Origin of the sequence: Vibrio ulleungensis (genome assembly GCF_016900875.1) — a bacterium.
In the GTDB taxonomy this organism is placed as follows: Bacteria; Pseudomonadota; Gammaproteobacteria; order Enterobacterales; family Vibrionaceae; genus Vibrio; species Vibrio ulleungensis.
Window position 1 is genome coordinate 1 of record NZ_JAFEUM010000003.1, and the last position, 461,373, is coordinate 461,373.

At 45.6% G+C, this 461,373-nt stretch carries 416 protein-coding genes, 8 tRNA genes, 1 other RNA gene, 4 pseudogenes, 3 riboswitches and 1 other annotated feature (1 of these 433 only partly in view); of the genes and pseudogenes, 249 read left to right on the forward strand and 180 right to left on the reverse strand.

Translation table 11 applies throughout. The features are described from left to right. Positions 1–155 precede the first annotated feature (155 nt). Positions 156–1,397 carry a uracil-xanthine permease family protein gene (locus JQC93_RS08580; protein ID WP_205158048.1) on the reverse strand — a complete coding sequence of 414 codons (1,242 nt, stop codon included), beginning with the start codon at positions 1,395–1,397 and terminating at the stop codon, positions 156–158. A 181-nt stretch (positions 1,398–1,578) separates the two neighbouring features. Here JQC93_RS08580 and JQC93_RS08585 point away from each other — a divergent pair, with 181 nt between their 5' ends. Next, positions 1,579–2,859, forward strand: a complete 1,281-nt coding sequence (locus JQC93_RS08585; RefSeq protein ID WP_205158049.1) for a DUF2066 domain-containing protein — start codon at positions 1,579–1,581, stop codon at positions 2,857–2,859. A gap of 165 nt (positions 2,860–3,024) precedes the next feature. Here JQC93_RS08585 and JQC93_RS08590 read toward each other — a convergent pair whose 3' ends face one another. Genes JQC93_RS08590 through bepA form a run of 3 tightly spaced genes read right to left on the reverse strand, consistent with a single transcriptional unit; the run spans position 3,025 to position 5,272 of the window. Next, positions 3,025–3,447, reverse strand: a complete 423-nt coding sequence (locus JQC93_RS08590; RefSeq protein ID WP_205158050.1) for a DUF2069 domain-containing protein — start codon at positions 3,445–3,447, stop codon at positions 3,025–3,027. Beyond that, positions 3,447–3,797, reverse strand: coding sequence for an arsenate reductase (glutaredoxin) (gene arsC, locus JQC93_RS08595; RefSeq protein ID WP_205158051.1), 351 nt, complete (start codon positions 3,795–3,797; stop codon positions 3,447–3,449). Before arsC ends, JQC93_RS08590 begins: the two co-directional genes overlap by 1 nt. A gap of 20 nt (positions 3,798–3,817) precedes the next feature. Next, positions 3,818–5,272: a beta-barrel assembly-enhancing protease gene (bepA, locus tag JQC93_RS08600; RefSeq protein ID WP_205158052.1), complete on the reverse strand. Its 1,455-nt coding sequence runs from the start codon at positions 5,270–5,272 to the stop codon at positions 3,818–3,820. A 198-nt stretch (positions 5,273–5,470) separates the two neighbouring features. On the opposite strand from bepA, the gene JQC93_RS08605 reads away from it, so the two are divergent. Both JQC93_RS08605 and JQC93_RS08610 read left to right on the forward strand, forming a co-directional pair. Beyond that, on the forward strand, positions 5,471–5,668 hold the full coding sequence (locus JQC93_RS08605) for a sulfurtransferase TusA family protein (protein ID WP_205158053.1): 198 nt from the start codon (positions 5,471–5,473) through the stop codon (positions 5,666–5,668). Further along, positions 5,652–6,728 (forward strand): AI-2E family transporter, encoded by a 1,077-nt coding sequence (locus JQC93_RS08610; RefSeq protein WP_205158054.1) that lies wholly within the window; start codon positions 5,652–5,654, stop codon positions 6,726–6,728. The genes JQC93_RS08605 and JQC93_RS08610 overlap by 17 nt, the downstream gene beginning before the upstream one ends. Positions 6,729–6,901: 173 nt before the next feature. Here the strand turns inward: JQC93_RS08610 and JQC93_RS08615 are convergent, their stop codons facing one another. The 3 genes from JQC93_RS08615 to JQC93_RS08625 all read right to left on the reverse strand — a co-directional run bounded on the left by JQC93_RS08615 (position 6,902) and on the right by JQC93_RS08625 (position 10,596). Next, positions 6,902–8,962, reverse strand: a complete 2,061-nt coding sequence (locus JQC93_RS08615) for a DUF3466 family protein (protein ID WP_205158055.1) — start codon at positions 8,960–8,962, stop codon at positions 6,902–6,904. Between the two features lie 379 nt (positions 8,963–9,341). After that, entirely contained in the window at positions 9,342–9,806 is a 465-nt protein-coding gene (gene bcp, locus JQC93_RS08620) for a thioredoxin-dependent thiol peroxidase (protein ID WP_205158056.1), read from the reverse strand. A gap of 205 nt (positions 9,807–10,011) precedes the next feature. Next, entirely contained in the window at positions 10,012–10,596 is a 585-nt protein-coding gene (locus JQC93_RS08625) for a glycine cleavage system protein R (protein WP_205158057.1), read from the reverse strand. A gap of 139 nt (positions 10,597–10,735) precedes the next feature. On the opposite strand from JQC93_RS08625, the gene dapA reads away from it, so the two are divergent. Both dapA and bamC read left to right on the forward strand, forming a co-directional pair. After that, positions 10,736–11,626, forward strand: a complete 891-nt coding sequence (gene dapA, locus JQC93_RS08630; RefSeq protein WP_205158058.1) for a 4-hydroxy-tetrahydrodipicolinate synthase — start codon at positions 10,736–10,738, stop codon at positions 11,624–11,626. Between the two features lie 12 nt (positions 11,627–11,638). Then, on the forward strand, positions 11,639–12,661 hold the full coding sequence (gene bamC / locus JQC93_RS08635; protein WP_205158059.1) for an outer membrane protein assembly factor BamC: 1,023 nt from the start codon (positions 11,639–11,641) through the stop codon (positions 12,659–12,661). 102 nt (positions 12,662–12,763) lie between these two features. Here bamC and JQC93_RS08640 read toward each other — a convergent pair whose 3' ends face one another. From JQC93_RS08640 to JQC93_RS08650, 3 genes are read right to left on the reverse strand one after another with little or no spacing between them, the layout of a single operon-like run. Continuing rightward, positions 12,764–12,994: a DUF2897 family protein gene (locus JQC93_RS08640; RefSeq protein WP_205158060.1), complete on the reverse strand. Its 231-nt coding sequence runs from the start codon at positions 12,992–12,994 to the stop codon at positions 12,764–12,766. A 9-nt stretch (positions 12,995–13,003) separates the two neighbouring features. Next, entirely contained in the window at positions 13,004–14,140 is a 1,137-nt protein-coding gene (dapE, locus tag JQC93_RS08645; RefSeq protein ID WP_205158061.1) for a succinyl-diaminopimelate desuccinylase, read from the reverse strand. Between the two features lie 26 nt (positions 14,141–14,166). Continuing rightward, on the reverse strand, positions 14,167–14,517 hold the full coding sequence (locus JQC93_RS08650) for an ArsC family reductase (RefSeq protein ID WP_205158062.1): 351 nt from the start codon (positions 14,515–14,517) through the stop codon (positions 14,167–14,169). A 179-nt stretch (positions 14,518–14,696) separates the two neighbouring features. On the opposite strand from JQC93_RS08650, the gene JQC93_RS08655 reads away from it, so the two are divergent. Next, positions 14,697–14,981 carry a winged helix-turn-helix domain-containing protein gene (locus JQC93_RS08655; RefSeq protein ID WP_084886296.1) on the forward strand — a complete coding sequence of 95 codons (285 nt, stop codon included), beginning with the start codon at positions 14,697–14,699 and terminating at the stop codon, positions 14,979–14,981. 62 nt (positions 14,982–15,043) lie between these two features. Here JQC93_RS08655 and JQC93_RS08660 read toward each other — a convergent pair whose 3' ends face one another. After that, positions 15,044–15,388 (reverse strand): DUF2956 domain-containing protein, encoded by a 345-nt coding sequence (locus JQC93_RS08660; protein ID WP_205158063.1) that lies wholly within the window; start codon positions 15,386–15,388, stop codon positions 15,044–15,046. Between the two features lie 109 nt (positions 15,389–15,497). On the opposite strand from JQC93_RS08660, the gene JQC93_RS08665 reads away from it, so the two are divergent. The 4 genes from JQC93_RS08665 to JQC93_RS08680 all read left to right on the forward strand — a co-directional run bounded on the left by JQC93_RS08665 (position 15,498) and on the right by JQC93_RS08680 (position 19,758). Then, the gene (locus JQC93_RS08665) at positions 15,498–15,953 is read left to right on the forward strand and encodes a DUF2919 domain-containing protein (protein WP_205158064.1); all 456 of its coding nucleotides are present in this window, start codon (positions 15,498–15,500) and stop codon (positions 15,951–15,953) included. 21 nt (positions 15,954–15,974) lie between these two features. Beyond that, positions 15,975–16,874: a Dyp-type peroxidase gene (locus tag JQC93_RS08670; protein ID WP_205158065.1), complete on the forward strand. Its 900-nt coding sequence runs from the start codon at positions 15,975–15,977 to the stop codon at positions 16,872–16,874. Between the two features lie 93 nt (positions 16,875–16,967). Further along, entirely contained in the window at positions 16,968–18,101 is a 1,134-nt protein-coding gene (locus tag JQC93_RS08675; protein ID WP_205158066.1) for a flagellin, read from the forward strand. 517 nt (positions 18,102–18,618) lie between these two features. Next, complete coding sequence (locus tag JQC93_RS08680) at positions 18,619–19,758, forward strand: flagellin (protein WP_205158067.1); 1,140 nt, start codon at positions 18,619–18,621, stop codon at positions 19,756–19,758. Positions 19,759–19,875: 117 nt separating this feature from the next. Here the strand turns inward: JQC93_RS08680 and JQC93_RS08685 are convergent, their stop codons facing one another. From JQC93_RS08685 to cysZ, 6 genes are all read right to left on the reverse strand, one after another. After that, positions 19,876–20,376, reverse strand: coding sequence for a hypothetical protein (locus JQC93_RS08685; RefSeq protein ID WP_205158068.1), 501 nt, complete (start codon positions 20,374–20,376; stop codon positions 19,876–19,878). A gap of 233 nt (positions 20,377–20,609) precedes the next feature. Continuing rightward, positions 20,610–21,119 carry a PTS glucose transporter subunit IIA gene (gene crr, locus JQC93_RS08690; protein ID WP_205158069.1) on the reverse strand — a complete coding sequence of 170 codons (510 nt, stop codon included), beginning with the start codon at positions 21,117–21,119 and terminating at the stop codon, positions 20,610–20,612. 105 nt (positions 21,120–21,224) lie between these two features. After that, complete coding sequence (ptsI, locus tag JQC93_RS08695; RefSeq protein WP_205158070.1) at positions 21,225–22,946, reverse strand: phosphoenolpyruvate-protein phosphotransferase PtsI; 1,722 nt, start codon at positions 22,944–22,946, stop codon at positions 21,225–21,227. Between the two features lie 178 nt (positions 22,947–23,124). Beyond that, a complete protein-coding gene (locus JQC93_RS08700; protein ID WP_205158071.1) occupies positions 23,125–23,382 on the reverse strand; it encodes an HPr family phosphocarrier protein in 258 nt (85 codons plus the stop codon). A gap of 300 nt (positions 23,383–23,682) precedes the next feature. Continuing rightward, the gene (gene cysK / locus JQC93_RS08705) at positions 23,683–24,651 is read right to left on the reverse strand and encodes a cysteine synthase A (protein ID WP_205158072.1); all 969 of its coding nucleotides are present in this window, start codon (positions 24,649–24,651) and stop codon (positions 23,683–23,685) included. A 132-nt stretch (positions 24,652–24,783) separates the two neighbouring features. Further along, positions 24,784–25,521 carry a sulfate transporter CysZ gene (gene cysZ, locus JQC93_RS08710; protein WP_205158073.1) on the reverse strand — a complete coding sequence of 246 codons (738 nt, stop codon included), beginning with the start codon at positions 25,519–25,521 and terminating at the stop codon, positions 24,784–24,786. Between the two features lie 185 nt (positions 25,522–25,706). On the opposite strand from cysZ, the gene zipA reads away from it, so the two are divergent. Beyond that, positions 25,707–26,642, forward strand: coding sequence for a cell division protein ZipA (zipA, locus tag JQC93_RS08715; RefSeq protein ID WP_205158074.1), 936 nt, complete (start codon positions 25,707–25,709; stop codon positions 26,640–26,642). A gap of 66 nt (positions 26,643–26,708) precedes the next feature. After that, positions 26,709–28,733 (forward strand): NAD-dependent DNA ligase LigA, encoded by a 2,025-nt coding sequence (gene ligA / locus JQC93_RS08720; protein WP_205158075.1) that lies wholly within the window; start codon positions 26,709–26,711, stop codon positions 28,731–28,733. Between the two features lie 118 nt (positions 28,734–28,851). On the opposite strand, the gene JQC93_RS08725 is transcribed toward ligA, so the two are convergent. Continuing rightward, positions 28,852–29,964 (reverse strand): NAD(P)/FAD-dependent oxidoreductase, encoded by a 1,113-nt coding sequence (locus JQC93_RS08725; protein WP_205158076.1) that lies wholly within the window; start codon positions 29,962–29,964, stop codon positions 28,852–28,854. 142 nt (positions 29,965–30,106) lie between these two features. Here JQC93_RS08725 and JQC93_RS08730 point away from each other — a divergent pair, with 142 nt between their 5' ends. Next, entirely contained in the window at positions 30,107–30,997 is an 891-nt protein-coding gene (locus tag JQC93_RS08730; protein ID WP_205158077.1) for a LysR family transcriptional regulator, read from the forward strand. Positions 30,998–31,249: 252 nt separating this feature from the next. Here the strand turns inward: JQC93_RS08730 and JQC93_RS08735 are convergent, their stop codons facing one another. The 4 genes from JQC93_RS08735 to JQC93_RS08750 form a co-directional block, all read right to left on the reverse strand. Continuing rightward, positions 31,250–31,702, reverse strand: coding sequence for an NfeD family protein (locus tag JQC93_RS08735; protein WP_205158078.1), 453 nt, complete (start codon positions 31,700–31,702; stop codon positions 31,250–31,252). A gap of 24 nt (positions 31,703–31,726) precedes the next feature. Next, positions 31,727–32,647, reverse strand: coding sequence for an SPFH domain-containing protein (locus JQC93_RS08740; protein WP_205158079.1), 921 nt, complete (start codon positions 32,645–32,647; stop codon positions 31,727–31,729). A 124-nt stretch (positions 32,648–32,771) separates the two neighbouring features. Next, the gene (locus JQC93_RS08745; RefSeq protein ID WP_205158080.1) at positions 32,772–33,626 is read right to left on the reverse strand and encodes a co-chaperone YbbN; all 855 of its coding nucleotides are present in this window, start codon (positions 33,624–33,626) and stop codon (positions 32,772–32,774) included. A 358-nt stretch (positions 33,627–33,984) separates the two neighbouring features. Next, a complete protein-coding gene (locus JQC93_RS08750) occupies positions 33,985–34,902 on the reverse strand; it encodes a TIGR01777 family oxidoreductase (protein WP_205158081.1) in 918 nt (305 codons plus the stop codon). 241 nt (positions 34,903–35,143) lie between these two features. Between JQC93_RS08750 and JQC93_RS08755 the strand changes: the two genes are divergently transcribed. The 7 genes from JQC93_RS08755 to yfcE all read left to right on the forward strand — a co-directional run bounded on the left by JQC93_RS08755 (position 35,144) and on the right by yfcE (position 38,792). Next, positions 35,144–35,881 carry a DUF1538 domain-containing protein gene (locus JQC93_RS08755; RefSeq protein WP_205158082.1) on the forward strand — a complete coding sequence of 246 codons (738 nt, stop codon included), beginning with the start codon at positions 35,144–35,146 and terminating at the stop codon, positions 35,879–35,881. Beyond that, the gene (locus JQC93_RS08760; protein WP_205158083.1) at positions 35,878–36,663 is read left to right on the forward strand and encodes a DUF1538 domain-containing protein; all 786 of its coding nucleotides are present in this window, start codon (positions 35,878–35,880) and stop codon (positions 36,661–36,663) included. Before JQC93_RS08755 ends, JQC93_RS08760 begins: the two co-directional genes overlap by 4 nt. Continuing rightward, positions 36,660–37,010: a P-II family nitrogen regulator gene (locus JQC93_RS08765; RefSeq protein ID WP_205158084.1), complete on the forward strand. Its 351-nt coding sequence runs from the start codon at positions 36,660–36,662 to the stop codon at positions 37,008–37,010. The genes JQC93_RS08760 and JQC93_RS08765 overlap by 4 nt, the downstream gene beginning before the upstream one ends. After that, positions 37,007–37,411 carry a CBS domain-containing protein gene (locus JQC93_RS08770; RefSeq protein ID WP_205158085.1) on the forward strand — a complete coding sequence of 135 codons (405 nt, stop codon included), beginning with the start codon at positions 37,007–37,009 and terminating at the stop codon, positions 37,409–37,411. Before JQC93_RS08765 ends, JQC93_RS08770 begins: the two co-directional genes overlap by 4 nt. Before the next feature lie 158 nt (positions 37,412–37,569). Next, entirely contained in the window at positions 37,570–37,851 is a 282-nt protein-coding gene (locus JQC93_RS08775) for a hypothetical protein (protein WP_205158086.1), read from the forward strand. After that, a complete protein-coding gene (locus JQC93_RS08780; protein ID WP_205158087.1) occupies positions 37,848–38,129 on the forward strand; it encodes a hypothetical protein in 282 nt (93 codons plus the stop codon). Before JQC93_RS08775 ends, JQC93_RS08780 begins: the two co-directional genes overlap by 4 nt. 114 nt (positions 38,130–38,243) lie before the next feature. Continuing rightward, positions 38,244–38,792, forward strand: a complete 549-nt coding sequence (yfcE, locus tag JQC93_RS08785) for a phosphodiesterase (RefSeq protein ID WP_205158088.1) — start codon at positions 38,244–38,246, stop codon at positions 38,790–38,792. A 71-nt stretch (positions 38,793–38,863) separates the two neighbouring features. Here the strand turns inward: yfcE and JQC93_RS08790 are convergent, their stop codons facing one another. Together JQC93_RS08790 and JQC93_RS08795 are read right to left on the reverse strand one after the other, a co-directional pair. Then, positions 38,864–39,379, reverse strand: coding sequence for a regulatory protein ToxS (locus JQC93_RS08790; protein ID WP_205158089.1), 516 nt, complete (start codon positions 39,377–39,379; stop codon positions 38,864–38,866). Positions 39,380–39,390: 11 nt separating this feature from the next. Then, positions 39,391–40,212, reverse strand: a complete 822-nt coding sequence (locus JQC93_RS08795) for a winged helix-turn-helix domain-containing protein (protein WP_205158090.1) — start codon at positions 40,210–40,212, stop codon at positions 39,391–39,393. Between the two features lie 256 nt (positions 40,213–40,468). Between JQC93_RS08795 and htpG the strand changes: the two genes are divergently transcribed. From htpG to rfaH, 4 genes are all read left to right on the forward strand, one after another. Continuing rightward, complete coding sequence (gene htpG / locus JQC93_RS08800) at positions 40,469–42,370, forward strand: molecular chaperone HtpG (RefSeq protein WP_205158091.1); 1,902 nt, start codon at positions 40,469–40,471, stop codon at positions 42,368–42,370. Positions 42,371–42,538: 168 nt separating this feature from the next. Next, positions 42,539–43,183 (forward strand): adenylate kinase, encoded by a 645-nt coding sequence (gene adk / locus JQC93_RS08805; protein ID WP_084886248.1) that lies wholly within the window; start codon positions 42,539–42,541, stop codon positions 43,181–43,183. Between the two features lie 125 nt (positions 43,184–43,308). After that, complete coding sequence (gene hemH / locus JQC93_RS08810; RefSeq protein WP_205158092.1) at positions 43,309–44,280, forward strand: ferrochelatase; 972 nt, start codon at positions 43,309–43,311, stop codon at positions 44,278–44,280. Next, complete coding sequence (gene rfaH, locus JQC93_RS08815) at positions 44,277–44,771, forward strand: transcription/translation regulatory transformer protein RfaH (RefSeq protein ID WP_205158093.1); 495 nt, start codon at positions 44,277–44,279, stop codon at positions 44,769–44,771. Before hemH ends, rfaH begins: the two co-directional genes overlap by 4 nt. 246 nt (positions 44,772–45,017) lie before the next feature. Here rfaH and asnB read toward each other — a convergent pair whose 3' ends face one another. The 4 genes from asnB to nagA form a co-directional block, all read right to left on the reverse strand. After that, entirely contained in the window at positions 45,018–46,682 is a 1,665-nt protein-coding gene (gene asnB / locus JQC93_RS08820; RefSeq protein ID WP_205158094.1) for an asparagine synthase B, read from the reverse strand. Positions 46,683–46,935: 253 nt separating this feature from the next. Further along, positions 46,936–48,531: a cation:proton antiporter family protein gene (locus JQC93_RS08825; RefSeq protein WP_205158095.1), complete on the reverse strand. Its 1,596-nt coding sequence runs from the start codon at positions 48,529–48,531 to the stop codon at positions 46,936–46,938. Between the two features lie 88 nt (positions 48,532–48,619). Continuing rightward, positions 48,620–49,834, reverse strand: a complete 1,215-nt coding sequence (gene nagC, locus JQC93_RS08830) for a DNA-binding transcriptional regulator NagC (RefSeq protein ID WP_205158096.1) — start codon at positions 49,832–49,834, stop codon at positions 48,620–48,622. A 2-nt stretch (positions 49,835–49,836) separates the two neighbouring features. Beyond that, on the reverse strand, positions 49,837–50,973 hold the full coding sequence (nagA, locus tag JQC93_RS08835; protein ID WP_205158097.1) for an N-acetylglucosamine-6-phosphate deacetylase: 1,137 nt from the start codon (positions 50,971–50,973) through the stop codon (positions 49,837–49,839). 446 nt (positions 50,974–51,419) lie between these two features. Here nagA and nagE point away from each other — a divergent pair, with 446 nt between their 5' ends. Then, complete coding sequence (gene nagE, locus JQC93_RS08840) at positions 51,420–52,916, forward strand: N-acetylglucosamine-specific PTS transporter subunit IIBC (protein WP_205158098.1); 1,497 nt, start codon at positions 51,420–51,422, stop codon at positions 52,914–52,916. Between the two features lie 266 nt (positions 52,917–53,182). Here nagE and manA read toward each other — a convergent pair whose 3' ends face one another. Continuing rightward, the gene (gene manA, locus JQC93_RS08845) at positions 53,183–54,367 is read right to left on the reverse strand and encodes a mannose-6-phosphate isomerase, class I (protein WP_205158099.1); all 1,185 of its coding nucleotides are present in this window, start codon (positions 54,365–54,367) and stop codon (positions 53,183–53,185) included. Between the two features lie 610 nt (positions 54,368–54,977). After that, positions 54,978–55,115, reverse strand: coding sequence for a hypothetical protein (locus JQC93_RS08850; protein WP_205158100.1), 138 nt, complete (start codon positions 55,113–55,115; stop codon positions 54,978–54,980). A 386-nt stretch (positions 55,116–55,501) separates the two neighbouring features. On the opposite strand from JQC93_RS08850, the gene JQC93_RS08855 reads away from it, so the two are divergent. Both JQC93_RS08855 and glnS read left to right on the forward strand, forming a co-directional pair. Further along, positions 55,502–56,221 carry a GntR family transcriptional regulator gene (locus JQC93_RS08855; RefSeq protein WP_205158101.1) on the forward strand — a complete coding sequence of 240 codons (720 nt, stop codon included), beginning with the start codon at positions 55,502–55,504 and terminating at the stop codon, positions 56,219–56,221. Between the two features lie 130 nt (positions 56,222–56,351). Then, on the forward strand, positions 56,352–58,013 hold the full coding sequence (gene glnS, locus JQC93_RS08860; RefSeq protein WP_205158102.1) for a glutamine--tRNA ligase: 1,662 nt from the start codon (positions 56,352–56,354) through the stop codon (positions 58,011–58,013). Between the two features lie 100 nt (positions 58,014–58,113). On the opposite strand, the gene JQC93_RS20455 is transcribed toward glnS, so the two are convergent. Continuing rightward, complete coding sequence (locus JQC93_RS20455; RefSeq protein WP_205158103.1) at positions 58,114–58,713, reverse strand: prepilin-type N-terminal cleavage/methylation domain-containing protein; 600 nt, start codon at positions 58,711–58,713, stop codon at positions 58,114–58,116. A 73-nt stretch (positions 58,714–58,786) separates the two neighbouring features. Continuing rightward, a complete protein-coding gene (gene fur, locus JQC93_RS08870; protein ID WP_084886228.1) occupies positions 58,787–59,233 on the reverse strand; it encodes a ferric iron uptake transcriptional regulator in 447 nt (148 codons plus the stop codon). A gap of 171 nt (positions 59,234–59,404) precedes the next feature. Here fur and JQC93_RS08875 point away from each other — a divergent pair, with 171 nt between their 5' ends. After that, positions 59,405–59,911, forward strand: a complete 507-nt coding sequence (locus tag JQC93_RS08875; RefSeq protein ID WP_205158104.1) for a DUF4442 domain-containing protein — start codon at positions 59,405–59,407, stop codon at positions 59,909–59,911. Positions 59,912–59,993: 82 nt separating this feature from the next. Here the strand turns inward: JQC93_RS08875 and fldA are convergent, their stop codons facing one another. The 3 genes from fldA to JQC93_RS08890 form a co-directional block, all read right to left on the reverse strand. Continuing rightward, on the reverse strand, positions 59,994–60,521 hold the full coding sequence (fldA, locus tag JQC93_RS08880; RefSeq protein ID WP_205158105.1) for a flavodoxin FldA: 528 nt from the start codon (positions 60,519–60,521) through the stop codon (positions 59,994–59,996). 41 nt (positions 60,522–60,562) lie between these two features. Next, entirely contained in the window at positions 60,563–60,784 is a 222-nt protein-coding gene (locus JQC93_RS08885) for a DUF2788 domain-containing protein (protein ID WP_084886226.1), read from the reverse strand. 74 nt (positions 60,785–60,858) lie between these two features. Further along, positions 60,859–61,617 carry an alpha/beta fold hydrolase gene (locus tag JQC93_RS08890; RefSeq protein ID WP_205158106.1) on the reverse strand — a complete coding sequence of 253 codons (759 nt, stop codon included), beginning with the start codon at positions 61,615–61,617 and terminating at the stop codon, positions 60,859–60,861. A gap of 108 nt (positions 61,618–61,725) precedes the next feature. Here JQC93_RS08890 and seqA point away from each other — a divergent pair, with 108 nt between their 5' ends. Continuing rightward, positions 61,726–62,277, forward strand: a complete 552-nt coding sequence (seqA, locus tag JQC93_RS08895; protein WP_205158107.1) for a replication initiation negative regulator SeqA — start codon at positions 61,726–61,728, stop codon at positions 62,275–62,277. Between the two features lie 74 nt (positions 62,278–62,351). Continuing rightward, a complete protein-coding gene (pgm, locus tag JQC93_RS08900; protein ID WP_205158108.1) occupies positions 62,352–63,998 on the forward strand; it encodes a phosphoglucomutase (alpha-D-glucose-1,6-bisphosphate-dependent) in 1,647 nt (548 codons plus the stop codon). A 100-nt stretch (positions 63,999–64,098) separates the two neighbouring features. On the opposite strand, the gene JQC93_RS08905 is transcribed toward pgm, so the two are convergent. Next, entirely contained in the window at positions 64,099–64,854 is a 756-nt protein-coding gene (locus tag JQC93_RS08905) for a DUF1853 family protein (RefSeq protein ID WP_205158109.1), read from the reverse strand. A 102-nt stretch (positions 64,855–64,956) separates the two neighbouring features. On the opposite strand from JQC93_RS08905, the gene JQC93_RS08910 reads away from it, so the two are divergent. After that, on the forward strand, positions 64,957–65,715 hold the full coding sequence (locus JQC93_RS08910) for a Nif3-like dinuclear metal center hexameric protein (protein ID WP_205158110.1): 759 nt from the start codon (positions 64,957–64,959) through the stop codon (positions 65,713–65,715). 144 nt (positions 65,716–65,859) lie between these two features. Here JQC93_RS08910 and JQC93_RS08915 read toward each other — a convergent pair whose 3' ends face one another. Beyond that, the gene (locus tag JQC93_RS08915) at positions 65,860–67,149 is read right to left on the reverse strand and encodes a citrate synthase (RefSeq protein ID WP_205158111.1); all 1,290 of its coding nucleotides are present in this window, start codon (positions 67,147–67,149) and stop codon (positions 65,860–65,862) included. A 395-nt stretch (positions 67,150–67,544) separates the two neighbouring features. Here JQC93_RS08915 and sdhC point away from each other — a divergent pair, with 395 nt between their 5' ends. The 8 genes from sdhC to sucD all read left to right on the forward strand — a co-directional run bounded on the left by sdhC (position 67,545) and on the right by sucD (position 77,213). Continuing rightward, positions 67,545–67,937: a succinate dehydrogenase cytochrome b556 subunit gene (gene sdhC / locus JQC93_RS08920; protein WP_084886214.1), complete on the forward strand. Its 393-nt coding sequence runs from the start codon at positions 67,545–67,547 to the stop codon at positions 67,935–67,937. After that, positions 67,931–68,275 carry a succinate dehydrogenase, hydrophobic membrane anchor protein gene (gene sdhD / locus JQC93_RS08925; protein ID WP_084886212.1) on the forward strand — a complete coding sequence of 115 codons (345 nt, stop codon included), beginning with the start codon at positions 67,931–67,933 and terminating at the stop codon, positions 68,273–68,275. The genes sdhC and sdhD overlap by 7 nt, the downstream gene beginning before the upstream one ends. Further along, positions 68,276–70,042: a succinate dehydrogenase flavoprotein subunit gene (gene sdhA, locus JQC93_RS08930; RefSeq protein WP_205158112.1), complete on the forward strand. Its 1,767-nt coding sequence runs from the start codon at positions 68,276–68,278 to the stop codon at positions 70,040–70,042. 14 nt (positions 70,043–70,056) lie between these two features. Next, positions 70,057–70,767: a succinate dehydrogenase iron-sulfur subunit gene (locus JQC93_RS08935; protein ID WP_205158113.1), complete on the forward strand. Its 711-nt coding sequence runs from the start codon at positions 70,057–70,059 to the stop codon at positions 70,765–70,767. A 146-nt stretch (positions 70,768–70,913) separates the two neighbouring features. Next, positions 70,914–73,736, forward strand: coding sequence for a 2-oxoglutarate dehydrogenase E1 component (gene sucA, locus JQC93_RS08940; RefSeq protein ID WP_205158114.1), 2,823 nt, complete (start codon positions 70,914–70,916; stop codon positions 73,734–73,736). Between the two features lie 29 nt (positions 73,737–73,765). Then, entirely contained in the window at positions 73,766–74,974 is a 1,209-nt protein-coding gene (gene odhB, locus JQC93_RS08945; protein WP_205158115.1) for a 2-oxoglutarate dehydrogenase complex dihydrolipoyllysine-residue succinyltransferase, read from the forward strand. Positions 74,975–75,174: 200 nt separating this feature from the next. After that, the gene (gene sucC, locus JQC93_RS08950) at positions 75,175–76,341 is read left to right on the forward strand and encodes an ADP-forming succinate--CoA ligase subunit beta (RefSeq protein ID WP_205158116.1); all 1,167 of its coding nucleotides are present in this window, start codon (positions 75,175–75,177) and stop codon (positions 76,339–76,341) included. Further along, complete coding sequence (sucD, locus tag JQC93_RS08955; protein WP_205158117.1) at positions 76,341–77,213, forward strand: succinate--CoA ligase subunit alpha; 873 nt, start codon at positions 76,341–76,343, stop codon at positions 77,211–77,213. Before sucC ends, sucD begins: the two co-directional genes overlap by 1 nt. A gap of 77 nt (positions 77,214–77,290) precedes the next feature. Here the strand turns inward: sucD and JQC93_RS08960 are convergent, their stop codons facing one another. From JQC93_RS08960 to znuC, 3 genes are all read right to left on the reverse strand, one after another. After that, a complete protein-coding gene (locus JQC93_RS08960) occupies positions 77,291–79,579 on the reverse strand; it encodes a glycoside hydrolase family 9 protein (protein ID WP_205158118.1) in 2,289 nt (762 codons plus the stop codon). A 277-nt stretch (positions 79,580–79,856) separates the two neighbouring features. Beyond that, a complete protein-coding gene (gene znuB, locus JQC93_RS08965) occupies positions 79,857–80,645 on the reverse strand; it encodes a zinc ABC transporter permease subunit ZnuB (protein WP_205158119.1) in 789 nt (262 codons plus the stop codon). Continuing rightward, on the reverse strand, positions 80,638–81,420 hold the full coding sequence (gene znuC, locus JQC93_RS08970) for a zinc ABC transporter ATP-binding protein ZnuC (RefSeq protein ID WP_205158120.1): 783 nt from the start codon (positions 81,418–81,420) through the stop codon (positions 80,638–80,640). The genes znuB and znuC overlap by 8 nt, the downstream gene beginning before the upstream one ends. 74 nt (positions 81,421–81,494) lie before the next feature. Here znuC and znuA point away from each other — a divergent pair, with 74 nt between their 5' ends. The 4 genes from znuA to JQC93_RS08990 all read left to right on the forward strand — a co-directional run bounded on the left by znuA (position 81,495) and on the right by JQC93_RS08990 (position 85,420). Further along, positions 81,495–82,367, forward strand: coding sequence for a zinc ABC transporter substrate-binding protein ZnuA (gene znuA, locus JQC93_RS08975; RefSeq protein ID WP_205158121.1), 873 nt, complete (start codon positions 81,495–81,497; stop codon positions 82,365–82,367). Positions 82,368–82,686: 319 nt separating this feature from the next. Continuing rightward, positions 82,687–82,914, forward strand: coding sequence for a FeoA family protein (locus JQC93_RS08980; protein ID WP_205158122.1), 228 nt, complete (start codon positions 82,687–82,689; stop codon positions 82,912–82,914). After that, positions 82,914–85,193: a Fe(2+) transporter permease subunit FeoB gene (gene feoB / locus JQC93_RS08985; RefSeq protein WP_205158123.1), complete on the forward strand. Its 2,280-nt coding sequence runs from the start codon at positions 82,914–82,916 to the stop codon at positions 85,191–85,193. The genes JQC93_RS08980 and feoB overlap by 1 nt, the downstream gene beginning before the upstream one ends. Next, a complete protein-coding gene (locus tag JQC93_RS08990; protein ID WP_205158124.1) occupies positions 85,190–85,420 on the forward strand; it encodes a FeoC-like transcriptional regulator in 231 nt (76 codons plus the stop codon). The genes feoB and JQC93_RS08990 overlap by 4 nt, the downstream gene beginning before the upstream one ends. A 125-nt stretch (positions 85,421–85,545) precedes the next feature. On the opposite strand, the gene JQC93_RS08995 is transcribed toward JQC93_RS08990, so the two are convergent. The 3 genes from JQC93_RS08995 to argS form a co-directional block, all read right to left on the reverse strand. After that, positions 85,546–85,974 carry an HIT domain-containing protein gene (locus JQC93_RS08995; RefSeq protein WP_205158125.1) on the reverse strand — a complete coding sequence of 143 codons (429 nt, stop codon included), beginning with the start codon at positions 85,972–85,974 and terminating at the stop codon, positions 85,546–85,548. A 96-nt stretch (positions 85,975–86,070) separates the two neighbouring features. Then, positions 86,071–87,003, reverse strand: coding sequence for a DMT family transporter (locus JQC93_RS09000; protein ID WP_205158126.1), 933 nt, complete (start codon positions 87,001–87,003; stop codon positions 86,071–86,073). A 157-nt stretch (positions 87,004–87,160) separates the two neighbouring features. Then, positions 87,161–87,321, reverse strand: a riboswitch (FMN riboswitch). A 120-nt stretch (positions 87,322–87,441) separates the two neighbouring features. Beyond that, positions 87,442–89,175, reverse strand: coding sequence for an arginine--tRNA ligase (gene argS, locus JQC93_RS09005; protein ID WP_205158127.1), 1,734 nt, complete (start codon positions 89,173–89,175; stop codon positions 87,442–87,444). 226 nt (positions 89,176–89,401) lie between these two features. Between argS and JQC93_RS09010 the strand changes: the two genes are divergently transcribed. Further along, positions 89,402–90,007, forward strand: a complete 606-nt coding sequence (locus JQC93_RS09010) for a VOC family protein (protein WP_205158128.1) — start codon at positions 89,402–89,404, stop codon at positions 90,005–90,007. Between the two features lie 65 nt (positions 90,008–90,072). Here JQC93_RS09010 and purU read toward each other — a convergent pair whose 3' ends face one another. Next, positions 90,073–90,906 carry a formyltetrahydrofolate deformylase gene (purU, locus tag JQC93_RS09015; RefSeq protein ID WP_205158129.1) on the reverse strand — a complete coding sequence of 278 codons (834 nt, stop codon included), beginning with the start codon at positions 90,904–90,906 and terminating at the stop codon, positions 90,073–90,075. 170 nt (positions 90,907–91,076) lie between these two features. Between purU and JQC93_RS09020 the strand changes: the two genes are divergently transcribed. The 8 genes from JQC93_RS09020 (at position 91,077) to JQC93_RS09055 (ending at position 99,114) form a co-directional block, all read left to right on the forward strand. After that, entirely contained in the window at positions 91,077–92,999 is a 1,923-nt protein-coding gene (locus JQC93_RS09020) for an ATP-dependent DNA helicase (protein WP_205158130.1), read from the forward strand. Between the two features lie 9 nt (positions 93,000–93,008). Continuing rightward, positions 93,009–93,710, forward strand: coding sequence for a tRNA (adenosine(37)-N6)-threonylcarbamoyltransferase complex dimerization subunit type 1 TsaB (gene tsaB / locus JQC93_RS09025; RefSeq protein WP_205158131.1), 702 nt, complete (start codon positions 93,009–93,011; stop codon positions 93,708–93,710). A 35-nt stretch (positions 93,711–93,745) separates the two neighbouring features. Then, positions 93,746–94,033: a chromosome partitioning protein ParA gene (locus JQC93_RS09030; RefSeq protein ID WP_205158132.1), complete on the forward strand. Its 288-nt coding sequence runs from the start codon at positions 93,746–93,748 to the stop codon at positions 94,031–94,033. Between the two features lie 45 nt (positions 94,034–94,078). After that, positions 94,079–94,627: a Slp family lipoprotein gene (locus JQC93_RS09035; protein WP_205158133.1), complete on the forward strand. Its 549-nt coding sequence runs from the start codon at positions 94,079–94,081 to the stop codon at positions 94,625–94,627. 102 nt (positions 94,628–94,729) lie between these two features. Continuing rightward, the gene (gene fadD, locus JQC93_RS09040; RefSeq protein ID WP_205158134.1) at positions 94,730–96,418 is read left to right on the forward strand and encodes a long-chain-fatty-acid--CoA ligase FadD; all 1,689 of its coding nucleotides are present in this window, start codon (positions 94,730–94,732) and stop codon (positions 96,416–96,418) included. 98 nt (positions 96,419–96,516) lie between these two features. Further along, entirely contained in the window at positions 96,517–97,641 is a 1,125-nt protein-coding gene (rnd, locus tag JQC93_RS09045; protein WP_205158135.1) for a ribonuclease D, read from the forward strand. A gap of 180 nt (positions 97,642–97,821) precedes the next feature. Further along, complete coding sequence (locus JQC93_RS09050; protein WP_084886173.1) at positions 97,822–98,100, forward strand: YcgL domain-containing protein; 279 nt, start codon at positions 97,822–97,824, stop codon at positions 98,098–98,100. Positions 98,101–98,115: 15 nt separating this feature from the next. Continuing rightward, on the forward strand, positions 98,116–99,114 hold the full coding sequence (locus tag JQC93_RS09055) for a lytic murein transglycosylase (RefSeq protein WP_205158136.1): 999 nt from the start codon (positions 98,116–98,118) through the stop codon (positions 99,112–99,114). A gap of 68 nt (positions 99,115–99,182) precedes the next feature. Here the strand turns inward: JQC93_RS09055 and folD are convergent, their stop codons facing one another. Continuing rightward, positions 99,183–100,037, reverse strand: a complete 855-nt coding sequence (gene folD, locus JQC93_RS09060; protein ID WP_205158137.1) for a bifunctional methylenetetrahydrofolate dehydrogenase/methenyltetrahydrofolate cyclohydrolase FolD — start codon at positions 100,035–100,037, stop codon at positions 99,183–99,185. Between the two features lie 199 nt (positions 100,038–100,236). On the opposite strand from folD, the gene JQC93_RS09065 reads away from it, so the two are divergent. Then, positions 100,237–100,313: transfer RNA gene (locus JQC93_RS09065), tRNA-Arg, on the forward strand. A gap of 340 nt (positions 100,314–100,653) precedes the next feature. Here the strand turns inward: JQC93_RS09065 and JQC93_RS09070 are convergent. After that, positions 100,654–101,253: a Fic/DOC family protein gene (locus tag JQC93_RS09070; RefSeq protein ID WP_205158138.1), complete on the reverse strand. Its 600-nt coding sequence runs from the start codon at positions 101,251–101,253 to the stop codon at positions 100,654–100,656. Positions 101,254–101,565: 312 nt separating this feature from the next. Here JQC93_RS09070 and JQC93_RS20460 point away from each other — a divergent pair, with 312 nt between their 5' ends. Genes JQC93_RS20460 through JQC93_RS09085 form a run of 3 tightly spaced genes read left to right on the forward strand, consistent with a single transcriptional unit; the run spans position 101,566 to position 103,902 of the window. Beyond that, complete coding sequence (locus JQC93_RS20460; RefSeq protein ID WP_205158139.1) at positions 101,566–103,056, forward strand: RHS repeat domain-containing protein; 1,491 nt, start codon at positions 101,566–101,568, stop codon at positions 103,054–103,056. Positions 103,057–103,089: 33 nt separating this feature from the next. Next, the gene (locus JQC93_RS09080; RefSeq protein ID WP_205158140.1) at positions 103,090–103,614 is read left to right on the forward strand and encodes a hypothetical protein; all 525 of its coding nucleotides are present in this window, start codon (positions 103,090–103,092) and stop codon (positions 103,612–103,614) included. 9 nt (positions 103,615–103,623) lie between these two features. Continuing rightward, entirely contained in the window at positions 103,624–103,902 is a 279-nt protein-coding gene (locus JQC93_RS09085) for a hypothetical protein (RefSeq protein WP_205158141.1), read from the forward strand. A 156-nt stretch (positions 103,903–104,058) separates the two neighbouring features. Here JQC93_RS09085 and JQC93_RS20390 read toward each other — a convergent pair whose 3' ends face one another. Next, positions 104,059–104,181 carry a hypothetical protein gene (locus tag JQC93_RS20390; RefSeq protein ID WP_268980161.1) on the reverse strand — a complete coding sequence of 41 codons (123 nt, stop codon included), beginning with the start codon at positions 104,179–104,181 and terminating at the stop codon, positions 104,059–104,061. A gap of 15 nt (positions 104,182–104,196) precedes the next feature. On the opposite strand from JQC93_RS20390, the gene JQC93_RS20275 reads away from it, so the two are divergent. The 8 genes from JQC93_RS20275 (at position 104,197) to JQC93_RS09120 (ending at position 110,591) form a co-directional block, all read left to right on the forward strand. Further along, on the forward strand, positions 104,197–104,403 hold the full coding sequence (locus JQC93_RS20275; RefSeq protein ID WP_408068594.1) for a hypothetical protein: 207 nt from the start codon (positions 104,197–104,199) through the stop codon (positions 104,401–104,403). A 15-nt stretch (positions 104,404–104,418) separates the two neighbouring features. Beyond that, on the forward strand, positions 104,419–105,390 hold the full coding sequence (locus tag JQC93_RS09090; RefSeq protein ID WP_328833541.1) for an RHS repeat-associated core domain-containing protein: 972 nt from the start codon (positions 104,419–104,421) through the stop codon (positions 105,388–105,390). A 737-nt stretch (positions 105,391–106,127) separates the two neighbouring features. After that, positions 106,128–106,832, forward strand: coding sequence for an RHS repeat-associated core domain-containing protein (locus JQC93_RS09095; protein ID WP_236009448.1), 705 nt, complete (start codon positions 106,128–106,130; stop codon positions 106,830–106,832). Positions 106,833–107,291: 459 nt separating this feature from the next. After that, positions 107,292–107,984: a hypothetical protein gene (locus tag JQC93_RS09100; RefSeq protein ID WP_205158142.1), complete on the forward strand. Its 693-nt coding sequence runs from the start codon at positions 107,292–107,294 to the stop codon at positions 107,982–107,984. A gap of 328 nt (positions 107,985–108,312) precedes the next feature. Further along, the gene (locus JQC93_RS09105; protein WP_236009449.1) at positions 108,313–108,936 is read left to right on the forward strand and encodes an RHS repeat-associated core domain-containing protein; all 624 of its coding nucleotides are present in this window, start codon (positions 108,313–108,315) and stop codon (positions 108,934–108,936) included. Then, positions 108,933–109,316 carry a hypothetical protein gene (locus JQC93_RS09110; protein ID WP_205158143.1) on the forward strand — a complete coding sequence of 128 codons (384 nt, stop codon included), beginning with the start codon at positions 108,933–108,935 and terminating at the stop codon, positions 109,314–109,316. Before JQC93_RS09105 ends, JQC93_RS09110 begins: the two co-directional genes overlap by 4 nt. After that, positions 109,264–109,920, forward strand: a complete 657-nt coding sequence (locus JQC93_RS09115) for a hypothetical protein (RefSeq protein WP_205158144.1) — start codon at positions 109,264–109,266, stop codon at positions 109,918–109,920. The genes JQC93_RS09110 and JQC93_RS09115 overlap by 53 nt, the downstream gene beginning before the upstream one ends. A gap of 272 nt (positions 109,921–110,192) precedes the next feature. Next, the gene (locus JQC93_RS09120) at positions 110,193–110,591 is read left to right on the forward strand and encodes a hypothetical protein (protein ID WP_205158145.1); all 399 of its coding nucleotides are present in this window, start codon (positions 110,193–110,195) and stop codon (positions 110,589–110,591) included. A 373-nt stretch (positions 110,592–110,964) separates the two neighbouring features. Here the strand turns inward: JQC93_RS09120 and JQC93_RS20285 are convergent, their stop codons facing one another. Both JQC93_RS20285 and JQC93_RS09130 read right to left on the reverse strand, forming a co-directional pair. After that, entirely contained in the window at positions 110,965–112,305 is a 1,341-nt protein-coding gene (locus JQC93_RS20285) for a pentapeptide repeat-containing protein (RefSeq protein WP_205158146.1), read from the reverse strand. Between the two features lie 119 nt (positions 112,306–112,424). Further along, positions 112,425–113,264 (reverse strand): EAL domain-containing protein, encoded by an 840-nt coding sequence (locus JQC93_RS09130; RefSeq protein ID WP_205158446.1) that lies wholly within the window; start codon positions 113,262–113,264, stop codon positions 112,425–112,427. A gap of 167 nt (positions 113,265–113,431) precedes the next feature. Between JQC93_RS09130 and JQC93_RS09135 the strand changes: the two genes are divergently transcribed. Beyond that, complete coding sequence (locus JQC93_RS09135) at positions 113,432–113,728, forward strand: hypothetical protein (protein ID WP_205158147.1); 297 nt, start codon at positions 113,432–113,434, stop codon at positions 113,726–113,728. Positions 113,729–113,761: 33 nt separating this feature from the next. On the opposite strand, the gene JQC93_RS09140 is transcribed toward JQC93_RS09135, so the two are convergent. Next, positions 113,762–114,799 carry an OmpA family protein gene (locus tag JQC93_RS09140; RefSeq protein ID WP_205158148.1) on the reverse strand — a complete coding sequence of 346 codons (1,038 nt, stop codon included), beginning with the start codon at positions 114,797–114,799 and terminating at the stop codon, positions 113,762–113,764. Positions 114,800–115,081: 282 nt separating this feature from the next. Here JQC93_RS09140 and JQC93_RS09145 point away from each other — a divergent pair, with 282 nt between their 5' ends. Both JQC93_RS09145 and JQC93_RS09150 read left to right on the forward strand, forming a co-directional pair. Then, positions 115,082–116,167 carry a phosphotransferase enzyme family protein gene (locus JQC93_RS09145; RefSeq protein WP_205158149.1) on the forward strand — a complete coding sequence of 362 codons (1,086 nt, stop codon included), beginning with the start codon at positions 115,082–115,084 and terminating at the stop codon, positions 116,165–116,167. 1 nt (position 116,168) lies between these two features. After that, a complete protein-coding gene (locus tag JQC93_RS09150) occupies positions 116,169–117,539 on the forward strand; it encodes an MATE family efflux transporter (RefSeq protein WP_328833542.1) in 1,371 nt (456 codons plus the stop codon). A gap of 141 nt (positions 117,540–117,680) precedes the next feature. On the opposite strand, the gene JQC93_RS09155 is transcribed toward JQC93_RS09150, so the two are convergent. After that, positions 117,681–118,733: a potassium channel family protein gene (locus JQC93_RS09155; protein WP_205158150.1), complete on the reverse strand. Its 1,053-nt coding sequence runs from the start codon at positions 118,731–118,733 to the stop codon at positions 117,681–117,683. 211 nt (positions 118,734–118,944) lie between these two features. Between JQC93_RS09155 and JQC93_RS09160 the strand changes: the two genes are divergently transcribed. Then, a complete protein-coding gene (locus JQC93_RS09160; protein ID WP_205158151.1) occupies positions 118,945–119,391 on the forward strand; it encodes a methyltransferase family protein in 447 nt (148 codons plus the stop codon). Positions 119,392–119,438: 47 nt separating this feature from the next. On the opposite strand, the gene JQC93_RS09165 is transcribed toward JQC93_RS09160, so the two are convergent. The 3 genes from JQC93_RS09165 to rne form a co-directional block, all read right to left on the reverse strand. Then, on the reverse strand, positions 119,439–119,627 hold the full coding sequence (locus JQC93_RS09165; protein WP_205158152.1) for a hypothetical protein: 189 nt from the start codon (positions 119,625–119,627) through the stop codon (positions 119,439–119,441). 212 nt (positions 119,628–119,839) lie between these two features. Further along, positions 119,840–121,399, reverse strand: coding sequence for a SulP family inorganic anion transporter (locus tag JQC93_RS09170; RefSeq protein ID WP_205158153.1), 1,560 nt, complete (start codon positions 121,397–121,399; stop codon positions 119,840–119,842). A gap of 159 nt (positions 121,400–121,558) precedes the next feature. Next, the gene (gene rne / locus JQC93_RS09175; RefSeq protein WP_205158154.1) at positions 121,559–124,591 is read right to left on the reverse strand and encodes a ribonuclease E; all 3,033 of its coding nucleotides are present in this window, start codon (positions 124,589–124,591) and stop codon (positions 121,559–121,561) included. Between the two features lie 620 nt (positions 124,592–125,211). Here rne and rluC point away from each other — a divergent pair. Next, positions 125,212–126,159: a 23S rRNA pseudouridine(955/2504/2580) synthase RluC gene (gene rluC, locus JQC93_RS09180; protein ID WP_205158448.1), complete on the forward strand. Its 948-nt coding sequence runs from the start codon at positions 125,212–125,214 to the stop codon at positions 126,157–126,159. A 79-nt stretch (positions 126,160–126,238) separates the two neighbouring features. Here the strand turns inward: rluC and JQC93_RS09185 are convergent, their stop codons facing one another. Continuing rightward, positions 126,239–126,835 carry a Maf family protein gene (locus tag JQC93_RS09185; RefSeq protein ID WP_205158155.1) on the reverse strand — a complete coding sequence of 199 codons (597 nt, stop codon included), beginning with the start codon at positions 126,833–126,835 and terminating at the stop codon, positions 126,239–126,241. A 106-nt stretch (positions 126,836–126,941) separates the two neighbouring features. On the opposite strand from JQC93_RS09185, the gene yceD reads away from it, so the two are divergent. From yceD to JQC93_RS09260, 15 genes are all read left to right on the forward strand, one after another. Continuing rightward, positions 126,942–127,481, forward strand: a complete 540-nt coding sequence (yceD, locus tag JQC93_RS09190) for a 23S rRNA accumulation protein YceD (RefSeq protein ID WP_205158156.1) — start codon at positions 126,942–126,944, stop codon at positions 127,479–127,481. A gap of 5 nt (positions 127,482–127,486) precedes the next feature. Further along, a complete protein-coding gene (gene rpmF, locus JQC93_RS09195) occupies positions 127,487–127,657 on the forward strand; it encodes a 50S ribosomal protein L32 (protein WP_017027730.1) in 171 nt (56 codons plus the stop codon). A gap of 38 nt (positions 127,658–127,695) precedes the next feature. Then, positions 127,696–128,715 (forward strand): phosphate acyltransferase PlsX, encoded by a 1,020-nt coding sequence (gene plsX, locus JQC93_RS09200; protein ID WP_205158449.1) that lies wholly within the window; start codon positions 127,696–127,698, stop codon positions 128,713–128,715. Positions 128,716–128,721: 6 nt separating this feature from the next. Then, positions 128,722–129,672, forward strand: coding sequence for a beta-ketoacyl-ACP synthase III (locus tag JQC93_RS09205; RefSeq protein WP_205158157.1), 951 nt, complete (start codon positions 128,722–128,724; stop codon positions 129,670–129,672). A gap of 30 nt (positions 129,673–129,702) precedes the next feature. Next, positions 129,703–130,626, forward strand: coding sequence for an ACP S-malonyltransferase (gene fabD, locus JQC93_RS09210; RefSeq protein ID WP_205158158.1), 924 nt, complete (start codon positions 129,703–129,705; stop codon positions 130,624–130,626). A gap of 11 nt (positions 130,627–130,637) precedes the next feature. Continuing rightward, positions 130,638–131,372 (forward strand): 3-oxoacyl-ACP reductase FabG, encoded by a 735-nt coding sequence (gene fabG, locus JQC93_RS09215; protein WP_205158159.1) that lies wholly within the window; start codon positions 130,638–130,640, stop codon positions 131,370–131,372. Between the two features lie 224 nt (positions 131,373–131,596). Continuing rightward, positions 131,597–131,830: an acyl carrier protein gene (gene acpP / locus JQC93_RS09220; RefSeq protein ID WP_084886122.1), complete on the forward strand. Its 234-nt coding sequence runs from the start codon at positions 131,597–131,599 to the stop codon at positions 131,828–131,830. A gap of 97 nt (positions 131,831–131,927) precedes the next feature. Next, positions 131,928–133,178: a beta-ketoacyl-ACP synthase II gene (fabF, locus tag JQC93_RS09225; RefSeq protein ID WP_205158160.1), complete on the forward strand. Its 1,251-nt coding sequence runs from the start codon at positions 131,928–131,930 to the stop codon at positions 133,176–133,178. A 192-nt stretch (positions 133,179–133,370) separates the two neighbouring features. Then, positions 133,371–134,165: an aminodeoxychorismate lyase gene (pabC, locus tag JQC93_RS09230; protein ID WP_205158161.1), complete on the forward strand. Its 795-nt coding sequence runs from the start codon at positions 133,371–133,373 to the stop codon at positions 134,163–134,165. A 1-nt stretch (position 134,166) separates the two neighbouring features. Further along, entirely contained in the window at positions 134,167–135,183 is a 1,017-nt protein-coding gene (mltG, locus tag JQC93_RS09235) for an endolytic transglycosylase MltG (RefSeq protein ID WP_205158162.1), read from the forward strand. Then, positions 135,180–135,821 carry a dTMP kinase gene (tmk, locus tag JQC93_RS09240; protein WP_205158163.1) on the forward strand — a complete coding sequence of 214 codons (642 nt, stop codon included), beginning with the start codon at positions 135,180–135,182 and terminating at the stop codon, positions 135,819–135,821. The genes mltG and tmk overlap by 4 nt, the downstream gene beginning before the upstream one ends. Further along, complete coding sequence (gene holB, locus JQC93_RS09245) at positions 135,814–136,752, forward strand: DNA polymerase III subunit delta' (RefSeq protein WP_205158164.1); 939 nt, start codon at positions 135,814–135,816, stop codon at positions 136,750–136,752. Before tmk ends, holB begins: the two co-directional genes overlap by 8 nt. Before the next feature lie 2 nt (positions 136,753–136,754). After that, complete coding sequence (locus JQC93_RS09250; protein WP_205158165.1) at positions 136,755–137,525, forward strand: TatD family hydrolase; 771 nt, start codon at positions 136,755–136,757, stop codon at positions 137,523–137,525. A gap of 439 nt (positions 137,526–137,964) precedes the next feature. Then, positions 137,965–139,398 carry a PTS glucose transporter subunit IIBC gene (gene ptsG / locus JQC93_RS09255; protein WP_205158166.1) on the forward strand — a complete coding sequence of 478 codons (1,434 nt, stop codon included), beginning with the start codon at positions 137,965–137,967 and terminating at the stop codon, positions 139,396–139,398. A gap of 196 nt (positions 139,399–139,594) precedes the next feature. Beyond that, positions 139,595–140,014 (forward strand): hypothetical protein, encoded by a 420-nt coding sequence (locus JQC93_RS09260; RefSeq protein ID WP_084886105.1) that lies wholly within the window; start codon positions 139,595–139,597, stop codon positions 140,012–140,014. Positions 140,015–140,087: 73 nt separating this feature from the next. Here JQC93_RS09260 and JQC93_RS09265 read toward each other — a convergent pair whose 3' ends face one another. Beyond that, positions 140,088–140,678: an outer membrane protein gene (locus JQC93_RS09265; protein ID WP_205158167.1), complete on the reverse strand. Its 591-nt coding sequence runs from the start codon at positions 140,676–140,678 to the stop codon at positions 140,088–140,090. Positions 140,679–140,987: 309 nt separating this feature from the next. Here JQC93_RS09265 and JQC93_RS09270 point away from each other — a divergent pair, with 309 nt between their 5' ends. The 3 genes from JQC93_RS09270 to JQC93_RS09280 all read left to right on the forward strand — a co-directional run bounded on the left by JQC93_RS09270 (position 140,988) and on the right by JQC93_RS09280 (position 144,616). Beyond that, a complete protein-coding gene (locus tag JQC93_RS09270; RefSeq protein ID WP_205158168.1) occupies positions 140,988–142,202 on the forward strand; it encodes a patatin-like phospholipase family protein in 1,215 nt (404 codons plus the stop codon). A gap of 154 nt (positions 142,203–142,356) precedes the next feature. Next, on the forward strand, positions 142,357–143,571 hold the full coding sequence (gene mlc / locus JQC93_RS09275; RefSeq protein ID WP_205158169.1) for a sugar metabolism global transcriptional regulator Mlc: 1,215 nt from the start codon (positions 142,357–142,359) through the stop codon (positions 143,569–143,571). Between the two features lie 100 nt (positions 143,572–143,671). Next, positions 143,672–144,616, forward strand: coding sequence for a chemotaxis protein CheV (locus JQC93_RS09280; protein ID WP_205158170.1), 945 nt, complete (start codon positions 143,672–143,674; stop codon positions 144,614–144,616). Between the two features lie 94 nt (positions 144,617–144,710). Here JQC93_RS09280 and metG read toward each other — a convergent pair whose 3' ends face one another. After that, positions 144,711–146,762 carry a methionine--tRNA ligase gene (gene metG, locus JQC93_RS09285; RefSeq protein WP_205158171.1) on the reverse strand — a complete coding sequence of 684 codons (2,052 nt, stop codon included), beginning with the start codon at positions 146,760–146,762 and terminating at the stop codon, positions 144,711–144,713. A gap of 283 nt (positions 146,763–147,045) precedes the next feature. On the opposite strand from metG, the gene udk reads away from it, so the two are divergent. Further along, the gene (gene udk / locus JQC93_RS09290) at positions 147,046–147,687 is read left to right on the forward strand and encodes a uridine kinase (protein ID WP_205158172.1); all 642 of its coding nucleotides are present in this window, start codon (positions 147,046–147,048) and stop codon (positions 147,685–147,687) included. 262 nt (positions 147,688–147,949) lie between these two features. After that, positions 147,950–150,304 (forward strand): AsmA family protein, encoded by a 2,355-nt coding sequence (locus JQC93_RS09295; RefSeq protein ID WP_205158173.1) that lies wholly within the window; start codon positions 147,950–147,952, stop codon positions 150,302–150,304. Between the two features lie 65 nt (positions 150,305–150,369). On the opposite strand, the gene cobO is transcribed toward JQC93_RS09295, so the two are convergent. Further along, positions 150,370–150,993: a cob(I)yrinic acid a,c-diamide adenosyltransferase gene (gene cobO / locus JQC93_RS09300; protein ID WP_205158174.1), complete on the reverse strand. Its 624-nt coding sequence runs from the start codon at positions 150,991–150,993 to the stop codon at positions 150,370–150,372. A gap of 161 nt (positions 150,994–151,154) precedes the next feature. Here cobO and JQC93_RS09305 point away from each other — a divergent pair, with 161 nt between their 5' ends. Together JQC93_RS09305 and JQC93_RS09310 are read left to right on the forward strand one after the other, a co-directional pair. Then, positions 151,155–152,159 carry a TAXI family TRAP transporter solute-binding subunit gene (locus tag JQC93_RS09305; RefSeq protein ID WP_205158175.1) on the forward strand — a complete coding sequence of 335 codons (1,005 nt, stop codon included), beginning with the start codon at positions 151,155–151,157 and terminating at the stop codon, positions 152,157–152,159. 125 nt (positions 152,160–152,284) lie between these two features. Continuing rightward, the gene (locus tag JQC93_RS09310) at positions 152,285–154,399 is read left to right on the forward strand and encodes a TRAP transporter permease (protein WP_205158176.1); all 2,115 of its coding nucleotides are present in this window, start codon (positions 152,285–152,287) and stop codon (positions 154,397–154,399) included. Between the two features lie 71 nt (positions 154,400–154,470). Here the strand turns inward: JQC93_RS09310 and JQC93_RS09315 are convergent, their stop codons facing one another. The 5 genes from JQC93_RS09315 to JQC93_RS09335 form a co-directional block, all read right to left on the reverse strand. After that, positions 154,471–154,917 (reverse strand): DUF3291 domain-containing protein, encoded by a 447-nt coding sequence (locus JQC93_RS09315; protein ID WP_205158450.1) that lies wholly within the window; start codon positions 154,915–154,917, stop codon positions 154,471–154,473. Positions 154,918–155,094: 177 nt separating this feature from the next. Then, a complete protein-coding gene (locus tag JQC93_RS09320) occupies positions 155,095–156,336 on the reverse strand; it encodes an extracellular solute-binding protein (RefSeq protein ID WP_205158177.1) in 1,242 nt (413 codons plus the stop codon). 27 nt (positions 156,337–156,363) lie between these two features. After that, positions 156,364–157,191, reverse strand: coding sequence for a carbohydrate ABC transporter permease (locus JQC93_RS09325; RefSeq protein WP_205158178.1), 828 nt, complete (start codon positions 157,189–157,191; stop codon positions 156,364–156,366). Further along, a complete protein-coding gene (locus JQC93_RS09330; RefSeq protein WP_205158179.1) occupies positions 157,188–158,171 on the reverse strand; it encodes a carbohydrate ABC transporter permease in 984 nt (327 codons plus the stop codon). Before JQC93_RS09330 ends, JQC93_RS09325 begins: the two co-directional genes overlap by 4 nt. 21 nt (positions 158,172–158,192) lie before the next feature. Then, positions 158,193–159,518, reverse strand: coding sequence for a glycoside hydrolase family 30 protein (locus JQC93_RS09335; RefSeq protein ID WP_205158180.1), 1,326 nt, complete (start codon positions 159,516–159,518; stop codon positions 158,193–158,195). A 245-nt stretch (positions 159,519–159,763) separates the two neighbouring features. Between JQC93_RS09335 and JQC93_RS09340 the strand changes: the two genes are divergently transcribed. The 7 genes from JQC93_RS09340 to JQC93_RS20395 all read left to right on the forward strand — a co-directional run bounded on the left by JQC93_RS09340 (position 159,764) and on the right by JQC93_RS20395 (position 168,271). After that, entirely contained in the window at positions 159,764–160,672 is a 909-nt protein-coding gene (locus JQC93_RS09340; protein ID WP_205158181.1) for a helix-turn-helix domain-containing protein, read from the forward strand. 264 nt (positions 160,673–160,936) lie between these two features. After that, positions 160,937–161,584 (forward strand): PAQR family membrane homeostasis protein TrhA, encoded by a 648-nt coding sequence (gene trhA / locus JQC93_RS09345; RefSeq protein WP_205158182.1) that lies wholly within the window; start codon positions 160,937–160,939, stop codon positions 161,582–161,584. Positions 161,585–161,600: 16 nt separating this feature from the next. After that, positions 161,601–162,011, forward strand: coding sequence for a ribosome recycling factor family protein (locus JQC93_RS09350; protein ID WP_205158183.1), 411 nt, complete (start codon positions 161,601–161,603; stop codon positions 162,009–162,011). Between the two features lie 499 nt (positions 162,012–162,510). Continuing rightward, positions 162,511–164,286: a sodium:solute symporter family protein gene (locus JQC93_RS09355; RefSeq protein ID WP_205158184.1), complete on the forward strand. Its 1,776-nt coding sequence runs from the start codon at positions 162,511–162,513 to the stop codon at positions 164,284–164,286. Positions 164,287–164,358: 72 nt separating this feature from the next. After that, positions 164,359–165,984, forward strand: a complete 1,626-nt coding sequence (locus JQC93_RS09360; RefSeq protein ID WP_205158185.1) for a polysaccharide lyase 6 family protein — start codon at positions 164,359–164,361, stop codon at positions 165,982–165,984. 143 nt (positions 165,985–166,127) lie between these two features. After that, the gene (locus JQC93_RS09365) at positions 166,128–166,832 is read left to right on the forward strand and encodes a response regulator transcription factor (RefSeq protein WP_205158186.1); all 705 of its coding nucleotides are present in this window, start codon (positions 166,128–166,130) and stop codon (positions 166,830–166,832) included. Then, positions 166,829–168,271 carry a sensor histidine kinase gene (locus JQC93_RS20395; RefSeq protein ID WP_205158187.1) on the forward strand — a complete coding sequence of 481 codons (1,443 nt, stop codon included), beginning with the start codon at positions 166,829–166,831 and terminating at the stop codon, positions 168,269–168,271. Before JQC93_RS09365 ends, JQC93_RS20395 begins: the two co-directional genes overlap by 4 nt. Before the next feature lie 73 nt (positions 168,272–168,344). Here the strand turns inward: JQC93_RS20395 and katG are convergent, their stop codons facing one another. Then, positions 168,345–170,543 (reverse strand): catalase/peroxidase HPI, encoded by a 2,199-nt coding sequence (katG, locus tag JQC93_RS09375; RefSeq protein WP_205158188.1) that lies wholly within the window; start codon positions 170,541–170,543, stop codon positions 168,345–168,347. Positions 170,544–170,879: 336 nt separating this feature from the next. On the opposite strand from katG, the gene JQC93_RS09380 reads away from it, so the two are divergent. Continuing rightward, the gene (locus JQC93_RS09380) at positions 170,880–171,362 is read left to right on the forward strand and encodes a low molecular weight protein-tyrosine-phosphatase (protein ID WP_408068595.1); all 483 of its coding nucleotides are present in this window, start codon (positions 170,880–170,882) and stop codon (positions 171,360–171,362) included. A 75-nt stretch (positions 171,363–171,437) separates the two neighbouring features. Here the strand turns inward: JQC93_RS09380 and JQC93_RS09385 are convergent, their stop codons facing one another. From JQC93_RS09385 to JQC93_RS09405, 5 genes are all read right to left on the reverse strand, one after another. Further along, positions 171,438–171,755: a DUF2750 domain-containing protein gene (locus tag JQC93_RS09385; protein WP_236009498.1), complete on the reverse strand. Its 318-nt coding sequence runs from the start codon at positions 171,753–171,755 to the stop codon at positions 171,438–171,440. Between the two features lie 173 nt (positions 171,756–171,928). Next, complete coding sequence (locus JQC93_RS09390) at positions 171,929–173,011, reverse strand: transporter substrate-binding domain-containing protein (protein WP_205158191.1); 1,083 nt, start codon at positions 173,009–173,011, stop codon at positions 171,929–171,931. A 153-nt stretch (positions 173,012–173,164) separates the two neighbouring features. Continuing rightward, the gene (locus JQC93_RS09395; protein ID WP_205158192.1) at positions 173,165–174,781 is read right to left on the reverse strand and encodes a methyl-accepting chemotaxis protein; all 1,617 of its coding nucleotides are present in this window, start codon (positions 174,779–174,781) and stop codon (positions 173,165–173,167) included. 260 nt (positions 174,782–175,041) lie between these two features. Beyond that, a tRNA-Arg gene (locus tag JQC93_RS09400) sits at positions 175,042–175,117 on the reverse strand. A 215-nt stretch (positions 175,118–175,332) separates the two neighbouring features. Further along, the gene (locus tag JQC93_RS09405; protein WP_205158193.1) at positions 175,333–176,940 is read right to left on the reverse strand and encodes a methyl-accepting chemotaxis protein; all 1,608 of its coding nucleotides are present in this window, start codon (positions 176,938–176,940) and stop codon (positions 175,333–175,335) included. Between the two features lie 387 nt (positions 176,941–177,327). On the opposite strand from JQC93_RS09405, the gene JQC93_RS09410 reads away from it, so the two are divergent. Next, positions 177,328–178,350, forward strand: a complete 1,023-nt coding sequence (locus JQC93_RS09410; RefSeq protein ID WP_205158194.1) for an HD-GYP domain-containing protein — start codon at positions 177,328–177,330, stop codon at positions 178,348–178,350. Positions 178,351–178,532: 182 nt separating this feature from the next. Here JQC93_RS09410 and JQC93_RS09415 read toward each other — a convergent pair whose 3' ends face one another. Further along, positions 178,533–179,666, reverse strand: coding sequence for a flagellar assembly protein FlgT (locus JQC93_RS09415; protein WP_205158195.1), 1,134 nt, complete (start codon positions 179,664–179,666; stop codon positions 178,533–178,535). A gap of 176 nt (positions 179,667–179,842) precedes the next feature. Here JQC93_RS09415 and JQC93_RS09420 point away from each other — a divergent pair, with 176 nt between their 5' ends. The 5 genes from JQC93_RS09420 (at position 179,843) to JQC93_RS09440 (ending at position 184,787) form a co-directional block, all read left to right on the forward strand. After that, a complete protein-coding gene (locus JQC93_RS09420; protein ID WP_205158451.1) occupies positions 179,843–180,484 on the forward strand; it encodes a FlgO family outer membrane protein in 642 nt (213 codons plus the stop codon). Positions 180,485–180,522: 38 nt separating this feature from the next. Next, positions 180,523–180,954 (forward strand): LPP20 family lipoprotein, encoded by a 432-nt coding sequence (locus JQC93_RS09425; RefSeq protein WP_084886044.1) that lies wholly within the window; start codon positions 180,523–180,525, stop codon positions 180,952–180,954. Between the two features lie 292 nt (positions 180,955–181,246). Further along, complete coding sequence (locus tag JQC93_RS09430) at positions 181,247–182,857, forward strand: CHASE2 domain-containing protein (protein WP_328834513.1); 1,611 nt, start codon at positions 181,247–181,249, stop codon at positions 182,855–182,857. Continuing rightward, complete coding sequence (locus JQC93_RS09435; protein WP_205158197.1) at positions 182,854–183,225, forward strand: hypothetical protein; 372 nt, start codon at positions 182,854–182,856, stop codon at positions 183,223–183,225. Before JQC93_RS09430 ends, JQC93_RS09435 begins: the two co-directional genes overlap by 4 nt. Further along, on the forward strand, positions 183,219–184,787 hold the full coding sequence (locus JQC93_RS09440) for a M48 family metalloprotease (RefSeq protein WP_205158198.1): 1,569 nt from the start codon (positions 183,219–183,221) through the stop codon (positions 184,785–184,787). The genes JQC93_RS09435 and JQC93_RS09440 overlap by 7 nt, the downstream gene beginning before the upstream one ends. Positions 184,788–184,816: 29 nt before the next feature. On the opposite strand, the gene JQC93_RS09445 is transcribed toward JQC93_RS09440, so the two are convergent. Continuing rightward, the gene (locus JQC93_RS09445; protein WP_205158199.1) at positions 184,817–185,359 is read right to left on the reverse strand and encodes a helix-turn-helix domain-containing protein; all 543 of its coding nucleotides are present in this window, start codon (positions 185,357–185,359) and stop codon (positions 184,817–184,819) included. Positions 185,360–185,447: 88 nt separating this feature from the next. On the opposite strand from JQC93_RS09445, the pseudogene JQC93_RS09450 reads away from it, so the two are divergent. Continuing rightward, positions 185,448–186,632, forward strand: a pseudogene (locus JQC93_RS09450) (benzoate/H(+) symporter BenE family transporter); the annotation flags it as partial. 5 nt (positions 186,633–186,637) lie between these two features. On the opposite strand, the gene JQC93_RS09455 reads toward JQC93_RS09450, so the two are convergent. From JQC93_RS09455 to flgA, 3 genes are all read right to left on the reverse strand, one after another. Further along, the gene (locus tag JQC93_RS09455; RefSeq protein ID WP_205158201.1) at positions 186,638–187,063 is read right to left on the reverse strand and encodes a flagella synthesis protein FlgN; all 426 of its coding nucleotides are present in this window, start codon (positions 187,061–187,063) and stop codon (positions 186,638–186,640) included. 30 nt (positions 187,064–187,093) lie between these two features. Continuing rightward, positions 187,094–187,402 carry a flagellar biosynthesis anti-sigma factor FlgM gene (flgM, locus tag JQC93_RS09460; protein WP_205158202.1) on the reverse strand — a complete coding sequence of 103 codons (309 nt, stop codon included), beginning with the start codon at positions 187,400–187,402 and terminating at the stop codon, positions 187,094–187,096. Between the two features lie 89 nt (positions 187,403–187,491). Further along, entirely contained in the window at positions 187,492–188,214 is a 723-nt protein-coding gene (flgA, locus tag JQC93_RS09465) for a flagellar basal body P-ring formation chaperone FlgA (RefSeq protein ID WP_205158203.1), read from the reverse strand. A gap of 125 nt (positions 188,215–188,339) precedes the next feature. On the opposite strand from flgA, the gene JQC93_RS09470 reads away from it, so the two are divergent. Then, on the forward strand, positions 188,340–189,269 hold the full coding sequence (locus tag JQC93_RS09470; protein WP_205158204.1) for a chemotaxis protein CheV: 930 nt from the start codon (positions 188,340–188,342) through the stop codon (positions 189,267–189,269). A gap of 12 nt (positions 189,270–189,281) precedes the next feature. Next, positions 189,282–190,109, forward strand: a complete 828-nt coding sequence (locus tag JQC93_RS09475; RefSeq protein WP_205158205.1) for a CheR family methyltransferase — start codon at positions 189,282–189,284, stop codon at positions 190,107–190,109. A gap of 54 nt (positions 190,110–190,163) precedes the next feature. On the opposite strand, the gene rrtA is transcribed toward JQC93_RS09475, so the two are convergent. Beyond that, positions 190,164–190,724: a rhombosortase gene (gene rrtA, locus JQC93_RS09480; protein WP_236009451.1), complete on the reverse strand. Its 561-nt coding sequence runs from the start codon at positions 190,722–190,724 to the stop codon at positions 190,164–190,166. Between rrtA and JQC93_RS09485 the strand changes: the two genes are divergently transcribed. Then, entirely contained in the window at positions 190,704–191,312 is a 609-nt protein-coding gene (locus tag JQC93_RS09485; protein ID WP_205158206.1) for a tRNA-uridine aminocarboxypropyltransferase, read from the forward strand. The two genes, rrtA and JQC93_RS09485, sit on opposite strands and share 21 nt — an antisense overlap. On the opposite strand, the gene JQC93_RS09490 is transcribed toward JQC93_RS09485, so the two are convergent. From JQC93_RS09490 to JQC93_RS09500, 3 genes are read right to left on the reverse strand one after another with little or no spacing between them, the layout of a single operon-like run. Beyond that, positions 191,309–192,655 carry an anti-phage deoxyguanosine triphosphatase gene (locus tag JQC93_RS09490; protein WP_236009453.1) on the reverse strand — a complete coding sequence of 449 codons (1,347 nt, stop codon included), beginning with the start codon at positions 192,653–192,655 and terminating at the stop codon, positions 191,309–191,311. The genes JQC93_RS09485 and JQC93_RS09490 overlap by 4 nt on opposite strands. Before the next feature lie 24 nt (positions 192,656–192,679). Beyond that, positions 192,680–193,279, reverse strand: coding sequence for a 5'-deoxynucleotidase (gene yfbR / locus JQC93_RS09495; protein WP_205158207.1), 600 nt, complete (start codon positions 193,277–193,279; stop codon positions 192,680–192,682). A 53-nt stretch (positions 193,280–193,332) separates the two neighbouring features. Beyond that, the gene (locus JQC93_RS09500; protein ID WP_205158208.1) at positions 193,333–194,547 is read right to left on the reverse strand and encodes a pyridoxal phosphate-dependent aminotransferase; all 1,215 of its coding nucleotides are present in this window, start codon (positions 194,545–194,547) and stop codon (positions 193,333–193,335) included. 228 nt (positions 194,548–194,775) lie between these two features. Here JQC93_RS09500 and JQC93_RS09505 point away from each other — a divergent pair, with 228 nt between their 5' ends. The 7 genes from JQC93_RS09505 (at position 194,776) to JQC93_RS09535 (ending at position 202,344) form a co-directional block, all read left to right on the forward strand. Further along, positions 194,776–196,080, forward strand: a complete 1,305-nt coding sequence (locus JQC93_RS09505; protein ID WP_205158209.1) for an isochorismate synthase — start codon at positions 194,776–194,778, stop codon at positions 196,078–196,080. Next, positions 196,080–197,777, forward strand: coding sequence for a 2-succinyl-5-enolpyruvyl-6-hydroxy-3-cyclohexene-1-carboxylic-acid synthase (gene menD, locus JQC93_RS09510; RefSeq protein ID WP_205158210.1), 1,698 nt, complete (start codon positions 196,080–196,082; stop codon positions 197,775–197,777). The genes JQC93_RS09505 and menD overlap by 1 nt, the downstream gene beginning before the upstream one ends. Beyond that, a complete protein-coding gene (locus JQC93_RS09515) occupies positions 197,764–198,570 on the forward strand; it encodes an alpha/beta fold hydrolase (protein WP_205158211.1) in 807 nt (268 codons plus the stop codon). Before menD ends, JQC93_RS09515 begins: the two co-directional genes overlap by 14 nt. Before the next feature lie 15 nt (positions 198,571–198,585). After that, a complete protein-coding gene (menC, locus tag JQC93_RS09520; RefSeq protein WP_205158212.1) occupies positions 198,586–199,572 on the forward strand; it encodes an o-succinylbenzoate synthase in 987 nt (328 codons plus the stop codon). A 10-nt stretch (positions 199,573–199,582) separates the two neighbouring features. Further along, positions 199,583–200,962, forward strand: a complete 1,380-nt coding sequence (locus JQC93_RS09525) for an AMP-binding protein (RefSeq protein ID WP_205158213.1) — start codon at positions 199,583–199,585, stop codon at positions 200,960–200,962. A 93-nt stretch (positions 200,963–201,055) separates the two neighbouring features. Beyond that, entirely contained in the window at positions 201,056–201,208 is a 153-nt protein-coding gene (locus JQC93_RS09530; protein WP_205158214.1) for a hypothetical protein, read from the forward strand. 251 nt (positions 201,209–201,459) lie between these two features. Next, positions 201,460–202,344, forward strand: a complete 885-nt coding sequence (locus JQC93_RS09535; protein ID WP_205158215.1) for a Tim44 domain-containing protein — start codon at positions 201,460–201,462, stop codon at positions 202,342–202,344. Positions 202,345–202,438: 94 nt separating this feature from the next. Here JQC93_RS09535 and JQC93_RS09540 read toward each other — a convergent pair whose 3' ends face one another. From JQC93_RS09540 to JQC93_RS09565, 6 genes are all read right to left on the reverse strand, one after another. Continuing rightward, a complete protein-coding gene (locus JQC93_RS09540) occupies positions 202,439–205,618 on the reverse strand; it encodes an HD domain-containing phosphohydrolase (protein WP_408068596.1) in 3,180 nt (1,059 codons plus the stop codon). A gap of 120 nt (positions 205,619–205,738) precedes the next feature. Further along, on the reverse strand, positions 205,739–206,461 hold the full coding sequence (gene nfsA, locus JQC93_RS09545) for an oxygen-insensitive NADPH nitroreductase (RefSeq protein ID WP_205158216.1): 723 nt from the start codon (positions 206,459–206,461) through the stop codon (positions 205,739–205,741). Between the two features lie 175 nt (positions 206,462–206,636). Next, entirely contained in the window at positions 206,637–207,482 is an 846-nt protein-coding gene (locus tag JQC93_RS09550) for a hypothetical protein (protein WP_205158217.1), read from the reverse strand. 5 nt (positions 207,483–207,487) lie between these two features. Beyond that, complete coding sequence (locus JQC93_RS09555) at positions 207,488–208,660, reverse strand: alcohol dehydrogenase family protein (RefSeq protein ID WP_236009455.1); 1,173 nt, start codon at positions 208,658–208,660, stop codon at positions 207,488–207,490. A gap of 247 nt (positions 208,661–208,907) precedes the next feature. After that, a complete protein-coding gene (gene pta, locus JQC93_RS09560; RefSeq protein ID WP_205158218.1) occupies positions 208,908–211,052 on the reverse strand; it encodes a phosphate acetyltransferase in 2,145 nt (714 codons plus the stop codon). Positions 211,053–211,157: 105 nt separating this feature from the next. Then, positions 211,158–212,354: an acetate kinase gene (locus tag JQC93_RS09565; RefSeq protein ID WP_084886008.1), complete on the reverse strand. Its 1,197-nt coding sequence runs from the start codon at positions 212,352–212,354 to the stop codon at positions 211,158–211,160. A 322-nt stretch (positions 212,355–212,676) separates the two neighbouring features. Here JQC93_RS09565 and yfbV point away from each other — a divergent pair, with 322 nt between their 5' ends. The 5 genes from yfbV (at position 212,677) to malZ (ending at position 218,207) form a co-directional block, all read left to right on the forward strand. Beyond that, entirely contained in the window at positions 212,677–213,129 is a 453-nt protein-coding gene (yfbV, locus tag JQC93_RS09570; protein ID WP_205158219.1) for a terminus macrodomain insulation protein YfbV, read from the forward strand. A gap of 343 nt (positions 213,130–213,472) precedes the next feature. After that, positions 213,473–214,438, forward strand: coding sequence for an ABC transporter substrate-binding protein (locus tag JQC93_RS09575; protein WP_205158220.1), 966 nt, complete (start codon positions 213,473–213,475; stop codon positions 214,436–214,438). Between the two features lie 67 nt (positions 214,439–214,505). Beyond that, positions 214,506–215,423: an ABC transporter permease gene (locus JQC93_RS09580; RefSeq protein ID WP_205158221.1), complete on the forward strand. Its 918-nt coding sequence runs from the start codon at positions 214,506–214,508 to the stop codon at positions 215,421–215,423. Further along, positions 215,420–216,214, forward strand: coding sequence for an ABC transporter ATP-binding protein (locus JQC93_RS09585; RefSeq protein WP_205158222.1), 795 nt, complete (start codon positions 215,420–215,422; stop codon positions 216,212–216,214). The genes JQC93_RS09580 and JQC93_RS09585 overlap by 4 nt, the downstream gene beginning before the upstream one ends. Before the next feature lie 151 nt (positions 216,215–216,365). Then, positions 216,366–218,207 (forward strand): maltodextrin glucosidase, encoded by a 1,842-nt coding sequence (gene malZ / locus JQC93_RS09590; RefSeq protein WP_205158223.1) that lies wholly within the window; start codon positions 216,366–216,368, stop codon positions 218,205–218,207. Positions 218,208–218,334: 127 nt separating this feature from the next. Here malZ and dusC read toward each other — a convergent pair whose 3' ends face one another. Continuing rightward, positions 218,335–219,291 carry a tRNA dihydrouridine(16) synthase DusC gene (gene dusC, locus JQC93_RS09595; RefSeq protein ID WP_205158224.1) on the reverse strand — a complete coding sequence of 319 codons (957 nt, stop codon included), beginning with the start codon at positions 219,289–219,291 and terminating at the stop codon, positions 218,335–218,337. A 105-nt stretch (positions 219,292–219,396) separates the two neighbouring features. On the opposite strand from dusC, the gene JQC93_RS09600 reads away from it, so the two are divergent. Next, on the forward strand, positions 219,397–219,999 hold the full coding sequence (locus JQC93_RS09600; protein ID WP_205158456.1) for a YecA family protein: 603 nt from the start codon (positions 219,397–219,399) through the stop codon (positions 219,997–219,999). A 52-nt stretch (positions 220,000–220,051) separates the two neighbouring features. Here JQC93_RS09600 and dsbB read toward each other — a convergent pair whose 3' ends face one another. Together dsbB and nhaB are read right to left on the reverse strand one after the other, a co-directional pair. Further along, positions 220,052–220,573 (reverse strand): disulfide bond formation protein DsbB, encoded by a 522-nt coding sequence (gene dsbB / locus JQC93_RS09605; RefSeq protein WP_205158225.1) that lies wholly within the window; start codon positions 220,571–220,573, stop codon positions 220,052–220,054. Positions 220,574–220,703: 130 nt separating this feature from the next. Next, positions 220,704–222,296, reverse strand: coding sequence for a Na(+)/H(+) antiporter NhaB (gene nhaB, locus JQC93_RS09610; RefSeq protein ID WP_205158226.1), 1,593 nt, complete (start codon positions 222,294–222,296; stop codon positions 220,704–220,706). 597 nt (positions 222,297–222,893) lie between these two features. Here nhaB and fadR point away from each other — a divergent pair. Further along, positions 222,894–223,733 (forward strand): fatty acid metabolism transcriptional regulator FadR, encoded by an 840-nt coding sequence (gene fadR, locus JQC93_RS09615; protein ID WP_205158227.1) that lies wholly within the window; start codon positions 222,894–222,896, stop codon positions 223,731–223,733. A gap of 384 nt (positions 223,734–224,117) precedes the next feature. Then, positions 224,118–224,702, forward strand: a complete 585-nt coding sequence (locus JQC93_RS09620) for a porin family protein (protein ID WP_205158228.1) — start codon at positions 224,118–224,120, stop codon at positions 224,700–224,702. A 98-nt stretch (positions 224,703–224,800) separates the two neighbouring features. Here JQC93_RS09620 and JQC93_RS09625 read toward each other — a convergent pair whose 3' ends face one another. Genes JQC93_RS09625 through imuA form a run of 3 tightly spaced genes read right to left on the reverse strand, consistent with a single transcriptional unit; the run spans position 224,801 to position 230,081 of the window. Next, on the reverse strand, positions 224,801–227,938 hold the full coding sequence (locus JQC93_RS09625) for an error-prone DNA polymerase (protein WP_205158229.1): 3,138 nt from the start codon (positions 227,936–227,938) through the stop codon (positions 224,801–224,803). 7 nt (positions 227,939–227,945) lie between these two features. Continuing rightward, positions 227,946–229,367, reverse strand: a complete 1,422-nt coding sequence (locus tag JQC93_RS09630; RefSeq protein WP_205158230.1) for a Y-family DNA polymerase — start codon at positions 229,365–229,367, stop codon at positions 227,946–227,948. Positions 229,368–229,382: 15 nt separating this feature from the next. Continuing rightward, a complete protein-coding gene (imuA, locus tag JQC93_RS09635) occupies positions 229,383–230,081 on the reverse strand; it encodes a translesion DNA synthesis-associated protein ImuA (RefSeq protein ID WP_205158231.1) in 699 nt (232 codons plus the stop codon). Between the two features lie 183 nt (positions 230,082–230,264). Here imuA and JQC93_RS09640 point away from each other — a divergent pair, with 183 nt between their 5' ends. Together JQC93_RS09640 and JQC93_RS09645 are read left to right on the forward strand one after the other, a co-directional pair. Beyond that, positions 230,265–232,139: a putative nucleotidyltransferase substrate binding domain-containing protein gene (locus JQC93_RS09640; RefSeq protein WP_205158232.1), complete on the forward strand. Its 1,875-nt coding sequence runs from the start codon at positions 230,265–230,267 to the stop codon at positions 232,137–232,139. An 8-nt stretch (positions 232,140–232,147) separates the two neighbouring features. Further along, positions 232,148–232,864 (forward strand): 3'-5' exonuclease, encoded by a 717-nt coding sequence (locus JQC93_RS09645; protein WP_205158233.1) that lies wholly within the window; start codon positions 232,148–232,150, stop codon positions 232,862–232,864. A gap of 16 nt (positions 232,865–232,880) precedes the next feature. Here the strand turns inward: JQC93_RS09645 and JQC93_RS09650 are convergent, their stop codons facing one another. Both JQC93_RS09650 and JQC93_RS09655 read right to left on the reverse strand, forming a co-directional pair. Beyond that, on the reverse strand, positions 232,881–234,461 hold the full coding sequence (locus tag JQC93_RS09650; protein ID WP_205158234.1) for a BCCT family transporter: 1,581 nt from the start codon (positions 234,459–234,461) through the stop codon (positions 232,881–232,883). 208 nt (positions 234,462–234,669) lie between these two features. Continuing rightward, entirely contained in the window at positions 234,670–236,127 is a 1,458-nt protein-coding gene (locus JQC93_RS09655; RefSeq protein ID WP_205158235.1) for an MATE family efflux transporter, read from the reverse strand. A 93-nt stretch (positions 236,128–236,220) separates the two neighbouring features. Between JQC93_RS09655 and JQC93_RS09660 the strand changes: the two genes are divergently transcribed. The 4 genes from JQC93_RS09660 (at position 236,221) to JQC93_RS09675 (ending at position 241,724) form a co-directional block, all read left to right on the forward strand. Further along, positions 236,221–237,147 (forward strand): histone deacetylase family protein, encoded by a 927-nt coding sequence (locus JQC93_RS09660; protein ID WP_205158236.1) that lies wholly within the window; start codon positions 236,221–236,223, stop codon positions 237,145–237,147. Positions 237,148–237,506: 359 nt separating this feature from the next. Beyond that, complete coding sequence (locus JQC93_RS09665) at positions 237,507–239,060, forward strand: glutamate synthase-related protein (RefSeq protein ID WP_205158237.1); 1,554 nt, start codon at positions 237,507–237,509, stop codon at positions 239,058–239,060. 112 nt (positions 239,061–239,172) lie between these two features. Next, positions 239,173–239,670: a GNAT family N-acetyltransferase gene (locus tag JQC93_RS09670; protein ID WP_205158238.1), complete on the forward strand. Its 498-nt coding sequence runs from the start codon at positions 239,173–239,175 to the stop codon at positions 239,668–239,670. A gap of 317 nt (positions 239,671–239,987) precedes the next feature. Next, positions 239,988–241,724 (forward strand): methyl-accepting chemotaxis protein, encoded by a 1,737-nt coding sequence (locus tag JQC93_RS09675; RefSeq protein WP_205158239.1) that lies wholly within the window; start codon positions 239,988–239,990, stop codon positions 241,722–241,724. 62 nt (positions 241,725–241,786) lie between these two features. Here JQC93_RS09675 and JQC93_RS09680 read toward each other — a convergent pair whose 3' ends face one another. The 3 genes from JQC93_RS09680 to JQC93_RS09690 all read right to left on the reverse strand — a co-directional run bounded on the left by JQC93_RS09680 (position 241,787) and on the right by JQC93_RS09690 (position 245,484). Beyond that, complete coding sequence (locus tag JQC93_RS09680; RefSeq protein WP_205158240.1) at positions 241,787–242,449, reverse strand: DUF3047 domain-containing protein; 663 nt, start codon at positions 242,447–242,449, stop codon at positions 241,787–241,789. 111 nt (positions 242,450–242,560) lie between these two features. Next, positions 242,561–243,931, reverse strand: coding sequence for an L-serine ammonia-lyase (locus tag JQC93_RS09685; RefSeq protein WP_205158241.1), 1,371 nt, complete (start codon positions 243,929–243,931; stop codon positions 242,561–242,563). 11 nt (positions 243,932–243,942) lie between these two features. Then, positions 243,943–245,484 (reverse strand): sodium:solute symporter family transporter, encoded by a 1,542-nt coding sequence (locus JQC93_RS09690; RefSeq protein ID WP_205158242.1) that lies wholly within the window; start codon positions 245,482–245,484, stop codon positions 243,943–243,945. Positions 245,485–245,818: 334 nt separating this feature from the next. Between JQC93_RS09690 and JQC93_RS09695 the strand changes: the two genes are divergently transcribed. From JQC93_RS09695 to JQC93_RS09710, 4 genes are all read left to right on the forward strand, one after another. Next, the gene (locus JQC93_RS09695; protein WP_205158243.1) at positions 245,819–247,114 is read left to right on the forward strand and encodes an MFS transporter; all 1,296 of its coding nucleotides are present in this window, start codon (positions 245,819–245,821) and stop codon (positions 247,112–247,114) included. 89 nt (positions 247,115–247,203) lie between these two features. Further along, entirely contained in the window at positions 247,204–248,220 is a 1,017-nt protein-coding gene (locus JQC93_RS09700) for an ester cyclase (RefSeq protein WP_205158244.1), read from the forward strand. 151 nt (positions 248,221–248,371) lie between these two features. Continuing rightward, on the forward strand, positions 248,372–249,493 hold the full coding sequence (locus JQC93_RS09705) for a porin (RefSeq protein WP_205158245.1): 1,122 nt from the start codon (positions 248,372–248,374) through the stop codon (positions 249,491–249,493). Positions 249,494–249,661: 168 nt separating this feature from the next. Then, positions 249,662–250,675, forward strand: a complete 1,014-nt coding sequence (locus JQC93_RS09710) for a LacI family DNA-binding transcriptional regulator (RefSeq protein ID WP_205158246.1) — start codon at positions 249,662–249,664, stop codon at positions 250,673–250,675. Between the two features lie 86 nt (positions 250,676–250,761). On the opposite strand, the gene JQC93_RS09715 is transcribed toward JQC93_RS09710, so the two are convergent. After that, positions 250,762–252,351: a tetratricopeptide repeat protein gene (locus JQC93_RS09715; protein ID WP_205158247.1), complete on the reverse strand. Its 1,590-nt coding sequence runs from the start codon at positions 252,349–252,351 to the stop codon at positions 250,762–250,764. Positions 252,352–252,601: 250 nt separating this feature from the next. Between JQC93_RS09715 and JQC93_RS09720 the strand changes: the two genes are divergently transcribed. The 4 genes from JQC93_RS09720 to betA all read left to right on the forward strand — a co-directional run bounded on the left by JQC93_RS09720 (position 252,602) and on the right by betA (position 256,800). Beyond that, complete coding sequence (locus JQC93_RS09720) at positions 252,602–253,039, forward strand: DUF3859 domain-containing protein (protein ID WP_205158248.1); 438 nt, start codon at positions 252,602–252,604, stop codon at positions 253,037–253,039. Between the two features lie 92 nt (positions 253,040–253,131). Continuing rightward, complete coding sequence (gene betI / locus JQC93_RS09725; RefSeq protein WP_205158249.1) at positions 253,132–253,743, forward strand: transcriptional regulator BetI; 612 nt, start codon at positions 253,132–253,134, stop codon at positions 253,741–253,743. Continuing rightward, complete coding sequence (betB, locus tag JQC93_RS09730) at positions 253,727–255,187, forward strand: betaine-aldehyde dehydrogenase (RefSeq protein WP_205158250.1); 1,461 nt, start codon at positions 253,727–253,729, stop codon at positions 255,185–255,187. Before betI ends, betB begins: the two co-directional genes overlap by 17 nt. After that, entirely contained in the window at positions 255,187–256,800 is a 1,614-nt protein-coding gene (gene betA / locus JQC93_RS09735; RefSeq protein WP_205158251.1) for a choline dehydrogenase, read from the forward strand. The genes betB and betA overlap by 1 nt, the downstream gene beginning before the upstream one ends. A 154-nt stretch (positions 256,801–256,954) precedes the next feature. On the opposite strand, the gene JQC93_RS09740 is transcribed toward betA, so the two are convergent. From JQC93_RS09740 to JQC93_RS09765, 6 genes are all read right to left on the reverse strand, one after another. Beyond that, positions 256,955–257,045 (reverse strand) — tRNA-Ser (locus tag JQC93_RS09740). A gap of 86 nt (positions 257,046–257,131) precedes the next feature. Then, a complete protein-coding gene (locus JQC93_RS20400) occupies positions 257,132–257,686 on the reverse strand; it encodes a pilus assembly FimT family protein (protein WP_205158252.1) in 555 nt (184 codons plus the stop codon). A gap of 139 nt (positions 257,687–257,825) precedes the next feature. Beyond that, positions 257,826–257,902: transfer RNA gene (locus JQC93_RS09750), tRNA-Pro, on the reverse strand. Positions 257,903–258,043: 141 nt separating this feature from the next. After that, the gene (locus JQC93_RS09755; protein ID WP_205158253.1) at positions 258,044–258,646 is read right to left on the reverse strand and encodes a DVUA0089 family protein; all 603 of its coding nucleotides are present in this window, start codon (positions 258,644–258,646) and stop codon (positions 258,044–258,046) included. A gap of 390 nt (positions 258,647–259,036) precedes the next feature. Continuing rightward, positions 259,037–260,824 carry a DUF3413 domain-containing protein gene (locus JQC93_RS09760; RefSeq protein ID WP_205158254.1) on the reverse strand — a complete coding sequence of 596 codons (1,788 nt, stop codon included), beginning with the start codon at positions 260,822–260,824 and terminating at the stop codon, positions 259,037–259,039. Between the two features lie 23 nt (positions 260,825–260,847). After that, on the reverse strand, positions 260,848–261,063 hold the full coding sequence (locus JQC93_RS09765; protein WP_205158255.1) for a DUF1414 domain-containing protein: 216 nt from the start codon (positions 261,061–261,063) through the stop codon (positions 260,848–260,850). Between the two features lie 82 nt (positions 261,064–261,145). Between JQC93_RS09765 and yejK the strand changes: the two genes are divergently transcribed. The 3 genes from yejK (at position 261,146) to JQC93_RS09780 (ending at position 264,268) form a co-directional block, all read left to right on the forward strand. Then, entirely contained in the window at positions 261,146–262,147 is a 1,002-nt protein-coding gene (yejK, locus tag JQC93_RS09770; protein ID WP_205158256.1) for a nucleoid-associated protein YejK, read from the forward strand. A 309-nt stretch (positions 262,148–262,456) separates the two neighbouring features. After that, on the forward strand, positions 262,457–263,572 hold the full coding sequence (gene asd, locus JQC93_RS09775) for an aspartate-semialdehyde dehydrogenase (protein ID WP_205158257.1): 1,116 nt from the start codon (positions 262,457–262,459) through the stop codon (positions 263,570–263,572). 171 nt (positions 263,573–263,743) lie between these two features. Next, a complete protein-coding gene (locus JQC93_RS09780) occupies positions 263,744–264,268 on the forward strand; it encodes a type II secretion system protein (protein WP_205158258.1) in 525 nt (174 codons plus the stop codon). On the opposite strand, the gene JQC93_RS09785 is transcribed toward JQC93_RS09780, so the two are convergent. Then, a complete protein-coding gene (locus tag JQC93_RS09785; protein WP_205158259.1) occupies positions 264,265–265,110 on the reverse strand; it encodes an ion transporter in 846 nt (281 codons plus the stop codon). The two genes, JQC93_RS09780 and JQC93_RS09785, sit on opposite strands and share 4 nt — an antisense overlap. A gap of 54 nt (positions 265,111–265,164) precedes the next feature. Beyond that, complete coding sequence (locus JQC93_RS09790) at positions 265,165–265,812, reverse strand: YchE family NAAT transporter (RefSeq protein ID WP_205158260.1); 648 nt, start codon at positions 265,810–265,812, stop codon at positions 265,165–265,167. Positions 265,813–266,380: 568 nt separating this feature from the next. Between JQC93_RS09790 and adhE the strand changes: the two genes are divergently transcribed. Then, entirely contained in the window at positions 266,381–269,050 is a 2,670-nt protein-coding gene (adhE, locus tag JQC93_RS09795) for a bifunctional acetaldehyde-CoA/alcohol dehydrogenase (RefSeq protein ID WP_205158261.1), read from the forward strand. 210 nt (positions 269,051–269,260) lie between these two features. Here the strand turns inward: adhE and JQC93_RS09800 are convergent, their stop codons facing one another. From JQC93_RS09800 to sodB, 3 genes are all read right to left on the reverse strand, one after another. Beyond that, positions 269,261–269,935 carry an SDR family oxidoreductase gene (locus JQC93_RS09800; RefSeq protein WP_205158262.1) on the reverse strand — a complete coding sequence of 225 codons (675 nt, stop codon included), beginning with the start codon at positions 269,933–269,935 and terminating at the stop codon, positions 269,261–269,263. A gap of 192 nt (positions 269,936–270,127) precedes the next feature. Then, complete coding sequence (locus tag JQC93_RS09805; RefSeq protein ID WP_205158263.1) at positions 270,128–270,613, reverse strand: VC2046/SO_2500 family protein; 486 nt, start codon at positions 270,611–270,613, stop codon at positions 270,128–270,130. Positions 270,614–270,724: 111 nt separating this feature from the next. Then, positions 270,725–271,309, reverse strand: a complete 585-nt coding sequence (gene sodB / locus JQC93_RS09810; RefSeq protein ID WP_205158264.1) for a superoxide dismutase [Fe] — start codon at positions 271,307–271,309, stop codon at positions 270,725–270,727. A 261-nt stretch (positions 271,310–271,570) separates the two neighbouring features. Here sodB and JQC93_RS09815 point away from each other — a divergent pair, with 261 nt between their 5' ends. Further along, positions 271,571–271,897, forward strand: a complete 327-nt coding sequence (locus JQC93_RS09815; protein WP_205158265.1) for a Grx4 family monothiol glutaredoxin — start codon at positions 271,571–271,573, stop codon at positions 271,895–271,897. Between the two features lie 98 nt (positions 271,898–271,995). Then, the gene (locus JQC93_RS09820) at positions 271,996–272,610 is read left to right on the forward strand and encodes a DsbA family protein (protein WP_205158266.1); all 615 of its coding nucleotides are present in this window, start codon (positions 271,996–271,998) and stop codon (positions 272,608–272,610) included. Positions 272,611–272,689: 79 nt separating this feature from the next. On the opposite strand, the gene JQC93_RS09825 is transcribed toward JQC93_RS09820, so the two are convergent. After that, a complete protein-coding gene (locus tag JQC93_RS09825) occupies positions 272,690–274,015 on the reverse strand; it encodes a Na+/H+ antiporter family protein (RefSeq protein ID WP_205158267.1) in 1,326 nt (441 codons plus the stop codon). Positions 274,016–274,084: 69 nt separating this feature from the next. Then, on the reverse strand, positions 274,085–274,738 hold the full coding sequence (gene rnt / locus JQC93_RS09830) for a ribonuclease T (protein ID WP_205158268.1): 654 nt from the start codon (positions 274,736–274,738) through the stop codon (positions 274,085–274,087). A 250-nt stretch (positions 274,739–274,988) separates the two neighbouring features. Here rnt and motY point away from each other — a divergent pair, with 250 nt between their 5' ends. Continuing rightward, a complete protein-coding gene (gene motY / locus JQC93_RS09835; protein ID WP_205158269.1) occupies positions 274,989–275,867 on the forward strand; it encodes a flagellar protein MotY in 879 nt (292 codons plus the stop codon). 86 nt (positions 275,868–275,953) lie between these two features. On the opposite strand, the gene gloA is transcribed toward motY, so the two are convergent. The 10 genes from gloA to hmpA all read right to left on the reverse strand — a co-directional run bounded on the left by gloA (position 275,954) and on the right by hmpA (position 285,423). Continuing rightward, on the reverse strand, positions 275,954–276,370 hold the full coding sequence (gene gloA, locus JQC93_RS09840) for a lactoylglutathione lyase (RefSeq protein ID WP_205158270.1): 417 nt from the start codon (positions 276,368–276,370) through the stop codon (positions 275,954–275,956). Between the two features lie 16 nt (positions 276,371–276,386). Further along, the gene (gene nth, locus JQC93_RS09845; RefSeq protein WP_205158271.1) at positions 276,387–277,022 is read right to left on the reverse strand and encodes an endonuclease III; all 636 of its coding nucleotides are present in this window, start codon (positions 277,020–277,022) and stop codon (positions 276,387–276,389) included. A gap of 34 nt (positions 277,023–277,056) precedes the next feature. Next, positions 277,057–277,749: an electron transport complex subunit E gene (locus JQC93_RS09850; protein WP_205158272.1), complete on the reverse strand. Its 693-nt coding sequence runs from the start codon at positions 277,747–277,749 to the stop codon at positions 277,057–277,059. Between the two features lie 2 nt (positions 277,750–277,751). After that, positions 277,752–278,375 carry an electron transport complex subunit RsxG gene (gene rsxG / locus JQC93_RS09855; RefSeq protein ID WP_205158273.1) on the reverse strand — a complete coding sequence of 208 codons (624 nt, stop codon included), beginning with the start codon at positions 278,373–278,375 and terminating at the stop codon, positions 277,752–277,754. Positions 278,376–278,380: 5 nt separating this feature from the next. After that, positions 278,381–279,427 (reverse strand): electron transport complex subunit RsxD, encoded by a 1,047-nt coding sequence (gene rsxD / locus JQC93_RS09860; RefSeq protein ID WP_205158274.1) that lies wholly within the window; start codon positions 279,425–279,427, stop codon positions 278,381–278,383. Next, the gene (gene rsxC / locus JQC93_RS09865) at positions 279,427–282,123 is read right to left on the reverse strand and encodes an electron transport complex subunit RsxC (RefSeq protein WP_205158275.1); all 2,697 of its coding nucleotides are present in this window, start codon (positions 282,121–282,123) and stop codon (positions 279,427–279,429) included. The genes rsxD and rsxC overlap by 1 nt, the downstream gene beginning before the upstream one ends. A gap of 6 nt (positions 282,124–282,129) precedes the next feature. Next, positions 282,130–282,747 (reverse strand): electron transport complex subunit RsxB, encoded by a 618-nt coding sequence (gene rsxB, locus JQC93_RS09870; RefSeq protein WP_205158276.1) that lies wholly within the window; start codon positions 282,745–282,747, stop codon positions 282,130–282,132. Then, positions 282,747–283,328, reverse strand: coding sequence for an electron transport complex subunit RsxA (rsxA, locus tag JQC93_RS09875; protein ID WP_084885843.1), 582 nt, complete (start codon positions 283,326–283,328; stop codon positions 282,747–282,749). The genes rsxB and rsxA overlap by 1 nt, the downstream gene beginning before the upstream one ends. Positions 283,329–283,566: 238 nt before the next feature. Further along, positions 283,567–284,196, reverse strand: coding sequence for an alternative oxidase (locus JQC93_RS09880; protein ID WP_205158277.1), 630 nt, complete (start codon positions 284,194–284,196; stop codon positions 283,567–283,569). Between the two features lie 42 nt (positions 284,197–284,238). Further along, positions 284,239–285,423: an NO-inducible flavohemoprotein gene (hmpA, locus tag JQC93_RS09885; RefSeq protein WP_205158278.1), complete on the reverse strand. Its 1,185-nt coding sequence runs from the start codon at positions 285,421–285,423 to the stop codon at positions 284,239–284,241. Positions 285,424–285,532: 109 nt separating this feature from the next. Here hmpA and nsrR point away from each other — a divergent pair, with 109 nt between their 5' ends. Next, complete coding sequence (gene nsrR / locus JQC93_RS09890; RefSeq protein WP_205158279.1) at positions 285,533–285,958, forward strand: nitric oxide-sensing transcriptional repressor NsrR; 426 nt, start codon at positions 285,533–285,535, stop codon at positions 285,956–285,958. Positions 285,959–286,186: 228 nt separating this feature from the next. Here nsrR and JQC93_RS09895 read toward each other — a convergent pair. Beyond that, positions 286,187–286,262: transfer RNA gene (locus JQC93_RS09895), tRNA-Asn, on the reverse strand. Positions 286,263–286,794: 532 nt separating this feature from the next. Here JQC93_RS09895 and uvrB point away from each other — a divergent pair. The 3 genes from uvrB (at position 286,795) to JQC93_RS09910 (ending at position 290,634) form a co-directional block, all read left to right on the forward strand. Beyond that, positions 286,795–288,849, forward strand: a complete 2,055-nt coding sequence (uvrB, locus tag JQC93_RS09900) for an excinuclease ABC subunit UvrB (protein WP_205158280.1) — start codon at positions 286,795–286,797, stop codon at positions 288,847–288,849. An 83-nt stretch (positions 288,850–288,932) separates the two neighbouring features. Next, positions 288,933–290,297 carry a quorum-sensing sigma-54 dependent transcriptional regulator LuxO gene (luxO, locus tag JQC93_RS09905; RefSeq protein WP_205158281.1) on the forward strand — a complete coding sequence of 455 codons (1,365 nt, stop codon included), beginning with the start codon at positions 288,933–288,935 and terminating at the stop codon, positions 290,295–290,297. After that, positions 290,290–290,634 (forward strand): Hpt domain-containing protein, encoded by a 345-nt coding sequence (locus JQC93_RS09910; protein WP_205158282.1) that lies wholly within the window; start codon positions 290,290–290,292, stop codon positions 290,632–290,634. The genes luxO and JQC93_RS09910 overlap by 8 nt, the downstream gene beginning before the upstream one ends. Positions 290,635–290,659: 25 nt before the next feature. On the opposite strand, the gene yvcK is transcribed toward JQC93_RS09910, so the two are convergent. Next, complete coding sequence (gene yvcK / locus JQC93_RS09915) at positions 290,660–291,556, reverse strand: uridine diphosphate-N-acetylglucosamine-binding protein YvcK (RefSeq protein WP_205158283.1); 897 nt, start codon at positions 291,554–291,556, stop codon at positions 290,660–290,662. Between the two features lie 187 nt (positions 291,557–291,743). Then, positions 291,744–291,905, forward strand: a riboswitch (molybdenum cofactor riboswitch). Here yvcK and moaA point away from each other — a divergent pair. The 12 genes from moaA (at position 291,879) to JQC93_RS09975 (ending at position 302,698) form a co-directional block, all read left to right on the forward strand. Then, positions 291,879–292,901, forward strand: a complete 1,023-nt coding sequence (gene moaA, locus JQC93_RS09920; protein ID WP_408068597.1) for a GTP 3',8-cyclase MoaA — start codon at positions 291,879–291,881, stop codon at positions 292,899–292,901. It overlaps the preceding riboswitch by 27 nt. A gap of 23 nt (positions 292,902–292,924) precedes the next feature. Beyond that, the gene (moaB, locus tag JQC93_RS09925; protein ID WP_205158284.1) at positions 292,925–293,437 is read left to right on the forward strand and encodes a molybdenum cofactor biosynthesis protein B; all 513 of its coding nucleotides are present in this window, start codon (positions 292,925–292,927) and stop codon (positions 293,435–293,437) included. A 1-nt stretch (position 293,438) separates the two neighbouring features. Beyond that, complete coding sequence (gene moaC / locus JQC93_RS09930; RefSeq protein WP_205158285.1) at positions 293,439–293,918, forward strand: cyclic pyranopterin monophosphate synthase MoaC; 480 nt, start codon at positions 293,439–293,441, stop codon at positions 293,916–293,918. Then, on the forward strand, positions 293,915–294,169 hold the full coding sequence (gene moaD, locus JQC93_RS09935) for a molybdopterin converting factor subunit 1 (RefSeq protein ID WP_205158286.1): 255 nt from the start codon (positions 293,915–293,917) through the stop codon (positions 294,167–294,169). Before moaC ends, moaD begins: the two co-directional genes overlap by 4 nt. A 1-nt stretch (position 294,170) precedes the next feature. Then, positions 294,171–294,620 carry a molybdopterin synthase catalytic subunit MoaE gene (moaE, locus tag JQC93_RS09940; RefSeq protein WP_236009458.1) on the forward strand — a complete coding sequence of 150 codons (450 nt, stop codon included), beginning with the start codon at positions 294,171–294,173 and terminating at the stop codon, positions 294,618–294,620. A gap of 356 nt (positions 294,621–294,976) precedes the next feature. Continuing rightward, complete coding sequence (locus JQC93_RS09945; RefSeq protein ID WP_205158287.1) at positions 294,977–296,584, forward strand: ABC transporter substrate-binding protein; 1,608 nt, start codon at positions 294,977–294,979, stop codon at positions 296,582–296,584. 103 nt (positions 296,585–296,687) lie between these two features. After that, positions 296,688–297,608, forward strand: coding sequence for an oligopeptide ABC transporter permease OppB (oppB, locus tag JQC93_RS09950; RefSeq protein ID WP_205158288.1), 921 nt, complete (start codon positions 296,688–296,690; stop codon positions 297,606–297,608). A 14-nt stretch (positions 297,609–297,622) separates the two neighbouring features. After that, positions 297,623–298,525, forward strand: coding sequence for an oligopeptide ABC transporter permease OppC (gene oppC, locus JQC93_RS09955; RefSeq protein ID WP_205158289.1), 903 nt, complete (start codon positions 297,623–297,625; stop codon positions 298,523–298,525). 24 nt (positions 298,526–298,549) lie between these two features. Continuing rightward, positions 298,550–299,518, forward strand: a complete 969-nt coding sequence (oppD, locus tag JQC93_RS09960) for an ABC transporter ATP-binding protein (protein WP_205158290.1) — start codon at positions 298,550–298,552, stop codon at positions 299,516–299,518. A gap of 15 nt (positions 299,519–299,533) precedes the next feature. After that, entirely contained in the window at positions 299,534–300,529 is a 996-nt protein-coding gene (gene oppF, locus JQC93_RS09965; protein ID WP_328834514.1) for a murein tripeptide/oligopeptide ABC transporter ATP binding protein OppF, read from the forward strand. Between the two features lie 174 nt (positions 300,530–300,703). Beyond that, the gene (locus JQC93_RS09970) at positions 300,704–301,651 is read left to right on the forward strand and encodes a GGDEF domain-containing protein (protein WP_205158292.1); all 948 of its coding nucleotides are present in this window, start codon (positions 300,704–300,706) and stop codon (positions 301,649–301,651) included. Positions 301,652–301,753: 102 nt separating this feature from the next. Further along, the gene (locus JQC93_RS09975) at positions 301,754–302,698 is read left to right on the forward strand and encodes a glutathione S-transferase family protein (protein WP_205158293.1); all 945 of its coding nucleotides are present in this window, start codon (positions 301,754–301,756) and stop codon (positions 302,696–302,698) included. Between the two features lie 82 nt (positions 302,699–302,780). Here JQC93_RS09975 and JQC93_RS09980 read toward each other — a convergent pair. The 3 genes from JQC93_RS09980 to JQC93_RS09990 all read right to left on the reverse strand — a co-directional run bounded on the left by JQC93_RS09980 (position 302,781) and on the right by JQC93_RS09990 (position 303,194). Further along, positions 302,781–302,865: transfer RNA gene (locus JQC93_RS09980), tRNA-Tyr, on the reverse strand. A 70-nt stretch (positions 302,866–302,935) separates the two neighbouring features. Beyond that, a tRNA-Tyr gene (locus JQC93_RS09985) sits at positions 302,936–303,020 on the reverse strand. Positions 303,021–303,109: 89 nt separating this feature from the next. Further along, a tRNA-Tyr gene (locus JQC93_RS09990) sits at positions 303,110–303,194 on the reverse strand. A 275-nt stretch (positions 303,195–303,469) separates the two neighbouring features. Here JQC93_RS09990 and JQC93_RS09995 point away from each other — a divergent pair. After that, the gene (locus JQC93_RS09995; protein ID WP_205158294.1) at positions 303,470–303,790 is read left to right on the forward strand and encodes a DUF1244 domain-containing protein; all 321 of its coding nucleotides are present in this window, start codon (positions 303,470–303,472) and stop codon (positions 303,788–303,790) included. Between the two features lie 151 nt (positions 303,791–303,941). Here JQC93_RS09995 and JQC93_RS10000 read toward each other — a convergent pair whose 3' ends face one another. Then, positions 303,942–305,000, reverse strand: coding sequence for a PLP-dependent cysteine synthase family protein (locus tag JQC93_RS10000; RefSeq protein WP_205158295.1), 1,059 nt, complete (start codon positions 304,998–305,000; stop codon positions 303,942–303,944). Positions 305,001–305,116: 116 nt separating this feature from the next. On the opposite strand from JQC93_RS10000, the gene JQC93_RS10005 reads away from it, so the two are divergent. After that, the gene (locus tag JQC93_RS10005) at positions 305,117–305,584 is read left to right on the forward strand and encodes an Lrp/AsnC family transcriptional regulator (RefSeq protein WP_205158296.1); all 468 of its coding nucleotides are present in this window, start codon (positions 305,117–305,119) and stop codon (positions 305,582–305,584) included. Positions 305,585–305,640: 56 nt separating this feature from the next. Here the strand turns inward: JQC93_RS10005 and putP are convergent, their stop codons facing one another. Further along, entirely contained in the window at positions 305,641–307,077 is a 1,437-nt protein-coding gene (gene putP, locus JQC93_RS10010) for a sodium/proline symporter PutP (protein ID WP_205158297.1), read from the reverse strand. A 170-nt stretch (positions 307,078–307,247) separates the two neighbouring features. Beyond that, complete coding sequence (tesB, locus tag JQC93_RS10015; RefSeq protein ID WP_205158298.1) at positions 307,248–308,114, reverse strand: acyl-CoA thioesterase II; 867 nt, start codon at positions 308,112–308,114, stop codon at positions 307,248–307,250. 144 nt (positions 308,115–308,258) lie between these two features. Here tesB and JQC93_RS10020 point away from each other — a divergent pair, with 144 nt between their 5' ends. Continuing rightward, on the forward strand, positions 308,259–308,660 hold the full coding sequence (locus JQC93_RS10020) for a YbaY family lipoprotein (RefSeq protein ID WP_205158459.1): 402 nt from the start codon (positions 308,259–308,261) through the stop codon (positions 308,658–308,660). Positions 308,661–308,685: 25 nt separating this feature from the next. Here JQC93_RS10020 and JQC93_RS10025 read toward each other — a convergent pair whose 3' ends face one another. Then, complete coding sequence (locus JQC93_RS10025; protein ID WP_205158299.1) at positions 308,686–308,988, reverse strand: MGMT family protein; 303 nt, start codon at positions 308,986–308,988, stop codon at positions 308,686–308,688. A gap of 71 nt (positions 308,989–309,059) precedes the next feature. Here JQC93_RS10025 and JQC93_RS10030 point away from each other — a divergent pair, with 71 nt between their 5' ends. The 11 genes from JQC93_RS10030 to JQC93_RS10080 all read left to right on the forward strand — a co-directional run bounded on the left by JQC93_RS10030 (position 309,060) and on the right by JQC93_RS10080 (position 319,355). Then, on the forward strand, positions 309,060–309,818 hold the full coding sequence (locus JQC93_RS10030; protein WP_205158300.1) for a VP0952 family biofilm-associated protein: 759 nt from the start codon (positions 309,060–309,062) through the stop codon (positions 309,816–309,818). Between the two features lie 128 nt (positions 309,819–309,946). Next, an RNA gene (ffs, locus tag JQC93_RS10035) (signal recognition particle sRNA small type) lies at positions 309,947–310,043 on the forward strand. Between the two features lie 119 nt (positions 310,044–310,162). After that, positions 310,163–310,549, forward strand: a complete 387-nt coding sequence (locus JQC93_RS20300; RefSeq protein ID WP_236009459.1) for a Tn7 transposase TnsA N-terminal domain-containing protein — start codon at positions 310,163–310,165, stop codon at positions 310,547–310,549. A 1,175-nt stretch (positions 310,550–311,724) separates the two neighbouring features. Continuing rightward, entirely contained in the window at positions 311,725–311,988 is a 264-nt protein-coding gene (locus JQC93_RS20305; protein ID WP_236009461.1) for a hypothetical protein, read from the forward strand. A gap of 679 nt (positions 311,989–312,667) precedes the next feature. Beyond that, on the forward strand, positions 312,668–312,856 hold the full coding sequence (locus tag JQC93_RS10050; RefSeq protein ID WP_205158470.1) for a hypothetical protein: 189 nt from the start codon (positions 312,668–312,670) through the stop codon (positions 312,854–312,856). A gap of 551 nt (positions 312,857–313,407) precedes the next feature. Beyond that, entirely contained in the window at positions 313,408–314,658 is a 1,251-nt protein-coding gene (locus JQC93_RS10055; protein ID WP_205158301.1) for an arginase family protein, read from the forward strand. A gap of 65 nt (positions 314,659–314,723) precedes the next feature. Then, positions 314,724–315,527, forward strand: a complete 804-nt coding sequence (locus tag JQC93_RS10060) for a peptidyl-prolyl cis-trans isomerase (RefSeq protein ID WP_205158302.1) — start codon at positions 314,724–314,726, stop codon at positions 315,525–315,527. Positions 315,528–315,530: 3 nt separating this feature from the next. After that, entirely contained in the window at positions 315,531–316,541 is a 1,011-nt protein-coding gene (locus JQC93_RS10065) for a HupE/UreJ family protein (RefSeq protein WP_205158303.1), read from the forward strand. Positions 316,542–316,657: 116 nt separating this feature from the next. After that, positions 316,658–317,245: a HupE/UreJ family protein gene (locus JQC93_RS10070; protein WP_205158304.1), complete on the forward strand. Its 588-nt coding sequence runs from the start codon at positions 316,658–316,660 to the stop codon at positions 317,243–317,245. A gap of 5 nt (positions 317,246–317,250) precedes the next feature. Beyond that, on the forward strand, positions 317,251–317,847 hold the full coding sequence (locus tag JQC93_RS10075) for a HupE/UreJ family protein (RefSeq protein WP_205158305.1): 597 nt from the start codon (positions 317,251–317,253) through the stop codon (positions 317,845–317,847). A gap of 227 nt (positions 317,848–318,074) precedes the next feature. Continuing rightward, positions 318,075–319,355 carry a phosphatase PAP2 family protein gene (locus JQC93_RS10080; protein ID WP_205158306.1) on the forward strand — a complete coding sequence of 427 codons (1,281 nt, stop codon included), beginning with the start codon at positions 318,075–318,077 and terminating at the stop codon, positions 319,353–319,355. 837 nt (positions 319,356–320,192) lie between these two features. Here the strand turns inward: JQC93_RS10080 and JQC93_RS10085 are convergent. After that, positions 320,193–321,301 (reverse strand): annotated as a pseudogene (locus JQC93_RS10085) (IS3 family transposase). A gap of 664 nt (positions 321,302–321,965) precedes the next feature. Here JQC93_RS10085 and JQC93_RS10090 point away from each other — a divergent pair. From JQC93_RS10090 to JQC93_RS10105, 4 genes are all read left to right on the forward strand, one after another. Next, complete coding sequence (locus tag JQC93_RS10090) at positions 321,966–322,556, forward strand: cold shock and DUF1294 domain-containing protein (RefSeq protein WP_205158307.1); 591 nt, start codon at positions 321,966–321,968, stop codon at positions 322,554–322,556. 139 nt (positions 322,557–322,695) lie between these two features. After that, the gene (locus JQC93_RS10095) at positions 322,696–323,202 is read left to right on the forward strand and encodes a GNAT family N-acetyltransferase (RefSeq protein WP_205158308.1); all 507 of its coding nucleotides are present in this window, start codon (positions 322,696–322,698) and stop codon (positions 323,200–323,202) included. Between the two features lie 223 nt (positions 323,203–323,425). Next, a complete protein-coding gene (locus JQC93_RS10100; protein ID WP_205158309.1) occupies positions 323,426–324,121 on the forward strand; it encodes an SDR family NAD(P)-dependent oxidoreductase in 696 nt (231 codons plus the stop codon). Between the two features lie 346 nt (positions 324,122–324,467). After that, positions 324,468–324,788 (forward strand): DUF4144 family protein, encoded by a 321-nt coding sequence (locus tag JQC93_RS10105; RefSeq protein ID WP_205158310.1) that lies wholly within the window; start codon positions 324,468–324,470, stop codon positions 324,786–324,788. Between the two features lie 238 nt (positions 324,789–325,026). Here the strand turns inward: JQC93_RS10105 and JQC93_RS10110 are convergent, their stop codons facing one another. Continuing rightward, the gene (locus tag JQC93_RS10110; protein WP_205158311.1) at positions 325,027–325,659 is read right to left on the reverse strand and encodes an SDR family NAD(P)-dependent oxidoreductase; all 633 of its coding nucleotides are present in this window, start codon (positions 325,657–325,659) and stop codon (positions 325,027–325,029) included. A 191-nt stretch (positions 325,660–325,850) separates the two neighbouring features. Here JQC93_RS10110 and JQC93_RS10115 point away from each other — a divergent pair, with 191 nt between their 5' ends. The 3 genes from JQC93_RS10115 (at position 325,851) to JQC93_RS10125 (ending at position 327,735) form a co-directional block, all read left to right on the forward strand. After that, a complete protein-coding gene (locus JQC93_RS10115) occupies positions 325,851–326,336 on the forward strand; it encodes a GNAT family N-acetyltransferase (RefSeq protein ID WP_205158460.1) in 486 nt (161 codons plus the stop codon). Between the two features lie 111 nt (positions 326,337–326,447). Further along, positions 326,448–326,996, forward strand: coding sequence for an NADPH-dependent FMN reductase (locus JQC93_RS10120; RefSeq protein WP_205158312.1), 549 nt, complete (start codon positions 326,448–326,450; stop codon positions 326,994–326,996). 43 nt (positions 326,997–327,039) lie between these two features. Continuing rightward, positions 327,040–327,735, forward strand: a complete 696-nt coding sequence (locus tag JQC93_RS10125; protein WP_205158313.1) for a hypothetical protein — start codon at positions 327,040–327,042, stop codon at positions 327,733–327,735. A gap of 148 nt (positions 327,736–327,883) precedes the next feature. Here the strand turns inward: JQC93_RS10125 and JQC93_RS20465 are convergent. Beyond that, a pseudogene (locus JQC93_RS20465) lies at positions 327,884–328,091 on the reverse strand (short chain dehydrogenase); the annotation flags it as partial. 180 nt (positions 328,092–328,271) lie between these two features. On the opposite strand from JQC93_RS20465, the gene JQC93_RS10130 reads away from it, so the two are divergent. Beyond that, positions 328,272–329,009, forward strand: a complete 738-nt coding sequence (locus JQC93_RS10130) for an alpha/beta fold hydrolase (protein WP_205158314.1) — start codon at positions 328,272–328,274, stop codon at positions 329,007–329,009. A gap of 285 nt (positions 329,010–329,294) precedes the next feature. Then, on the forward strand, positions 329,295–329,969 hold the full coding sequence (locus tag JQC93_RS10135) for a fibrobacter succinogenes major paralogous domain-containing protein (RefSeq protein WP_205158315.1): 675 nt from the start codon (positions 329,295–329,297) through the stop codon (positions 329,967–329,969). 148 nt (positions 329,970–330,117) lie between these two features. Here the strand turns inward: JQC93_RS10135 and JQC93_RS10140 are convergent, their stop codons facing one another. Beyond that, positions 330,118–330,705: a TetR/AcrR family transcriptional regulator gene (locus JQC93_RS10140; protein WP_205158316.1), complete on the reverse strand. Its 588-nt coding sequence runs from the start codon at positions 330,703–330,705 to the stop codon at positions 330,118–330,120. A gap of 321 nt (positions 330,706–331,026) precedes the next feature. Here JQC93_RS10140 and JQC93_RS10145 point away from each other — a divergent pair, with 321 nt between their 5' ends. The 3 genes from JQC93_RS10145 (at position 331,027) to ubiG (ending at position 333,978) form a co-directional block, all read left to right on the forward strand. Further along, complete coding sequence (locus JQC93_RS10145; protein WP_205158317.1) at positions 331,027–331,581, forward strand: carboxymuconolactone decarboxylase family protein; 555 nt, start codon at positions 331,027–331,029, stop codon at positions 331,579–331,581. 298 nt (positions 331,582–331,879) lie between these two features. Continuing rightward, on the forward strand, positions 331,880–333,055 hold the full coding sequence (locus tag JQC93_RS10150) for a MalY/PatB family protein (protein WP_205158318.1): 1,176 nt from the start codon (positions 331,880–331,882) through the stop codon (positions 333,053–333,055). 176 nt (positions 333,056–333,231) lie between these two features. Next, entirely contained in the window at positions 333,232–333,978 is a 747-nt protein-coding gene (ubiG, locus tag JQC93_RS10155; RefSeq protein WP_205158319.1) for a bifunctional 2-polyprenyl-6-hydroxyphenol methylase/3-demethylubiquinol 3-O-methyltransferase UbiG, read from the forward strand. Here ubiG and JQC93_RS10160 read toward each other — a convergent pair. After that, entirely contained in the window at positions 333,975–334,598 is a 624-nt protein-coding gene (locus JQC93_RS10160) for a sugar O-acetyltransferase (protein WP_205158320.1), read from the reverse strand. The genes ubiG and JQC93_RS10160 overlap by 4 nt on opposite strands. 293 nt (positions 334,599–334,891) lie before the next feature. Here JQC93_RS10160 and JQC93_RS10165 point away from each other — a divergent pair, with 293 nt between their 5' ends. Further along, positions 334,892–335,689 (forward strand): hypothetical protein, encoded by a 798-nt coding sequence (locus JQC93_RS10165; protein ID WP_205158321.1) that lies wholly within the window; start codon positions 334,892–334,894, stop codon positions 335,687–335,689. Positions 335,690–335,696: 7 nt separating this feature from the next. Here the strand turns inward: JQC93_RS10165 and JQC93_RS10170 are convergent, their stop codons facing one another. After that, positions 335,697–336,443, reverse strand: a complete 747-nt coding sequence (locus tag JQC93_RS10170) for an NlpC/P60 family protein (protein ID WP_205158322.1) — start codon at positions 336,441–336,443, stop codon at positions 335,697–335,699. Positions 336,444–336,642: 199 nt separating this feature from the next. Between JQC93_RS10170 and JQC93_RS10175 the strand changes: the two genes are divergently transcribed. After that, positions 336,643–338,925 (forward strand): multiheme c-type cytochrome, encoded by a 2,283-nt coding sequence (locus JQC93_RS10175; protein WP_236009462.1) that lies wholly within the window; start codon positions 336,643–336,645, stop codon positions 338,923–338,925. Positions 338,926–338,952: 27 nt separating this feature from the next. Next, positions 338,953–339,432: a GNAT family N-acetyltransferase gene (locus JQC93_RS20310; RefSeq protein ID WP_205158323.1), complete on the forward strand. Its 480-nt coding sequence runs from the start codon at positions 338,953–338,955 to the stop codon at positions 339,430–339,432. A 29-nt stretch (positions 339,433–339,461) separates the two neighbouring features. Here the strand turns inward: JQC93_RS20310 and JQC93_RS10185 are convergent, their stop codons facing one another. From JQC93_RS10185 to JQC93_RS10200, 4 genes are all read right to left on the reverse strand, one after another. Continuing rightward, positions 339,462–339,812 carry an XRE family transcriptional regulator gene (locus JQC93_RS10185; protein WP_205158324.1) on the reverse strand — a complete coding sequence of 117 codons (351 nt, stop codon included), beginning with the start codon at positions 339,810–339,812 and terminating at the stop codon, positions 339,462–339,464. 320 nt (positions 339,813–340,132) lie between these two features. Continuing rightward, entirely contained in the window at positions 340,133–341,083 is a 951-nt protein-coding gene (locus JQC93_RS10190) for a LysR family transcriptional regulator (protein WP_205158325.1), read from the reverse strand. Positions 341,084–341,389: 306 nt separating this feature from the next. Next, positions 341,390–342,421 carry an HlyD family secretion protein gene (locus JQC93_RS10195; RefSeq protein WP_205158326.1) on the reverse strand — a complete coding sequence of 344 codons (1,032 nt, stop codon included), beginning with the start codon at positions 342,419–342,421 and terminating at the stop codon, positions 341,390–341,392. Continuing rightward, positions 342,421–342,894 (reverse strand): magnesium transporter, encoded by a 474-nt coding sequence (locus tag JQC93_RS10200; RefSeq protein ID WP_205158327.1) that lies wholly within the window; start codon positions 342,892–342,894, stop codon positions 342,421–342,423. The genes JQC93_RS10195 and JQC93_RS10200 overlap by 1 nt, the downstream gene beginning before the upstream one ends. A 374-nt stretch (positions 342,895–343,268) precedes the next feature. Between JQC93_RS10200 and ribB the strand changes: the two genes are divergently transcribed. Continuing rightward, positions 343,269–344,378, forward strand: a complete 1,110-nt coding sequence (gene ribB, locus JQC93_RS10205) for a 3,4-dihydroxy-2-butanone-4-phosphate synthase (protein WP_205158328.1) — start codon at positions 343,269–343,271, stop codon at positions 344,376–344,378. A gap of 355 nt (positions 344,379–344,733) precedes the next feature. Here the strand turns inward: ribB and JQC93_RS10210 are convergent, their stop codons facing one another. After that, complete coding sequence (locus JQC93_RS10210; RefSeq protein WP_205158329.1) at positions 344,734–345,615, reverse strand: LysR family transcriptional regulator; 882 nt, start codon at positions 345,613–345,615, stop codon at positions 344,734–344,736. Between the two features lie 162 nt (positions 345,616–345,777). Here JQC93_RS10210 and JQC93_RS10215 point away from each other — a divergent pair, with 162 nt between their 5' ends. Both JQC93_RS10215 and JQC93_RS10220 read left to right on the forward strand, forming a co-directional pair. Beyond that, positions 345,778–347,520, forward strand: a complete 1,743-nt coding sequence (locus tag JQC93_RS10215; protein WP_205158330.1) for an amidohydrolase — start codon at positions 345,778–345,780, stop codon at positions 347,518–347,520. 105 nt (positions 347,521–347,625) lie between these two features. Beyond that, complete coding sequence (locus JQC93_RS10220) at positions 347,626–348,150, forward strand: DUF3299 domain-containing protein (protein WP_205158331.1); 525 nt, start codon at positions 347,626–347,628, stop codon at positions 348,148–348,150. Positions 348,151–349,574: 1,424 nt separating this feature from the next. Here the strand turns inward: JQC93_RS10220 and JQC93_RS10225 are convergent. The 3 genes from JQC93_RS10225 to JQC93_RS10235 all read right to left on the reverse strand — a co-directional run bounded on the left by JQC93_RS10225 (position 349,575) and on the right by JQC93_RS10235 (position 352,924). Then, the gene (locus JQC93_RS10225; RefSeq protein WP_205158332.1) at positions 349,575–351,341 is read right to left on the reverse strand and encodes an amidohydrolase; all 1,767 of its coding nucleotides are present in this window, start codon (positions 351,339–351,341) and stop codon (positions 349,575–349,577) included. Positions 351,342–351,903: 562 nt separating this feature from the next. After that, on the reverse strand, positions 351,904–352,677 hold the full coding sequence (map, locus tag JQC93_RS10230) for a type I methionyl aminopeptidase (protein WP_205158333.1): 774 nt from the start codon (positions 352,675–352,677) through the stop codon (positions 351,904–351,906). Further along, positions 352,670–352,924 carry a ParD-like family protein gene (locus tag JQC93_RS10235; RefSeq protein ID WP_456243397.1) on the reverse strand — a complete coding sequence of 85 codons (255 nt, stop codon included), beginning with the start codon at positions 352,922–352,924 and terminating at the stop codon, positions 352,670–352,672. Before JQC93_RS10235 ends, map begins: the two co-directional genes overlap by 8 nt. A gap of 641 nt (positions 352,925–353,565) precedes the next feature. Between JQC93_RS10235 and JQC93_RS10240 the strand changes: the two genes are divergently transcribed. Further along, positions 353,566–354,027 (forward strand): PH domain-containing protein, encoded by a 462-nt coding sequence (locus tag JQC93_RS10240; protein ID WP_205158334.1) that lies wholly within the window; start codon positions 353,566–353,568, stop codon positions 354,025–354,027. Positions 354,028–354,551: 524 nt separating this feature from the next. Continuing rightward, positions 354,552–355,067 carry a hypothetical protein gene (locus JQC93_RS10245; protein WP_205158335.1) on the forward strand — a complete coding sequence of 172 codons (516 nt, stop codon included), beginning with the start codon at positions 354,552–354,554 and terminating at the stop codon, positions 355,065–355,067. A gap of 72 nt (positions 355,068–355,139) precedes the next feature. Here the strand turns inward: JQC93_RS10245 and JQC93_RS10250 are convergent, their stop codons facing one another. Next, positions 355,140–356,063: a LysR family transcriptional regulator gene (locus JQC93_RS10250; RefSeq protein ID WP_205158336.1), complete on the reverse strand. Its 924-nt coding sequence runs from the start codon at positions 356,061–356,063 to the stop codon at positions 355,140–355,142. 145 nt (positions 356,064–356,208) lie between these two features. Between JQC93_RS10250 and JQC93_RS10255 the strand changes: the two genes are divergently transcribed. From JQC93_RS10255 to JQC93_RS10265, 3 genes and pseudogenes are all read left to right on the forward strand, one after another. Beyond that, entirely contained in the window at positions 356,209–356,451 is a 243-nt protein-coding gene (locus JQC93_RS10255; RefSeq protein ID WP_075713829.1) for a DUF2798 domain-containing protein, read from the forward strand. 38 nt (positions 356,452–356,489) lie between these two features. Continuing rightward, positions 356,490–357,041 carry a carboxymuconolactone decarboxylase family protein gene (locus JQC93_RS10260; RefSeq protein ID WP_205158337.1) on the forward strand — a complete coding sequence of 184 codons (552 nt, stop codon included), beginning with the start codon at positions 356,490–356,492 and terminating at the stop codon, positions 357,039–357,041. Between the two features lie 100 nt (positions 357,042–357,141). Continuing rightward, a pseudogene (locus JQC93_RS10265) lies at positions 357,142–357,726 on the forward strand (tyrosine-type recombinase/integrase). Positions 357,727–358,067: 341 nt separating this feature from the next. Here the strand turns inward: JQC93_RS10265 and JQC93_RS10270 are convergent. Then, positions 358,068–359,108 carry a DUF2955 domain-containing protein gene (locus JQC93_RS10270; protein ID WP_205158338.1) on the reverse strand — a complete coding sequence of 347 codons (1,041 nt, stop codon included), beginning with the start codon at positions 359,106–359,108 and terminating at the stop codon, positions 358,068–358,070. Between the two features lie 9 nt (positions 359,109–359,117). Continuing rightward, positions 359,118–360,254, reverse strand: coding sequence for an HlyD family secretion protein (locus JQC93_RS10275; RefSeq protein WP_205158339.1), 1,137 nt, complete (start codon positions 360,252–360,254; stop codon positions 359,118–359,120). Positions 360,255–360,721: 467 nt separating this feature from the next. Between JQC93_RS10275 and JQC93_RS10280 the strand changes: the two genes are divergently transcribed. The 7 genes from JQC93_RS10280 to JQC93_RS10310 all read left to right on the forward strand — a co-directional run bounded on the left by JQC93_RS10280 (position 360,722) and on the right by JQC93_RS10310 (position 367,765). Beyond that, the gene (locus tag JQC93_RS10280) at positions 360,722–361,720 is read left to right on the forward strand and encodes a glycosyl transferase family protein (protein WP_205158463.1); all 999 of its coding nucleotides are present in this window, start codon (positions 360,722–360,724) and stop codon (positions 361,718–361,720) included. A 98-nt stretch (positions 361,721–361,818) separates the two neighbouring features. Then, on the forward strand, positions 361,819–362,235 hold the full coding sequence (locus JQC93_RS10285; RefSeq protein ID WP_205158340.1) for a CBS domain-containing protein: 417 nt from the start codon (positions 361,819–361,821) through the stop codon (positions 362,233–362,235). A gap of 221 nt (positions 362,236–362,456) precedes the next feature. Next, the gene (locus tag JQC93_RS10290; protein ID WP_205158341.1) at positions 362,457–363,872 is read left to right on the forward strand and encodes an SLC13 family permease; all 1,416 of its coding nucleotides are present in this window, start codon (positions 362,457–362,459) and stop codon (positions 363,870–363,872) included. Between the two features lie 52 nt (positions 363,873–363,924). Beyond that, positions 363,925–365,247, forward strand: coding sequence for an ATP-binding protein (locus JQC93_RS10295; protein ID WP_205158342.1), 1,323 nt, complete (start codon positions 363,925–363,927; stop codon positions 365,245–365,247). Position 365,248: 1 nt separating this feature from the next. Beyond that, positions 365,249–365,722 (forward strand): response regulator, encoded by a 474-nt coding sequence (locus tag JQC93_RS10300; protein ID WP_205158343.1) that lies wholly within the window; start codon positions 365,249–365,251, stop codon positions 365,720–365,722. Positions 365,723–365,906: 184 nt separating this feature from the next. Further along, positions 365,907–366,668, forward strand: coding sequence for a uridine phosphorylase (gene udp / locus JQC93_RS10305; protein WP_205158344.1), 762 nt, complete (start codon positions 365,907–365,909; stop codon positions 366,666–366,668). Positions 366,669–366,832: 164 nt separating this feature from the next. Beyond that, positions 366,833–367,765, forward strand: coding sequence for an alpha/beta fold hydrolase (locus tag JQC93_RS10310; protein ID WP_205158345.1), 933 nt, complete (start codon positions 366,833–366,835; stop codon positions 367,763–367,765). A gap of 35 nt (positions 367,766–367,800) precedes the next feature. Here the strand turns inward: JQC93_RS10310 and JQC93_RS10315 are convergent, their stop codons facing one another. Together JQC93_RS10315 and JQC93_RS10320 are read right to left on the reverse strand one after the other, a co-directional pair. Beyond that, positions 367,801–368,958: a Card1-like endonuclease domain-containing protein gene (locus JQC93_RS10315; RefSeq protein ID WP_205158346.1), complete on the reverse strand. Its 1,158-nt coding sequence runs from the start codon at positions 368,956–368,958 to the stop codon at positions 367,801–367,803. A gap of 107 nt (positions 368,959–369,065) precedes the next feature. Then, positions 369,066–371,057 carry a methyl-accepting chemotaxis protein gene (locus JQC93_RS10320; protein WP_205158347.1) on the reverse strand — a complete coding sequence of 664 codons (1,992 nt, stop codon included), beginning with the start codon at positions 371,055–371,057 and terminating at the stop codon, positions 369,066–369,068. 205 nt (positions 371,058–371,262) lie between these two features. On the opposite strand from JQC93_RS10320, the gene hinT reads away from it, so the two are divergent. The 7 genes from hinT (at position 371,263) to JQC93_RS10355 (ending at position 377,333) form a co-directional block, all read left to right on the forward strand. Then, positions 371,263–371,613 carry a purine nucleoside phosphoramidase gene (hinT, locus tag JQC93_RS10325; protein WP_205158348.1) on the forward strand — a complete coding sequence of 117 codons (351 nt, stop codon included), beginning with the start codon at positions 371,263–371,265 and terminating at the stop codon, positions 371,611–371,613. Between the two features lie 26 nt (positions 371,614–371,639). Beyond that, on the forward strand, positions 371,640–373,064 hold the full coding sequence (locus tag JQC93_RS10330; protein WP_205158349.1) for a COG3014 family protein: 1,425 nt from the start codon (positions 371,640–371,642) through the stop codon (positions 373,062–373,064). After that, on the forward strand, positions 373,061–373,462 hold the full coding sequence (locus tag JQC93_RS10335; RefSeq protein WP_236009464.1) for a YcfL family protein: 402 nt from the start codon (positions 373,061–373,063) through the stop codon (positions 373,460–373,462). The genes JQC93_RS10330 and JQC93_RS10335 overlap by 4 nt, the downstream gene beginning before the upstream one ends. A gap of 17 nt (positions 373,463–373,479) precedes the next feature. Then, positions 373,480–374,070, forward strand: a complete 591-nt coding sequence (gene lpoB / locus JQC93_RS10340; protein WP_205158350.1) for a penicillin-binding protein activator LpoB — start codon at positions 373,480–373,482, stop codon at positions 374,068–374,070. Between the two features lie 40 nt (positions 374,071–374,110). Then, entirely contained in the window at positions 374,111–374,962 is an 852-nt protein-coding gene (locus JQC93_RS10345) for a phosphotransferase (protein ID WP_205158351.1), read from the forward strand. Between the two features lie 85 nt (positions 374,963–375,047). Next, complete coding sequence (gene ycfP / locus JQC93_RS10350; RefSeq protein WP_205158352.1) at positions 375,048–375,590, forward strand: alpha/beta hydrolase YcfP; 543 nt, start codon at positions 375,048–375,050, stop codon at positions 375,588–375,590. 453 nt (positions 375,591–376,043) lie between these two features. After that, entirely contained in the window at positions 376,044–377,333 is a 1,290-nt protein-coding gene (locus JQC93_RS10355; RefSeq protein ID WP_205158353.1) for an NAD(P)/FAD-dependent oxidoreductase, read from the forward strand. Positions 377,334–377,514: 181 nt separating this feature from the next. On the opposite strand, the gene JQC93_RS10360 is transcribed toward JQC93_RS10355, so the two are convergent. The 3 genes from JQC93_RS10360 to JQC93_RS10370 form a co-directional block, all read right to left on the reverse strand. Then, a complete protein-coding gene (locus JQC93_RS10360) occupies positions 377,515–378,345 on the reverse strand; it encodes a peptidoglycan binding protein CsiV (RefSeq protein WP_205158354.1) in 831 nt (276 codons plus the stop codon). 86 nt (positions 378,346–378,431) lie between these two features. Continuing rightward, a complete protein-coding gene (gene mfd / locus JQC93_RS10365; RefSeq protein ID WP_205158355.1) occupies positions 378,432–381,872 on the reverse strand; it encodes a transcription-repair coupling factor in 3,441 nt (1,146 codons plus the stop codon). A gap of 5 nt (positions 381,873–381,877) precedes the next feature. After that, a complete protein-coding gene (locus tag JQC93_RS10370; protein WP_205158356.1) occupies positions 381,878–382,447 on the reverse strand; it encodes a PilZ domain-containing protein in 570 nt (189 codons plus the stop codon). 186 nt (positions 382,448–382,633) lie between these two features. Between JQC93_RS10370 and lolC the strand changes: the two genes are divergently transcribed. The 3 genes from lolC to lolE are packed head-to-tail and all read left to right on the forward strand — an operon-like array spanning position 382,634 to position 385,789. After that, positions 382,634–383,842 (forward strand): lipoprotein-releasing ABC transporter permease subunit LolC, encoded by a 1,209-nt coding sequence (gene lolC / locus JQC93_RS10375; RefSeq protein WP_205158357.1) that lies wholly within the window; start codon positions 382,634–382,636, stop codon positions 383,840–383,842. Beyond that, positions 383,835–384,545, forward strand: a complete 711-nt coding sequence (gene lolD, locus JQC93_RS10380) for a lipoprotein-releasing ABC transporter ATP-binding protein LolD (RefSeq protein WP_205158358.1) — start codon at positions 383,835–383,837, stop codon at positions 384,543–384,545. The genes lolC and lolD overlap by 8 nt, the downstream gene beginning before the upstream one ends. Further along, positions 384,542–385,789 carry a lipoprotein-releasing ABC transporter permease subunit LolE gene (gene lolE, locus JQC93_RS10385; RefSeq protein ID WP_205158359.1) on the forward strand — a complete coding sequence of 416 codons (1,248 nt, stop codon included), beginning with the start codon at positions 384,542–384,544 and terminating at the stop codon, positions 385,787–385,789. Before lolD ends, lolE begins: the two co-directional genes overlap by 4 nt. A 60-nt stretch (positions 385,790–385,849) precedes the next feature. Here the strand turns inward: lolE and JQC93_RS10390 are convergent, their stop codons facing one another. After that, the gene (locus tag JQC93_RS10390) at positions 385,850–386,389 is read right to left on the reverse strand and encodes a DUF2062 domain-containing protein (RefSeq protein ID WP_205158360.1); all 540 of its coding nucleotides are present in this window, start codon (positions 386,387–386,389) and stop codon (positions 385,850–385,852) included. A gap of 8 nt (positions 386,390–386,397) precedes the next feature. Between JQC93_RS10390 and JQC93_RS10395 the strand changes: the two genes are divergently transcribed. From JQC93_RS10395 to JQC93_RS10425, 7 genes are all read left to right on the forward strand, one after another. Further along, positions 386,398–388,716, forward strand: a complete 2,319-nt coding sequence (locus JQC93_RS10395; RefSeq protein ID WP_328833591.1) for a DNA internalization-related competence protein ComEC/Rec2 — start codon at positions 386,398–386,400, stop codon at positions 388,714–388,716. A gap of 43 nt (positions 388,717–388,759) precedes the next feature. Beyond that, positions 388,760–390,511: a lipid A ABC transporter ATP-binding protein/permease MsbA gene (gene msbA, locus JQC93_RS10400; protein ID WP_205158362.1), complete on the forward strand. Its 1,752-nt coding sequence runs from the start codon at positions 388,760–388,762 to the stop codon at positions 390,509–390,511. Positions 390,512–390,513: 2 nt separating this feature from the next. Continuing rightward, the gene (gene lpxK, locus JQC93_RS10405) at positions 390,514–391,512 is read left to right on the forward strand and encodes a tetraacyldisaccharide 4'-kinase (protein ID WP_205158465.1); all 999 of its coding nucleotides are present in this window, start codon (positions 390,514–390,516) and stop codon (positions 391,510–391,512) included. Next, positions 391,502–391,681, forward strand: coding sequence for a Trm112 family protein (locus tag JQC93_RS10410; RefSeq protein ID WP_084885722.1), 180 nt, complete (start codon positions 391,502–391,504; stop codon positions 391,679–391,681). Before lpxK ends, JQC93_RS10410 begins: the two co-directional genes overlap by 11 nt. Then, on the forward strand, positions 391,681–392,433 hold the full coding sequence (gene kdsB / locus JQC93_RS10415; protein ID WP_205158363.1) for a 3-deoxy-manno-octulosonate cytidylyltransferase: 753 nt from the start codon (positions 391,681–391,683) through the stop codon (positions 392,431–392,433). Before JQC93_RS10410 ends, kdsB begins: the two co-directional genes overlap by 1 nt. A gap of 355 nt (positions 392,434–392,788) precedes the next feature. Then, a complete protein-coding gene (locus JQC93_RS10420) occupies positions 392,789–394,108 on the forward strand; it encodes an HlyD family efflux transporter periplasmic adaptor subunit (protein WP_205158364.1) in 1,320 nt (439 codons plus the stop codon). A gap of 6 nt (positions 394,109–394,114) precedes the next feature. Further along, positions 394,115–397,174 (forward strand): efflux RND transporter permease subunit, encoded by a 3,060-nt coding sequence (locus JQC93_RS10425; protein ID WP_205158365.1) that lies wholly within the window; start codon positions 394,115–394,117, stop codon positions 397,172–397,174. A gap of 69 nt (positions 397,175–397,243) precedes the next feature. Here the strand turns inward: JQC93_RS10425 and JQC93_RS10430 are convergent, their stop codons facing one another. Continuing rightward, positions 397,244–399,541 (reverse strand): bifunctional diguanylate cyclase/phosphodiesterase, encoded by a 2,298-nt coding sequence (locus tag JQC93_RS10430; protein ID WP_205158366.1) that lies wholly within the window; start codon positions 399,539–399,541, stop codon positions 397,244–397,246. Between the two features lie 437 nt (positions 399,542–399,978). Between JQC93_RS10430 and JQC93_RS10435 the strand changes: the two genes are divergently transcribed. Both JQC93_RS10435 and JQC93_RS10440 read left to right on the forward strand, forming a co-directional pair. Next, a complete protein-coding gene (locus JQC93_RS10435; RefSeq protein WP_205158367.1) occupies positions 399,979–400,515 on the forward strand; it encodes a TetR/AcrR family transcriptional regulator in 537 nt (178 codons plus the stop codon). 2 nt (positions 400,516–400,517) lie between these two features. Next, the gene (locus tag JQC93_RS10440) at positions 400,518–401,564 is read left to right on the forward strand and encodes an alcohol dehydrogenase family protein (RefSeq protein ID WP_205158368.1); all 1,047 of its coding nucleotides are present in this window, start codon (positions 400,518–400,520) and stop codon (positions 401,562–401,564) included. A gap of 40 nt (positions 401,565–401,604) precedes the next feature. On the opposite strand, the gene JQC93_RS10445 is transcribed toward JQC93_RS10440, so the two are convergent. The 9 genes from JQC93_RS10445 to JQC93_RS10485 all read right to left on the reverse strand — a co-directional run bounded on the left by JQC93_RS10445 (position 401,605) and on the right by JQC93_RS10485 (position 414,120). After that, positions 401,605–403,125: a SpoVR family protein gene (locus tag JQC93_RS10445; protein WP_205158369.1), complete on the reverse strand. Its 1,521-nt coding sequence runs from the start codon at positions 403,123–403,125 to the stop codon at positions 401,605–401,607. 8 nt (positions 403,126–403,133) lie between these two features. Then, positions 403,134–404,405: a YeaH/YhbH family protein gene (locus JQC93_RS10450; RefSeq protein ID WP_205158370.1), complete on the reverse strand. Its 1,272-nt coding sequence runs from the start codon at positions 404,403–404,405 to the stop codon at positions 403,134–403,136. A gap of 93 nt (positions 404,406–404,498) precedes the next feature. After that, on the reverse strand, positions 404,499–406,433 hold the full coding sequence (locus JQC93_RS10455) for a PrkA family serine protein kinase (RefSeq protein ID WP_205158371.1): 1,935 nt from the start codon (positions 406,431–406,433) through the stop codon (positions 404,499–404,501). A gap of 196 nt (positions 406,434–406,629) precedes the next feature. Beyond that, positions 406,630–407,130 carry a YfbU family protein gene (locus JQC93_RS10460; RefSeq protein ID WP_205158372.1) on the reverse strand — a complete coding sequence of 167 codons (501 nt, stop codon included), beginning with the start codon at positions 407,128–407,130 and terminating at the stop codon, positions 406,630–406,632. Between the two features lie 126 nt (positions 407,131–407,256). Continuing rightward, positions 407,257–407,907 (reverse strand): energy-coupling factor ABC transporter permease, encoded by a 651-nt coding sequence (locus tag JQC93_RS10465; RefSeq protein ID WP_236009467.1) that lies wholly within the window; start codon positions 407,905–407,907, stop codon positions 407,257–407,259. Between the two features lie 10 nt (positions 407,908–407,917). Then, positions 407,918–408,658: a pyruvate formate lyase 1-activating protein gene (gene pflA / locus JQC93_RS10470; RefSeq protein ID WP_205158374.1), complete on the reverse strand. Its 741-nt coding sequence runs from the start codon at positions 408,656–408,658 to the stop codon at positions 407,918–407,920. 129 nt (positions 408,659–408,787) lie between these two features. Further along, entirely contained in the window at positions 408,788–409,774 is a 987-nt protein-coding gene (locus tag JQC93_RS10475; protein WP_205158375.1) for a lipid A deacylase LpxR family protein, read from the reverse strand. Between the two features lie 238 nt (positions 409,775–410,012). Then, entirely contained in the window at positions 410,013–412,289 is a 2,277-nt protein-coding gene (pflB, locus tag JQC93_RS10480; RefSeq protein WP_205158376.1) for a formate C-acetyltransferase, read from the reverse strand. Between the two features lie 292 nt (positions 412,290–412,581). After that, on the reverse strand, positions 412,582–414,120 hold the full coding sequence (locus JQC93_RS10485) for a DUF3360 family protein (protein ID WP_205158377.1): 1,539 nt from the start codon (positions 414,118–414,120) through the stop codon (positions 412,582–412,584). A 441-nt stretch (positions 414,121–414,561) separates the two neighbouring features. On the opposite strand from JQC93_RS10485, the gene JQC93_RS10490 reads away from it, so the two are divergent. From JQC93_RS10490 to JQC93_RS10510, 5 genes are all read left to right on the forward strand, one after another. After that, a complete protein-coding gene (locus JQC93_RS10490) occupies positions 414,562–416,052 on the forward strand; it encodes a hypothetical protein (protein ID WP_205158378.1) in 1,491 nt (496 codons plus the stop codon). A 315-nt stretch (positions 416,053–416,367) separates the two neighbouring features. Then, positions 416,368–417,138 carry an ABC transporter ATP-binding protein gene (locus JQC93_RS10495; RefSeq protein ID WP_205158379.1) on the forward strand — a complete coding sequence of 257 codons (771 nt, stop codon included), beginning with the start codon at positions 416,368–416,370 and terminating at the stop codon, positions 417,136–417,138. 70 nt (positions 417,139–417,208) lie between these two features. Further along, positions 417,209–417,985: an ABC transporter substrate-binding protein gene (locus JQC93_RS10500; RefSeq protein ID WP_236009468.1), complete on the forward strand. Its 777-nt coding sequence runs from the start codon at positions 417,209–417,211 to the stop codon at positions 417,983–417,985. Between the two features lie 69 nt (positions 417,986–418,054). Continuing rightward, a complete protein-coding gene (locus tag JQC93_RS10505) occupies positions 418,055–418,795 on the forward strand; it encodes an ABC transporter permease (protein ID WP_205158381.1) in 741 nt (246 codons plus the stop codon). Positions 418,796–418,797: 2 nt separating this feature from the next. Continuing rightward, entirely contained in the window at positions 418,798–419,475 is a 678-nt protein-coding gene (locus JQC93_RS10510; RefSeq protein ID WP_205158382.1) for an ABC transporter permease, read from the forward strand. A 116-nt stretch (positions 419,476–419,591) separates the two neighbouring features. On the opposite strand, the gene xthA is transcribed toward JQC93_RS10510, so the two are convergent. Then, the gene (xthA, locus tag JQC93_RS10515; protein WP_205158383.1) at positions 419,592–420,398 is read right to left on the reverse strand and encodes an exodeoxyribonuclease III; all 807 of its coding nucleotides are present in this window, start codon (positions 420,396–420,398) and stop codon (positions 419,592–419,594) included. 259 nt (positions 420,399–420,657) lie between these two features. Here xthA and JQC93_RS10520 point away from each other — a divergent pair, with 259 nt between their 5' ends. Further along, complete coding sequence (locus JQC93_RS10520) at positions 420,658–422,760, forward strand: methyl-accepting chemotaxis protein (RefSeq protein WP_205158384.1); 2,103 nt, start codon at positions 420,658–420,660, stop codon at positions 422,758–422,760. A 65-nt stretch (positions 422,761–422,825) separates the two neighbouring features. Here the strand turns inward: JQC93_RS10520 and purB are convergent, their stop codons facing one another. From purB to JQC93_RS10540, 4 genes are all read right to left on the reverse strand, one after another. Beyond that, on the reverse strand, positions 422,826–424,196 hold the full coding sequence (purB, locus tag JQC93_RS10525) for an adenylosuccinate lyase (protein ID WP_205158385.1): 1,371 nt from the start codon (positions 424,194–424,196) through the stop codon (positions 422,826–422,828). 70 nt (positions 424,197–424,266) lie between these two features. Beyond that, the gene (hflD, locus tag JQC93_RS10530) at positions 424,267–424,884 is read right to left on the reverse strand and encodes a high frequency lysogenization protein HflD (RefSeq protein ID WP_205158386.1); all 618 of its coding nucleotides are present in this window, start codon (positions 424,882–424,884) and stop codon (positions 424,267–424,269) included. Between the two features lie 29 nt (positions 424,885–424,913). Continuing rightward, positions 424,914–426,023: a tRNA 2-thiouridine(34) synthase MnmA gene (gene mnmA, locus JQC93_RS10535; RefSeq protein WP_205158387.1), complete on the reverse strand. Its 1,110-nt coding sequence runs from the start codon at positions 426,021–426,023 to the stop codon at positions 424,914–424,916. Positions 426,024–426,133: 110 nt separating this feature from the next. Further along, on the reverse strand, positions 426,134–426,826 hold the full coding sequence (locus JQC93_RS10540) for a pseudouridine synthase (RefSeq protein ID WP_205158388.1): 693 nt from the start codon (positions 426,824–426,826) through the stop codon (positions 426,134–426,136). A 304-nt stretch (positions 426,827–427,130) separates the two neighbouring features. Between JQC93_RS10540 and JQC93_RS10545 the strand changes: the two genes are divergently transcribed. Then, positions 427,131–429,359 (forward strand): NADP-dependent isocitrate dehydrogenase, encoded by a 2,229-nt coding sequence (locus tag JQC93_RS10545; RefSeq protein ID WP_205158389.1) that lies wholly within the window; start codon positions 427,131–427,133, stop codon positions 429,357–429,359. A 90-nt stretch (positions 429,360–429,449) separates the two neighbouring features. On the opposite strand, the gene cspD is transcribed toward JQC93_RS10545, so the two are convergent. Further along, positions 429,450–429,677: a cold shock domain-containing protein CspD gene (cspD, locus tag JQC93_RS10550; protein ID WP_205158390.1), complete on the reverse strand. Its 228-nt coding sequence runs from the start codon at positions 429,675–429,677 to the stop codon at positions 429,450–429,452. Positions 429,678–430,301: 624 nt separating this feature from the next. Between cspD and clpS the strand changes: the two genes are divergently transcribed. Both clpS and clpA read left to right on the forward strand, forming a co-directional pair. Then, the gene (gene clpS, locus JQC93_RS10555; protein ID WP_205158391.1) at positions 430,302–430,622 is read left to right on the forward strand and encodes an ATP-dependent Clp protease adapter ClpS; all 321 of its coding nucleotides are present in this window, start codon (positions 430,302–430,304) and stop codon (positions 430,620–430,622) included. Positions 430,623–430,687: 65 nt separating this feature from the next. Then, the gene (gene clpA / locus JQC93_RS10560; RefSeq protein ID WP_205158392.1) at positions 430,688–432,964 is read left to right on the forward strand and encodes an ATP-dependent Clp protease ATP-binding subunit ClpA; all 2,277 of its coding nucleotides are present in this window, start codon (positions 430,688–430,690) and stop codon (positions 432,962–432,964) included. 87 nt (positions 432,965–433,051) lie between these two features. Here clpA and infA read toward each other — a convergent pair whose 3' ends face one another. The 3 genes from infA to aat all read right to left on the reverse strand — a co-directional run bounded on the left by infA (position 433,052) and on the right by aat (position 434,750). Next, positions 433,052–433,270, reverse strand: a complete 219-nt coding sequence (infA, locus tag JQC93_RS10565; RefSeq protein WP_001040192.1) for a translation initiation factor IF-1 — start codon at positions 433,268–433,270, stop codon at positions 433,052–433,054. 68 nt (positions 433,271–433,338) lie between these two features. Next, the gene (locus JQC93_RS10570; protein WP_205158393.1) at positions 433,339–434,037 is read right to left on the reverse strand and encodes an arginyltransferase; all 699 of its coding nucleotides are present in this window, start codon (positions 434,035–434,037) and stop codon (positions 433,339–433,341) included. Next, positions 434,034–434,750 carry a leucyl/phenylalanyl-tRNA--protein transferase gene (gene aat, locus JQC93_RS10575; protein WP_205158394.1) on the reverse strand — a complete coding sequence of 239 codons (717 nt, stop codon included), beginning with the start codon at positions 434,748–434,750 and terminating at the stop codon, positions 434,034–434,036. The genes JQC93_RS10570 and aat overlap by 4 nt, the downstream gene beginning before the upstream one ends. Before the next feature lie 167 nt (positions 434,751–434,917). Here aat and aroA point away from each other — a divergent pair, with 167 nt between their 5' ends. Continuing rightward, positions 434,918–436,198 (forward strand): 3-phosphoshikimate 1-carboxyvinyltransferase, encoded by a 1,281-nt coding sequence (gene aroA, locus JQC93_RS10580; protein WP_205158395.1) that lies wholly within the window; start codon positions 434,918–434,920, stop codon positions 436,196–436,198. A gap of 47 nt (positions 436,199–436,245) precedes the next feature. Here the strand turns inward: aroA and JQC93_RS10585 are convergent, their stop codons facing one another. After that, complete coding sequence (locus JQC93_RS10585; protein ID WP_205158396.1) at positions 436,246–436,488, reverse strand: YciN family protein; 243 nt, start codon at positions 436,486–436,488, stop codon at positions 436,246–436,248. Positions 436,489–436,838: 350 nt separating this feature from the next. On the opposite strand from JQC93_RS10585, the gene topA reads away from it, so the two are divergent. Continuing rightward, complete coding sequence (topA, locus tag JQC93_RS10590) at positions 436,839–439,475, forward strand: type I DNA topoisomerase (RefSeq protein ID WP_205158397.1); 2,637 nt, start codon at positions 436,839–436,841, stop codon at positions 439,473–439,475. A gap of 151 nt (positions 439,476–439,626) precedes the next feature. Then, complete coding sequence (locus JQC93_RS10595; RefSeq protein ID WP_205158398.1) at positions 439,627–440,931, forward strand: inosine/guanosine kinase; 1,305 nt, start codon at positions 439,627–439,629, stop codon at positions 440,929–440,931. 59 nt (positions 440,932–440,990) lie between these two features. Here the strand turns inward: JQC93_RS10595 and JQC93_RS10600 are convergent, their stop codons facing one another. Next, positions 440,991–441,398, reverse strand: a complete 408-nt coding sequence (locus tag JQC93_RS10600; RefSeq protein WP_205158399.1) for an H-NS family histone-like protein — start codon at positions 441,396–441,398, stop codon at positions 440,991–440,993. A 280-nt stretch (positions 441,399–441,678) separates the two neighbouring features. Then, positions 441,679–441,890: riboswitch (Lysine riboswitch) on the forward strand. A 75-nt stretch (positions 441,891–441,965) separates the two neighbouring features. Between JQC93_RS10600 and JQC93_RS10605 the strand changes: the two genes are divergently transcribed. The 11 genes from JQC93_RS10605 to JQC93_RS10655 all read left to right on the forward strand — a co-directional run bounded on the left by JQC93_RS10605 (position 441,966) and on the right by JQC93_RS10655 (position 452,210). Further along, entirely contained in the window at positions 441,966–443,552 is a 1,587-nt protein-coding gene (locus tag JQC93_RS10605) for a Na+/H+ antiporter NhaC family protein (RefSeq protein WP_205158400.1), read from the forward strand. Between the two features lie 159 nt (positions 443,553–443,711). After that, positions 443,712–443,840, forward strand: a sequence feature (His leader region). Positions 443,841–443,886: 46 nt separating this feature from the next. Further along, on the forward strand, positions 443,887–444,783 hold the full coding sequence (gene hisG, locus JQC93_RS10610; protein ID WP_205158401.1) for an ATP phosphoribosyltransferase: 897 nt from the start codon (positions 443,887–443,889) through the stop codon (positions 444,781–444,783). Positions 444,784–444,788: 5 nt separating this feature from the next. Then, positions 444,789–446,093: a histidinol dehydrogenase gene (hisD, locus tag JQC93_RS10615; RefSeq protein WP_205158402.1), complete on the forward strand. Its 1,305-nt coding sequence runs from the start codon at positions 444,789–444,791 to the stop codon at positions 446,091–446,093. Further along, complete coding sequence (gene hisC / locus JQC93_RS10620; RefSeq protein ID WP_205158403.1) at positions 446,093–447,130, forward strand: histidinol-phosphate transaminase; 1,038 nt, start codon at positions 446,093–446,095, stop codon at positions 447,128–447,130. Before hisD ends, hisC begins: the two co-directional genes overlap by 1 nt. A 43-nt stretch (positions 447,131–447,173) precedes the next feature. Continuing rightward, positions 447,174–448,247 carry a bifunctional histidinol-phosphatase/imidazoleglycerol-phosphate dehydratase HisB gene (gene hisB / locus JQC93_RS10625; protein ID WP_205158404.1) on the forward strand — a complete coding sequence of 358 codons (1,074 nt, stop codon included), beginning with the start codon at positions 447,174–447,176 and terminating at the stop codon, positions 448,245–448,247. Between the two features lie 9 nt (positions 448,248–448,256). Further along, entirely contained in the window at positions 448,257–448,871 is a 615-nt protein-coding gene (gene hisH / locus JQC93_RS10630; RefSeq protein ID WP_205158405.1) for an imidazole glycerol phosphate synthase subunit HisH, read from the forward strand. A 9-nt stretch (positions 448,872–448,880) separates the two neighbouring features. Then, positions 448,881–449,618, forward strand: coding sequence for a 1-(5-phosphoribosyl)-5-[(5-phosphoribosylamino)methylideneamino]imidazole-4-carboxamide isomerase (hisA, locus tag JQC93_RS10635; protein WP_084885658.1), 738 nt, complete (start codon positions 448,881–448,883; stop codon positions 449,616–449,618). After that, positions 449,600–450,373: an imidazole glycerol phosphate synthase subunit HisF gene (hisF, locus tag JQC93_RS10640; protein WP_205158406.1), complete on the forward strand. Its 774-nt coding sequence runs from the start codon at positions 449,600–449,602 to the stop codon at positions 450,371–450,373. Before hisA ends, hisF begins: the two co-directional genes overlap by 19 nt. After that, positions 450,370–450,993: a bifunctional phosphoribosyl-AMP cyclohydrolase/phosphoribosyl-ATP diphosphatase HisIE gene (gene hisIE, locus JQC93_RS10645; RefSeq protein ID WP_205158407.1), complete on the forward strand. Its 624-nt coding sequence runs from the start codon at positions 450,370–450,372 to the stop codon at positions 450,991–450,993. Before hisF ends, hisIE begins: the two co-directional genes overlap by 4 nt. A 170-nt stretch (positions 450,994–451,163) precedes the next feature. Further along, on the forward strand, positions 451,164–451,514 hold the full coding sequence (locus JQC93_RS10650; protein ID WP_205158408.1) for a hypothetical protein: 351 nt from the start codon (positions 451,164–451,166) through the stop codon (positions 451,512–451,514). A gap of 108 nt (positions 451,515–451,622) precedes the next feature. Beyond that, positions 451,623–452,210, forward strand: a complete 588-nt coding sequence (locus tag JQC93_RS10655) for a TMEM165/GDT1 family protein (RefSeq protein WP_205158409.1) — start codon at positions 451,623–451,625, stop codon at positions 452,208–452,210. An 8-nt stretch (positions 452,211–452,218) separates the two neighbouring features. Here the strand turns inward: JQC93_RS10655 and JQC93_RS10660 are convergent, their stop codons facing one another. The 4 genes from JQC93_RS10660 to JQC93_RS10675 form a co-directional block, all read right to left on the reverse strand. Further along, positions 452,219–452,701: a YchJ family metal-binding protein gene (locus JQC93_RS10660; protein WP_205158410.1), complete on the reverse strand. Its 483-nt coding sequence runs from the start codon at positions 452,699–452,701 to the stop codon at positions 452,219–452,221. 41 nt (positions 452,702–452,742) lie between these two features. Then, complete coding sequence (locus JQC93_RS10665; RefSeq protein WP_205158411.1) at positions 452,743–453,966, reverse strand: EAL and HDOD domain-containing protein; 1,224 nt, start codon at positions 453,964–453,966, stop codon at positions 452,743–452,745. 85 nt (positions 453,967–454,051) lie between these two features. After that, positions 454,052–454,789, reverse strand: coding sequence for a UDP-2,3-diacylglucosamine diphosphatase (gene lpxH, locus JQC93_RS10670; RefSeq protein ID WP_205158412.1), 738 nt, complete (start codon positions 454,787–454,789; stop codon positions 454,052–454,054). A 72-nt stretch (positions 454,790–454,861) separates the two neighbouring features. Next, on the reverse strand, positions 454,862–455,359 hold the full coding sequence (locus JQC93_RS10675; protein WP_084885646.1) for a peptidylprolyl isomerase: 498 nt from the start codon (positions 455,357–455,359) through the stop codon (positions 454,862–454,864). Positions 455,360–455,588: 229 nt separating this feature from the next. Here JQC93_RS10675 and cysS point away from each other — a divergent pair, with 229 nt between their 5' ends. Both cysS and JQC93_RS10685 read left to right on the forward strand, forming a co-directional pair. Further along, complete coding sequence (gene cysS / locus JQC93_RS10680) at positions 455,589–456,968, forward strand: cysteine--tRNA ligase (protein WP_205158413.1); 1,380 nt, start codon at positions 455,589–455,591, stop codon at positions 456,966–456,968. A 64-nt stretch (positions 456,969–457,032) separates the two neighbouring features. Continuing rightward, positions 457,033–457,611: a thymidine kinase gene (locus tag JQC93_RS10685; RefSeq protein ID WP_205158414.1), complete on the forward strand. Its 579-nt coding sequence runs from the start codon at positions 457,033–457,035 to the stop codon at positions 457,609–457,611. Positions 457,612–457,683: 72 nt separating this feature from the next. Here JQC93_RS10685 and JQC93_RS10690 read toward each other — a convergent pair whose 3' ends face one another. The 4 genes from JQC93_RS10690 to cmoB all read right to left on the reverse strand — a co-directional run. After that, on the reverse strand, positions 457,684–458,649 hold the full coding sequence (locus JQC93_RS10690; protein ID WP_205158415.1) for an alpha-L-glutamate ligase-like protein: 966 nt from the start codon (positions 458,647–458,649) through the stop codon (positions 457,684–457,686). 3 nt (positions 458,650–458,652) lie between these two features. Next, positions 458,653–460,161 (reverse strand): inactive transglutaminase family protein, encoded by a 1,509-nt coding sequence (locus JQC93_RS10695; protein ID WP_205158416.1) that lies wholly within the window; start codon positions 460,159–460,161, stop codon positions 458,653–458,655. Between the two features lie 36 nt (positions 460,162–460,197). Further along, complete coding sequence (locus JQC93_RS10700) at positions 460,198–460,848, reverse strand: ATP-dependent zinc protease family protein (RefSeq protein ID WP_205158417.1); 651 nt, start codon at positions 460,846–460,848, stop codon at positions 460,198–460,200. A gap of 252 nt (positions 460,849–461,100) precedes the next feature. Further along, on the reverse strand, positions 461,101–461,373 hold the 3' end of the coding sequence (gene cmoB / locus JQC93_RS10705; RefSeq protein WP_205158418.1) for a tRNA 5-methoxyuridine(34)/uridine 5-oxyacetic acid(34) synthase CmoB. The gene runs 702 nt beyond the window's last position; the window shows 273 of its 975 coding nt (coding positions 703–975); its start codon lies off the right edge, out of view; it ends in the stop codon at positions 461,101–461,103.

The following is a 461,373-nucleotide window of genomic DNA, read 5'->3' on the forward strand; positions in this document are numbered from 1 at the left end:
AGCTCTTCAGATGAACCTTCGCCTTGTAGATATTGTTTAGCTATAGAGCATTTTAATGCTCTGCTGTATTTGGACATAAAAAGACCCCCAATAATTGGTGTCCAACTATTGGGGGTCAGTTCATAGTGTCGACTGGTTTTTTTATGTGTTGAGAATTAATCTTCCATTTGGGCAGTATCGACTACGTGGCTGTCACCAAGATCTTTTGGCAGTACTAGGTTAAGAATAATCGCTACTATTCCGCAAAGGCTGATGCCTTGTAGGCTAAATTCGCCAACACCAAATGCCATACCACCGATACCAAACACTAGCGTTACACCGACAATCACCAGATTTCTTGCTTTGTGTAGATCAACTTGATTTTTGATGAGGGTGTTTAATCCAACCGCAGCGATAGAGCCAAACAGTAGGATCATTATTCCGCCCATAACCGGTACGGGAATGGTTTGCAGCAGTGCGCCTAGTTTTCCGACTAAAGACAGTACGATGGCCGTTACAGCAGCCCATGTCATGATCACTGGGTTAAAGGCTTTTGTCAGCATGACCGCACCGGTTACTTCGCTGTAGGTAGTATTCGGTGGCGCGCCGACCATACTTGCCGCGATAGTCGCAACACCGTCACCGGCCATTGTGCGGTGCAAGCCAGGTTTCTTGATGTAGTTTTTGCCTGTCACATTAGAAATTGCCAGCATATCACCAACGTGTTCGACGGCTGGAGCTATGGCAACAGGTATCATGAATAACACAGCGTTAATGTTAAATTCTGGGAAAGTGAAATTAGGCAGTCCTAACCACGCCGCTTGGGCAACTGGCGTGAAATCGACGATGCCAACAATCAGACTTAGCGCATAGCCAACGGCAATGCCGCACACTATTGGGATCAAGCTGAACAGGCCTTTGGCAAAAACGCTCACCAAAATCGTGGTCAATAATGATGCCAGCCCAATCCAAATAGCTATGTCGCCGTCCACCAGTTGCACAGCGCCATCCCCCGTTTTGCCCAGAGCCATGTTAACCGCGACAGGTGCTAGACCTAAACCGATCACCATGATCACCGGCCCCACAACAACGGGTGGGAGGATTTTATGAATAAACTCAGAGCCTTTCACTTTGATAAGAGCACCTAGAACAACGTACACCACACCTGCTGCCATCAAGCCACCCATGGTGGCCGGAATACCCCAAGTTTGTACGCCGTACATAATTGGCGCTATAAACGCGAATGACGACGCCAAGAAAATTGGGACACTTCGTTTGGTGACGACTTGAAACAATAAGGTTCCGACACCAGCACCAAACAGTGCCACATTGGGGTCTAAACCGGTAAGCAGCGGTACTAATACCAAAGCGCCAAAGGCAACAAATAGCATTTGTGCCCCTTGAAGAATTGTAAGCATAATTCATATCCCTATAAAAAACTGCTGAGATTCTATCAGTAAATGACAAAAAGCAATCGTTTGCAGATCAAATTATTCAGTGATTATCAGGGTTTAACTCATAGAGAAAAAAAGGAGTTCTTGCTCCAGATAACGGGTTTGCTTATTATTCTTGCTAATAAGTACATCTAGGATTGAATCTATGCGAATTTGGGCATGTTTAAGTTTGGTATTTTTGGCGCTGCCGACTATGGCGATGACGAAGGTAAATCTATTTGAAGTAGAGCAAGTCATTGAAGAGCAGGCCGAGGACAGCAATATTGATGCTGAAGAACTTGCCAGACGCACAGCCATGCAACAGGTCATATTTAGAGCGACAGGTGACAATGACGCAATCAATAACGATGTGATTAAAAAAGGTGTGCAGCGCAGTAGTCGGTTTGTCTCTCAGATGAGTGTTAGCACTATTGATGACCAAGAAACACTGCGTGTGGTCTTTAACTCAACACAAATCCAAGCGCTATTGGCACAAGCCAATATTCCGTTTTGGCCCGAAGAACGTGAATCGGTGCTGATTTGGGTGGTAGAAGAAGAAGGATATCGCCGCAACATCGCCTGGGATCAAATGGCCAAACCGACCATGGAGACCATTAAGACACTGGCAGAAGAGCGTGGCTTACCGTTAATTGTGCCTGTGGGTGATATTCAAGATATCAATGGTATTGAGTCTACCTCACTATGGGGTGACTTTAGAGAAGACATTGCCAGTGCAAGTTTACGCTACTCTGCGGATGCGGTGCTAGTAGTGAAAATCCAGGGAAACAACAATAAACGTGTTCGTTGGACGCTCTACGATGACAATCCTCAATACATAACTGATAAACGCCTTAATGCCGTGACTGGTGAAAGTGGTGGTCGAATCAACGGCGCGCTTGAAGATATGGTCGAAGAGTTAGCTCGATTCTATGCCAACAAGCGAGCACAGCGTCATACTGGTGAATCGACGGGCAGCGTAAATGTTCAATTTGAACAACTGGCCGGTGCGAACACGTTCTTTGCTGTTGAAAAAGCATTGCTGACGTTGCCGTCTGTTACTTCGGTAAATGTTCAGCGTATCAATGCGGATCAGGTGTCATTTACCCTTAATTTGATTGGCGATCCCCTTGATTTTGAGAGAGAAATTAGTCGTATTTCGCAAATCCAAGCGTTGGAACATACTTATGTCGAAGAGGAAGCTGAAGCGTTAATCACTGACAGTGGTGACCTGACAGGTGCTGTTGATGATCCTCAGCCAGTCCAACTTCCAGAAGTTAGTGAGGATGTTGAGCAAGCTCCGACAATCAATCTTCAAGAGCCTAGTGTTTCGGCAACGGATACCAGTGAAACCATAAGCCAAGAGCCGGCAGACTTAGAGCAAGACGGTACTGTCATTGTTGAAGAGCAGCCGGTGGTTGAGCTGTATCGATTTGTCTGGATTGACTAGTTTGGTGGGCTCGCCGGTTAAATGGTGACAATGAGTTTTCCGGCGCATCATAGTTAATTCGGACAGAGTAATCCTTAAAAGAAGAAATGGGGCTGTATGTATACAGCCCCATTTTTTATGTCCAACAATTCAATTTAGGTGACAACCTCAAGACTCTAGCGGGTGCTATTTCGATTGGCGTTGATTGGCAAAATAGGCGTCTTCTTCTTGCTTTAGTTCGGACAGTTTCTTGATTTTCAATCCCAACTCTTTACCGCGAAGCCTAGAATAGAGCGTGCAAAACGTGAACGCTAGGGTGGTCAAAGCAAGCTCAACCACAGCTAACCACCTCTCTCCTTCATCGACATACACCATGGTGAGCGAATGAAGAAAGTAGAGCAATAGGATGAAATTGGCCCAGGCAAAGGTGTAGGCTTTTTGCTTAAGAATGCCGGGTATGGGCAACAATAGCGGAACCGTCCAAAATAGCGCTACCCCGAAAGCTCCAACCTCTACATGAGGAGACAGGTAGCTGTGCCATAATACGACCCACATAAGTAGAGCGAAATAACTGGCCTGCGCTAAACGCAAAAAAGGTTTAGAGGTCATTACAGCAGCTCAAGAACTTGTTCTGGTGGACGGCCCATTTTGGCGTTGTTATCTACCACGACGATTGGGCGCTCTAACAATTTTGGCGTCGCAACAATGGCTTCAAACAGCGCTTGGTCCGTCAGCGATTCATCCGATAACTTCTGGTCAATATACTCAGCTTCTTTGGTGCGCATCATTTGACGCACATTGTCGTAATTAAGCGCTTTATACAGATCAGCAATGGTTTGTACAGTGAGTTCTGCGTCTAGGTATTTGACAATTTGAATGTCGACATCGCGCTCTTCGAGCAGCGCCAACGTTTGACGGCTTTTTGAACAGCGTGGATTATGATAAATGGTAATAGACATTGGATATACTTCTCCGTGTATTATTGTAGTGCCATAAACCGGTCTCTTTGAACCAGTAATTGATCGATTCGCGCATCATAACGCGCTTGTTCTAGACTGCCTAACTCGGCGATTTGCGACGCTTGTGTGTAGACCTGAATCGCTTTGTTCCAGTTTGCGCGTAAAGCATAAATTTCCCCACGCGCCGCCAGCTCGCCGCTTGTGTTCCCCATAGCGGCTTCCGTTTTACTTAATAAACTCCAACCGTTGCTGTCGTTTGACCACTCATGCGTAAATCGTTGCAGCATTCGTTGTGCAACGTCGTATTGCTGTGCTTCGACGTGCACGTTAGCCAGGTTGATCAGTAGCACAGGGTTGTTCGGTTTGAGCACTAACGAATCTTCGAGTAGCTTCTCAGCTTGGGCGAATTGTTCTTTCGCAATGTGCAAATCAGACAGCGCATCGAGGATAAAATTGTTGTTTGGGTAGATGTCAAAAAGCTTCATTAGGATCGTGTCTGCTTCATCAATCTGCTTATTATCTAAATAGACCAAGGCTTTGGCGTAATCTAGGCTTGCCAATACTTCTTTGTTGGTGGTCTTTTTAGTGGTGCGTCCTACCCAGTCCAGTGCTGCATTTTGGTCTAGCCCCACGTATCTCGCAATTATGCGCGCCTTAGCAAAGTGGAAGTTGGTCGATGCGGGCAGTTTAACTGGTGACAGTTTTTCTGCTCGAGCTCGACTGTCGCTGATACGATCTTCAGGAAGTGGGTGAGTCAACAAAAATGCTGGGGGCGTACTGGCGTAACGATATTGATCGGCTAAGCGACTAAAAAAGCGCGGCATGGCGGCGGGATCAAACCCAGCTTTTACTAATGTAGACATGCCAAATCGGTCAGCTTCTTTTTCGTTACTTCGGGTGTAATTGATTTGCGCTTGCATTGATCCGGCTTGAGTGGCAGTTAGCGCGGCAATCCCAGCTTCTGGCGCAGCAATAGCGAGTAGCAATGAACCCGCTAGTGCAGCAATGGTCAATGGGGTGCGTCTTGCTTGATCTTCCATACTTCGCGCAAGATGGCGCTGGGTAACGTGCGCGATTTCGTGCGCCACTACCGATGCCAACTCACTTTCAGACTGAGAATGCAAAAATAGTCCAGAGTGGAGCGCCACATACCCACCAAAAAATGCAAATGCATTGATGTTGCGATCGCGAATTAGAAAGAAATGGAAAGGCGTTTTAACATCGTCAGCGTTTGCGACCAGTTTAAATCCTAAGCTTTCTACGTACTCGTTCAAAACGGGGTCGCCAATCACCGGCTGACTGGCGCGGATAATACGCATATAAGCATCGCCATACACGTTTTCCTGATTAATACTCAGCGTACCGCCAGCGGCCGTACCAATGTCAGGCAGTTCATTAGACGCAAATGACGTGGATGGGGCGGCTATCAAACAGCTTAAGGCGAGGCAGAGAGCAGATTGCGTGCGCTTGAACATCAATGTTTATCATTCTCCCAATACGAGTGTCTAACGATTAGACTGTAATAGTGGCATTTGGTTCGCACTGTGCTTCATTCTCATAGGAATAAGGGTGCTAACGCAGTGTAATGCCACTACAATGAGTCGTTCTATAATAGGTACTTAGCGTCATCAATGAAACCCATAATTCTAGATTTACGCGCAGAACGATGCCCAATGGCATTATTACTTGCCAAACGTGCTCGTGCGAACACGCCAGATGAGAAAGTGTTAAAAATCTTTTCACAAGAGGGGGCATCTGTGGCGGATATGGTTCGTTATTTCGAACGAGTAGGGTACACTGTTGAGGTGCTCCAACACACGTACTACGAAATCACCGTCTATAGAGAGAGTCTGAATGCTAGAAATGGTTAACCGCTGGTATAAGCGGCGCTTTTCTGACCCCCATGCAGTGAGCTTAGTGGCTATTCTGCTGATTGGATTTGTCACAATTTATTTCTTTGGACATCTGATTGCGCCGTTGTTGGTGGCCATCGTATTGTCTTACTTGTTGGAGTGGCCAGTCGCCCGGTTGACCAAGTTTGGCGTGCCCAGAGTATTGTCGGTCGTTATTGTACTGCTGCTATTTTGTGGTTTTACCTTAATTGCCTTTTTTGGTTTGATCCCAACCATTTGGCAGCAAGTCGTTAACCTCATCAACGATATCCCAACCATGTATCTCGAGCTGCAAGATTACATTCGCACCATACCTGAACGTTACCCAGAGTTTGCGACCATCGCTTCGGTGGAAAGCTTACTTGTGGATGCGAAAAACAATATGATGAAATTGGGTGAGTCGGTTGTAAAAGGTTCCCTAGCATCATTAGTGAGTTTAGCCACTGTTGGCGTGTACGCGATATTAGTCCCATTATTGATCTTCTTTTTACTCAAAGATAAAACCGAGCTGATACAAAGTTTTAGTCAATTTCTTCCACAAAACCGCCGATTGGCGAACAAAGTGTGGACAGAGATGAATCAGCAAATCTCTAACTACATTCGTGGTAAAGCACTGGAGATTTTGATTGTTGGGACAGTAAGTTACGTTACCTTTGCTCTATTAGGGCTGCGTTATTCTGCTTTGCTCGCGCTAGCGGTTGGCTTTTCGGTACTTATTCCTTACATCGGTGCTGCTGTCGTCACTATACCGATTGCGATAGTTGGGCTGTTCCAGTGGGGGCTTTCATCAGAGTTTTACTGGCTGTTAGCTGCATACGGCGTGATCCAAGCTTTAGACGGCAACGTGCTGGTGCCGATCTTGTTTTCTGAAGCGGTAAATCTTCACCCTGTGGCCATTATAGTCTCGGTGCTGGTGTTTGGCGGCTTATGGGGCTTTTGGGGGGTATTCTTTGCCATTCCATTAGCCACGCTGGTCAAAGCGGTGGTTAATGCGCTTCCCGAAACGGTACAGCAAGACGATACCAAAAAAGCGGCGTAATACGACAAAGCCTAGCTTACCGAGCTAGGCTTTTGCTTTTAGGCTAGCATTTTGACTATAGGCCTAACTTCTTAACGAACGGGTTAGCTGTGAAGCCCATGCTGTTAACGCTTAGCAGGTGGAAGCCAACATTTGCTCAATGCGCATTTCTCGCCTTCGTAAGGAAAGTGCATTCACTTTTTCTTTCTTTTTCGCACTTGTCTAATGCTTCCTAATCCGAATAATACTAGGAAAGTATAGAGGCCAAGGCTCGCGCCATTTCGAGTGATTACAGAAGTATCTTCGGTGCGCTGAGAAATATCAGCAGCTTCTGCACCTTGAATGGGGATCAATTTAACCGCAACCACTCGTTCATCACCGACGCCTTCATTGCAGTAAGAAAAGTGCTCGGTGGAATCATACTCCATTGACGACGTAGCACTTTCATCTTCAAAGCATTGAATTGCGGTCGCCGAAATAACGCCAGCATCGTTAATATCGGAGGCGTCAATAATGCGAAAGTGATTGTTTTGCGAGCTATACTCGCCTCCATTAGTTAAGTCATCTAACCACCACGGTTGCGACTTAAATCGCGCGAGACGAGATTCATCGGTTCCAAGTTCATCATAAGGATAGATAAATCCTCGATGGTCACGTTGCTTACTGTCCACTTCGCGAAAGCTTTCTGCATCGACAAACCCGACAATTTCGTTAAAGTTATTTATCGCATTGGCGTTGCCGGCGGCGCTATCAAAGAAAACATCTTGTCCATGGTTATCGAAAAAAGATGCACTTGGGGTCGTGTCAGCAGCATTTGCAACGAACATTCGATCATCGGATACACCGTTGTAAGGGTTATCACCATCGCGTTTTGCGTGGCCGATGACGACAAGATTGTCATTAATCCCAGTCGCCATGGAGCTGCTATAGATGTAGTCCTCTTCTTCTACCTCTACATTATCGATAAATACGGTTTGCCACGCATTTTCAGTGACCTCAAATGCGCTTAGGTTGCTTGGGCGAAATACCGCCGCTTGCATATAAAAATTATTGTAGTCATCAACAGCGGTATTGTATCCGACGAGTATTGGCAATGAGTCATAACTGCCTGTTTGAGCAATAGCGGCGGCCCGTACACTGGCTTGAGCGGAATAGGCGTCGTCATTATATTCATATTCATCGCTAGTGTCGGTTTGCCAGTCGGTAACTGCAAAGCGATTGCTGTCGGTATTTGGCCCATCGTTGTCTGTCAGGTTCCAAATAAAGGCTTTATGCGCAAAACCAAAATTTTGGCATTCAGGTTGAAGTGCGGGCTCATAACTATCTTCTGAGTAATCGTCTACGCAGTTAGTGACGTCTTCATTGTCGCTGTCAGAGGTGTTTTCAGAGTCGTAATCTTTGTCACTGTCGTCGTAGACAAATGGCGCAACGGCGGCACTTCCCACCACATACTTTTCGCCGCTGTAAGTAAAGGTGTCAAACGCCGAGGTGGAACCCATTTGGTTTACTATATATTGTTCACCCTCTTCATCAGTCAAAGTCATGCCTTCTTCAGCTTCAGGCTCGAGAATAATGGTCTCATCACTACTCAAATAGTACCCTCGACTTCTATATAGCCGAACGTAATGATCGTTGTAGTTATAGTAACCACTGCTGGTGTTGCCTATCACAGCGTCATCGTCATCGACGGTATTTACGACTTTCTCTTCTGTACCTTCAACGAACCAATAGCTGTATTCAGTGAGTGGTGGCGCGTAACTGCCTTCATCTGGGATGAATTCGCTGGTTTCACTGCGGAAAAATGCCGTCGCATTTTGTTGGTAATTGGATTGATAATAAGCTTCGCGCTCATTTTTAAGACCACCGATGTCATTGCTTTCGTCACCATACCAGTGATAGTACGCCCAGAACTCACAGGTAGAGTAGCCGTACTCATAGTCGCAATACGTTTCAAGGTCGTCGTAGTCGAGATAGTAAAATCCGTTGTCATAGCCATAAAGAACTTCGTCTTTTAACGAAAAGCCTTCCGTAGCATTTAGAGTGTCTCCGGCCATGAGGTAGCTGTATTCGGCGCAATAATCGGTAAAGCAGTCTGTCGAGCCAAGTTCATTTTCGAGCGCGATACCGTAGGACTCAACCGACTCTGTTGGCGAGCCGACTTCTACAGCTTGATAGAGCGCGGCTTGACCGCTAAAGGTGGTAAACAGTGTGAGCGTTAAGAGTGAGGGGTGAAACGGGGGCTTTTGGAATTCCATGTCGACCTGCAAGTAAAAGGCGGTCGATAGCGACAGCCTGTGTGCATTTAAGGCTTAAAGGCTACGTATAGAGTTAGTAGATATTATGGAGAAATTATGAAGAACTACTGTGTTTACGGGGTATTAAGCAGAAACACTGCGGTATGGTCGATGAACAATATCTTTGGGAGTTTATATTGCAATAGATAGCTAATGGGATGGGAAGGGCTCTGGAAGCATTTTTAAGGGGAAAAGCGGTAACACTTCGATGGAGAATCGTTGCAATTTAAACAATGATGTAGCTGACAGATAATGGGGATTCCAACGACTGATAACGCTAACGAACTCAGCGGTTGAAATCCATTTTTTAGCCGTCAATCACCGGCTCGAGGTTGTTGGTTTACTTACTGTTTAGGTAATCCAATACGACTTCGTGGTGATCTTTGGTTTTAAATTTATTGAATACGTGCTCTAAGTTGCCGGACTCGTCGATGAGGAAGCTGGTTCTTACTACACCCATGTTTTCGCGTCCCATGAACTTTTTGAGTTGCCAAACACCGTATTTCTCACACACCGCATGATCTTCGTCCGCTAGGAGCGTGAAGTTTAATTCTTGTTTGTTGATAAAGTTGGTCAGCTTTTTAGGCGTGTCTGGGCTTAGTCCAAGTACCACTACGTTGTGTGCATCCAGTTCAGCTTTAGTATCGCGTAGTCCCTGAGCCTGAACAGTACAACCAGGCGTTGACGCACGAGGGTAGAAGTAGAGCAGTACTTTTTTTCCTTTTAACTCAGAAAGGGTTACTGGGTTGTTATCTTGGTCATTTAGAGTGAAATCTGGAGCACTCTGTCCGGCTTCGATTGCCATAGTCTTTTCCTTACCTTTAAGCAGTTGGTACTGTGTCCATAAGTCGCGGAGTCGGCCACAATCAGTGAATAAACAGTCATCGTTTAGAGTGTGCATTCTTGTCGATAAGTTGCTGCTCTGTCTAGTAGTTTCACCGGTACCGAGCAAAGGTTACCGCAAGTATCACAGATGTATTAGTGGAGACAGCACTCTTACAAGTTGCAAATTAAGAGACGGTATTGATGAAATCTAAAGTACCTTGAATGTTGTGCTCTGAGCACATTTGGTCAAAATCTTCTTGAAGTTGCATGAGGTTAACTGTGTCGTCGACATGAGCGACACCGCTGATCTGAAAACGTTTTTCACTCTGGTTATCAGTCGCAGCTATGTTGATGGTTTTTGCTGTCATAGAATCGATGTCGATATTTTTTGAGGCATAAAACTCGGTAAAGGTTTCAACAATACCTCTACGATCACTGCATTCGATGTTAGCTTCTAACCGGTAAGTCGGTTTAGTCTTAGTTGGGAGCTCAGTACGTTTCATGGTTGAAAGCAGCTGATTTTCGGCACAAAAACGAGACAACTGCGTCTCAGCTTGTGTCACTTGAACCGTACTTCCGGAAATGAACATCATTAAGGTAAACTCCTCGCCAAACAACGAGATTTTGCTGTCTATGATATTGCAGCCTATATGGGAAATAAGCTTAAACAATTGATGGCTGATTCCAGGTCTGTCTCTACCAATAGCATTGATGACTAAATAGTTCACTTTTTCACCGTTCGAGCGTGTCGTATTTTGCAATTCTAACACAAGCTCACAGTTTACCGCACCTAAGCGTGGGCATAATGTATATCAGGCGGTTTGACCTCGACAAAGGTCGATTTGATCCTTGTATTGGCTAGGCGCATTACAGTAGTATGCAAGAAGAATAAAGATTATGGAGAGCACCATGTTTTCAGGAAGTATCGTTGCGTTGATCACTCCCTTCAAGTCCGATGGCGAGGTCGATTTTGACAACTTAAAGCGTCTGGTTGAACACCACATAGAGCAAGGCACCGATGCCATTGCTGCAGTTGGTACAACCGGTGAATCAGCTACCTTAACCGTAGAAGAACACGTCAAGGTTGTGACTAAGGTTGTCGAATATGCCGAAGGGCGAATTCCTGTGGTAGCTGGAACTGGCGCAAATGCGACTCATGAAGCGGTGACTTTCAGCAAATTGTTAAACCATTCTGGTATCGCTGGCTGCTTAAGCGTGACTCCGTACTACAACAAACCTACTCAAGAAGGTCTGTATCAGCACTTTAAGGCGATCGCAGAAGTGAGCGAAGTGCCGATTATTTTGTACAACGTTCCAGGACGTACTGGTGTCGATCTTCAACCTGAGACCGTCGCTCGATTGGCAAAAATCGACAACATTGTGGCGTTAAAAGATGCAACAGGCGATCTTGACCGTGTTGCTAAGCACCGCGAGTTATGCGGTGAAGAATTTATTTTGCTCAGTGGCGACGATATGACAGGCCTCGATTTTGTGAAGCTTGGTGGCAATGGCGTAATCTCTGTGACCAACAATGTGGCTGCGGGCGATATGGCCACCATGTTCAAGTTGGCAGCAAAAGGTGAATTCGAAGAAGCTGAAATCATCAACCAACGCCTAATGGGACTGCACAAAGATCTCTTTGTTGAGTCCAGCCCAATCCCTGTTAAGTGGGTTGCACAGCAGATTGGCTTGATTGATAACAATGTACTGCGTTTGCCATTAACTCCAATGAGTGAACTTTGTGAGCCTGTTGTCGTCAAAGCTATGCAACAAGCTGGTTTACAGAAAGTCCAAAGTTAATTGGGAGCATCAATGAGATTTCGTCATCAGCTAGTGCCATGTGCATTAGCTGTTATTATTTTAGCGGGTTGTTCAAGTAACCCGGCTGAACGTCGCCAAGCTAAAGATGATTTTAGTTATTTAGACACTGATCCTCTGTCACCTCTCGTTCTTCCAGAAGGTGTAGAATACGAACAGTACCCAAACTACATTATTCCTGAAGGGGACTATGCTGGTGACGTGGGCCGCGAAGTGGACATACGTCCACCACAGCAAATATTAGAGTTGATTCCAGGCGCTCGCTATGAACAAACCTATGGTGACACAACAGTATGGCTGTTGAATGCCGATGAGCGCGATCGCGTTTGGGATACATTGCTTCAGCTTATCGATGAAGAGAAGTTACCAATAGAATCTGAAACCGACCAATTGATAGAAACTGGTTGGGTTGAGTGGCTTGCCCCCGATGAAGAGCAAGCGCTATATTCGCGTCACGAGTTTAGTAAGCTCGAAGCGAATGGTCGATTCGGATTTTCGGTCAAATTGACGGAGTGGAAAGAAGGCAATACGGTTAAGCTTGCGACTACAACCAACCGCGAGCGTTACAACACCTTTATGACCAACCGTGTAACGTCAAAATACGATCAAAACATACGCGATGCCGCTGCCTTAGAAGCGGAACAATTGGTTAAGAATATTCCAATTAGTATGGGTACCGATAAGGGCGGCTTACCGGTCATTATTGCGCGTACTCCTTACAACTTATTCTGGCAACGTGTCCCAACTCTGCTGCCATCTATGGGCTTTACCATCGAAGATCGTAATCAGTCCCAGGGGCAAGTGAAGGCAAAATATGTCTCACCAGACGATGAGTTTTGGCAAGAAGTCGGTGTTACACCACTGTCTCTTGATGATGCTACGTATACGTTTTTGCTCGGTGATTTAGGTAACCGTACGTCAATCAACGTAACTGACGCAGACGGCAAACCTGTTACTGAAAGCTGGCTCGAAGAGATGGTACCGGTCATTGTGCATATGATAAATCAGGAACCTTGATCATCTCTTAATGAATCGAGAAATATGAAAAGGGAGCCTATCAGGCTCCCTTTTTTAATGCTTACATTGATTGTTGCTAGTAGCGACTAGGATAACGTACAGCTACTCACCCGAAGAGGCATCCCCACCAGAGTTGTCTGGATCTGTGGGCTCCTTACGATGGATCTTCTGACGATTCTGCTTCTCTATCTCCGTTAAGCGATCGATATCGGAGGTGGTTTTACTCTGTTTGGGCGCTTTAACGTTGGCGGTGTTTTTAAGTACCATTAAGTTACCTACAACAACGGCCAGTAAAACAATACTAATTACCCAAGGGTTTAGCAGCCACTCCATGACTCTCTCCTACGATTGAGCAAACAAATGAATGAGTGTTTGCTTGTACATCTCGGTCAGTTTTTCTAAGTCTGTAATGCTTACACACTCATTGACCTTATGAATTGTAGCATTCACCGGTCCTAGCTCGATGACTTGGGTACCCATTTTTGCAATAAATCGTCCATCGGAAGTTCCACCGGTGGTGAGCAGCTGAGGTGCTTTATGATTTACTTTTGTTACTGCAGCTACTACGGCATCGAGTAGCGCCCCTTTATCCGTTAAAAACGGGTCGCCATTGAATGTCCAATCTAGTTGATAGTCTAGACCGTGTGCATCGAGTATCGAGTGGACTCTTTGTTGGATTCGCTGGTTATCTAGCTCGGTACTAAAACGCATATTAAATTGCACATTAAACTCACCAGGGATCACATTTGATGCGCCCGTTCCAGCTTGCAGGTTAGGGATCTGAAAACTGGTCGGTGGGAAAAACTCATTACCTTCATCCCATTGAGTAGAGGCAAGCTCACCTAATGCGGGCAATGCTCCGTGCACTGGATTTTTGGCAATGTGCGGGTATGCGACGTGTCCTTGGATCCCTTTAAAGGTAATATCACCAGTAATAGAGCCGCGGCGTCCATTTTTGACTACGTCGCCAACTTCGGTGGTGCTAGAGGGTTCGCCAACGATACACATATCGATGAGCTCGCCACGTTCCATCAATGTATCGACTACGCGGGTAGTACCATTGATAAATGGACCTTCTTCGTCTGAGGTGATTAAAAAGGCAATTGAGCCTTTGTGAACTGGGTGCTGTGCAATAAATTCTTCAACTGCAACAATCATTGATGCCAATGAACCTTTCATGTCGGCTGCGCCGCGACCATGAAGGTGATCATCAATAATGGTGGCTTCAAAAGGAGGGGTATGCCACTGGTCAATAGGGCCAGAGGGTACAACATCAGTATGGCCTGCAAAGGCAAACAAAGGTGCTTCGGTGCCACGGCGAGCCCAAAAGTTGGTGGTATCTTCAAATACCATCACTTCAATAGAAAACCCAAGGGCTTTGAGTCGTTCAATCATCATTTCTTGACACCCCGCATCCACAGGGGTCACAGACTCGCGATTAATAAGATCGCAAGCTAAAGAAAGGGTAGGTGTGGTCATAGGAGTCTCAAATAGTAGTAGTCAAATTAGCGTTGAAAAAGCTGGGCGTATAGGTCTGGTTTAAAACCGAGAGTAAGCTCGCCATCTACCGAAAGAATGGGACGCTTTATCATCGAAGGGTTGCTGATGAGTAATTCGGCTGCATTGTCCGACGCTAAGTTTTGCTTAGTCGCATCATCAAGCTGTCTGTAGGTTGTACCGCGCTTATTAACCACTTGAGTCCAGTCAAGCTGTTCAAAAAAGCCATCGACCAATTCGGCTGTCACAGGTTGTTTTTTGTAATCATAAAATGTGTAGTCGATGTTTTGCTCATCGAGCCAACGCTTGGCTTTTTTAATGGTATCGCAGTTTGGAATACCATACATAATGACGGCCATTGTCTCTCCTTTTCGCCTGATCCTAAGTAAAGTGCAGTAAATCCTAACAAAGACTGTTCGGTGATACACCTTGAAAAGCGAACAATAATTGATTATTTGACCTTTTTTTATTGATCAAACGCAACATGCCGTGCGCAAAAACCCCGAATAATGAATGGACATTATATTTAGGAGGTGACATGGAGTTAAGTCCGGTATTCGCAAGGCGGCTGTATTTGGCCATGTTGGTAGAAACAATAGAAAAACCCAACGTGCCAAAATTGATTGAGTTAACCGGCTGGCCAAGGCGAACGATTCAGGATGTTTTGAAAGCGCTACCTGGAATCGGCATTAAAGTGGCATTTGTTCAAGATGGTCGACGCCACAATGACGGTTATTATCAGCTTTCTGATTGGGGCCCTGTAGAAAAGGACTGGGTCTACTCTCATGAGAATGACATTCGCACGACTCTCAAAGTGCATTAGTATCAGATAGTTAATAACAACGGGTAAGACTAGCGCGATTCAGTCTTACCCGTTTCTCATTATTATCCCCAAAACTGTAGCCCGATAAACCCAGCCCAACTGATCACCAGTAAGATCCAAGGTAAACGTGATGGTTCGGCCGACGTGTCGGTCGTTGTGGCAGTTTCACTATTCGCACTGGTGCTCACCGACGTTTGTTGTTTCATTTTGGCTTGTTTCTTTTTCTCTTTGCTGGCTTGGCGCGCTTTTTCTTTTTGCTGCTTTTTATACAGCGCTATGCCTTTCTCGATACCTTGGGCAATAAGCTTAGTCTGCGCTTTGGTTTGACCTGGCGTTTGCGTAGCATTGGCGATCTTCATTGCCTCTGTTTGAGTTTCAACAGACGCTTTTACGGTGTTTTTTTTCATGTAAGCACTGGATAATGGGAAGTAAGAACCGCATTATATACTTTTGTTATTCGCCCAGCATCTGCGTAACTTGCAGAATGCTAGTTGGCACAAGGCTAAGAGTAGTTCAGTGATATACGCGTTTGACGAGTACAATAATGAAGGGTTTTTAAAACCGACCACCTATCAGTGGCTGATATGGTTTTTTCTATGCCGTGGGTGGATCATTTTTGTTTTGTCTGCGGCGAGTCGTTCGCAAGGTGACGACGTATTACCTATTTTGCTGCCTAATATGAATGAACTGTATGGCCTGATGCTCAGTTCGCTTCCCATCGCTGCGATGATGTGGTTGATCGGCTTGCGCAATCGAGAGCGCTTGCGATTGAATCGTTGGCTTCAATATGGACAAACTCTCACTTTGGTTTGTCTTGTTGTACAAACGGTGATTACGGCGAAGGTCATTGTACAACATGCAGGGCATTTTTCTTGGAGTTATGGGATTACCCTACTCATATTATTCTGGAGTTTGCTTTACATTAAAACCAGTAAGCGAGCTCGAGCAAGTTTTAATAACGTAATGATTTAAGTTTTTGGTGGAGAAAAAATTATGAGTACACCTCAGTCGGCGATTGTGCCACAAGCGGGTCCATTTGCCCTTTACGTACAGTTAGATATCGTCAATAACGCGCAAGACGTTTTGGCGCGCATTAATACCATTCCCGCGCTGGTTGACGAGCTGAACAAGCAGGATCCAAATGCGCAATTGACAGTAGCCTTTGCTTTTTCAGCGCCTTTTTTTGAGCGTATTGGCGCTGCGTACCCAAGCGATTTGGTACCATTTGCCACATTAGGTGAAGGGGAGTTGTCGGCGCAAGCGACTCAAGCCGATATGTTGGTTCACCTTCACTCGACACGCCATGATTTGCATTTCTACATGCTGAGCAAGTTACTGGAAGGGATGGCAGAAAACCTAAACGTGGTCGATGAAACCTACGGGTTCCGTTATTTAGACGCTCGTGACATGACCGGCTTTGTCGATGGGACTGAAAACCCAGTCACAGAGGCTGATAGAGAAGAAGTCGCTATAATTGATGGTGGTGAGTTCGCCGGTGGCAGTTTTGTGTTAGCACAACGCTTTGAACACAAAATGCCAGCGTGGAATGCGCTGTCTGTTGCTCAGCAAGAAGCCAAGATTGGTCGTACTAAGCCAGATTCTATCGAGTTGGATGATGTACCCGCAGACTCTCATGTAGGCCGTGTAGACATTAAGGAAGAAGGTGTAGGACTAAAAATTGTTCGTCACAGCTTACCGTATGGCTCTGTGTCGGGTGAGCATGGTCTATTGTTCTTGAGCTACTGTAATCGCATGCACAATATTCAAACCATGTTAGACAGCATGTATGGTGTGACAGATGGTACCTATGATCAGCTTTTACGTTTTACAAAAGCGGTTAACAGCGCTTACTACTTCGCTCCGTCACAACAGCAATTGGCTGCTCTAGCGTAATCATTGGCATAAAAATTAAGCGTAATCGCTAAAGTTCCTATTACCATGGCCGCTATCATTGAGAACCCTAAATTTAGGTAAAATGACGCGGCTATGTCGATCACTATCGCGACCAACGTGCCAGCTCTTAAGGCGCAGCGGTCATTAAATCAGTCAACACAACTGCTCAATCAATCGCTTGAGCGGCTAGCGTCTGGGCACCGTATTAATAGTGCTAAAGACGATGCGGCGGGTTTACAGATATCCAATCGACTCACCTCCCAAATTAGAGGCATTGACGTTGCGATGCGCAATGGCAACGACTCCCTTTCTATTATGCAAACCGCCGAAGGCGCGATGCAGGAGTCGACTAACATCTTGCAGCGTATGCGAGATTTGTCGTTGCAATCCTCAAATGGTTCAAACAGCTCTGCAGAAAGAGAGGCGCTTCAGCAAGAAGTTGCGGCATTAGACGATGAACTTAACCGCATTGCCGAAACCACAAGCTTTGGTGGTCAGCGCCTGCTAAATGGTAGCTTTGGTACATCAAGTTTCCAAATCGGTGCCAGCGCTGGCGAGGCAGTTGCTGTAACCCTGATGGACATGCGCAGTGACGCGTTTGGTATGAGTAGTGCTGTTCATACTGCAAACCTTCCTGTCGGCTCTGACTGGCGTGTAGACGCTAGCAATCAAGACTTAACTCTGAACTGGCAAGACAACCTGGGACAGAATCAATCGTTATCGCTTGCACTCAAACAGGGTGACGATTTAGAACAGGTCGCAACCTATATCAATGGGCAAACCGACGAAGTCAGTGCCTCGGTGGATGAACAAGGTCAACTGCAACTGGTTCGTGCCACAGCAAAAGGGGCCGGTGCACTTACTATTAGCGGCTCGTTTGCGACGCAAATTGGTGGTTTATCAACACAAGTGTCCTCTATCAAGCAAGTGGATATTAGCAGTGTTGGTGGCGCTCAGTCAGCGGTATCGATGATCGACAGTGCGCTCGAGTATGTCGATTCTCAAAGGGCCTATTTGGGTGCCAACCAAAATCGTATTGAGCATGCCTTGAACAATCTGTCGAATACTCAAGAAAACTTGTCGGCATCGAATAGTCGAATCTTAGATACCGACTACGCAAAAGAAACCACGGCAATGCTCAAGCAGCAAATCTTACAACAAGTTTCTACCACCATATTAGCGCAGGCAAAACAAACGCCTAATTTAGCCCTCACGCTACTGTCATAACCTTAATTGTCCAGTAGATGCACACTTTAGTGTGAGCATTAATCAACGGGATAAAGCGTCCTCTGACATATTGGCCACATCTCATTTCTCGCTTAACCATGAATAATCAAGCGCGGCACACAGGGTTAATACGTTGCGTCAATAGGGTATGCAATAGAGACGAAAAGTGCGGCTGTGAGTGCATAAACTTGTGCGGTTTAAAATGTAAGCATTATAGCGAAGGGGATGATTAGCCTTGGTGGGTGTTCTGACTTGCTTATGAGTTAACGCTTTAAATATAAAGGAATTTCTGACAAGCAAAAGAATGGTTTTTCTACCTTGTATCGACGTGTATCAGCCAAACTTTAGTCATTCGAAAGACTTTTTTTTATTTTCGTTATTTAGGCCAAAAAACCTCTTTTTTCGTTAAAGCTTTTCCAATCCGTGTCGTTAATAAAAGTAACTTTGAGAGAACAACTTGGTTTTTCGAGACGTCGAAAACCGCACTAACCGGAAAATCAATTGGAGACTTACTATTATGGCAATTTCAGTAAACACTAACGTAGCAGCAATGACCGCTCAACGTCACCTAAACAACGCATCATCAGCACAACAAGGTTCTATGGAGCGTCTATCATCAGGGTTTCGCATTAACAGTGCAAAAGACGACGCAGCTGGTCTACAAATTTCTAACCGCTTAAACGCACAAAGCCGCGGTCTAGAAGTTGCAGTACGCAACGCTAACGATGGTATTTCTATTGCGCAAACTGCAGAAGGTGCAATGAATGAAAGCACTAACATCCTTCAACGTATGCGTGATTTGTCTTTGCAATCTGCGAACGGCTCAAACTCAAAAGCAGAGCGTGTAGCGATTCAAGAAGAAATCGGTGCACTGGATAACGAACTAAACCGTATTGCTGAGACTACAGCATTTGGTGGTAACCGCCTTCTTAACGGTACACACGGTACTAAATCATTCCAAATTGGCTCGAACAGCGGTGAAGCGGTTCAGCTAACACTAAACAACATGCGCTCTGATACAGCAGACATGGGTGGTAAATCATTTGTTTCAGGCAGTGCAAAAACACCTGACTGGACTGTACAAGCGGGTACTGAGCAACTAGACATCTCTTACACCGACAAAGATGGCGCAGCTCAAACTCTAAACATCACAGCTAAAGTTGGCGACGACATCGAGCAACTTGCTACTTACATCAACGGTCAGACTGACGACCTACAAGCGTCGGTTGGCGAAGATGGTACGCTACAAGTGTTCTCTGGCAACAACAACGTTGATAACGCCACAGCAGTGACTTTTGCGGGAACATTGGGCTCTGATCTAGCAATGGGTGCTGGTGTTGATAAGACGGTACACGACATTGATGTAACCTCTGTAGCGGGCGCTCAAGAAGCGGTTTCTATCATCGATACAGCGCTTAAGTCTGTTGACAGTCATCGTGCAGAACTGGGGGCATTCCAGAACCGTTTTGACCACGCAATCAACAACTTAGATAACATTAACGAAAATGTTAATGCATCTCAAAGCCGTATCAAAGATACCGACTTTGCTAAAGAGACAACCTCTATGACTAAATCTCAAATTTTAGGTCAGGCGTCTACGTCAATCCTAGCACAAGCTAAGCAAGCGCCTAACTCGGCACTGAGCCTACTTGGCTAATCGTTAAGTCTAAAAAGCACCAAAAAGAATCCAGCTTCGGCTGGATTTTTTTATTGCCTTACGAATGACGACGTTGAATATACTTCAGCGACACGGTTTGCAACAGCACGGTAATGTCTATTCGAACTCTAAACGCATTTCTGCAATTTGGGATTTCATATTATTGATGCACTCAAAGGTGTCATCCACAATATCGACATCATATTCGCCACCAAATATGTTTTCTTTACCAAAGTCGTAGGTGATTTCGTAATTGTCGTAGGCTGAATCGGCATTTACTCCGTCGCAACTTTCGTGCAGTGCGTACCAACGGTCTTCTACGTCTTCTAATTTTTCGCGCGTAATATCAAAATAGTCGACCAGTGCAAAGGCTTCATCAATTCTAGATTGGAGAAAATTAATCCTATCGCGATAGTTACTCGCATTATATTTGAAGTCATAGGTGCAAATGTCTTCGTAACGCTCTACGCCTTCATTATAGTGTCGCATCATCGACCGATCTTTGCTCATGGTTCGATCCCAATTGCTGTCGGTACACGACAACGCAGATACGGGAGAAGAGACCAGTACCCCAAGGGTTATAGTGACAGATGAAAGTAAGATAGCTCTGGAATGCATGTCATGTTCCTTATGTCAGGCTTCGAGATTTTTGATGAAGTGATAACTAATCAGATACTTTATAACGAGTTTTTGGAATAGACTAGTGCAAACCGATGGGAGTGCGTCACATTTCAAATCAACAAGTTAGCTAACCAGAAATTATTGTATGACCTAATTGTTATCGCCACTTACGTTGTCTTTAGATACAAAAAAACCACCCGAAGGTGGTTTTTTTCATAAACGGTTAACGCTTACTTTGTAACGCGTAGTACAGGTGTTTCACCAACAACAACTTCACCAGCAAGCTTGTTCAGCTCTTTGATTTCGTCCATGTTAGAGATAACAACAGGCGTTAGAGTTGATTTTGCTTTTTCTTCTAGGAAAGCCAAATCAAATTCGATAACAGTGTCGCCTGCTTTAACTTCTTGACCTTCTTCAGCGATACGTGTGAAACCTTCGCCTTTAAGTTCTACAGTGTCGATACCAAAGTGAACGAATAGCTCAATGCCGTCGTTTGATTCGATAGAGAATGCGTGGTTAGTTTCGAAGATCTTACCAATGGTGCCGTTTACAGGTGCAACCATTTTGTTGCCTGCGGGCTTGATAGCAATACCGTCACCAACGATCTTTTCAGCGAATACTACATCTGGCACATCTTCAATGTTTACGATTTCGCCAGACAGTGGAGAAATAATGTCAATAGCGCCAGCATCAACGTTGTCGTCAGATACCAGTTTTTTTAGCTTGTCAAACAGACCCATCGTGTCGTGCTCCTAAGTATTTATTAATTCTGTCCGAATTATAGTACAACAACTCACGAAAATAGACGACATTTTTTGCCGTCTATTACGTTGAATTGCCTAATTTTATGAATGCTTCGCGATGAATTGGTCTACGTGAGCTTCTATTTCTGCCGCAGTAGCCATCTGAAGGGCTTCGTCGGCCATAACCTTCACTTCCGCAAAGTTTGCGTTGCGAATGATCTTCTTCACTTTAGGGATAGAGATACCGCTCATTGAGAACTCATCAAGACCCATACCAAGTAGGAGCAATGTTGCGCGTTCGTCGCCCGCCAATTCGCCACACATACCCGTCCATTTACCTTCTTTGTGAGAAGCGTCGATAACTTGCTTAATCACAGTAAGAACAGCTGGAGAGAGTGGGTTGTACAGGTGAGAAATCAACTCGTTACCACGGTCAACAGCCAATGTGTATTGGGTTAAATCGTTAGTGCCGATTGAGAAGAATGCGACTTCTTTCGCAAGGTGGTGAGCGATCGCAGCAGCGGCTGGAGTTTCAACCATTACGCCAATTTCGATATTTTCATCGAAGGCGATACCTTCTTCACGTAGCTCTGCTTTGTATTCTTCTATAGCGCTCTTAAGCTCACGGATCTCTTCAACTGAAATGATCATCGGGAACATAATACGAAGCTTGCCGTGTGCGGAAGCACGCAGAATACCACGCAATTGATCTTTAAGGATTTCACGACGGTCTAGGCTGATGCGAACCGCACGCCAACCCAAGAATGGGTTCATTTCTTGTGGAAGATCCATGTATGGAAGATCTTTGTCACCACCGATGTCCATAGTACGAATAATAATAGACTTATCACCCATGGCTTCGGCAACGTCTTTGTAAGCTTGATATTGCTCGTCTTCAGTTGGCAGTGCGTCGCGGTCCATAAATAGGAACTCTGTGCGGTACAAACCAACACATTCGCCACCGTTGCGGTTGATGCCTTCGCAATCTTTAACCGTACCAATGTTACCGCCAATCTCTACATGATGACCGTCTAGGGTAATCGCTGGAAGATCTTTTAGCTTAGCCAGTTCTTCTTTTTCGGCGATAAAGTCGTCACGAACTTTTTTCGCTTCAGCTAGTTCAGCGTCTGATGGATTGATAATGATCTTGTTGTTCATTGCATCCAAGATCAGCGTATCGCCATTGTTCACTTTTTTGGTGATGTCGTTAGTGCCAACGATCGCTGGTAGTTCAAGTGAACGTGCCATGATAGAGGTGTGCGATGTGCGTCCACCGATATCACAGGCAAAACCAAGAACGTAGTCTAGGTTGATTTGAGCAGTCTCAGAAGGGGTAAGATCGTAAGCCACTAGGATCACTTCTTCATCGATATCAGCGAGAGACACGATGTTGATGCCCAGAGTATTCTTAACAAAACGCGTACCGATATCACGGATATCTGTGGCGCGTTCTTTTAGGTATTCGTCGTCTAACGACTCGAGAGCCGTCGCTTGCTCTTCAATGACAGAGTGAATTGCATTATCTGCATGCATGTGTTCGTCTTTGATGAGAGTGAGGATTTCCTCTTCTAACTCTTCATCTTCCAGCAACATGATGTGGCCTTCAAAAATGGCCTCTTTCTCTTCACCGAAAGTTTCAAGTGCTTTTTGTTTTACAATTTCTAGTTGTGCTGCAGATTTATCACGCGCATCGAAAAAACGTTGGACTTCGGAGTCGACTTGGTCAGCAGTAATTTTCTGTGTGTTTAGAACAATTTCGTCTTCTTGAAGAAGCAGTGCTTTACCAAACGCGATGCCTGGAGATGCTAGAATGCCTGAGATCATAATCTTACCTTTATCGGAGACTTACCTATTTTAGCGGTAAGTTACGGAAGTTGTGCAGAATGAAACAGTGTTGCTCACCCAATTAATTACTAAGGTTTAGTTTAATCAGGGCCCTATTTCAACAAAGCCACTCGGTTTTTACCCCAGTGGCTTTAAGATGTTTAACTATGGTAACGGATTAGTGTAGCTCATCCATTAGAGCAACTAGGTGGTCAACAGCTTCTTGAGCTTGAGCACCTTCAGCAGAGATAGTCACCAAAGTGCCTTTAACCAGACCTAGAGTCTGTAGCTTGAACAAGCTTTTTGCACTTGCGCTCTTGCCGTTAGAAGTCACAGTGATGTCTGCATCGAAAGATTTTGCTTCTTTTACAAATTGTGCAGCTGGGCGAGTGTGTAGGCCGTTTTCTGCTGTGATTTCAACTTGCTTCTCGTACATGTGATTTACCCCATTTATATTGTTTTGTTGTATTCGATGACAGTTAGCTTAATAAGGGATCTGGTTCGTTGCCAGTTTTTCGCCTTAATTGAACAATTGAATGTTCATGCAAACCTGTATCGTGGTTTTTTCGCAGGAGCTTATGTGTCTCCTTTTGCGAGGTTGCTTGCTTCGTTTTTTATTTTGAAGCAAAAAATAAAACATCCTGATATTAACAAACAGTAATATTGGGTCAATAAAAAAAGCCCCAAAAGGGGCTTTTTCGACCAAAAAATTGATTTAAATCGTACTTCAGAGTGCTTACTGTTGGTTCTCTTTGTCGCTAAAAATGCCCGCAAATAGTGCAGTACTTAGGTAACGCTCACCCGAGCTAGGCAGTACGGTTACAATAGTTTTTCCAGCAAATTCAGGTAGTTCAGCAATTCGGTTTGCCGCAACAACCGCCGCGCCCGAAGAGATACCTGCAAGAATACCTTCCTCTTCCATGAGACGACGCGCCATTTCGATCGCTTCATCAGAAGTTACAGACTCAACACGGTCAAGAAGCTCAAGATCCAAGTTTTCTGGAATAAAGCCAGCACCAATACCTTGAATTTTGTGTGGAGCAGGTTTTACTTCTTCGCCTGCAAGCACTTGGGCAATCACTGGAGACTCTGCAGGTTCAACAGCCACAGATGTGATTGCTTTGCCTTGAGTGCCTTTGATGTAACGACTTGTCCCAGTGATAGTACCACCTGTACCAACACCGGCGACGATAACATCCACTTCACCGTCGGTCGCATCCCAAATTTCAGGACCAGTGGTTTTTTCGTGAATGTCTGGGTTAGCAGGGTTGCTGAATTGTTGGAGAAGCAAGTATTTGCTTGGGTCTGAGGCAACAATTTCTTCTGCTTTGGCGATAGCGCCTTTCATACCTTTCGCCGCTTCAGTTAGCTCAAGGTTTGCACCCAGTGCTTTTAGAAGCTTACGACGTTCAAGACTCATTGACTCTGGCATAGTTAGAGTAAGTTTGTATCCACGTGCTGCAGCAACAAACGCAAGAGCAATACCGGTGTTACCACTGGTTGGCTCAACAATTTCAATGCCTTCTTTAAGTGTGCCTGCTTTTTCTGCTTCCCAGATCATGTTGGCACCGATACGGTCTTTAACGCTGAAGCTCGGGTTACGCGCTTCTACTTTGGCCAGTACATTGCCTTTTGAAACACGGTTTAGGCGAACGAGAGGTGAGTTACCAATAGTTAGGGTGTTGTCTTCGAAAATCTTGCTCATCGTATAGTCCTTTATCTGGAAATCGCTTTATGAGGTGAAGGAATAGGCTCCAATCACTATGGAGCCAGAATATCGTTCAATAGCGAAAAGGCAAAGTAATAAAAGGTTATATGATATGAGGTTAGCGCATGATTATCGTGGCAATGCCGAGGTGTGTTGATACTTATCAACCCACATTGCCGTCGCACCGCATACCGCTATTGGCATGACCACAAGGTTCAGTAGTGGGACAGTCGTAAACAAACTCACTAAAACCCCAAAACTATAAGCGCTGCCCTGATTTTGCTTTAGCTCTTGTCTCATGGTCGCAAAAGGTACTTTATGGTTGTCGAACGGATAGTCACAGTATTGCACCGCAAGCATCCAAGCAGTGAACAAAAACCATAGAACGGGAGCCACTGTTTGGCCAAGCGCTGGGATCATCAAGAGCAAAAACAAACCGATGGCTTTAGGGATGGTGTACCATAATTTTTGCCATTCGCGTTTAAACACCCGTGGCAGATCTTTAATGACATCAAGCACGGTAGAGTTGTCTTGCCGTCCAGTAAGGTGATTTTCTACCTTTTCGGCGAGTAAGCCATTGAGTGGGGCAGCGATGAAGTTAGCCAGTGTGCTAAAGAAATAGGAAAACAGCCCAATTATGGTGATCACTAATAATGGCCATAGAATATATTCAAGCCACATGAGCCACTGAGGCAAGTACGCTAGCCAGTTATCTATCCAAGTTCCTAAATTAGAAAACAGCAGATAGAGTGCTATACCTACTATCACGATATTGGCCAATAGGGGCAGCAATACAAAGTGCCTAATACCCGGTTTGGTCGTGAGCTCCATGCCATATAAAAAATAGCCAAAACCCGAACGTGACATAGTAAATCCTTGTTTCTGAGTAAAAATGTTATTGTAAACGGTTTAGCATTAAAGAAAAGCGTGCAGAAAATCACACCACTTAAGGGTGTTACCGAAGATTATGATTCAAAACAGGTTACAATGTTTGCTAAAGTAGTTTTGGATAAGGTAACCGTGTTTACCGCTAAACCAGTTGAGAGTTCAGAATGCAGGAATTGCGATTTGTATTAATCATTGTCGGTGTACTTGCTATAAGTGCATTGCTATTACATGGAATTTGGACCAGTAAAAAGGAAGGCAAGGCCAAGTTTTCTGATAAGCCACTTGGCAAAATCAAAACGCCTAAAAAGCCCGAAGTGCCTTTGCCTGATGACGAAGATGTTAAATTGGTCACTAAGCCAAGTAAGAAAGAACCATCATTTGGTTTAGACCAACATAAAATTTCCGATCCTTTACTCAATGATGAGCACGATTCTGCGGTTATTGTCGATGATTCGATGGAGCAAACATTTGACGAAGTCATTCATCATGACAATGACGAACCACTGCCATCGATCACCATAGATAAAGATGCCTTTGACGATGATTTCGAAATCAGTGCACCTCGTACTGTTTCGTCAGCGTCACCAAGCTTTACCCAAGATGACAGCCCAAGCGATGAGTTGAATAACGCATCAGAGCCTGTGGTGGCTGAAGAGCCAGAAAAAGAGCCAGAAATGCAGGTTATTGTGTTGCATGTTCATGCACTTGGTGATGAGCAATTTGTGGGCACTGAGCTATTCACTAGCATGGAAAATAATGGATTGCGCTATGGCGAAATGGATATTTTCCACCGTCATGTTGATATGTCTGGTACTGGACCTGTGCTGTTTAGTGTAGCGAACATGATGCAGCCAGGAACATTAGCGCACGATGATCCTGCAACCTTTACGACTAAAGGTATTTCCTTCTTTATGACGCTACCTTGTTATGGTGAAGCGGAACAAACTTTCAAGATAATGCTGACGACAGCCCAAAAAATTGCCAATGATTTGGGTGGTAACGTGTTGGATGAGCAGCGAAATATGACCACACCGGATAGGCTCAAGCGCTATCGAAAACAAGTGCAAGAATTTGATGCACAGCAAAGCACAGCCAGCTAATCAAACCCCCTTTTAAAGTGGTCCCAGTTGGGGCCATTTTTTTAACTGCGAATAAAAGTGAACACCATGAGCGAATCAATACAAAACGCCCACCAAACGCTGTCAGAGCAGCTTCATTATCACGCGCAAAAGTATTATGTGGATGACATGCCAGAGATCCCTGATGCCGAATATGACCGCTTAATGCAGCAATTGCTTGCGCTAGAGGCCGAAAATCCTCAATTGGTGACCATTGACTCGCCGAGTCAACGAGTGGGTGGAGCGGCGCTCGACAAATTTACTCAAGTCCAACATGAGCAGCCAATGCTGTCATTGGATAATGCCTTTAGCGATGACGACTTACTCAGTTTTGAAAAGCGTATTATCGATAGAGCCTCCGTGGCTAACGTCGGTGCATTTTGCTGCGAGCCAAAACTCGATGGTCTTGCGGTAAGTTTGTTGTATGAAAATGGCGTTCTAGTTCAAGCGGCAACCCGCGGAGACGGCGCGACAGGCGAAAATATTACCCAAAATGTTCGAACCATCGCTGCAGTCCCCCTGAAGTTACAAGGAGATGACTTTCCGGAGCGTATAGAAATTCGTGGCGAGGTGTTTATGCCTAAAGCGGGATTCGATGCGATGAATCAGCGGGCGCTTGCGAGAGGGGAGAAAGCCTTTGCTAACCCGCGCAACGCTGCGGCAGGCAGCCTGAGACAGTTGGACTCCAAGATCACCGCTTCTAGACCGCTTAGCTTCTATGCGTACGCGGTAGGCATTGTGCAGGGGATGACTCTGCCAGACAGCCATTACGAGCGCTTTATGCAGATCAAAAAATGGGGCATGCCAGTCTGCCCATTGACTCAACGCGTCGACTCGATGAAGGCAGTATTAGACTATCATCGCCAGATTCTTGATCAGCGCGATAACCTCGATTACGAAATCGATGGCGTGGTGATTAAAGTCGACGACATCGACTTGCAGCAGCAACTTGGGTTTGTGGCACGCGCGCCTCGCTGGGCCATTGCCTTTAAGTTTCCTGCACAAGAAGAAATTACGGTACTGAATGATGTCGAGTTTCAGGTTGGCCGCACGGGTGCCATCACGCCAGTCGCCAAACTCGAGCCAGTATTTGTCGGTGGGGTTACGGTAAGTAATGCCACACTGCATAACGCCGATGAAATTGAACGTCTCGGTGTGATGATTGGTGATACGGTTATTATCCGCCGAGCCGGTGATGTTATTCCGCAAATCACTAATGTGGTGGTCGATAGACGTCCAGACGGTGCCAAAGCAATAGAGTACCCTACGCACTGCCCTGTATGTGGCTCTGCGGCAGAGCGACTCGAAGGTGAGGCTGTAACGCGTTGTACTGGTGGCTTGGTATGCCAAGCGCAGCGTAAGCAAGCGATAAAACACTTCGTATCGCGAAAAGCGCTGGATGTGGATGGACTCGGTGACAAGGTTGTTGAACAGTTGGTGGATAGAGAGCTCATCGAAAACCCGGCGCAGCTATTTGGCTTATCGGCAGGGCTACTAACGATGTTGGATCGCATGGGACCTAAATCGGCACAAAATGTCGTGGACGCACTTAATGCGTCTAAGCAAACCACCTTAGCGCGATTTCTGTATTCGTTAGGGATCCGAGAAGTGGGCGAAGCCACCGCAGCCAATTTGGCTCAGCACTTTTACACTTTGGACGCGATTCAAAGCGCCTCTGCTGAGCAACTTATCGAAGTGCAGGATGTGGGCGATATTGTGGCAAAACACATTGTTCACTTCTTTGCTCAGCCGTTAAATCAGCAAGTGGTTGAAGAGTTGATTGCAGCCGGTATTCATTGGCCAGCAATTGAAGAGCGCGGCGCAACCGGAGAGCTGCCACTTGACGGAAAAGTAGTGGTATTAACCGGAAGCCTCACTCAGCTTACTCGCAGTGAAGCGAAAGAAGCGTTACAAGCGCTTGGGGCGAAGGTGACGGGATCTGTATCTAAGAAAACCGACATCCTATTTGCGGGTGCTAACGCTGGCTCAAAACTCGCCAAGGCTCAGGACTTAGATGTGGAAGTTAGAGACGAGCAAGCACTTGTGGATTTGATGGCTCAATTTAACGTGTAGTTCAGCATAGGGCTGAATTTAGGCTGAATAGAAATAATAAAAGGGCTGCGAGTATATTCTGCAGCCCTTTTTGCATGCACCATACGAGGCGCCTTTCTTTTTAGAACATAGCAGGTAACTAAGTCGGCAACGCTTCGCTCAACTCATTGTTATCTATTGCGTCTGGTTTAGTTTCTAGCCCATTGTAGGTTTTTGCAATAAATAGGTCTTTCTGTTTCATATTGACCAGCCATTTTGCTTTTGTGACTGCAAAGGGTAATTGCACTACGCCAGTTTTAGGACCCGTAGGAACGAGAGCCATTAGTTTTGTCATTGGCTTATAGGCCTTTAACGAACGGTTTTTACGTTGGGCTACGATATTTTTAGCTAAGAACTCAGCTTGCATGCCTGCGATATAGCCAAGTTTGAAGCTACCGGTGTCAGCCACATCTCCCAAGGCATAAATGTGCTCAAAACCTTCTACTTGCAAATGCGCGTTCACTTTTACATAGCCTCTGTCATCGAGTGCGGTAGATAGGTTAGTGCGCATAAATTCACTGTTGGGGAGTGTTCCAACGGCCGACAGCACTAAGTCAGGTTTTGTAATGTCACCACTCGCTGTGTCTCTATAATGTTGATCTTCTGCGATATAGCTACGGTTGGTTTCAATGGTTACGCCTAAGGCCGTCAATTGTTGATGTGCCAGTTGTTGCGCTTTTGGCTTCATGGTATCGAGTAGGGCACTTTTATTGTGGGCCAGAGTAACGTTGGCTGACGGGTGCGCATGGGCGACTTCTCCTGCTAGTTCGACACCCACTATGCCACCACCAAGAATGAGAATATCTTTGGCTGCCGCTAACTCACTATGAATGCTTTGCAACTCGTGTTCGCGCTCTTGCTTGGACCGTGCCTGATTGCTCTTTGCCATTGGTAGGCTTGGGTAGCGACTTCCTGTTGCGATGATCGCATGCTCAAATGCTATGGTCTCACCAGTATCTAAAACCGCATGGTTTGGTGCCAGTGAGTCTATAGAAGCCTGTTTAAACGCGCTGTCTAAAAAATCACTATATCGTTTTCGAGGGGAAGCGGGCATAGAGTCAGGCGCTGCGGCGTTGCGTAGTGTGGCATAAGTGACTTCAAAATAGTCTTTTTGATCCACAAGTAGAGTATCTATGCCTTGCTTAGCTAAACGCTGCGCAAGTGCTGCGCCGGCAAACCCACCACCAATGATTAAGTAGTCCGTTTTGTTCATGGTAATCCCCGCTGATTTGATTTATGTTGATTGTATATATTGCCTATTCGCAAATATATAGCCGAAAATGCAAAAATATTTTGCAATATTGCAAGTGTCTGGCATGCGAGTTAGAAGCCGAGCGAATTATGGGAGGTAGCGGGTGAATTGGAGTGATGTTCGAATTGTGTTGGCGGTCGCTGAGCACGGAACACTGCAGCAGGCTGCAGAGGCGTTAAGTGTGAACCATACGACGGTTTGGCGGCGTTTGCAGGCGCTTGAAAAAAACATGGGTGCTCAGTTGTTTGTCAGTGACCGGCACGGGCATCAATTAACCGATGTCGGCAAACAGATCATCCATCATGCACAGACCGTTGCAGATAACATGGAGTCTATCGAGCGGATAGTTTCTGGGGACAAAACAGAGTTGTCGGGTGTTATTAGATTGACAGCCCCCGTGCATGCAACAAACACATTATTTCCCCGCTTATTAAAAGAGTTTCAACTACTTTACCCTCAAATTCGATTTGAGTTGTTGCTTGATAATGCTGAATTAGACATCGAGAAAAGAGAAGCAGATATTGCCATTCGAGGGACTCACAAAGTCCCTGATAACCTTATTGGGCGATGCATTGGGAAAACGAATTGGTCGCTATACGTTAGTGATGAGTTGTACCAAGGCCGGTTAATGAGTATCGAAGAAATAAAGCGGTTGCCGTTGATTGGTTATTCTCACTTTAATAACCCTGCAGGGAAATGGCATGCAGATACCTTTAAAGAGGTAACCAAAACCGTTGTTTGTGGAGGGTTGGAGAATGGGCGAGGGTTTGCAGAAGTTGGGATGGGGGTGGGGTTACTCCCGTCAAATATGGAGACATCACTGCGTGAAATTTATAAACTCCCTGAAGAGCTCGGGGCTGAATTGTGGCTGCTCACCCACCAAGAGATGAGAACCTCTGCAAAGATTAAGGCGTTGTGGGATTTTTTGTTAGAAAAATTGCTCAATCACGATCAGCTACTGCCAACAAATGATAATGCCAATCAAAGCAATTAACCCTACATTCTTGCTTGCTAAAATCGTTAATAGCTGCGTTAAGGATTTAGCAGTACAACAACTATCTAAGCCAATCTTTGCCTTGCTCTTAGTGATTTTCCGGCGCAATTTTCTGACCAGTAAATTACGTCGATTGGCAAAAGATGTTGCCAAGGATAGATTGAACTCAAAAATAAAGAGCCTCGGGTTGGGTTAACATCCGAGGCTCTTACAATTACTTGTTAGTTATCAAACATACTTATTTGGAACGAATTACTCTGCTTTGGTCACAAACAGAGTAATTCCGTCGACATCAGTGACTTTGACCAAGGTGCCTTGCTCCAAATCTTGGTCACAACTTGCACGCCACGTCGAATCGCCCAGCTTTAGTCGAAAATGACCGCGTTGAACGTTCTCGGTAAGACGGGTAGTTTTGCCAATCAGCTGTTTCTCTTTCTGGTTAAGGCTACGCTTTGCGTCGGACTGGGTGTCTTTTTTGTGCTGGTAACGCCACCATTGCCACGTCGTGACCAGTGAAAATACCGCAAAGCAGACCCACTGCATTTCCCAACCTATGGGCAGAACCAAAAGAATAGCCGCCACTAATAGTGCGGACAATCCCAACCAAAGAAAGTAGCCTGCAGTGCCTAGTAACTCTCCCGCAAGCAGCAGCAAGCCAAAGGCTAACCAGTGCCAATGGTTCATCTGTTCGAGTAACGTGATCATAGGCGCTCCTTACAACTCTTTGGGTTACTTATCGGTTTTGCTTTGCTGAAACATCTCAGAGATGCCCGCAACCGAGCCCATTAGGCCAGTTGCTTCCAACGGTAACATGATGATCTTGCCGTTCTCCGCCTGTCCAATGCTCTTAAGTGCATCGGTATAGCCTTGCGCGATGAAGTAATTAACCGCTTGCATATCACCTGCCGCAATAGCTTCAGAAACCATCTTAGTCGCATTCGCTTCGGCTTCCGCTTCTCTTTCACGGGCTTCAGCTTGTAAAATAGCGGCCTGCTTCTCACCTTCAGCACGAAGAATTTCAGATTGCTTATGGCCTTCTGCTTTCAATATTTCGGCCTGACGAATACCTTCAGCTTCTAGTACTTCGGCACGCTTGTTACGCTCAGCTTTCATCTGCGCGTTCATCGCAGCGGTCAGATCAGCGGGTGGCTGAACATCTTTGATCTCAATACGGGTTACTTTAACGCCCCACGGGTTGGTCGCTTCGTCTACAATAGAGAGCAAACGCGTATTGATTGAATCGCGCTGGCTAAGCATTTCATCCAGTTCCATTGAACCTAACACGGTACGGAAGTTAGTGAGCGTTAAGTTGCGGATTGCGTGCTCAAGTTCAGTGACTTCGTACGCGGCTTTAGGTGCATCGATGACCTGTACAAAACAGACCGCATCAATAGTGACGTTGGCGTTGTCTTTAGAGATGACCTCTTGTGCAGGAATGTCTAAGACACGTTCCATCATGTTGATCTTATTACCAACCTTGTCGATAAAAGGAACGATCAAGTTTAGGCCAGGGTATAGAGTTTGTGTATAACGTCCAAAACGCTCCACTGTCCAGTTGTACCCTTGTGGTACCGTTTTAATGCCGGCCGCTAAAAATGCTACGACCACAAATATAAATACGCCAATGGCAATGAGTGCATCCAATCCCATGGTTTTTCCTCGCTAAGTTAAATTGAGCTTACTATACCAAACGTCCGCTAACATTCTGATCTTAAAAACGAAAATAGGCTGAAAATCAGCCTATAGTTGTGAGATTTGCGAGCAAGGTTACGCTTTAGTATAGGATGGAATACAGCTTTCTTCGATACGCTTTCGCCACGCTACTCTCTTGCCCAAGCGCGGACATAATGTCCATGAACGATTTTTTAATTTCGCCGTCGTGAGCACCTAAATCTTTCACTAAAACTTGCCAAAGTAGCTCAAGTGCGTCTTCACTTCGATTCACTTGATGATATTGCGCGGCAAGCTCAATACACAGAGCGAGATCATCAGGCGTTGCTTGTTGCTGCTGCTCCAGAGCTTGCAGCTCGGGGCTATTTGCAGCTTGTTCGAACAATTCGAGCTTAGCTTGTAGACCTTTATAGTGATTGTCGTGGAACTGCATTGGGACAGTGTCTAGCAGCGCTTTTGCATGTTCGATTTGTTGAGTCTCAATCAAGCATTCTGTCATTGCTAATTTTACTTCGCCTTTTTGTTGTAGCTCGGCATCCAAAGACTGCATCACGGTCAACGCTTTAGCGTGCTCGCCCGAGGTCATGAGTGTGAGAGCTTCTTTAAGCGCAAGCTCATCCTGACTTGGAAGGTGTTTGGCTAACATCTGTTTAATGGCTTCGATAGGCTGAGGTCCACCCATTCCATCGACGGGCTGGCCATTCACAAACAGCGCAAGTGTAGGCAGTGCTTGTACACCAAATTGCCCAGCGATCGCTTGTTCTTTTTCACAGTCTAGGGTGGCGAGGTGGAATGCCCCTTGATACTCGTTTACCAACTGATTGAGTGGTGTCAGCAGCTCTACGCTCTCTTGACTCATCGAAGCCCAAAAGTGGATCAGTACCGGAGTTTGCATTGACATCTCAATGACTTGTTGAATATTGGTGGTGTCAATGGCAGTAATATAAGGCGATTGCATGTTGGATCCTAAACAGCGTATGAGATGCTACTAATATCTTGTCAGATAGCAGATTTTCAAGTCTTGAACTTAAAAAAAGCGACATGTGAAGGATTTAGCCTAGAAGGCTTCAAGACTTGCTAAAGTAGTGTAGCGGTAGGGAGCTGAGTACACAGACGGTGCTCAAGCTTTATAACAAGATTAACACCATCAGCGTTACACAGACACCCAACCAATTTAGTTGGTTTAAACTCATGTGATAACTCTAAATAACCGTATAGTCTGGGAATTATGCCAACCCTATGTGACGCCAATATTACATTTAGCAATAAAGTGCACTTTTTTGACGCAAGGTACTTAGAGGCTAATGAGTGAGGCGTTAAAGCGAATAGATCTGTTTTAATGCTGGCTCTAAGCGAGAATAGGTAAAGTTAAAACCAAGTTCGGTTAATTTCTTTGGGCGAGAGCAGCAGCTGTCTAAAACAAGTGCGGCCGATTCTCCCATAATGATTTTCATTGCCCAAGCAGGAACAAAAAACAGATTAGGACGGCGTAAGCGACGGGCTAAAGTTTGACTGAAATCCGCATTAGTTACAGGATGGGGAGCATTAAAATTAAACGCCCCATGAGCGCTTGGCGTCTCGAGTAAAAACACGATCCCTTGAACCATATCGTGAAGATGGATCCACGGCAGATACTGCTGCCCATTGCCTATTTTACCTCCTACTCCCAATTGAAAAGGCAAGCTCATTTTGGGTAGTGCACCACCATCTTTGCCTAAAACCACCCCGGTGCGGATAACACACACGCGAGTGTGTTCGGTGCGGGCTTGGAGTGCGATCTCTTCCCATCGTTGACATACTTGGTGGGAAAATTGATTTTTTAGCGTGTCGGTTTGGTTAAAGGATTCGTCTAGGGAGTGGTGCTGTTGGTCACCATAAAAGCCAACCGCAGAGCCACTAATGAGTGTGTGTGGTGGCGTATCACTCGCCTCAATTAGATCAACGAGGTGTTGAGTGACGTTCCAACGGCTATTGCATATCAGTTCTTTCTGAGCGCGGGTCCATCGCTTATTGGCAATGGGTTCACCGGCTAAATTGATCACAGCATCGACATGATTTAGATCGGTCAGGGTATCCAAACTGGTGATGTAGTCGATTTGGCCATGGTCGATATGCTTTAAGGTTTCTTTTGCCTGCTCTGGATCGCGCGTGAGCAAAATAATACTGTTGGCTCGCATCGATTTAAGTAGTTCGCGGCCGATAAAGCCGGTTCCACCAGTGACTAACAGTACCATGTCGCTTCTCCTCAATGTGTTACCGTTTATTTTAAGTATAGTAATTGCACTGCAAGCACACAGTATAGCGACTAAATTTGATAGAGCTGAATGTTAAGAGTGTGAAATGTAATACTTTTCAGCTCACACTTTTTACTCTATTCGACTAAAGGTGAGTCCCATTGTGCTCGTGTTTAAGGCACACTAAAAATAAGGTTATGGGTGAGCGTCGCTTGCCTTTGATAAAAGTTTAGGAGTCTGGATGGAACCACTTCGAGCACTTTTTCACTCCTTGCTCGCGAGCTTGCGCGACCTGCTGCCTATTATCTTAGTGATTGCCGTATTTCAATTCCTAGTGCTTGACCAACCGCTTCCCAATTTTCAATCCATTCTTGCCGGACTCGTTTTAGTCGTCTTTGGCCTAACGCTGTTTGTGTTTGGCCTCGAAATGGGCCTATTCCCCATTGGTGAATCCATGGCGCAAGCTTTTGCCCGAAAAGGTAGCGTCTTTTGGTTGGTCCTATTTGCCTTTTGCTTGGGGTTTGGCACCACCATTGCCGAGCCTGCACTCACAGCTGTAGCCGATGAGGCGGCGGAAGTCGCAGCTGAAGGGGGTATGATCATTAATGGCCTCGACAGTATGGAAGAGTACGCTCTTGGTCTGAGGCTTTCGGTCGCGTTATCGGTAGGGGTCGCCATTGTGTTAGGGGTAGTCCGAATCCTTAAGGGATGGCCAATACACGTCATCATTATCGGCGGATATGCGATCATCGTTGTGCTGACGATTTTCGCGCCACAGTCCATCATTGGCGTAGCCTATGACTCAGGTGGCGTCACAACATCAACCATTACCGTGCCATTGGTGACCGCTTTAGGGGTCGGACTGGCCTCGTCAATCAAAGGGCGAAACCCGATGATTGATGGATTTGGGTTGATCGCGTTTGCTTCTCTGCTGCCGATTATGTTTGTGATGCTGTATGGAATGTGGGTGGCCGGATGATTCAGACCTTTTTGACCACGCTTTATTCCACCATTTTAGATGTGTTCCCCATTGTTGCTATCCTTTTTGGCTTTCAATTGGCGGTGTTAAGGCAACCCGTGGTCCACTTATCCAAGGTGATTTTAGGCTTTGTCTATGTGATTGTGGGTTTGGCGCTGTTCTTAATGGGATTAGAAATGGCGTTGTTCCCATTGGGCGAAACCATGGCTTTACAACTGACAGAGCCCGCTTTTTTGCAACAGTTCAAGCTCGGTGATGATGTTCATTTAGACTGGGAAGACTACTACTGGGTCTATCTATTTGCGTTTTGCATTGGACTCAGTACGACCATTGCAGAGCCGTCGCTCATTGCGGTGGCCATCAAAGCAAACCAAGTGTCAGCGGGAAGTATTAGCGTCAATGGATTGCGCTTTGCCGTGGCCTTAGGGGTCGCAGTTGGCATCACCTTAGGCTGTTATCGAATCGTGGTGGGTGACCCGATTCACTATTATATTATTGGTGGCTATGTCCTCGTGGTCATCCAAACCTACTTTGCCCCCAAAATTATCATACCGCTTGCTTACGATTCAGGCGGTGTTACCACCTCAACAGTAACCGTTCCCTTGGTTACAGCTCTGGGTCTGGGGTTGTCTACAACCGTTCCTGGAAGAAACCCTATGATAGATGGCTTTGGACTGATTGCGTTTGCTAGTCTGTTCCCGATTATTTCGGTGATGGCTTATGCGCAAATTACCCAATGGCTCAATGCCCGTAATCAACAGCACAAGGATGCTAAATCATGAGATTTAAATTGATTGTCGCTTTTGTCGAAGACGCAAAATCAGATGCAGTTCTCACCGCTGCCAGAGAAGCTGGCGCAACAGGCGCGACTGTCATCAATAACGCTCGCGGTGAAGGCGTTACCCAGAAAACCACTTTTTTTGGACTGACGCTGGAAGTCCAGAAAGATGTGATTCTCTTTATGGTCGAAGAGCACCTCGCCAGGCACATATTGGAGACGATCTGTGAAGCGGGTGAGTTTGATCACCAGTCGGGGCAAGGCATCGCTATTCAAATCGATATTGAAGATGCGGTGGGTGTTGCGCACCAAGTAGAAACGTTAACCAAAGTAGTGGAGGATGAACTATGACCGGACATAAATTGGTACGAGTCAGAGATGTGATGGCCAATACCTATGTGGTTGTAGATGGGTTGGTCACGGTTGATGAGGGTATTCGTTTGGCTAGGGAGCATGTGGTTAAAGCTCTGGTGGTAGATAAACGCCATGCCGATGATGAATATGGTTTAGTTCTGATGAATGATATTGCCAAAAAGGTGCTGGCCCAGAATCGTTCAGCGCATCGTACTAATATCTACGAGATCATGACCAAACCTGCTTTGAGTGTAGACCCCGAAATGAACGTAAAATACTGTGCCAGACTGTTTGAACGTTTTGGGATCAGCCGCGCCCCGGTGGTTGAAAATGGCCAAATAATCGGAATGGTGAGTTATAACAACATCGTGATCAACGGAATGGTTGATATTCGGTAGCGCGTCCACTGGTCAGTCGAACCTGTTGGCTTATACAGACTACTATTAAAAATTAAGACAAACCTATCGGCAAAGTCGATAGGTCATCATTTATGTTGATAGACGATGCGAGATATTCTAATCACTCATTTTGAAAATGGGCTACGAGGAATATCGCCATGCATAACACCTTTCATTATTGCGGTGAGCTATCAATCGAGCAATTGCTAGCCACAAGCATTGTTAAACCAAGCAATAATTACCAATCAAAAGCAGAACAGTTAGAAACTCAAATTGCGACTGTTCGCAGCGCAATTAACTCGGTGCACCTTGGGTTAACGATTAAAAACCACCAAGTAATTAGCCTTCAACTAGAGGCCTTAGAGTCTGTGGCCGCGATTTATCGAAATCGGGCTCAACTCGAAAGCATTGCCCAAGAATCTGTTAAGAGCTGCGCATGAAACAGCTCATTATTTTTGCTTCACTGTGTAGTGTGTTGATGGGATGCGTAGCCACGAAACCTAACTTAGATAACGACTGCAGCAACCAAGGCGTTGAAGAGAGTCAAGTCGAGTCCAATGTACTCGGAATGGTCGCACTAACCAGTGCTTTAGCCAGAGGGCAGCATTGGTCTGGACCGTCTGCTCATGCAGAAAACGCAGAGCAGCAAGCCGAGATCATCGAAATGCAGGTTCAGCATTGTGAGCAGCAAAAAAAGGAAACTAATCACCCACACTAGCCTATGCCCTTTGCTAGTATCATTAGGCTAAAAATTGTGTGTCGGATTGTAGCAGAGTGGGTTACGTTAAGGATTTACATGGTAGAATTAACCCAAAGTAACAAGGGATTTTCCATGAATCTATTTATTGCCTCCGACATTCACGGCTGCGAGCGAGCCACCCAACTAACCTTAGAGCGATTTGAACAAAGTGGTGCCAATCACCTGATATTATTGGGTGATTTAATTAACCATGGCCCACGCAACCCTGTTCCTACTTTTTACAACCCGACAAAGGTTGCCGAGCTGCTAAACCAATATAAAGATTCCATCATCGCAGTTCGTGGTAACTGTGACAGCGAAGTGGATCAAATGCTGCTTGATTTTCCAATCATGAATGATTTCAACTGGATGCCACTGCCTTCTGGGCAGCGAGTGTTCCTCACTCACGGGCACTTATACAACAAAGACAAAGCGTCTGTATTAAAACAGGGCGATATTATGGTGCACGGCCACACGCATTTACCTCAAGCCCAATGGGAAGGGGATATTATTGTTGTCAATCCAGGTTCTGTGACCATCCCTAAAGGTGGGCATGAAGCAAGTTTCGCTACATGGAAAGACGGTGTCATTGAAGTGAAAGCCCTCGAATCGCAACAAATCATCGCCACCCTCTCAATTTAAAAATGCCCACTGCAACCGAATGGTCGTAGTGGGCAAAGTGATTTGATGTTGATTGGCCGGACAGTAAAGGTCTAGTTTGATACCAGGACTTGAGAGCCGTGACCTAGGCTGGTCAACAAAATTGCATTGTCGCTGATGATATCTATACGTCGGCTTTGCTGAGCGTCGGTAACAAAGATCTGTTTAATCAGTGATAATTGTTTATCGGTAAACTGGCGATTATCAACACTGGACGAATCTTTAAAGTCCTGTGGGTTGACCAATAAATAGTTGTCAGACAGTTGCCATAATCCCGACTCTGAAATTTCGATGATGGTCGGTTGTTCAGATTCCTCGTTCATTAACTCCATTCTCGATACACGCAAGTACTGCCCAGTCGGTAAGTATTTGACGTTGGAGTTGATGCTAACTTTACTCAATTGACCAAGCTCGGTCTCTGTGAGGTCCGCATGAATATGGGTAATTAGGTTGGTCTGCCATTCACGAGATGTAAGTACTTGTTCTACCTTTACGTCACTTCCCCAGTAGATCCAGCTACTAATGATCGTCGACACAAATAGAATGATGAGTGCTACGCGTTTATTCATGAGTATGCCCTTTAATTACAAATATTCTTCAAATCAGACTGTTCAGCAATCAGACGAACCGTGCTGTTTTCTGATGTGAATTCTGGTGGATGAATGTAACTAAGGTATAGCTGTCCATTTTGACCTGCGGTTGCATACACTTCTACAGCATCTTGGTCATTGTTGGTGTAGCTCTCAAGGTAAGCGCTAACACAGAGTTCGATGCTCGGGATCCAGGTATCCAAACTTGGATGGCCCATGGTTGTCTTAACTGGAACTGAATCAACTACCACTACTTCTCTAAACTGTGAAGGTGTTGAGTTGGGAGTAAACAATCCGCCAAACGGTAGCAGGAGTGCAACCAGCAAAATGACTTTGGTAGCAGTATCCATTTTTGACCAAAAAGAGGGTGCTTTTGCAGTGCTCTGATTAGTTTGAGTTTCTGTTGTTGGAGCGTTTTGCGTCGCTGCAGCAGATTCAGCCGTAACCGGCTCAGCGATATCTTCAGTACTTTTAGCCTCAACACTTGAGATCAATTGATAACCGCGCTTTGGCACAGTTTTCACAAATTGAGGGGATTTGGTTGAGTCGTTTAATTGTTTTCTTAACGTAGAAATAGCTTGGGTCAAGCTAGAGTCATCGACTTGAAAACCTTGATCGCGCCAGACAAACTCATGCAACTCGTCACGAGTGATCACTTCATTAGGGCGCTCAGAAAGCATTAGAAGAATGCGGCTTTCATTACTACCAAGTCGAATGATTTCGTTTTCATTATCGAGTGGAGTCAGAGAATTGCTGTTTGGATCGAAGGTGTAGGTTTGTGCAAGTATAAACTTAGTGCCAATATTGCTCATTATCTCTTCTTCGTTATTAGCGTCAATCTCTCCTTGGAATCACATTTTAATCCTTCTAAAAACGTGAGCTATCTTTTTTTAGATTAGATAAGCTGCGTAAATATAATAAATTTTTGTCAAAAATACATCTTTTTTGTCGCCTCTTACCTTGAATTTGTTTTGGGAACCCATATTTCATCGTCAACAGAATGAGTTTAATTGCCGTTAGAAGGGCGATTCTTTCTTACGACATATGAGTAACACTAATGGAGTCAATATGAGCGACACTGTATCTCAAGCTAAGGAAACACGTGGTTTCCAGTCAGAAGTAAAACAGCTTCTTCATCTTATGATCCACTCTTTGTATTCGAACAAAGAGATCTTTTTACGTGAGTTAATTTCGAATGCTTCGGATGCATCGGATAAGTTACGTTTTAAAGCGCTGTCTAACCCTGAACTGTATGCAGGTGATGCTGATCTTGGCGTTAAGCTTACTTTTGACGAAGCGAATAACACGCTAACCATTTCTGATAATGGTATTGGTATGAGCCGCGAGGATGTCATTGAGCACCTTGGGACAATCGCTAAGTCGGGCACCGCAGATTTCTTCCAAAAGTTATCAAGCGAAGAGAGCAAAGACTCACAACTGATTGGCCAGTTTGGCGTAGGTTTTTATTCGGCATTTATCGTTGCTGACGCGGTAACCGTTCGTACTCGTGCCGCCGGCCTTGATGCGGACCAAGCGGTTCAATGGCACTCGAGCGGTGAAGGCGAGTACACAATAGAAAACATTTCAAAAGAAACTCGTGGTACTGACATCGTGCTGCACATGCGTGAAGACGGCAAAGAGTTTTTGGCAGAGTGGCGTTTGCGTGAAGTGATCAGCAAATACTCTGACCACATCGGCATTCCAGTGTCTATCCTAACCAAGAAGCGTGATGAGGAAGGGAACGAAACCGACGAAACTGAATGGCAACAGATCAACAAAGCTCAAGCCCTTTGGACTCGCAATAAATCGGACATCAGTGAAGAAGAGTATCAAGAGTTCTATAAGCATGTTTCTCACGACTTTGCTGATCCGCTGGTGTGGAGCCACAACCGTGTAGAAGGTAAAAATGACTACACCAGTCTGCTTTACATTCCTTCGAAAGCGCCTTGGGACATGATGAATCGTGATCACAAGAGTGGTTTGAAGTTGTACGTTCAACGCGTGTTTATTATGGACGACGCTGAGCAGTTTATGCCTTCATACCTGCGTTTTGTTAAAGGTTTAATTGACTCTAACGATTTGCCGCTAAACGTCTCACGTGAAATTCTGCAAGACAATAAGGTGACTCAGTCTCTTCGCAGTGCCTGCACAAAACGTGTGTTGACCATGCTTGAGCGTATGGCCAAAAATGACGAAGAAAAGTACATCTCATTCTGGAAAGAATTTGGTTTGGTCATGAAAGAAGGACCTGCAGAAGACATGGCAAACAAAGAGAAAGTTGCTGGTCTAATGCGTTTTGCTTCAACTGAGGTTGATTCTGCGGATCAAACTGTGTCGCTGGCGAAGTACGTTGAGCGTATGAAAGAAGGCCAAGACAAAATTTACTACTTAACCGCAGACAGCTACGCAGCGGCTAAGAACAGCCCACACCTAGAGCAATTTAGAGCGAAAGGTATTGAAGTGGTATTGATGTATGACCGCATTGACGAGTGGTTGATGAACTACCTGACAGAGTTTGACGGTAAGCAGTTCCAGTCGATCACCAAATCGGGTCTCGATCTGAGCCAATTCGAAGATGAAGCTGAGAAAGAAAAGCAAAAAGAGACCGAAGAAGAGTTTAAATCTGTAGTCGAGCGCACTAAAACCTATCTTGGCGATCGCGTCAAAGAAGTACGTACGACCTTTAAGCTCGCGACAACTCCAGCGGTTGTAGTTACCGATGATTTCGAGATGGGCACACAGATGGCTAAGCTTCTAGAAGCGGCTGGTCAAGAAGCGCCTTCGGTTAACTATATTCTTGAAATTAACCCAGAGCATGACATGGTTCAACGCATGGCCGATGAAGCCGACGAAGAAGCATTTGGTCGTTGGGTTGAAGTTTTGTTAGGTCAAGCTATGTTGGCTGAGCGCGGTTCAATGGAAGATCCAACCTCATTTGTGACAGCGATCAATTCACTGCTGGTGAAATAGTAGGCATTGGACCTATCTTTAGTCTAATAGCCCCGCAAAGCCCAGAATTTATGATAGACTTCTGGGCTTTGTAGTTTCCCACAACATTGTAAACTTATACCGAATCTCTCCATGCCATTCGGGCGTTGAAGAGAGCTTCGGTATAACTAAAAATCAAGAGGAATAATCATGCGCATCATTCTTTTAGGTGCTCCTGGTGCTGGTAAAGGTACCCAAGCTCAATTCATTATGGAAAAGTATGGCATCCCACAAATCTCTACTGGTGACATGCTTCGTGCTGCAATCAAAGCCGGCACCGAGATGGGTAAGCAAGCCAAAGCTGTCATTGATGCAGGCCAATTGGTTTCTGACGAAATCATTCTAGGTCTGATCAAAGAGCGCATCGCTCAAGATGATTGCGAAAAAGGGTTTTTGCTAGACGGATTCCCGCGCACTATTCCTCAAGCCGACGGCCTTAAAGAGCTCGGTGTAGAAGTAGATTACGTGATCGAATTTGACGTTGCAGACGATGTGATTGTAGAGCGTATGGCGGGTCGTCGTGCGCACATTGCGTCTGGCCGTACTTACCACTTGGTGTACAACCCACCAAAAGTGGAAGGTAAAGACGATGTAACGGGTGAAGACCTAGTGATCCGTGAAGACGACAAAGAAGAGACAGTACGTGCTCGTCTTGGCGTATATCACAATCAAACTGCACCTCTCATCTCTTACTACGGTAAAGAAGCAGAAGCAGGCAACACTAAGTACCTAAAATTTGACGGTACTAAGCAAGTGTCTGACGTAAGTGCGGATATCGAAAAAGCACTAGGCTAATCGAGCCGACAGCGAAAATTTGATATAGTAAGGGCAGCGAAATTCGCTGCCCTTTTTTTAATCTATTTTCAAGTACTTGGCGTACAAACTCAAACAGTCATTCAGTCTCTGCAGGAATCAAATACATGGACAAGAGCTCGACGCAACTCGGCGTGTTACTCGTTAATCTAGGCACACCGGAAGCGCCAACACCAAAGGCCGTTAGGAAATACCTCAGTCAGTTTCTTCACGATAAACGAGTCGTCGATATGACGCGCTGGTTGTGGTGCCCCATTTTACACGGCGTGATTTTGCCTGTACGCAGCCCCAAAGTGGCGAAGTTGTACGAATCGGTGTGGATGGAGCAGGGCTCACCGCTTCTGGTGCACACACAACGTCAAGCAAAAGCGCTCTCATCACTGCTCTCTTTGCCGGTTGAGGTAGGAATGACTTACGGCACACCAAGTATAGAAAGCGGCCTCCAGTCCCTTAAGCAGCAAGGCTGTGAACACGTTATCGTTCTACCGTTATATCCTCAGTTTTCACACACCACCACTTCGGCAGTGACAGATGCCATCGCAAGATTAGATTCAAGCTCACTGCCAACTTTGACGGTTGTTCAAGACTACCATGACCATGCAGCCTATATTGAGGCACTCGCGGACTCGGTAACGCAGCACTGGCAGCAACATGGTCAATCGGACTATTTATTGTGTTCCTATCATGGTATCCCACAGCGGTTTGCCGATAACGGAGACCCTTATCCTACGCACTGTGAATCTACGACCAATGCTCTGTTACAGCACCTTGGTCTCGATGACAGCCAAATGGGGATGAGTTACCAGTCTCGATTTGGACGAGAGCCTTGGTTAATGCCCTATACCGATGAAACATTAAAAGGATTACCTCAAAAAGGGAAAAATCGCATCGATATAATGGCGCCAGCCTTTGCAAGTGATTGCTTAGAAACCCTTGAAGAATTATCCGAGGAGTGTAAAGATATTTTCGTTGAAGCTGGCGGTATCGAATTTAGATACATTCCGTGCCTTAACGATAATACATTACATATAAAAATGATGGCCCAGCTGGTGCAGGAGGCTGTCGAGGAAGTTCAATGAAACGTTGGTATCTTCTCTACTGCAAACGTGGAGAAATTAAGCGCGCGGTGGCGCACTTAGAACGGCAAGGTGTAGGGTGTTATCAACCCATGATGCAAGTGGAAAAAATTGTCCGGGGCAAAATGCAGCGGCTCGACGAGCCGATGTTCCCAGGGTATCTGTTTGTTCATTTTGATTTTGAGCAAGGGCCTAGCTTTACAACAGTACAGTCCACTCGTGGCGTGTCGAAATTTGTTTCCTTTGGCAATACGCCCAAGGAAGTCGCTTGGGATATCATAGATGATATGCGCGACTATGAGCAGAATCATGCCGATGAAGTAGAAAGCGATTTGCCTCAAAAAGGGGATAAAGTGCGTTTAGCGACAGGACAATTTGCTGGATTAGAGGCGATTTATCACGAAGCGGATGGCGAGAAACGCTCCTATTTGATGCTGGATTTGATCAGTAAACCGGTGAAGCTGTCTGTTCCAAATAGCGACATAGAGCGTTGACTCTGTCGCAAGGCTAATACCAATCAAAGCAATTACCTGATCATTCTTGCTTGTTAAAATCACTGATAACGGCGTTAAAGGTTTTGTAGGTAGAACAACTGCCTACGGCAATCTTTGCCTTGTTCTCAGCGATTTTCCCGTCGCAATTTTCTGACCAGTTAATTACTTCGATTGGTATAACATGGGCATCAAAACGACAAGCATTAAAAAGGGCCAAATTAATTGGCCCTTTTCATTTTTATACGCTTAGTAAGAGTCGTTGTGTACTGATTGTACGGCTCGACCTGAAGGGTCAACCATGTTTTTGAACGTCTCATCCCACTCAACGGCTTTAGCCGACGAACAGGCTACAGAAGGGCCGCCAGGGACACATTCTGCGGCAGACGCCAATGGGAATAGTTCTTCAAAGATTTCACGGTATACGTAACCTTCTTTGGTGGCTGGTGTGTTATATGGGAATCTAAATTGAGCTGTTTCCATTTGTTGGTCAGTTACTTTTTGTTCCGCAACTTCTTTAAGCGTATCAATCCAGCTATAGCCTACACCGTCCGAGAACTGCTCTTTTTGGCGCCACGCAATAGCTTCTGGTAGGTAGTGTTCGAAACACTCACGTAAAATGTGTTTCTCCATCTTACCGTTACCACACATCTTATCTTCAGGGTTTAGACGCATTGCAACGTCGATAAACTCTTTGTCTAAGAATGGTACGCGACCTTCTACGCCCCATGCTGCTAAAGACTTGTTAGCACGTGCACAGTCAAACATGTTTAGAGCCAATAGTTTGCGTACTGTTTCTTCGTGGAACTCTTGTGCGTTAGGCGCTTTATGGAAGTATAGGTAGCCGCCAAAAATTTCATCGGCACCTTCTCCAGACAATACCATTTTGATGCCCATTGCTTTGATCTTACGACCCAATAGAAACATGGGTGTAGACGCGCGAATGGTGGTTACATCGTAGGTTTCAATGTGGTAAATCACATCACGAATGGCGTCTAGACCTTCTTGAATGGTGTAGGTCATTTCGTGGTGCACGGTGCCAATCTGTTCGGCAACTTCACGGGCCGCTTTTAGATCTGGTGCACCTTCTAGGCCGATGGCAAAGGAGTGAAGCTGTGGCCACCATGCCGCTGACTTTTCATCGTCTTCGATACGCATTGCGGCAAACTTTTTAGCCACTGCTGATGTGATAGACGAATCAAGTCCACCAGATAGCAAAACCCCGTAAGGAACATCGGTCATTAACTGACGTTTAACGGCATCTTCTAGTGCTTGAGTCAGTTCTTCTTTGCTGGTGGTGTTGCCTTGAACAGCAGCATACTCGTTCCAGTCGCGAGTGTAATAGCGAACTGGCTCTGCGTCGTCTGAACCATAATGACTACCTGGAGGGAATTCGCTGACAGTTTTAACTACCGGAACCAGCGCTTTCATCTCTGACGCGACGTAGTAGTTACCGTGTTCGTCGTAACCTTGATACAGCGGAATAATTCCGATGTGGTCACGACCAACCAAGTATTTGTCTTTTTCTTCATCGTAAAGAATAAACGCAAAAATACCGTTGAGCTCTTCAAGCAGCGCTTCACCCATGTCTTGATACAGGGCTAGAATGACTTCACAGTCAGAATCGGTCTGAAAATCGTACTTGTCTTCGTAACGTGCACGGATTTCTTTGTGGTTGTAGATTTCACCGTTCACCGCAAGAATAAGCTTCTTATCAGGGCTATATAGAGGTTGAGCACCACTGTTCAAGCCTACGATGGCTAAACGCTCGTGCGCTAAAATGGCACGCTCTGATGAATAGATCCCTGACCAGTCAGGACCACGATGTCGAAGAGTCTTCGACATTTCTAGTGCCACGGGACGCAATACAGCTGCGTCACTCTTAATATCCAAAATCCCAAATACTGAACACATAGGGCAACTTCATCCTTGTTTAAAAAATTAATTATTATCTTGTCTGTTAGGGGTAATTTGCCATTTTGATTAAAAAAAACAACCCCAATCAATAAAAAACATCAATCAATCGGGACATGATTAGAAAATATCTAATCAAAAGCCGAAATACTGATGATCCGTTAAAAGATGGCGAAAAAAGCATCATATAATAAAAAGGCACCAATAACAGTAATGCTATGGTGCCTAATTTTTTGTTAGTTCTGCATCGTGACTATGGCTGTTGTGGCGGCTCAAAATGGGGGGTGAGCTGCTCGCAGACGTGTTTGGCAAAACCACTACCAGCTTCGCGATAAATATCAAATGCCGCGTCAACACCTTGCTCTATAAATCCATCTACCTGATCTTGATATTCGGCTATTGCCGCGATTTTACCTTGATAGTTGCGGCTGCGAAGTTGATCGAGCGCTATTTGGTTACCTTTGTTATGCGGCATCGCGAGTAACACCATTTGTACTTTACCGGTGTCGAGGATACGCTCCCAAAAATCGGAGTCGGTCGCATCGCCAGTGATCACGTTTCTGTTGTGGCGCTGGTGATGGTCTGCGGTCTCTTCGCGCATTTCTACGCCCATGCAGATCGGACCATGACGGCTAGTCAGTTCATCATAGGCCCCAGTACCGACTCGGCCCATACCTAAAATAAGTACTTGAGCGCTACCAGGTCGAATGGGACGGTCTTGATGATGCAGTTTGTCTTCTGCATGCTCTCTAAGCCATTTGGAACTGCGGCGATAGAGCGCGTGGCCAAATCGGTTGAGCGGTGCTGAGACGACAAACGATAGCGCAACTGCTATTGCTAAGCCCACTAAAATTTCACCAGACATCCAACCCATTTTGTAGGCCAAACCGCCGACAATCAGACCAAACTCAGAGTAGTTAAATAGCGTCAGCGAGGCTAAAAAAGAGGTTCGAGCACGGAACTTAAATCCGTTGATAATGAGGAAGTATAAAATGCCTTTAAGTGGCAACAGCAACATGAATACAATGGCCAGCATAAACCCTGTCGAGGTTGGCTGTTCCGACAAACCAATGTTGAGGAAAAAGCAGACAAGGAACAACTCTTTAAGGTTAAACAGTGTTTTAGATAGCTCCGATGCCTTACTGTGTCCCGCCAGCAGCATACCCATTACCAATGCACCTAAATCGCCTTTCATGCCCACCAGTTCAAACAGCGCAGCACCGAAAACCAATGCTGCTACCATACCAAACAATACCAACATTTCTCCGTGACCTACTGAGTCGAGCAAGCGATACAGTATTGGGCGGACAAAAGGCAGCGCAAATAGGAATATGGCGTACCACTCAGGGAACTTTCCGGTCGATGCCGTGAGAAATACCACCGCAAAAATATCTTGCATGATCAAGATACCAATCGCCATGGTGCCGTAGGTCGCGTTCATTTCACCGTTATCTTGTAACGCTTTAATCGCAAATACGGTACTGGAAAAGGAGAGTGCAAAACCAAGCAGAATTAGCTGATTAAGATCTAGCGTTGCGAGAGAGGAGATACCCAAGAGCTTGAAGACACCGAGGGCTAAAACAAACACTAACGTGGAGGCAAGGTTATGGAGGGTTGAACCTAGCCAGATTTCTTTTCTTGTTAAGGTGCGAACATTGAGCTTTAGACCAATGGTAAACAGCAGCAGGGTCACCCCTAGGTCTGCGAGCGTCACCAACAATTCGTTACTTTCAAAGCCATTGATACTAAGAATAAATCCCGCGGCTAGAAAGCCCACCAAGGGTGGAAGTTTTAATTTCTGAGCAACCAGTCCAGAGATAAACGCGAAGGTGACAAACAGTAATTCCATTTTAGGCCGTATTTCTTATGTGAGAGGCAAGAGACTTGGTATCTGTAGCCCTAGTAATCCGTGAGGGCTACAGTAAGTGAGAAATAGGCTAGTCTTCAAGGATTTTTTGTAACAAGCTTCCGTTGAGCATCGCTCGTTTAATAATAGCGAACGCAGCGTAGGTGTGCTTATCACTCAATGCCGAGGCTTCGATGGGTAACCCTTGATTAAAGCTGCTCAGAGATTGGCTTTGAACATTGCGGGCAATCGCTGGAAACAGCAGTTCTTTGGCTTCGGTTATTTCACCGGCCAATACGACTTTCTGTGGGTTAAATAAGTTGATCATGATAGCGACCGCTTTGCCCAACTGATCGCCCACTTGCACTAAGCTTTGACGCGCCAACTCATCACCTTGTAGGGCGTGTTGGCAGACATCCTCTATTGTCATTGGTGATAATGTCGATAGGCTGGAGGCATAGCCTTGTGAAATTCGAGCTTGGATGCGCTTAAGTATTGCGGGATTGGACGCGATAGTTTCTAAGCAGCCAAAGTTGCCGCACTGACACTGTTCGCCCAGGGGATCGACTTGGATATGGCCAATTTCACCGACATTTCGATTGCTGCCTAAAAAAACTTGTCCACCTACAATGATGCCTGAGCCTGTTCCGTTATGTACGCGAATAAAAATGGAGTCTAAACAGTCTTTGGTCGACCCAAAGTAGTGCTCAGCGAGTGCCATGCCACGAACTTCGTTACCGATATAACAGGGAAGATTAAACTCATCGGAGATTAAGCTGCCAATAGGGTAGTTAGCAATATCGGTATTCGGCATGTAGTGAATCACGCCTTGTTCTGGATCAACGAGCCCGGGCACCGTAATTCCGATGGCCACTAATTGCTCTATTTTAGATTGTTGCTGACCGATAAACAGCCGAATATGGCTAATCAGTTGCGATTTAAGCTGCTCTTGATCTCGGTAACTAAAGCTTTGGTCTTTCTGCACCAACACTTCACCACCTAGGTCAATCAGACTGGTGTGGATAGAGTCTCGACCGACACTGATGCAAATACTGTGGAATGGGTTGACTTCGGTAGTAAGAGAAATAGCACGTCGGCCTCCTGTGGATGCTTGCTGTGCTACTTCTTTAATCAACCCTTTTTCGAGCAGTTGGCGGGTAATTTTTGTCACGCTTGCAGGAGCGAGTTGACTGACTTCGGCGACTTGAATACGCGAAATGGGACCTTGTTGGTCAATGAGCCGATAAACTGCGGCACCATTTATCTGTTTAACTAAGTCTACGTTGCCTATTTGACCGCCAATCATAATTATCCTTTGTGGTATTCTCCATTGACGACAGTTGCGGTAACGTTGAACTGTGCATCAAAGATGGCTAAGTTTGCCACATGGCCAGAGCGAATACGTCCTAGCGAGTGATCCATGCCAATTGCTTGTGCTGGGTAGAGAGAAGCCATTCGTAGCGCTTCATCAAGGGCGATACCCGCATGTTCGACGCTGTTTTGTACAGCTTCAATCATGGTAAGTGCCGAACCACCTAATGTACCATCTTCACCCACACATTTTCCATCACGGTAATATACTTTCTTCCCTACAAAAATAAAGTGATCCATCTCTGCGCCTGCTGGAGCTGTGGCGTCGGTCACTAATACCAGCTTATTTCCTTTCAGTTTATGGGCTAGGCGAACATTGGCGTAGTCAACATGGAACCCATCAACGATGATCCCAGCATAAACCTCAGGAGAATCGAATATCGCACCTACAATCCCAGGCTCACGCCCTGTCATTGGGGTCATTGCATTGAAAAGGTGAGTGGCAAATGTAATGCCATTGTCAAAGCTCTCGACAGCCTGCTGATACGTGGCGTTACTGTGCCCTATAGAAACGACAATGCCTGCTTGCTTCAGTTTTTGGATATGCACGGGATCGTTGTGCTCAGGAGCCAATGTCACTTTAGCAATGACATCGCTGTTTTGGCAGATTAAGTCGATCATGTCGTTGTCGGAAGGTCGAATATGGTCTTCTTGGTGAATGCCTTTTTTGGCAGCATTCAAGTACGGTCCTTCGAGGTGCAATCCTAGAGACTGGTTACGATACTCAGAATGGAACTGCTTAGCCGCTTCAATGGCTGATTGCATATCGCTATCCGACGAAGTGATCAATGTAGGAAGAAAGCTAGTACAGCCCGACTTTAAGTTGGTGTCATGCATGACTTTCATCGTGTGGGCGCTAATTTCGTCATTCAGCATGACTCCGCCACAACCGTTAAGCTGCAAATCGATAAACCCAGCAGTGAGATTAGCACCACCAAGATCAATCTGTTTGATGGTTGATGGCAGTTCATCCATTGAGACGATAGCGTCAATACGTTCGTTGTTGATTAGCACAGCGTGTTGCCTTAGAACGTCTCGGCCAGTATAGATAATGCAGTTAGTCAGTGCGTACATGAGCCACTCCAAAAATTTTAATCAATCTAACACTCTAAAAGGAGTGCGTGTCATCGTAATTAGGTTGTCACTGCCTGGAATTATTGATTCTAGCCTATAAATTGCTTACTTCATTTAGTGAGTAAAGAAAGCAAGTGATTGTGAGCCCTAACAGGCTACAGGCATGCGTGACGAATCGATTCTGAACGTCTATGCTTGGGGCATTAAACGTTACTTTATAGCGCTCATCATAATGCAAACGGATCGTTAATTCGCATTATAAAATAAGTTTTATGATCTGGCTAACATTTCTACGTCCATGGAGCGCTTTTGAGCGATAATTGTCACAATTTTGGGGGATTTAATTTGCGATGCGAATTTATAGTCTTACACTGAATAGGACTAAATTGTAGAGGCGAATTAAGTCTCGACGAAAGAATTATAAATTCCTATAGGGGGAACACACGGTGAACATTCTAGGATACTTTCAAAAGGTAGGTAAGGCGCTAATGGTGCCTGTAGCGACACTACCAGCAGCGGCGATACTCATGGGTATCGGTTATTGGATTGACCCAACCGGTTGGGGTGGCAACAGTGCATTGGCAGCCTTCCTTATCAAGGCGGGCGCAGCCATTATAGACAACATGTCAATTCTGTTCGCCATTGGTGTGGCTTACGGTATGTCTAAAGATAAAGACGGTGCAGCAGCGCTTGCCGGTTTTGTCTGCTTTACCGTTATCACTACGCTTCTTAGCCCTGGTGCGGTTGAACAAATCGGTCTTGTTATGGTGGATGACCCAGAAACCAAGCTGGCATTCGCAAAAGTTAACAACCAGTTCATCGGTATTCTTTCGGGTATTGTTGCGGCAGAACTTTATAACCGTTACTACCAAGTAGAGTTGCCAACGGCACTTGCGTTCTTCTCGGGTAAGCGACTTGTTCCTATCCTAACTTCTTTTGCAGGTATCGTGCTGTCATTTGTTCTAATGTACCTATGGCCAATGATCTTCTCTGGCCTGATTCACTTTGGCGAAAGCATTGTGGGTTTAGGTGAAGTTGGCTCTGGTCTATACGGCTTCTTTAACCGTCTACTGATCCCTGTGGGTCTTCACCACGCACTAAACTCTGTGTTCTGGTTCGACATGGCAGGCATTAATGACCTTGGCAACTGGTGGACACCAAATGCAATTGAAACAGGCGTTGGCGTAGTAGGCGAAACAGGCCGTTACATGGCAGGCTTCTTCCCAGTAATGATGTTTGGTCTTCCAGGTGCAGCACTTGCGATGTACCACACTGCAAAACCTGAGAACAAAGCGAAAGTAGCATCTATCATGATTGCGGCTGGCTTTGCATCATTCTTTACTGGTGTGACTGAGCCTCTAGAGTTCTCATTCATGTTCCTAGCACCAATGCTATTCGTATTGCACGCAGCACTAACAGGTTTCTCACTGTTCTTTGCCGACATGATGAACTGGACAGCAGGTTTTGGCTTCTCTGCAGGCCTTGTGGATATGGTTCTTTCAGCGCAAAACCCACTAGCAAACAAGTGGTACATGCTGATTGTTCAAGGCTTTGTATTCTTCGGTCTTTACTACGTCATCTTCCGCACTGCTATCGTTAAGTTTGGTCTTAAAACACCAGGTCGTGAAGATGAAGAAGCGTCTACTAATGAAGTCGCTGGCTCAAGCAACTCAGCTGAACTTGCTAAGCAGTACCTTAAAGCGATTGGTGGTCACAACAACGTAACGAACATCGACGCTTGTATCACTCGTCTACGCCTAACGCTGAAAGATTCAAGCGTGATTAGCGAAAAAGTTCTAAAAGACTTGGGTGCTATGGGTGTGGTTAAGCTAGGCACTAACAACGTTCAAATCATTCTTGGTCCACTTGCAGAAATCATTGCAGGCGAGATGAAGAAGATTCCTCAGGACGCTGACCTAACAGGTGTTGAGCTACCAGCATAACACTCCTTTTTAAATAAAGTGTTCAAAGCCTCCCTTGTGGAGGCTTTGTTGTTTTTGGATGAAACTATCCTATAGCGACCTCAATACCGTCCCATTCGCGCCCCGCGGATGTAACGGTAGTGAAGCTCACGCAGAGTGGCTTTCCCCACAAGCTCTACCATGAGATTTAAGCTGGCGCTCAAATCGCACGGTATAGCCAAAAAAAACCGATCTGTAGAGATCGGCTTTTGCGTGTACAGCGTCAATGGCTGTGATAATTCAAAGCGCTAGTTATACGCACGCGCCATTTTGCCAGCACCTGAGTATTGATAATCTTGACTATCAAAGCTAGCAAATAGAGATTCACCTTTGGTTAGTGTGATGCTTTGATCGTCACTTTGAATGCAAACCTCACCGTCTAAGCAGAATAGGATTTCTGCACTTTGTACAACATGCGATTGAGCCTGAGTTACTTCAACCACATCAAAGCCAAAGTCTTCAACAGGAATAGGGTAGCAGCTCACTCCATTGTTAGTACTTGGAAGCATTTTGATGCTTTGCGGGTCTATGGGTTGAAACAAGGTGTTATCGACAAGCTCTGCGACATCAATATGTTTTGGGGTTAACCCTGCACGAAGAACGTTGTCCGAGTTGGCCATAATCTCTAAACCTGTACCTCGCAAGTAAGCGTGCGGTGTTTCGGCGTAGAGAAACATCGCTTCTCCTGGTTGCAGTACTACAAGGTTAAGCATTAGCGGCGCAAATAGGCCAACATCGTCGTTGTAGTGCTGCTTGAACTCTTTACTGTAGGCAATGGCTTGTGCTGCCAACGGGCTCAAATTTGTCGCTGTGTAGTAACCATAAAGATCGTTCAAAGCAGACTGTTTTTCATCGCCGTCTAACGAAAGCAGGGCGTTAAATAGGCGCTTGAGCGAATCGCCATTAGGGTTGGCTGAAAATTCTCGAGCAACCTCGGCCAACGCGGTGATTTCAATCTCTTCAAACAACTTCACAATGTGTTGCAGAGGACGAAAGCCATTCATTGCGTGATACTCGGTCAGCGCGTACACCAACTCAGGTTTATGATTGGGATCTTTGTAGTTGCGATGTCCTGCCGACAGTTCAATACCTTGCTGATTTTCTCTTGCAAAGCCCTCTTCAGAACGTGCTTTGTTGGGATGAACCTGAATGGAGAGGGGGGTCGCGGCTGCAAGAACCTTAAATAGGTATGGCAATTCGCCAAATTTCTTGGCCGTTTTTTCACCAAGTTGCTGCTCAGGTTGTTGGTTTATTAGGTCTGACAGTAGTGTGTCGGTGCCAGCAAGTCTAGAGCAACCATTTGGATGCGCTCCCATCCATAACTCGGCTTGAGGTTGATTGTCGTCGTTGCTGTAACCAAACAGATCGTGCATTGAGCTTTTACTGCCCCATGCGTAATTTTGGATTACGTTGTTAAGCTTATATAGTGTCATTGTCTTCACTTTACGTTGTATTGCTCTGGTGTCCGAGAGGCGATCACTGCGAGAGCAATGGGTGTCCTATACACAACGTGGCGGCGATGTTTCTAGCGCGACGTGTCAAATTTTTTCTGCTTGTTCAAGTACCTGAGCCATAGGCCGTGGAGAACGTACTGTGCCAAAGAACGCTCCCATATTGCCATAGAGTAGATCAATATCTTGGGCAAAAGAGTGGGTGATCCCAATATTGGGAATGTTACGCCTGCCCCGTGATTGCTGATTGGAACGCGGCAAACAACATAGAAAAATCAATCCAGTAAAGCGCTGGGTTATCGGTGGTACTTAGCCAATTAGACTAGGAAAACCTTAGCTTGGCAAGAAACAAGGGTTGCCAAAGTTTCATGAATCATCTTCTAGTAGTAGAGCTTTTTAATCGAACTTGGTAGGGCGACAAGGACTAAGTCTTACGTGCTTTAGTTGCACCAACGCTAAACAGCTCAAGAGAGGCAATGTGGTTAATCAATTCAGAATAAGTTTCACCGCTCGATAGATAAAATTGGTGCAGCGCTCCTTAGAAGTCACATATTCGTGTGTTTATATCTTGTGGTTGAGTTCAAATTGATTGTCAGAGTGACGAGCCAGAGCGAATGCTCATGTTCATGTGGCTTGGCTCTAGATGTGAGCAGTAGGTGTCGATGTTGCCATTGCTACGTAGAAGGTAGCCCATTGATACGCCGGTTTCCCCAAATACTTGCCACACCATTAGTACAGATCTAAATCTGAAGAATGGAAGATGTAGAAGACAATTTATTGATATTTGTATTGTGTCTTCCTTGATGGTTGGCAGTGATGGTCGTTGGATGACATTTACTGAGGTTTTTGCTAAACAAATAAGCGCATCATTATGGTTGTATCTATTTGTTTATATTAGTTAGTGTTTGCTATGTGAATAGCGAGTATTAGCAATAATATATGTATTGATATTGTATTTCTTATAGCGTGACGGTCGCTGCAGATTTAGCAAGAACGACCAGGCTTTTGGTCACGTTTACCGTTGATCTTCATAATTTCAGCCAAATATTTGCCATACGTTGATGAAAGAATTATCTTGGGTAAAGTTAATTTGTATTATTTATTGTTGAGATGCTTATGGCCCGTTTACCGATGTATCGGAAAATTGCAGAAGCAATACGAGAAAAGATCCGTAGTGGAGACTATAAAGTTGGCACAGCCCTGCCTACTGAAGAGCGGTTGCGAGAAGAGTTTAACTGCAGTCGAGTCACTGTGAGACAAGCGCTTAAACTGCTTACTGAGAGTGAAGAGCTAGAGAGCATTCAGGGCAGTGGCACGTATGTTAAAGCGGCTAAAGTTAACTATGGTATCGACAAGCAAAGCAGCTTTTCTGAAAAGTGGGCTCACCTTAAAGGTGTGACTCACAGTGACGTGTTGGCGTTTGAGATACAAGCGGCTTCGCTTACTCAAGCTGAACATCTCGATATTGAAGAAGGGGAGCGGATTTATTACATCAAACGGATCCGCTTTGTTAATGACAACCCTATTACTGTTGAGGAGACTTGGATGCCGACCGCAATGTTCCCTGATCTCAATTATCAAGTGATGCAAAACTCGAAGTACGACTATATCGAGAAACAGAAAAAGCTAACCATTGATCGTAGCGAACAAGAGATCGTCCCTATTTTACCGACAGACGATATTGCCAGCTTATTGGGTATTGAAACGCAGCGTCCGATTTTCGAAAAGCGCACTCGCGGTTATCTAGATGATGACACGGTGTTTGAGTACAGTTGCAATTATTTTAAGCCAGACGACTACAAATTCACCTTAGTGGCAAAGCGCCATCGAAACTAGCGTTTAATTCCATCAAATACGGAAAAATACAGCGGAAAATGACAGTTTCTAGTTGTCTATTGCCTAATAAATGTGGATCATTGAACGTTACACCATTAAACCCATTTTTGAGATTCAGAGGTAATCCTTGATGAGTGAAGCTGAGGCTCGCCCAAGCAACTTTATACGCCAAATCATTGATAAAGATCTGGCCAGTGGCACCCACACCACAGTCCATACTCGATTCCCACCGGAGCCAAACGGCTACCTGCACATCGGTCATGCAAAGTCGATCTGCCTAAACTTTGGGATTGCTCAGGATTACCAAGGGCAGTGTAACCTGCGCTTTGATGACACCAATCCAGAGAAAGAAGATGTCGAATACGTTGAGTCTATTAAGAGCGACGTAGAGTGGCTAGGCTTTGAGTGGGCTGGTGACATTTGCTACTCGTCAAACTACTTCGACAAACTTCACGACTACGCCGTTGAACTGATTGAAAAAGGTTTGGCGTACGTAGAGGAGCTGACTCCAGAACAAATTCGTGAACACCGTGGCACCTTAACTGCACCGGGTAAAGAAAGCCCGTATCGCGACCGCAGTGTTGAAGAAAATCTAACGCTGTTTAAAAAGATGCGTGAAGGTGGCTTTAAAGAAGGTGAAGCGTGCCTACGAGCTAAGATCGACATGTCATCATCGTTTATGGTGATGCGCGATCCAGTGCTTTACCGCGTGCGTTTTGCTCACCATCATCAAACGGGTGATAAGTGGTGCATCTACCCGATGTATGACTTCACACACTGTATTTCAGATGCGCTGGAAGGGATCACTCACTCATTGTGTACCCTTGAGTTCCAAGATAACCGTCGTTTGTACGATTGGGTGTTGGACAACATCACCATTGAGACTCAGCCACGTCAGTACGAGTTTAGCCGCCTAAACCTAGAATACACGGTGATGTCAAAACGTAAACTGATCCAGTTGGTAAGCGAAAACCTAGTCAGCGGTTGGGACGATCCTCGTATGCCGACTATCTCAGGTTTGCGTCGTCGTGGATTTACCCCGGCCTCTATACGTGAATTTTGTAAGCGTATTGGTGTGACCAAACAAGAGAACATGATCGAGTTTGGCTCATTAGAGTCGTGTATTCGTGATGATCTTAACGAAAACGCACCACGTGCGATGGCGGTACTCGATCCAATTAAACTGGTAATCGAAAACTTCGGTGAAGAAGAGACGCTAACCGTTGCTAACCACCCGAATAAGCCAGAAATGGGTACTCGAGAAGTGCCGTTTACTCGTGAAGTGTTTATTGAACGCGATGACTTCCGTGAAGACGCCAATAAGAAATACAAGCGTCTGGTACTGGGCAAAGAAGTGCGATTGCGCGGCGCCTATGTGATTAAAGCTGAACGTATTGAAAAAGACGATGAAGGCAACATCACCACTATTTTCTGTAGCTATGACGCGGACACGTTAGGTAAAAACCCTGCTGATGGTCGTAAGGTCAAAGGTGTGATCCATTGGGTATCAGCCAGCAAGGGTGTTGAAGCAGAAATTCGTTTGTACGATCGTCTGTTTACTGTTCCAAATCCTGCAGCAGAGTCTGATTTTACTCAGGTGATTAACCCAACGTCATTAGAAGTGTTAAATGGCGTGGTTGAGCCGAGTCTCTCTTCAGCGCTCGCTGAGCAGGGCTTCCAGTTTGAACGAACAGGATACTTCTGTGTCGACAGTAAAGACTCTACGTCAGACAAGCTGGTGTTCAACCGTACGGTTGGTTTGCGTGATACTTGGGCAAAAATCGCAGGTTAAAATAGCCACGATTACCCTTTGACGTCAGTAAAAAACAATTGAAAACCGAGCGAGTTATCGCTCGGTTTTTTTGTTTCTAGAAATGCTTATAGACTGCCGCTTAACGGTGCACTGTTGTCACAGCGCCGGTTCTAGAGTCATACCACATAACGTGCTTAGCAATATCTGGATCGGTATCGAACCCTGACTGCGTGTATATGTAGTAGCACTGTGTCCATTTTTGCCCTTCACCAGGAATAAAAGTTTGCGAACGACGGGTATAAAAGTCGACATTATCGATCTCGGCTTGTAGCTCGCTTACCGTGTAGTCCGAGATCATAATCGCATCCCAAATAGCAGTACAACCGGCGTGGCCGCGCCCTATATTGTAGGGTTGCGCTAATCGATCGGCCTTGTCGGTGCCTATGGGGTAGCCGACATCATTCATGTCGAGGTTTTTGTCTTCGTCACCGTCTTCACTTTCGGCATAACCTGGAAGGTTAGTGAAAGCAACGGCGCCGTGTCCATTTACGTACCAGCGGGAATGAGCAAAGGAAATGCCTTGTTCAAATTGACTTGCGGTTCCGTTAATTGAAGCAATGGTAGCGTCTTCGGAAAGATTGATAAAACGAGGTGCAGCCACGACAGCGAGTACGGCAATCACTATTAAAGTGACGACTAATTCAATGAGGGTAAACCCTCGCTGTTTAAACGGATGCATCAAGAGATTCCTTCCTCTTATCCTCGTTCATTTAGCAGTTTTTAGTCATGCTTGCAGCGAGCAAGCATGAGTCTTACTTAGCGTTATGCGCTTTAGGATCGGTTTTGCAGTCACCGGATGCGCATTTACCATATAGGTAAAGACTGTGGTTAGTCAGTTGGATGTTGTACTTAGTCGCTATTTCACGCTGACGCTGCTCAATCACCTCATCGGTAAACTCAATCACGGCACCACAATCTAGGCACACTAGGTGATCGTGATGGTGTTGCGTGGAGAGTTCAAACACTGACTTACCGCTTTCAAAGTGGTGACGGCTTACAATTCCAGCATCATCAAACTGGTTCAGTACGCGGTAAACAGTGGCAAGGCCAATTTCTTCACCAAGGTCGAGCAGTTTTTTATAGAGGTCTTCGGCACTGATGTGCTGGTTACCAGGATGTTGCAACACCTCTAGAATTTTTAGACGTGGAAGAGTGACTTTGAGTCCCGCATCCTTAAGAGCTTGGTTATTGTCCGACATAATATTCCTTGTGTTAGCCGACCGTTTTTGCGTGTAGTTACTTAGGATTATAGGGAAGTCGATGCCAACATGAAACAATAACTTGTTGATGGTGAGAAAAAGAGATTGTAAATATGATGAAGATCGATCATATTGTGGTCTGACCAGTAACAATTTATTAACAGGTGTGTCGTGAGCCCAACCCTAGCAAAAATTTACACGCCCAACACTGTTCGGCGCGTCCTTAATTTGTGGCCTCCTTTTTGGGGGGCTGGTATCAAAATCACAGAGTTGAGCGATGATTTTCGCTATTGCCGTGTGCGCCTAAAGCGACGTTGGTGGAATCAAAATGCCAATCGCTCGCAGTATGGTGGGAGTATATTTTCATTAACGGACCCAATCTATTCAATGATGTTAATGGGCGTATTAGGTGAGCAATATTACGTGTGGGATAAGCAAGCTAGCATTGATTTTATTAAACCGGGCACATCCGAACTGCACGCCGAGTTTGTGATTTCCAATGACGTGCTTGACGAAATACAACGCTCAACGCTCACGGGTGATAAACATTTTCCTGAGTTCGTGACTCACGTAAAAAATCGTCATGGTGACGTTGTCTCCACCATTGAGCGCACACTTTATATTCGCAAGAAAGCTCAATTTCGAGAGCAGAGCTCAGTAAAAGAGTCCCTACAATAGCAACATTGAACTTAGCTATTTTTCAACAGGTACAAAAAAGCCAAAGCATTTAGCTTTGGCTTTTTAAATAGTCGATAGATGCTTAGTCTTCTAGCTCAGACAGACACATCTCTTCATAAATTTGTTTTACCCAAGCGTCAACACGCGCTTCAGTAAGCTCTGGTTGACGATCTTCGTCAATGCAAAGACCCACAAAATCGTCGTCTTCAGTCAGCGCTTTAGAGGCTTCAAATTCGTAACCATCGGTAGAGGTTTGGCCAATAATAGTACCACCCTTAGCTTCTACAATATCGCGAACTGTGCCCATAGCATCGCAGAAATATTCTGCGTAATCTTCTTGGTCACCACAGCCGAAAATTGCCACAAGTTTGGTCGAAAAATCGATCGCTTCTAGCTCTGGGAAAAAGTCGTCCCAATCACACTGCGCTTCACCGTAGTACCAAGTTGGGATACCTAACAGCAACAAGTCAAAATTATCAATGTCTTCTTTACTGCTTTTCGCAATATCTTGTACATGCACCAGCTGTTTACCCAGCTGTTTTTGAATCATCTTTGCGATTGCTTCGGTGTTGCCTGTATCGCTACCAAAGAAGATACCTACACTTGCCATAGTTTCTAAAACCTTATTTACAAATTTGAGGGTGTAAAGCGTCAGCCTATGCCTGCGCCTTCCCAGCTAACCTGAATGATGCCTTTGACAATAAATCCAGCGCAGCCCAAAAAGAGCACCAACCACACTATGCGTTGCCCAAAAGGGGGCACTTTCGCTTGCTTCAACACATCGCGTATTGCCATACCAATCAGAAAAAAGATGGCCGCGAATAGGAAGTTAAGACCTAAGGTCTCGAGCGTCTCCATGTGGTCGTACAGCATGAGGGGTCTCTATCCATAAAAGTGCAAGCACTATATCATTGTTGCGGTTTAATGTTAACGCTGCGTTCAAAACTTTAGCGAGATAAAAACCGTTCAATTGCTCGAGCAACTTGCTGAGGTTTTTCTGCATGTAGCCAATGGCCTGCGTTACTTATCACGTGTGCTTTTACGGCTGGAAACTGCGCCACAATTTGAGCTTGATGTTGTTGTTGGACGTAATCTGAATCACCACCAATAACCATTAATGTGGGGAGCGTATTAGGTGCTTGTTGCTCCCAGCCTAGAATAGACCAGTACTCTTTTTCTAACGTTGCAACATTAAAGCGCCAGCCAAATCCAGCATCTTGTTTATGTAAGGATTTACCCAAAAACTGAATCACCCCTTGATCGTCTAGATGCTGAGCCATTACTTTTAACGCGTCACTTCTAGAGCTAGGCACTGCATCCACCACGGCATTGAGCGCTTTGAGCACTTGAGTGTGCCGAGCCACGGTATAAGCCACAGGGGCCATATCCAGCACCGCTAATTTTTGAATTGAGTCTGGGAACAAATGCGCCATACGCATTGCGACTTTTCCGCCCATTGAATGCCCAACCACAGAGTAGCGATCAATGCCTAACTCGGTCATGCATTGATGAACTCTATTGGCCATGTCGGTGTAACTCACACTGTCGATGTGCTCTGAGCGACCATGATTGGGTAGGTCGATGCTGATGACCTGATAGTTTTGAGCGAGTTGCCTCGCGATAACGCCGAGGTTGTCCAAACTGCCAAAAAGACCGTGCAGCAACACTATCGGCTCTCCTTGACCATCAATCTTATAATGTAACATTAAGGTTTCTCACACAATTGGGCTCGCAAATTCCATGTATACCGTAGAGACTCGCTCGCGATTGGCTTATAATGCGCAGAGTTTATTATAAAGAGATTGTGAAAACGAATGAAAACCATTGAAGTAGATGAAGAACTTTACCGTTTCATTGCAAGCCAAACCCAGCACATTGGTGAAAGCGCCTCTGATATCTTGCGTCGTTTGTTGAAAGTAGAGCAAGCACGTATCGCAAAAGAAGCGGCACCCACTTTCGCGGCTGAGCCTGTGAACAAAGGCATCGTCGTTGGAAAAGAAGCCGGTTTGGATACCAAGCTTGATCGTGTAAAGACGGTTCGTGAACTACTGATCTCTGATGAATTTGCTTCACTGACCAAGGTTATCGATAAATTTATGCTGTTGTTAAAAACACTGTACAGCATCGATGCCGAAGCGTTTGCTGAAGCGACAGCAGTAAAAGGACGCAAACGTGTCTATTTTGCTGACAATAAAGAGTTATTGCTTGCCAGTGGCAACACGACTAAGCCTCGCGCGATTGACGGTTCTCCATTTTGGGTTATCACCAATACCAACACTAATCGTAAGCGCCAGATGATAGAGCAACTAATGGAGCGTATGACGTTCCCAGCAGAACTGGTAGAAAAAGTTGCCAAGGCAATCTAAAACACAGAATCCCGCTCGAGCAAGTTCAACTGGCTCGAGCTTTTTTTTATGTAAAGTTATAAAGGAATCTCAACATGGCTATGCATCCTCGTGCAGGGCAAAAAGCGCTTCAGGAAGATCTACATAATATTCCTGCGCTGGTCGCTAATTATTATCTTATGCAACCGGAAGCGGGCAATGCGGCACAACAAGTCGCCTTTGGTACGTCTGGGCATCGCGGCTCCGCCGATAAAGTGACTTTTAATGAAAATCATATCCTTGCTATTGCTCAAGCGGTTGCAGAAGTAAGAGCCGACAATGGCGTTACCGGTCCAATTTTTGTCGGTAAAGATACGCATGCACTTTCTGAACCTGCTTATGCCTCTGTGGTAGAAGTACTGATTGCAAATAACATTGAAGTGATCGGCCAAATCGATAATGGCTATACCCCAACTCCGGGTGTCTCTCACGCGATTTTGACGCACAATTTAGCTAACGATACTCAAGCAGATGGCATAGTGATCACGCCTTCTCATAATCCACCACAAGATGGCGGTATTAAGTACAATCCGACCCACGGTGGTCCAGCGGAAGGTGCACTTACTACCGCCATCGAAAATCGTGCTAATGAGATCATTGCTCAAGGGCTAACCGCGGTGAAGCGCACGCCTATCGCGCAAGCTAAAGCGTCCCCTTTGTATCGCGAAATCGATTTGGTTGCACCTTACGTTGCAGACCTGCCAAACGTGATCAACATGGAAGCAATCCAAAAGTCGGGCCTAAAACTGGGTGTTGACCCGCTAGGTGGCAGTGGCATTGAGTATTGGCGCCAAATTGGCCAAGCCTACAATCTAGATCTGACCTTGGTGAGCGAAGCTATTGACCCAAGTTTCCAATTTATGTCATTAGATAAAGATGGTGTGGTACGTATGGACTGTTCTTCGCCTTATGCGATGGCCAGTCTATTAGCACTGAAAGACGATTATGATCTGGCGTTTGGTAACGACCCAGACTACGACCGTCACGGTATCGTCACGCCAGCAGGTTTGATGAACCCTAACCACTTCTTAGCCGTGTGTATCGATTACCTATACCGTCATCGTGAAGGTTGGGGCGCAGACGTTGCCGTGGGTAAAACCTTGGTTTCAAGTGCCATCATCGATAAAGTCGTTGCCGATTTAGGCCGCGAGCTGTGTGAAGTGCCTGTTGGCTTTAAATGGTTTGTTGATGGGCTATTTGAAGGTAAGTTTGGCTTCGGTGGTGAAGAGTCTGCGGGTGCGTCGTTCTTACGTAAAGATGGCACCCCTTGGTCAACCGATAAAGACGGCATCATTCTTTGCCTGCTAGCGGCAGAAATCACCGCAGTAACGGGTAAAAACCCACAGCAGTACTACGATGAACTAGCAGCAAAACACGGCGCTTCTTCGTACAATCGCATTCAAGCTGTCGCTAATCACGCTCAAAAAGCGGTTCTATCGAAGCTGTCACCTGAGATGGTTTCGGCAACAGAACTTGCAGGCGACCCTATTACCGCTCGATTGACTCACGCTCCAGGTAATGGCGCCGCTATCGGTGGCCTTAAAGTGACCACGGAGTTCGGTTGGTTTGCTGCGCGCCCATCGGGCACCGAAGAAATTTACAAGATTTACTGTGAAAGTTTCAAAGGCGAAGATCACTTGCGCCTTATGGAAAAAGAAGCACAAGAGATTGTAAACCAAGTATTCGCAGACGCAGGTTTGTAACTCGGAACTTGAGTTAACACCTTATCGAGGCCAAACATCAGTTTGGCCTTTTTTAGTCCCTTAGCTTTTCCTCGCCTCTCGCTTCCTCGATCCTCGCCCCTCAACCCCCTGGCCAACCATCCGGCACAATAAACCAAAACCTACCACTCTCATCAACGCAGTGAACGTCTCGTTCAAAGGGATGTTGGGCCAAGTCGAGACAGTGCTCGCTGTGTTCACCCGTCGCCCAGTAAGGTTTCTCTACTACATACAACTTCGAGTTAATGTTGCTCGCTTGGTGATGATAGCACCAATGCCCATTGATGCATTTTGGTTCTAGCTCAAGGTCAGCGCAATGGGTAGGAATCGGCTGATCGATAAAGGGGTTGGTGTAGAGCCTTCCTTGCACTAGCAATCGCGAATCTAACCCTGAAAATTGCGGAAACTGCGCCGAAAATCCTTCATGGTGGGTTAACAATAATTGCTTTTTCACCATCTTATTGAGCTTTAAATCTAATCGGTCACGCGCATTGGGCCCATGCCAATAGCCATCTAATAGTAGGAAGAACTTAATCGCCACTTCCCAATGCTCGAGTGGTTGCTCCTCTAAATCCAATCGTTGAACAACGAAATCAAGGGCACCAACAGTCTGTCCATTGTGGTTAAATTGAACCTCGTCAGCGACTATTTGATACGAATGGCTGTGATCTAGCATCGATTTAACGCAATCTTGGTAGTAAAACCCTAGTCTTGGATTAGGACTAATCGCTGGAAGTAACTTAGGATTGGAGGACAATGTCATAGGGTCGACTAACAATGGTGCATTTTTTATTAGGTTTGGGCTGTGGCAGATCCAATGGTAAAAATTGACGTCCATGGCAATCTCTTTTTCGAGTAGGTGGTGGCACAGAGGGGAGAAATCGACCCAAAATGCTTTATACTGTGTCTATTGTCGAGAGTATTGGAACGCAATGCAACAATGAATCATTTGCAACTAGAAAAGCTGTTAAATCAATTTCTTAAACCTGAGCTTATTAAAGATTATGCCCCCAATGGGATGCAGGTCGAAGGTACGCAAGATGTCAAAAAGATCGTGACTGGCGTGACGGCTTCACAAGCCCTCATAGACGCGGCCATTGAGCGCCAAGCTGATGCGATTTTGGTCCATCATGGGTACTTCTGGAAGGGCGAGCCAGAGCCTATTCGAGGCATGAAAGGGCGACGCATTCGGTCTCTCATTAAGCACGATATTAACCTCTATGGCTACCATCTCCCCTTAGATATCCATTCACAAATAGGTAACAACGTGCGTCTTGCTCAGTTGTTAAATATTACCGTTGAAGGGGGGCTAGAAGGGCACGAACAGTCAGTTTCTCTATTTGGTAAGTTAGAAAAACCGCTAACAGGCGAACAGTTTTCGGCTCGAATTGAACAGGTACTCCAACGCGCGCCGTTGCATATATCACCAGATTATATGAATAAAACCATAGAAACTGTAGGGTGGTGTACGGGCGGTGGGCAAGATTTTATCGAACTTGCAGCTTCAAAAGGCTTGGATGCGTTTATTTCCGGTGAAATTTCAGAGCGCACCACGTATACAGCCCGAGAGATGGGCATTCACTACTTTGCTGCAGGCCATCACGCCACAGAACGCTATGGTGTGAAAGCATTAGGTGAGTGGCTTGCCGCAGAACACGGGTTCGATGTTGAGTTTATTGATATCGATAATCCAGTATAAATACACTCTGTGCTTAACGCTTTTAACCTCGATGACGCAGTCTAACGGTTGGTTGTAGCGAAAGAGCTCCCGTGAATAGAAATTAGAATCAAAAAAAAGAGCTTGGCATTGCCAAGCTCTTTTCAATTTTAAGGCATGAATGACTTATTCGCGCTCATGTAGAGGTTTAAAGTCACGCAACTCTTCACCCGTGTAAAGCTGACGAGGACGACCGATACGTGCAGCAGGATCGCTGTGCATCTCGTTCCAGTGAGCAATCCAACCGATAGTACGAGACATCGCAAAGATTACGGTAAACATCGATACAGGGATGCCTATCGCTTTCAAAATGATGCCCGAGTAGAAGTCCACATTCGGGTAGAGTTTCTTCTCAACGAAGTACTCATCCGACAGTGCAATTCTTTCAAGCTCCATCGCAACATCCAACAGTGGATCTTTGATGTTAAGCTCAGAAAGCACTTCGTGGCACGCTTCACGCATTACTGTGGCGCGTGGGTCGTAGTTTTTGTACACGCGGTGTCCAAAGCCCATCAAACGGAAAGGATCATCTTTGTCTTTCGCACGTTTAACGTACTCTGGGATTTTATCAACCGAACCAATTTCTTCTAGCATGCGTAGACACGCTTCGTTGGCACCACCGTGAGCAGGCCCCCAAAGTGACGCAATACCCGCTGCGATACACGCAAATGGGTTGGCACCAGATGAACCGGCCAAACGTACAGTAGACGTTGAAGCGTTTTGTTCATGGTCAGCATGCAGCGTAAAGATCTTGTCCATTGCGCGAGCAACAACAGGGTTAACTTCGTAATCTTCACAAGGGTTTGCAAACATCATATGTAGGAAGTTTTCAGCATAGGTCAGGTCGTTACGAGGGTAGATGAAAGGTTGACCTATGGAATACTTGTAACACATGGCTGCAAGAGTGGGCATTTTCGATAGCAAACGGTACGCCGCAATTTCGCGGTGACTATCGTTATTAATATCAAGTGAATCATGATAGAAGGCTGCTAAAGCACCTACCACGCCAACCATGATCGCCATTGGGTGGGCGTCGCGGCGGAAACCGTGGAAGAAGCTAGCAATTTGTTCATGTACCATGGTGTGACGAGTGACGACTTTTTTGAAGTCTTCGTACTCTTCACGTGTTGGGGCTTCACCATAAAGTAAAATGTAACAAACTTCTAAATAATCAGCGTTGTTGGCCAGTTGATCAATTGGGAAACCGCGATGTAGCAGTACCCCTTTGTTGCCGTCGATAAACGTGATTTGTGATTCACAAGATGCAGTGGCAAGAAAACCAGGGTCAAAGGTAAAGTAACCATTTGCTCCAAGTTTACGAACATCAATTACTTCTGGGCCTAGGGCACCGTCCATAATTGGCAGTTCGATGGGCGCAAGACCTTCAATATGAAGGGTCGCTTTCTTATCTGCCATAACATTCTCCTTTGTAATTATTAATCCGTCCCGGATATTTTTGTGCCCCAATTTTTTACTGGGGATTGGCCTTAAAGTCAATTTTTATGCATTTTTGTGTGCACTTGTTTTGATTTTTTTTGTATCAAAAGTTAAAAACCTGTTCTATGTATCAATTTTTGTTACCTTGATTGTATTAGAATGTTACAGGCCGTATAGTGGCCGTGAAAATGTCCCTCAAACGCCCAAGTTATATAGGACTGGTGTAGAAAAATAACAACGTATCAGTTAATTGGGTTAACAATTCATTTACATTTAAGTCGTCCAATTCGGCCGTAAAGTGTAAAGTAAATGTTAAGTTTTAGGGCTTTTTGGTGGATATTTGTCCAAACTTTAAAACGCTCAAATGGAGCTGAGTGAGCAAGCCCGTGAATGATAGAAAAAAAAGACCCGTAAATCTCGATCTACAGACCATTAAGTTTCCAATCACAGCGATTGCTTCGATTCTTCACCGGATTTCTGGAGTAATTACGTTTGTCGCGGTTGGTATTTTGTTGTGGCTGTTGAATCTTTCCCTCTCGTCCCCCATCGGTTTTAACGATGCGGCCAACATTGTTGATGGCTTCTTCGTAAAACTTATCCTTTGGGGAATTCTTACCGCTCTTGCTTATCACATAGTCGGTGGCATCCGTCACTTAATTATGGATTTGGGTTATTTCGAAGAGCTCGATACTGCCACGCTTAGCAGTAAAGTTGCTTTTGGTATAACGGCATTCTTATCGCTATTAGCAGGGGTGATGGTATGGTAAATCACGTTTCTTCATTTGGTCGTAACGGCGTGCATGACTACTTGTTACTGCGCGCAACCGCGATCATCATGACACTGTATACAGTCTACCTCGTCAGTTTTATTGCGTTTACTGATGTGAGTTATCTCTCTTGGTCAAGCTTCTTTGATGGCACTTTTACTAAAGTGTTCACCATGCTAGCGCTTGCTTCTGTCATGATCCATGCGTGGATCGGGATGTGGCAGGTATTGACCGATTATATTAAGCCAACCTTATTACGCGGCGTCCTTCAATTGGGCGTGATTGTCGTTCTTATCGGTTATTTCTTGTCCGGCTTTTTTATTTTGTGGGGTGCTTAAGTGACTATTCCAGTTCGCGAATTTGACGCCGTTGTTATCGGCGCCGGTGGTGCAGGCATGCGTGCCGCACTGCAAATTTCTGAGCAAGGCTTGAGCTGTGCCTTGCTGTCTAAAGTTTTTCCAACCCGTTCTCATACTGTATCTGCCCAAGGTGGTATTACCGTTGCGTTAGGTAACTCTCACCAAGATAACTGGCAGTGGCACATGTATGACACAGTAAAAGGCTCTGATTACATTGGTGATCAGAACGCGATCGAATACATGTGTAAAAACGGTCCGGCTTCTGTCATCGAGCTCGAAAAAATGGGTTTACCGTTTTCTCGTTTCAATGATGGCTCTATCTATCAACGTCCTTTTGGTGGCCAGTCAAAAGAGTTTGGTGGAGAGCAAGCAGCGCGTACAGCCGCTGCCGCAGACCGTACAGGGCACGCACTATTGCATACCCTTTATCAGCAAAACGTTAAGCACAAGACCACGATCTTTTCTGAGTGGTATGCACTGGATATGGTTAAAAACCAAGACGGTGCAATTTGTGGTGTGACCGCGATTTGCATGGAAACTGGCGAGATTTGTTACTTCAAATCGAAGGCGACTATCCTAGCAACCGGTGGTGCAGGCCGTATTTACGCCTCTACCACAAATGCACACATCAACACCGGTGACGGTGTCGGTATGGCGCTGCGTGCTGGTGTTCCAATGCAAGATATGGAAATGTGGCAGTTCCACCCAACCGGTATTGCCGGCGCGGGCGTATTGGTCACAGAAGGCTGTCGTGGTGAAGGTGGTTACCTTCTCAACAAAGACGGCGAACGCTTTATGGAGCGCTACGCACCAAACGCGAAAGATTTAGCGGGTCGTGATGTTGTTGCTCGTTCAATGATGATCGAAATCCGTGAAGGTCGCGGCTGCGATGGCCCATGGGGTCCACACATTAAGCTTAAGCTTGATCACTTGGGTAAAGACGTCCTTGAGTCGCGCTTGCCGGGTATTTGTGAACTTTCTAGAACCTTCGCACACGTTGATCCTGTTAAAGAACCTATTCCTGTTATTCCAACCTGTCACTATATGATGGGTGGCGTACCAACGCAGGTATCGGGTCAAGCGATTAAGCAAACGGCTGACGGCAGTGATGTAGAAGTTCAAGGCCTCTTTGCGTGTGGCGAAATTGCCTCTGTATCGGTTCATGGTGCTAACCGCCTTGGTGGTAACTCATTACTTGATTTGGTGGTCTTTGGCCGTGCAACAGGTCTACACCTTGGTGAGACTCTTGCTGCACAAGCGGAAGCGCGCCCAGCCTCGGAATCTGACATCGAAGAGTCACTGGCGCGTACCATGCGCTGGGAAAACTCAACCTCAGGTGAAGATCCGGTTCAAATTCGTAAAGATCTTCAACGCTGCATGCAAAACAGCTTCTCGGTATTCCGTGAAGGTGACGCAATGGCGACGGGTCTGGAAGAGCTTAAGACGATTCGCGAGCGACTGCAAAACGCGCACTTGGCGGATAAATCGTCTGAATTCAACACTCAACGTATTGAGTGTCTAGAGCTGGATAACCTAATGGAAACAGCGGTTTCTACTGCTGTAGCGGCGAACTACCGTACTGAGTCTCGTGGTGCCCATGCACGCTTTGACTTCCCAGAACGTGATGATGAGCAGTGGTTGTGTCACTCTATTTACAACCCGGAAACTGAGCAGATGAGCAAACGTGATGTCAACATGACGCCCGTTCATCGTGAAGCATTCCCGCCGAAAGCACGTACATACTAAGGGAGGACACTATTATGAAACTTAACTTCTCTTTGTATCGCTACAACCCTGACATTGATACCAAGCCATACATGAAAGATTATGTGCTTGACGTCGAAGAAGGCTCGGACATGATGGTGCTCGATGCTTTGATTTTGCTGAAAGAGCAAGATCCAAGCATCTCATTTCGTCGTTCCTGCCGTGAAGGGGTATGTGGATCGGACGGTCTAAACATGAACGGCAAAAATGGTTTGGCCTGTATTACACCCTTGTCGGCTCTAACTGGTGACAAACTGGTGATACGTCCACTGCCTGGTCTGCCTGTCGTGCGTGACTTAATTGTCGACATGACTCAGTTTTACGATAACTACGCCAAAGTGAAACCATTCTTAATTGATGACGACAGCTTGCCACCATCGCGTGAAAATCTGCAGTCACCAGAAGAGCGTGCTCACTTAGACGGTTTGTACGAATGTATCATGTGTGCATGTTGTACTACATCGTGCCCATCGTTCTGGTGGAACCCAGACAAGTTTGTGGGTCCAGCAGGCCTGTTAGCCGCGTATCGTTGGCTGATCGACAGCCGAGATACCGCGACTGACGAGCGTCTAGCAGATTTGGATGACGCTTTTAGCGTTTTCCGTTGCCATGGCATCATGAATTGTGTAAGTGTATGTCCTAAAGGGTTGAATCCAACCAAGGCAATCGGTCATATTAAGACCATGTTGATAGAACGTTCAGTTTAAAAATAATAAAAATTGCCAACCCTAGTGCAGTTTAGGGTTGGCTATAACAAGGAATCGAGCAATTAAAGCCCAACTTTAAATTTGACTCGAATTAGTGAAGTGAGCTCCTACAGAGCGACAGTAAAACCTACAGGTTAAGGGAAACTATGCACAATGGCGTGATGAAGGCATGGCTCGAGTCTTCTCACTTGGCTGGCGCCAATGCGACTTATGTAGAAGAACTCTACGAATTGTATCTAAGCGATCCCGATCTGGTTGGTGAGGAATGGAAACGTGTGTTTGACGATTTGCCTGTGCAAGCGTCAGTCGAGGCAGAACAGCCGCACTCACGTGTCCGTGACTACTTCCGCAGACTCGCCCAAGAAACTAAGCAATACAACGCTCCAGTCAGTGATCCTGATGTCGATGCAAAGCAGGTAAGGGTTCTCCAACTTATCAATGCTTACCGCTTCCGTGGCCACCAAGCCGCGAATCTAGACCCACTCGGTCTATGGGAACGTCCAGTTCAGCCCGAACTCGATCCCGCTTTCCACAATTTAACTCCAGAAGATTTTGAAGAGACCTTTAACGTAGGTTCTTTTGCTATTGGGCAAGAGACCATGAAGCTGAAAGATCTCTACAACGCCCTTCAAAAAACCTATTGCGGCTCTATCGGTGCAGAATATATGCACATGACCAATACAGAACAAAAACGTTGGGTTCAACAGCGTCTTGAGTCTGTGGTTGGCGCGGGCTCGTTTAATCAAGAAGAGAAACACACCTTCCTAGATGAATTGACCGCAGCCGAAGGTTTAGAGCGTTACTTGGGAGCAAAATTCCCGGGTGCGAAACGCTTCTCTCTTGAAGGGGGCGACGCCTTAATCCCAATGACTAAAGAGCTTATCCGTCACGCCGGTGGCAGTGGTATGCGTGAAGTCGTCATTGGCATGGCGCACCGTGGTCGTCTTAACATGTTGGTTAACGTGTTGGGTAAAAAGCCACAAGATTTGTTTGATGAGTTTGCAGGTAAACACGACGACACATGGGGTACCGGTGACGTTAAGTATCACCAAGGTTTCTCTGCCGACTTTGCCACTCCAGGCGGCGACGTTCATTTAGTGCTCGCGTTTAACCCATCGCACCTCGAAATTGTAAACCCAGTGGTTATTGGCTCAGTTCGTGCTCGTCAAGATCGTTTAGACGATAAAGACGGCGACATTGTTCTGCCGATTACGATTCATGGTGACTCTGCGATTGCTGGTCAAGGTGTTGTACAAGAGACGTTTAACATGTCTCAAACTCGCGGCTTCCGCGTCGGTGGTACGGTTCGAATCGTTGTGAACAACCAAGTGGGCTTCACCACATCAAACCCGCGTGACACTCGCTCAACCATGTACTGTACCGATATTGCCAAAATGGTACAGGCACCGATTTTCCACGTTAACGCTGACGACCCAGAAGCGGTTGCTTTTGTCGCTCGTACGGCCCTTGACTACCGCAACACCTTTAAACGTGATGTGGTCATTGAGTTAGTTTGTTATCGCCGACACGGCCATAACGAAGCGGACGAGCCGAATGCCACCCAGCCGTTGATGTACCAAAAAATCAAAAAGCATCCAACACCACGTAAACTGTATGCCGATGTATTGATGGAGCGCGATGAAGCGACCATCGAAACAGCGACGCAAATGGTCAATGAGTATCGTGACGCGCTGGATAAAGGCGAAGTCGTGGTAAAAGAGTTCCGTCCAATGGCACTCCACTCGGTAGACTGGTCACCCTACATTGGTCATGACTGGGATATGCAGTGGGATAACGAATTCCCATTAGAGCGACTAAAAGAGCTTGGCGACAAACTGTGTACAGCACCAGAAAGCCACACTTTGCAAAGCCGGGTTAAGAAGATTTACGGCGACCGTCAAATGATGATGTCTGGTGAGAAACCGCTGGATTGGGGTATGGCGGAAACACTCGCCTATGCCACCATCGTGGACGATGGTAAGCGAATCCGTATTTCTGGTCAGGACTCTGGCCGTGGTACGTTCTTCCACCGTCATTCGGTATTGCACAACCAACTTGATGCGAGCACCTACACACCACTTGCGAATGTGCACGATAAACAGGGTCCATTCCAAGTATTTGACTCAGTATTGTCTGAAGAGGCGGTACTGGCGTTTGAATATGGTTACGCAACCGCTGAACCAGGTGGTTTGACGATTTGGGAAGCGCAGTTTGGTGATTTTGCTAATGGCGCCCAAGTGGTTATCGATCAGTTCATTTCCTCTGGTGAGCAAAAGTGGGGCCGTTTGTGCGGTATCACAATGTTGTTGCCACACGGCTATGAAGGTCAAGGCCCAGAGCACTCGTCGGCTCGACTAGAACGTTACTTGCAGTTATGTGCTGAACAAAACATTCAGGTTGTTGTTCCGTCGACGCCTGCACAGGTGTATCACATGATACGTCGTCAGGTTGTACGACCAATGCGTCGCCCACTTATTGTAATGTCGCCCAAGTCATTACTTCGTCATCCTCTGTGTACGTCTAGCTTGGAAGAGCTGGCAGAGGGTACGTTCCAAAGCGTCATCAATGAGATTGACGAGTTGGATAAGAGTGAAGTGAAGCGTATTGTATTTTGTTCGGGTAAAGTTTACTTCGATCTTCTTGATGAGCGACGTAAGCGTGACCTCAAAGATGTCGCAATCATTCGTATTGAGCAGTTGTACCCGTTCCCATTGGATGATTTACGCCAAGTACTACGTAATGAATATCCTCAAGTGATGGACTTTATTTGGTGTCAGGAAGAGCCTCAGAACCAAGGTGCATGGTATTCGAGCCAGCACAACTTCCGCGCCGCTACGCCAGAAGGCAGTACGTTAGAGTATGCGGGTCGCCCTGCTTCTGCGTCGCCAGCGGTGGGCTATATGTCCGTTCACATTAAACAACAGCAAGCGTTGATAGATGACGCGTTAACCATAAGCCCTACAGCTTAGAACTAGAAGATAGTAAGGAAACCCACATTATGACAATTGAAATTCTGGTTCCTGATTTACCTGAATCTGTTGCGGACGCCACCGTAGCGACCTGGCACAAACAGCCAGGCGACGCTGTAGAGCGTGACGAAGTTATCGTCGATATAGAAACAGATAAAGTGGTACTTGAAGTACCAGCGCCAGAAGCTGGTGTGTTAGAAGCCATTATTGAAGAAGAAGGTGCCACGGTACTTTCTAAGCAACTCATCGCTAAGTTAAAAGCAGGCGCAGTCGCTGGTGAACCTACCAACGATTCGACTCAAGCAACCGAAGCATCGCCAGATAAGCGCCATAAAGCGTCTCTTACTGAAGAGTCGAACGATGCGCTTAGCCCAGCGGTTCGCCGTTTGCTTGCTGAAAACGACTTAAACGCTGCCGATGTTAAAGGCAGTGGTGTTGGCGGCCGTATTACTCGCGAAGATGTTGAAAAACACATTGCAGATGCCAAAGCAGCGCCAGCCCCGCAGGCTGATGCAAAAGCCGAAGCGCCTGCTGCAGCTCGCAGTCAAAAACGCGTGCCGATGACTCGTCTTCGTAAAACCGTCGCTAACCGACTGCTTGAAGCGAAGAACAGCACGGCTATGTTGACCACGTTCAACGAAGTGAACATGAAGCCAATCATGGATCTGCGTAAGCAATACAAAGATCAATTTGAAGAGCGTCATGGTACACGCCTTGGCTTTATGTCTTTCTACGTGAAAGCAGTGACTGAAGCATTGAAACGTTATCCAGAAGTGAACGCTTCTATTGATGGTACCGACATCGTTTATCACAACTACTTCGACATCAGCATGGCGGTTTCCACGCCACGTGGTCTGGTTACCCCAGTTCTAAAAGACTGCGATACCTTGGGCTTTGCTGACATCGAAAAAGGCATCAAAGAGCTTGCGATCAAAGGTCGTGATGGCAAATTGACGGTCGACGAGTTGATGGGCGGTAACTTCACTATCACTAACGGTGGTGTGTTCGGATCGCTGATGTCGACGCCAATCATTAACCCACCGCAAGCGGCTATTTTGGGTATGCACAAAATCCAAGATCGCCCAATGGCAGTGGATGGAAAAGTTGAGATTCTACCAATGATGTACCTAGCTCTGTCTTATGACCACCGATTGATCGATGGTCGAGAGTCAGTGGGCTTCTTGGTCACCATTAAAGAACTTCTAGAAGATCCAGCTCGTCTGCTTCTCGATGTTTAGAGTCTCAAACTAAAGGTTTAAATTTAAGTTGGGTAGGGGTGCTCACCCTCACTCAACTTAATTCTTAAGGTTACAGGCAGCGAAATTATGTTGCCTTTTGGCCTGCGGAATAAGCGGTACCGCTTAGCTCAAGAGTACTCCTACGTAAGGGCCCATAATGCAACGGTGCCCATGGACAATAATAACTACGGAATGAACACATGAATTTGCATGAATACCAAGCCAAACAGCTGTTTGCAGAATTCGGATTGCCAGTGCCAGAAGGCTACGCATGTGACACAGCGCAAGAAGCGTTTGAAGCAGCGGGTCGTATTAGTACGGCTAAGAAAGTAGTGAAATGTCAGGTTCACGCTGGTGGCCGCGGTAAAGCGGGCGGTGTGGAGCTACACGACACTAAAGAAGGTGCTAAAGAGTTTGCACAAAAGTGGCTAGGTAAAAACCTAGTGACTTACCAAACAGATGCGGCAGGTCAACCGGTCACTAAAATCTTGGTTGAAGAAGCATCGAACATCGCCAATGAGCTGTACCTGGGTGCAGTTGTTGACCGTGCAACGCGCAAAGTCGTGTTCATGGCATCAACAGAAGGTGGTGTTGAGATTGAAAAAGTCGCTGAGGAAACGCCTGAGCTTATCCACAAAGCTGCGATTGATCCATTGGTTGGCCCACAGGCTTACCAGGGACGTGAGCTAGCGTTCAAACTTGGCCTTGCGGGCGACCAGATTAAACAGTTTGTGAAAATCTTTATGGGTCTGGCGAACATGTTTGAGCAATACGACCTCGCATTGCTAGAAATTAACCCATTGGTTATCACTGCTGAAGGCGATCTACTGTGTCTTGATGGCAAGATCAACATCGATTCGAACGCCATGTACCGTCAGCCTAAGCTGCGTGAAATGCACGATCCATCGCAAGAAGATGAGCGTGAAGCACATGCAGCACAATGGGAACTTAACTACGTAGCTCTTGATGGCACAGTAGGTTGTATGGTGAACGGTGCGGGCCTAGCAATGGGTACCATGGACATCGTTAACTTGCACGGTGGCAAGCCAGCGAACTTCTTAGACGTTGGTGGCGGCGCAACCAAAGAGCGCGTTGCAGAAGCGTTTAAGATCATCTTGTCCGACGACAATGTGAAAGCCGTTTTGGTGAACATTTTTGGCGGTATCGTACGTTGTGACATGATTGCCGAAGGCATCATTGGCGCAGTAAAAGAAGTCGGTGTGAACGTGCCAGTTGTGGTACGTCTAGAAGGCACCAACGCAGATCTTGGTCGCCAAGTTCTTGCTAATTCTGACGTTGATATCATTGCTGCAGAGTCTTTGACTGATGCGGCTCAAAAAGTAGTTGCTGCTGCGGAGGCCAAATAATGTCTGTACTCATTAATAAAGACACCAAAGTAATTTGTCAGGGCTTTACCGGTGGTCAAGGTACGTTCCACTCTGAGCAAGCTATCGCATACGGCACGCAAATGGTCGGCGGTGTTTCTCCAGGTAAAGGCGGTCAAACACACCTAGGTCTGCCAGTATTCAACACCGTACGTGAAGCGGTTGAGACGACGGGCGCGACAGCAACTGTTATCTATGTACCAGCAGCATTTTGTAAAGACGCAATTCTAGAAGCAATTGACGCGGGCATTAAACTCATCGTGACCATCACGGAAGGCATCCCAACCATCGACATGATCGATGTGAAAGTGAAGCTTGAAGAGACTGGCGTTGTGATGATTGGTCCTAACTGTCCGGGTGTGATCACGCCAGACGAGTGTAAGATCGGTATCATGCCAGGCCACATTCACAAGAAAGGTCGCGTGGGCATTGTATCTCGTTCAGGTACTTTGACTTACGAAGCAGTTAAGCAAACCACAGACGAAGGCTTTGGTCAGTCGTCGTGTGTTGGTATTGGTGGTGACCCAATTCCTGGCTCTAACTTCATCGACATTCTTAAGTTGTTCCAAGAAGACCCTGAAACTGAAGCGATCGTCATGATCGGTGAAATCGGTGGTACGGCTGAAGAAGAAGCCGCAGCGTTTATTAAAGAGAACGTCACTAAACCAGTGGTTTCATACATTGCCGGCGTTACTGCGCCTCCAGGCAAGCGTATGGGTCACGCAGGTGCGATCATCTCTGGTGGTAAAGGTACTGCGGAAGACAAATTCCAAGCACTTGAAGCCGCGGGTGTTAAGACGGTGAAAAGCCTTGCCGACATCGGTAGTGCTCTTCGTGAAGTAACTGGTTGGTAATACCCCAACAGTGAAAATAGAAACGGGGCTGAGAAATCAGCCCCGTTTTTTTGTTTCTAGTGAAACGTTAATAACGTTTAGTTGAGTTTCCCTTCATCTAATGCCGCACTTAGCCACACCAAAGGTGCATTCCAATTAATGGTGATCTCGTTAAGTGTCCAAGCATTGATTTTGTCTTTATAACAAGTCTGTCCTATACAGTGGCCTTTCATAGGTGCAGCAACAGGGTCACTAAAGCTGACTGAGTTTGGCCCACCTATAAGCGCACCTGGTGCCGGTGCAGGTGAGTTCTCATCGACTGCGTTTGCCCAAAATCGGTGGTGAGGTTCACTGGCGGCGCGCGTTCCGTACCCGGTTATATAAGAGATATTCATGGGGTTACTGCCGAGTAAATAGTCCATGGCATTGGCTGCAGTTTTTAAGAACTCGATGTTGTTGGTAAAGTCGTGTGCATAGATCAAAAAGATCCCTCGGTTGGCAAGGTTCGAATTGGACCCCCATGGGTACTCTGCAACTGAATAAGGGATGTTGTAGCCTTCATTCATTTGCTGAGCACGATATTGGATAGAGGTTTTTACAATAGCTTCACGAGCGTGCTGTTTAGCCGAAAAATCACTGTCGACAACCGCCAGGCTAATCGTGCCTAGCGGCGCCGTGTATTGCCAAAAGATGTCGCCATCAGCCTCTTCATTGCCTGTGGGTGACGCTAAATACTCAGGAGACTGTTTAATGAAGGCTAAATAGCCATCATCTGCGGTAGTGAGATAAAGCTCGGCCGCCGCCCAATAGAACTCGTCCTCTAAGGCACTGTCGTTGTATGGGCCTGAGCCTGTAAAGTTGTCGTAGGCAAAGACGTTAGAATGCCTGTTGGCCGCCTCCCATGCGCTCTGGGCGGCATTTAAACAGCGTGACGAGAACCCTGGGTCAATGTTTCGCCAAATTCGTGCGCACTGAGCGGCAACAGCAGATAAGTTTAATGTTGCTGCGGTGCTAGGTTGTCCTACGTAGCGCTTTTCAGTATCTAGATGAGGAGGCAAGGGCATGCCTGTCCAGGTTTCATCCGCTATTTTATGAAACGCGAGATGCGAAGCATCAATTTGGGTAAGCTGTAGAGGCGCGCCCTCTTGCTGTTTTCCAAGAGGCACAGAGACTTTAACCCCTTCTGGAATTTGCATCGCAAGCATAAACTCAATGTTCCATTTTGCTTCTGCCAGTAATGCGTTGCCGCCTTGCTGCGCTTCAGGGTTTAGGTCTTTTGCAGTATCAAAGTGAGACTGTGCTCCTTCTATATACAGCCCACGCTCGTATAGGTTAAGCAATGTCCAGGTTGATATGCCGCTGTTGACAGTGTATTTGCCGTGATCCCCAGCATCGTACCATCCTCCTGTCGCATCAACGGTGTAATCACACCCTGGCCACTTGGTACCCCAAGTGTCAATCTTGTCAAAGCAGGTTGCGGTATCTTTCGGGTGGCCTGCAGGTCTTGCGAGTTCGCTGCGCTGTACAAAGGGAGCCTCGATCGCGATTCCACTACGATTTTGATAAAAGTAGGACAGAGCGTCTTTTTTAAGTGAAGTGTAAAGGTTAGGAGAAATTGAGAATGGAAAACTTGTGTCGTCGTTTACTTTGATAACTAGGTTATCAAGCTCTGTTTGGTATGGTGTTAAGTCGATGCGATGAAGGTTTTCGCCAGAGGACTTATTGAGCCCTGTAGGAAGAGTCCTTCCCATATCGATATTGATGCCTTGTGCATTTTCTAAGGTCCAACGCAGTGGATCGGTTGACTCAGATTGCACAAAAACATACTTGTCTGCTTTAGGTAAAAAGCCAAGCTGATTGGTGCGAATGGACGACGTTTTCGATACTTCAAAATAGGGCTTTCCATCAATAGAGACGTTGGTAAAGCAGATGTTTCCTGATTGCTGTGCCCCCATTTGAAATTGGAACTCGCCGCCTGCATCGCTGTCGAGTTGGTGAGTAAATGTGTACTGATAAGACTGCTTCTGCGCCCCGATAGACGTATCTTCAATGAGGTAATGGGTGTAAGGGGGCCCTTCATGTTGAATGAGTGTTTTCACTTGGGTTTCGACATCGGCGTAGGCGTCAAATGAAACGACGTACGATTGACCTTGCTCTAACCCTATACCGCCATGACCAAGTATCACACTCCATGGGTTTGGACCGGGGTTCAGGATTTCCATACAGGCCCATTGGTCGGTAACGGTGACGGTACCTCCTGCACTCCACCAACCGTCTAGTTGTTGGTCGAAATTGCCGTTGCGGATCATTTCATCCGCTGAGACAAAATGAGTGCTAATAAGCATTGGAGACAATAATGCTAGCCGAGCCAAACAAGAAACGCGCATGTACACCATCCGTAAGTTATTGAATCAATAACTTCAAGCTAGATGAAGCTCTCGGTTTAGGACAAAAGGCCGGTTTAACAATGTGATTTGGCAGAGCATCAATGTGTATAAGCGTGAATAGAGTCGAGCGGATTAGGTTGAAAATGAAACAGTTTCATTGCGATTAATGATGCTTGCGAACGCGAGCTAATAGGATCAATCGCAGGCAGTGAGTCGTATTATGGCAAACGCCACAAGTAGAGATGTTTGCTTCCTGCAGCGTATGAATTATTGCGCGTTAAGCTCGTTGTCTCGCAAACAGTTGCGCCATAATAAACAGCACCAACGCGCTACACACGACCGATGGCCCTGCTGGAGTATCGTAGCTCCAAGACATTGCCAACCCCCCTAAAACGCTAAGCATGCCGGTAAGCGTGGCGATGGTGGCCATTTGCTCGGGCGAGCGAGAGAACTTATGCGCTGCTGCTGCAGGTATGATCAACAATGAAGAGATAATTAACGCGCCCACAAACTTCATCCCAACAGCAATAACCACACCGGTAAGTACCATAATCAGCAGGCGCATTGCTTTAATGTTTACCCCTTCTATGGCGGCAAGTTCTTCATTGACCGTACTCGACAATAGCGGATGCCAATATCGATATAGAGTAAGCAACACCACTAACACACCAACATAAATGAAGGCGACGTCAGTGAAGTTAACGGCCAACAAGTCGCCAAATAAATAAGACATTAAATCAACGCGCACGTGGTCTAAAAAACTAATGGCGATTAAGCCAAGAGATAGGGCGCTGTGAGCCAATATTCCTAGTAAGGTATCGGTGGAGACGCGGCTTTTTTCTTGCAATGTAACCAAAAACAGCGCAATCGCGATGCAGGTGACAATAAGCGCCAAATATAGGTTTATGTGCAGTAGAAACCCAAGTGCGATGCCAAGTAGAGAAGCGTGGGCGAGCGTATCACCAAAATACGCCATTTTTCGCCACACCACGAAAGAGCCTAATGGACCTGCGATAATCGCAATGCCTAATCCGGCAAGCAGAGAGGGCAGTAAAAATTCAATCATGAGTGTGTCCGTGATGGTGATGATCGCATTGCTGCCCGTCGCCTTCTACGGCGTTACCAGACAGGTCGTGATGGTGGTGATGGTTATGTTCGTAAAAGGCCAACGCATTATGGTGCCCGTGGCCAAACATTTCGATGTAGGATGGGTGTGACGTCACAGCCTCAGGGGTACCAGAGCAACAAACGTGACGTTGTAAACAAACCACGTGATCGGTTTTGGCCATTACCAAGTGTAGATCGTGCGATACCATCAAAATCGCGCAGTCAAAGCGATGGCGGATTTGATCAATTAAGTTGTACAAGTCTATTTGTCCTTGTACGTCAACACCTTGTGCAGGCTCGTCTAGCACCAACAATTGTGGGCGACGTAACAGGGCTCGAGCTAACAGTACGCGCTGAGTTTCTCCGCCGGACAAGCGATGAAGATTGGCCTTAGACAAATGTTCAGCGCCCACTAACCGCAATGCTTCTAATCGTTCTTGTTCGCTGTATTTACCCGCTAACTTTAAAAACTTGTTTACGTTTAGAGGCAAACTTTCATTTAGTCTCAGTTTTTGCGGAACATACCCAACCCGTAATTTTTCGGTCTTAATGACACGTCCAGAGTTAGGTTTAATTAATCCCAATATGACTTTCACTAAGGTTGACTTACCCGCACCATTTGGGCCAACCAGTGTTGTAATCTGGCCTTGGGTAATGGTTAGAGAGATTGAGTCGAGTACAGTAAGAGAGTCAAACTGTACCGAAATGTCCTGTAACTCTATCAATGGGGGCATGAATAAGTCTCATTTGCGAACTTAGGCCAACATGGAGTACCATCACCGCAATCTAATTAAGGGCGACCAGCAAAATGTTGAAAAAAATAGTCTTTGTCGTAGCCGCACTATTGTCCATGAATGTGGCGGCTGTGCAAGTGGTATCCAGTATAAAACCGATTCAGTTGATTGTGGCTGAAATTACGCATGGCGTTGCAGACAGTCAAGCCTTGTTAGGCGCTAATGCGTCACCGCACGATTACGCACTTAAGCCATCCGATGTGCGAACATTGGACTCTGCAGATTTGGTGGTGTGGTTTGGTCATGATCTTGAGCCTTACATTGCTTCAATCATGAAAGGCAAAAGTAACAGTTTTGAAGTCAGTAAAATAGACGGGATTGAACTTCGTGAATACGAAGATGCGCAAGCCCACGACGGACATGATCATGGCTCGACCGACGCTCACTTTTGGTTGGGCATCAACCCTACGCGCCAATTTGCTGAGGCACTAACGCAGCGTTTGTCCGAAATTGACGAAGATAATGCTGCTCAGTATGTTCAAAATCTACAAGAGTTTGAAATACAACTGACAAAGACTGAGCAAGCCATTGCGGAAGAACTCAGTTCGGTTAAAGGCGAAGGCTATTACGTGTTTCATGATGCTTATGGCTATTTTGAATCCCACTTTGGGCTCAATCAACTGGGGCACTTTACCGTCTCTCCAGAGAGAAAGCCTGGAGCGCGAACTCTAATTACAATACGAACGGCTTTAAAAGAGCAGCCTGTTGCCTGTGTTTTCCAAGAGCCACAGTTTACTCCAGCGGTGATAGAAAGTGTCACCAGAGGCAGTGATGTAGAAATAGGCACCCTTGATCCATTGGCAACAACCGTAGAGACAGGACCTGGCGCCTACTTTGTATTTCTTGAGCAAATCAGTGCCAGTTTTGCCGAGTGTTTATCTGATTAATCTGGCGCAACAAGCCCCAGTGTTCCCATTTAGCCGTTAAAACGTCGATTAAAAAACGCTTAGCCTGTTATAGGTTAGGCGTTTTTTTTTTGCCCATCCTGAAAGTTAAGCCTCTCTATGTGTAGTGTCGGTGATTAACTGATGACTGTTCGCGACAAAAAACCGGTATGGGTTGAACGTTAAAGTCTGAAGTATTTGTGTGGTGAAAATTATTTAACCTTTTAATGGTTAGGATTTATCCAAATTGATCTAAGTCAATATGCCTCTTTTACATTTGGTTACTATAAATGCAAATTGTTTTCATTTACAAAGGCATGTTATGAAATTGGCGGATCTTAAGGTAGGACAGCAAGCTACCATCGTCTCTCTAGACAATATCGACTCAGTGGATCGCAAGAAACTTCTAGTACTAGGTGTACTCCCTAATTCAAAGGTAACACTGCAACGCGTCGCGCCACTTGGCGACCCGCTTCAAATTCAAGCAAGCACCGTTTCCCTTGCGATTCGTAAAACGACCGCTCAAAAAATCTTAGTCGAGGTTGCATAATGGCTTACTCAATCTTATCTGTTGGCAACCCAAACAGCGGTAAAACAACACTTTTCAATGCCTTAACGGGCTCTAAGCAGCGCGTTGGTAACTGGGCTGGTGTTACTGTTGAAAAAAAGACAGGACACTTTTCGACGTCGGACACTCAGTTTGATGTTACAGACTTGCCCGGCATCTACTCTTTAGATAGCGGTAATGATGTAAACAGCCTCGACGAAGCCATTGCCGCAAAAGCCGTATTAACCCTAGAGACCGATTTAATTGTCAATATTGTTGATGCGACAAGCTTAGAGCGCAGCCTATATATGACGCTTCAGCTGCGTGAGTTGGGTCGACCAATGGTAGTGGTGCTTAATAAAATCGATGTTCTGGAAGCACAAGGTCATGTATTAGACATCAAAAACTTGGCCGAGCAATTAGGCGTCCCAGTGTTCGCGCTGTCTGCGCACAAGTCGGATCAAGTAATCGAATTTAAGCAGCAGCTTGCACAACACGTTGTCAGTGCCAAACATACAGAAGTGCAGCCACTACATTTAGAATATCCAGTAGCGTTTGAAAATGCGATTACTCGCTTATCGCCGCTATTTGAAGGGCGCCAAGCCACGTCAAGATCGTTAGCGATTCGTGCATTGGAAGCTGACCAAATGGTGCTATCTGGTGTTGATGACTCAGTGAAGGCAGTGGTAGAGAAAGAACAAGTTGAGCTTAATCTTGATATCGACTTGTTGGTGGCTAACGTAAAGTTCACCCATATTAATCAGGTATGCAAGAAGGTCGCTCGCGAGCAAGGCCACTTATCTCGTTCGATGAGCGAGCGTATAGATTCAGTGATCCTGAACAAGTACGTCGGTGTCCCGTTCTTTTTTGCGGTGATGTATCTGATGTTCATGTTCTCTATTAACATCGGTAGTGCATTTATCGACTTCTTTGACATCGGTGTTGGCGCGATATTGGTTGATGGTACGCACCATGTGTTGGACGGTGTGTTGCCACAGTGGTTGGTCTCTTTGCTGGCCGATGGTGTGGGTGCAGGTGTGCAAACAGTGGCGACCTTTGTTCCAGTGATTGCAGCGCTATACCTCTTTTTGTCGATGCTTGAAAGCAGTGGTTATATGTCTCGTGCAGCGTTTGTACTTGATAAAGTTATGCAAAAAATCGGACTACCAGGTAAAGCGTTTGTCCCCTTAGTACTTGGCTTTGGTTGTAATGTTCCATCTATCATGGCAACCCGTACACTGGACCAGGAACGAGAGCGTAAGCTCGCAGCGTCCATGGCGCCGTTCATGTCATGTGGTGCTCGTCTTCCGGTTTACGCACTGTTTGCAGCAGCATTCTTCCCTGAAAGTGGTCAAAATCTGGTATTTGCCTTGTATCTTCTTGGTATTGTGGCAGCCGTGTTCACAGGGCTTGTGCTTAAACACACCATCTATCCTGGCAGCAGCGATAGCCTAATTATGGAAATGCCTGATTACGAACTTCCAACCGTTAAAAACATTGTGATTAAGACGTGGCAAAAGTTGAAGCGATTTGTACTTGGTGCAGGTAAAACCATTGTTGTTGTAGTGACCATTCTCAGTTTCCTAAACTCCATCGGTACCGATGGCAGCTTTGGCAACCAAGACAGTGAAAACTCGGTATTGTCGAAAGTGGCGCAAACTGTGACTCCCGTGTTTGAACCTATGGGAATCCAACAAGAGAACTGGGCAGCAACTGTGGGCATTATCACAGGTATTTTTGCCAAAGAAGCGGTTGTGGGCACATTAAACAGCTTGTACTCGCCAGAAGCAGGTGAAGAAGAAGCGGAGTTTGATCTTGGTGCGAGCCTTCAAGAAGCGGTAATGAGCATCCCTGAAAACTTGACCGGTATCAGCTTTAGTGACCCACTTGGTGTGAGCGTTGGTGACGTCGGTGATTTAGATACTGCGGCAGAAGAGCAGGGTGTTGATGCGTCAACCTTTGGTAATCTTAAAGCACTATTTGCGACCAACGCTGCGGCAATTTCATATCTAATTTTTATATTATTGTATACACCGTGTGTCGCTGCTATGGGAGCTTACTCTCGCGAATTTGGCCCAGCTTATGCTCGATTCATTGCAGTGTGGACATTTGCCTTGGCTTACTTTGGCGCAGTACTGTACAACCAAGTCGCGCTGCTTCCACAGCAGCCTATGGTGAGCATGGCCTGGATTGTAGCCATCGGTATCATTTGCGCCGTTGTTTATGGACTTCTTAAGCGACAAGCGGGTAAGCAGGAAGTTTTGGAGGTACAAGTCGGATGATCCTTGATCAGCTTAAAGCCTGTATCGAAGAGTCTGGTTGTGTAGAGCAAAAAACCTTAGCCAAACGATATTCGTTGAGTGAGGACGGCGTTGAAGTAATGCTTACTCCATGGATTAAGCGCGGTAAGGTTGTGCGAAAGCTCACTACAAATAAATTGGGCCAAACTGTTAAGGTCGAGTACTGCAAAGTTGACGACCAGCAGATCCCAATGCAGACGATTGTTTAATTAAGCGATGCAAGCAGTATCAAAAAGGCAGACTCCCTCTGGAGTCTGCCTTTTTATTCGCTGTCATTTTAGCAAAGTTATACCAATCGAAGTCATTAACTGATCAGGTAATGACTTTGTTGGTACTAAATGGCTCGAAACTGATTAGAGCGACTCAGCGCATGCGTTAGTTTGTCCACCATGTCACTTTGACTTTCGTCATCTCTTTGACGTCCTTGCGTGTTTCCCCAAATTGGCCCAGGCCAAGCTGTGTCGCTATTAAAGCGAGCAACCACATGAAAGTGAAATTGAGGAACAAGATTACCCAGCGCGCCAATATTGAGTTTATCGGGTTGGAAAATTGCTTCTAACGTTTGCGATACGGTTTGCACTTCTGTGAGCAACTGCTGCTGTTGGCGAACCGTCAGGTGATGCAGCTCTTTAATATGTTCGAGCTTAGGGACCAATACGATCCACGGGACAGCATCATCTTTTATGAGCAAAGCCAAACAGAGTGGAAATTCACCTAAGAGCGTCGTATCTTGCTGTAATTTGGGGTGGAGTGCGAAACTCATCGTTCATCCTCGTGCATGAAATAACGAAAAGAGTACCTTGTTGTGATTGAAAGCGCACCATAAGTATGCGCTTTCCACATTAAGAGTGATCTTCAGTTACGCAGTGGCTAATACCGGCTGCTTAGTGTGCTGCACCGGATCACGAGACAATAGCAAAGTCCCCCCAATCAATAATCCAGCGCCAGATAACTGGTACCCAGTTAGGGATATGTCGAGCAACCACCAGTTTAATCCCACCGCTGCGACAGGGAAAAACAGCTCAGCAAGGGTGCCGAATCGCGCAGGAATACGCTCTAGTCCTTTGTAATATAGAAACATACCAATCAACCCAGACAGCAAGACCATATACAGCAGATTTAACTCATCGCCGGCGTGTAATTGGAAGGATTCACCACTAATCAGCATCAAAAAAGTGAGGGTGATAAACGCAAGTCCAAATCGACCCGTCATGATCTGCACACTATTGTAACCAGATAACGTCAGTTTTCGTCCATACACCGTTGATGCTCCCCAAGCGCACACTGCTAATAGGGCACAACCATAGCCGAGCAAAATTGCGGTTATGGCAGGGTTGTAGTACCACATGCTGTCACTGTGCGAGAGGGCCACGATGTCTGGTGCAATCATTAACAGACTGCCACTTAAACTGAGTACAGCGCAAGCAATAAAGTGCTTGCTGATTTTCTCTTTAAGCAATATCACCGACAACGAAATAGCGACAATGGGTTGGAGCTTTTGAAGCAATATGACGATGGTTGGGTTCATTAAGCTAAACGCTTTAGTGAAGGCCAAGGTACCAATCACTGAGCCAAATAGACCGATTAGTAAAAACGCAAATGCAGTGCCTTTGATGTACCTAAAACGCCAGTTGGGCTTAGACATCGCCAATACGGCGATACAAGCAACTAGCACAAGGTGCTCAAAAAACACGATCTGAAGGGTAGAGTTGTTCTCTAATAGAGGGTAACGAAAAAGGGTGTCAGCCGCCCAAAGCGCTGCTGCAAACATGACTAATAATATTCCTGCCACGATAATCTCCAAAACAAAAGTAAGATAACGTAAACAGAGCATAAGAATGACAAACACCAACACTCATTTTTACCGAAGCAAAAATGAGAAATCACACCATGGGGACAAGCACGAATGCACCTTTAGCAAGCTAAAGATGCATTGCGCCAATTGGCATTTGTTACTTCTTTCATCCGGACTGTAACCGTCGGCTTTGGAGTTTAACCAAATCTGCTAGACCTTTTTGGCTCAAGGAGTGTAGGACCAAAAAGCGCTCGTGGGCTGAAGCGAAACGCTATCACCACCGGTGGGGAATTTCGCCCCGCCCTGAAGTAGATTTTATCTTAACAAATTTGAAACTTTTCTGGTAGGTCTGCTGCTCTTAATAGTGAGAAAAAATGAGTTTGTGGGATCAAAAAAGGAGCCCATATGAGCTCCTTTGTATACTAAGTTTGCGTGTTACATACGCTCTAGAGTGTTGATACCAAGCAGAGATAAACCTTGTTTTATGGTTTTCGCTGTTAGAGCAGCAAGTTTAAGGCGGCTCTGTTTGATCACATCGTCTTCACACTTCAAGATTGGACATGCTTCGTAGAAGCTTGAGAACTGACCAGCTAGCTCAAATAAGTAACTACACATTAGGTGAGGTTGGCCTTCACGGGCTACGGCTTGTACCGCTTCTTCAAACTGAAGCAGTTTGGCGATAAGCGCTTTCTCTTTGTCATCGCTTACCGTGATATTGCCCTCAAGCGAGTCCATGCTTACGCCAGCTTTTGCAAAGATAGACGCGACACGAGTGTAAGCGTACTGCATGTAAGGCGCAGTGTTACCTTCAAAGGCCAACATGTTATCCCAGTCAAACACATAGTCAGTGGTGCGGTGCTTGGACAAGTCTGCGTATTTCACCGCGGCCATTGCAACTGTATTGGCGATGGTGTTCTTTTCTGAGGCCTCTAGACCAGGGTTTTTTGACTCGATCAGTTTTGCTGCACGCTCTTCTGCTTCATCAAGAAGATCTGCAAGACGCACTGTCCCACCTGCACGAGTCTTAAATGGACGACCATCTTTGCCTAGCATCATGCCGAATGCATGGTGCTCAAGGCTCACTTCTTCTGGAATATACCCCGCTTTACGCACAATGGTCCAAGCTTGCATAAGGTGCTGATGCTGACGTGAATCAATGAAGTACAATACGCGATCAGCGCCAAGAGTTTCGTAGCGATATTTGGCACATGCGATATCGGTGGTAGTGTATAGGTAACCGCCATCACGCTTCTGGATGATCACGCCCATAGCTTCGCCATCTTTATTCTTGTATTCGTCTAGGAATACAACTTGAGCGCCATCGTCTTCTTTTGCAAGACCTTGAGCTTTAAGGTCTGCGACTACGCCAGGAAGCATGTCGTTATACATACTCTCACCCATTACATCTTCGCGGGTAAGCGATACGTTTAAACGATCGTAGTTGTGTTGGTTGGTTTCCATTGTCACATCAACCAATTTTTTCCACATTTCGTTGCAGTAGGCGTCACCACCTTGCAACTTAACTACATAGCCACGGGCTTTTTCAGCAAAAGCTGCGTCTTCGTCATACAGCTTTTTAGACTCACGGTAAAAGCCTTCGAGATCCGACAGCTTCATCGATACTTCACCGGTCTCTTGCTGAACACGCTCAAGATTGGCAATCAGCATGCCAAATTGCGTGCCCCAGTCACCGATGTGGTTAGCGCGAACGACCTTGTGACCTAGAAACTCTAATGTGCGAACAACCGCGTCACCAATAATGGTTGAGCGCAGGTGGCCAACGTGCATCTCTTTCGCCACGTTAGGGGCTGAATAATCGGCAACAATGGTTTTTGGGGCTTCTGCGGCAACACCTAAACGGCTATCGGCAAGGGCAAGGTCAGCTTGATGCGCTAAAAACTCAGGGCTAAGGAAGATATTAATAAACCCAGGACCTGCGATCTCGAGTTTGTTCGCAATACCGTCTAAATCAAGGTTATCCAATACTTTTTGTGCAAACTCTCGTGGGTTAGTGCCCAGTTTTTTGGCCACGCCCATGACGCCATTTGCTTGGTAATCACCAAACTGTGGCTTTGCAGATTGTCGCACAGCAGCAGGACTGCCCGCTGGGGCGCCAGCGGCTTCTAGTGCTTGAGAGACTTTGTCGTTAATCAGTGCTTGGATATTCACTCGCGTTTCCTTCAATCTAAGGATCACAGCAACCTCATCAGGATATGCTGTTTAAGTTCACAAAAATAGCGGTAATGATACCAATTTTCTTGCATGGCTTATAGAGAGGATTTAAGGAAATTACAGTCTAATTTGTGATTAAAAAGCCGTGATGTGAAAAAATGGGAAAAGCAGGCTTAAATTGTTAGCATGGCGACGATCGCACACGTAAGGAATGGTAACGCACATGGTGTCACAGTCGCTTTTACAGCAGCAACAATTATTGCCTCAACAAATGATGGAGCAGCTACCCTCATTTATGCGCAACATCGAGGTGTTGGCCTCTAATCTGAAACTGGATTTAAAGGGTTTGCAAGCCGACCACATAGCGATGCGCATTAATGACAAGGACGTTGCCGAGCAAGCTCACAGATTGTGGCTAGACAAGGGCCGTCAGATTTCCAGTGCACGCATCAACGGCCGTCCGATTATCGTGATCGAATTCGACCAACCACTGCCAACGTCGTATGGCTCGATAGAGTGTTTAGAACTGCCTTATCCAGCCAAAGGGAAGCTCTATCCGGCGCAAGGTTGGGAACATGTGGAGTTTGTTGTTCCCAGTGAGGCTCAAAGCGCCGAAGAGTTTTTTGACGAGCTAACGCACAGATTTCCTGACTTTGCCAAGCAATGCGATCGACTAGACGCGTTAGGCATATCGATGAAGTTATCCAGCCCCAAAGGGGAAGGCGAGCGTTTAGCAAACCCGACGGTGGCGTTTAAGCATAAAGGCGTCTGCATTAAACTGCACCCACATTCGCTTAAGTCCATTGTCCATTCGGAGCAAAGTGAGTAACTCCTTATAAAACAAAGCCCGTCAAACCGAAAAAGGCGCGACGGGCTGTGGTTTACAGGTTTTGATTACAAAATGACGGTCTTATTGCCGTACACAAATACGTGATCGTTTAGCACTTTATTCAGCGCTTTGCTCAATACGTTTTTCTCAACGTCACGACCCGCCTGTGCCATATCTTTCGCACTAAAATTGTGATCAACAGGAATAACGTCTTGCTTAATGATCGGACCCTCATCTAAGTCGTTGGTCACATAGTGCGCCGTGGCACCAATTATTTTCACACCACGATCATAGGCTTGCTGATAAGGTTTAGCGCCAATGAATGCGGGTAAAAAGCTGTGGTGAATGTTGACAATTTTATGGTGGTATTGCTCAACGAAATTAGGGGTCAGAACGCGCATGTATTTGGCCAACACCAGTAGATCGGGTGCGTAAGGAGCGATGGCTTCCATGACTTTTTGTTCGTGCTCTTCACGAGAAAGATCAACATGAGAGACATGGTGATAAGGGATATCAAACTTCTCGGTGAGGCTCTGCAAAGTATCGTAGTTTCCGACTACCGCAGCGATCTCAACATTTAGGCTACCATCGTAGGTCTTCATTAAAATATCGCCTAAACAGTGAGATTCTTTGGTCACTAGGATCACAATGCGTTTGCGCTCAGAACTGACCAGTCTGCGCTTCGTGCCTTCTGGCAGTGCTTGATCGAGGTCGGCCAAAAAGGTTTGATCGTTAAAATACCCCTCTAGCTCCGTACGCATAAAGAAGTGACCGCTAGCATTATCAACAAACTCATTGTTGTGAATAATATTAAGCTGGTGTTTGTAACAGATATTGGTGATTTTCGAGATTAACCCAGGCGCATCGCTGCAGTGGGTGAGTAAGGTTTTCTTTTCCATAAGTTGTGTGTGCTTTTCATTATCATACTGCCCCTAGTAATATTCGAAATAGCTCAAGGATTCAACTGCTATCTTAGGGAGAGTTACGATTGTCTTGCCCGCTGCGCTAAACACATGGTCAAAATTGTTCAGCGTGGTAATCTGTCGCGGTAGATTGGAAGGGAGAAAATATGGCCGCGGTGACCAAAGCATTTGCAGCAAATGGTGCATTAAGTAAAGCGATAACAGGGTTTCAAGCGAGGCAGCCACAAATTGATATGGCAGAAGCGGTGGAAAACGCGATCGCTAGCGATGCGCAATTGGTTGTTGAGGCTGGAACAGGCACAGGTAAAACGTTCGCCTACTTGGTTCCTGCGCTGCTGAGCGGTAAAAAAATCATATTAAGCACCGGTTCCAAAAACCTTCAAGAGCAGCTTTACCACCGCGATCTCCCATTAATCATTGGTGCGTTAAATTACTTTGGGCAAGTTACCTTGCTAAAGGGACGATCCAACTATTTGTGCTTAGAACGACTTAGCCAACAAATGGTCGAGAGCCATTCACCCGGTGGCGACAACCAACACTTTGCGCAACTGGTTAAAGTAAGAAGTTGGGCATCCTCTAGCAGCAGCGGAGATTTGGGTGAATGTGAATCTTTACCTGAAGACAGCCCAGCGATCCCACTTATCACCTCGACCAACGACAATTGTATGGGCAAAGATTGCCCTAGCTATCAAGATTGTTATGTTCTTAAAGCCCGTAAAAAAGCTCTAGAATCTGACTTAGTCATTGTTAATCATCATCTTTTTATGGCGGATTTGGCGATAAAAGAGACGGGTTTTGGCGAGCTTATCCCAGAGGCCGATGTGTTTATTTTTGATGAAGCACATCAACTGCCAGACATCGCAAGCCAGTATTTTGGTCAGTCTTTATCCAGCCGACAAATAGCCGATCTGGGAAAGGACATAGAAATTGGCTATCGGTCACAAGCCAAAGACATGAGACAGCTGCAAAAAGTAGCGCAAAGGATCACTCAAATGGCGCAAGATATGCGCATTTTACTGGGAGATATTGGTGACAAAGGCAATTGGCGTGAGGCGATTTCGCGACCTGAAGTCCAACGACAAATAGAACAAATGAATGAAGCGTTTGATTTTGCGCAGCAAGTGCTTAAATTGGCGCTTGGTCGTAGCGAGTTGTTAGATGCCGCTTGGGAGCGGCTCATGACGTTGCAATCTCGTCTCAAGCGGGTGTGCGATGTGTCTATTACTGGATATTCTTATTGGTACGAATGCTCGCCACGGCATTTTGCGCTGCATATAACACCGTTAACGGTGGCCGATAAGTTCAGCGAGCAGATGCGAGAGCGACAGGCCGCATGGGTATTTACCTCAGCGACGCTTGCCGTGGCGGATGACTTTTCGCATTTTAGTCAGAGGCTTGGACTCAAGCCGATAAAGCAGTTTAGCCTACCTAGCCCGTTTGATTACCCTAATCAAGTGTCGTTTTGCGTGCCTCGATATCTGCCAGAGGTCTCCGACCCTAGATACGCCAAGCATTTGGTTAAAACCCTAACGCCAGTTATCGAAGCGAACCAAGGGCGCTGCTTTTTCTTATGCACCTCCCACGCAATGATGCGAGAGTTAACCAAAGGGTTTCGAGAATCGCTCGATCTCCCGGTATTGATGCAAGGTGAAACCAACAAACAGGCGACACTCAATCAGTTTACTGAGCTTGGTAATGCCCTGCTGGTTGCCACTGGCGCATTCTGGGAAGGGATTGATGTTAGAGGTGACAGCTTAAGCTGTGTTATCATTGACAAATTACCGTTTACGTCTCCCGATGACCCGTTGTTAAAGGCGCGCATTGAAGATTGCCGCGTAAAAGGCGGAGAACCCTTTGTCGATGTTCAATTACCCGATGCGGTCATTGCGTTGAAGCAGGGAGTCGGACGTTTGATACGGGATAAAACCGATCACGGCGCACTGGTTATTTGTGATAACCGGTTAGTGACCAAAGATTATGCACCCATTTTTTTAGACAGTTTGCCACCATTTACTCGGCATCGCAGTTTAGAAAGAGTGATAGACTTTTTACAAGAACCACGAGATTAATTCAGTACCATGACCGTAAAGATTTTGGCCATCGACACCTCCACCGAAAACTGCTCTGTAGCTCTTTTGGATGGCGACGCACTTTATAGCCGCAGCGAGTTTGCTCCACGGGGCCACGCAGATAATGTTTTACCGATGGTTGAGGCTGTATTGGCTGAGGCAAAATTACGTTTAAGTGACTTAGATGCATTAGCATTTGGTCGTGGTCCAGGAAGTTTTACTGGCGTCAGAATTGGTATTGGAATGGCGCAAGGACTGGCATTTGGTGCTGAACTACCAATGATAGGTATTTCTACCTTAGAAGCTATGGCACAAGCCAGTTTTCGAGTGCACGGTGCAACCCATGTCGTCTGCGCCATTGATGCGCGCATGAGTGAAGTGTATTGGGGACGCTTTGTTCGTCAAAGCGATGGCCATTGGGCACCCATAGACCAAGAGTGCGTGATCCCTCCAGCGACACTTGCCGAACAGCTGTCTTCTGACTCATCGTCCTGGACGCAAGCGGGTACGGGTTGGGCGGCATACCAAGAGCCTCTATCACTGCTGCCGCTGTCTACTGTCGCTGGTGATGTTCTTTACCCAGAAGCAGAAGATATTGTGATACTCGCAAAACACGCTTATTCTAAAGGTGAGGTGACAGCGGCAGAGCTGTCTGAACCCACCTACTTACGTGACAATGTTGCGTGGAAAAAGCAGCCCAAAAAGCAGTAGATGCTATTGGGTTGGATTGGAGATAGGAGAGATAGATGAATCGAATTAACGGTTTGCCATCGCAGGTTACCCCATTACCTAAATCCGATCGTTCAAAAGCGCAATCAACCAACAAAACCGATACCAACTCAACTCATTCGGTGATGCCTTTGGCGTCCAAACCGATTCGTATGACCTCTGAAGAGCGGATAAACCAAACTCGAGTTCAGTACGATTTGCCGGAAGGCAGCTCACGTCAAGCGATGCAGGAGTATTTAAACGTGGCTAATCAAGCCAGACGTGAAGAGTTGGAACAGCTTGTTGGCGTCGATCTCTATATCTAACGCGACACTTATCGAACCATTAAATTAACCCTACCGAGGTGATGTATGTCTCGAACTCTTAGTGCAGCCTTACTTGGGCTGGTTGTTCTATTGTCTGGTTGCAGTTCCGTCCCTGAACAATTGACCATAGATGAAAACATTGAATTAAATAACTACCAACACTTGGTCGGGCAACAAGCTGCAGTTGGTGAGTGGTATCGGGTTGCAGGGGTTATCGCCAAAATAGATAACTTGGCAGAATCGACGCGCATAGAATTGGCTAATTTGCCATTGAAAGGGGACGCAAAGCCCAATATTAAAGCCGAACCAGAGGGGCGAATTGTTTTGTACATTCCAACCTTTCTAGAGCCGGTTACGTATTCTCCGGGTCGATTGCTCACTGTAAATGCAATCTACCGAGGTACGGAAGAAGCCCAAGTCGGAGACTACCAATTAGATGTACCCGTATTGGATGTACAAAACTTCTATCTTTGGACGCTCACAGAACGTGTAGTGGTCGATGATTACCCAAGCAGTTTTGATTGCCTTTATCGCTATTGCCGCCCTTATTCCAGCGGACCACGCAATGGACGAATCATTCAAGATGTAAAATAGTTGTGTTGGTTAACAATTTTCAAACAACTGTTTAAACCTTAGTTTTCAATTTTTTCTCGGTATGATGTAATGACCACAAATAATCACAATAAGGAAAGTAACGTGGACAAACCTTGGCTGTCTCGCTATCCAGAGGACGTTCCTGAAACAATCGATCCAGATGCCTACCCGTCATTGGTCGAAATGTTCGAAAATTCGGTAAGAAACTACGCCGATCAGCCAGCATTCATGAATATGGGTGCCCTAATGACTTACCGTAAGCTGGAAGAGCGCAGTCGTGCTTTTGCTGCTTATTTGCAAAATGAGCTCAAACTCAAAAAGGGCGATCGCGTGGCGATTATGATGCCCAACTTGCTTCAGTATCCTATTGCTCTATTTGGTGTGTTGAGAGCCGGTCTTATCGCGGTAAATGTTAACCCACTGTACACCCCACGTGAGCTCCAACATCAATTGAGTGATTCGGGTGCGGAGACCATTGTCATTGTATCTAACTTCGCCAGTACTCTAGAGCAAATCGTAGAGGATACTCCAGTTAAAAATGTGGTGCTAACCAGCTTGGGTCAGTTGCTACCCACAGCTAAAGGTACCGTAGTCGACTTTGTGGTGAAGTACGTTAAAGGCATGGTGCCTAAATACGATCTTCCTGGAGCTATTTCGTTTAAGAAAGCACTACAAAAAGGTCGTCGACTGCAATATGTGAAGCCGTTCATGTCTGGCGAAGACATCGCCTTTTTACAATACACAGGCGGCACCACAGGTGTGGCCAAAGGGGCGGTGCTTACCCATAGAAATATGGTGGCAAATGTGATGCAGGCCAAAGCCCATTACGCACCTGTATTGCGTCCGGGTAAAGAGTTAGTGGTAACGGCGCTGCCGCTGTATCACGTCTTTGCGTTAACGGTAAACTGCTTGCTGTTCATCGAAATGGGCGCTCGTAACCTGATGATCACCAATCCGCGTGACATACCAGGATTTGTTAAAGAGCTGTCTAAGTACCCATTTACTGCAATCACGGGTGTAAACACACTGTTTAATGGCTTGCTTAATAATGAAGATTTTCACGAGCTCAATTTTAGCAACCTAAACCTAACTGTTGGTGGTGGTATGGCGGTGCAACGTTCAGTAGCAGAGCGTTGGAAAAAGGCAACCGGGGTTCAGCTAATTGAAGGCTACGGCCTGACAGAATGTTCACCATTGGTTGCAGCGTGTCCTTATGACTTAGGCGAATACAACGGCTCAATTGGTGTTCCTGTGGCCTCCACGGATGTCCGGATTATTGACGACGAAGGCAACCCAATTGCCAATACTGAAATCGGCGAACTACAGGTACGCGGCCCTCAGGTTATGCAAGGCTATTGGAATCGCCAAGAAGCAAGCAAAGAAGTTATTAATGAGCAAGGTTGGTTGTCGACCGGCGATATTGTGAAGTTTGATGACGAAGGCTTTTTGCATATCGTTGACCGTAAGAAAGACATGATTCTGGTGTCTGGTTTTAACGTTTATCCTAACGAGATTGAAGATGTCGTCGCACTGCACGGCAAAGTGCTAGAAGTCGCGGCCATCGGAGTGCCAAATGACGCTAGCGGTGAACTGGTGAAGATTTGCGTTGTGAAACGCGATCCGTCGCTCACGAAAGAAGATCTAATCGACCATTGCCGTGAGCATTTGACCGGATATAAAGTGCCTAAGCTGATCGAGTTTTTCGAAGAATTACCGAAAACGAATGTAGGTAAAATCTTACGCCGCGAGATCAGAGAAGCAGAGCTTAAAAAGCTTAAGCAAGAAGCCTAAAGTGTTCCTCAAGCTCAAATAATGGTAAGGTGCGATTTAATGTCGCACCTTTTTTTTACGACTTTTCATCACCCTACAACGCTTTTTTAGAGGCTTAAGTGAACTACATTTATATCGACACCCAATCGCAACTCGACCAATACATAGAGTCTGCGCTTAGCGCGAGCGTTGTCGCAATCGACACCGAGTTTGTGAGAACACGTACCTATTATGCGCAACTGGGTTTAGTCCAGATATTTGATGGAAAGCAATTGGCACTGGTCGACACCGTTGCAATTCACGACAGTTCGTCACTAGCGACATTGTTGGCCGCTCCGAACGTATTGAAAGTGCTGCACGCATGCAGTGAAGACATCGAAGTCTTTCAAAATGATTATGGGGTGATGCCGACCCCAATGATAGACACGCAACACATGGCCGCTTTTCTAGGAGAAGGGATCTCCATGGGGTTTGCCGCTGCGGTATCTAAGTATTTAGGCGTCGAATTAGACAAATCAGAATCTAGAGCCGATTGGACAGCCCGCCCGTTATCGCAAAAGCAGCTCAATTATGCGGCGGCAGATGTGCATTATCTACTGCCTCTGTATCATAAATTAGTTGATGCATTATCCGCGACACCTTGGACGGAAGCTGCAAAGCAAGAGGCGCTGCTGCTGGCCAAAAAGCGCTCTGCGACGCGAAGTGACGATGTTGCTTACCTCGATATTAAAGGAGCTTGGCAGTTAAACCCAAGCCAACTTATGACGTTGAAACTATTGGCTAAGTGGCGTAAGCAGACAGGATTAAAGCGTAATTTAGCGCTCAATTTTGTGTTTAAAGAGGCGGATTTACTCACTGTCGCTATGCATCAGTTAACCAGTTTTGCGGCAATGGAAAAGCAGGATATCGATCAGCGCAGTTTGCAACGTTATGCCAAGGTGATTGGTCAGCTTGTTTCGGAATCTCTGCAGATCCCAGAAGCTCAACACCCTGAGAGGGTTGAGCGATTAATGGATAAGCCCGGTTACAAAGCATTGTTTAAGCAGCTAAAAGATGCCGTAAAAGATGCGGCAAACAAAAGCCAGCTTCCTCCAGAAATGATTGCATCTAAAAAGCAGATCAATCAGTTGATAAATTGGCACTGGAAGCACAATAAAGATGTCAATAAAACACCTGACGTTATGCAATATTGGCGAAAGTCACTAATTGGCGACACGCTCGATAAAATGATGAGCAACGCTTAGCGCTAGCTCTACTGTTTGTTACATATTGATGACATATGTAACTGGTTCACTTTTAAGCACTTTTAAAATTAACTTGTGAAGCTGCGGTAAAATCGGACAAATAGTCTTGTTATTTTGCCGTAACTTACTCATTATCGAGTTAAAGTTAATAAAAAGTGACTTTTTCTGTAAAGGTTTCCCGTGATTTGTTCTATCTATAAAAGCGCCAAAAAAGAAGGCGCCTATCTGTATATTCCACACAAAGATAAATTTGACCAGGTGCCAGAAGCATTGATGCAAATGTTTGGAAAGCCTTACTTTGTGATGGTGATAAAGCTAGAGGGACGTCGTCTAGCGCAAGTGGATATTGAGAAAGTGACACAGTCACTCCAAACCGATGGATACTTCCTGCAATTACCACCTCCTACGGTGGATTTGCTGAAGGAGCACAAAGCACGTAAGGCCGAGGGAAAGTCCTGATCACAAGGATTTGCAATGTCAGTCAAAACGATAAAGCGACTCAGTTGGCTACTGAGCGCGTTGCTGTGTTCTAGCGCGAGCTGGGCAAGTGATAATAGTGTTGAATACCCAGAATTTAACCAATATGTCAGTGAGCTAAAAAAGGAAGCGATAGCGAAGGGATACTCGCAAGAGTTTGTTGACCAAGCTTTTAGCGATGTTACGTTTCGACCAAGAGCGGTCCAAGCGGACAAAAACCAACCTGAAAAAAAACTGACACTCGAAGAATACTTACCCAGAGCGGTACCCAATTGGAAGGTCAAACAAGCGAACGAGCTGTTTCAAGAGCACTATGTTGAGCTCAATCGTATTGGCAAGCAATACGACGTACAACCCCGTTTTATTGTCGCATTGTGGGGCGTAGAAAGTAATTTTGGTCGCTTGCAGGGCAGTTACAACGTTATTGATGCGTTAACCACGATGTCTTATGAAGGACGTCGAGAAGCGTTCTTTAAGCAGCAACTGTTTGCTGCGCTCGATATCGTCGACCAAGGTCATATTAGTTTCGATAAGATGAAAGGCTCTTGGGCGGGCGCTATGGGCCAACCGCAGTTTATGCCGACCTCTTTTCTCACTTACGCCGTTGATGGAAACAACGATGGCAAGATAGATATATGGTCAACACCAGAAGATGTCTTTGCTTCAGCGGCAAATTACTTAAGTAACGAAGGGTGGGATGGCAAATACACCTGGGGGCGCCAAGTGAAAGCACCTGCTGGCCTTGATCCCGAGTTACTGGGCCGTCAAAAAGACAAGGCTAAAACTCTGACTCAGTGGTCTGAACTTGGTGTAACCAATCTGCGAGGCGGCGCACTGCCTAAACTTAACACCGATATCGACGCTTGGTTGATTGCTCCAGACTCACTCGATGGTCGTACTTATTTGGTGTATCAAAACTATCAAACCCTGATGCATTGGAACCGGTCATACTACTTTGGGCTCGCAGTCTCGCATTTAGCCGATAAGATCAAATAGTTGACTGATCATTAGATCTAAAAAGGACCGATCATTCGGTCCTTTTTTTCGTTTGATTGAAAGGCGTTTTACTTACCAAATTGCTCGCAAGCCATCATGGTATTTTCAATCAGCGTTGCTACTGTCATCGGACCCACGCCGCCAGGTACAGGCGTAATGTAGGCGGCATTTTGCTTGGCAACTTCATAGTCAACGTCACCCACTAACTTGCCATTATCCATACGGTTGATGCCAACATCGATAACCACAGCGCCCGATTTGATCCAGTTTCCAGGAATGAAATTTGGTTTGCCAACGGCGACGACGACAATATCGGCCTGACGTACGTGGCTTTCCAAATCTTTGGTAAATCGATGACAGGTGGTCGTTGTACAACCTGCTAGCAAGAGCTCAAGAGTCATCGGTCGACCAACGATGTTCGACGCACCCACAATCACAGCGTGAGCGCCATGGGTAGGGATGTTGTAGCGATCCAGCAGCGTGATGATCCCTTTGGGCGTGCACGAGCGAAGTTTTGGAATGCGTTGTGCAAGACGGCCTACGTTATAAGGGTGAAATCCATCCACATCTTTTTCTGGCACAATGTGTTCAAGAACCACGGTGGCGTCAATACCCGCAGGCAGTGGTAGCTGCACCAAAATACCGTCAATCTCGTCATCAGCATTTAACGCATCGATGATTTCGAGTAACTGCTGCTGAGAGGTGGTTGCTGGTAAATCATACGACTTAGACAAAAAGCCCACTTCTTCGCAGGCGCGGCGTTTGCTGCCTACATACACTTCTGATGCAGGATCTTCTCCCACTAATACAACGGCAAGACCTGGGGCGCGCAGTCCGGCCTCAGTACGCGCTTTCACACGAGCTGCGACTTCTGAGCGAACGGTCTGAGAAATTAATTTACCATCAATGTTTTGAGCAGACATGGTTTTCCTTAACTAGTGGCTTTCGAAAAAACGAGCGCATTATCACAGAATTAGCAGCACAATACCACAGCGCAAACGTTTGCATTGTTTGAATTATTAGCAATAAATTCTAGCATGGCTCTTTTTTGGTCATTCAAGCCAATTCTACAAATAAAGCCATTGATTTACCTCTTTTAACTCGTATAATCCATTTTATCGCGCGCCCTTAGCTCAGCTGGATAGAGCACCTCCCTTCTAAGGAGGTGGTCGAAGGTTCGAATCCTTCAGGGCGTGCCATTCATTCTAAAAAGCCCCGATAGCTCAATGAGTTGTCGGGGCTTTGTCGTTTTGGTGACGCCTCGGTGACGCCGCCAGCAGCATTTTCTCGTTTGACTTAGTTCGTTGTAGAACTATTTGTGTGAGTTTATTGGTAGTTCTAGCTTATCGCTGTTGAAGAACAATAGATTTTAACAGGCAAGAATGACCAGTTAATTGCTTTGGTTGGTATTATACGCTGATCGTTTATGACTCATTGAGTTCAGACTGTGATGGAACGCTAGAACGTTTTTATCTAGAACAGGTTCGTGCGGATACCGTTAACTCGTCCATGCCCAGAAATGAGTTAATAATGTTGGGCTTACTGTGGTTTATCAATGAAAATTGCTGCTTCAAATATGTTAGTCAGCGGCGTTAAATTTAGCATTACACCCGATATATTTGCGTCGATCCAATCTTGCTGTGAGATTTGTGGCCATTGAATGTTGTAACCAAGGATAAAGAGCAGTTCTTCAAAGAAAAACCTAAGTGTACGCCCATTTCCCTCTCTAAATGGATGAAGCAGGTTTAATTCACAAAACAAGTCAGCTAACGCAGTTATTAAATCGGCTTGGGGCTGATTAGCCAGTTGTGGAATTGAGTTAAATAGTTTATTTGCTTCAGGCTCAATTCTAGAAATATTGCAGAAGCGAGTGTTGCCCTTGGATATGTCTACTTCACGAACTTGTCCCGCCCAATCAAATAGGTCTTGAAATAAGTGATGGTGTAAGGACTTAAAGTGATGAAAATCTAACTGATTAAGATCGGTAACATTGCTGGAATATTCTAGGTATCTTTGGGCGGTGAAAGCAGTCTCGGCTTCCGCTAGAAGATCTGAGTCATGAATATTCAGCTTGTTGATAAGAATATCTGTATTTGGATAGCAGTACTTGTCATGCCCTGCACCGTATTTATCTCGCATACTTTCGTTTTAAATCTGCGATGGTTTGAGTTTTTGCTTTCGATTTGAGGCTAAGTCCCTCGTAGCTCAAACTTGTTCGAAAATTTTCAAGGCTAGGAGTGAACTTGCTTTTTCGCTGTTTTGAATTGGAAACGGGTGACATCTCAGCTTTCCTTCTCTTAATGATAGTTAAATTGTATATCACAACTGTAAGGCTGTCATTTACTCATAAATGTCAATGACTACGATGAACGCGGCAACCTTACGTTTGCAAGTTATCAACATCAGGGGCAGCGGGTTGAAGACCAATGGCGCTATGATGGTGCCGGTCGCTTGCAACGTATTCACAACGCGACTTTGGAAGAGAGCTATGACTACGATGGTGCAGGTAACCTGACCACCGTTACTAACCATACATTAGGGCAGTCTTTTAGTTATGCTTATGATGCTCGTAACTTAAGAACTGGCGCCCAAATGACCGGCAGCGACCGTGTTGAATACCAACGAGATGAGGCAGGTCAAATTGAATACGTGCATCGCATTCGTAATAACAAGTTGGTGGAGAGCTTTACTCTAACTTATAACGATGATGGTCAACTAGACAGCATACTCTACCCAAACCGCAGTCGCCGTAATATTGGTTATGATGAACTTGGACGCGTTGCCAGCATCACCATTGAAGCGCAAGAACTTAAAGGCAAGAAGTGGCGTAATTGGGGGCTTGTCGAGCAGTTTGACTATCGTTATGACGAGTCAGGCAACCTCACCCACCAAAATCGTTATGGCGCAAAAACCCGTGACCAATGGGCCAGTTTTGAGTACGACGCACTTAATCGATTGATTGGCGCTAACTACCCTAAAAACGACGACATTGAGTACGAGTGGGACGCCGTCGGCAACCTAAAAGAGAAGTCTACGAAGAGTCATCGCTATGGCTACGAGTACAACCGTGCTAATCAACTCACCGCGTTTGATGGGCATCGGTTGCCTGGCTTTGGCTGTGATTATGACGGAGCTTGCAGCAGTGACAGCGATGATGCAGATAGCCAGTTATTCGACTATCAATACGACGACAACGGGTATCTGTTAGCCATAGACAGTAACCAAGGTACACAGCGCTATGACCACGACCCACTGGGCCGCATGACGCAGGTGGCTAACCCGAACGGCACCTTCGTTAACTACGGCTACGACAGCCGTTCGCGGCGCATCACCACCGAACGTAATCGCCTAACGGACGATGGACTCGAAGCACCACAGACGCTTGTCAGCCAATACGACGGCCGCCAAGAGCAAGCGCAGTTTGAAGCAGGCAAAGCGTTTAGAAGCCTTACCTTATTGCCAGAGCAAAATGGGTATGGGCGGGTGCTCCATCAAGCGCTGTATGACACTCAATCGAGCTATCTAAAAGCCAGTGGTACCAAGGGCGCGGACATTAGCCACCTATACATGCATCATGACCGCCAAGGCTCAACGGTTCTTGCACTAGACAGTGGTAACACCCAAGCCATGCGCTTAGGCTACAGCCCATTTGGTGAGGTGTTTAGAAAACACAACGACCAAACGTTCTGGAAAGCCAACAGCACAGTGAACGCCAACCATCAGTTAGGTCAACTGGTACCATATCAATATACGGGCAAGTACACAGAAGGCAGCACCGGATTCGTGCAAATGGATGCGCGTTGGTACAATCCGCATACGCACCGATTTGTGCAGCCGGATTATTGGAACCTTAGAAACACGCATTTGCCGGTGGAGATTCAGCATGAGTTGATGCGTTTTACTGGGCTGAATACGTCTCAGTTGTTATCCGACCCAAGCTAGCAGATGAGTTATGGGTATGTGCGTGGGAATCCGTTGAAGTTTGTTGACCCTTGGGGTTTGTGTTTGCCGGAGTTCTATTTAGTTGAACCTGTCAAATCAATAGTTTCTGCTGGTTCATCACTAGAATTTTATTTGAATGGCGCTGTAGCGCAAGAAGGATTATTCAGGGAGTTCAATAACCCTTACGATGGGTTAAGTTCACCTACATTTAAAACAGGATTCATTTTAGGAGCAAAGGTTACGGTTAAAACACCAGGTGCACATTTAGACTTGACTACTCCGAGCATCAAAATTGCAAGTGTGTTGACAAAAGATGAAACAGAGCAGGGAATCGACATAGAGTTATCTTTCGGGTCTGTAGGTTTCTCTGTACTTAATAGTGGCATTGAAGCCAATGGAGAAAAAACAACTTATCACTACCACCCTTCAAATCCAGATGAAAATAGGGTTGAAGTAGAGGATAGTAGTAGCGCATTCTCAATTGGGAACTTCAAATCTGAAAATAATGAATGGTCGATTGCAGTTGGTGGGTTGTTGTTTGCTGAAGTATCTGAATAGGGAAGGGTTTTGATTAAATTTCTTAGAGTTTCCGTTTGGGGGCTAATTGTGGTTTTCTTTATCGCTAACGCAATATATTACCTGTCTCCTGGTTTGGGAGAAAATGAAGTCGTTTCTATGCTTTTGTTAGTGGCTATGGTTGTCTTTGTTGTAATGCTGATAATATTGCCGGTACTAATTGCTGTTAAAGATAAGGGCTTGAAAAGTCGGAGTTTAATTATTCTGATGAGTGTTTTTATTCCAGTTTTAGGCGGTTATATTTCATATTTCTTATTAAAAAAGCAATAGCGAAATAAAGGGCTTGTAAACGTATACGGGGTCAAGCCTTGCCTTTTTTCATGCAACTAGGTTTTTTTTCATTTGGAACTGACTTGAACCCGTTTATCACCACGCCAATCAACTAACCGGATTCGACGGCCACCGCCTGCCAGGTTTCGGTTGTGACTACGACGGCGCTTGCAGCAGCGACAGTGACGGTACCGACAGCCATAGTTTGAGTACCGCTATGACGACAACGGCTATGTACTGTCTGCTAACAGCAGTCAGGGCACTCAACACTACAGTCATGACGCCCTTGGCCGCATGACGCACGTGTATTGCCCTAACGGTACCTTTGTGAGCTATGGCTACGACAGCCGCTCACGCCGCATCACTACCGAACGTAATCGCCTAACGGACGATGGACTCGAAGCACCACAGACGCTTGTCAGTCAATACGACGGCCGCCAAGAGCAAGCGCAGTTTGAAGCCGGCAAAGCGTTCAGAAACCTGACCTTGCTGCCTGAATAAAACGGGTATGGGCAAGTGCTGCATCAAGCCCATTATGATACGAAGTCGAGCTATCTAAAAGCCAGTGGCACCAAGGGCGCGGACATTAGCCACCTATACATGCATCATGACCGCCAAGGCTCAACGGTTCTTGCACTAGACAGCGGTAACACCCAAGCCATGCGCTTAGGCTACAGCCCATTTGGCGAGATGTTTAGAAAACACAACGACCAAACGTTCTGGAAAGCCAACAGCACAGTGAACGCCAACCATCAGTTAGGTCAACTGGTCCCTTATCAATATACGGGCAAGTACACAGAAGGCAGTACCGGGTTGGTGCATATGGATGCGCGTTGGTACAATCCTCATACGCACCGATTTGTGCAGCCAGATTATTGGAACCTTAGAAACACGCATTTGCCGGTGGAGATACAGCATGAGTTGATGCGTTTTACTGGGTTGAATACCTCTCAGTTGCTATCCGACCCAAGTCAGCAGATGAGTTATGGGTATGTGAGTGGGAATCCGTTGACGTGGGTAGATCCTTGGGGATTGTGTTTGCCAGTCGAAACCGATGGTGTTGTAAGTAAGGAAGAAACCATTCGGGTACTTGAGGAAAATATCAATGCTTGGGTTAACGCAGAGCAGCTAAGAATTGATGAAGAGTTTAGTGACAATGTTTTAGGCACATTTATTGACATTGGGCGAGTTTCGTCTGAGCGAATTGGATACGCTGCCACTGTTGCAGTAGTTGTTGCACCGACAGGGTGGGCTGCGGGTGCACTTGCAGCTATATCGTCTTTAACAGGTATAAGCGTTAGTGCCGTTGATTGGACCGCTAGTTCTAACCCAAATGGTGCTGCTAATGTTGGTTTAATTAGTGCGGAATCTTTAAGATATGTAGGTAACCAATTAGCCCCTATTGCCCCTAGACCAGTACAAATTGGGTTTGATGCAGCAACTCAAGTGTCGAATTTTATATATGGAGAAGCCGCTAGGAATGACTAAAAAAATTGCAAGCCCCAGATATTATAGAGTTACTTTGAATGCTCAGATTATGCTTGTTTGTCCCTGCCTAGTACTTTCAATTTATTCGTTGGTTACAGGGGAGGGTAGAGCATATGCTGGTGTAATATTTGCACTATTTCTTTCTGTCAATTTCTTTAGGGATGAAATTAAGTACTTATTTAAATTTGATCGAAGGTTTCTTTTTTACTTTGTGACTTTAAATATACTTGGTAGTTTGTCGGTTAAAATTTATTTTATCTTACCAACCTTATGCGGCATTTTGTCTGGTCTTTTCATCGGATTTTATAGTGTATATCGTTACGATAAGGCTATTGGTTCTGATACGCAATGGGAACCTTAGCATCTATTAGTCACATATAGGTGGAGCATTATACTCAATCATGTAGTGCCAGAATTGAACGAGACACACCAAATTATTGGTGTGTGTCTTTTTATCCTAAAAGCCAGTGGTGACAAAGGCGCAGAGATCAGTAATCTGTATCTGTACCAAGATAGGTAAGGCTCCACTAACCTTGCTCTAGACAGTGCTAACACCCAAGCCATGTGCTTAGAATACAGCCCACTTGGTGAGGTGTTTAGAAAACACAACGACCAAACGTTCTGGAAAGCCAACAGCACAGTGAATGCCAATCATCAGTTAGGTCAACTGGTACCGTATCAACTATTCCTTAAAAGAAAGGGGCAAATACACAGAAGGCAGCACGGGACTCGTGCACATGGATGCGCGTTGGTACAATCCTCATACGCACCGATTTGTGCAGCCGGATTATTGGAACCTTAGAAACACGCATTTGCCGGTGGAGATAAAGCATGAGTTGATGCGTTTTACTGGGTTGAATACCTCTCAGTTGTTATCCGACCCAAGTCAGCAGATGAGTTATGGGTATGTGAGTGGGAATCCGCTGAGGTTTGTGGATCCTTGGGGGTTGAGTTCGAATCATTGGGATCCTGAGGCTAGGCCTAAAGCAATTGTCGTAAACTCAGAGTTTGATAGTTATGGCAAGTCAGCACCAATTTCTACCGATGGGATTATGGCAAAGAATACTAACGAGGATTCAATAGAAGATTACAATACTTGGGATGAATCGGAACAAAAAGCAACTCTGAAAGCTGCTGCAGTAGTAACAGCCCCTATTTCTGGAACCGCGAGCATAACACTATCTTTTGCGGCTTCTGCATGGGATTATTCAGATGAAAATAACTCAGATTCTTTTGTTTCACCGACTATTTCAATTATCACTGAGGTTGCCGCGGGCAAGTTTAAGAGTGTTGATCCAATCTTAGAAAGTGTTAGTAATCTCAATAACACTTTCAGTGTGTTCTCCATATTTGAACCTGACAACAATGAATACGCCTCTCCAATTTATTCTCCTCCTTTAGTGGGGCAAAAGCCAAATTTTCAAGTATGTACAGTGAGATAAGTTATGAAAAGTACTATATACAAACATCCATGGTTTCTTGGGTACTGGTTCATCATTATTTTGAGTACATATAGCGTTAGTTTTGTCCCCTACGTAGGTTTCATAACAGTTTTCTTGATAGTTTTAAGTGTTTGGCTTGGCCGCTACCCTAAATCTAAGGAATGGAACAAGCTCGAAAAATTTAGAAGTGCTCAATGGTTGTTACAGGGGATCAATGTCTATAGTTTCGCTGCGTTTCACTATATGGAGGGAGATGTCAATGTTGGTTTGCTCATACTTCTATACCTAGTACCTGGCCTATATCTGGAGCGAATTGTTACTAAAGGGGAAAGTTGAATAATAATATTAGGGATTATAAATATGTAAGCTATGTGAGTACTCGGGACGAAGCAGTAGCGATTTCGTTCGCGAGTGGAGGTTACACTCAAGTGCAGTTGGGTGAGTTTGAAGGAGCTTATTTTGAGATTTGCAGTGGTCTTAATCTCTATTGTTTTTCTTTGTGGCTGTATTGTTGAGAAACAACACGTTCAGTTAATTGATATTGATGTTTACCAATCTCAGGAAAAAAATCTTGCTTTAGTTAAGGAGTTGCTCGGTTACGACAGTAGTTACCTAATCTCAAACATTGAGGGTTTGAGTAGTAGCAATTTTGATGCAGTTGAAATTGGGTATGACTATTCTTTGAACTCGAGTAGAGTGAGTTATACGGTTACCTACTCTACTCAAAGTGACAGAGAGATTGACATCCCGACATTGAAAACCAACTTCAAGGAGTTTGTCATAAGGATGGCAAATTTTCATGTTGATAATCAAAAGGTAGTGACCACTGTTTCTAGTTTGGTCGAGCCAATAATTGTAGGGGTATTTCTCAATAGAAATTTGAGTGACGATGTGGTCAAAGTCGTAGAAATGAAAGAAGGTATATATGAAGCGTCAGATGATATTGAGTCTCAGTTGGGTAACTATCTAAGTAATGAATATCTTGGTACTCATCATTACATCAACTATCAAGGTTACAGTTGGTTGATGGTGAACAATTACGTTGCGAGGTTTGAAGGAGGGACAGTTATTTTGAGCTTTGGCTTTTATGAAAGTGATGGCGCCTGGAAAGTTGTCATGTTTAATTACTATCAGCAAAGTATACCTGAGTAAGCAAAAGGCGACACTTGACGTTGCAAGCAATACGGCGCCTGCAGCAGCGACAGCCAGTGCTTCGGGTACCCCTATGACGACAACGGCCATTTACTGTTTGTCGACAGCAGTCAGGGCGCTCAACACTATAGTCACGATGCCCTTGGTCGCATGACTAAACGGCACCTTCGTTAACTATGGCTACGACAGCCGTTCGCGGCGCATCACCACCGAACGTAATCGCCTAACGGACGATGGACTCGAAGCACCACAGACGCTTGTCAGTCAATACGACGGCCGCCAAGAGCAAGCGCAGTTTGAAGCAGGCAAAGCGTTTAGAAGCCTCACCTTGCTGCCAGAGCAAAATGGGTATGGGCAAGTGCTACATCAAGCGCTGTATGACACTCAATCGAGCTATCTAAAAGCCAGTGGCACCAAGGGCGCGGACATTAGCCACCTATACATGCATCATGACCGCCAAGGCTCAACGGTTCTTGCACTAGACAGTGGTAATACCCAAGCAATGCGCTTAGGCTACAGCCCATTTGGTGAGGTGTTTAGAAAGCACAACGACCAAACGTTCTGGAAAGCCAACAGCACGGTGAACGCCAACCATCAGTTAGGTCAACTGGTACCGTATCAATATACGGGCAAGTACACAGAAGGCAGCACTGGACTCGTACACATGGATGCGCGTTGGTACAATCCTCATACGCACCGATTTGTGCAGCCGGATTATTGGAACTTGCGCAATACGCATTTGCCAGTGGAGATACAGCATGAGTTGATGCGTTTTACTGGGTTGAATACCACACAATTGCTATCCGACCCAAGTCAGCGGATGAGTTATGGGTATGTGAGTGGGAATCCGTTGAAGTGGGTTGATCCTTGGGGTTGTGTTCTAGGATCCCGACAATTGATTTTTATGGCATCTGTGATGAAGAAAGAACGATTTTTTCGTACACAGATGTGAAGCCGGTTTACTTTGGTCCACTTGAAATCGCGATTGCTTTACCAAAGTATTCAGATCCTGAAGTAAATTTAGGTGCGGGATTGCCTGGTGATTCCCCAATTGGTGGTAAAAGTATTTTTGGCGCATCGTTAGATCAAAAAGTAAAATTGGTTGTTTTTTCATATGTAGAGAAAACTGAGTATCAGGAAGTAACTATTTCAAAAACAAGAAATGTCTACTATGAGGATATGGATATAGATGGTGATGGTGAGGTGGAGTCACTTCCAATAGGTAAAGAAACAAAGGTCAACACAATAACGTTAGAGGTGTCTAAGTATAATGAGTGGGTTGATAGAAGCACTGAAGAGATTGAAGTTAGTTATCCGCTGCCGGGTAGGTAATCCTCTTGTCGTTTTTGTTACGTTATTGTCATTTAATGCTTCATCATCGGAAGGTTTATGCGACGTTATTCGTTATGAAAGTCAGCAAAAAATAGAGCAAGGGAAGATTTCGGAGTTTTTAAATGGGGTTCAAAGGAGAACCTACGAGGTTGCTTCAGTTACAAGAGTATTAAATACTATATATTCTAATGATTTACTTGTTGAGGATTACAAAAATATTGAGCAATGTATGGATACTCTCGATAATCGTTATGTTGACAGAAATAAGAATGTATTCTTACTTGCTTCAGTTGGAAGAATAGAACTCGAATCCATTAATGAAAGTAAAGAGAGCCTAAAGCTATATACATTCGACTTCCTTAAAAGCAACGACGTTATAGAAGTAATGGAAGCAATAAATGCTATTGCAGTCATTAAAGATAAAGACTCAATTGACCAGTTGCTAACTTTTGTAGCTCAGCATGAAAACATTACCCTGGTAGAGTTTGCACTTTCATCTTTACATACCATTGGTGGTGATTATATATATGCGAGGCTTAAAAGTATTAGTGAAGCTGACTCAAGCTTGACAAAACTAATAGAAGGTTACTTATTTATGTGGTGAGACACTTAAAAATACAGTCTCAAGCTAGGTTTTTAAATGAATAAGAATCAATACGGGGTCTAGTCTTGCTTTTAGTTATGAGGCTAGCCTTCTTATTTACTCTAGGCCGTTAGACCTTTATAGCATTACCACGCCATTCAGCTAACCGAAATCGACGGTCACCGCCTGCCAGGATTCGGTTGAGACTACGACGGAGGTAATTACAGCTTCGGAAATTGTGAGTGATTTTAGCCGTTCATTTGAACAGAATATAATAAATAGGTATTTTTATTTTGCTAAAGAAAATGTTTGTGTTGTTATTGCTATTCACGCCAATGGTGCACGCAACGCAAGAAAGTGAGGTTTTAATTATCAACAAAGCACTTGAAGTCTATGTTGATAAGGGGACAAAGGGAATAGAAGAACACTGGCCCATGCCGAATACTGTTGATGTTACACCTTTTGTAAATACTTTGACTGCTATCGAAAAGTATTATGGGGATGTCATTGACTACGATCTTATAAAAGTTAATGAAATTAGCGAGCGAGTTCGAGTGGCATATTTTGCTCTAAACTACAATGAAGGCGCAGCCTTTCTTAGGGTTCAAACCTATTTAAACCATGAAAATAGGGTTTTGTTTAACTATCTGAATGTTCACACTGAGTATCAGACCTATTTTTCAGATAAGTGAAGTTAGGGTTAATTATATACGGGGTCATGGCCAAGCCATGACAGACCTTTTTGAACTATGTTTACCACAGTCGACAAGAACCAGCCCCGTTGATGACCATTTGCATGGTAATTTGGTGACGCCTAGGTGACGCCAATGAGCTAAAATTCAGTATATATTTAGAAAAGCATAGAAATCGTTGTGAAGGGTTAAGTGATTGTTAGTCGTTGATTATTATAACGAAATAAACTTTGGTGAACGTTTATATAAAGTAATGAAATCGCGGCACTAATCCTTCAGGGCGTGCCATATTATACAAAGCCCCGATAGCTCAATGAGTTGTCGGGGCTTTGTCGTTTCAGCCACTAAATACACTGCCTGTACAGTTTGACTACTAAAAAACATCATCGAGCCGTCGGCAAGCGAAGTCGCTGATGCTGTCAAATTGACGATTGAGTTGCTGTGAGTTATTGCTACTCAATTCAACATAGCTCAACAGTCTTTTGGCTCGTTCTTCCCCAAAGCTTGCTTGATACAGGGCGACCAAGTGTTGCCAACGGCGTTTCTTTGCTTCTAGTGTTTCTTCTTGCGACTGCCAATAGGTAAGTTGATTGCGAATGATGGTTGGAAATACGGTGTGCTGATCCCACTGCGCAAACGTTTTTAGGTTTTCTAATGCAAAATTGAGCTGCGTTGGTGTGGCAGGCTCCGATAACCCTAAGACTTTCTTGCCGACGACCGCGCCTCGTAAGTCTGCACCTAGTAACCAAGCACCTTGTGGCTGAATACTAGATAAGTATTTGATGTACGGTGATGGCGGGTGAGTTGCTGTTACGGGGAGATCACCAAGGTTGGCACCTCGTAAGTCAGCAAAACTGAAATCGGTGATCATATAGTGTTGTGCCTCTATTGGGCTGCCACCAAAGTCACTGCCTGTAAAAAGTGTGTCTCGCAGATCGGCACCGGTAAAGCGGGTACCGCTCAACACAGCATGTTGTAGGTTTGCTTGGCGCATAAACACGCACGGAAATGACGCAAAACTAATGTCTGAATGGCTGAGGCTAACCAAATCTAAAAAAGGACGATCAGGGTCAACATCGTAATTGTCGTGCTCGTCATCAAAAGTGAGCCCACTGAGCGAGGAATAGCTTAGGTCAATCCCGATAAGGCTGACATCGTAGTCAATGAGAGTGCTCAGAGCCTCTCGTCTGCCTAAATCTCCCCACTTTCCTTGAGCGCGGTCGATGGTTTCCCAAGCGGTCGTGATGGCGCTTGATTCTCTGTCATTGAACAGATAAAAAATCAGTGAGACCAGCAGTAACCACATCGAGCCTTTTTCGATGACGTCGGCTCCCGTTGAAAACCAAGACTGAATCTTTTGTATTTGCGAATAGTAGGTAGTGGAAAAATGACCAATCACACCTGGTGTATTTTGAACAACGCTTTTTATGGTAGGCAGAATGAACCCTTTAATCCCGACAACGAAGAGCATCAGGCATAATGCCAGTTGCACCAGCTTATTAGGGTGGTTGACTAAATCTTGCCATTTTTTAAGTAGCTCTGTGATGTAGTCGCTCTGTTGCAATCGCCATTCACTTACGTCAAACAATGCATAGTCAAAAAAGTAAAACGCACTCAGCAGTGCAACCAAGCTTGTTGCTCGTTGCAAAAGTTGTCGGCTCCAGCGACTGGGGGGGTGTTTCGCATCGTGTTGCGTAGGCTTATCTGGCGACACGAGCTTTGTCTATATCATCCATGATGATTAGAGCATAGACGCGAAGTGAAACAAGTGGCAAGTTGGCGCTGTTTGAGAGATGCGTGTTTATGCGATTAAGTAAGCGGTATTGTTGAGTGTTAAGCGGACATCAATCCTCGTTCGATAGATGCGCGAATGTGTTCGGTCAACGGTTGAGGTCGCCCATGTAGGTAACCTTGCAAATGGTCGCAATCCATCTCCACTAACTTATCATTGATTGACTGGGTTTCAACACCTTCGGCCACTACCGAGCATTGAAATCCCTTGCTTAGGAATATGGCTGACTCCACAATGGTATAATTGGCAGGCAAAGTATCCATGTTGTTGACAAAACTACGGTCGATTTTAATTTGATGCACAGGAAGTTCTCGCAGTAGGCTTAGCGAAGAAAATCCGGTGCCAAAGTCATCAATACTGAACTTAAACCCGATTTCGCCCAACGCAAGCATGACTCTTTTGACGTTTTCAATATCGACTAACATAGCGCTTTCCGTCACTTCGAACACAAGGCAATCTGGTGAGATTCGGCCTTGTGACACCCATTGGTCGAGTAAATTGACCAACAGGTCATCTCGAAAATAATTGGCTGATAGGTTGACGTGAACAGCCCCAACAAATCCATGTTTTTTCATCTGCGGGATATCAGATACTACTCGATGAAGAACCCATTGAGTGATGTCCCTCATTAGGTTCGATTGCTCAGCGATGCCAATGAATACGTCCGGCGAAATATACTGACCATCGGTATCTTGCCAACGGATCAAGGCTTCTACCCCATACAATGAATGATGGTCTTTGTTCACTATGGGCTGATAATGTATCGCAAAATGCTGCTGTTGAATGGCGATATGCAGTTTGTGAGTTGAGGGCGCACGCTTTTGGCAAGAAGCATGAAACCAATGCAGATTAGACCAAGAGGAAGGGCTTTCATGGTGTATAGGTTATTATCAGTATGTCATACTATATTTTATCGTATGATTAATGTTCAAACAATTCACGCGGTGAATGCTTTACTAGTTAACCACCAAAAGATTGATCAAGATCGTCACCCGCACTACTATCGACAGCAGTTTGCCCATTCATAGACATAGAAAAGGGGTCGAGAGTGTCGCTATTTAGGCAATTTAATGCAAATGTTCAGCCACTAATAACGAAACTAAAGCAAGGCATGCGTGAGCTGTCTGAGCACCAATCAAGGTTATGGGTTGTCACCATCAAGCCAGAGGTTGGTACCAGCGATACCTTTGTTATTGATGAAGACCAATTCAAAGAGCCGCTTCAATGGATGGTCAAAAAAGGGTATTCATCGTCAATGTTGCAACAGGTACAAACGATGCCGCGTTCTGGCGTATTGGTTTGGCATGTGGGTAACCAAAAACACCAGCTACTTAGAGTTAAATAGCTGGTGTTTAATCAGTGAGCTTTAGATGTTGCTTTAGATTTCGTCGTATTCAAAGCTAGGAATAGTCACTTCTACACGTCGGTTTTGAGCGCGACCTTCTTCGGTTTCGTTGGTGGCAATAGGGAATAGCTCACCGTCACCTTCAACAATTAGCTGCTCACGACTCACGCCACCTTCAACTAAGAAGTCAGCCACGGCTTGAGCGCGTGCTTCCGACAAGGCTTGGTTGTATTCTTCTGAGCCACCTGAATCGGTGTGTCCCACGATTTCAGCTCTAGCCATTGGATGTGCAGCTAGCAGATCGCGCAATGGCTTGAGGCTTTCCATGCCTTGATCCGACAGTTTGGCGCTTCCGCTTTCGAAGGTGCCTTGGTCAAACAGTTGGTTCTGTTGTTTTTTACCAATCTCTGTCGCGGCTGCCGTTGTTGCAGCTACAGTTGTGACTACAGGCTCAGCGGCGGGTTGTGGTGCAGGTGCTTCTGAGACAGGACGAGCTTCAGACTCGTTCATCGTCTCTGGCTCTGGAGAACCAAATAAGTAGGTCAGTCCGAGGCCAAAGAAGTTTACATCAAGATCTTTGACGATAGTGTCGGTAAAGTCTTGATAACGTTGATACTCAAGGCGAGCATTTAAGCCTTTGGTTAATTGGTATTCTAACCCCAACGAGCCGGTCGGTACCACATCGCTATCGCCATCGTAGTTCATGTATGCGCCACCAATTTTGGCAAAAATATCAAACTCTTGACTGATTGGGTAAGTAAACTTTGGCGCCAAAGTGATGGCTTTCATGAACGCATCACCTGTTGTATCTGCACCTAGGTTTGTCTCAAAGTCGCCAAGTAGGTCAAGCCCAGCTTCTAGCGCAACGTATTGATTGAAATTATATCCACCGTAAATACCACCTCCCAAACTGCCATCATCACAAGGCGCGTCCAAAGAACAGGCACTACTGCTTAATTCTGAGTAACCCAGACGTGCACCTAGGTATCCTGGTTCATCAGCTTGGGCTACTTGGATCAATAAACCTTGGCTTAGCGCAAGGGTTACTACAGCGATCGTGGATTTATTCATAGAGACTTCCTTTTCATAGTGTGGCTACTATCACGCCAAAATAGACATCGGATCAGTGATATGTGTAAGGAGATTGTAAATAAATTGAGCGGTACTGTTTACTACAGTTTTATGACAATGATATTGAGTCTTAAGCATGAGATAAGATTACAGACTGTAAGACGGTTTAAGATTTTCTTTCGAAAATGAGCATGTTGCAAGCGGATGAGAGGCGATTCACAGTATGTAGAGAGAAGGGGTTGATAGTATTAAGTTCTATAAAAATAACCAAAAGGAAAGCTCATGGGATCGGAACCCGTCCAACGTCGCCTGCAATTTGTGTTGTGGCAATATGATATTCCACCAGTACAAGAAGTGTCGCTCAGCTTCTTCGGAATGGCAAATGAAGTTTTTGTGATCACTACGGAGCAAGGGAAAGTTGTGCTTAAAAATTGCTTTAAGCGCAATACAGTTCAGCTCGTCGAAAATGAAATAGCGTTAATTGATCACCTAAATGCACATCAATGCCCAACGCCAAAAGTGATCCCGACAAAAGACGGTCGTCAATATGTCGAGTTCAGCGGGCATATTTACGTAATGACAGAATATATCCCTGATCGCACTATCACATGGTCTGAGCCTAATAAACTTCGCTTTAGACCGCAGACTGCTGGCGCATTAGCGACGTTCCATAAGGCGATGCAAAGCTTTAATGAGCCTCATCCTAATTTACAGATGCAGACGCTTGATGTGGATGCTTATATGACTTGGCTGACTAATCTTGAGGCTCAATTGCGACGCTCCGATGGCGAGAAATCGGCGGCGATGTTAGCTCTGGTTCCCAAGTTAAGATCGAGCGCGCTTGCGCTACAACAACAGATGGATGCCGTTGATCTTACACCATTGAAACGGTGCTATATCCATGGTGATATGCACTGCTTTAATCTGTTTTACGATGCGAATGAGCACTATACACAGCTCATAGATTTTGACTTTTCTCGTCTCGACTATCGTTTAGGCGACGTCTATTGGACCAGCCAGATTTTCTATTACCAGCAGTTGCGCCATCGATTTTCGACTCAGCAGTTGGATGCGGGGGAGTTCGATGAAAGCGCAGAGCTAGCATCAGAGATTTTGCAGGATAATTGGCGAGTCATTATTGAGCACTACAGAAAAACCTTACCTCTTCCAGCTGATGAATTGCGTCTTATCGGGCTATTTGTGCAGGCAGTACCAATGTATATTTCTCGATTTTTCTCGTTAGACAATAGCGAAGAGGAATGCAAAGGGCATGTTGAATGGTTTACTCGCGAGCTTGAACTGGTTGAGAAACAAACGCTACTAGTATCGAATGCTATCGAAACTGTGCTGCAAGAGCTAGGGGAATAAGGTGATTTCAACGTATTACCGTTTGTCCAAGCCGATTGTAAGTTTAGCCTTACCAATCATGATCCAAGGGTTTCTGTTTACCTTAATGGGGTTTGTCGACGCGCTTATGATTGGCCAGTTAGGTGAAGTCGCGATCTCTGGTTTGGGTAATTCTCAGCAGTTGTTGACCTTTAGTTTTTTGCTGTTTGCTGCTCTGTCGACAGGTGGAAGCATCCTTATATCACAATACAGCGGAGCTCATCAGTCGGTTAAAGCGATACAAGTGGCAGGAAGCGTTATTGTGTCTGCTGCACTGTGTGGAGTGGCGTTAGGTGCCATCGTTTACTTTTATTCTGCAGAGCTGGTGGCCTTACTCACCACGGATTTTCTAAAACCCAGTGACCAATGGAGCGAAGTGCCTTCTACCGCGTCATTGTATCTTTCTGCTGTGGCTTTCGCGATCCCATTGATGTTGGTGTCTCAAATGGTGGCGGCAACGTTTAATGCAACCGGTGACACCCGAACACCAGTTAAAGTCGCAGTGACGTTCAATGTCGTCAACTTTGTCGGGAATTACGTGTTTATCTTTGGTCTCGCAATACCAGGGATAACGGAGCCGTTGTTTCCACCCATGGGACTGCGCGGAGCTGCCATTGCGACCCTATTAGCGAGTGCAGGCCAGTGCGGGGTATTGCTGTATCTATTGGCAAATCGTTTCGGTTTGAAGGCGATATTTACTCCTAACACAGCTGAACTAAAAAAAGTGATAACACTGGGTTACCCATCCACAGTTGATGGGTTTTATTGGCAAGGGGCACGGGTTTTCTATACCGTTTTAATGAACGCCATTGGTGCGATTGCGTTTACTGGGTACACCATTGTACGAACCTTTAAGAGCTTGTTTTTACTGCCGGTCGGAGGAATTGGTCAAGCAACGGCTATTCGTATTGGCCAGTTGTTAGGGGCCGGAAAGTACCGCTTAGCGAAAGCCAGTGCGGTGAGTGCGATTGCTACGGGTGTCGTGGTGATGCTGATACCTGTGGTGTTATTAATTGCGCTGTCCGATTCGTTGCTTAGCCTATATAACATCCAAGAAGAAACGCATCGATTGGCGCGGATCTGTATTTGGATATTGGCAGTGTCACTGTTTTTTACTGCTGTAAACTCGGTGATTCCAGGGTTGTTGAGGGCGGGCGGTGATGCAAAGGCTGTGATGAATATAACTCTAATAAGTTTTGCTGTTGTTGGTGCACCTGCATCATTTTTGTTGGGGATTGTGCTCGATTATGGCTTGATAGGCGCCTTTATTGGGATCTCGTTAGAGGAAGTGTTTAAGTCGTATTTGTTTGTCAGACGGATGAAGCAAAACGCTTGGATTCAGACACTGGTGTAGTATCGTGACATGATTGTAATCCATTCAGTTTTTACGACTAATAGAGCTAGGGGATTTTAATCATGCACGGAAAAGTGCACCCAGGAGATAACCAAAAGTTTGGGAAGATGAGACTCATTTCAGTGATAGATTACAGTGGCCTTATTCTGGCCACTGCTTAAACTCTATACGTTCGTCGGCAATATAAAACAATGTGTCACCGCCATGGATCGGTTGGTCTAATCTTTGATTGATGTGGACTTCGCCTTGCGCGTCTCGCACTCCGATAATGGTCGCTTCAAAATCTTGCTTAAAAGTTAAAAACAGAGCCTTGAGTGGGAAGGTCGAGCACTCTTTTGGCACTTGAATGCTGTATTGGGTTTGTCCCTTATGCGCAGACACTAGTTCCGAATGCACTAAGCTGCTACCAAAATCCATTACAGATTTGGCTAACAGTTCCGTCGACAAGTTGGAAATACACTCTGAGTTGGGGCAGTGCGCACTCAAAATTTGGCATTTTACGTCATCGATAAAATGCGCCACCAAGTGAGCGCTGGGGTTCATTTGCGCGACAAATAGCGCAATAGTTAGTGTCATTTCGTCTGTGTCAGTATCTACGACCAAACAGGAAGCTTGTTCAATGTTTGCCCGCTCCAAGTCCTCAACATCGGTAAAACCATGAACGTTGATAAATTCGACTTGTTCTGGAAGTGGATTTTGCTGCTGTTCAACGCTAATCAATACTATTTGGCGCTGCTTTTCTTCTCGTTTTAACATCTGAACCAGATGCGGAGTGCGTTCGCGATTGTAACCAATGACAACAATGTGATTAGACAGGTTCACGTGGTGTTTTCCTTTAAATTGACGGTACCACAGTGCAGACAGTGCACTAAGGACTTTACCAATGATTAGACCAAACAGTGCCAAAGACAGTGGGATCACAAAAAACGCGGTAAAGAGTTGCCCGGCATTGGTTTGAGGTGACATATCACCATAGCCAACCGTTGAGCCCGTAACCGCAAGAAAATAGATAAAATCAATAAACTCTTCGGTTAAAGCATGCTCTCCAGTGAGGCGGTAACCGATGTACACGACGATTGAGTATATCAACACTAGCAGGAAGGCATTAGCGTTTGCCATGGCGAGAGCGTATTGAGACAGATATTTATCCCACCACCAAAATAACCGTTGAGTAAAGGTGTTGTGATGCTTCATCTATTGCCCAAACGTTGATCTGTCATTTAGTGCTCCTTGGACCTAAAGAGGGTGCTGTTCCCTATTGTGAGGCATCCACTGCTTGTAGAACTCAATCAATGCCTTGTCCTAGTATAGCCATTAGACGATTGTTATAAAATGGTAACATTCGACTGTTTGATTAATTTATCAAAGTGTTAGCATAGGATCGGACTTTGTGAGGGAGTACTCGATGCGCAATGTATTTATCCCACCGCCTGTCGTAATGGGGTTATGTGGTCTTTTGGCTGCTTGGATGGTCGATTTTAAGTATCAATTGCAAACCAGCACCCTATTGGTGGTATGTTTACTGGTTATTATTGGTGTATATATCGCGTTAGAGGCCGTTATGGCGTTCAAACGCGCAAACACAACTATCCACCCCAATAAAGCAGAACATACCGTTACATTGGTTGTAGAGGGAGTGTACGCCTTTACTCGAAACCCGATGTATTTGTCGATGCTGTGTGTGTTGATTGCTTGGTGTCTTGTCTTTGTTAGTGCGTGGGGCTGGATCTCAGTTGGGGTATATATTGGTTACATCACGAGATTTCAAATCATGCCAGAAGAGCAAGTACTTAAAAGAAAATTTGGTAAAAGTTATGAGTCGTACTGTCTAAGCGTTAGGCGATGGGTTTAGTCGGTAATACAATCAACAAAATGCCCGGTAAATACCGGGCATTTTAGTTATTTAATCGGGGTAGACTTAATGAGTTCAATGAGCTCTTGTTCGGTCTTAGGCTCGCTAGAAAAATTAATCTCGGGTGATGAACCGCCTCTTAATACATAGGCGCGAGTTCCACAGTGATCATAATGATACCAAAGGCCATCGACGCAAACGTCTGTATAACAACGTGGGTCCTGTTTTAGTTCCATACTCTCCTCCTTGGTAACCTTTACGTTACGTCTTATTAACACCACCAAATTACCTTAAAATTACTGTGGGCAATGTTGATTTAGATCAATTTTATGTCTCTTGTGTAAAGAGATCGTTAAAAAGTCGTGTCAAGGTAGACTTTGGTCGTAGGCGAAAGGAATGAAAAAAGCCCACGATATCGTGGGCTTTTATAACATGATGGCCGAGTGTATTAGCCTGCTAACACGTCGGTTGCTACTTTGTAGCTTGGATCTTCTTTTACGTTGATCTCAACTAAGCTGCCTGCTTTGTGGAGTAGAGCGCGGCAATCTGGGCTTAGGTGGCGAAGATGAAGCGTTTTACCTTTGCTAGAGTAGCGCTCTGCAATGGTCTCGATAGCTTCAATGGCCGAGTGATCGGTAACGCGTGACTCAGCAAAATCAACGATTACATTAACAGGGTCATTTTCTGCATCGAACAGCTCTAAGAAGTTGGCTGCAGAACCAAAGAAAATTGGACCGTGAATTCGGTACACTTTTGACCCTTCTTCATTGATGCTACTGCTGGTGTAAATGTGTTTTGCGTGGTCCCATGCGAACATTAGGGCCGAAACAATAACACCAACAAGAACCGCAATGGCGAGATCCGTCAGGACAGTCACCACAGTGACGAGAACAATCACAAAGAAGTCTTTCTTAGGTACGCGACGAGCAAGTTTGAATGTTGCCCACTCAAAGGTACCAATCACCACCATAAACATAACACCGATCAGCGCTGCTAATGGGATCATTTCGATTAGGCTAGAGGCGAACAAGATGAAGAACAGAAGCGCTAATGCAGCAACAATGCCAGATAGACGACCACGACCGCCAGAGTTGACGTTAATCATCGATTGACCAATCATGGCACAACCGCCCATGGCACCGAATACTGAACAGGTCATGTTTGCCATACCTTGGCCGACACATTCGCGGTTACTTTGTCCACGAGTATTGGTCATTTCGTCTAACACGGTCAGTGTCAGTAGCGATTCAATCAAACCAATTGCAGCCAGGATGATTGCGTATGGCAAGATAATTTTCAGTGTTTCTAGGTTAAACGGTACCGCTGGAACAGAGAAGCTCGGTAGCGTGCCCGCCAATGTGGCTGACGCATCACCAGACATCGCTCTTAAGAAGTCGACAACGGTTTGAGTTTCTAGACCAAGAATTTGAACCACCAAGGTAACGAACACGATCGCCACAAGTGACGACGGTACCGCAGTAGTGAGTTTTGGTAAAAAGTGAATGATACCCATAGTGACTGCAACGAGACCTAGCATCAGTATAAGCTCTGGTGTTGGTAGCCATGTAAGTACACCATTAACATCAGGCGCTTTAAATTGACCGAGTTGGGCTAGGAAAATTACTATCGCAAGGCCGTTAACAAAGCCAATCATTACTGGGTGTGGAACAATACGGATAAACTTACCTAGTTTGAGCAAACCAGCTGATATTTGAATTGCACCCGCCAACATAATTGCCGCGAATAAGTATTGCACGCCGTGGTCAGCGACAAGAGACACCATGACAACAGCCATTGCACCTGTCGCACCAGAAATCATGCCAGGGCGACCACCGAAGATCGAAGTAACAAGACCAACTATAAACGCAGCATACAGGCCAATCATAGGATCGACGCCTGCAACAAAGGCAAAGGCGACAGCTTCAGGCACAAGTGCTAAAGCGACGGTAAGGCCCGATAAGATATCATTCTTGGCAGAATGAGACGAAATCTGAGGAAATTCAAACATTGTAATTCTTTGTTACCAAAAATTGGGGTCAAAATGAGGGCGAATCGTACCCAGTTTAATGACTAAGTTCAAGAATCAATCGCATATTGAGGGTAACTAAACCATGTGACAAAAAAAAGGCACTCATTTGAGTGCCTTTAATGTTAATTACTTTTGCAATTATTCAGCTGTTTTCGCCATGCTTGCTGTAGATTGACTGGTGGCTGCCATAGCTCCAGCGCCTTTAGCTTGATAACGTTCTTGTCTGAACTCAGCAGCTTTGACCGTAATGGTCTGCAACTCAGATGGGCCAGGCGCTTTAGTCATGCTAGAACTTGCATGACCTTTGGCTTTAACACCCGCTTGCGCTGGTGCAGTTGCCACTTTTGGCGCTTGCTCAACAGGAGCAGCTGGTTCGGTGCTGGCTTCAACAGCCGGCTCTGGTTGTGTTTCTTTAACAACCTCAACAACAGGTGCTTCTTCCACAGCAGGTGTTTCAACTGCTGGTGCTTCAGCCTCAGCGACGTCAACAACCGGCGCTTCAACAGCAGGTGCATCTACTACTGGTGCTTCGGTTACTGGAGCTTCAACAGTGTCGACTACCGGTGCTACTACAGGAGTTTCAATTACCGGTGCTTCTACCTTAGCGATTGTATTTGAAAGGATAATCACTTTACCCATACTCATTTCTGGGGTAGCGAAACCACCTAAGATTTGAGTTGATTGATTTTTCTGCTTGTCGTTGCGTGGCTTACGACGAGGTCGTAGGTCGAATTTCGGCCATACTTTACCCATTGCCATTTCTGGTGACATTACACCACCTTTACGCAAACGGTACGGATTAGGGCGACGATCGCGACCACGGCGACGACGTTGTCCGCTCGCACGCAGGTGACGCGGAGTACGACGGTTGCGACGTTGTTGAGGCTTCTCTTCAGTTGCGTTTTCTGCGGCAACTTCTGGCGCTTCAACATTTGCTTTCACTTCAGCTTCAACGGCAGCGTTCTGCGCATCTAGCTTTTGGGTGTCGGCATTGGCCTGCTGGTCTTTAACGCGTACACGCTTCTTAAGCTGACGTTTTTGACGACGTTGCTTAACTTGAGAAGTACGTGCATCCGTTGCTGAAGTTTGCTGTGCTTCTTCGGCAATTTGGGTGCCTTGCTCAGCAACTTTAGTGTTCGGTTTGTTGTCACGTTCTTTACGCGGCTTTCTCTTATCCTGGCGTTGATCTTGGCCTTTCTCTTGGCGAGGTTTTTGACCTTTCTCTTGACGAGGTTGTTGAGCTTTATCGTCGCGTTTATTGTCACGCTGCGCATTATCGCGTTGACTATCGTCACGATCTTTGCGGTTGTTACGTGGCTTGTTACGGCGATTGTCACGTTGACCACGGCGTCTGTCGTTATCGCGACGTGGACGATTGTTTGAACGTGGTTTTGCCTCTTCTTTCTCTTCTTTCTTCTCTTCGACCTTAGGCTCAGGTGACGCAAAGAAAGACGATACCGCGCTGGCTAGTTTAGCAAATAGTCCAGGAGTCGCGGCTTTAGGCTCTTCGGCTTTCGCCACTGTAGCTGCTGGTTTAGGTGCTGGTGCCGGTGCGTTCTGCGCTGGAGCTGCAAACCCTTTAAGCGCTGGCTCTTCAATTTTCTTAGGAGCTAGATCAAGTTCACCGGCTTCACGAGCTTCTGCTTCTTTTAGTGCTTCTAGTTTCTTCGGCACAAGGTAAGAAAGGATGTTCTGCTCTTCACCGTCACGGATACGGATCACTTCGAAATGAGGCGTTTCCATATCTGAATTAGGTACAATAGTGATCTTCACTTCTTGCGCACGTTCAATGTGATTGACGCTGCGGCGTTTCTCATTGAGTAGGTAAGAGGCAATAGGTACTGGCACGACAGCCATTACTTGAGTGGTGTTGTCTTTTAGAGCTTCTTCTTCAATTAAGCGAAGAACAGACAGTGCTAATGACTCATTGTCACGCACGACACCAGTACCTGAACAACGAGGACAGATATGGTGGCTCGCTTCAGCCAATGAAGGGCTTAGGCGTTGACGTGACATCTCTAACAGACCAAATCGTGAAATTCGACCAATTTGAACGCGTGCGCGGTCAACGCGAACTGCATCACGTAGGCGATTTTCTACTTCACGTTGGTGACGTACTGGTGTCATATCGATAAAGTCGATAACAACCAGACCACCTAGATCACGAAGGCGCAGTTGACGAGCAATTTCGTCAGCGGCTTCTAAGTTAGTATTGAGTGCAGTCTCTTCAATATCGCCGCCTTTGGTTGCGCGAGCGGAGTTAATATCGATAGAGGTTAATGCTTCAGTTGGGTCAATAACAATTGAACCACCAGATGGCAAACGAACTTCGCGTTGGAACGCAGAGTCAATTTGGCTTTCGATTTGGTAGTGGCTAAACAGTGGCACTTCACCGTCGTACTTTTTGACACGATTCATAAAGTCAGGGCGCACCAATTGAATGTGCGCTTGTGCACGCTCAAAAATGGTGTTGCTGTCGATAAGAATTTCACCAATATCACGACGTAAATAGTCACGAATTGCGCGAACAATAACGTTACTTTCTTGGTGGATCAAAAACGGTGCTTGGTTAGCATCTGATGCATCTTTGATTGCGCTCCAGTGGTTAAGTAGAACGTTTAAGTCCCACTCAAGCTCTTCTGCACTTTTACCCACACCCGCTGTACGAACAATAAGACCCATACCTTGAGGAAGCTCAAGAGTGCTTAAAGCCGCTTTAAGCTGGGTTCTTTCGTCACCTTCGATACGACGAGAAATACCACCAGCACGAGGGTTATTAGGCATTAGGACTAGGTAACTACCCGCAAGAGAGATGAAGGTTGTTAAGGCTGCGCCTTTATTACCACGTTCTTCTTTCTCAACTTGAACGATAACCTCTTGGCCTTCTTTAAGTACCTCTTTGATACTTGGTCGGCCTTGGTAGGTATATCCTTGTGGGAAGTAATCTTTTGCAATTTCTTTAAGAGGAAGGAAACCGTGTCTTTCAGCACCGTAATCAACGAATGCGGCTTCTAGACTTGGTTCAATACGGGTGATGCGTCCTTTATAGATGTTGGCTTTTTTAGATTCATGACCTGGGCTTTCAATATCCAGATCAAAAAGCTTTTGCCCATCTACTAGGGCAACACGCAACTCTTCTTTTTGAGTTGCGTTTATTAGCATTCTTTTCATTTTGTAATTATCTCGTTTTTAAGCGCCGCACAGTCTTGCTCAGATGGTGTCGATCCCACGGTTAACAATGCAGCCTCACGGCTGGAAGGGATGCTCTTGGACACGAAGTTGGTCACGTTTTGTGCAAAGCTGCTTATGTACTCAATGTGGGTACTAACAATGTTGCATGTAAAACGTGACCCGATCTCTCGGTAAACGTCACATCGGGTGCAAGGAGTAGTTGCGGCGATGGTTTTATTCTTGATGTCTTACGCCATTTGCTGCATGAAGCAATAAAACCGCTACTCTAATTTATAATTTTATGGCAAAAAGTGAGTCAAAAAGAGTGAATATTCATCAATGCTCAACTTTAAGTGGTGAACTATAGCAAGGCTGTTCATTCACAGCAATCGCCATCATAGATTATTGTAAATTTATTGGTGCAGTGCTTTGCTTTAGCCTCATTAAAGCAAGGGTTTATGGCGATATTGGTGATGTAAGAAAAATCACGCTGTAAGGTTATTGTCAGCTTTCTCACCACTTATACACATTTTGTTCAGTCATTTTGTGGATGAAGTAAATGCTGTGTTCAGTTTACGAAAGTAGAGATTTCTTCAGTCTCGGGGTGTTACACTATGCTCATGAATGAAATTAGAACAAAAGTGCAGCTAATTGACATCGATGATGACATGGCTGGCCAACGAATCGACAACTTTTTACGTAACCAACTAAAGTCTGTGCCTAAAAGTGTGGTGTACCGCATTGTGCGCAAAGGCGAAGTTCGAGTGAATAAAAAGCGTATTAAAGTGGAATACAAACTGCAACCTGGCGATGTGGTTCGTATTCCTCCAGTCACCATTACCGAAAAAACCGATCAGCAACCGGTGATCAGTACCAAGCTCAATGCGGTCGCCAACCTAGAAAGTCAGATCATCCACGAGGATGACCACTTGCTGATCCTAAATAAACCGTCTGGTCTCGCAGTGCATGGGGGCAGTGGATTAAAGTTTGGTGCAATTGAAGCATTACGAGCACTACGACCTCAAGCGCGTTTTTTAGAGCTTGTCCACCGTATCGACCGAGATACGTCGGGTATCTTACTGGTGGCCAAAAAACGCTCGGCGCTTCGCCACTTGCAAGCCCAGTTTCGCGAGAAAACCGTGCAGAAGTACTATTTTGCGTTGGTCATGGGCACATGGAAACGCAGTGATAAGCAAGTTACGGCGCCATTGCTCAAAAACGAAGTAAACAGCATTGTGAGGGTGAACCCAAAAGGAAAACCGTCGGATACGCGTTTTAAAGTGCTCGAAAACTTTGATAAGGCAACATTGGTGCAAGCCAGTCCCGTTACCGGACGTACGCACCAAATCCGTGTGCATTGTCAATATAAAGGCCACCCCATTGCTTGGGATGACCGTTATGGCGACCCTCGATTTGATGCCTATACAAAGACGGTTGGCATCGACAGGCTGTTTTTGCACGCTGCAAACATTAAGTTTCGCCACCCTACCAATGATGAGTGGATGGAAATCAGTGCTCCTTTAGAAGCAAAGCTTGAAAAAAGCTTAACCAAGTTACGACAGCTTTAACTCTTCTATATATAGCCCATTAGATAGTAATGACGCGATCGCTGATTTCTATTTAATGGGCCTTTAATCGTAGTTAATGCTAAATCACGTCAACCCCTTCGTTTTTGAACAGATCCACCAGTTTTATCAGTGGTAGTCCTATTAACGAATTTGGGTCATTCCCTTCAAGCTTTTCAAACAAAGCGATACCCAGACCTTCACTTTTAAAACTACCCGCGCAATAAAGAGGGTTTTCCATATCAACGTAGCGTTCGATTTGCGCTGTGGTCAATGAGCGAAAATGGACAATAAAAGGTTCTACAACAACTTGGGTGTGATCAGTTTGACTATTGTGCAGAGCCAAGCCGGTATAAAAGGTGATGCGCTGTCCACTTTGTTTTGAGAGTTGCTCAATGGCTTTTTGTCTAGTAAGCGGCTTGCCGATGATTTCATCGTTGATAACGCACACTTGGTCCGAGCCTATAATAAGGTGGTTTGGATACTGTATTGCCAGTGATTTCGCTTTGCCAATGGCTAAACGTTCGACCAAGGCTTGTGGGGACTCACCGTGCATTGGTGTTTCGTCGCAGTCTGGCGAACCGGTGGTAAACGGGAGGCCCAGCTTACGCATGAGCGACTGTCTAATTTCCGAGGTTGAGGCTAAGACAATGGGCAAAGCCGCAGGTTGAGATGGCATGGTGTTATTCCTATAATAATTCGGTCATTAAGGTGGTGAAAAATTCACTAACTTTTTCACCTTTTCCTTTGACTATTGAGTCATTGAAAGCTAATATTCGCGCCCTATGCAAAAGGTAAAAATACCGCGAACGGTTGACCCAGGTAAATCAGCTCAAAAGCGATTGGACTATGATGGTATCATACAAGCCAGTCTCTTTAAGCGTTTGGCCGAGTCCGTCGAAAGCGTAAAACGTGAAGCAGATGTCTCATTGTCCTTTGATTTGGATGAACAACGACTGGTCGTTATCTCTGGTAAAGCTAACGTCGAAGTCGATTTAGAGTGTCAACGCTGTAATGAGGTTTTCACACATCTGTGTGAAGTCCAGTTCACTTACACTCCTAATAAAGGAGAGAAAAGTGAAGAGGAAGCGCCGGAAGAGTACGATTTGGTAGATCTGAACGAATACGGCGAATGCGATCTCATACAACTAGTTGAAGACGAGTTCATTCTTGGATTACCCCAAGTGGCAATGCATGACGAATCTGACTGTAGCGTAGATTCAAGTAACTTGGTTTTTGGTGAAATTCCTGAAGAAGTTCTTAAGGAAGAAAAACCAAACCCGTTCGAAGTTTTGAAAAGCTTAAAAGCACAGACAAAGGAGTAGGGTCAATGGCCGTACAAAAGAGCAAGAAGTCACGTTCTATGCGTGGCATGCGTCGTTCACACGATGCGCTAACTACAGCAGCACTATCTGTAGACGCAACTTCAGGTGAAACTCACCTACGTCACAATGTAACTGCTGAAGGTTACTACCGTGGCAAAAAGGTAGTCAACAAGTAAGGTTACCTTTACAAGTGATTACCGTTGCACTCGATGCAATGGGCGGGGACTACGGTCCTAGCTATACAGTGCCTGCCGTCGTGCAGGCATTGTTGCATTTCCCAGAGCTAAATATTCAGCTTGTCGGTCGCGAAAGTGACATCAACGCTGAGCTCGACGCCCAAACTAGCATCCTTCCGCGCTCTATTGATAGAGACGCGTTATTGTCACGCCTAACAATCCATCATTGTGATCATGTCATTGCCAATGACGCCAAACCTTCTGCAGCACTACGAAATAGCCGTGGCAGTTCGATGCGAGAAACTATTGACCTAGTTGCACGCGGTGAAGCCGATGCGGCTGTCAGCGGCGGTAATACTGGCGCACTAATGGCGTTGTCCAAACATGGTATTAAGATGCTTCCGGGGATCGAACGCCCGGCTTTGGTGTCAGCACTGCCAACGCAAAGTGGTCAGCCTGTGTGGCTTTTAGACCTTGGCGCAAACATCGATGTTGATTCAGACACTCTGTACCAGTTCGCGATCATGGGATCAGCATTGGCAGAGCAACATCTAGCCAAAGTGCCAAAAGTAGCGCTACTCAATATTGGTGCTGAAGCAAGTAAAGGCAATGACACCATAAAATCTTGCGCAATGCGTTTAGAACAAACCCCCTCAATTAACTACATTGGCTTTATAGAAGGGCACGAAATATTGCTGGATAAAGCGGATGTTATTGTGTGCGATGGTTTTGCAGGCAATATTTGTCTTAAGACCTCTGAAGGCATCGCAAACCTTATTCTGAATAAACTTAAACAGCATTTTTTTGGACACCCGGTTAAAAAATGGTTGGCGAGAATACTGTTTGCTTCCGCATTAAAAGAGCTAAAAGCACTGAACCCCGACCAGTACAATGGCGCAAGTTTGTTAGGATTGCGCAGCATTGTGATTAAAAGTCATGGAAGCGCCGATAAAACTGCTATTATCAACGCGATAGGCGAAGCAGTCCACGAAGTCAAACGTCAGATACCGCAGCGTATTTCTGACGGTTTGGAAACCGTTTTACTCGAGAGGCACTAACTCTTCATGTATAGCAAAATATTAGGCACTGGCAGTTACCTGCCATCAACAGTGCGTACAAATGCAGATTTGGAAAAGATGGTTGATACTAGCGACGAGTGGATCGTTGCACGAACGGGTATCAAAGAAAGGCGCATAGCGGCAGACGATGAGTCTGTGGCCGATATGGGATACATTGCGGCAAAAAACGCAATTGAAATGGCGGGCATCTCTAAAGATGAGATTGACCTGATCATCGTTGCGACCACTAGTAGTACCCACGCATTTCCATCGTCGGCTTGTCAGGTACAAGCCAAGCTTGAAATCTCGGGATGTGGTGCCTTCGATATGGCTGCTGCGTGTACGGGATTTGTTTACGCACTTTCCGTGGCCGACCAACACATTAAAAGTGGGCAGTGCAAAAACGTCCTGGTGATCGGTGCAGATACCTTATCAAAAACCTGTGACCAACTTGATCGCTCTACGGTGATTTTGTTTGGTGATGGTGCAGGCGCCGTAATAGTTGGCGCGAGCGAAGAGCCAGGCATTTTGTCGACCCATTTAGGGGCGGATGGCAAGTTTGGTGATCTTCTCAGTTTAGAAATGCCCGTTCGCGGTGGTGAGTTTGATACTTGGCTACACATGACAGGCAACGAAGTATTTAAAGTGGCAGTGACGCAATTGTCGCGCTTGGTTAACGATACGCTAAAAGCCAATAACATGGAAAAAAGCGATTTAGATTGGCTAGTGCCTCACCAAGCAAACTTGCGCATCATTACTGCCACAGCAAAAAAATTGGCAATGCCACTGGATCAAGTTGTGATCACGCTTGATAAACATGGCAATACTTCAGCGGCAACAGTCCCAACAGCTTTAGATGAAGCCGTTCGTGATGGGCGCATACAACGCGGCCAAACATTGTTGCTAGAGGCCTTTGGTGGTGGATTCACTTGGGGCTCAGCTCTGGTTAAGTTTTAGAATTTTAAAATATAGGAAAAGGAACGGGTAATGAGCAATTTTGCGATTGTTTTTCCGGGTCAAGGTTCACAGACCGTGGGCATGTTGGCAGAACTAGGTGAACAGTTTGACGTTGTTAAGCAAACGTTCGCTGAAGCATCAGAAGTACTAGGGTATGACCTGTGGGCATTAGTTCAAAATGGCCCTGCAGAAGACCTCAACGAAACGCATCGTACTCAACCTGCTTTATTAGCGTCATCGGTCGCCATTTGGCGCGTATGGCAAGAACAAGGTCTAGCGACTCCAGCGGTTATCGCAGGACACAGCTTGGGTGAATACTCAGCGCTTGTATGTGCAGGTGTGATTGATTTTAAACAAGCGATCAAACTGGTTGAGTTACGTGGACAGTTAATGCAAGAAGCGGTACCTGCTGGTGTTGGCGCTATGTACGCGATCATTGGTCTAGACGACGAGTCTATTGCTAAAGCCTGTGAAGAAGCGGCGCAAGGCGAAGTTGTTTCTCCGGTTAACTACAACTCTCCAGGTCAAGTGGTTATCGCTGGCAATAAAGCGGCAGTAGAGCGTGCTGGTGCACTGTGTAAAGAAGCGGGTGCAAAACGCGCGCTACCATTACCAGTCTCTGTACCTTCTCATTGCGCATTAATGAAGCCTGCTGCGGACAAGCTGGCTGTTGCACTGGAAGAGATCGAATTTAACGCACCTCAGTTAGACGTGATCAATAACGTTGATGTCGCTGTTGAAACTGATCCAGCAAAAATCAAGTCGGCGCTAGTTCGTCAATTGTATAGCCCAGTTCGTTGGACTGAAGGCGTCACCAAAATGCACGAGCAAGGTGTTGAAAAACTGCTAGAGTTAGGACCAGGTAAAGTACTTACTGGTCTGACTAAGCGAATAGTTAAAGCATTGACTGCTGCAGCGGTCAACGACTCAGCATCTCTTGATGCAGCTAAGTAGGAAGTAGAATAATGAGTTTAGAAGGTAAAATTGCCTTAGTAACAGGCGCAAGCCGTGGTATTGGCCGCGCAATTGCAGAAGCACTAGTAGCAAAAGGTGCCACCGTTATTGGTACGGCAACCAGTGAAAATGGTGCTGCTGCAATCAGTGAATACTTGGGCGAAAATGGCAAAGGCTTTGCGCTCAACGTGACTGATGTTGCTTCAATCGAAACTGTACTTAAAGGCATTAACCAAGAGTTTGGTGCTATTGATATATTGGTGAATAACGCCGGTATCACCCGTGACAACCTTCTTATGCGTATGAAAGACGATGAGTGGACAGATATCATGGACACAAACCTAACGTCTATTTTCCGTCTGTCGAAAGCGGTATTACGTGGCATGATGAAGAAAAAGTGCGGCCGCATTGTTAACGTTGGCTCCGTTGTGGGCACAATGGGTAATGCAGGACAAACTAACTATGCAGCGGCTAAAGCGGGTGTGATTGGTTTTACTAAATCAATGGCTCGTGAAGTTGCTTCACGTGGTGTTACTATTAATACTGTTGCACCAGGGTTTATCGAAACCGACATGACTAAAGCACTAAATGATGAGCAGCGCGCTGCAACATTGTCTAATGTACCAGCTGGTCGATTGGGTGATCCAAAAGAAATTGCAGCGGCTGTGGCGTTTTTAGCCTCCCCAGAAGCGGCTTATATTACGGGTGAAACGCTGCACGTTAACGGCGGAATGTACATGGTTTAACGAAGTTGGCTGGTTAAAAACCAGCCGATCAGTTCAATCTTAGTAAGTTTTTATGAGTGATATTTGTGCAATCGCGCATGATTTCAGTCAAAAAATGTATGAAAATTCGGTGAAATCGACTTAAATTGTGGTTTGACCAGCAAGGCTAGCCTTGCAACTTTCGTTAGTTTTAATAAACTACGCAGACATCGCATTAGAGCGAATTCTTTATAGGAAAAAGTAAAATGAGCAATCTTGAAGAACGTGTAAAAAAAATCATCGTAGAACAGCTTGGTGTTGACGAGTCTGAAGTTAAAAACGAAGCATCTTTCGTTGATGACCTAGGTGCAGATTCACTAGACACAGTTGAGCTAGTTATGGCTCTAGAAGAGGAATTCGACACAGAGATTCCTGACGAAGAAGCTGAGAAAATCACTACTGTTCAAGCTGCTATCGATTACGTAACCAGCGCTCAGTAAGAATTCTCCTCAATTCAGGCGGTCTATTAGACCGCCTGAATTTTCTCTACCTCATCTTCTTAACACCTTCCTTAACATTTTTCCGGAGAGTAATATCGTGTCCAAACGTCGCGTCGTTGTCACTGGCATGGGTATGTTGTCACCGGTCGGCAACACTGTTGAATCATCATGGAATGCCCTTCTAGCTGGCCAAAGTGGTATCGTTAATATCGAGCACTTTGATACCGAGAATTTCAGCACTCGTTTTGCTGGCCTTGTAAAAGATTTTGACTGTACTGAATACATGTCTAAAAAAGATGCCCGTAAAATGGATCTTTTCATTCAGTATGGTGTTGCAGCAGGTATCCAAGCTTTAAATGATTCCGGGTTAGAAATCACTGAACAAAATGCAGCACGTGTAGGTGTGGCTATTGGTTCTGGTATCGGTGGACTTGAACTTATTGAAAAAGGGCATCACGCGCTGATCGAAAAAGGTCCGCGTAAAGTAAGTCCATTCTTTGTTCCTTCTACCATCGTGAATATGGTTGCCGGCAACTTGTCCATCATGCGTGGACTACGTGGCCCTAATATCGCGATATCTACTGCTTGTACTACCGGTTTGCACAATATTGGTCACGCAGCACGAATGATCGCTTATGGCGATGCAGAAGCTATGGTCGCTGGCGGTTCAGAGAAAGCCTCTACCCCTCTAGGTATGGCAGGCTTCGGTGCTGCTAAGGCACTGTCAACGCGCAATGACTCACCGCAACAAGCTTCTCGCCCATGGGATAAAGACCGCGATGGTTTCGTTCTAGGTGATGGTGCAGGCATGATGGTACTGGAAGAGTACGAGCACGCTAAAGCGCGTGGTGCGAAGATGTACGCTGAGATCGTTGGCTTTGGTATGTCCGGTGACGCCTATCACATGACATCACCAAGCGAAGACGGCTCTGGCGGTGCATTGGCGATGGAAGCGGCACTGCGTGACGCGGGTATCGACGGCACACAAGTGGGCTACATTAATGCTCACGGTACTTCTACACCAGCAGGCGATATTGCCGAGCTTAAGGGCGTGAAACGTGCTCTAGGTGAAGATGGTGCTAAACAAGTCTTGGTGTCATCGACCAAATCTATGACCGGTCACCTACTTGGTGCTGCTGGTTCTGCAGAAGCGATTGTGACTGTGATGTCACTAGTGGACCAAAAAGTGCCACCGACGATCAACTTGGACAATATGGATGAAGGTGCCGTTGAACTTGGCATCGACTTAGTGCCTAACACAGCGCGTGACGTTGAAATGGAATACGCACTGTGTAACTCGTTTGGCTTTGGCGGAACGAACGGCTCGTTGATCTTCAAAAAGATCTAACACCTGTAGAATGTAAAAAAGCCCAGATTGGTATCGTCAATCTGGGCTTTTTTTATGGGGTGCGATTTATAGAGACTACGGCGCAAAAGAAACACCGATCAAAAGTTGAGAAAATGGATAACTCACTACCTTTTTTACGGTTGATACATTATCTTTGTGCAAAGGAAAATCGATACTAACAGGAACGTCAAGATGTGGATTAATGGTGTAAAGCAAGAGCACGTACCGGCTCTTGATCGTTCGTTTCAGTATGGCGATGGCTGCTTCACCACGATTCAAACTCAATTCGGAGAACTTCGTCATTGGGAACTACATGTTGAACGTATGCAAGCGTGTCTTAATACCCTAGGGATCGCTACACCCCAGTGGCGAAACATAAAGTACCAGCTGATGGATATCGCGCTAGATGACCCTATTGCAGGGGTAAAACTTTTGATCAGCCGTGGCAGTGGCGGAAGAGGGTACGCAAGTCCACATAACGCTCACTCTCTCATAATGAGCAATCACTTTTCCTACCCACAACATTACCCGCAATGGCAGACTGACGGGATAAAACTTGGCATCAGTCGTATTAAACTTGGGCACAACCCATTACTGGCTGGTCATAAACACAATAACCGCTTAGAGCAGGTGCTAGTTAAAAATGATCTTGATGCACAACAGGTCGACGATGGTTTGGTATTGGATATCAACGAGCATATTGTAGAAACCAGTAGTGCGAATATTTTTTGGCGTAAGGGGAGCACGCTTTATACCCCCATACTGGACAAAGCAGGTGTAGCAGGTATCATTCGTCGTTTGATTATTCAAGATGCTGAACCACTTGGATTTAAAGCGCTGTTAGGACGCTTTGATCTCGTCGATTTGCACGATGCTGATGAAGTCTTTGTGAGTAATGCCTTGCTAGGTGTTGCGCCTGTGGTTCAGGTGGGTGAGCGACGTTATCCCATTGGCGAGCTCACGTTAAAATTACAAAAGAGAGTATAAATTGCTTAAAAAACTGTTGGGTCTATTGATCGTTGCGGGAGTTGCGGCGCTAGCCGTCTATTGGTATGCCACACAAGAGCTTAAGACGTACCTAAATCAACCGGTGCAGATGGAGCAGGGTGAGCTTATCACCATTAACAGCGGAACCAGTGGTACGGCGTTGCTGCGTCGTTTTGAGTCTCAAGGTTGGATTGAGGCGAATCCGACGTCTCGTCTAGTGAGAAGGCTGCACCCTGAGCTATTAAACATTAAAGCGGGCACGTTTTTTGTCGAACAAGGGCAAACTCTCACACAAGTCTTAAACACATTGGTCGAAGGAAAAGAGCATCAGTACAGTATAACGTTTATTGAAGGCTCAACCTTTAATCAGTGGCGAGAGCAGCTTGCCCAAACGGACACGTTGATTCAGGAAACGACAGATCTAACAGAAGCCGAACTCGCCGAAGCTTTGGGTATTGAAAACCCTAAGTTAGAAGGCCTGTTTTTGGCAGAAACCTTTTACTACACCGCGGGAATGAGCGATCTCGATATTTACAAACGAGCTCATCGCGATCTCAATCGTGCGTTAGAAAAGCATTGGCAAGAGCGTGATGAAAAGCTTCCACTCAAAACTGACTATGAAGCACTGATCCTTGCGTCAATTATTGAAAAAGAAACCGCCATTGATAAAGAGCGTGGTTTGGTCTCGTCAGTATTCATTAATCGCCTCAATCGAAGAATGCGCCTTCAGACCGATCCAACAGTCATCTACGGCATGGGTGACAAGTACACTGGCAATATCCGTAAGAAGGATTTGCAGACTCCAACGCCGTACAACACATACACAATCAATGGATTACCTCCAACACCAATCGCAATGGTGGGTGAGGCTTCTATAGCAGCATCGCTCAATCCAGAGACAAGCAACTATTTGTATTTTGTCGCAACGGGCAAAGGTGGGCACAAGTTTAGTACCAACCTTAAAGATCATAATGCTGCAGTGCGCGATTACTTAAAACAACTAAGGGCAAACCAATGAGTCTTGGAAAGTTTATTGTTATTGAAGGCTTAGAGGGCGCAGGAAAAAGTACTGCGATTAGCCAAGTTTTAGCATCATTAGAGCAACACGGCATTGCGCAAGTTACTCAAACTCGTGAACCCGGTGGTACACCACTCGCTGAAAAGATGCGAGCGTTGGTTAAAGAAGAGTGTGAAGAAGCGCTTCAAGATCGCACTGAGCTGTTGTTGATGTACGCCGCTCGAATTCAACTGGTGGAAACGGTAATTAAACCGGCATTAAACGGCGGAGCATGGGTTGTCGGTGATCGTCATGATTTATCTTCACAGGCGTACCAAGGAGGCGGACGTCAAATCGATCCTCATGTGATGAGCAGTCTGAAGGACATTGCTCTGGATGGATTTAAGCCTGACTTTACCTTGTACCTCGATATCGACCCGCAACTTGGGCTAGAGCGCGCTCGAGGCCGCGGTGAACTCGACAGAATAGAGAAAATGGATCTTAGTTTTTTCCAGCGTAGCCGAGAAAAATATTTAGAGTTGGCTAATCAAGATGACACTATCGTGGTTATCGACGCATCTCAATCGATTGAGGCTGTCACCAATGATATTAAGGCAGCTATCAATCAATGGTTAACCGACGATGTGAAACATGGATAGCCTTTACCCGTGGCTACAGCCGCTTTGGACTCAGCTACAAAAAGCGCTGACTCAAGACCGTCTGCCAAATAGCATAATGATTGAGTCTGCCGACGGCTTAGGTGAGCAGCAACTTATCGATGCGCTGGGTAAAGCTTTATTGTGTTCCAACTCAACGGATGAGGGGTGTGGCTTTTGCCATAGTTGTCAGCTATTTGCTGCGGGTACTCACCCGGATTACCATCGATTGATGCCTTTAGAGACCAAAAAACAGATTTCAGTGGATCAAGTTAGAGAGCTGAATCGCTTCGCCGCTGAGTCTTCGCAATTATCGGGTAAGCGTGTGTTAGTTGTCACTTTAGCTGAGCAGATGAACAGCTCTGCGTCGAATGCTCTACTTAAAACCCTCGAAGAGCCGCCGAGCCAATGCGTGTTCGTTGTCTTAACTCATGCTAAGTCGCAACTTTTACCTACTGTCGTGAGCCGATGTCAGCAATGGCATGTTTCGCCACCAAGTATTGAACAAACGCAACATTGGATTGCTGAACAGTCGTTGTCTGTCTCTGATTTAGCGCTGACATTGTATGCTCAAGCTCCGTTGAAATTAAACGAGTTCACTGAAAATCAAAGTGACGAGCTAGCGTCGTTAATAAAGCTATTAACAAAAGACAATTTATTGGTCGAGCAGTCGAAGATAGTCGCGATACTGACGAGCGAACCACAGCGTAGCCTAGAGCAACTATCCATTGTGCTGCATATGGCATTGAGGCATTTTGCTCAGCCTTATGAGGGATTAGAAACCATCCTGACACCGGTTTGCAACCGCTGGGATTTTGGCACGCTTTCTCGCATGGTCGAAAGACTAGACATTATGCGCGCAGAGCTGCGTGCACACCCTGGATTAAACACAGAGCTGCTTTTGATTGAGTGGCTCACTTATTGGCACGAATAAACATGTTTATAGACTCACATTGTCATCTAGATAAATTGGATTACCAGAACCTTTACCAAAATGTTGAGCAGGTTCTGGCCAATGCAAAAGCCGTAAATGTAGAAAAAATGCTTAGCGTGGGTGTCACGCTAGAGAGTTTTCCTGCGATGATGGAATTGATTGAAAAGCACGAGCAAGTACTAGCTTCATGTGGGGTACACCCATTGGATGTAGAAAGCCCCTTTGACCTAGAAACTCTTCGCAAGTACGCACAGCATAAACGCGTGGTGGCCGTAGGTGAAACAGGGCTGGATTTTCATTACAAGCCAGAAACCAAAGCCTTGCAACTCGAGCGATTTTCAACTCAAATTGACATTGCCAAGGAAGTGAATAAGCCGCTGATCATTCATACGCGTAATGCGCGCAAAGAGACGCTAGATTTGTTAAAAAGCGGTGATGCCAAATCGTGTGGTGGTGTTATTCACTGTTTTACCGAAGACTTAGAGTTTGCTAAACAAGCAATGGAACTGGGCTTTTACATTTCAATCAGTGGTATTGTGACCTTCCGTGCGGCAACCGAGCTTAAAGAAGTGGTTAAAGCTTTGCCTCTTGATCGCTTGTTGATAGAAACGGATTCACCTTATTTAGCGCCCGTTCCTCATCGAGGAAAAGAGAACCAACCAGCCTATGTGGTTGAGGTTGCAAGTTACATCGCTCAGCTAAAAGGTGTCTCGTTACAACAAGTTGCAACTCAAACATCACAAAACTTTCACACTCTTTTTTTACGGCGATAAATAAGCCCCCAATTATAAATGGGATCTTGGGATCCCATTTTTTGTAATTGCCCTACACTATAACTTATTATGTTGAATATTACGTCTTATGTGTCTACTTTTACCCCCTAGCAGGGAAATGTAATTTTTCTACGGAAAATATGTTTTTAGGCATTTTTAGAAACCGCTTTCAGGTGTCATTTTTTCACATAAGCTATTGTTTTATAAGTGCATGCATCGTGTTTAGATAAGGGGGCTATACTAGGTCTATTGTGATCTAAGATAGGCTTTTGAAATTTAGTTTCGTAACTGGATAGCAAGTTTGTCCTGTATCAAGATATATTTAGAGCCGAAAAATATACTACGGCACGTGGTTACATTTTCATTGGGTGCTAACCTTTATGGCAGCGGGGGGTTGTCGTTAGTACCCAAACTACTAAAAATAATTAGGAGCATAACTATGTTTAAAAACCTTTTTGCGAACCTGCAAAAAGTGGGTAAGTCTCTGATGCTACCAGTATCAGTACTTCCTGTAGCGGGTATTTTATTGGGTGTCGGTGCGGCAGATTTGGCCTTCATCCCTGACGTTGTTTCAAACCTTATGGAGCAAGCTGGCGGTTCTGTATTTGGCCAAATGGCATTGCTATTTGCCGTTGGTGTTGCACTAGGCTTCACTAACAACGACGGTGTTGCAGCACTTGCAGCTATCGTGGGCTACGGCATCATGACTGCAACGCTTGCAGTAATGGCTGAAGTGTTTGGCGTCGACAAGATCGATACTGGTGTACTAGGTGGTATCCTAGTCGGTGGTGTTGCTGCTTGGGCGTTCAACAAGTTCTTCCGTATTCAACTTCCTGAATACCTAGGCTTCTTCGCTGGTAAGCGTGCTGTGCCAATCATCACTGGTTTCGCAGCAATTGGTCTTGGTCTTGTACTGTCTATTGTATGGCCTCCAATTGGTGCTGGCATTGCGTCTTTCTCTCATTGGGCTGCAGAGCAAAACCCACAACTTGCATTCGCAATTTACGGTGTGGTTGAGCGTTCTCTTATCCCATTTGGTTTGCACCACGTTTGGAACGTACCATTCTTCTTCGAAGCAGGCTCATGTTTGAACGCAGCAGGCGAGCAAGCGAATGGCGTACTTACTTGTTACCTTGTAGCTGACGATGCATCACGTGCAGCGGGCAATGGCTTCGGTCAACTTGCTGGTGGTTACATGTTCAAGATGTTCGGTCTACCAGCAGCAGCAATCGCAATTGCTCACTCTGCTAAGCCTGAAAACCGTGCGAAAGTAATGGGCATCATGGCTTCTGCAGCTTTGACGTCATTCCTAACAGGTATTACTGAACCAATCGAATTCTCTTTCCTATTCGTTGCTCCAGTACTGTACGGAATTCACGCTCTACTAGCTGGTTCTGCTTACTTTGTTGCTAACACTATTGGCTTTGTACACGGTACCTCTTTCTCTCACGGTCTTATCGACTTCATCGTTCTTTCTGGTAACTCTCAGAAGATCGCTATCATGTTCGTGACTGGTCTTGTTTATGCAGCAATCTACTACGTAGTATTCCGCGCAGTAATCAAAGCTATGGACCTTAAGACTCCTGGTCGTGAAGATGAAGAAGACGAAGCTACAGCAACAGTAACTGGTTCAGAAATGGCTGGTGAACTTGTAGCAGCATTCGGTGGTAAAGCAAACATCACTGGTCTTGACGCATGTATCACACGTCTACGTGTAGCAGTAGCTGACACAGACAATGTTGACCAAGACAAACTAAAAGCGCTAGGCGCTGCAGGTGTTGTGGTTGTATCAGGTGGCGTTCAAGCTATTTTCGGTACTAAATCAGACAACCTGAAAACTGACATGGACGAGTGGATCCGTAACAACGGTTAATCCAGTCTGAACTCAGTCTCTCAAAGCCCATCTATAGGATGGGCTTTGTTGTATTTGTAGATTGATGTCACAAATTTAAACATCTGTTTATATTCATGTCGACAATTGACAGAGAAGTGACATTAATAGTATTCCAGAAACCGTACACTTGACGCCCATTAGTGTATTGTGCAGATAAAACAACGGGAGTGTATCTGTGAAACTCGGTAAACTCACATTACTGACAGTGGTCCTTGGAGGACTGGCGGTTTATGTAGGCGCTGCGCCACAAGCCCATTCTGCAACATATAATGTAGGTATGGCTTTCGATAAAGGATTAAGTGCCGTTGTTCGTTACGACGACCAATTCCAATTTTCAGCCGGTAATGATGGAATGGCTTTTGACTACTTGTTCTTAGACGGTAGTTTTGATGCCGATGTACCTTTTACTTGGTACGTAGGTGGCGGAGCATGGTACGAGTGGGACAATGACTGGGGCATTCGTGCGCCGCTTGGTCTTAACTGGAACTTCGCTCACGAGTGGCATGCGTACGCTCAGGTCTCTCCAGAGTGGCAAATTCAGGATAAAAGTAAACTACAAATTGGTGGTGCCATAGGTTTAACCTATCGCTTCTAGTTCCATCAACACAGCTTGATAGAAAGCTCGCCATTAAGGCGGGCTTTTTTAGTTTATGGAATTATTGAATGAGTTAGAAACTAAAGGTGACGCCTAAATTACCTTGCACCTGACTCAACCAGTCACCATTAAAATAAATCTTACAGCCACCGCCTTCGTCGTTTGGGTAGTTACACACAGAAGCGGTATCACTACTCAACAGCGAGCCAAACCAGCGGACTTGAGCCTGCAATGCTATATTTTTACTGACATTATATTCCACACCACCGAAAGCACTGGCAGAAAATAGATAGTCAGTCTCATACCAGCTGGCGCTTAATTGCGTCGCCCCGAGTCCTAAGCCAACATAGGTCGATACTTTTTCGGCTACAGGGTAGTAAAGACTACTTTGAAAGTGAAGGTAACGCATAGTGTTATCGAGTTGCGGTGAGTCGAGTTCGGATGTGTGCTCACTGTACACGAAGCCTATTCGACCTTGTTGGAAAGGAACATCCACCGATAAATTGTAATTGAGATCTGACTTTGTGGTGTAAGTCTCTCCTTCGTCAGACTCAAATTTTACACCGTTGCTAAGACCAATCATTGGTGTGATATACACTGAATTAGCCACAGCCGTTGCACTGAGTGCAGACAACAACGCGGTAGAAAAGATGCGAAATCGCATAGCAACGTCCTTATTCCTATGTGGAGTGAAAATTTTTGTTCAAAACAAAAAAGTAACCAATTGAATATACGTACTAAAAACAGATTTATCTAGTGAAGCTCGCAGAAACAATCAACGTGCAGTGACGTAGATTCCAATCTGGTTTCGTGGTTGCAGGAATGAAACAAAATTGTCGTTATGATGAACTATAGTTTGAGTAGGAGGAACCTCTATGACTAATGAATTGAAAGCTTCGCTTGCGCTTACTGCAATCATATTCGCCATAATATACGCATTTTCATTTATCGCGATTCTTGCTTAGATGCATTTATGAATGGCTCTAAGTCCTGCAATTCAGGCTTTGTTACCTCGTCTGAGCAAGAACTCAATAGTGACCAATTTGCCAAATATCTAAGTGGTCATATTGCACTAGTTGCCCAGGGGGGAGGTCAAAAGGGCGCGTACACCGCTGGTGTACTCGACGCTTTTTTGTTGTCGAATTTTGACCCCTTTAGCCATTTCTACGGCACTTCAGCTGGGGCAATGAACATCCTTAGCTTTTTGTGTCGCCAACCTAGGTTAGGACACAAGTTCATTACCGAACTGACCACAGACAGCCAATTTTTTAGTTTGTACGGTTACTTTCGTCATCAGAAAAAGATGGATATAGGGTGGGCAATTGAGCAGCTAAACCACTTCCCCTATAAACTGGACTTTAATCTCGGTAAGCAGGTCCTAGGGAGTCGAAAAGCTCACGCGTGTGTTACAAACGTCGATACACTGCAAGATGAGTATTTGCCGATGTTTACCAATGACTGGGCAAAAGTGATGGAAGCGACCTGCGCCATTCCTCACTTGTACGATGGAGAAGTGAACCTCAACGGCCGAAATTACGTCGATGGAGGTGTGTCAGCGTCAGTTCCTGTTCAAGAAGCTTGGCGTCAAGGTGCGCGATGTATCGTGGTCATACGTACAGAGCCTATCGATAATGACATTGAGGTGCCGCAAGAGCTGGTTGCAAACTCATCGCAAAACGATACCGCTTGGTATGAAGAGTCGTTAAATAAACTGCAAGATTACTGGAGTGAGCAAAAAAGTCAGTGGCAAAATGATTGGCGCAGCTTTTTAGCCGACAGAGCGACGTCCGTTCAGAAACAAAAACGCTTATCAAAAACCAGTTTGTTAAATGGTGGTCGGTGGTTATTTGGTGCTGATGACATCTATCGTTTAGGTCAATTGCTTGGAGGGGATTTTTCTCCACAAATGCTCGATCAACTTATGGTTCATTATCAGACCTACCAATTGACCCAGCAGTTTTTGCAGTGCCCACCACAAGATACGTTTATCGTGCAGATCGTACCTCAAGAACCTTTGAAGTCGCGACCTTTATTAAGTGATCTCGATGATATCGAGCACGACTACCAAACTGGTCTCGCGGCTGGCTACCGTTTTATCGAGCAGTTTCATAGTGCGCACGAGAAGCGAAGCATACTCAATCCGCCACCTTTAGCACCAACTATGCCCCCGCAGTGGGATGTACACTAGTCGATATTTTCCATGTCGACCCTATACAAACTTTGACCCTTATTTTGTATTGAGCATTAACTTCGTGAAGTGAATCACGAGCGGGCTTCGATTCGCTTCACATTTAGTTCGTAAAGTAAAAAAATAGAGCGAATACTTCTATTTGGACGTCCCTATGTATATGGCCCAACCCGGTCACATTGATCATATTAAACAGATCAACGCTGGCCGAGTCTACAAACTCATTGACCAATTTGGCCCTATATCGCGCATTGATCTGAGTAAACTGAGTGAACTGGCACCCGCAAGTATCACCAAAATAACTCGTGAGCTGATTGACGCACATCTAGTCCATGAAACCGTTGTTCAAGAAGCGACCAGCCGTGGCCGTCCTGCTGTCGGATTGCAAACCAACAACGACGGTTGGCAGTTTTTGTCGATGCGTCTAGGTCGTGGTTATTTAACGATGGCGCTTCACGATCTTGGTGGAAACATTCTGGTTGATACCAAGATCGATATTGTCGAAAAAGAGCAGCAACCGCTTTTTGATCGGATACTCAAAGAAATAGACGACTTTTTCCAAACCAATTCAACCCAATTAGAACGTGTCACCGCAATAGCACTTACTCTGCCTGGATTGGTTTTGTCCGATACCGGTACAGTGCTACAAATGCCACATTATAAAGTCACTAAAATGGCATTAGGTCCTGCCATATACGAGGCGACAGGTTTACCGGTATTTGTGGCCAACGATACGCGCGCGTGGGCGCTATCGGAAAAACTCTTTGGCAACTCGCAGCAAAATGAAAACTCCGCGCTGATTTCTATACATCATGGCGTTGGAGCAGGCATAATCCTCGAAGGAAGGGTCCTACAGGGTCGCCACGGCAACATTGGCGAGTTGGGGCACGTGCAGGTCGTCCCAAATGGAGAGAAGTGTTACTGCGGCAACTACGGCTGTTTAGAAACGGTGGCAAGTTCTGCGGCTATCCGTGCAAAAGTGGTGTCTAAGATTGCAACCGGCTCACCAAGCATTCTTGCCGGCGATGATATTTCGATAGAGTCGATATGTGATGCGGCGACGGCGGGTGATCCACTTGCGGTAGAAGTGATTGAAGAGCTAGGGCGTTACTTGGGTAACGGTATTTCAATCATCGTTAACCTTTTCAATCCGGAAAAAGTGTTGATTGGCGGGGTGATTAATCAAGCCAAAGATGTTCTTTACCCGCAAATTCTCAAATGCATACGCGAGCAGTGTCTCCCTATTTATCATCACGACTTAGAGCTGGTGGAGAGTCGGTTTTACAAACAAGCGACGATGCCCGGTGCGGCGCTCGTGAAACAGGCGCTCTACGACGGCGATCTGCTGATAAAGGTGCTTGAAGGCTAGCAGATTGAGCGACCCCTCAATTTTTAAGTATAATATACTGTAAAGTGTTGCACTTTGTAGTACTCTTACGCGGTTACTAGACTCAATAAAGGGACGATCAATGAGTGGCGTTTTAAGCACCGTCGACCAACGGACAAAACTTGTAGGCGAAAACCGCCTTGAATTACTGCTGTTTAGTTTAAATGGCCGTCAGTTGTACGCAATTAACGTATTTAAAGTACAAGAAGTACTCAAGCTTCCCCCTTTGACCAAACTTCCAGGCTCGCACCATAAAATCTCTGGTGTAGCGACGTTGCGTGGCGAGTCAGTTCCTGTGATTGATTTACGTTCTGCTATTGGCTTTCGATCTATGCAAGCTGAAGAAGAGCAAAATCTTATCGTGACGGAATACAACCGCTCTGTTCAGGGCTTTTTGGTTGGCCAAGTACGTAACATCGTCAACACAGCTTGGACGGAAATTCAGCCACCACCAAAAACTGCGGGTCGTGCGAACTACCTCACTGCCATTACTCAAATAGAAGATGACGGTGTAAACAAAATCGTTGAGATTATTGATGTCGAAAAAGTGCTGGCAGAGATTGTCGACTACGATACGCGCATCAGTGACGATGTGTTGGATCAAGACGTCGCCCCTAAACTTGCGGGCCGTTCTATTCTCGTTGTGGACGACTCCTCAACTGCGCGTAACCAAGTTAAAGGCACGCTGTCTCAGTTAGGGCTTAATATTATTGAGTGTAGCGATGGTCTTGAAGCGTTAACCTTGCTTCAGCATTGGCGCGATGAAGGACGCAATGTTGCTGAGGATCTATTAATGATGATCACCGACGCCGAAATGCCTGAAATGGACGGATACAAACTGACTCACGAAGTGCGCAACGATCCTGCGCTGAAAGACCTATACATCACTTTAAACACCTCGCTTAGTGGTAGTTTTAACGATGCGATGTCGGAGAAGGTGGGTTGTGATAAGTTTATCTCTAAATTCCAACCCGATTTATTGGTTGAAATTGCGCAAGATCGACTGAGACATATTCTAGAAGTCTAACGACAGAAACACTGACTAAAATTGAGTCTGCTGGTGACTAGATACAAAAAAAGGCCATGTATTGTATACATGGCCTTGTTCGTTTGAGTGCGACTTACATTACGCGCATTCCAGGTTGAGCACCTTCGTGCGGCTCAAGGATCCACAGATCTTTACCACCAGGGCCCGCGGCAAGTACCATACCTTCAGACATACCAAACTTCATTTTACGAGGTTTCAGGTTGGCGACCATAACGGTATGTTTACCGATTAAATCTTCCGGCTTGTACGCCGACTTAATACCAGCAAACACTTGGCGTGTCTCGCCACCGATATCCAGCACAAGCTTCAACAGCTTGTTGGCTTTTGGCACTTCTTCGCACTCGACAATTTTGGCAATGCGCAGATCCACTTTAGCGAAATCATCAAACTCAATTTCATCTGCGATTGGGTCTTTACTCAGTTCTGTTTCGGTTTCTGCTTGCACCGCTTTTTCGGCTGCCGCTTTCTCAACCGCAGCGTCTTCTTTTGACGCTTCGATCATGGCTTCGACTTTTTTCGGGTCGATGCGATTAAACAGCGCTTTAAACTTAGTGATTTCATGATCAACAAGTGGCTCACTGATCGCATCCCAAGTGAGCTCTTGGTTTAAGAACGCTTCAGTGCGAGACGCAAGTTCAGGCATTACCGGCTTGAGGTAAGTCATCAAAACGCGGAATAGGTTAATACCCACCGAGCAAATTTCTTGCAGCAGTTGGTCTTGACCTTCTTGCTTGGCAACAACCCAAGGTGCCATTTCGTCGACGTACTGGTTCGCTTTATCTGCCAAGGCAGTGATTTCGCGAATCGCACGGCTAAACTCGCGAGACTCATACATCTCCGCGATGCGTTCGGCAGCGGCTGCGAACTCAGCGTAAAGCTCAGGCTGGGTAAAGGTCGCTGACAATTTGCCTTCAAACCGCTTGCTGATAAAGCCAGCGTTACGAGAAGCAAGGTTAACAATTTTATTAACCACATCGGCGTTTACGCGCTGAGTAAAGTCTTCAAGGTTAAGATCTAGGTCATCAATACGGCTGTTAAGTTTTGCAGCGTAGTAGTAACGTAGACATTCTGGGTCCAGGTGGTTCAAGTAAGTGCTTGCTTTGACAAATGTCCCTTTTGATTTAGACATTTTTGCACCGTTAACGGTAACGTAACCGTGAACAAAGACATTATTTGGTTTACGGTAACCCGCACCGTCAAGCATGGCAGGCCAGAATAGGCTGTGGAAATAGACGATGTCCTTACCAATGAAGTGATAAAGCTCGGTGCTTGAATCTTGTTTCCAGTATTCATCGAAGTCTAGATCATCACGTTTGTCACACAGGTTTTTAAACGAGCCCATGTAGCCAATCGGTGCGTCTAGCCAAACGTAGAAGAACTTGTCTTTCTCGCCAGGGATTTCAAACCCAAAGTAAGGTGCATCGCGTGAAATGTCCCACTGCTGCAGTCCAGACTCGAACCACTCTTGCATTTTGTTTGCGGTTTCGGTTTGTAGCGAGCCAGAGCGAGTCCACTCTTTCAGCATGCTTTCAAACTGTGGCAAGTCAAAGAAGAAGTGCTCAGAATCTTTCATGATCGGCGTTGCCCCCGATACCGCTGATTTTGGATTGATCAGTTCGGTTGGGCTGTAGGTCTCACCACAGTTATCACAGTTGTCGCCGTATTGGTCTTCTGACTTACATTTTGGGCAAGTACCTTTTACAAAACGATCTGGTAAGAACATCTCTTTTTCAGGGTCGAACAGCTGTGAGATGGTGCGGCTGGAGATAAACCCATTTTGCTTAAGTTGCAAATAGATGTGAGACGCCAATTCACGGTTTTCTTCTGAATGGGTGCTGTGATAATTATCGAAACTGATATCAAAGCCAGCAAAGTCTTTTTGGTGTTCTTCACTTACCGCTGCGATCATCTCTTCTGGCGTGATCCCCATCTGTTGTGCTTTTAACATAATAGGCGTGCCGTGGGCATCGTCTGCACAGATGAAGTTTACAACATTGCCACGCAGTCTTTGGTAACGAACCCAAATATCAGCTTGGATATGCTCAAGCATATGACCAAGGTGAATTGAGCCGTTAGCGTAAGGAAGCGCACATGTGACCAGAAGTTTTCTTGGATCGTTTGCCATACTCTAAATTCGCTTTTCGGTAAATAATTGGAATGAGCCGATAATAGTACCTTAAAGGGTATTTGACTCCAACAATCGTTGCGAAAATGGCAGATATTTCGTGGCTATTTCCGTTGACTTAGCGCAGGGATTGAAGGATTAGCGAAAAATTGTACAAATAATTAGCAGCCATGATCCGATCACTGGTATCTCGGAAGTTCTCTCCCTATAATTAGAGGGTTTATGCTTGTTCCAGACCAGTTTTGGTCGCAAGCTCCATTTTTTATAGGTTAGGTGTCCTAAAATGTCTGAAAATAATCACTGTATTATTGTGGGTATCGCAGGTGCTTCAGCATCAGGTAAAAGCTTGATTGCGAGCACCATCTACAACGAGTTACGCGCGAAAGTGGGCGACCAACAAATTGGAGTGATCACCGAGGACCGGTACTACAAAGATCAAAGCCACCTCAGCATGGAAGAGCGTGTGCAGACAAACTATGACCACCCTAGTGCACTCGACCATGATCTATTATGTGAGCATTTGGAAGCGCTAGTGGCCGGCGAAGCAGCTGAAGTGCCAGAGTACAGCTATTCTGAACACACCCGTACCGAAAACACCACTACTATGACCCCTAAAAAGGTGATTATTCTGGAAGGTATTTTATTGCTGACCGATCCTCGCTTGCGCAATATTATGCACGCAACAGTATTTATGGACACACCATTAGACATCTGTTTATTGCGTCGTATTAAGCGAGATGTGGAAGATCGCGGACGGACAATGGAGTCGGTGCTGCAACAGTATCAAGAGACTGTTCGACCAATGTTTATGCAGTTTATCGAACCTTCAAAGCAGTACGCTGACATCATCGTACCAAGAGGGGGCAAAAACCGAATTGCCATCGATGTGTTAAAAGCACACATTGCAAAACTGTTGCGCTCTTAAGAGTCAAATAAGAAAACCACTGGGAGCCATCGCGCTCCCAGTTTTTTATTGGTATGTTCTAGTATGTAATACCAACCAAAGCAATTAACTGGTCATTCTTGCTTGTTAAAATCGCTAATAGCGGTGTTAAAGATTTTGTAGGTAGAACGACTATCTACGGCAATCTTTGCCTTGCTCTTAGCGATTTTTCCGGCGCAATTTTCTGACCAGTTAATTACTTCGATTGGTATAACTGCCTGTCTGGATTCATGGAAGAGAAATAATGAAAAAACTGCTCTATATTGTTGGTGGCTTGGTCGTTGTAGTGGTAGTGGCCATTGTTGCATTGATCACTTTAGTCAACCCAAACCAGTTTAAGCCTTTGATTGTCGATCAATTTGAATCGAACACCGGTATGACGATCACCCTTGAAGGCGATATTAATTGGCGATTCTTTCCGAGCCTCGGCCTCTCCATTGATAAGATGTACATCGATAATCCCGCGGATTTCAGTGATAGAAAATTGCTGAGTGTAGATAAAGTAGGTGTGGGTGTTCAGGTGTTGCCATTGCTTGATAAACAGCTATTTGTTGAGCAAGTGGAGCTAGCCAATGCGTCTTTTTCTCTAGAAACGCTTAACGATGGGCGCACCAATCTAGACGCGTTCACTGCAACCAATGATGAATCAGCAAGCGAAGCAACTGACAACGAAGAGTCAGTGGAGTCGCCAGCCCCTAGCGAACCTCAAAGCTCGGATACGCCTTGGACGATCGAGGTTGCGGGCGTCAGTATTACTGACAGTCAATTGCAAGTCACCGACGCCCAGGCGGGCACAAACCTGTTTTTAGAGAACTTCAACCTTACACTCACCGAGTTTGGTTTTGATAAGTGGAGCCAACTGGCGCTATCTGTAGAAGGTACACATAACAATCAGCAGTTTTCGGCAAGTTTAGACACTGGACTGTGGTTAGATGCAGAATTGGCTTCGCCTCAATTGAAGGCGTTTTCACTTACGTCAACCTACCGCGATCCGAGTGTTGAAGTGAGTCCGTTAACACTTACCATCGATCAATTCGAACTCAACCAATGGGCACCCGTGGCACTTGAGAGCACGCTAACCAGCGGTGGCAACACGGTTAAGGTTGAGTTGGGTCTTGAGCTATTGCTTGAGGACGATTTGAGTCAATATCAACTGCGTAATATTTCAATGGCCTCCAATGTGAATGGAGAAGGTGTCTCAATATCAAACTTTGATATGTCGATGCCGACTTTTGGCTATGACGTTGCCAATCCTGTTTCTATCTCTTTAAAAGGCAGTGCCAGCGATGTGTCATTTGATAATCAATTGTCGATGCAGTTGTGGATTGATGAAGCGAATTCGGCCATTAAGTTTGATTCGCTGTCACTGACTTCAACACTACAAGGCGACACCTTACCTTATTCTCCCATGAACATGAGTTGGCAAGGTGGCATCGATTACGATGTGAATGGCAGTCAATCTACCGTGACGTTTGCACCATTATCTATCGATGAGATGGTGTTCAACGGTCATGTTGCCGCCGATATCAGTCAAGCGGTACCTAACATTACCTATTTGCTAACATCGGATAATGTCGATCTCGATGCGTTTATGGCAAAAGGGGAATCAGCAGAGTCAGCGGCGACTCAAGACACCGCCCAAAGCTCTTCAGATGAGGAGCAAGACGCTACAGAAGTTGTCACTCAAGAGCCCGATCTTTCGGCATTGAGTCAGGTCAATGTTGCTGGCCGAACAGAGTTTGGTCGATTTAAAGCATCGAATATATTGATGACCAACCTTAAAACCGACATTGCCATTACCGATGGTGTAGCAAAAGTGAAGTCCATTACAGCAGCGTTGTACAAGGGGTCATTAAAGCTAAATGCGACACTTAATGCTCAGCAGGCTACGCCAACTTATAGGGGCGATGTTGCGTTAACCAAAGTACAAGCTAAGCCTCTGTTAGTGGCAGTCGCGGACACCGATCTAATCGAAGGGCTTGCGACCACGACCACGACGTTTAGTGGGTCGAGTTTAATACCTGATAACTTAATGAAAAACTTAATTGGTGTGGCAAATGTTAGCTTTACAGATGGTGCGATTAACGGCATCAATCTGGCGCAGATTATTCGTGACAATTATGCAAAAATTAAAGGTCAGTCTTCCGCGCATCAGTCAGAAGTGAAAAAGACCGACTTCAGTGCACTTAGTGGCGAGTTTAAGTTTGATAAAGGTAATGTCACTACCGATGACTTTGCAATGCAATCTCCACTGCTTCGCGTGACGGCGCAGGGGCAAGCCAATTACATACAGCAAAACATTGATGCACTGACCAAAGTCTCGATTGTGGGCACTTTAGAAGGACAAGGGGGTGACGACATTAACGATCTTAAAGATCTCACTATCCCACTGTCGATTCGTGGTCCATGGTCCGACCCTAAATTTGGTTTGGATTTTGCGGCGCTGCAAGCTCAAGAGCTTGAACGCAATAAAGCCAAACTGGAAGAGAAAGCCAAGAAAGAAGCCGAGCGCGGACTGAAAAAACTGCTGGGTGATAAAGCGGAAGATGACGAAGTGAAAAAGTTGTCTGATAAGCTACTTAAAGGACTATTTAACTAAACGCGACGAGTAATATTACATCAAGAAAAAACGTCTCCTTGTGAGACGTTTTTTTTGTATTCATTTTACCAATCAACGCCTTTGCGCGCTTTAATCCCTGATTCAAACGCATGCTTCACGTTTTTCACTTCAGAGACGGTATCGGCCATGTCGATAAGCGTGCGGTGAGCAGCACGCCCCGTGATAATAACGCTCTGTTCAGCAGGTCTTCGCGACAGCGCTTGAGTCACTCGGTCGAGTTCAACATAGCCATAGGCAACCATATAGGTTAGCTCGTCAAGCAGCACCACATCCAGACTTGGATTAGACAGCATCGCTTCACACTGCTCCCACACTTCTAACGCCGCGCGAGTATCCGCTTCTTTATCTTGTGTTTCCCAGGTAAACCCAGTGGCCATCACATGAAACTCTACGCCAAGCTTTTCAAGTAGATTTTTCTCACCATTATCCCACGTGCCTTTAATAAACTGGGCCACACCACATTGCTGTCCGTGTCCTACCGCACGTGCAACGGTGCCAAACCCCGCCGTAGTTTTGCCTTTACCGTTGCCGGTGATCACCAATAACAGCCCCTTTTCTTGCTGGGCGGCATCGATTTTCTCGTCGACTTGTTGTTTAAGTTTTTGCTGGCGCTGTTTGTGACGAGACTGATTAGCGTCGCCGTCTTGGCGAATGTCCTTATCGACCATAACTTTCTCTGATTTGACCCGAAAACGTCATCATATCCATCAAAAGGTGCAGTGGCGAGTGTATTTTTTATGAGAATGAGTAAAAGCATAGACCAAAGGCTAATACGAATAATTATGAATGATTTTACAATTTGTTAACTTTTAGTGACATGGAGAAGATCATGACCATCAAATCCCTTGCAAAAGGAATGGCTGTTGCACTGGCGTGTATGAGTACCGCGCAATTGGCACATGCAGAAGATCGCAGTTACATTTTAGCAACCGCATCGACTGGGGGAACGTACTATCCAGTGGGAGTGGCATTAGCAACCTTAAGTAAAGTGAAACTGACCCCGCAGTACAAGTTCTCTTTGTCAGCGATTAGCTCTGCTGGCTCGGGTGAGAACGTAAAGCTACTGAATGAAAATCAGGCTCAATTTGCGATCTTACAAGGGCTTTATGGTGCCTGGGCGGCAAACGGTGAGGGCCCATATTCGGAGCCTCAAACTGATCTTCGCTCGGTATCGATGTTGTGGCAAAACGTTGAGCACCTGATTGTAAAAAGCGATTATGTCACTACCGGTACCGTGAGTGACTTGGCTGCCTTAGAAGGTAAAAAATTCTCTATTGGTAAGAAGAACTCAGGTACAGAAAATTCTGGCCGCCAGATCATGAAAGGACTTGGCGTGGATCCTGAAGGGTTCAATTTAGCGCATATGGGGTACGGCGGCAGTGCCAGTGCCATGCAAAACGGCACCATCGACGGAATGAATACACCAGCCGGTGTGCCAGTGGGCGCAGTGACTCAAGCGTTTGCAGCTATGGGCGACGAGATTCAGATCTTATCCTTTACCGATGAGCAAATTAAACAAGCCAACGGTAACTACAATCTGTGGACCAAATACGAAATTCCAGCCAATACCTACCCTAACGTATCTGAGCCCATCACCACTATTGCTCAGCCTAACTTCTTAGCAGTGCGTCACGACGTAACCGAAGAAGACGTTTATCAGCTGACTAAAGCGGTCTATGAAAACCTAGCTTTCTTACAAGGTATTCATAAAGCAACCAAAGCCATGGCGCTAGAAAAAGCCATCGCAGGTTTGCCATTGCCTCTTCACCCTGGGGCTGTGCGCTATTATGAAGAAGTGGGGATTTCGGTTCCTGCTGAATTAAAAGGTATGTAATACCAATCCAAAAAATGGGTCTGCAGGGAATAGCAGACCCTTTTCATTTGGGCTAAGAGCGTAAACAGAGCGCCAATAAACTAAAAAGTCCCAATCTCTAAAATAATCAACGTCAAGGCAAAGGAATGAGTGAATCCATTAATGAAAAGCTGCAGCAGTTTGAGCTGCCAACCCGTACCGACTTCCCATGGATTAATCGTGCAATTGCCTTACTTGGTGTGCTTTTAGCCGTCACTCATATTTGGTTTAATACTTTCTCCACGCTCAATGAGCTGTACATATCGGTGGTGCACTTTGCAGGCTTTGCCGTAATGTGCGCGCTTTGGTATCCCGCTCATCCTTCATTAAAAAACAGTCGCAAAGCCCTAATACTGGATTGTGCTATTGCCCTAGCAGCTATCGCTTGCATGATTTATGTCCCCCTAGCAGAAGACGCTTTGTATGCGCGAGGCGTGTCGTTTGTTACCAGCGATTGGGTGTTTGCAGTATTGGCTATAGCCATAGTAATTGAATTGATTCGCCGAACAATGGGCTGGTTTATTCCGGTGCTGATCGTTATCTGTTTGAGCTATGTGGTGCTTTGGGGGAAATGGGCGACAGGCATATTTCATTTTCCTGGTTTGAGCCTAGAGACTTTGCTTTATCGTAGTTTTTATTCATCAGAAGGGATGTTTGGCCCCATTGCGCGGATCAGTTGGAGCTTTGTATTCATGTTCATACTGTTTGGAGCATTTTTGGTGAAATCGGGCGTGGGGGACTACATCATTAAAGTGTCGCGCGCCGCTGCTGGGAAGATCATTGGTGGCCCTGGATTTATTGCTGTGATCGGCTCAGGCTTAATGGGGTCAGTGTCAGGCTCTAGTGTGGCGAATACCGTTTCAACGGGCGTTATTAGTATTCCATTAATGCAAAAAGCGGGATTTCCTTCGCGATTTGCCGCAGGCGTGGAGGCTGCCGCTTCAACCGGTGGGCAGTTGATGCCACCAGTGATGGGGGCGGGTGCCTTCATTATGGCCTCCTATACGCAAATTCCGTATGTCGATATCATTGCGGTGTCGTTTATGCCGGCGCTGATTTACTTCTTGTCGGTTGCGTTCTTTGTGCGCATCGAGGCTAAGCGCAGCGGCGTACAAAAAATCGATGTATCAGAGCAGTCTCTCAGTAAGGTGTTGATTTCAGGGTGGCATAACCTAATTCCGCTGGCAGTGCTCGTGACACTGTTGATCCAAGGCTTTACGCCTACGTATGCCGCCGGTTTGTCCATCATATCGGTCGTGGTCGCTTCATGGTTTTCTAAAGACTACAAAATGGGCATCAAAGAAGTGGTCGAAGCCATGGCGCAGGGCTCTAAGAATATGGCAACCACTGCGATATTATTAGTCGGGATCGGGTTGGTGGTTAATGTCATCAGTACCACAGGAATTGGCAATACCTTTTCATTGATGATTGAAGGGTGGGCGCAAGGTGAGTTGCTGCTGATGTTGTTGTTGATTGCGGCGGCTTCTCTCATATTAGGTATGGGACTTCCAGTTACGGCCGCTTACATTGTATTGGGAACACTATCGGCACCCGCGCTGTATAAATTGATTGCTGAGCATCAACTGATAGAGCTGCTGGTCAGTGGCACGTTACCCGAAGACGCAAAAGCCATTTTCATGCTGGTTGCACCCGATAAACTCGCGTTGCTGGCAAGCCCAATGTCGGAAATCGATGCCATTGCACTACTGGAACTGGTGCCTGTGGATTTCAAAACCATGCTACTCGAGCAGAGCCTAGGCGCTGAGTCGATTGCATTGGCCCTATTGGCCGCACACCTGATTATTTTCTGGTTGTCCCAAGACAGTAATGTCACGCCACCGGTCTGTTTGACGGCGTTCGCCGCAGCGACCATTGCAAAAACGCCTCCCATGCGCACCGGTCTTATGGCGTGGAAAATCGCAAAAGGCTTGTATTTGGTTCCGCTACTCATTGCTTACTGCGGTTTGGTGAACTGGAATGTACAAACGGTGATGGTCACGGGCGTATTTGCCATTATCGGCACATACTGTTTTGTGGCTGCTATAGAAGGCTACTTAGAGTATGAGCTGAATATCGCGCTTAGAGCGGTGTTATTGGTGGCAGGGCTTGCATTAGTTTGGCCAGATATGTCACTGATAGTGAGAGTGATTGCAGCAGCAGTATTTTTTGTAATATTTGCCTATACGTCTCGGGGGTATAAGTTGTCGCAAGCGGCAGCATAGCGGCACGCTGCCTTATCATTACTTGGAACTAGATTTGCGATATCACCTAGCACTAAAGTGAAAGTGAGTACTTACCTTAAGTCTTCGGGTGTAAAATTGCTTTTAAAGCTGAACGCTTGTGGTGAGTCTCCGTTGGCACGTAAATAGGTCAGTTTCTCAAGTGCTTCCTGAGCGCTTGGGATATGACCATTTTCCACCCACCACAATACGTAAGTATCTTCTGGGAGTGGGTGAAACCATTCACTTTTACGGCGCATAAAGTCGCGATGATGAGTACGAAACATAAAGTTTTTAAGCGACTCTACATTTTCCCAAACCGATAAATTCACGATCATTTTGGGGTCGTCAAACAGCTGTATATTGGTGGCATCGCCTGACTCATCTTTTAAACGCCACACAAACCCATCACTGGCCTCAGCAATTGCATTCACGGTATCCAGATTATCGACAAACTCAGCAATTTCTGGTGCATCTAAGTTGTATTTGGCTAAGGCTACATTGAGTTGGGCAAGTTGCATTGTCGTTTCTCCAGTTTGTAGTGGGGTACTCATGTCAATATAGCGTAATTTTAGCCAAGTGACTGATTCTCAAGTTGTAGCAATTATGAACAAAGCAAAAAAAAGCTGAGCTAGTTTGCACTAAGCTCAGCTTGATTATTTAGCAGTGATTAACTGCAATTAGATATCGCTAATTGGCTACTGGAAATCGTACGCTTCTTGCAAGCGTTCGACAGCTTCTTCTGGACTTAACCCGCCACTGACGAGCTCTGTTGATACGTCATTGACTGCGCCGCCAAGATCAGCGCCAAGAATTTGGTCTACAAATCCGTGAACATAGGTACTTTCTGGTACCAGCGCGGCCATACGTAACATCACTGGTTCTTTGATGCCATCACCCGCTTTGCCGTTAATTGGCAATAATAGAGCATCACTGGCTAGTTGACGTTGGTTCTCTTCGTTGAGCCATTGATCGACAAATTGAGCGGCTTCGTTTGAGGCTGAGTTGGTGAAAGCCCAACCATCAATACCCGAGATAATATCCGCGCGCTCACCTTTACCACCCTCAACCGCAGGGAAACGTCCTAAACCCAGACTTTCAGGGGAGATACCTTGTTTGCTGGTGGAGTTGTCTTGCTGAATTTTATACCCCCACACACCTTGAAGTTGCATTGCAGCTTGTCCATTACCAAATAACGCAAATGCCGCGCCTGTGTCTTGAGCCATGTAACCATTTTGGAAGGGTTTCATATCGGCTAGGCGTTTAAGCTGTACGGCCGCTTCTAGGAACGCAGGGTCGCCAAAACCATTCTCTATGGCATTTTTGAAGATATCTGGACCACCAATACGCATGGCGAGATAGCTGTAGTAGAAGTGCGCTGGCCACCCTTCACTTGCACCTAATGCCAGAGGCGTGATGCCCGCAGCCTTGAGTTTTTCAATGGCCCCTAAAAAGCCTTCCCATGTTTCCAGCTCTTGTTCGGCGACATTCGCTTTGGCTAATAAATCTTTGTTGTAATACAGAGTGGTTGGTTTGCTGACAGAAGGTACGCCATACAACTTTCCATCGACCATATAGGCTTGCAATGCACTTGCTGGCAATTGCTCGTTCAGTGTTGGCAGGTGATCGGTCATGTCAGCGAATAGTCCTGACTTAGCGCGGTTGGTGTAATTAGCGCCGCCCCATGTATAGATAATATCTGGCTTGGACTTAGACAGTAACAGAGTTTGTAACTTGGTTTTGAAAGCTTCACCAGCCAGGTAGCTAAAGGTGACGTTAATGTTGTCATGCTCTGCGTTAAATTTGGCGACTTGCTCTTCCCAAGTTGCGACTACAACGGTTTCGTTGGTTGAGTGCAGCACCTTTACTTCTGTTGTCGCTGCCTGTGCATTCAGACCAATACCTAACGCCAATGCGGTGATTGTATATTTTAATTTCATAATGAATCCTTGTAGGGGTTTAGGCGCTCATCCTTTCACTGCACCGCCGGTCAGTCCGGCAACAATGTATTTCTGAGCGATAACAAAGAAGGCGAGGGCCGGCAAAACCGTGATCGTCACGTAAGCGAGCACTTTATTCCATTCAACGGCGTATTCGCCTTGGTACTGCATAATACCCAGTGTCCATGGGTATAAGTTTTCTGAATTAAGGACCACCAATGGCAGCAAGTAGTTGTTCCAACTGGTGACCAGTACAAACACACCTACGGTGGCCAAGATGGGCGTTGATAAGGGGAGCACGATGCGAAAAAAGAAGCTGTAGTATTGGCATCCATCCATAATGGCGGCATCGAACAGTTCACTGGGGAGCTGTTCAAAGAACGACTTGAACAACAAAATAGCCATCGCCAGTCCAAAGGCCACTTGTGGAATGATCACCCCAAGATGTGAGTCTAACAGCCCAAAATCGCGTATTTTAATGAATAACGGCAAGATCCCTGTGGCAAATGGAAACATCATCCCCAACATGAAATAGCTGAAAATGTATCGATGTCCCGCAAACCGAATATGAGAGAAGGTGAATGCGGTCATCGAACCTGCTAGCAGTGTAAGGAGCAAGGTAAACGACGATATGATCAGCGAGTTCACCATAGAGCGCCATAAAAAAGGGTTGTTTAACACACTGGCGTAGTGTTCAAACTCCCAAACACTGGGAACGCCAATGGGGTTAGACTGCAATTCGCCCAGACTTTTAAAGCCTCCCAAAACCGCGGCGCTGAGTGGCACAAGTACAAACCCGACCGCCAGCATCAAAAAACAGAATCGAACCCAGTTTCCAAATAGTCGTTGAGTCATAACTTATCCTTATCTTTCATCAGAGCGTTTTGATAAGTGAAGGCGAAGAATACACAGCCAATGAACAATATGACGCCTATAGCGCTACCAAAGCCAATGCGCATCCGGCTAATACCGAAGGTATATAGGTAACTCACAATGGAGTGGCTTGAGTGGCTAGGGCCGCCATTGGTCATAGGAATGATCAAATCGAACAGTTGCAGTGCACCAAGGATGCTAAAAAATAGCGACAAGATAATGGCGTGACGGATCAGTGGGATTTTTATGTGCCAAGTGGTTTGCACTGCATTTGCGCCGTCTATTTTGGCCGCTTCGAGGAGATCTTTCGAGATGCCTTGCAACGCAGCGATAAATATCATCATGTGGAAGCCAAAATACTTCCATACGATAACCAGCAATATCGCGGCAAAGGCCCAATCTTTGTCGCCTAAGACAAAGTAATTGTCTAGACCAAAGGCTTCTGTAATGCTGTTAACCAGGCCGTATTGACCATCATAAATGAACTTCCAAATAAGCCCCGCAACGACTTCTGCCAAAATGTAAGGCATAAAGAAAATCAGCCGGAAAACGGTGTTGGCCATAGATCGTTTATAGATGGCAAGTGCCAGTAATAGGGCGAGAGGTATTTGGACCAGCAGTGACACTATGACAATTTTGAGCGTATTCCATAACGCATCATGGAATATTCGATGCCCCAAGACTTTTTCATAGTTTTGCGTGCCGACGTATTGATTAAGCTCACCAATACCATCCCATTTAAAGACACTAAATACAGAGGCCTCAAATAGCGGTATTACCACAAACAGCGTAAACAGCATTAAGGCCGGTGGTAAAAAAATCAATAAAGTGATTAATCGACCACTTTGATTGCGTTGATAAAACCACAATCGAAGCCTCGCCAACTTGCTGTCAGGGGTAAGGTTGCCTGCGGGCTGACTGGCATAGCGTGATGTTGGAACGGCAGTATCTGAATGTTTCATAACGTTCGCTCTCCATGCTGCTTACTCAATGACCAAGGTATTGATAGAGTCACCCGGTAATTCAAAGCAAGTTGTTGTGCCTTTGATGGTGAGCTCAAGTGTCATATCGCGCGCAAGCGGATTAAACACTACCGCGACAATGGAGCCGTCGGGGTTTTCAAATGCCACACTGCTGGCACTAAAGCTGCCGCTGTGCTCAATGCGATGAGCACCTTTTTGTATGTAACGAGAAAAGTGCTTCATGACGTAAAATTCGTGGGAAAGCTCATAGGACTGTGTTTCTTGGTCCACCACAACCAGAGAGTTTTGCTTCCATCCCCAAGTGCTTTCGCCTTCTTTTTCCAAAATCATGTTCCAGTAGACATAGGCATAAGCACCTAAACTGAGATAGTGCTGGAAAAGATCAAAGACGTAGCGCGCATACTCCCAGCTGTTCTCGCCATCGCCGCATTCATTTTCAGATTGAATGAGGTTAAGTTCAGGCCAACTGTCGCGGGTTTGCTTCATGGCATATTTGCCGCACCACTGGTAACTGACGCCACGTATGTACTTATAGGCATTGGCGTCATGTAATACCGTGTTGGCGTAGTTGTGATAGCTAGAAGAAAATTTACGTTCGTCTACTTCGGGCCCGTTAAGCGTCCCAAGCCATATTTCACTGTTGATATGATTGCGTTCGAAGGCAGGGCCTAAGTAGCCGCCAATGAATCGAGCAAATTCGTCGCCAGTCACGACGCAAGAAGGGAATTTCTGCGAAGACATCGGCTCATTTTGCACGTGGATCTGCGCAATATTGATGTTGCGAAGTCGATACTCTTCAATAAACCGAACAAAATAGTCTGCGTACGCTGTGAGGTAGGCGTCTTCCATTTTCAGACGACCATAATTGTACGCCTGTGGAAACTTCATCCAGGTAGGTGGACTCCAAGGTGAGGCAAACAGTTCTAAATCGGGATTCATGCCTTTTGCCCACTGGATATAGGGCAGTAGATGCTCTTCATCTCGGTCTACTGAAAAGTAATCCATTGAGAAATCATCTGCCACTTCATTGTGGCTGTACCATGACGCTGCATAATCGCTGGCACCTATGGGCATGCGGCAGAAATTAAAGCGTAAACCGTCGTAGTTGGGATCGAATAGAAGCTTTTGAAGCTCGGCTTGATCTGTTGGGTTAAGTTTGAGCAGCGCGATGTGGCCCAATTCGTTAAAGCAGCCACCAAAGCCCAGCATTTCTTGGTCTCGGCCAGCACCTAATAACAGATGACAGTCTGCTTCGATAGGAGGACGACTTGTGTTAATAGTTTTGTGTTGCCACTTATTGTGTTTTGTGGAACTAATCCATTTCATGGTCATCTCTCCAAATAATCCAAGCACAACTAGATGTTACCTAGTAGCTGTGGGCAAATTAATAGAGAAACTGTTCAACCGACTTTAACAAATCGTTCAATGTGATTGAGATCGTGTCTATGGAGGTTTTACCCCAATTGCGCGTGAGCAGTCACATTTTCGGATAGTCAGCTGGCGAATTAATAACCTAATTGCAATAGCTGTTCTAAAATGGGAATCCGGCTTAGAAACGGGCGAGAAAGTGTATGAGTTATCTGTATAACAACGGTTTTTTGCATGTGCTTACCAATGCGCGTCGTCACCTAAGCAATCTAGGGCTGGTCGAATTTGGGTACTTCCCCAACAAGCCATTCATTCTCACCTACGACAACACCACGCTTAACTTTTCGTTTTTAATTTCCGGTGAAGGCAATTATCAGATAAATGGACAGCGAGTGTTTGTTAAAGCCCCCTGCGTTTTGGTTCAAAAGCCCGGCGATCATTGTAAGTACGGGCCGTTAAAAAAGGGTAAATGGGAAGAGTTTTACTTTATCTATGAGCCCAATGAGCTCTGTCGTTATAGCTCGTCAAACATTTTGCAAAGCGATGAGATGTTTTGGCCTATTCATAACTTTTTCGCGGTCGAAAATTGCATACTAGCGCTCACTGACGCCATAGACTCAAACCAACCTGCCGACGTTATTGAACAGCTATGTGAAACCTTGCTAGTGACATCCAAAATGCCTAAGCAAGTGGATCATCAAGATAAAGTGATCAGTTCCATTCGAGATCTTGCTATGAGTATTAAGCAAGATTGTCATCAACCGTTAAATTTCTGGACGCTGGCTGAGCAAATGGGCTTGTCGTACTCAAGCTTTAGACGCTCTTGGATTATGCTCTACGGGGTGAGCCCAAAAACCTATCAGATGGATGTCAGGGTAACTAAAGCCGCGAATTTATTGATCAGTACCGATATGCCAGTGTCGGTCATTGCGGAGCAAGTCGGCTACTTTGATCCCGCTTACTTTTCTACATTGTTCAAAAAACGCTATGCATTAAGCCCTGCACTTTACAGGAAGAGCTACGATGCCACTTTGCCTTCGGAATATCTTGGGCCTACAAGGCCATCTGAAGAAGACACTTATATTGAACGAGAGCAACAATACTACCGGTAGCGTTACAGGGTGACAGGCACGTGCTTTAGATTACCAGCGCACTCATCCTTAATCCATTAGTGACGACTGGTACGGTGTTAGAAAACGCTTTAGATGAAACCATCGAGGTTAATCTCGATTTCATGCCGCAGTTTCGATAACGTTAGCTATGCTTTATTGAGCTGAAACAGCTTCACTTGCCAACACTCATACCTCGCACATTTCAGCTAACACCTGTACGCTGAAATGTGCGATACTGGCGATCTTTGATGAGGAGAGCGCCTAATGACAGAAAAAAGTCCCGCACACTACACCGCGAAAGAAGAGCTATTAAACAGCGCTTCGCACGCTATTGGTATGGTGCTTGGCATCATTGGGCTGATCATGCTGTTGGTAAAATCGGTTAATAACAATGCGGACGCATTGACTATTGCGAGCATGAGTATCTACGGGGGCAGCATCATAGTGCTGTTTTTAGCCTCGACCTTATATCACGCCATTCCACATCAACATTTAAAACGCGCCCTCAAAACATTTGATCACAGTGCCATTTACCTACTCATTGCCGGCAGCTATACCCCGTTTCTATTGGTGAGTTTGCGCACGCCCCTGGCCATTGGGTTAATGATAGTGATTTGGTCCATTGCACTTATTGGCGTGATCATGAAAGTAGCGTTTGTGTATCGTTTCAAAAAGGCCTCGCTCATCACCTACTTGATTATGGGGTGGCTGTCGCTGATAGTGATTTACCAACTTGCAAAACATCTCGAGCCGGGTGGATTGGCACTGCTTGCAGCGGGGGGACTCATCTACTCACTAGGGGTGATTTTCTATGTGGCTAAGCGGATACCGTATAACCATGCGATATGGCATGCCTTTGTACTAGCGGGCTGCGCCTGTCACTTCTTTGCGGTATATTATTACGTTTATTAAATAGCGTATTAGTGTTTTGACTCTCTCACCTTCACAGCCCAATCAACCTATCACTATTGCTCTTCCGTCGCTTGTGCATCGCATTGGTGGGCAAAGTGCTCGCGAGTTAAAAGTGGTGGCACTACAGCACCACTGTGTATTAGCTCGCGTTCGTCGTTCACGACATTGGCAGCTGGTAGGGCTTGCAACTCATGTAGATGCGTTTATCGAGTCAATCGACACTTTGAGCATTGAGAATAAACCTTACCTAATAAAGAAACTCCGCCAAGGACTCGCTCCATATGAAGATCTGCTCGTTCCATTGGAAGAGAAGTTAAGACGTCTTCTGCAACAAAACCCTGCAACCTCTATTAGCCAACTGGTGGCGAATACTCACTGCACTGAAGCCCAAGCAAGGCGAGCAGTGTTACTATTTGATGATATTTAGAACAAATCGTTGACGTTACATAATACAAATAGCCATAAGTACGCCTCTCTAGCAGTCGAATTAAAACATACTTATCCTTTTCTTTTGGGTTGTTGAATGTGTTTATTAATAGAGAAGCGTTATTTTAAGTTACTGTAGTTATCATAATTTAAATATAACAATGTTGAGTGTTATTTCTCTAGGTTTCCATATATTAATGAGTGTAAGTATATATTTCCATTCGGAATGTGAAATTGATTTGCTAGCTCAAATAATAACCAGAAATATCCGCGATAGATTGTAAGTCATTGTTTTTTAATGACCTATTTCATTGTCTGATGTTTCATTTTGTTAGTATTTGTCAGAGGAAAGTAAAGGTAAGATCTCGATCACTTCTATTGTAAAAATAAGTAAAAAAATTCCGAGATTAATCACCTTATTGAATTATTGTACTACAAGTTAATTTCGTCCTAGTTATTATCCATACATCTCTCCCACACACTAATAAATAGAAGATATTATGGATCTCAATACTGCTATAGTCGGCATTTATTTTTTATTCTTAATTGCCATAGGGTGGATGTTTAGAACATTCACAAGTACCACTAGTGACTACTTCCGCGGAGGCGGCAGCATGTTATGGTGGATGGTCGGTGCGACTGCGTTTATGACGCAGTTTAGTGCTTGGACGTTCACTGGTGCTGCAGGTAAAGCCTATACCGATGGTTTCGCGGTTGCGTTTATCTTTTTGGCCAACGCATTTGGTTATCTGATGAACTACCTTTACTTCGCTCCAAAATTCCGCCAACTACGTGTTGTGACGGTGATTGAAGCGATTCGCATGCGTTTTGGTAAACTGAACGAGCAAGTCTTTACTTGGTCAGGTATGCCAAACAGCGTGATATCAGCCGGTATTTGGCTAAATGGTCTGGCGATCATCGCTTCGGGTATCTTTGGTTTTGATATGACCACGACCATCATATTGACCGGTTTGGTTGTATTGGTGATGTCGGTTACTGGTGGCTCATGGGCGGTTATTGCCTCTGACTTTATGCAGATGGTCATTATTATGGCTGTGACGGTTACCTGTGCGGTTGTAGCTATTATTCAAGGTGGCGGCGTCGGTGAAATTGTTAACAACTTCCCAATTCAAGAGGGCGGTTCGTTTGTTTCAGGTAACGATCTTAACTACCTAAGCATCTTTGGCATCTGGGCATTCTTCATTTTCTTCAAGCAGTTCAGCATCACCAACAACATGTTGAACTCGTACCGCTACTTGGCGGCAAAAGACTCGAAAAACGCTAAAAAAGCCGCGCTATTGGCGTGTATCTTGATGACTATGGGCCCAATTATTTGGTTTATGCCTTCTTGGTTCATTGCCGGTCAAGGCGTTGACCTTGCAGCAACTTACCCTGATGCAGGCTCAAAAGCGGGTGATTTCGCTTACCTATACTTTGTTCAAGAGTACATGCCAGCAGGTATGGTGGGTCTGTTGATTGCGGCAATGTTTGCAGCAACCATGTCGTCTATGGACTCTGGACTTAACCGTAACTCAGGCATTTTCGTTAAGAACTTCTACGAGCCGATTGTTCGCCCTCAAGCATCTGAAAAAGAGCTGATGGTTGTCTCTAAATTGACGTCTACGTTCTTCGGTATCGCTATTATTTTGGTGGCGCTGTTCATCAACTCGCTAAAAGGACTAAGCCTGTTTGACACCATGATGTACGTGGGTGCGTTGATTGGCTTCCCGATGACCATTCCTGCGTTCTGTGGCTTCTTTATTAAGAAGACACCAGACTGGGCAGGTTGGGGTACCTTGGTTGTCGGTGCAGTCGTTTCTTACTTCGTTGGTTTTGTAATCAACGCAGAGATGGTCGCTAACTGGTTCAACCTAGAGCCGCTAACCGGACGTGAATGGTCAGATCTTAAAGTAGCGATTGGTCTAATTGGTCACTTGATCTTTACCGCTGGTTTCTTCTGCCTAACTACGCTGTTCTACAAGCCATTGTCGGAAGAACGCCAGAAGAACGTAGACAAGTTCTTCGAGAACCTAAGCACACCTCTAGTCGCAGAGTCTACTGAGCAGAAGAAGCTGGATAACAAACAGCGTCGTATGCTTGGCTCACTGATCGCTGTGGCTGGCGTGGGTGTTATGGCTATGTTTGCACTGCCTAACCCACTATGGGGACGCATGATATTTGTTCTATGTGGTGCCATTGTGTTCTTGGTCGGTCTGCTGCTGGTTAAGGCGGTTGACGATAACGTTGAACAACTGGACCCTGCAACAGATAGCTAACACTACCTATAACTAGCGGCTCATTGTGAGTCGCTAGACCCTTTCCAAAAAATAGAAAAGAAGCTAACAAAAATGAAGAAAACACTCCTTTCAAGCATGATTGTTGCCTCACTGACCACCTTTGGGCTAGTCGGCTGCATACAATCAGACACGCAAACAACGATTGATACCGTAAACGCATCATCTGTGATGATGCTGGATTCGGTGCAATCTTTGACAAGGAATGATTTATTAGCCACGGATCGGTTAGCTACAGTTGATGGCGCAACAATTAAAGAGCAATCACAGGCTCAAGTTGAGGCGCTAAAACAGCAATTAGAAAACGCAGTAGATGGCAGCACTATTACTATCGCTGCGGGTAAATACAGCCACTTAGATGTGGTAAATATTACTGCCAACAATATCACTATAAAGGCCGAACAACCTGGCAGCGTTTGGTTGACTGGGCTTGTGCAATTAAACCTTGAAGGTAACGGGATCACAGTCGATGGTTTGGTGTTTACTGAAGGTGGACCGGCAGAACGTTTTGGCGGCGTTCGTTTGATGGGTGACCAAAATACCCTACAAAATTCGACCTTTTACTACTTCAATCACGATTATGAGTACCTCCCAGATGAGCGCCGCGCTGAGTACCCAAAATACCTTTGGGTATCACTATGGGGCAAAGAAGGACAATTACTGAATAACCGATTTGAAGGCAAGCAGAAACGCGGCACATTGATTGGCGTGCAAAAGGATGAGACACCGGATAATCACCTTATTGCCAATAACCTGTTTTTGGATCAAAAGCCCAATCAGTTTAACGAATTCGATATTAAAGAAGCGATTCGATACAACGGCAACAGCTGGGAAGCGATTCGTGTTGGGGACTCTAAAGCCTCACAATATCGATCCAACACTAAGATCACCAATAACTTGATGATCGATATGGATGGTGAGCGTGAGCTGATCTCCATTAAGTCAGGCGGCAACGAAATTTCGAGCAATACCATTTTTGAAAGCTCGGGGCTTATCTCACTACGTCACGGTAAAGCGAACACCGTCAAAGACAACGTGATTTTAGGTAACGAAAAACGTTTGACTGGCGGCATGCGTATTTACGATGAAGACCATGTCATTGAAAACAACTACATTGACGGTACGCGCGGCCGCGATGGTGAAATTGAAGGCAATGCTGACTTACGTGGCGGTATTGTGATCAATACCGGTATTATCGATGTCGCGAACAATGAAGTGTTGGATCAAGATGTTAAAGGCAAAGAGCTAAACAAGCAGTGGACGCCTAAAAATATCACCATTCGCAACAATACCCTGACTGACACTGAATGGGGCATCGTTTATGGCAACCAAACGCATCGCGTGAGCTTGTTTAACAACGACGAAGTCGGAACCATTTTTGCTGGTGTTGGAATCCACTTTGACAGCAATATGGTGGATAACCATGACAATCCGGACTTTGTCAGCGTGAGAGCCACGCAAGAGCTGCCGCTGGTTGACACAAGCTACAGCAATGAAGTGTACGTCGGAACAGTGACTCAAAGTGAGCAAATCTCTGACTATTCAACGGTATTGCCAACTAAAACCTCGGTAAATGGTTTTAACCAATATCAAGGCGTCGGTGCCGATGTTGACGCGCTCTCTATTGTGACCGCAGACACTGCGGGCCCGGATTATGAATTGATCAATACCAATAAGTAAATCTGCGTCATTACGACCAGCCTTCATCAATGTGGGCTGGTCTTTTTTATTCCAGCCTAATCAATAAATGCCGACTATTTTTTCTTGCCTATACGCACTATTATGGTAACTCTTAAGTAGTATTTTCAGACAGGACATGAGCATTGGATAGCCAATCTAGAACCTTGAGCATTTTGGTTGTTGATGACAAACTTAGTGTTCAACAGCTGTTAAACGATTTTTTAACCAGCCACAACTGTTCGGTAGTGAGCGCCTCAAACGGCGTTGAAGCGTTACAAATTATTAAGCAATCAAAGCCCGACCTGGTGCTGCTCGATATTATGATGCCGCTGATGGATGGGTATGCATTATTGGATAAAATTCGAGAAAACAGCCAGTTACCCGTTATCCTAATTAGTGCTAAACAAGAAGAACAAGACATCGTGAGGGGCTTTGACCACGGCGCCGATGACTACATTATTAAACCCTTTCGCATGCAAGAGTTGCTGGCGCGAATCAAAGCGGTATTGAAACGTAGCAATCATGGCTTTACTCACAATGACCAGTTAATAGCGGGCCCGCTTTCCCTAGACATAACCCGTAACGAGCTGCGAGCAGAGGATGAAGTTATTGATGTCACTAAAGCCGAGTGTGCGCTGTTGAAGCAGCTGATGCAATCGGTGGAAAGTGCGGTTAACAAAGCGGAAATATCGTGCAGTCTCATTGAACAAGGGTTCAGTGGGAGTGAGTCCACCTTGAAGATCCATGTCCGAAACCTTCGTAAAAAGCTGGAGCCTTCAACTAAAGGGCAGGTAGAGATAGAGTCCGTGTTTGGAATTGGGTATCGGTTAAAGGTCATTGGATCGTGAAGTGGCCCCTACGCTATCAATTTGTCGCCACTTATTTATTGGTGAGTGTGTTTACGGCATGTGTCATTTACGCGCTAGTCGTTTTTACCTCTGAGCAACGTATTTCTCAGTTGAAATTGAACTACCAGACAGAAGAAATGATCGCAGAGATCGTCAGTTGGTATGAGGCCGAAAAAGATTGGCGAGGATTTGAAGCCTATTTTGTCACACTGCATCCGCAGTACATCCAACTGGCCGGAACACGTGAAGACAACCCTAATCCAGTAGCAGCAGAAGAGTCTAATAGTCTAGAGCCAGGAGAGACACCACCAAGAGGTCCTGAAGGACCAAAGCGTCACGGCATAGTAAGTCAATCAAATGTTGTGCTCGCCAACTTTCTTGGTTTTAGGGTAGGGGACGTCATTTCTAGCGCTTACTTAAGAGAAGCACAACCGATAACAGTTGAGGGCACTTTAGTCGCTTGGATAGTCCCTCCTGAAGCGACAGGCTTAAGTCTTGCTTCGCAACGTGAACTGTTTCAAGATAATTTTACTCAAATATTCAAAATCTCGCTGATTGTCGGCGTAATTGTTTCACTCATTTTTGGTCAAGTATTCTCCCGTTGGCTTTTAAAGCCGATGGACAGGCTATATAGCGCGATGTCCTCTATGGCCAAAGGGCGTCTATATCAACAGGTACCGGTTACGTCGAACAATGAATTGGCAGAGTTGACGCTTGGCTTTAATAAAATGAGCGAAAGCCTTACTCAGGCCGACCAAAAAAGGCGACGTTTGACTGCCGATATCACTCATGATCTGGGTACGCCTATTCAAGTGATTTCGGGCTATATAGAGATGGCCCAAAACGGTGATGTTGAGCTTAATAATGAGCGACTTAAGATCGTCCGCAATGAATTGAAACTGGTTGAGCGATTGATAAGAGATATGAATCTATTGGCCAAAACCGACTCACAATCCCTGAGCTTACAACTGTCGGAAGTACCACTTGATAAGTTGTTGGTTGCAGTTCATCAGCGCTTTTTACCCAAATGTGAAGAGAAACAGATCATCTTGCTGCTCAATCTTGAATCGACGCTTCCTAGCCTCTATTTGGATGAAGCGCGCATGTTACAAGTACTGGGTAATTTGCTGGAAAATGCTGTTCGCCACACGCCTAGTCGTGGAAAGATCGTGGTCAGCGGTAAGCAATGTGATGGTTATTGTGAACTGCGGATCAAAGATAGTGGTTGTGGTGTGGCACCAGAGAAACTTGAACATATTTTTGACCGTTTTTATCGGATAGAGCCGGCTCGAAGTGGGTCTGACGGCAATTCCGGATTAGGACTGACGATTGCAAAAGGGATATTGGATATGCACGGTGCTGAGATAAAAGCTCACTCTGATGGAGCCAATGGGACAGAGTTTATCATTCGCATGCCGCACAAGATAAATACTGCGTAAAGCCATGCGCTAATACCAACCAATAAAAAAGGTGAGCGTTGTGCTCACCTTTTGGTTTTTTTACATTGAGCTATTAGGCAAGATCGAAGCGATCAGCATTCATCACCTTGACCCAAGCGGCCACAAAGTCGCTAACAAACTTAGTTTTTGCGTCATCACAGGCATAGACCTCGGCCAAAGCACGAAGTTGTGAGTTAGAGCCAAATACTAAGTCTACACGAGTTGCAGTCCACTTCTTCTCACCAGAACTGCGGCTTGTTCCGACGTATGCACTGTTATGCGGGCATACTGGTTTCCACTCTGTGTCCATATCGGTAAGGTTGACAAAGAAGTCGTTGGTTAATGTTCCTGGTTTGTCAGTAAATACGCCGTGCGCAGTACCGCCATGGTTTGCACCCAACACACGAAGACCACCTACCAATACAGTCATTTCTGGCGCGGTTAGTTTCAGAAGCTGAGCTTTGTCGAGCAGTAGCTCTTCCGCTGGAACAGAGTAGGTTTTCTTAGCGAAGTTACGGAAGCCATCTGCGATAGGTTCAAGAACCTCAAACGACTCCGCGTCAGTGTCTTCTTGAGTTGCGTCTACACGGCCCGCGGCAAAGGGTACCGCGATGTCTTGACCGGCGGCTTTTGCCGCTTGCTCAATGGCTACGTTACCGCCAAGAACAATAAGGTCGGCTAAAGACACGGTGTTACCATTGGCATTAAAGCTAGACTGAATTGATTTGTATACAGTCAATACTTTATCAAGTTGCTCTGGCTGGTTTGCTTCCCAACCTTTTTGTGGAGCAAGTTGGATGCGTGCACCGTTTGCACCGCCACGGTAATCAGAACCACGGAATGTCGAGGCAGAAGACCAAGCTGTGTATACCAGCTCAGAAACAGACAATTCACTGTCGGCAATCAACTTCTTCAGCTGCGCAACGTCGCTGTCACTAATTACAGAGGCTGGCGCGGCTGGAAGAGGATCTTGCCAGATCAAATCTTCGCTCGGTACTTCTTCCCCTAAATAGCGGCTCTTTGGACCCATATCGCGGTGCGTCAGCTTAAACCATGCTCGCGCAAATGCATCGGCAAATTGATCTGGGTTGGCGTGGAAGCGTTTAGAGATCTCTCCATAAATAGGGTCCATGCGCATTGCCATATCTGCAGTGGTCATCATGGTCGTTACGCGTTTTGTCGCATCGTGTGCTTGAGGGGCTTTATGCTCTTCTGTCACGCCTACCGGTACCCATTGCCAAGCACCCGCTGGACTCTTAACTAAATCCCAGTCGTAGCCGAGCAGCATGTCGAAGTAGCCGTTATCCCACTGAATTGGATTTGGTGTCCAAGCGCCTTCGATACCACTGGTTGTGGTGTCGTCACCATGGCCGCTGCCGTGGCCATTTTTCCAGCCAAAGCCCATCTCTTCTAGAGGGGCAGCTTCTGGCTCCGGTCCCATAAGCTCTGGGTCACCCGCACCATGGCTCTTACCAAAGGTGTGACCGCCTGCAACCAGTGCTACGGTCTCTTCATCGTTCATGCCCATACGAGCAAAGGTATCGCGAATGTCACGGCCAGAAGCAAGAATGCTAGGGTCGCCATTAGGGCCTTCAGGGTTAACATAAATCAGACCCATCTGTACCGCTGCCAATGGATTTTCTAGGTCGCGCTCGCCATCGTAACGTTCGTCACCAAGCCACTCACTTTCTGCGCCCCAGTAAATATCTTCTTCTGGTTCCCAGATGTCTTCACGACCCCCAGCAAAACCAAAGGTCTTAAGTCCCATAGACTCAATCGCAACGTTGCCCGCCAGAATAAACAGATCACCCCACGAGAGGTTGGCACCGTATTTCTTTTTCACCGGCCACAATAGGCGACGTGCTTTGTCTAGGTTGCCGTTATCTGGCCAGCTGTTTAGCGGTGCAAAGCGTTGGTTGCCCGTGTTACCGCCCCCGCGACCATCGGCGGTACGATAGGTACCGGCTGCGTGCCACGCCATACGGATCATGAACGGACCATAGTGACCGTAATCTGCTGGCCACCATTCTTGTGAGTCGGTCATTAGCGCTTCAAGGTCTTGCTTAACTGCTTTTAAGTTAAGAGTTTTGAACGCTTGAGGGTAGTTGAACGCTTCACCCAGTGGATTGGACTTAGTGTCGTTTTGATGAAGAATTTTTAGGTTCAGTTGGTTAGGCCACCAATCTACGTTTTTAGTTGCTTTACCACCTAAAGTGGTATTGCCACCATGCATGACGGGACATTTCCCTGCTGATGCTTGTTCACCGTGCATTTGATTTCTCCTTAAATACAAATCTGTAGACTTACATTTTATGTAACTGAATAAACCTAGCATTTGTCGTACAAGATTCGGTTTACAAATAGTTTAGAAACCGGTTATTTGTTCTTTGAAACCGCGTTATCGGACCTTGGATTGATCTAGGTCAAACCTCTATCAAGAGTAATATCAAATTCAAGATCTTGCCTGTAATCGATGCTTATTGATGATTTAGGTACTTTCTTGGGCTAAGACACAGTGCTATTGTTAGCTCAAGTAAATCTAACGTACTGATAGTATTGGCTTTTGAAAAGCCAGTTTGGCAGTAACACTCATAGAAGGACTAACGCCTTGTTATCCAATAAGAAGTTTAAAGTACTGGTAGTTTGCATGGGCAATATTTGTCGCTCACCAACGGGCGAAGCGGTACTAAAAGCAAAAGCTCAAGAAAAAGGTATGCACTTTGTAGACGTTGACTCAGCGGGTACGATTGGCTTTCATAAAGGGAATCCACCAGATCCTCGCAGTAAAAAAGCAGGTGAAGCACGGGGGTATTCTTTTGATGGAATCACCTCCAGAAAGCTGACTGAACAAGATTTCCAAAACTTTGACCTGCTGCTTGCTGCAGATAAGGCCAACTTGAGCGATATGCTAGAAATGGCTCCAACGGAGCACCAACATAAAGTAAAACTGTTTTTAGCGTTTAGCTCAGCGGAGTTGGATGAAGTTCCGGATCCCTATTACGGTGGAGCCAGAGGGTTTGAAATTGTGTTGGATTTGATTGAGGAAGCCAGTGACAACGTACTGGCTGAAATTCAACGCAGAGTACAATAGCGTATTTTGACGGTTGGTGTTGAGGTTCAGTAAATCGGTAAAAGTGGGGCTCAATGGCCCCACTTCTATATTCGGCTAAAGACGTTTTTTCAATTCAAATTCAAATTCGTCTGGAAACAGTACGATCCCTTCTCCATTTTCGTCGGGATATACCACCACCGATAAATCGTCTTCTGCCAGACCAACGGTCCAGCGGCTTTGCCATTTAGCGGTAGAAATAGCTTCTGCGGTAAACCCTTCCCACTCTTCTGTTGCCCAAGCAAGTGCATCTTCTTCGGTTGGCCAAACGGGTACACACTCTTCTTCTTCGGTATTAAGTAATACACTACCGTGCTCGTCAATTAAAAGCCAAATCTTACGTTGCGACGCTGCCGCCTTAAAAAATTGATTCATACGTTCGGTTGGGTCTTTCGAAATAGACATACGTTCGAGCCTCATTTAATGGATAAGTAGGTTCATATCGACCTATGGGATGAATGATGTCAGGAAAGTGTGACGGTAGCAATGTTAGCCTGCACGCTTTTCTGTTTATAACAGGCATACATGGCTCATCCAAGCGGTGCTATTTATTGCAGCCGGTATTCCGTTAACGACGCTTGCCACTGCTCACTACCACGAACCTTTAACAACGCTTGATTAATGCTTTCTCGAAGAGGGCTGTCTTCTGGTAGTATCAGTCCGTAGTTTTGTTTTTCAAATTGATAAGGCAAAACCGAGATTCCCTCGAGTAACCCTTCTAAATTGGCCTGCCCAATGGTGTATTTAAGCACGGCATCATCCGCCACAATAGCCTGTACGCTGCCGTTGTCCAGTGCTGTCATCAATCCGTCGAGATCTTCATAGGTGGTATGGTGAATGCCACGCCTCGTCAGGTATTTAGAGGCAGTGCTTTCGAGTTTAGCCGCCACTTTTTTATCTCTTAAATCGTTAGGACCATTAATGTCTGAAGTGAGTGCGCCAAGGGTTAAGCTACTGGCGAGTAACGCAGTAATGCTTGCCAGTGCAAAGGTGGTGATCACCGCCAGTAGTACGGTTAATACGCGCCCAGTTAATGTTTGGAATTCATAATAGTTAAAGGGTCCCTTGGTAATAAAAAGTAGGCCTAGGATGAAGCCTTCAATACCTCGTGCCGATTTGGACTTCATTGAGTAGAGTTTGCTGTTTACTCGGTGTTCAAGAAAATAGTAAATCGCGCCCACTATGCTAGCCACCAGTGCAACTAAGCCAAGTATTTTCCATAGCTTTGCGTTGGTGATTAAGTTAATCACCATGCCACCAATACCTATCGGTTTTACCGCGATGGCAAGATGGGTCTCATAAAAAGAGTGAGTGAAATCCAGTCGCTTTTCGCGCTCAGGTGTGATGGAGATGCATGAAATGCCTACAGCAATGCTACTGGCCTCTACCTCTTGCAATAGCGCTTCTAGTTCAAAATTGTTTAATGAATAATCGATATCCAATTCTTTGGCTATCTGGTCCCAAAGCAAAACGCTCAGACCTCGATATTCAACTTGGTCATCGCTGGTGGATTCGATGATAAATGGGGGGCAGTTATAGCTTCCGACTTGAATAGATTGCGCGCTATGAGCGGGTAGGGCAATAAACAATCCAATCAGTGCCCATAACCAGTGTGTGTTGCGAAGCATCATAACCCCACCTTTGTGCTGTTAAACGTGGAATAAGTATATGCACTACAGGCCAGAATGCCTTCTCAAAAGGGGATGGGCAGCATTTCGTTTTGATAAATAAACGGGGTGCGCAGCCATGACTGCGTGCCCCGTCAGTCTAAGTGCTTACTGGCGCTAGATTTTGAATTGCTTAAGCTCTTTATTGAGTTGGTTTGCCGATTGGGCTAGTGCATCAATTTGCTGATTAAGGTGTTGCGCTGATTTGCTGATTTCCAAACCTGCTTCACTGATATGATCGACATTACTATTCACTTCTTCGGTCACGCTACCTTGTTGCTCGGTTGCGGTTGCGATTTGAGAGATAAGGTCATCGGTATCGGATAACGCTTGCTGAACGCCGTTTAATAGAGTTTGCGTCTGCTTTGCGTATTCATTAGTCGACTGCACAATAGTCTTTGACTCCTCACTGGAACTGACGGCCTCATTCGATTGGCGAGTGAGTACATCAATCGTGGATTGGATTTCGTTGGTGGACGATTGAGTCCTTCCAGCCAATTGCCTTACTTCGTCGGCTACAACCGCAAAACCACGCCCTTGCTCGCCAGCGCGAGCGGCCTCAATGGCAGCATTGAGAGCCAGTAAGTTGGTTTGCTCTGATACATCCTGAATCACTTTGGTCACAGACGTAATGTCACTAACACCTTGTTCGAGCGCATTGGTCATTTCGCTAGAGTGACTTATAGACTGAGTCATCTGCTGCACCGCTGATAAGGTCTCATTCATCAGCTCATAGCTTACATTGAGGTCATCTTTGACACTGCTGCTATTGGTTGACGCAGATTGAGTATTACGTGCAACGTCATTAATGGTTGCGCTCATTTCTGTCATTGCCACTGAAAGCTGAGCCAGTTGCTGCTGCTGATCTTGTAGGTTCCTGGCGCTTTGAGCGCTAGTAACCGAGACATTTTGCGCCATTTCTTCTGCGCTATCGCCAGCTTCCTTAGCTCTTATTAATGTGGTTCTAAACATGCTGGTAGAGTTTTCTAAGGCGTGAGCTATATCGCCAATCTCGTCTTTGCGCATCAAAGCGAAATCCACGGTCAGATCACCTTTTTCAAGCTCCCCTACTCGTGTACGCAGCTGTTGCAGTGGACGGGTGATATCGAACACAATCCAGCGAGAACAGAACAGAAGCAACGCGATACTGCCTAAAGAGAACAAGAGCGTAGAGCGGATATCTGACCAAAAGGCTTGGTCGATGTCGTCGGTAAACACGCCACTACCGACAATGAGCCCAAATTCAGGCACTAGTTGAACATAAGAGACTTTATGATGAACGTCATTTTGCGGTGACAGCCAATCGTATTTAACAAACCCCGATTTATTCGACAGCGCTGTACGCGTCATCTCAGCCCAATGCAGGTGACCACTTGCATCGGTGACTTGCGCCATCGATTTCCCTTCGCTCGATTGTCGTAGAGGGTGCAAAACCAAGTTGCTATTGGTATCGGTTATCCAAAAATAGTTACTTTCGTCATATCGAACATGACGAAGCGCGTCGATCGCTAGTAGTTTGGCTTGCTCTTTATCATTTGGATTCTGAGTCGAAAAACCACTCAGCATAGAGGCTGCGGCTTCTACTTGTTGTTGAATGCTTTGCTGCCGAGTTTGGTGCATGTCCAGATAGTTCTGATACAAGATGACATAACAGTTGAGAAAAAGCAGTGCAACGGAAAGAGAAATGAGAATTCGCATTTTGCTGCGAACGTTAAAATCCTTTAGGGAGGGCATTGATGAATGTGTCCATTTTAGAATAGAACGACTACTTTAAAAAATTAACATTGGAAAGTGTAGGGGAATTGTCACAAAGTAAGACAAATAAGTATTGCACGATCAATGTGTTGACGAATTATTGAACGGAAAGGTGGAAGTTTAATCGCGACTGTTAGCCGATTATATCGACATCGCTTAAAGCCACGGTTTTAGACTAATTTTGTGGCACTGTGATGGGTTAGAGGGCGTGTTTAATATTAGAGAGTAGCATGCTGAAGTGGCGTCCCCTACAGGATTCGAACCTGTCTCTCAAGCTTAGGAGGCTCGCGTTCTATCCGAATGAACTAAGGGGACACTCAGCGTATGCTAACACAGTGTTTCGTAAAGTGAAATCTGTGCAACTCACTAATACTAAAGCGGATATACGGTATTTGAACCTAAGGTGTTATGGCCGTAGCGGTGTTATTTTTTCCAAGTTGTTGTTTTGAAAAATGTAGGGGACTCACCGAAATGAAAGGTCAGTTCCCCTAGTTGAGGCTGTAGCTTATCAACGCTGTTGCGGTGATAGTCTAGCGACTAACTGAGACAGTATCTCCGAGGTTATATTGATTCAGTTGCAGCTTGAGTGACTCAGACATTTTGGTCAGTGTTGCGATTTCGTTTTCTAGTGAGCCAACGTTATCCATTGTTTTGTAGGAGTGAGTGCTGATTGAGGTGACGTTTTGGTTCATCTCTTCGGCAACGCTCGATTGCTCTTCGGCTGCTGTGGCGATTTGCATGTTCATGTCATTGACGTCGGCCACGGAGTTGGCAATATCGGTAAAGACATCCTCGGTGTGCTGGATCTGCTCGACAGAAAAACTCACTTTTTCCAGTCCAGCATCTACGGCTTCAACGGCTAGCGTACTTCTGCGTTGAAGTCTGTCGATCATGGTGGAAATCTCAACCGTCGATTGCTGGGTTCTGGACGACAAACCTCTTACTTCATCGGCGACAACCGCAAAGCCTCTTCCATGCTCGCCTGCGCGCGCAGCTTCAATGGCTGCATTTAGGGCTAACAGGTTAGTCTGATCCGATATGCCGCTGATCGAGTCGGTGATATCTCGGATTTGCTGACATTCGCTGGCCAACTCGTTAATTGAAGCTGCAATGTTTGAAAGGCTTTCCGATAGCTCGACGATGGTGTCGCGGGTCGATAACACCACGGTTTTTCCACTGTCTGTCGCGCTATTGGCGCTGGCCGCTAGCTCGGATGTGCGTGAGGTGTTTTGCGCGATTTCGTTAACGGTTGCGCTCATCTCGTTCATCGCTGTGGCGACTAGCTCGGTTTCGACGTGCTGCACATCCATGCTGTCTTTGGTTGTGGTGCTCGCGGTGCTAAGAACATTCGTTGCCTGAATGAGGTCTTGCGAAGATTCGCTAAATCGACCAATAACGGCTTTCAGCCTACCCTGAAGCATCTTAGCAGACATAACGGTTTCACCAATTTCGTCTTGTTTAATAATCTCTATTTTCTCGGTCAGATCTCCAGCCGAAATACGTCGGATAATTTTGGTGAGCCGGTTAACTCTTTTGATGACATCGACATTAATGACGTAGAGCAACAAGGCCATAATTCCGGCGATCCAGAGATTTGCGGCAATATGAGCAGCGTCGAAGTTTAACAGTGCACCACTGCTCCACTCCATTAGCAATATCGACAAAAACAGTAAGCCAACCATGATATTGGTTTTTGCTGCCAAGCTTAAGGTCAGAAGAACATTAGGCTTAGGAATTTTCTTTTGTAGATCAGAATTTAATGTGGCGTATAAAGACTCAGCGTCAGTGATCTGCTTTCTGTTTGGGCAGCTTCGAATAGACTGATAACCAATTTTATTACCGTTTTCAAAAACGGGCGTGACGTAAGCGTCAACCCAATAGAAGTCTCCATTTTTGCAGCGGTTTTTTACTAGTCCTTTCCACGGTTTATTCGCTTTGACCGTCGTCCACAAATCTTCGAAAGCAGCCTTTGGCATATCTTTATGACGCACGATATTGTGATTGGCGCCAATCAGTTCATCTTCCGAATACCCACTAATCTCTATAAAGTCGCGATTGCAATATTGGATTACGCCATCTAAATCGGTTACTGAAACCAATGTAGCGTTTTCACCGAACTTTCTTTCTTTGTGTTCCATGTAGTCATACCTACTATTTTATTTTTATGTCGAGTTTTTGTTCCGTCGAATGCATTGACGCCTGTTCAATTAAATCGTCAACCATGGACATCACTGGGCCTTGTTACTTTTTGTTACAATTGGGCACTTTAACCGAAAGTACTAGGAAATTTTGTGTTCTTGATCAATAGAGACATAAGTCACGAAGTGTGCAGAAATTAGCAGTTGACCGTGACTGGCAGAGCATCCACGACAAGCGATTGAAATGAGAGGTAATGAAGGATTTTCATGCAAACATGATCTTGCGCCGCAATCTCACCAAAACTTTAATTTTTTCAGGTGACTAGAGAATTATTGGTCTACGTTTAGAAAGTAATACTCACAAAATTCGTATGACTTGGAGATTGCATGCACGACAAACTAACGGTGTTAATCGTCGATGATACCCCCGAAAATATTGAAGTGTTGGCCGGTGCTCTGAAAGATAAGTATCGAATCAAAGCGGCAAATAGCGGCAAACTAGCACTCAAAATTGCGCAAATGTTGCCAGCGCCTGATTTGATATTACTAGACATAATGATGCCAGAGATGGATGGTTATGAAGTGTGTGAAGCCTTAAAAAGTCAGCCAAATACCTCACATATACCCGTCATCTTTGTGACTGCGAAAATTTCGGCCGAAGATGAGATCCGAGGGTTGCAATTAGGGGCTGTGGATTACATTACCAAACCAATAACACCACTAGTGGCAATGCAAAGGGTGGCCACACATCTTGCTTTGGCCAATCAAAATCGCGAACTTGAGGTTCAAGTAAAACTGCAAACAGACGAGATCAATCAAGGTAAACTTGAGATGATTAAACGTTTGGGGCGAGCTGCTGAATACAAAGACAACGAAACAGGGATGCATGTCCTTAGAATGGCCAGCTACTGCCACCTGCTAGCGATTGAAAGTGGTATGAGCGAAAAAGAAGCCGATCTTCTCAGAGAAGCCGCTCCCATGCACGACATCGGCAAAATTGGTATACCTGATGGCATATTACTGAAAGAGGGTAAGCTGACCAATGAAGAGTGGTCGGTAATGATGACCCACGTAACGATAGGCGTAGATATTTTAGATGGCGACAGTAACTCTGAGCTGTTGGATATGGCCAAGACAGTGGCGCAAACCCATCACGAAAAATACAATGGAAAAGGTTATCCGCAAGGCTTGGTGGGCGAAGAGATCCCACTGATTGGTCGTATATCGGCAATAGCTGATGTATTCGATGCTCTTACCTCAACGCGTTCGTATAAAAAAGCGTGGACGGCAGATGAGGCATTCAGCCTTATTGAAAAGGAAAAAGGTGAACATTTTGACCCTGTATTGGCTGAAATGTTTCTTAAGCTTAGACCTCAGGTCCTGGAGATTATGCAAAAATTTGCGGACTAATTCGGGCACACTGTTCAGTCTACATCGAGTGCGTTAACGGACATTGTCCGTTGAATTATTTGGTTTATATAATCGATGTTGGGTGTGGCAAGGTATCGCCGCACCCAACTTTTTTTGGTATGTCAGATTGCTAAACGATAACGTTTTAACTATCTGCAACGCTCAGTGCAGAGTGTAAGCGGCTAGTGAACTGCTTTGTGCATCACATCGCCTAACTGGATGCTGGTTGCCAACTCGGGTTGCATCACCTTAAGTTCGGCTTCTTGGTCGTAAACTCGAGAGACTTTCAGCGTAATATTACTCGCGGTTACTTTGTTGCGAGGATTGCCCGCTTGATCAATGAATGCTCCTGTATGCCAAAGTGACAGCTCATCATCTACTTGCACTCCATGTATTCGCCCTAGATCTATTGTCACAGTGTCACCATAAACCTTGGTCACTTGAGGTAGAGTTATTTTGCACGATAACTCCGACTCTAAGTCGAGCATGATGTCGCGACTAACGCGCAGCAGCATTTCTCCGTAAGTAGAGCTCCAAAAGCGGCCGCTCGCCGTATCCACTAAACTGGTTTTAGCAAAGGGCCAGCGCGCAATTTCGCGGTAGTTTTTGCGAAACACTTCGTGACCGGTTTTGCCATCCAAAATACTTACATCTGCGGCAAATTGACGATTAATCACATCAGACGAGAGAAAGCTGCTTTCTATGGTGGCGGTGAGGTCGGTGATTTTTCCAGAAATTAAGTATTGAGCCGCATAATCCTGAGCTACCATGGTGACCATTGACGGATTGTTTTTACTTAATGGGTAGTTGGTGGTGCCAACCGACAAAAAGCTGAGTGACTGGTGGTCAATTTGCCTGTCGAGGACACGGCTAAAATCGTCACCCAATGAGTAAATTTGTCCCATCACGGCTTGCTGTGGGCTTTCGATATCAAAATTGCCGACCAGAAACGTCTTTTTGTATTGCCCCACTTGGCAACCATTTGCCGATGGGTAGATATCGAGGCGAACACGCAGCGTTTTTTTGCCGTTTCGAGTTCGCTCATCCACCACCTCAATAAACCGAATTTCGTGGTTAGTGAATTGATATTGTTCCCGGTCAACTTCCAAAAATTCGGTCAGCAAGCTGATGGTCCCTATATCTGCTCCCGCAAAGGCCATCGCTTGATAAATCGCATCGTTCAATGCGTGATATCGGGCTGTACTGTCAGACGCCACAACGGTTGCGCTGCCTTCGACTTCAAACCATTCGGCTTGCACTATCGGTGCAGTAACTAGCGTTATAAGGTGAACAAGGAACAATAATGCTCTCTTCATGATCTCTAAATCCGTTTTGGTATGGTTATTGCTAAGTTTCTAGCATCGGCAAAAATGATAATCACCAGAGCGTAAAAACAGAGCTTTTTATTTGACGCACAAATTTAAAAGCAAAGATTGTTCCAATGTCGAATTAGGAACCGTTCCAGTGGAGAGAGATGGACATGAATAAATGGATGGCAGTAAAGAAGTGGATGGTATTGCTGTTACCGATTTTAGTCGTTGGGTGTGGCTATTCGCCAATATACAACGGTAAAACGCCTTATCAAGGCTCACGCTTTATGTTGATGGATAACCCAAAACACACCTTAGACTTTTTCGTCGAATCGATGACTGAAGAATTAGTCACATCGAATACGGCAGTGTCTCAACGTACGCCCGTTGCTGTTGCGTCTTTTGTAGACCTTCAGGACATGGGCAGTGCGAGTTGGTTGGGCAACACTGTATCAGAGAGTTTTATACATCAGTTGCAACGCCGTGGGTTTCGAATTGTTGATTACAAAACAACTGGATCAATCAAAGTCACGCAACATGGCGACTTTGCGCTGAGCCGCGATTTGAAAGAGCTACAAGACAGCCACGAAGTTCAATACATTCTGACCGGCACAATGCTACGTCAAGAAGGTGGCGTTATGGTGAATGCTCGACTTGTAGGCATGAAGTCTCACGTAGTTGTAGCGTCAGCCCAAGGCTTCTTACCTTCAGATCGCATTGGCCGCGACCTAGATACGATGAACAGTGTACGTCAGCAAGACGGAGTGCTTATTCGCACTGACCCTAAGTACACTAACCCATATACTGTCGTGTTACGTCCATAGCAGGACACACAGATTGAGAGAGTCTGTAGGAGATCGAGATGAGAAATTGGATTTTTTGCCTAGTGGCTTTAGTACTGGTTGGGTGCCAACCGTTAAACGCTACTCGTCAAGGTGAAGTATTAACCGCAGTCGGTTATTCGAGTATTACTGACCAAAGCGGTCGTGATAGCCAAGAAAAGCAGATTAAAGCTATGCGCGCGTCCAAGTTAGATGCGTATCGCGAGTTGGCTGAGCAAATTTACGGTATGCGTATATCCGGTCGTTCGGATGTGCAGAATCAACGTTTGTACGATGAAGAGACCTTTGGTGCTGTTGATGGTGTTGTTCGCGGCGCTGAAGTCGTGAGAACTTACACCGTTGGCGATAGTTACGTTACTGAACTTCGTCTAGACATCAACAAAATGGACATGCTGCGCGACTACGGTGAAGTGCAACATGTGCCGGCGAAGCGTCAACAAACCTTATTTTAAGGCTTGATAGTTTAAGCTCTTTGAGAAAACCATTGCTGGAAAAAACAATGGTTTTTTATTTTTGATAGATAAGTTTTCGCGCTACAGTAAGTCCTTTACGTGAGTGTGGGATTAACCACAAAGTGGTAGCGAAATTTTATTTGCTAAGCGAAGGAATGACGACAGGTTTTACTCTCCATTCAAAAGATTGATTTTTGCTTTCGCACCGATTTTCTTTCCTATACTCAGCGGTTTATGTGGATTGAATAAATCGTAGTGGGGAAGTGTGCTTTGGCTCAGTAAAATTTGGTTGGTGTTTGCGTTTAGCGCGCCAGCCATACTCGTAACGGCGATCTTTTTGTTGAACCCTTTAGGGATCCAAGATGCGGCCGAGCAGCAATATCAAGATAACATCAATGCATTTCTTAGCCCTTTTTATCCGAAGGCAGGCAGTGTAGTGAGCGTGGTATTGCTGGACGAAAACTTTGTCAAAAAAAGAGACGGCTATCCACTCAGTTTTACTACGTTAAGAAACCTTCATAAAACGCTCGCGTCATTTGCTCCTGAATCTGTTTTTTACGACTTCTTAATCCATGAAGAGCATTCAAAAAACCTTGATCGGCTGACCAAAGAGTACCAGCGGCAAAACTTTCCCGTCGTGCTGTCCAGCAATAGCCACTATGACACTCAAGTCTTTACGGAACCCATTCGATTTCCAGCTAAATTCCCCATCCGCAATACACTGTTTGAGTCGACCTATGCCATTCTTGAACGGCAACAACTTTCCGATTATGCGTCGCCATTTGGTAGTGTTGTATGGAGTGGATACGGTGATTATTATCCCCTGGTGCTAGAGGAGCATGTTTCGCAATCAAATGAGAACCACGTCCCCAACTTATCTCAATCACCGGCGTGGTCGCTTTTCTCGATTCATTGCCATCTCAATCAAAAGCTGCACTCAAACAGCACACATAGCTTGTGCCAATCGACCACCAAACCAGACGACATACCCGCTCCAATGTTGATCCGTTGGAGTCACTCTTATCCAGACGATGCCAGTGAGCGTCAGCCGCTAGAAAGGGCTTTAGAAATAGGCAAGCTATTGGTTTTGCAAGGCTTATACAGTGAGCCTGAGTTCGACAAATTATTTAGGGTTACAACGCCACCGATTGAATACATCAAAGCCTCAGACTTATACAGTACAAGGTTGAGTCAGTCGCAACTCGAAGCAAAGCTAAGTCATCGAATTGTGTTAGTGGGTTATTTTCTGGGTAACGGACTCGACATCGCCGCAACACCATTACATGGCAGTTTACCCGGTGTTTTTCGACACGCCATGGCGTTAGACAACTTGATTCAGTTGGATAACAGATATTGGCACATGCCCATTGAAGATGTGGTTTTTGGTCTAGATATTAACGATCTGATCGAGCTATTGGTTAATGTTGGCTGCATCATCATTGTACTTTATGTGAGAGAAAAACAGCTCAAGTTTAGTACCGTCAAAGAGTGGGTCGTTGCACTAAACAGAATGCAAGCTGAAAACACAGAACAGATTGTGTCTGATACTCAATATTGTCGATTTCTCAAACAGCAGCACAAATACCTTGAGCTGAAAAGAAAGGACAATTTGCGATACATGCCTATGTTTGTGGTGCCGCTCGTGCTGATGGGTATTTCTATCTTTATTTCAGAGTCTATTTATGCCTTTGGCATTGCGAATTGGTACACCCTTCCGCTGATCTTTCTATTTTCAATTCCGGCCTTTATGTCCATCTTAATCAATGATCTTCGACTGAGAATGGTGGTTAGGCAACTTGCACATCAATCGGACAGGTTTGGTTTACAAGCTAGCTTCATTCATTTTGTGTGCAGATTAACGAACAAGGCGACATCTGCCCGATTAAAGAGGAATCAACCATGAAAAAACACCTTACACCATTCATTCTCTTGATGTTGATGGCTTCGTTGAGCTATGCACAGCCGCAGATCACAGACTTTCTACTCAATGAAATTGAGTTATGCGACATAGAGGATAACTGCATCGACGTTGCCAAAGAGCAGTTAGAAACGCCGATGAATGTGAAGGGGTATGATCCGCTGAATAATACCGTGGAAGTGGTTTATCAAAGCACCTCTTATTGGATCCACACCTCTGAGGTGACGCTTAATGAGCAGGCAAAGGCATCGAAAACCTGCGCCTTAGAAGGTGAGTCAGTAGACTCCAATGAGGTCTCTCAACCCAAAGATAAAACGACAAATAGTATGATGGGAGTAGGGGAACCATGTTAGTTAAGAAAAGTTACATCGGTTGGCTCGTGTCCTGTTTGGTATTGGCGTCGTGCAATACCAATAATGTCAAAACAGTCGAAGTCCCTCAGCAAGGTCGTTATTTCGATCAAGTCAGCTCGCGGATCATTACCGAGTCGCCGACTAATAGCGCCACAATGCGTATTGCGCCGGATAAGCACTTAATGGCAGAGCAGTCAGTTGACATTTATCTGTCCAGTATTGTCGAAAAGCTAATGACATCGGTACCAATGTACCAAGGAGAGACGCCAAAGGTCACCGTAACCATTGACGGCTCTTATTACGCTGCATCCTCTCCGACTGACATCGTATTATCAACTGGAGCAATATATGACGCAGAGTCCGTCGATGAGTTGGCCTATCTGTTGGCGCACGAGTTGTCACACATATTGCTAGCACACCACCAAACGAATCTCTATTTTCAAAAACAAGCCGCGTCTGTAAACAGTGCGGTGAATGTGGGGATCATGGTGAACAAATTTAGAGATGTGCGTTATCAAAAAGAGACCGGTCAATTCACGCAAACCCTAAGTCAGCAAAGTCAAAGCAACATTACTAAAGCCTACTTGTCGGGGCTTGCGATAAATCGATTGAGCCGAGACGTTATTAACTCGTCACTGAGTCGAGACGATGAAGCAGAAGCAGACTTATTGGCCATCGATTTAATGACAGCAGCAGGCTACAGCCCAGCAGTCGCAAAGGTCTCTTTGGAAAGGCTAGAATCGGCGCGAGTGCACACCGAGCAACAGTTGCAGGCTAAGCAAGATGACTTCAGTGGCTTTGTCGACGTTATTGCAAACAATGGAGGTAACTTACAAAAAAGTGAACTGGGTCAAGTTGGGTATTTGATAGCTAACCAAGCCGTTGCCAGTTTTTTAAATGACAATTCAGTTAATCATCCTGACGAACGCGCACGCATGACGGCGATAGCCGAATACTTAAAACGCGAATATCGAGAAGAACGTCGAAGGTCGTATCGCACCACCGAACTTGATCAGTTTAAGGAGGCAACGCCCCTGTTCGAGCGTTATTTTGAAGCTGAGATGGCGCTTGATGCGCTACTAAATGCCGATCTTAATACCGCTGAAAAGTTTGCCCGCCTGAGCATTGCTCAGCCTTCGGCAAAGGACAGTTACACCAGATACGTTTTCTCTATGGTTCGAGACAGTCAAAGTGAGTCTGATAAGGCCGTACAAAATCTAGACTTTATTGCTAGTTGGCAAAATCTCTCGGTGCAAGCTTTCCAAACTTCTGCCCAAATTTACAGAGTGAACCAACACTTTTTGCAGGCACAAAAGGTATTGCAACAGGGCATTGCCGCGATTGGGGATAAGGATGTATTTTATCCCGAGCTGATTGCTTTACAGAATGCGCAAGGCAATCACGCTGAAGCTGAACGCTTATTAGCAGAGTGTATAAATGTGGATGCCGAAAACATTGTCGCGCAATGCTATAACCAAGCAGGCTATGAACTACCACCACCGAAGGACGAAGTAGAACAAGCGTTGGATAATATCAATGCTGTGTTTTCTTTGTTTGATTGAATCGATTTGTATTCAAGGAATATTGTCAGCTACCCCTTTGGATAGCTGACAATATTATGGAAAATGACACTCTGCGTGACAGCCTCATAACCGTGCGGCTGGTCTGCAAAAAACCGAATACTTTCCCCTTCGGTGAGCGTATGCCAAGTGTCATTAAACATTAGCTTGAGCTTGCCACTTATGACATGTACATGCTCAATTACCCCAACCTGATGCGGCGATGACAGTTGTTGGTGTTGGTGGGTTAGGGTAATTTCAAATACTTCTATATTGGTGTCTGATTGAAAAGGAAATAGCGTATTTACCTGCATATGTGCATCGCTAGGAAAGGTTTTTTCACTTTGCTGCAATTGCGGGTCGTTGCTAAAAAAAGCGGAAAACGAACTGTCTAGGCCGCTGCTGATTTTCCATAGCGTAGCGATCGTAGGACTTGATTCTCTACGTTCTATTTGGCCCAGCATCGCTTTGGATACACCGGTAAGCTGTGCTGTGGCATCCAAACTTAATCCACGCTTTTTTCTAAGATTTTTCAGCTGGTTGGATATCTCAGCCTTAAATTTGGCATCTTTCATTGAACGTCCTTGCTTGTGCGCTAAAGCGCACGGTGCTATTGTTGGTGCGTAATAACGCACAACAAGTTTACCATAAACATTAAGGCAATCATGGATGAATAAGCTGTTTAATGTGAGTCATATTACTGCAGGATTTACTGCTGTTTTGGTTGGTTATACCAGCTCTGTGGTTATCGTCATTCAAGCCGCCACGACACTGGGGGCCACCCCAAGTCAAATTGAAAGCTGGTTGCTTGCGTTAGGCGTAGTGATGGGAATAACCTCGATGACTTTTTCGTGGTTTCTTAAAACGCCAATACTTACCGCTTGGTCAACACCGGGAGCGGCTATTTTGGCCAGTGGCAGTTATTTTTATGATCTACAAAGCATTATTGGCGCATTTATGGTGTCGGGCTTGTTGATTGTGCTTACCGGGTTGATTAAGCCTTTGAACAACCTCATCAAAGCGGTACCGGCTTCCCTTGCGAGCGCAATGTTAGCTGCCATTGTGCTGCCTATTTGCTTAGCGGCCTTTGGTACTTTATCGAGTACTCCTGTGCTATTTGTTGTGATGTTTCTCGCGTATATCATCACAAAAAAACTGGCTCCACGATACACAATGTTGGTGGTGCTGGTCGTCGGTGTTCTAGCGACGTTAATCAGCAGCCAAGAGGCCCTGTTGCCCAGTACTTTTGATATGGCTCAGCCCGATTGGATCGCCCCTCAATGGAATATCGCTGCGATCATCAACATTGCATTGCCTTTGTACTTAGTCACCATGTTGTCGCAAAACCTTCCAGGCATCGCGATGTTAAAAAGCCATAACTACGATGTTCCGGTCAGTTCGATTTTGCTTGGGACAGGGCTATTTAACCTATTATTTGCCCCGTTGGGCGCATTTAGCGTCAACTTGGCTGCTATTTCGGCGGCGATCTGCATGAACAAAGACGTTGATTCCGATCGGACGCAACGGTATCGAGCTGCTATGTGGGCAGGGGTGTTTTATTTATTGGCTGGGGTATTTGCTACTAGTGTTGTGGCACTTTTTCTTTCGCTGCCGAGTGAAGTCTCAAAAATCTTGGCCGGATTTGCCTTGTTAGGGACATTACTGATGTGTCTGCAATCTGCTTTTAGCATCGAGGGCAATCAAGAGTCAGCGCTAATTACGTTTTTAGTGACGTTATCTGGCATTACTTTGCTAGGAATCAGTTCGACATTGTGGGGATTAGTGTTTGGCTTTGTATATTGGCGAGTAATGCGCATTCGCGAGCAGCATCCACAAACCAAGCCGTAATTGGATTAAGCTTTGACTTTCGTCCCTAACGTGGAGGAGGTGTGAGTTAATCCGCCAGAATTGTAGGTCATGCCAATTTTTCCGTGGCTTTGCTGCAACAAATTGTTCAACTTTGTGTAGCTGACATTAGCACGTTGCAATGCCTCACCGTTAAGTTGGTTAAGAGTTTGACACTCTTGCATAATGTTTCGAACGGTAGAGACTTGGGCATCAAATGCGTCAGATTGTGATAACTGTTCGAGATCTGGGTGTGCGGCAATACGCTGATCGGTAGTCTGGATTTGTGTAACCAGTTGGGATTTTTTTTGCGCGATCGACTCAATCTCCGCAGAGTTTCTAGCGGTGATCGCGTGTAGTTCGAGTTGTAAAACTTCTAGGAGGTCACGGGTATTTTTAACCTGAAACTCCAGCAAATCGTTTAAAGCAGCCATTTTCTCTCAAATTGACTGACTAATGGGCGGTTAAATATCAGTCAGCTCTTGTTCAAACTTTAAAATATTAGTCGCCAGTTGTTCTGCGTCGACAACGTATGATCCGTTCGCAATGGCTTCTTTAATAGACGCCACTTTTGCAGCATCAAAGGTAGGCTCAGCAGCCATCTGTTGCTGCATTTGATTAATGGCTCTACCTTGGTCGCTCACAGATACGGAATCTGAACGAACTGTGCTTTCGCTTTTGGCAGTGTTCGTGGTTTGACCGCTCGATTCCGCTTTTGAGTTACGGGCTGTCGAATAGGTCTGTCCAGCTCTGATTTGGTCTATACCGGGCATAACATACCCCTTTTGGTTACGTAAATAGTGTCAGTACTAGCCATATCGACCAGTTGAGGAGGTTCTTTAGCACTATTACGGATCTTTTTTTAAAACCGCACCGTCACTTCACCGACGCCGCTTACCGTAGCGTCAATTATACGTTGAGATTTACTATTTTTCACCTTTACTTGCTCACCTACCGAACCATCACGCATCGCTTCTCCTCGCGTAGTAATCGTCATTTCTCCCATATTGGCATTAATGACTACCGTATCGCCTCGACACACTGCGCACACATCTTTACGTTCAATCACTTGACCAACTCGCAGCGCTCGCTTGGATTTTGAACCTACAATGGCCTCAAATGAATAGAACCCTTGTCGACGATAAGCTCGTTGTTCAATGGACTCAATGGCCAAATCATTGGCGGTAATAAGCTGCCCACGAGCAATCGGCAGCTTTGTTATTACTAAAGGAACGGTAATGGTTGAGCGCACTGGCACATAGACTTGCCAGCCTTCTTCCGGGCATTTGACTAACACCGTGACTCCGCTGGATTTAGCCGAACCAGAGGTACTGAGATCATACCCACTGTCGCATGTACTCACTTTGAGCCTCGAGTCTATATGAGCCGCTTCTAAAACGATGTCGCCAAAATCGGGAACGGTAACAACTGTGCGAGCGTACTCTTCCGCAGCCTGCTGAACACGCTCTGTGTCACTTAATGCAACATTATCTGTTTGGGCGGCACAAAAAAGACTAAAGACAAGCGTGACAGTGCCGATAAGCTTGGTAACGATGGAAGTCACTTTTCTATTTTGATAGGTCATACGTCATATTATCGTAGAAATCGCTCATGTTTACAGTATATAATACGTTAAATATTTAGGGCAAAGTGGATTCCCCACAAGACTACCATGAACCGCATGGAAATTATTGACATGGAGAGGAGCCAATGACGGGTATTTTAGATTCGGTGAATCAGCGCACACAATTAGTGGGACAAAACCGCCTAGAATTGCTGACATTTAGATTGATGGGACGCCAGAGGTACGGCATCAACGTATTTAAGGTGAAAGAAGTTCTGCAATGCCCAAAACTCACCTCGATGCCAAATTTGCACCCTCTCGTTAAAGGGGTTGCACACATCCGTGGTAATACGATTTCGGTTATCGATCTGAGTAAAGCTATTGGTGGGCGACCAACGCAAGACATCGAAAAATGTTTTGTGGTGATCTCTGAGTTCAACCGTACCACTCAAGGTTTCTTGGTCAGCTCGGTTGAGCGAATCATCAACATGCATTGGGAGTCAATCTTGCCACCTCCACAAGGTGCAGGTAAGGCGAACTACTTAACGGCCGTGACCAACATTGACAATGAACTTGTCGAGATCTTGGATGTAGAGAAAATCTTGGCCGAAATCTCACCACCAGCCGAAGAGATGGACTCGAGAATTGCCGAAGAAATAACGCAGCAAGAACAAGCCAGTGAAAAAGAAATTGTGCGCCGTATTCTGATTGCCGATGACTCTACGGTTGCGAGAAAGCAAGTGCAGCGTGCTATTGAAGCTTTAGGCTTTGAAGCCGTTGCGGTAAAAGATGGACGTGAAGCCCGCGACAAGCTGGAAGAAATGGCGGAGCAAGGTAGTATCTACGATCAAATATCGCTGGTTATTTCCGATATTGAGATGCCAGAGATGGATGGATACACGCTCACCGCAGAAATTCGTCGAAATCCCGCACTGAAAGATTTACATGTTATCCTACACACATCACTAAGCGGTGTGTTTAACCAAGCGATGGTTGAGCGCGTCGGAGCAAACGAATTTATTGCTAAGTTCAACCCAGAAGAGTTGGGTGCAGCAGTGAAGAACGCAGTTATATAATATAGGTAGTCGATGAGTGTAATCACCATAAACGAACAAGGTTATCGAGAGTTTTGCCGCTTTCTAGAAGCACAATGTGGCATTGTCTTAGGTGACAGTAAGCAATATTTAGTTCGAAGCCGATTGAGTCCACTCGTCAATAAGTTTGGATCAGCCTCTCTAGATGCCCTTCTTAAAGAGGTGATCACAGGCCGCAACCGTGAGTTGCGATTAGCAGCAGTAGATGCGATGACCACCAACGAAACTTTATGGTTCCGGGACGGTTATCCTTATACGGTATTGGCTGAACGTATATTACCTGAACTTGCAGAAAGAAAACGACCAATCAAAATTTGGTCGGCTGCCAGTTCGTCAGGCCAAGAGCCGTACTCTATGGCAATGACGGTTTCCGAGATACAAGCAAAGCGTCCTGGATTTTTACCTAATGTGTCGATTATAGGTACCGACATCTCAAGCAGCATGCTTGAACAGTGTAAAGCTGGCGTTTATGACAACCTTGCCCTAGGACGAGGTTTGTCGCCTGAGCGAAAGCGTGCTTTTTTTGAACCCGCAGAAGGCGGACGAATGAAAATAAAGGATTCGGTAAAACGGATCGTTTCATTCCGCCAACAAAATCTTATGGAAAACTATACCCTTTTGGGCAAGTTTGACGTGGTATTTTGTCGAAATGTACTGATTTACTTCTCACCAGAGATGAAATCAAAAGTGCTCAATCAAATTGCCAACAGTCTTAACCCTGGGGGCTACTTGTTGCTTGGCGCTTCTGAGTCTTTGACTGGCCTTACAGATAGGTTTGAGATGGTGCGCTGCAATCCGGGTATTATCTACAAGCTTAAATAAGCTCATAGCCAAATACTGAAAACCCTGCTAATGCAGGGTTTTTCGTTTATGGGGTCAGAGTCGAGTCTGGTCCCTAATTAGCGCGATAGTGAGACCCAAAAGAGCGCCGTACAAATGCGCTTCAAACGCTATTGGTGCGTCAATCAACGTTTGCGTTGGTGACTCGGGGTTAAATAGCGTTTCGTATCCTACTTTTAACACCAGTCCGCCAACAAGCAACCAACTACTTCGCCGTCCATTAAGCGCTTCTCTGAGAGCAAACCATCCAAATAACCCATGCAAAACACCCGACAGCCCCGCGTATTGCTGATAATCACTGTTGATCAAACAAAAACCAACCAGTGGGGTCAGAGTCAATGTAGCAATTAGGTAGGTGCGAGCGGGTGGGGTAAAGATGAGTGCAATAAATACAAAGCCTGCCGCATTCATAAAGAAGTGATTCCAATTGGTGTGCAGCCAATTGCCTGTTACTATTCGCCAGTATTCTCCGTTGCTAATAGCCAATCTGTCCCAGACTAATAGGGGCTCTAGGTGCATGGCCTGTATAAGGGCAAGCAGCAATGTCACAACGAGTAACAGTAAGTAAAGAGCGCGATGTCCCGATATTGTGAACAATGTGGTAAGACCCAGTATTTGTGTATTTGTCAGCAAAGTATGCGGCAATCGCACCGCATTAAGATCATCATCCTGCAACACCCAGATGAAGTCAAACGCCCGCTTTCTACAGCGATAATTGCTAAGCAAAATTTGCAATTTTGCGACATTTTGGTAGGGGAAGATTTTAGCTTGGATCCTCACCTCACTCAGCTCCTTGAGCACTACAAGGGCAAGATTGGTGTTCTCTTCCCGACCGAAGGGTCAGGTCTTATCGATACGATGAGCAGTGGCGCACAGCAGCCTCTAGACGCGATGATAATTATTGATGGGACTTGGCGCAAAGCCTATAAAATGTGGCAGTTGACTCAGACTCTACATGAGTTGCCACAGTACCATTTACCCGAATCCCTAAAAGGCAATTACCGCTTGCGAAAAGCGCCATCCGACAACGCGCTGTCGACGGTTGAGTCTATTGCCGCGCTACTAGCGATTGCTGAAGACAATCAACAGGCCAGCCAGCAGTTACATAACGTCTTTGACCAGATGATTGAGCGTCAAATGGCGCGCATACCTGATGAGGTCAAAGCGCGCAACTACCGCAATTAGTAAGAGGAAGAAAACAGCTGCGAGTGCAGTTTTTGTGCGTAGCCGTCGGTCATAGCAGAGATGTAGTCGCAAATCACTCTCATCCCGTCGCCAGCGCTGTGATGCGAAACCAACTGCCAACGCATACGTGTTGCGTCCGGTAATAGGCGTTCTGGATCGGTAATTAACGCTTCGGAAAGCTCCAGCAAGATTTGCTGACCACGATACTCAATAATTTGCACCTCAGGAACCTGAATCACAAATTGACTCACAAATTGTTTAAACACCGTCAATGCATTCATCAGTGGCTCGCTCAACTTTGCGTTTAGCCTAAGCAGTGGATGATCAAACTCTGGTTGTTCGACAATGTAGGCACTGGTTAATAGTGCGTTGACGATCCCTCCAATGGCGTCTTTTCTAAGGTAATGTTCACCAGAAAATAGCTGCTCACTCAATTGACCTATGTTTTGTTCAAACCATGGATCGCCACATTCCGCTAGCCGGCTGGCACCACTTTCCATCCATTGGTGCTTATGGACTTTACCAAGGACAATCGCATCTTCTAGATCGTGTACGCCGTAGGCAATGTCGTCCGCCAGTTCCATAATCGAGCAGTCTAGTGATTTAAAACGAGTTTTACTGTGTGCCGCGGGCCCTGGTGCTGGAAGGCGTTGGCTAATGCGCGTTTGATCGCTGTTTGATAGAGGCTCTAAAACCCACTCCCAATCAAGGTGGTCACAATCGTAGATCCCTTTCGCAGGTGCCCAGTCTGCGGCTTTGAGCTGACGAGGATTGTCGATTTCCTTAGTTGGTTGCTGCTTTTGCACCTCGTTTAATAAGCTTGGGTATTTCACCAGACCAAGGACGCTGCGCCGAGATAAGTTCATACCGTTAGATTTGGTATAAGGCTCAAGGTGATTCACAATGCGAAACGTCTGCGCATTACCTTCAAACCCACCGTGATGGCGCATCATATAGTTCAACGCTATTTCACCCCCATGTCCAAATGGGGGATGGCCAATATCGTGGGCTAAGCAAAGCGCTTCAATTAGACTGTCTGAGGTTAGCCACTGAGCATGCTCGGGGTGTTTGGATTGCAGCTGGGCTAAAATACCAGAGCCTATTTGCGCCGCCTCTAAAGAGTGCGTTAATCGGGTTCGATGAAAGTCGTGGCTGCCCGCACCATGAACTTGAGTTTTTGCTTGTAAGCGTCGAAAAGCGGCTGAGTGCAATACACGAGCGCGATCCCGTTGGTATGGGTCACGGTGATCATTTTGTCGTGTTTTCTGCTCTTGATTTTGGCGTTGCGTCCATGCCAGTTGATCTTGAAATAGCTTAGATTTTTGCATGTCCGTAGGCTGCATAAGCACTCCTTGTGCCGCGTAATGTTAACTTATTTCATCGAGGTTAAGTTCGAAGCTTGGCGCGAACACCTCTAAGAAATAATCCATCTCGGGTGAGCGTCTTTTGTCTAATGTCGCTTCTAAACGTCGTTTTGCCAAGGTGTATTCGTGATTACCAGCCGCGAGCTCTTCTAAACATTTCAAATAGGCGCAGATGGAGTCGGCCTGTTTAACAATAACAGACTCATCGCAATGAGACTCTGCCTCAACTAAAAAGGGAGCAAAATCGTCACGAAACTCTTCAGGCAGCATACCGAGGAGCTTTTGCTCAGCGGCGCGCTCGATTTTCTTGTATTCGTTCGCAATGTCGGGATTAAAATACTTAATGGGTGTTGGCAGATCGCCAGTAAGCACCTCGCTGGTGTCGTGATACATTCCTATAAGCGCCGCTTTTTCGGGATTAACTTGCCCATCAAACTTCTTGTTTTTGATGACAGCCAATGCGTGCGCGACAAAGGCAACTTGTAAACTGTGCTCTGAAATGTTTTCTGCGGTGATAGAGCGCATTAGCGGCCAGCGCTGGATCAGTTTCATGCGAGCAAGGTGGGCGAAGAAGTGGCTTTTGGGGGTAGATTGTTGGCTCATGCACGTTCTCCTATTTGGGCCGCTGCACCGATAGATGCAGCGGCGTAGACGTATTACTGACGATAAGTCGACAAGAATCGCTCAAGCCGGCCAATGGCCATCTCAAGATCTTCTATATGCGGAAGAAAGACGATTCTAAAATGGTCCGGTTTTGGCCAGTTAAATCCTGAGCCTTGTACCAGCAGTACTTTCTCTTGCTGCAAAAAGTCTAAAACCATTTGCTGATCATTTTGAATATTGAATTTCTTTTGATCCAGTTTAGGGAATAAGTACAGCGCACCTTTGGGTTTCACACAACTGACCCCTGGAATAGAGGTGATCATCTCATAGGCTTTGTCGCGTTGCTCCAGCAGTCGGCCACCGGGCAAAATCAGCTCATTGATGCTCTGGTAACCACCTAGTGCAGTTTGCACCGCGTGCTGCATCGGTACATTGGCGCACAAACGCATTGAGGCAAGCATATCCAGGCCATCTCGATAACCGGCAGTGAGATGAGCGGGGCCGGTCACAAACATCCAGCCACTGCGGAAACCACAGATTCGGTAGGCTTTTGACAAGCCATTGAAAGTGACACAGACCACGTCGTCGGTAAGGGTCGCAATCGAGGTGTGTGTGGCGCCATCGTAAAGGATTTTTTCGTAGATTTCGTCCGCGAAGATGATCAGCCCATGTTGTCTGGCAATTTCGATCACTTGCTGCAAAAAGTCACGACTGTAAACCGCACCCGTCGGGTTGTTGGGATTGATAAGGACAATACCGCGTGTTTTTGGGGTGATTTTTTTCTTGATGTCATCAAGATCTGGATACCAATCTGACGATTCGTCACACAGATAATGCACTGGCGTACCGCCGGACAGTGAGACAGAAGCTGTCCACAGAGGGTAGTCTGGCGCAGGTACTAGCAATTCATCACCGTTATTTAGCAGCGCTTGCATTGCCATCAATATAAGCTCGGACACACCATTGCCCATGTATACGTCTTCGACGTCTAGGCTCATGATCCCCTTTCGCTGATAGTATTGCACCACCGCCTTGCGAGCAGGGTAAATTCCTTTTGAATCGCAATACCCCTGTGAGGTGGGTAAATTGCGCAATACATCGACTAAGATTTCGTCCGGTGTATCAAAACCGAATGGGGCGGGGTTACCAATATTCAGCTTAAGTATTTTGTGCCCTTCCTCTTCCATGCGCTTAGCATGTTTAAGTACTGGACCGCGTATGTCGTAGCACACATTATCGAGCTTCGACGACATTGCGATATTTTCCATCGTAAGACCCCGTTATTTCTAATGACTATGGATTTTAAGCTACACTAAAAACTGGTTATTTAGTATAAAAATCTGCTAGTTAACTCTGATAATTGACGTAAAACTGTCCGGCTGTGAGTAAAAGCCCTCATTTCCAATAGTCGAGGCTTGATCTCACTGCCTGCACACCATAGAGTTAGTCCACTTTATCCCAAACACTAATTTGGCTTTCCATAACTAGAGGTTGGTTTGGCGCACCTAGAAAACTACGTGAACGAGTTGATCGCAAAGATCGAACCGACGACGCCAGCAAAGACACGTCTTGAAGTGGCTTTGCCTGCACTTAAGTTTCATCCTGTGGATTGGTTATCGAGCCAAGTTATTTATCCGCAGTTTTATTGGCAGTCGCGCAGTGGTGTAGAAGAAGTCATCGCTCTGGGGCAAGTCGCAACCTTTATCGAGCTCGCACCCGCCTATTTGGTCTTGCAGCCGTCGCAACGTATTTGGGGTGGTAGAGCTTTCGAATACGATAGTCCTCAGCGCAATCGTTGCCTTAAATCGTTTTACTTCATGCCGCAAATTGAGTTAATCCGTCGAGAAAACCAGTGGTTTTTGTCGGTTAACGTGGCTAATGATCCGACGTTAACGATCCATGCTTTACGCCAGCTCAAATTTGATTTTAAGCCATTAAAGACGCTGTCTACCCATGTTCAATCGCTTGAACATACCCCAAATAAAGTTCAGTGGCATTCCACAGTGGAAAAAGCGTTGGATGATATTAAGCAAACCGAGCTGCAAAAAGTCGTTCTGGCTCGGGAAACCAATGTAAAACTTGCTGACGATATTTCGGCGTATCAACTGCTGAAAACCAGCCTAATTAACAACCCTTATAGCTATCATTTTTTGCTTTCGGTCGATGCCAACCAACAGTTTATCGGTGCAAGCCCAGAATGCTTGTATCGCCGAAATGGTCTGGATATAGAAACGGAAGCGCTGGCTGGAACTATTGGCCGCGGCGATAGTGCTAGTCAAGATATGGAGTTGGCACACTGGTTGATGAACGACGAAAAGAACCTCAACGAGAACCAGTTGGTGGTCGACGATATCGCCCAACGATTGGCACCTTATTGCCAAAAAGTCACCATTGCGCAAGAAGCCAAACTGCTAAAATTACGACGCGTTCAACATCTAAGGCGACACATAGAGGCAAGGCTTAATGCCGACGTGCCAAAATTTGTGATTTTGGACGCCTTGCAACCTACTGCTGCAGTCGCTGGGTTGCCGAGACAGCTTGCGATGCAATTTATTGCCGATAATGAGCATTTCTTTAGAGGTTGGTACAGCGGTTCGGTGGGATACATCAGTCAACAGCACGCCGAGTTTAGCGTTGCAATCCGCTCTGCTATATTTATTGCAGGCAAAGTGAAACTGTTTACCGGCGCTGGCATTGTTACGGGCTCGAACCCTGAGCACGAATGGCATGAACTGGATAAAAAAATGTCCACACTGTTAAGTTTAATGGTCGAATCTAGCTCGTTGGAAGTGGCGTCGTAATGAATTCTACAAGCTACTCTCAAGCTGCGGTGAATCGAGTTTGGGCACGGCAGCTGTTTCGCCTGCTTGAGCAGTTTGGAGTTCGCCACGCTTGTATTGCACCAGGCTCTCGCTCGACACCCTTAACGTTAGAAGCTCAAGCAATCGACTCCATCGACGTGCATACGCATTTTGATGAGCGCGGTTTAGGCTTTATGGCACTCGGTATGGCAAAAGTTCATCAAGCACCTATTGCCATTGTTGTGACCTCAGGTACAGCGGTGGCTAATTTGCTTCCAGCGGTTGCGGAAGCAAACTTGACTGGTGAAAAGCTGGTAATTTTAACCGCTGATCGCCCGCCCGAGCTAATAGGCATCGGTGCCAACCAAGCAATTGTTCAGCAAGGACTGTTCTCAAGTCATGTGACAGAGGCGGTGGATCTGCCGTGTCCGACAATCGATGCTTTATCTCAAACTTTAATTCATCCTGTGCGAGAAGCGTTGCTGAAACAGCAAAACAAAGGTGGAGCGATTCATCTCAACTGCCCGTTTAGAGAGCCACTTTATGTGGACGACGAGGCTGATGTGGATGCACTCTTTTTCGAACTTCCACCCATAGAAACAGTTAGCCGAGCGCCAAGAAACCAAAGCCCTGACGCGATCTCGCTAAAGCCGCAAGGTTTAGTGATCATCGGCAGCCTTTCGCTCAAGGACGCTCAAAAAGCCAAACAGTTTGCTCAGCGGTTAGGTTGGCCTGTGCTGTGTGATATACAAAGTGGAGTGTCGAGCGAATTTTCTGGTTATGACGTATGGTTACCCTTGTGCCGAGAAAGAGCATTTTCTAACGTCATGCAAGTGGTGCAGTTTGGCGCACGGGTAGTATCTAAGAGGCTTAATCAATGGTTGGTGGAGCAGCATCAGCTTAACGCGTCGTTCGACTATCATGTCGTGACCTCAGACTGGCGACGGTGCGATCCAAATAGACTCAGTGCCACTCAGCATCATTCAGATATAGGGGACTGGATTGATCTTCAATCCTATCAAACGACCTCGCTGAGTGAGTATTTGCTAGAAAAACACGCTGCGGCCCAATTGTTATTGGCTCTAGACACTCACAGCCAAACACAGCAATCAATCAATGAAGTGGGCCTTGCACACGCGCTTAGCCAGCTTTCGCCCCACTGGGATCTATTTGTTGGTAACAGCCTGATTGTAAGGCTAATGGATATGTACAGCAGGCTAAACGATATCGAAGTATATTCTAACCGAGGAGCCAGCGGGATAGATGGACTGGTTGCCACAGCCAGCGGCGTCGCTCAGCTGCGAGCTCGGCCTATGGTGACCGTCGTTGGCGATACCTCGATGCTGTATGATCTGAATTCATTGGCTCGGTTATCTTCTGTCTCTACGCCTTCGGTGATTGTGGTGGTCAACAATGACGGTGGCGCAATATTTGATATGCTACCGGTGGATCCTGTTCATCGAGAGAAACTGTATCAAATGCCACACGGCTTACAGTTTAATATGGCGGCGAAAATGTTTGGTTTGGACTACGCGAAGCCAAAAACGGTGCAATCTTTGTTGGCGCGTATAGAGCAGCATCTCGACACGGGTAGTGGCGCTTTGCTCATCGAGGCTATGGTCGAACCAGGGCAAGCAAAGCAACATATCGCAACGCTTAAAAATACTCTGGCACAAACACTGCATGAATCTAATTGAGTACCCCAGCTTTCGTCAACAATCTGACAATCACACGGCCGTGTTGTTTGTGCATGGGTTGTTGGGCGATCATCTAGACTGGAATGGTGTGGTTGAACAACTTAGTGGTTTGACTGATGCACGATGTTTTGGCGTTGATCTACCTGCTCATGGTGCAGGTGCCGCCTCTGTTGCAGAGGTTGGATGCGATGTTGCCATCACGTTTGACACTATTGGTGAGCAGCTGCGTTCTTGTTGCCAATCAATCATTCAATTAGGTGTGAGCAACTTAGTGTTGGTGGGCTACTCTTTGGGTGCACGAGTATTAATGTTCGCGCTGACCCATCACTACCTGCAATTTCCAGAGCTGAAAACCCTGGTGATTGAAGGGGGAAGCTTTGGTCTTGAAAATGATCAATTGAGAACTGATCGCCGTAAACATGACAACCTTTGGGCGCAGCGTTTTGACACAATGAGCGCAGAGACAGCATTAAGTTTATGGTATCAACAGCCGGTGTTTTCGGACGTAAGCGAGCAGCAACGCCAAATGCTAATTGCGCAAAGAAAACGAAACCGACTGTCCTCAGTTGCAGTGATGCTCGAAGCCACAAGTTTGGGCAAACAACCTTATTTGCTACCCAAATTACTTGCTTGCGATACACCATTACAGCTTATCGTGGGCGAAAAAGATAATAAGTTTAGAACGCTGTACACACACTCGGGCATCCCTACAACAGTCGTGCCCAACGCGGGACATAATACGCATAAAGACAACCCGCGATTTGTCGCAAACACCCTTGCGCAGTGGATATAGAACAAAAGGTTAACAATGAGAAAAGCACAACTTTATCGATATAGACTTCCTATGGATAGCGGAGTGGTACTACGCGATAAAAAATTAACCGAGCGAGAAGGCTGGGTTGTTGAATTGATTGAAAATGATCGTCGAGCACTGAGTGAAATTTCTCCCCTGCCAGGTTGGAGTGAAGAAACTCTAGACGAAGCGTATCTCGAGGCGCGTCGTTATTTGCACGCGTGGATCGATACTGGCCGTTTTGAACTGCACATGGCGTCTCCATCGGTTGCGTTCGGGTTATCGATGGCGGAGCTTGAACTGCATGGTGAATTACCTGAAGAAGGTAACTTTATATCGGCTCCACTGTGCACTGGCGATCCTGACGAGCTACTGCCAAGACTCGCGAAGTTACAAGGCGAAAAAGTGGCCAAAGTGAAAGTAGGTTTGTATGAGCCGGTTCGCGATGGCATGTTGGTGAATCTGTTTTTAGAATCTATCCCTGACTTGAAGCTGCGCCTGGACGCTAACCGTACTTGGACCACCGAGCAGGCGGACAAATTCGCGCAATACGTAAAACCGGCGTACCGCCAACGTATCTCATTTATCGAGGAGCCATGCGCAAAACCGGGGCAAAGCCTTACCTTTGGCATAAACAATGGTATTGCGATTGGCTGGGATGAAACACTTCAAGAAGCTGTTCGAGAGCCTAACTTTGATCTTTCTCAGCTTACTGGTGCAAAAGCGATTGTCATTAAGCCGAGCCTGATTGGGTCGGTAACTAAGTGTCAATATCTTGTTGAACAGGCAAAAGCGCTTAATCTTAAAGCGGTGATCAGTTCGACCTTAGAAACTAGCATAGGCCTTACACAATTGGCGCGCTTTGCACGCTGGTTAACACCACTAGACGTACCTGGATTGGACACGTTAGATCTGTTCCAGCAGCAGCTTCATACGCCATGGCCGGGAAGCGAACTGCCTATCGCGACTCTAGACTCGCAAGAGCTCGTGCTCAGCCTTTAGCCTCTCACCCATGATGACCAACGAGCTTGCCGCGCTAATTAGCCAAAATGCTGGCACTGAACCACACTCGGTTGCGCTTCAGCTAGATGATCGTCAGTGTACGTGGGAAACATTGCAGACAGACATCGAACGGTTTGCTCATCACCTGCATCAGCAGGGGGTGGGGACAAATTCGCGGGTGTTAGTGATCGGGCGTAATCAGTGGGAAGTGTTGCACCTTTATCTCAGCTGCTTGTGGTTAGGCGCGGTCGCGGTTGTGGTCAATCGATTCCCGCAAAGCACGCTAAAAGCGATCGCCAAACAAGTGGGCGCGACCCATTACTATCCATTTAGTGATGACGACTTGTTGTCGTCGTCTACCACACTTGACCGTTTCAACTATTCCCGTTCATCTGCGGGGTCGCTGTTACCAGCGCCAATGGAACTTGCTTCTGTTGTGTTAAGTTCAGGCTCTACCGGTACGCCAAAAGCGGTGGTTCATGATGCTAACGCTCACATACACTCGGCACAAGGTGTGTGTGAATTAATGCAATGGCATCGCTACGATAATGCTCTGCTCACTTTGCCGCTATATCATGTTTCCGGGTTAGGAATGGTGTGGCGATGGTTATTCAGTGGAAGTTGTCTTTCTATTAGTGATAAACCGCAGACACTCTCAATCCCGGTTACTGTGACCTCGATGGTGGCTACTCAACTGCAGCGCTGGTTAGCGGAGCCTTACGCATCACCAATCAAGATCCTTTTAGGCGGCAGTTACATTGACCCTAATCTCGTTGAACAAGCAAGGCTACAAGGTGCAAGCTGTTATGTGGGCTACGCTATGACCGAAATGGCATCGACCATATGTGCTAAAGCATTTGATGGGCAACACGGCGTGGGTCAAGCACTGCAAGGTCGTGAAGTAGCGTTGATTGAGGGTGAGGTGGCCGTTCGTGGGCCCATGCTAGCAAAAGGTGTGTTCGTCGATGGCGTGCTTACGCCGCTTGCAACGAAAGATAGTTGGTATCTCACCAATGACTTAGGCCATTTTCGTGATGGGCAGTGGTTTATTGTTGGCCGACGAGATAATGCGTTTATCTCGGGAGGCGAGAGCATACACTGTGAAGAGATTGAGTCTGCGCTATTAAGTACTGGCGATTTTGCACAAGTGTTGGTGGTAGCGGTTGAAGATGACGAGTTTGGCTTTCGTCCCGTCGCGTTATATACCCCATCACACGCCTTTTCACGCACGAAAACAGAGCAGAAGTTACAGACTTCACTGATCAAGTTCAAATGGCCTATTGACTACTACCCGATCCCACCCTCAATGCAGGGTGGTGTAAAGCTTAACCGAAAACAGTTAACGCAGTGGGTTAAACAGCATAGGCAGCAAGTGCTTAGACGCACTTAGACCACTTTCCTATTAGTTAGGCGAAAAGGTGATTTAACCTTTTAAGCGCAACACTCAATAATTGCCTGACAAAGATGGTTTAGGAAGGAACTAATGGTCGTTGCGATTGTATTGCTGTTGATAGGAGTTGGCCTGGTAACCGACGGGTTGGTTTCGTCAATCTCTCAGTTGCTGGCATTTTTGGTGCTGCTACTCGTGACCGCTCTTAAAGTGGGTACCAAAAAAGACTCATCGGACGCTCAATAGAGCGAGCAACATTAGCCCGACAACTTTGTAAGTTTAGCCCTTTCTCTTGTCCAACCTGTTCTCGATTGAAATTTGCTAATACCACCCCCATATCTTTATCTATCGGCGTGCTACAAGGTTATGCCTTTAGCTTGAATTACGTGTAACCCACTAATGTATATTGGTTTTTACACTTTGATACATCTAATGCGCGCCAAAAGCTGTCCAGTTACCTACAATCTTGGACCAAATTGATTATAAAAAGAGTGAATATGAAGAAGTTACTATCTGTACTTGTACTCCTAGTGGCCAGTATGTCGCTGGTGGCATCACCAATTGCTGAAGCAAAACGCTTTGGTGGTGGTAAATCCTTTGGTAAGAGCTTTAAAACTGCTCCTGCACCGAAACAACAGCAAAATACCAACAACATTAATCGCAACAACACCACTCAAGGTAATAAAAGTGGTTTGATGGGTGGCCTAATGGGCGGCCTGCTTGCAGGTGGTTTGCTAGCTGCATTTTTTGGTGGCGCATTTGAAGGCGTCAACTTTATGGATATTTTGATCCTTGGTGCGATTGCCTTTTTTGGGTTTAAATTCTTGCGAGGCATGCTTGGTGCAAAGGCTGGAAGCATGAATCAGCAACGCACAGCTTATTCTGGCGCACAAACCGGTTCACAAGGTTATCAGCGTGACGCAAAAGGTGATCATGACTTCAATACCAATTTCACGCCTAATAATGGTGGTGGTTTTGGTACTCAAGCGCAATCAGATGTGCCCCATAACTTCTACCCAGGCTTTGACCAGTCAGCGTTTGTGGATGGCTCTCGCGAGCACTACCGTATTTTGCAAGGCGCGTGGAACCACAATCAGCTTGAAACGATCAAAGAGTACGTGAGTGACGACTTGTATCAAGAGCTGGTGGCTGATCGCAATGAGCTAGGCGGTGAGCAGCATACAGATATCATCTTTATCGATGCTGAAATTGTTCGTGCTGACTACAACGCTGAGCGTGCGCAACTGAGTCTTCAATTTAAAGGCCGTTATCGTGACGCAGTCGAAGGTGTCGAAGAAGACATTACCGATGTGTGGCATTTAGAGCGTGATATGACCCAAGATAACGCTCCTTGGTTGATTGTGGGCATTCAAGGTAGCTAAACGCTGCTAACTCCATGGCTTGTGGCTAGGAATAGCAATAGGCTTACAGGAAGCGCCGTATCGATTATCGATACGGCGCTTTTTTTGTGTTGTTCTAAGTATCGTTTAGGTACTTACTGATATTCACTTCATCCACTTGTTCGCTAGGTAGGAATCGTTGGGCGTATTTCAAATAAGTGCCACTGGTTAAGAAAAACTGGAACAGCGCCATGTCAAAATGCTCATCCAGAGCCATCTTATACATTATGTCCACTGCGACACTGATTGGTTTGGCCCTTTTATAAGGGCGGTCTGAAGCGGTAAGCGCTTCAAATATATCCGAGATAACTAAAATACGTTCAGGAATAGACAGCTGATCGGCGGTTAGTTTTCGAGGGTAGCCCGTACCTTTGAGTGTTTCGTGGTGGGTAGAAGCATACCGCGGTACACGACTGAGCTCTGGAGGGAAGGGAAGACGCTCAAGCATTTTGATACCGCTAATCATGTGTTCGTTGATTTTATAGCGGTCTTCATCGGTGAGCGTGCCTCGGCGGATGGATAAGTTATATATCTCTCCCAAGTTATATTGATGCTCTGGAACTCGTATATTGATGTTGAGCTTGGGGTCAAACTCACCACCGTGAGTCCGCGGAACAATGTGTTCCGCTTTATCCGCTAACAGTGACTCTTCACAAGGATAGTCACTTGCGGTATTGCTCATTGCTAACTCTTCGAAAGGCGATAAACCCAGTCGATTGTCAAAGTATCGTGTCCAAGTTTGAGTCGATAACGTTTTGATTCTTTCAATGTCCTCATCACTCATAAATTCGCCACCGATGTTGGCTTTTGCGACAAAAGCAAAGTCGAGTTGAAGCTGTCGTTGCTGTTCAGCAAGTTGATCAATGAGAGCTTGTTTTTGATCCAAATCTAAGGTGCCTCGAAGTTGTTTGAGAGTGTTAATTTCTGCGTCACGCCACAGCACCTCAAAGCGCATACGGATTTCGTGAATACGATTGTAAATGGTTTCTAATTTACTGCCTTTGTCGATGATGTGTTCAGGTGTGGTGATCTTGCCGCAGTCGTGTAGCCATGCTGCCATACGAAATTCGCGACGTTCATCATTGTTTTTGAATGCAAAGTCTTTGAAAGGACCAGAGTCTGCCTGTTCCAGCGCTTGTGACAGCATGATGCCAAGCTCTGGAACACGGTTACAGTGCCCTGCAGTGTATGGCGATTTGTCATCGATGGCTTCGGCGATGACCTTTATGGTGGATTCAATAAACTCTTTTTGAGCTAATTCATACTCTCTTATAACATGGGACATTTCGTGGATAGAGCGCGATAACTCCCATACCTCTTTAATTGGGGTATCGATAAGTTTCACCTCATCGTAGCGGCGCTGTTTGATTTTTTGAGTTTCAATCTGCAGTTGGGTGATTGGAGTGACGATTGGGGTGCCGAATACCCAAGCAAGCGGTAGTAATAACGTCATCACCCCTACGGTGATGAATATCGACATTATCACTCGTTCTCGCGCCACCGCAGTTATTGCATCAACGGACAAAACCACAGAAAAATATTCTTCAAATACTCCGCTTTGGCCGACCACGGTGACATAAAAATAGAACATTTCACCCTCGATCGGCACAACGTGCAACTTGTCGTGCTTAGTCGAGTCATTTGCTATATCTATTAGTGCTTTATAGGGAACATGCGTAGAAAATGCTGCATTAGAATGTCCTAACTCGGACTCTAACCATTTAAGTTTTAGAGCTTGTCGTTGCTCGCTACTGATATTGTCTATCGCAAGGTTTATGACGGAAAGCACATCAGCATCTTTAGGTTGCATGACCAGATAAAACTCACTAGGAAAATCGCTGTTCACGTCTTCGAGTGTTGAGTGCAAAATATAGTCACTATCGAATGCATTGCTTAGAACCTGTTTTAGTATGGCTGAACTGTCGAGTACTCCATCAATTTTGCCACTTTTAAGGTCTTGTAGCGCGAGATCGCGGTCTGTATAGGTGACAATGGCGAGCTCACTGTAGTTTTTTTGCAGCTCTGGAATAATTGACCACCCTTCAAGCATGCCTATTTTTTTGCCCTTGCCCCACTGTTTTAAATGAGTGACAGAGTATTGTTCGTGGTGGGTGAGCAAGCCAAAGGGCATATCAAATAGCGGTTTTGAATAGATGCCAAGACTAGGGTCATATTGCTGTAAGGAGTGCAAAATATCGATAGCACCGACTTTGTAGCTGTCGACTAACTCAGCCCACGTCCGTCCATTGATGTAATCGAACGTTAAGCCCGTGTCTTGTTGTACAAGGTTGAGTAGATCGATGGCAAAGCCTTTAGGTTGACCAGCCAATGCAAAATCTATGGGTGCCCAGTCGTTCTGATTTGAAATGGCTAAGTTGCGAGTACTTTGCATCAACTCTTTTTGCTGTGCGCTTAACACTAAGGGCGTGCTTTCTGGGATGGTAACCGATGGCTCGATATTTTGATTGGATGCGATGATGTCGCCACTACCATTAAACAGATAGGCTTCTGCTTGATTTCGTTCATCTTGGGTGATGATGTTTTCAGAAATGCTCAGTGCTATTGCCGATAAAACAATGTCGACACCGAGCACCACATTGTGTTCTGGAATGGCTTTTGAGTAGGTTTGTCCTGTTAGTTTTAAATTGTGAAACAGGTAGGGGTCGGTTTTATAGACCCAGTCAGTGGCATCCCTGTTATACCAAGCACGTTGCGTTGGGTAGTAGTTGCTTGCTTCTTCGACGAGCTCTCGGGTGACAAACTCATCATTCATAAATGCTGTGCGACGAATACGTTCGTTACTGTGTGATGTGTGGGTGATGAGCACCCAGCGATCAACGGCCGAAGCACCAATTTCATTTCTTACTAGGCTCGATGCCTCTAAATTAATGAGTTGTAGGAATTCGTCGTCATCGTTACCAATATAGATAGAATATAACGTGCTGTTCGCTCTCAATGCTCGTGCAAATGTTTTCGCCAAAGGCAAAATATCCTTGGAGTGATCGAGGTGCTTTTCGGTGATTTCCGCAAACAGATCCGTTGTATAACTGGCGTTCCGATCGAGATCACTGATTGTTTGGGTGATAATGGCAGACGCATTCGCATATCGTGATAGCGTGTGTTCTTTAGCGAGTTCTTTGGTGAAGTAGTATTGTAAGAAGATGGCTAAAGTTGCGGTGAGAATAGTGGCGATCACAAACATACCACCAACAGTGATACGGATGGGAAGCTTGGTTTTTACGCTAAACTTGAACAAAAGCAACTCCTTTGCTAATGACAATTTTTCTAAGGGGCACGCTAAAATGTACCGCTATTTGGTGCCTATTTGATCACCATCGAACCACTTTTATTATCTTAGATTGTAGCCTTCCCAATACTAGCGTTTTGTGAGCCCTTTGCTGTTTAAGTAAGGCAATATATGAGGGCGTGATTCACCCGCGAGTTTACCCGTCACCTGCGTCGACCATTTACTCTGCTTTTGATTGCTAGAACGAGTGGCATAATATTGCTGCATGGCGCTGTCGTAGGCGTCGATATCATTCATATCAAGCGGCTCATACTGGTCTTGATGCACGATGACGTGAGAAGGTAAGCGAGGCTTAACTTCTGGATTTTGATCGGGATGACCCAAACAGAGTCCAAATAATACGGCAGTATTGCTGGGTAGATTAAGCAGTTCGTCGACTTGTTGAGCACTGTTACGTAGCCCGCCAATATAGACCCCGCCTAATCCCATCGACTCGGCAGCGAGGAGACAATTTTGCGCCATAATTCCGCAGTCAACCGCTCCGATAACGGTGAGTTCAGTAAAGTCTGCTTGGACGTCTGGGTTAATAGCAGCATGGCGCTGGTAGTCGATACAAAATACTAAAAATTCAGCAGCTTGCTCAACATAGGCCTGATTACCAGCATAGCGAGCAAGCGTAGCTCGTTTGCTTTTATCACTGACACGAATAATGGATACCACTTGTAAAAGGCTCGACGAGGACGCCGCCAATCCGGCGTTAATAATGTGCGATAACTGAGCCTCTTCGATGACTTCGTCGGTAAATTTTCGAATTGAGCGGTGATTCAAGATGGTGCTGAGTGTTTGGTTCATGTGGCCAAGTCCATGTGAGTAAAATTGCTACTCTATTGACCATAGTAAATTACCCCCAACAGGTAAACTCGTTATGCAACAAAAGCTTATAGTTTCATGCATATCCGAGCCATTGATCGTGTTTTAACTGCTTCGATGTTTATGGCTGGAAAATACATTTCCCCAAAATGAACCCTTAAAGGGGGGCATCAATAATCAGTGGAGAAAGGACCCATGCGATGTAGGCTACCCATACGATCAGCAGTACATGCAAAACATCGTTCTCTGAAAACCAAACCCCTTTACTCCACAGTTTTTGGCTAATACCTGCCTTAAAGTAGTATTGGTAGCAGAGCATTGTCGCAATAAGTCCGAGCCAGGTGCCAAGCAGAGCATAGTTAAGTGAAGTAGGCTGTGTAACGATGTGCCACAAATTAAGTGCAGCCATAAATAGAATCATTGGTGTGCACCAATGCACCATGAGCTCGAAGGTGAGCAATGCTTTTTTCGGCTTGAATGCGGCGTACGTGATCATGATGCAGTAAGCAACCGAGACTGCAATTGCGACTAATGTTGCCCATCGTTGACCGTGTTCATTGAGTAACGAGTAGGCCACCGCGACCAACATGACATTGACGCTCAATTGTTGGAAGATCATATAAATGACTTCCCACCAACTGGTCCAAGCGACCATAGGCCTATCTTGGCATTTAAGTTGATAGCCAAAGGCTTGATAGCTTGTCCCTGCTAGGAGCGCTCCCACTCCCCACAGTATCAACGAAACCCCCCACAATAGTCGAGAGGTGTGGTTATCAAAAGTGACCAAGAAAAAGAGGCCCAATAGCGTGGTTAGTACACCTAACAGGTAGACCCAAAAGGTGGAGCTGGGTTGAGTAATGAATAGCTTGTAACGACCAAGCTCATAGCGTTTGCAAGGCTGCACCTGTCGCCACGTTTGCTCAGTCAATGAGGGATCATCATGCGGAATGCTCTGCAGGCGACCCCAAATCGAGTGCAACTCATTGGGCTTTTGCGGTGACATGGTGCCTACTCGTCTGCTAAGAATTGACGCTGCGCATCGCTAAGTGTTGGAGGTATCAACACAAACTTCCCAATATGCTGTTTTTGAGTAAATTGCTGCTGCGCAGTAACGATATCTTTAAGTTCGAAGGTTTTAGCCAGAAGAGGCTTAATCTCACCTTTTTCAACGTATGAAATTAGGTTGGGAAATACCGGTTCATCCCATCCCGTACACCCGATTAGCGTGAGGTCTTTAAGATAAAAGTCGCGCATGTCTAAGGTAACCATGGGGCCAGCAATGGCTCCTGATGAGGCATATCGACCACCACGTTTTAAAATTTTGGTCATTTGAGTAAAAGCCTCTCCAGCGACATTATCGATGACCACATCGACGCTTTTCTCGCCCAGTTCTTTTATCAGATCCGCATCTCTTGCAATTACACGGTCGGCACCAATGGCATAGACCGCCTCCATTTTGCTTGCGCCTACAACGGCCGTGACGGTCGCGCCACGACGTTTGGCCAGTTGGAGTACGGCCGAACCTACACCACCGGATGCCCCCGTAACCAACACGTGGTCGTTGCGACTCACCTTAGCGCGATGCACCATGTTTTCTGCCGTGCCATAAGCACAGGGTAGAGTGCCAAGTTCAGCATCAGACCAGTCGCAGTCAATATGAAACACCTCAGAGGAGGCCACTTTGACCAATTGAGCAAAAGCACCATCAAAATCGGAAGCCATCCAGATATTTTCTAAAGAATCCCAGCCTTTATGCCGAATACTGCAACGCACCAGAACCCGCTCACCAATGCGCTCGTGACTGACATTCGTGCCGACTTTTACAATACGACCACAGCAATCGGTTCCTTGAATAAAGGGAAAAGGCGTTTGATCGTTCCAACCGCCATCTGCTTCCTGCGCAGCGTTGGCTTTTTCCGCATCGTTTTGACCAAGCGCTTCTGTGCCCTGGGTGACTTTTGATGAGTACCAACCCAAACGAGTATTAATTTCAGTGTTGTTTACCCCGGCGGCTAGCACTTCGATGAGCACGTCATCCTTACCTAGAGCGGGAATGGGGACATCTTGGTAGCTAAGTTGCTCAAAACCTCCATTCGCCAGTGTTACAACGGCCTTCATGGTAGGCTGGTCGTTTTGAATGGTGAAACGCTGCTTATTACTAAAATCCGATGTGTGGCTCATTGTCGCTCCATGCGATATTAGGCATTCTTGTCGGGACACAATTGTTTTGTTTGTGGCCTGTTGGTACTCAAAAGGCTAACACAATCAATGGTAAACAGAAAATCTAGTGATATATCGGCGAGTTTCACGAAGACTCTTTATCGAAAAGTACATTTTTTTACTAAGGTAAGGTCGCTGCTTACTGACGCTGGGGACAAAAAAAGCCCCAGCTCTTTCGAGTTGGGGCTTCAATCAGTTTCTGAGGCGATTAGGCGTCAGCTTGGCTCGCTTGAATTGCTGTCAATGCGATGGTGTAGACGATGTCGTCAACCAATGCACCACGTGACAAATCGTTCACCGGCTTACGCATGCCCTGAAGCATAGGACCGATAGAGACAAGGTCTGCAGAACGCTGAACCGCTTTGTATGTCGTGTTACCTGTGTTTAGGTCTGGGAATACAAATACAGTCGCTTTACCCGCTACTGGAGAGTTTGGCGCTTTAGATGCTGCCACATTTTCCATGATTGCCGCATCGTATTGAAGTGGGCCGTCAATCACAAGATCAGGACGTTTCTCTTGAGCGATCTTAGTTGCTTCACGCACTTTATCTACGTCTGCACCTTTACCCGATTCACCGGTCGAGTACGAAATCATTGCAACGCGAGGGTCGATACCAAATGCCGCTGCAGATTCTGCAGATTGAATCGCGATTTCTGCAAGTTGCTCTGCGTTTGGATCTGGGTTGATTGCACAGTCACCGTATACCAATACTTGATCAGGCAAAAGCATGAAGAAGATTGACGAAACGATAGACGTGTTAGGTGCTGTTTTGATGATTTGGAACGGAGGCACGATAGTATTTGCTGTGGTGTGAACCGCACCAGATACCAGACCGTCAACTTCGTTGTTCTCAAGCATCATCGTACCTAAGTACACTGAGTCTTCAAGTTTTTCACGGGCAACAACTTCCGTCATGCCTTTTTTACCGCGAAGCTCAACAAGACGTGGTACGTAGTTTTCACGTACGTTGTTCGAATCGATGATTTCAACGCCTGCGCCTAGCTCAACACCTTGTTGCGCTGCAACACGACGAATCTCGTCTGGGTTACCCAGAAGGACACAGTTTGCGATACCGCGCTCAGCACAGATAGCCGCAGCTTTAACAGTACGTGGCTCTTCACCTTCTGGAAGAACAATACGTTTAGCCGCTTTACGAGCAAGTTCTGTTAACTGGTAACGGAACGCTGGTGGGCTTAGACGACGAGTACCTTGAGTACCTTCAGATAGAGAGTCGATCCATGGGCCGTCGATGTGGCTCGCTACGTGATCGTTGATGTATTCGATACGCTCTTTATCGTCTGCAGGTACTTCTAGAGTGAAGCTCTGCAGGTTAAGCGATGTTTGCCAAGTGTTACCTTGTGCTTTAATCACAGGTAGGCCTGTATCGAACGCACGTTGGCAAAGGTCTTGGATCTCTTTTGGTAGGTCATAGCCGCCAGTAAGCAGCATTGCACCAATTTCAACACCGTTCATTGCAGATAGGGCTGCCGCGATGATGACGTCTGGACGGTCTGCCGAGGTTACTAGCAGTGATCCAGGCTTAAAGTGCTCAACCATGTGCGGTACAGAGCGCGCACAGAAAGTGATGCTCTTGATACGACGAGTGTGGATTTCACCTTCGTTAACCACTTCTGCGTTAAGGTGTTTCGCCATATCGATAGCACGAGTAGCAATAAGCTCGATGCTCCAAGGCACACAACCTAGAACGCGGATTGGGCTAGAGTTGAAGATTTGCATTACTTCAAGGTTAGCTTGCTGAGCAGCTGCACCATCGTCAAATACTTCAGAAAGATCAGGGCGAGTACGACCATCATCATCCACTGGTGCATTCAGTTTATTGATGATTACACCGCTGATGTTTTTGTTTTTGGTGCCACCGTAGTTTGAGCACGCAATTTCGATGCGCTCTTTAAGCTGTGACGGATTGTCGGTGCCTGGAGTCGCAACAAAGACGATCTCTGCGCCTAGAGTTTGCGCCACTTCGCGGTTAACCTGGTTCGCAAATGGGTGCTTGCGAGTCGGTACCAAACCTTCAATAAGAGTCACTTCTGAGTTTTTGCTCACGCGAGAGTAGTTTTCTACGATGCTTTCTAGCAATACGTCGGTTTTCTCTGAGCTGATCAGTGACTCAGCTTCGCTCATCTTCATTGGCTCTGCCACTGTGATGTCGCTGCTGTTTGTCAGAATAGTGGTGCTTAGATCAGGCTGGTCGCTGCCAGAACGTGGCTGCGCGATAGGCTTGAAGAAAGAAACGTTAACACCTTTACGCTCCATTGCGCGGAGCACACCCAGACTAACGCTAGTTAGACCAACACCAGCACTAATTGGGATAAGCATGATTGTACGGGACATTCGTTAAGAACCTCTGTCTTTATAATTAGATCGTCAACGCGCACACGAGGGGGCGAATGGCGCTGAATCAAAAAAAGGCTGACCGATGGTCAGCCTAATACAGTATTACAGGCTTGCGAGACGCGCAGTGTCTTCAGCAATCACCAACTCTTCGTTGGTTGAAATAACCAACGCTGGGATACGGCTGTCAGACGAAGTGATTTTACCTTCTCCACCAAAGCGTGCTTTAAGGTTTGCTTCACCATCAACTTCGATGCCAAATACACCTAGACGGTTAAGAACCATTTCACGGATTGGAGCAGAGTTTTCACCGATACCACCAGTGAATACGATAGCGTCTAGACGGCCGTCTAGAGTCGCTGTGTAACCTGCAACGTACTTCGCTAGGCGGTGGCAGAATACGTCCATCGCGCGAGTCGCTTCTTCTTTGTCGCCGTAGTTGTCTTCAACAAAACGACAGTCAGACGTCACTTCAGTTAGACCTTGTAGGCCAGACTCTTTAGTTAGCATCGTGTTGATTTGTTCAACAGAGTAACCCAGTGCGTCGTGCAGGTGGAAGATGATTGCAGGGTCGATGTCACCACAACGAGTACCCATAACAAGACCTTCTAGAGGTGTTAGACCCATTGAGGTGTCAACAGACTGGCCATTTTTGATTGCACATACAGATGCGCCGTTACCAAGGTGGCAGTTAATGATGTTAACTTGGTCTGCTGGCTTGCCAAGTTGCTCAGCAACTTCACGAGCAATAAATAGGTGAGATGTACCGTGCATGCCGTAGCGACGGATTCCGTGCTCTTTGTATAGGTTGTATGGAAGCGCGTATAGGTACGCTTCTTGTGGCATAGTTTGGTGGAATGCGGTATCGAATACTGCAGACATTGGCAAACTTGGGAATGCTTTTTGAGCCGCTTTAATGCCGATGATTGCAGCAGGGTTGTGAAGAGGGGCTAGAGTTGCACAGTCTTCGATACCACGTACTACTTCGTCATCGATAAGCACAGAACTAGTGAATTTTTCTCCACCGTGTACAACACGGTGACCAATAGCTTTAAGTTGATCGGCAAGCTCTGGCTTAGAGGCTAGGATGGTTTCAACGATGAATGATAGTGCTTCATCGTGTGCGGCACCTTCACCTAGTTGTGCTTCGTGTTTACCATCAAGTTTCCACTTGATGCGAGCTTCTGGAAGGTGAAGACATTCAGCAAGACCGGTTAGGTGCTCGTTGCCGTTGTCCGCGTCTACGATTGCGAATTTAAGAGAAGAACTACCACAGTTTAAAACTAAGACTAGCTTTGACATTTAGTGCATACCTATTAATGGCTGATTTTCATCAGTAGGATTAAATAATCAAAAGAATAGTCGATCCATTAAAAATCACACTATTCTCGTATAAAAATTGATCACTTCCGTTTGTGAACGCGTACGTTGACTAAAACACTACACGTTCGATCCTTGCAATCAGGGTTCAATTGCGCCTAAAGTGTAGGTAAGCGTAATGAAAATGATCGGCCTAACGTACTGGCATTGTGTAAATATAACAAAATTAATTGAAGCTTTGTTAACTTTGGTCAATTTTTTACGCGTTTATTTTAGTTTTTAAAATTTTTTTAGTGAGGCATCCATGAGTCAACAAGTCGGATTGTTCCATTGCTTAAAAGATGGGCAAAAATATATGGATACTTGGCCGATGCGCAAAGAGCTGAGCCCACTGTTTCCAGAGCAGCGTATCATTAAAGCCACTAAATTCGCTGTTAAGGTGATGCCTGCCGTTGCTGCGATCAGTGTTTTGACGCAGATGGCGTTTCAAAATGCAAACGCTTTGCCCCAAGCGATTGTAGTGGCCTTATTTGCGATTAGTTTGCCATTGCAGGGGATGTGGTGGTTAGGTCATCGCTCTCACAGTGTACTACCTCCAGCACTCGCGGGTTGGTATCGAGAGTTGCACGCCAAAATTGCCGAGACGGGCGTCGCGTTGGAGCCTGCAAAGAGTAAACCCCGCTATAAAGAGTTAGCACAAATACTCAATCGAGCATTTAAGCAGCTCGACCGCTCTTCACTAGAGCGTTGGTTCTAAATAGTTACAGTGATTAATTATAAACTCCACCCATGCGGTGGAGTTTTTCGTTTTAGGCACTGCCTAAGTTTTTCGGCTTATTTACTTCGTTTGGCGTTAAGGTTTGAAAAGCCCATGTTGAAGATTTGAAGCGCCACAAATATCTCAACGCCACATCGCTAAAATAGCAGTGTGATGTTCCGTATGTTGCGATAATGTTGCCCTATGGCTTTTCTTTCTTCTTCTAAGGTGTTAATAATGGTGAAGAAAACAACGATTCGCTGCCAAATGAGCAGTCGAACGACCTAAAAGTGCAATACGCACACACAACATTGCAATTAATATGCTGAATCAAGGAGTGAAGATGAAAGCAAATAAACTGATCGCTGCCGCGTGCATTGCGGGCGCAGCGCTACTTACGAGTGGCAGTGTTATGGCGGATATGGCAAAAGTAGCCGTTTCGCAGATTGTTGAACACCCAGCGCTTGATGCAACACGCCAAGGTTTGATCGATGGACTTGAAAAACATGGCTATAAGCAAGGTGAGAATCTAGATTTCGACTATAAAACGGCGCAAGGTAACCCTGCTATTGCGGTGCAAATCGCTCGTCAATTTGTCGGTGAAAATCCAGATGTTCTTGTCGGAATCGCAACACCAACTGCGCAAGCGCTCGTCTCTGCGACCAAAACGATTCCAGTGGTCTTTACCGCAGTCACCGATCCCCTTGGTGCAAAACTTGTCAACCAACTTAAAAACCCCGGCTCTAATGTCACTGGCTTATCTGACTTGTCGCCAGTTGCGCAGCACGTTGCGCTGATTAAAGAGATCATGCCAGAAGTCAGCTCTATCGGTGTGGTGTATAACCCAGGTGAAGCAAACGCAGTTTCTTTGGTTGAACTACTTAAAACCAGTGCTCAAGCTGCGGGTCTAGAAGTGGTTGAAGCGACAGCGCTAAAAACCGCCGATGTGCAAGCAGCTACGCTGGCGATTGCAGCAAAATCTGACGTGATATACGCGCCAACGGATAATACTGTGGCAAGTGCTATTGAAGGTATGATTGTGGCCGCAAACCAAGCTAAAACACCGGTATTTGGTGGCGAAAACTCGTACGTGAATTCTGGCGCTATTGCGAGCCTTGGTTTTGATTACTACCAAGTCGGCGTTCAAACAGCAGACTACGTTGCCGCTATCCTAGATGGCCAAGCACCGGGTGACTTGGATGTACGTGTCGCTCAAGGTTCTGATTTAGTGGTTAATGCAACTGCGGCGAAAGCCCTAGGCATTGATATTCCTAAATCAGTGATGGATAGAGCAACCAGCGTAAAATAACGTTGAACACTAGCACCACTAAAGGGCTGGCGATAACCAGCCCTAAAGCAGCAGAGAGGGAGTTGTAATGTCTGCTTTTGCCTTTTTTGGAGCCTTGGAATTAGGGCTCATTTTTGGTCTGGTTGCGTTAGGCGTGTTTTTAACGTTTAAGGTGCTGGACTTTCCCGATCTCACTGTGGACGGTAGTTTCCCTATGGGTGCTGCGGTTGCGGCTACCGCGATCGTGGGTGGTATCGACCCTTGGGTTGCGACAGCAATGGCTATTGTCGCCGCTGGATTAAGTGGTTGGGTTACCGCATTTTTAGCGGTTCGGTGCGGCATATTGCACTTGCTCGCATCCATTCTTACGATGATTGCCGCTTTTTCTATTAATATTCGCATTATGGGGCGACCAAACGTTGCGTTGTTGGGCCAAGATACGTTGCTCACTCCGTTCGAAGCCTTTGGTAATCCGATGTACATACGCCCACTAGTGATTGCGGTACTTGTACTTGCGTCGATGTGGTTTGTTGTTCGATTACTGAATAGCGACTTTGGGCTAGCCTTACGTGCCACTGGTGTGAATCAGCGTATGGTGAAAGCGCAAGGTGTCAGCGTCTCTTTTCATACTTACTTCGGTTTGGTTCTCTCTAACGGCTTTGTAGGCTTTGCGGGAGCATTATTTGCTCAAGCAAACAGTTTTGCCGACGTCACCTCAGGTGTGGGAACCATCGTTGTTGGCCTTGCCGCGGTGATATTGGGTCAAACTATATTGTCTAGCACAAAAATATGGGTTGCAGTAATTGCGGTTGTTCTTGGTTCGGTGCTGTACCGTTTAGCCGTCGCGTTTGCGCTTAGTAATGGAATGTTTGGTTTGCAGGCTTCTGATCTCAACTTAGTGACTGCTCTATTAGTGGCTCTAGCCTTAATAGCGCCCAAAATAAAAAGCCGTATGAAAGCCAAAAAGCGTATGGCGGAAGCGAAAGCTGCTAAGGAGTCTGTATGATCCAGTTAGATGATATTCAAGTCACCTTCAACCCGGGCACTATCCTAGAGAACAGGGCATTACGAGGCATTGATTTAGAGGTGCCTAAAGATCAGTTTTTGACCGTCATTGGCTCGAACGGTGCAGGTAAATCTACGCTACTTGGCGCTGTGACCGGTGAAACACCGATGATAGCAGGTAAAGTGGTCATCGACGGCCAAGATGTCACACGTAATAACGTTCATCAACGTGCCAGTTTGTGTGCGCGAGTGTTTCAGGATCCATTGGCAGGCACTTGTGCTGATCTCACTATTGAAGAAAATATGGCGTTGGCCTTTAGTCGCGGCTCAAAGCGGGGTTGGGGTTTAGCCTTGTCGAGTAAACGTCGCCGATTGTTCCAAGACCGTATTAGCATTTTAGGCTTGGGTCTTGAAGACCGATTGGGGGACAACATTGGCCTGCTTTCAGGTGGTCAACGCCAAGCGGTTAGCTTGGTGATGGCGACGTTGTCGGACAGCAAATTACTGCTACTTGATGAACATACTGCAGCGCTTGATCCGCGAATGGCGGCATTTGTCATCGATTTGACCAAAACAGTGATCACTGAATTTAACTTAACCGCAATGATGGTGACTCACTCAATGAAAGATGCGTTGGCGTGCGGCGACCGTACAGTGATGCTGCACCAAGGCGAAATCGTGCTAGATGTTGCAGGTGAGCAGCGCAGTAACATGCAAGTAAGCGACCTTTTAGAGATGTTTACCAAGGTACGGGGTGAAGAGCTCGCCGACGATAGCTTACTATTGAGTTAACCGACAAAGGAGTATGAGCGTTTTATTGAGCGCTCAGTCCCTACAAAGCGTGATCACGTTTAGAGTTTACTTGCTCTATCTCGGATCGCGCTTTTTTTGTGCCTAAGGTTTTCTACAATGTCCGCCTAAATAAACTTCGAGATTGCGCTTCATGACTGCTCCCTTTTTACATCATGCTTCAACGTGCGATGGTGTCACTGCTACCACCTCAACCCTTAGACTTGTACTACAAACCAAAATCGATGAACTTTTAACGGTTTATGTTCGTATTGAGCCGGATAATGAAGAGTATTTGATTGAGATGACGCGCGGCGAAGACAAAGGTCGACTTGCGCAATGGAGCGCAGAAATTCCTCTCAATGGTGATCGTGACGTGACTCATTACGTCTTCAAAGCGATCAGTGCTACGCAGCAGTGGTGGCTGGATGCACAAGGCATTAAATCTCGCATGCCACCGCGAGAGCTGCATTTTAAATATAACGCCGACCATCAGCCTGTTGATTGGGTGAGTGATCAGGTGTTTTATCAAGTATTCCCGGACCGATTTTGTAATGGTGACCCAACGATTGGAGTGACCGACGGGGAGTACTCGATTAAGCACGGCACTGTTCCTGCGACAGTAAAAAGTTGGGATCAAGCAGCGGTTGCCACAGGGGCAGGGATGTCGGTTGAGTTTTATAACGGTGATTTACAAGGTGTTGCTCAAAAGCTCGATTATCTGCAGGCGTTGGGTATTACTGCGGTGTATATGAACCCGATTTTTAGTTCTCAAACCAATCATAAATACGACACAATGGATTACTACAGTGTCGATCCACATTTGGGAACGAATCAACAACTTGCCGAACTCACCAGCAATATTCATCAGCGTGGAATGAAAGTGGTACTCGACGCGGTATTTAATCACACTTCGGTGGAGCACCCATGGTTTGATATGAGTGGCCGTAGCGGCGACGGGGCGTATCAGTCGCCGAGTTCGCCTTATCGAGATTACTATTTATTTGAAGAGGACAGCCAGCGTTATCAGGGCTGGAAGGGTGTGGCGAGTCTGCCTGTACTCAACTTCGAGAATCAGGGTGTGCGTGATGCCATTTACGATGCAGATGATGCGGTGATGAGGTATTGGCTACGCCCACCGTACAATATTGATGGTTGGCGCTTGGATGTTGTGCATATGGTGGGCGAAGGTGAGGGCGCCAAAAATAACGCGCACTATGTGAAGGAGTTTCGCCGAGTTACCAAAGAAGAGAACGCCAATGCATTTGTACTAGGTGAACACTTTTTTGAAGCCTCACAATGGTTGCAAGGGGATCAAGAAGACGGTGCGATGAACTACTATGGCTTTGCGCACCCAGTACGCGCTTACTTCGCGCACAAAGATATTGCGTATGCACCGATCCAGTTGTCTACCCAAGACTTTGTGGATTGGTTGACGGAAGCTAAGGGCAAATTGCCATGGGCAAATCAGCTAACCCAACTGAATCAACTTGATTCTCACGACACGGCGCGTTTTCTCACTATGGTGAATGAGGACGAGGCGCAACAAAAACTGGCTAGCGTGTTCCTGATGACCTATGTTGGTACGCCTTGCCTTTACTACGGTACAGAGGTTGGTATGGTCGGGCAGAATGACCCAGACAACCGTCGACCGTTTCCTTGGCATAGTGTTGACGGTAACCCTTGGCTAGACTTTTACCAATCCTTAATAGCCATACGTCAAAGTCATGCGGCGCTGCGTCAAGGTGATATTCAATTCTTAGTGGCTCAAGGCCAGCAGCTTATCTATTCGCGCGAGCTTAAGGGCGAGATCGTTATAGTTGCACTCAATTTAGCTGAGCAAGTTCAAGCCGTATCGATCCCTTCGTGGAAACTGGGTATTGAAGACGCGAAATTTACGTCGTTGTTAGGAGACGAAGAGGCGCAAGCGGTACAAGGTCAGATTGAGATGAATCTACCAGCGAAAGGATACAGAGTTCTCGCAATGATGGATTAAAATAGTTCGGCCAATATTCTGTGGTGCAGATTACCCTGTGCAATTAGGGCTGCGTGCAGTGGATAGCTTAGCCTATTAAAGTACGTAAACGCAGGAAGTGCCACTGAGGGCACTTCCGATATGATGCTTAGGCTGCGCTTTTAAGCTGTTTGTGGTGCTGCTTAAGTAACTCAACAATAGGTGCGGCCTTGTTGTGTACACGGATAACGCGAAATAGGTCTGCGGCTTGTGGATACTGCTTTCGCAGGAAGTTCATCCACTGTTTTACCCGATTTGGGTAGTACAAGCCTTTGTCACCTTTGATTTCATAATTGGAATAGCGGATCAGCAGCGACACGACGTCTTCCCATGGCAGCGCGTTATGCTGATATTTGACGACATTACCCAGGTTAGGGGTATTGAGTGCACCGCGGCAGATCATGAGAGAGTCGCAGCCTGTGGTTGCCAAACAATCCATCGCATCTTGGTGATTCCACACTTCGCCATTAGCAGTGAGCGGGATAGTAGCTGTTTGTTTTACCTTGGTAATGTATTCCCAGGCAATAGCGTCGGCCTTATAACCGCCGACCTTGGTGCGAGCATGAATAGTGAGGCCTGATGCTTTAGCATTTTCTACCGCGTTCACGATCTCAAAACACTGGTTAGGATCATCCCAACCCAAGCGAATTTTTGCCGTCACCGGAATGGAGCTAGGTACAGCCTCACGCACGGTTTTAACGATTTGATGGATCAGCTCAGGGTCTTTTAGCAACAAAGCCCCTCCGCCACTTTTGTTGACGAGTTTGGCAGGGCAGCCAAAATTGAGATCGATGCCTTTCGCGCCAAGTTCGGCGGCCCTAACAGCATTTTCAGCCATCCATTCAGGTCGTTGTCCAAGCAGTTGAATATGCACAGGGGTGCCATTGGCGGTTTGCGAGTTGTGCGCAATCTCTGGGCAAATGCGATGAAATACATGCTCGGGAAGCAATCTATCGATCACTCTTACAAACTCTGTAACGCAGAGATCGTAGTCGTTGATGTCGGTCAGTAGCTCTCGCATCAAGTGATCAAGGACGCCCTCCATAGGGCCAAGTACAACGCGCATTGTGGATTCTCCAAAAAGTGACTGCGCATTGTAGTGCCGGATTTGGGATTTGTCATCTTTCGTAAGAGTTGATATAAGAGGCGCACTATCTGTTATGGAACTTAAATTATGTACCCGCTGTTAGCGCTTGACCCCAATACTACTGAAATCACACCGTATTTTGCTGAAGGTGTCCTTCTTGCCGCCAACTGCGCGGTTAAACCTTTAGATCCGGATAGTTGGTTAGGCGAGATATTTGGTGAGCTAGAGAGTCAAGATGCTCAGTTGATTAAACAGCAGCTTCAGGCTCAGTATTCCTGGTTAAAACGTGGCGAGTGGGCGATTTGGTCGACGTTTTCTAAGGATGAGTTCGCCGATTTTGCCGAAGGTTTTATGACGTTGTGGCCAACCATTGAAGAGCAATGGGGTGACATTGAGGTGTTGGACAGTACCGCTAGAATGTTGCAAGCCTTGCTAACGACTTTGATGCTAGCCATCGATGAGTCTCAGACGCAGGCTCAGATGAGGGACGCTGGGGTTGAACAGCCACCGTCACTAAGTGATCTATTGCCACAGTTTTCGGTGATGGTGAATGAAGTGGCAATGGCGGCTGATGAAGTGCTGGTCGGGTTACACGCACAGCGTGTTAATCCGTATAAAGACGTTGGACGTAATGATGATTGCCCGTGTGGCAGTGGTCAAAAATTTAAAGCGTGCTGCGGGCAATGATGCTCAGCCACTGTAAAACAATAAAAGGCGCCGTTAATGGCGCCTTTTTTGATTATGCTTTTTTAGGGAAAAACTGTGCGATGACAATAATCCCGAGTGCGATAAGGTTGCCTGCAAAGATAACGACTAGCCACTGTGGCATTGATAGGCCGATAAATTGCCAAACAATTTTGCTGCAATCTCCGTAGGCTTCAAATAGCCACGGCATCCACTGGTTAAGCGGCGCCCACTCAGGAAAGACCACGAACAGATCACAGGTCTTAAAGGGCGATGGATTAAATTGGTAATCGACATGCTCAAGGGATAGAGCTAAGCCTTGCCATGCAGTGTAGCCCCAGGCTGCGAGGCCAACCCAACGGATCACCGGGTTTTTGGGATTGAAAAGTCCAATGATGGCAGCCCCTGCGATGCCAAACATCGCCACTCGCTCGTAGATACACATTACACAAGGAGGAAGCTCCATAATGTGTTGAAACCCGAGTGCGCAAAGCTCAAAGATAAGGATACAGATCAGTAGTAGACTCCAAGCGAGACGAGTCTTAGAGAATTGATTGATAATGGTGAGTAACTTCACGGTGATCTCGATATTTAATTGGCTAAAAAAAGAGGCTCTAATGAGCCTCAATTTAACCAGTTTTACTTATAGGTTCAATGATTTATTCATCCAACCTTTACTAAGTGGGTGATTCACTTTGACTCAGGGTTTAATGATGACCCGCTGTGGAAACCGCCTCGGCAACATCACCGGTGTGGTGTGTGATCCAGTGCCATTCGTAAAACAGTTGAGTCATAGGTTCGAGCAAGAATACGATGCCAAACAAACCCACAAGAGCCAATACGATGGTATATGGGAAAGCCATGACTACCATGCGTACGTAAGAGAGACGAACCAGAGGTGCGACTGCGGATGTAAGCAAGAATAGGAATGCCGCTTGACCATTTGGCGTAGCAACCGACGGCAGGTTGGTACCGGTGTTGATTGCGACACTGAGTAAGTCGAATTGGTCACGGTTGATTACGCCTTCAACCAACGCGGTTTTGACTTCGGTAATATAAACGGTGCCAACGAATACGTTATCCGACACCATTGAAAGTACGCCGTTTGCCAAGTAGAACAGTACCAACTGCGTACCTTGGTCTTCAATGGCTAGTACCGCATCGATAACAGGTGCAAACAATTCTTGATCGATGATCACGGCAACAATGGTGAAGAAGACAGTAAGAAGCGCAGTGAAGGGCAGTGCTTCTTCAAACGCTTTGCCCAGTGAGTGCTCTTCAATGATACCAGTAAAGGCTGTGGCGAGAATGATGACGCTCAAACCAATTAAACCAACCGCTGCTAGGTGCAGAGCTAGACCAACAATCAGCCAAACACCGATTGCCGCTTGAACCCACAGTTTTGCGATGTCTTGTTTGGTGCGACGTTGCTTTTGATCATTGTCAAAATCAACCAAAATTTTACGTACTGGATCAGGTAACTCATCGCCATAGCCGAAAACTTTGAGCTTTTCGACCGCTAGACAGGTTAGTACACCACAGATCAATACTGGGAATGTTACTGGCAACATACGAACGAAAAACTCGCCAAATGTCCATCCAGCTTGCTCAGCAATGATAAGGTTTTGTGGTTCGCCAACCATGGTCATCACCCCACCAAGAGCGGTACCAACACCAGCGTGCATGAGCAGTGAGCGAAGAAATCCACGATAGTGGTCTAAATCGTCACGTGTAAGTTCTGATAAGTGGTCGTCTTGGGTATGATCGTGGGCACTGGTATGGCCCTTACCCGACACCACTTTGTGGTAAATAGAGTAGAAACCGACCGCGACACTAATCACGACCGCGATAACGGTTAGTGCATCTAGAAAAGCTGATAAAAACGCGGCAGCAAGACAGAAGGCTGCTGAAAGCACGGCTTTTGAACGAATCGATAACAGGATTTTGGTGAAGATAACCAATAGTAGATCTTTCATGAAGTAAATGCCGGCGACCATAAAGATCAGCAGTAATAGGACTTCAATGTTTCCGACCAGTTCATGTTTGACCATTTCAGGACTGGTCATGCCGATGGCGACGGCTTCGATGGCCAATAGACCACCAGGTTGCAATGGGTAGCATTTAAGTGCCATTGCTAGGGTGAAGATAAATTCCACCACTAAAAGCCAACCGGCTACAAACGGGTTAATGGCAAATACTATTGGGTTAATGATGAGGAACGCAATAATGGTGAGCTTGTACCAATCTGGAGCTTTGCCCAGAAAGTTTTTCATGAAGGCGCTACCAAGTGTCAGTGGCATAATTATTCTCTTTTACAACTACAGGCTAAAAAAAGGACACGACTCCTCTTTGAATAATTATTAGTTGACAGTGACTTAGAAAACCCACAAATACGTGGTTATAGGCTTGCCAAAGCACTTCCATTTTGACCGAGAAGCAGTGTGTTCGGTCGCAAACTCTACTCCTTGAAAGTTATTAGTCAATAGAAAATTAAAAACTTTTATCTTGTACCGTTTATAAATATAAGAACTGCGATCTGGCTCTGATCTGTGTCATTTTGTTGTTTTTGGTAATTTGTAGCGCCTTTGCTAGATAGGTTTTCATTTGAGAATAGGGTCTGATTAAATAAGTCAATGATATTAAATGGTTTTTTTGTGTATTAAATATCAGGTATGTAGGGTGAAAATTCAACTTTACTAATGTAGTGCTTGTTCCTCAGTGAAATATGCTTAGCATTTGTGCTCTACTTAAGATGGAATTCAATATTTATATATTTTTGTGTTTTGGGTTGGGTTTAGAGTGATGCATGCTTAAACAACAGTTGTCCTTGGTTTTCTGTGTACACCATTAGTGGTATGATGAGTCCAGTTTTTTAGTGATCGACATGAGCATCTTAAATGGTAATTAAGGCGAAAAGCCCAGCAGGTTTTGCTGAGAAATACATAATCGAGAGTATCTGGAATGGTCGTTTTCCTCCGGGCTCAATCCTTCCCGCAGAGCGTGAGCTTTCAGAACTGATCGGGGTGACTCGTACTACGCTTCGCGAAGTGTTGCAGCGCTTGGCTCGCGATGGGTGGCTAACGATTCAACATGGCAAGCCAACCAAAGTGAACCAATTTATGGAAACCTCTGGTTTGCATATTTTGGATACCTTAATGACCTTGGATGCGGATAACGCCACCGCAATTGTCGAAGACTTGCTGGCCGCACGTGCAAACATCAGCCCAATCTTCATGCGTTACGCGTTTAAGCTTAACAAAGATGCGACTGAAAAAACCATCACCTCGGTTATCGACAGTTGTGAAGCATTGATCGCAGCACCTTCTTGGGCGGAGTTTTTAGAGAGCTCGCCGTATGCTGATAAGATTAAGCAAGTTGTCAAAGAAGACAATGAAAAAGATGAGCTTAAGCGTAATCAAATCTTGGTGGCTAAGACATTCAACTTTTACGATTACATGTTCTTCCAGCGAATCGCGTTCCACTCGGGCAACCAGATTTACGGATTGATCTTTAACGGCATGCGCAAGCTGTACGATCGCGTTGGCAGTTTCTACTTCTCTAACCCTCAAGCTCGTAATTTGGCACTCACCTTTTACAAAGAGTTGTTAGATGTATGTGAGTCTGGCGATCTTGATCGTATACCCGCAGTGATCCGCCAGTACGGTATCGAGAGTAACCAAATCTGGATGGAAATGAAGCTTCGTTTACCGTCAAACTTCACTGAAGACGATAGCTAAATTTATCAAGTTTAGACTCTATGAAAAGGCAGACTGATTAGTCTGCCTTTTTTGTATTTGGACGTTGTGGGCTTCATTTTGCGAGAGGCTAGGCAGCCAAGACCAAGGCATTGTTCTCTGAATGTCGCTGTTGTGCATGATGGCGTTCTCCTTTGTGCTAGTATCTGCATTAGCGATATGTGCTGTGATCAATCTTAGCTTTATACGCGCAATAATCACCAATCACACTCGCTCATGTAACTACTTGTAACTCACCTATCTGCTTTGCCGATACTTCCTATTTTTACCTTTTCTTGATGTTTACGTAAATTACACCTCAAGCCAAACGGGATTGGCAGTGATTCTAAACGGAGGTTATTTAAACTATTACGAGGTAATCAAACAATGAAAAAATTCATTCTAGCTTCTACTCTTGCCATCATCTCTGCGTCTACTTTTGCAGCGGGTGATAATTCTGGTCTACGTGTTGGTGGTGGTTTTGGCGCTGATATTGGCAGTAACACTCTTAGTAGGTCAACAGGCGGCGACTTGGAGCTTGACCCGGCATTGGCATTAGAAGCGGGTTATGAGTTCAACGGTATCTTTGGCATTAATGTAAAAGGCTCTGGTACTGGTTTGTCTGCAAACCAAAGTAAATCTAAGAGTACTAACCTAGGTACTATGTACGATTTGTCGGTTGAAGCGGAAGCAGGTTATACCTTTAACTTAGACAATGGCGTATCGATTAAACCTTACGCAGCGGTTGGTGGTGTTGGTTTTGATAAAGATACTAGCAAATTGCTAGGCTTTAATGGTAAGAATGAGGTCGCTTTTAAAGGACGTGGCGCAGCTGGTGTACGTATGACATTAGACAACGGTCTATATGTGGATGGTCGTATTCAAGCGACAGACTTTTCTGTTAAAGGTGACACAGTGACTAAAGATGATCTATTGACTCAAGGTCTTATCACTGTCGGCTACAAATTCTAATCGTTCATTTAGCAAGATGATTAGACAAAATTTATGCGATTACCTCGCGTAACCCGGCCCCCGAAAGGGGGCTTTTTTGCGTTTATGGGGTTTGGTCACTAATGGAAATCCCGAGAATGAGTCGAAAAATTGCTTAAGCAGTCACTCATATCGGTGAGCTTACCAGCAATGACATGGATCACATTGGCTTCTCGCTCCACCACACCGGTAACCTTGAGGATTTTCGCGGTAAGGTAGGCTTGCTTCTGAGCGCGAGCAGTACCTTGCCATACCACAACGTTGACATTACCAACGTCATCTTCCAAGGTGAAAAAGGTCACGCCTGCTGCGGTGCCTGGAGACTGCCTCCCTGTGACCACCCCAATGACGGTGGTGACGGTTTTGTGCTCAAGGTGCTTTAGTTGGTCACTGCGGGTGAATTTTCCTAGTACGCCAGCCTGATCCAGTAAGCGGATAGGGTGTTTGTCTAAAGAGAGTCCTGTGGAGTGGTAATCTTCGATTAACGCTTGGTATGGGCTTGGGGCCAAAGTGTATTTAGGCGCCTCTTCGGCAACCGCTTGGCTAAGATCTTGATGCGGGTTTGCCTGTTTAAACAGCGGTAATTCATGGGTGCTGTCCATCATATCCCAACGCGCTTGGTATCGATCGCCACTGATGCGGCGAAAGGCATTGGCAGAGGCGAGCGATTCTAAGTCTCGTTTGGATAGGCCGCAGCTTTTGACTTGATGAACGTTGGTAAAATCGCCATCCCGACGCATTAACATCAGTTGCTCTATCCCTGCATCGGATAACCCTTTCACCAAGCGAAAGCCTAAGCGAATGGCTTTCTTATCGTGATAACGCACCACACTGTGATCGCGCTGAGATTGATTGACACAGACAGGCAGCAGCACACATTGATGGCGCTGCGCATCTTGAATAAGCTGAGAGGGGCTGTAAAATCCCATTGGCAAGCTGTTTAGCAGTGAGCAGTAAAACTCAATCGGATAATAATATTTCAGCCAAGCAGAGCAGTAGGCCAATATCGCAAACGAGGCAGAGTGGCTTTCGGGAAAGCCATATTCACCAAAGCCGCAGATCTGGTCAAAGATGCGTTCGGCAAAACTGGCTTCGTAGCCACGCTCGAGCATGCCGTTTATCAGCTTATGTTTGAACTTAAACACATTGCCATTTTTTTTCCATGCCGCCATTGCGCGCCGAAGCTGATCGGCCTCACCACCGGTAAAGCCTGCCGCGACCATCGCCAACTTAATGACTTGTTCTTGAAAAATGGGTACGCCCATGGTGCGCTCAAGCACCTCTTTCACGGCATCGGATGGGTAACTGACAGGCTCTATACCGCTGCGCCGTTTTAAAAAAGGATGCACCATATCCCCCTGGATAGGGCCGGGTCGAACAATCGCAATTTGGATTACCAAGTCGTAATAGGTTGCAGGCTTAAGCCTTGGCAACATGCTCATTTGCGCGCGTGACTCAATTTGGAATACGCCAATGGTGTCGGCTTGTTGGATCATCTGGTACACCTTAGGGTCGTCTTGTTGGCGGGTAATATCGGCAATGCTAAGGTCGCGGCCGTGCGTGCGTTTAACCCAATCGAAACACTTGCGTATTGCGGTCAGCATACCCAGAGCAAGTACGTCCACCTTAAGCAGTCCGAGGCTTTCTAAATCGTCCTTATCCCATTGAATGATTGTACGGTCTTCCATCGCGGCATTTTCGACAGGAACCAACTCGTACAATGGACCAGAGGAGATGACAAACCCACCCACATGTTGAGAAAGGTGTCTTGGAAAGCCCATGATCTCGTTCACTAGCTGGATAAATTGCTGCCCTTTGACTGACTCTGGCTGCAAACCTAGCTCTACAATTTGCGCTTGCCAGTTGAGTCCGCGGTCGCGGCGATTGACGTTTTTTATAAAAAAGTCGAGCTGTTCTTCACTTAGCCCCAATGCTTTGCCGACATCACGCACTGCACTTTTAAAGCGGTAACTGATCACGGTAGCAGCAAGCGCTGCGCGCTCTCGGCCATATTTTTGATAAAGGTATTGGATCACTTCTTCACGTCTTTCGTGCTCAAAATCGACATCGATGTCGGGTGGCTCGTTGCGTTCTTTACTAATAAAGCGCTCAAACAATACTGAGATTTGTCTTGGGTCGACGGCGGTAATCTCTAAGCAGTAGCAAACCACAGAATTGGCCGCAGAGCCGCGCCCTTGATACAAGATCCCTTGCGCTTTGGCAAACATCACCACATCGTGGATCGTCAAAAAGAAAAAGGCATAGCCCAGCTCTTCGATGAGGGTGAGCTCTTTTTCGATGGTGGCATTGACGTGATCCTTTAAGCCGTTAGGAAAGCGCAGCGCTTTGCCTTTTTCGACTAACTCACGCAGATATTGATTTGGCGTGAGCCCTTCAGGGACCAGTTCGGCGGGGTATTCATACTTGAGATCTTTGAGTTCAAAGTGGCATAAACTGGCAATATGAACACTCTCTTCTAACCATTGCTTGGGAAATAACTTACTGATCTTGGCGCGCGTGCGTAGGCAAGCTTCACTGTTATCAAGCAGCTTTCCGGGTATGGATTCAATGTGTTGATTGAGCCGGATGGCAGTTAATGTGTGCTGCATAGGCTGGCGAGTGGCATTGTGCATCAGTACACCGCCACAGGCGGTAATAGGTAGAGTCAATTCTTTTGCTAATGCTTGGCAGTGTTCTATATAACGGTGTTCGTCATTGTGTAAATGGCGCTGCACACCAATCCACAGTCGATGAGGGTGGTGTTTAACAAGCCACTCTCCCCATGGGCGGTTGGCGTCTGGATCGGCGTGAGGCAACCAGATAAACAGACAGTGCTTGGCTGACATTAAGTCCCAGCGAGAGAGTTGGTATTCGCCTTTTTTGGCTCTGCGTCTCGCTTTAGTAATGATCCGGCAAAGTTCTGCGTACCCATCACGGCAGGGAGCGAGAAGTACCACCTTACAAGTGTCTTCAAGCACAAATAAGCTGCCGACGATCTGTTTAATAGACAGCTGGTTATCTTTGATGGCGGTATGCGCGCGCACCACACCCGCCAATGAGCATTCGTCACAAATGGCCAGAGCTTGATAGCCTAGAAAGTCCGCTTGAGTGATCAGCTCTTCGGGGTGAGAGGCACCAGTCAGAAAGGAAAAGTTACTTTGACAAACCAGCTCGGCGTAGTGCTCTGCGGGTGGTGTACGAGATTGTGTGTCTGTCATGGCGTCTCTAGCTAAATAAGCCGTGCAAATACCATTGCTGCGAAGGTGTTCGATATACCCATAGCCAGCGTCCTTGTGGATCTTGGGCTATGAAGTAATCGCGGCTAATGGCGTGGTTATCCCACCACCCGGTCTGTATGCGCTCCGGGCCACTGACAATACTGACTTGATGTTGCAGTGGCACGGGGCTGGGTAGGAGTAAGCTTGGTCGAGTTAATAAAGGGGTTAACCTGTCGGTATCGAGCTTGCCTGAGCCGTGCAGCGCCGCGCGATAGAGTGTGGCATATTCTGGGCGAGGGTCGTCACTTTGCTCAAGCAGACTGACGTGCTCTTCTCCTAATTTTGCTGAAAGTATAGAGATGAGCTCTTGTGCGCTGAGTGCGCCTTGCTCGCCATCAAATAGATCTTGGCTAAGGGCTTGGTTTAGATCGACGCGCACGGTGGATAAAGTGATCGCCGTGACAGGTGCCTCCAACTTAAGGTTTTCTAAGGTTAGCGCTGATAATGTTTGCCACTGGAGTAAACGGTATTCACCTTTTGCTGAGTGAAAATGGATACCCTGCGGCGCTGTATCTCGTTGATGCAGAGTGAGCTTTAATTCAAACGCCAGTTGATCGCGCAGCCGCAAATGCTGCTCTAATTGAGTCAGCAGTTTGGCGAGCGGCTTTTCAAGCCAAGCGACATTGTCGAGTTCGTACAGCAGTTCTAGGTGGCGCTCAAAGTGCAGCGGCGGGTGATAGAGTGTGAGTGGGTGATGGAATCGACCTGTGAGTCTGCCTACATAGTTGACTAAGTGAATGTCGAATCGACGCGCAATTTCGGTGATATTGAGCGCCAACAGTTCAGCCAAACTGGTGACGCCGACACGATTGAGTTTATCGACGGTTTTGCTGTCGAGTTCACTGCAGGTTAAAGGGTATCGTTGCAACTCATCCAATAACGCTTGGCGATCATTGAGCAAACGATCAAGTTGCTGTTGAGCCAGTAACTTGGCGCAAAATGGAGAGAACCCACTCGCAAAGTGATAACTGACATTTAGGGTGTTTAGATGCTGAGTTAACGCGCTCCAATAGCCTTCTAGGGATTGATACAAAGTGAGCATATTACTTACTTTAAGTAGCAGTCCCTTGGGAGAAAACAACGTAATATCGGCGGCTTTTAAGTAGAGCCACTGAGCAATTTCATTGAGCTTGGTTTCTTCAATCTCTTGTTGGTAGGGGATCACTTGCAAGTTGTGACACAGTGAGGCAGCGGTGGCCAGCCCCATTCCAACTTCAATTCCGAGCTCTGTTGCTGCGTTGTTGAGCTGGACAATCTGATGTTTATCCACAATAGCGATCGGCTGCACATCGTCACTCGACTCGGGCTGTTGCGAGTACAGAGTGTCGAGTTGCAGACAAGGAAAGTAGAGATAAAGCCACAAAGTCATGAGCGTTGAGCGCGGTTAGGCGCGATGTTGCCATTGACGAGGAAAATGAACCACTTCGCCCATAGTAGTACGGCTTGCAAGGCGTTTTTCTTGCTGCGCCACGTAGTGCCAAGTTTGTCGCATATCGACGATAAATGGTGTTGGGCTCCACCCACCTTTTCGTTTGGTCACCGACACTTCTATGCCTTGTTGGTGGCTAGAAAGCTCGATCGATAGAGGAATAGGCAACGATAGCGCATGGTTGTTTTGGGGAAATACAAAATGCGCACACTGTCCGGTCTCGCTGGCAACTTGCAAGCGTTTAGCCTGATGAATTTCGAGCTCTGGGTGCCACAGCATGACGGTTTTGCAGGCGCCACTTTTTAGGCATTGCTCCGCGGCCCATAAGGCGCCGTTCTCTTTTTCTGGCGTGAGTACCATCACTTGAGATATTGGAATTTGATGGTAAGCCAGGTACTGGCTGCTTATCTCAGCAGGGGGGTTAATAAAAACGATCAGCCCTTCTTTGGCTTGTTGTTGCAAAAAGGGCGTTAACAGCCGTAATTCACCAATACTGATGGGCGATCGTACTTCAGTGAGTCCTGTTTTAGGCCACCCACCCAACTGTTGATCTAAGGAGTCAAAGCCTGATAGTGAGGTCTCGACTTTAGGTTGAGTGTGGGTTCCTTTCCAAATCAATTGCTTATTATGCAGAGCTTGTAGGTTGCTGTTCATTGGTATCGGCCACTAAAATAACTGTATATACATACAGTATATTGGATGCATTTTCGGATGCAAGTGGAAAAGGATCTTTCGGCGATCCTTTGAGCACTCCCTTATCGGTATTTACCGCAATGAGCTTTGCTGTAGGCAAGCCTCAAGCCTTGCCGTACAATGAAAAGAAAAAGGTGGCGCACAATGGAACCCGAGCTAATAGAAATCCGAAATTTCCTGACTCAGCACCCGCCGTTTTCAGACTTAGAAGACGATATTCTCACCACAGTGATCAGTAAAATTGAGATCTCTTATTATCGTAAAGGCACGCCAATTGTTAAGTTAGGTGAGTCGATTCACGATCTCTATGTGGTGCGAAGTGGTGCGGTCGAAATTTATCGACGTAATGGTGAGCTCTACAACCGCTTGGACGAAGGGGCAATATTTGGACAGATGGGATTACTCACCAACAACCGCGTGCGATTCCCAGCCAGCGCCATTGAAGATTCACTGCTGTATTGTGTGCCCGAAAACGTCTTTTTAGAGCTGTATGAAAGCAGCGATAACTTTGCTGATTTTATGGCGGTGGAAGATTCTGCTCGCCTACGTAATACCGTATCTGAAGCCAATGAGCAAAACGATCTCACCACGTCTAAAGTGAGAAAATTACTCACGGGTGAAGTGGCTCAAGTGAATAAAAGCGAAAGCATTCAAAATGTAGCCATTAAGATGGCCGAAGAGAGCGTTTCTTCGGTATTGGTTATGGATCCTGAAGAAGATGAAGAAAATCAACTGATTGGCATTGTGACCGACAGAGACTTATGCACTCGGGTACTGGCAAGAAATCTCGACGTCGACCAATCCGTGGCGAATGTGATGACCACAGAGGTTATGACATTGGATCATAACGCTTATGTCTATGAAGCCATGTTGACGATGTTACAGCATCACGTTCATCACTTACCGGTACTCAAAGATAAGCAGCCGATTGGGATCATCGAAACCACCGACATTATTCGTTATGAGTCTCAAAACTCATTGCTGTTGGTGAACACCATTTATCAGCAGCAATCTATCGATGATTTAGCGATATTGTCAAACCAAGTAAAAGACAGCTTTGTACGTTTGGTCAATGAGGACGCGAATGCGCATATGGTCGGCAGCGCGATGTCGGTTATTGGACGCAGCTTTAAGCAGCGGATCATTGAACTGGCCATTGATGAGTTAGGTGAATCACCTATTCCATTTTGTTTTCTCGCACTGGGCTCTATGGGGCGTGATGAACAGTTGATTGTGACCGACCAAGATAATGCGATTATGCTCGATAACAGCTACGATCCTGCCGTGCATGGTGAGTATTTTGAGCAGTTAGCTAATTACGTGTGTGATGGCTTGGATCGATGTGGCTATACCTATTGTACTGGTGACATCATGGCCAGTAATCCTGATTGGCGGATGACGTGTGATGAGTGGGAAGCGTGCTTTAGTGATTGGATAGATAACCCTAACCCTAAAGCTCTGCTCAATGCGTCAATATTCTTTGATCTGCAAGGCGTTTATGGGCGAACCAAGTGGGCAGATAGGTTGAATCGATTTATTGTTCGCCGCGCCAAAGATAACAAGAAATTCTTAGCTTGCTTGGCACGTAATGCGCTAAATCGAACGCCGCCTCTGGGCTTTTTTAAGAGTTTTGTCATGGAAAAAGACGGCCAGCATAAAAACTCCATTAATTTAAAACGCCGCGGCACTGCGCCATTAGCCGATTTGATCCGTGTGCATGCGCTTGCTATTGGTTCCTACGCAACCAACAGCTTCGAGCGGTTGGATGATATTGAAGAAGCAAAATTACTGCCAGAGAGTAAAGCGCAGGATTTACGTGATGCCATGGAATTTATTGCCATGGTACGTATCCGTCACCAGGCACTCGATGTGGAGCAAGAGATTGAGCCCGATAACAATATTGAGCCTGACAATGTGTCGGAGTTTGATCGACGTAATCTAAAAGATGCGTTCCAAATTTTAAGTCGAGCTCAGAACTTTCTGAAATATCGATACACCGCCAACAACAGTTTTCAGTGAGTGAGAGTATGCGATTGAATGTTCCCGGTACGGCCATAGATTGGCCAGCACGATTTAGCGCGCTGTCAAAGCAAAGCCTATATCCAGCCATAATGGAGTATTACCAAACGGCGATACCCGCTCTCACTACCCCTTTGAGTGAGGTTCGTTTTATGGCGATGGACTTTGAGACCACAGGGCTTGATCCACACAATGATGAGATCATAAGCATTGGCGTAGTGCCGTTTGATCTGAATCGCGTCTATCTCAATCAAGCCAAACATTGGATGCTTAAGCCGCACCAAAAAATCGGTGATGAGTCGGTGGTCATACACGGTATTACGCACACCGATGTAAAACAAGCCCCTGACTTTGGCGTGATCATGGATGAGCTTATTCAAACCATGTCCGGTCATATTATGGTGGTGCACTATCGATTTATTGAGCGAGCGTTTTTAAGTAAAGAGTTGGAATTGCGAGTGAAAGATGGTTTAGAGTTTCCGTTGCTCGATACCCTAGAGCTAGAAGCGCTAATTCAACATGCGCAGACAGGCGGGTTGTGGAATCGGATTAAAGGTAAGAAAAGACAGTCGATACGTCTTGGAAAAAGTCGAACTCGGTATGGATTGCCTGCGTATACTCCTCATCATGCGTTGACAGACGCCATTGCAACAGCAGAGCTTTTACAAGCACAGGTTGCTCACCATTTTGATAGTGAGCAACCTGTCTCAGACTTATGGCTTTAACGCCATAAGTCTGCTTTTACTTCAGTTTTTGCATTTCAGTGCGCATGCCAAGTAGCAAGCTGACGCACATTAGCAATAGGATGAAGATAAACGGTAGCGCCGTTGAAATCGCACCTGCTTGAATGGCTTGTACAGCTTCCGCTCCACCAATCCACAACAGTGCAATCGCAATAGCGCCTTCAATGAATGCCCAGAACATGCGTTGCATGATTGGTGCGTCCACTTTACCGCCAGCAGTAATACTGTCGATCACCAAAGAGCCAGAGTCTGACGAGGTGATAAAGAACACCAATACCAGCACAATCGCCACAATAGATAGCATGTTACCCAACGGCAACGCATCGAACATCTGGAACATCGCCAGAGACACGTCGGTTAAGCCTTTTTCGCCCAACGTACCGACTTCGTTAACCACTTGATCAATCGCTAAGCTACCAAATGTTGACATCCAGATAAGCGTAAACAGTGTCGGTACAATCAGAACCGCGGTTAAAAACTCACGAACCGTACGGCCTTTTGATACACGAGCAATGAACATGCCGACAAATGGAGACCAAGAGACCCACCAAGCCCAATAGAAAACCGTCCAGCCTTGGAACCAGGCTTCATCTTCGCGACCAAACGGGTTACTTAGCGGAAGTAAATATTCAAAGTAGCCCATTAATGTCGATGGAATAGCAGGTACAGTGACACTGAAGCCAATGACCAATACTAAGGTCATTAAGACAACGGCAACGACCATATTGACGTTACTGATCACTTTTACACCACCATCAATGCCGCGCATAACAGAGATCACCGCCAGCAATGTCACCACAGAGATGACAATAACCTGAGACGTGAGTCCAGCATCAATACCAAAGACATGTTGAATACCACTTGCAGCTTGTTGTGCCCCTAGGCCAAGCGAAGTGGCCAAACCAAATAGTGTGGCAATGACTGCGAGGATATCCACAATGTGTCCTGCCCAACCCCAAGCACGATCGCCAAGAATAGGGTAGAAAATAGAGCGAATAGAAAGCGGTAAGCCTTTATTGTAGGTAAAGAAAGCAAGAGACAGAGCAACAACACCGTAAATAGCCCATGGGTGAAGACCCCAGTGGTACATGGTTGCAGCCATGGCCAGTTTTGCTGCTTCTGGTGTATTAGCTTCCACACCCAGTGGCGTTTCATACCAGCCGGTGTAGTACGCCGCTGGCTCAGCCACACTCCAGAACATCAGACCAATACCCATACCTGCAGCAAATAGCATCGACAGCCATGAGAAGTAAGAGTATTCAGCGGTAGCGCTTTGTCCACCTAGGCGGATCTTACCAAACGGTGAGAGGATCAAGAGAACACAGAACACCACGAAGATGTTGCCGGCACTAATAAAAACCCAGTCAAAACGATCGATGATGGCCCACTTTATGCCATCAAGTGCGGTTTTAGCGGTATCTGCATCCGCTAGCATAGTGGCGATCAAAAACAGGATGATAAGCCCTGCACTGATACCGAAAACGGGATTGTGAACATCAAATCCCCATTTTTGTACATTGTCGCGACCCACTGTGTAGTCGGTGCTGTCAATGCTATATTTATCAATTCCTTTAGTCATATATGCCTTATTGTCTCTTCAAATCGAGCGGTAAAAAGCAATACGCAAGCAACCCGTTACTGGCAGTAAATGGTCAATAATAACTAATCGATGATCAGGAAAGTGCGTATGAATTTCGCTTAAAAGAAGAGCGCTGTGTTATAAATGCGACCAAAGTCTAGCAAAAATAGCCCGATAACGCGAGGTATCCCTACTTTTTAGCCGCTAACTACTTGTTTTCTGACAGCAGTTCGGCTTCTTTAGGAAGCTCGTCTACGACCATCGCATCATGAGAGCAAAACGGCTGCATGCATACAGGTTGAAGGGCAATATCATCCGCTTGTTGCTGTTTCTTCGTCTGCTCAGTGAACAGCGACCCGATGTGTTTTTTGAGGAGTAAGTAAGCCAAAATGCCAAACACCACATTGCCCAAAGCTTGCCCGTAAATAACCCCAATAGCGCCAAACCACTGCGACCCAAAGTAAACAAATGGCAGGGTTCCTAAGGTGGCTTTGCTCATGTTTAGAAAAGTTGAGTAGAGAGGCTTGCCTAAGTTGTTGAACGATGCGTTGGCAACAAATTGAATGCCATTAAAAATAAAAGTGAATGCCACCACAGAGCAAAACACCACAATGACAGTAGCGGCATCGCCCGTTAGGCTAAAGCTACTAATGATAAAGCCCTGCAAGAGATAGAGTAATAGACTGACTAGGGTGCAGTAGACCCCCGTGACAATGAGTGAGTTCTTTAAGGTATCGCTGACTCGATCGATGCGCTCCGCGCCATAGTTTTGACCAATGATCGGACCAACTGCCCCAGAAAGCGCAAAAATTAAAGCGAATGCCACAGGTGTCACTCGACCGATTACCGCAATTCCTGCAACATAATTCTCTCCGTATTCCGCAATACTAGAGGTGACAATCGCATTGCCGATCGGTGTCGCGGTGTTGGTTAATATTGCCGGTAATGCGATGGCAAATATCGGTCTTATGTCTCGTTGCAGTTTATTCCATTCAATTTTACCAACGAGTTGATGGATGCGAATGAGTGGTGCAAAAGCCACAACAAAAACTGTAATGCGAGAAATCACCGAAGCAGTAGCCGCGCCCTCAACGCCCCACCCAAAACCAAAAATAAACAGCGGATCCAAAACGGCATTGACGATCCCACCGATTAGCGTGGACCACATAGAAAGCTTTGCATCGCCTGCCGCGCGAAGTGCAGCACCTGATGCCATTCCCATTGCCATAATCGGGGTAGAAGGAAGTAGAATGTTCAAATACGCCTGCGCGTAATAGGCGGCTTCGCCTTTTGCGCCTAAAAGAGCAAGCAGTTGTGGTGAGTAAGCCATGACCACAGCGGTCATTAATGAGTTGACGACAAACGCACTTAACAAAATGTGAGTAACTAAGCGCTGAGCATCGTCAGTTTGCTTAGCGCCAATAGCTTTTGAGACCAAAGCCCCCATGGCAATTGAGGTGCCAATAGAAATGGAGGTGGTAAAAAACATTAATGTACCCGCGAATCCAATGGCGGCCGCCAACTCCACTTGCCCCAGCATACTGATGAACATCATGTCCAACAGGTCGACCACAAACAGCGCCATTAACCCGATTGATCCCGCACCAGTCATAGTGAGGATGTGCTTCATGGTCGAACCTTCGACAAATTTGGCTTGTTGGGTCATAGGGATCGCATAGAGAGTGATTCTTATTTATAGTAAGAGCGAAAATAGCCAATAAAACAAGCTTTTAATCGACTTTTATTTTAACGGTGAGCCATGATCCCACTGATTTACCACCCCAGTTATTCTGAACTGCCTTTACCTGATGGGCATCGATATCCGATACACAAATATCGTTTGTTGCATGAACAATTGCTTCAAAGGTGTCAGTTCGATGACGAGTGGGCGACTCATTTTCACTTTGTCGAACCCAAACCTCTACCCGTCGAGCGATTAACCCAAGTCCACTGCCCAGACTATATCAATGCACTCATACAGGGTGAGCTTCCCGCAGCGAAAATGCGCCGAATTGGGTTTCCATGGAGTGAGCAACTTATTCGCCGCACCCTTCGCTCTGGTGGTGGCACGGCTGAAACGGTATTACGGGCGTTAGATACTGGGTGCGCCATTCATTTAAGTGGGGGGTATCACCACGCTCATTACGATTTTGGCAGTGGATTTTGCTTGGTGAATGACTTGGTTATTGCCGCGGTGGTGGCGCTTGAGTCTGACGCGGTCGATTGTGTGCTTATTGTCGACAGTGATGTGCATCATGGTGATGGCAGCGCCAGCCTATGCACCAATCGCGATGACATCATTACTCTGTCTATGCATTGCGAGAAGAACTTTCCTTCGCGCAAGCCACAATCTGATATCGACATCGGACTCAACATAGGTGTAGAAGATGGTGAGTACTTGGAACAATTTAACCAAGTCGTCGAAATGGCCATTCGAGCGTATCAACCCGATGTGATCATCTATGACGCGGGCGTAGATATTCATCAAGATGACGAACTGGGCTATTTGAATGTTTCTCTAGACGGACTACTCGCAAGAGATGTCAGTATGTTTGCTTTAGCCAAGCGCTACCATATACCTATCGCAGCTGTTGTTGGGGGAGGGTATCGCACCGATCATAGACAGTTAGTTGATTTGCACATGCAACTGTTTAACGCAGCGTTTGAAGTGTTTCAATCCCAATAAGGTATTGATGCATGTCCTCCAGTGCAAACACATAGCTGAGATGCACCGCTTAGCGCAGATACAAGCAGCCATATAGCTATGAATAAATCAGCACAACCATGTATAGATTGTGTTCGTCACTCAATGAAGCCAGTTACGGAGAGGGTTTTGATTATGGGTATCGTTGTATTTGGTTAAAAATGACGAGCTACTTCGCTGGGTCGTTATTCAAGTGACGCTAATATTGCAATTGGCGCCTTTCACAGCTTTACTCATAGATGAAACTCATGCCTAAGCTGTCCATGTATTGATGAACGATAACAGCTGAATACTCAGGGTGAGTTACCACTATTCGAACTTACTCGATAAGGAAGCGCGGTATGAATAACCCCATTATTGCAGACAATAAACCGATCAAAGTTGAGCTTACCGAAGGCCAAGATTATTACTTTTGCACCTGCGGCCAATCTAAGAATCAACCTTACTGCGATGGGTCCCATGCCGGAACGGGGTTTAAACCCAAACCCTTTACCGCAGACTCAACAGGTGACGCCTATTTGTGTCGCTGTAAACACTCGCAGAATCAGCCGTTTTGCGATGGTGTGCATAAACAGTTTTCCGCTGAAGACGTCGGTAAAGAAGGGCCTGGGGTACAAATTCAAAGTGCTGATTCTATGCCTACCGCTGCACCAACCCAAGAAGAGCCTACCGTGGCCTTTATCCACCAACTTGCAAGAGAAGGGTTATCTAAAGTCGGTCATCATGGACCGATGACCTCGATGGGCGTGCCAAGACATTTACTGCCGCATTGGGACGATATACAAGTGATGGTTGCGCAAATGGCTGTCAAACCAAGGCTCGAGGAGGTACCTGTGTCGACGCAACTGGTCATTGGACCGAAAGCGAAGAAACCGCTGACACTTTCGATTCCGTTGTTTGTGTCGGACATGAGCTTTGGTGCTCTTTCTGAAGAAGCTAAAGTCGCATTAGCCACAGGCGCAGAATTAGCCGGAACCGGAATTTGTTCGGGCGAGGGCGGCATGCTTCCAGAGGAGCAAGCCGCCAACTCTCACTATTTTTACGAACTGGCCAGCGCGGGCTTTGGCTACGAAGAATCCAAACTAAAGCATGTACAAGCGTTTCACTTCAAGGGAGGGCAGGGGGCAAAAACCGGTACTGGAGGACATCTACCCGGAGTCAAGAATATAGGCAAAATAGCGCAAGTTCGCGGCATAGAAGAAGGGACGCCTGCGATCTCTCCCCCCACTTTTAAAGATCTAAATACGGCTGACGAGTTCAAACAATTTGCCGATCGGGTGCGTGAAGTCACAGGCGGTATTCCCATTGGCTTTAAACTCAGTGCCAACCATATTGAAGCAGACATTCAGTTTGCGCTTGATGCCAGTGCGGACTACATCATATTGGATGGTCGTGGCGGTGGTACCGGAGCTGCACCTGAAATGTTTAGAGATCATATTAGCGTACCGACCATTCCGGCTCTCGCTAGAGCGCGGGCTTACCTTGACAAAGTAGGGGCGAGCGGAAGAGTGACCTTAATCATTACTGGCGGTTTGCGTGTGCCAATGGATTTTGTGAAGGCTATGGCTTTAGGCGCCGATGGGGTCGCCATATCGAATAGTGCGATGCAGTCTATAGGCTGTGTGGCGGCAAGAATGTGCAACACCAACAACTGTCCGGCCGGTATCGCCACTCAAAAATCAGACTTACGGGCACGGCTTAATGTCGGTAAAGCCTCTATGCAACTGAAAAACTTCTTCGAGGCGTCAACAGAGTTAATGAGTGTTATGGCAAGAGCTTGTGGCCACGATAGGCTCGATCAATTTAACCCTAATGATCTTGCTACTTGGAACCGAGAAATGGCGCAACTATCAGGAGTGCGGTATTCAGGAGTCGTTCCCATCACTTCAGACTAGTTTCAGCATTTTAGAAAAGGCACTAGCACTTAAGCCCGATGATTTACGTGCATAGCCGTTGAGCTTGTGATAGACATAGTAAACCAATGGTTTTTAACGGTTTACTTTAGATATGGATATTGTTAAAGCTCATCACGCACTTGAAGATGCGTATGTTAGGTACGTGAATGTTTGCTACGCCGCAGGCTTAGATTATTACGACATCGCTATTGATGACCCTAAGGCGTTTTTGTCTGAGTTGATCAAGCATGCGCGCGGTGAATCACTGCCTGATGGCTGGGTTCGCTGCAGCACTTATTTTTGCGTCGAAGGCGGAGAAATTATAGGTGCGCTGAGATTGCGCCATCAATCGAATGACTTTATCGACAATGTGATCGGTCACATAGGGTACGAGACTCATCCTCAATCGCGAGGACGTGGCGTCGCAACGGCCATGCTAACGCACGTCAGAAATAAAGCCCTTGAAGGGCAAGCGTTTATCATCTGTGAAACGACCAATAAGCCATCCGAAGCCGTCATGCTGCGCGCTGGAGCGGTGCTTGATACTACGCTTGTTGATGCAGACAAAGGCGTAGAGCTACTGCGATATAAACTTTCCGCAACCACCTAGCTGACATTGCCATTCATCCTTAGATATAGGCATGGATGACGAATTGATATTCACGCATCTTACAAGCATTCCATGTCATTCGGCTTAATTCAGTACAACCGCACTATCTAAGTGCGGCTAACAGGCGACATTCGCACTGATATGGTGCGAATCATAAGGCATTGATTAAATTGAAGTTAATTATAAAAATAAAGCTAAAGTATTAAGACTATTTGCCGCTATAGTAGTTAACCTGTATTTAGGTCATTTTCAAATACAGTTGTCGTTATAAGAGCTACATTTGTGCATTTGCATTTTTTCAACGGATTGAAGAACTTATGAAGAATTTATCGTTCCAAAATAAAGTCTTGGTCATGATTTCGCTAATCATTACTGTGACGGTCGCTATTGCTTACACTAGCGCCAATTTTTTTATCAAAGACACCATCTATCAAAAAGACACCGACAGCATTTCTCACAATACGGGACTTATCCAAGCCAATATTGAGCGAGAGCTTACTGATAAAATCGCCTTAGCTTCTGAGCTCGACTTTAGTATTTTGGCCGTTACAGAAGTAAAAGATAATACCGGCTTTGATCGCGTTATTAAGGTCATGGGCTCTTACGTTATGGATGATACCGGAGATATCGGTGTTGAAGAGCAAGAAGCGTACATTGCGCTTGCAGAGGCTCACCCCGCAGGACTGCTCATCAACCCAGTCAGTGTTCAAAATGGCAACCCAACCTTGCTGCTGTCTGCAAAGCGTGAAGACGACTCTGTGGACTTTTTTGTGGTTGACCTAAGTAAATACGGCACCATGATCGACTCCCACATGTTATCGGGCAGCTATGTTGAGTTGAGTGCAGGAACAACAGCGATTTATAGCAACAAGCCTATGGGGGATTTTTCGACGATTTCTATCCCTGTGCAGGTTGGCGACCAGCAGTGGAACCTGATCAGCTACATAGACAATGCCGCCATAGAAGCCAATGTGAATGAAGTGAACCAGAAGATCACTATCGCATTAGTGGCAGCAGGGATCGTGATGATTTTTGTTAGTGCTTTATTCCTCAATGTGGCGTTTAGACCACTAAAACAATTGAATGCCCTCACCGCCGACTTGTCACAAGGTAATGGTGATCTTACCCAGCGTTTAGCGGTTCGCGCCAACGATGAAATCGGTCAAATTTCGCAATCGATCAACCGCTTTATCGAGCAGTTGCAAAATATGTTTAAAGAAGTATCGGTTCTATCGAACTCGGTAGGAGGCTCTGCAGATAATTTAGCGGCTCAGTCACGTTCTAACGTCGATACACTGGATCAGCATACCCAAGAATCTGAACAAGCGGTTACAGCCATTGAAGAGTTGAGTGCATCTGCCGGCTCTGTGGCAAGCAGCGCTGAAGACGCCGCTAAAATCACTGAACGCACTAGTCAATTTGCTGAAGAGTCAAAACAGACAGTGACGTTGGCCGTTGACAGCGTGAAGGATTTGGTTGAACAAGTGTCGTCTATGTCAACCTCCATCAGTACCATGAACTCCGACACTCAACAAATCAGTGCGGTATTGCAGGTGATTGGTGAGATAGCCGAGCAAACTAACTTACTGGCGCTGAATGCTGCCATTGAAGCGGCTCGAGCTGGTGAGCAAGGGCGAGGGTTTGCCGTTGTGGCTGACGAAGTTCGAGCATTGGCTGCGCGAACTCAAGATAGCACCTCACAAATCAACGACATGTTGGCCAAGCTTAAGCAAAATGCCGAAACCGTGGTTGCGGAAATGGAAACCACACGAACAAGTTGTGAGCATACCGCTGAGCGTACGCATGAAGTGATGGACTCGTTGAATGTGGTCACTGAGTCGGTGGATGAGATCAATCAATTGAACTCAATCATTGCAACATCTGCCCAAGAGCAGAGACATGTTTCGGATGAAGTCAGCCGCAACATGCATCAAATTCAGCAGTTAATTGTGCAGCTTAACAGCAACTCTGAACAAGCAAGTCAAATTGAAGCGCAGCTCAATGGGACGTCAACAGAGTTAACCGACCTTATGGGCAAGTTTAAAGTCCAATAAGCATAACTCGGCAATGTAGCGCCTCGCTTTGACACTCTCAATGCGGGGCGTTTTTGTTGTCACTAATCTTTAGAAAACCAAATATCGCCATATAAGGCTTGAGCTTGCCGTTTAGAGTCGTCACTGTCGGTCATCAGTGCTACCGCGTCGATATAGCGATAAGCCTGTTGATTTTTTTTATCCGATCCCATGTCACCAAAGTATTCAATAAGATCTTGGTAAACCTGGCGTTTTTCAAAGTGCCATCGATTTACGGGGCTTTCTACACCTCGAATCGCCAGCATTTTCGCCGCTTCACCCGCGTAGGCGTTGTCCCAATGGCTAAACTTTTGCTGATTGCTCGACCACACATAATTTAATGCTCGAGTGTTCCAAAACTGCCAGCCACCATCCATAACAATATAGACACGTGCGACATAATCATCGCCTTGCTTGCTTTGCTCATCCAATCCCGTAAGTGAAGATTGTGCTTTCCAGGACCAGTTAAGATAAGGGGTTTCAAAAAGGTCAATGCGTTTGCTAATTACCAGCCCTGAAGAAGACGCGTTGGCACGAGCTTGCAATACTTTACCTTGAGAAGAGTCGACAATGGTGTAATTAGTTTCATCGGTAAAGCTTTTTACAGACCAGCCCTCTATGCTGTCTTGTGCAAACTGGGAGATAGAAAGCGTTTCGCTATGTGCCGAGCAGGAAAAAAGCAGCAGAATAAAACAGAGTGCGCGCATAGACATCCTTGTAATGGCGAAGAATCGGTGGAAGGCAACTGAAACCCTGTAGATAAAAAAATGACTTCCAATTGCTTAGAAGTCATAGAGTCAGTCTAGCGGTTGTAAGGCTTACTCACAAGGTGGGCCCATATAGATCGTGGCTAAGCCGCCTAACGAGGTTTCTCGATATTTCTTGTTCATATCTTTACCCGTTTGGTACATGGTCTCAATGACTTTATCAAGTGAGATTAAGCACTTACTGTTACGTTTTAGAGCCATACGTGATGCGTTAATGGCTTTCATTGCACCCATTGCGTTGCGCTCAATACATGGAACTTGTACTAGGCCGCCGATTGGGTCACAGGTCATTCCCAAGGAATGCTCCATGGCGATTTCTGCTGCGATGCAGATTTGCTCATTGCTGCCACCACGAAGCGCAGTTAATCCGGCTGCTGCCATTGAAGATGAGACGCCCACTTCACCCTGACAACCCACTTCTGCACCAGAAATTGACGCGTTAGTTTTGTATAAAATCCCAATCGCACCAGATACGGCTAGGAAGTCTTTAAGTTGTTTGGTGTCGAGTTCGCGAATGAACCTGTGGTAGTACATTAATACCGCCGGAATAACGCCAGCTGCACCGTTAGTTGGTGAGGTTACCACTTGGCCACCGGCTGCGTTTTCTTCGCTCACGGCAAAGGCAAACAAGTTGATCCAATCCATAATTTCCATTGGATCGTTTTCGACAGCGGCATTTGCCTCAAGTTTTTTGAGCAAGTTAGGGGCGCGACGAGTCACGTTTAGGCCACCTTCTAATTTGCCTTCAGTTTCAAAACCGCGCTCCATACAGCGGCGCATGACACGCCAGATTTGGTCGGCGGTTTGGTCAATGCTTTCGCTCACTTGAAAAGATAATTCATTTTGCAGAATCATGCCGCCAAGGCTCATGCCGCTTTTTTCTGCTTGTTGCAGCATTTGGTCCGCAGACGTAAACGGGTAGTCTACCTTAACGTCAACCTGTTGCTCACCCGATTCTAGCTCAGCGGCGGTTTTTACAAACCCGCCACCAATTGAATAGTAAGTTTCACACGCAAGGGATTTACCGTCTTTATCGAAGGCGGTGATCATCATGCCATTTTCGTGAAGCGGCAAGTTGTCTTGATGAAAAAGCATGTCATTTTTATAGTCAAACGCGATTTCTTTTTGACCAGCAATATTCAGCTTGCCGTTATCAATCGCCTCGCGCATGTTTACATTGGCACTGGTGATCTTGATGGTGTTTGGCTTATTGCCCAATAATCCCAATAGTGTGGCTCGATCGGTATGGTGTCCAATACCCGTTAGTGAGAGTGACCCATAAAGGTCCACTTGAATTCGAGCGACGTCGTCCATGCTAGATTGAATCAGGTCCGTAAAATGGTGACCTGCAATCATTGGTCCATTGGTGTGTGAACTTGAAGGTCCAACACCGATTTTGTAGATATCAAAGATAGATAGCATAACTTTACCTATTAGGATAATGCATTGTGTAGCCAGTCAGGCAAAATCGCGCACGCCAAAATCGACAGTGCTGCGAACAGTAAAAGCCCGTAATGGGCGGCCGTAGGCTTTTCAAATAGCGTTTTTTGTTGTTGATAAAACTGTTGTTGCTTGGCTGAAACCTCCCCCCAAAAGGCACTGGTAATCACACCAAACAGCAAAAATACAAAGGTTCCGATTGGTGCAAACCAAGGCCACGCTATGTCATATTGACGTGTTACAAGCACGGCTAGGATACTGACAATGCTGCCAACAATCACTCCTTTTTCGTTTGCGTGTCTAAAAAAGAGACCTAGCAAAAACGAGCCGAGTCGAATGCCTACAAACACAGACGTGAGACTGGCAATGGTTTTTAAAACCGACTCATTGCTGACCGCGAGTAGCGCAGGAAGGATCACAGAGGTTGCAGCAAGCAAAGACATTTTACGGGACACTTTTTCATAGTGATCCGCATTTTCATTCTGTCGAACAAATCGTTTATAAAGATCGAACGTTGCGACCGTAGCCATTGAGTTATAAGTAGAGTCGAGTGTGGACATAGCTGCAGCGGCTAATCCAGAGATTACCAGTCCAATCACTATAGGGTTGGTGTGATTAAAGACAAAATCGAGAATGACCTCATTGCTGTTCTCAAAAGGAATATCCAGATAAAACAGCGACAGCAACACACCAATTAACGCAAAGAATAGATAGATAAAGAACGCGCCATAGCCACACAGCAACATCGATTTTTGAGCGGTTTCTACCGACTTGGTGGCTAGGGTGCGTTGTATGATCAATTGATTAGTCCCATAAACACTAAGATGGAGAAAGCTTACTGCAAACACGCCCGCAAATAACGTGGTATCCACGCCAAGATCGAGGCTGAGGTCTATCACTTGCAAGTGCTCCCTAGAAACCGAAGCACCGCTTTCTACGTTAAGTAGCAATATGATAAAAATAGAAGCGCTACCAATCATCAGCACAGCAGACTGCAGCATATCAGTCCAAATGACCGTCGAGATGCCACCAGCGTAAGTGTATAAAGCGGTAAAAAGGCTAATAAATATAATGGCTTGGTAAATTGTAATAGGTAATACATGCACCAGTATAAGAGCCACGGCATACAAGATCACGCCTGCCGTGATGCACTGTACCAACATAAAAACTATCGAATTTATGGTTCGCGCGGTCACCCCAAAACGCATTTCTAGATACTCGTATATAGAGGTGCATTTAAGTTTGTAGAATAGGGGAACAAAAAAGATCACCGACAAAAAAATCACAATTGGATAATTGAGATGCACACTCATTGCGCTCATTCCAGAGCTATACACCCATCCTGGCATTCCTACAAAGGTCATCGCGCTGACATAGGTGGCTAGGATCGATACGCCAGCTGTAAACCAGCCAAATTGCTTGCCACCTGTCGAAAAGTCTCCTCCAGTATTGAGACGTCTATTGACTAAGTAACTGATAAATAATGTGGTTGCTATATAAATCCCTATAACAGCAAAGCTTGAATACGTAACCATTTGAAGGTGTGCCTGCTTGAATCTTCTAACTTTTGACCGCGCTATACTACCTAAATGTGGCACTAGCTGGTGGATAAATGCGCGATAACTGTGATTTGTGTCACTTTAGCTGATGCATTAGCCCCGATTTCGTTCATTATGGGTCAAAGTGTGAGGATTGTCACTAATTCGTTGGTTTTGGGTGCGTATTCATTTTAAATTGACTTTGATCACAGAACGATCTCATACAAAACTCTTATGATTCACCCCGAAATAATGAGCCGGCCGAATCAGCGATACACATTTTCAGCCAGCGAATAACCTATTAAATATTAGATATAGAGGTCTATTGGTCGTGATGACAAGAAAACACATGAGCGAAGTTCCTATGATTCAAAGGGTAGCCGCTTACTTAGCAATATTGGTTGGCTACTTTTTCTATTGTTATAACTTTGTAATAATTGACTACGTACGCCCTTACATTGTTGATGCATACGATGGCATCAACCTGGCAGATACGGCTCAGTTTTACACTTGGCAGTCTATCGGTGCCCTTATTGGTGCATTGAGCTGTGCTTGGTTTGCGACTCGCTTTGGTAAAAAGTCTACATTGATTGCCATCACTGCTCTTAACGGCGGCGCGACCATCGTCAACATGATGTTTACCGACTACGCAATGTGGGCCGCGATGCGTTTCATCATTGGTATTTCGCTGGGTGGTTACTTTACCGTTGCCGTGAGCATGATGATTGGTCTTTTCCCATCTAACGTGCGCGGTAAGCTCACTGCGTTTGCCTCTTCTATGTTTTCGGTTGCACTGATGGCGATGGGCGCTTACGCAGCATTTATCTCATCAATTGACGCACCTTGGCAGAGCCTAATGTGGGTTGGTGGACTTCCACCTCTGGTTGCTGCAGCGGTGATGCTATTTATCTTGCCTAGCGATAAGAAAGTGATCGCCTATGGTGAAGAAGAGCAAGCGAAGCAAGCAGAATCGGGCGAAGAAGTTAAAAAGGGTACCTGGGGTGAAATGCTGAGTAAGCCATACCGCGTGATCACCATTAGCTGTTTGTTGCTTGCTGGCCTTAACTTCTATGGATATCAGTTCTTCTCTGGCTTTGTAACCACTTACCTAAAAGATGTTCGTCAATTTGACGGTGCAACGATCGGTATTATCTTCTCTATCTCAGCATTTGGCTCACTGTTTGGTGCATGGGTTTGGGGTGCGGTTGCGGACAAATACGGCCGTAAAGTGAATGCTTTTGGTTTCATCCTTGCGGGTGTGATGGCATCTGTATTCTTTGTGGCACCGAGCGACCTAATGATTGGTAGCTTAAATGCTCTGGCTATTCTTGGCTTGGTATACAACTTTGGTTTGTCAGCGTCAGCGGTATGGGGCGGCTACTTCTCGGAGCTGTTCCCAGCACACTTGCGTAACTACGGTGCTGCTCTGTTCCACGGTGGTCGTATCATCGGCATGTGGGCACCAATGGTATTGGTCTTCATTCAAGAGCGTTCGGATCTAGAAACAGCGATGTGGGGCTCACCAATCGTATGGATCGTGGCTGGCCTACTTTGGCTATCACTACCAGAAACACTTAAAACAGGCATTTTCTACAAGAAAAAAGATCAGCAACAAGCTGCCGCCTAACAAGACCGACTCCGGCTCAATAGGCGTCGGAGTCAACCCCCTTTTTCTGAGTTTCAAGCGTAAACTCATTTACAGTAAGAGAGAAAATAATGTCGAAATATCAAGAAGCTAAACGCGTAGTACGCGAATACTTTGATGCAATGGAAAATGCAACCCACGAAAACGTGGCAGAAGTACTAAAAGCCCATACGTCAGATGATTACTTATGGCGTGGTGTGTACCCTTTCCGTGAGCAGCAAGGCGCAGAAGCCGCAGCTGAGGTATTTTGGGCACCATTGATGAAATCGATGACTCGCATGCAGCGTCGTCAAGATGTATTCATCGGTGGTAACAACGAAGTCAACGCAGATGAAATTTGGGTCATGAGCATGGGCCACTTCATGGGTCTTTACGACGGTGAATTCCTAGGCATGCGCTCTACAGGCAAAATCATGAACCTACGCTACGCAGAGTTTAGCTGCGTAGAAAACGGTAAAATCACTAAGACAGGTCTATTTGTCGACCTACTTGGTATGATGGATCAAGCAGGTTGCTACCCGCTTCCACAGTCAACTGGTAAGCACTTTGTCTACCCAGGTCCTCGTAACCACGATGGTCTGTTGTTTGAAGATGCAGCGCCAGAAGAAGGCGTGGCTACTCTGGCTCTAGTTAACAAGATGGTTGATGACTTGTCTGCACTAAACGACAGCGGTGCAATGGGTTGCCCGCCAGAAGTTCTAGAAAAGAGCTGGTCAAAAGACATGGTTTGGTACGGTCCATGTGGTATCGGTGCGTCATACACCATCCCTCGCTACCAACAACAGCACCAATTGCCGTTCCGTAACAACCTAACGGACAAGAAGTTCAACGGTCACGTGTGTCGCTTTGCAGAAGGTAACTTCTCTTGCTTCTTCGGATGGCCAAACCTGTCTAACACTGCGCTAGGTGGTTTCCTAGGCATGACTGGCGGGCAAGTGCGTGCCAACATGCAAGTTGTAGACGTGTACTACCGTGACGGTGACAAGCTGTCTGAAAACTGGGTACTTATCGATCTACCATACTGGCTAAAACAGCAAGGCCTTGATGTGTTTGAGCGTACTCAAACCATCATGAACCCGTCTTACTAAGCTCCAACGCCGTAAAAAATTAGCTTAAGACTAGTCATCTTAGGCTAATGCTCCCAATTTAGTGCCCTATGGATAGGGCACGCTCCTCCCTTGTTTGATTTCTAGGTAACAAAGCACGGCCGCTTTGCGCCCTAATATAACGAGAAATAGAATGAAAAATTCTTCTTTGGCAATCTTAGTTGCCGCAGCAGTGGTATCTACTTCAGCATATTCAGCCCATACTTTTACCAACGACGCAGGCGATAGCCTAACGCTTGATGGCCGTTTTGACGTTCGCTATCAAGACAGTGGTGGCGATAGCACTGGCGTATGGAATAGCGGTAGTTCACGTTTCGGCCTTAAAGGCGAAATGGGTCTGGACAACGGTTGGACCGGTTTTGGTCATGCAGAATGGGGTTACAACTCTGGCGCTAACGGTAATAACATTTATGACCGTCTTTTGTATGCAGGCGTGTCTCACGATGTTTACGGTAAAATTGCGGCAGGAACCAAGCAGTGGTCAACGTTTTATGATGTGGCGTGGTTTACCGATTTGGGTCGAGTATTTGGTACTCGTGGTTCAGGTGTATACAACCTGTCTGACTGGGGTATCGCATCAGGTACTGGTCGCGCTGAAAACTCCATCACCTACCGCAACAAAATCAACAGTGATTTGAGCTACGGCTTCACATACCAAACGACTCGCGAGAACGTGAAACTGTCGGGCAGTGATCGCACTGGTGGTACTAACAACACAGCTACCGCAACCCTTAAAAATGGCTTGGGTGCATCGATGCAATATCGTGGCATTGAAGGCATCACACTAGGTGTGTCTTACCATCAAAATGAGTTAGACAACGTAAGCTCAAACGTTGCGGGCGCAAAAGATGGCGACATGATGCGCATCATGTTAGTGGGCGCTAACTACACCAACGGTGGTTTATACGTTGGTGCAACGGCGCATGTTGGAGAGAACTGGGAGTCCGTTGAGACCTCAATTACAGGCAATGCTCTGATTGATACCCTAGGTGGTGAAATCTATACTTATTATCACTTCGCTAATGGACTTCGCCCAACGTTGAACTACAACTATTTAGAAGAGCGTGGCAACCTAACCGAAGGCTATCAGCGTAACCTGCTCATCCCTGGTATGGAGTATCACTTCCAAAAGAACAAGTTTTTGGTATGGACAGAATATCAATTTGATCTAGGTAATGACTCTCTCAACACTGCAGAAAGTAAATTTGATAACAGAGACGATCAATTTGCCGCAGGCGTTCGTTACTACTTCTAAGTAATACCGAACCCTAATAAATAAAGCACTCTTATCCAGAGTGCTTTTTGGGTTGTGGTCATCTATTTGTTAACTCACTAACTTTAAAGTGTTTTAAGTCCAAATCATCATGAATACGTACCTAAATGTGCTACTATCAATGCACTGATAATTGTAATTTAGACCTCTATGAATCAACCCAAACCCACCGTAACATCACGAGATGTGGCACAACTTGCTGGGGTGTCTCAATCCACCGTTTCTCGCGTATTTGTTCCCGGTAGTTCTGTCTCTGAAAAGACTAAGAAGAAGGTCTTTGATGCTGCTAATGCACTGAATTATAGACCAAATGCTTTTGCGCGCAGCTTGACCACTAACGAGTCTAAAATGATCGGTTTGGTGTTTCCCGACGCCGACTACCCAATTCATATGAAAACGTTGCAACTGATCTCTAGTGAGCTTCAACACCTTGGGTACGCCGCAGTGTTAATCCCTTGGTCGGTGGATAACCAAGACAATTATACGATTCCCAATATTTTCCAGTATCGCGTCGATGGCGTAATCGCCGCGTCGGCAACGTTCAATAAATCGCTCTATGAAGAGTGCGAAAAGTTTAATATTCCTATCGTGCAATTTGCACGCGTGGTGGAGGGGACTAAAAGCAGCTATGCGATCAGTGATAATTACGCGGCTGGTCAGCAAGCGGCGCAGTTTTTCTATTCTCGCGGTGCCAAAAGTGCGATCTATCTTACTGGTGAGGTCCCCACGTTTACCAATGGTGAGCGACAACTTGGCTTCATTGAGGAATTTGCTGATCTTACGTCGAACAAACCCACTGTTATTGAAGCCAGTTACGATTATGACGATTCGCTTGATGCAATAAGAGCCCTATTTGAACAAGGGGATGTGCCCGACGCGATATTTTGCGCCACCGACAACTTGGCGCTGGCGGTGATGGATATTGCACGTTTCGAATACCATATGTCGATTCCTGAGCAGTTACAAATTGTGGGTTTTGACGATATTCCTCAAGCCAATTGGGTGAGTTATCAATTGACGACATTTCGTCAAAACTTTAAACGATTGGCCCGAGAAAGCGTAAAAATCATTACCGAACAGATTCAATCTGGCGCAGGAAACACCACCAAGTTGATGGTGCCTGTACAGTTTATTGAGAGAAAGTCGACCAAACCTTCGCCTTAGTGGGTTTAAGCTGCACGGGCTTGCTTTGTGTAAACTCACCTTAACTCGCGCAATGCAGGTGTCGCGAGTTAAGGTAGTCTATTGTGTTAGTTAAGGTGGGTGTTGTTAATATAGCCAATCGTATTGTTTTTTGGGTAATAAACTTCAGTCCATTGACTGCCTTCCGATAATACATACGCCTTTTCACCCTGAGGTATGCTTAGCAACGTCGTGCTGTCAAAGTTGTTCTGTTTATAGACCTCAGTGAGCTTAACATTGACAAGTTTTACCCTAAGTTTGTGCAACATTGCGTCAAGGTTGGACTGGGCATTTTTATAGTTGTTTTGCGCAGACGTCGCATACCAGTAGGCCGCTAATTCGTTGCTTTTTCGCACTCCGGTGCCATTTTCGTAGCGAACCCCTAAGTTGTTTTGTGCGACTTCGTCCCCTTGCTTGGCAGCGCGCTCGTACCATTTAAAGGCTTGATAGTCGTCCTTTTCGGTACCTTGCCCTTCAGCAAACATCACCCCAAGATTGTTTTGTGCTGCAGAGTGGCCTTGTTCGGCCGCTTTGTTGTACCAGTTAAAGGCGGTTCGATAGCTTTTTTCAACGCCTTCGGCGTTGCTGTACATCCAACCCAAACGGAACTGCGCGTCACTGTCACCAAGATCGGCTGCTTGTTTAAACCATTTTCTGGCTTCGCTTAAGTTCTTATCTCGTCCCAGCGCCTTATAGTAATGTTGGGCGACGTAATATTTAGACGCGCGATGATTCTGTTTGCCAGCTTGTTCAAACCAACGAAAAGACTGTTTAAAGTCTTTCTCGATGCCTTCCCCAAAGTAATACATGCGCGCTAAGTTATAGGCAGCGAACTTGTTTTTTGGTGCCGCGATTGTGAGCAGCTCAAAGGCTTTTTGATTGTTTTTGGGAGTGCCCACACCGTACAGGTAGTAGCGTCCCAATTCTGCCGTAGGCACAGGCCATTGGTCTTGCGCGGCTTGTGTCATCCAGCGAAAAGCTTGCTGCGTATCTACAGTACCGCTGTTGCCGTTCTCATAGATCCAAGCTAAGTTGCGCGCCGAGTCCTTATTGCCTTTAAGTGCAGACTGCGTGTACCAGTCGATTGAGGTGTCGTAGTCGACCTCCACACCATAGCCGCCAGCGTAAGCCAGACCTAAATAGAATGAACAGTAAGAGTTTTCGTCGATGCAGCGCTCAAACCACTTAATGGCATTGACGTAATCCTTTTGACCCCAGTAGTGCTCGCCTAGGTTGGTGACATCGAACACGTTACCGTCTTCGGCCTTCATCCAAAGTTGAAAAATAGCGTCGTTTTCGGCCAAAAACTCTTTGGCTGGCAGTGAACCATTGGCCTCTGCATCACGAACATAATCGTAGGCATCGGTGTACCTTTCTCTGTCTAAAAGAAACATACTGTAATCGTATTGCGCGTCGGCATTACCTGAGTCTGCCGCGATGGCTAGCCATTGCACATCGTCGAGTGTAGGGCGATTGGCTGAAGTGTATAGACGGTACATTGACGGGACGTCACCGTCGTTTGCGAGCTCAGTCCATGCAGCGCGAGCCGCCTCTATATCGCCTTTTTGAAAAGACTCTTCTGCTGACTCATAAGTTGCGGCGCAGCCCGCCAGTGCATATGTGATGACCGCACTTAAAATCCAACTGCGTGTATTCATGTTCATTCCTTTGACTTTCATTGTGTATCTGCATCCTTTTCGCATCATAGAAAGGTTCATTCAATTGTCACAGGTGAAATTGCGGACTAAGAGAGGCCAATCACAGGTTTTGTCGTTGTTTTTACCTCAATGTGCGGTAAATGAATATTTGCGTGATTTACTGTTAACGCGGTTCTTGATTAACGCAACGGGCATTAGACAGAGTATCTTGGTACAATCAACGCATTAAATATCCAGTTGAGTATTCCCGTTGGCAAAGCGCACTCCAATCGTCGAAATTACCAGTTATGGCATTTATAAGCACTGGGATGCCCACTCCAAAGATCTCCCCAAAATCCAAGAATTTACCACCGAAGTTCAAGCCGATGAAGGCGTTGAATTTGGCTTTACGGTCAATATTAAACGCGCTAAAGGGGAGCTATTGTCGTTTTGTGTTTACCACCCTGGTGTGATCAACAAAAAGGGACAACGTTTAGACCCCTTTGATGGTGAGATTTACATTCGAAATAACGATTGGGATTTCTATCTTGGGGATACGATCCAACTGCTTCACCCAGAAGAGGGTTACGAAAGTAACTTAGGGCCTTGGCGAATGGTGATCGAGCTTAAAGGTCGTGTTATTGCAGAAAAAACCTTTAAGGTGGTCGCACGCGACCAGGCCCAGTTTTGGAAGGCTCGGGGATACTAACTTCGTTTTGGTTAACGATTTGTTAATTTATTCTTGTGGGAATGGCTAATTTCCGTTAGTTTATTTTTATTGAACGTTCAATTAATAAAAATATGCCTAAAGTCGGAATGGAAGCTGCGCGTCGTCAGCAATTGATCGACGCCACATTTGCGTCAGTATCCAAGCATGGAATGCAAGCTAGTACTATTACCACAATCTGTCACGAAGCAGGCTTGTCGACAGGTCTGATTAGTCACTACTTTGGCAATAAGCAGGGACTGATCGAGGCGAGCCTACGCTATCTTCTTACCCAATTGCATCACTACCTTGTTGAGCACACGCGCAGTGACATGAGCGCCCAGCAGCGACTCGATGTTATTGTGGAGGCTAACTTTTCAAGGTGGCACCTACGTGGAGACACGTCAAAGACGTGGTTAAGCTTTTGGGCGCAATCGTTGCACAATTCATCGTTACGTCGCTTACAACAGGTGAGCAGTCGGCGATTGGTTAGTAATCTTAGTTATTCCTTTCAACAAATCATGCCACGGTCCGATGCGGAGCAGTCTGCTCACATGGCGGCTGCCATGATAGATGGCTTGTGGCTACGCGCCGTGTTGGGCGGCTATACCGATGCTCAGATCGAACAGAGCGAAACATTCGCAAAACAGTATATTTCTTCCCTCATTACACGCTATGGAGAGTGTCATAATGTCCCCGGTTTATAAAAGCTTTATTGATGGTCAGTTCGTTTCTAACCAAAGTGGAGAGTGCTTTGATGTTATTAACCCAGCTACCAATCAAGTGATCTATCGCGTAGAAGAGGCCGATGACGATGTACTGCAACACGCCGTCTCAAGCTCAAAGCGCGCGTTTGCGATCTGGTCGATGATGAGCGCTATCGAACGCGCCCGAATATTACGCAAAGCCGCGGATCTGTTGCGAGAGCGCAATGATGAATTGGCCGTAATTGAAGTAAACGACACCGGAAAACCACTGCAAGAGGCCAACTGCGTTGATGTGCAAACCGGCGCGGATGTTATCGAATATTTTGCAGGGCTTGCTCCGGCTCAAGTCGGTCAGCAGCAAGCTGTTGGCGAGGATTTTTACTACACCCGAAAAGAGCCGCTAGGCGTGGTAGCAGGAATTGGCGCGTGGAACTACCCACTGCAAATTGCGTGTTGGAAATCTGGTCCTGCACTTGCCGCGGGCAATACCATGATATTTAAGCCTTCAGAAGAGACACCGCTTGGCGCAATTAAGTTGGCCGAAATCTTCATAGAAGCAGGTATGCCAGCAGGGGTGTTTAATGTTATTCAGGGCGGGGCTAAGGTAGGGCAATTTCTCACCTCAAGTAATGACATCGCTAAAGTCTCCTTTACCGGAGAGGTGAGCACAGGACAGGCAGTCGCAAAAGACGCCAGCCAGAGTCTGAAATCGGTCACAATGGAACTTGGTGGTAAATCGCCATTGTTGGTGTTTGAAGACGCCGACATTGAGCAGGCCGTAAGTGCTGCGATGTTGGGCAACTTTTACACCCAAGGCGAAGTATGCACTAACTGCACTCGTGTCTTTGTGCATAGCTCTATTAAAAGTGCTTTTCTGAAACAGCTTCAAACGCGCATAGAAAACAATATTGTGGCGGGCGACCCTCTGGATCTTGAGGTGAATTTTGGCGCATTGATATCGAAGCAGCATCAACAGAAAGTTCTCGATTATATTGCGGTGGGTAAGGCGGAAGGCGCCAATATCCTCACTGGCGGCGCAGCATGGCAACCGAGTGGAGCACCCAATGGGAATTTCGTGCAGCCCACGGTGTTTGTTGATTGCACTGACGACATGCAAATTGTAAAAGAAGAAATTTTTGGCCCAGTAATGTGCGTTCTGACCTTTGATGATGAAAATGAGGTGATTGCGCGCGCCAATGATACTCTTTTAGGGTTGGGGGCTGGCGTGTTCACCACCGATATTCAACGAGCGCATCGAGTGATCCACCAAATCCAAGCGGGAATTTGCTGGATCAACAGCTATGGCGCCTCACCGGCTGAGATGCCAGTTGGGGGCTATAAATTGTCGGGGATTGGGCGTGAGAATGGGATTGAGACGCTGGCCAGTTACACCCAAACCAAGTCAATTTATGTTGGCATGGGCAAACTAGAGAGCCCATTCTAATGAGTAAGACAACGGAATTTGATTACATAATCGTAGGCGCTGGGTCTGCTGGCTGCGTGCTTGCCAACCGACTGTCTGCTGATCCTGCAAATAAAGTATTACTGCTTGAAACGGGGGGCAGTGATAAAAGCCTGTTTATCAAGATGCCAACCGCGCTGTCTATTCCAATGAACAGCAGTAAATACGCATGGCAATTTCATACTCAAGAAGAGCTTTTTCTCGATAATAGAGTGATGCATTGCCCTAGAGGAAAAGTCCTTGGTGGCAGCTCTTCGATCAATGGAATGGTTTGGGTGAGAGGGCATGCCAAAGACTTCGATGAGTGGGAATCGCTTGGCGCTAAAGGTTGGGGCTATCAAGATTGCTTGCCCTATTTTGTGCAAGCCGAGAGTTATTTCCAACCAAACAGCACCCATCGCGGCGCGGCTGGCCCTATAGGTGTGAATAATGGCAATCAAATGGCCAATCCATTGTACAAGGCATTTATACATGCGGGTGTGCAAGCTGGGTATCCTACTATTGCAGACTATAACGGGGAGCAGCAAGAAGGCTTTTCTCCCATGCAAATGAGCGTCAAGCAAGGCGTACGTAGCTCAACCGCTCGCGAATATCTCGACCCGATAAAGTCACGGCCAAACCTAACCATTCAAACCGGCGCTTTGGCAGAGAAAGTGTTATTCGACAATAAACGCGCCAAAGGAGTGCGTTATCAGCTCAAAGGTCGATCCTATGAGGCCTACTCAAACAAAGAGGTGATATTGAGTGCAGGTGCAATTGGCTCGCCGCACTTGCTGCAACTCTCTGGTATTGGCAATAGCGAAGTGCTCAGCAATGCAGGGGTGGAAACAGTGCATCATTTACCTGGGGTTGGGCAAAACCTACAGGATCATCTAGAGTTTTATTTCCAATATAAATGTAAGAAGCGAATAACTCTCAACGGCAAGCTGGGCCTAGTATCCAAGGCGCTAATTGGCGCACGTTGGCTGGTTAATCGTAGTGGGCTAGGTGCGACCAATCATTTTGAATCGTGCGCGTTTATTCGCTCCAACGAGCAAGTAGAGTGGCCCGATATACAGTATCACTTTCTTCCTGCAGCTATTCGCTATGACGGAAAGCTAGCGTTTGATGGACACGGGTTTCAAGTGCATGTTGGTCATAACAAACCAAAGAGTCGAGGCGCTGTGACGCTAGTGTCAAATAACCCAGCCGATCCACCCAATATCCAGTTTAACTACTTGCAACATCCTGATGATATTGCCGGCTTTAGAGCCTGTGTGAGACTGACGCGTCAAATCATAGAGCAGCCAGCTTTCGACGAGTTCCGTGATGGAGAGATTCAACCTGGTGAGTCGGTCAATACCGATGAGCAGATCGATAAATTTGTACGGCAACATGTCGAAAGTGCCTATCATCCAAGCTGTTCCTGTCGAATGGGGGAGGATGAGTTAGCAGTGGTTGACTCTAATACAAAGGTTCATGGTGTGAGCGGCTTACGTGTGGTGGATTCGTCCATTTTTCCCAGCATTCCCAATGGTAATTTAAATGCGCCAACGATTATGGTGGCGGAGAAGGCCGCTGACGCGATTTTATCGAGATATTTGCCCAACATTTGATGCACAAGTCATTGGTTTTTGGCGCGGTACTAGAATTTATAAGGCGAGTATGCGCAAGTACCGTTCGCAGTTGAAAATACAGAGACAATGTCAGGTGCCAGCTATAAAGTGACATATATGAAAAAGGCCCTGATAATAATCAGGGCCTTAGATGTGGCGGAGAGATAGGGATTTGAACCCTAGAACCGCTATTAACGGTTGCCGGTTTTCAAGACCGGTGCTTTCGACCACTCAGCCATCTCTCCGTTGCGGTCGCTATAATATAAAGCCTTAAATCTGTTGTAAACCCTTTGATGGTTTGTTTGCTCGCTTTGTGAGCAAAGTCAGTGGATTAACACTCGTCGGTGGCGTGTTCTAAGTAAAAATTCGTTTCCGATGGGTTGTTGGTGCCACCAGGCTCTATGTAGTGCACATAGCAGCGTTTAGTCGGGGTATCTGCAATACCAAATCCTACTCGTACGTTGCTGCTATTACTTGAATTACAGTTTGATAACGTGCTGCTGAAACACACATCCCAGTCACTGTCACTAAAGTCGTCGTTGCCCAGGTCGACTAAATCAAGAATACCCAGTCCATTCTCAGCGTAAGATTCGGGATAGCCATATTTGAGCTCTAGGTAACCAAGGTTAGTCTCAATAGATGGGTAGGTATCGGCGTTGCTATCAGTAGGCGCTACGACCCTTGGGCTGTTTTCTGCGCCTGCAATAACCGCTTTAGAGTAACTCAACATCGCGGCATCGTTGATTGCTGCTGATAAACCATTCACGGCGCTAATTCGAGCGTCTTTTTGTAAGTCTAGAAAGCGTGGAGCAGCGGTCACCGCTAATACGCCCAAAATGACGATGACGATAACTAATTCAATAAGCGTAAAACCGCGAGGTCTCATGTCAACTCCTATGTACGACCGATAAAGGCTTATTCTGGTTTTAGAGTATACGAAGAGTCAATGGATCGTAAATTGTTATCTATGGGAAATTGAGCCTAAAAACGAAAAAAGAGAGCCGAAGCTCTCTTTTAAGGGATAATGGTCGGACTGACTGGATTTGAACCAGCGACCCCTGACACCCCATGACAGTGCGCTACCAAGCTGCGCTACAGTCCGATAGCTATAAATTAACGATCGAATCTCGGTGCGTCAATAGCTTACAATCTGAATGCGCAAGTTTCGAACGGCTTGTTTGCCAATTGTGTGAGCTGCACTCACGGAAGTTAAAATCCCCAACAATTTGATTAGCAGTTGCTGTTATCGTTTCGACGATTTGCGTCTGCTAGCCAACAATCCAAATAGGCCAAAACTCATTAGAGCGATGGCTGAAGGCTCTGATACGGCAACGGAAGGCGAGTCTGAGCGAGCAGAGCTGACACCATCAAACCATACGCTCCAATAGGTACCCATGTCGACACCGTTAGCTGGTTGGTTCCAAACAGCTAAAGGAATAGCGGTTTCGTTATCAAACGAAAAACCATCGGAAATCATCGTGCCGCCTGCAAAGTTGTTATAAGTGGCTATGGTAAAAACGTAGTCCCCAGCGGACAGGTTACCAAAGACTAACCCGGAATCGAATTCTGTCTGGGTGGCGGTATCGATTTCGTCGTTGTCATCATTCTCATCAACCAACTCGCCACTGTCTTTCCATAACGCGGTAATAGGGTCAAAGTTTTCACCGTCTTTAAATGAATCCGTCCACATGCGTACATTTGTCGCATCATTATCCAATGTGAAGTAGGTGTAAATCACATCATTGTGGAATTCAATATTGCCCTCAAAATTGATCAATACTGCTTGTGCAGCACTGGTCATGCCAAGTGTTAGCGTAAGAATGACTGTGTTCAGCATTTGTTTCATTATTTTACCTTAATCTTTATGTCCATATAGGCGGTTGTCGCCATACGCACAACGGCAAAAGGCGTGCCACATTGTAAGGTGTTGAATTTTATGCATTTATATTCAACTTTCGTGTGAGGCGACAAGGAGTGTAAAAAAAACTGACACCTGGAATATGGAATGAGCACTACAAAGGTAACAAGTTGAATATACAATGAAAAAACGGCAGCCCATATAACATATGGGCTGCCGTACTAATAGTAGAGGACTCTAATATGCTTTAAAGTGCATATTCACTCTGTTGTAGCTCTAAATGAGTAGTCTATAAGTGTAAAATTAATCGACAAGTTTACCGCTGCGCGTGTCTTATCCTATAAATTATTAACTAAAGCCTCACGACTTATCTAAAAACTACTCGTCCGTTTGGTAAAAACGTTTAGTTTCTCCAAGCCCTTTTAAAATAAGCGATAGCTTAGGCTTAGCCTCTTGTTGACGACGGTAATTACTGTCATACAGTTTATAATTGCCAAATCGGTCCAAAACAATAGTGGTAGAAGGCGTCACGATAGCAATATCTCGTGTATCACCAGCAAGCAAGTGGGTACGTTTTTTAGTACTGAATAGGTTTTGCCCACTGCTGTAGTCAAGAGGATTATTGGTAACACTAAACAGGTCCTGCAATAGGGTTACCGAAATGTCGTAGTGAGACGTAGGGTAGTTAATTTCTTGAGCAATAATATTTGGCCAATGCAAAATGAGCGGGACCTGTAACTGATACTGACTGTAGTTACTATTGGTGCCCCAACTGTTGGTGCGTGTTTCATTAAACTCCCACCCGTGGTTTGCAGTGATCACAACCACAGTATTTTCGAGCATGTCAGCATCTTCAAGATGTTGAATAATCAACCCTAAACTATTGTCTAAGGTTGTGGACGCCGTTTGGTAGGCTGCTTTTAAGCTTTCTGTTGGTGTGGCTTCTGAGTTTTCTTCAACCAATTGTTCAAAATTGGCGAGATCGGCCAGTTGTATCAATGCTGCCCACGGAGCCTCATTGTTATCGCTTTGCCATTGACGAAACATCTCTGCTATTTTTTGGTCTGTGTCGGTTCGGAACACTTCGCCAGCTCCAAACACCTCAGTGCTGATGACATCATTGTCGCCATTGTAGGATGTGAAAAAACCAAGTTGATAGTTGTACTTTTCAAACTGCTCAACAAGCAGCGGTTTAATGCGCTGATGCTCAAGATTGAGGCTATAACTCGCTGGTATGCCGTAAACCAAACCAACGTCGGAGTAGCGGTCATTACTGGAGGCGTAATGGTTATTAAATTGCTGTGATTGACGCGAAAATTGTTGCAGATTTGGCATGACCATTTCTGTTACTGCGTCTGCTCGTAATGAATCGACCTGAACAATGAGCACATTGTAATCATTGCTTCGTTTCGCGTTTTCAATGGTGGCCAGAGGGTAGTTAAGAGTGGTTTGCAGGGCTTCGCCACGCTCTACTTTCTTTAAGTACTCTCCACGATCAAACCAGCCCTGTTTCTCTAAAAATGACTTTGCTGTCATCGGATAAGAAAGTGGGAAGTTGGCGCGTTGGCTAACGATCGGCTGATAAAATACCGCATCTGCCCAAATATACACACAGTGACTGGCAATAAAACATACAAAGAATAAGGCGCCTATAGGGCGTCCAATGCGTTTATGGGAGAGCTTACGTTGTTTTCGCCAGATCCATTCTGATATAAGCAGTTGAAACATAAATATCAGTGGAACTGCTATAAACAGCGATTGCCATTCGCTATCGAGGTTGCTCTTATCGTTGGTTAGAAGAACTTCCCAAACAATAGGATTAAGGTGCAAATGCAAAGACTGATAGGCTTCAACATCTAATAATAATACCGTCAGCCCACCGGTTGCGATAATTGCGGACAAAAATCGGAACAGTTTGCGAGACGGTACTATGAAGGTAAGTGGGAAGAGCAGCAATATGTAGAGAGCAAAGACTAAAAAGCCAAAATGGCCTATCCAGGATAAGACTAAATAAGTCTGTCCTAGCAGAGTGTCAGGCCAAGCTGAGCCGGTGATGTAGCTTGTACCAATGAGCATCGCAGCCACGATATTAAAAAAGGCAAACCAGTGACCCCAGTTCACCAGTTTTGATACACGATCGCCATAACTGTTTCCGCTTTCTACCATGAGCTCTGTCTTCTTTTTCTAGACTAATCGTTAACCGATGCAAGAAGTGCATCAGCAAAAGATTGTGCGATCATTTTACGTTGAGACGCAGGCACATTGTGGTTTAGCACATTAGTCGCCATGTTACCGATCAGCATGATCGCCATGTCAGTTTTTACATTGTGCTTTTTTAAGACATCAGTCATTTCTGTAAGAATGGTTTCAATCTCTTTGTCACTGTACTTCGAAGTTATAGGCATAATTTATCTGAATTTAACGGAAAAACGGCTTATGATACCCTACTCTCGGTCACAACTGAAACTACATATAGTCAAAACCATTATGAGCCTTAATCTTTCTAACGTCATTTTACACCAACTCACAAAAAACGAGCAGGACGAACTACAGGTAGAGTACCGTTCTGAGACGTTACCCACTGATTCGTCAACGGAACATTTAGTTGCGGAACTTCATCGCGTTTTCAATGCCAAAGGCGGCAAAGCGTTCGGTACCTTTGCAGAAGAAAGCGAATTTAAGCAATGGCTTGGTGAACTTTCGTCTCAGGCGCTCGATTTTTATACGTTTTCCCAGCAAAGTGCCGAGCGACTCAAAAAAGAGCTCGCCAAATACCCGTTTGCAGATGCGGGTACCTTTATTCTCGCGCAATACCAGTCTTTGGCAACCAACTATTTATTTATTGGCTTGTTGCCAACTAATAGCAGCCTTAAAGTGACGGAAGGATTGAGCATTAGTGCGACGGATTACCTCGACATAACAAAAATGGATATCGCAGCGCGTATCGATTTGTCGACCTACGAAATGGACCCTTCGTCCAATCGTTACCTAACCTATGTAAAAGGTCGAGTAGGCCGTAAAGTTGCCGATTTCTTTATGGATTTTTTGCAAGCCGAAGCCGGGCTTGATCCAAAAATGCAAAACCAAGTACTAATGCAAGCAGTAGAAGATTTTGTAGCCGATGAAAAGCTCGAAAAAGAAGAAGCAATTGCTTACCGTAAGCAAGTTGCCGATTACTGTGGAGAGCAAATTAAAGCGGGTGAAGAGATCGAAGTTAAAGAGCTTTCTTTTGAGCTGCCGGCCAGTTCGGATGGAACCAGTTTTGCCGACTTTACCCAAGAGCAAGGCTACGACCTAGAAGAGAGCTTTCCAGGTGATCGCACCGCAGTACGTAAACTCACTAAGTATGTAGGTGCGGGTGGTGGGTTAAACATTAGCTTTGATAGTTTGTTGCTGGGTGAGCGCGTCCACTACGATCCACAAACAGACACCTTGACTATTAAAGGAACACCTCCCAACCTTAAAGACCAGTTAACAAGAAAAAGTTAGTTTGATTTCCTGATTGACTAATATTTTCTAGACTAAGTCACTTTTTGTTAGCTTAATGTTAATTTGTTTTGCTAGTGAACGGTGACTTTTTTGTTGATAGAGCATGACTAAATGATAAGTATATTCAGCGTGTTATCCTACATTCTTGCTGCTTTATACCGACTTCCATGCGTCTATTTCGATGTTGCTTGCTGTGATTTTTGCTGTGTTTGCACAAAAAAACAGATCTAAGCTCAAAAAAGGCTTGTTTTCTCCGCCACAATTGATTATTCATGTTTATAGATAAGATTGATTTTCACGGAGAGTAGCATGAGAGTAGGATTGGTTGGCTGGCGCGGAATGGTTGGCTCAGTATTGATGCAGCGTATGGTTGAAGAAAAAGACTTTGACCTGATTGAACCTGTATTTTACAGCACCTCACAAGTGGGTATCCCTGCGCCAAACCTAGGTAAAGATGCGGGTGTACTGCAAGATGCGTTTGATATTGACAGCTTAAAGCAGCTGGATGCCATTATTACTTGTCAGGGTGGAAGCTACACCGAAAAAGTGTTTCCTGCACTGCGACAAGCAGGGTGGAAAGGCTACTGGATAGACGCAGCTTCTACCTTACGCATGGATCCTTCTTCTATTATTACTCTCGATCCAGTGAACCTTGCCCAAATTGAACAAGGTATTGGCAGCGGCGTTAACACTTACGTTGGTGGCAACTGCACAGTAAGCCTAATGCTGATGGCTGTTGGTGGACTGTACGAAAAAGGCTTGGTTGAGTGGATGAGCGCAATGACCTATCAAGCGGCTTCAGGCGCTGGGGCTAAGAACATGCGCGAGCTTATCTCTCAAATGGGTGTGATTCGTGATTCTGTAAGTGACGAGCTTGCTGATCCTGCTTCTTCGATTTTAGATATTGACCGCAAAGTCGCGCAAACCATGCGCAGTGACGCGTTCCCAACCGATCAATTTGGCGTGCCTTTAGCGGGTTCGTTGATCCCTTGGATTGATGTTAAGCGTGAAAACGGGCAGAGCAAAGAAGAGTGGAAAGCGACGGTTGAAACCAACAAGATTTTGGGCCTGCAAGACTTTCCTGTGCCTATCGATGGTACGTGTGTACGTATCGGCGCGATGCGTTGTCACTCTCAAGCGCTCACGATCAAGCTAAAGCAAAATGTGCCAATGGACGAAGTGGAAGAGATCATTGCCACGCATAATGATTGGGTAAAAGTGATCCCGAATGACAGAGACATTACCGCTTCAGAGCTGTCTCCAACTAAAGTGACCGGTACATTGTCTGTGCCAGTTGGTCGTTTGCGTAAGATGTCGATGGGTGATGACTTCCTTAATGCCTTTACTGTGGGTGACCAATTGTTGTGGGGTGCGGCAGAGCCTCTACGCAGAACACTGAGAATCATCTTGGCGGCCAAAGGCTAAGCTCAATAAAAACTCTAGCGTGTCTAACAATCCCTTTTGGTGAAAGCCAAAAGGGATTTTTTGTAGGAAAACTCTGAAACAGCACTCTGGCTACGGGAAATTGACAATCCCCTAACTCGACATAGACTCAATTAATTACCATTTCACCATGGACCAATGGCTGGAGTATTTATGAAAAATCGTGGGTTTACGTTAATTGAATTGATTGTTGTCGTAGTGATTTTGGGGATCCTCGCCATCACTGTTGCACCTCGTTTTTTGAATTTACAAACGGATGCAAAAATTGCCGACTTACAAGGTGTTGCAGGGGCGATGAATGATGCAGCGCATCTGGCCTATGATAAAACTGCAATCGATGGCCAAGAAAACGCGGAACAATATGAAATTGCAATTGATGCTGATACTAGAGGATTAGTTCAATTTGGTTACCCAAGAGTGAGTCGTGAAGGAATGGAGCACTTTTTACAAATAGAGTCCTCTTACCACAATGAAGATGGCTTAGATTGGACATGGGGAGCCAGCAACCCTTCAGAATTCAGTGGTCCACACTTTTGGGTTGTTACACAAACGACTTGGTTAGGTGAGGGGCCCTATACACGAGAAAGCATAATAGCCTCAAACTGCTACGTAAGGTATGACGCACCTATTGCACAAGGAGAAGGCTTTACTGTTGAGACGATTACCGACGGGTGTTAGTCCTCGTCTGGGTTTACAACTCGCTCTGAAGGTGTCGCAAGCTCACTGCCACAGTGTTTGCAATGTAGGGCGTCATTCTCGTGTCCAGTTTTGGCGCAATTGGGGCACTTGACCAACGTTCGGTGGGCTGACATTTCTTGATTCATCTCAGCGGTAATGATCCCAGTGGGTACCGCCAAAATGGAATAACCTAACAACATCACTAAAGCCGCAACTGCTTTGCCAAGAGCGGTGACAGGGTAGATATCACCGTACCCGACGGTTGTGATGGTCACGATAGCCCAATAGATACTCATCGGGATGCTGGTAAAACCATTGTCCGGCCCTTCAATAACATAAAGGGTGGCACCAAAGATGGTAACCAGTATTGCCACCATCGAAAAAAAGATCAGGATCTTTCTACGCGCCATAAACAGCGAACGCATTAACATGTTGGAGTCTTTGAGGTACTGGACTAGCTTAAGCACGCGGAAGATTCGCATGACGCGCAGTAAGCGAATGATCACCGCAAAATGGGCGTTAGGTACGATGAGCTGTAGGTATGTGGGTAAAATGGCCAGAAGATCAACAACGCCATAAAAGCTTTTAGCGTATGCAGCGGGCTTGGGCGAACAGTATAACCGCAGCAAGTATTCAATAGTAAATAGCGCCGTAAACAGATACTCAATCAGCGCAAGCTCTGTTTGATAGCGGCTGGCATAGGGCTCTATAGTGCCGAGCACCAGTACAACTAACGATGTAATGATGGCCACAATTAACGAAATATCGAAAATGCGGCCAGCTTTGGTGTGGGTGCCAAATATGGTGACGTACAGCCAGTGCTTAGTGGTGTTAGTTTTCACAACTATTCATACGGTTAATATACTAATTTCAATAGCATAGACCGAATAGTTCACTTAAGCTAGACCTGGTAGTGCACCTCTAACCCCATGAACAATAAACTCGATACCGAGTGCTCCCAAAATAAGACCCATGATACGAGTGATCACATTGATCCCAGTCTGCCCTAGCAAACGTACTATATAAGGTGCAGAGCGAAAGAGTGCCCAAGCAAATAAAGAAAACACAACAATAGTGGCTGAGATGGCAAGGATATCCAAAAAGCCTGAATGCTCTGTACCTAGTACTATTGTTGAGCTGATTGCACCGGGTCCGGCCATTAATGGCATTGCTAGTGGCACAACACCAACTTGTTCTCGGCTGGCGTTCTCTGACTTTTCCTGCTGGTTTTGCTTATGATCGCCAAGTTTACCGTTCATCATGGCAAATGCGATACTTAACAGCAGCATGCCACCCGCTATTCGAAACGAATCGAGAGAGATGCTGAACATGTCCAACAGCCACTGACCCATAAGCAACGATACAATCAGGATCACGGCCACTGCGATGTTGGCAGTTGCAGCGGTCTTGATGCGTTCAGACTCTGTAAGGTGGCTGGTTAACGACACAAACACCGGCATGATGCCGACTGGGTTCACAATGGCAAATAAGCCGACCAAAAACTGCAAATAAATGGTGATATCAAATTGACTGAAGGCTGTCATGGCGATGCGCACTATTAAAGGTGGAAAAATTTCGCGTAATGTACGAGATTTAGGCTCGCTAATCGAATGAAATTAATTGCCAAAATCGGGTCATTTGCCTGAGAAAAACTAATGTAATGATAGACATCAACGAGAAATGTTGCACACCTGTTTACCGAATCCGATAATGTGAAGTTTTGTGAGTTTAGGTAACAAAGAAAAGAGACTATTTTCGCGCTTGTGAAGCACGCGAATGGCGTTATACTGTTGTGGAGTAAGCTACAGCATCTGTGTAACAAATCATCGCAGTCTGTAGTTTTTTTACGCTTTTGATGTAAAGTTACCCATAAAGAGTTAGTTGGTTAAAAAAGTCGCATTAAAATTGAGTTTGTAATTTATTGTTTTTATGATGGTTTTTGGTGATTTGTAGGGAAATTACCAAATTAATTTTTCGAAACTGATCTGCATCAATCTACAAAATATTATGAAAGAATATACTCAGTTCTGAAAGCGATTTACTAAGCTCGATGGTTTGAAACGATCACGAATTTAATAAATAGTTTTTACATTTATCTTTAGGAGATTTTTTATGCCTGTATCAAATATGGCTGAACTGGATGCTCTAGTAGCACGCGTTCAAGCTGCACAAGAAGAGTTTGCTACCTTCTCACAAGAGAAAGTTGACGCTATCTTCCGCGCTGCTTCACTAGCCGCTAACCAAGCACGTATTCCACTAGCGCAACAAGCGGTAGCAGAATCTGGCATGGGTATCGTAGAAGACAAGGTTATCAAAAACCACTTCGCTTCAGAATTCATCTACAACAAGTACAAAGACGAAAAAACTTGTGGTGTTCTAGAAGAAGACGACAACCTAGGCACGATGACTATCGCAGAACCAGTAGGGATCATCTGTGGTATCGTTCCAACAACTAACCCAACATCAACCGCTATCTTTAAGTCTCTAATCTCACTTAAAACTCGTAACGGTATCATCTTCTCGCCACACCCACGTGCTAAAAACTCAACTAACGACGCAGCAAAGCTTGTTCTTGATGCAGCAGTTGCAGCGGGCGCACCAAAAGACATCATCGGTTGGATTGACCAACCTTCAGTTGAGCTTTCTAACGGCCTAATGAAGCATGATGGTATTGCACTTATCCTTGCAACTGGTGGTCCAGGCATGGTTAAAGCGGCTTACTCTTCAGGTAAACCAGCTATCGGTGTTGGCGCGGGTAACGTTCCTGTTGTTATCGACGAAACGGCTGACGTTAAGCGTGCAGTAGCATCTATTCTTATGTCTAAAACATTCGATAACGGCGTTGTATGTGCTTCTGAGCAAGCAGCAATCGTTGTTGACGAAGTATACGACGAAGTAAAAGAGCGTTTCGCTACTCACAAAGCTTACGTACTAAGCAAAGCAGAAGCGAACAAAGTACGTAAAGTACTGCTTATCGACGGTGCGCTAAACGCGAAAATCGTTGGTCAGCCAGCTCCAGCAATCGCTGAACTAGCCGGTGTTAAAGTTCCTGCAGATACTAAAGTTCTTGTAGGTGAAGGTCTTGCTAAGGTGTCTTACGATGACGAATTCGCACACGAGAAACTGTCTCCAACTCTAGGTCTATTCCGCGCGGACAACTTCGAAGACGCAGTTGCACAAGCGGTAACTATGGTTGAGATCGGTGGTATCGGCCACACATCTGGTCTTTACACTAACCAAGACACTAACGCTGACCGCATCCGTTACTTCGGTGACAAGATGAAGACTGCACGTATTCTTATCAACATCCCAACCACTCACGGTGGTATCGGTGACCTGTACAACTTTAACGTTGCACCATCACTAACATTGGGTTGTGGTTCTTGGGGTGGTAACTCTATCTCAGAGAACGTAGGTCCTAAGCACCTTATCAACAAGAAAACTGTAGCGAAGCGAGCTGAAAACATGTTGTGGCACAAACTACCTAAGTCTATCTACTTCCGTCGTGGTAGCCTTCCAATCGCACTGAGCGATCTAGAAGGTAAGAAACGCGCATTCCTAGTAACTGACCGTTTCCTATTCAACAACGGTTACGCAGATGACGTAGTACAACTACTTAAAGCTCAAGGCATCGAAGTTCAAGTATTCTTCGACGTAGAAGCAGATCCAACACTATCTGTTGTTGAGAAAGGTGCAGAAGCAATGAAGAGCTTCCAGCCTGACGTTATCCTAGCTCTAGGTGGCGGTTCTCCAATGGATGCTGCTAAGATCATGTGGGTTATGTACGAGCACCCAGAAACGCACTTCGAAGAACTCGCAATGCGATTCATGGACATCCGTAAGCGTATCTACAAGTTCCCTAAAATGGGCGAGAAAGCTGAGCTAGTATGTATCACTACTACTTCTGGTACAGGTTCTGAAGTAACTCCATTTGCCGTTGTAACTGACGACAAGACTGGTGCTAAGTACCCACTAGCGGATTACGAACTAACGCCTCAAATGGCTATCGTAGATGCGAACCTTGTAATGAACATGCCTAAGTCTCTAACAGCGTTTGGTGGTTACGATGCCGTAACTCACGCACTAGAAGCTTACGTATCTGTTCTTGCTAACGAGTACTCAGACGGTCAAGCGCTTCAAGCACTTAAGATGCTTAAAGAGTACCTACCTTCAAGCTACGCGAACGGTGCAAACGACCCAATCGCTCGTGAGAAAGTACACAACGCTGCAACTATCGCTGGTATCGCGTTCGCTAACGCATTCCTAGGTGTGTGTCACTCAATGGCTCACAAAATCGGTGCGGAATTCCATATCCCACACGGTCTTGCTAACGCATTGCTTATTTCTAACGTTGTTCGTTTCAACGCAAACGACAACCCAACTAAGCAAACTGCATTCTCACAATACGACCGTCCACAAGCACGTCGTCGTTACGCTGAAGTTGCAGATCACCTAGGCCTAAGCCAAGCTGGCGACCGTACTGCTCAGAAGATTGAACGTCTACTAGCATGGTTGGATGAACTAAAAGTGAACCTAGATATCCCAATGTCTATTAAAGACGCTGGCGTATCAGAAGCAGACTTCATGGCGAAAGTTGATGAGTTAGCGGTAGAAGCGTTTGATGACCAATGTACTGGTGCAAACCCACGTTACCCTCTAATCACTGAGCTTAAAGAAGTTCTAATCTGCGCTTACCACGGTAAAGCGTTTGTAGAAGGTGAAACTTACGAAGGCACTACAGTTATCAAGAAAACTGAAGAGAAGCCTGCTAAGAAGAAGTAATCTGTCTTAGATAATTAGTTTCGCTAGCACGTAACTAATAGTAAAAGCCCCGCCAAGTGCGGGGCTTTTTTGTTGTGCCAAACCTATCATAGAGTAGCCTTTAATAGGGAGCTTTTCCGGATAGGATGCTTTTACTAATCGAAGTCATTAACGAGCAAGAATGATCAGGTAATTGCTTTGGCTGGTATTATGTCCTCTAATTTTATCTCTTTAGCTTGAGACAACTCGGCCACTGAAATAATCATTAGCCACAACATATTCGGTATTGCGGATCAGTTCGTGCCTAACTTCCGCCAAACTGATCACATTGTTATCCCGCGAAGAATAAGACGAGCCCGGTACGACACTGCCAACGCGAATGTGGTAAGGGTCTAACTCTTCGGCCCAAGTTTTGGTCACGCTGTTAACGATCACCGAGGTGTCGCTGAGTTTGTGTTGTGCAGCATTGTCGTTGCTGATCACATTGACTATCACGCCGTGGGTGTTGTTTTTTTGCATTTGACGAGCTGTCGCATGTCCAAACCCGTATAACTTGGAAGAAAAGTCGGTGAAGCTTTGTGTGAACTCTTCTACCGGTTGCTCACTAGTGAGCTCGGGCAATGTCGCTGATTGCAGGTTGTTGACCAAAATGTCGACCCCACGTCCTAGAGTTAGCTCTACTTGTTGAAAAAGCGTATCGATAGAGTGTTGGGCGTAATTGGGAATGACAAAGCTGACAACGGTAGCGTCGCTATTTTGGATGAGATGGCGGGTGTTCCGTAAACTTACAGCATCATCATCAACCAAGACGATGGTGGCGCGTTGCTGTGAGAAGTGAACTGCCAATTTTTGGCCAAGTAGTGTCCCGGCGGAATTGATCAAGATAACTGAATTAGCAATCTGCATGACAAGCGCTCCTCACAATGTGGTGTGATCTAATAGTGGACAACTTTACGTTATCAACGTGTGAAAAAGATCATAAAACGCTGTGAATAAACTGATGGCTGAACTGTTTTTGGCTCTGTATCACACAAATTGTGCAAAATTTATGCAATCCCACAGTGAAAAAATGGGTATTTATTACATAGAGTTAGAAAGTTATGCACAATGCGCGAGTTGAGATTCGCGTAAATTGGTTGTGAGTGTATTAATCAGAGGCTCTAACTCGGTGACGTTGGTTGGTTGAACAAGGGATTGACGATGATGATAACCAAGATTGTGGTAAACATCTTCAGCTAAACCTTGATGGTGTTCGGTAGGATAAGTTAACGCATCTGGCGTTAAAGCTTGCTGGAGTTTGGCACTTTGCAATCCACCATTGTGGAACTGTTTTGAAATCTCTACTGCGTTCTGTTTTGCTTGTTCATCGGCAATCGGAGCCGCTTGCGGCGCGATCTTGATGTTTGAAATACTGTCAGAAGGGGTAAGGTCTATAGCATCTTTAGGCAGTGCAAACTCATTACTGAGCATTGCGATGAGCATGCCAAAGTCGGCCGAGGACTGAGTATTGACCGCGCGCGAAATCGCAGGGTTTAACTGCAATTCTTGAATTGATGCTGTGGTATCAATTATTGGGGTCGACACGATAACGCTCCTTGGTTATCTCATGTATCGACAAATGTGCGAATATCTTTAATAAAAAAACCCGCTAATTTAGCGGGTTTTCAGAGAGTTAACTTTGGCTAATTGCTTATGTTACTTCGCTAGATTTTGAGCAACAAAGTCCCAGTTAACCAACGCCCAGAATCCATTCATGTAGTCTGGACGAACGTTACGGTAGTCGATGTAGTAAGCGTGTTCCCACAAGTCCACAGTTAGAAGCGGAGTGATGCCTTCGTCAGTAAGAGGAGTTGCTGCATTAGACGTGTTAACGATGTCTAGTGTGCCATCCGCTTTTTTAACAAGCCAAGTCCAAGAAGAACCAAAGTTGTTGATCGCTGAATCAGTGAACTTCGCTTTAAACTCGTCGAAAGAACCAAATGAAGCGTTGATTGCCTCAGCAACAGCACCTGTTGGAGCGCCACCTGCGTTTGGAGCAAGACAGTGCCAGTAAAACGTGTGGTTCCAGATTTGTGCAGCGTTGTTAAACACACCGGCAGAAGAGGTTTTGATGATTTCTTCTAGAGTTTTGCCTTCGAATTCAGTACCTGGGATAAGACCGTTAAGCTTAACAACGTAAGTGTTGTGGTGCTTACCGTGGTGGAAGTCCAAAGTCTCTGCAGAGATGTGTGGTTCTAGCGCGTCTTTTGCGTAAGGCAGGGCTGGTAGTTCAAATGCCATGATAGTATTTCTCCATTAGAGTGGGCAGCGCCCACGATGCGTCCAGTGTATGTTCTTATTGTTACGACCTTGGGTCATAGTGCGCTTTATTTTAGCAACCTTTTACTTTATTAAAAGAGCTATTAAGAAATTTTTTACAAATTGACTAAAATTAAAACAACTGGTTTAGAACAAAATGGTATAGCCTTAATAACATTGTGCTTTTTATTCTGTGCAGAATGCGTAGAATATCGAGATCTAAGACGTAAATGGATGATCACTATGGAAACCATCGATAAAATCAAGCAGCAGATTGCTGAAAACAATATTCTTCTCTACATGAAAGGTTCACCTAAGCTTCCAAGCTGTGGCTTCTCTTCTCAGGCGTCTCAAGCCTTAATGTCTTGTGGTGAGAAATTTGCTTACGTAGATATTCTACAAAACCCGGATATCCGCGCTGAGCTACCAAAATACGCTCAATGGCCGACTTTTCCTCAACTTTGGGTTGATGGCGAACTGATTGGCGGCTGCGACATCATTTTGGAAATGTTCCAAAAAGGTGAGTTACAACCGTTGATTAAAGACGCGGCAGCCAAAAGCGGCGAGTAACAAAACACACAACTGAAGAGTGCATAGCACTCTTTTTTTTGGTCTAAGCATTGTAGGTGTGTTGAATCTGTTTGTTTGTAAGTAAAGGGAAGCTATCCATGGAATTACTTTATGTACACGATCCTATGTGCAGTTGGTGTTGGGGGTATAAACCTACTTTCGACCGCTTAGTAAAACAACTGCCAGATGAAGTGAAGTTAGTGGTATTGATGGGGGGATTGGCACCAGATAACGATCAACCCATGCCACTCGAAATGCAGCAGAATCTTAAAAACATTTGGGTACGCATTGAACAACAGCTAGGCACCCAGTTTAATTATGATTTTTGGACTCAATGCCAGCCGGTACGGACAACATACAGCGCCTGTCGAGCGGTTATCGCGGCAGGAAAACAGGGCAAATATTTGGAAATGATTGAGGCCATACAGCACGCTTACTATTTGCGTGCGATGGAGCCTCATACGCAAAAGACTCACCTCATACTTGCCGAGGAACTCGATCTTAATGTTAGCCAATTCCATGCAGACTTAGTGAGCGACGGCGTTGACCAAGAGTTTGCCGCGCAAAGACAGTATTGCCGCCAAATTGGAGCGAATAGCTATCCCACTTTACTGGTGCGAGATGACAATATGCAGGTGCACCCTGTTGCGTTTTCGTATACAGACGAACAGGTAACGCTTAATGATTTAGTTAGACTGAGTCACGAGCTTTAATCAAAACGCTGAACCAAAAAGCCGGTGTCTATCATAGATAAACACCGGCTTTATTATTTCTTTTTTAGCTTGTTGGCGACTACAGAACCATTGCTGCTATCCAACCAAAAATGATCAATGGAATGTTGTAGTGTACAAATGTCGGTACAACCGTTTCCCAAATGTGTTCATGTTGACCATCTGCGTTCAATCCAGACGTTGGACCCAGTGTTGAATCAGACGCGGGAGAACCAGCATCCCCAAGAGCCGCTGCAGTTCCCACTAGAGCGATCGTCGCCATTGGGCTAAATCCAAATGCCAACGCGAGTGGGACATAGATGGTTGCGATAATCGGAATCGTTGAAAATGATGAGCCAATTCCCATTGTGACGAGCAGTCCCACAATCAGCATCAGTAAGGCTGCCATAGGTTTATTGTCACCAATGGTTGAAGAGATAGTTTGTACTAGGTCTTCGACGCCGCCAGTTTGTTTCATTACCGCTGCAAACCCTGCGGCAGCGATCATAATGAAACCAATCATGGCCATCATATGGACGCCTTTTTGGAACACGTCGCTTGTTTCATTCCATTTGATCACGCCACCAAAGGTGAACACCATAAAGCCGGCCAGCGCACCAATGATCATTGAGCCTGTAGATAACTGTACAGAGAGTGTTGCCGCGATGCCTACCACTGCAACTATGATGTTCTTCTTATTGATGTGCTTAGGATCGGTGTCAACTTCAGTCAGCTCTGTGGGTGCGTAATCACGAGGTTTACGATAAGTAACAAAAATCGCTGTGAGTAAGCCAGTTAACATGCCTAACCCAGGAAGCAGCATTGCCATCGGAACTTGGCTTGCAGTGACGCCTTCTAGACCATTGGCGGTAAGATTGGCAAGAAGGATGTCATTGAGGAAGATGCCACCAAAGCCGATAGGCAGCAACATGTACGGTGTGACCAAACCAAAGGTAAGAACACAAGCAACCGCACGGCGGTCAAGGCGTAACTTCGCAAATACAGCCAGTAGAGGTGGAACTAAAATGGGAATAAAGGCGATATGCACAGGAATAACATTCTGCGACGACATGGTCACCAGAATTAAAGCAACCAACACGGTGTACTTGAGACCCATTGTGGCACCATTGTGCTCTTCACCATGGATTTTTTTGATGACAGATTGCGCAAGTAGATCGGTGATGCCAGAGCGCGAAATAGCAACCGCAAATGCACCAAGCATGGCATAGCTGAGGGCAATGGTTGCCCCTCCACCTAAACCGCTTTCAAAGGCTGAAACAGTATCGGTGAGGCCCATGCCTGCGATAAGACCACCCACAAGGGCGCTAAAGGTAAGTGCGACGACAACGTTTACACGCATAATAGCGAGTAATAGCATCACACAAACGGATATGACGACAGGATTCATAATGGTAATTTCTTTGTTGTGTTGTAGTTCGCAAGCGAACGATATTTTGAGTTAATCAGCTTAGCGCTGTTAAGACTCGTTTTTTTGTTCTTGCAAGGGCCATCCGCCTAAGGCTTTCCATTTGTTGACAATAATGCAAAACAGCTCAGCGGTTTTGAGTGTATCGTACAACGCAGAGTGGGCTTCTTTGTTGTCAAAATCCATACCTGCAGTTCGACACGCTTTTGCTAGTACAGTTTGACCAAATGCAAGACCACTTAGAGCCGCAGTATCGAACGTGGCAAACGGGTGGAACGGTACGCGTTTGAGCTTACAGCGTTGATTAGCAGCATTTACAAAGCTCAGGTCAAAAGTCGCATTATGCGCCACCATAATTGCACGACTGCAATTGGCGGCTTTTTGCTCTTTACGAACCAGCTTATAGATTTCCTTTAATGCTTCTTCTTCAGAAACGGCACCTCGTAGGGGGCTAAAAGGGTCTTTAATACCATTAAAATCAAGCGCTTCTTGTTCGATATTGGCGCCTTCAAAAGGTTCAACATGAAAATGAATAGTCGAAGCCGGATGCAAATCGCCGTTGTCGTCCATGGCTAAAGTGACCGCACAAATTTCGAGCAGTGCATCACCTTGGGCATTAAATCCTGCAGTTTCTACATCGATAACTACCGGAAAATAGCCTCTAAATCGGCTTTTTAGCGTCAACGCTTCGTTTTCTGAACTCATGTGAACTCTAATTGATGAAGAACTGGCGCATTATTGCAGAAAGTGGCAGATGAAAAAACACATTCGTACTGTTTTTAAAGAATATTAAACGTTGGCGAGATAATTGCTTAGTAAATACAGACAAACCGCAGGATTAAAGTGAAAACCTGCAATTTGATGAAAAACTGCACAAGTTTAGCATCAGTTGGTCGATAAAATAATTGAGAAGTGATCAGAGGGCAATTGCTTGCCGTCGAATGAAGGTACATAAATGAAGACAAGGATACTGGCCGCAGTGATTGCAGCATTAGGCAACACGCAATTTGCCTATGCTACGCATGCACAGTTTATCGCAAAACCAGAGCGCTCAGAATGGATGATGGTCGCTAATTCGCCATTGGAGTGCCGCTTAGTGCATCCTATACCAGGATTTGGACAAGCTGAATTTTCTTCTCACGCCAGTAAAAAAATTAACCTCGATTTTGAGCTCAAGATGCACCGCCCAATGGGCAGTACCGAGAATGTGTCACTGATCTCGATGCCGCCGCAATGGCAGCCGGGTGTGCGCGCTATGACGATGGAGCAACTTAAGTTCTATCAACAGTTTGATGGCTATGTTGGCGGACAAACAGCGTGGAGCATGATGTCGGAGCTCGGTGTCGGCCGTGTGCCAACGTTTACCTTCAGAGATTGGCACGCGCAAAGCCAGAGCATTCAAGTTGGGTTGTCTCCAGTTCGCTTTAAGTTGCCCTATGAAGCATTTAGTATGTGCGTGAGTAATTTACTGCCATACACCTTTGAAGATATCGCCTTTACGATACTTCACTACAACCGTAACAGCGACTCACTTAATAAAGCATCAGAGAGACGCCTTTCACAAATTGCAGAGTACATTCGGTATAATAAGGATGTTGATTTAGTGCTGGTTGCCACTTATAGCGACAGCAGTGGCGAAAAGGACGAAAACCAAAACCTAACAGAGCGCCGAGCACAAGTATTGCAAAACTATTTTAAATCGATTGGGTTAGATGAAAACCGAATAGAAGTGCAAGGCTATGGTGAACGTAGACCTATCGCAGATAATGCGTCACCGATAGGCAAGGACAAGAACCGCCGAGTAGTGATCTCTTTAGGTAGAAGCAACGTGTAGAGAGTCAATTAACGATTGCTAACTGTTTATAATTAAAAAGGCGATCGCTGACAACAGGGATCGCCTTTTTGGTAACGGTATTGTGGTTAGCCGTCTAAGCCTGCAGACGCACTTTTGTTTTGAATCAACTCAATTTTGTAGCCGTCTGGGTCAGTAACAAAAGCAATATGCGTGCTGCCACCTTTAACGGGACCAGGCTCGCGAGTCACATTACCACCGGCCGCTTTAATCGCGTCGCATGTCGCGTAGATATCGTCGTAACCAATGGCGATATGGCCGTAGGCATCACCCAAATCGTACTGAGTTGTCCCCCAGTTGTAGGTGAGCTCAATAACAGCGCCTTGGCTTTCGTCACCAAAGCCGACAAACGCAAGCGTGTATTCGTATTCACTGTTTTCGTTTTGTCGAAGCAGCGTCATACCCATAACGTCGGTGTAAAAACGAATGGAGCGGTCAAGATCGCCCACTCTCAACATGGTATGCAAAACTCGAGGTGTAGTCATAACTTTGTCCTTAGGATTAAACGTCAGTTTTTTCTTTAAATTCACACAAATCTTCGATGAGGCAACTTCCACAACGAGGTTTTCTTGCTACGCAGGTGTAGCGACCATGGAGTATCAACCAATGATGCACATCGAGCTTAAACTCCTTAGGAACCACTTTAAGCAGCTTTTGCTCAACATCATCAACGGTTTTACCCATGGCCAGCTTGGTTCGATTTGACACACGATAAATGTGAGTGTCGACCGCAATCGTTGGCCAACCAAAAGCGGTGTTCAGAACAACGTTAGCGGTTTTTCGACCAACACCGGGCAGGGCCTCTAGCGCGGCTCTGTCTTCAGGGACTTCACCGTTATGTTTGTCCAGCAGTATACGGCAAGTTTTGATGGTGTTTTCGGCCTTGGAATTAAACAGCCCAATGGTTTTTATAAACTCTTTGAGTCCATCAACACCCAAATCAAAAATACCTTGTGGAGTATTGGCAATAGGGTAGAGCTTGTCGGTGGCTTTATTGACACTGACATCGGTTGCCTGAGCAGACAACAATACCGCAATCAGCAGCTCGAAGGGCGATGACCAGTTCAGCTCTGTTTGTGGCTTTGGGTTGTTTTCTCTTAGTCGCTCTAAGATCAAGCGTCGCTTATCTTTGTTCATAATCCTTTACGCACGGTGTAGTAGTGGTGAATGACTAGGCGTTGGTGACACGTGCCCGCGTGATTTCTGGCTTTTGCTGTTTTGGCTGACGCAAGCTTGCACGATGATCGGTCCAGTTCTTGAAGGCGATAATAAACCCAACAGCAATAAAGGCTCCTGGTGGCAGTAACGCGAGTAGGAAGTTGCTGTCGACACTGAATAACTCAATGCGCAATACGCTCGCCCATTCGCCCAGCAAACGATCCGCGCCATCAAACAGAGTACCATTACCCAGTACTTCTCGAATACCGCCCAGCACCACAAGCACGCTGGTCATGCCCATACTCATCCAAAAACCGTCAATGGCAGAAGGTAACACCGGGTTTTTTGCAGCGTAGGCTTCCGCACGTCCAATGATGATGCAGTTGGTCACAATAAGTGGGATAAAAATGCCCAGTGACTGATACAGTTCGTATGTGAAGGCGTTCATTAGAATTTGAACGCAAGTCACCAACGCAGAGATGACCATCATAAAAACAGGCAGTCGAACATCTTTTGGAACGTAATGACGAACCAACGAGACCACGACATTCGAGCCAACCAATACAAACATTGTCGCAAGGCCTAGACCCAATGCGTTGGCCACTGACGAGGAAACCGCCAGTAATGGGCACAGTCCCAAAAGCTGAACCAATACAGGGTTGTTCTTCCACATGCCGTTGACAAACAGTGCCTTATTTTCAGTCATGTTTACTCTCCACAGCTTGGCGCTTGATTAATGATGGCCAACTGGTTTTCTTGTACATAGGCTAGCGTATTTTTAACGGCTTGAACAACCGCTCGCGGCGTGATGGTTGCACCGGTAAATTGATCGAACTCACCGCCGTCTTTTCTGACTTGCCATTGGACGTGATTGTCGTCGGTCAATCGCTTACCGTTAAAGCTTAGGATCCAATCCGATACTCGAGTATCAATTTTATCGCCTAATCCTGGGGTTTCTTGGTGTGACAACACGCGAGTCCCGAGGATTTCACCTTGCATGTTGATCCCAGTGATCAGCGTGATTTTGCCGTTATAGCCGTTTGGTGCGACCGATTCTACCGCCATGGCAACAGGTTCATCCTGTTTAGTGGCTATGTAGGCTGGTAGCGTTTCACTGCCAAGCCTTGGGTCGCTGAGCAGGACACAGCTGCTGTAGAGCGGATTGTCGTACAGCTGAGGATCAATTACTTGGTCTAGAGTTCGTTGAAGCTGTTTCTTTTCTTGTTCCGCGATGCGATCGGCAGTGAGGTGATGCGTGACGGCAACTAATCCAGTTGAGGCAAATGCAAATACAGCAAGCGTGGCACCATTTTTCTTAATTGCTTGAAACATAATGATTAATGCCCGTAAGTTTTTGGTCTGGTGTAATAGTCGATAAGCGGTACACACATGTTTGCCAATAGTACGGCAAACGCAACCCCGTCTGGATACCCACCCCAAGTGCGTATAATGTAAACCATTGCGCCAACAAAGGCCCCAAAGACAATCCGGCCTCGTACTGTAGTGGCGGCCGACACGGGATCGGTGGCAATAAAGAACGCCCCAAGCATAGTTGCGCCAGAAAGTAGGTGCATTAATGGGCTTACACTAGCGTCTGGATTGGCTATCATGCCGATGGTGCTAAAAACAAAAAGGCTGACTAGCATCGCGACAGGTATGTACCACTGAATCACTTTTTGCTGGATGAGTAATAAACCTCCGGCAAGATACAGCAGGTTGATCCATTCCCAACCAAGCCCAGCGAGCGATCCAAAAATTGGTGACGCTTTAATCTCTTGGGACAGCATCTGATTGGCCAAATCCGTTTTAAAGGTGTCGAGTGGGGTAGCCATACTGACTCCGTCAACACCGGTTCTTAACTGCTGCAAAGAAAAGCCATTTCCATCAAACCCGCTAAAGATCAACTGGAATGCATCCGAAAAGGAATAGTCGACAGGCATGATTGAGGTGGGTGTTAACCAACTGGTCATTTGCAGCGGGAATGATATGAGCAAGACAACGTAGCCCACCATTGCTGGGTTAAACAGGTTGTTGCCCAGCCCACCATATAAATGTTTGGCGATTACAATAGCGAAGAACAGGCCGATAACCAGTATCCACCATGGGGCGAGAGGAGGGATTGCCACGGCCAGCAGCCAGCCAGTTAGTAAGGCGGAGCCATCACGTAATGCGGTGACCGGCGAACGTTTTCGCAATACCATCACCAGTGATTCGAAGGCGACCACTAACAAAAGTGCCCAAATAAGCTGTATTGCTGTGCCCCAACCGAAAAAGTACAGTTGCGCCAGCAGTCCTGGAATCGCAGCCAACATAACCCACAACATCATTTGAGTGGTCGAGCGATGCTTCGCAATATGGGGTGAGCTAGTTACAAAAAAAGCCATTAGCTTTCATCCTTTTGCTGTTTTGCGAGTTTACGGGCCTTCGCTCTAGCAACGGCCGCTGCTACGGCTGCTTGCTTGTTGGTTTCGTTGTCCGAGTCTTTTGATGCGGTGTCTATTTGGCTGTCGGTCACTTGTGGATTAGCGTCCGCTTGCGCTGCTTTTCGAGCTTTCGCACGAGCAACGGCTGCCGCGACCGCATCTTTTTTATCGGCTTTGTTGGCGGAGTCTGACGGTGCTAAGCCTTTATCACTCTCAGTCACTTGTTGGTTCGCGTCCGATTGAGCTGCTTTGCGAGCTTTCGCACGAGCAACGGCTGCAGCGACTTCGTCTTTCTTATCGTCTTTGTTGGCGGAGTTTGACGCTGCTAAGTCTTTATCACTCTCAGTCACTTGTTGGTTCGCGTCCGCTTGCGCGGCTTTACGAGCTTTCGCACGCGCAACGGCTGCAGCGACTGCGTCTTTCTTATCGGCTTTGTTGGCGGAGTCTGACGCTGCTAAGTCTTTATCACTCTCAGCCACTTGTTGGCTCGCGTCAGCTTGCGCTGCTTTACGAGCTTTCGCTCGCGCAACTGCCGCAGCGACTGCGTCTTTCTTATCGGCCTTGTTGGCGGAGTCTGACGCTGCTAAGTCCTTGTCACTCTCAGCCACTTGTTGGCTCGCGTCCGTTTGCGCTGCTTTACGAGTTTTCGCTCGCGCGACTGCTGCCGCAACCGCATCTTTTTTATCGGGTTTGTTGGCTGTGTCTGTCGCTGCTGCGACTTTATCACTCTCAGCAACTTGTTGGTTCGTGTCCGATTGCGCTGCTTTGCGAGCTTTCGCTCGAGCGACGGCAGCAGCAACCGCAGGATTCGCTGCCTTAGTTGTACTGTTGTCCGCAGTGGCTTCGCCATCTTTTTGCGCAGCTTTACGCGCTTTTGCCCGCGCAACGGCAGCCGCAACAGCGTCATTGCTAGAGCTTGATGAATTGTTGTCACCATCATTGCCGCCAGTTGTCGCCTTATCGGCTCGTTTTTGGCGAGCTTGCTGCTTACGCTCTTCGCGCAACTTCATCATTTCGCTGTTGTCTGGGCGATCAGAGTTTTGAGCTTGTGCTTCCGCTTGTTTGGCCTTAGCACGGGCTATTGCTGCTGCAACTGCGGGTTTCTTTTCTGTTGTCGTTGCAGCGTCTTGCTTACCCTTTACTCGAGCAATGGCCGCGGCAATGGCGTCATCACCGCCACTTTGTGCTGCGGCTTGCTTACGCGCCTCTGCGGCTTTTCGATGTTTCTCTTCTCGTTCTTGTTTATCGCGCTCTAATCGAAGCTTGCGGTCTTCAAATCGCTGTTTGGCGCGCTCTGCCGACTCGACTTCAATACGCTGGATACGGATTTCGCTTTTCGCCTGACGGTAGTAATGCACAAGAGGGATATTACTCGGACATACAAATGCACAAGCGCCACACTCAATACAATCGTTGATATTAAGCTCTTCGCATTTGTCCAAATTACTGTCTTTGGCATGCCATTGTAGCTCTTGCGGCAGTAGGCGCGCGGGGCAAACTTCTGCACACTGGCCACAACGAATGCAGGCCAACTCTTGTTCTTGCTGCGCTAACTCTTTGACCGTTGGTCCTAAGAGGCAGTTGGTCGCCTTGCTGATTGGGATGTCTAAATGCGGCAACGCAAACCCCATCATTGGGCCACCCATAATCAATTTTTGCTTGGGCGCCGGTTGATAGTTCAGCTTTTCGACCACAGTGCGAATGGATGTACCCAATGGGATCCAGTAGTTTTGAGGCTTGGGAAATGCCTTTCCTGTAACGGTAACGACACGCTCAACTAATGGCGAACCATTCACTACGGCTTGTTGAATTGCAAACATGGAGCCGACATTATGCATGACAACACCAATATCGGCAGGTATCCCTTTTGAAGGCACTTGCATGCCGGTCAAAATTTCAATGAGCTGCTTTTCACCACCCGACGGATACTTCGTAGGGATCACTCGGATCACTAAATCGCTTTCTACGGCGGCTTTTTCCAGTGCCGATATCGCCTCAGGCTTATTATCCTCGATACCGATGATCACCAGTTCAGGGCTGAGCAAGTGAGTAACAATGTCAATTCCGCCGATAATTTCGTTCGCATGTTCGCGCATCAAGGTATCGTCTGCGGTAATGTACGGCTCGCACTCTGCAGCATTAATGATGAGTACCTTGGTTTTGGCCATTGCGGATTCAATTTTTCGCGCAGTTGGGAAACCGGCACCACCAAGCCCCGACACACCGGCACTGCGGATCTTGTCGATTAAGACTTGTTGGTCGAGTGTGGTGTAGTCAGGGCAGGGTTCGCGTTCGATCCATCGCTCTTGATGATCGTTTTCGATGATCACACACATATCCATCAACCCAGAAGGGTGGGCAATGGTTCTTTGTTCAATGGCAATAACGGTACCAGAAACAGTCGCGTGTACTGGCAACATGAGTCCGCTGGTATAACGGGTTAAAGGTTGCCCTTTTAGCACGTCGTCACCCACAGACACGAGCAATTCACCGGCTTTACCAATGTGCTGCTTAATTGGAATGACCACATGGTCACTGGCCGCTAAGCGACCAATCGGCGACTGATTCGATTGCTGTTTGTTTTGGGTAGGGTGCACCCCTCCATGAAAGTCCCATAGACGACCTTGTTCAATCACATGTAATAAAGTGTTGTTCATGGAGTTTTAACTCGTTTTCTCTAATTCGGGTTTATCGTCAGCGTTAACGTCTTTTTCTGTATTGTCTGGCGAATCCGCCACATTGACGATAGGAATCGCATCCAGTTGCCACTTCCACGTATCGGGCGTGGTTTTTACAGGGATCATTTCAATGCAATCCGTTGGACAAGGAGCGACACATAAATCACATCCAGTACAAAGATCCTCGATAACAGTATGAAGTGCTTTCGTGCCACCAGCGATGGCGTCGACCGGACAGGCCTGAATACATTTGGTACAACCGATGCACATATCTTCATGTACAAAGGCGACACGCTTGGTATCGTCCAACTCGTGTGCTGATTCTACGGCCTCCACCCCCATTAGCTCAGCGAGCTTTTCGATAGTGGCTTGGCCGCCAGGGGGGCACTTGTTGATTTCGTCCCCGTTAGCAATAGCTTCTGCATAAGGTCTGCATCCTGGATAACCACATTGCCCACACTGTGTTTGCGGCAAAATGGCGTCAATTTCGTCTACGATGGGGTCAGAGTCGACCTTAAATTTGATCGAGGCAAAGCCAAGCAGTGCGCCAAATAGCGCGGCAAGAATAACAAAAACGATAACGGCGATGATGATGGTGGTCATTATATTTTCACCAACCCAGTAAAGCCCATAAAGGCGAGCGCCATCAGACCTGCTGTGATCATCGCGATGGACGCACCTTTAAATGGCATTGGCACATCGGCGGCGGCGATACGTTCGCGCATACTTGCAAATAGGATCAACACGAGTGAGAAGCCCACGGCAGCTCCAAACCCATAAATGATCGATTCGATGAAACTGTGGTTTTCATTCACGTTCAATAACGCGACACCCAACACTGCACAGTTGGTGGTGATAAGTGGCAGGAAAATCCCGAGCAAACGATATAACGTTGGGCTGGTCTTGTGCACTACCATTTCAGTAAATTGAACAACCACAGCGATCACCAAAATAAAGCTCATGGTACGCAAATATTGAATACCCAAAGGTGCAAGGATGTAGTTCTCAACAAGATAGGCACTAATAGAGGCAATCGTAAGCACGAAGGTCGTCGCAAGCCCCATACCTATTGCAGTTTCGAGCTTGTTGGAAACGCCCATAAACGGGCAGAGGCCTAAAAATTTGACCAACACGAAGTTGTTGACGAGCACAGTGCCGATCAACAACAACAGATATTCACTCATAATGGTTTGTCATTTCACTCCGTAGAACTCGTTATTATCCTGATTTAGTGTAGTAATAACAACAACAAACTGGGTGAGGGCATTTTACTTGAGTGAAAATGTGTCAGTGGAATAGTTTAGGGGGCGGGCAAAGAACATTAATTCGATATGTTCGAGTATTTCAATACGACTGTGTGACTGGCAATTGAGCCACCTGTGAATTGGGCGGCTCAACGTATAAGGGGGTTTTTACGGGCGTTTAGCTTTGGTGTTCTGGTAATTGATTGTTTTTATATAGATCCGCAATGTCATGGTTTTTATCACGATGCTGGGCTTCGTCCTCTCGTATGCGTTTTAGAACATCTAGAAAACTCGCAGTATCAGGTAATTCATAGTAGTTAATGGCTATCTCAGGAGCGGGTGGGTTTGGCAAGGTTCCCTCTTCAATCTTTGAAATGTATTCAGAGTAACTAGTACACGCTTCTTCCTCAAAGTAGCCGACGATTCGGTGCGCTGTTTGAGAGGAAAACAGATATATCAGGCCATAAACGATAATAAACATAAACTGCAATGTCATAACCAGTATGCGTTCAATAATAGACGGCTTGGTCACGGCCAAAAAAATCATTAGATGCATTCGTTCGTTGTCTGCCTCATCCAACAGCTCTTTGATCCAGCCACCATCGTCTTTCATGCGCCTTAGTGCTTTTAGGTGGTTAAAAATGCCCGCAACCATACCCGGCACAGCGGCAACTGTTTCGAGCAACATAGCTCGTTTAGCTAACCGCTTTCCATAAAAAAGATTAAGGGTCTTTTTTAAAATACGTGTGATAAAAAGAGCCAGCTTTTCAGAAAATGTTTCTGGGCGATGATGAGACTGTTTAAACATGACTATATCCTTCAATTGAATCGCGATAGGGGATGATGTGGACTAGATGACTTTGTGGGGACCGAAGCATTCATAATGCATCTGCTCGCTATTTAGGCCTAGTTCGAGTAACTGCCTTGCGATATGTTGCATAAAGCCTACTGGGCCGCAAAAGTAGACTTGTGCACCAGCTTGTATAACGGCGTCTTTGATCTCATGAAGATCAATCAACCCAGTGAAATGGTAGTCAGCACCTTCTACATCGTTTTTGGTCGGTTGGTTGTACCAAACGAACGCGTCGATATTGGCGTGGTTAGCGGTTAGACGGTTGATGTGATCTTTAAAGGCGTGCTGTGTACCATTTTCGGTAGCATGGGCCCATGTAACTGGTGCGTCATGCTGATTGAGAGTTTCTAACATAGAGAGCGTAGGAGTAAGGCCAACACCGGCAGACACGAGTACCACTGGAGTCGTGTTATCTACGTCGAGAAAAAAATCGCCTGCAGGAGAAGTCAGCTGAACCGTATCGCCGATGCTGAGCTCGTCATGGAGATAATTTGAGACTTTACCATCCGGTTCGCGTTTGATCGAGATTCGGTAACTATCGGTTTGAACCGACGACGACAAACTGTATTGACGAATTTCTTGGAACTCAAAGGAGTCGCTATTGATATAAATGCCAACGTATTGCCCAGGCTTGAAGGGCGAAACAGTGCCTCCATCTACGGGTTCAAATACAAAGCTACAGATATGTTCACTTTCTAATTTCTTTTCGACCAATTTGAAGTCGCGAAGGCCGCGCCAACCACCTTCAAGGTTTTCATTGCTTTGGTATAGTTGCTCCTCACGTTCAATAAAAATATTGGCCAAAACACCATACGCCTCGGCCCATGCTGCGAGTACCTCTTCACCCGGTGCAAGTAACTCATCGATTGTGCCAATAAGGTGCTGACCCACAATGTCGTACTGTTGCTTAGTGATTTGGAAACTGGTGTGTTTATGTGCAATCTTTTCGACCGCGCCAACTAAGGCGGACACGTTGTCGATATTCTTAGCGTAAGCCACTATTGCGTTAAACAATGCTTCTCTTTGGTCGCCATTTCGCTGATTACTCATATTGAATATATTTTTAAGCTCAGGATTACCAGCGAACATGCGTTCGTAAAAATGCGCGGTAAGGTTAGGACCAGTTTGTTCGACAATTGGAGCGGTACTTTTTATGATTTCAATCGTTTTTGCGCTGAGCATAGTGTGTTCCTTTAAACATGTATTCTTAATGCATGTTTAAAGTTGTATCTCAAATATATCTTTTAGGCAAGAAAAGAATTAAGCTTTCAGCCTCACGGAGGAACACAGTATGCATTTAACAAACTTTACCGACTACGCGCTTAGAACGTTGATTTTCTTGGCTGCATTGCCAAAAGATGAGCTCACAAGCATAAGTGAGGCTACCGAGCTATTCGGTGTGTCTCGGAACCATATGGTTAAAGTTATCAATAAGTTAGGTCAGCTAGGCTATGTTCATACCGTTCGCGGAAAAAATGGTGGGATTCGACTTAATAAATTGCCGAAGGAGATCAGAGTCGGTGACGTTGTTCGAGATCTCGAGCCACTGCAACTGGTGAACTGCTCCGTTGAATTTTGTCACATTACACCTGCGTGCCGGCTTAAAGAAAAATTGGCCGCAGCCAAACAGGCATTTTTAGCAGAGCTTGATGAGTGCACTATTGAAGACTTAATGTCTGATAATGCAGAGTTGCTAATATTGCTGACTAGACCGTAGTTGGTTGATATTTCGCTCAAGGGGCGAGAAACGAGAAGCGACAAACGAGAAGCGACAAACGAGAAAGCCCCAGTCTTTCGACTAGGGCTTTGAATTTGGCTCCGCTAGCCGCGCGCCCCCTGCGGAACTCGTACCGGCCGGCGTTGCGGCTGTGACATAGTCACCGTTCGCAAAATATCGGGGAGTAGAAACGAGAAAGCCCCAGTCTTTCGACTAGGGCTTTAAATTTGGCTCCCCCTGCGGGACTCGAACCTGCGACATACGGATTAACAGTCCGCCGTTCTACCAACTGAACTAAGGGGGAATTGCGTTAGCGGGGTGCATATTACTTTCGGCCCTAGTTTGTGTCAACACAGAAAATAAAAAAATGGATTCATTTGGTGGTTTTTTATTCGAATTGGTCTGTAGGTAATTAAGTGGTCCGCTTTGCAGCCCTTATAGAAAAAGGGCTAACTTTAGTTATCCACCATTTTTGTGGATAACGCTGTGCGTACTTCGGGGTGACTTAAAAAGTTATCCACAGGAGAAATTGCGAGAAAATGAAAATCAGAGCGAAAGCCTATATATAACAGAGTGTTGCATCGAAAAATTGAGATTTCGTTGAACTTTGGGTTACACCCTAAAAGGCTTCAAGCACCAGATTAGTGTGTCAGAACAGTGTCAATTTGGGGAAAACCAGTGGATGAAATCGTTTGGCTTATCTTGGCAATTTCTCGCGGGCTGAAAAATATACCAAATTCATCACCTGTTTGCTACTGTTTATTTATCCATTAATTGTTGATTATAACCGTAAATCTAAGCAGAATAAGCGGTCAAGTTTGTAGGGAGTGAGATAAATGGACAGTCGTGAAACAGATCGCCTAGGTAAACAGTTTGAAGTTGTCTCTAAATACCAACCAGCAGGGGATCAACCTACCGCTATCGCTCAGCTTTGTGATGGATTGGATTCTGGTTTGGCTCACCAAACATTGTTAGGCGTAACCGGCTCGGGTAAAACATTTACCCTAGCGAATGTTATTGCAAAAGCGGCTAGGCCAACCATTCTACTTGCTCCGAATAAAACACTCGCCGCACAGCTCTACGGAGAAATGAAAAGTTTCTTTCCGAATAATGCTGTCGAGTATTTTGTCTCCTACTACGACTACTATCAGCCAGAAGCCTATGTTCCAACCACCGACACCTTTATAGAAAAGGATTCCTCGGTCAATGCTCATATTGAACAGATGCGTTTGTCTGCAACAAAGGCGTTACTCGAGCGTAAAGACGCCATTATCGTTGCTTCAGTTTCGGCGATATATGGTTTGGGCGATCCAGACTCCTATTTAAAAATGATGCTTCACCTTCGTCGCGGAGACATGTTAGACCAACGTGCGGTTTTGCGTCGACTGGCCGAGTTGCAATATAGCCGAAACGATATGGCGTTTGAACGTGGTCAATTTAGGGTGCGCGGCGAGGTTATCGACATCTACCCAGCAGAGTCTGAACATGAAGCGGTTCGTTTAGAAATGTTCGATGGTGAAGTTGAGCGGATCAGCACGTTCGATCCACTAACCGGCGCCATTATTACCAATGACTTGCCGAGATACACGGTTTATCCCAAAACCCATTATGTGACACCGCGAGAAAAGCTGCTTGATGCCATTGAAGATATAAAGCGCGATCTTAAAGAGCGACAAACCTATTTGTTAGAGAATAACAAACTGCTGGAAGAGCAACGGATAACTCAACGTACTCAGTTCGATATTGAAATGATTAATGAGTTGGGCTTTTGCTCGGGTATCGAAAACTACTCCCGTTACTTGAGTGGTCGTGAGGAAGGCGAGCCGCCACCGACCTTATTTGACTATTTACCCGCAGACGGTCTGTTGGTTATTGATGAGTCACACGTAACTGTGCCGCAAATAGGCGCGATGTATAAAGGTGATCGGTCACGAAAAGAAACGTTGGTGGAGTATGGATTTAGACTGCCTTCTGCACTCGACAACCGACCAATGAAATTTGAAGAGTTTGAGTCTATTGCCCCGCAAACTATCTTTGTTTCTGCAACGCCTGGCGCGTATGAGCTGGACAAAAGTGCTGGTGAAGTTGCGGATCAAGTGGTCAGGCCGACAGGGCTGTTGGATCCGGTTCTCGAAGTGAGGCCGGTGGCGACCCAAGTGGATGATCTGTTGTCCGAAATTAGAAAGCGTAGCGCCATTGATGAACGCGTATTGGTGACCACGCTAACCAAACGTATGGCGGAAGATCTTACTGAATACTTAGACGAACATGGCGTTCGCGTGCGTTATTTACACTCTGATATCGACACGGTTGAGCGAGTAGAGATTATTCGTGATCTTCGCTTAGGTGAGTTTGATGTGTTGGTCGGTATTAACTTGCTCCGAGAAGGGTTAGACATGCCCGAAGTATCCTTAGTGGCGATTCTTGATGCTGATAAAGAAGGTTTCTTGCGCTCAGAGCGTTCACTGATACAAACCATTGGCCGCGCCGCTCGTAACTTGGCTGGTAAGGCGATTTTGTATGGCGACCGTATTACTAATTCTATGCAAAAAGCGATGGATGAGACCAACCGCCGTCGTGAAAAACAGCAAGCTCATAATGAAAAACTCGGTATCGAGCCGCAAGCATTGGCCAGAAACGTAAAAGACATTATGGAGTTGGGTGATATTACGGCTAGTAAAGGCAAGAAAGCATCTAAAGTGGTGCCGTTGTCGAAAGTGGCAGAGCCTCAATCCGATTATGCACTGTTGTCGCCACAAGAGTTGGAAAAAACGATGCAACAATTAGAAGAGCAGATGTATCAGCATGCTCAAAACTTAGAGTTTGAGGAAGCGGCTGCTAAGCGTGATCAACTGGACGTACTAAAAAAACAGTTTATCGCAAATAGTTAGTTCTCACTTATAGCATATCGTGTTGTGACATCGGGACAGATGATGCAGAATGCGTAACAATTAATTAAACTTTTGTATTATTTATGTCAGACACTGCTCCCTATGTGCTGATGGTTGAGGATACTCAATCTGTCGCGCTGTTATACAAATCTTATCTCACCCCGTTGGAGTTAGACGTTCAAGTCGTTGGCCATGGTGCGGAAGCACTTATTGAGGTTAACAAACGTCAACCCGATTTGGTGCTATTGGATTTGCGCCTTCCTGATATGGAGGGGATGCGAGTGCTTAAATCCATTAAAGCCAGTCATCCAGAAGTACCAATTGTGGTGATGACGGCGCATGGGTCAATTGAGACTGCGGTCGAAGCTATGCGGCTTGGAGCGGTGGATTTTTTGGTCAAACCTTGCGAAGCTGATTCGCTGCGTGTGCTGGTGAATAATATTCTTCGTAGCTATCGCCAACAAGCGATGACGGAAGGTGCTGGAGCACGTTATCAGGGGTTTGTTGGGCGCAGCGAAAACATGCAACATGTGTATCGAACCATCGATTCTGCCTCTAACTCAAAAGCCAGTATATTTATTACCGGTGAAAGTGGTACTGGTAAAGAGGTGTGTGCTGAGGCGATCCACGCGGCCAGTAAACGCAGTACCAAGCCATTTATCGCGATAAATTGTGCCGCAATTCCGAAGGATCTGATCGAAAGTGAGCTATTTGGCCATATTAAAGGGGCCTTTACGGGTGCCGCAACCGATCGCCAAGGTGCAGCAGAGCTCGCCGACGGTGGCACACTCTTTCTTGATGAAATCTGTGAGATGGATTTAGATTTGCAAACCAAGCTGTTGCGATTCATCCAGACCGGAAGTTTTCAAAAAGTAGGCTCGTCTCATCTACATACGGTGGACGTTCGCTTTGTTTGCGCCACTAATAGAGACCCATGGTTAGAGGTAACAGAAGGCCGTTTTAGAGAAGATTTGTATTATCGCCTTTATGTTATCCCACTTCACTTGCCACCGCTGCGTGAACGAGACGGTGACGTTATTGACATTGCGTACTCATTACTCGCATTTATGGCGCGTGAAGAAGAGAAAGAATTTATTCAATTTACTCAACAAGTCATAGAACTATTTAAACGCTATCCATGGCCTGGAAATGTGCGACAGCTACAAAATGTTATCCGTCACGCCGTTGTATTGTATCAGGGGCAAGAGATCACAATCCCGATGCTTCCGCCCCAGTTGCAACAGTTTGTAGAGTCTGAAGGCAGCAGTAACACTACAGATGCGCCTAGTGCTCACATAGAGCCGCTATGGGTGACAGAGAAAAAAGCCATTGAGCACGCGATTGAAAAATTTGAAGGCAACGTAAATAAAGCCGCGACATCACTAGAAGTAAACCCATCGACCCTATACCGTAAGATTAAACAATGGCAGTCAATGAAGCATGAGTGAGCAAACAGTGTTAATTCTAAACCCTAAAGCATTAGATAAGATGAAGAGTGATGTCGGTGAGGCTCACTTACCTGTGTTGTTGGGATGCTTTATTGGAGAGTTAGAAGACTACATTGTAAGGCTTAAAGCCTCTGAACAATTAGAGAAACATTGTGCCGACATTAGCCATTCTTTAAAAAGCAGTGCAGCAAGTTTTGGCGCGGACGCGTTATTGCAAGTGGCCATTCAGATCGACACCGCCGTCAAACGTAATCAGACCATCTGTAGCCAAGAGACAAAAAACCAACTAATCGCCTCACTGGAACTAACGCTGGAAGAATACCAGCGCTATTCGTGAACAGTCTTTTTGCGCGGACAAGTATCTAACTAAAAATTCGCGCTTCAATGGCAATTTGGAGCTTTTCTCTGTCGTGACGCCAATCGCGATTCGACGACGCAAGGTCGGTTTCTAAGTAACGCCAAGCCTGAATTACTTCATCGTCGGTACCAGGTCCGATAATGGTATCTATTTTCCTACCTCTACAAGCACGTTCACACCACTCCAGTTTCTGTTTAAAGGCCATTTTGCCTGCCGGCCCAAACTCCGGGGAAAGGTTCTCCACAAATATCAGTTCTGCATTGGTATTTAATGCAATCGCCTTGGCCAATGTTGGCAGAAGAAGAGGGGGCATGATGCTGGTTAAAAAGCTGCCAGGTCCTAAAATAATCGTGTCGGCTTGCGCTATTTTTTCAATGGCTTCTTGAGTTGCTGGCACTTCAGGCTCAATGTCCAACATCTGTAATTCATCATTCATTTCATCAACGCTGGTTTCGCCTTTAACCCAGCGTCCGTCTTTTGACAATGCACATAGATCGGCAGGGTGTTCGGTCATTGGAAGAATATTGACATCGACCTTGAGAAACTCGCGGATCAAATTCACCGCAGCCAATGGGCGAACTGACATGTTATCTAGCGCTGCTAAGATCAAATTCCCTAAGTTGTGTCCATCAAGCTCTCCGGCACCTTTAAATCGATACTCAAACATCATTGAGTTAATTGACGGTTCGGTAATGAGCTGATTGATGCAATTACGCATGTCGCCCCAAGCAATCCCACCTTGGCAATGACGAATTCGACCCGTTGAACCGCCATCGTCTGTTGTGGCCACAATTCCAGTGGCATTGCCACCAAAGTTTTGCAGAGCTGCGAGCATTCTGCCAAGTCCATGACCGCCACCAATGGCAACGACATGCTTTTCACTGTAAGGATTGTGACTCATGCTGTATTGCTTCTTTGACTATACTTATTAAGGTCTCAATATTATGAGGTCAAATATGCAGGCAAGACAATGCAATTACCGTAATTTCTGCCCAATGCACAAATTTCGCTATTAATACGTTGGTTATGAGGCTTACAGATAGAAACAGCCAGAATTTTTCGGTATCGTGTACGTTCATGACAAGCCTGCTTGTCGATAACTCCGAGCCCAATGTTCTACGTTATGAAAAGTAATATGAATATTGCGCCGTGATGCTCACCCACCGTGTTGGTGAAGTGGTGCATCACCAGGGTCACTCTAGAAATGGACTGGCCTCCCGTATTTGGAAAGGTGTTTTGTGGACATTAAACAAACTGTCGAACCTGTCTTACAAGACAAGTTCGAACGTCGTTTTTTGTATTTAAGATTGTCCATTACTGATGTATGCAATTTTAAGTGCAATTACTGCCTACCCGATGGGTACCGGCCAAACGGCACTAAAAACTCTTCTTTTCTACAACTCGATGAAATTCAGCGAGTGGTCTCTGCGTTTGCTCATTGTGGGACGAACAAAGTTCGTATCACCGGTGGTGAGCCTTCGTTGCGTAAAGACTTTACCGAGATAATTGCCAGCGTAGCTCAAACCCAGGGCATAGAAAAAGTGGCGACCACCACAAACGGCTACCGTATGGCCGAACACGTTGCGCAGTGGCGCGATGCTGGGTTGACCCACATTAACGTGAGTGTGGACAGCTTGGATGCCAATCAATTTAACGCTATTACCGGACAAGACCGCTTTAAACAAGTGATGTCGGGTATCGACCGCGCCTTCGAGGTGGGGTTTAAACAGGTTAAAGTGAACACCGTTTTAATGAAAGATTTAAACGACTACAGCTTGCCTCAGTTTTTAGATTGGATTAAGCATCGCCCAATTCAACTGCGTTTTATCGAATTGATGCAAACGGGCGAAATGGACGATCTATTTGCGCGTCACCACGTCAGTGGAGTCAGTATTCGCAATAGACTCATTGCGCAAGGTTGGTTGCTAAAAAGTCGTCAAGCTAACGATGGCCCAGCGCAAGTGTATTACCACCCCGACTATCTCGGTGAGATAGGCTTGATCATGCCCTACGAAAAGGGCTTTTGCACCAGTTGCAATCGCCTACGCGTTTCGGCAATGGGTAAGCTGCACCTGTGCTTATTTGGTGAAGGCGGATTGGACTTACGACACCTGCTTACTAACGATGACGATCAACCTGCGTTAATTGAATTTATCCAGCAGCAATTAGAAACGAAAAAAGTCAGCCATTTTCTTGATCAAGGTAATAGTGGGGCAACCCCACACCTTGCTTCTATTGGCGGCTAGAACACTATTATTAGAGGAATACCATGGGACACGCAAACTCACCATTTCGACCAGCTAATATCGCAGTACTGACGGTTTCTGACACCCGCACAGAAGAGACGGACACCTCTGGCGGTTACCTAGCCGACTCGCTCAAAGAAGCAGGACACAATCTCGCCGACAAGCAGATTGTGATCGATGACAAATATAAAATCAGAGCAATAGTGTCGTCGTGGATCGCCAATGAGTCTATTGAAGCTATCCTTATTACGGGCGGCACGGGATTCACTCAGCGCGACACCACTCCAGAAGCTATTTCTGCGTTGTTCGACAAGCAAGTCGAAGGCTTTGGTGAGCTATTTAGGCACGTTTCATACGAAGAAATTGGTACGTCCACCATCCAATCCCGTGCATTAGGAGGCTTTGCCAACAACACTGTGATTTTTGCTATGCCTGGTTCAACAGGTGCGTGCAAAACGGGTTGGACAAAAATCATCAAAATGCAATTGGATGCGAGCCAGAAGCCGTGTAACTTTATGCCACATATTGGATTGTAGTATGACGCAGTTTACTCATATTAATAGCTCAGGCGATGCTCACATGGTCGATGTCTCTGAAAAGGTAGAGACAGCCAGAGAAGCGAGAGCAGAAGCCTATCTTAAAGTATCTCCTGCAACGCTATCGATGATCCTCGAAGGCCGTCATCATAAAGGCGATGTGTTTGCGACTGCGCGCATTGCCGGTATTCAGGCCGCAAAACGCACATGGGATCTGATCCCTTTGTGTCACCCATTAATGCTGAGCAAAGTAGAAGTTGACTTAAGTGTTGATGAAGCGACGCAACGAATCCACGTACAAACGCTATGTAAACTAAGTGGCAAGACAGGCGTTGAGATGGAGGCGCTTACCGCAGCTTCAGTAGCGGCGCTGACTATTTATGACATGTGTAAAGCCGTGCAGAAAGACATCGTTATCGAGCAAGTGCGCTTGGTCGAAAAGGTGGGTGGAAAATCAGGACATTTTAAGGTGGACGCATGATTAACGTACTTTACTTTGCAAAAACCCGTGAAATCATTGGCAAGATGTCAGACAGCGTCTCATTAGAGCTTTTGGATAGCGCTACAGCAGAAAGTGTGCGTACTCATTTGCTCACAAAGAGTAAGGCGCATGAGCGCGCATTGGGTACTGAAAACCTACTCGTTGCAGTAAACCAAACTATGGTGCCTATGAGCACCGAAATCGTTCAAGGTGACGAAGTCGCGTTTTTCCCGCCTGTTACAGGTGGCTAATATGATTGATATTAGAGTCCAACAGCAAGATTTCGATCTAGGGGCCGAGTATTCCAACATAGCTGATGATACGGCGGTCGGAGCTGTCGTGAGTTTTGTTGGTAAGGTTCGCGATATGAACCTTGGGCAGGGCGTAACTTCTTTACATCTAGAGCATTACCCAGGCATGACCGAGAAAGCGCTGCATGGGATTGCCGAGGAAGCGATAGAACGCTGGGAGCTGCAACGAGTGCTGATTATTCATCGAGTCGGCTTAATGCAGACCGGTGAGCAGATAGTACTAGTGATCACCAGCAGTGCGCATCGTGGTCAATGCTACGACGCCAACGAGTTCATCATGGATGCACTAAAATCAAAAGCCCCTTTTTGGAAAAAAGAGTGCACAGACAGCGGCGAACACTGGATTGAGCAACGTCAAAGCGACCGCGATGCACTGCATAAATGGGAATAAATACTCGTAAAAATACCTCATAAATGATTTTTTATTTAAGGCCTGGAACACCCACCAGGCCTTTCTTCTACCACTAAAGTGATACCCATCAAATTTTCAAGTAAAAATCTAGGCCAGAATAGGGTTAAGTGTGCATTAAATAGTCATAAAGGCTAAAAAATTGATGTAGACGAAAATTTAGAACATGCAATACGACTTTTTTATGGCAAATTACTTCAAGGCTTGCTAAGTTGTGCCGCATCTTTGCGACAATTTATGTTTTTTTTCGTTATTTATAACTGAAAAACATAAAGGGCTTACCGTTCTAGCCATCGCAAAGAAGACATGGATGCAAAATTACAACTTGGAGTTAATGCATGTACAAAATGAATAAAATCACTAGTGCTCTTCTAATGGGCGCGAGCTTGTCACTAGCGTTTAACGCTGCAGCAGCAGAAAATCTAGCCGAAAAACAAGAGCTAGTACGTGGTAACGGTACTGAAGTTGCTACAATCGACCCACACAAATCTCAAGGTGTTCCAGAGTCTCACGTAATTCGTGACCTTCTTGAAGGCCTAGTAAACCAAGACGCAGACGGCAACACTATCCCAGGTGTAGCGACTTCTTGGGAAACTGAAGACAACAAAACTTTCGTATTTAACCTACGTAAGGACGCAAAATGGTCTAACGGCGACCCTGTAACTGCAGGCGACTTCGTATACTCTTTCCAACGCGCTGTAGACCCAGCAACTGCGTCTCCGTACTCTTGGTACATGGAATACACCAAGATGGTTAACGCTAAAGACGTTATCGGCGGTAAGAAAGACAAGAGCGAGCTAGGTGTTCGTGCAATCGACGATTACACTCTAGAAGTTAAGCTAGAAAAAGCGGTACCTTATTTCGTAATGATGACTGGCCACACTACAATGAAGCCAGTTCACCAAGCGACTGTTGAAAAGCACGGTGACCAGTGGACTCGTCAAGAGAACTTCGTAGGTAACGGCGCATTTACAGTAAGCAACTGGGTTGTGAACGAGCGTCTAGAGCTTGCACGCAACGAAATGTACTGGGACAACGCTAACACCAAACTGACTAAAGTTACTTTCCTTCCTATCGAAGACCAAGTATCTGAAATGAACCGTTTCCTATCTGGCGAAATCGACTTCACTTCTTCTCTTCCTACAGAGCACTTTAAGCGTCTGCAGAAAGAGTACCCAGAGCAGGTTTCTGTAGAAGGTTCACTATGTACTTACTACTACCAGTTTAACTCTAAGCAAGCACCATTTGATGATGTTCGCGTACGTAAAGCAGTTTCTTACGCTATCGACCGTCAGATCGTTACTGATGCTCTACTAGCTCAAGGTCAAAAACCAGCTTACTTCCTAACGCCTGAAATCACTGCAAACTTCAACCCAGAGATGACAGCGTACGGCAAGCTAACTCAGAAAGAGCGTGACGCAGAAGCAGCTAAGCTACTTGCAGATGCTGGTTACGGTCCAAGCAACCCACTTAAGTTCACTCTTCTATACAACACTTCAGAGAACCACAAGAAAATCGCGGTTGCTCTAGGTTCTATGTGGAAGAAGCTTGGTCTTGAAGTTGTTCTTGAAAACCAAGAGTGGAAAACTTACCTACAGACTAAAGACGAAGGTAACTTCGAAGTGGCTCGTGCAGGTTGGTGTGGTGACTACAACGAAGCATCATCTTTCCTAACGCTAATGGTTTCTGCTAACACGACCGGTGGTCAACACTGGGGCAACGCAGAGTACGATGCACTTATCGAGAAAGCGCTAAGCTCTACTTCTGAAGAAGAGCGTACTGCAATCTACCTAGAAGCTGAACGTCTAATGGCTGAAGATATGCCAATCGCGCCTATCTACCAATACGTACGTTCACGTCTACTATCTCAGCAAGTTGGTGGTTTCCCATCAAACAACGCTGAAGAGAAGATCTACTCTAAAGATCTTTACATCCTAGCTAAGTAATCCTTAGCAAAAAAAAACAATAATATACAGGCCTGCATGTGCTATCGCACATGCAGAGCCTTTGTTTTAACTTTAAATACTGTCACAGACTGGAAGTGGATTTATGTTTAGATTCATTATGAAACGTATACTGGAAGCAATCCCAACGATGTTGGTGTTGATCACGGTATCATTCTTTCTCATGCGCTTTGCTCCTGGTAGCCCGTTCTCAAGTGAGAAAACGCCGCCACCGGAAGTTCTAGCCAACATTGAAGCAAAATACGGCTTGGATAAGCCTGTATTTGAGCAATACACCTCTTATTTATTAAACGTGATGCAAGGCGACTTTGGCCCTTCATTCAAATACGTTGACCGCACGGTAAACGAATTGATTGGTAGCCACTTCCCTGTGTCTCTTAAAGTGGGCTTTATCGCTTTTATCTTTACCGTTATCTTGGGCGTTGGCGTAGGCACCATTGCTGCCTTGCGGCAAAATACCAAGTTAGACTATTTTATAATGTCCACGGCAATGGTGGGGGTTGTTCTCCCGTCATTCGTACTAGCCCCTACACTAATTTACATCTTCGCCCTAAATCTCAAGTGGCTACCTGCCGGTGGTTGGTTTGATGGCAGCTGGCAATACATTATTTTGCCTGTTATCGCAATGTCACTCTTATACGTAGCAACTTTTGCTCGTATTACCCGTGGCTCGATGATTGAAACTCTGAATAGTAACTTTATTCGTACTGCCCGCTCAAAAGGGTTGAGCTACCCATATATCATTGTTAAGCACGCGCTGAAACCAGCACTGCTTCCAGTTGTTTCTTATATGGGCCCTGCGTTTGTAGGTATCATCACTGGCTCGGTTGTTGTCGAAACCGTATTCGGTCTTCCTGGTATTGGTAAGTTGTTCGTCAACGCCGCCTTTAACCGTGACTACTCACTAGTAATGGGTGTAACCATCTTGATTGGTTTCCTGTTTATTCTCTTCAATGCAATTGTCGACGTACTGCTCGCTGCGATCGATCCGAAGATTCGTTACTAATAGGGGACTGAATAATGTTAGCGAAAAAATCTACAGTAGAAGCCGTAGAAAAGTTCTCTGAAAACTTAGAGATCGAAGGCCGTAGCCTTTGGACTGATGCGCGTATTCGTTTTATGCGCAACAAAGCGGCAATGGTAAGTCTATTTATCCTAGTGTTAATGACACTAGCGGTCACTTTTTTACCAATGTTTTCACAATACGCCTATGACGACACAGACTGGTATGCACTGCATGTAGCACCGTCAATGGATCACCTATTTGGTACCGACAGCCTTGGCCGTGACGTCTACGTACGTACGCTTGTTGGTGGCCGCATCTCGATGATGGTGGGTGTACTAGGCGCATTTGTAGCGGTATTAATTGGTACGCTTTATGGCGCAACGTCTGGCTTTATTGGAGGTCGTGTTGACCGCGTGATGATGCGTATCCTTGAAATTCTTTACGCCGTTCCGTTTATGTTCCTTGTGATCGTTTTGGTAACGTTCTTTGGGCGTAACATCGTGCTTATCTTTGTCGCCATCGGTGCCATTGCATGGCTTGATATGGCGCGTATTGTTCGTGGGCAGACATTAAGCTTACGAAACAAAGAATTTATCGAAGCGGCCTACGTGGGTGGTGTGAGTAACTGGAAAATCATTACTCGTCACATCGTTCCAAACGTACTGGGTATTGTTGCGGTTTACTCGACGCTACTAATCCCAAGCATGATTTTGACGGAATCTTTCCTATCATTCCTTGGTCTTGGCGTACAAGAGCCGATGACAAGCTGGGGTGCATTGATGAGTGAAGGTGCGAAAACAATGGAGATTGCTATTTGGCAGCTCGGTTTCCCAACCGCATTCATGGTTGTCACCCTATTTTGCTTTAACTTTGTCGGCGATGGTCTGCGCGATGCGCTGGATCCAAAAGACAGATAATAAGAATAATAAGGGAAGCAAGTAATGACTAATTTATTAGATGTAAAAGACCTGAGAGTAGAATTTACCACTCAAGACGGCATGGTAACGGCAGTTAACGACCTTAACTTCTCACTAAAACCAGGTGAAACACTGGGTATCGTAGGTGAGTCAGGTTCTGGTAAGTCTCAAACTGTATTTGCCATCATGGGCCTACTGGCCAAAAACGGTATTATTTCTGGAAGTGCGAAGTTTGAAGGAAACGAAATCCTTAACTTGCCAGAAAAAGAGTTAAACAAAGTTCGCGCAGAACAGATCGCAATGATCTTCCAAGACCCTATGACCTCACTGAACCCTTACATGAAAGTAAGCGATCAGTTGATGGAAGTACTTATGCTGCATAAAGGCATGGGTAAGTCGGAAGCGTTTGAAGAATCGGTGCGCATGCTTGAAGCGGTTAAAATTCCTGAAGCTCGAAAGCGTATTACTATGTACCCGCACGAATTCTCGGGCGGTATGCGTCAACGTGTAATGATTGCAATGGCACTATTGTGTCGTCCTAAGCTTCTTATTGCTGATGAACCAACGACGGCACTGGACGTGACTGTTCAGGCGCAGATCATGGATCTTCTTGTTGAACTTAAAGACGAATTTAACACTGCTATCATCATGATCACCCACGATTTGGGCGTGGTTGCAGGCTCTTGTGACAAAGTGCTTGTGATGTACGCAGGTCGTACCATGGAGTACGGCAGCGTTGATGACATTTTCTATCGTCCAAGCCACCCATACGCAGAAGGGCTGCTTAAAGCGATTCCGCGTTTGGATACTGAAGGTGAGATCTTGCCGACCATCCCAGGCAACCCACCAAACTTGTTACGTCTACCACCAGGTTGTCCTTACCAAGATCGCTGTCACCGCGTGACCGATCGTTGTAAGTCGGAATCTCCGATTTTGACGCCGTTTGGTGAAAACCGTCAACGTGCTTGTTTTTCAGATCATGAGGCTTGGTAAGATATGAATGCGCCATTGAATGTAGATAAAAAATTAATGTTGGACGTTAAGGATCTTAAAGTCCATTTCGACATCGCTTCGAAATCTGCTTGGCCTTGGTCTAAGCCTTCAAAGCTTAAAGCGGTAGACGGCGTAAACGTACGCTTATACGAAGGCGAAACCCTGGGTGTTGTAGGTGAGTCAGGTTGTGGTAAGTCGACGTTTGCACGCGCCATCATCGGCTTGGTTGAAGCGACAGAAGGTGAAGTGGTTTGGCTTGGCCAAGACTTGACCAAAATGAAAGCTATCGAGCGCCGTGAAACGCGTAAAGACATGCAAATGATTTTCCAAGATCCTTTAGCATCTCTGAACCCTCGTATGAACATTGGCGACATCATTGCTGAGCCTCTAATCACGTTTTACCCACGCCTAAGCAAAGATGAAGTGAAAGCGCGAGTGAAGGCAATGATGGACAAAGTTGGTCTGTTGCCGAACGTAATAAACCGTTACCCTCACGAGTTTTCTGGCGGTCAGTGTCAGCGTATCGGTATTGCTCGTGCACTTATCCTAGAGCCTAAGATGATCATCTGTGACGAACCTGTATCGGCACTGGATGTATCGATTCAGGCGCAGGTGGTTAACCTTCTTAAAGAGCTTCAAAAAGAGCTTGGTCTTAGCTTGGTATTCATCGCGCACGATTTGTCTGTGGTGAAACACATCTCTGATCGTGTGTTGGTTATGTACCTAGGTAATGCGGTAGAGCTTGGTGAAGCAAAAGAGATATTTGCGGAGCCAAAACACCCTTATACCCGCGCATTGATGTCAGCGGTTCCGATCCCGGATCCTGAAGTTGAGCGTAACAAGAAGATTGAAATGCTTGAGGGTGACTTGCCTTCTCCAATCAATCCTCCTTCGGGCTGCGTATTCCGTACACGCTGCCCTAAGGCCACTGAGTTGTGTGCAAAAGAAACTCCAACCCTTAAAGGGGCGGACAAGCACGCAGTCTCTTGTTTACACGTTGAAATGGTGTAAATAGGCGTAAGCCACAGTTCAGCCTGTGACGGGCTTAAGCGCGATTCCGCAAGGGTCGCGCTTTTTTTGTCTAAAATTTGTATTCGTCACAAACTATCGACATCGTGTGCGGTAAACTGTATCAAATTGTAACACGCTTTGTTTATCCCATTTTTTCGTCACCAAAGGTCAACCATGAAGCGCTCTTCTCCGCTGACTCTATACAGTGAGTTTGTCTATCGACATGCCTATTGGGTATTACTATCGGGCGCAATGTTGTTCGCCTTGGTCGCTTTTTGGGGTATGCCTCAATTGCTTCCAACTTACTTGATTGAGTGGCACGACATCTTTAGCGAGCTGTTTGTCATTGGGGTAATGTTGTATTGGATAATGATCACCAGACAAATTAAAGGTGGTACTAGGACTTTCTTGTACCTGTATCTAGGGGCTTCGTCCATTGTTTGGTTGATGGTCGCAAAAGCGTCTGCTGAGTGGTTGGTGTCCCCAGGGATCGTAATGTCAGCCATCGAGCTCTTTCTAACCATTACAGGATTGGTGATGATGACAGTTGGGCTTCGATCGTGGGCGAGGGATTACAATAACCTTATTCGACGGTTAGATAAAAGTGTGGTTCGTTATCGACATCGTAGCCAACGAGACAACCTGACCGGATTGTACAATCGGGGTGAATTTGAGAGTCACTTAAATAACCTCATACAAAGTGAAGAACCGTTCGGACTGCTGTTACTCGACTTAGATCGTTTTAAAACCATTAATGACAGCTATGGCCACTTTGCCGGTGACAAAGTACTCAAGTCCGTCGCACAAACTTTTAAAAACACTCTTACATTGCACGATAAGGCGTTTCGTATTGGTGGCGAAGAGTTTGCTTTGGTTTACCGAGATATTACGGGCTCAGAGCTGGCCGAAAAAGTAGAGCAGTGTTTAGTGGCAGTGCGTAATTGTGAGGTCCACATTGAAGGTGCGCAGACAGTGAACGTCACCTTTAGTGGCGGGTATATTATGTCGTTGGACTCTCGCGAAACCGTCGCCGATTTATACCAAAAAGCGGACTCCGCGTTGTATCACGCTAAGCATTATGGACGAAACCAAGTCGTTGATGCTCTCACCCTCGAGTCCTAACCTTCTTCAAAATATCTGAACATGTTGTTGAGCGTGCTGCAGTAGTGAAGTAGCCCGTTGCTTTTTATAGTAATAGCTATAGACACTCTATAGGACAGCAAAATGGGAAAATTAGTCAACGGTGCATGGCACGACGTGTGGTACGACACCAAAAGTTCAAAAGGTAAGTTCGTTCGTGAAGACGCAGGCTTTCGAGAATGGATTGTCGACGAACCCGATGCGAAGTTTGCCCCTGAGTCTGGTCGCTACCACCTATACGTTTCATTAGCCTGTCCTTGGGCGCATCGCACGCTTATCTTTAGAAAACTAAAAGGCTTAGAATCGCACATCACGGTTTCGGTAGTGTCTCCGGACATGCTGAGTGAAGGGTGGCAATTTGACGCGCCAGAAACGCTATTTGGTTTCACTCGAATGCATCAGGTGTACACGAAAGCCAAGCCCGATTATACCGGGCGAGTGACTGTGCCCGTATTGTGGGACAAATTCACTAACACCATCGTTAGCAACGAATCGTCAGAAATTATTCGCATGTTTAACTCAGCGTTTAATGGGTTAACGGGCAATACGCTCGACTTCTACCCAGAAGCATTAAGACCAGCGATTGATGCGTGGAACGAAGACATATACCCCAATATCAACAATGGTGTATATCGCAGCGGATTTGCCACCACCCAGCAAGCTTACGAAGAGGCTTATGACGCCCTGTTTGACGCTCTGGATCGTGTTGATGCGCACCTGGCAACACATCGTTACCTCACCGGTAATGAGATGACTGAGGCCGATTGGAGGTTGTTTACCACGCTAATACGCTTTGATGCAGTATACGTTGGACATTTTAAGTGTAATAAGCAGCGCATCGCCGATTACTCGAACCTTCAAGGGTATATGAAGGAGCTGTATCAAACTGCGGGTGTGAGCGAAACGGTTAGCCTTGAGCATATCAAACGCCATTACTATTTTAGCCATGCAGGGATAAACCCAACCCAAGTTGTGCCTAAAGGGCCGGTATTAGACTTAGACAGTGACCATGGACGACACGCGCTGTAGTGCAAGACGACGTAATAGATGTGCGCTCTTATCTACGAGCAGAAACGAAAAAACCAGCTCATGTGAGCTGGTTTTTTATAGATGGTGGGGGGGGACGGATTCGAACCATCGAAGGCAGTGCCGGCAGATTTACAGTCTGCTCCCTTTGGCCACTCGGGAACCCCCCCAGGGGTTTTATCCTTGCTCACTGGTTTTCCCAAACCCAATGCTCAAGCGTTCTGTTTTACAACAGTAATATGGTGGGGGGGGACGGATTCGAACCATCGAAGGCAGTGCCGGCAGATTTACAGTCTGCTCCCTTTGGCCACTCGGGAACCCCCCCAGGGGTTTTATCCTTGCTTACTGATTTCCCAACCCAGTAATCAAGCTTTTTGCACAGCGCTGTAAACGACAGTCTCTACAAAATAAATATGGTGGGGGGGGACGGATTCGAACCATCGAAGGCAGTGCCGGCAGATTTACAGTCTGCTCCCTTTGGCCACTCGGGAACCCCCCCAGGGGATTTTTATACTTAACTCGCGTTTTCCCAACACACTCATCAAGTGAGGTCGGCATAATAGCAAACTCGATTTTGCTGTAAAGCGTTTTCTTATAAAAATGGCGCGAATGCTCTCTTTTTGCTCAAAGCTATCAAAAAGCCACCATTTGTCTTTTCTACTCTCGTTTTTACGCTCATTGCTCTACGCTTAATTTATGCAAACCTGTGTGGGATTTGTAGAGAAAGTGTGAAAAAATGGCTATTACAGCAGAGTAAAAAAGTAAGGAAACTCAATGACTCAAGCCAAGTTTAACCACAAAACACTGCCGCAAGACGAGCAAGACAAACTGGATGCAGCGGTATTTCGCCGTTTATTAAAACACTTAGACGCAAATAAGGATGTTCAAAACATCGATTTGATGATTCTTGCGGGGTTTTGCCGTAATTGTTTCAGCAAATGGTACGCCGCTGAGGCCGAAAGTCGGGATTTAAACCTAGACATAGACGATGCGCGGGAGCGTGTGTACGGGATGACCTATCAAGAATGGAAAGAAAACCATCAACCCGCGGCGACGCCAGAGCAATTGGCGGCGTTTGAGGCTAAGCAAAAGTAGCTTCCTGTTGACGTTGTATTGCGTGCTACATGCAAGGTTCAGTTGTTTGCTCGAGCGCGATAAAGAGCGCTAGCCATGACGGTTTGACGCCATTAATAAAAACGGTATCTCTTTTTTTAGAGATACCGTTTTTAGTTTTTTAGTAGTGAATCTAATCAATATTCAGCAGTTGATACAGGTGAAGATTGGCTTCAGACAACGAACCAATGGTGCTTTGCACCCATTGTGGATTGTAGTAAGTGTCGAGGTAGCGCTCACCACTGTCGCAAAGCAGCGTAACAATGGAGCCTGTTTTTCCTTTGCGCATCATTTGGTGCGCAAGGCACAGCACGCCGTACATATTGGTCCCTGTCGATGGACCAACTTTTCGACCCAATTGCGTCCCTAGCCAGTTCATGGTGGCAAGGCTTTGCGCATCGGTAACGGTTTGCATGGTGTCTATCACCGAGGGGATAAAGCTAGGTTCTACTCTCGGGCGGCCAATCCCTTCAATACGGCTGCCAGACTGACTGCGAATAGACTCATCACCTTTTATGAAGTATTGGTGGAACACAGAGCACTCAGGATCCACCACATGGAGCTGCGTCGCGTGCTGTTGATAACGAATAAAACGACCCAAGGTTGCTGATGTGCCGCCTGTTCCTGCGCTCATAACAATCCAGCTTGGAATAGGGTGAGGCTCTTGAGTCATTTGGTTGAAGATAGAGTTGGCGATATTGTTGTTGCCTCGCCAGTCCGTTGCACGTTCAGCGTACGTAAACTGATCCATATAGTGGCCATTAAGCTCTTTGGCCAGTTCTTTAGACTCACTGTATATTTGATCGGTGCGCTCTACAAGATGCGCTTTACCGCCGTAGAACTCGATTTTTTCGATTTTGCTTTTTGCCGTGCCTTCAGGCATGACCGCAATAAAAGGCAGCCCTAATAGTTTGGCAAAATAGGCTTCAGACACCGCCGTGCTGCCTGATGACGCTTCGATAATCGTGGTCTCTGGGCCAACCCAACCGTTACAGATAGCGTATAAAAACAGTGAACGCGCCAACCTGTGTTTCAAAGAGCCTGTCGGGTGCGTACTTTCGTCTTTTAGGTAGATATCGATACCCGTAAATTGGGGTAAGTCTAGTTTTACTAAATGTGTATCCGCAGAGCGTTGGAAATCGGACTCAATTTTTTGAATGGCTTGGTTAATCCATTGATGGTCTTTACACATACTCGATTCCTCATCAGTTATGCAGTAATTTTAAACCGATTTATGGAGAAATTGTTTGCTTCTTTTTTAGTGAATTGGTCAAATGGTAGAAAATATTTCTCTACTAGGAGTTTTCTGTGGAACTGGATAGCGTCGATGTAACACTACTTAGAATGATTCAAAAGGATTCAACGCTGTCACTGGCGGATCTTGCCGAAAGCGTAAACCTAACAACAACCCCTTGTTGGAAGCGCATCAAACGTTTTGAAGAGCTCGGGATTATCGATAAGCGGGTGGCACTGCTCAACCCTGCGCCACTTGGGTTAGACTTTACCGCTTTTGTGATGCTGAAAACTTCGGATCACTCTCATGACTGGTACCAGCGTTTTTCCAGTCAAATTGCCGAGTTTGAAGAGGTGATGGAGTTTTATCGAATGGCAGGCGAATATGATTACATGCTAAAAGTGGTGGTTGCCGATATGCAGGCGTACGATCATTTTTATAAGAAGATGGTCAACGCAGTGACAGGGATTGCGGATGTGACCAGCACTTTTGCGATGGAATCAATCAAATACACGACGGCATTGCCGATCCACGAAAGATAGAAATATGCGTTAGCAAACTTAAGAAAGTGGCTGCCGAAGCAGCCACGATACGCTGATTAGGCGAGGTCGAACTTTTTAAGTGTTTCCGTCGATGGTTTCGCCGTCACTTTACTGACCAACACAATCGCGATAAAGGCTAACGCAAAGGCTGGCATCAGCTCGTAGAAGTATTCCCCTTCAATTGAGATGAAGTTTTTCACCACATAGATGGTGACTGAGCCAACAATCATTCCGGCCAATGCGCCCCACTTGGTGGTTTCTTTCCAGCACAGTGCCAAAATCATCAGTGGACCAAAGGCTGCACCAAAGCCGCCCCATGCATAACCCACCATAGACAGAATCGAGCCGTCGTCGTTAGCGGCAATAATAAGTGCAAGCAACGCAAAACCAACTACGCCAAAGCGACTGATCATGGCACGGCTTTTCTCAGAATGGTTTTTGAAAAACGGTAAATCTTCGGTTAGCGAAGACGTTAACACCAGTAACTGTGAATCGGCAGTAGACATTACGGCCGCCAGTACCGCCGCTAAAATGAAGCCAGAGAATATAGGATGAAATAACGCATCGGTAAGTGCGAGGAATACACGCTCTGGGTTACCGCCTTCACCACTCACACCAGGCAAGCCGTAAGCAGCATCGTAACCAATACCGACTAATGCGATGGAGATAGACAGCACCAAAGTGATCATCATCCACGTGATACCAATGCGGCGTGCTTTGCCAATACTGGCAACGTCTTTTATACCAATAAAACGAGCCAAAATGTGTGGCTGACCAAAGTAGCCAAGTCCCCAAGCCATCAACGATGCTGCCGTTATGAAACTGGTTGAGAATTTGAAGGCGTTAGGGTTTACGTCACTGATCACAACGCCAGAATCGGCAATGGCAAAGTAACCAAACAGTAAACAAAACGCCAGCGCAGCCAGCATCAAAATACCTTGCACAAGGTCAGTCCAACATACCGCCAAATAACCACCGAGGAAGGTATAAGAGACCACCACAAATGCGGTGATGTATAAAGCCGTTTCTTCGGTTGAGCCAAAGCTGTGAGCAAACAGTAAGGTTCCACCTTTTAGACCCGACGCCACATAAAGGGTAAAGAAAAAGAGGATAACGGCAGTCGAGACAAACTTGATGATATTGGTGTTGTCATCAAATCGTTTAGACAAGATGGAGGGCAGAGTAACAGAGTTCACTTTCTCGCTGCTTGCACGCAAGCGAGGCGCAACAATAAGCCAGTTAAGATAAGCGCCAAGCGTCAAACCTGTCGCTATCCAAACGCCTTCAACCAAGCCGCTGGCAAACACCGCTCCGGGTAAACCAAGCAGCAGCCAGCCGCTCATATCAGACGCACCCGCACTAATGGCGGTTGTGGCAGGGCCTAAGCTTCGGCCACCAATAATGTAGTCTTGGTTATTTTGCGTCTTTTTCATCGAATAATAACCAATGGCAAGCATGGCCACTAAATAGAGACCAAACTGAATATAAATCATAGAGTCATCCTTGCGCCGAGAACTTCGGCAGTAAAAAACTGAGTATAAATGGGTTAAAAACGGGGGGCGTTTCTAACCGTATATGGGTTTAGTCTAGCTTGCTAACTCATTGTTGCAAATAACAAAATGAAAAAAGGGCCATGCGGCCCTCGTAGCGTAAAGCTCATGGACTACTTGGATGGCGCAAATCGCATTACGCCTTCTTGCACCGCTGTAGCGACTAATTCACCGCTGCGATTGAATATTTCTCCACGGACTAAGCCGCGTTCATTGCCTGCAGTTGGGCTTTCAATGGAGTACAGCAACCAGTCGTCAAACTTGAATGGGCGATGGAACCACATCGAATGGTCGATCGTCGCGACTTGGAATTTAGGGGTCATCAACGTCACTTTATGCGGATGCAATGCAGTGACCAAAAATCCCCAGTCTGAGGCATACGCCAGCAAATATTGATGGATCAGCTGATTTTGTGGCAAGTCGCCATTGGCTTTGATCCACAAGTATTGCTTGGGCTCGGCTTCTCGCGGTTTAAGCGGGTTGATCACAGTAACCGGCTTAACAATGATGGGCTTTTCGCCACCAAACACACGGGTCACGCTATCTGGAAGCAAGTGCGCTATTTGCGCCGCAAGCTCACCTTCCGATTTCAGTGTGTCTGGCCCAGGTACATCAGGCATCGCGTTTTGGTGACTAAACCCTTCTTTTTCGCCGTGGTAAGAAGCCGTGAGGTAGAATATTGAGCGGCCATTCTGGATGGCTTTGACTCTACGCGTGCTAAAGCTGCCGCCGTCACGTAAGTTTTCTACGTCATAGATGATCGGCTTGCTCGCGTCACCTGGGTGTAAAAAATACGAGTGGAAGGAGTGGACAAATCGATCGCTTGGCACAGTATAGCGCGCCGCAGAAAGAGCCTGTCCAAGTACTTGGCCACCATACACTTGTGGCAAGCCCAAATGTTCACTGTTTCCGCGAAACAATTTGTCTTCAATCTTTTCTAGCTGCAAAAGATCCAGCAGTTCGGTTAATGGTTTGCTCATCTGACCTCCGTCAAGTTACGGTTAAAAAATACTAGGAAGCAGACAGAGTTACAAGTGAACACTATACTGGAATGACGTTTAGCGACCAATTAGTGGGAGAGTTGTACAGTGATTAAGCGATGGGTGAGTTTAGGTCTTGGTGTTATGGCCATTGGGTTAAGTGGTTGCCAATCTAATGAGATGCAAGCGATGGACAAGGGTGCAAGCAGTGAGCAGTCCGTTATTTCAGGCAAAGTTATGTACCGAGAGCGCATTGCCTTACCCGATACCGCAGTATTGGAAGTAAAACTTGAAGACGTCTCATTGGCCGATGCACCCGCGAAAGTACTCTCGGAAGTTGAATTGCCAACCCTCGGTAAGCAAGTGCCATTGTCTTTTACTTTGCCTTACGACAGCGAGCAGATTATTGACAATCATCGTTATGGGCTTCGGATTAAGATTTTCGATGGCGAGCGTTTGCTGTTTATTAACGACTATCACATCGGCGTCATCAACGATCCAGATTCCACCAATTACGTGGAGGCGACCCTTAAAAGCGCAAAATAGCCATTTATGGTGGCGAGAGTGCTTATTACCCTTGCCACCGATAACTTTTAAGCGAAATTCTTCCCTGTTGGTTAAAAATTACCCCTTCTACTTCTAGTTTTTTACGTTGCCGTTGGTAATCCTCACCCTTTAGCGATATTTCACCTTTGCCATTGATGACTCTGTGCCAAGGCAAAGTCGAGCCTTCTGGTAGATTTTTGAGCAATCGGCCAACTTGGCGCGCATATCCCTTAAAACCCCCAAAATGTGCGATGTCTCCATAAGTTGAGACCTTTCCGTATGGTATTTGGTGAATTACCGCAAAGATTTGCATGTCAAAATCATTCATACTGTACAAGTTGTTACAAAATAATGGAAAACGAGCTACAAACATCAAACAATAACTATAAGGAGGCAGTTATGCTTTTGACAACGCTCCAATTCTTCGTCACTGCTGGTTTGTCGATAATATGCGCACGCGCACTGCAAGTGAGTGGCGGCGACCTACCTATGTTGACCTTTATAATACCCATTGTCTGGCTAATGACTTCGGTCTCAAAATCGAACGTCTTACTGGCGACTGCACTGCTGTTTTATGGTCTCACAGTCTCGGTTCAGCCGGTAGAACTTTCTATCAGTACTTGGATACTGTTCCCGTTGTTGCTGGTCGCTTTTTGCAAGCGCAGCACCTGGGTCGCACGCTCTTGGTTAATCATCACCATGCTCATCATGGAAAGTGCCGTCCTTTATTGCCAATGGACAGGTACTATCTCGGGCGCGATGTACGCCACATTAATGCAAATTGCCGCCGTAACCATGGTATGGCTATCCTCCCGACAAGCAAAACACGACAAAGCCACATACGGCGATAGTAGGCACTGGTGGGCACTGGCGTTTGGTGGGATCTTACTGACCCAAGGCGAAGGCGTCGCACTGTTGGTTGCTTTGTCGCTGGTGGCGATGATCCATTCGGTATCGACCTTCCCATCTCGCAAGCAACAACCCGGCGAGTCAAAAATCAAATGGTCGACATTGCTTAGCTGGACGTTACCGACAGTGGCATTCTCTACTTTTATTAGCGCGCAAGACATTGCCAGCAGCAGTCTCATCCTACTGATTTGGATGGTCACGCTCGCCGCAGCATGGATATGTGATTACATTTTGCGCCTGAGTGATTAACGCTTCGTGTACTTTTCGTGCAAACAGGTAGCGACGAAGCAAATTCACTCATCATTTAGTTGCAATAGAGCAGGGGATAGCAGATAATCCCTTCGCTCTTGATGAGAAAGTCAAGACCTCTATGAGGGCCCTGGTCCTCCCGCAACAATACCTCGTTTACCTGGTCAGGTCCGGAAGGAAGCAGCCAAGGCGGGCGACTTGTGTGCCGGGATGTGGCTGGGGCCTTCACCCAACTGTCGCTGCAATCATAACCTGTCCAAATAAAACCATAACTTGTCCTTTTAAAAGTCATAAAGTGTCCTAAGCTTAATTTGGTTGTTTTCTTACAACAAAATGGGGCTTGTATGTACATTCGTAATCTTCGAAAACCGTCGGCAAATAAAAATGTTTTCAAATTTGCCAGTCACAAGATACAGTCGTCGACTTTGTGTGAAAGCTCCTTAGAGAAAGATTGTTGTTTCCACTTTGAGTATGATCCAGAAGTCGTTGCGTACGAATCACAACCGCAAGGGTTCTACTATGACTTCAATGGGAAGACATTACCCTACACACCTGATTTCCTTGTTCACTACAAAGACGGTACCAGACAGTTTGTTGAAAATAAGCCTTACAAAAAGACTTTATCTAAAGAATTCAAAGCAAAATTCAAGCAAATGCAAATAGCCGCTCAGCAATTAGGCTCGCAGCTCATCCTAGTCACTGACAAGCAAATTCGAACGGGCCATTTTTAAAGAATTGCCAGTTAGTTCACCGTTACTCCGGCTGCATAGAAGGTGATCCTTTAACCGAAAAAATCCTAGGTTGCTTCAAAGACAATCTTGCATTAGAGATCGATACCTTTGCTTCTTTTTTAGGTGTAACTATCGCTACTGCACTTGCAGCTGCATTGAGACTGGTATCACAGAGGAAGCTTTGGGTTGACTTAGATTTAAATGAGCTAGGTGAAAACTCGGTCTTTGAGGCGGTATAAATGGCAGGCAGGTTCACGGATGAGTTTGATGAGGGGTTTTCAGAAAAAGAAGTAGACGCTTTTGAGACTTTGCGTGAGAGCCAATTAGATGTACTTAAATAGGGAAGTCTTGAATCGGCACGTATTATTGAACGAGACCTCGAGTCGTTTACGCAAGAGCAGAAACAGTTGGCATTAGCGAGGTTTAGGCTCTTGAGTTTGGTCAACAAAGAACTCGTTGGCGGTTGGACGCCTAAAAATATCAATCCACTGATTGACAAAACCCGAAGCAGTCACAGCTGGAAACTAAACCGAGCTACAGGTCACTTAAACGATGGAAAGATAGTTTTGAAAAATCTGGTGGTGACTTAACAAGTATTGCTCAAAAGCACTACCTCAAAGGCAATCGCAGGGCCCGTGTTACTAGTGATGAATCCCAGTATGAGGAAGCACTTCGGAAGTTCTTAGATGCAACACGACCTTCAGCTAGTGCTGCATATAAATACTATTGTGATCGAATAGAAGTTGAAAACTCGACGATCGTGTCAGGTAAAGTCCCTTGCGTGTCTTATGTGTCGTTTAAAACCGAATAAATATAGAGTAGCCATACAGTGCGGCTTTAGCGCGTCATGGCAAATACTAAGCTGATAAACTATTCAATTATTATCAAGCCGTAGAAATGCTTACCCGTGTTCTAGATCGGGTGGAAATTGACCATACCCCACTAGACTTAATTCTCCTTCACGATGATTTGCTCGTCCCGCTCGGTCGCGCACACCTTACGCTTTTGGTTGATGTTTTTAGCGGCTGTGTTGTCGGTTTCCATTTAGGGTGCAAGCATCCTAGCTATGTTTCGGCATCTAAGGCCATTATCGACGCAACAAAAAATAAGGATTATATTGCGAGCTATCGATTGAGTTCGAGAACGAATGGTTATGTGAGGGAAAAATAGAGAATTTGGTTGTCGATAATGGTGCTGAATTCTGGTCCAAGAGTCTTGAAGATGCGTGCTTGGAAGTAGGAATCAACATTGTTTTTAATAAGGTGAAAAAGCCTTGGATCAAGCCTGTTGTTGAGCGTAAGTTTGGTGAACTTATCCAAGGCATTGTTGGATGGGTACCGGGTAAAACCTTTTCCAATGTGTTAGGGAAAGAAGACTATAATCCAGAAAAAAATGCTGTAATGCGCTTCAGTGTCTTTGTAGAGGAATTGCACCGCTAGATAGTAGACGTTCACAATGTCAGTGCAGATAGTCGATTCAAGCGTATTCCAAACCTATATTGGCAAAAAGGCGTCGATGGAATGCCACATTGAAATTATTAGAGGAAAATGAAAAGAAGTTTACTGTTGTAATGGGTAGCTTTCATGAGCGCAAGCTCACTAATAAAAGTATTAAGTTCATGCATTTATAATACGACAGTAAGGCTTTAGCACAATATAGAGTGCAGTACGCACAAACTAAGGCGACGGAGTCTAAAAAATAAAAGTTGACCCTGACAACTTGGCATCAATCTACATCTACCTAGAAGAACTGAAAGGGACTTAGAGCTCCCTTGTAAAGATGAGAGTCACTACACATATCGCTTGAGTCTTTGCGAGCACGAAAAAATCTTAGCTGCACACAGAAAATACATTAAAGGTGAAATAAATACTTTGTCGTTAGCAAAAGCGAGATTGGCAATGTATGAACGTATTAAATCTGAGCAGGCATCGCTAAATGAAATGTTGCTGTCAGAGCGAAAAAGAAAGCCAAAAGCCACCAAAAAGGTAGCGGAATTTACTGGGGTCAACAGCGACAACCCAAATGTGCATCTAGACGAACGTTCCCGCCAAAGCGTTGTTAAAAAAACAACACCGAAGTCAGACCACGTAAGCACTCGCAGCCGTCATTGCGTGAGGTATGGAACAAGCGCAAAGCAGTGAGGCAATGATGGCCGACGAAAAGGAAGGTTTCGACAATATACTGGTGTCGTATCACGATAGTTTTTCTGTTTATCCCGAAGTCAAAGACACGATTCAGGTTGGCGAAACCTACGCCATGCTCAAAGCGTTGAACAAGCATAAAGGGTTTGGTATGCCTGAAACTTAGTATGTTGTATAAGAATCGTTCAATTTCTGGCAGTTTTGGTTTTCTGTTCGAATAACGCAACAAAACCGTTAGAAGCAACAATTTCAGACGATGTCATGTTAGTGACCTCGACTAATGACTTAATTAAGTTGGTGGAACAAGATTTAGGTTGGGCCTTCATCACTAAAATTGAGGCATGAGAAAAGGTTCAATCCGGTGCGTTAAAGATATTTAAACTTGCACTAGCGCCGATTTATCACGGTGTCTCTTTAGATTTTGTGATCAAGCCTACTCATTAGTTAGGCCCCGGTTGCTCAGTTTATGTAGGACCCAATTTTTTGCGAGGTATAGTAAATACTAACCTTCAAAATTCGCCTTAAATCTCGTACAAAATGTAGTGATATTCAGGTGTGAAAATCATGGACTATTCAAGATTGAAGTGCAATCTTACCTTTGTAGACATAATATCGATTTTCTCCTTGCCATTAACAAACCAAGCTTATAATTTTACTTGATTAATTATCTTTTAAAACTATTATTTAACGTGTAATTTACATATCAAGGAGAGAGACGTGAAATCTGCACTTACAATAACACTTTTGAGTTCTCTGGTCTTAGCGACTTCCGGCACTGTACTTGCCGAAACTGGCACAGTGACCGATGACATTCCTTATGAGTGGGCACCGTGGAAAGATCCAAACGATGAATATACGTTAAAAATGAACAAGGGTTTAAATGATTTGTTCATCAGAAGAGATCTGTCCAAAGACCCGAAAAATGCACCTGGTCTATATTATCCAAACCGCTATGAGGTCGGACCAATGTGGAGCTCCATTCCTACCTTATTAGGGGCGCCATTAGCCCGCACACCAGAGGATTTGACCGCAGGTAACGTTGATGTTGCCCTTGTCGGTTTGATTGTCGGTGACCAAATGGTTCCTGGTGGTCGATATGCAGCGATGCAGATGCGCTCATTGGTGGATTATTTAATGTATCCTTTTGCGGGTTCGGATCAAGCCACCGGTGTTGATATCAGCAAATTAGTTGTCGCCGATTATGGTAACGCAGCAGCAAACTGGATGGCTGATAATCAAATTAACTTAGATGAAATTCATAGAGTCGTTGGTAGTGCTTTAAATGTTGATGTTGTGCCGATTGGTGTGGGCGGAACGCACATTCAAAGCTATGCATTTTTAACCGCTCTAGCCCAAAAATACGGGAAAGGTGAGGTATTCGTTGTTCACATTGATGCTCACTATGATGCATATAAACAGGATGCGGGGCGATATGTTCATAATGGTTCATTCTTTAAAATGGCTGTAGAGGAAGGTCTCATTAATGGTAGCGATCTCGCGCACGTTGGTTTGAGAGGTTCAACACCTGGTCCTCAAACCTTAAGCTGGTTGCGAAAACACAAGGTAAAATTCCACTTCCAAGCTGAAATTGAAAGAGACGGGTGGGATGCGGTGCTCGAAAGAGTTCTAGCTGAAGCTAAAGGGAGAAAAGTCTACATCACGTTTGATATGGATGGTGTAGACCCAGCGTATGCACCTGGTGTTGGTACCGCTGAACCAGACGGCCTTACTGCCGGTCAAGCAATGCAGTTGGTGCGCGCTCTTGGTATTCAAAATGAAATCGTTGCCGCAGAATTTAATGAATACAACCCGCTATTAGACGACTTGCATCAGAACACTGGTATATTGATGGATAGATTAATTCGCTCTTTATTGGCTGGAATGCAGGGCCGCAGAGAAGGGATCACTGACCCGATGTATTATGACCCTGAACGCATAAGTCACGATAGTCCGATTAATAAAAAGTAGTGAAATAGTACAGCTAAGCCAGTTATTAACTGGCTTAGCCTTTTATTCCGAGGGTAAAGTAGTCAATGGAATCTAAGTTTAAAATATGGAACGAACCTCTAATACACTTTTTACTAATAGGAGGGCTCATTTTCGGCGCGGACCGGTTATTAATACCAGAACAAAAAGAACTCATTATTGTTGATAAGAACAATATTGATTTTTTGGTTAAAAAGAGAGAAGACATGACGTTAAGCACGTTGTCAGATCAAGAGGTTGATGCTCTTGTCACGGCATACGTGGACGATGAGATTTTATATAGAGAAGCCTATAGACGAGGCTTAAATGTTGGTGATACACGTATGCGTCACAACATGATTTTGAAAATGAGAGGGTTGCTTGTATCTGAGATTTCTGTTCCAACAGACGAGGATCTCAAAACATACTACGAGCAAAATCGAAAAAAATACAGCACACCAGAGTTAGTTGAACTCCAGCATCTATTTTTCTCTGAGTCGAGCCGAGTGCCTGAAGGACTTTTAGAAAGCCTTCATAACAATCCAGAAAAACCTACCAAAGGCGACTTACACCGCCCTACATTGGGTCAAACCACTTTGCAAAGAGCCAAAAGCGAGTTAACCGATCTCTTTGGCATTGATGCAGCTAAAGCGCTGGCTGAAGCTGACTCAAATCAATGGATGGGACCTTTCACTTCTAATCAAGGTATTCATTTTGTTCGAAGAGAACGAATTATTCCACCCACCGCTGCTTCTTACGAAGATATCGAAGATTACCTGATCATGGATTGGGAAATCACTGAGGCTCGGAAGTTAATTCAAATAGAACTGGCTAACGTACGAGAAAATTACAAAATTGTAGTAGAGCGATAGTTTATGGCAATAAAACTCGGATTTAATTGTTTACTGGGGTGGTTAGCTTTGGTGTTGAGTTCATCGCTGTATGCTCATGACATCGGGGTATCTAAAACTGAACTCAGAGAGAGTTCAGACAACTCTTATCTCATTCAAGTACAAGCAGGGCCGACAATTTCTAATGTCTTTGCTACCCCAATACTGCCACAAGGGTTTGACTTTGTTTCATTGCCGAGTGGTAGCCAAATTGGCGGATGGAAGGTGTTCGAGTTTGCTGGCGAACGTCCTCTACAAGCTGAGGATACCCTGGTGTTGCCCTGGAACAGAGATGGCATCATGCTGAAAGTTTATTGGCAAGACGGTAGCGTCGCTGACAAACTCATCAGAAATGAGAGAGGTGTCATCACCTTATCGATGAATGAGTTGAAAGCGAGCTCTGGCTCTATTCTCGACGCAGCGAAAAGATACTTTTTTCTGGGTTTTGAACATATTTTACTCGGTCTGGATCACTTGATGTTTGTACTCGGATTGTTGTGGATAGTAAAAGGTAATCTCAATCTCGTTAAAACGATCACCGCTTTTACTGTCGCACACAGTATTACATTAGGATTGGCTACATTTGGCATTCTTGTACTGCCTTCTCGTCCAGTTGAAGCATGTATTGCGTTGAGTATTGTGTTTCTAGCTGTAGAAATTATTCGCGCTCAACGAGGTCAAGAAGGTTTAAGCTATCGAAAGCCTTGGTTAGTCGCCTTTGCCTTTGGGTTGCTTCATGGGCTTGGCTTTGCAGGCGCGCTCACTGAAATCGGGCTGCCAGACAGCGAAGTACCGCTAGCGCTGTTGTTTTTCAATCTAGGTGTTGAAGCTGGGCAACTTTCGTTTGTGTTAGTCATGCTCATACTGGGCTATAACATACGCACTGTAGGTATCAGAGTGAGTACGGCGTTAGCTGGCTTACCCATTTATTTTTTGGGTGGAATCGCCTCTTACTGGTTGTTTACCCGCTTAACTTTAATTGGCACAGTGGGGTGACTTTGCTTCTAGTTGCGCGCTGGTATTTTCTATAATATACTTAAAAAACAATATCTTATAAATTAAGTGATACATGAGTGAAAACACTCTTTCATGGCAAAAAAGGATTTTGAAACATGTCTCGATTAAACAAGTGTTTATTTTTATCAGTGATGGCTCTGTTCCCCCTACCACTTCTTGCTCACTCTGAGGTGGGTCACTCAAGCGGCTTTATCAGCGGCTTTATGCATCCGTTGCTTGGTTGGGATCATTTGGCGGCAATGGTGGCCGTCGGTTTGTGGGGCGCTTTTCTGGGAGCGAAAGCCATTTGGATGCTTCCTGTAGTATTTCCTATGGTTATGGCATTTGGTGGTGCTCTAGGGCTTGCTGGCGTTCCAGTTCCTGCTGTGGAAACGGGTATTGCGGGTTCCGCTGTGGTACTTGGTGCGATGATCGCTTTTAAAGTTCGTCCTCCGATAGTTATTGCGGCTTGTATCGTTGGTGTATTTGCAATCTTTCACGGGCATGCACACGGGACCGAATTACCTCATTCTGCCAATCCGCTGACTTACAGTATCGGTTTTGTACTCGCGACGGGTTTAGTTCATTTGGCTGGTATTAGCCTTGGTATTTTAGTTCGTTGGCCAGCTGGGAAAGTGCTTGTTCAAACGACTGGCGGCATTATCGCTCTTGCGGGAGTGGGCTTTTTGACTGGAGTAGTCTGATAATAATGAGACTGAAGATAATGGCGGTATTGGCGCTACTTGCGCCGGTACCCGCTTTTGCTCACAGCCCCATTGAAGGTGTGGGTAGTTTTTATAATGGTTTACTGCATCCTGTCCTTGTTCCTTCTCACTTGCTTCTACTGATCGCTGTTGGGATTTTCCTTTCCCAGCAACTGTCTGAGAAAAGACTCGTTTCTTTTGGCATGTTTTCTGCGATGACACTAATTGGTCTAGCGTTAACTCACTTTTACGCGCCTTCGCTAGCCAATTATCTTCTGGCATTTTCCCTAATTACGGGTGGTTTAGTCGCCGCGAATCTTGTACTTCCTTTATGGATTGCAAATTTATTGTTGGGCAGTACAGGTTTGATGCTGGGGTTAGATTCGTCGCAAGACACCTTGTTTGACTTGGACAAGTGGTTGATCTTGATAGGTAATGCGATATCGATGAATTTCATCGTGCTGAATGTCATGTTGGTTGCTAGTCGAGTCCGATTACACTGGCAAAAAATCGGGTTAAGAATAATAGGTTCGTGGGTGACGACCATAGCACTTCTGATGCTCGCATTCTCAGCCTTCGTCCCGCCCGAGGCTCTATCTTAGTGGAGCAATTGAGACATGTAAGGCCTGTTGTTTATGTAGGGCCTTTGTTTACAGATATTTGGCTTTAGTAGATATAGGTAATTGTGACACTTTACCTAAGTATGACCAGCAAAATTTCGATGATGGATTTCTGAATGGGAAAACCTGAGGAGCAGGCCCGCTAAATACTTATGATTTTCTCTAACTTGAATAGTTGACTTGAAATATTTTGAAAAGGTGCAAGTTTTATGGACAAAACAACACTTTCAGTTTTACTGGCTTCCCTCTTTGTGAGTCAAGGAGCGTATAGTAGCAATAAAATAACTGAAACAACGAGTGATGATTACGTAGTCGCTGGTGATTACCTGCAAATAGCCATACCCGCAACCGGTCTTTTAGCGGCTTGGATTTATGACGATCTGGACGGAGCGAAACAGCTTACCTACTCATTGGCTACAACAGTAGCTATTGTACACGCGACAAAATTTTCAGTTGGCCGCTTGCGTCCAAATGCATCCAACACAGCCTCTTTTCCTTCTGGTCATACTGCTGCTGCATTCTCGGGTGCCGCATTCTTACAAACACGTTATGGAGCAGCATGGGGTATTCCCGCTTACCTTTCAGCAACCTATGTCGGGGCAAGTCGTGTATATGGCAATAAACACTTCGCAGATGACGTGGTGGCAGGTGCCGGTATTGCCTTTCTTACCAATCAATATTTTGTTTCAGAATATACACCTGAAGGTGTAGAGCTAGGGGTTGTGCCACTTGATGATGGTATGATGGTCAATGTGAACGTCTCTAATGAGGCCTTGGATTACGAAACCAATCGAGAACGCAAGAGCGGCTCATTAAGAAAAGAGAGGCGTCATTCGTTTACTTTAGATATCGGCTTCTACACCTACGATACACTTGCCGATTCGGGCGCTTACCAATCATTAAAAAACACTACGCCAGTAGATGAACTCCAGCCTCTTGCAAGCGCGCTGTATCAGTACCGATTTGATAAGCAAAATGCGCTCGAAATTTCATTTACTCCGAGTGAAATTCGCAGTGTCGGGACGGTTGCCACTGATTTTAGCCTCGGAGACCAAAACTATGAAGAAAATGAAGAGCTGTTTATTGCACTGCGACAGTGGAATGCCGGGGCATCATATATTAGAAACTATCAGCCGACAGACGAACTCACACTATCAGCAGGACTTGGCATCTCAGCCTACTTGATTGAGTCTGAGACGGATTTGGTCAATGGCGGGAAATACAATGGCCAGAGTTCGTACCCAATACTTCCTTCGATTACCGGAAAACTAAACTATGCCTTTAATGATGACTGGTCAATCAACGCAAGAGTAGATTACCAAGCGCTGAGTGGCGATCGTTCACTGAATGCAGAAGGTGGTTTTGCTTATATGATCAACCCAGATTGGAATGTTGGCATAAAGTACGTTTTATCAGACAACGAGTGGGAAGATTCAAACGTTGAATATCGTTCAGAATCGGTGCTTTTCTCTGTTACGAACAATTTCTAACTGACTAAAGATACAAAAGTGAGTAACAAGCGGTAGCTTTTCTATGCCTCATTTTGCTTTCGGATTTGTAGGCGGGTGCTCACTTATTTCTGAGACCAATATTTGTAAGCTACCTTTATCTTATGTCCTTAAAGTACTACTTATGATGGTGCTGTTGCCAAGTGAACACTATACTGTTAGTCCACTATAAGATTACCAAGGATGGCTATTAGTGAGACAAGAACAACTCCACTACAGCAGTACACCAGCAATGTTAGGTGCCATCTTATTGGATAAAGAGTAAGAGTATTATTTCGATGCTTATGGATGCCGTAAAATGGCTCCGACTACCATAAATATTTCTCCCTTCAGCCCCAGTTGGGGCGCTGTTCTAGCCTGCCGAATTGCTGATAGCGCAATTTTGAATATGTGTTGTCAGGACAACATCGAATTAAGTCTGTGGGCTGTTACATCTATCTTCATGGGTAGTAGTGTTTGTTTGAAGATTGTCGGTCTGGGCTAGATTGTCGCATATACTGCTCTTTAACAAACGACAGAGCTTCTGATTTTGATTTATAATGCAAGCTCGTGACACCCATTGATTTGGCCATCTCTAAAGTTCTATAACTATCGTCTAAGTAAATCGAGTTCGTTGCAGTTGTCCCAGCCAAATCAAAAGCCTGCTTAAAAAAAGTGGTTCTGGCTTTGCAAAGCGACCATCAGACGAGCCCATCACTGTATCGAAACTTTCAGTAATATTTGATGTTCTCAAGTCTAATTTCAACTTGGACGTAGTATTGGTGACCAACACAAACTTACACTGAGGAGTTAACTGCGATGTAATTGTCCACTTCCACATTAGTGACACAGTGGTAAAGTAGAGTTTTCTAGTTGTACTCGGTAAACTGCCGGAGGCAGGTTGCCGAGGCGTTCATGTGTACGCTCATGGTTGTAATCCAAACGCCAAAACCATGCCATTTCTCTAACTTGCTCCAAAGAATCAAACAGGTAAGCGTCCAAAAATTCTCGCCTAAATGAGCCGTTAAAGCGCTCTACAAATCCGTTTTGTTGAAGCTTACCAGGCTGGATATACTACAACTTGATATCATGCTCGACACACCAGTCAGTCAACATCGAAGAAATGAGTTCTGGTCCATTGTCTAGGCGAATTTATGCGGGTAATCCTCGCTCATCTTTAAGTTGCTCCAGTGCGCGTACAACGCGACAGGAGGGAAGAGAGCTATCGACTTCGATAGCAAGGCACTCTCGTGTTCCTTCATCTAATATGTTCAACGTTCGATAGCGCTTACCGCAATACAAGCTGTCATGCATAAAGTCGAGCGCCCACTGATGTTTGGGTTTTGCTTCAACTTCCAATGGTACCGAAGGTCGAGGCGGAAGCACTCGTTTTACTCGCCGCTTTAGGTTCAACCCCATCCGGCAATACACACGATAGACCCGCTTGTGATTGAAGGGAAAGCCCTTAAAGCGAATGCGCCCAAAGCATTTCCAAAACCCAGCTCTGGGGCTCTTAACAAGCACTTCGTTTATAGCGTCTATGACAGCAGCATCCTTGTGGCGCCAATCAACATCAGGTCGGTAGTAGCTTGAGCGACTAATATTCGCCATATCACAGGCTTTAAGTATACTCAGGCCGTAATCAACCAATAACTGAGCACAGCTCTTTTTCTCTGCTGTCACCAGCCCTTTTTTGCGAACAACTCCTTCATCGCATGGTTCTCGAGGCTGACATCAGCAAATAATCTTTTAAGCTTGGCGTTTTCTTCTTCAAGCTCCCGCATACGCTTTAGCTCTGATGCGTCCAGACCGCCGTACTTCGATTTCCACTTGTAGTAAGTGGCGCTACTCATACCATGTTTACTGCAAAGTTCTTCAATCTTCATACCGGCATCTGCTTCTTTGAGAATGCTGACGATTTGGCTTTCCGTGAATCTTGATTTTCTCATAGTGATCTCCTGTTTTAATATTGGCAGAAATCTCTACTTATGCTTGTTTCATTTTAGGGGAAGTGGACAACTCGACGACATTTGGTGGATTGTATTTTGCAGAGATCCATAGCTACCAAAATTCTCTTGAAAATGAAATTGCAGAGGTTAGATCGTTTAAAGGTTTACCCGATGAATTGACCTACCCTAAGATTCAGCCTTTTCTCTTTCAGAAAGTACAGAGTACAGTTTTAGATGCTGTGGTAGAACGCACTTAACAAGGGCGGATGTAAATATCTAATTGTGTTTTGCCAGTATCAACACCGACATTAATGTTTTGATTAGGTTTTGTATTCATAATAAGCTAACTCATGCTTGCATAATGCGGGTTCGAGACCCAGAAGACTATTCGAGTGTGGTGCTTGGAGTCCTACGCAGTGTTCGTTCTTGTTATCGGTCTCTCAATAGAGGAGCCATCGCTCAATCGAACTACTACATAGAAAGCTTAAGTTGCTGCTTAAGCCTGGGTCTCACATTACCCGAATTAGTGAGTTATTATCCATACAAGGCGTTCAAGCCCGATTCGCGAACGCGTGCCGAACTTGCTTCGTTCATACATAGCACACGTTTACTCACGCCTTGATGTGGCGTAAGCCCACGATAAAGAAATAAAAAGTAGAGTTCGATGATCAAAGGTAAAGTTGTAGAGTGGAATGACTCAAAAGGTTATGGATTCGTTTCAGCATTCAATGGTGAGTTAAGAGTTTTTCTCCATATATCAACGGTTCAAAGTAAAGGGCGACGCCCTAAAGTCGGTGATGCAGTTAAGTTTGACGTTAACGAAGACAATAAAGGGCGTTACAACGCCACAAAGGTAACGTTTCTAAGTACCGGCTCAATACCTTCAACGATCATGTTTAGTATCGTTTACTTAGTTATGGCGAGTAGTGCGGTGTTCATTTTAGGTGGTGAGAAGTTGTTCCTTGCAGCTTATATTGTGATGTCCATTGTCACATACGCAGTGTACGCGATAGATAAAAATGCCGCTCAAAACGGCAAGTGGCGGACATCAGAAAACACGCTTCATCTTTTATCGTTACTTGGCGGTTGGATGGGAGCATTGTGTGCTCAAAATCAACTTCGTCATAAGTCCCAAAAACAGCCATTTAAATCAATTTTGTGGCTGACGATATTTGTAAATATTGGCGCATTTGTTTGGACATTCACTTCATCAGGTTCAGTGTTCGTTCAGAATTTAATTGGCAATTTCATCTAGCACCACCGGACTGATGTGGACGAATAGGCACTTTTAGAGTGATTCTCAAACCTGAGCCGAACTTGCTATCGCTTAAACATGTCAAACGTTCACGCTCGCCTCAAGTAAATGTAAATGCACGAAGATAAAAGGAAATTACGTGGAAATTAGAGTAGGGAAACCAAGCGATATAGTTGCCATTACTGACATCTTCAACTTTTACATAGAGCATACTAATGCTCGTTTTGAAGTGCACGCATTTACTCAAGAAAATCGTCTAAACTGGTTTTCTCAGTTCTCGTGCAATAGCAAGCATCAACTTTTCGTGGCTATCAAGGATGGGGAGTTGCTAGGTTTTGCATGTTCCCAGCCATATAGAGATATTTCAGCATTTGAGGATACAGTCGAAGTAACGGTGTACCTAGCTCCCACAGCAAAAGGTAAAGGGGTTGGTTCAAAATTATATACTCAACTGTTCTCATCCATACGTTCTTGCGGTGTCCACCGTATATTGTCAGCGGTTGCATTGCCAAACGACGCGTCACTTCGATTGCATAAACGGTTTGGTTTCAGAGAAGTCGGTGTTTTCAATGAGTATGCGAAGAAGCACGGACAGTACATTAGCTCTGTGTGGTTAGAAAAGCCTTTTGACGCAGAATCTGCTTAATAACAAATGCTTTAATCCGAATTCTGTAAACATAGCTAGGTGTGAGTTGAAACTACTCAGTTAGTCCTTAGTTCGGTAAAATCAACGCAGCATTTTGGACAAGAGAGTAATGCATAACTCGGCGCAGTAGGGGATGCCAATTGCGCAGTCGCAGCTGTGAAAATCTATTGCAATTCAGATGCATATTGCCACTAAATAAGGTGATAACCCACAAAGGAATGTGATGAACAAAGTATTGATAACAGGCGCAAGTAGAGGGCTAGGATTGGCACTCGCTGAGCAGTTTTCCACTATCGGCTTTTCGCTGTTTTTGGTTGTGCGTTCGGAAGAATCACACGCTAACCTACGCAAACAGTTTCCGGATGCCAATGTATTGGTGTGCGACTTAACGGCTGAAGATTACCAATCAAAACTGACTGCTTGGCTCAATGGTCACACTATCGATATTGTTATCAACAACGCAGGCTCGGGAACCAAAGCCCCCTCGCTTGCAGAAACAGAGCCACAGTTTTTGCGAAAAGAGTTTGAAACGAACTGTGTTGCGGTACTCACTACCGTTAAAGGCAGCTTGGATGCATTAAAACGTTCACTATCACCGATTGTTATAAACATTAGCTCGAGGCGAGGTTCGCTGACAATGCAGTCAGAATCAGCCGCCAAAGGAAGTGGTTGCTCCTATTCTTATCGAATCAGTAAAGCTGCGCAAAATATGCTGTCTTTATGTCTAGCCGATGATTTGGAAGAGTTAAACATTAAGGTTGTCTCTATTCATCCAGGCCGTTTGCTGACAGACATGGCGCCGAAAGACGCTCTTATGACTCCTGAAGCATCCGCAAGAAAGTTGGTGGCGTTGGTCACTGAAAATAAACTGGAGAATCGGGATTTCATCAGTTTAGAAACAGGTAAACTCCCGTGGTAAGGCCCTTTTAATTGATGCGCCATAAGCAAGTGCAAAAGTGGAATGTGTTTGAATTGATTAAGCATGCATTGGCGTTTTTTTGCTAGTTCTATCGAGTTGATTGGCAGCGATTACTCTGATTGCGTATTTATAGATGATACGTTGAGAAATGTTAAGGCGGCACAAAGTGTTGGAATTCAAAGCTGGCATCATTCGTCTAAAGATGGAACATTAGAGTTCATTAAAGATAATTGCAGTTAGCCAATGGCTCAAGGCCGAGTAACCGACGAATGCCTAACTTGTAGCGAACAGGGTTGGTACACGTTCAATTATAGCTCAGTAGGGCGTTATGGTAAGGAGGAGAAGTATGATCCATTGGCCATGTATTTTTAAGCTAGAAGGTGATTCGGAGCTACTCTTTTTAGCGTCCGAACGTCAGCTTATCAGCGAGCTAGACGCCCTAATTTGGGATAGTGCCGATCGCTTAATTGATAGCACTGGTCAGTGTTATGTCGTAAAGCAAAAAGGCAAGGGCTACGTATTTGAGCCCGAGGGATCTGCGTTATCTTTGGAGTTCATCACTCAGCTAATTCAGGAGCATGAGTTCTCAAAAGCCGAAATGTGCATTACGAAAATTCAGTTCCCATCTATCCAAAAAGCCATTATGGCACTTGCCTTGGAAAGCTAAACATCAAAACGTTCTTCGCATTCAATTCGCGGAAATTTAACAGTGAGATCCGCTGAGTACGTGGTGTTATTGCCAGCGTCTTATGAAGTTTTTTGCAGCAGTTGATGAAACTACTGAGGTAACGATTGATGATGGGTGCACTAGTGCGCAATTTCAGCAGGCTAAGTTGAGTCGCTCAAGGTTAGCCCGCTCATTGGAAGTCGATGTACGAAAGTCACTGCTTTCTCGCCAACTGATATTAATAGCTAAGGCTAGGGTCGACGACTTGAAAAATTTGGCCAATGCTTGCTGAATCTAACAGCAGTTCATGGCTAATTCTCGCCACTTCTCCGCGTGTTACGACGCCATGCACTTCTCTATGTTGTGATACTTCTGCCGAGTGCGTCACCGCTCCATTTTTTAAACCACCGGGTCTTAGGATAGAAAACTCAAGGCTGCTGCTTTGAAGCCACGCTTCGGCGAGTGTCTTTTCTCGCACCGCACCGCCAAAACCGATTTTTGCTCGTTCAGAAAGGTACTGCCAAGAGTCACCACAGCCTAGTGAGGTGATCAACAGTAGGCGTTTTGATGTGCTCTGTTCCAAGGCGTCGACTAGGTAACGGTGGCCGATGTAGTCGACGGGCTTGTCTGAGTTGAAGCTTCCCATTGTGGAAAGGTTAATTGTATTGTCTGGGATGAGCGACACTGCGTGCTGAACTTGCGCTTTGTCTGTTGCGTCACAAGTAATAGTGGTGATTTGATTGTCGGCTAACTTTGGGTTTTTAGCAGGGTTTCTTGCAATGGCTATCACGTTAAAGCCCTGCTCGAAGTAGTAGTCACTCATAGCAGCGCCAAGGCCGCTTGAGGCTCCCCATATGGCAATGTTTTTCATTGGTTGCTCTTGCTTAATTGATAATGAGAATAGTTTGCATGTGTGGGGTGGTGATCGCAATGGCTGAGATCAAGTTTCCAATACAAATCCAATTATTCGCGCTGGTATCGCTAACCGGTGATGGTTCAAAGATATACGTTTGGTTTTATGACATCCTATTTGGCGAATTGCAGTGTGCGTGGAGAATAATAATGATTAGGGAAATGACCAAAACAGACTTTGAATTGTTTTGGCCGACGTTTGCAGTGGTCATTCAAGCGCAGCAAACCTATGCGTTTAATCCGGATATGACGTTTGAGCAAGCGTACGACCTCTGGTGCAAGACACCGATTAAGGCATTTGTGTATGTCGACAATGATGTAGTTTTGGGCACTTATTATATTAAGGCCAACGCGATGGGGCCAAGCGGTCACATCTGTAACTGCGGCTACATGGTCTCGAGTGAAGCTAGAGGTAAAGGCATTGCTCGCCTTATGTGTGAACATTCTCAGCAAACAGCAATAGCGCTTGGTTTTGAGGCTATGCAGTTTAACAGTGTTGTTTCTACCAATGACGTCGCGGTTAGATTATGGCAAAAGCTTGGGTTTGGAATCGTAGGCACTATTCCCAATGCGTATAAGCATGCTGAGCTCGGGCTTGTTGATAGTTATGTGATGTACAAATGGTTAAAAGCGTAACAAATCAATCCGCTACGCGATAAATGCATGGCAATTGCTGCTTGGAGTTTATAGGCTTAACTGCATGAACTAACAGCCATTACTCAATCGCGACACTCGTTTAGGAATTTTATGAAACTCATCCTGTTATCCGGTAGCTTTCACTCAAAAAGTCGAAGCTGCGCACTCTTAAACGCTGTGCAAGCGTATTTTCCTGAACACGAGTACAGCTTTCCAAAACTCGATGCCATGCCTTTTTACTGTGAGGATTTGGCCAAAATTAAGCCTGAGAACATTCAACATTTTATTCACGAGATCGAAAGCGCAGACGGACTTGTCATCTGTACCCCAGAGTATAATCACAGCATTCCAGCGGTGTTGAAAAACGCCATCGATTGGGCTTCCCGCCCGGCGTTTAACTCGGTACTGAGGAATAAACCAGTGACGATCATTACCCAGGCTAATAGCCCTGTTGGTGGCGCTAGGGCTCAGGCGCACATTAAGCTGGTGTTTGATTCTACGCTTTCATCCATTCATCCTGTGCATGAAATGATGATAACTGGAGTGGATAAGGCCATAGATTCGCAGCTTAAGGTTGTCGATCAAAAAGTCGAACAAAGACTTAAAAGACACATGGCTCACTTTGTTGAATTTATTGAGGGGCAACGCGGTACAAAATGACGCCAAGACTACAAGTGACTCTACAACCGCGGGAGTATAGGGCATGAAGTTGGCCACGAAAAACCTAACTCAAACTAAGCGTTGGTTAACGAGTTCAGAGCGCCGTTCGATTGTGACCATCATTGCCTCTAGCTTTTCAAATGTTAGCGCAGAGGACTACTTAGCCAAGTACTTTGACAGCAGTGATGCGTTTGAACGTAGGTTACGGTTGTATCTCGATGGTGGTGAAGTAGTCGGGTATTGCCTGCTAACCTTTAGCCGTGAGTCGTCGGTAACGGTCATTCGTGCGTCAGCGGGATTTCTTCCCGACTATCGAAAGGGGAGCAATACTTTTCAGTTTTCGTTGTCTGAGAGCTTTAAGTGTTGGCTGCGTGCGCCGTGGAAGAAAATCTACTACGCCGATACAATGCTCAGTCCTGCCATGTACCGTGCTATTGCCAAAAATACGGGCATAGTTTGGCCGCATCCCGATCATACTGCGCCTAATAAGCTCTTCGAGCTTTTTAATCCAAACGGTGAGGTAAGCGATAGTGCAGCTTTGCGCTGTTTAGTGCCGGTAAATCGGGTCAGCAATTACTCGCACAGCGAGCTCGAGTCGTTTAAAACCAGCAACAAGCTTGAGATCCAGTATTACTGCAAGCTGAATCCGCAGTTTAACCGTGGGGTTGCACTGTTTGTGATTATTCCGGTGAATCTTACGCAGTTTTTAAAGACTGCACTAAAGAAGCTCAGGGCTTAGAAGCGCAATAAATAGTTATCTAGCTGAAGTAGCTAGGCGTCCTGTCATTAGAGTTGCATCAACGACTTTTATTCAAATGGTTCTATTTGAAACAACAAAAGCAGATCAGTTAGTGATGTGCTTTCAAATTAAACGCAGTCAGTGATGATTAAGCATCAACAAACAACACTTCACCGTTTATAGAGCCGTTGACCGAATGTTCAAACGCATTACTAACCCATTGGCTTGGGACAGGCTCAAAACCTGGTATCATTTCACCATAAACACTCCATGTTTCAGCAAGCACGCGTGGAGTAGAGATTAATACGAGTACCTCGAGATATTTGCTACGCGACGCATTTAGCGAAGGTATCGATAGTGCTCAATGCTTCTCTTCTCCGAATCGAACTTTCTACTTTTCACAAATAAAACGAACTGAGACAAATAGGCAATTTTAAAAGACGATTTGCTCTTTTTTAGGGCTAATTGGACAGTATAATGCTAACTATTGAGATGCAGTGAAGGCGAACAAGTCGTCGCGAAACAAGTAAAGAACTATGAAAAAACTATTGTTGATTTTGATAAGCCTGTCCGCGTGTTTGTATTTAGGTTTTGTGGGCTCGGTAATCGGGGCCACGGAAAACCACTCAGAAAATGAGGTGGTTGTGTTAGCACACGGATTGGGTCGCAGTGATACGGCGATGTGGCTTTTTAAGCGCAGACTTGAAGATGAAGGTTTTGCGGTGTGCACTCTGGATTATTCGAGCATTGGTGAAACCGTGGCGTCTGTATTAGAGGTAACCACCAAGCAAATTGATCAGTGCGTCTCTGATGCACCTACTGTGCACTTTGTTGGGCACTCTTTAGGGGGACTGGTGAGTCGCTCTTATCTGCAACATCATCCAGAATTAACCAACAGCAGTCGCTTGGGGCACGTTGTATTAATGGGCACACCTAACCAAGGGAGCGAAATTGCCGATCACTATGACGGCTCATGGGTGATGGAGTTTGGTGGAGAGATAAGCCAAGCTTTGGTGACAGGCGAAAATAGCTTAGGAAACCAATTAGAACTCATCGATAGCAATATAGGTATCATTGCAGGAACCAAAAGCATGATACTGACCAATGATGCTTTTTCAGGGCCAAATGACGGATTGGTTTCGGTAGAGTCTACTAAATTAATCAATATGAAAGATTTCATTGAGATTGAGGTTGGCCACTCAAACATGCGCTATAACAAAGAGGTGGCTGAGCAAACAGTGCACTTTCTAAAACATGGCCGGTTCAACCATTAACAGGTTTATGGAACACTCAGCCTTTAAGCAAGGTAGCTAGCCAATAATCGGTTAGGTGTATTTGTGCAGGACGCTTTAAGGTTCAATTCGAATTATCCAGTCGGTGCGGCGTTGTAAAAAAGCAACCCACTCTGATTTGACAAAAATGGTGCTATAGCGACGAATAGGCAAGAAATAGAGATCTTTTCGCCTGTTATTAGAGATGATTTAGCACTAATGTGTATAACTTGAATCTCCAACAGGTAGATCACATTGATTAAACGCATTCTATATATAGGTATCAGCATGGTAATAGCCGCTTCTTCTTTGGCAAGTGATGGAAACGCAGCACTGCAACCGTTAAATGACACAGTTCAAGATGGCGAAGGTAATCACTATCGCACCGTGCAAATTGGTGGGCAGACTTGGCTTGCAGAAAACTTACGAGTCACCAAGTTTCAAGACGGCTCCGATGTGCGATCTGGCGCCATCGTCAAAGATGACCAAGATAACCTACTTAAATACGGACGCTTATATAACTGGCACGACGTCGCGGATGAAAGAGGCTTATGTCCCGCTGGTTGGCGCGTGGCAACCGACGACGACTGGAAACAGCTAGAGCGCACAATTGGAATGCCTGAACACGATTTAGATAAAATGGGCTGGCGTGGCAAGGAGCAAGATTTAGGGTTTCAATTAAAAGAAGCACAAGACGATGGCTTGTTTAAACGCTTTGACCGCTCATTACTCAATAAGCATCACTTCTCTGCACGTCCTGCTGGCGTAAAGTGGAATGGCTTTTACATTACTCAAGGGGCATACACTGAATTTTGGGTCGCCACCAGCGTAACGGAAAATAAAGCCTTGATCAGAACACTGGCATACTCGTGGTGGAACGCTCATAAAGGGGAGATTCGCCGCGCCACAAGCACCAAAGACTATATGTTTTCAGTGCGCTGCGTAAAGATTGAGAGTGACTAGAGCGCTCTCAGTTCAAGGGAGTTCAATTCGCCTGTAAGATTGAGTTAAGCGCTTGACTTATGCTTGGGTGAAAAGCTTATGCTCTCTATGCTGAGCACGAGATTCAGAGCTCAACTCATCTCGTTTGTACTTTGCACTCTTTACGTGTTTACACAAACGGATGGTGACAAAAAATGTCGTCTATCTTGGCATGGAGCAACGATTGATCTTTGTTGATTTTGGCAAAGGTGCGTAATCCGGTGATTTGGATTTGCACGTGGTTAGCCAACTCTTGTGCATTCTTGGTGACATCAATTTGGCCATTGCTCTGCGCTTGTTCTATGAGCACAACAAACTCATTAGAAATCTCTGCAAGGTGGCTTTTGGTCACCTCTAACAGGTCTTGATTCTCTTCGGTTAACTCACCCATAGTTTTCGCCAACATACAAACCCCATTGGGCGCATCACTTTGGGTGTCGATGACCTGCGCTTTAACGAACGCCTTTAGTACCTCTAGCGGATCGCTGTGCTCTGTTTTTAAGTGCGCAACAAGTGCTAGACCCATATCGGTGTAGTTGCGCAGCGCCTCTTTAAACAAACCCTCTTTGCTGCCAAACGCAGAATAGATACTGCCAGGTCGCATATCAATTTCATCTTGTAGATTGCGCATGGACGTCGCGTGAAAGCCTTTTTTCCAATACAGATTGGTGGCTTTCTCTATGACCTCTTGACGATCAAATTTTGCTGTTTTTGCCACTATAACGCCTACTATTCTGAAAATGAACACTCGTTCAATTGTAAGGCGAGCACTGCGTGAGGTAAAGAACAAATCGCGTGCGCTTTCTTTTCCTTTCGTAGAGTGGCCCACCTAATTAAATTTTTAATTCAACAATATCAGATGGATAAGCGCACTTTTATACGAATTTGAACGATTGTTCAAAATACAACTTGAACGATCGTTCATTTTTAAATATGATTCATTTCATCGACAGGGAGCAACGCGCTTCCTAAGCCGATTTCACAAAAGAAATCCATTACGTGCTTTAAGGCATGACGCTATTTTTTAGGAGTAACAACGATGAGCAAATTCACATTTCATTCAGTAGACACAGCGCCAGAAAACAGCAAACCTATGCTCGAAGGTGCGGTTAAGCAGATGGGGGCAGTACCAGGCCTATATGCTGTTATGGCGGAGTCACCAGAAACACTGAAAGCCTATCAGCAGCTTCATCAGCAATTTACCAACGGCTCATTTGACGCAGAAGAACTCACCGTTGTGTGGCAAACCATTAACGTAGAGCACGAGTGTCAGTTTTGCGTGCCTGCACACACCGCGATTGCGCATTCAATGAAGGTTGACCCAGCGCTTACAGAAGCACTGCGCAATGAGACCGCAATGCCAACGGCTAAACTGCAAGCGCTGCATGATTTTACGCTCGCTATGGTGCGTCAACGTGGCAACGTCAGCGATGAGCAATTAGACGCCTTTTTTGCCGCTGGTTACGGACAACAGCAAGTGTTGGAAGTGATTTTAGGCTTGTCGCAAAAGGTGATTAGTAACTACACCAACCACGTTGCCAAAACCCCTACAGGTCCACTATTTGAGCAATTTGCTTGGACTAAAAAAGCGTAACAGACCTAAGTCTAATCGGTTTTATAAAGGCTACTTCCAATGGGAGTAGCCTTTTTACATTTAGCAGAAACGCAAATGTCGGAGATGTTTGCAAAACCGATTCATGATTTTTTCAGCTCGCGTTTACTGAGTTTGTTGTTATTGGATATTAAGGTGCGCGCTTAGCTAGGCTTAGGCCGTGGAAATATAGAAACGATTGCGATGAATGAGTGTTTTTAACTTTCTAATAAAAAAAGTCGTCTTTTTAAACGCGGCTACGTCTTAGTGATATCAAAACTTATTGAGGACTTTTTAAAACATGTTTCAAATCACACCAAATCGCCGCGACATCACTGACAAATTCATTAAACACGATAGCACTATGCTTAATCAGGTGTATGGCACGGATCAGGTTACGCCTTATTGGATTGCTGACATGGACTTTCCTATTGCGTCACCCATCAGCCATGCATTGCAACAACTGGTGCATCGCGAAACGTACTCCTACGAGTTTGATTCAAAAACCGTGTTTCAGCCGATCAGTGACTGGAATCGTGATCGCCATCAGTTGGCACTAAACCCAGAGCACTTTGTGCAGGTGCCGGGAGTATTAAGTGCTATCGCACTGCTTATTCGTGAGTTTACCCAACTTGGTGAAGGCGTTCTCATTCAAACACCGGTGTATCACCAGTTTCGTCGCCTTATAGAATCGGCAGGGCGTAAGGCGGTCAGCAATACCCTGTCCATCGACAATCAACGTTACGTGATGGATGTCGAGCAGTTTGAACAGCAGTTGGCAAGTGGCGATGTGCGCATGGTGCTATTGTGTAATCCGCATAATCCAGTTGGGCGAGTATGGACACAAACGGAACTCTCGACAATGATCAGTATTGCAAGGAAACACAATGTACTGGTGATCAGCGATGAAGTGCATGCCGATATTGTGTTTGAAGGATCGACGTTTACCTCGGTCGCCTCGCTAGGCTATGAAAACAGCCTCACCATTTTGGGGTCGCCAGCCAAAAACTTTGGACTAAATAGCCTTTCTAACGGCTATATCTACAGTGATAACGAGTCCTTGAGACAGCAAATCAAGGCAACCACGGCCTCGATGTCATTGGATCACGGCAATGTGTTTTCCACCTACGCGACTATCGCAGCCTATCAGCACGGCAAAGAGTGGTTTGATGGGTTCTTGGCGTACACTCAGCAGACACGCGATTGGATTGTTTCATTTATGAAGGCAGAATTGCCGGATGTGACGACATTTTTGCCTGAGGGTACAAACCAAATCTGGTTTGATTTTTCTGGTTTAGGATTAGAGTCTAACGAGCTTAAGTCTTTATTAACGAAGCAAGCAAAAATGGCACTAACGCCAGGTACATGGTTTGGCGAGCCTAACGAGAACTTCTATCGCATGAACTTTGCTGCGCCACGTGAACAAGTGCAAACATCACTGCAACTGTTAAAAACCGCGCTCGACAGCCGCTCGTAATTGAGTAGAGTGACATTAGCTTTTTAAAGGATTCTACCGTTTACTCAATCAGTGTAACTGGCTAGATTGGATGTCTGAATATTGACCGATTAACTAATGTTCAGGTTCAGGCATCGTGATCTAAGCCTTATGGCAATGCGTAACAACCTAAAGAACACTCATTTAGCGAGAAAAGCATGTTATTGAAAAATCGGCTATCTATTCCTGCCAAAAACGGCGCTCACTCGGCCAACATTGATGCGGCTGAAGTGGCTAAGTTTGATCAGCTTGCACATGATTGGCGGGATCCTAATGGCCGTTTTTCGTCAGTATTGGCGTTTAATCAAGTCAGGCTTGGTTATATCCAGCAGCAGATTATTGACCATTTTGGTGACAAGTCTATATCGATACTCGATGTGGGTTGTGGTGCTGGGTTGCTCACTCAGCCTCTGGCAGAGCTTGGGCATCGGGTGGTTGGTATTGATGCCAGCCACGTCAATGTCAGGGTAGCAACCCACCACGGAAAAGGTATTGATAACCTTGAATACAGACATTGCCTAAGTGGAGAGATGCTAAGCGAAAACAAACACTTCGATTTGGTGCTTAATACCGAAGTGTTGGAGCATGTGCCAGATCCATCTCAGCTACTTGAAGAATGCGCACAACTGGTTCATTCGCAAGGGATGATGATTCTGGCTACGCTCAATCGTACTTGGCAAAGCTTTTTGATTGGCATCATCGGCGCGGAGTACGTGCTTAGAGCCTTACCTATTGGTACTCATGATTGGCGCGCTTTTGTTACCCCGCAAGAGCTGGAGAACACCTTAAAACCACTGGGTTTCCACCTCGGCCGGGCAACAGGCATGAGTTACAATCCACTGACTAAAAAGTGGCGAACTACAGCATCGACAGCAGTCAACTATTTGGTGTCGGTGACACGCTAATCAGAATGTTCGTTGGGAGTGTTAAGCTCTAGCTCCTCAGCGTAATGCCATTTATCTTGTTCGGTGATGTCGCGCACCACTCGGCATGGGTTGCCTACCGCAACTACACCAGCAGGGATGTCTTTAGTGACTACACTGCCAGCACCAATGATGGTTCCTTCCCCAATGGTAACGCCACTACAAAGCGTGGTATTAGCACCTAACCAAACGCGATCTTCTAGCGTGATGGGTGACGATTCGTATAATCCGCCTTCTACGCGCTGCTCGGGATCGATAGCGTGACCAACGCAAGATAAGACACTTCCAGGGCCTATTAGCACGCCATGGCCAATGGTCACCGGTGAAGTATCCAAAATGACGGTGTTGAAATTGATTAACGCAAACCCTTTAAAATGAATGTTGAATCCATAGTCGCATCGAAACCCAGACTCAATACTTATGAACGTTCCCACGTTGCCAAACAGAGCGCGATAGATATTTTGTTTGCTTTCATGATCATCCGGATGGGTGTGGCTAAGCTCGAAGCACAACTTCTTGGCGTTGTGTTGATGGTGCAAGTTTTCGCGCTTAAATTGGTGAATGCAATGCTTGTCTGAGGTGATTTGTTGGATAAATGTCATGTTAAACCTTGTGGGTAAGAATGAGGTCGTAGCAACCGCGCTGTGACTACGCCAGCTAAGTTAAGATTCACCTCACCATTAAGCCATCCCTTTAGGATGCTTTCGATAACTAAATTTTGAAAGTATGAGCTGCTGCCCGATGACTCTGTTTTGATTTGACAAAAAAAGCGCGCTCTGCGCAAAGCATCCGTCATAAGCTCGCCGTTTGTTACACGCAAATAACCCACTAGTGCTAGGGAAAATTCCTACTAGCTTGACTAAGCTGTTGTCAGCTAACTAGAAAGGAGAGCGCGATGAAAGACGCAGCAATGATCACCCTGCACGGAATGGGGGAAGTCGATGATGACTATTACGAAGATTTGCAAGATGGCGTGAAGAAGCTTTTAGGCAAAAAATGGTCGAAAGTTGCGTTTCACGCGGTCCACTATGCAGAAGATCTTCAGAAGCCTCAAAATGCGTTATGGAAGAAGATGGTGAACAACGAAGATAACGATCTCGATTGTACTCGGGTGAGAAAATTCTTCTTGTATGGCTTTGGGGATGCGGGCTCGCTCGAGCATAGTGCACAAAGAGACGCTGTAAAATACAAGCGTGTACAGCAGCAAATACAAGCGGCGCTGTCTAAGGCCTTTATCGATGTTGGCAAAGACAGTACTAAGCCAGTGATTATTGTTGCGCACTCTCTAGGCTGCCAGGTTATTTCCAATTACTTGTGGGATGCCGCTCATAACCAGCATAGCTTTGAAGATACCGCAGGTATGGACCCCGACGAGCTCAACTTCATAAAGTTAAAGGGCCTTCGAAACCTAGTCACGACTGGATGTAATATTCCGCTGTTTACCTCTGGGCTAGATAAACGATCGTGTTTTAAAGCTCCCAACTCAATGTTTCGGTGGGATAACTACTACGACGCCGATGACGTTCTCGGTTGGCCGCTTAAGCAGCTTGATCCGTCCTTTAATATTGTGAACGATCACGTGATCAACGCTGGGGGATTGTTTACCTCTTGGAACCCCCTAAGCCACACCAAATATTGGTCCGATAACGACGTGATACGGCCTGTCGCGCAGCGACTGTTAAACCTTCTCTAGCTCAGTGTTACGCTTCGTTTTGGGAAATAGGGTCGTCTCCGCGCTTCGCGATGACGACCTGACTTGATGCGGTAAGCGAAGTGATAGGCCACCGCGCGCACAGCAGGCGGCTTTTAGCTAGTTTGGCCACCGTCACGCTGTTTGACTGATTACCACCAAGTATGTGGTAAGTGTCGTCGTCCTCACTCCAATAAAAGCCAACATGCCCTTTGTTGCTTTCGATCGATTCTCGCCAAAACACCATAATGGCCCCAAGCTGAGGCGTACATTGTTGGCCAAATGTGCGCCATGCTCGCGCCCGCAATGGCATGCTTGGTAAAGGTTCATTAGTCAATTGGCTGGATACGCAATGGGCGACAAATAAGCCACACCAAGGAATGTCATCGTCGGTGTAATAAGGCATCTGTTGATAATTGGCCCACTGCATTATTGTCGGGTTGGATCCAGTGCCGCTCACTTCTTGTGTGCCTATTAAGTGATGCGCGCAGTGCAGCCAAGGCAACGCTAGGGGGATTAAATCGTGAATACTGTCATCACTTTGAGTGAGCGTTTGTGAGTCAGAAGCAGGTGCTTGCGCCACACGTTTGTGTAACTGCGATAACGTGCGCTTGCCAACAATGCCATCCACCGTCAGATCATGATCGGCTTGAAACAGTTTAATAGCCTGTCTTGTCAATGGACCCATCACACCATCGATAGGGCCGCACGCGTAACCTAAATCTGTTAGCGTGGTTTGCAGTTGCAAGGGAGTCATATCGCCCTCAAGATAGAAGGGTTTGTATTAGCCTAGCCCTGAATAGCAATTTGTAAAGATGATGAGCGTTGCGAGAGAGCTCCTTGCTAACGGATTTAGTGATACTGCTGCAGATTTAATTCATAATTTCAGTGACTTAATTAGGTACTTGGTCAATACTTCATCGTAAGAAATGGATTTTCTGCACTTAAGGTGACACATGGCAATGCTAAAAATGGGGTTGGTTCAATCGTTAGTTTGGACCATATTGGCCTTAGTGAGTCTATCAAAGCAGGGACTAGCCGCTGAATACGTTGGGACTCCACAATGTATTGAGTGCCACCAGCAAGAGTACGACCAATGGCAAGGCTCTCATCATGATATGGCAATGAGCCACATGAGTGATGATGCTGTGCAAGGTGACTTTAACAATGCCGAGTTAGAGTTTAACGGAAAAACCAATCGCTTTTTTCGCCGCGGAGATCGGTATTGGGTCAATATTGAAGGACCCGATGGCGCCTTTCATGACTACGAAATCACCTACACTTTTGGGTTTGAGCCTCTCCAGCAATACATGACGGAGTTTGATGATGGCCGAGTGCAACTGATCCCGTTTGCTTGGGATACACGCTCTCACGAGCAAGGGGGGCAACGATGGTTCCACTTATACCCCAACATGTCTGATCCAAGCCACGACTTTTACTGGACCAATGTTGGCCAAAACTGGAATTACATGTGCGCCGATTGCCACTCTACCGATTTAAAAAAGAACTATGACGTCAGCACCAATACTTACGCGACTTCGTGGTTTGAAATCAATGTAGGTTGTGAAGCCTGTCATGGTCCCGCCAGTGATCACATGCAGTGGGCAGAGCTTGATAAATCGGGGCAAGCTATCCCTGATGCGTTGCAAGCCCATGCCGGTTTTAATCGCAATCTCGACAAAGCCGTCAGTCAGTGGCTGCTTGCTGATGGCGAGGGTACGCTTCATCCAGAGTCTATTCAAGCGACTGACCAAGTTACGGTGTGCGCGCAGTGCCACAGTCGACGAACTCAGATATCGGATTCTACAGACCATGTGCAAGGCGTGCTGTCTGACCGTTACCGACTCAATTTGTTAGAGCCGGCGTTGTACCATGCGGATGGTCAGATATTTGACGAAGACTATGTTTATGGCTCGTTTTTACAATCGGCGATGGCCGAAAACGGGGTGGTGTGCTCGAACTGTCATAATCCACATACCGCGCAACTTGCTATGCCGGAAGAGGTTGTGTGTAGTCAGTGTCACATGCCTACTCACTATAACGATGAGATCCATAGTCGGCACGAAGTCGGCAGTGAGGAGGCAATGTGTACCAGTTGCCATATGCCTGAAACGACCTACATGCAGGTTGACCCAAGGCGCGACCACAGCTGGCAAGTGCCAAGGCCAGATCTTAGCCTGTCGCTGGGTACACCGAATGTATGCGTGACCTGCCATCAGCCCAATGATCCCAAGCAAGATGATCAATGGGCGTACGATACGCTCAAGCAGTGGTTCCCAGACTCACGCTATTTAGACAGCGACCATTTTGCGCAAGGGTTTACAGCGGGTGAGCAAGGCGTTCAACAAGCGGAAAGTCAGTTGTCGTACATTGCGCAGAACAAAAACGAAGCTGCGATAATCCGCGCATCCGCACTGGAGCGCTTAACTCAGTACCCATCGCAAAATTCGCTGGTGGCGGTGGCTCGTGGAGCAAAAGATCCCAATGAGCTGATCCGTGTTGGCGCCGTTACTGGTGCTGAGCTGTTTCCCGTCGATGTGGCGTGGCGAGTGGTCTCACCTTTGCTAGAAGATGATGTTCTTGCAGTGCGCGTTGAAGCCGCGGCCTCACTATCGCGCTTTTGGCAGCAGTTAACTCCAGCTCAAAAACAGCAATTACAGCCTGCACTTAATGAGTATATTGACGTGCAGCACTACAATTCCGATAGAGCGGCAGGTCGAGTCAGCCTTGGTAACGTCTATGTAAACCAAGGCCGGTTAGATGAGGCTGAGCAAGCGTATTTAGGGGCGATTATGGTTGAGCCCTATAGCTCTTCTGGCTATGTGAATCTTGCGGACCTTTATCGGGTTCAAAAGAAAGATCTACAAGCGCAACAACTGTTCGATAAAGGCATTGCAGCGGGTGCAGCCGATTCGACATTACATTATGCCTATGGGCTAAATTTGGTGCGCCAACAAGCCTATGAAGGGGCTACTGAACAGCTTAAGCAAGCGGCAGAGCTCGATCCGCAAAATGCACAATATTGGTATGTGCTTGGTCTGGCCTCCAGAGAGTCTGACAAGGCGTTAAGCGTCAAGGCGTTGGGCAGTGCTTATCAACTGACCAATAATCCCCAATACCTCTATGCGCTTTGTGATGTGATGATTGATGCAAAACACAGCAGCGCCAATCGCTGCTTACAGCAGTTGCAGAAAGTCGCGCCTCAAGAAGCCGTCAATGAATTAAGAGCAAAGCAGTAACCTTTAGAAACTGGGAATAAGCCTGCAGTGAAAACAGAGACATTTGAGCCAGTATCGCTTGACGCGGTAACCTTTGAACCAGCTTCGCCATCAGAGTTTGAGGCCCAATTTAGGCTAATAAAGCAAGGCGTAGGGGAATTTGTGGATGCAATCTGGGGATGGGATGACGACGCGCAACGTCAGCGGATCCAAGAGCGCAACCCACAATCTGGCTTTCATTGGCTTGCTTACCATGGTCAAAGAGTGGGTTTAGTCTGCTATCACCCATATGATAAGAATTTGCACGTTCACTTGTTGGTGATTAAAAAGCGTTACCAAGCGATGGGCATTGGACGTGAAGTCATGAATCGGCTCGAATCTCACGCACCACAGGTAGGCTGCGATGCGATAACATTATCCAGTTTTAATGATAATCATGCAGCTGTGGGTTTTTACCGCGCACTGGGGTTTTATACCGTGAAGACAGAGCCTCATTTCATTAACTTGCGAAAAAACCTTGGCCAGTAATATGGCTACAACATTAGTACGCGCCGTTTTTAGTGTTCGGTCGGTAGACGGTACTCGATAATCACTTGGTTCCCCTCAATATAGGCATTTTGAATCTCACCATCGATGCCAATTTTCGTCGTAACAATGCGAGAGCTATTCGCCTGCTCTGGTCGTTGCTTCATACTGGGGAGAATACTTGCAGGGTCTACATGCAGTTGTCCACATAAGTTGTTGATAAACCCTAGTGACAAAGGCTGTGAGCCTCGTAGGGCATTAGTGAACTCGACAGGGGATACTTGCATCTTCTTCGCCATTTCCATCTGCGTAATACGCATTTTGGCTTTTTGAGACATCCAGATGTTATAGAGTGCTTGACGATCCTGTTCGGTGAACTGCATGGGTGTTCCTTGGGTTTTGATGTGGCGTGTGCATAGTGTGCAAGTTTGGCAAAGGGCTGTGTCAATCGAGTGTAATAACTTGGTCAAGGGTGGCGCATATGCGGGGTTTGACGACATATGTCGGTGTGAACTTGGAGGGTGCAACTAACGACCACGGTTCAATTAGGCGCACAAAATTTATGTGACCGTTAGTTGCCGGAACACTATGTATGATCGCTATTCTGTTTGCCAGTTGAGTTGTGGAATATCAGAAATTCCAAACCTCTCTTCTAGGGCACAAGCAAAGTTATTCACTTGTCGGAATATTGCGTTGGGCAGTATTAACCCTTTAGTGCGCTTTGTTCTAGTACTTGTAACATCAACTGTTTAAACCACTGATGAGCAGCACTGTCTGCAGTGCGCTTATGTTCAATGAGATAGATTGGGATCGCCGAGTCTTGAACTCGATTTAATGAGAAAACCGTAACGAGCTTGTCGTTTAAATTATTAACGTGTTGAAGCAGATGTGAAGCGACCAATAAGGTATGGCTATCCGTCATGACCTCCAATAAGTTGTTAATTTGGCCGCTTCTAAAACTGATTTTGCGCTCCAGGCCGTGAGACATTAGGTATTTATCAATAGGGTTTATCTGTTCTTGAGCCGAACGAATGTCGAGATTGAGGTCAACATAGGGGTATTCAAGACACTGCTCTAATGTAGGACTTGATTGCTGTACTAATGGGTGCGACGGATTGGCATAGATTACCGGGTGAGTATGCCCAATCAATTGGCTTAAAAACTCTTCCTTTTCCTCAGGCTGACTAATGTGGATCGAGTAATCCACCTCACGATTTTTTAGTAATGTACGCGCATCCATGGTCGCAATTGTTTCAACTAAGCTTGCATTGGGTGCTACGTTCATCAGTGATTTCGCAATGGGTACGGTAATGAAGGTACTCATTAAGGGCGGAAGTGACAGTTTGAACGTGTGGTCACACAGCTCAGGACTAAATTGAGTTTGCGACAGCAGCTTTTGAATATCTCCCAAAATGGCAAGCAGCGGCTCTTGTAGGCGTAATGTCTTTTCGGTGGGTTGCAAGCCGCTGGACTCACGATAAAACAGCGGATCGTCAAAGGTTTCTCGAAGCCTTTTTAAGGTGCGACTCATTGCTGGCTGCGACAGGTATAGCTTTGCGGCTGCCCTCGACACATTTCGCTCTTGAATCAACACGCTGAGTGCAACAAGCAAGTTTAAGTCGATCCGAGATAACTGTTGTTCCAAAGACTTCATGATATGCACCCAACTTATACTATTCTAAGGCAAAGTGATGTTTTAGAATATCAAGTTGGGTGCGTTTGTCTATGAGTCTGTTGATTTAGTGTATTGGTTGAAGATGGCCACTAACAATTGTTCTACGGCACTTGGCGGCAGATTTGAAACAAACGATTCGAATTTGCTGACTGACATTACCGCGAAGACGTTAATATCTTGCTCAGTAGGATTGTGTAAATGATACATAACGGAAAACCTAGATGTGTTGGGTATTTTTGGGCTGCGCACTAATGCTTTGCAGCCCAAGTAGATGACTTAACTCACTTAAAGCGCCGATAAGTAAGCTTTCAGGGACTTCAAGCGGACCGTAGCGCCACCAATTATGTCCATGAAACCAAGGATTGGGTGGGGCTTGGTGGCGGAAACCCACGCAGACCCTTTTGCACCAATCGGAATGACCATTCCTTCGGGCTCTTCAAACTCGATGATCACCGTTCTGCCGTGTGAGCCCGCATTTTGAGCAACGTGCTGCCCCACATGTTGAGTACCTTGTGCGGGTGAGAGTGTCGATTCACCGGTACCAGAGGTAACGCTGTTTACTCGGCCTCGGAATACGTGCCCTGGGTAAGCGGTGACATAAAACTCTGCAAATTGACCTTTTTCAATAAACCCAAACGCTTGGTCGCTGACTCTCATCTCAATGAACTTTTTACTGGTTTCGTAGAGATGCATGTTACCCAAACGAGAGCCTTCGCTAATGTTGACCACACCGACGACGCCATCAAAGGGGGCGACGATTTGGTTAAGAGTATTGTTGTAATTCGCTTCGCTAATCTGTGCCACGGTTGCCGCTTTTTCCGCATGTTTGGCTTGAATATCGGCTTGGTTGTTCTGAATGCGGGTTTCTAACGCATCCATATCTTGTTCACTGGCGTATTCATCGAGACTACGCAAGCGGTCGAGATTCTTTTTGTCATTTTCAATAGTTACTTTGATCGCAGAGATTTGATGATCCAGCGAGGCTAAGTTCGCTTCGAGGCTTTTTATCTGCTCAGCGACATCGTTGCCCTCGAGTGTATAAAGTAGGTCACCTTGTTTAACGGTTTGGTTGTGCTTGACGTAAATCTGATCAATTTTTTGACCGAACAAAGGACTTAGAACGGCTTGCGGTGCTTTCACCGTAGAACTGTCCGTGAGATCTACAGGTGCCCAAAATCGTGATGCGGTGAACAAGCTGGTGGCGAGAAAGGCGCCAATGCCGACATAAATTACGGCGTTGCGTAGTGTCCATTTTATTACGCCAGTTTTAACCAAGATCCAAATGATAAAGATGTAGGGAAGCATGATCTCTTTCATTACACGTTCTCCGATGTTGACTCTGACTGACGGGACTTGCCGTGTACTCCTAAGTGAATAACATCACTGAGTGCTTTACCTATCATGTCCCAGCGGGTAAATGCGATGACAATGGCTGCGACCCAATAGGCTTTATTGATAAATAAACCACATAAAGACAAGGCAAACACGAGAGTGGTATGGACACTGTTGTTGTGTTGGCTCTTGTGAACCGCCACTTCATGCAGTTGCCATAAGAGCTTACCGACAAAAGCGAATACGCCTAATGTGACAATAAATATGACGCCCATAAAAAGTTCAGAATTGAGTAGGGCGATGATACTTGGATGGCCATTGGCAAAGTGATCGGCGGGATAGTTTTTACCATGCACCGTGGATAGCATGGCAAAGAAGCGAATGCTGCCTACAAACAGGGCGATATAGATTGCCCATTTTAGAAATATGGCAATGAACCGGGTGATGGATTTACGCATCTAATGTCTCCAGGAATGTCTAGATTGGCTCTAGAAGGGTGGTGTTCCCGAGTGAGACAAACCGAGAGGTTTGGCACTCATTACTCGCATTCCCTTGGTCACTAAGCCTATGATGCAGTTTGAATGATTATTCCACCAGTTACATTTACTGACACCTGATATGCGTATGAGTAATAACACAGCTGATTCGAAACAAATGGTTGTGCAAATTTTCTTCAACAAAACGGTGCGAAAGCGCTGAATTTATTCGCACACCACATTTTGCCCGATCATCGCCTAGAGCGACTCGTAAACGATTGCCATAACCGTTATTATTGCACTCATTCTCGTTGATGCGTTTGCGTCGGCACCTTTTGAACTGAGAGCGGATACCCATGCCAATTAGTAACATTGAAGAGATTATTGAAGATTACCGTAACGGAAAAATGGTGATCTTGATGGACGATGAAGATCGTGAAAATGAAGGCGATATAATGGTCGCTGCCGATGCAGTGTCTCCTGAACATATCAACTTTATGGCGACACATGGTCGCGGTTTAATCTGTTTAACGCTTACTAAAGAGCGTTGTGACCGTCTCAACTTGTTCCCTATGGTACAGAACCACTCTGAGCAATGGGGCACAGCATTTACCGCATCGATTGAAGCCGCGCAAGGTGTTACTACTGGTATATCGGCCGCAGACCGAGCGACAACGGTACAAGCTGCTGTCGCGGTGAATGCCGTTGCAGCCGACTTGGTACAACCGGGACATGTGTTCCCGCTAAAAGCTAAAGATGGTGGTGTGTTAACACGCGCAGGTCACACGGAAGCTGGCGTTGACTTGGCTCGCCTAGCAGGTCGTGAGCCGGCATCGGTGATTGTCGAAATTCTCAATGAAGACGGCACTATGGCTCGCCGCCCTGAGCTTGAAGTGTTTGCCGAAAAACATGGCATTAAACTCGGCACTATTGCCGATTTAATCGAGTACCGTAACAACACTGAAACCACCATTGAGCGTGTTGCGCAGTGTCAATTGCCGACGGAATACGGTGAGTTCACGATGATCACGTTCCGCGATACCATCGATAATCAGATCCACTACGCGTTACAAAAAGGCGAAATTACTCAGCAGCCAACGCTGGTTCGTGTGCATCTACAAGATACATTTAACGATGTTTTACATTCTACCCGTGGCGTTGACCGTACGTGGTCAATCGATAAAGCGATGGCAAAAATTGCCGACGAAAATGGCGTGTTGGTCATTTTAGGTCACAACCACGATCCAGAGCGTGAACTAAACAAAGTACGCCGCTTTGAACTTGAAGATCAGGGTAAACCTATCCCAACCAGCAACAAGCAGCAGGCATCGCGTCAAGTAGGTGTCGGCTCTCAGATCTTGTCTGATCTTGGCATAAGCCAAATGCGCTTGTTGTCGTCGTCGTCTAAACGCTATCACGCGTTGTCTGGCTTTGGGTTGGAAGTGACGGAATACGTTACTGACTAACAACAGCGACTTAATAAATACGCGGCCAAAGGGCAAGGCATTGCGCTTTACTGGTGCTCATAGCAAAAGGAACTCTCCAAGAGTTCCTTTTTAATGCACTTTAGATTTTGAATCTTGTACTTTTTAGTTGCAGATAAGGGATGTTAGTAAACTCATTTTTGCCCCTTTTCAATTTAGGAAACCTTAGTCATCGTCGAAAACGATAGCAGTTTGCCCTAGTTTTTCTAATCACAAGTAAACAGACTTTACTAGACGTCTTTGTTTAGCTACCCAGTAGGTAGCACTCCAAACAACAAGGCTTTCTCCTTATTGAATACTTGCAAATTCTACTGAGGCAGCGTTGAGATATGTAGCGTTATTTTTGGTCGATTAGCAGATCTAAAAACATCTGTTGTGGTTCGCTAAGAGTTCGACTTGATGAATGAAGCAACTCCAATCGAGTTGTAATATTGACGTCGCCTGCGTTGCTCTCTGTATTGAACTTTGTTAGCAGACCAAGCGCTTCTCGTTCGCGATAAAGTGCTTGCGGCAAGTATCCCCAACCCAAGTCTTCCTCAATCAGACGAGCGACGTCTTCCTGGTCGGTACACTGCCAGGTTTCAAATGCGGCCTTACCTCCAATTTTAGTTAGTGGGTTATTGAACATACTTGCACAGCATATCTGACGGCGCTTTGCCAACTGATCGTTGCTAATTAAGTCGAGATCGGCAAACTCAGAATCTGGAGAACAGCAAGCAACCCACACTAAATAGCGAAGTAATGTTCTTTCTGTTTGTGAAGGTGCATCCGTGAAGAAAACATGCACGATAACATCAAGTTCATCAGTCTCTAACTGCTGTATTAAGTCTTGGCTTAAGCCGCGAGTCACATTGATTTCTAAAAGCTGATACTTCGAAGAAACCTTGGCTATCGCCCCTTCGATTTCCTCGATTGGTACCATATGGTCAAGCCCAATCCGCAAAGAGCCGCTTGATAAATTCGAACTAGCAGAAAGGTGCAGAATACGCTCACCTTGATGGGCAAACTGTTGGGCATGCGGAAAAAGCAGTATGCCTGCTTGTGTTGGCGTAATGCTATTTTTGCTTCTCTCGAATAGCTTTGTATCGAGCGCAATCTCCAAGTTTTCTATAAGCAGACTAGCCTCTGCATGTCTGAGGTTAAGTTTCTTCGCAGCTTTTGCTATGGAACCTAATTCATAAACGGCCAAATAAGCTTCTATTTGATCAAGCTGTAGCATTTTCCAACCTTTATTCATCAACCTGTTAAATAAGAGTTTAGGGTTAACACATCACAAAGTCGCTGTCAAAGCAGTGGCGTTCTTACTCCTAATCTTACGTCATCTAAAATATGTACCATCAAAAAGCTTAGTTCCCGCTGGGTATTATCACACGAGGTTACCATGAAAAAATCATTTGTAGCATTAGCCATTCTTTCCGGCATGACTACCACTAACGTTATCGCAGCCGAAACCGCAGATGTGGTTTTCCTATCTGAAAACATCGTCACGATGAACCCTGATCAACCAATCGCTAGGTCTTTGGCAATTGTAAACAATGAAATTGTCTGCGTAAAAGCAGACGATTCTTGTAAAACTCTGGTCGGTTCAGATACTCAGATCGTAGACAACAAAGAAGCGACCATCATGCCGGGCTTTATAGATACTCACTTACATACTCGTCTGTTTGGGCAGACACATGCAACTATGTTGAACCTATTTGTCCTAGATGGTCAACCGACAGAAGTAATTGAAAAAGCGATCTCTGATTGGGCTGCTAAGCTTGGCCCTGACGAGTGGATTATAGGTGGTGGTTTCTCTTACGATAATTTTCCAGAACCTACTAAAGAGCGTTTAGATGAACTGGTGGGTGGTCGTCCTGCACTTATCTCAGATAATACCCAACACAATGGTTGGTATTCATCAAAAGCACTAAAGATTTTGGGTGTTGATGACAACTGGCGTGTGCCGAAAGGTGGCTACATGCCTCTTGGTGAAGATGGTAAACCAACCGGCCACCTACGCGAAAAAGCGCATCTTTCACTTGGTTTCGTTGAACAGCACAAATTGTACTCGTTCGAAACGCAAGAAAAGTCAGTTGCAGCCGCAGCTGAACTATTGAACGCTGTGGGCGTAACTTCTGCACTAGAGGCGGCTGGTGGTTCAAAAGAAGGATCTGATGACGTTTACGTTCGTATGGCTAAAAAAGGAACACTAAACCTTCGTCACGAAGTTTCAGGTGTATTCTGGGGCGGTAAAGGAAATATGGATGAGGACCAAGCAATGATCGATGAGCTGGTTGCTCGCCGTGAAGTCGTGCGTAAGGAAATGGGTAGCGACTCTCACAACTTCCTGACAATGAATACGGTTAAATTTGCCATAGATGGAACTCCAGGTGCATACGCGCACATGGAAGAGCCGTACTTAGATGGTACTCAACCAAACATGAACTACGGCGAAGACAACTTAGGTTGGATCTTTGAACAGTTAACAGAACGTGGCTTCCGTATAATGTTACACGTTGAAGGTGATGCTGCGATACGTAAGTCACTCGATGCCTTAGAGTATGCGAACGATACTGGAAAACCACTTGATCCAAAGGCACGTCACATTATGACGCACCTTGACCACGTGACTCCATCACATCTATCACGCATGAAGAATCTTAACATTGCTGCACAAATCCAATACCACTGGGGTGATCCCGCAGATCCCTACTACCAAGCTGTTGTAAAGAAGAACGTGCCACAGTTTATCTTGGACAATGCATTTAATATGCACGGTATGCTAGCGAACTCTGGCATTGAATACGGTGCAGGTCCAGACGCACCTACCAGTGCGGTCTATAAACCATTCGAAGGTATCGAAATCGCTATGACGCGCCAAAGCATAGGGAAGCCAGAGAGTGAGCGTATGATTGGTCAAGCGATGACTTTTGAGCAAGCTCTGTACGGTTACACGATGGGTAGTGCGAAACTGATGTTCAAAGAAGATAAGATCGGTTCACTTGAAGAAGGCAAGTTGGCTGACATTATAGTGCTAGACCGTGATATTCATGCTCAAGTAGAAAAAAACATCCACAAAGTGCATGAAACCAAAGTCCGAGCAACTTACCTAGACGGTAAGATTGTATACCAAGCAAATTAATCAACTTCGTTCTCAGTCAGACTAACTCTGACAATAAATTAAGGGGCAGAACTATCTGCCCCTCCAAATCAGCTCATGGATGGCGCATCTAATAAAGGTCTCGATATGCGTATTATTAAAGCTACTGTCACCATTTTCTGTCTTTCGTTGCTTTCGCTATCTGCGATGGCTGAACCTATCAAAATAAATTGGTCAGACCTTATACCACCGGAGTATCGCGAAGACACAATTGCACTGATTAAATCGACCCTAAACCCGTATATTCACAAAGATGGCGAAGTAGCTCCACAACGTGTTAATGAACAACTTAAGTCTACAGTTGATGCGCTAGCTGAGCGAAACGTGATTATACAGGGTTATATGGTACCAATTGATATGGATGCGGATGGTGTGATCACTCTTTTGTTAGCGCCGTACGCGGGAGCTTGTATTCATGTTCCACCACCGCCTCCCAACCAGTTAATCTATATCGAATTGGAGAAAGGACAAGTAATCCCTTGGGAAATGTACTGGTCACCAATTACTATACAAGGGTCTATCGAAATAGAAGTAATTGAGGGCGAGTATATCGAGGGCGATATTGCACTTACTGGATATACGATGAAAGACGCAAGTTTTGTTAAAAAATGACCTTAATTTGCTTTAAGCGACCACAGTCTTTTAGTACCTATCTGGTAGCGTGCAGTAAAAGGTCACTCTAGAATACACAAAGCACGACCTCCAAATAACCAAGGAGACCGATAATACAGGTCTCCAAGACATTCCTTCAGTTTTATGCTGGCTTAGCTGCGCTGGAGACTCTTAGCTTTTAGTTTTGTTGCTTTTACATACCAAAAGTTATGCGCACTCTTCCAATCTTAATAATCACTCTAACTAGGTTCTGTCGATAGCTTTCACAGCGGTTACTTCGTAACTCAGAAATGTTCGTGCGATCTGAAGTCGTATGAAGCGTTGTTCACCACGAAAGAGTGAACCGTCTGTATCATCAGATGACCCTAGGATTCTGAATAAAGTAGCGAATCCGACAATGTAATGAAACGCAGTCACTAGATTGAGTGGGAACCGAATCGTGATAAGGTGTTCCTCCTGATAACCACAAATCGGGTGAGTGCTAGGGAGTCAATATGATGAATGTAATGTGAATCCATTTAAGGCGCGTTATATGATGAAGCAGCGGAAGTGATTAATACGCTGTAGCCAAAAAGGCAACGAGAGTCGGAAAGAGATTGGACATTGCTCTTTCGTGGTCTTTGTACTCTCCGCACCATTGTGGGCATCTGAGTTGACATTTTTTACGCAACATACGGAACAGGGTAAGCCTGTATATCTCTCTATGGGAAAGCAGTCTGAAAGTTGCCGATAGGTATGCAGGTAAAGGAGGTTAGAAAAAGCGAATGCTACCTTGTAATGAAGTGAATACAGGTTTATATCTGGCGCGAAAGCGAGCTGACTTCTAACTGGTGTCCCGTTGCGAGATAGCTTGAAGAACTTTATTAAAGAAGAAAAGCAAATGATGATTTCGAATGAAGTTAGTGCGTCTTCTGATAACGAACCGTGGTTTCTTATTCACTGAGTGACCAATGGGGCAGTTTTAAAGCTTTAAGTGTGTATCGCAAAGGTAAATAATTACTGGGTGCTTAACGGTGCTTTTGTGGAGGCTTGAGCCGTATGCAGTGAAAGTTGCACGTACGGTTCTGAGGAGGGAGGCACCTGGCAACAGGTGCCGCCAATCCGACAGGAATGTATTGTGTATTCATGCACGCATAATATTGACTATCAACTTCCATCGTCCCAGACTTACCAAAATCGTGAGCATGAGACACATAGAATCTGAAAATTCAAACCTTAAACGGCGGTCAACCTGTAATCAGTTACATCACTGATGAATGCTTAGATTTAAAATAGATCTTCTGATAACAAAGTGAAAGCGAACACAAATAAATTTGCATTCGCTTTAAAATGATCAGAATCATGAGTTAACAGATCGAATGAAAGGCATAGTTTCTACACTTTTTTGAGAGCATTTTCGCAAAAAATTAGCTCTACCGCTGTATTTACTGCAATCCTTGTTGATATGTAAAGGTGCCATTCATCATCGTAGCTAAAATTTTTGTCTCAACAAGATTATCTGGCTCGACCTCAAATAAATTCCTTTCAAAAATAACAAGATCTGCATACTTTCCTACTTCTAGACTACCTACTTTATGTTCCATCCTTGCTTGGTAGGCTCCCCCCATGGTTGCAGTAAACAGACATTGTTCTAGCGATATAGCTTCAGTAGATGGTGGAAACGTTCGCTTGTCACTTGGATTCGATGGATCTTTACGAGTTATTGCTGATTGGCATAGATATAGAGGACCTGATAAGGAAATATCCGTACTAGGTACATCTGCTCCAATACTGGTTGGAATACCTGCTCGTATAGCTCTTCCAAGAGGTTGGAATGCTTTTTCAACTCGTTTTTGCCCTAATATTTTCATGGCAGATTCTAAGCCTCCTCCCCAGGTTGTCGCCCAGATTGGTGTTAGATTAACCGGGATATTGTACTTAACTACACGTTCGAAATCATCTGGGTGAACATTAGCGAAGTGTTGCAATGAGTTTCGAGCGTCCTCATAGCCAAGCTCTTTTGCTTTGATGTATGTGTCAATAGTTTCTCGCTGGGTTTTTGAGCCATCAGTATGAATCGATACATCAAGCCCAACCTTGTTAGCTTTGAGGACAACCTCTTCACTGCGTGCCGCAGATACGCCTCTAACAGCTTTTGAGTCTGGTAAGTCAGTCCAAGGTTCAAGCATTACCGAGGCATGACTGGTAAATACGCCTTCTGGGTGAATTTTAATTCCAGTAATACCAACCGTATCTGTGTTGTATTCATTTCTTAACTCGATTGTATCGGCAACAAAAGCGTCAACATCCGTTTTTTCATTCTTATAAAGAACTTGGAAAAAAGTTCTCATTTTCAATTTATTTTGATTATCTAACTCTGTCAGGAGCTCCAAGGCAATACGATAGTCACTGAAATACTCTTTAAACTCTTTAATATTTGGGGTGACAAGACCTTGGTTAATATACCCAGTGTAACCGTATGACGCAGCTAGATTATAAAGCTTCGTTTGACTTTCAGAAATCATAGTTTCTGGTTGCCATGCTCCCATCTCAATAAAGGCAGGCATCCAAGCGAACTCTTTCGCTTCTCCAATAGGGTTACCCGCGTCGTCACGAACCCAAAAGGTTAGGCCTGGAATTGCGTCTGGTGTATTTTTATCTACATTACCCATCTCCATTGCTTTGGAGTTCAACCACATATCATGGACAGTGTAGTCTTGCAGAATTACTGGGCGGTCAGGAACAATTTTGTCTAAGTCGGCCGCTGTCGGTGGCGAATCCATAAGGGAACCGTTCCAACCAAGACCACGTATGAATTTTTCGTTAGGATTTGCATCTGCATAAGCTTTAATTAGATCAAGATAATCTTGTTTGGATTGACCTTCCCCTAACGCAACCCCCATTCCCATCCATGCTGATGAAACAAAATGTTCGTGACCACTGAAAAAGCCTGGGGTAATCATCTTCCCATCAAGGTCATGTACTTCTGTTGCATCTGATATGAAAATTTGTGCGCCCTCACTAGAGCCTACATAGACAATTTTGTTGGATTTGACTGCGATTGCCTCAGCCCATGGAGCATCTTTATTGACCGTATAGACATTGGCATTCGTAAACACATAATCTGCATCAACTACTTGAGCATGCACAAAAGTGGATAAGGTCGCTAACCCTACTAGTACCAAAAATTTAAACTTCACAATTTCTCGCATTGAGCTCTCTCCATAAAATCTACGTCAAGAGATAAACATAGGAAACAAAACGCATTCGCACAATAACTAGAATCACTCTAGAGACTTTGAGTTAAATGACTAAATGACTAAATGGAAAGTGGAAAAGTGAACTTTTCCACTAATTTAGTGCCATTACTTTGATGAGATTTCGAATCAGGACCAGTATGATCTGTTCCTCGTACACTGGACCGTCGCGTAAGTGCGTTTTGATATACCGTGATTAATTTATTTTTTGCTAAATTAGGATTGGTGCAAATAGCTTCTGTCCCAAGACGTACTAGCACTATTACCGCTAGCTCGTTTGTGTCCAAAGACAAGTTATCACACAGTCGCGGCTAAGAAGGTTCTGCCCCTTTTCTACTTAGTGCGATTAGTCGGCATCGGATTACGTTGCTGAGCTTGTGATACTTGAAGTTATGGTAGGTGTCAGAACAGCCCTGCAAGGAAACTCCCAAAAGTGTGCAAAATTGAGAACGCTAGACCGTAATCCTCATCTGCATCATTATGCAAGATCACAGAACTGACGAGATTTAAATATCAATTAGATTTCTTCATCACGAAGAGTCAAAACTTCATAACCAGAACGTGTAACTAAAACGGTATGTTCTGATTGGGCAGATAACTTCTTGTCTCTCGTTACGACAGTCCAACCATCTTTTTTGGTTTTCACTTTTGCAGAGCCTTGATTGACCATCGGTTCTATAGTGAATGTCATACCTTCTTTTAAAGTAAGGCCAGAATTTTGTTTACCATAATGAAGAACCTGTGGCTCTTCATGCATCTCCCGACCAATACCATGCCCACAGTATTCTTTTACAATACTGTATCCATGTGATTCGGCATAACATTGAATTGCATAACCAATATCACCTAGTTTAGCACCTGATTTTACTTGTTTAATACCTTCCCACATGGCTTCATATGTCACTTTCACAAGCCTCTTCGCGATAGGCGATGCATCAGGCATTACATACGTCTTGCTTGAGTCTGCAATGAATCCGTTCTTTTCCAGTGTTATATCTAGGTTAATGATATCTGAGGCTTTTAAAAACTGGGTTCTTTTTGGGACACCGTGGCATACAACCTCATTAATTGATGAGTTTAATACAAACTCATAGTCATACTGCCCCTTGCTTGCTGGTCGAGCTTTAAGTTTATCAACGATATATTTTTCAACAAAGTCGTTGATATCCATCGTAGATAGACCTGGCTTCATGTATGAGTCCAAAGCTGTAAATACTTTTGCTAACAACCTTCCAGATTCTCTCATTAGCTCGATTTCTTCACGACTTTTGATGGATACTTGACTACTCATTAGTAGCCACCTTATTGTTTTTGATATTTTCTGCCGATACTGAAGCTGATGACATTAACTCTAAAACTAACTGGTTATATGTAGAGTTCGGATGCAACTCTGCCATCATTCCAACCTTTATCCAAAACTCTGCTTGAGAGTTGATAGAACGATGCATTGCACCACTAGCTTTTCGAATCTCCTCGTGAAGACTTTCTGAAATTTTTACGATACCCATAGATACACACAATATATATAACGTATACATATTATATCCATTTCACATATAGCTTCAATCTTGATTTACTGAACAGAATCACACAACACTGTCGTAACTCAGCACCTTGTTAGAAAGGAAAAGCCGCGAGGAATTAGCAAGAAACTGCATGTTTAGTATTAATTTTGCTTAGAGTAGTTTTGATAACGAGAATAGAGAGTGACAGCTTCTGTCGATTTTCGTTCACCTCATCCACCTTAGGAAGCTGTGGACTATTGTGTTTTGGGCGACTAAAAGTTATCTGAAGGGTAGATATAGCCCCGAGCCCCAAATTCACTTCTGTCCAAAGGTGTGCCAGAGCGGACCACGGCAAACACACCTTTGCCCCATTTCGTTTTTAGAACAGTTTAACCAACTAGAAAGCAAATCGCATTTTCCAATACTTTTCCTAATACCTCGAAAGTGTCGATTGGAGTCAGGTCAATCCATGTGAAGTAGTTGAGTATCTATGGAAGTAGGGTCTTACTACGTCTAGCGGTACAACAGTTAGAAATGCCCGTGAAAAATATGCAACTGATCACAAAGAAATGAAAGTACCCTATTGAATGCTGCCAATAAACTCTCTACTATCAGCAGCTTAGGAGGCTGCCGAGCTGTTTGTATGCAGTCAGATGAAGATTATGGATGAATCAATGAAAAAAATATTAGTGGTTATGTTTATTGCTCTACTTAGCGGTTGCGGTTCTAGTGGCCCGATGCAGTCTTTCTATGGGCCGATAGCTACGCCTCAGTATATCGATATTGTAAAAAATGGTTTATTGGAAGATTCGGAAGAAGTGAAACTGGTTGGTGAAGCCAGTTCATCGAAGGATCAAAGGGTGTCTGGTGGTGCCATTATCGTGACTGATACTCGGATTTTGTTCGCAACATGGAATAGAAAGACCTTAAAGTATGATCCTTTGGCGAGCATCCCATTCATTGATATTGAGAGTTACGGTAGTAATCCAAGCCTGTCAGTCCCCCTAGCTTTAGTTGGTTGGTCTTTTCACATAACCACCGAGCACGCGACCTATGAGTTCGCATCCAAGCAAATGGATTCTTTGTATTACTTCATTCGCAAGAGTAATCCAAACGCTGTTTTGGTCGACGGCTGATTTGCATACAAATAGTATGGCCGGGTTAATTTAAAATTGGTCAGTTTTCTATTTTTTATTTCGACAGTTATGAGGTACTTCGAGTCTCAATACTACTCAACGATCCATAACAGTCGAGATCGTTCATTTTGCACAAAGCGCACCCATAACAGGTGCGCTTTCTCATTCCTGTTTCGCTGCTTTTTTCGTATGAGAGTGCCTTCGTAAAAGTAAAAATACTTAGTCTCCTGTCTGACAAACTGTAGCAGCTAAATGATCTTGGCCGCTAAATAGAGGTTTTGCATTACCTGAGTTAATCCTCTAAATGTTAATTTGGGAGATTCACAGATTCATTTATGTAAGAACTTTACTAGGTCAGTTGCGCTATTAACAAGGTTTTGCCCCAAAACGGTCTAGGAGGAAATCTAAATACAATTCAATCTTTCATTTTTGAATGAATAAGAATCAAACCTGTCTATTTTTGAACTCTATAGTGTTTCGTAGAATAGCGCCATCAACTGACTAAAATATAATGAAGGTTTGCTATGAGCACATCACAACTAATTCTTGAGCTATCCCTTATCGGCACGATGCTACTCGTTACGGGTATTTTTTTGGTTCGTAGCTATGACAAAGCCGACAGCGTAGGAGCAAAAGTTCAAAAGATCCTAACTGGTCTTCTCGGTGCCTTTATGGTGATGGCAGGAACCGTAAAATTTTTCGACCCGTTTACGACTATGTTTGTAAAACAAATTGCACTAAGTGAATTGCCTTTCCCAACTTTATCTCGATGGATGGGTCAATTAGGTGAGATTTTTGCTGGTCTACTGCTACTTGTGGTGATGATCGGTAATAAGGTACTCGCAGTACCGATTAAAGATAAAGCCATACAGTTATCAACGCTACTAACGACAGCAATTATGATTGTCGCTGTGTATGTTCACCTATTGCCAAGTGTGCCAGCCGAAGTGCTACCGCTTCAGTCTAAACCACCTGTACTGACACTGATTATTCTTGGTTTAGCTTGGTTGAATACATTCTTATATTTTCTTAAAAAGTAACCACTAGAATCACAGAATAAACGCCAGATTAGTTCATTTAGTCTGGCATTTTTTATTGCATAAATACAATAACTATAAATCTCGCTCTGAATTGATTGAAGCCAAAAACTCAGCCGATTGCCCAAAGCTTTCAAAAATCATGTCTCTAAAGGCAACCACTCTGGTCGCTATCAGTTTTCTGTCTGCCCACACCAAGAATGCCTTACCTGTTGGGCATTTAACGCCTGGCAATACCTCTACTAACTCTTTTCTTTCGGCTCGCTTTTCAAAGGCTGCTCTTGGTATCATACAGATCCCTGCACCTGCCAATGTCGCATCTATGTTCAAACGTAGACTGCTAACAGAATATCGTGGTTGATAAGGAATACGGATCGCTTTGCCGTCTTCTTTTAGTTCCCAATATGGCAAGTTATTCCCTGACAGTAGTTGGTGATTAATCAGCTCTTCTGCCCGCTCGGGCTGACCATGTCTTTCAATATAGCTAGGTGATGCCGCTAGCATTAATGGTGACTCAAACAACTGACGCTGTATTAAATGACTGGCATGAGGTGGCGTCGTCACAATCGCAAGGTCAATCTGCTCATCAAAGAAACGCTCAGTGCCTGCACTAAATTGAATCGTTACGGAGACCTCTGGGTGGGTCTGCATAAATTCAATCGCCATCTTTTGCAGGAAGTTATCAGCAAATGGCTCTGGGCAAGAGACTCGGATTTCACCCGTTAATACTGGTTGGCTATTAGAAAGCTGCGTCCACTCATCATTTAACTGCATAAAGAGAGCAGCGAAGCGCTGATAGTATTCGTCACCTGCTGTAGTCAGTTGGAACTGCTTTGCATTACGGTGTACCAGCTTCTCACCTAGTTTATCTTCAAGACTTGCGACGGCTCTTGAAAGCGTTGGTGCTGAAACGTGGGTTTTAAGGCTCGCGGCTGCAAAACCACCACACTCAACAGATTGACAAAACAGATAGAGGTTAGAGATGTCCTTTGCTTTCATTTGATCACCAATGAGAGTTGTACTCTGAGTTAATCATTCAAATGTGAAAGATTCAAGTTCAATGTTGTCTATTTTTGATTGCGAAAATCAGGACTAATATAGCCCCATCAGTTAGCCAATCGTAGTCAAGCTAAGAGAGAGCAGCATGAAAAAATTTCCACGTAAGTTCCAGTACCCACTAATGGTTTCTATGGTTCTACCAACTATGCTGCTTAGCATGCCAGCTATCATGGTTGCTAAGACACTACCGACAAACGGTGTGTTCTTCGATGCATGGTTAAACGCAGTTTCACAAATGGTGCCATCGGCACTGCTGGTTTTAGCCCTCGTTGCACCAACGGTTCGTCTGTTCGTAACCAAAGTGCTGCTAGAGCCAGAAGTAAAATAAATCAGTAAAGTTAATAAGTTAGAGAATAGGAAAAGAAAATGTGCGAGTTTAAACTACACACTGTTGAGTCAGCACCTGAGAAAAGCAAAGCAATCCTTGAAGGCGCACAAAAGCAAATGGGTATGGTTCCTGGTCTTTACGCAGTAATGGCTGAGTCTCCTCAAATCCTAACGGCTTACACGCAACTACATCAGCAATTCACCAACACATCATTCGACGCTGAAGAGCTAACGGTAGTATGGCAAACCATTAACGTTGAACACGAGTGTCACTACTGCGTTCCTGCACACACTGGTATTGCACATTCAATGAAAGTTGATTCAGCACTGACTGAAGCACTGCGTAACGATGAAGCGATGCCTACAGAAAAGCTTCAAGCATTAAAAGACTTCACTCTCGCGGTAGTACGTGATCGCGGGAACGTCTCAGAGGCAGATTTAGCAGCATTCTTTGCTGCGGGTTACGGTCAGCAACAGGTACTTGAGGTGATCCTTGGCCTATCGCAAAAAGTGATCAGCAACTACGTAAACCACGTTGCTCACACCCCAGTAGACAAAGTATTTGAGAAGTTTGCTTGGTCTAAAAAATAGTCCTACGAGCTAGATGTCATCGAGCGAACGAGTAAGTTCGCTCTTTTTTCACAATACTTCATGTTTGGATGCTGTTCACAACAGTACAACGAGGGAGCATATGGAGTGCAAGAAAACGGGTGTAAAAAAGCCATTTAGATTAGAGGAAATTTGGCGGATTAGGACTCGCTTAGAGCTCAGTAATAATCTGATGGAACTATCTCTTCTTAATCTTGCAATCGAAAGCAAGCTACGTTCAAACGACCTCTTATCACTAAGGGTGTCAGATGTTTCATCTAACTTCTTAGTATTCAACCGTGTCCAATATGTTCAGAAATAGACTGGCAATGACGTTCAGTTTGAGATCACTCAGAGAACACAGCAAACGCTGAGCCATTGGATTAAAGATCAAGAGCTTCAACCTAAAGACTACCTTTTCCCAAGCCCACGAAAGCCTAATCAATCTCTAAGCTACTCATATTACCGTCGAATCATTCGGAGTTGGGCACTTGCTTTAGGTCATAACCCTGGTCTATATGGAACCCACTCACTGCGCCGAACCAAAGCAACACTGATTTATCAGAAGACCAAAAATATTCGAGCGATCCAGCTTTTGCTTGGTCACACCAAAATTGAAAATACGATCAAATATTTGGGGGTAGAGATAGAGGATGCTCTTCGGTTATCGGAAGAAATTGAGAGCTGATTGACAAGAATTAATTATAACAGGCACACGGATTAGAGCATTGACTCTATCACATTGTTGTCCAATACCGTGTTAAAACCTGCGCCGAAGAATTGCGATATAGAACAAATATCTGTTTGAGAAAGCAACGCCTTAATGAGTTTGATGTGACTATACATTAAGGCTTTGGAATGCGTTTACTAGGTCAAAGCAACAGGAAAGCGCAATGGCTTGGCCCAAGTGCCGCGTTTTTTAATGTCTGCAAACTCACCGTTTAATCGGTTTGTGTGGTCAGAGTTTGCGCCAATCGCATAGACCATGACGCGAATAATCGCTTTGACAAGAACTTGTATGTTGCGATGTTACTTGCTTTGAATGCTGGTTAACTTTTGGGGGCGATTGAAGATAAATCGGTCTAGCACCTGTAAGCTTGCCACTATGTACATGATGGCCAGGCTTATTAGAGTCACCCGCGTTACCAACGACATAAAGAAGTCAGCATTTTCTCCCATACCGCCATTAATAAGCACCAAAATACAGCTCACTGCAGAGCCGTAGTACGCCGCGTATGGGTCTTTGGAAAACACTTTAGAGCCGACAAACAACATCACTGCAAACATGATTAGCAGGAAAAATTCGTACCTAGGTACGGCGACGATGGCCCAATAAATGACCATCGCCATTACTCCCCCTAAAACGGTCGAAATCAGCGACTTTCGCCCCGCGGCTTTGCCAGCGGTTAAGTCGGGTTTTAAGGTGAATATTGCGGCAAAAATCATAGTCAGTATGAGGTCACTGCGACTGTATATTAGGCAATATGAAGCGATTGGAAATGCCACTAGGGTGCTTTTAAGTGCCAGCTTAGCGGCAACAGGAGAATAGACTCGTTGAAATCCTCCTGTGTCGGGAAGGACGGCGTTGGTTGGATCCGGCACGAGAAAGTGTGCAAACCATACCCAAAGCACCGCAAGCCAAGCAGACATCACCAGACCCGCGCTCAGGCTAATCGCGATTTGATCCCAAATTTGTGTCAGCATTGGCAGCAGCAACACGCTGAGTAGCGTCATCAGGGTGAGCCAAAATGAACCACCGCGATTAATGTAATAGTAGATAAAGAATAGCGCGACAAACTGAGCGCCTAAGCACAGTAGTGGAAAGCGCACAAAGAAAATCGCAAAGGTGAGTCCAATAGAAAAGCCAATCAAGGTATTGAGCATGGTTCTTAAACCTTGCTTTAGAGTAGGCTTAGGTAAAGGCATAGATAGCAACAGGGCGGTAAACAGTGGAAACAGGAACGCCAAAGGCCATTCCACACCATAAGCTAAGGCCAATGCGCTCGTGACACCGACAGCGAACCGCAATTGGCTGGCTGTCATCGGATCTGAGATGAATTTTGATCGCATGGTTAACCTTTAATAGATGAACGACAACCAGCTTAGTACTGTGATCCACACCTTTCCTATGACATTTAGGATTGGGCTTTCTTCATTATAGACCTGTACATCGACTTGCCCGCCAACGCGTTTTAACCCCGCAGGTACTGGCTCGGCAAACTCAATAATGACAGGGAAACGTTGCGGGTCGCGCAACCAACCAGTGCTTGATTTTACGGTTTGTAAGCTGCCTACGGTACCTTGATTGTCGGTTGAAACGGCAAAACCTACAGAGCGGACTACACCTTTGTAGAGTGTGCCAGGCATAATATCGAGCAGTAGGTCAACTTCCGCACCAGGCTGTAAATGGGCGAGGTTATTTTCTTTAAGGTTTGCTTGAACCCACACGCTTTCGGCTTCCACAAAGGTCATGGCTGCGGCGCCTGCTTTCGCGTAATAGCCTTTTTCGATCTGTAGGTTGGTGACGCCCCCTAATGCCGGAGCGATCACTTTGGTACGACTCAAATCAAGCTGCGCTTTTTTGAGAGTAGCCATTGCAGAGCGAATGCGAGGGTTGTTTTCTCCTTCAGCACCCAGTGATTGCCTTGCTTTTTCTAAGTTCGCTTGAGCGCTGTCTACTTGGGCTCTGGCAGCCTTGATTGCGGCTCTTGCTTTATCACCTTCGGACTTGGAATACAGGTTACGCTCTTCTAACTCAAAGACACGCGCACTTTGAGCGTTCACATGTTCTAGATTGGTCTCAGCCTGTACCAACCCAGCTTGTGCGGTTGCTACGCTCGCCGTACCTGCGCCAAGTTCTTGTCCAGCCAGTTCCAAACTGGTTTGAGCATTTTCTACCGCAAGAATGTAATCGGAGGGGTCAATTTCAAACAGTTCTGTTCCGGCTTCAACAAACTGATCGTTTGTCACATTGACGTCGAGTACGCGGCCTGACACTTGAGGAACAATAGGGATGACGTATGCCTGGACTTTGGCTTGATCGGTCCATGGCGTGAATCGGTCAGCAAACATGTACCAGATAAAAAATACACCAGCGATCACTAGAGTCATTTGAGTCAATCGCTTAACTGGATCGGCTTTAGGGGCTGCAGTGGGTTGTTCAGTCACGTCATTTTTAGTCGCTTCTTCCGATTCTGGCTGGGTCTTCTCGGTCATAATTCCTTTCTCTCAACATGTGTTACGTAATGGTAACGAGATGGTTTTATAGTAGTGCTAATTAGGAAGAACTCCAAACAAATTAGTGACCTAATCTACTCTTTTCTATATGGAAATTTTACTCTTTGAGTAGGGCTCACGATCCGTGCAAGACACAAAAATCATGTGCCTGCCACGGAGGAAGTGGAGCCTTTTTGGTGCAAACGTGCAATTTATGAGTGCACCTCATGGTTTATTGTCCTTGAGTGATATTTTGTAACTTATTGTTTTTTATTATTAAATTAAACTCTCCAGTTTTGGCATGGGATTTGTATTTACCCTAATGTAATCATCCTTTTTTATTGTTGTGGGTAGACTATGGCTCCCTTGCTCCTCCATGAGGAGCTTTTTTTTGCCTGTCGATCAGGGTTGCATAGCGGTTGTCGATTGATTTCATTAACGAATTGAGGTCTGATACCAACATAAGCATTAATCAGGAGTGCAGGGAAGTGAGCACAATATTAGAGTGTATCCGTACCGTTGGGCGAGGTGAGCGTGGTCGTAAACCTCTCGATCAACAGCAAGCAAAGCAGATTATGACCGAATATCTCGCGGGAGAGGTCGGTGATGACCAAATGGCGATGTTGTTGATGTTGATTCGCGTCAACAATGAAACGCCTTTTGAGATCGCCGGTTTTACGCAAGCCTTTCAGTCAATTATTCCAACCCTATCGGCCGATTTTGATTGGCCTTGCTACGCGGGAAAGAAAAGCCGTTTAGACGATAATCAGCAAGAGATGGCGTTACCTTGGCATTTGATCGCTGCAAAAATCTTAAGTGGCACCGGTAAAAAAGTGTTGTTGCATGGCCACCTTGATGAAGGCTCACCACGTGTGCATTGCCGTGAATACCTAGCAAAGCTATCGATAGGTATGGCGGACTCTGTAGAATCAGCGCAAGCGTTACTTGATGAGCAAGCTATCGCTTATCTGCCTTTGTCACAGTATTCACCGCAAGCGGTAAAAATGCTGGACTGGAAAAAACGTTATGGTCTGCGAACCCCCATCAATACAGTAGTACGAGGGCTTAACCCTGGCCGAGCAAATTTTGGGGTGCGAGGCAGCTTTCATCCAGGCTTTCAGCAGCTGCATGCCGAGATTGAGCAGCAAGTAGGCCATTCAAGCGGTGCAGTAGTCTCGTTTAAGGGAGTATCGGGCGAAGCGGAGTTTAACCCAAAAGTCAGTCAGACATTGTGGCTTAGTGATCAGGAGGATGTCCATGAACACTATTGGCCAGCACTTGAACTGACGAGCTTGCCTGTGCCAAAACAGTGCCCATTAGGCACGCCGTCCGAGCTATTAATTACCATGGCCAATCATGTTTACGCGTCACTTATTGTTGCGCTATTTGCCACAAACCAAGATTTAAACTCAAGCAAAGAGTCCGCTTTAGAGCTTTGGACGCAGTGGTGTAGCAATCAAAATTAGTCGAATTCGCAAAAATAAATCGCTTTTTTCTGGTCAAATTTAAATTTTAGTCAACACTATAACTATATGCTGTTGCTAATTTTTTTAGGAGGGACGCGATGCATTCCATTAAAGTTAAGGAATATATGGATCCACAAGCGGTGACGTTTACAAAAACCATGTCGTTAACCGCTGCGCTCGATAAAGTGATTAAGTCGGGTAGGATGGGTGGCCCGGTGATCAACGAACATCGCGAAGTCATTGGCTTTATCTCAGAGCAGGATTTGCTCGAGCGATTGGTTAAGGTACTTTACCACAGTCAAGATACGCATATTGTGGATGATTGTATGTATCGTGATGTACTGACGGTTTCTCCAGAACTTCCCATTCTTGAGCTTGCACAAATGATGAAGGTCAATAAGCCAAAGGTTTATCCTGTGGTTGATAATGGCAAGCTAGTGGGAATTATTTCTCGCGCTGACGTTATGAAAGCAGTCTCTAACATGCTAGATGAGGTTTTCTCACACCCCGTATAAGCCTATTGACTATGCCTTACCAGTCAGAACGCGACGATAATCTTCGTCGCGTTTTTGTTTTTAACAAAAGGTGTAACCGATAAACGTTGTCCCGTCTCTTAGTTTTGTAATTCGATTACATAATCTGCTGATTAATTCACCATTAATTGATTTATGTCCGATTTTTACATCGAGAAGTGAAAGATAATCACACGTCTCCGAGCTCATGGACTAGCCAACCGATGAAAAGCTATCTTAAATACCTGATCCCAATCGTAATTCCATTAATCGTTATTTTATTACCCGTTTCGGCCTTTCCGTTTGAAGGATTGACCATATTACAGCAGCGAGTGATCGCTCTGTTTTTACTGGCGGCACTGTGTTGGGTCTTCGAACCTATTCCTATCTACGCGACGTCTGTGGTCATCATTGTTTTAGAGCTGTTACTGATATCCGATAAAGGGATTATTTGGGCTAAGCAAGGTGCAGGTACGCCAGAGTTTGGCGAGCTTTTAAACTACACCGATATTATGGCAACCTTTTCTAGCCCAATCATTATGCTGTTTTTGGGTGGATTCTTTTTGGCTATGGCTGCCACCAAATATCGTTTAGATGTCAACTTAGCGCGGGTACTGCTAAAACCTTTTGGTCAAGATCCTAAATACGTCATGTTAGGTCTAATGCTGATCACTGGTATTTTCTCCATGTTCATGTCCAATACCGCAACAACGGCAATGATGCTCTCTATCCTTGCGCCTGTGTTGGCGGTGTTTGGTCCTCGCGATCCAGGACGAGTAGCCTTTGCACTCAGTATTCCTGTTGCCGCGAACATCGGCGGTATAGGCACACCTATTGGTACGCCGCCAAATGCTATCGCGCTTAAATATTTGGTTGGTGACAATGTAATAAGCTTTGGCGAATGGATGGCCTTTGGCGTGCCATTTGTGGTGATCATGATGGCGATTGCTTGGGTGCTTATTACCAAATTGTATGGCTCTGAGCAGCAAAAAATTGAACTGAACATTCGCGGTAAATTCTTAAAGACACCGAAAGCCATAACGGTTTATGTGACCTTTGCGTTGACCATACTGCTATGGCTAATGGGCTCGTCTCACGGGATGAACTCGTACACGGTAGCACTAATCCCAGTAGCTATTTTTTCGCTTACCGGCATCATTAACAAAGAAGATCTAAAGAAAATATCTTGGGATGTACTTTGGTTGGTATCGGGTGGTATCGCGTTGGGCTTAGCGCTGGATAAGACTGGGCTGGCGAAACTTGTGGTTAATAGCATTCCGTTTGATACCTATTCTCCTTACGTCGTATTGGTTGGCGCAGCAGCGCTGTGCTTGTTGATGGCAAACTTTATGTCGCATACCGCGACTGCCAACTTGTTGATGCCAATAATGGCCGCACTAGGAACGTCGATGACGAGCCTTACGCCTTTAGGTGGCGAAGTGACGCTGATCCTTATTGTGACCTTTGCAGCATCTTTAGGCATGTCTTTACCTATCAGTACGCCTCCGAATGCGCTAGCTCACGCTACGGGCAATGTACAGAGCAACCAGATGGCAAAAGTGGGTATTATATTAGGACTGGTTGGCGTGTTCCTTAGCTTCATAATGGTGTGGGTACTCAACATTGTAGGTTTTATCTAACCATATGAAATATCACTCGTTAAACGCGAACCTTTGGCAATAAGGAGCCGGTATGGACAATGCGCTTAGACGCTTAGTTGATGCTTATTTTAGCAGTCCTAATCGAGTGATTAAGTTCGCCGCTGGCGAAGTGGTGATTGAGCAAAACAAATATAATGAGCGACTTTATTATGTTCGTGAAGGGGAGCTAGAAGCACTCTATACCGAACAAGAATTTGAGCAGCCTGTGTCAGTGTTTGTTGCGGGCGCTGGCTCATTCATTGGCGTGCACAGTTTTTTCTCTCGCACCTTAATCCCGTCTTCAACGGTAGTGGCAAAAACCGACGTCGAATTGGCGTGGATAGACAATCGGACTTTGGCGGTAGATGCTGACGAATTTGGCTCTTTATATGAGCAGTTTATGCCATTGATGGTCAGCGAACTGTCTCGCCGTCAACAGCGCGCCACTCTTGGCGCTATCGAAAAAGAAGAAGCCATCCAAAAACTTAACTCCGCTGAGCAGATGACCACATTAGGTCAGTTGGCGGCGGGTATTGCTCACGAGCTCAATAACGCTGTTGGGGTATTGAACAGTAAATCCGATCGCATGTATTCGGTGCTGCTTCAATTGGTTGAAGAAACCAACCCGCAAGCGAGCGCCTTCATTGATCAGGGGCTGATGTTCGGACAATCATTGAGCTCGAGTGAAGTTAGAAAGCGCGCTAAGAAGCTTGAGGGCGCGTTGGGTGTTTCCAGCCAACAAGCCAAGCAATTGGCCAAGGCTATGCCTGACGATGCCAGCCAACAGATGTGGATTGAGCAACCCGAGACTGCGGTCCGGTTTTGGGAGATTGGCCGCGATCTACACGATATGAAGCTTGCCGCGAAACATGCGGTCAGTATTGTTAAGTCTGTCAAACAGTTAGGCCGAGTCGATATAAATACCGAAGAGTCGATCAATATCAATGACAGCATTAATAAAGCCCTGTCATTATTGCAAAGTGAGCTTCGGCGCGTATCTGTGCATATCAGCCCCGCCGACCTGCCAATGTTTAAAGGATCGTCTACAGAATTGGTTCAGGTGTGGGCAAATATTGTGAAAAACGCGTGTGATGCAATGGAAGGCGTCGATGAGCCTAGCTTAACGATTTCGACCCGCGTCAGTAACAATAAGATCCTTGTAACAATGTCCAATAATGGGCCAGAAATAGACGAAGCCACTCGACGCAAGATTTTTCAGCCGAACTTTACCACCAAAAAAGGTGGGCTTTCGTTTGGCTTAGGACTTGGATTGTCGATAGTGAAACGAATTATAAGTGGGTATGACGGAACGATAGTGGTCAAAAGTGATGCTAATCAGACCGTTTTTCGCATTAAACTGCCGCTAGGAGAATAATATGGAAAAGTTGAATCTCATTTGCGTTGATGACCAACGAGAAGTACTAAGTGCTGTAGTGCAAGACCTGGAAGTATTAGGCAGCTGGTTAAACATTGAAGAGTGTGAATCGGCCGATGAAGCGTTGGAACTCATGGATGACATCGATGCTGAGGGCGATTTTGTTGCAGTGGTAGTGAGTGACCATGTCATGCCCCAAAAAACTGGCGTTGAGCTCCTTGCCGACATTTCAGAAGATAGCCGCTTCCTATACACCAAAAAAGTGTTATTAACCGGTCAAGCGACACATTCAGACACCATTGAGGCGATCAATTCGGCACGCATCGAAAGCTATTTTGAAAAGCCGTGGAACGCCGATAAGTTGGTACAAACCGTTCGCGCGCTGGCGAGTGAGTTCATTTTTGACAAAGGACTCGACTACGAACAGTTCCACGGTGAACTTGATCAGCAAGTTCTGCTTAGCCGACTGCGCTAAAAAGCATCACTTCGCTTTCAGAAGTGTGATGCAAACCGTTTAAGTGATCAGCTCACAGTTTTTACATCCGCCACGCTGTGAGCCACTTCAACTTTCCACCTATCAGAGTGGGCTAAAGTTTACTGACTAATTCGAAGTCTTAGCTGCACATAGCTAAGACTCTTTTGTTTTTAAGGAGCCCCCAATGACCGCAGCTGTTTTTCACTTAGGCGTGACCAAGGAAGATCTAGACGGTGCCACTCTGGCAATTATTCCTGGCGACCCAGCCCGTGTAGAAAAAATTGCTAATCTAATGCAAGAGCCAAAATTTCTTGCGAGTCACCGAGAGTACACACTGTTCTTGGCTAAGCTTGATGGCCAATCTGTTGTGGTATGTTCGACGGGAATTGGCGGTCCATCAACCTCAATTGCGGTTGAAGAGCTGGCGCAGCTAGGCGTAAATACGTTTCTACGCGTCGGCACAACGGGTGCAATCCAACCGCATGTGAATGTGGGTGATATGATCGTGACCACTGGCTCTGTGCGTCTTGATGGTGCGAGCTTGCACTTTGCACCAATGGAATTCCCTGCTGTTTCTGATTTCTCAGTGGCGACAGCAATGAAAGAAGCGGTGGAAGAAAACGGCGCTACCGTGCACATGGGTGTCACAGCGTCTTCCGATACTTTCTATCCTGGCCAAGAGCGATATGACACCTTCTCAGGCCGCGTGGTTAAGCGCTTCCAAGGTTCAATGAAAGAGTGGCAAGATATGGGTGTATTGAACTTCGAAATGGAGTCTGCAACGCTGTTGACCATGTGTGCTAGCTCTGGGTTAAGAGCGGGATGTGTCGCGGGTGTTATTATTAACCGCACGCAACAAGAAATCCCAAATCACGACACGCTTAAAGAGACCGAAACTCGCTCTATTAAAGTAGTGGTTGAAGCCGCTCGTAAAATGCTTGGCTAAGTAAAAACGTTTATTCGTTTATCATTTTTCTGTCAAAACCCGCTTAAAGCGGGTTTTTTTGTTCTAAAATATTGAAATGTCGAATGTAAAATCGAATATAGAGATTACCTTTCAACGTCGTTAGTGAGTAAACTGTTCGCATTCGGCTCGAGGAGAACAAAATAATGCTTAGCCTGCTGTTAATTGTGGTGGCCGTTGTCATAATAACGATCCCATGGTGGCGTAACCCTGAAAAAAAGATCCTCAATGATGACGCCAAAGCACAGGCGCCAGGGCAGTTTATCGCTTTAGATTATGGCGAAGTTCATTATCAGCTCACAGGACCTGATGATGGCGAGTTGGTGGTGCTGCTTAATGGGTTTTCGGTTCCTTATTATGTATGGGAGCGCAATGTCGATTACCTTATAGAGCATGGATATCAAGTATTGCAGCTAGACTTTTGGGGCAGAGGATATTCCGACAGGCCAGATACCGACTATGACCGGCATTTATTCATCGCCCAATTAGACCACCTTGTCAAAGGGCTTGGTCTTGACCATAAGCCTCTTCATTTAGTAGGGCTATCTATGGGCGGAGCGGTGGCTGCAGCCTATGCCAGCGCGTATCCAGAAAGAGTCACCACAACCACTTTTATGGCACCTTTGCATAAGCCAATCAGTTTGGGCCCGCTGCTATGGCCCGGGATCGGTCGTTGGCTAGCCTATACCGTTGTGATCCCAAGTTTTGCCAAGAAACAAGCTGACGACCTTGTGGCTCACAAAGATGTACAGCACTGGATAGACAACTATAAAGTGCAAATGAGCTACAAAGGGATCCGTCGCGCGCTTTATTCGACGTTCGCACACTTTATGCAAGATGATCCTTTACCGGATTTTCGCGCTTTGGCAAACGCCAACATCGATTCGTTACTTTTGTGGGGAGACCAAGACAAAATGTTTCCGATTGAAGAGTCTGCGCGCGTTCGAGAGGCGCTTGGTGATAAGCACGAGTTTTTGGAAGTGAAAGGCGCTGCACATGCGCTGCAGTTTGAAAAAGCCGACCAAGTAAATGAAACCTTGGTGGCTTTTTTAAATCGAGCTAGAGATACGCAGCGTTAAGCGTTCAAAAATTATCGGTCACTAGACGGCAGAGATTAGTTTAAAAAAGAGTGGCCGCCTGCTTTACTAAACCACTGTAATAAGTGGCGATCGAGCTCGGCTAACTCTTCTGGACCAATTAACGCAAGCCCAAGGTCTTTGGCTCGAGAGATATCGTTGTACCTAAGCGGTCTAAAACTTACCAACATCGCTCTCGCCTGAATACCGCCGAGCAAATCGCGCAATGATTCCAGTTTATAGAGGGTATCGTCACCGTCATCGCGCATACCTTTGGTTTTACACTCAATGATATGAAGCTTATTGTTTACTACAGTGGCGACGTCGAGTTCATTGCGCACTTCTTTGTTCGCAGCTTGACGATATACTTGCACATTTAACGCCTGATCTTGGATAGTAGGCATAGAATGCTTGATAAGCTCTATCGATTTGTGCACATAGGTTTCTAGCCATTCACCGTTTGAGAAACGGCGGCAATCGTCTGTGGCGAAGGTTAGCGTGCCATTTTGATAAGTAGCAAGACCTACGTCGACCAAATCTTGAATAAGCGTTGCCAGTTCTTTATACGTCTGCTGCTTGTCGCTCAGCTCTACCGATAAAGTTTGGCCTTTGCGACAGGTTGTGGCGAGGTAGTTGAGCGTGGCAAGGCCAGGTCCAAGCTCTAACGCATTGCTGGCCCACTTCTTACCGATATTAAAGAGCGAATCACTGATTTGACTGGCTTGCTCCGTAAACTCTGCACGCGCGCCAAAAATAGTAAGGTAGTCTTCGACGGTTATTTTGTCTTGTACCTGAATATCGTCTTTGTTTTGAGGGTATAACCAACACATTCGGTCGCTATTTGGCTCAACCACATAGATCGGCCAGCGGTTATGGCGGAAATTTTCGTATACCGAGAGTAGGCGATGCCTAATACCGCAGCTTGCGTTGAGTTTTACCGTGGTGTTCTTACTTTCTAAGTACGTAATAAGGCTTTGCAACGCACCATGTAACGCGGTTGTGTTGACGACGTCCGGTATTTCAAAAAATTCGCTATCGATGTCGTAACGCTTTAGGACTCGCTGAATACGCTCAAAAATGGGGTATTGGCTTTTATCGCCAATGAGGACCATGTTCGTACACTCGGTACGTTCGTCCAGAGGTGGGGTAAGCAAGCGAATCGGGTCTTTATCTAAAATGCCAACGTGAATTGTCATATCGGTTGATTCTTTTTTGTTATGGTTATTTACACTATTTGTCTTATACACACAAAAAACAAGGGCAACATCGAAGATGTTGCCCTTTTTTAGGAGGTTAGGTGAAATTAAAGCTTAAATTGATGAACCAATGAGCTCTGTTCACCCGACAATTCACTCAGCGATTGGTTTACGTCGGCAATCTTGGCGATTGCTTGGTAGTTTTCGTCGGCGATGTGATTGATGTCTTCGAGGCTACGAGCAATTTCAGATGTGGTTTGTGATTGCTCACCCGCCGCTTGTGAAATGTAGGTACTCATCTGGCTGATTTCTAGAATCAAGGCCTGAATTTCTTCCATCGCACTGTTGGCTTCCGACGCTTGACTCACGGATTGCTCCATGTCGCTCATACAGCTCTTAATCACTTTACTGGCAGACTCCGAACTGGATTGCAGATTCGAAATCATGGTTTCGATTTCAGAAGTCGATTCTGTCGTACGTTGTGCAAGTACACGCACTTCATCGGCAACCACCGCAAACCCGCGACCTTGTTCACCAGCACGCGCCGCTTCGATGGCTGCGTTAAGGGCGAGAAGATTGGTTTGCTCGGCAATGTTGCGAATAACATCGAGGATAGAGCCGATTTCACTACTCATGCGCTGCAGTTCGCCCACCGCTTCAACCGAACTCACTAGGCGAGTCTCGAGCTGATTGATGGTGGTGATGTTTGAACTCATTACACGGCGACCGGATTCTGACGCGGTTTCCACTTGATGCACTTTCTCTTGAGAGCTTTGTGCACTCTGAGCCACTTCATTTACCGAGTGTTCCATTTCGGTCATAGCGGTTGCTACACTCGCGGTTTGTTCTCGCTGTGTATTCAGTTTTTGCTGTGCATTTTGTGAGTTAGATTGGTTGCTAGATGCAGACTCTGCAAGGTTATCTGATGCGCTGTTAAGCTGTTTCAAAATATTGTGCAGGTTGTCGGCTAGGTCATTAATGTGGCCACTTACACGACTAAACTCGTTGTTGTTATTGTCTTCAATACGACGTGTCATATCACCGGCGGTGAGTGACTCTAAGTTAGCGAGAATGCGTTTGAGCGGCTGGCGCACATTGTTGGCTAGGCGGTAGCCAATGAAACCTGCAAGCAACACCACAACGCCACTCAAGCTAAGGGCTTGAACCAAACCTTTGTCATATACTTCGCCTGCGCCTTTCACTGAGCTATCAAGTGCGTTGATTGCGGCAACGTTGAAGGTTTCTAACTGCGCAACAATTTGGTCTGACTGAGTGGCAAGAATCGCAATGTTTTCATACAGAGTATTTTGCGTTTCAAGAAAGTCTAAATGGTAATCCAGCACGCCACCTTTTTTACCCACGTCCAAAGAGAACTGCTCAACCGTTTTATCGAATGCTGAACCTAGTGCAGGAAGTTGGTTACGCAAGCCCTGATAAGCATAGTTAAGGTGAGTGACTGCTTTTTTGTTTGCTGTCATCGCCGTTCTCACTAATTCTAAATTAGAGCTGGCTAGCGCATCAGAGGTAGTTACTTCGGCATCTTTTAATTTTGTGAAGTAGCTTTTGGCGATAACTTTTACTGAAATACTGCTTGAGTCATCGACGTAGTCTTTTAACCCAGAATAAAGAGCGGACTGCATGCGTTGAAAGTCGCGACTTTTTTTCTGTACTTCTTCTTCAAAGGAGAACATCGCTTGATAATTGTCCATCGCTTCATTGGCTTGTGCGAAGTAAGCTTGCTCACGTTCGTACAGCTCGGTAAATTGGTTTTTTAGCGATGGGTAAGACTGACTGAGCGTTTCGAGTTCTGCGAGCGTTTGTGCGTAGCTTTGCTGCTGCTGACTAAACTGTTCGCGAATTGAGCCTAGACGCTCGGTGTCGCGAGTGGTGAGAAAGTCTTTAAACAGCTTATCAGCACTTAATAGCGCGATACTGGTTTCATTAGACTTGGCCACAAGGGGCAGTGATTCGTTAGACACATTCACAAATTCGTCGTGAATTGTGCTCATGCCATTTAGCATCATTGCGGTTAATACGACGAACATTAATACGATCACCGTAAAGCCAGTATACATTCGGCGAATTACCGAGCCTTTCATAGATTTCTCCCTGTGACTGTACTTCAGTCTCACATGCTGTTTGGGCAGAGTGTACATTCTTTGCCTTGCGCGAACATTGACGAACCCCACATCTCATTCAATTAACAGCACGCCATTCTATAATGCCAATATCACAACGTATTGTGATTTTTGACGCTATCGCACATACTGTTTTTCTAAAAGAATTAGAACATTGGAGTTCATCATGGCGGAAGAAACGATATTTAGTAAAATCATACGTAAAGAGATCCAAACTGATCTGCTTTATCAAGATGAATTAGTGACTGCCTTTCGTGATATTAACCCACGCGCGCCTCAGCATATTCTGATTATTCCAAACACGTTAATTCCGACCGTTAATGACGTAACGGCAGAAGATGAACAAGCCTTAGGTAGGATGTTCACAGTTGCGAGCAAGATCGCAAAACAAGAAGGAATTGATGAAGACGGTTACCGCTTGATTATTAACTGTAATTCTCACGGTGGTCAAGAAATATACCATATCCACATGCACCTGTTAGGTGGCAAACCTTTAGGTCCGATGCTAGCGGTATAATGTCTGTTGCCAACAATGAGAGAAGTATGAGTTGGAAGTGTAAAACGCTGCCCCGAAAGTTAGGGATTGCTCTACTGACCACTGCCGTTGTAGGGTGTAGTTCGCTGAGCGTTAACCGATTATTTAGCCATTACAGCGCAGGTAATGCGCCAGCGCGTGCAGCGTTAGCGACGGGTGATTATAGCAGTGCATTGTCTATGACAGGGCTGGAAGAGCCGCTGTTGAGTGAGCTAGAAAAAGGGCGTATAGAGCTTTTGTCACAACAGACAGAGCAGAGTCAGGCGCAATTTGACTTGGCTTATCGACACGTTGCAGAACTGGAAGAGCAGGCTGTCATTTCGATAAGTGGCAGTGCAACCAGCCTTGGCGCTTTGGCGCTCAATGACAACATTACTGAGTATTTACCACCGGATTATGAAATAGGTTATTTGCACCTCTATTCTGCGCTCAACTATGTGCAGAAGCAGGACTTAGAAGGCGCTCTGATTGAAATGCGTCGAGCCAGTCGCGTTCAGGAGCGAGCATTAGCCAATCGCGAAGCTAGCCTAAAGCGAGCGGAAGATGAACTAAAACAATCTGGTGTAGATCCAAACCTAGGTAGTGTTATGTCGCGTTACCCTGACGCGGGAGACTCTTTAAAAGCAATTCAAAACAGTTACTTATTCTATCTTTCTGCGCTACTCTTTGAGGCCGATGGGGATTTTAACGCCGCCTACATTGATATAAGCCGCGCGTTAGCAGTTAATGATGGAAATCCTGAAATCATTGGTGCGGCGATCCGTATTGGGACTAAGTTTGGGGCGAGAGAAGAAGTGGATGCCTTACAAACTCAATATGGTGAGCGTTTGGCAAACAGCGCGGCTATTGAGCGCTTGGGGTCGGACTCACAGCAAGGACGAGTCATAATAATCAATGAAGTCGGCGTAGTTCAGCCGATGAAAGAGTGGCGAATAACCATTCCAGTGTATGATAGTCGTAACAATACTGCGTTTTACAGCCTTGCTTTGCCTTATTATGATCAAGGGACGCTAGTAAAAGGGTTGCCAGTTGTTCTCGATGACACTGAATTGACAACAAAAAATCTTACTGACGTTAATCTTATGGCGCGTCAAAGCTTAACCGAACAAATGCCGACTATTTTGGTACGCCAAACACTGCGCGCGATCACCAAAGACCGTATTCGCAAAGAGGCGGCTAATGGGGACGATGCCGGTAATGCGTTATTTAATGTATTCAATACATTAACGGAACAACCCGATACACGCAGTTGGCAGTCTTTGCCAGCCACTGTTCACTCAGCGACTGCTATGCTTACAGAAGGTGAGCATCAAGTGAAGGTTGGAGAACAGACTCTTATGTTTAATGTTAGGGCGGGGCAGACCACATTGGTCTGGCTGTCACAGCAAGGCAACAATGCGTCGATGTGGTCGACTAATTTAGGAAGGTTATGATGCAGAAAAAAATGTGGTTAGGAGTGGTTGCGTCACTACTGCTGGTGGCATGTTCCAATAATTCAACAACCGCAGGGTTACGAATTGACGGTGAGTCACAGACGGTGATCTTCGGTGATAACGTAATGGGAAGCCGCTTACTCATCGATAATATTGCTACGCTCCCGATTGACGACCGCGTTCGAGGGATCGTTCAGCTCAGTAGCGCGTATAAAGGGGACCAACATATTCAGTATAGATTCTACTGGTATGATGATAATGGTTTGGAGGTCAACCCTCGCCCGTCAGCGTGGAAGCAGACAGTGATCCGTGGCTTTGAGTCCAGAACCTTGTCAGAAGTTTCAGTGCATCCAAACGGCACTCAATTTAGAATACAAATACGTCCAGCGGACAATTAATAGTTAGGAAGAAGTTTATGAAAAAAAGTGCAATTGCATTACTTGGGTTAGCCGTTTTGCTTGGCGGTTGTTCTAATAAAGTTAGCTACGGCGATGCTCAAGAAGTTGAAACCACGACAGCTGACTTTGGCTCTACGGATCTTCAAACTATTGCTGGAGAAATGGTAGATAGCATGTTGGCTTCTGGTGCAGTGACTTACATTACTCGTGACCAGCGACCAATCGTATTTGTTGAGCGCATTAAAAACAAAACCGCAGAGCATATTGATACCGAGTCCATCACCGATTCAATCAGCACTAAAATGCTGAACTCTGGTAAATTCCGCTTTGTGGACATGGATCGCGTTGAGTCTGTGCGTGAGCAGCTTGATTTCCAAAACAATGATGAACTGGTTGATCAAAGCAGCGCCATTCAATTTGGTAAGATGGTGGGTGCGCAATACATGCTGTATGGCAACCTTTCAAGCATCGTAAAAGAAGCGGGCCGTGATAAAGACGTGTATTACAAAATGACCATGCGTCTTATGGATCTAGAAACAGGCTTGATCGAATGGGCTGACGAAACCGAGATTCGTAAACAGCGTTCGAAAAGCTTCTTAGGTCTTTAAGCGCTAAGTAGGGTTGGAGTGTCAGCATATGGATTTGACTATGGCACTCACGCTAACACCTGAGGACCTGCCTCAAGCGTTACAGCGTGGCTTAAAAGAGATCCAACCCATCTTGGGGGGATTGACCAATCGCAGTTGGAAACTCGTTCGCGAGCAACAAGACTGCATTTGGCGTCCCCACTCCCCACTATTGGTCAATTTGGGGATCAGTCGGGCTTTAGAGCACCATGTTCTGACTTTCCTCGCACCTCACCGCTTTGCGCCCAACATCGTTCACTACAGCTCCTTAGGCATTGCCAATCAATGGATTGAAGGACAGCCGCTACTTGTGTCACCCTCACACAGTCAAATGGTAAAGGTTATGGCTCAATACCATAGATTACCGCTGTGTGCAGACCAGGCGTTGCCACTTTTCAGTTATCGCGACAAAATTCAAACCTATTGGCAAGCCTTGCTGCCAGAGAACCGTTTTGACCAATTATCTCAACTTTATCATCATGCACAAAGGGCAGAAGATGCGCTATTTAACCAGGCTGCGCCGTGTTTACTCCACTGCGATCTTGGCTACTATAATTTGATTGATACGGGTGAGCAGCTAGCCATTATTGATTGGGAGTACGCCTGTATCGGCGATCCTTTGATTGATGTGGTATTGACGGCTATGGCATGTCGTTATCGGTTAGATACGTTTGTTGAGACTTATTGCCGTGAAATGGGCGGCGATATTGACTCATCGGTAGCCAGAGCTTATGAAATTCGGTTCTACTTTGAGATAATGAGTGCGCTATGGTTTGTGGTGTGTTATCAGTACAATAACGACCAAAGTTACTTAAACGAAGCCATGGAAATGGCGAGTGCATTGTGTAATTCGGATCACTGTTTTAGTTTGTAATGTAAAATTTCATTAAATGGACGCTTTAAAACCCCACACTACGTGGTAGATTTAAGCAATACGCACCCACAGAAAGGAAGCGGTAATGATCATTTATCTTCATGGTTTCGATTCAACCAGTCCAGGCAATCACGAAAAGGTTCTGCAATTGCAATTCATAGATGAAGACGTCCGCTTCATCAATTACAGCACCTTACACCCAAAGCATGACATGGCTCATCTGCTTAAAGAAGTACACAAAGCTATAGAAGCGTCTGATGACCCACACCCTATTATTTGTGGTGTCGGCTTAGGGGGCTTTTGGTCAGAGCGTATCGGCTTTTTATGCGGTATTAAACAGGTTATTTTCAACCCTAATCTTCATCCACAAGCCACTATGGTGGGCCGAATTGATCGCCCGGAAGAGTACGAAGATATTGCGACCAAATGTGTTGATCAATATCGAATCAAAAACAAGCAGCGCTGTTTAGTCATTTTGTCGACCAATGATGACATTGTCGATACTCGTAAAGTGGCTGATGAGCTCGAAGATTATTACGACATTGTTTGGGACGACGAACAAGGTCATAAATTCAAGAAAATTTCGCAGCACCTGCAACGAATGAAAGCGTTTAAAGAACAGCGATAACTGCTTTTTACGCTAAAGCTTAGAGCCAGCCTACTAATGGGCTGGTTTTTTTGTGGGTAAAAGAAAAGCAACCTATATCAGTACTGAGTTATCTTGTTGGGTGAACGTCAACGTAAACAGCGTTGAGAGAGAACGGTTATGCCCTATGTTGCATTTAAACAATCGGTAAATAATTATAAGTGTAAAAAAATTATGGTTAATTGGTCTTACCAAGCTTGCTCTACATCAATGAATGACTATAATGACTTCAACAAAAATTGATTTTAATCAAATTATTTTTAAATCCTACACATCTTCACTGACATAACGAATCCAATAATGAGTGCGGTGCAGAGAATCAACGTGAAACAGTAAAAGCAAAAGATTTTTGTTATCGGCGAAGCCGCTAACACCAAGTTTGAGGTAGAACTGACTACCTCGTGAAAATTGTAACGTTTACGAAGGAGTGTTGTGATGACACGTATTGTTGTTGTAGGAGGAGGCGCTGGCGGACTTGAGCTGGCGACCAAACTGGGCCGAAAAATGGGTCGCAAAGGTAAAGCCAAAGTGACGCTGGTTGACCGTAAGTCTTCTCATTTATGGAAACCTTTATTGCACGAAGTCGCAACGGGTTCACTGGATGCGGGTGTCGATGCGTTGAGCTATCGTGCACACGCTCGAAATCACGGTTTTGAATTTACACTCGGCAGTTTGCAAAACATCGACCGCGAGACCAAACAGATCACGCTTTCTGAAATGCACGACAAGCAAGGCGAGTTGATCATGCCGAGCCGTAGCATTGATTATGACATTTTGGTGCTGGCAATCGGGTCTACGTCGAACGACTTTAATACTCCAGGGGTTCGCGAGCATTGCATATTCCTAGACAGTCCAGAGCAGGCGCACCGCTTCCGCGAGGAAATGAACAATCAGTTCCTTAAGTTGCATGGCAATCAAGGCCAGGGCAGTGTGGATATCGCCATTGTGGGTGCCGGCGCAACCGGTGTTGAGTTGTCTGCAGAGCTTCATAATGCGGTTAAAGAACTTAGAAACTATGGCTTTAGCGACATTGACTCGTCTAAATTGAATGTGAGCTTGGTTGAAGCAGGCGAACGAATTCTGCCTGCCTTACCTGCGAGAATCTCAGGCTCAGCGCATCAAGAACTCACTAAGCTTGGTGTAAAAGTACGCACCGCGACTATGGTTACGCAAGCCGATTCTGAAGGTCTGGTTACTAAAGAAGGTGAGCGTATTCCTGCACAAATTATGGTTTGGGCTGCGGGTATTAAAGCACCAGACTTTATGAAAGAAATCGCAGGTCTCGAAAGCAATCGCATTAACCAGTTGGTGGTTAAAGATACGCTACAAACTACCCTTGATGACAATATCTTTGTTATCGGTGATTTGGCTCAGTGCACACAGGCCGATGGGAAGTTTGTTCCACCTAGAGCGCAAGCTGCGCACCAGATGGCCAGCCATGCTTACAGCAATATTGTGGCAATGCTTGGTAACAAGTCGCTCAAAGCCTACGAATATAAAGACCACGGTTCTCTGGTTTCACTGTCAAACTTCTCAACAGTTGGTAGCCTTATGGGTAACTTAACCAAAGGATCAATGATGGTTGAAGGTCGTATTGCTCGCGTTGTGTACATTTCGCTGTATAGAATGCATCAAATGGCACTGCACGGAGCACTCAAGACCGGACTCATGATGTTGGTCGGACGTATTAACCGAGTATTACGTCCAAATTTGAAATTGCATTAATATCATCCAAAGCAATTTTCTGAGCAGTTAATTACTTCGATTGGTATAGGAGTCTAAGCAGTGGAGCTTGCTCCACTTGTGGATTTGTAACAGTTAAATAGAAAAGCGGCTAGGAGAATATCCTAGCCGCTTTTTTTGAAGCCTGTACCAACGCACGGTGCGTTGATAATGTCTTATATCGCTAGTTTGCTCGACGAACTTGAATGACAATACCCATCAACGGGTGGTCAAGGTAGTGGATTTCGCCACTGCGCATTTTACGACGCTGCTCAAAGCGATGGGCCTTTAGCACTTCGGTTGTGATCACTTCAGTAGTAACTCTTTCAAATCCGCCGAACTGGGTTGTGTCGTCTTCTTGGATGTCTAGTACGCTCAGAGTTTGTGTCTCATTCACCTCAGCGCTTTCTACCACAGCCTCTTCAGCAACAAGTACCTCTGGTTCTTTAGGCTCAATGGCTTCAATTTCTACGTCTTGAATGGTAGGAATGTTTAAATCCAGTTGTGACTCGAGAAACAGATAGTGATTAATGTAGACCTTTAATTTACCGACCAATTCTTGCGCCGGCAAAGTACGCTCTGACTCACCTTTGAGATCGGCTTCATCATAATGTAAACCCTGCGGCGTGTACTGGTCTGAATAGTCTTTGCCTGCGGTGATCAAAAAAGTAGGAGCATTGGCTCTACTCAAGTCAGGTTGCTGCCAAGCTTTATGAAACAGCACGTCATATCCGGCGTGTTGATTAAGCTTATCTTTGTATTCGGTAAGCTCGTACTCATCAATCCCCAGCATTTTTACACCCTTGTCCGTGCGATAATTTGCATCGCCGAAGGAGTGAGCGCTGGAGAAATTGATGTCGCTGAGTTCATCAGGCCAAGCTTCACGGGCAGCGGTAGGTTCAACCGCGCGCTTGAAAATGAGCACTTCGACATCAAACAGTCGATCAGTTTGCGTTGCAGTTGCTGCCTGAGCAGCGCCGCTGACCATCATCAATAGGACAAGCAGTTTTTTCATTAATCTTCCACCTAAGGTATAGGCCACATATCGGTATGGCTCTTAGTCTAACAGCAATTTTCTATTTACGTAAGCTAAGCGACTGCTCAAGCAAACTTAGCAAGTAGCTGTTTCACGTGTGTAATACGTTGTTTTCTATCCGATAACTCCGCCATAAACTTAAGCTTCGTTGGGCCACCCATTGCAAATTCGCCAGGGCTACTCTGGATCATTTTAACCAATCTCATTGGATCCACAGTGGCTTGCGCTGAAAAGTCGATGTAACCCCCTTTTTCGTGTGCTTCCACTTTGTTGACATGCAGTTTGGCGGCAAGCAGTTTAAGCTCGCCCACTGAAATCAGGTTTTGCGCCGGCTCTGGTAACTGCCCAAAGCGGTCGATGAGTTCGACCTTAAGTTCCATTAACTCATTGTCGGAATTAACGCTCGCGATCCGTTTGTATGTGGACAAACGAGTATTGATGTCTGGAATGTAGTCATCGGGCAACAGCGCAGGCAGTCGAAGCTCAACCTCTGTTTGCTCTCTAAGCAGATCATCCAATGACGGTTCACGACCTTGTTTAAGCGCTTCAACCGCTTCCTCAAGCATGTCCATATATAAAGTAAAGCCCACTGTTTGGATTTGACCACTTTGGTCATCGCCTAAGAGCTCGCCCGCACCACGTATTTCGAGGTCGTGAGTGGCCAAAGTGAAGCCAGCACCTAAGTCTTCCAGCGATGCAATGGCGTCTAGGCGTTTTGCCGCGTCTTTACTAAGCGCTTTAGGATGAGGTGTAAGCAGATAGGCGTATGCTTGGTGATGAGAACGGCCCACACGGCCGCGTAATTGATGCAACTGCGCCAAACCTAAACGATCGGCTCGATCCATGATGATGGTATTGGCAGTAGGAACATCGATACCGGTCTCGATAATCGTTGTACACACCAGTAAATTGAATTTTTGGTGATAAAAGTCATTCATGATGCGCTCTAACTCGCGCTCGCGCATTTGTCCATGAGCGGTAGTGATCCTCGCCTCTGGCAGCAGCTTAGCGAGGTCTTCGGCAACGCGGTCAATGGTGTCGACATTGTTGTGTAAGAAATACACTTGACCACCACGCATAATTTCACGCAATACAGCCTCGCGGACGACACTGTCGTCGTTCTCCCTTACAAAGGTTTTAATGGCGAGTCGACGCGCAGGTGGCGTCGCAATAATCGACAGATCGCGCATGCCACTCATCGCCATATTGAGCGTTCTTGGAATGGGCGTAGCAGTAAGCGTTAAAATGTCGACATCCGCACGCATCGCTTTCATTTTTTCTTTTTGTCTTACTCCAAATCGATGCTCTTCATCAACAATCAGCAGCCCCAGATCGCTAAACTGAATATCGCTTTGCAGCAGTTTGTGAGTGCCAATCACGATATCTACTTTGCCATCGGCTAAATCGGTGAGCACTTGCTTTTGCTCTTTTGCCGAGCGGAACCGGGAAAGCACTTCCACACGTACCGCAGTATTTGCGAAGCGATCTCTGAAGTTTTCGAAGTGTTGTTGCGCCAATAGAGTTGTGGGAACCAATACGGCGACTTGCTTAGAATTATCGGTGGCTAAAAATGCCGCGCGCATAGCCACTTCGGTTTTACCAAAGCCAACATCACCACAAACCAATCGGTCCATCGCTTTTGCTTGGCACATATCCGACATGACGGCATTGATTGCCATGGCTTGATCGTCGGTTTCTTCAAAGGGGAAGCCTGTCTTAAACGCCGCGTATTGTTCTCTATCAAGAACAAACTTATGGCCTGGTTTAAGTTCACGCTTTGCATAGACATCCAACAGCTCAGCCGCAACGTCTCGCACTTTTTCTGCGGCTTTACGGCGCGCTTTTGACCAGGAGTCACTGCCCAGTTTGTGCAGCGGTGCACCGTCTTCGGCGCCGCCCGAGTAGCGGCTGATGAGGTTAAGGCTGGCAACTGGAACATATAATTTAGCTTCATTTAAGTACTCTAACGTGACGTATTCTGTCGCAATGCCGCCGGCTTCTAATGTTTGCAAGCCAGTATAACGACCTATGCCGTGGTCGAGGTGGACTACGGGCTGACCCGGTTTGAGCTCAGCAAGGTGTCTAATGACAGTGTCGCTGTTAATTGCCCGTTTGTCTTTTTTGCGTCTCTGGATCACCCTATCGCCAAGCAGGTCGCTTTCGCAAATGAGGGCAAAATCTGGCTTAGAGTGTATGAATCCGTGCTCAGTCGAGGTGATCAACAGTGGGAAACGTGCGTCACCTTCAATGGCATGGGGGTAACGCTCTACTTGAGTCGGATTAATTTTTAAAGGTTTAAGCAGCTCAATCAAAGCTTCGCGGCGTCCTTCAGACTCTACCGAGAAGATGATTTTCCCTTTGTATTTCTCAACAAACTGGCGCAGTCTGGCGAGCGACTCTTTATTCTGGTGCTGCGCAGTAAGCTCTGGCAGTGCCTCGAGCGCTACATTCTTATTGGCAGCGCTGGCCGAAATTTTGTCGTTATGCAGTTGAACCTGTGGGTAGGGCTTGAGCCCTGCGTACACATCTTCCTTTTTTAGCCACAACTGATTGGGCTCTAGCAGCGGGCGAAGTGGATCCACTTTACGTTGGTCAAAGCGATATTCGACGTCGTGCCAAAATTTATCCATGGCACTATCAAGATCGCCCACTTTTAAGATAAGGCAGTGATCGGCAAAATAGTCGAATAAGGTTTCTGTTTGTTCAAAAAATAGCGGTTGCCAATACTCGATGCCAGCAGGCCAAGTGCCTTTTGACACCTGCATATAAATTGATTCTGGCTCACGACGGGTATCGAACTGTTTACGCCAACGGATCCTAAAATCTTCAATCGCTTCTTCTGTCGTTGGGAACTCGTGCGCCGGGAGTAAGCGAATTTCGTCGATAGCGTCTAGTGAACGCTGATTTTCAGGATCGAAAGTTCGAATCGAGTCTATTTCGTCATCAAAAAAGTCGATTCTAAAGGGCGCGTCGCTGCCGGTTGGAAACAGGTCGATGATCGAACCGCGGCTGGCATATTCACCAGGACCAAACACTTGGTCTACGTGTCTATACCCTGACTTCTCTAATTGGATGCGCAGTTTTTCAAGCGAAAATAGATCACCCGATTTGATCATCAAGGTTTGCTGCAATAAGTAGTCACGGGGCGCCTGACGCTGCATCAAGGTTGAAACCGGAACTATGGTAATGCCTTGCGTTTGCGTTGGCATCGCATACAGATGGGCTATGCGGTCCGAGATGATTTCTTGGTGAGGCGAGAAGTTGTCGTAGGGCAGCGTCTCCCAGTCGGGAAACAGCGACACGGTTTGTTCGGTTAAGGTATCGAGCTCTTGTTGCAAACGCAGCGCAGTTTGGGGATCGGACACCACCAATACCACCGGTTTTTGGTGCAACTTAGTGTATTCAGATATTGCAATAGGGAGCGCCGCACCAACCAGTGAGCCAAGTTGTTTCTTGTCGCCTTGTGCCGACGAATACGGCAGTGAAAATAGTGTTGTTGCAGACATAGTGATTATTCAGCGTCTCTATCTAGTGAACGTTGTCTTAGTAATTTTTGCTGTTGATTTAGCGCAGCTTTGATCAGCAAGTCGCGATCATCTTCGCGAATGCGTTGGTACTCTAGTTTGGCTTCTTGGCCTTGCTCTGTGGTAGCGACTTCGACGCATTTTGCATAACAATATACCGCTGCAGAAGGCTGCTCCAAAAATAGCGTGACCCGAGCCAACGTACCTATTGCTACATTTTCATCGATGGCAACACTGAGCTCACCCGCGCCAAACTGAGTGGTCACTAGGTTGTTTGAGTTTTGACGATATTGCGCCAAAAAGAAGCCAAGGAGGATATTGATCTTTTTGTTTTGGTTTTGAAAAAGCTCGTTGACGGCTTGCAAGTCATGCTTAGCCAGTTCTGCGGCAGCTTGTTCATTGCGGTTGTCTAAGTGACTAAACTCACAGGCGATTTTAAATTCTGCTGGGATCTCTGCTTCAAAGTCGACCATGGATGGAAGAGTTTGGTCCGCCTCTAGCCAATCTATTTGGATACTGAGACCGTGCTGTACGGTAAAGAATTGTGGTTGACTCATAGAGGCCTAGGTCCTTGCAACGGTCTAATTAGTCTGTCGATTATCGCCAACTGGGTCGAGTTATCAAGAAATGCCGGAGCTAAATGCAGCATTTGTGGAAAATAACGGCAAATCTACACTCAAGGTCTATTCGTTTTTGGGTTTACAAGGTAGAGTAACCGCATCATTTAGTCTGGTTAGGGCCTTATGTTTCAACCACTTTCCTTGTTTATTGGCTTACGGTATTTAAGAGGTCGCTCTGGCGATCGGTTTAGCCGGTTTGTTTCTTCCCTGTCTACCGCAGGCATTACAATTGGCGTGATGGCACTGGTGGCGGTGTTGTCGGTAATGAACGGTTTTGAAACGCAATTAAAGGGCCGGATATTAAGTGTGTCTTCGCAAGCCATTATTTCTCAAGATGCCAACCCTATTACAGTCTCAGAGTCGGCAAAGCAAGCGGTGCCGTTACTTGGTGGTGTCTCTCGCGCTGAAGCGGTTATCGAGAGTGAAGCCGTACTGCAAAGTGCTAGCAAAATAGCGGCCATTAAATTGGTTGCTATCGATGATCTTAAAAACGACCCAAGTTACGCTTTTATGATGTCGCCTCCTTTTATTGAGTGGGAAAACGGCAGTTACCAATTGGTGCTGGGCCATTTGCTGGCTCGTCAGTTGCAAGTTCGTGTGGGCGACAAAATCAAACTTATTTTACCCAGTGCCAGTCGATTTACACCGTTAGGACGGATGCCAGCACAGCGTAATTTTGTTGTGTCTGGGATTATTAATACCGGATCGGAAGCGGATAGAACCTTAGCCATGACCCATCGACAAGATCTCGCCAAACTCATGCGCTACAAGCCGGAGCAAGCTCAGGGGTGGCGACTCTATTTTGAAGACTCCTTTAACGTGTCGAAAATTGCCACGCAGTACCAAGCTCAGGGCTGGCAGTGGCAGGATTGGCGTAATGATCGCGGGGAACTTTTTCAAGCGGTTCGCATGGAAAAAAATATGATGGGTTTGATGCTGGGACTGATTGTGGCGGTTGCTGCATTTAATATTATTTCGGCGTTAATCATGGTGGTTATGGAAAAAGAGTCAGAAGTGGCCATATTAAAAACCCAAGGGCTAACCTCCGGCAGGGTGATGAGTATTTTTATGGTGCAAGGTGCTTCAAGCGGGGTGATAGGAGCCTTAATTGGAGGCGCTTTGGGCGTCGCTTTGGCCCTACAACTCAACACCATTTTGCAGTTTTTTGATGTTCCACTGTTTGCTTATGGCGGCTCGCTGCCTGTGGCTGTCTCAAGCTCTCAAGTGTTGATTGTCATTATAGGCGCGATTGCGCTTAGTATTGCTGCAACCCTATTTCCATCTTATCGCGCATCACAAGTAAAACCGGCCGAGGCATTACGCTATGAATAAGTTATTAAGTTGTCACTCATTGTCTAAGACGTATCGTGAGGGCAGTGTTGAAACGCCGGTATTGCATCAAGTTAGCTTTGCGGTTGAGCCTAGCGAAATGGTTGCCATTATTGGCACATCAGGCTCGGGGAAAAGCACTCTACTGCATCTGTTAGGCGCGCTAGATGACCCAAGTGAAGGCAGCGTTGAGTTTATGGGTAAACCTATTGCAAATTTAAGCTCAAATCAACAAGCGAAACTGCGAAACCAACACTTAGGGTTTGTGTATCAATTCCATCACCTGTTGGCGGACTTTTCGGCGTTAGAGAATGTCGCAATGCCGCTGCTGATTGGCGGCCAATCTCCTGCGAAAGCCAAACAAAAAGCCGCTGAGCTATTGGATAGAGTTGGGCTGTCACACCGAGTTGAACATAAACCATCAGAGCTTTCAGGGGGCGAACGACAACGCGTAGCGATTGCACGTGCGCTAGTGAATGAGCCTGCTCTAGTGTTGGCCGATGAGCCAACCGGAAATCTAGACCATACCACGGCGCTCGCAATCTACGATTTGATGAGAGAGCTCAATGCCAGTTCTGGCACTGCATTTTTGGTGGTGACTCATGATAATGAGTTGGCGGATAAAATGGACCGTCAAATGCGCATGCAAGACGGGGTGTTGCTTCAGTCGGGTGAGAGCAATACAAATGCGCAGGGAGCGCTGTGATGGGCAGTTTGTCTCTGTTTATCGGTCAACGATTTAGTCGGGCGAAGCAACGCAATAACATGGTGTCGTTTATTTCAGTGTCGTCGATACTAGGCATTGCTGTTGGTGTTGCGGTGATCATTGTGGGGTTATCCGCAATGAACGGCTTTGAGCGTGAGTTAGAACAGCGAGTTTTGTCTGTCATTCCTCACGGAGATTTCCAAGTTGTAGAAGGCGGAATTTCTGATTGGCAAACTGTTGTGGATATTGCCCAGTCCGATCCACAGGTTGTGGCGGCAGCGCCGTTTATTAAGTGGACCGCACTTGCCGAAAAAGGCAACCAATTAAAAGCGCTTGAGCTTAATGGCGTCCTACCTGAGCAGCATAAGAAAGTGTCGTCTTTGCAAGAGTTTACGACGCCCAGTGCAGCCATGAATTTGCAACCCAATTCGATGAGTGTGGTGCTAGGCAAGCGGATCGCAGAGCAGTTAAATGTCAGCGTTGGCGATAGTTTCACCTTGCTGATACCCACCTCCCAGGACAGTGCAGGTAAAGTAGCGATGCCAAAACGTGCTCGAGTCACGTTAGCTGGCGTTTTATCCATTGGTGGGCAATTAGATGGCAGTGTTGGGTATATGCATCTTCAAGACGCCCAAAAGCTCATGAGTATGAGTGACAGTGTCACAGGTGTGGCATTGAAAACCAATGAGGTTCTTGACGCCCAATCGATTATGAAGCGAGTGGGTAATCAGTTACCCGTTTATGTCTACATCAATAGCTGGAAGCGCGATTTTGGGTTCATCTATCGCGACATTCAATTAGTGCGAACCATCATGTATTTCGTGATGGTGCTGGTGATTGGCGTGGCGTGTTTTAATATTATTTCCACTCTAATGATGTCGGTAAAAGATAGAGCGTCCGATATTGCCATTTTGCGTACTATGGGCGCTGGCGATGCGCTCATAAAACGTGTGTTCATGTGGCACGGGGTTTTTACAGGTGTGCTAGGTGCGTTTGTAGGTACCGTGTTTGGTGTGCTTTTGTCCTTGTATTTGACTCAGGTGATCACTGGACTAGAAACGCTCATCGGCCACCAATTCCTTTCTGGCGATATTTACTTTATCGATTTCTTACCGTCACAATTAATGTGGGGCGATGTGGCTAGTGTGTCATTAACCGCAATTGGGCTGAGTTTGTTGGCGACGTGGTTCCCTGCAAAGAAAGCTGCACAACTGAATCCAGCGCGAGTGCTCAGTTCTAAATAATGGTTAGAACAGTATGAAAAAAGGACCCAATGGGTCCTTTTTTTGTGTCTGTCGCAACGGCTATTTACGCTTTATTTTAAAGTGCTTTCGTTGCCATGCAGGGCGTTTTTTCCAGCTCCGAACAACGGAGTAGCGCCATACACCTCGAATTCCAAAATAGCCCATGGAACCAAACAGCAGGCCGCAGATTGCACAACCGAGTAAAAACGGAGGGCCAATGGTTGTTGCTTGCTCAATAAGAAAGTGCCACGAGAGTTCAAACCTAAATTCTTGATGAGGGGTTTGCATCACCCAAGCACCGACTTTATAGGCCAAGAAGAACATAACCGGCATGGTGATGGGATTGCTTATCCAGACTAAAGCGACCGCGAGTGGCAAGTTCACACCAAGAATAATCGCCATAGCAGCGGCAAATATCATCTGACTAGGGAGAGGCAGAAAACACATGAACAACCCGACAGCGAAAGCGCCCGAGGCGGAACGTCGATTTAAAACCCACAGGTTGGGGTTATATAGCACGTTCCCAAACACTTTAAGCGCCTTTTGGCGCTTAATGAGTTCGTGGTTGGGCATAAATCGTTTAAGTGTTTTTCTTGGCATTTGGGAAAATGACTCTTGTAACTAGCAACCTAAGTAGAGTGTTTTTTGTAATATCGATTATAGGAGTTTATTTCACTCCTGCTGTTCCTAACGTCTACTGGCTATTTCCCTTATTAGCCATTTGGATAATGTTGTTTTTGAGCATAAAAGGTCCGTGGGAACGCATTTTAATCACTGCCATAGTTTTAGCAATATGCAGTGCATTAGCGCAGTCAGTTCAATTTAAACGCCACAATCTTCAAGCCTCAAATTTGGATAGGAATATTACCATAACCGTAGAAATTGACAGCTATTTTAAGCAGAATCTGCATGGTGTCTCAGGTCTCGTCACAGTGCTTGGGGTAGGCGGAGTTCCGCTTTCATGGTGGCAGCAGTTTACGGTAGAGCTTTCTAGTGGGCAAAACCTGTTCGAAATGGACGAGGTGTGGACACTAACTGGGGAATTTAAACCCATTGTCGGTGTGCTCAATACGAAAGGCTTTGACCGTGAACGAGCGGCATTTCAGAAACAAATCGTTGCTAAATTTGTGGTCAACGACAGTGAACCAATGCGGTTATTGCATTGGGGCAGTTCTCGCTCGAGGCTGTTTGCAGCGTTTACGCAGCTCAGCCAACATTTTAATCACAATGCATTAATGAAGGCGCTTCTGTTTGGTGTTCGAGGCGATATTACTAGCGACAATTGGGATCGTATTGCGAAACACGGTTTGTCACATCTGTTTGCTATATCCGGTTTGCATATTGGTTTAGCGTTTGGCACGGGGTACTTCCTCGCGTGGTGTAGTGTACCGCTGTGTCGATTTCCATATTGGACACCTTATATGGTGGGCTTTGTCGCTGCGGTTTGCCTAGGCTATGTGTCAGGGCTTACGTTACCCACTCAGCGCGCTGTTCTAGCATTGTTGGTCATTGTATTATGGCGTTTGATTAGGTTAAAACTGCCTCCACTACGAGCCTTAGAGCTACTCTTTTATGTCGTGTTGATATGGCGCCCAAGCGAAGTGTTGGGAAGCACTCTTTGGCTTTCTTTTGGCGCTGTTTGGTTGATGATAATAAGTCGCTCATTTTGGCTTAGGCCTTCTTATTTTCATAGCTTGCTTCGATTACAGCTCTGCCTTGTGATCGGCTTGATGCCTTTAGGCTTGTTAGGATTTGGTGGTGCAAGCATCACAGGTATCATCACTAATTTGTTTGCTGTGCCATTGCTCAGTGCTGTGCTGATGCCTTTGTTGCTTGCGTCGCTGCTGTTAGTGCCAGCGACGTGGGTAGAGGTGAGCCTATTAGCTGATATTGCTTTTACCCTCTTGAATTGGTTTCTGGTGCTAACGGATTGGTGTCTTGCCTTTTTGCTTTATGTGATTTGGTGGCTGCCTGTGGTGTGGTGGGTACCGTTGTTGCCACTATTACCTATTTCTGCCGCTGTGTTTGGGCTTAGCTACCGACTCTCAACACCGTACCTAGCGATGCTCTGGTTGTGTTGCCTGCTCAGTCGCTCAACCGACGACAAAACGTTGATCACCGTAACTGTATTTGATGTTGGTCATGGTTTAGCGATGGCTGTCGTGACTGACGACATTATCGTGCTTTATGACACAGGCAATGCGTGGCAAAAAGGCAGTTACGCTGATTCGATAATCATACCTTTTGTTTACACCCACCACCGCGATAAACCTATTTGGCTCATTGTGAGTCACGATGATGCTGATCATTCTGCAGGAGCGGAACAAATTATCGAAGAGATCAAGCTTGAACGAGTTCTGTCACCCAGTGTCATGGTGGGGCGGTCGCCATGTGTTAAAGGTATAAATAAACGCATCGGTAGCACAAACATTGACGTTGTTTGGCCAACAATGACAAAAGTAAGAGCGTATAACCCAGATTCGTGCGTTGTGCGAATTTCTGTGGGTAAACAAAGCATTTTGCTTACTGGGGATATCGACAAACTGGCGGAATATTTGTTGATGCAACGAAGTACACCGGCTCAGTTACAGTCGGACATATTAAGTGTGCCACACCACGGCAGTGACAGTTCCTCAACGGAAAAACTATTGCGCTGGGTTAATCCGACATGGAGTGTTGCGGGCACTGACTTCAACGGCCGTTGGGGATTACCTAAAGCGTCGATAAAACAGCGATATCAAAATCACGGCAGTCACTGGCTTGATACGGGTACGTGCGGTGCAATCACACTGCGAGGCACTCATGTTGGCGATCATTGGTTGTGGGAATCAAGCAGCAAGCGAGACCATCAAGCATGGTATCGCGGTGTATTGCGCGACCAGTCGGTGCAAAGTGTTGCTTCTTGCTATAGGCAGTTGTCGCAATAACGAGTAGAATATTAAGTAACTAACTATTAAATAAAGCCTTCCTATGAGTACAGATCAAAACGAAACCACTTGGCATACATTCAAGCGTCTGTGGAGTTTTATCCGTTTATATAAAGCTGGATTGGTAGTCGCAAGTATCGCCTTAATTGTAAACGCTCTTGCAGATACTTACATGATCTCTCTCCTCAAACCTCTATTGGATGAGGGCTTTGGTGACGCAGAATCCAATTTTCTTAAAACATTGCCGTTTATCATCTTTGGCATGATGGCCATACGAGGTCTTAGTGGCTTTATATCGGCGTACTGCTTGAGCTGGGTGTCGGGTAATGTGGTGATGTTAATGCGCCGTCGTATTTTTAACCACTTCATGAGCATGCCGGTTACGTTTTTTGATAAAGAGTCTACAGGTGGATTGCTGTCTCGTATCACTTACGATTCGGAGCAAGTTGCCTCTGCAACCAGTAAAGCTTTGGTGAGTATCGTTCGTGAAGGGGTAAGTATAATTGCTCTGCTTGGCCTGATGTTTTACAACAGTTGGCAACTATCTTTGGTGCTATTGTTGGTGGCGCCTTTTGTGTCATGGGCGATTAGCATCGTTTCTGTTCGCTTTAGAAAGATCAGTAAAAACATGCAAGATGCAATGGGAGTAGTGACCTCGTCCGCTGAGCAGATGCTTAAGGGTCATAAGGTCGTACTGAGCTATGGTGGACAGGACGTTGAGAAAGAGCGCTTCGATAGCGTGAGCAACAAAATGCGTCAGCAAACCATGAAAATGGTTACCGCCCAAGCCGCAGCAAACCCAATTGTACAACTTATTGCTTCATTGGCTTTAGTGGCCGTGCTTTATCTTGCCAGTTTGGACCAAATTAGAGCAGAACTGTCTGCTGGTACCTTTACGGTTATATTCTCAGCGATGTTTGGCCTAATGAGACCACTACGCGCGCTTACCAGTGTTACTTCTGATTTCCAGCGCGGTATGGCAGCAACGCAAACCTTGTTAGGATTGATGGAGCTGGAAGCAGAAAAAGACGACGGGGACTACAGCGTCGAGCGTGCGAAAGGGCATGTTGAAGTCAAAGATGTAGTCTTTACCTATAGAGGTAAAGAAAAGCCAGCGCTCAATGGGGTGAGTTTTGATATCCCTATAGGAAAAACTGTGGCATTGGTTGGACGATCAGGATCGGGTAAAAGTACCATTGCTAATCTATTTACCCGTTTTTATGATGTAGACAGTGGCTCAATTGAGCTTGATAGCCGTGCTATCGAGCAGTATAAGCTGGCGAATCTAAGGCAGCAGTTTGCGTTGGTTTCGCAAAACGTCCACTTATTTAATGACACCATAGCCAACAACATTGCGTATGCGGCAACAGAAGTGTACAGCCGCGAACAAATTGAACATGCGGCCAAGCTAGCTCATGCCATGGAGTTTATTTCTGGGTTTGAAGATGGGCTTGACACCATCATCGGTGAAAATGGCGCGAACTTATCTGGCGGTCAACGTCAACGTATTGCGATCGCCCGAGCGTTGCTGCGCGATGCGCCGGTACTAATTCTAGATGAAGCCACCTCTGCTCTGGATACCGAATCTGAACGTGCAATACAAGCGGCATTAGATGAGTTGCAAAAAGACAAAACGGTGTTAGTCATTGCTCACCGCTTATCAACGATAGAGAGTGCGGATCAAATACTAGTGGTGGATGAGGGTGAGATTATTGAGCGCGGCACTCACGAGCAACTGATTGAGAAAGGTTCAGCCTACGCGCAATTGCATAAAATCCAATTTGGTGACTCATGACACTGATTGAGAAAATCTGGTTTAAGCAGCACTGGATGGGCATTGTCCTTTGGCCGCTGCTTAAGCCCGCTAGTCTCTTGTTTGGTTGGTTAGCGCAACGTAGAAAAAATGCCTACCTATTGGGCCGAAAAGTCAGCTATAGAGCGCCTATTCCTATTGTCGTTGTGGGCAATATATCTGTAGGCGGCAATGGTAAGACGCCAGTGGTTGTCATGCTGATTGAAATGCTCAAAGAGATGGGCTTTAAACCCGGCGTTGTGTCGCGTGGTTATGGTGGTAAAGCGAAGGCCTATCCGCTGTTAGTGAATGGCGATACCAATGCCATAGAATGTGGCGATGAACCAAAACTTATTGCCCAAAGAACGGCTGTCCCAGTCGCAGTTGATCCTAACCGGTCTAGTGCAGTACAAGCGTTGCTGCCTCAAAACGTGGATATTGTGGTCACCGATGACGGTTTACAGCATTACGCGCTTCAACGTGATCTGGAGCTGGTGATCATTGATGGTGAGCGCCGATTTGGTAATGAGCAGTTACTGCCGCTTGGGCCCCTACGAGAATCGGTTGCACGACTTGCGGATGTCGATTTTATTATCGCAAATGGTGAATCTTGCGAACCGTCTGAGCATAGCATGCAATTGAAGCCAAATTTAGCTGTTAACTTAGTGACTGGTGAAAGAGCCTCAGTCTCCCAATTGTCTCAATGCGTTGCTATAGCAGGGATTGGGCATCCTCCCCGATTTTTTAACACCCTTCGTCAATTAGACTGCGATCTGGTGTCCGAACACGGTTTTAGCGATCATTCGCCCATTAACGAACAGGATTTGGTAAGCTTAGTCGCTCAAGGTCAAACGCTTATAATGACAGAGAAAGACGCCGTGAAGTGCGCAGGTTTTGCGCATGATAACTGGTGGTACTTGCCCGTTGATGCCCAATTAGACCCTAAAGCGATGCAGTCGCTCACTCAACATTTACAACAGGTATTGAACAGATATGGATCATAGATTATTAGAAATTGTCGCTTGCCCAATGTGCAAAGGAAAGCTTACCTACGACAAAGATAAGCAAGAGTTAATCTGTAAATTTGACCGTTTAGCCTACCCAATCAAAGAAGGTATTCCCGTGTTGCTGGAGCCTGAAGCAAGGTTAATGTCTTTAGAAGAGGGCAAGTAATGAGCTTTACCGTCATAATCCCAGCGCGTTATCAGTCGAGTAGGCTACCGGGTAAGCCGTTGGCAGACATTGCGGGCAAACCGATGGTGGAATGGGTTCACGAGCAGGCTCTACAGGCTGGAGCCGAGCGAGTGGTTGTCGCGACAGATGACAAGCGTATTGCAGAAGTTGTTGAAGGGTTTGGCGGTGAAGTGTGTATCACCTCAGACAAACATGAGTCCGGAACTGAGCGCTTAGCTGAAGTGGTAAACAAGTTAGCCATTCCAGCGGATCATATTGTGGTTAATGTTCAGGGCGACGAGCCGCTCATTCCTCCGAAAATTATCGCGCAGGTTGCCAATAACCTAGCGCAAGCGCGAGCACCAATGGCCACATTAGGCGTTGCAATTGAGTCTGAAGAAGAAGCCTTTAACCCTAATGCGGTTAAAGTCGTTGCCGACGCCAATGGGTATGCACTCTACTTTAGTCGAGCGACGATCCCGTGGGATAGGGACACTTTTTCCAAAGGGCCTGCGCCATTACAGCAGCCGCTCATGCGCCATATTGGTATCTACGCTTATCGGGCTGGGTTTATCGAGCGCTATGTAAGTTGGGAGCCTTCTCAACTCGAAAAAATCGAGAGCTTAGAGCAACTTAGAGTGTTGTGGTATGGAGAACGTATCCATATAGAAATGGCCGAAATTGCTCCGCCGGCTGGCGTGGATACGGCAGAAGATCTCGAACACGTTCGTCAATTGCTCGCAAGCCGATAACGGCGTCGTTTTATCTGTTAAGGCTTCGTCACAGCAATGTTACGAAGCCTTTTCCTTTTGAGGCTAACCATACGTCGGAAAGTGACGGCGATCGCAATCAATGTAAAGCTATGTAAATGCGTATAATGCTTCATTTACTTGCCATGACATACCGATAGTATAGGCAATGGAAACAAGTAGTTATCAACTCTAGGAAGGAGTTGCAAATATACCGGGCAGGAAAGTCTGACGATCCTTTTGATTCCTTTTCAAACCTCCTTCCAGAGCATTCCGTATACACTAGTATAAAATCACATATGCAAGGCCTTTTCGGTACTTCGTTCACCGGTGTTTGGCCAAGGACAAGGATATAAGCATGTTAAGTCGACTCAAGCGACGTCACGCCATCGTTACCACGTTAGGCGTATTAGCCGTAATCGCAGTCACCGCCGGTGTTAGTTATTTTCTGTTGAATGGAGATGAACAGAAAAAAGGGCGCGGTCAAAAAAGCGATCCAGCGGCTAAGTTTGTGATAACCAGTGCCACAACAAAAGGCAATTGGCAGCCGATGCACCCTACTATTGGATTGGTTGAGCCAGCGCTGTATTTAGATGTACAGACAACGGTGACCGCCAAAGTGCAGCATATTCATGTGAAGCCAGGCGAGAAAGTAAAACAAGGTCAGCTGTTGCTGACATTGGACAGCAGCGATGCCGAGCGCGAATTGCGCCGTTTACAGGCGCAGCGCATGGAGTTGGCTGCAAATCAGAGCATTATGATACGCCAACAAGCACTGGACAAAGAGCTGCTCTCAATCAGCAAAAAACAGTTAGAAAATGCTAAAAAATCTCTAGAGCGGATGCAAATGCTCGACAGTAAAAACCTAGCGGCGAAGACTGAGCTAGAGGCCAAAGAAGACGAGTTTAACATTCGCAGTCAAAGTGTTGCGCAGGCAGAGTTTACTATCCGAAACCATGAAGCGTTACGTCAGCAAACTCAGGCGAGTTTGACTCAGCTTGATATTAGTATTGAAGCTCAGCAGTCGATGATTGAAAAGCACCGTTTTAACGCCGACTTTGACGGTGAAGTGGCCAACTTAGACTTAAAAGTAGGGCAGCAAGTGGGAGCGGGGCAGTCCCTGTTTACGTTATTTGACCGTAATGAATTGCTGTTTAAAACTCTGGTCGCTAGTGAACTTGCGTTAGAGGATGGCGCGGAAATTCAATACGCTGGCGTGCGCTATAGTCGTCTTCATACAGACCCTGTTCGCATGGCAAATTCAGCGGGTCAACGTGTCTGGTTTGGCTTTCAACAAGAAGAAAGGTTGCTAGGCAATTATGTCTACGCATCTTGGGTGTCACCTGCGGTCGAAAACAGTTTTCTGATCACCGACCGTGCTTTGCATGACTTTGATCGAGTTTACTATTTACAAGACATCGCCGACAGCGATGAGTTACATGAATACCGTCTAGTCGAAAGCCAGGTGACGCTTCACGGGACAACAGAGGTTAATGGTGAAGAGTACTGGGTGGCCACCTCAGAAACCCTACCCGACAACGCAAAACTGCTTTCTAGTCGACTACGCCCGTTGTACGCAGGTATAAAAGTGACCACGGTTAAACCAACCGCCGACGATGTAGAAGTTGAGAATGTAAAAATGGAGCGGGGTCGTGGCAACGGTCCAGGGCGAGGGTAATTGAGCATGATTAATTACTTTGTTAAGCATCGACTGGCTGCCAATATTTTTATGGTGGCATTGCTAGTCATGGGAATGGTGTCCGTTTTTCGGATGCCGACCAAACTTCTACCGGACGTTCAGTTTCCATTTATGTCGTTCTCAATTGAGTGGGAAGGGGCGACTTCGGAAATTGTTCTTAATGATGTTGCAAAGGAGCTAGGTAAAGAGCTCAAGCAAATCCAAGGAATAAAAACCGTCTATGCGACTGCCTATGACGATGGCATGTGGATGGGGGCGGTGGCGTCACTAAATGCTAACTTGGAAGAGGTTAAAAAAGACTTTCAAGATGCACTCGATAACTATGATTGGCCAACCGATGTCGACACCCCTACGTTAACCGTTGCTCAAAACAATGAGCCGGTAGGGATGGTGGTTCTTACTATGCCAGGTGATATCAACAACCTGCGTACTATAGTCGATAACGCAGTGGATGACCTTAATGACTTAGGCCTTACTGATATCACGGTTCAAGGATTTCCCGATACTGATATTTTGTGGAAACCTACGCTAGATACGTGGCTGTCTCTCTATACGACACCTCAAGCGTTATCCGTTGACCTACAACAAAAAACCTCTCGTACGGGTATTGGTTCGACCTCGACCCAGAGCTTAGAGATTGGGGTCAGTGCAGACCGCACTGCACAAATTAATCAGTTGTTGTTTGTGAACACACCTATTTATAAGTTACAACCGATTGAAGATTTGGCCAGTGGTCGTGGCAGTTTTTTTTACGGAGAGCAGCCCGCCATTGTCTTAGATATTCGCCGAACAGCAGAGCTAGGGACCCTACAAGCCGGTGAATTGATCACGCAATGGCAACAAGAGTTCACCGAGAGTATGCCAGAGAGTATTCAGGTTTACCCTTATCTATTTGCAGTTGATTTATTTGAAGGCCATGTAGACCTTTTGCTAGAAAATGCCTACTTAGGTCTTATCTTAGTTTTGGTTTCACTGCTTGTGCTGCTTAATGGTCGCGTTGCCTTTTGGACGGCCGCAGGGATCCCGGTTGCACTGATAGGTGCCTTTGCGTTGATCTTCTACTTCGATGGCAACCTCACCATGTTTAGTATCTTCGCCCTATTGATTGCGCTGGGCATCGTGGTGGATGACGCTATAGTAGTGAGCGAGCAGACCTTAACCAACGTCGATAAGGGGATGGAGCCGGAAGAAGCGGCCAGCCAAGCTGCGTCGCGAATGGTTGCACCCATTACAGCGGCTTCGTTAACGACCATTGCCGCTTTTGCACCGCTACTGTTCTTACCCGGTGCGTTTGGTGAAATAGTCCGCCCGATCCCTCTTGTAATGATCTGTGTGTTGGCAGCTTCTCTGTTTGAGTGTTTCTTCATTTTGCCAAATCATTTAAATCATTCTTTGGCGAAAAACTCGGGCAAAACACCTTCAAAATTTCGTACTAAAATCGACAGCGGTTTTATTTGGATCCGCGAGAAGCTGTTTCGCCGTTTTATCACTTGGGTGGTTACGCATCGTAAAATAACCATTAGCGCGGCGCTTGGTTTACTTGTGATCACTGGCAGCTTGGTATTGGGAAATCATGTAAAAATCAACGCTGAGCTGGAGATTGAAGGCAACGAGCTAGAGTTGACGATGACTTTTTATCCCGATACCAGTGAAGAGTCGATTTTGATTGCAGCAAATCAAGCAATTGAGACTCTAGAAAAGATCGATGCCGAGCAAGGTCCATTGCTCATGGACCACCTTTCTGAGCGCTCAGTAAGAGGCAACCGGATTAAGGTCTATGCGCTGCTTCATGACCGAAATGTGCGAAGCCTATCTAACCAGCAGTTGGCTAAGGTTTGGGTAGACGCTTTACCCGCAAACAGCGATGTCGACACTGTGGTGACCAGTGCAGATGCAGACAGTGAAGGCCGTGGCGGAATTAATGCTAAGCAGGTGGGTTTTCGCATTCAAGGTGATAACGTCGACGACTTAGTTAACGGTTTAAGCGACATGCGCAACGAAATGTCAAAGCTCGATTATCTTGACGGGCTAAGTGACAACATTCCACGCCAAATCTACCGTGTGACGCTAGAAGCCAATGTGTTGGCTAAAGAGATGGGCATGGACGACAATTACTTGCGTTCGCAGGTAAGCAGTTGGTTGAGTGACCAATCGATCGTTAAAGTATCTCGCGCCGATTCGATGAGTGAGTTTTTTATCGGTGTTGATGACGATGACAGCCGACGACTCGATTTTATTGAGCGACTCCCTGTCTTATCACCTGATGGCGTTTATCATAGTTTGGGCCAATTGGCGGAGAAAACTTATAAGGTGACACCAGAGAACATCAAGTTAGAAAACGGCATTATTAGTTTAAACTTGGCGGCGCAATTGGTGGATGAAACCTTAGACATTAACCAAGTTCAAAGAGAAGTCCAAGCCAGTATTATTGAGCCTATTGCAGCGAAGTACGGCTTGATCACCAAACGAAGTGAATCTAATCAGGAGTTGGAAGAGTTTACGGACGCATTGTGGTTTGCGACTCCTGTTGCCTTGTTGTTGATCTACTTAACGTTGGCGTGGGTGTTTCAAAGTTGGATTTGGCCAGTTGCTGTTGTGGTCGCTATACCGTTCGCCATAACAGGGGCCGTGCTTGGTCATTATATTATGGGATATGATCTCACTATTATGTCTGCGCTTGGTTTGTTTGGACTGGCCGGCATTGTCGTCAATGATTCCATCATACTTATTGATAGATTTAGACAGCTACTGGATGAAATGTCTGACGTTCGTGAAGCGGTAATTGAAGCCGCCTGCCAACGATTTAGAGCCGTTTTGTTGACAACCATCACGACAATGGTTGGGCTGATTCCATTGCTGTTCGAATCGTCTGTCGAAGCGCAGATCATTAAAACCATGGCAATTTCGCTGGTATTTGGTTTGGCGTATGGCACGGTTGTCGTGCTGGTGATCACGCCGAGTCTTATGACGCTAGTGAGACGTAAACCAAAGAATAAGCGACGTGAGCAAGAGAGTGAGCCCACGGACATTAAAGCCGTCGCGTAACTATTACTTAGACGCAATAAGGGCCTCCTCGGAGGCCCTTATTGGTTTATTTGAGTCCAACTAATCTCGCTAACCTGCTAAGGGCGTGCGAACGCCTATATCTCCAGCTTGGACAAATTCGATGAGTTCTTCATAGGTGAGTGGTTTAGAGAAATAGTACCCTTGGAATATATTACAACCAAGCTGGTGCAGCGCTTGGTATTGCTCGACGCTTTCAACGCCTTCAGCAACGGTGACTAAGTTAAGCTTATCCGCAATGGATACAATACCTTCCAACATCATATGGGCCCGTTGATTGACCAAGATGTCATCGATAAAACTCTTATCTATCTTTAACTCATCAATAGGCAAATTACGCAGTAGACTGAGGGATGAATACCCGGTACCAAAGTCATCGAGTGATATCTTAATACCTGTGGAACTGAGTCTGTTCAGCATGGTAGTGATTTCAGATACGTCCTCGATAAACACATTTTCGGTAACTTCGATGGTTAACTGGTCATAGCTAAAGTCTGGGAATTGCTCAATGGTGGATAGCAGTTCACTGTAAAAGGCAGGATGTTGAAGCTGTTTCACGGAGACATTGATGGCCAATCTAACTTTGAGGTGCAGTTGTCTATTGAGGTCAACAATACGGGTAATGGCATCGTGAAGCACCAGTTGGCCAATTTCGGTAATTTCGCCCGTGGCTTCGGCAATCGCAATGAATCTATCGGGAGAAACATTACCCAACTTTGGGTTACTCCATCGCACTAACGCTTCAACGCCAAAAAGCGTACCGTCTGCATTGAGTTGTGGTTGATACGCCAAATAAAACTCGTTTTTTTCTAATGCGCTTCTTAGCTCGTACTCAATCTTAGAGGCCCGCACATAAGTGTGCTTTATACTTGTGTCAAAGTAGGTAATTTTGCTGCGCTGCTTTTTGGACTGAAATAGCGCCATTTCCGCATAGTTGCGCACTTGATCTAAGGTAGTACCGGACCCCGGATAAAAGGCGACGCCAATACTAGTGGAAAGCTTGAAATGGTAATGCTGGATGGAGAGCTTAGTGCTGAGTTTTTGCTGGGCGCTTTTTACCAAAGCCTTTAGTTTTGCTAGGTCAGTTTCAAAACTGATCACAATAAACTCATCACTGCTGTAACGAACAATTATCTCGTCGTTATTAAATATTGAGATCAATCGAATAGAATACTCTTTAAGTACTTTATCGCCAGTCACATGGCCATAGTTGTCGTTGATAATTTTAAACTTATCGACATCTATAAGCAGCATTGCGAAATGCATCGACTTAGGCATCGATTTGAGTCTTCTTTGTAGGTAGAAACGATTGTGAAGCTGAGTAAGATAATCAATTTCGGCCTGTTTTCTTAATGCAGAACGTTTTGAACTTTCGTTTTTTTCAATGCTTCTAAATAGCCAATAGATTATGAACAGGGCGATAACTAAAATGAGTAGTGGTAGGTATGTTTTTTCAATTGTTTGCAGATGTATATGATCGATCTTAATTTCTGTCGAAAACCATAAATCGTATTCATTTAGAAAAATGCTAGTGCTAATACTTTGATTTTCGTCTTGATTTAAGCGATTTACCAGAACGTCTCCAGAATTCTTAACGGTGAGGTAACTCTTAGCACTGCTTGCTTCGAACTGAGCGATTGACCTATCGATGTCTTGCTGTGGAACTTGAAAACTGTATATTTGCCTATTTCTTCTAAGGCTAATTGGCGCTAACTGAAAATAGCGGTCAGCGTCTCGAAATATGTAACTGTCGAAGAGTTGCCACTCCTTCTCTTGTTCAACCACAAACTCAAAAAACTTATCAAAATTAAGCACTGACGAAACTACAAAAATGACGTCCCCTTTTTCATTTCTTACCGCCATTCTAATCGGGAGAATGAGTTGGTCTAGATGTTCTCGGTAATAGGTACGTCCTATCACCATGCTGTGACTATCAATAGTTCGCCTAAACGTTTCTTGGGTGTATGGATTGGTTAGTAGGTTAATACTGTCTAGCGCGTCGTTGGCGGTGTTGCTGGCATAGACCTTGCCATCGGGTTTCAGGACAACAAAGTCGAGCAAATAGTCGTCGGTTTCAATAGCGTTTTTAAGTATGCGATCGACTTGCGGCTTAGGGGGAACTTCATCGAATACTGCAAGCTCTGTAGAGAGGACTTTTAAAATTGTTTCATACTGTTGCAATTTGCCTTGCAAGGTTGTTGCTGTCAGTTTTGATAAACTGGTTTGCTCTAGTATTAGTTCGTCATAAAGGTTTTTGTAAGTATTATTGAGCAGCGACAATCCAATCACTAGCCAAAATGCTGCGATCAAAGAAAAGGCGGCCCAAATGTTATTCCTTACAAACGCCATATCACTCCTTAATACACCGTACTCTTAAAACTATACGACAAACAAAATATGGTTTGTTATAAAGAATTGAAAAACCCCCACTATTAGGTAGCTCTAATTTACTAAAGTGTGATCTAACCTACGTTGTAACTATTGCTGAATATATAGCAAGCAGCAAAGTGCGTGTTTATGCACTTATAGACTTATTTTCATTGTGGTTATTTGCGTTGCCAATTTTCCTTGATCAGCAATTATTTACACATTCTCCCATAGCACAGCTAAATAGTAAGCAGTAGCATTGCGTTTTGATTTCTAGCCAATCCAACACCCCTTTGAATAACTATTAACTAACAATGATAGTAAACGTTCGCTCTAGCAAGAGTTGCAAATTAACGTTTGACACAGGTAGAGCAAACCTTCTACCATTAGGTAAAGTAAACGTTCTACTAGAGGTGCTTATGCTCAATAAACAGATTGCAGAAAAGTTGGAACACGCGTTTAGTCAGCATGGTTTTGCCGAGCCCAGTGTGGCAACGTTACAAAAGTTAAGTGGTGTCAGCCTTAGAACCTTGTACAAGTACTATCCATCAAAAGAATCAATGATCGTTGCCGCGTTAACCAACCGCCATCAAAGGTATCTTTATTATTTTGCAAGTAGTTCAGAGTCTACTGGAGAGGCTTGGGTAACGTCCGCATTTGAACATTTGTCTGATTGGATGAAAAACAGCGCGCCACATGGGTGTCTGTCAATACAAGCGCTGGCAGCCTACCCCAATAATGTGCAGATTGCAGAGGCTGTGAAACAGCATAAGCGCGACATACAGCAACTGCTCGCCGAAAAAAGTGGGCATCCGGAACTGTCTGAACAATTGTTTCTACTGCATGAAGGGATCGCAAGCGGTTGGCCCATTGTAGGGGACTCAATCATTGCCTCTGCCAATAGAATGGTGGCGGATCTGTTTGTTCAATATTTAAAGCAACCTAAAGAGATTTAATAATGTCAATTCCGCAAAAAATGAAGGGTGTGCAGTTAGTCGGTCATGGTGGTGTCGAACAACTTGTCATTAACCCAAGTATTAATACGCCGCACCCGGCGGATGATGAGGTACTGATTAAAGTTTTAGCCGCGGCTGTAAATAATACTGACATCAATACCCGAATAGGTTGGTACTCAAAGAGTAAGGGCGATAGCTCTGACGCGTCATGGTCGGGTTCGGCGCTTCAATTTCCTCGCATTCAGGGCGCCGATGTATGCGGCATGATAGTAGCGGTTGGGAAGAATGTCGATGCGTCGAGAATCGGTGACCGCGTACTTGTTGAACCTTGTATTACCCGTTTCAATGGTCAAGACTTGGCGCAGCCTTACTATTTTGGATCGGAGTGTGATGGAGGGTTCGCGCAATACACAGTGGTCGACTCTAAACACGCCTACGCAGTTAAAAGCAGCTTGACGGATGTCGAACTGGCGTCTTTTCCCTGTTCGTACTCGACAGCAGAAAACATGCTAACAAGGGCGAACGTTTGCGCCACTGACACAGTATTGATCTCCGGTGCATCAGGTGGTGTGGGGTCTGCAGCCGTGCAACTGGCTAAAGCGAGAGGCGCCAAAATTATCGCAATTTGTGGTTCTGAAAAGAAAGATCAGTTGTTGGGATATGGTGCTGATGAGGTAATAGCGCGAGGCGCAAACCTTGTTGACTCATTAGGTGAGAACAGCGTTGATGTGGTGATAGATCTGGTTGCAGGTAAGCAGTGGCCAGAGTTTCTACAGTTGCTTAAACCAAAAGGGCGATATGCAGTAGCGGGAGCGATTGGTGGGGCCCATGTCGAACTGGATGTGAGAAGCCTATACCTAAAAGACCTTAGCTTTTTTGGTTGCACTGTTTTAGAACCGCAGGTATTTGAGAATTTAGTGACTCATATCGAGCAGCAAAATATTCGACCAATGGTGTCTCAATGGTATTTACTGGACGACATTGCTGGGGCACAACAACGGTTTTTAGAAAAGGGACATGTGGGCAAGATTGTCTTAGTCATACCATAGTAGTTCAAGCCCTTCTCGCCATCGCGAGAAGGGTGATTGTTTAAATACCAGACATGGTGTCTGTTCGTTTTGGACAGGTACCGATTATCTCTCTTCTACCTGTCTCCTTTACTTCTTCAAGTACGACATCGAAGCCCCACAAACGATGCAAGTGCTTGAGCACTTCTTCAGAACTTTCATCTAGTGGGATCCTGTTGTGTGGTACGTGTTGCAGTGTCAGTGACCGATCGCCACGAACATCGACATTCCATACTTGAATATTTGGCTCTAAGTTGCTGAGATTATATTGCGCCGCGAGTTTCTCTCGAATTAATTGATAACCCATGTCGTCGTGTATAGCACTAACTTGAATATGATTTTTCCGATCGTCGTCCAAGATGGAAAATAGTTTGAATTCTCGAATGAGCTTTGGCGATAAATATTGTGCAATAAAGCTCTCATCTTTGAAGTTATGCATCGCAAAATGAGCGGCTTCGAGCCAATCACTGCCTGCTAACTCTGGAAACCATTCTTTATCTTCTTCGGTAGGGTTTTCACATATGCGGCGAATGTCTTGAAACATGGCGAACCCTAATGCATATGGATTGATCCCACTAAAGTACGGGCTATTGTAAGCCGGTTGCGCGACAACGCTGGTGTGGCTATGCAAAAACTCCAGCATAAATTTATCGGTAACCAGACCTTCGTCGTAGAGATGATTCAAAATCGTGTAATGCCAAAACGTTGCCCAGCCTTCATTCATTACCTGGGTCTGTTTTTGAGGGTAGAAATATTGACTTACTTTACGGACAATTCGCACGATTTCACGTTGCCAAGACTCCAATAGTGGCGCGTTTTTCTCAATAAAGTACAGGATGTTTTCTTGTGGCTCACTAGGAAACCGGACTTTCTCGACATGCTCTTTTTGTTTGCTTTGCGGAACCGTTCGCCATAGTTCATTGACCTGAGACTGCAAGTAACGCTCTCTTTCTTGTTGACGTTGCGTCTCTTCTGCAATGGATATTTTTTCTGGTCGCTTGTAGCGGTCAACGCCGTAGTTCATTAGCGCGTGACACGAATCTAAAAGCGCTTCAACTTCTTCCACGCCATGCTTTTCTTCGCATTGCATTATGTAATTTCGTGCAAACAATAAGTAGTCAATGATGGAAGAAGCATCAGTCCAAGTTTGAAACAGGTAGTTGCCCTTGAAAAATGAATTGTGGCCATAACACGCGTGAGCCATCACTAGCGCTTGCATTGTGACTGTGTTCTCTTCCATCAAATAGGCAATACATGGGCTAGAATTAATCACGATCTCGTAAGCGAGACCCATTTGACCGTGTTTGTAATTTTGCTCGGTTTGGATAAAGCGTTTACCAAAAGACCAGTGATGATAATTTATTGGCATTCCTACGCTAGAGTACGCGTCCATCATCTGTTCTGAGGTGATCACCTCGATCTGATTGGGGTAGGTATCTAATTTATAGTGTTTAGCTACCCGTTTAATTTGCTGGTGATACTCTTCCAACATATCAAACGTCCAATCTGGACCGTCGCAAAGTGGTTTGGTTGTCACAGTCATTGCGCCTCCTAGCTCACTTCTTTTTTAAACAGTTCCCTAAATACTGGGAAAATGTCTTCTACAGAGCGAATGTTTTTCATGGCGAAATTGTCAAACTCACTGCCCAATTTGTCATACTCGTGCCAAAGGGTTTGGTGGCTTCGTCGAGTGATTTCTATATAGGAATAGTATTGGCACCGTGGCAGCAACTTTTGCTCCAACAACTCCTTACAGCGAGGTGAATCATCTGCCCAGTTATCGCCATCTGAGGCTTGCGCTGCGTAGATGTTCCACTGCGCAGTTGGATAGCGCTTTTCAATGATTTCATCCATCATTTTGAGGGCGCTGGATACAATGGTTCCCCCGGTTTCTTGCGAGTAGAAAAACTCGTGCTCATCAACTTCTTTGGCTTGAGTATGGTGACGTATAAAAACCACATCGACGTTCTCATAGGTACGGTTTAAAAATAGATAGAGCAGTACATAAAAGCGTTTGGCGATGTCTTTAGTCGCCTGATCCATCGACCCTGATACATCCATTAAGCAAAACATCACCGCTTGGCTTGAAGGGATTGGGCGTTTCTCGTAATTTTTAAAGCGTAGATCGAAGGTATCAATAAACGGCACCGCTTCAATTTTTTTGCGTAGCGCGGCTATTTCGTCTTTTATACGTTTTTCTTCTAGTGGAAGCGCTGGCTCTTGACGATGTATGCGTTCCAATTCTTGTTCAAGTTCATTCAATAGACGTTTCTTCCCGGCCGTCATAGCAGTACGCCGAGCTAATGATTGCTGTAGCGAACGGACTATGGATATGTTGGCGGGCACGCCCGCTGTCTGATAACCAGAGCGGTGGGTTTCCCATTCAGTGACTTTTGCTATTTGAGTTTTCTCTAGATTTGGAAGAGCCAAATCTTCAAACAACATGTCTAAGTATTCGTCTTTCGATATCTGAAAAACAAACTCGTCTTCACCCTCTCCATCAGGGCTAGCGTCACCTTGTCCTGAGCCACCTTGACCACCTCCACCTTTAGGACGTTCTATTTGGTCTCCGGTGACGAATTGGTCGTTGCCTGGATGAACGCGTTCTTTAACGCCGCCTTTACCCTGGTGAAATGTAGGCTCGGTAAGATCACGAGAAGGAATCGATACATCCTCGCCACTTTGCGTGTCGGTGATTGAGCGGCGATTGACTGCATCAGATACCGAGTCTTTGATGCGCTCTTTGTGGCGGCGCAAAAATCGCTGGCGATTCACAGTACTTTTGTTCTTACTGTTTAAGCGCCTGTCTATAAATTGGGCCATATGTCACTCCTGCAGAGCCGTATTACACTGTTCGTGCATGAAATACAGCTCTGTTTGTTACTTCTAGCTCTAGTCGTTTTACGCAATTTTGTCTTAAGAAGACTTACGAACGCGCAAATACCACTCCGACAGCAGTCTAACTTGTTTCTCGGTGTACCCTTTCTCCATCATGCGTGCCACAAAGTCGTCGTGCTTTTTCTGATCATCACTCGAGGTTTTGGCATTGAATGAAATGACCGGCAATAACTCTTCGGTGTTAGAGAACATTTTCTTCTCAATAACCGTGCGCAGTTTTTCATAACTGGTCCAAACTGGGTTATTGCCATTGTTATTGGCTCGCGCGCGCAGCACAAAGTTAACAATTTCATTTCTGAAATCTTTAGGGTTACTGATACCGGCTGTTTTTTCTATTTTCTCAAGTTCATCATTAAGTGACGCTCGATCAAACAGTTGGCCGGTCTCGGGGTCGCGATATTCCTGATCTTGGATCCAGAAGTCAGCATAAGTGACGTAGCGGTCAAAAATGTTTTGCCCATACTCCGAGTAAGATTCGAGATAAGCGGTTTGAATCTCCTTGCCAATAAATTCGACATAGCGAGGCACCAAGAAACCTTTTAGGAACTCTAGGTATCTGTCGTGAACTTCTTGCGGGAACTGTTCACGCTCTATCTGTTGTTCTAGAACGTAAAACAAGTGCACTGGGTTCGCGGCAACCTCGGTGTGATCGAAGTTAAATACTCTTGAAAGGATCTTAAAGGCAAAACGTGTAGACAGGCCGTCCATGCCTTCATCGACGCCGGCAAAGTCTTTGTACTCTTGGTGACTTTTCGCTTTTGGATCCGTGTCTTTAAGTGTTTCACCATCATAGACGCGCATTTTTGAAAACAGTGAAGAGTTTTCGGGATCTTTAAGCCTTGAAAGGACACTAAATTGCGCCAGCATTTCTAACGTGCTTGGCGCGCATGGCGCCGACGTCAATTCACTGCTAATGAGCAGCTTTTCGTAAATTTTAACTTCTTCAGAAACACGTAAGCAGTAGGGCACTTTAACAATATAGACCCGATCCAAGAACGCTTCGTTATTTTTGTTGTTGCGGAAGGTTTGCCACTCAGACTCATTACTGTGAGCCAGAATCATGCCATCAAAGGGAAGGGCTGATAGACCTTCGGTACCGTTATAGTTGCCTTCCTGAGTGGCTGTCAAAAGAGGATGAAGTACTTTGATAGGTGCTTTAAACATTTCGACAAATTCCATCAAGCCTTGGTTGGCTCGGCACAATGCGCCAGAATAGCTATACGCATCGGGATCATCTTGTGCAAAGTGTTCCAGCTTACGAATATCGACTTTACCTACTAGTGAGGAAATATCCTGGTTGTTCTCATCGCCAGGCTCTGTTTTGGCAACACCAAGTTGATGAAGAATCGAAGGACGGATTTTAACAACTCTAAATCGGGTAATATCCCCACCAAAATCTTGCAATCTTTTTGCCGCCCAAGGAGACATTATCGAGCGCAAGTAGCGCCGTTCGATACCGTACTCAGAGCGTAATAGTTCGCCGTCTTCATTGACGTCAAATAAGCAAAATGGGTGATCATTGACTGGGCTTCGTACACCGTCAGCACTAAGTACATAAATGGGCTGAAGCTGCATTAACGCTTTGAGTTTTTCCGCCAGCGATGACTTACCACCGCCCACAGGACCGAGCAAATAAAGAATTTGTTTGCGCTCTTCTAGCCCTTGGGCCGCATGTTTAAGGTAGGAAACGATTTGTTCGATGGCTTCTTCCATGCCATAAAACTCAGCAAAAGGTTTATATTGAGAAATGATTCGATTGGAGAAAATACGACTCAAACGTGGATCTTTCGAGGTATCAATTACTTCCGGTTCACCAATGGCCAATAGTAGTCGTTCGGCAGCATTAGCGTATGCGGCTTTGTCATCTTTACAAATATCGAGGAACTCTTGGATAGAAAGCTCTTCTTCCTTGGCAGCTTCGTAGCGTGCCTGATAATGGTCGAAAATTGACATGTGCGCCCCCTCAATTAAACATCATCAAACTCAACATCACACTGTGTGCTTTATTTTAATCCTAGTCATGATTGAGTTGATTTGCCTAAAATTGTTGGCATTTTATTTGTTTACGAGATATTTCTGCTTAGATGAGAATACAAAAATGGCTCATTATATTGAGCCATTTTGAGGGTGATTTGGTTGCGCTATAGCACTACGCACTGAAAATCTGAGAAATTTCAGTAGGAGATAGGTGATATTGACGTGGGCAGTTGCGCCACGTTGTCAGCATGCGGCGGTATTTATCCAGCATTGCAATTTGGCTGTTAAAGTGGTGATCGGCTTTCTCGAAGTGTGGGTATAACCCTTCTGACTCGGTCAAAAAGCGGACGTAATTTACAAGTTGCGCTTCACTAGCAATATCAAAACCCAAGAATTGCAGACGACGTTGATCAACCTGTGTTTGATCATTTGCATTAAGCATTTTGAATGACTCTTGCATCGCATGGTACATTTCCATGATGTCGATGACTTCGCGACACTCTTGTTCGCTGATTTTGCCGAATTCTTTGTCTAGTTCACGCATTTGTAGACCGTAACCACGCTCAACGATCGTTTGTAGACGTTCGTATTTAGCCTGATTTTCTGGGGTTAGCTTAGACATAAGGTAGTACTGATTAGATAAAATCAGACGTTGTGCATTGGTCATTTCCATTATTGGACTCCGCAAATTCGTATTGTAGATAGACTATCAAGTTTTACCCTAGAATACAGGCAAAGTCGGTGAATTTGTATATTGTATGACTAGAAAATCGCCATTGTTAATCGGGCCGGTCACAGATTAATTGTTGAGGTAGTCACGGTCGCTGTAGTTGCGAACCCATTCCGGTTTAAAGACCACCATCAATGTCATACACAATCCATTAAGTAACGCTTCTGGAAAGGCGAGTAAAAAGGCAAATACGTAGTAATTATCGACGATGGTTTGCCAATCGTAGTGTCCAATAAAAAGCTGGTAAAAAGCGTGTGAGGTTAAATGGACCGTACCGACGACCGCTGCCGTTGAAAATACGCCAACAAATAGATAAATAAAGAGATGTTTGGGTAACAGACGATGCACCATCTGTGACAACAAATGGCTTAGACTGATAGAAAGGACCACAGTGAACAACAAAAACGCAGGCAGACTGTCGATACTCAGTTGTTGAGTGACCAGCAGCAAAATGGTGATAACCACACCGATGACTAACGCTATAGTCCAGCCAAATAATTGCGTGAATGTGGTGACCATCAATAAGTGTAGCGACAATCCTTCTTTGATACTTGCCTGGGCACTCCAAAGCAAAAATAGGCCGAATATTGTGGCGAAGAAGAAGTGTTGATAGGGTTTATTGTTGAGGAGTTGGGGCAATAAGTGAATTCGCGCATCGCGCAGGGCGATTATGAGTAGCACTGCAGTCAGTCCATAACTCAGTAGCGCGAATCCATTCATAGCAGATGAGTTAGTACTTCACGTTGTCATTGTATTTAGACAAAATGGACACGATATTATCCATTGTCTCTTTACTAGGTGGCTCGACACCCTCGAGAGGGTAGTCGTATCCGAGTGCTTCCCATTTGTGCGCACCTAATTTGTGATACGGTAATAGCTCTACCTTTTCGATGTTGTCCATATCTTTAATGAATTCACCGAGCATTTCCGCTGACTCATCGTCATCTGTGTATCCTGGAACAATTACGTAGCGGATCCACGTTTTTTGACCAATCTTTTGTAGGTAACGTGCAAAATCCAAAGTACGTTTGTTGGATACACCAATAAAATCATGGTGTATTTCATTTTTCATATGTTTTAGGTCTAACATCACAAGATCTGTTGCTTCAAGCACTTCGTCTACAACCTCGGTGTGCTTGCGGATGTAACCATTGGTGTCGAGACAGGTGTGAATACCTTCTGCTTGCGCGGCACGGAAAAAGTCACGAACGAATTCAGGTTGCAACATGGCTTCGCCACCAGAACAAGTGATGCCGCCACCAGAGGCGTTCATAAAGTGGCGGTAAGATTTTGCCTCTTTGATGATTTCTTCTACTGTCACTTCTTTGCCGCCTTGAGGATCCCATGTATCTCGGTTGTGGCAATACATACAGCGCATCAAGCACCCTTGCAAGAAAACGATAAAGCGAATACCTGGGCCATCGACTGTGCCACAAGATTCGAAAGAGTGTATACGTCCGGCGGTTGACATAGGGAAGTCTCTTGTACAATAAAAGATGGGCGTAGTTTATCGTAAGAGCTAAGGTGGGGGCAATCGAATGGCGTCGTTACTGATGCTTCTTTTGGATAAAACCACCAGTAACGCGATAATCGTCGAGAATTAGAACAACCAGAATAGGGCTAATGAGCCATTGGCTAAGAAATTAGAATTGTCTTCTTCAAAGTCGTTGGACTTAGCGGCTATCGAAAAGCTAATTCCCCATCCTCGGTAATACCCAACAGCCCCCAAAACGGCGGTAGCTTGTAGGTTTTCTACCGTAGTTTCTGGTACTTCATCAGGGCGATCGCCATCTATGGTGATGTCGTTGAAGCGATAACGGCCTTCGATACCTCCGAAAAAGTAACCACCGGTCTTTGCGCGACGGATCATAGTTGGGTTTAGCGAGGCTTCGTTGCTGATATTGGTACTGCCGAAACTATCGTGTAACTGGTAACCCCAGCGATACAATCCACCAACGGCGACTTCGGTTCTGAAATTACCTAACATTGCACGGTAGTTAGTACTAAATTCGCTGCCCCAGCCAGACTCTTGAGGTTGATAAAAATGCCTTTGGTCATTTTTATGGTTTAGATTCAATACAATTTGGTCGTAGATTTGATAGTCCCAGCCTTGAGGATCAGGTGAGCCAGTCAAGCTATGGACAAACTTTTGGCTATGTTCGGTGAGTGCATTATCGCCTGTGGTTCCTAGCATTAAGCCAAAGTAACTGACTTGGTCATCGTCTAGTGCATAGAGAGAAGCTTCGGCAAACAGCAGGCCGGCGTATGGACGCTCGCCTGGTTGAGGTTCGCTGGCCGCTAGATCAGACGGGGTCCACATTTTTTGACCCATTTGAATGCTCCATTTCATCTCATTATCCAAACCTTGTTTAAACGGTTCGGTAGGCAAATGATAAAAAATAGAGTCTTTATCGAGTTCGATGTCGGATGAATAACTGAAGAAAATACCATTGGTATAGTCTTGGTCGACACCGAATACACCATCGTTATCTAGACCAAAATAGAAGGCACTGTTCGACTCTGCTATTGCAGAAGACGCGATTAATGGCAATACGGCAAGCGCAGTTAATCGAAGTGTTGAGTACATAGTTCTGACGTTTCCTGTGGCATTAATTTGACTGAGCGAGCTCATTTAACAGAACGCTGCACTATTTATGCCAAAGTGATACCTCTAACTAAACTAATGTCGCATTTTTAACACTAAGCTGGTCCATAAGTTGACAGGGATTCTGTGGAATAGACATACCAGCCGATAATTAGCTGAATAGCAGGCAAAAAAATACCCCGCTAAAGCGGGGTATTTGGTGTTTCAAACTGACTCTAGATTATAGAGATTCAGTGAAGGTACGTGCGATTACGTCTTGTTGCTGCTCTTTAGTTAGAGAGTTAAAACGTACAGCGTAACCAGAAACGCGAATTGTTAGCTGAGGGTAGTTCTCAGGGTTTTTAACTGCGTCTTCTAGAGTTTCGCGGTTAAGAACGTTCACGTTAAGGTGTTGACCACCTTCGATGTCAGCTTCGTGGTGGAAGTAACCATCCATTAGGCCAGCAAGGTTAGCGCGTTGACCAGTCTCATCTTTACCTAGTGCGTTAGGTACGATAGAGAAGGTGTACGAGATACCATCTTGTGCATCAGCAAACGGTAGTTTACCTACAGAAGTAAGAGAAGCTACAGCGCCTTTCTCATCACGACCGTGCATTGGGTTAGCACCAGGAGCAAAAGGAGCGCCTGCTTGACGACCGTCAGGCGTGTTACCTGTCTTCTTACCGTATACCACGTTTGAAGTGATAGTAAGGATAGACTGAGTAGGACGCGCGTTGCGGTAAGTCTTAAGCTTACGGATCTTGTTCATGAACACAGAAACAAGTTCACAGGCAATGTCATCTACGCGAGCATCGTTGTTACCAAATTTAGGGTAGTCGCCTTCGATGTTAAAGTCGATTGCTACGCCATCTTCGTCACGAACTGGGCTTACTTTAGCGTATTTGATTGCCGCCAGTGAGTCAGCTGCAACAGATAGACCTGCGATACCACACGCCATTGTACGAGCAACGTCACGGTCATGCAGAGCCATAAGCGCTGATTCGTAGCTGTATTTGTCGTGAGAGTAATGGATTGCGTTTAGTGCAGACACGTATTGCTTCGCCAACCAATCCATGAATCCGTCAAGTTTGCCCCATACATCGTCGAAGTCTAGAACGTCGTCGGTGATCTTAGGCATCTTAGGACCGATTTGAGTCTTAAGCTTCTCATCCACACCACCGTTGATAACGTAAAGTAGTGTTTTAGCAAGGTTTGCACGTGCACCGAAGAACTGCATTTGCTTACCAACAACCATTGGAGATACACAACAAGCGATTGCGTAGTCATCAGACTCTAGGTCTGGGCGCATTAGGTCGTCGTTCTCGTACTGGATTGAAGAAGTATCGATAGATACTTTTGCACAGAAACGCTTAAAGCCGTCAGGCAGTTGCTCAGACCAAAGAACAGTGATGTTTGGCTCTGGGCTTGGACCCATAGTGTATAGTGAGTTTAGGAAACGGAAGTTAGAACGCGTTACTAGCGTACGTCCGTCAATACCCATACCACCCATTGACTCAGTAGCCCAGATTGGGTCACCAGAGAACAACTCATCGTATTCTGGAGTACGTAGGAAACGAACCATACGTAGCTTCATTACGAAGTGGTCGATCATCTCTTGCGCTTCTACTTCAGTGATTTTGCCAGCAGCGATATCGCGCTCGATGTACACATCAAGGAAAGTAGAGGTACGGCCTAGAGACATTGCCGCGCCGTTTTGTGATTTAACTGCAGCTAGGTAGCCGAAGTAAGTCCACTGGATAGCTTCTTGAGCAGTTTGAGCTGGCTCAGAGATATCGTAGCCGTATTTAGCAGCCATTTCTTTCATTTGACCAAGCGCGCGATATTGCTCTTGAAGCTCTTCGCGAAGTTGCATGGTCATTTGTAGATCTTCACCGTTCTCAAAGTCAGCTTGAGTTGAGTGGAACTGAGCCGCTTTGTTCTTCATTAGGAAGTCGATTCCGTAAAGAGCAACACGACGGTAGTCACCGATGATACGACCACGGCCGTACGCATCTGGAAGACCAGTCAAAACGCCAGACTTACGACATTTTAGGATGTCTGGAGTGTACACGTCGAACACACCAGCATTGTGCGTTTTACGGTAGTCAGAATAGATTTTTTTAACTTCTGGATCCAGCTCGCGGTCGTAGGCTTTACAAGAACCTTCAACCATACGGATACCACCGTTAGGAATAAGAGCACGCTTTAGAGGTGCTTCTGTTTGTAGACCAACGATTGTTTCTAGATCTTTGTTGATGTAACCAGCGTCGTGCGACGTGATGGTAGAGATAACAGATGTATCAAAATCTACAGGAGCGTGGGTACTGTTTTCTTGCTTGATACCTTCCATAACTTTAGCCCAAAGCGCGTTAGTTGCTTCAGTACCTTCAGAGACTAGGAATGACTCGTCGCCTTCGTATGGAGTGTAGTTCTTTTGAATGAAATCACGAACGTTAACGTCGTTTTGCCACTCACCGTCAGCAAAACCTTCCCAAGCTTTAGCAAATTGCTCTGCCATGATAAACCTACCTTTTTAGTAGAAAACACATGTGTATCAGGCGCTAAGTAGTAGACACCCTCTACACTCGTTAAGAGTTAAAACCATTACCGATGGACATAGTATGGACTAAATTCATAAATCTTGGCATTAAATCTAAGGCTAATTATAGCCCAAAAAACTTTTTAGAAAACTAAACTAAATCAATAAATCGTTATTTTTTGTTTAAACTTTCAAAAAAACTTTATATTTTACTTGCACATTATTTCTACGTAACAAAAGGGTGGCAAATGCCACCCTTTGTTTACATTTCTTACAGTAGCGCCGGTAGGCCGTAGGCACTTTCAAGCATACCTACAGCTAACATTGCTAGTAGACAAACAATCAGTACACCACCAGGGATGACAATTTTGTCAATAAACGACAATTTAGACGCGCGTTCTTTGTCACCAATTAGGCCGTTGTTGTCTAGAAGCATAGTCAGTGCCCAAGCGATAACCGGGTTAACAACAATGGCGCCAAAAATACAGATGCCTGCAGCTTGAGAATCTTTAGTATCTCGAACCATCTGCATACCTGCTTCTAGTAGTGGCAAGAATACGCCAACAAGCAATGCAACACGCATTACTGGAGGCCATACAGCAACATCCATTGGGAAACCTAGAATCGCTACAATGATACAGAGTGTACCAAGCAAGATAGCACCCGCAGGGATAGGACGTTTAGCAATTGCCGCTGGGATCATGTACGTACCCCAAGATGAAGTAATGTTACCACCGCCGACAGCAGTACCAACAATTTGACGAACAGAACACATTGTCATGGTGTCATCAACATCCATGAGTACTTTCTCGGTGTTTTTCGGGTAGTTAAGCTCTTGGAAGATACGGTGACCAAGGAAATCAGGAGACCACATAGCAACCGCTAGGATAGCAAACGGCAGTGAAGCGATGAAATGCTCCATTGTTGGTAGGCCAAGTTGCCAACCTTGTTCTGTGCTTCCCCACCAGTACATTGGGTTGAGGTTTGGAATACCCATCTCTGTTTCGAAGCGCAAATCGAAACCGGCACCGAAAAGCATCGCTATAATAAGGCCGGTAAATGCACATACTGGGATAGCTAGCCAACGAAGACCAAGCTTAGCGAGTAGGGCATAGATTACAATAGCTACAGCAAGAACGATCAGACCAATGTAACCCATTGAGCCTGCCGCCATTTCAGCGGTTTGCAGCCCCATAGCCCATTCTTGGATATAACCAATCTGGCTCATGGTTCCGGTAAAGCCTAAGAATATGAGCAAGCCACCAGCGGTGCCTTCAGAGGTGAGGTTAACCAGTTTGGACCCCCCTTTGAAATAACTCAGTAGTAGACCAAAGATGCCTAAAAGGATAGCAAGAGCAAGAGGGTGAGCACCAGCCAGTGCAATAGCACCGATCAGTGGGATCATTGGACCGTGGTTACCGGCTAAGTTCGCTCGAGGATTGAAAAAGCCAGACGCTAAAACACAGAACAGCAGCGCAGGGATGAGCATTTCTACGCGAGCAACTTCGATAGCAAACTCTTTGCCTAGGTTTACGTGGTCCCAAGCTTGAGTTAGACCTTCAGCCCAAGACATCATAACCGCAGAGTACATCGCGATGATGCCGATAGTACCGGCAATGGCAGGAACGAAATCTTCAATTTCGAAGCGGAAGTCACGACCAGGTAAGTTAAGGCCGAAACGGCGTGGCTTCATAATTTGCAGTTCGTTGTCCAAGTAGTCTGAGCGAGATTTGAACTCAGAAGCTGGACGGTGCAGTTCAGAATAGCTTTTGTTCTCTATTTCTTCCTGCGTGTATTTCACATCGGACATAGAATCCTCTTTCGATTGATTTTTAATTCCTTTAAAAGACACCCTCAGTTGTAGCACATAACTCGCGTTCGCAGCCAGTTACATCTTGCAACAAAGAGAGACATCTCTACTGATGCGCAAGAGTGTAGCAACGCACTCTTTTATCTCAATTGATCTGGGTCAGTTTCGTAAAAATAACGTAGTAATATTTCAAATTTTGTTGAATGACACAGGTTGGGTCTCAAAATGTTGTTGGTTTACAGACATTATGCTTTGTTTTTGAAAATGATGGAGGTTTGAACAAACAGCTCAATTACCCTTCAATTCGATCATTAATGTGATGTAAGTCGCCACATTAGGTTCTTTGCGGCATATAAATTGCTTTTTACAAAACATATCACGGGAAACATGCACTTGGCGGCAAAGTTTTGACACGCCAACATAGAAAGGACGTGCGAGAGTATGAAAATGAGAGTCTTACCTATTGTAGCGATATTGTCTGGTTTGCTAGCTGGTTGTGGCGGTAGTGCGAGTAGCGGCGGTAATAATGGCGGTGATCAGGGGGGAGGGACAACACCTCCTAATAAAACTCAGTTTACATTTGAGTTCTATCGAAGTGATGATATAGATAACTCTACTCAGTTGTCGTGTACTCGATATGACATCTATGATGGCATTGGTGGTGAACGAGCGCTGATTTACAAAAAAGTAATCGGTAATATTGATAACGCTGTGTTCGCTATCTACTCAAATGCAGCCGGTGAACAAGTTGGCGATAACGTACATGCAGTCAATGGCAAGCTAACAGTGGCGTTGGAAGACATACCTTCGAATGGGTTCGTTACTATTCAAGAGCATGGTGGGACTATCATTAATGCCACAACATTCACTAAAGAATCATTTAGTGATCAATTGGGTTTAAGGAGCACTGCTTTCTCGCTATCGCTTTTTGCCGAAACAGGCGATTGTTTAACTGGTGGTAACGATGTAACCAATAACCTCAAAAATAAACAGTTTTGGAATGCTGATGATCTTTCTGGCAATCCTTACCCTCGATACTACTTTAACTCTCAAGTTGATAACGTCTCGAGCTCAAATCCGCAGATTTCTAGTACTGGCATAGACTATATCAACAGTGAAAAAGTACTAGTTACTCAGTATCTAGACGAAGATAAAAAGTATATTTATCAATATGGTTTTAGTGATTGGAGCGATTCAACATTATCTTATGCAAAGAATCTTGGTGTTGCTACCATCATATCAGGCATTCAATTCTCCGAAATTGAGTTAGATTTGTTGAAGAACGGATATTTTTACCCTTTAGTCGATATTGATGTTTCTGGAGCAGGTCCTTTTGAGTATTACTATCCCGATGCTTCTAGAGGTGAAACATGGGTTTATAGAGCTGCTGGATCTATTGATACTGATAATTGGGAAGCGAAATACGTTGACCAGATTAACACGGTTTCTGCGGCTTGGCAGATTTCTATAAATGATCGTTCACTATTTAGCGTTGAAAACACAAACGACGCAGAACCATCAACTAATTCAAATGTAATTGTTTTGACTGACAGCATCGCGATTAATAACGAGAGCGGACTGATGCGAGTGGCATATAATCAAAGCTCAACCCCGTTTACTGTCACACATGTCTTATACGGTTACATCGGCGATTCAATCGTTGTACCTGAACTTGATTTATCTTCAATTCCTTCTGATATCAGGGATGATCTTAGAGTCTCTGATGGTGCTGAATTTAGCCAGTCTTACTTGTTTACCAACAATGACACTGATGTACCGCTCGATGCATTTATGACAAACTATCGAAACGGGACGGTTTTAACATCGTCGGCAGAAGATAAACTTGGCATTATCAAAAGTGTTGTTGAAATGCGAGAGGCTAAAGAGAGTTTGGAGCAAACCAAGAGCCTTTACTTAAAAAGGGTTAACTAGTCAGATATATGACTTAATTTAGAAAAAACCACGTGGCAAATTTCCCACGTGGTTTTTTTATATCTAAAAGTGTTAATGGCTTGTAACATTTACGCCGTTAGCTAAGCCTGTTGATTATTCTTCAATCGCGATTTATTAGGCATTATAATCTAATATATTAGATTTTTAATGCAGATAGGTGTAAAACCCCGGTTCTTTTTGCTGGATTTGTAATCGATTGCAGTTAATCATTTGTTGCATCCCGCCTTTCTCAATGCTAATTTAAATCCCCATCCAAAACACAAACACAACTAATGGACTAGGGAGTGAAGGCGCATGTCAGCTGTAACCGCGCTGCAAGTCAATGACTTACACAAAACCTTCGGACAAAACGAAGTATTAAAAGGGATCTCACTCTCTGCAAACAAAGGCGATGTTATTTCTATCATCGGCTCCTCAGGTTCGGGTAAAAGTACCTTCCTGCGTTGCATTAACCTTCTCGAAGTGCCTACCTCTGGAGAAATCTGGGTAAATGGTGAGCTCATTGAGATGAAAAATGGCAAACGCGGCGAAGCTATGCCGGCCAATGAAAAACAGGTCCAACGCATCCGTTCGCGTTTGGCTATGGTATTTCAGGGTTTTAACCTATGGTCACACCTTACCGTTTTGGAAAACGTCATCGAGGCACCCGTTCATGTCTTAGGCGTTCCCAAAAAACAAGCCATCGAAAACGCAGAAGCTCTTCTTAAAAAGGTAGGACTTTACGAACGTAAAGATTACTACCCGGGGCATTTGTCTGGTGGTCAGCAGCAACGTGCCGCAATTGCGCGTGCACTCGCTGTCGATCCAGAAGTGATGCTTTTCGATGAACCAACCTCAGCGTTAGATCCAGAATTGGTTGGCGAAGTGCTTGGCGTTATGCGCGATCTAGCAGAAGAAGGCAGAACAATGTTGGTGGTAACGCACGAAATGGCATTTGCCAGAGACGTGTCGAATCACGTGATGTTTTTGCACCAAGGATTGGTAGAAGAGCAGGGCGATCCTGCGAAATTATTTAGCAATCCCGAGTCAGAACGTCTGCAACAGTTTATCTCTTCCATTTATTAATTAGTTTTGAGCTTTTAGCTCGTATTTAGGGTGAATACCCAATTTAAACATCAATCACAGGAGTGTGGAAATGAAGAAGTGGTTATTAGCAGCGACACTTGCTGCAACTGCAGTTACAGGCGTAGCACAAGCAAAAGACTGGAAAGTTGTCCGCTTTGGCATTGAGGGCGCTTACCCTCCATTTAGTAAAACAGAAGCCGATGGCTCGCTAAGTGGTTTCGATGTCGATATGGCGAATGCATTGTGTGTGGAAATGGACGTTCAATGTAAAATTGTTCCACAAGATTGGGATGGCATCATTCCATCACTTTTGGCACGTAAATACGATGCAATCATTGCTGCGATGTCTATTACAGAAGAGCGCAAGCAAAAAGTAGACTTCACGGGTAAATATGCTCAGATCCCTAACCAATTTATCGCTAAAAAAGGCGCAGATATCGAATTTACTGCTGCGGGCCTTAAAGACGTGAAAATTGGTGTTCAACGTGCAACTACGCACGACAAGTACCTAACTGACAACTACGGCGATTCTGTTGAAATCGTACGTTACGGCTCGTTTGACGAAGCTTACCTTGACCTAGGTAATGGCCGTATCGCTGCCGTACTCGGTGACGCAGCCGCTCTAGAAGAAGGCGTGCTAATGGGTAAAGATGGCGACATGTATGAATTTGTTGGTCCATCACTTACTGATCCTAAGTGGTTTGGCGAAGGCATGGGCATTGCGTTGCGTAAGCAAGACAAAGACCTAACCGAGAAACTGGACGCAGCAATCCTATCTCTACGTGAAAAAGGTATTTACCAAGAAATCGCAGCAAAATACTTTAGCTACGACGTTTACGGTCAGTAATCGACACGTCAATCTTAAGGAGGGTTCGCCCTCCTTTTCTCCAGTTGGTTGTTATCCTGGACCGTCATCATGTTAGATCTTCAAGGCTATGAAGCCTCAATCCTTTCCGGAGCATTAGTCACAATACAAGTGGCGTTATTGTCTCTGCTACTCGCAGTCGTACTGGGTATGGCGGGGGCGTTAGCTAAGCTTGCACCTTATCGTTGGGCTCGTGCAATTGCGACGCTATATACCACAATTATCCGTGGGATCCCCGATCTCGTATTAATGATGCTGATTTTTTTCGGTGGTCAGATTTTGCTGAATAACTCACTTTACTCAATCAATGAGTGGTTAAACGAGTGGTTTACTCAAAGCGATCCAAATCATGAGTGGACGGCTTACTTACCGGATTATATTGATGTCAGCCCTTTCATCGCAGGCGTGCTTACGATAGGTTTCATTTTTGGTGCCTACATGGCCGAAACGTTTCGCGGTGCCATCATGGCCGTCGATACGGGTGAGTTAGAGGCAGCCAAAGCCTATGGCATGAGTGGCGTAATGACTTTTCGTCGCATTTTGTTGCCACAGATGATTCGTCACGCCTTACCAGGTTTTGGTAATAATTGGCTGGTTCTACTTAAGACCACAGCGCTGGTCTCTATTATCGGCTTGGAAGATATGGTTCGCGTTAGCTCTCTAGCAGCGGGAACAACGAAAGCGCCATTTACGTTCTATATGGCGGTGTCAATTATCTTCTTGTTCTTTACCAGTGTTTCAACAGGGCTACTTAAGCTGGTTGAACGTAAATTTAGCATTCAAGCGAGGTAACGATGGACTTTTCTATTATTGTCGACAGTATCGATATCTATCTTGAAGGCCTTTGGACCACAGTGTGGTTGGTTGGCTTAGCACTGATCATTGGTCTGAGCGTTGCGATACCTTTGGCCATTGCGCGTAACAGTGAAAATTGGTTGCTCAAGGGGCCTAGCTGGGCGTTTATCTATTTCTTTCGTGGAACACCACTACTGGTACAGCTATACCTGATTTACTATGGGATGGACCAGTTTGTCCCAGTTAAAGATACCTTGTGGGAAAATGCATGGTTTTGTGCGTTGGTTGCCTTTGTCCTAAATACCGCCGCGTACACATCCGAGATAATTCGTGGTGCGATCAACGGATTACCAAAAGGTGAAGTCGAAGCGGCAGTTGCCTATGGTATGTCTAGGTTTCAAACCTATCGCCGAATTATACTGCCTAGTGCGTTGCGACGCGCTCTGCCAGCGTATAGTAATGAAGTTATCTTTATGCTCCATGGCTCAGCGGTTGCCGGTATCATTACCATTTTAGATCTTACTGGCGCAGCAAGATTGGTGAACTCACGCTATTACGCACCTTTTGAGTCGTTTTTAACGGCAGGTTTATTCTATATGGGGCTAACATTCATCATATTATGGGTGTTCAAAGCCGCTGAGAAACGATTCCTAGCGTATTTAAGACCGCTTTCTTAGATAGTTGCCCTAATACGAACCAAAGCCATTGTCTGGCCAGTAAATTACTTCGATTGGTATAAGTACTTAAAAGCCCCGCTCTACGTTGTTGAGCGGGGCTTTTATTTTGTAAACGACTATTTAAACGTCGACCATATAGGTGCGTGGTCCGAGGGCTTCTCAACGCCACGTAACTCATAGTCGATGTCAGACTCTATGCATTTGTCTGTAAGTGATTGAGTAGCCAGTATCACGTCTATGCGTAATCCGCGGTTATCGTCAAACCCACGGGAGCGGTAGTCAAACCATGAATATTTACCTTCGACATCTGGATAAAGATGACGGAAAGTATCGGTAAAGCCCCAGGCAAGTAAATCGCTTAACCATTGGCGCTCTTCTGGTTGAAATGAACACTTACCGGTTTTAAGCCATCTCTTTTTGTTTGGCTCTCCAATACCAATATCGGCATCAACTGGGCTAATATTGATATCGCCCATGACGATGAGGTTTTCGGTGTTGGATCTATGACTATTGAGATAATTCATTAGATCGGAATAGAACTGGCGCTTGTACGGGAACTTGGTTTCGTGAGCGATATTGTCCCCTTGCGGAAAATAGCCATTCATAATGGTGACAGGTTCACCGTTATCATTTTCTACGGTGACGGTGATCATTCGCTTCTGATGTTCGTCATTGTCGGTTGGAAAGCCTTTTTCTACCGAGATAGGCTCTTTTTTGCACAGCATCGCGACACCATAGTGACCTTTTTGACCGTGATGAAATACTTTGTAACCCATTGCTTCGACGTCTTCTCTAGGAAACATGTCGTCGTGGACCTTTATTTCTTGTAGGCCGATAACGTCTGGGTCATGTTTGTCAATCAATGCTTGTAGTTGATGAAGGCGGGCTCTCAAGCCATTGATATTAAAGCTTATAACTTTCATTTTCTGTCCTTGCTTTTACTGTTATTGCTATCTTACCACTGGCTGAAAATCGGTAACATGAATTTGTTGAAGAACCGATTAACAATTTTATCATTTCGGCCGATAACCAATAGAGAACGCAATCGTTTACCCCTACATAATAGGCAGGTTAATCTTTCTTTACCGCATATTGTGTTAATTGGTTGTAAACTGTACATTATACTATAACGTCATCCGTGCTAAACGCATTTAGCAAATCAAAAGCAATAAGGACATTGCAATGCATTCAATTTCGATCAAATGGAAAATCACACTTTTAAGCGGCCTCTGCCTTGTGATCAGCTGCGCTGCGCTGATCGGTTTTTCTATACAAAGTTCAGTTTCTTCGCAAGTAACTAACAGTGAGCTTAGTCGCCAATCGGTGATTGAAAAGTCAGAGCAGCTGCTGCAAAACGGCGCTGAGCTAGGTGCGCTTTCTGTACAAAGTTTTTTACTCGAAGCGCAGCACCGAGCCGAAATGTTGGCGCAAAATGCACTGTTTATTAAATACAATGCAGAAGAAACATGGGTAGCAAGTGAAGACCTACGAACATCACTTAATGAGATGCTTGGCCAAACACTGGCGGTATTTCCGACTGTTAAAGGCGCTTATTTGGTTTTTGAGCAGGACCAATTGGATGGTGAAGACAGCAACTACCATAATGCCGACTATGTAGGCTCGAACGAAGTTGGGCGATTTGCTCCTTATTGGCGCCGCGCAGCAGATGGCGCAGCTGTTGCGACCGTTTTACCTGAATCAACACTCCAGAATCCGATTGATAGCGATCTGTTTCAATGCGCCAAACAGATCAGTAGCGCTTGTATTGCGACTCCGCAGTTATCCGAGACAGGTGAACTGACAACAGCCATCAGTGTGCCTTTGATCACCGATGGTATTGTTGGGGTACTTGGGATAGAGGTGAGTTTAGACGGACTGGCATCGCTTGTTGAGCAAACTGACGCTGAACTGTTTAATGGTGTTGGTAGTGTGGCGGTATTAGGGGCCGTGCAACAAGTGCTAGCAGATTCTAACCAGCGCTTTGAGCTTTTAACGGGATTTGAGAGCGCAAACTTGTCCGCGCAGTCGTTAACTAGTGAATTGTCGAAAGGCGTGCCAACCAACTTTTGGAGTGACGATCAGCAGCACTTACAAGGTCTGTCACCCATTACTATCGCCAATCAAAATTGGTCAATTTTGGTGGAAATGCCTCGTGATGTGATCGTGCAAGATGCGGTTACGCTGGATAATGCGATGTCTACGCAGCTTGAACAGTCTATTCGCACTAATTTGCTGTTTGGTAGTGGACTGATTGTGATTGCTCTTGCATTTACTGCTGTAATGTCGAGTGGGCTTGTCAAAACCATAACCCATTTGGTATCACGCTTTACTGATATTGCTTCTGGTGACGGTGATTTGACGCAACGTATCGAAGTGAAATCGAACGATGAAGTGGGGCAGTTAAGTCGCGCGTTCAATCAGTTTTTAGATAAACTTCAACCGATTATTACTCAGGTAGTAAAAGGCAGTGAACAGGTTGCAACCACGTCTATAGAGGCGCAAAAAAGCGCGTCAGAGTCGCGTCAAAGCAGTGAATCTCAGTTTAAAGAGGTGGACATGGTAGCCACTGCAGCAGAAGAGCTGACCCAAACGGCTGGTTTAGTGTACAGCAATGCGCAAGTCGCTGTAGATGCGGCAGAAAAAGCCAATCAATCCGCGTCTCAAGGTCAGCAAGTTGTTCAGGCATCAACCGAATCTATGCAGGCGTTGCTCAGCAAAATGGAACAAGCCGTTCCAGTGGTTGATGATTTATCGAAGAACAATGCCAACATTACTGAAATATTAGGTGTGATTGAGGGTATCTCGGAACAGACCAACTTACTAGCGTTAAATGCGGCGATAGAAGCGGCGAGAGCGGGGGAGCAAGGGCGTGGTTTTGCCGTCGTTGCTGATGAAGTCAGACAACTGGCGAGCCGTACTAATGAACAAGTGGGCGAGATTCGAGGTGTGATTGAAAAAGTGCACAAAGGGACCAATGATGTGGTCGATGCTATTGCTCAAAGTAACGAGCTGGCGCAAGATGCTTCATCGCAGGTGCTAAACGCGGTTGAAGAGCTAGACCATACGTTCGCAAGCATCGCGAGTATCTCTGACATGAATGCGCAGATTGTGAAAGCCGCTGAAGAGCAGCAACAAGTGGCTTCAGAAGTGAATATCAGCGTCGCAAATATTCGCGAATTAAGTGCAGAGATTTTGGATCAGGCCGCAGTATCGGAAGAGATGGGCCAACGGATAGCGGCCTCTTCTGCACAGCAGCAGCAGGTTGTATCGCAGTTTAAAGTGTAATTGCCGATAAGATCAAAAAGGCCCTGACAGAGTCAAAAGTCTCTGTCAGGGCCTTTTACTTTTTACTAAAGCTTATCAGTGAGCTCGATAGCTTGACCGATGTAGTTAGCTGGAGTCATCTCTTTAAGACGCACTTTTTCGTGCTCAGGGATGTCTAGAGCTTCAATGAAGTTACGCATAGCTTCACCATCAACACGCTTACCACGAGTGAGCTCTTTTAGCTTCTCGTATGGCTTTTCAATCGCGTAGCGACGCATTACAGTCTGTACCGGCTCTGCTAGAACTTCCCAGTTCTTATCTAACTCAGCCAGTAGAGCATCGCGATTTACTTCTAGCTTGCTAATGCCTTTTAGCGTCGAGGTATAAGCAATTACCGCGTAACCCACACCAACACCGAGGTTACGAAGCACGGTAGAATCGGTCAGATCGCGCTGCCAGCGTGATACAGGTAGTTTTTGCGCTAAGTGCCCAAATACCGCATTCGCAAGACCCAAGTTACCTTCTGAGTTTTCAAAGTCGATTGGGTTTACTTTGTGTGGCATGGTTGACGAACCAATTTCACCGGCAATGGTTTTTTGCTTAAAGTGACCCAATGCAATGTAGCCCCAAACGTCACGATCAAAATCGATAAGGATGGTGTTGAAACGAGCAATAGCGTCAAACAGCTCGGCAATGTAGTCGTGAGGTTCGATTTGCGTCGTGTATGGGTTCCAGGTGACGCCTAGAGATTCAGTAATGAACTCTTCACTAAACGCGTGCCAATCTAGTTCCGGGTAGGCAGAAAGGTGCGCGTTATAGTTACCTACAGCGCCGTTGATTTTAGCAAGGATCTCAACATTTTCGATTTGCTTGTATTGACGCTCCATACGGTAAGCAACGTTCGCCATCTCTTTACCCATAGTGGTTGGAGAGGCAGGTTGACCGTGAGTACGTGAAAGCAATGGGATGTCGCGATACTCTTCAGCCAGTTTTGCAATGGAGTCGATAAGAGTACGGATCTCAGGCAAAATAACCGTTTCACGAGCTTCTTTAAGCATCAATGCGTGAGAAGTATTATTGATGTCTTCAGACGTACAAGCAAAGTGGATAAATTCACTCACTGCTGCAAGCTCAGGAAGCGCTTCTACTTTTTCTTTTAGGAAGTACTCAACCGCTTTTACATCGTGGTTAGTGGTACGTTCGATCTCTTTGATACGACGTCCATCTTCTTCCGAAAAGTTTGCTGCAAGATTGTCTAGGAACTGATTGGCTTCGTCGCTGAACGCCGGTACTTCGGCAATTTCTGCTGTTGCTGCGAGTTTTTGTAACCAGCGAATTTCTACGACTGTACGATACTTTAATAGACCGTACTCACTAAAGATTTCACGTAACGCAATCGTTTTCGTGCCGTAGCGACCATCTACTGGTGAAACAGCAGTCAATGCTGACAGTTCCATGTTGTTCTCCTGAGTGTGCTTGAAGTTAAGGTTAAGTTCGGGGTAGGGCAGCCTAGTTAGGCAACCCAAATTACATTCTTGCGAGTAAAATCTCGGCTTGTTCGACCATTTTTTTACGGCCAAAGATGAGGTGGCGACGTTTGCCACCTACTTGACGCCATAGTACCGCACTGCGGATACCCGACAGCAATAGTGCGCGTACTTTATGCTGAACGTGGGTTTGTTGCAAGACGGCAGGGGTGCCTGTGACTTGGATTCTTGGTCCCACAGGGCTAATGACGTCTAAATAGATACTGGCGATATTGGCAATCATTTGACTGTCATCTAAATCATAGTGATCCAATTGATGCTCGATGAGTGAGATTCTGCTACCCAGCGTAGACATCGCATCAGGGGTGGCGTTCAGTTTACGCTCTAACGCCATCAGGCTGATGATATAGCGAGTGATGTCACTGCCATCTGGAGAGCCGTCGATGCCATGCGCAAGACACTTAAGTCCAATGCGAAGGTCAGATTCACTGCCAAAAACATTGAGCGTACTGCTAGGAGAGGTGTTTGCAATTGCGGTCATCGATGCATTAAATGCGACATGATCACACTCACCTTCTTTTGCAACTTGTTGTACCAAGCTAACCGCTTGGCAAATTCCAGCAAAGGCGATGGTTCTGTCATACAACGAATTGGCCACTACACTTCTCTCCTAGTTAGGCTAATGAGCTAAAACTTCTGTTCAATGATTCCGCCACCGAGGCACACTTCACCGTCATAGAATACGGCTGATTGTCCAGGGGTCACGGCAACTTGTTGCTCGTCAAAGACAACACGTATAGTGCTGTCGTCGACGGGCACAATGGTACATGGAATGTCTTGCTGACGGTAGCGCGTTTTTACCGTGCAGCGTTTAGTTTCTGTGATCACTTGTCGATCCACCCAATGAAGTTGTGAAGCGACTAAGCCATTAGACTTGAGTAGTGGGTGGTCGCTACCTTGAACAGCAATAAGAACATTGCGTTTAAGATCTTTTTCGGCAACATACCACGGGTCTTCGTTACCGCCACCGCCTTTTTGGCCACCGATGTGTAGACCTTTACGCTGACCTAACGTGTGATACATCAATCCTTGGTGCTCGCCAATGACTTTGCCGTCAGGCGTTTCAATTTTACCCGGTTGAGCAGGCAAGTAGCGCGATAGGAAATCGGTAAACTTACGTTCGCCTATAAAGCAGATCCCAGTCGAGTCTTTCTTTTTGGCGGTAATAAGGTCTTGTTCTTCAGCAATGCGTCGTACTTCTGGCTTTTCCAGTTCACCTACAGGAAACAGGCTACGCGCCACTTGTTCGCTGCTTAGCGTGTACAGGAAGTAGCTTTGGTCTTTATTGCCGTCTAGGCCGCGCAACATCTGTGCTGGCTCGTCTTGCGAGGTTGGGAATGTGCGGCGGACGTAATGGCCCATCGCAATATAGTCGGCATCAAGGACTTCGTCAGCAAATTCTAAAAACGCTTTAAACTTGATCTCTTTGTTACATAAAATGTCTGGGTTAGGTGTGCGGCCCGCTTTGTACTCGTCTAAAAAGTATTCAAAAACGTTGTCCCAGTATTCCGCAGCAAAGTTAATTTTGTGCAAGTGGATGCCAAGTTTGTCACACACGGCCTGAGCATCAGCAAGATCTTCAGCTGCAGTACAATATTCTTCACCGTCGTCTTCTTCCCAGTTTTTCATGAAAAGACCTTCGACCTGGTAGCCTTGCTGTTGCAGCAAATACGCCGAGACCGAAGAGTCGACTCCGCCAGACATACCAACGATCACTTTTTTGTCGCCGTTTGACATACTTAACACCTAACATTTTTAACGGTCGCAGATTCTATCAGAAAGGTTTACCGATCGACAGTACCGCGATCAAAATCACACTTTTCAATATGTGGTTTAGTTTCTAAAACTCAACCCTCAAGCACACGATATTCGCCCAAACCTAATCCGTCGAGTTTATAAGGGCCTATAGAGACTCGGATCAGACGCAGCGTAGGAAAACCAATATTCGCGGTCATGCGTCTAACCTGTCGGTTGCGCCCTTCGGTAATCGTGATAGCTAACCAGCTGGTGGGAATAGCGGCTCTAAAGCGCACGGGAGGCTCTCTATCCCACAATGATGGGGCGTCGAGCCGCTCAATGAGCGCTGGGGCGGTTACACCGTCTTTTAGTTCAACACCTTTTCTGAGCTTGTCTAGTGATGCCTCGTCTGGATCACCTTCTACTTGAACCCAATAGGTTTTAGGTTGTTTAGTGCTGGGTTGAGTTAACTGAGCTTGAAGCTTTCCATCGTTTGTTAGCAGTACCAAACCTTCGCTATCACGGTCTAGTCGACCAGCGGGATATACGTCCTTAATCGGCACAAAATCGGCTAACGTTTTTCGACCATCACCATCAGTGAACTGTGTCAGTACGTCGAATGGCTTGTTGAGAAGTACAATCTTGCGTTCACCAGGAGCGAGTGAGGCTATTGGCTTAGTCGTCTTTTTGCTGAATCGTTTGTCGCTGCTATAGCGGGAGTTTGGTCTTTTTGAGTGTTTGATTCGATGTTTGGTTGAACTGGTGTTTTTTCGTTCAGAAGTGTGACTGGCGCGCTCACCCATGTTAACTACCTTGCAAAAATGTAAACAAGCTGTGCCTGTAAGTTTTCTCTGCCCGCGAAATGATCTATCATACGCGCGCCGAATTCAGTCTTTAGTGGGCTAATAATACAGGAAAATCTGAGTAAATGTTTAAAACTGCTCGACGCTCACTGTGTTTTAGTTTACTTAACTTAGGCGTGCTCACAGCCTATTCGGCACATAAATAGATAGCTTAACGCAGCGGTGCGATGATAAACGTACCCTTGAAACAACAACACAAGCGCTATCACTATAGATAGATAACAAAAGAAGATAGGGAAATTTCATGCCTTCAGACAAGCCAAAGATTATTTATACGATTACTGATGAAGCCCCAGCACTAGCAACGTATTCACTATTACCAATGATTCAAGCGTTCACACGCTCTTCTGGAATTGAAGTAGACACGCGCGATATTTCGCTTTCTGGCCGTATTATTGCGAACTTTTCAGAGTACTTAAAACCAGAGCAGCGCATTGGCGATGCGCTAACCGAGCTTGGTGAGTTAGCAAAGACTCCAGAAGCTAACATCATCAAACTTCCTAATATTTCAGCGTCAGTACCTCAGCTAAAAGCAGCAATTGCAGAGCTTCAAGCAAAAGGCTACGACCTACCAAACTACCCTGAAGAGCCAAGCACAGACGAAGAGCGTGCTATTCAGTCTGCGTACGATAAAATTAAAGGCAGTGCGGTTAACCCAGTATTGCGTGAAGGTAACTCTGATCGTCGTGCACCTGCATCGGTTAAAAACTACGCTAAGAAAAACCCACATTCTATGGGTGCTTGGGATAGCGCATCGCAATCTCACGTTTCTAGCATGGCCGATAAAGACTTTTTCGGTTCAGAAAAATCAGTCACCATTGATCAAGCAGTGGACGTAGCCATCGAGCACGTCGATGCGCAAGGTGCTGTGACACAGCTTAAAGCGCCGTTTGGCCTGCTTGAAGGTGAAATCATTGATACAGCTGTCATGAACAAAGCTGCACTGGTTGAGTTCTTTGACGCCGAGATTAAAGAGGCCAAGCAACAAGGTGTTCTGCTATCGCTGCACATGAAAGCGACGATGATGAAAGTGTCTGATCCAGTGATTTTCGGCCACGCAGTCAAAGTGTATTACAAAGAAGTATTTGCTCAATACGGCGAACTATTTGATGAGCTTGGCGTGGATGTGAACAATGGTATTGGCGATGTTTACGCGAAAATCGCCGACCTTCCTGCAGAGCAAAAAGCAGAGATTGAAGCGGCACTACTAAAAGTGTACGAAACACAGCCACCTTTGGCGATGGTTGACTCGGATCGTGGCATTACCAACTTGCATGTACCATCGGATGTGATCGTTGATGCATCAATGCCTGCAATGATTCGTGCTTCTGGTCAAATGTGGGGCCCGGACGGCAAACAAAAAGACACCAAAGCTATGATCCCTGATCGTAGCTATGCGGGTGTGTATCAAGCGGTTATCGAGTTCTGTAAAGAGAACGGTGCATTCGATCCTACAACAATGGGCTCAGTGCCTAACGTTGGATTGATGGCGCAAAAAGCGGAAGAGTACGGCTCGCACGATAAAACATTTGTTCAAAAAGCCGCTGGTACAGTCCGAGTTGTTACAACAGATGGAACAGTCCTACTTGAGCAAGCCGTTGAAGAAGGCGATATTTTCCGCATGTGCCAGGTAAAAGACGCACCGATTCAAGACTGGGTTAAGCTAGCTGTTACACGTGCTCGTGCTTCAAATACTCCTGCGGTTTTCTGGTTAGATAGCGCACGCGCACACGATGCAGAACTGATCAAAAAAGTAGAAGCCTACTTACCTAACTACGACACTGAGGGTCTTGAAATCAAGATTCTGTCTGCGGTAGACGCGACTAAGTATTCGCTTGAACGTATTGCGAAAGGCGAAGATACGATTTCGGTAACGGGTAACGTATTGCGTGACTACCTAACGGATTTGTTCCCAATCCTAGAGTTGGGTACGTCGGCCAAAATGCTGTCAGTGGTTCCACTGATGAATGGTGGCGGCCTATTTGAAACTGGCGCTGGTGGTTCTGCACCTAAGCACGTTCAGCAGGTCGAAAAAGAAAACCACTTGCGTTGGGATTCACTTGGTGAGTTCCTGGCTCTAGCGGCATCTTTAGAGCATCTCAGTACGGTTACAGCTAATCCTAAAGCGCAAGTGTTGTCAGAGACACTGGACAGTGCAACAGGTAAGTTCTTGGACGAGAATCGTTCACCTTCACGTCGTGTTGGCGAGCTTGATAACCGTGGAAGCCATTACTACTTAGCTACGTATTGGGCTGAAGCATTGGCTAATCAATCTAAAGACAATGAGCTTGCAGCTGAGTTTTCACCGGTTGCGCGTGCAATGGTAGAGCAAGAGCAAAGTATTGTCGCTGAGCTTAATAACGCGCAAGGCGTAGCCGGTCAGTTAGGTGGCTACTATAAATTGCAAGATGAGCTTGTGGCTGAACTAATGCGTCCAAGTGCAACGCTTAACGCGATTATTGATGGCCTATAATTGAAAACTCTTTAGGCGTTGATAACGCCTAAACAATTCTAGAACGAAAAAGCCCACTTCTTAGAAGTGGGCTTTTTCGTCTGTACGGGTTTATTTTGCAGAATCGGTCTCTATGGGGACTACGCTGCTGGCATGGGAACCTTTGGGTCCTGCAACCACTTCGTAGGTTACCGCTTGCCCTGCTTTGAGGGTTCGATAACCATCCATTTGAATCGTTGAATAATGCGCAAACACGTCCTCTTCGCTGTTTTCGCCTTCTGGGCAAATAAACCCAAAACCTTTAGCATTATTGAACCATTTAACTGTACCTGTAGCCATGCCTTACGTCCTTAATTGCATTTGTAGTTGTTCTTACCTAATCCAAGGTGGGAAACCTTGACGTCCATTAGATAGTAAACGTCTCCTTTCTTACGTGTGTCTCGCATTTGAGCGGTAACAGAAAGTTAGACGAAAAATACATCGATGGGTCTACCTTGTAATGTTGCGATGTCACTATTACGCACCAATTGCCTATCACAAATAGAGGGCTTTTAAGCCGTTGGTGCTATCTCTAAGTAATGAGCAGTTCTATTTTGCATAGACAGTGTAAATCGGTGATTTTTTAGTCACGTCTCATCACTTTAGACAAGATTGGGTCTGAGTCAACTGCGTGCTACAGCAAAAAAGAGACTTTTTTCACAAAATGAGAAACTGGCCCCAACTTTTTGTTAACATTAGCAAAGGGTAAAAAAACGTCGTTCAATTCTTAAAACAGCGACCTTTTGTGTAATAAACGGTCGAATGTAACGGTCTGTTTCTATTCTGACGATACGGACATTAGAGACTCGACGAACCTTGTCCAAACTCATGGCAATCTTTTATTTGCAGGGATACAATTGCTGCATTAGTCTCTATGTAAGAGCAATCAAAAATTGCTCTGATTTGTTGGGTTGTAACGTAGTAATGAGTAAGCACTTTGAATGGGTCACTCCCGACTCGGATTTGTTAGAGTTGGAAAAGACCGAACTGTCACCACCGTCGATGTACCATGTCATGCTCAATAACGATGACTACACACCGATGGATTTCGTTGTCGAGATCTTAGAACGGTTTTTCGCAATGGAGCTTGATAAAGCCAACCAAGTGATGCTGCAAGTACACTACGAAGGCAAAGCAAGTTGTGGGGTGTTTAGTGCAGAAGTAGCAGAAACCAAAGTGGCTCAAGTCACGGTGTATGCAAAAGAAAATGAGCACCCGTTGTTATGCACAATGGAGCGTGCGTAAGGTTTGTTTAAACATAACCATTGAGCTTTCTCACCATTCGATGGTTTTGTTTTTGGGGAGGTACTATGTTGAACAAAGAATTAGAAACCAGTCTAAACGGAGCGTTTGCTAGAGCGCGTGATAAACGCCACGAGTTTATGACGGTCGAGCATTTATTGCTCGCGCTTATAGATAATAACTCCGCAAGAGAAGCGCTTAAAGCGTGCCAAGCCAATCTTGATCTACTTAAACAAGAGCTTGAACTGTTCATTGAACAGACCACCCCCTTGATTCCTGAAAACGATGAAACGCGAGAAACTCAGCCAACACTCAGTTTTCAACGCGTATTACAGCGCGCAGTATTTCACGTTCAATCTTCTGGCCGCAACGAAGTTACCGGTGCCAATGTCCTAGTGGCCATTTTTAGCGAACAAGAAAGCCATGCCGCTTACTTGTTAAAGAAAAATGAAGTCAGCCGCCTAGATATCGTCAACTTCATATCTCATGGCATTACCAAGTCGTCACCAAATGACGCGAGTAGCGGAGACATTTTTGGTAAATCAGAAGGCCCTGCTCCAAGTGAAGAAGTGGGTGGCGAAGATAAGCTCGAAAATTTTGCAACCAACCTTAATATTGTGGCCAAAAATGGACACATTGATCCGCTCATTGGACGCGATCAAGAATTAGAACGCACTATTCAAGTTTTATGCAGACGCCGCAAGAACAACCCTCTATTAGTCGGCGAGGCAGGCGTAGGGAAAACAGCGATTGCTGAAGGCCTTGCTTGGAGAATCGTAGAAGGCCAAGTTCCTGACGTGATTAAGAATAGTGTCATCTATTCGCTCGATATTGGCTCGCTTTTAGCGGGAACCAAATACCGTGGTGACTTTGAAAAGCGTTTCAAGAATATTTTGAAACAGCTAGAGAAAGAAGATGATGCTGTACTGTTTATCGATGAAATCCACACCATCATTGGTGCCGGAGCCGCTTCGGGCGGTCAAGTCGATGCAGCCAACCTTATTAAGCCACTGTTGAGTAGCGGCAAGTTGCGTTGTATTGGTTCTACGACTTACCAAGAGTACAGCACGATTTTTGAAAAAGAGCGTGCACTGTCTCGACGCTTCCAGAAAATCGATGTAGTGGAGCCGTCAGTGGACGACACTACCAAGATTTTGATGGGCCTTAAGCCTAAATACGAAGCTCACCATGAAGTTCGCTACACCAATAAAGCATTGCGAGCTGCGGTAGAGCTGTCTGCTAAGTACATCAACGAGCGTCACCTACCAGATAAGGCGATTGACGTAATAGATGAAGCAGGCGCGAAGAGCCGTTTAACCCCTGCAAGTCGTCGTAAAAAAACCGTGGGTGTTTCTGAAATAGAAGCCATGGTCGCTAAAATGGCGCGCATTCCAGAAAAATCGGTCTCGTCTTCAGATAAAGACATTCTTCAAAATCTCGACGAGAAAATGAAGATGTTGGTGTTTGGTCAAAATAACGCTATTGATGCCCTGAGCGAAGCGATTAAGCTCACTCGTGCAGGCCTAGGTGCAGACAATAAACCAGTAGGTTCATTCTTATTTGCTGGCCCAACAGGGGTAGGTAAAACAGAGGTTACTGTGCAATTGGCTAAACTGCTTGGTATTGAGCTACTGCGCTTTGACATGTCGGAATATGGTGAGCGACATTCCGTGAGCCGATTGATTGGCGCGCCTCCTGGTTACGTTGGGTATGATCAGGGTGGGTTATTGACCGATGCTGCTATTAAGCACCCTCACTCTGTTGTACTGCTTGATGAAATTGAGAAAGCGCACCCAGATATCTTTAACTTGCTGTTGCAGGTGATGGATAATGGTACGTTGACCGATAATAACGGCCGCAAGGCAGACTTCCGCAACGTTATTCTAGTAATGACGACAAACGCCGGTGTAACGGAAACAGAGAAGAAATCTATTGGTCTGATCCAACAAGATAATAGCACTGACGCAATGGCAGAAATAAAACGCGTATTTACACCAGAATTTAGAAACAGACTCGATAACATTATCTGGTTCAATGCCTTGGACGAAGAGGTGATACATCAGGTTGTTGATAAGTTTATAGTGGAACTTCAAGCGCAGCTTGATTCGCGTGGTGTGTCGATGGAAGTGACTCCTGAAGCTCGGCATTGGTTGGCCATCAAAGGCTACGATAAGACAATGGGCGCTCGTCCTATGTCTCGTGTTATACAAGAGAACCTCAAGAAGCCTTTGGCTAACGAGCTGTTATTCGGTCGTTTAGTAAATGGCGGTGCGGTGTCTGTTGAACTCGTTGAAGACGAGTTGAAGTTTAACTACGCTGACACGGAAGAAGAAGTGTTCCATTAAGGAGCACTTTACTCGCTAATTAGCATCTTCTAGAAAAGAAAAAACGGAGCCATTGGCTCCGTTTTTTCTTTAAAGCTTGCGTCGATATTAACGAGCGCGGAAGACGATGCGACCTTTAGAAAGATCGTAAGGTGTCATTTCAACAGTTACCTTATCGCCAGTCAGGATGCGGATGTAGTTTTTACGCATTTTGCCAGAGATATGTGCTGTCACAACGTGACCGTTTTCTAGTTCAACACGAAACATAGTGTTTGGTAGAGTGTCAAGAACAGTGCCTTGCATCTCGATTACGTCTTCTTTAGCCATTGAATCCTCTATAAATAATTGGCAGATAGGGCACGCTTACTGAATTTAGCCCTAATTTGGGCGGTATTTTACCCTTGCCAACGACGATTTACTAGCCTTTGATGAGGATTGAATTTAACTTTATAGTTCATCGCCTGACAAGCATCGATTTGGTAACCTAGGTATAGCCAATCTAACTCTTTGATATTGCAATATTTAATCTGCAAGAGAACCGATAAAGTGCCTAGTGAAATGGCGTAATTTGGTTGATAAAATGTGTAAAATGCACTGGCACTTTTACTTAATGTGTCGGTTACTGCGACGGCAATGAGCTCTTTATCATCGTATATGTGTAAAAAGCGTGTAGAGATCCCATGGCTTTCAATGAATTGTTCAAAGTTTCTTTGGTTGGCTGGGTACATGCTACCCGTAGGATGTTTGGCTTCGATATAGCGTTCATAAAGTGTAAACCATTGCTCATCGAGTTTACGCGCAACCACCAGTTGCAAATGTTTTGCTTTATTGAGTAACCTTTTTTGGCTACGTGAGGGAACAAAATCTTTGACAGGTATTCGGATAGCCTGGCACTCTTGGCATTGGTCGCAATGCGGCATGTAGATGGTTTTACCCGATCGCCTAAACCCATTGGCGAGTAACACTTCATAGCCTGCATTGTTGTGCATAGAGTCGTCCATGGCGATGGCTATTCTCTCAAGTTGGTTCTCGAGATAACTACAAGGATGGTTTTCTGTGTAACCAATTTGAATCTGCTTCAATTCTGATGTCATCCTAAACTCCATGGATTGGTCAGTACTTGTGCACCGTAAAAACTGGTGGGCATAGGACTTCCGTTACTGGTAAGTTTAGTCAAAAACTCTTCTCTTGAGATCACCATTGCGCCCAAGGTGGTCAAGTGAGGGTTCTCTAGCTGACAATCAATCAATGTGCCACCGTTGTTAAAAAAATGGTGCTGGAAGACTGACATCGCGGTTTTGGAGGCATTATCCTCTAAGCTAAACATTGATTCGCCACAGAACACTTTGCCGATAGCAACACCGTACAACCCACCTACGAGCTTGTCCTTTTTCCACACCTCCACGCTGTGGCAAAGCTTGTGGTGTGCTAGTTCGATATAGGCATTAACCATCTCTTGGGTGATCCAGGTTTCTTCAACAGAGCGCGTTTCAGCGCACAATTTGATGACCGACTCCGTCGCTCGGTTGATGCTTACAGTAAATTTGGATTTTCGTAGTGTCTTGCGCATGGATTTAGAAAGGTGAAAAGAACTTTTGCTGATCACTGCACGGTTAGTGGGTGACCACCACAATATTGGTTCCCCGGGAGAAAACCACGGAAAAATACCGCGTTGGTATGCACACCTCAATCTTTCGACGCTCAAGTCGCCTCCATAGGCCAATAGTCCGTCTGGATCATGTAATGCGCTGTCAACGGGTGGGAAATAGAGCTGGTCAGGGTGCAGGCTTGGAAGTTGGAGTCCCATAATTCACTTACATCGATTAACTTAAAAAGTAGCAGCGAGAGCCTTTCGACCTCGACGAGAGGCCAACGCATAATAATTCAAACAAAATGCGCGGTTATTGCTGGTTATTACGAATATTTTTCGTTAGTCTCGAAACTATAACATTTAGCTAAAGGATACCAAAATCGATGGAAAGTTTGACGTTGACACCGATTGCAAAGGTTGACGGTGTCGTCAATTTACCGGGCTCAAAAAGCGTGTCGAACCGCGCACTTTTGCTAGCGGCAATGGCAAAGGGCGAAACCAAATTAACCAATTTACTCGACAGTGATGACATACGACATATGTTGAATGCACTGACGTCACTTGGCGTTTCTTACCAGCTCTCTGACTGTAAGACAGAGTGCACCGTTCAAGGTTTGGGCGGAGTGTTTAACACGGAACAACCTTTGGAGCTGTTTTTAGGAAATGCTGGTACAGCGATGCGACCACTAGCCGCTGCATTGTGTATGGGGCAGGGTGAGTATGTGCTCACCGGTGAGCCGCGTATGAAAGAGCGCCCAATTGGTCATTTGGTGGATGCACTTAAGCAAAGTGGTGCCGATGTCGAATACTTGGAAAACCCTAACTACCCACCGCTAAAAATTCATGCCGGTCAGTTATCGGGTGGTAAAGTATCGATTGATGGTTCAATTTCAAGCCAGTTTCTAACTGCTTATTTGATGGCGGCTCCAATGGCCTCTGGTGATACAGAAATCACCATTGAAGGCGATCTTGTTTCTAAGCCTTATATCGATATTACACTGCATATTATGAGCCAATTTGGTGTTGAAGTGGCTAACCACAACTATCAAAAATTCGTAGTGAAGGGCAATCAGACATACCAATCACCCGGTACATTCTTGGTTGAAGGGGACGCCTCATCAGCGTCTTATTTTCTTGCAGCGGCTGCGATTAAAGGTGGCACTATAAAAGTCACGGGTATTGGCAAAAACAGTATTCAAGGCGATATTCAATTTGCAGATGCACTAGAAAAAATGGGTGCACAGATTGAGTGGGGCGACGATTATATTGCGTCAAGCCGTGGTGAGCTTCGCGCGGTGGATCTCGATTTTAACCATATTCCCGATGCAGCGATGACAATCGCGACTGCAGCGTTATTTGCGCAAGGTACAACGGCAATACGTAACGTGTACAACTGGCGCGTGAAGGAAACAGATAGATTAGCCGCGATGGCGACAGAGCTACGTAAAGTAGGCGCCTCGGTGGTGGAAGGAGAGGACTTTATCGAAATCACCCCACCAGAACAGTTAACCCACGCAGCAATAGATACTTATGACGATCATCGTATTGCCATGTGTTTTTCGTTGGTTGCGCTGAGCGACACCAAAGTGACCATCAACGATCCAGGGTGCACATCTAAAACCTTCCCCGATTACTTTGACAAACTAAAAGGTTTGAGCCAGTAATAAGAGAAGGCGGCATTGTTCGCCCTCGGCGTGAAGCCGCAGGGCGACTAATTTAAAGTAAACTCTTTAGATAGATGATGCGCCAAATATTTAAACATATTAAAGGCTGCTGGGGTGTTGGTTGTTGGGAGTCCATCGTCTAAAAAATACTCGCCTTTAAATACCAAAACATCGTCTTTTTCTTCTACCGAAGTTGCACGCATACCATCTATATAGTTGTCATGATCTTGGATGATTTGATTGGCAATTAGAAGCAGTTCAAATTGGCTAATGGCTTTTCTTTGGCTCATGGGAATTCACATTATTTAGTCAAGCAGATGAGCCGAAAGTCTACTTTGCCACTAAAGAAGACTCAATAGCTTGTGTGATGGAAATCTGTGCATAAGAGTTAATATAGTGGGCCTAACTTCATAAATTGGTGGGTCTAATCCAGATTCTGTTGACCTTGACATTCGGTTGCGATTAGTATGCGAGCCATTGATATAGCGTGAAAATTTTCAACTCCATTTGTAGGGCGTCAGTCATACGGTTTAATTTTCTTTTCAAAAATGGGTTGAATTTCTGTAATTCTCGCTCGATAGTAAAAATAGAAGCAACACCCGTTGCCATAGTTTAGTCATCGTGAGGACCACTTGTCGTTATGGGCAAATCACTTGTAATTGTAGAGTCACCTGCCAAAGCCAAAACCATAAATAAATATCTTGGTAAAGACTTTGTTGTTAAATCCAGTGTTGGACACGTTCGTGATCTTCCAACTGCAGGACAATCTACAGGTAAAAAAGCGGCAGCCGTCTCCACCAAGGGATTAAGTCCTGAGGAAAAAGCGAAGCTTAAAAAAGAGAAAGATCGCAAAGCGCTAATCAAAAAAATGGGAATTAACCCTTATGATGGCTGGGATGCAAACTATCAGATTTTACCAGGCAAAGAAAAAGTTGTCGCAGAGCTACAAAAATTAGCCAAAGACGCTGATTACGTCTATCTCGCAACCGATTTGGATCGCGAGGGAGAGGCTATTGCTTGGCACTTGCGAGAAATTATTGGTGGTGATGAATCACGTTATCGTCGCGTGGTGTTTAACGAAATCACCAAAAACGCTATTACCGCGGCGTTTGATGAACCGGGTGAACTTAATATAGACGGCGTCAATGCTCAGCAAGCTCGTCGCTTCATGGACCGCGTTGTTGGATTCATGGTGTCTCCGCTGCTATGGAAAAAAGTAGCGCGTGGATTGTCGGCGGGTCGAGTTCAATCTGTTGCTGTTAAACTGCTGGTTGAGCGCGAGCGCGCCATTAAAGCGTTTATCCCAGAAGAGTTTTGGGACATTCATGCAGATACACTGACTCAGTCAAAAGAGAACTTTAAGCTGTTGGTGGCGCAAAAGAACGATACGTCGTTTAAACCAACCAATCAGCAACAGGCTGAAGAAGCCGTGGCGGCCCTTAAAACGGCTAAGTTTGAAGTGTGCAAACGTGAAGATCGCCCAACATCCAGCAAACCTTCAGCACCGTACATCACTTCAACGCTGCAACAGGCCGCGAGTACTCGACTGGGTTACGGCGTAAAGAAAACAATGATGTTGGCGCAGCGTTTGTATGAAGCGGGTTACATTACCTATATGCGTACTGACTCAACCAACTTGAGTAAAGATGCTGTTGAGTCGCTGCGAGACTATATCTCTACAGAATATGGCGATGCTTACCTTCCTGCAAAACCAACGGTTTATGGTAGCAAAGAAGGTGCGCAAGAGGCGCACGAAGCTATTCGTCCATCAAGTGTTGAAGTGAAAGCTGACGACCTTAAGGCAATGGAAGCTGACGCGCATAAATTGTATAGCCTTATTTGGAACCAGTTTGTTGCTTGTCAAATGACACCGGCCAAATACGATTCAACCACGGTGAGTGTAAAAGCCGCTGAGTACACGTTGAAAGCGAAAGGTCGTATTTTGAAATTCGACGGTTGGACACGAGTTCAGCGTCCACTGGGTAAAAATGAAGATCAAATTCTTCCGGCAGTACAATTGGGTGACACGTTGTCGCTTAATAGCCTCGATCCTAAACAACACTTTACTAAGCCACCGGCACGTTTCACCGAAGCGGCATTGGTTAAAGAGCTCGAAAAACGCGGTATCGGTCGACCTTCGACGTACGCGTCAATCATCTCTACCATTCAAGATCGTGGCTATGTAAAAGTTGAACAGCGTCGCTTCTACGCAGAGAAAATGGGTGAAATCGTTACCGATCGTCTAGGCGATAGCTTCGACGATCTGATGAACTACGACTTCACCGCTCGTATGGAACAAAAATTGGATCAGATCGCTGAAGGCGATGCCAATTGGAAGAACGTTCTTGATAACTTCTTCAGTGACTTCACCCACGACCTGCAAACCGCGGAGCTTGAAGAAGATGCAGGCGGTATGAAGCCAAACCATATTGTGGTTACCGACATTGAATGTCCAACCTGTTCGCGTCCTATGGGAATTCGCACAGCGTCTACGGGAGTATTCTTAGGCTGTACTGGCTATGCACTACCACCAAAAGAGCGTTGCAAAACCACAATTAACCTTGGTGATGAAGAAGGCATTGTAAACGTTCTTGAAGAAGACGTTGAAACCGCTGCTCTACGTGCGAAAAAACGTTGTCCAGTGTGTGAAACGGCAATGGATGGCTACCTTATCGATGACAAGCGCAAACTTCATGTGTGTGGTAATAATCCTAACTGTGAAGGCTTTGTGGTTGAAAAAGGCGAGTTTAAAGTAAAAGGCTATGACGGCCCAGTCGTAGAGTGCGACAAATGTGGCTCCGACATGGTGCTGAAAAACGGCCGCTTTGGTAAGTACATGGGTTGTAGCAATGAGGAGTGTAAGAACACTCGTAAAATTTTGCGCAATGGCGAAGTTGCTCCACCGAAAGAAGACCCAGTCCATTTCCCTGAGTTGCCGTGTGAAAACTCGGACGCGTACTTTGTTCTGCGTGATGGTGCATCTGGGCTATTTATGGCGGCAAGTAACTTCCCTAAATCGAGAGAGACAAGAGCTCCTCTAGTGGAGGAGTTAGCGAAGTATAAAGAGCGCATCTCGCCTAAGTTCCACTACTTGGCTGATGCTCCTACTCAAGATCCGGATGGACGCCCGGCTGTTGTTCGATTTAGCCGTAAATCGAAGGAGAACTACATTCGCTCTGAAATCGATGGTAAGCCATCGGGTTGGACCGGATTGTATATCGACGGCAAGTGGGAAATCACTGACAAACGTAAAAAGCCAAAGGCTGAAAAAGCCTAATTGAGACTTAAAAGTGCCGCTGTTTAGCGGCACTTTTTTTTGGTTTTCATTTTTTTTTATCTGGCAAACGTTTGCTTTGCTCGGTGCCGTTGAGAATAAATTGAGCTATGGTTACTATCAGCGCACCCAAAATGTCATCCAATAAATCGATATGAAATTTCCCGGCCAACGTAAGTCAAAACACTATTTTCCCGTTAATAAACGAGACCCGTTGATAACGTCCTCAATTGTATCGGCCAAAAACAAAGGCTCATACATCGTTGGTATTGACCAAACATTGGTTGACATCGAAGCACGCGTTTCCGATGACTTCATTGAACGTTACGCACTCAGTAAAGGCCATTCATTGGTGATTGACGATGCAAAAGCCGAAGCGTTGTATAACGAACTTAAAGATAATGATCTCGTTACCAATGAATTTGCAGGGGGCACTATAGGCAATACTTTGCATAACTTTTCAGTGCTTGCCGATGACAAATCTATTCTTTTGGGTGTAATGAGCGAAGATATTAAAATCGGTAGTTATGGCTATCGTTATCTTTGTAATACCTCAAGTCGTGTCGATCTTAATTATTTACAGGGTGTACAAGGCCCTATTGGGCGCTGTTTTACGTTAATTAGTGATAATGGTGAACGAACCTTCGCAATTAATGAAGGGCGAATGAACCAGCTAAATAGCAGCAGTATTCCTGAGTCTATATTTGAAAAAGCCGCAGCGCTTGTTATTACCTCTTATTTGGTACGCTGCCAAGATGGCGACCCAATGCCAAAGGCGACAATGCAAGCTATCGAATACGCAAAAAAATACGACGTTCCTGTAGTATTAACGCTTGGAACTAAATATGTCATAGAAGGTGACGTAGAATTTTGGCAGGAATTTTTATCGGAACATGTTACTGTCGTTGCAATGAATGAAGAGGAAGGCCTAGCATTGACCGGTGAATCCGATCCATTATTAGCAGCAGATAAAGCGTTAGAGTGGGTTGATTTAGTATTATGTACTGCAGGACCGATTGGTTTATTTATGGCCGGCTATACGGATAATAGTGTTAAAAGAGAAACCTCATTACCATTATTACCAGGAACGATCCCTGAATTTAATCTATATGAATTTAGCCGACCTGCGACCAAACAACAGTGTAGCGATCCAATAAAGGTGTATTCCCACATTGCGCCTTATATGGGTGGACCAGAAAAAATCAAGAATACCAATGGCGCAGGTGACGCGGCACTGTCGGCACTGCTACACGATTTAGCCGCCAATCGATACCATAAGCAGAACGTGCCTAATTCAAGTAAACACCAGCGCGAGTTTCTTACTTATTCGTCATTCTCACAAGTGTGTAAATATGCGAACCGCGCCAGTTTTGAAGTATTAGCACAGCATTCGCCTCGACTGTCAAAAGGGTTACCAGAGCGAGAAGACAGTTTAGAAGAAGCGTATTGGGAACGATAACGAAATACGGTATAAATAAAAAAGGGAGCTTAAGCTCCCTTTTTTATTTTTGACACTTCTTAGATTAGGAAGTCATCAAGAGAAGCACCGGCATCTAGTTTAGCTTGAATACCTTTAGGCGTACGGCCTTGACCAGTCCAAGTTTTTTCTTCGCCGTTTTCATCAGTATATTTGTATTTAGCTGGGCGAGGTGCACGCTTTTGTTTAGGTTTAGTTGTGCCTTCACCAGCAAGCGCAGCAATTAATTCTTCAACATCAATTCCATCTTGAGCAATTTGCTCAGCGTAAGATTTAAGTTTGGCTTCACGCTCTGCTTTAGCAGCTAGTTCTTCTTCTTCAGCAGATTTACGCTCTTCAACAACAATAGTCAATTTATCCAGAGCTTCTTCTAATTGCTCTAGAGTCAATTCACGAGAAAATGCGCGCAGGCTACGAATATTTAAAAGTGTTTTGGTCAAGTCAGACATTTATGAACCCTTTTTATTTGTTTTGTAATGTATTAGCCGAAATATATCAAAACTTTATATTAGTTAAAAGTAATAGACTGATAATTTACGTTAATTGACGCTGATTAATTAATATCCTTATATATGAAACTAATATGTTTAATATCTGTCCTATTGTTTTACAGCGTAAAAGTGGAGAATTTTCTTGCCATTAAGGAAAATTTCATTAGAATGCGCCAAATCTAAACCACAAAGCGATATTATATGTTGTTAGTTTGTTTCTAGCACGTAAAGTTATCGTAAGTGAAGTAGAGGCGCGATACATATCAGTATTTTCAAGTAGGGTGATGCCGCTGTAACTTGATTAAAAAGGATGTGTCGCCGAAGTATCATGGAGTATCAAGCCATGATGCTGGGGTTGTTTGCGAAAGTGACAACACTGCCATAGTAAAGGTTTCAATCTCATCTAAACTGATTGAAGCTGTTGATTCACTATGGAGCGCTACTGTAGGTTAAGAAAACCCCCTTATGTTTCTTTTCTTATCTTTACTGCAGTAGATCTCTTATCCAATTTGGTTAATGAAGGTCATGAATTTAGTTGATTTTTCTGCGTCTGCTTTTTCTCTGTTGCCACCAATGGTTGCGTTGGCACTAGCTATAATTACTCGTCGAGTTTTATTATCACTCGGTGTAGGCATCGTACTCGGTGCATTTTTACTAAACAATTACTCATTCGGTAGTACCCTAGGATACGTCTTTAGCAGTGCAAAAGGCGTTGTCATTGAAGAGGGTGGCTTAAACGAATGGAACATGAGTATCGTCTTCTTCCTACTTCTGCTCGGTATGATGACAGCGTTATTGACTCTGTCTGGCGGTACACGAGCTTTTGCTATTTGGGCTCAGTCTAGAGTTAAGAGCAAACGAGGCTCTAAACTGCTGGCTGCTACACTTGGGGTATTCATCTTTGTTGATGATTACTTTAACAGTTTAGCGGTGGGTGCGATTTCACGCCCGGTCACTGACCGTTTTTACGTCTCTCGTGCAAAACTGGCCTACATTCTCGACTCAACGGCGGCACCTATGTGTGTGCTTATGCCAGCATCAAGCTGGGGCGCATATATAATGACCATCATCAGCGGTATCTTGGTCGCTCATGGAATGACTGAGTACTCCGCATTAGGCGCGTATATCGCACTGGTTCCAATGAACTTCTATGCTGTGTTTGCTTTGTTACTCGTGTTCGTGGTCGCGTGGTTCAAACTGGATGTTGGACCTATGCGTAAGCACGAGATTGAAGCCAGCCAGGGTATTGGTTTTGCAAGTGACTCTGAAGTTGAAGGCTCTCATGAGATCAACGAAGAACTGGACATCACTGAGAGTGAGTTTGGACGAGTGTCTGACTTGATTCTTCCTATTGTGTCATTAATTGTAGCTACAGTCGGCTTTATGATTATGACAGGCGGACAAGCGCTTGCAGCAGACGGTATTTCATTTAGCCTACTTGGTGCATTTGAAAATACCGACGTGGGCCGCTCGCTCGTTTATGGTGGACTTGTAGGTTTAGCCTTTGCTCTGTTTACTGTTGTTCGTCAAAAACTCTCTGCATCTGACATTAGCAAAACACTATGGATAGGCGCGAAAGCAATGTTTGGCGCTATTTTGATCCTATTTTTTGCATGGACTATTGGTACCGTAATTGGCGACCTTAATACTGGTAAGTACTTATCAACGTTGGTTGAAGGGAATATTTCACCAGCACTGCTACCGGTAATATTATTTCTGTTGGCAGGCTTGATGGCATTTTCAACCGGTACCTCTTGGGGAACATTTGGCATCATGCTACCGATCGCGGGTGATCTTGCTGGCGCAACTGACCTAGCATTAATGCTACCGATGTTAGGTGCAGTATTGGCTGGCTCAGTCTTTGGTGATCACTGTTCTCCGATCTCAGATACCACCATACTGTCCTCGACGGGTGCTCGCTGTAACCATATTGATCACGTTGCCACTCAGTTACCTTACGCTGTAACTGTAGCGATTGTGTCATGTGTTGGCTTTATCACCCTAGGCTTTACGCAATCGACGTGGTTATCTTTTGGCGTGGCGACTGTCGCGTTCGTTATCGCATGTTCGGTGTTAGGCTTTTTGTCACGCGCTAAAATGCGCGCTGCGTAATTACCAAATAATCCGACGAAAAGGGGCCTATGTGGCCCCTTTGTTTTATTTGTGATAAAAAATATCGCGCAGGGTATTGCAAATAGGATTCGGCTTAGTTACTGTGAAGTCATCATCAAATAGGAACTACATAAGTATGCGATTTGTCGGTCTAAACCACCATCATCACCATCACCCAAGGTAATCTTTCGGGAGATGTTCGCATACCCGGGAGATACACTCCCGGAGGACGATTTTGATCAACAGATTCAAACCCTCGGGAGACCACTCTTCCGAGGGTTTTTTAATTTTTAACGATTAATCAGTATCAAATATTGGGCACAGGGAAACTGCAATGCAAACACAACGTTTACGAATCGCTATTCAGAAAAAAGGCCGTCTTAGTAAAGAGTGCCAAGAGCTACTCAAAAAGTGCGGTGTGAAGTTTACCGTCATGGGCGAGCGTTTAGTCGTACACTCAGAAAATATGCCAATTGATTTGCTTCTTGTCCGTGATGACGATATTCCAGGTCTCATTATGGATGGGGTTGTGGATCTCGGTTTTATCGGTGAGAACGAATTAGAAGAGGTGCGACTGGAGCGTAAAGCACAAGGTGAGCCTTGTTCGTTCACTCCACTTCGCCGCCTCGACTTTGGTGGATGTCGCCTGTCTATCGCGATTGACAAGGATACCGAATATAACGGCCCACAAGACCTCGCAGGCAAACGTATTGCAACGACTTACCCACAGCTACTCAAAGCCTACATGGATCAAGTCGGCGTTCCATTCTCAACCTGTATGCTGACTGGTTCAGTCGAAGTGGCGCCGCGTGCGGGCCTTGCCGATGCAATTGCAGATTTGGTGTCTACTGGCGCAACACTGGAAGCCAATGGTCTAAAAGAGTGTGAAGTCATCTTCCAATCAAAAGCAACGCTGATCAAACGTGACGGTGAGTTCGATGCAGACAAAATCGCACTGATTGAAAAGCTGCTGACACGCATGCAAGGTGTACAACAGGCTAAAGAATCAAAATACATCATGCTTCACGCACCCGTTGCCCAACTTGAGCAAGTTAAAGCGCTTCTGCCCGGCGCAGAAGATCCAACTGTACTGCCACTTTCAACCGATAAAGACAAAGTAGCAATCCATCTTGTCAGCACCGAGAATCTGTTTTGGGAAACCATGGAACAGCTTAAAGAGCTAGGCGCTAGTTCTATTCTGGTGTTGCCAATTGAAAAAATGATGGGGTAAGAACAATGAGAAGTGTGGTTTGGCAATCGTTAAGTGAATCACAGCAGGAGAGCGCTTTAGAGCGCCCCGCCATCGCAGAAGGTGCAAATATTACCGCTGCGGTGAGTGATGTCATTGCAGAAGTGAGAGCCGATGGCGACAAAGCGGTTACTGCTCTTACTGAGAAGTTTGATAAAACCTCTCCCGATACTATCCGTGTCAGCAACGCGCAAATTGACGCGGCTTGTGAACGACTATCAGAAGAAATGAAAGCGGCGCTTGAGCAGGCATACTCAAACATCGCAACCTTTCATACTGCACAAAAGCCACAACCGCTACGCGTTGAAACGCAGCCAGGGGTTGTGTGCGAACAAGTAACACGTCCGATTCAGAAAGTGGGTCTTTATATTCCAGGCGGCAGCGCACCATTGCCGTCTACCGTGTTAATGCTAGGCGTTCCTGCACAAATTGCAGGGTGTCAAAAAGTGGTGTTGTGTTCACCACCGCCGATCGCAGACGAAATTCTTTATGTGGCAAAACTGTGTAACATCGATGAAGTGTATAACGTCGGCGGAGCACAAGCGGTCGCGGCCATGGCATACGGAACAGAAACTATTGCAAAGGTGGACAAAATCTTTGGTCCAGGCAATGCCTATGTGACAGAAGCAAAAAGACAAGTCAGTAATGACTTTAAAGGTGCAGCCATTGATATGCCTGCGGGTCCTTCTGAAGTGTTGGTCCTAGCGGATGAGACCGCTGACGCCGATTTTATAGCCGCGGATCTATTAAGCCAAGCTGAGCACGGCCCCGACTCACAAGTTGTGCTGGTCACACCGTCTCCGGTAGTCGCAGATCGAGTGATCGATGCAGTGAATCGCCAACTGGCCGAGCTTTCGCGCAAAGAGATTGCTCAGCAAGCGCTAGGGTCGAGTTTGATCATTGTTGCTGAGTCCCTGACACAAGCAGTCTCTATTTCTAACTATTACGGTCCAGAGCACCTTATCGTGCAAACCAAAAATCCTCGCGAGCTGTTGCCGCTGTTAGATAATGCAGGCTCTATTTTCTTGGGTGACTGGTCTCCAGAGTCAGCGGGTGATTACGCCTCTGGTACCAATCACGTACTGCCGACCTACGGATACACTCGTACCTACTCAAGTTTAGGGCTAGCGGATTTTTCTAAACGTATGACCGTTCAAGAACTGTCTGCTGATGGACTGATGAATCTTGCCCCAACAGTCGTCACAATGGCAGAGGCGGAAGGTTTGGACGCGCACAAACGCGCAGTTACTATCCGCGTAGAAAAACTACAAGCGAGAGAAGGGGAGCAATAATGGAAAAACTTGCTCGCCCAACGGTTCAAGCTCTTACACCGTACTTATCTGCGCGTCGTATTGGTGGCAGTGGTGATGTCTGGTTAAACGCCAACGAATCGCCTTTTAACAACGCCTATGTTATCGATAGTGATGCGCTGAATCGCTACAGTGAATGCCAACCTGCAGAGTTGATAAATGCCTATGCTGCTTATGCAGGTGTAACGCCTGAAAGAGTGCTTACGTCTCGAGGCGCAGACGAAGGGATAGAATTATTGATACGCGCCTATTGCGAGCCAGGAACAGACAGTATTCTCTACTGTCCACCTACTTACGGTATGTACGCCATAAGTGCAGAGACAATTGGCGTAGAGCGTAAAACGGTACCCCTTACAGACGCTTGGCAACTGGACATTGATGGCATCGAAAAAAATCTGGATGGGGTAAAACTTGTCTTTGTCTGCTCGCCAAACAACCCTACAGGAAACCTAGTCAATCGCGACGATATCATTCGCTTGCTTGAGATGACCAAAGACCGCGCTATAGTGGTTATGGATGAAGCGTATATCGATTTTTGTCCAGAGGCGTCCACGGTTGATTTACTTGACCAGTACCCAAACTTGGCGATTTTACGCACGCTATCAAAGGCGTTTGCACTTGCAGGACTGCGTTGCGGTTTTACGCTGGCTAACCCTGAGTTAATCAATGTATTGCTCAAAGTGATTGCACCATACCCTGTGCCGATCCCTGTCGCTCAAATTGCGACACAAGCACTCACCAATCTTTCTCAAGCAAAACAACAAGTCGATACACTCAATAAAAACCGAGCTTGGCTAGCAAATGAGCTTGCTGAAAATGCTCAATTGACGGTTTTTGAGGGGTGGGGCAATTACTTATTGGTCCAATTTCCGGACGGCGATGCACTGTTTAAAGCAGCATGGGACAGTGGCATTATTTTACGTAATTCACCGATACAGGATTGCGTGAGGATCAGTATTGGCTCAGAGCAAGAGTGCCGGGTGACATTAGAATTTATTCAACAGTATTACGCCAAATAGAGCATAGTGCTTTATAACTGGCAGCAATTAAAAGGACGTAACCGTGACAACACAGCAAAAAATCTTGTTTATCGACCGTGATGGCACTCTTATTGAAGAGCCACCGGTAGATTTTCAGGTCGACCGTCTCGATAAACTCAAATTTGAACCTCTGGTGATCCCAAGTTTGCTTGCGCTTCAAGATGCAGGCTATCGCTTAGTCATGGTCACCAACCAAGATGGCCTTGGTACCGACAGCTACCCCCAGCAGGATTTCGACGCGCCTCATAATATGATGATGGATATCTTCACATCACAAGGAGTGAAGTTTGATGACGTGCTGATTTGCCCTCACTTTGAAGAAGACAATTGCTCATGCCGTAAGCCAAAACTGGGTATGGTGAAAGAGTATCTTCAAGGTGGCAAAGTCGACTTTGCCCATTCTGTGGTAATTGGCGATCGTGCCACCGATTTACAATTGGCAGAGAACATGGCAATTCAGGGAATCCAATACAACCCACAAACCATGGGTTGGGCGAAGATCCTTAAAGACTTAACGGTAAAGTCGCGTACTGCTTCTGTGGTTCGCACCACCAAAGAAACGGACATTAAAGTCAGTGTCAACCTTGATGAGCAAGGCGGTAACACCATTACGACTGGACTAGGCTTCTTTGACCATATGTTGGATCAAATCGCCACCCACGGCGGTTTCCAAATGCGCTGCGTAGTGGAAGGGGATCTGCATATTGATGACCACCACACGGTAGAAGATACCGCACTGGCGTTGGGCCAAGCACTAAAAGAAGCGTTAGGTGACAAGCGTGGCATCGGCCGTTTTGGGTTTAGTCTACCAATGGATGAATGTCTGGCGCAGTGTGCGTTAGATTTATCGGGTAGACCTTATCTTAAATTTGACGCCACTTTTGATCGTGAACAGGTTGGTGATTTGTCGACTGAAATGGTGGTTCACTTCTTCCGTTCATTAACCGATACCATGGCGTGTACCCTACATTTAAGCTCTGCAGGGCACAATGACCACCACATCATTGAGAGCTTGTTTAAAGCCTTTGGTAGAACGCTTCGCCAAGCAATTAAAGTCGAAGGAAATGAATTACCATCGAGCAAAGGCGTACTGTAGGAGATGAGCATGTTGGATCAAAAAGTGGTGATCATCGACACCGGTTGTGCCAATGTTTCGTCGGTCAAATTTGCTATTCAGCGCCTTGGCTACGAGGTGACTATATCAAAAGATCCTGACGTTGTTCTGGGCGCGGATAAGCTGTTTCTACCGGGTGTGGGTACAGCCAGCGAAGCAATGAAGAACCTAGAAGAGCGAAACCTGATCACCTTAGTGAAACAAGTTGAAAAACCGCTGTTGGGGATTTGCTTAGGTATGCAACTGCTAGGCAAACTTTCTCAAGAAAAAGGCCACAAAGCCAGTGAAACAGTCGAGTGTTTGGGCTTGTGTGAAGGGGAAGTGAGTTTACTTCAAACGGGCGATCTGCCGTTGCCACATATGGGCTGGAACACAGTGAAAGCCAATGAAGGTCATCCGCTGTTTAGAGACATTGAAGAGGGTGAATACTTCTACTTTGTACACAGCTTTGGCATGCCAGTTGGTGAGTACACCATCGCACAGTGCGACTATGGACACGGCTTTAGTGCTGCCATTCAAAGTGGTAACTATTACGGTGTTCAATTTCACCCAGAGCGCTCATCTAAAGCTGGCGCTCAGCTCATTCGAAACTTTTTAGAGTTATAAGGACAGACAGTGATTATTCCTGCATTAGATTTGATAGAAGGACAGGTCGTTCGACTCTTTCAAGGGGACTATGGCCAAGTCACAGAATACAAGGTTGATCCAGCCGAACAGTTTAATTTATACCATCAAGCCGGCGCCAATTGGCTGCACCTTGTTGACCTAACAGGGGCAAAAGACACTAAGGCAAGACAACTTGACCTTATTGCAACGTTACTCGCGAGTACACCAGCCAGCATTCAAATTGGTGGCGGAGTGCGCACAGAGCAAGACGTGGTTGATTTGCTAGAGGCAGGCGCTCAACGCGTTGTTGTAGGCTCAACGGCGGTAAAACAGCCGGAGTTAGTTAAGTCTTGGATGGAAAAGTACGGCGCAGAGAAGATCGTATTGGCGCTGGACATCAACATCGATGACCAAGGTGTGCGAAATGTTGCGATCTCTGGGTGGCAAGAAGACTCTGGGGTCACCATTGAGGCGTTGATCGATGATTACCTCACGGTCGGTCTTAAACACGTTTTGTGTACCGATATTTCTCGTGATGGCACCTTGCAAGGCTCAAACGTAGAGCTTTACATTGATTTGTGTAAACAGTACCCACAGGTTGCGTTCCAGTCTTCAGGTGGCATCGGCTCTCTAGATGATATCGCTGCGCTTAAAGGCAGTGGTGTTGCTGGTGTCATCGTGGGAAGAGCGTTGCTTGACGGCAAATTCACCGCAGAGGAGGCTTTTGCATGTTGGCAAAGCGAATAATACCTTGTCTCGATGTCCGTGATGGGCAGGTGGTTAAGGGCGTTCAGTTTCGAAATCATGAAATCATCGGTGATATAGTTCCTCTTGCGCAGCGTTACGCTGAAGAAGGCGCTGATGAGCTAGTGTTTTATGATATTACTGCTTCCAGTGATGGTCGCGTGGTAGATAAAAGCTGGGTCGCTCGCGTCGCAGAAGTCATTGATATTCCTTTTTGCGTAGCTGGTGGTATCAAATCGGCTGAAGATGCCGCGCGCATACTTGAGTTTGGCGCAGACAAAGTCTCTATCAATTCACCAGCGCTCGCAAATCCAGAGTTAATCACTGAGTTGGCGGATAAATTTGGCGTGCAGTGCATTGTTGTTGGTATTGACTCCTATTTTGATAAAGCGACGGGTAAATATCAGGTCTATCAATTTACAGGTGATGAAGCGCGCACCAAGGCAACATCATGGGAAACACGTGACTGGGTTCAAGAGGTCCAAAAGCGTGGAGCCGGTGAAATTGTATTGAATATGATGAACCAAGACGGTGTTCGCCAAGGCTACGATATTGAACAGTTGAACATGGTAAGAGAAGTATGCCATGTGCCCCTTATTGCCTCTGGAGGCGCGGGTGCAATGGAGCACTTTGCTGAAGCCTATCAAAAAACCAATGTTGATGGTGCGCTTGCTGCATCGGTTTTTCACAAGCAAGTGATCAACATTGGTGAGTTAAAACAGTATTTGAAACAACAAACTATTGAGGTGCGATTATGAGCACAGCGTTGCCAATAGCCGAGCGTGTCGATTGGGAGAAAGTCGATGGTTTGGTGCCTGCAATTGTTCAAGACTTTGAATCTAGTCAGGTATTAATGATGGGGTATATGAATCCAGAAGCACTGGATAAAACCTCTGAAACAGGGCAAGTAACCTTTTTTTCTCGAACTAAGCAGCGCCTTTGGACCAAAGGCGAAACCTCAGGAAACGTGTTGAAGTTGGTCAATATGTCGCTTGATTGCGATAACGATACCTTATTGGTAAAAGTGAACCCCATTGGGCCAACATGCCACACTGGGACCACTACCTGTTGGGATGGAGATCCACAAACTGAGTCACAAATGGTGTGGCTTCATCAACTTGAACAATTGCTTGCTGAGCGTAAACATGCCGACCCAGAGTCTTCCTATACCGCCAGCCTCTATGGGCGTGGCACAAAACGTATTTCGCAGAAAGTGGGCGAAGAAGGTGTTGAAGTCGCGCTTGCGGCAACGTCGGGCGACAAGGCGGAATTAGTGTGTGAGTCTGCAGATCTTATTTATCACTTACTGGTACTGCTGCAAGATCAAGAGATGTCTCTGAGCACGGTAATTGATAAGTTAAAAGAGCGTCATCAATAACGTTCAAATTTTTAAGATATAAAGGCACAAACGCTGGCGTTTGTGCCTTTTTTGAGTTCTACTACGCGGGAAAAAGAATCCCCTGTTTATGCATATTATTGCAACGCGAAATTCGGAGCGGATGTTTTGAACAAAGTCCAAAAGAGCAAAGGGGACAGTAGGAAAGGTAAATGAAAAAAATGGTAAGAGTATTAATTGCATTCATCGCGCTGGCTGGCGTGGGCTATTTCGTGGCAACGCAAGATGGTCGAGATGCTGTCAAGCGCTATGAGCAACACTATGTCTGTAGCGATCGATCTCTTAACTATTATCTCTCCAACGAAACCACTAATTGGCACTTCGAACAACGCAACATATACCAAAATATGATCACTCGAGGTCGCTTCTTTGGCGTATCTGCAGATTCTCTAGAAAAAGTGCATCAAGACAACACCGAGCGAAAATCCAAGATAGAGTATATACGCAAAGATGCGGTAAAGGAGTTCGATTGCATGGCGCTATGGCTAAACAGAAACAGCTAACTTCTGTATATTTATTATTGCTCAGTTAACTGAGGCGCTTCTCGCTTCGATGTATTGCTTGATGCTTGCGTAAACCCCCTTTAGTCAAACCGCTATTTGAGATCCAAAATGCACGAATCTTCACTTTTGTTTAGCTCTGCCATGTTGACGTTTTGGGCGATATTTTTAGCTGAAATGGGTGACAAGAGTCAGTTGGTTTGTATGGCGCTGGCTGCTAAACATCGAAGTAAACCGATACTGATCGCGGCTGTATGCGCGTTTTCAATACTCAATTTAGTCGCCGTTGCCCTTGGTGTTTCCTTGGGGAATTGGTTTTCTGAGTTTTGGATCACTATAGTGGCGGCTGCTGCATTTGCCTATTTTGGGTTAACCAGCTTCTTCGGTGCCGAAGAGGACGATGATGAAGAAATCTCTCAAGTTTCTTCGCGCCGGTTATTCATCAATACATTCTTATTGTTATTTGTTGCGGAGCTAGGCGATAAAACGCAATTGGCAGTGGTCACACTCTCGACCACCCATAATATGTATGGTGTGTGGATAGGCGCAACCATAGCGTTGATAGGCACATCCGCACTTGGAATTTATGCGGGTCGCCGCTGGCTATCCAAGATTGACATGGGTTTATTGCATAAAATTAGTGGTGCGTTTTTTATTGGTTTGGCAATAACGATGTTGATAACCTTAGTAAGGCTTTAACCAACGATCTACCCGCAACACTTTTTATATTTTTTACCGCTTTGGCAAGGGCACTGGTCATTGCGTTTGATTTTGACTGGTGCAAGCTGAACATGATCATCAAAAGTGCCATCTCTATAAAACCATAATCCGTCATGAAAGATAAAACGTGACAGTTCTTGCATACTATAGAGCGTATCGTTTTCTATGTACTGGGCACGAAACTCTACAAAGCCAACTGAGCTATCTTGAGGGCTCATAGCGCTAGAAATGACATCGAGATGGCACCAATCTAACGATACAGATTCAGCTATTTGCTCTCTTTGTTGTTCGGCGTTGCAGTCTGGATGATAGGTGGCAACAACATAGTCGACAAGTTTTAAGTAGTGCGCACTGTAACGGCTTCTCATCAGTTTCTCGGGCGTATCAGCGGCCGAGTGATTGATGTGGATAGGTTGACAGCAGTTGGCGTAAGCCAGACCGCTTTTACAGGGGCAATGTGTATTATGCATCAGTCTAATTAGTGAAGGTGTCTGTCGCGTTAGTGTAACAATTATCCGCTGGATTTATTAGATCGTTTCACCTGATTTGACCATTGCATAGACTGCTCATAACACTCACCGATAAAGGGTTGTGCGACCCCACAACAATCGGAGATCTGTTGTACCGTTGTCCAGTCGGCTTGTTCATAGGCTTCAATCAGGTTAATCATGGTACCTAGAGGGCCTTCACGTTTATTAAGAGCAAGCTTAATGTCCGGATCGAGTGGAATATCATTGAGTAATTCTGGTAACGGTCTATCTAGCAGAGAATCGAGCACAGAAAACATACCGGTCAAAAACGCCTTACTGTGGTCAACTTGGTTTTGCCCATGAACTACCAATAGCTCAGCAAAACGAGCACGTTGTAGCGATAGACCATATAACGAACTGGGTTTATTGTTATTGGTACTGGCTATTGCAACTAAGGAAATAAAACGTCGCAGTCGATCTTCTCCTAAATATGCCAATGCCTGACGAAATGATTTAATTTCGTTGCTTATTAACGCAGAAGAGTTTACGAATTTAAGCAGTTTATAGCTTAAGCTAAGATCTTGGGTGATAAGCGATTCGACATAAGTGTAGTTGATGCTGCGCTTAGAAACTTCTTTCAAAAGCTGCACAATAGTGAGGAACGTCGGTTCTATCGCTTTCTTTTGCAACATCTCTGGTCGGCTGAAAAAATACCCTTGATAAAGTTCAAATCCAGCTTGTTTGGCTTGCTCAAACTCTTCGTAGGTTTCGACTTTTTCGGCTAAGAAGTGAATATCATAACCGCGCATGCTATCTATGAAAATTTGCGCTTTCTCTACTGGAATGAGGCGAATATCAAACTTGATGATCCACACAAAAGGTAAAAATCGTTTCCATCTTAGCGAAGGTTGAAAATCATCAAGAGCGAATCTATAGCCTTGATTGTAGAGATACTTAACCGCATCGAACAGTTGATCGTTTGGCTCACTTTCTTCTAGGATCTCGATGACAATTTGTTCTTTAGGGAATAAGCCTGGAACAAGGTTGATGATGCTCTGTTGTGGGAAGTTTACAAAAGCTAATTTGCTTTCCAACAGAGAACTATTGGAGTCAAAAAAATTGTCTGATAACAGTCGGCTGGTCGCTTTTTCGGGCTCAATTTCTGGGAAAGTGTTTTTCGGCCCATCACGATAAAGCAATTCATAGCCAAAAGTCTGACGTTTAGAATTGAGTATCGGTTGTCGAGCGACGTAAGAAAAAGTCAAAACTGCGTAAAATCAAATTCAAGTGATTTTTTTATTGTACATGGTTCTGTAAAAATGTCAGCAGCTTGTCTACAAATAACGCAAATTATTTGGGCTCGACAATAGGCTCTTTTATCACGCTGTGATCGCTTGCCGTAACACGCAGTACGAAATTATGGCTATGCCAGTCGCCAAGAACTCGACGCTCGCCAATTTGATTGGTTAGTTCCACCGTGTGTAAGTCTGGTCGGTGCGTATGTCCGTGGATCATGTGCGTCACTTGTTGACGATTAAAGGCGTCAACGACAGCGTGTTGATTGACGTCCATGATATCGAGCTGCTTGTCCTGCTTATCATTTCGCGCTTGCCCTTTAACCTTAGACACTATTTTTAGTCTAAGTGAAAGCGGTAAATGATTGAACACCCATTGCAACCATGGTTGGTTGACCTTTTGACGAAATTCTTGGTATTTCACATCGTCAGTACAGAGTGTATCGCCATGCAATATCAGAGTAGGTACACCGTACAGGTCGATCACCGTCTCGTCGCCAAGCAAGGTCACCCCAGTTTGTTTAGCAAAACGTTTACCCACTAAAAAGTCGCGATTGCCTTTGACCAAGTAGATATCAGTCCCTCTATCGACAGCGTCCTTAAGGGCGTTCTTAATTTGTAGATTAAATGGGGTGTTGTAGTCATCGCCAACCCAAAACTCAAATAGGTCACCAAGTATATACAGCGCATCGGTTTCTTTTGGGTCTAAATTGGCCAGTAGCTCCAAAAAGCTGGTTGTGATCCCACGGCGGGTTTCACACAAGTGGAGGTCGGAAATAAAGTAGGTTTTCATTGGTGCGCCGCTATAAGTAGAAGGAGGGCAAGCGTAATTGCTTGCCCTTGATTCAGTGTTGCTTTAGGTGTCTTATTCGACAGTAGAACCAGTGATTACAACTTCCTCAAGAGGAACATCTTGGTGCATGCCCATAGTGCCAGTGCTTACACCTTTAATTTTGTTCACGACTTGCATGCTTTCTTCGTCAGCTACCTCTCCAAAGACACAGTATCCCCAACCGTCAAGGCTTTCTGAGGTGAAGTCTAGGAAGGTGTTGTTATTCACGTTGATAAAGAACTGAGAGCTAGCAGAGTGCGGCTCCATAGTACGCGCCATTGCTAGCGTGCCGACTTTATTGCTTAAACCGTTGTTTGCTTCATTTTTAATAGGCGCACGGCTCGACTTTTCTTTTAGTCCAGAAGTCATGCCACCACCTTGAACCATAAAACCATCAATCACACGGTGGAAAAGAGTGTTGTCGTAAAAACCATCTTTACAATACTGAAGGAAGTTTGCTGCTGTTTCAGGCGCTTTGTCTTCGTATAGGTCAATTTTGATGTCACCAAAGTTGGTGTGCAGGGTGATCATGGTCTGTATCCTTTTTATCTGTTAACTGCCAATATGGCATTACGCGGGCGATTTTAATCGATCCTTAAGTAGAATGTCACGGCCAAGGCACTAGAAGCTTGCTGTAGTACGAATTGCAAAGCCACAGAAACCAATCGATTAATAATAGCTCGCTCAGCTATACCCTGTTGAGTATGAAGTTGATATACTGCGAGGCTAGCCTTGTAAAACCAACAACATAGTAGAGATCATGTTAAAGATATACAACACATTGACCAAGCGAAAAGAGGAATTTAAGCCCATCACTGACAATAAAGTGGGCATGTACGTGTGTGGTGTCACCATCTACGATCTCTGTCACATTGGTCATGGTCGCACGTTTGTTTCTTTTGATGTGGTTTCTCGTTACCTGCGTTATTTAGGCTATGACCTAAACTACGTGCGCAATATTACCGATATTGACGACAAAATCATTAAACGAGCTGCAGAAAACGACGAAAGCTGTGAAGCGCTTACCGAGCGACTGATTGCTGATATGCACGCCGACTTCGATGCGCTGAATATGAAGCGTCCGGATCACGAGCCCCGTGCGACTCAATATATTGATGAAATCATTGCTCTAGTAGAACGATTGATCGAACGTGAGTTTGCCTATGTCGCTGATAACGGCGACGTGATGTTTGAAGTGTCTAAGTACGATGAGTATGGGCGTCTTTCAAAGCAAGATTTGGATCAGCTTCAAGCCGGCGCACGTGTCGACATCGACACTGCCAAACGCAGTCCATTGGATTTTGTGCTTTGGAAGATGTCTAAGCCAGGAGAGCCTACATGGGAATCTCCTTGGGGGGCTGGTCGTCCTGGCTGGCATATTGAGTGTTCGGCAATGAACTCTAGCCTGCTTGGTAACCATTTTGATATTCACGGTGGTGGTTCAGATCTTACTTTCCCACACCATGAAAACGAAATTGCTCAGTCTTGCTGTGCTCACGATACGCAGTATGTCAATACTTGGATGCACAGTGGCATGGTGATGGTCGATAAAGAGAAAATGTCTAAGTCTTTGGGCAACTTCTTTACCATTCGCGATGTGTTGGGCCACTTTGATCAAGAGACTGTTCGTTACTTCTTGATGTCTGCACATTACCGTAGTCAATTAAACTACAGCGTAGATAACCTAGAACAATCTAGAGCGTCTCTAGAGCGACTTTATACGTCGCTACGTGGATTGGATATGAACGCGGCGCCGGCAGGTGGAGAAGCGTTTGTTGCTAAGTTTACCAACGCAATGAATGATGATTTTAATACGCCAGAAGCCTATTCAGTGTTGTTTGAGATGGCTCGTGAAATTAATCGCCTCAAAACAGAAGATATCAACAAGGCCAGTGGGTTAGGTGCTCTTATGCGCGAACTTGCAGCGGTTGTAGGGATTCTTCATCAAGATCCAGAAGCGTTCTTGCAGGGTAACGAGGACGACGATGAGGTGGCTGAAATCGAAGCGCTGATCAAATTACGTAACGACTCGCGTGCAAACAAAGACTGGGCCAACGCCGACTTAGCTCGTGACAAGTTGAACGAGATGGGCATTGTGTTGGAAGACGGCGCTCAAGGTACGACTTGGCGACGCAAATAAGTTTACTGACAAAATAGGACTGTTCAGCAGTCCTTTTTTACAACCAAAATTCAAGGATTTCACATTGGCACAGATGTATTTCTATTATTCTGCAATGAATGCAGGTAAGTCGACGACCCTACTTCAGTCATCATTTAACTATCAAGAGCGCGGAATGAATCCGCTAATTTTTACCGCAGCCATCGATGATAGAGAAGAAGTAGGCAAGGTCAGTTCGCGGATCGGCTTGCAGGCTGACGCACACCTTTTTGATGGTGATACCGACTTATTTGAGTCAGTTAAAGCGTTATACGCAAAAGAAAAATGTCATTGTTTGTTGGTGGATGAGTGCCAGTTTTTAACCAAGCAACAGGTGTATCAACTCACGGAAGTGGTCGATAAACTTAACATTCCTGTGTTGTGTTACGGGCTACGCACGGACTTCCTCGGTAACCTATTTGAGGGCAGTCAGTTCTTGTTAGCGTGGGCAGATAAATTGGTTGAATTAAAAACCATTTGTCACTGTGGTCGCAAAGCCAATATGGTGATCCGTACTGACGAAACAGGCAAAGCCATTGCTGAGGGTGATCAGGTTGCTATTGGTGGTAACGATCGCTATGTATCGGTGTGTCGTCGCCACTACAAAGAAGCGCTGAACAAGTAGCTTGCTAATATTATAAAAAAACGGGCAACCTTTAAAAGGTTGCCCGTTTTTTGTTGAGCTGAGTGTTTGGCTCTATGTGTTGTACACACCAAACTGCTGCATTGCGTACGCTACGCGCTCTTTGACGTCAGGGTACTGGATTTGCTCTTCAAGGTTTTCTATATGATTTAACCGAGGAAGTAATCCAGCACCATTAGCGATTTGGATTGCAAGGCCAGGACGAGCGTTCAGTTCGAGCACCATAGGCCCTTCTTCACGATCTAACACCATATCTGTGCCCATATAGCCAAGGCCAGTCATCTCCCAAGCACTTGAGGCAATCTCTAACAGCTTTTCCCAATGAGGTACTTGTAAGGACGCTAGCTCTTTACCGGTATCTGGGTGGTGAGTGACAGGTTGGTCAAATTGTACTGCGCGTACAGCACGACCGGTACCGATGTCTATACCCACGCCCACCGCACCTTGGTGAAGGTTCGCTTTGCCGTCAGAATCACTGGTAGATAGTCGCATCATTGCCATAACAGGGTAACCCTGAAAAACGATGATACGGACATCAGGCACGCCTTCGTAACTAAATCCTTCAAAGCAAGAGTCGAACTTAATTAAGTTCTCAACAACTGCGACGTCATTCTTACCACCAAGCGAAAACAGACCAGCCAAGGTGTTTGTGATGTGACGTTCGACTTCAGCTTTACCCACAGTAGCACCTGAGGGCTTGGTATAGGTGCCGTCTTTGTGAGAAGTTATCACTAAGATCCCTTTACCACCGCTTCCTTGAGCAGGCTTAATCACAAAGCCAGGCCAATTCTCTACCATTTTATGGATACCTTTTACCGAAAACTGATTCTCGATAACCCCAATAAGGGTAGGAGTACTGGCACCATGTTTTTTGGCGACAATTTTTGTTTTTAGTTTGTCGTCCACTAAAGGGTATTTGCTACGGTCGTTGTAGCGCCCAATGAAACTGTGGTTTCGTTGGTTCATCCCCATGATCCCTTTATTGCGGATCTTAAACGGTGAAGTAAACTGACTTAACATAGCTTAATCCTCCGCGAGTGGTTTAAAGCGACGTAATTCAGTGAGGCGGTAGCCCGTGTAGTTACCAAGCAGCAATATTGCCGCCAGTATGATCAATTGAATACCAATAAAGTTAAACGTTAGATGCTGTACATATGGATTGGTCATCGCAGCGTACACCAGAATAGCGGTAAGTAGTGAACCACCACCTTGTAGCATAACCTCTTTGGCACCTTCCTCTTCCCATAGAATCGACATACGCTCAATGGTCCAAGAGAGGATGATCATTGGGAAGAAGGTAATGGTTAACCCTTCGACAAGTCCAATGTTGAACGCGACAATGGTAAAGACAGAAATGATCAGGATTACGGTAATAATAACCGCAGATATTCGCGCGACTAACAGTAAGTTAAGCTTGGTGAGATAGGCACGGATAACTAGGCCTGTTCCAACAATCAACAAAAATCCAACGATACCGGTGAGAAGTTGAGTTTGCACAAACGCAACCGCAATCAGTACTGGCATAAAGGTACCTGAGGTCTTAAGACCCACAATCAATCGTAAGAAGACGACGATAAAGGCACCAATAGGGATGAGCATTATGGTTTTAAACATAGATTGCTCTTCAATCGGTAAGCTGTGGATAGAGAAGTTAAGTAGGCTATCAGACTCGACTTTTTTACTTGTCGCAAGGCGAGGAGAGATATCTTGGGCAATCATAGAGAAGCGGACTTGGCTATTCTCGACGCCAATCGCATCGAGTAATGAGACGTTAGACTCGTCCCAAATTAACACGTTGTCCTTTTTACCCTGAGCGCCAGTATCGGCGTTAAACAGTTCCCACTTATCGCCATCCCAAACTTGTACCATGTTGGCTGCGATTTGACGGCGACGTCCATCTTCAAGTGTTATAACGCCAACAACACGATTTGCTACTTCTGCGTGTGACAGCAGTGCGGTCAACGCCTCTGTTTTATCGTATTGATTCAGCAGCAACGCGGCGTTTTGACTGTCTTTGTCATTCAGTTTTTTCGTCAATTCACGCGCAAAGGTAACATCATCAGCAGAGCGGTCTAGGGCTTGCTCAATAATCGCGTTTGCGGCAGCTTCTTGAGGACCGTCGAAGGTTGGAGCAACAATGTCTACGTCTTCAGGCTTGATAGGCTCAAGCTTAACATTTGGGTCCACCAAAAACTGTGTTTTGTAATAGATGGTTTGTGGGCCTTCGGCGTATCGAATAGACCATTCAGCGCGGCGACCAGCGTCGGTGTCTACATAAGACACACCGTAGCCAGGTGATGAAGCACTTTCGTCGGTTAGTGTAAATCCGGGTTGCGTATTCGGCGCGGCTAACGAAATTTTCACTTTGTCACCTAGGGCATCGAATTCTATTCGAGCTTCTACGTCCCAAACTTCGCGTGATTCACCGGGTACCCATGGCACACCGTAGTCTGCATGCCTTGTAAAACTTAAAGCAACGCCAACAACTAACAGCACGGCCACTAGCAAATAAAATGGGATTCTCGAAATCATAACTGTCCTTTTGATGATTGAGTGATGTAACTGTTATTAACTATCTGATTGTGAGTGAATGTGTTCTTTACTAACGTCGACGATGGCGATGTCTTTCAAGAACTCTCTACCAAGCAATACACTATGATCCATGTGAGATCGATCTGTCAGCGTAAATTCAACATTTTCCCTAAGGTTGCCAAGTTGTAACGGGATTGAAACAACTGGACGTTTCTGTAGGTCCGGTGTGTTAACTTGTCTAACGCTGGCATACCGAATTATAGGCACTTCTACCCACAATTTACCGCCTTGGTCATTTTCCTTTTCAGATATATGAAATTTAACCCATTTTTTACCATTTCGCTCGAATTCTTTTATGTTTTGAGCATCGATGGATGATGTAGTGGCGCCAGTATCCACTCGAGCGTCGAAATTTTGTTCGATACCTGAAAGCGATACGGTTTCGACAGCGCCAAGGACGACAACATCACGTGGGGTTTCATTATTGGTTGGTGCTTCTGCGACGACATAAACAATTTCAGGCTCTTTGACCACCATTTGCTTACGTTGGAGTTGCTGTTGCTTTTGAATTTCAGAGGACAGAGATTCGATTTGCTGATGCATCTGGAATATTTGCGACGATTTTACCGACAGGTCATTTTCCATACGGTGTAAAATAGTGACGAGTTCCAAATAGTTAGTTTGCATTTGTTCTATTGAACGAGTTTGAACTTCGAATTGTTGTTTTGTAGGTGTTTGGGCACAACCTAGTAGAAATAAAACAGTAGCAGCAGACAGGACTTTTTTCATAGTTATTGAGTTAATAAACATAATGGACAGGGAACAGGGCAATTGTAAAAGACAATGACTAAACTTTTGTTAAAGTAAAGTCAGTAAAAAGTGCTAGATGAGCCTTTTGAGAGACCAAGAACAAATAAAAGACTCTTTTGCTTCAATAAGTTACTGGGGCTTATTAGCAACTAAGATTGCACGTTTCGGCGCGGGTAATCCTTCTACCGTTTTAGTGGGATCGTCACTATCTAAATATTCTGGAAGTGAGTTATGGGTCATCCATTCTGTGGAGCGTTGTTCACCGGTAGTCGTCGTGTTTTGGTCGACTATTCGCACGTTTTCGAAGCCAACTTTTTCAAGCCAGACTTTTAGCGCTTTTGCAGACGGGAAGAAATACACATTACGCATTTGCGCATAGCGATCTGCGGGTACAAGCACTGC

What these genes read in the sequence shown, in the direction of transcription:
- JQC93_RS08580 (WP_205158048.1), bottom strand. Translation starts at nt 1,397, where the DNA reads ATGCTTACAATTCTTCAAGGGGCACAAATGCTATTTGTTGCCTTTGGC.
- JQC93_RS08585 (WP_205158049.1), top strand. Translation starts at nt 1,579, where the DNA reads ATGCGAATTTGGGCATGTTTAAGTTTGGTATTTTTGGCGCTGCCGACT.
- JQC93_RS08590 (WP_205158050.1), bottom strand. Translation starts at nt 3,447, where the DNA reads ATGACCTCTAAACCTTTTTTGCGTTTAGCGCAGGCCAGTTATTTCGCT.
- arsC (WP_205158051.1), bottom strand. Translation starts at nt 3,797, where the DNA reads ATGTCTATTACCATTTATCATAATCCACGCTGTTCAAAAAGCCGTCAA.
- bepA (WP_205158052.1), bottom strand. Translation starts at nt 5,272, where the DNA reads ATGTTCAAGCGCACGCAATCTGCTCTCTGCCTCGCCTTAAGCTGTTTG.
- JQC93_RS08605 (WP_205158053.1), top strand. Translation starts at nt 5,471, where the DNA reads ATGGCATTATTACTTGCCAAACGTGCTCGTGCGAACACGCCAGATGAG.
- JQC93_RS08610 (WP_205158054.1), top strand. Translation starts at nt 5,652, where the DNA reads ATGCTAGAAATGGTTAACCGCTGGTATAAGCGGCGCTTTTCTGACCCC.
- JQC93_RS08615 (WP_205158055.1), bottom strand. Translation starts at nt 8,962, where the DNA reads ATGGAATTCCAAAAGCCCCCGTTTCACCCCTCACTCTTAACGCTCACA.
- bcp (WP_205158056.1), bottom strand. Translation starts at nt 9,806, where the DNA reads ATGGCAATCGAAGCCGGACAGAGTGCTCCAGATTTCACTCTAAATGAC.
- dapA (WP_205158058.1), top strand. Translation starts at nt 10,736, where the DNA reads ATGTTTTCAGGAAGTATCGTTGCGTTGATCACTCCCTTCAAGTCCGAT.
- bamC (WP_205158059.1), top strand. Translation starts at nt 11,639, where the DNA reads ATGAGATTTCGTCATCAGCTAGTGCCATGTGCATTAGCTGTTATTATT.
- JQC93_RS08640 (WP_205158060.1), bottom strand. Translation starts at nt 12,994, where the DNA reads ATGGAGTGGCTGCTAAACCCTTGGGTAATTAGTATTGTTTTACTGGCC.
- dapE (WP_205158061.1), bottom strand. Translation starts at nt 14,140, where the DNA reads ATGACCACACCTACCCTTTCTTTAGCTTGCGATCTTATTAATCGCGAG.
- JQC93_RS08650 (WP_205158062.1), bottom strand. Translation starts at nt 14,517, where the DNA reads ATGGCCGTCATTATGTATGGTATTCCAAACTGCGATACCATTAAAAAA.
- JQC93_RS08655 (WP_084886296.1), top strand. Translation starts at nt 14,697, where the DNA reads ATGGAGTTAAGTCCGGTATTCGCAAGGCGGCTGTATTTGGCCATGTTG.
- JQC93_RS08660 (WP_205158063.1), bottom strand. Translation starts at nt 15,388, where the DNA reads ATGAAAAAAAACACCGTAAAAGCGTCTGTTGAAACTCAAACAGAGGCA.
- JQC93_RS08670 (WP_205158065.1), top strand. Translation starts at nt 15,975, where the DNA reads ATGAGTACACCTCAGTCGGCGATTGTGCCACAAGCGGGTCCATTTGCC.
- JQC93_RS08675 (WP_205158066.1), top strand. Translation starts at nt 16,968, where the DNA reads ATGTCGATCACTATCGCGACCAACGTGCCAGCTCTTAAGGCGCAGCGG.
- JQC93_RS08680 (WP_205158067.1), top strand. Translation starts at nt 18,619, where the DNA reads ATGGCAATTTCAGTAAACACTAACGTAGCAGCAATGACCGCTCAACGT.
- JQC93_RS08685 (WP_205158068.1), bottom strand. Translation starts at nt 20,376, where the DNA reads ATGCATTCCAGAGCTATCTTACTTTCATCTGTCACTATAACCCTTGGG.
- crr (WP_205158069.1), bottom strand. Translation starts at nt 21,119, where the DNA reads ATGGGTCTGTTTGACAAGCTAAAAAAACTGGTATCTGACGACAACGTT.
- ptsI (WP_205158070.1), bottom strand. Translation starts at nt 22,946, where the DNA reads ATGATCTCAGGCATTCTAGCATCTCCAGGCATCGCGTTTGGTAAAGCA.
- JQC93_RS08700 (WP_205158071.1), bottom strand. Translation starts at nt 23,382, where the DNA reads ATGTACGAGAAGCAAGTTGAAATCACAGCAGAAAACGGCCTACACACT.
- cysK (WP_205158072.1), bottom strand. Translation starts at nt 24,651, where the DNA reads ATGAGCAAGATTTTCGAAGACAACACCCTAACTATTGGTAACTCACCT.
- cysZ (WP_205158073.1), bottom strand. Translation starts at nt 25,521, where the DNA reads ATGTCACGTTCGGGTTTTGGCTATTTTTTATATGGCATGGAGCTCACG.
- zipA (WP_205158074.1), top strand. Translation starts at nt 25,707, where the DNA reads ATGCAGGAATTGCGATTTGTATTAATCATTGTCGGTGTACTTGCTATA.
- ligA (WP_205158075.1), top strand. Translation starts at nt 26,709, where the DNA reads ATGAGCGAATCAATACAAAACGCCCACCAAACGCTGTCAGAGCAGCTT.
- JQC93_RS08725 (WP_205158076.1), bottom strand. Translation starts at nt 29,964, where the DNA reads ATGAACAAAACGGACTACTTAATCATTGGTGGTGGGTTTGCCGGCGCA.
- JQC93_RS08735 (WP_205158078.1), bottom strand. Translation starts at nt 31,702, where the DNA reads ATGATCACGTTACTCGAACAGATGAACCATTGGCACTGGTTAGCCTTT.
- JQC93_RS08740 (WP_205158079.1), bottom strand. Translation starts at nt 32,647, where the DNA reads ATGGGATTGGATGCACTCATTGCCATTGGCGTATTTATATTTGTGGTC.
- JQC93_RS08745 (WP_205158080.1), bottom strand. Translation starts at nt 33,626, where the DNA reads ATGCAATCGCCTTATATTACTGCCATTGACACCACCAATATTCAACAA.
- JQC93_RS08750 (WP_205158081.1), bottom strand. Translation starts at nt 34,902, where the DNA reads ATGGTACTGTTAGTCACTGGTGGAACCGGCTTTATCGGCCGCGAACTA.
- JQC93_RS08755 (WP_205158082.1), top strand. Translation starts at nt 35,144, where the DNA reads ATGGAACCACTTCGAGCACTTTTTCACTCCTTGCTCGCGAGCTTGCGC.
- JQC93_RS08760 (WP_205158083.1), top strand. Translation starts at nt 35,878, where the DNA reads ATGATTCAGACCTTTTTGACCACGCTTTATTCCACCATTTTAGATGTG.
- JQC93_RS08765 (WP_205158084.1), top strand. Translation starts at nt 36,660, where the DNA reads ATGAGATTTAAATTGATTGTCGCTTTTGTCGAAGACGCAAAATCAGAT.
- JQC93_RS08770 (WP_205158085.1), top strand. Translation starts at nt 37,007, where the DNA reads ATGACCGGACATAAATTGGTACGAGTCAGAGATGTGATGGCCAATACC.
- JQC93_RS08775 (WP_205158086.1), top strand. Translation starts at nt 37,570, where the DNA reads ATGCATAACACCTTTCATTATTGCGGTGAGCTATCAATCGAGCAATTG.
- JQC93_RS08780 (WP_205158087.1), top strand. Translation starts at nt 37,848, where the DNA reads ATGAAACAGCTCATTATTTTTGCTTCACTGTGTAGTGTGTTGATGGGA.
- yfcE (WP_205158088.1), top strand. Translation starts at nt 38,244, where the DNA reads ATGAATCTATTTATTGCCTCCGACATTCACGGCTGCGAGCGAGCCACC.
- JQC93_RS08790 (WP_205158089.1), bottom strand. Translation starts at nt 39,379, where the DNA reads ATGAATAAACGCGTAGCACTCATCATTCTATTTGTGTCGACGATCATT.
- JQC93_RS08795 (WP_205158090.1), bottom strand. Translation starts at nt 40,212, where the DNA reads ATGAGCAATATTGGCACTAAGTTTATACTTGCACAAACCTACACCTTC.
- htpG (WP_205158091.1), top strand. Translation starts at nt 40,469, where the DNA reads ATGAGCGACACTGTATCTCAAGCTAAGGAAACACGTGGTTTCCAGTCA.
- adk (WP_084886248.1), top strand. Translation starts at nt 42,539, where the DNA reads ATGCGCATCATTCTTTTAGGTGCTCCTGGTGCTGGTAAAGGTACCCAA.
- hemH (WP_205158092.1), top strand. Translation starts at nt 43,309, where the DNA reads ATGGACAAGAGCTCGACGCAACTCGGCGTGTTACTCGTTAATCTAGGC.
- rfaH (WP_205158093.1), top strand. Translation starts at nt 44,277, where the DNA reads ATGAAACGTTGGTATCTTCTCTACTGCAAACGTGGAGAAATTAAGCGC.
- asnB (WP_205158094.1), bottom strand. Translation starts at nt 46,682, where the DNA reads ATGTGTTCAGTATTTGGGATTTTGGATATTAAGAGTGACGCAGCTGTA.
- JQC93_RS08825 (WP_205158095.1), bottom strand. Translation starts at nt 48,531, where the DNA reads ATGGAATTACTGTTTGTCACCTTCGCGTTTATCTCTGGACTGGTTGCT.
- nagC (WP_205158096.1), bottom strand. Translation starts at nt 49,834, where the DNA reads ATGATTGGCGGTCAAATAGGCAACGTAGACTTAGTTAAACAGATAAAT.
- nagA (WP_205158097.1), bottom strand. Translation starts at nt 50,973, where the DNA reads ATGTACGCACTGACTAACTGCATTATCTATACTGGCCGAGACGTTCTA.
- manA (WP_205158099.1), bottom strand. Translation starts at nt 54,367, where the DNA reads ATGACACTATATAAGCTTAACAACGTAATCCAAAATTACGCATGGGGC.
- JQC93_RS08850 (WP_205158100.1), bottom strand. Translation starts at nt 55,115, where the DNA reads ATGGTGTGGCAAGTATTTGGGGAAACCGGCGTATCAATGGGCTACCTT.
- JQC93_RS08855 (WP_205158101.1), top strand. Translation starts at nt 55,502, where the DNA reads ATGGCCCGTTTACCGATGTATCGGAAAATTGCAGAAGCAATACGAGAA.
- glnS (WP_205158102.1), top strand. Translation starts at nt 56,352, where the DNA reads ATGAGTGAAGCTGAGGCTCGCCCAAGCAACTTTATACGCCAAATCATT.
- JQC93_RS20455 (WP_205158103.1), bottom strand. Translation starts at nt 58,713, where the DNA reads ATGCATCCGTTTAAACAGCGAGGGTTTACCCTCATTGAATTAGTCGTC.
- fur (WP_084886228.1), bottom strand. Translation starts at nt 59,233, where the DNA reads ATGTCGGACAATAACCAAGCTCTTAAGGATGCGGGACTCAAAGTCACT.
- fldA (WP_205158105.1), bottom strand. Translation starts at nt 60,521, where the DNA reads ATGGCAAGTGTAGGTATCTTCTTTGGTAGCGATACAGGCAACACCGAA.
- JQC93_RS08885 (WP_084886226.1), bottom strand. Translation starts at nt 60,784, where the DNA reads ATGCTGTACGACCACATGGAGACGCTCGAGACCTTAGGTCTTAACTTC.
- JQC93_RS08890 (WP_205158106.1), bottom strand. Translation starts at nt 61,617, where the DNA reads ATGTTACATTATAAGATTGATGGTCAAGGAGAGCCGATAGTGTTGCTG.
- seqA (WP_205158107.1), top strand. Translation starts at nt 61,726, where the DNA reads ATGAAAACCATTGAAGTAGATGAAGAACTTTACCGTTTCATTGCAAGC.
- pgm (WP_205158108.1), top strand. Translation starts at nt 62,352, where the DNA reads ATGGCTATGCATCCTCGTGCAGGGCAAAAAGCGCTTCAGGAAGATCTA.
- JQC93_RS08905 (WP_205158109.1), bottom strand. Translation starts at nt 64,854, where the DNA reads ATGGACGTCAATTTTTACCATTGGATCTGCCACAGCCCAAACCTAATA.
- JQC93_RS08910 (WP_205158110.1), top strand. Translation starts at nt 64,957, where the DNA reads ATGAATCATTTGCAACTAGAAAAGCTGTTAAATCAATTTCTTAAACCT.
- JQC93_RS08915 (WP_205158111.1), bottom strand. Translation starts at nt 67,149, where the DNA reads ATGGCAGATAAGAAAGCGACCCTTCATATTGAAGGTCTTGCGCCCATC.
- sdhD (WP_084886212.1), top strand. Translation starts at nt 67,931, where the DNA reads ATGGTAAATCACGTTTCTTCATTTGGTCGTAACGGCGTGCATGACTAC.
- JQC93_RS08935 (WP_205158113.1), top strand. Translation starts at nt 70,057, where the DNA reads ATGAAACTTAACTTCTCTTTGTATCGCTACAACCCTGACATTGATACC.
- sucA (WP_205158114.1), top strand. Translation starts at nt 70,914, where the DNA reads ATGCACAATGGCGTGATGAAGGCATGGCTCGAGTCTTCTCACTTGGCT.
- odhB (WP_205158115.1), top strand. Translation starts at nt 73,766, where the DNA reads ATGACAATTGAAATTCTGGTTCCTGATTTACCTGAATCTGTTGCGGAC.
- sucC (WP_205158116.1), top strand. Translation starts at nt 75,175, where the DNA reads ATGAATTTGCATGAATACCAAGCCAAACAGCTGTTTGCAGAATTCGGA.
- sucD (WP_205158117.1), top strand. Translation starts at nt 76,341, where the DNA reads ATGTCTGTACTCATTAATAAAGACACCAAAGTAATTTGTCAGGGCTTT.
- JQC93_RS08960 (WP_205158118.1), bottom strand. Translation starts at nt 79,579, where the DNA reads ATGCGCGTTTCTTGTTTGGCTCGGCTAGCATTATTGTCTCCAATGCTT.
- znuB (WP_205158119.1), bottom strand. Translation starts at nt 80,645, where the DNA reads ATGATTGAATTTTTACTGCCCTCTCTGCTTGCCGGATTAGGCATTGCG.
- znuC (WP_205158120.1), bottom strand. Translation starts at nt 81,420, where the DNA reads ATGCCCCCATTGATAGAGTTACAGGACATTTCGGTACAGTTTGACTCT.
- znuA (WP_205158121.1), top strand. Translation starts at nt 81,495, where the DNA reads ATGTTGAAAAAAATAGTCTTTGTCGTAGCCGCACTATTGTCCATGAAT.
- JQC93_RS08980 (WP_205158122.1), top strand. Translation starts at nt 82,687, where the DNA reads ATGAAATTGGCGGATCTTAAGGTAGGACAGCAAGCTACCATCGTCTCT.
- feoB (WP_205158123.1), top strand. Translation starts at nt 82,914, where the DNA reads ATGGCTTACTCAATCTTATCTGTTGGCAACCCAAACAGCGGTAAAACA.
- JQC93_RS08990 (WP_205158124.1), top strand. Translation starts at nt 85,190, where the DNA reads ATGATCCTTGATCAGCTTAAAGCCTGTATCGAAGAGTCTGGTTGTGTA.
- JQC93_RS08995 (WP_205158125.1), bottom strand. Translation starts at nt 85,974, where the DNA reads ATGAGTTTCGCACTCCACCCCAAATTACAGCAAGATACGACGCTCTTA.
- JQC93_RS09010 (WP_205158128.1), top strand. Translation starts at nt 89,402, where the DNA reads ATGGTGTCACAGTCGCTTTTACAGCAGCAACAATTATTGCCTCAACAA.
- purU (WP_205158129.1), bottom strand. Translation starts at nt 90,906, where the DNA reads ATGGAAAAGAAAACCTTACTCACCCACTGCAGCGATGCGCCTGGGTTA.
- JQC93_RS09020 (WP_205158130.1), top strand. Translation starts at nt 91,077, where the DNA reads ATGGCCGCGGTGACCAAAGCATTTGCAGCAAATGGTGCATTAAGTAAA.
- tsaB (WP_205158131.1), top strand. Translation starts at nt 93,009, where the DNA reads ATGACCGTAAAGATTTTGGCCATCGACACCTCCACCGAAAACTGCTCT.
- JQC93_RS09030 (WP_205158132.1), top strand. Translation starts at nt 93,746, where the DNA reads ATGAATCGAATTAACGGTTTGCCATCGCAGGTTACCCCATTACCTAAA.
- JQC93_RS09035 (WP_205158133.1), top strand. Translation starts at nt 94,079, where the DNA reads ATGTCTCGAACTCTTAGTGCAGCCTTACTTGGGCTGGTTGTTCTATTG.
- JQC93_RS09055 (WP_205158136.1), top strand. Translation starts at nt 98,116, where the DNA reads ATGTCAGTCAAAACGATAAAGCGACTCAGTTGGCTACTGAGCGCGTTG.
- folD (WP_205158137.1), bottom strand. Translation starts at nt 100,037, where the DNA reads ATGTCTGCTCAAAACATTGATGGTAAATTAATTTCTCAGACCGTTCGC.
- JQC93_RS09070 (WP_205158138.1), bottom strand. Translation starts at nt 101,253, where the DNA reads ATGCGAGATAAATACGGTGCAGGGCATGACAAGTACTGCTATCCAAAT.
- JQC93_RS20390 (WP_268980161.1), bottom strand. Translation starts at nt 104,181, where the DNA reads ATGACTGTAGTGTTGAGTGCCCTGACTGCTGTTAGCAGACAGTACATA.
- JQC93_RS20275 (WP_408068594.1), top strand. Translation starts at nt 104,197, where the DNA reads ATGACGCACGTGTATTGCCCTAACGGTACCTTTGTGAGCTATGGCTAC.
- JQC93_RS09095 (WP_236009448.1), top strand. Translation starts at nt 106,128, where the DNA reads ATGGATGCGCGTTGGTACAATCCTCATACGCACCGATTTGTGCAGCCG.
- JQC93_RS09140 (WP_205158148.1), bottom strand. Translation starts at nt 114,799, where the DNA reads ATGAATAAATCCACGATCGCTGTAGTAACCCTTGCGCTAAGCCAAGGT.
- JQC93_RS09145 (WP_205158149.1), top strand. Translation starts at nt 115,082, where the DNA reads ATGGGATCGGAACCCGTCCAACGTCGCCTGCAATTTGTGTTGTGGCAA.
- JQC93_RS09155 (WP_205158150.1), bottom strand. Translation starts at nt 118,733, where the DNA reads ATGAAGCATCACAACACCTTTACTCAACGGTTATTTTGGTGGTGGGAT.
- JQC93_RS09160 (WP_205158151.1), top strand. Translation starts at nt 118,945, where the DNA reads ATGCGCAATGTATTTATCCCACCGCCTGTCGTAATGGGGTTATGTGGT.
- JQC93_RS09165 (WP_205158152.1), bottom strand. Translation starts at nt 119,627, where the DNA reads ATGGAACTAAAACAGGACCCACGTTGTTATACAGACGTTTGCGTCGAT.
- JQC93_RS09170 (WP_205158153.1), bottom strand. Translation starts at nt 121,399, where the DNA reads ATGTTTGAATTTCCTCAGATTTCGTCTCATTCTGCCAAGAATGATATC.
- rne (WP_205158154.1), bottom strand. Translation starts at nt 124,591, where the DNA reads ATGAAAAGAATGCTAATAAACGCAACTCAAAAAGAAGAGTTGCGTGTT.
- rluC (WP_205158448.1), top strand. Translation starts at nt 125,212, where the DNA reads ATGAATGAAATTAGAACAAAAGTGCAGCTAATTGACATCGATGATGAC.
- JQC93_RS09185 (WP_205158155.1), bottom strand. Translation starts at nt 126,835, where the DNA reads ATGCCATCTCAACCTGCGGCTTTGCCCATTGTCTTAGCCTCAACCTCG.
- yceD (WP_205158156.1), top strand. Translation starts at nt 126,942, where the DNA reads ATGCAAAAGGTAAAAATACCGCGAACGGTTGACCCAGGTAAATCAGCT.
- rpmF (WP_017027730.1), top strand. Translation starts at nt 127,487, where the DNA reads ATGGCCGTACAAAAGAGCAAGAAGTCACGTTCTATGCGTGGCATGCGT.
- plsX (WP_205158449.1), top strand. Translation starts at nt 127,696, where the DNA reads ATGGGCGGGGACTACGGTCCTAGCTATACAGTGCCTGCCGTCGTGCAG.
- JQC93_RS09205 (WP_205158157.1), top strand. Translation starts at nt 128,722, where the DNA reads ATGTATAGCAAAATATTAGGCACTGGCAGTTACCTGCCATCAACAGTG.
- fabD (WP_205158158.1), top strand. Translation starts at nt 129,703, where the DNA reads ATGAGCAATTTTGCGATTGTTTTTCCGGGTCAAGGTTCACAGACCGTG.
- fabG (WP_205158159.1), top strand. Translation starts at nt 130,638, where the DNA reads ATGAGTTTAGAAGGTAAAATTGCCTTAGTAACAGGCGCAAGCCGTGGT.
- acpP (WP_084886122.1), top strand. Translation starts at nt 131,597, where the DNA reads ATGAGCAATCTTGAAGAACGTGTAAAAAAAATCATCGTAGAACAGCTT.
- pabC (WP_205158161.1), top strand. Translation starts at nt 133,371, where the DNA reads ATGTGGATTAATGGTGTAAAGCAAGAGCACGTACCGGCTCTTGATCGT.
- tmk (WP_205158163.1), top strand. Translation starts at nt 135,180, where the DNA reads ATGAGTCTTGGAAAGTTTATTGTTATTGAAGGCTTAGAGGGCGCAGGA.
- holB (WP_205158164.1), top strand. Translation starts at nt 135,814, where the DNA reads ATGGATAGCCTTTACCCGTGGCTACAGCCGCTTTGGACTCAGCTACAA.
- JQC93_RS09250 (WP_205158165.1), top strand. Translation starts at nt 136,755, where the DNA reads ATGTTTATAGACTCACATTGTCATCTAGATAAATTGGATTACCAGAAC.
- ptsG (WP_205158166.1), top strand. Translation starts at nt 137,965, where the DNA reads ATGTTTAAAAACCTTTTTGCGAACCTGCAAAAAGTGGGTAAGTCTCTG.
- JQC93_RS09265 (WP_205158167.1), bottom strand. Translation starts at nt 140,678, where the DNA reads ATGCGATTTCGCATCTTTTCTACCGCGTTGTTGTCTGCACTCAGTGCA.
- JQC93_RS09270 (WP_205158168.1), top strand. Translation starts at nt 140,988, where the DNA reads ATGAATGGCTCTAAGTCCTGCAATTCAGGCTTTGTTACCTCGTCTGAG.
- mlc (WP_205158169.1), top strand. Translation starts at nt 142,357, where the DNA reads ATGTATATGGCCCAACCCGGTCACATTGATCATATTAAACAGATCAAC.
- JQC93_RS09280 (WP_205158170.1), top strand. Translation starts at nt 143,672, where the DNA reads ATGAGTGGCGTTTTAAGCACCGTCGACCAACGGACAAAACTTGTAGGC.
- metG (WP_205158171.1), bottom strand. Translation starts at nt 146,762, where the DNA reads ATGGCAAACGATCCAAGAAAACTTCTGGTCACATGTGCGCTTCCTTAC.
- udk (WP_205158172.1), top strand. Translation starts at nt 147,046, where the DNA reads ATGTCTGAAAATAATCACTGTATTATTGTGGGTATCGCAGGTGCTTCA.
- JQC93_RS09295 (WP_205158173.1), top strand. Translation starts at nt 147,950, where the DNA reads ATGAAAAAACTGCTCTATATTGTTGGTGGCTTGGTCGTTGTAGTGGTA.
- cobO (WP_205158174.1), bottom strand. Translation starts at nt 150,993, where the DNA reads ATGGTCGATAAGGACATTCGCCAAGACGGCGACGCTAATCAGTCTCGT.
- JQC93_RS09305 (WP_205158175.1), top strand. Translation starts at nt 151,155, where the DNA reads ATGACCATCAAATCCCTTGCAAAAGGAATGGCTGTTGCACTGGCGTGT.
- JQC93_RS09310 (WP_205158176.1), top strand. Translation starts at nt 152,285, where the DNA reads ATGAGTGAATCCATTAATGAAAAGCTGCAGCAGTTTGAGCTGCCAACC.
- JQC93_RS09315 (WP_205158450.1), bottom strand. Translation starts at nt 154,917, where the DNA reads ATGCAACTTGCCCAACTCAATGTAGCCTTAGCCAAATACAACTTAGAT.
- JQC93_RS09320 (WP_205158177.1), bottom strand. Translation starts at nt 156,336, where the DNA reads ATGAAATTAAAATATACAATCACCGCATTGGCGTTAGGTATTGGTCTG.
- JQC93_RS09325 (WP_205158178.1), bottom strand. Translation starts at nt 157,191, where the DNA reads ATGACTCAACGACTATTTGGAAACTGGGTTCGATTCTGTTTTTTGATG.
- JQC93_RS09330 (WP_205158179.1), bottom strand. Translation starts at nt 158,171, where the DNA reads ATGAAACATTCAGATACTGCCGTTCCAACATCACGCTATGCCAGTCAG.
- JQC93_RS09335 (WP_205158180.1), bottom strand. Translation starts at nt 159,518, where the DNA reads ATGAAATGGATTAGTTCCACAAAACACAATAAGTGGCAACACAAAACT.
- JQC93_RS09340 (WP_205158181.1), top strand. Translation starts at nt 159,764, where the DNA reads ATGAGTTATCTGTATAACAACGGTTTTTTGCATGTGCTTACCAATGCG.
- trhA (WP_205158182.1), top strand. Translation starts at nt 160,937, where the DNA reads ATGACAGAAAAAAGTCCCGCACACTACACCGCGAAAGAAGAGCTATTA.
- JQC93_RS09355 (WP_205158184.1), top strand. Translation starts at nt 162,511, where the DNA reads ATGGATCTCAATACTGCTATAGTCGGCATTTATTTTTTATTCTTAATT.
- JQC93_RS09360 (WP_205158185.1), top strand. Translation starts at nt 164,359, where the DNA reads ATGAAGAAAACACTCCTTTCAAGCATGATTGTTGCCTCACTGACCACC.
- katG (WP_205158188.1), bottom strand. Translation starts at nt 170,543, where the DNA reads ATGCACGGTGAACAAGCATCAGCAGGGAAATGTCCCGTCATGCATGGT.
- JQC93_RS09385 (WP_236009498.1), bottom strand. Translation starts at nt 171,755, where the DNA reads ATGAATCAATTTTTTAAGGCGGCAGCGTCGCAACGTAAGATTTGGCTT.
- JQC93_RS09390 (WP_205158191.1), bottom strand. Translation starts at nt 173,011, where the DNA reads ATGATGCTTCGCAACACACACTGGTTATGGGCACTGATTGGATTGTTT.
- JQC93_RS09395 (WP_205158192.1), bottom strand. Translation starts at nt 174,781, where the DNA reads ATGCCCTCCCTAAAGGATTTTAACGTTCGCAGCAAAATGCGAATTCTC.
- JQC93_RS09405 (WP_205158193.1), bottom strand. Translation starts at nt 176,940, where the DNA reads ATGGAACACAAAGAAAGAAAGTTCGGTGAAAACGCTACATTGGTTTCA.
- JQC93_RS09410 (WP_205158194.1), top strand. Translation starts at nt 177,328, where the DNA reads ATGCACGACAAACTAACGGTGTTAATCGTCGATGATACCCCCGAAAAT.
- JQC93_RS09415 (WP_205158195.1), bottom strand. Translation starts at nt 179,666, where the DNA reads ATGAAGAGAGCATTATTGTTCCTTGTTCACCTTATAACGCTAGTTACT.
- JQC93_RS09420 (WP_205158451.1), top strand. Translation starts at nt 179,843, where the DNA reads ATGGCAGTAAAGAAGTGGATGGTATTGCTGTTACCGATTTTAGTCGTT.
- JQC93_RS09425 (WP_084886044.1), top strand. Translation starts at nt 180,523, where the DNA reads ATGAGAAATTGGATTTTTTGCCTAGTGGCTTTAGTACTGGTTGGGTGC.
- JQC93_RS09435 (WP_205158197.1), top strand. Translation starts at nt 182,854, where the DNA reads ATGAAAAAACACCTTACACCATTCATTCTCTTGATGTTGATGGCTTCG.
- JQC93_RS09440 (WP_205158198.1), top strand. Translation starts at nt 183,219, where the DNA reads ATGTTAGTTAAGAAAAGTTACATCGGTTGGCTCGTGTCCTGTTTGGTA.
- JQC93_RS09445 (WP_205158199.1), bottom strand. Translation starts at nt 185,359, where the DNA reads ATGAAAGATGCCAAATTTAAGGCTGAGATATCCAACCAGCTGAAAAAT.
- JQC93_RS09455 (WP_205158201.1), bottom strand. Translation starts at nt 187,063, where the DNA reads ATGGCTGCTTTAAACGATTTGCTGGAGTTTCAGGTTAAAAATACCCGT.
- flgM (WP_205158202.1), bottom strand. Translation starts at nt 187,402, where the DNA reads ATGCCCGGTATAGACCAAATCAGAGCTGGACAGACCTATTCGACAGCC.
- flgA (WP_205158203.1), bottom strand. Translation starts at nt 188,214, where the DNA reads ATGACCTATCAAAATAGAAAAGTGACTTCCATCGTTACCAAGCTTATC.
- JQC93_RS09470 (WP_205158204.1), top strand. Translation starts at nt 188,340, where the DNA reads ATGACGGGTATTTTAGATTCGGTGAATCAGCGCACACAATTAGTGGGA.
- JQC93_RS09475 (WP_205158205.1), top strand. Translation starts at nt 189,282, where the DNA reads ATGAGTGTAATCACCATAAACGAACAAGGTTATCGAGAGTTTTGCCGC.
- JQC93_RS09485 (WP_205158206.1), top strand. Translation starts at nt 190,704, where the DNA reads ATGTCCCGATATTGTGAACAATGTGGTAAGACCCAGTATTTGTGTATT.
- JQC93_RS09490 (WP_236009453.1), bottom strand. Translation starts at nt 192,655, where the DNA reads ATGCAGCCTACGGACATGCAAAAATCTAAGCTATTTCAAGATCAACTG.
- yfbR (WP_205158207.1), bottom strand. Translation starts at nt 193,279, where the DNA reads ATGAGCCAACAATCTACCCCCAAAAGCCACTTCTTCGCCCACCTTGCT.
- JQC93_RS09500 (WP_205158208.1), bottom strand. Translation starts at nt 194,547, where the DNA reads ATGGAAAATATCGCAATGTCGTCGAAGCTCGATAATGTGTGCTACGAC.
- menD (WP_205158210.1), top strand. Translation starts at nt 196,080, where the DNA reads ATGAATTCTACAAGCTACTCTCAAGCTGCGGTGAATCGAGTTTGGGCA.
- JQC93_RS09515 (WP_205158211.1), top strand. Translation starts at nt 197,764, where the DNA reads ATGAATCTAATTGAGTACCCCAGCTTTCGTCAACAATCTGACAATCAC.
- menC (WP_205158212.1), top strand. Translation starts at nt 198,586, where the DNA reads ATGAGAAAAGCACAACTTTATCGATATAGACTTCCTATGGATAGCGGA.
- JQC93_RS09525 (WP_205158213.1), top strand. Translation starts at nt 199,583, where the DNA reads ATGATGACCAACGAGCTTGCCGCGCTAATTAGCCAAAATGCTGGCACT.
- JQC93_RS09530 (WP_205158214.1), top strand. Translation starts at nt 201,056, where the DNA reads ATGGTCGTTGCGATTGTATTGCTGTTGATAGGAGTTGGCCTGGTAACC.
- JQC93_RS09535 (WP_205158215.1), top strand. Translation starts at nt 201,460, where the DNA reads ATGAAGAAGTTACTATCTGTACTTGTACTCCTAGTGGCCAGTATGTCG.
- nfsA (WP_205158216.1), bottom strand. Translation starts at nt 206,461, where the DNA reads ATGAACCAAACACTCAGCACCATCTTGAATCACCGCTCAATTCGAAAA.
- JQC93_RS09550 (WP_205158217.1), bottom strand. Translation starts at nt 207,482, where the DNA reads ATGTCACCGCAAAAGCCCAATGAGTTGCACTCGATTTGGGGTCGCCTG.
- JQC93_RS09555 (WP_236009455.1), bottom strand. Translation starts at nt 208,660, where the DNA reads ATGAGCCACACATCGGATTTTAGTAATAAGCAGCGTTTCACCATTCAA.
- pta (WP_205158218.1), bottom strand. Translation starts at nt 211,052, where the DNA reads ATGTCCCGTACAATCATGCTTATCCCAATTAGTGCTGGTGTTGGTCTA.
- JQC93_RS09565 (WP_084886008.1), bottom strand. Translation starts at nt 212,354, where the DNA reads ATGTCAAAGCTAGTCTTAGTTTTAAACTGTGGTAGTTCTTCTCTTAAA.
- yfbV (WP_205158219.1), top strand. Translation starts at nt 212,677, where the DNA reads ATGAGTCAACAAGTCGGATTGTTCCATTGCTTAAAAGATGGGCAAAAA.
- JQC93_RS09575 (WP_205158220.1), top strand. Translation starts at nt 213,473, where the DNA reads ATGAAAGCAAATAAACTGATCGCTGCCGCGTGCATTGCGGGCGCAGCG.
- JQC93_RS09580 (WP_205158221.1), top strand. Translation starts at nt 214,506, where the DNA reads ATGTCTGCTTTTGCCTTTTTTGGAGCCTTGGAATTAGGGCTCATTTTT.
- JQC93_RS09585 (WP_205158222.1), top strand. Translation starts at nt 215,420, where the DNA reads ATGATCCAGTTAGATGATATTCAAGTCACCTTCAACCCGGGCACTATC.
- malZ (WP_205158223.1), top strand. Translation starts at nt 216,366, where the DNA reads ATGACTGCTCCCTTTTTACATCATGCTTCAACGTGCGATGGTGTCACT.
- dusC (WP_205158224.1), bottom strand. Translation starts at nt 219,291, where the DNA reads ATGCGCGTTGTACTTGGCCCTATGGAGGGCGTCCTTGATCACTTGATG.
- nhaB (WP_205158226.1), bottom strand. Translation starts at nt 222,296, where the DNA reads ATGCCACTGACACTTGGTAGCGCCTTCATGAAAAACTTTCTGGGCAAA.
- fadR (WP_205158227.1), top strand. Translation starts at nt 222,894, where the DNA reads ATGGTAATTAAGGCGAAAAGCCCAGCAGGTTTTGCTGAGAAATACATA.
- JQC93_RS09620 (WP_205158228.1), top strand. Translation starts at nt 224,118, where the DNA reads ATGAAAAAATTCATTCTAGCTTCTACTCTTGCCATCATCTCTGCGTCT.
- JQC93_RS09625 (WP_205158229.1), bottom strand. Translation starts at nt 227,938, where the DNA reads ATGACAGACACACAATCTCGTACACCACCCGCAGAGCACTACGCCGAG.
- JQC93_RS09630 (WP_205158230.1), bottom strand. Translation starts at nt 229,367, where the DNA reads ATGACTTTGTGGCTTTATCTCTACTTTCCTTGTCTGCAACTCGACACT.
- imuA (WP_205158231.1), bottom strand. Translation starts at nt 230,081, where the DNA reads ATGAACAGCAACCTACAAGCTCTGCATAATAAGCAATTGATTTGGAAA.
- JQC93_RS09640 (WP_205158232.1), top strand. Translation starts at nt 230,265, where the DNA reads ATGGAACCCGAGCTAATAGAAATCCGAAATTTCCTGACTCAGCACCCG.
- JQC93_RS09645 (WP_205158233.1), top strand. Translation starts at nt 232,148, where the DNA reads ATGCGATTGAATGTTCCCGGTACGGCCATAGATTGGCCAGCACGATTT.
- JQC93_RS09650 (WP_205158234.1), bottom strand. Translation starts at nt 234,461, where the DNA reads ATGACTAAAGGAATTGATAAATATAGCATTGACAGCACCGACTACACA.
- JQC93_RS09655 (WP_205158235.1), bottom strand. Translation starts at nt 236,127, where the DNA reads ATGACCCAACAAGCCAAATTTGTCGAAGGTTCGACCATGAAGCACATC.
- JQC93_RS09660 (WP_205158236.1), top strand. Translation starts at nt 236,221, where the DNA reads ATGATCCCACTGATTTACCACCCCAGTTATTCTGAACTGCCTTTACCT.
- JQC93_RS09665 (WP_205158237.1), top strand. Translation starts at nt 237,507, where the DNA reads ATGAATAACCCCATTATTGCAGACAATAAACCGATCAAAGTTGAGCTT.
- JQC93_RS09670 (WP_205158238.1), top strand. Translation starts at nt 239,173, where the DNA reads ATGGATATTGTTAAAGCTCATCACGCACTTGAAGATGCGTATGTTAGG.
- JQC93_RS09675 (WP_205158239.1), top strand. Translation starts at nt 239,988, where the DNA reads ATGAAGAATTTATCGTTCCAAAATAAAGTCTTGGTCATGATTTCGCTA.
- JQC93_RS09680 (WP_205158240.1), bottom strand. Translation starts at nt 242,449, where the DNA reads ATGCGCGCACTCTGTTTTATTCTGCTGCTTTTTTCCTGCTCGGCACAT.
- JQC93_RS09685 (WP_205158241.1), bottom strand. Translation starts at nt 243,931, where the DNA reads ATGCTATCTATCTTTGATATCTACAAAATCGGTGTTGGACCTTCAAGT.
- JQC93_RS09690 (WP_205158242.1), bottom strand. Translation starts at nt 245,484, where the DNA reads ATGGTTACGTATTCAAGCTTTGCTGTTATAGGGATTTATATAGCAACC.
- JQC93_RS09700 (WP_205158244.1), top strand. Translation starts at nt 247,204, where the DNA reads ATGTCGAAATATCAAGAAGCTAAACGCGTAGTACGCGAATACTTTGAT.
- JQC93_RS09705 (WP_205158245.1), top strand. Translation starts at nt 248,372, where the DNA reads ATGAAAAATTCTTCTTTGGCAATCTTAGTTGCCGCAGCAGTGGTATCT.
- JQC93_RS09710 (WP_205158246.1), top strand. Translation starts at nt 249,662, where the DNA reads ATGAATCAACCCAAACCCACCGTAACATCACGAGATGTGGCACAACTT.
- JQC93_RS09715 (WP_205158247.1), bottom strand. Translation starts at nt 252,351, where the DNA reads ATGAATACACGCAGTTGGATTTTAAGTGCGGTCATCACATATGCACTG.
- betI (WP_205158249.1), top strand. Translation starts at nt 253,132, where the DNA reads ATGCCTAAAGTCGGAATGGAAGCTGCGCGTCGTCAGCAATTGATCGAC.
- betB (WP_205158250.1), top strand. Translation starts at nt 253,727, where the DNA reads ATGTCCCCGGTTTATAAAAGCTTTATTGATGGTCAGTTCGTTTCTAAC.
- betA (WP_205158251.1), top strand. Translation starts at nt 255,187, where the DNA reads ATGAGTAAGACAACGGAATTTGATTACATAATCGTAGGCGCTGGGTCT.
- JQC93_RS20400 (WP_205158252.1), bottom strand. Translation starts at nt 257,686, where the DNA reads ATGAGACCTCGCGGTTTTACGCTTATTGAATTAGTTATCGTCATCGTC.
- JQC93_RS09755 (WP_205158253.1), bottom strand. Translation starts at nt 258,646, where the DNA reads ATGAAACAAATGCTGAACACAGTCATTCTTACGCTAACACTTGGCATG.
- JQC93_RS09760 (WP_205158254.1), bottom strand. Translation starts at nt 260,824, where the DNA reads ATGGTAGAAAGCGGAAACAGTTATGGCGATCGTGTATCAAAACTGGTG.
- JQC93_RS09765 (WP_205158255.1), bottom strand. Translation starts at nt 261,063, where the DNA reads ATGCCTATAACTTCGAAGTACAGTGACAAAGAGATTGAAACCATTCTT.
- yejK (WP_205158256.1), top strand. Translation starts at nt 261,146, where the DNA reads ATGAGCCTTAATCTTTCTAACGTCATTTTACACCAACTCACAAAAAAC.
- asd (WP_205158257.1), top strand. Translation starts at nt 262,457, where the DNA reads ATGAGAGTAGGATTGGTTGGCTGGCGCGGAATGGTTGGCTCAGTATTG.
- JQC93_RS09780 (WP_205158258.1), top strand. Translation starts at nt 263,744, where the DNA reads ATGAAAAATCGTGGGTTTACGTTAATTGAATTGATTGTTGTCGTAGTG.
- JQC93_RS09790 (WP_205158260.1), bottom strand. Translation starts at nt 265,812, where the DNA reads ATGACAGCCTTCAGTCAATTTGATATCACCATTTATTTGCAGTTTTTG.
- adhE (WP_205158261.1), top strand. Translation starts at nt 266,381, where the DNA reads ATGCCTGTATCAAATATGGCTGAACTGGATGCTCTAGTAGCACGCGTT.
- JQC93_RS09800 (WP_205158262.1), bottom strand. Translation starts at nt 269,935, where the DNA reads ATGCAGATTGCTAATTCAGTTATCTTGATCAATTCCGCCGGGACACTA.
- sodB (WP_205158264.1), bottom strand. Translation starts at nt 271,309, where the DNA reads ATGGCATTTGAACTACCAGCCCTGCCTTACGCAAAAGACGCGCTAGAA.
- JQC93_RS09815 (WP_205158265.1), top strand. Translation starts at nt 271,571, where the DNA reads ATGGAAACCATCGATAAAATCAAGCAGCAGATTGCTGAAAACAATATT.
- JQC93_RS09820 (WP_205158266.1), top strand. Translation starts at nt 271,996, where the DNA reads ATGGAATTACTTTATGTACACGATCCTATGTGCAGTTGGTGTTGGGGG.
- JQC93_RS09825 (WP_205158267.1), bottom strand. Translation starts at nt 274,015, where the DNA reads ATGAATCCTGTCGTCATATCCGTTTGTGTGATGCTATTACTCGCTATT.
- rnt (WP_205158268.1), bottom strand. Translation starts at nt 274,738, where the DNA reads ATGAGTTCAGAAAACGAAGCGTTGACGCTAAAAAGCCGATTTAGAGGC.
- motY (WP_205158269.1), top strand. Translation starts at nt 274,989, where the DNA reads ATGAAGACAAGGATACTGGCCGCAGTGATTGCAGCATTAGGCAACACG.
- gloA (WP_205158270.1), bottom strand. Translation starts at nt 276,370, where the DNA reads ATGACTACACCTCGAGTTTTGCATACCATGTTGAGAGTGGGCGATCTT.
- nth (WP_205158271.1), bottom strand. Translation starts at nt 277,022, where the DNA reads ATGAACAAAGATAAGCGACGCTTGATCTTAGAGCGACTAAGAGAAAAC.
- JQC93_RS09850 (WP_205158272.1), bottom strand. Translation starts at nt 277,749, where the DNA reads ATGACTGAAAATAAGGCACTGTTTGTCAACGGCATGTGGAAGAACAAC.
- rsxG (WP_205158273.1), bottom strand. Translation starts at nt 278,375, where the DNA reads ATGTTTCAAGCAATTAAGAAAAATGGTGCCACGCTTGCTGTATTTGCA.
- rsxD (WP_205158274.1), bottom strand. Translation starts at nt 279,427, where the DNA reads ATGGCTTTTTTTGTAACTAGCTCACCCCATATTGCGAAGCATCGCTCG.
- rsxC (WP_205158275.1), bottom strand. Translation starts at nt 282,123, where the DNA reads ATGAACAACACTTTATTACATGTGATTGAACAAGGTCGTCTATGGGAC.
- rsxB (WP_205158276.1), bottom strand. Translation starts at nt 282,747, where the DNA reads ATGACCACCATCATCATCGCCGTTATCGTTTTTGTTATTCTTGCCGCG.
- rsxA (WP_084885843.1), bottom strand. Translation starts at nt 283,328, where the DNA reads ATGAGTGAATATCTGTTGTTGTTGATCGGCACTGTGCTCGTCAACAAC.
- JQC93_RS09880 (WP_205158277.1), bottom strand. Translation starts at nt 284,196, where the DNA reads ATGTTTAAACAGTCTCATCATCGCCCAGAAACATTTTCTGAAAAGCTG.
- hmpA (WP_205158278.1), bottom strand. Translation starts at nt 285,423, where the DNA reads ATGCTCAGCGCAAAAACGATTGAAATCATAAAAAGTACCGCTCCAATT.
- nsrR (WP_205158279.1), top strand. Translation starts at nt 285,533, where the DNA reads ATGCATTTAACAAACTTTACCGACTACGCGCTTAGAACGTTGATTTTC.
- uvrB (WP_205158280.1), top strand. Translation starts at nt 286,795, where the DNA reads ATGGACAGTCGTGAAACAGATCGCCTAGGTAAACAGTTTGAAGTTGTC.
- luxO (WP_205158281.1), top strand. Translation starts at nt 288,933, where the DNA reads ATGTCAGACACTGCTCCCTATGTGCTGATGGTTGAGGATACTCAATCT.
- JQC93_RS09910 (WP_205158282.1), top strand. Translation starts at nt 290,290, where the DNA reads ATGAGTGAGCAAACAGTGTTAATTCTAAACCCTAAAGCATTAGATAAG.
- yvcK (WP_205158283.1), bottom strand. Translation starts at nt 291,556, where the DNA reads ATGAGTCACAATCCTTACAGTGAAAAGCATGTCGTTGCCATTGGTGGC.
- moaB (WP_205158284.1), top strand. Translation starts at nt 292,925, where the DNA reads ATGGGACACGCAAACTCACCATTTCGACCAGCTAATATCGCAGTACTG.
- moaC (WP_205158285.1), top strand. Translation starts at nt 293,439, where the DNA reads ATGACGCAGTTTACTCATATTAATAGCTCAGGCGATGCTCACATGGTC.
- moaD (WP_205158286.1), top strand. Translation starts at nt 293,915, where the DNA reads ATGATTAACGTACTTTACTTTGCAAAAACCCGTGAAATCATTGGCAAG.
- moaE (WP_236009458.1), top strand. Translation starts at nt 294,171, where the DNA reads ATGATTGATATTAGAGTCCAACAGCAAGATTTCGATCTAGGGGCCGAG.
- JQC93_RS09945 (WP_205158287.1), top strand. Translation starts at nt 294,977, where the DNA reads ATGTACAAAATGAATAAAATCACTAGTGCTCTTCTAATGGGCGCGAGC.
- oppB (WP_205158288.1), top strand. Translation starts at nt 296,688, where the DNA reads ATGTTTAGATTCATTATGAAACGTATACTGGAAGCAATCCCAACGATG.
- oppC (WP_205158289.1), top strand. Translation starts at nt 297,623, where the DNA reads ATGTTAGCGAAAAAATCTACAGTAGAAGCCGTAGAAAAGTTCTCTGAA.
- oppD (WP_205158290.1), top strand. Translation starts at nt 298,550, where the DNA reads ATGACTAATTTATTAGATGTAAAAGACCTGAGAGTAGAATTTACCACT.
- JQC93_RS09970 (WP_205158292.1), top strand. Translation starts at nt 300,704, where the DNA reads ATGAAGCGCTCTTCTCCGCTGACTCTATACAGTGAGTTTGTCTATCGA.
- JQC93_RS09975 (WP_205158293.1), top strand. Translation starts at nt 301,754, where the DNA reads ATGGGAAAATTAGTCAACGGTGCATGGCACGACGTGTGGTACGACACC.
- JQC93_RS09995 (WP_205158294.1), top strand. Translation starts at nt 303,470, where the DNA reads ATGACTCAAGCCAAGTTTAACCACAAAACACTGCCGCAAGACGAGCAA.
- JQC93_RS10000 (WP_205158295.1), bottom strand. Translation starts at nt 305,000, where the DNA reads ATGTGTAAAGACCATCAATGGATTAACCAAGCCATTCAAAAAATTGAG.
- putP (WP_205158297.1), bottom strand. Translation starts at nt 307,077, where the DNA reads ATGATTTATATTCAGTTTGGTCTCTATTTAGTGGCCATGCTTGCCATT.
- tesB (WP_205158298.1), bottom strand. Translation starts at nt 308,114, where the DNA reads ATGAGCAAACCATTAACCGAACTGCTGGATCTTTTGCAGCTAGAAAAG.
- JQC93_RS10020 (WP_205158459.1), top strand. Translation starts at nt 308,259, where the DNA reads ATGGCCATTGGGTTAAGTGGTTGCCAATCTAATGAGATGCAAGCGATG.
- JQC93_RS10025 (WP_205158299.1), bottom strand. Translation starts at nt 308,988, where the DNA reads ATGAATGATTTTGACATGCAAATCTTTGCGGTAATTCACCAAATACCA.
- JQC93_RS10030 (WP_205158300.1), top strand. Translation starts at nt 309,060, where the DNA reads ATGCTTTTGACAACGCTCCAATTCTTCGTCACTGCTGGTTTGTCGATA.
- JQC93_RS20300 (WP_236009459.1), top strand. Translation starts at nt 310,163, where the DNA reads ATGTACATTCGTAATCTTCGAAAACCGTCGGCAAATAAAAATGTTTTC.
- JQC93_RS10050 (WP_205158470.1), top strand. Translation starts at nt 312,668, where the DNA reads ATGGAACAAGCGCAAAGCAGTGAGGCAATGATGGCCGACGAAAAGGAA.
- JQC93_RS10060 (WP_205158302.1), top strand. Translation starts at nt 314,724, where the DNA reads ATGGAATCTAAGTTTAAAATATGGAACGAACCTCTAATACACTTTTTA.
- JQC93_RS10065 (WP_205158303.1), top strand. Translation starts at nt 315,531, where the DNA reads ATGGCAATAAAACTCGGATTTAATTGTTTACTGGGGTGGTTAGCTTTG.
- JQC93_RS10070 (WP_205158304.1), top strand. Translation starts at nt 316,658, where the DNA reads ATGTCTCGATTAAACAAGTGTTTATTTTTATCAGTGATGGCTCTGTTC.
- JQC93_RS10075 (WP_205158305.1), top strand. Translation starts at nt 317,251, where the DNA reads ATGAGACTGAAGATAATGGCGGTATTGGCGCTACTTGCGCCGGTACCC.
- JQC93_RS10080 (WP_205158306.1), top strand. Translation starts at nt 318,075, where the DNA reads ATGGACAAAACAACACTTTCAGTTTTACTGGCTTCCCTCTTTGTGAGT.
- JQC93_RS10090 (WP_205158307.1), top strand. Translation starts at nt 321,966, where the DNA reads ATGATCAAAGGTAAAGTTGTAGAGTGGAATGACTCAAAAGGTTATGGA.
- JQC93_RS10100 (WP_205158309.1), top strand. Translation starts at nt 323,426, where the DNA reads ATGAACAAAGTATTGATAACAGGCGCAAGTAGAGGGCTAGGATTGGCA.
- JQC93_RS10105 (WP_205158310.1), top strand. Translation starts at nt 324,468, where the DNA reads ATGATCCATTGGCCATGTATTTTTAAGCTAGAAGGTGATTCGGAGCTA.
- JQC93_RS10110 (WP_205158311.1), bottom strand. Translation starts at nt 325,659, where the DNA reads ATGAAAAACATTGCCATATGGGGAGCCTCAAGCGGCCTTGGCGCTGCT.
- JQC93_RS10115 (WP_205158460.1), top strand. Translation starts at nt 325,851, where the DNA reads ATGATTAGGGAAATGACCAAAACAGACTTTGAATTGTTTTGGCCGACG.
- JQC93_RS10120 (WP_205158312.1), top strand. Translation starts at nt 326,448, where the DNA reads ATGAAACTCATCCTGTTATCCGGTAGCTTTCACTCAAAAAGTCGAAGC.
- JQC93_RS10125 (WP_205158313.1), top strand. Translation starts at nt 327,040, where the DNA reads ATGAAGTTGGCCACGAAAAACCTAACTCAAACTAAGCGTTGGTTAACG.
- JQC93_RS10130 (WP_205158314.1), top strand. Translation starts at nt 328,272, where the DNA reads ATGAAAAAACTATTGTTGATTTTGATAAGCCTGTCCGCGTGTTTGTAT.
- JQC93_RS10135 (WP_205158315.1), top strand. Translation starts at nt 329,295, where the DNA reads ATGGTAATAGCCGCTTCTTCTTTGGCAAGTGATGGAAACGCAGCACTG.
- JQC93_RS10145 (WP_205158317.1), top strand. Translation starts at nt 331,027, where the DNA reads ATGAGCAAATTCACATTTCATTCAGTAGACACAGCGCCAGAAAACAGC.
- JQC93_RS10150 (WP_205158318.1), top strand. Translation starts at nt 331,880, where the DNA reads ATGTTTCAAATCACACCAAATCGCCGCGACATCACTGACAAATTCATT.
- ubiG (WP_205158319.1), top strand. Translation starts at nt 333,232, where the DNA reads ATGTTATTGAAAAATCGGCTATCTATTCCTGCCAAAAACGGCGCTCAC.
- JQC93_RS10160 (WP_205158320.1), bottom strand. Translation starts at nt 334,598, where the DNA reads ATGACATTTATCCAACAAATCACCTCAGACAAGCATTGCATTCACCAA.
- JQC93_RS10165 (WP_205158321.1), top strand. Translation starts at nt 334,892, where the DNA reads ATGAAAGACGCAGCAATGATCACCCTGCACGGAATGGGGGAAGTCGAT.
- JQC93_RS10170 (WP_205158322.1), bottom strand. Translation starts at nt 336,443, where the DNA reads ATGACTCCCTTGCAACTGCAAACCACGCTAACAGATTTAGGTTACGCG.
- JQC93_RS10175 (WP_236009462.1), top strand. Translation starts at nt 336,643, where the DNA reads ATGGCAATGCTAAAAATGGGGTTGGTTCAATCGTTAGTTTGGACCATA.
- JQC93_RS10185 (WP_205158324.1), bottom strand. Translation starts at nt 339,812, where the DNA reads ATGCAGTTCACCGAACAGGATCGTCAAGCACTCTATAACATCTGGATG.
- JQC93_RS10190 (WP_205158325.1), bottom strand. Translation starts at nt 341,083, where the DNA reads ATGAAGTCTTTGGAACAACAGTTATCTCGGATCGACTTAAACTTGCTT.
- JQC93_RS10195 (WP_205158326.1), bottom strand. Translation starts at nt 342,421, where the DNA reads ATGAAAGAGATCATGCTTCCCTACATCTTTATCATTTGGATCTTGGTT.
- JQC93_RS10200 (WP_205158327.1), bottom strand. Translation starts at nt 342,894, where the DNA reads ATGCGTAAATCCATCACCCGGTTCATTGCCATATTTCTAAAATGGGCA.
- ribB (WP_205158328.1), top strand. Translation starts at nt 343,269, where the DNA reads ATGCCAATTAGTAACATTGAAGAGATTATTGAAGATTACCGTAACGGA.
- JQC93_RS10210 (WP_205158329.1), bottom strand. Translation starts at nt 345,615, where the DNA reads ATGCTACAGCTTGATCAAATAGAAGCTTATTTGGCCGTTTATGAATTA.
- JQC93_RS10215 (WP_205158330.1), top strand. Translation starts at nt 345,778, where the DNA reads ATGAAAAAATCATTTGTAGCATTAGCCATTCTTTCCGGCATGACTACC.
- JQC93_RS10220 (WP_205158331.1), top strand. Translation starts at nt 347,626, where the DNA reads ATGCGTATTATTAAAGCTACTGTCACCATTTTCTGTCTTTCGTTGCTT.
- JQC93_RS10225 (WP_205158332.1), bottom strand. Translation starts at nt 351,341, where the DNA reads ATGCGAGAAATTGTGAAGTTTAAATTTTTGGTACTAGTAGGGTTAGCG.
- map (WP_205158333.1), bottom strand. Translation starts at nt 352,677, where the DNA reads ATGAGTAGTCAAGTATCCATCAAAAGTCGTGAAGAAATCGAGCTAATG.
- JQC93_RS10235 (WP_456243397.1), bottom strand. Translation starts at nt 352,924, where the DNA reads ATGTATACGTTATATATATTGTGTGTATCTATGGGTATCGTAAAAATT.
- JQC93_RS10240 (WP_205158334.1), top strand. Translation starts at nt 353,566, where the DNA reads ATGAAAAAAATATTAGTGGTTATGTTTATTGCTCTACTTAGCGGTTGC.
- JQC93_RS10245 (WP_205158335.1), top strand. Translation starts at nt 354,552, where the DNA reads ATGAGCACATCACAACTAATTCTTGAGCTATCCCTTATCGGCACGATG.
- JQC93_RS10250 (WP_205158336.1), bottom strand. Translation starts at nt 356,063, where the DNA reads ATGAAAGCAAAGGACATCTCTAACCTCTATCTGTTTTGTCAATCTGTT.
- JQC93_RS10255 (WP_075713829.1), top strand. Translation starts at nt 356,209, where the DNA reads ATGAAAAAATTTCCACGTAAGTTCCAGTACCCACTAATGGTTTCTATG.
- JQC93_RS10260 (WP_205158337.1), top strand. Translation starts at nt 356,490, where the DNA reads ATGTGCGAGTTTAAACTACACACTGTTGAGTCAGCACCTGAGAAAAGC.
- JQC93_RS10270 (WP_205158338.1), bottom strand. Translation starts at nt 359,108, where the DNA reads ATGCGATCAAAATTCATCTCAGATCCGATGACAGCCAGCCAATTGCGG.
- JQC93_RS10275 (WP_205158339.1), bottom strand. Translation starts at nt 360,254, where the DNA reads ATGACCGAGAAGACCCAGCCAGAATCGGAAGAAGCGACTAAAAATGAC.
- JQC93_RS10285 (WP_205158340.1), top strand. Translation starts at nt 361,819, where the DNA reads ATGCATTCCATTAAAGTTAAGGAATATATGGATCCACAAGCGGTGACG.
- JQC93_RS10290 (WP_205158341.1), top strand. Translation starts at nt 362,457, where the DNA reads ATGAAAAGCTATCTTAAATACCTGATCCCAATCGTAATTCCATTAATC.
- JQC93_RS10295 (WP_205158342.1), top strand. Translation starts at nt 363,925, where the DNA reads ATGGACAATGCGCTTAGACGCTTAGTTGATGCTTATTTTAGCAGTCCT.
- JQC93_RS10300 (WP_205158343.1), top strand. Translation starts at nt 365,249, where the DNA reads ATGGAAAAGTTGAATCTCATTTGCGTTGATGACCAACGAGAAGTACTA.
- udp (WP_205158344.1), top strand. Translation starts at nt 365,907, where the DNA reads ATGACCGCAGCTGTTTTTCACTTAGGCGTGACCAAGGAAGATCTAGAC.
- JQC93_RS10310 (WP_205158345.1), top strand. Translation starts at nt 366,833, where the DNA reads ATGCTTAGCCTGCTGTTAATTGTGGTGGCCGTTGTCATAATAACGATC.
- JQC93_RS10315 (WP_205158346.1), bottom strand. Translation starts at nt 368,958, where the DNA reads ATGACAATTCACGTTGGCATTTTAGATAAAGACCCGATTCGCTTGCTT.
- JQC93_RS10320 (WP_205158347.1), bottom strand. Translation starts at nt 371,057, where the DNA reads ATGAAAGGCTCGGTAATTCGCCGAATGTATACTGGCTTTACGGTGATC.
- hinT (WP_205158348.1), top strand. Translation starts at nt 371,263, where the DNA reads ATGGCGGAAGAAACGATATTTAGTAAAATCATACGTAAAGAGATCCAA.
- JQC93_RS10330 (WP_205158349.1), top strand. Translation starts at nt 371,640, where the DNA reads ATGAGTTGGAAGTGTAAAACGCTGCCCCGAAAGTTAGGGATTGCTCTA.
- JQC93_RS10335 (WP_236009464.1), top strand. Translation starts at nt 373,061, where the DNA reads ATGATGCAGAAAAAAATGTGGTTAGGAGTGGTTGCGTCACTACTGCTG.
- lpoB (WP_205158350.1), top strand. Translation starts at nt 373,480, where the DNA reads ATGAAAAAAAGTGCAATTGCATTACTTGGGTTAGCCGTTTTGCTTGGC.
- JQC93_RS10345 (WP_205158351.1), top strand. Translation starts at nt 374,111, where the DNA reads ATGGCACTCACGCTAACACCTGAGGACCTGCCTCAAGCGTTACAGCGT.
- ycfP (WP_205158352.1), top strand. Translation starts at nt 375,048, where the DNA reads ATGATCATTTATCTTCATGGTTTCGATTCAACCAGTCCAGGCAATCAC.
- JQC93_RS10355 (WP_205158353.1), top strand. Translation starts at nt 376,044, where the DNA reads ATGACACGTATTGTTGTTGTAGGAGGAGGCGCTGGCGGACTTGAGCTG.
- JQC93_RS10360 (WP_205158354.1), bottom strand. Translation starts at nt 378,345, where the DNA reads ATGAAAAAACTGCTTGTCCTATTGATGATGGTCAGCGGCGCTGCTCAG.
- mfd (WP_205158355.1), bottom strand. Translation starts at nt 381,872, where the DNA reads ATGTCTGCAACAACACTATTTTCACTGCCGTATTCGTCGGCACAAGGC.
- JQC93_RS10370 (WP_205158356.1), bottom strand. Translation starts at nt 382,447, where the DNA reads ATGAGTCAACCACAATTCTTTACCGTACAGCACGGTCTCAGTATCCAA.
- lolC (WP_205158357.1), top strand. Translation starts at nt 382,634, where the DNA reads ATGTTTCAACCACTTTCCTTGTTTATTGGCTTACGGTATTTAAGAGGT.
- lolD (WP_205158358.1), top strand. Translation starts at nt 383,835, where the DNA reads ATGAATAAGTTATTAAGTTGTCACTCATTGTCTAAGACGTATCGTGAG.
- JQC93_RS10390 (WP_205158360.1), bottom strand. Translation starts at nt 386,389, where the DNA reads ATGCCAAGAAAAACACTTAAACGATTTATGCCCAACCACGAACTCATT.
- JQC93_RS10395 (WP_328833591.1), top strand. Translation starts at nt 386,398, where the DNA reads ATGACTCTTGTAACTAGCAACCTAAGTAGAGTGTTTTTTGTAATATCG.
- msbA (WP_205158362.1), top strand. Translation starts at nt 388,760, where the DNA reads ATGAGTACAGATCAAAACGAAACCACTTGGCATACATTCAAGCGTCTG.
- JQC93_RS10410 (WP_084885722.1), top strand. Translation starts at nt 391,502, where the DNA reads ATGGATCATAGATTATTAGAAATTGTCGCTTGCCCAATGTGCAAAGGA.
- kdsB (WP_205158363.1), top strand. Translation starts at nt 391,681, where the DNA reads ATGAGCTTTACCGTCATAATCCCAGCGCGTTATCAGTCGAGTAGGCTA.
- JQC93_RS10420 (WP_205158364.1), top strand. Translation starts at nt 392,789, where the DNA reads ATGTTAAGTCGACTCAAGCGACGTCACGCCATCGTTACCACGTTAGGC.
- JQC93_RS10425 (WP_205158365.1), top strand. Translation starts at nt 394,115, where the DNA reads ATGATTAATTACTTTGTTAAGCATCGACTGGCTGCCAATATTTTTATG.
- JQC93_RS10430 (WP_205158366.1), bottom strand. Translation starts at nt 399,541, where the DNA reads ATGGCGTTTGTAAGGAATAACATTTGGGCCGCCTTTTCTTTGATCGCA.
- JQC93_RS10435 (WP_205158367.1), top strand. Translation starts at nt 399,979, where the DNA reads ATGCTCAATAAACAGATTGCAGAAAAGTTGGAACACGCGTTTAGTCAG.
- JQC93_RS10440 (WP_205158368.1), top strand. Translation starts at nt 400,518, where the DNA reads ATGTCAATTCCGCAAAAAATGAAGGGTGTGCAGTTAGTCGGTCATGGT.
- JQC93_RS10445 (WP_205158369.1), bottom strand. Translation starts at nt 403,125, where the DNA reads ATGACTGTGACAACCAAACCACTTTGCGACGGTCCAGATTGGACGTTT.
- JQC93_RS10450 (WP_205158370.1), bottom strand. Translation starts at nt 404,405, where the DNA reads ATGGCCCAATTTATAGACAGGCGCTTAAACAGTAAGAACAAAAGTACT.
- JQC93_RS10455 (WP_205158371.1), bottom strand. Translation starts at nt 406,433, where the DNA reads ATGTCAATTTTCGACCATTATCAGGCACGCTACGAAGCTGCCAAGGAA.
- JQC93_RS10460 (WP_205158372.1), bottom strand. Translation starts at nt 407,130, where the DNA reads ATGGAAATGACCAATGCACAACGTCTGATTTTATCTAATCAGTACTAC.
- JQC93_RS10465 (WP_236009467.1), bottom strand. Translation starts at nt 407,907, where the DNA reads ATGAATGGATTCGCGCTACTGAGTTATGGACTGACTGCAGTGCTACTC.
- pflA (WP_205158374.1), bottom strand. Translation starts at nt 408,658, where the DNA reads ATGTCAACCGCCGGACGTATACACTCTTTCGAATCTTGTGGCACAGTC.
- JQC93_RS10475 (WP_205158375.1), bottom strand. Translation starts at nt 409,774, where the DNA reads ATGTACTCAACACTTCGATTAACTGCGCTTGCCGTATTGCCATTAATC.
- pflB (WP_205158376.1), bottom strand. Translation starts at nt 412,289, where the DNA reads ATGGCAGAGCAATTTGCTAAAGCTTGGGAAGGTTTTGCTGACGGTGAG.
- JQC93_RS10485 (WP_205158377.1), bottom strand. Translation starts at nt 414,120, where the DNA reads ATGTCCGATGTGAAATACACGCAGGAAGAAATAGAGAACAAAAGCTAT.
- JQC93_RS10490 (WP_205158378.1), top strand. Translation starts at nt 414,562, where the DNA reads ATGAAAATGAGAGTCTTACCTATTGTAGCGATATTGTCTGGTTTGCTA.
- JQC93_RS10495 (WP_205158379.1), top strand. Translation starts at nt 416,368, where the DNA reads ATGTCAGCTGTAACCGCGCTGCAAGTCAATGACTTACACAAAACCTTC.
- JQC93_RS10500 (WP_236009468.1), top strand. Translation starts at nt 417,209, where the DNA reads ATGAAGAAGTGGTTATTAGCAGCGACACTTGCTGCAACTGCAGTTACA.
- JQC93_RS10505 (WP_205158381.1), top strand. Translation starts at nt 418,055, where the DNA reads ATGTTAGATCTTCAAGGCTATGAAGCCTCAATCCTTTCCGGAGCATTA.
- JQC93_RS10510 (WP_205158382.1), top strand. Translation starts at nt 418,798, where the DNA reads ATGGACTTTTCTATTATTGTCGACAGTATCGATATCTATCTTGAAGGC.
- xthA (WP_205158383.1), bottom strand. Translation starts at nt 420,398, where the DNA reads ATGAAAGTTATAAGCTTTAATATCAATGGCTTGAGAGCCCGCCTTCAT.
- JQC93_RS10520 (WP_205158384.1), top strand. Translation starts at nt 420,658, where the DNA reads ATGCATTCAATTTCGATCAAATGGAAAATCACACTTTTAAGCGGCCTC.
- purB (WP_205158385.1), bottom strand. Translation starts at nt 424,196, where the DNA reads ATGGAACTGTCAGCATTGACTGCTGTTTCACCAGTAGATGGTCGCTAC.
- mnmA (WP_205158387.1), bottom strand. Translation starts at nt 426,023, where the DNA reads ATGTCAAACGGCGACAAAAAAGTGATCGTTGGTATGTCTGGCGGAGTC.
- JQC93_RS10540 (WP_205158388.1), bottom strand. Translation starts at nt 426,826, where the DNA reads ATGGGTGAGCGCGCCAGTCACACTTCTGAACGAAAAAACACCAGTTCA.
- JQC93_RS10545 (WP_205158389.1), top strand. Translation starts at nt 427,131, where the DNA reads ATGCCTTCAGACAAGCCAAAGATTATTTATACGATTACTGATGAAGCC.
- cspD (WP_205158390.1), bottom strand. Translation starts at nt 429,677, where the DNA reads ATGGCTACAGGTACAGTTAAATGGTTCAATAATGCTAAAGGTTTTGGG.
- clpS (WP_205158391.1), top strand. Translation starts at nt 430,302, where the DNA reads ATGAGTAAGCACTTTGAATGGGTCACTCCCGACTCGGATTTGTTAGAG.
- clpA (WP_205158392.1), top strand. Translation starts at nt 430,688, where the DNA reads ATGTTGAACAAAGAATTAGAAACCAGTCTAAACGGAGCGTTTGCTAGA.
- infA (WP_001040192.1), bottom strand. Translation starts at nt 433,270, where the DNA reads ATGGCTAAAGAAGACGTAATCGAGATGCAAGGCACTGTTCTTGACACT.
- JQC93_RS10570 (WP_205158393.1), bottom strand. Translation starts at nt 434,037, where the DNA reads ATGACATCAGAATTGAAGCAGATTCAAATTGGTTACACAGAAAACCAT.
- aat (WP_205158394.1), bottom strand. Translation starts at nt 434,750, where the DNA reads ATGGGACTCCAACTTCCAAGCCTGCACCCTGACCAGCTCTATTTCCCA.
- aroA (WP_205158395.1), top strand. Translation starts at nt 434,918, where the DNA reads ATGGAAAGTTTGACGTTGACACCGATTGCAAAGGTTGACGGTGTCGTC.
- JQC93_RS10585 (WP_205158396.1), bottom strand. Translation starts at nt 436,488, where the DNA reads ATGAGCCAAAGAAAAGCCATTAGCCAATTTGAACTGCTTCTAATTGCC.
- topA (WP_205158397.1), top strand. Translation starts at nt 436,839, where the DNA reads ATGGGCAAATCACTTGTAATTGTAGAGTCACCTGCCAAAGCCAAAACC.
- JQC93_RS10595 (WP_205158398.1), top strand. Translation starts at nt 439,627, where the DNA reads ATGAAATTTCCCGGCCAACGTAAGTCAAAACACTATTTTCCCGTTAAT.
- JQC93_RS10600 (WP_205158399.1), bottom strand. Translation starts at nt 441,398, where the DNA reads ATGTCTGACTTGACCAAAACACTTTTAAATATTCGTAGCCTGCGCGCA.
- JQC93_RS10605 (WP_205158400.1), top strand. Translation starts at nt 441,966, where the DNA reads ATGAATTTAGTTGATTTTTCTGCGTCTGCTTTTTCTCTGTTGCCACCA.
- hisG (WP_205158401.1), top strand. Translation starts at nt 443,887, where the DNA reads ATGCAAACACAACGTTTACGAATCGCTATTCAGAAAAAAGGCCGTCTT.
- hisD (WP_205158402.1), top strand. Translation starts at nt 444,789, where the DNA reads ATGAGAAGTGTGGTTTGGCAATCGTTAAGTGAATCACAGCAGGAGAGC.
- hisC (WP_205158403.1), top strand. Translation starts at nt 446,093, where the DNA reads ATGGAAAAACTTGCTCGCCCAACGGTTCAAGCTCTTACACCGTACTTA.
- hisH (WP_205158405.1), top strand. Translation starts at nt 448,257, where the DNA reads ATGTTGGATCAAAAAGTGGTGATCATCGACACCGGTTGTGCCAATGTT.
- hisF (WP_205158406.1), top strand. Translation starts at nt 449,600, where the DNA reads ATGTTGGCAAAGCGAATAATACCTTGTCTCGATGTCCGTGATGGGCAG.
- hisIE (WP_205158407.1), top strand. Translation starts at nt 450,370, where the DNA reads ATGAGCACAGCGTTGCCAATAGCCGAGCGTGTCGATTGGGAGAAAGTC.
- JQC93_RS10650 (WP_205158408.1), top strand. Translation starts at nt 451,164, where the DNA reads ATGAAAAAAATGGTAAGAGTATTAATTGCATTCATCGCGCTGGCTGGC.
- JQC93_RS10655 (WP_205158409.1), top strand. Translation starts at nt 451,623, where the DNA reads ATGCACGAATCTTCACTTTTGTTTAGCTCTGCCATGTTGACGTTTTGG.
- JQC93_RS10660 (WP_205158410.1), bottom strand. Translation starts at nt 452,701, where the DNA reads ATGCATAATACACATTGCCCCTGTAAAAGCGGTCTGGCTTACGCCAAC.
- lpxH (WP_205158412.1), bottom strand. Translation starts at nt 454,789, where the DNA reads ATGAAAACCTACTTTATTTCCGACCTCCACTTGTGTGAAACCCGCCGT.
- JQC93_RS10675 (WP_084885646.1), bottom strand. Translation starts at nt 455,359, where the DNA reads ATGATCACCCTGCACACCAACTTTGGTGACATCAAAATTGACCTATAC.
- cysS (WP_205158413.1), top strand. Translation starts at nt 455,589, where the DNA reads ATGTTAAAGATATACAACACATTGACCAAGCGAAAAGAGGAATTTAAG.
- JQC93_RS10690 (WP_205158415.1), bottom strand. Translation starts at nt 458,649, where the DNA reads ATGTTAAGTCAGTTTACTTCACCGTTTAAGATCCGCAATAAAGGGATC.
- JQC93_RS10695 (WP_205158416.1), bottom strand. Translation starts at nt 460,161, where the DNA reads ATGATTTCGAGAATCCCATTTTATTTGCTAGTGGCCGTGCTGTTAGTT.
- JQC93_RS10700 (WP_205158417.1), bottom strand. Translation starts at nt 460,848, where the DNA reads ATGCAAACTAACTATTTGGAACTCGTCACTATTTTACACCGTATGGAA.